Annotated in this window: 420 protein-coding genes, 2 tRNA genes, 7 pseudogenes and 1 riboswitch (2 of these 430 running past the window's edge); of the genes and pseudogenes, 187 read left to right on the top strand and 242 right to left on the bottom strand. The window is 64.8% G+C overall.

The window, feature by feature from the left end; genetic code table 11:
- The 6 genes from ACVINW_RS16220 to ACVINW_RS16195 form a co-directional block, all read right to left on the bottom strand.
- Positions 1 to 517, bottom strand: partial view of a DsbA family protein gene (locus ACVINW_RS16220; RefSeq protein ID WP_456752231.1) — the 5' portion only. 161 nt of this gene lie to the left of the window's left edge; the window shows 517 of its 678 coding nt (coding positions 1–517); it begins with the start codon at positions 515 to 517; its stop codon lies off the left edge, out of view.
- 36 nt (positions 518 to 553) lie between these two features.
- Entirely contained in the window at positions 554 to 1291 is a 738-nt protein-coding gene (locus tag ACVINW_RS16215) for a sulfite exporter TauE/SafE family protein (RefSeq protein ID WP_456756409.1), read from the bottom strand.
- Between the two features lie 134 nt (positions 1292 to 1425).
- On the bottom strand, positions 1426 to 2148 hold the full coding sequence (locus ACVINW_RS16210; RefSeq protein ID WP_456752230.1) for an LrgB family protein: 723 nt from the start codon (positions 2146 to 2148) through the stop codon (positions 1426 to 1428).
- Positions 2145 to 2531 (bottom strand): CidA/LrgA family protein, encoded by a 387-nt coding sequence (locus ACVINW_RS16205; RefSeq protein WP_456752229.1) that lies wholly within the window; start codon positions 2529 to 2531, stop codon positions 2145 to 2147. Before ACVINW_RS16205 ends, ACVINW_RS16210 begins: the two co-directional genes overlap by 4 nt.
- 270 nt (positions 2532 to 2801) lie before the next feature.
- The gene (locus ACVINW_RS16200) at positions 2802 to 3248 is read right to left on the bottom strand and encodes a PaaI family thioesterase (protein WP_456756408.1); all 447 of its coding nucleotides are present in this window, start codon (positions 3246 to 3248) and stop codon (positions 2802 to 2804) included.
- Positions 3249 to 3253: 5 nt separating this feature from the next.
- Positions 3254 to 3688, bottom strand: a complete 435-nt coding sequence (locus ACVINW_RS16195; RefSeq protein ID WP_456752228.1) for an acyl-CoA thioesterase — start codon at positions 3686 to 3688, stop codon at positions 3254 to 3256.
- Positions 3689 to 3782: 94 nt separating this feature from the next.
- Here ACVINW_RS16195 and ACVINW_RS16190 point away from each other — a divergent pair, with 94 nt between their 5' ends.
- Positions 3783 to 4340, top strand: coding sequence for a TetR/AcrR family transcriptional regulator (locus ACVINW_RS16190; RefSeq protein WP_456752227.1), 558 nt, complete (start codon positions 3783 to 3785; stop codon positions 4338 to 4340).
- A gap of 65 nt (positions 4341 to 4405) precedes the next feature.
- On the opposite strand, the gene ACVINW_RS16185 is transcribed toward ACVINW_RS16190, so the two are convergent.
- Complete coding sequence (locus tag ACVINW_RS16185) at positions 4406 to 4897, bottom strand: hypothetical protein (RefSeq protein WP_456752226.1); 492 nt, start codon at positions 4895 to 4897, stop codon at positions 4406 to 4408.
- A 218-nt stretch (positions 4898 to 5115) separates the two neighbouring features.
- Between ACVINW_RS16185 and ACVINW_RS16180 the strand changes: the two genes are divergently transcribed.
- Both ACVINW_RS16180 and ACVINW_RS16175 read left to right on the top strand, forming a co-directional pair.
- Entirely contained in the window at positions 5116 to 5400 is a 285-nt protein-coding gene (locus tag ACVINW_RS16180; RefSeq protein ID WP_456752225.1) for a PsiF family protein, read from the top strand.
- Between the two features lie 149 nt (positions 5401 to 5549).
- On the top strand, positions 5550 to 6635 hold the full coding sequence (locus ACVINW_RS16175) for an AbrB family transcriptional regulator (RefSeq protein ID WP_456752224.1): 1086 nt from the start codon (positions 5550 to 5552) through the stop codon (positions 6633 to 6635).
- Between the two features lie 136 nt (positions 6636 to 6771).
- Here the strand turns inward: ACVINW_RS16175 and ACVINW_RS16170 are convergent, their stop codons facing one another.
- Entirely contained in the window at positions 6772 to 7344 is a 573-nt protein-coding gene (locus ACVINW_RS16170) for a disulfide bond formation protein B (RefSeq protein ID WP_456752223.1), read from the bottom strand.
- 157 nt (positions 7345 to 7501) lie between these two features.
- On the opposite strand from ACVINW_RS16170, the gene ACVINW_RS16165 reads away from it, so the two are divergent.
- Positions 7502 to 7586, top strand: a tRNA-Leu gene (locus ACVINW_RS16165).
- 657 nt (positions 7587 to 8243) lie between these two features.
- Here ACVINW_RS16165 and ACVINW_RS16160 read toward each other — a convergent pair.
- The 7 genes from ACVINW_RS16160 to ACVINW_RS16130 are packed head-to-tail and all read right to left on the bottom strand — an operon-like array spanning position 8244 to position 15131.
- Positions 8244 to 8732 carry a Zn-ribbon domain-containing OB-fold protein gene (locus ACVINW_RS16160; protein WP_456752222.1) on the bottom strand — a complete coding sequence of 163 codons (489 nt, stop codon included), beginning with the start codon at positions 8730 to 8732 and terminating at the stop codon, positions 8244 to 8246.
- Positions 8729 to 9925, bottom strand: coding sequence for a thiolase C-terminal domain-containing protein (locus ACVINW_RS16155; RefSeq protein ID WP_456752221.1), 1197 nt, complete (start codon positions 9923 to 9925; stop codon positions 8729 to 8731). Before ACVINW_RS16155 ends, ACVINW_RS16160 begins: the two co-directional genes overlap by 4 nt.
- Entirely contained in the window at positions 9922 to 11205 is a 1284-nt protein-coding gene (locus ACVINW_RS16150; RefSeq protein ID WP_456752220.1) for a CaiB/BaiF CoA transferase family protein, read from the bottom strand. Before ACVINW_RS16150 ends, ACVINW_RS16155 begins: the two co-directional genes overlap by 4 nt.
- A 46-nt stretch (positions 11206 to 11251) precedes the next feature.
- Entirely contained in the window at positions 11252 to 12472 is a 1221-nt protein-coding gene (locus tag ACVINW_RS16145; protein ID WP_456752219.1) for an ABC transporter substrate-binding protein, read from the bottom strand.
- Positions 12473 to 12500: 28 nt separating this feature from the next.
- Positions 12501 to 13457, bottom strand: coding sequence for a PDR/VanB family oxidoreductase (locus tag ACVINW_RS16140; RefSeq protein ID WP_456752218.1), 957 nt, complete (start codon positions 13455 to 13457; stop codon positions 12501 to 12503).
- A gap of 14 nt (positions 13458 to 13471) precedes the next feature.
- The gene (locus ACVINW_RS16135; RefSeq protein ID WP_456752217.1) at positions 13472 to 14791 is read right to left on the bottom strand and encodes a Rieske 2Fe-2S domain-containing protein; all 1320 of its coding nucleotides are present in this window, start codon (positions 14789 to 14791) and stop codon (positions 13472 to 13474) included.
- A 13-nt stretch (positions 14792 to 14804) separates the two neighbouring features.
- Positions 14805 to 15131, bottom strand: a complete 327-nt coding sequence (locus ACVINW_RS16130) for a hypothetical protein (protein ID WP_456752216.1) — start codon at positions 15129 to 15131, stop codon at positions 14805 to 14807.
- Positions 15132 to 15327: 196 nt separating this feature from the next.
- Here ACVINW_RS16130 and ACVINW_RS16125 point away from each other — a divergent pair, with 196 nt between their 5' ends.
- Entirely contained in the window at positions 15328 to 15822 is a 495-nt protein-coding gene (locus ACVINW_RS16125; RefSeq protein ID WP_456752215.1) for a MarR family winged helix-turn-helix transcriptional regulator, read from the top strand.
- A gap of 19 nt (positions 15823 to 15841) precedes the next feature.
- On the opposite strand, the gene ACVINW_RS16120 is transcribed toward ACVINW_RS16125, so the two are convergent.
- Genes ACVINW_RS16120 through ACVINW_RS16105 form a run of 4 tightly spaced genes read right to left on the bottom strand, consistent with a single transcriptional unit; the run spans position 15842 to position 21109 of the window.
- On the bottom strand, positions 15842 to 17035 hold the full coding sequence (locus ACVINW_RS16120; protein ID WP_456752214.1) for a CaiB/BaiF CoA transferase family protein: 1194 nt from the start codon (positions 17033 to 17035) through the stop codon (positions 15842 to 15844).
- A 10-nt stretch (positions 17036 to 17045) separates the two neighbouring features.
- The gene (locus ACVINW_RS16115; protein WP_456752213.1) at positions 17046 to 19283 is read right to left on the bottom strand and encodes an acyl-CoA dehydrogenase; all 2238 of its coding nucleotides are present in this window, start codon (positions 19281 to 19283) and stop codon (positions 17046 to 17048) included.
- A 9-nt stretch (positions 19284 to 19292) separates the two neighbouring features.
- Positions 19293 to 20102, bottom strand: coding sequence for an enoyl-CoA hydratase/isomerase family protein (locus ACVINW_RS16110; protein ID WP_456752212.1), 810 nt, complete (start codon positions 20100 to 20102; stop codon positions 19293 to 19295).
- A gap of 56 nt (positions 20103 to 20158) precedes the next feature.
- Positions 20159 to 21109, bottom strand: coding sequence for a FadR/GntR family transcriptional regulator (locus ACVINW_RS16105; RefSeq protein WP_456752211.1), 951 nt, complete (start codon positions 21107 to 21109; stop codon positions 20159 to 20161).
- Between ACVINW_RS16105 and ACVINW_RS16100 the strand changes: the two genes are divergently transcribed.
- Entirely contained in the window at positions 21108 to 22247 is a 1140-nt protein-coding gene (locus ACVINW_RS16100) for an acyl-CoA dehydrogenase family protein (RefSeq protein WP_456752210.1), read from the top strand. The two genes, ACVINW_RS16105 and ACVINW_RS16100, sit on opposite strands and share 2 nt — an antisense overlap.
- A 56-nt stretch (positions 22248 to 22303) precedes the next feature.
- Positions 22304 to 23503, top strand: a complete 1200-nt coding sequence (locus ACVINW_RS16095; RefSeq protein ID WP_456756407.1) for an ABC transporter substrate-binding protein — start codon at positions 22304 to 22306, stop codon at positions 23501 to 23503.
- Between the two features lie 148 nt (positions 23504 to 23651).
- Here ACVINW_RS16095 and ACVINW_RS16090 read toward each other — a convergent pair whose 3' ends face one another.
- On the bottom strand, positions 23652 to 24755 hold the full coding sequence (locus ACVINW_RS16090) for a phosphotransferase family protein (RefSeq protein ID WP_456752209.1): 1104 nt from the start codon (positions 24753 to 24755) through the stop codon (positions 23652 to 23654).
- Between the two features lie 358 nt (positions 24756 to 25113).
- Between ACVINW_RS16090 and ACVINW_RS16085 the strand changes: the two genes are divergently transcribed.
- Positions 25114 to 26310, top strand: a complete 1197-nt coding sequence (locus ACVINW_RS16085; protein WP_456752208.1) for an ABC transporter substrate-binding protein — start codon at positions 25114 to 25116, stop codon at positions 26308 to 26310.
- A 78-nt stretch (positions 26311 to 26388) separates the two neighbouring features.
- Here ACVINW_RS16085 and ACVINW_RS16080 read toward each other — a convergent pair whose 3' ends face one another.
- Together ACVINW_RS16080 and ACVINW_RS16075 are read right to left on the bottom strand one after the other, a co-directional pair.
- Positions 26389 to 27579: a CaiB/BaiF CoA transferase family protein gene (locus ACVINW_RS16080; protein WP_456752207.1), complete on the bottom strand. Its 1191-nt coding sequence runs from the start codon at positions 27577 to 27579 to the stop codon at positions 26389 to 26391.
- Positions 27580 to 27605: 26 nt separating this feature from the next.
- Positions 27606 to 28904 carry an enoyl-CoA hydratase-related protein gene (locus ACVINW_RS16075; RefSeq protein ID WP_456752206.1) on the bottom strand — a complete coding sequence of 433 codons (1299 nt, stop codon included), beginning with the start codon at positions 28902 to 28904 and terminating at the stop codon, positions 27606 to 27608.
- Positions 28905 to 29031: 127 nt separating this feature from the next.
- Between ACVINW_RS16075 and ACVINW_RS16070 the strand changes: the two genes are divergently transcribed.
- The 4 genes from ACVINW_RS16070 (at position 29032) to ACVINW_RS16055 (ending at position 33007) form a co-directional block, all read left to right on the top strand.
- Positions 29032 to 30213, top strand: coding sequence for an acyl-CoA dehydrogenase family protein (locus ACVINW_RS16070; protein WP_456752205.1), 1182 nt, complete (start codon positions 29032 to 29034; stop codon positions 30211 to 30213).
- Positions 30214 to 30284: 71 nt separating this feature from the next.
- Entirely contained in the window at positions 30285 to 31043 is a 759-nt protein-coding gene (locus ACVINW_RS16065) for an SDR family oxidoreductase (RefSeq protein ID WP_456752204.1), read from the top strand.
- 18 nt (positions 31044 to 31061) lie between these two features.
- Positions 31062 to 31856 (top strand): enoyl-CoA hydratase-related protein, encoded by a 795-nt coding sequence (locus tag ACVINW_RS16060; RefSeq protein ID WP_456752203.1) that lies wholly within the window; start codon positions 31062 to 31064, stop codon positions 31854 to 31856.
- Positions 31857 to 31861: 5 nt separating this feature from the next.
- Positions 31862 to 33007 carry an acyl-CoA dehydrogenase family protein gene (locus tag ACVINW_RS16055; RefSeq protein WP_456752202.1) on the top strand — a complete coding sequence of 382 codons (1146 nt, stop codon included), beginning with the start codon at positions 31862 to 31864 and terminating at the stop codon, positions 33005 to 33007.
- A 37-nt stretch (positions 33008 to 33044) separates the two neighbouring features.
- Here the strand turns inward: ACVINW_RS16055 and ACVINW_RS16050 are convergent, their stop codons facing one another.
- Genes ACVINW_RS16050 through ACVINW_RS16040 form a run of 3 tightly spaced genes read right to left on the bottom strand, consistent with a single transcriptional unit; the run spans position 33045 to position 35552 of the window.
- Positions 33045 to 34229 carry an acyl-CoA dehydrogenase family protein gene (locus tag ACVINW_RS16050; protein ID WP_456752201.1) on the bottom strand — a complete coding sequence of 395 codons (1185 nt, stop codon included), beginning with the start codon at positions 34227 to 34229 and terminating at the stop codon, positions 33045 to 33047.
- Complete coding sequence (locus tag ACVINW_RS16045) at positions 34222 to 35139, bottom strand: HpcH/HpaI aldolase/citrate lyase family protein (protein ID WP_456752200.1); 918 nt, start codon at positions 35137 to 35139, stop codon at positions 34222 to 34224. Before ACVINW_RS16045 ends, ACVINW_RS16050 begins: the two co-directional genes overlap by 8 nt.
- The gene (locus tag ACVINW_RS16040; RefSeq protein WP_456752199.1) at positions 35100 to 35552 is read right to left on the bottom strand and encodes a MaoC family dehydratase; all 453 of its coding nucleotides are present in this window, start codon (positions 35550 to 35552) and stop codon (positions 35100 to 35102) included. The genes ACVINW_RS16045 and ACVINW_RS16040 overlap by 40 nt, the downstream gene beginning before the upstream one ends.
- Before the next feature lie 129 nt (positions 35553 to 35681).
- Between ACVINW_RS16040 and ACVINW_RS16035 the strand changes: the two genes are divergently transcribed.
- Complete coding sequence (locus ACVINW_RS16035) at positions 35682 to 36695, top strand: NADP-dependent oxidoreductase (protein ID WP_456752198.1); 1014 nt, start codon at positions 35682 to 35684, stop codon at positions 36693 to 36695.
- Here the strand turns inward: ACVINW_RS16035 and ACVINW_RS16030 are convergent.
- The gene (locus ACVINW_RS16030) at positions 36650 to 37579 is read right to left on the bottom strand and encodes an SDR family oxidoreductase (protein WP_456752197.1); all 930 of its coding nucleotides are present in this window, start codon (positions 37577 to 37579) and stop codon (positions 36650 to 36652) included. The genes ACVINW_RS16035 and ACVINW_RS16030 overlap by 46 nt on opposite strands.
- A 132-nt stretch (positions 37580 to 37711) precedes the next feature.
- Between ACVINW_RS16030 and ACVINW_RS16025 the strand changes: the two genes are divergently transcribed.
- Complete coding sequence (locus tag ACVINW_RS16025) at positions 37712 to 38515, top strand: enoyl-CoA hydratase/isomerase family protein (protein WP_456752196.1); 804 nt, start codon at positions 37712 to 37714, stop codon at positions 38513 to 38515.
- Here ACVINW_RS16025 and ACVINW_RS16020 read toward each other — a convergent pair whose 3' ends face one another.
- From ACVINW_RS16020 to ACVINW_RS16010, 3 genes are all read right to left on the bottom strand, one after another.
- The gene (locus tag ACVINW_RS16020) at positions 38516 to 40141 is read right to left on the bottom strand and encodes an AMP-binding protein (RefSeq protein ID WP_456752195.1); all 1626 of its coding nucleotides are present in this window, start codon (positions 40139 to 40141) and stop codon (positions 38516 to 38518) included.
- Positions 40142 to 40260: 119 nt separating this feature from the next.
- Complete coding sequence (locus ACVINW_RS16015) at positions 40261 to 41067, bottom strand: enoyl-CoA hydratase/isomerase family protein (RefSeq protein WP_456752194.1); 807 nt, start codon at positions 41065 to 41067, stop codon at positions 40261 to 40263.
- A 14-nt stretch (positions 41068 to 41081) separates the two neighbouring features.
- Complete coding sequence (locus ACVINW_RS16010) at positions 41082 to 41963, bottom strand: SDR family oxidoreductase (RefSeq protein WP_456752193.1); 882 nt, start codon at positions 41961 to 41963, stop codon at positions 41082 to 41084.
- 288 nt (positions 41964 to 42251) lie between these two features.
- On the opposite strand from ACVINW_RS16010, the gene ACVINW_RS16005 reads away from it, so the two are divergent.
- The gene (locus tag ACVINW_RS16005) at positions 42252 to 42704 is read left to right on the top strand and encodes a MarR family winged helix-turn-helix transcriptional regulator (protein ID WP_456752192.1); all 453 of its coding nucleotides are present in this window, start codon (positions 42252 to 42254) and stop codon (positions 42702 to 42704) included.
- Positions 42705 to 42827: 123 nt separating this feature from the next.
- Here the strand turns inward: ACVINW_RS16005 and ACVINW_RS16000 are convergent, their stop codons facing one another.
- The 6 genes from ACVINW_RS16000 to ACVINW_RS15975 all read right to left on the bottom strand — a co-directional run bounded on the left by ACVINW_RS16000 (position 42828) and on the right by ACVINW_RS15975 (position 48775).
- Positions 42828 to 43982, bottom strand: coding sequence for an ABC transporter substrate-binding protein (locus ACVINW_RS16000; RefSeq protein ID WP_456752191.1), 1155 nt, complete (start codon positions 43980 to 43982; stop codon positions 42828 to 42830).
- A gap of 151 nt (positions 43983 to 44133) precedes the next feature.
- Entirely contained in the window at positions 44134 to 44784 is a 651-nt protein-coding gene (locus ACVINW_RS15995; protein ID WP_456752190.1) for a 2-keto-4-pentenoate hydratase, read from the bottom strand.
- Between the two features lie 124 nt (positions 44785 to 44908).
- Entirely contained in the window at positions 44909 to 45718 is an 810-nt protein-coding gene (locus tag ACVINW_RS15990) for an alpha/beta fold hydrolase (protein WP_456752189.1), read from the bottom strand.
- Between the two features lie 30 nt (positions 45719 to 45748).
- A complete protein-coding gene (locus tag ACVINW_RS15985; RefSeq protein ID WP_456756406.1) occupies positions 45749 to 47263 on the bottom strand; it encodes an AMP-binding protein in 1515 nt (504 codons plus the stop codon).
- Positions 47264 to 47268: 5 nt separating this feature from the next.
- On the bottom strand, positions 47269 to 47751 hold the full coding sequence (locus tag ACVINW_RS15980) for a hypothetical protein (protein WP_456752188.1): 483 nt from the start codon (positions 47749 to 47751) through the stop codon (positions 47269 to 47271).
- Positions 47744 to 48775 carry an amidohydrolase family protein gene (locus ACVINW_RS15975; RefSeq protein WP_456756405.1) on the bottom strand — a complete coding sequence of 344 codons (1032 nt, stop codon included), beginning with the start codon at positions 48773 to 48775 and terminating at the stop codon, positions 47744 to 47746. The genes ACVINW_RS15980 and ACVINW_RS15975 overlap by 8 nt, the downstream gene beginning before the upstream one ends.
- Here ACVINW_RS15975 and ACVINW_RS15970 point away from each other — a divergent pair.
- From ACVINW_RS15970 to ACVINW_RS15935, 8 genes are all read left to right on the top strand, one after another.
- The gene (locus tag ACVINW_RS15970) at positions 48765 to 50195 is read left to right on the top strand and encodes an NAD(P)/FAD-dependent oxidoreductase (RefSeq protein WP_456752187.1); all 1431 of its coding nucleotides are present in this window, start codon (positions 48765 to 48767) and stop codon (positions 50193 to 50195) included. The genes ACVINW_RS15975 and ACVINW_RS15970 overlap by 11 nt on opposite strands.
- A 16-nt stretch (positions 50196 to 50211) precedes the next feature.
- Entirely contained in the window at positions 50212 to 51507 is a 1296-nt protein-coding gene (locus ACVINW_RS15965; RefSeq protein ID WP_456752186.1) for an aromatic ring-hydroxylating oxygenase subunit alpha, read from the top strand.
- 9 nt (positions 51508 to 51516) lie between these two features.
- On the top strand, positions 51517 to 52002 hold the full coding sequence (locus tag ACVINW_RS15960; RefSeq protein ID WP_456752185.1) for an aromatic-ring-hydroxylating dioxygenase subunit beta: 486 nt from the start codon (positions 51517 to 51519) through the stop codon (positions 52000 to 52002).
- Positions 52003 to 52014: 12 nt separating this feature from the next.
- Positions 52015 to 52776, top strand: coding sequence for an SDR family NAD(P)-dependent oxidoreductase (locus ACVINW_RS15955; RefSeq protein WP_456752184.1), 762 nt, complete (start codon positions 52015 to 52017; stop codon positions 52774 to 52776).
- Positions 52773 to 53096, top strand: coding sequence for a non-heme iron oxygenase ferredoxin subunit (locus tag ACVINW_RS15950; RefSeq protein ID WP_456752183.1), 324 nt, complete (start codon positions 52773 to 52775; stop codon positions 53094 to 53096). Before ACVINW_RS15955 ends, ACVINW_RS15950 begins: the two co-directional genes overlap by 4 nt.
- Before the next feature lie 154 nt (positions 53097 to 53250).
- Positions 53251 to 53829, top strand: coding sequence for a TetR/AcrR family transcriptional regulator (locus ACVINW_RS15945; RefSeq protein WP_066511484.1), 579 nt, complete (start codon positions 53251 to 53253; stop codon positions 53827 to 53829).
- Between the two features lie 62 nt (positions 53830 to 53891).
- Positions 53892 to 54716 (top strand): VOC family protein, encoded by an 825-nt coding sequence (locus tag ACVINW_RS15940; RefSeq protein ID WP_456752182.1) that lies wholly within the window; start codon positions 53892 to 53894, stop codon positions 54714 to 54716.
- Between the two features lie 26 nt (positions 54717 to 54742).
- Entirely contained in the window at positions 54743 to 55591 is an 849-nt protein-coding gene (locus ACVINW_RS15935; RefSeq protein WP_456752181.1) for a VOC family protein, read from the top strand.
- A 606-nt stretch (positions 55592 to 56197) separates the two neighbouring features.
- Here the strand turns inward: ACVINW_RS15935 and ACVINW_RS15930 are convergent.
- Complete coding sequence (locus ACVINW_RS15930) at positions 56198 to 56467, bottom strand: hypothetical protein (RefSeq protein WP_456752180.1); 270 nt, start codon at positions 56465 to 56467, stop codon at positions 56198 to 56200.
- 123 nt (positions 56468 to 56590) lie between these two features.
- Here ACVINW_RS15930 and ACVINW_RS15925 point away from each other — a divergent pair, with 123 nt between their 5' ends.
- The 5 genes from ACVINW_RS15925 to ACVINW_RS15905 all read left to right on the top strand — a co-directional run bounded on the left by ACVINW_RS15925 (position 56591) and on the right by ACVINW_RS15905 (position 59749).
- Complete coding sequence (locus ACVINW_RS15925; RefSeq protein ID WP_456752179.1) at positions 56591 to 57106, top strand: inorganic diphosphatase; 516 nt, start codon at positions 56591 to 56593, stop codon at positions 57104 to 57106.
- Between the two features lie 287 nt (positions 57107 to 57393).
- The gene (locus tag ACVINW_RS15920) at positions 57394 to 57723 is read left to right on the top strand and encodes a hypothetical protein (protein ID WP_456752178.1); all 330 of its coding nucleotides are present in this window, start codon (positions 57394 to 57396) and stop codon (positions 57721 to 57723) included.
- A gap of 92 nt (positions 57724 to 57815) precedes the next feature.
- Positions 57816 to 58721: a DUF6328 family protein gene (locus ACVINW_RS15915; RefSeq protein WP_456752177.1), complete on the top strand. Its 906-nt coding sequence runs from the start codon at positions 57816 to 57818 to the stop codon at positions 58719 to 58721.
- The gene (locus ACVINW_RS15910) at positions 58708 to 59310 is read left to right on the top strand and encodes a cysteine hydrolase family protein (RefSeq protein ID WP_456752176.1); all 603 of its coding nucleotides are present in this window, start codon (positions 58708 to 58710) and stop codon (positions 59308 to 59310) included. The genes ACVINW_RS15915 and ACVINW_RS15910 overlap by 14 nt, the downstream gene beginning before the upstream one ends.
- Positions 59311 to 59392: 82 nt before the next feature.
- On the top strand, positions 59393 to 59749 hold the full coding sequence (locus tag ACVINW_RS15905) for a PRC-barrel domain-containing protein (protein ID WP_456752175.1): 357 nt from the start codon (positions 59393 to 59395) through the stop codon (positions 59747 to 59749).
- A gap of 83 nt (positions 59750 to 59832) precedes the next feature.
- Here ACVINW_RS15905 and ACVINW_RS15900 read toward each other — a convergent pair whose 3' ends face one another.
- Positions 59833 to 62361: an excinuclease ABC subunit A gene (locus tag ACVINW_RS15900; protein ID WP_456752174.1), complete on the bottom strand. Its 2529-nt coding sequence runs from the start codon at positions 62359 to 62361 to the stop codon at positions 59833 to 59835.
- Between the two features lie 505 nt (positions 62362 to 62866).
- On the opposite strand from ACVINW_RS15900, the gene ACVINW_RS15895 reads away from it, so the two are divergent.
- Positions 62867 to 63118: a hypothetical protein gene (locus ACVINW_RS15895; RefSeq protein ID WP_456752173.1), complete on the top strand. Its 252-nt coding sequence runs from the start codon at positions 62867 to 62869 to the stop codon at positions 63116 to 63118.
- 257 nt (positions 63119 to 63375) lie between these two features.
- The gene (locus tag ACVINW_RS15890) at positions 63376 to 63552 is read left to right on the top strand and encodes a hypothetical protein (protein WP_456752172.1); all 177 of its coding nucleotides are present in this window, start codon (positions 63376 to 63378) and stop codon (positions 63550 to 63552) included.
- A 3-nt stretch (positions 63553 to 63555) separates the two neighbouring features.
- On the opposite strand, the gene ACVINW_RS15885 is transcribed toward ACVINW_RS15890, so the two are convergent.
- The gene (locus tag ACVINW_RS15885; protein WP_456752171.1) at positions 63556 to 64188 is read right to left on the bottom strand and encodes a TetR family transcriptional regulator; all 633 of its coding nucleotides are present in this window, start codon (positions 64186 to 64188) and stop codon (positions 63556 to 63558) included.
- 104 nt (positions 64189 to 64292) lie between these two features.
- Here ACVINW_RS15885 and ACVINW_RS15880 point away from each other — a divergent pair, with 104 nt between their 5' ends.
- Entirely contained in the window at positions 64293 to 64958 is a 666-nt protein-coding gene (locus ACVINW_RS15880) for an O-methyltransferase (protein WP_456752170.1), read from the top strand.
- A 24-nt stretch (positions 64959 to 64982) separates the two neighbouring features.
- Here ACVINW_RS15880 and ACVINW_RS15875 read toward each other — a convergent pair whose 3' ends face one another.
- From ACVINW_RS15875 to ACVINW_RS15865, 3 genes are all read right to left on the bottom strand, one after another.
- Entirely contained in the window at positions 64983 to 66323 is a 1341-nt protein-coding gene (locus tag ACVINW_RS15875) for a TRAFs-binding domain-containing protein (protein WP_456752169.1), read from the bottom strand.
- 12 nt (positions 66324 to 66335) lie between these two features.
- Positions 66336 to 66920 carry a hypothetical protein gene (locus ACVINW_RS15870; RefSeq protein WP_456752168.1) on the bottom strand — a complete coding sequence of 195 codons (585 nt, stop codon included), beginning with the start codon at positions 66918 to 66920 and terminating at the stop codon, positions 66336 to 66338.
- Positions 66921 to 67028: 108 nt separating this feature from the next.
- Positions 67029 to 68168 carry a patatin-like phospholipase family protein gene (locus ACVINW_RS15865; RefSeq protein WP_456752167.1) on the bottom strand — a complete coding sequence of 380 codons (1140 nt, stop codon included), beginning with the start codon at positions 68166 to 68168 and terminating at the stop codon, positions 67029 to 67031.
- 385 nt (positions 68169 to 68553) lie between these two features.
- Here ACVINW_RS15865 and ACVINW_RS15860 point away from each other — a divergent pair, with 385 nt between their 5' ends.
- Complete coding sequence (locus ACVINW_RS15860; protein WP_456752166.1) at positions 68554 to 69984, top strand: toll/interleukin-1 receptor domain-containing protein; 1431 nt, start codon at positions 68554 to 68556, stop codon at positions 69982 to 69984.
- 35 nt (positions 69985 to 70019) lie between these two features.
- Here the strand turns inward: ACVINW_RS15860 and ACVINW_RS15855 are convergent, their stop codons facing one another.
- The 3 genes from ACVINW_RS15855 to ACVINW_RS15845 form a co-directional block, all read right to left on the bottom strand.
- Positions 70020 to 70751: a hypothetical protein gene (locus ACVINW_RS15855; RefSeq protein WP_456752165.1), complete on the bottom strand. Its 732-nt coding sequence runs from the start codon at positions 70749 to 70751 to the stop codon at positions 70020 to 70022.
- Positions 70752 to 70860: 109 nt separating this feature from the next.
- Entirely contained in the window at positions 70861 to 71103 is a 243-nt protein-coding gene (locus ACVINW_RS15850) for a hypothetical protein (protein WP_456752164.1), read from the bottom strand.
- Positions 71104 to 71217: 114 nt separating this feature from the next.
- Positions 71218 to 72195 (bottom strand): NAD(P)H-dependent flavin oxidoreductase, encoded by a 978-nt coding sequence (locus tag ACVINW_RS15845; RefSeq protein ID WP_456752163.1) that lies wholly within the window; start codon positions 72193 to 72195, stop codon positions 71218 to 71220.
- An 85-nt stretch (positions 72196 to 72280) separates the two neighbouring features.
- On the opposite strand from ACVINW_RS15845, the gene ACVINW_RS15840 reads away from it, so the two are divergent.
- Entirely contained in the window at positions 72281 to 73843 is a 1563-nt protein-coding gene (locus ACVINW_RS15840) for an AMP-binding protein (RefSeq protein WP_456752162.1), read from the top strand.
- 141 nt (positions 73844 to 73984) lie between these two features.
- On the opposite strand, the pseudogene ACVINW_RS15835 reads toward ACVINW_RS15840, so the two are convergent.
- The 8 genes and pseudogenes from ACVINW_RS15835 to ACVINW_RS15800 form a co-directional block, all read right to left on the bottom strand.
- A pseudogene (locus ACVINW_RS15835) lies at positions 73985 to 75314 on the bottom strand (IS1182 family transposase).
- A gap of 385 nt (positions 75315 to 75699) precedes the next feature.
- The gene (locus ACVINW_RS15830; RefSeq protein ID WP_456752161.1) at positions 75700 to 77826 is read right to left on the bottom strand and encodes an ATP-binding protein; all 2127 of its coding nucleotides are present in this window, start codon (positions 77824 to 77826) and stop codon (positions 75700 to 75702) included.
- A gap of 403 nt (positions 77827 to 78229) precedes the next feature.
- A complete protein-coding gene (locus tag ACVINW_RS15825) occupies positions 78230 to 79003 on the bottom strand; it encodes a thioesterase family protein (protein WP_456752160.1) in 774 nt (257 codons plus the stop codon).
- Positions 79003 to 79974: an NAD(P)H-dependent flavin oxidoreductase gene (locus ACVINW_RS15820; protein ID WP_456752159.1), complete on the bottom strand. Its 972-nt coding sequence runs from the start codon at positions 79972 to 79974 to the stop codon at positions 79003 to 79005. The genes ACVINW_RS15825 and ACVINW_RS15820 overlap by 1 nt, the downstream gene beginning before the upstream one ends.
- Before the next feature lie 174 nt (positions 79975 to 80148).
- Positions 80149 to 80691 (bottom strand): hypothetical protein, encoded by a 543-nt coding sequence (locus tag ACVINW_RS15815; protein ID WP_456752158.1) that lies wholly within the window; start codon positions 80689 to 80691, stop codon positions 80149 to 80151.
- Between the two features lie 82 nt (positions 80692 to 80773).
- Positions 80774 to 81355, bottom strand: coding sequence for a YqaA family protein (locus tag ACVINW_RS15810; RefSeq protein ID WP_229185920.1), 582 nt, complete (start codon positions 81353 to 81355; stop codon positions 80774 to 80776).
- A gap of 200 nt (positions 81356 to 81555) precedes the next feature.
- Positions 81556 to 81963 carry a phosphoribosyl-ATP diphosphatase gene (gene hisE / locus ACVINW_RS15805; protein WP_456752157.1) on the bottom strand — a complete coding sequence of 136 codons (408 nt, stop codon included), beginning with the start codon at positions 81961 to 81963 and terminating at the stop codon, positions 81556 to 81558.
- A gap of 120 nt (positions 81964 to 82083) precedes the next feature.
- Positions 82084 to 82524 (bottom strand): hypothetical protein, encoded by a 441-nt coding sequence (locus tag ACVINW_RS15800; RefSeq protein ID WP_456752156.1) that lies wholly within the window; start codon positions 82522 to 82524, stop codon positions 82084 to 82086.
- A gap of 275 nt (positions 82525 to 82799) precedes the next feature.
- On the opposite strand from ACVINW_RS15800, the gene ACVINW_RS15795 reads away from it, so the two are divergent.
- The 6 genes from ACVINW_RS15795 (at position 82800) to ACVINW_RS15770 (ending at position 90703) form a co-directional block, all read left to right on the top strand.
- Positions 82800 to 83855, top strand: coding sequence for an ABC transporter substrate-binding protein (locus tag ACVINW_RS15795; protein ID WP_456752155.1), 1056 nt, complete (start codon positions 82800 to 82802; stop codon positions 83853 to 83855).
- Between the two features lie 221 nt (positions 83856 to 84076).
- The gene (locus ACVINW_RS15790; protein ID WP_456752154.1) at positions 84077 to 85855 is read left to right on the top strand and encodes a glucan ABC transporter ATP-binding protein/ permease; all 1779 of its coding nucleotides are present in this window, start codon (positions 84077 to 84079) and stop codon (positions 85853 to 85855) included.
- 203 nt (positions 85856 to 86058) lie between these two features.
- The gene (locus ACVINW_RS15785; protein ID WP_456752153.1) at positions 86059 to 87507 is read left to right on the top strand and encodes a D-alanyl-D-alanine carboxypeptidase family protein; all 1449 of its coding nucleotides are present in this window, start codon (positions 86059 to 86061) and stop codon (positions 87505 to 87507) included.
- A gap of 176 nt (positions 87508 to 87683) precedes the next feature.
- On the top strand, positions 87684 to 89366 hold the full coding sequence (locus ACVINW_RS15780; protein WP_456752152.1) for a long-chain-fatty-acid--CoA ligase: 1683 nt from the start codon (positions 87684 to 87686) through the stop codon (positions 89364 to 89366).
- An 84-nt stretch (positions 89367 to 89450) separates the two neighbouring features.
- Complete coding sequence (locus ACVINW_RS15775) at positions 89451 to 90008, top strand: DUF924 family protein (RefSeq protein ID WP_456752151.1); 558 nt, start codon at positions 89451 to 89453, stop codon at positions 90006 to 90008.
- 209 nt (positions 90009 to 90217) lie between these two features.
- A complete protein-coding gene (locus ACVINW_RS15770; protein ID WP_456752150.1) occupies positions 90218 to 90703 on the top strand; it encodes a redoxin family protein in 486 nt (161 codons plus the stop codon).
- 109 nt (positions 90704 to 90812) lie between these two features.
- Here ACVINW_RS15770 and rnhA read toward each other — a convergent pair whose 3' ends face one another.
- Genes rnhA through ispH form a run of 3 tightly spaced genes read right to left on the bottom strand, consistent with a single transcriptional unit; the run spans position 90813 to position 93222 of the window.
- Positions 90813 to 91274 (bottom strand): ribonuclease HI, encoded by a 462-nt coding sequence (rnhA, locus tag ACVINW_RS15765; RefSeq protein ID WP_456752149.1) that lies wholly within the window; start codon positions 91272 to 91274, stop codon positions 90813 to 90815.
- Entirely contained in the window at positions 91262 to 92242 is a 981-nt protein-coding gene (locus ACVINW_RS15760) for a homoserine kinase (RefSeq protein ID WP_456752148.1), read from the bottom strand. Before ACVINW_RS15760 ends, rnhA begins: the two co-directional genes overlap by 13 nt.
- 5 nt (positions 92243 to 92247) lie before the next feature.
- Positions 92248 to 93222: a 4-hydroxy-3-methylbut-2-enyl diphosphate reductase gene (gene ispH, locus ACVINW_RS15755; protein WP_456752147.1), complete on the bottom strand. Its 975-nt coding sequence runs from the start codon at positions 93220 to 93222 to the stop codon at positions 92248 to 92250.
- A 245-nt stretch (positions 93223 to 93467) separates the two neighbouring features.
- Here ispH and ACVINW_RS15750 point away from each other — a divergent pair, with 245 nt between their 5' ends.
- Positions 93468 to 94166, top strand: coding sequence for a DUF1013 domain-containing protein (locus ACVINW_RS15750; protein ID WP_456752146.1), 699 nt, complete (start codon positions 93468 to 93470; stop codon positions 94164 to 94166).
- 70 nt (positions 94167 to 94236) lie between these two features.
- Here ACVINW_RS15750 and ACVINW_RS15745 read toward each other — a convergent pair whose 3' ends face one another.
- The 4 genes from ACVINW_RS15745 to ACVINW_RS15730 form a co-directional block, all read right to left on the bottom strand.
- Positions 94237 to 95352, bottom strand: a complete 1116-nt coding sequence (locus ACVINW_RS15745; RefSeq protein WP_456752145.1) for an acyltransferase family protein — start codon at positions 95350 to 95352, stop codon at positions 94237 to 94239.
- 64 nt (positions 95353 to 95416) lie between these two features.
- Complete coding sequence (locus tag ACVINW_RS15740) at positions 95417 to 95689, bottom strand: hypothetical protein (protein ID WP_456752144.1); 273 nt, start codon at positions 95687 to 95689, stop codon at positions 95417 to 95419.
- A 283-nt stretch (positions 95690 to 95972) separates the two neighbouring features.
- Positions 95973 to 97880: a propionyl-CoA synthetase gene (locus tag ACVINW_RS15735; protein ID WP_456752143.1), complete on the bottom strand. Its 1908-nt coding sequence runs from the start codon at positions 97878 to 97880 to the stop codon at positions 95973 to 95975.
- Positions 97881 to 98043: 163 nt separating this feature from the next.
- Positions 98044 to 98805, bottom strand: coding sequence for a hypothetical protein (locus ACVINW_RS15730; protein ID WP_456752142.1), 762 nt, complete (start codon positions 98803 to 98805; stop codon positions 98044 to 98046).
- 140 nt (positions 98806 to 98945) lie between these two features.
- Here ACVINW_RS15730 and ACVINW_RS15725 point away from each other — a divergent pair, with 140 nt between their 5' ends.
- Positions 98946 to 100490, top strand: coding sequence for a cation:proton antiporter (locus ACVINW_RS15725; RefSeq protein WP_456752141.1), 1545 nt, complete (start codon positions 98946 to 98948; stop codon positions 100488 to 100490).
- Between the two features lie 197 nt (positions 100491 to 100687).
- On the opposite strand, the gene ACVINW_RS15720 is transcribed toward ACVINW_RS15725, so the two are convergent.
- From ACVINW_RS15720 to ACVINW_RS15695, 6 genes and pseudogenes are all read right to left on the bottom strand, one after another.
- Positions 100688 to 101494, bottom strand: coding sequence for an SDR family NAD(P)-dependent oxidoreductase (locus ACVINW_RS15720; protein ID WP_456752140.1), 807 nt, complete (start codon positions 101492 to 101494; stop codon positions 100688 to 100690).
- Between the two features lie 127 nt (positions 101495 to 101621).
- Positions 101622 to 102035 carry a DUF1850 domain-containing protein gene (locus tag ACVINW_RS15715; protein ID WP_456752139.1) on the bottom strand — a complete coding sequence of 138 codons (414 nt, stop codon included), beginning with the start codon at positions 102033 to 102035 and terminating at the stop codon, positions 101622 to 101624.
- Positions 101996 to 104105, bottom strand: a pseudogene (locus tag ACVINW_RS15710) (TRAP transporter permease). The gene ACVINW_RS15715 and the pseudogene ACVINW_RS15710 overlap by 40 nt, the downstream one beginning before the upstream one ends.
- 237 nt (positions 104106 to 104342) lie before the next feature.
- Positions 104343 to 105290, bottom strand: coding sequence for a TAXI family TRAP transporter solute-binding subunit (locus ACVINW_RS15705; RefSeq protein ID WP_456752138.1), 948 nt, complete (start codon positions 105288 to 105290; stop codon positions 104343 to 104345).
- Between the two features lie 171 nt (positions 105291 to 105461).
- Positions 105462 to 105725, bottom strand: coding sequence for a hypothetical protein (locus tag ACVINW_RS15700; protein WP_456752137.1), 264 nt, complete (start codon positions 105723 to 105725; stop codon positions 105462 to 105464).
- On the bottom strand, positions 105722 to 106132 hold the full coding sequence (locus ACVINW_RS15695) for a hypothetical protein (RefSeq protein WP_456752136.1): 411 nt from the start codon (positions 106130 to 106132) through the stop codon (positions 105722 to 105724). Before ACVINW_RS15695 ends, ACVINW_RS15700 begins: the two co-directional genes overlap by 4 nt.
- A gap of 58 nt (positions 106133 to 106190) precedes the next feature.
- Between ACVINW_RS15695 and ACVINW_RS15690 the strand changes: the two genes are divergently transcribed.
- Positions 106191 to 107405, top strand: coding sequence for an EAL domain-containing response regulator (locus tag ACVINW_RS15690; RefSeq protein WP_456752135.1), 1215 nt, complete (start codon positions 106191 to 106193; stop codon positions 107403 to 107405).
- Positions 107406 to 107469: 64 nt separating this feature from the next.
- Here the strand turns inward: ACVINW_RS15690 and ACVINW_RS15685 are convergent, their stop codons facing one another.
- Positions 107470 to 107949: a hypothetical protein gene (locus ACVINW_RS15685; protein WP_456752134.1), complete on the bottom strand. Its 480-nt coding sequence runs from the start codon at positions 107947 to 107949 to the stop codon at positions 107470 to 107472.
- A gap of 204 nt (positions 107950 to 108153) precedes the next feature.
- On the opposite strand from ACVINW_RS15685, the gene ACVINW_RS15680 reads away from it, so the two are divergent.
- Positions 108154 to 108453, top strand: coding sequence for a hypothetical protein (locus ACVINW_RS15680; RefSeq protein ID WP_456752133.1), 300 nt, complete (start codon positions 108154 to 108156; stop codon positions 108451 to 108453).
- 15 nt (positions 108454 to 108468) lie between these two features.
- Here ACVINW_RS15680 and ACVINW_RS15675 read toward each other — a convergent pair whose 3' ends face one another.
- Both ACVINW_RS15675 and ACVINW_RS15670 read right to left on the bottom strand, forming a co-directional pair.
- Positions 108469 to 109677: a hypothetical protein gene (locus ACVINW_RS15675; RefSeq protein ID WP_456752132.1), complete on the bottom strand. Its 1209-nt coding sequence runs from the start codon at positions 109675 to 109677 to the stop codon at positions 108469 to 108471.
- Between the two features lie 143 nt (positions 109678 to 109820).
- The gene (locus tag ACVINW_RS15670) at positions 109821 to 110450 is read right to left on the bottom strand and encodes an NUDIX hydrolase (RefSeq protein ID WP_456752131.1); all 630 of its coding nucleotides are present in this window, start codon (positions 110448 to 110450) and stop codon (positions 109821 to 109823) included.
- A gap of 94 nt (positions 110451 to 110544) precedes the next feature.
- Between ACVINW_RS15670 and ACVINW_RS15665 the strand changes: the two genes are divergently transcribed.
- The 3 genes from ACVINW_RS15665 to ACVINW_RS15655 all read left to right on the top strand — a co-directional run bounded on the left by ACVINW_RS15665 (position 110545) and on the right by ACVINW_RS15655 (position 112555).
- Positions 110545 to 110970, top strand: a complete 426-nt coding sequence (locus ACVINW_RS15665) for a PaaI family thioesterase (RefSeq protein WP_456752130.1) — start codon at positions 110545 to 110547, stop codon at positions 110968 to 110970.
- A gap of 102 nt (positions 110971 to 111072) precedes the next feature.
- Positions 111073 to 112083 (top strand): aldo/keto reductase, encoded by a 1011-nt coding sequence (locus ACVINW_RS15660; protein WP_456752129.1) that lies wholly within the window; start codon positions 111073 to 111075, stop codon positions 112081 to 112083.
- Between the two features lie 271 nt (positions 112084 to 112354).
- The gene (locus tag ACVINW_RS15655) at positions 112355 to 112555 is read left to right on the top strand and encodes a hypothetical protein (RefSeq protein ID WP_456752128.1); all 201 of its coding nucleotides are present in this window, start codon (positions 112355 to 112357) and stop codon (positions 112553 to 112555) included.
- A 98-nt stretch (positions 112556 to 112653) separates the two neighbouring features.
- On the opposite strand, the gene katG is transcribed toward ACVINW_RS15655, so the two are convergent.
- Positions 112654 to 114828: a catalase/peroxidase HPI gene (katG, locus tag ACVINW_RS15650; RefSeq protein ID WP_456752127.1), complete on the bottom strand. Its 2175-nt coding sequence runs from the start codon at positions 114826 to 114828 to the stop codon at positions 112654 to 112656.
- Positions 114829 to 114946: 118 nt separating this feature from the next.
- On the opposite strand from katG, the gene ACVINW_RS15645 reads away from it, so the two are divergent.
- On the top strand, positions 114947 to 115900 hold the full coding sequence (locus ACVINW_RS15645) for a LysR substrate-binding domain-containing protein (protein WP_456752126.1): 954 nt from the start codon (positions 114947 to 114949) through the stop codon (positions 115898 to 115900).
- A gap of 283 nt (positions 115901 to 116183) precedes the next feature.
- On the opposite strand, the gene galU is transcribed toward ACVINW_RS15645, so the two are convergent.
- Positions 116184 to 117059, bottom strand: coding sequence for a UTP--glucose-1-phosphate uridylyltransferase GalU (galU, locus tag ACVINW_RS15640; protein WP_456752125.1), 876 nt, complete (start codon positions 117057 to 117059; stop codon positions 116184 to 116186).
- Positions 117060 to 117281: 222 nt separating this feature from the next.
- Here galU and ACVINW_RS15635 point away from each other — a divergent pair, with 222 nt between their 5' ends.
- Positions 117282 to 118661: a lytic murein transglycosylase gene (locus tag ACVINW_RS15635; RefSeq protein WP_456752124.1), complete on the top strand. Its 1380-nt coding sequence runs from the start codon at positions 117282 to 117284 to the stop codon at positions 118659 to 118661.
- Between the two features lie 307 nt (positions 118662 to 118968).
- Positions 118969 to 120699 (top strand): SGNH/GDSL hydrolase family protein, encoded by a 1731-nt coding sequence (locus ACVINW_RS15630; protein WP_456752123.1) that lies wholly within the window; start codon positions 118969 to 118971, stop codon positions 120697 to 120699.
- A gap of 123 nt (positions 120700 to 120822) precedes the next feature.
- On the opposite strand, the gene ACVINW_RS15625 is transcribed toward ACVINW_RS15630, so the two are convergent.
- Complete coding sequence (locus ACVINW_RS15625; RefSeq protein WP_456752122.1) at positions 120823 to 121200, bottom strand: CsbD family protein; 378 nt, start codon at positions 121198 to 121200, stop codon at positions 120823 to 120825.
- Between the two features lie 59 nt (positions 121201 to 121259).
- Positions 121260 to 121994: an SDR family NAD(P)-dependent oxidoreductase gene (locus tag ACVINW_RS15620; protein WP_456752121.1), complete on the bottom strand. Its 735-nt coding sequence runs from the start codon at positions 121992 to 121994 to the stop codon at positions 121260 to 121262.
- A gap of 176 nt (positions 121995 to 122170) precedes the next feature.
- On the opposite strand from ACVINW_RS15620, the gene ACVINW_RS15615 reads away from it, so the two are divergent.
- Both ACVINW_RS15615 and ACVINW_RS15610 read left to right on the top strand, forming a co-directional pair.
- Positions 122171 to 122950 (top strand): SDR family NAD(P)-dependent oxidoreductase, encoded by a 780-nt coding sequence (locus ACVINW_RS15615; RefSeq protein ID WP_456752120.1) that lies wholly within the window; start codon positions 122171 to 122173, stop codon positions 122948 to 122950.
- Between the two features lie 103 nt (positions 122951 to 123053).
- On the top strand, positions 123054 to 123941 hold the full coding sequence (locus tag ACVINW_RS15610) for a TauD/TfdA dioxygenase family protein (protein WP_456752119.1): 888 nt from the start codon (positions 123054 to 123056) through the stop codon (positions 123939 to 123941).
- A 170-nt stretch (positions 123942 to 124111) separates the two neighbouring features.
- Here the strand turns inward: ACVINW_RS15610 and ACVINW_RS15605 are convergent, their stop codons facing one another.
- On the bottom strand, positions 124112 to 124783 hold the full coding sequence (locus ACVINW_RS15605) for a YqgE/AlgH family protein (protein ID WP_456752118.1): 672 nt from the start codon (positions 124781 to 124783) through the stop codon (positions 124112 to 124114).
- Between the two features lie 136 nt (positions 124784 to 124919).
- Here ACVINW_RS15605 and ACVINW_RS15600 point away from each other — a divergent pair, with 136 nt between their 5' ends.
- Both ACVINW_RS15600 and ACVINW_RS15595 read left to right on the top strand, forming a co-directional pair.
- Positions 124920 to 125765, top strand: a complete 846-nt coding sequence (locus tag ACVINW_RS15600) for a protein-disulfide reductase DsbD domain-containing protein (protein WP_456752117.1) — start codon at positions 124920 to 124922, stop codon at positions 125763 to 125765.
- A 236-nt stretch (positions 125766 to 126001) separates the two neighbouring features.
- Positions 126002 to 127405 (top strand): oligosaccharide flippase family protein, encoded by a 1404-nt coding sequence (locus tag ACVINW_RS15595; protein ID WP_456752116.1) that lies wholly within the window; start codon positions 126002 to 126004, stop codon positions 127403 to 127405.
- A gap of 109 nt (positions 127406 to 127514) precedes the next feature.
- Here the strand turns inward: ACVINW_RS15595 and ACVINW_RS15590 are convergent, their stop codons facing one another.
- The 12 genes from ACVINW_RS15590 to cysG all read right to left on the bottom strand — a co-directional run bounded on the left by ACVINW_RS15590 (position 127515) and on the right by cysG (position 139008).
- Positions 127515 to 128303: a 3-hydroxybutyrate dehydrogenase gene (locus tag ACVINW_RS15590; RefSeq protein WP_092118875.1), complete on the bottom strand. Its 789-nt coding sequence runs from the start codon at positions 128301 to 128303 to the stop codon at positions 127515 to 127517.
- The gene (locus ACVINW_RS15585) at positions 128303 to 129484 is read right to left on the bottom strand and encodes a DUF3734 domain-containing protein (protein ID WP_456752115.1); all 1182 of its coding nucleotides are present in this window, start codon (positions 129482 to 129484) and stop codon (positions 128303 to 128305) included. Before ACVINW_RS15585 ends, ACVINW_RS15590 begins: the two co-directional genes overlap by 1 nt.
- 95 nt (positions 129485 to 129579) lie before the next feature.
- Positions 129580 to 130077 (bottom strand): CAP domain-containing protein, encoded by a 498-nt coding sequence (locus tag ACVINW_RS15580; protein ID WP_456752114.1) that lies wholly within the window; start codon positions 130075 to 130077, stop codon positions 129580 to 129582.
- 187 nt (positions 130078 to 130264) lie between these two features.
- Complete coding sequence (locus ACVINW_RS15575; RefSeq protein WP_456752113.1) at positions 130265 to 131311, bottom strand: sulfate/molybdate ABC transporter ATP-binding protein; 1047 nt, start codon at positions 131309 to 131311, stop codon at positions 130265 to 130267.
- The gene (cysW, locus tag ACVINW_RS15570) at positions 131301 to 132263 is read right to left on the bottom strand and encodes a sulfate ABC transporter permease subunit CysW (protein ID WP_456752112.1); all 963 of its coding nucleotides are present in this window, start codon (positions 132261 to 132263) and stop codon (positions 131301 to 131303) included. Before cysW ends, ACVINW_RS15575 begins: the two co-directional genes overlap by 11 nt.
- Before the next feature lie 11 nt (positions 132264 to 132274).
- Complete coding sequence (cysT, locus tag ACVINW_RS15565; protein ID WP_456756404.1) at positions 132275 to 133081, bottom strand: sulfate ABC transporter permease subunit CysT; 807 nt, start codon at positions 133079 to 133081, stop codon at positions 132275 to 132277.
- A 62-nt stretch (positions 133082 to 133143) separates the two neighbouring features.
- Positions 133144 to 134133 (bottom strand): sulfate ABC transporter substrate-binding protein, encoded by a 990-nt coding sequence (locus ACVINW_RS15560; protein ID WP_456752111.1) that lies wholly within the window; start codon positions 134131 to 134133, stop codon positions 133144 to 133146.
- A gap of 199 nt (positions 134134 to 134332) precedes the next feature.
- The gene (locus ACVINW_RS15555; protein ID WP_456752110.1) at positions 134333 to 135061 is read right to left on the bottom strand and encodes a phosphoadenylyl-sulfate reductase; all 729 of its coding nucleotides are present in this window, start codon (positions 135059 to 135061) and stop codon (positions 134333 to 134335) included.
- A complete protein-coding gene (locus tag ACVINW_RS15550) occupies positions 135058 to 135573 on the bottom strand; it encodes a DUF934 domain-containing protein (RefSeq protein ID WP_456752109.1) in 516 nt (171 codons plus the stop codon). Before ACVINW_RS15550 ends, ACVINW_RS15555 begins: the two co-directional genes overlap by 4 nt.
- Positions 135560 to 137215, bottom strand: a complete 1656-nt coding sequence (locus ACVINW_RS15545) for a nitrite/sulfite reductase (RefSeq protein ID WP_456752108.1) — start codon at positions 137213 to 137215, stop codon at positions 135560 to 135562. The genes ACVINW_RS15550 and ACVINW_RS15545 overlap by 14 nt, the downstream gene beginning before the upstream one ends.
- Positions 137216 to 137242: 27 nt before the next feature.
- Complete coding sequence (locus ACVINW_RS15540) at positions 137243 to 137560, bottom strand: DUF2849 domain-containing protein (RefSeq protein ID WP_456752107.1); 318 nt, start codon at positions 137558 to 137560, stop codon at positions 137243 to 137245.
- Complete coding sequence (gene cysG, locus ACVINW_RS15535) at positions 137557 to 139008, bottom strand: siroheme synthase CysG (protein ID WP_456752106.1); 1452 nt, start codon at positions 139006 to 139008, stop codon at positions 137557 to 137559. Before cysG ends, ACVINW_RS15540 begins: the two co-directional genes overlap by 4 nt.
- A gap of 247 nt (positions 139009 to 139255) precedes the next feature.
- Between cysG and cysD the strand changes: the two genes are divergently transcribed.
- Positions 139256 to 140050: a sulfate adenylyltransferase subunit CysD gene (gene cysD, locus ACVINW_RS15530; RefSeq protein WP_456752105.1), complete on the top strand. Its 795-nt coding sequence runs from the start codon at positions 139256 to 139258 to the stop codon at positions 140048 to 140050.
- A 48-nt stretch (positions 140051 to 140098) separates the two neighbouring features.
- Positions 140099 to 142018: an adenylyl-sulfate kinase gene (cysC, locus tag ACVINW_RS15525; RefSeq protein ID WP_456752104.1), complete on the top strand. Its 1920-nt coding sequence runs from the start codon at positions 140099 to 140101 to the stop codon at positions 142016 to 142018.
- A 109-nt stretch (positions 142019 to 142127) separates the two neighbouring features.
- Here the strand turns inward: cysC and ACVINW_RS15520 are convergent, their stop codons facing one another.
- The gene (locus ACVINW_RS15520) at positions 142128 to 143129 is read right to left on the bottom strand and encodes an AraC family transcriptional regulator (RefSeq protein WP_456752103.1); all 1002 of its coding nucleotides are present in this window, start codon (positions 143127 to 143129) and stop codon (positions 142128 to 142130) included.
- 78 nt (positions 143130 to 143207) lie between these two features.
- Here ACVINW_RS15520 and ACVINW_RS15515 point away from each other — a divergent pair, with 78 nt between their 5' ends.
- On the top strand, positions 143208 to 144443 hold the full coding sequence (locus tag ACVINW_RS15515) for an MFS transporter (RefSeq protein ID WP_456752102.1): 1236 nt from the start codon (positions 143208 to 143210) through the stop codon (positions 144441 to 144443).
- Positions 144444 to 144591: 148 nt separating this feature from the next.
- Positions 144592 to 146754: a malate synthase G gene (locus tag ACVINW_RS15510; RefSeq protein ID WP_456752101.1), complete on the top strand. Its 2163-nt coding sequence runs from the start codon at positions 144592 to 144594 to the stop codon at positions 146752 to 146754.
- Positions 146755 to 146911: 157 nt separating this feature from the next.
- Here ACVINW_RS15510 and ACVINW_RS15505 read toward each other — a convergent pair whose 3' ends face one another.
- From ACVINW_RS15505 to ACVINW_RS15495, 3 genes are all read right to left on the bottom strand, one after another.
- The gene (locus tag ACVINW_RS15505; protein WP_021076357.1) at positions 146912 to 147067 is read right to left on the bottom strand and encodes a Thivi_2564 family membrane protein; all 156 of its coding nucleotides are present in this window, start codon (positions 147065 to 147067) and stop codon (positions 146912 to 146914) included.
- Positions 147068 to 147180: 113 nt separating this feature from the next.
- The gene (locus ACVINW_RS15500; RefSeq protein WP_456752100.1) at positions 147181 to 147813 is read right to left on the bottom strand and encodes a DUF2865 domain-containing protein; all 633 of its coding nucleotides are present in this window, start codon (positions 147811 to 147813) and stop codon (positions 147181 to 147183) included.
- Positions 147814 to 147840: 27 nt separating this feature from the next.
- The gene (locus ACVINW_RS15495; RefSeq protein WP_456752099.1) at positions 147841 to 148671 is read right to left on the bottom strand and encodes a L,D-transpeptidase; all 831 of its coding nucleotides are present in this window, start codon (positions 148669 to 148671) and stop codon (positions 147841 to 147843) included.
- A gap of 211 nt (positions 148672 to 148882) precedes the next feature.
- On the opposite strand from ACVINW_RS15495, the gene ACVINW_RS15490 reads away from it, so the two are divergent.
- The 3 genes from ACVINW_RS15490 (at position 148883) to ACVINW_RS15480 (ending at position 151050) form a co-directional block, all read left to right on the top strand.
- On the top strand, positions 148883 to 149995 hold the full coding sequence (locus ACVINW_RS15490) for an AI-2E family transporter (protein ID WP_456752098.1): 1113 nt from the start codon (positions 148883 to 148885) through the stop codon (positions 149993 to 149995).
- Positions 149996 to 150070: 75 nt separating this feature from the next.
- Complete coding sequence (locus ACVINW_RS15485; RefSeq protein WP_456752097.1) at positions 150071 to 150442, top strand: DUF883 family protein; 372 nt, start codon at positions 150071 to 150073, stop codon at positions 150440 to 150442.
- Positions 150443 to 150603: 161 nt separating this feature from the next.
- Positions 150604 to 151050, top strand: coding sequence for a hypothetical protein (locus ACVINW_RS15480; RefSeq protein ID WP_456752096.1), 447 nt, complete (start codon positions 150604 to 150606; stop codon positions 151048 to 151050).
- 135 nt (positions 151051 to 151185) lie between these two features.
- Here the strand turns inward: ACVINW_RS15480 and ACVINW_RS15475 are convergent, their stop codons facing one another.
- The 5 genes from ACVINW_RS15475 to ACVINW_RS15455 all read right to left on the bottom strand — a co-directional run bounded on the left by ACVINW_RS15475 (position 151186) and on the right by ACVINW_RS15455 (position 154511).
- The gene (locus tag ACVINW_RS15475) at positions 151186 to 151578 is read right to left on the bottom strand and encodes a hypothetical protein (RefSeq protein ID WP_456752095.1); all 393 of its coding nucleotides are present in this window, start codon (positions 151576 to 151578) and stop codon (positions 151186 to 151188) included.
- A gap of 654 nt (positions 151579 to 152232) precedes the next feature.
- The gene (locus ACVINW_RS15470; RefSeq protein WP_456752094.1) at positions 152233 to 152409 is read right to left on the bottom strand and encodes a hypothetical protein; all 177 of its coding nucleotides are present in this window, start codon (positions 152407 to 152409) and stop codon (positions 152233 to 152235) included.
- 104 nt (positions 152410 to 152513) lie between these two features.
- Complete coding sequence (locus ACVINW_RS15465) at positions 152514 to 153440, bottom strand: DMT family transporter (RefSeq protein ID WP_456752093.1); 927 nt, start codon at positions 153438 to 153440, stop codon at positions 152514 to 152516.
- Positions 153441 to 153477: 37 nt separating this feature from the next.
- Positions 153478 to 154158 carry a transglutaminase-like domain-containing protein gene (locus ACVINW_RS15460; protein WP_456752092.1) on the bottom strand — a complete coding sequence of 227 codons (681 nt, stop codon included), beginning with the start codon at positions 154156 to 154158 and terminating at the stop codon, positions 153478 to 153480.
- Positions 154159 to 154289: 131 nt separating this feature from the next.
- A complete protein-coding gene (locus tag ACVINW_RS15455) occupies positions 154290 to 154511 on the bottom strand; it encodes a hypothetical protein (RefSeq protein WP_456752091.1) in 222 nt (73 codons plus the stop codon).
- A 167-nt stretch (positions 154512 to 154678) separates the two neighbouring features.
- Here ACVINW_RS15455 and ACVINW_RS15450 point away from each other — a divergent pair, with 167 nt between their 5' ends.
- A complete protein-coding gene (locus tag ACVINW_RS15450) occupies positions 154679 to 154933 on the top strand; it encodes a hypothetical protein (RefSeq protein ID WP_456752090.1) in 255 nt (84 codons plus the stop codon).
- Positions 154934 to 155383: 450 nt separating this feature from the next.
- Here ACVINW_RS15450 and ACVINW_RS15445 read toward each other — a convergent pair whose 3' ends face one another.
- Both ACVINW_RS15445 and ACVINW_RS15440 read right to left on the bottom strand, forming a co-directional pair.
- Positions 155384 to 155506 carry a hypothetical protein gene (locus ACVINW_RS15445; protein ID WP_456752089.1) on the bottom strand — a complete coding sequence of 41 codons (123 nt, stop codon included), beginning with the start codon at positions 155504 to 155506 and terminating at the stop codon, positions 155384 to 155386.
- Positions 155507 to 155543: 37 nt separating this feature from the next.
- Complete coding sequence (locus ACVINW_RS15440) at positions 155544 to 155720, bottom strand: hypothetical protein (protein WP_456752088.1); 177 nt, start codon at positions 155718 to 155720, stop codon at positions 155544 to 155546.
- 177 nt (positions 155721 to 155897) lie between these two features.
- On the opposite strand from ACVINW_RS15440, the gene ACVINW_RS15435 reads away from it, so the two are divergent.
- Positions 155898 to 156170: a hypothetical protein gene (locus tag ACVINW_RS15435; protein WP_456752087.1), complete on the top strand. Its 273-nt coding sequence runs from the start codon at positions 155898 to 155900 to the stop codon at positions 156168 to 156170.
- 25 nt (positions 156171 to 156195) lie between these two features.
- Here ACVINW_RS15435 and ACVINW_RS15430 read toward each other — a convergent pair whose 3' ends face one another.
- The 3 genes from ACVINW_RS15430 to ACVINW_RS15420 form a co-directional block, all read right to left on the bottom strand.
- Complete coding sequence (locus tag ACVINW_RS15430) at positions 156196 to 156441, bottom strand: hypothetical protein (RefSeq protein ID WP_456752086.1); 246 nt, start codon at positions 156439 to 156441, stop codon at positions 156196 to 156198.
- 145 nt (positions 156442 to 156586) lie between these two features.
- Positions 156587 to 160690: an ATP-binding protein gene (locus ACVINW_RS15425; protein ID WP_456756403.1), complete on the bottom strand. Its 4104-nt coding sequence runs from the start codon at positions 160688 to 160690 to the stop codon at positions 156587 to 156589.
- Between the two features lie 151 nt (positions 160691 to 160841).
- Positions 160842 to 161654: a response regulator gene (locus ACVINW_RS15420; protein ID WP_212012335.1), complete on the bottom strand. Its 813-nt coding sequence runs from the start codon at positions 161652 to 161654 to the stop codon at positions 160842 to 160844.
- A 284-nt stretch (positions 161655 to 161938) separates the two neighbouring features.
- Here ACVINW_RS15420 and ACVINW_RS15415 point away from each other — a divergent pair, with 284 nt between their 5' ends.
- Together ACVINW_RS15415 and ACVINW_RS15410 are read left to right on the top strand one after the other, a co-directional pair.
- Positions 161939 to 162142, top strand: a complete 204-nt coding sequence (locus tag ACVINW_RS15415) for a NepR family anti-sigma factor (RefSeq protein ID WP_456752085.1) — start codon at positions 161939 to 161941, stop codon at positions 162140 to 162142.
- Complete coding sequence (locus tag ACVINW_RS15410; protein WP_016847265.1) at positions 162142 to 162690, top strand: sigma-70 family RNA polymerase sigma factor; 549 nt, start codon at positions 162142 to 162144, stop codon at positions 162688 to 162690. Before ACVINW_RS15415 ends, ACVINW_RS15410 begins: the two co-directional genes overlap by 1 nt.
- A 378-nt stretch (positions 162691 to 163068) precedes the next feature.
- Here ACVINW_RS15410 and ACVINW_RS15405 read toward each other — a convergent pair whose 3' ends face one another.
- Positions 163069 to 165972, bottom strand: coding sequence for an EAL domain-containing protein (locus ACVINW_RS15405; RefSeq protein WP_456752084.1), 2904 nt, complete (start codon positions 165970 to 165972; stop codon positions 163069 to 163071).
- Positions 165973 to 166184: 212 nt separating this feature from the next.
- On the opposite strand from ACVINW_RS15405, the gene ACVINW_RS15400 reads away from it, so the two are divergent.
- On the top strand, positions 166185 to 166550 hold the full coding sequence (locus ACVINW_RS15400) for a methylamine utilization protein (RefSeq protein WP_456752083.1): 366 nt from the start codon (positions 166185 to 166187) through the stop codon (positions 166548 to 166550).
- Between the two features lie 7 nt (positions 166551 to 166557).
- On the opposite strand, the gene ACVINW_RS15395 is transcribed toward ACVINW_RS15400, so the two are convergent.
- Complete coding sequence (locus ACVINW_RS15395; RefSeq protein WP_456752082.1) at positions 166558 to 167541, bottom strand: hypothetical protein; 984 nt, start codon at positions 167539 to 167541, stop codon at positions 166558 to 166560.
- Positions 167542 to 167851: 310 nt separating this feature from the next.
- Between ACVINW_RS15395 and ACVINW_RS15390 the strand changes: the two genes are divergently transcribed.
- Positions 167852 to 168013: a hypothetical protein gene (locus ACVINW_RS15390; protein ID WP_456752081.1), complete on the top strand. Its 162-nt coding sequence runs from the start codon at positions 167852 to 167854 to the stop codon at positions 168011 to 168013.
- Positions 168014 to 168069: 56 nt separating this feature from the next.
- On the opposite strand, the gene ACVINW_RS15385 is transcribed toward ACVINW_RS15390, so the two are convergent.
- The 17 genes from ACVINW_RS15385 to urtA form a co-directional block, all read right to left on the bottom strand.
- Entirely contained in the window at positions 168070 to 169098 is a 1029-nt protein-coding gene (locus tag ACVINW_RS15385) for a cytochrome-c peroxidase (RefSeq protein ID WP_456752080.1), read from the bottom strand.
- 187 nt (positions 169099 to 169285) lie between these two features.
- Positions 169286 to 170947 carry a CHASE domain-containing protein gene (locus ACVINW_RS15380; protein ID WP_456752079.1) on the bottom strand — a complete coding sequence of 554 codons (1662 nt, stop codon included), beginning with the start codon at positions 170945 to 170947 and terminating at the stop codon, positions 169286 to 169288.
- A 349-nt stretch (positions 170948 to 171296) separates the two neighbouring features.
- The gene (gene ureG, locus ACVINW_RS15375) at positions 171297 to 171941 is read right to left on the bottom strand and encodes an urease accessory protein UreG (RefSeq protein ID WP_456752078.1); all 645 of its coding nucleotides are present in this window, start codon (positions 171939 to 171941) and stop codon (positions 171297 to 171299) included.
- Positions 171942 to 172102: 161 nt separating this feature from the next.
- Positions 172103 to 172840 (bottom strand): urease accessory protein UreF, encoded by a 738-nt coding sequence (locus tag ACVINW_RS15370; RefSeq protein ID WP_456756402.1) that lies wholly within the window; start codon positions 172838 to 172840, stop codon positions 172103 to 172105.
- The gene (locus ACVINW_RS15365) at positions 172821 to 173474 is read right to left on the bottom strand and encodes an urease accessory protein UreE (protein ID WP_456752077.1); all 654 of its coding nucleotides are present in this window, start codon (positions 173472 to 173474) and stop codon (positions 172821 to 172823) included. The genes ACVINW_RS15370 and ACVINW_RS15365 overlap by 20 nt, the downstream gene beginning before the upstream one ends.
- Positions 173475 to 173481: 7 nt before the next feature.
- Positions 173482 to 173781 (bottom strand): putative quinol monooxygenase, encoded by a 300-nt coding sequence (locus ACVINW_RS15360; RefSeq protein ID WP_456752076.1) that lies wholly within the window; start codon positions 173779 to 173781, stop codon positions 173482 to 173484.
- A gap of 26 nt (positions 173782 to 173807) precedes the next feature.
- Positions 173808 to 174107 carry a putative quinol monooxygenase gene (locus ACVINW_RS15355; RefSeq protein ID WP_456752075.1) on the bottom strand — a complete coding sequence of 100 codons (300 nt, stop codon included), beginning with the start codon at positions 174105 to 174107 and terminating at the stop codon, positions 173808 to 173810.
- Between the two features lie 48 nt (positions 174108 to 174155).
- Positions 174156 to 175871: an urease subunit alpha gene (gene ureC, locus ACVINW_RS15350; protein WP_456752074.1), complete on the bottom strand. Its 1716-nt coding sequence runs from the start codon at positions 175869 to 175871 to the stop codon at positions 174156 to 174158.
- A gap of 1 nt (position 175872) precedes the next feature.
- Positions 175873 to 176427, bottom strand: a complete 555-nt coding sequence (locus ACVINW_RS15345) for an HD domain-containing protein (protein WP_456752073.1) — start codon at positions 176425 to 176427, stop codon at positions 175873 to 175875.
- A 174-nt stretch (positions 176428 to 176601) separates the two neighbouring features.
- Positions 176602 to 176907, bottom strand: a complete 306-nt coding sequence (locus tag ACVINW_RS15340; RefSeq protein WP_050405365.1) for an urease subunit beta — start codon at positions 176905 to 176907, stop codon at positions 176602 to 176604.
- Positions 176908 to 177036: 129 nt separating this feature from the next.
- A complete protein-coding gene (locus ACVINW_RS15335) occupies positions 177037 to 177339 on the bottom strand; it encodes an urease subunit gamma (RefSeq protein ID WP_176528888.1) in 303 nt (100 codons plus the stop codon).
- Between the two features lie 46 nt (positions 177340 to 177385).
- The gene (locus tag ACVINW_RS15330) at positions 177386 to 178222 is read right to left on the bottom strand and encodes an urease accessory protein UreD (RefSeq protein ID WP_456752072.1); all 837 of its coding nucleotides are present in this window, start codon (positions 178220 to 178222) and stop codon (positions 177386 to 177388) included.
- A gap of 49 nt (positions 178223 to 178271) precedes the next feature.
- Complete coding sequence (gene urtE / locus ACVINW_RS15325; protein ID WP_069279334.1) at positions 178272 to 178967, bottom strand: urea ABC transporter ATP-binding subunit UrtE; 696 nt, start codon at positions 178965 to 178967, stop codon at positions 178272 to 178274.
- Positions 178968 to 178969: 2 nt separating this feature from the next.
- Positions 178970 to 179731: an urea ABC transporter ATP-binding protein UrtD gene (gene urtD, locus ACVINW_RS15320; protein WP_456752071.1), complete on the bottom strand. Its 762-nt coding sequence runs from the start codon at positions 179729 to 179731 to the stop codon at positions 178970 to 178972.
- A gap of 4 nt (positions 179732 to 179735) precedes the next feature.
- A complete protein-coding gene (gene urtC / locus ACVINW_RS15315) occupies positions 179736 to 180905 on the bottom strand; it encodes an urea ABC transporter permease subunit UrtC (RefSeq protein ID WP_456752070.1) in 1170 nt (389 codons plus the stop codon).
- Positions 180902 to 182497, bottom strand: a complete 1596-nt coding sequence (urtB, locus tag ACVINW_RS15310) for an urea ABC transporter permease subunit UrtB (protein WP_456756401.1) — start codon at positions 182495 to 182497, stop codon at positions 180902 to 180904. The genes urtC and urtB overlap by 4 nt, the downstream gene beginning before the upstream one ends.
- 128 nt (positions 182498 to 182625) lie before the next feature.
- A complete protein-coding gene (gene urtA / locus ACVINW_RS15305) occupies positions 182626 to 183954 on the bottom strand; it encodes an urea ABC transporter substrate-binding protein (RefSeq protein ID WP_456752069.1) in 1329 nt (442 codons plus the stop codon).
- A 551-nt stretch (positions 183955 to 184505) separates the two neighbouring features.
- Between urtA and ACVINW_RS15300 the strand changes: the two genes are divergently transcribed.
- The 3 genes from ACVINW_RS15300 (at position 184506) to ACVINW_RS15290 (ending at position 186733) form a co-directional block, all read left to right on the top strand.
- The gene (locus ACVINW_RS15300; protein ID WP_456752068.1) at positions 184506 to 185936 is read left to right on the top strand and encodes a DEAD/DEAH box helicase; all 1431 of its coding nucleotides are present in this window, start codon (positions 184506 to 184508) and stop codon (positions 185934 to 185936) included.
- Positions 185937 to 185960: 24 nt separating this feature from the next.
- Positions 185961 to 186254, top strand: a complete 294-nt coding sequence (infA, locus tag ACVINW_RS15295; protein WP_016842649.1) for a translation initiation factor IF-1 — start codon at positions 185961 to 185963, stop codon at positions 186252 to 186254.
- A 266-nt stretch (positions 186255 to 186520) separates the two neighbouring features.
- A complete protein-coding gene (locus tag ACVINW_RS15290) occupies positions 186521 to 186733 on the top strand; it encodes a cold-shock protein (protein ID WP_016842648.1) in 213 nt (70 codons plus the stop codon).
- Positions 186734 to 186958: 225 nt separating this feature from the next.
- Here the strand turns inward: ACVINW_RS15290 and ACVINW_RS15285 are convergent, their stop codons facing one another.
- The 5 genes from ACVINW_RS15285 to ACVINW_RS15265 form a co-directional block, all read right to left on the bottom strand.
- Positions 186959 to 187606: a TadE/TadG family type IV pilus assembly protein gene (locus tag ACVINW_RS15285; protein ID WP_456752067.1), complete on the bottom strand. Its 648-nt coding sequence runs from the start codon at positions 187604 to 187606 to the stop codon at positions 186959 to 186961.
- Entirely contained in the window at positions 187597 to 188148 is a 552-nt protein-coding gene (locus ACVINW_RS15280) for a TadE family protein (protein WP_456752066.1), read from the bottom strand. The genes ACVINW_RS15285 and ACVINW_RS15280 overlap by 10 nt, the downstream gene beginning before the upstream one ends.
- Before the next feature lie 182 nt (positions 188149 to 188330).
- Complete coding sequence (locus ACVINW_RS15275) at positions 188331 to 188837, bottom strand: pilus assembly protein N-terminal domain-containing protein (protein WP_456752065.1); 507 nt, start codon at positions 188835 to 188837, stop codon at positions 188331 to 188333.
- A 201-nt stretch (positions 188838 to 189038) separates the two neighbouring features.
- A complete protein-coding gene (locus ACVINW_RS15270; RefSeq protein WP_456752064.1) occupies positions 189039 to 190484 on the bottom strand; it encodes a hypothetical protein in 1446 nt (481 codons plus the stop codon).
- A 24-nt stretch (positions 190485 to 190508) separates the two neighbouring features.
- Positions 190509 to 191339, bottom strand: coding sequence for a sterol desaturase family protein (locus tag ACVINW_RS15265; protein WP_456752063.1), 831 nt, complete (start codon positions 191337 to 191339; stop codon positions 190509 to 190511).
- A 282-nt stretch (positions 191340 to 191621) separates the two neighbouring features.
- Here ACVINW_RS15265 and ACVINW_RS15260 point away from each other — a divergent pair, with 282 nt between their 5' ends.
- From ACVINW_RS15260 to ACVINW_RS15220, 9 genes are all read left to right on the top strand, one after another.
- The gene (locus tag ACVINW_RS15260; RefSeq protein ID WP_139480303.1) at positions 191622 to 191786 is read left to right on the top strand and encodes a Flp family type IVb pilin; all 165 of its coding nucleotides are present in this window, start codon (positions 191622 to 191624) and stop codon (positions 191784 to 191786) included.
- Positions 191787 to 191957: 171 nt separating this feature from the next.
- Entirely contained in the window at positions 191958 to 192482 is a 525-nt protein-coding gene (locus ACVINW_RS15255) for an A24 family peptidase (RefSeq protein ID WP_016842641.1), read from the top strand.
- Positions 192483 to 192610: 128 nt separating this feature from the next.
- Positions 192611 to 193402 carry a Flp pilus assembly protein CpaB gene (gene cpaB / locus ACVINW_RS15250; protein ID WP_456752062.1) on the top strand — a complete coding sequence of 264 codons (792 nt, stop codon included), beginning with the start codon at positions 192611 to 192613 and terminating at the stop codon, positions 193400 to 193402.
- A 17-nt stretch (positions 193403 to 193419) separates the two neighbouring features.
- Entirely contained in the window at positions 193420 to 194892 is a 1473-nt protein-coding gene (locus tag ACVINW_RS15245) for a type II and III secretion system protein family protein (protein ID WP_456752061.1), read from the top strand.
- An 8-nt stretch (positions 194893 to 194900) separates the two neighbouring features.
- Positions 194901 to 195653, top strand: coding sequence for a CpaD family pilus assembly protein (locus ACVINW_RS15240; protein ID WP_456752060.1), 753 nt, complete (start codon positions 194901 to 194903; stop codon positions 195651 to 195653).
- Positions 195650 to 196918 carry an AAA family ATPase gene (locus tag ACVINW_RS15235; protein WP_456752059.1) on the top strand — a complete coding sequence of 423 codons (1269 nt, stop codon included), beginning with the start codon at positions 195650 to 195652 and terminating at the stop codon, positions 196916 to 196918. Before ACVINW_RS15240 ends, ACVINW_RS15235 begins: the two co-directional genes overlap by 4 nt.
- A gap of 24 nt (positions 196919 to 196942) precedes the next feature.
- Complete coding sequence (locus ACVINW_RS15230; RefSeq protein WP_456752058.1) at positions 196943 to 198406, top strand: CpaF family protein; 1464 nt, start codon at positions 196943 to 196945, stop codon at positions 198404 to 198406.
- A gap of 11 nt (positions 198407 to 198417) precedes the next feature.
- Positions 198418 to 199395 (top strand): type II secretion system F family protein, encoded by a 978-nt coding sequence (locus ACVINW_RS15225; RefSeq protein ID WP_456752057.1) that lies wholly within the window; start codon positions 198418 to 198420, stop codon positions 199393 to 199395.
- A gap of 9 nt (positions 199396 to 199404) precedes the next feature.
- On the top strand, positions 199405 to 200379 hold the full coding sequence (locus tag ACVINW_RS15220) for a type II secretion system F family protein (protein ID WP_456752056.1): 975 nt from the start codon (positions 199405 to 199407) through the stop codon (positions 200377 to 200379).
- 96 nt (positions 200380 to 200475) lie between these two features.
- On the opposite strand, the gene ACVINW_RS15215 is transcribed toward ACVINW_RS15220, so the two are convergent.
- Positions 200476 to 201282, bottom strand: a complete 807-nt coding sequence (locus tag ACVINW_RS15215) for a tetratricopeptide repeat protein (protein WP_456752055.1) — start codon at positions 201280 to 201282, stop codon at positions 200476 to 200478.
- A 206-nt stretch (positions 201283 to 201488) separates the two neighbouring features.
- Here ACVINW_RS15215 and ACVINW_RS15210 point away from each other — a divergent pair, with 206 nt between their 5' ends.
- The gene (locus ACVINW_RS15210) at positions 201489 to 202868 is read left to right on the top strand and encodes a leucyl aminopeptidase family protein (protein ID WP_456752054.1); all 1380 of its coding nucleotides are present in this window, start codon (positions 201489 to 201491) and stop codon (positions 202866 to 202868) included.
- Positions 202861 to 203703, top strand: coding sequence for a C40 family peptidase (locus ACVINW_RS15205; RefSeq protein ID WP_456752053.1), 843 nt, complete (start codon positions 202861 to 202863; stop codon positions 203701 to 203703). The genes ACVINW_RS15210 and ACVINW_RS15205 overlap by 8 nt, the downstream gene beginning before the upstream one ends.
- 116 nt (positions 203704 to 203819) lie before the next feature.
- On the opposite strand, the gene ACVINW_RS15200 is transcribed toward ACVINW_RS15205, so the two are convergent.
- The 6 genes from ACVINW_RS15200 to ACVINW_RS15175 all read right to left on the bottom strand — a co-directional run bounded on the left by ACVINW_RS15200 (position 203820) and on the right by ACVINW_RS15175 (position 212315).
- Positions 203820 to 205445 (bottom strand): ABC transporter ATP-binding protein, encoded by a 1626-nt coding sequence (locus ACVINW_RS15200; protein WP_456752052.1) that lies wholly within the window; start codon positions 205443 to 205445, stop codon positions 203820 to 203822.
- A 3-nt stretch (positions 205446 to 205448) separates the two neighbouring features.
- The gene (locus ACVINW_RS15195) at positions 205449 to 206633 is read right to left on the bottom strand and encodes an ABC transporter permease (protein ID WP_456752051.1); all 1185 of its coding nucleotides are present in this window, start codon (positions 206631 to 206633) and stop codon (positions 205449 to 205451) included.
- Positions 206633 to 207742 (bottom strand): microcin C ABC transporter permease YejB, encoded by a 1110-nt coding sequence (locus tag ACVINW_RS15190; RefSeq protein ID WP_456752050.1) that lies wholly within the window; start codon positions 207740 to 207742, stop codon positions 206633 to 206635. The genes ACVINW_RS15195 and ACVINW_RS15190 overlap by 1 nt, the downstream gene beginning before the upstream one ends.
- 3 nt (positions 207743 to 207745) lie before the next feature.
- The gene (locus ACVINW_RS15185; RefSeq protein WP_456752049.1) at positions 207746 to 209632 is read right to left on the bottom strand and encodes an extracellular solute-binding protein; all 1887 of its coding nucleotides are present in this window, start codon (positions 209630 to 209632) and stop codon (positions 207746 to 207748) included.
- 12 nt (positions 209633 to 209644) lie between these two features.
- The gene (locus ACVINW_RS15180; protein ID WP_456752048.1) at positions 209645 to 211543 is read right to left on the bottom strand and encodes an extracellular solute-binding protein; all 1899 of its coding nucleotides are present in this window, start codon (positions 211541 to 211543) and stop codon (positions 209645 to 209647) included.
- Positions 211544 to 211766: 223 nt separating this feature from the next.
- A complete protein-coding gene (locus ACVINW_RS15175) occupies positions 211767 to 212315 on the bottom strand; it encodes a c-type cytochrome (protein ID WP_456752047.1) in 549 nt (182 codons plus the stop codon).
- Positions 212316 to 212514: 199 nt separating this feature from the next.
- On the opposite strand from ACVINW_RS15175, the gene ACVINW_RS15170 reads away from it, so the two are divergent.
- Positions 212515 to 213255, top strand: coding sequence for a 3-deoxy-manno-octulosonate cytidylyltransferase (locus tag ACVINW_RS15170; RefSeq protein WP_456752046.1), 741 nt, complete (start codon positions 212515 to 212517; stop codon positions 213253 to 213255).
- 33 nt (positions 213256 to 213288) lie between these two features.
- Positions 213289 to 214149, top strand: coding sequence for a prephenate dehydratase (locus tag ACVINW_RS15165; protein ID WP_456752045.1), 861 nt, complete (start codon positions 213289 to 213291; stop codon positions 214147 to 214149).
- 88 nt (positions 214150 to 214237) lie between these two features.
- Here the strand turns inward: ACVINW_RS15165 and ACVINW_RS15160 are convergent, their stop codons facing one another.
- Positions 214238 to 215257, bottom strand: coding sequence for an LLM class flavin-dependent oxidoreductase (locus ACVINW_RS15160; protein ID WP_456752044.1), 1020 nt, complete (start codon positions 215255 to 215257; stop codon positions 214238 to 214240).
- Between the two features lie 391 nt (positions 215258 to 215648).
- Between ACVINW_RS15160 and metF the strand changes: the two genes are divergently transcribed.
- The 3 genes from metF to maiA all read left to right on the top strand — a co-directional run bounded on the left by metF (position 215649) and on the right by maiA (position 221226).
- Positions 215649 to 216563, top strand: coding sequence for a methylenetetrahydrofolate reductase [NAD(P)H] (metF, locus tag ACVINW_RS15155; protein WP_456752043.1), 915 nt, complete (start codon positions 215649 to 215651; stop codon positions 216561 to 216563).
- Between the two features lie 3 nt (positions 216564 to 216566).
- On the top strand, positions 216567 to 220421 hold the full coding sequence (gene metH, locus ACVINW_RS15150; protein WP_456752042.1) for a methionine synthase: 3855 nt from the start codon (positions 216567 to 216569) through the stop codon (positions 220419 to 220421).
- Positions 220422 to 220560: 139 nt separating this feature from the next.
- The gene (maiA, locus tag ACVINW_RS15145) at positions 220561 to 221226 is read left to right on the top strand and encodes a maleylacetoacetate isomerase (protein ID WP_456752041.1); all 666 of its coding nucleotides are present in this window, start codon (positions 220561 to 220563) and stop codon (positions 221224 to 221226) included.
- A gap of 300 nt (positions 221227 to 221526) precedes the next feature.
- On the opposite strand, the gene ACVINW_RS15140 is transcribed toward maiA, so the two are convergent.
- The 3 genes from ACVINW_RS15140 to ACVINW_RS15130 form a co-directional block, all read right to left on the bottom strand.
- The gene (locus ACVINW_RS15140; protein WP_456752040.1) at positions 221527 to 222606 is read right to left on the bottom strand and encodes a Cj0069 family protein; all 1080 of its coding nucleotides are present in this window, start codon (positions 222604 to 222606) and stop codon (positions 221527 to 221529) included.
- Positions 222607 to 222728: 122 nt separating this feature from the next.
- Positions 222729 to 223796: a nickel/cobalt efflux transporter gene (locus tag ACVINW_RS15135; RefSeq protein WP_456752039.1), complete on the bottom strand. Its 1068-nt coding sequence runs from the start codon at positions 223794 to 223796 to the stop codon at positions 222729 to 222731.
- Between the two features lie 22 nt (positions 223797 to 223818).
- Complete coding sequence (locus ACVINW_RS15130; protein ID WP_456752038.1) at positions 223819 to 224097, bottom strand: metal/formaldehyde-sensitive transcriptional repressor; 279 nt, start codon at positions 224095 to 224097, stop codon at positions 223819 to 223821.
- Between the two features lie 254 nt (positions 224098 to 224351).
- On the opposite strand from ACVINW_RS15130, the gene ACVINW_RS15125 reads away from it, so the two are divergent.
- The 7 genes from ACVINW_RS15125 (at position 224352) to ACVINW_RS15095 (ending at position 230128) form a co-directional block, all read left to right on the top strand.
- Entirely contained in the window at positions 224352 to 225170 is an 819-nt protein-coding gene (locus ACVINW_RS15125) for a chromate resistance protein ChrB domain-containing protein (protein ID WP_456752037.1), read from the top strand.
- A complete protein-coding gene (chrA, locus tag ACVINW_RS15120; RefSeq protein WP_456752036.1) occupies positions 225167 to 226558 on the top strand; it encodes a chromate efflux transporter in 1392 nt (463 codons plus the stop codon). Before ACVINW_RS15125 ends, chrA begins: the two co-directional genes overlap by 4 nt.
- A 58-nt stretch (positions 226559 to 226616) precedes the next feature.
- Positions 226617 to 226850, top strand: a complete 234-nt coding sequence (locus ACVINW_RS15115; RefSeq protein WP_456752035.1) for a hypothetical protein — start codon at positions 226617 to 226619, stop codon at positions 226848 to 226850.
- Between the two features lie 50 nt (positions 226851 to 226900).
- A complete protein-coding gene (locus ACVINW_RS15110) occupies positions 226901 to 227233 on the top strand; it encodes a hypothetical protein (protein ID WP_456752034.1) in 333 nt (110 codons plus the stop codon).
- 46 nt (positions 227234 to 227279) lie between these two features.
- The gene (locus ACVINW_RS15105) at positions 227280 to 228224 is read left to right on the top strand and encodes a DUF1259 domain-containing protein (RefSeq protein ID WP_456752033.1); all 945 of its coding nucleotides are present in this window, start codon (positions 227280 to 227282) and stop codon (positions 228222 to 228224) included.
- Positions 228225 to 228312: 88 nt separating this feature from the next.
- On the top strand, positions 228313 to 229287 hold the full coding sequence (locus ACVINW_RS15100) for a magnesium transporter CorA family protein (protein ID WP_456752032.1): 975 nt from the start codon (positions 228313 to 228315) through the stop codon (positions 229285 to 229287).
- A gap of 124 nt (positions 229288 to 229411) precedes the next feature.
- Entirely contained in the window at positions 229412 to 230128 is a 717-nt protein-coding gene (locus ACVINW_RS15095; protein WP_456752031.1) for a dihydrofolate reductase family protein, read from the top strand.
- A 6-nt stretch (positions 230129 to 230134) separates the two neighbouring features.
- On the opposite strand, the gene ACVINW_RS15090 is transcribed toward ACVINW_RS15095, so the two are convergent.
- On the bottom strand, positions 230135 to 230872 hold the full coding sequence (locus ACVINW_RS15090) for a TetR/AcrR family transcriptional regulator (RefSeq protein WP_456752030.1): 738 nt from the start codon (positions 230870 to 230872) through the stop codon (positions 230135 to 230137).
- 222 nt (positions 230873 to 231094) lie between these two features.
- On the opposite strand from ACVINW_RS15090, the gene ACVINW_RS15085 reads away from it, so the two are divergent.
- Positions 231095 to 232315: an efflux RND transporter periplasmic adaptor subunit gene (locus ACVINW_RS15085; RefSeq protein WP_456756400.1), complete on the top strand. Its 1221-nt coding sequence runs from the start codon at positions 231095 to 231097 to the stop codon at positions 232313 to 232315.
- Positions 232316 to 232330: 15 nt separating this feature from the next.
- Positions 232331 to 233944: a DHA2 family efflux MFS transporter permease subunit gene (locus tag ACVINW_RS15080; RefSeq protein ID WP_456752029.1), complete on the top strand. Its 1614-nt coding sequence runs from the start codon at positions 232331 to 232333 to the stop codon at positions 233942 to 233944.
- Positions 233945 to 234023: 79 nt separating this feature from the next.
- On the opposite strand, the gene ACVINW_RS15075 is transcribed toward ACVINW_RS15080, so the two are convergent.
- Positions 234024 to 234923: a LysR family transcriptional regulator gene (locus tag ACVINW_RS15075; RefSeq protein WP_456752028.1), complete on the bottom strand. Its 900-nt coding sequence runs from the start codon at positions 234921 to 234923 to the stop codon at positions 234024 to 234026.
- An 80-nt stretch (positions 234924 to 235003) separates the two neighbouring features.
- Here ACVINW_RS15075 and ACVINW_RS15070 point away from each other — a divergent pair, with 80 nt between their 5' ends.
- From ACVINW_RS15070 to ACVINW_RS15060, 3 genes are read left to right on the top strand one after another with little or no spacing between them, the layout of a single operon-like run.
- Complete coding sequence (locus ACVINW_RS15070; RefSeq protein WP_456752027.1) at positions 235004 to 235600, top strand: hypothetical protein; 597 nt, start codon at positions 235004 to 235006, stop codon at positions 235598 to 235600.
- Positions 235597 to 236796 carry an efflux RND transporter periplasmic adaptor subunit gene (locus ACVINW_RS15065; protein WP_456752026.1) on the top strand — a complete coding sequence of 400 codons (1200 nt, stop codon included), beginning with the start codon at positions 235597 to 235599 and terminating at the stop codon, positions 236794 to 236796. The genes ACVINW_RS15070 and ACVINW_RS15065 overlap by 4 nt, the downstream gene beginning before the upstream one ends.
- A complete protein-coding gene (locus ACVINW_RS15060; RefSeq protein WP_456752025.1) occupies positions 236793 to 239912 on the top strand; it encodes an efflux RND transporter permease subunit in 3120 nt (1039 codons plus the stop codon). Before ACVINW_RS15065 ends, ACVINW_RS15060 begins: the two co-directional genes overlap by 4 nt.
- A 10-nt stretch (positions 239913 to 239922) precedes the next feature.
- Here ACVINW_RS15060 and ACVINW_RS15055 read toward each other — a convergent pair whose 3' ends face one another.
- The 8 genes and pseudogenes from ACVINW_RS15055 to coxB all read right to left on the bottom strand — a co-directional run bounded on the left by ACVINW_RS15055 (position 239923) and on the right by coxB (position 246589).
- On the bottom strand, positions 239923 to 240744 hold the full coding sequence (locus ACVINW_RS15055) for an SURF1 family protein (protein ID WP_456752024.1): 822 nt from the start codon (positions 240742 to 240744) through the stop codon (positions 239923 to 239925).
- On the bottom strand, positions 240741 to 241127 hold the full coding sequence (locus ACVINW_RS15050; RefSeq protein ID WP_456752023.1) for a DUF983 domain-containing protein: 387 nt from the start codon (positions 241125 to 241127) through the stop codon (positions 240741 to 240743). Before ACVINW_RS15050 ends, ACVINW_RS15055 begins: the two co-directional genes overlap by 4 nt.
- A 64-nt stretch (positions 241128 to 241191) precedes the next feature.
- Positions 241192 to 242088 (bottom strand): cytochrome c oxidase subunit 3, encoded by an 897-nt coding sequence (locus tag ACVINW_RS15045; protein WP_456752022.1) that lies wholly within the window; start codon positions 242086 to 242088, stop codon positions 241192 to 241194.
- A gap of 107 nt (positions 242089 to 242195) precedes the next feature.
- Complete coding sequence (locus tag ACVINW_RS15040; protein ID WP_456752021.1) at positions 242196 to 242825, bottom strand: cytochrome c oxidase assembly protein; 630 nt, start codon at positions 242823 to 242825, stop codon at positions 242196 to 242198.
- Positions 242826 to 242830: 5 nt separating this feature from the next.
- Positions 242831 to 242995, bottom strand: a complete 165-nt coding sequence (locus tag ACVINW_RS15035) for a CoxF protein (protein WP_212012421.1) — start codon at positions 242993 to 242995, stop codon at positions 242831 to 242833.
- 38 nt (positions 242996 to 243033) lie between these two features.
- Positions 243034 to 243973: pseudogene (locus ACVINW_RS15030) on the bottom strand (heme o synthase).
- A 65-nt stretch (positions 243974 to 244038) separates the two neighbouring features.
- Complete coding sequence (ctaD, locus tag ACVINW_RS15025; protein WP_456752020.1) at positions 244039 to 245667, bottom strand: cytochrome c oxidase subunit I; 1629 nt, start codon at positions 245665 to 245667, stop codon at positions 244039 to 244041.
- 82 nt (positions 245668 to 245749) lie between these two features.
- Positions 245750 to 246589: a cytochrome c oxidase subunit II gene (gene coxB / locus ACVINW_RS15020; RefSeq protein ID WP_456752019.1), complete on the bottom strand. Its 840-nt coding sequence runs from the start codon at positions 246587 to 246589 to the stop codon at positions 245750 to 245752.
- 588 nt (positions 246590 to 247177) lie between these two features.
- Here coxB and ACVINW_RS15015 point away from each other — a divergent pair.
- The gene (locus tag ACVINW_RS15015) at positions 247178 to 247723 is read left to right on the top strand and encodes an invasion associated locus B family protein (protein WP_456752018.1); all 546 of its coding nucleotides are present in this window, start codon (positions 247178 to 247180) and stop codon (positions 247721 to 247723) included.
- A 79-nt stretch (positions 247724 to 247802) separates the two neighbouring features.
- Here ACVINW_RS15015 and ACVINW_RS15010 read toward each other — a convergent pair whose 3' ends face one another.
- From ACVINW_RS15010 to ACVINW_RS15000, 3 genes are read right to left on the bottom strand one after another with little or no spacing between them, the layout of a single operon-like run.
- The gene (locus ACVINW_RS15010; RefSeq protein ID WP_456752017.1) at positions 247803 to 248393 is read right to left on the bottom strand and encodes a redoxin domain-containing protein; all 591 of its coding nucleotides are present in this window, start codon (positions 248391 to 248393) and stop codon (positions 247803 to 247805) included.
- Between the two features lie 31 nt (positions 248394 to 248424).
- Positions 248425 to 248919, bottom strand: a complete 495-nt coding sequence (locus ACVINW_RS15005; protein ID WP_456752016.1) for a DsrE family protein — start codon at positions 248917 to 248919, stop codon at positions 248425 to 248427.
- A gap of 10 nt (positions 248920 to 248929) precedes the next feature.
- On the bottom strand, positions 248930 to 249322 hold the full coding sequence (locus tag ACVINW_RS15000; RefSeq protein WP_456752015.1) for a DoxX family protein: 393 nt from the start codon (positions 249320 to 249322) through the stop codon (positions 248930 to 248932).
- 126 nt (positions 249323 to 249448) lie between these two features.
- Between ACVINW_RS15000 and ACVINW_RS14995 the strand changes: the two genes are divergently transcribed.
- From ACVINW_RS14995 to ACVINW_RS14975, 5 genes are all read left to right on the top strand, one after another.
- Positions 249449 to 249904 (top strand): winged helix-turn-helix transcriptional regulator, encoded by a 456-nt coding sequence (locus ACVINW_RS14995; RefSeq protein WP_456752014.1) that lies wholly within the window; start codon positions 249449 to 249451, stop codon positions 249902 to 249904.
- A gap of 270 nt (positions 249905 to 250174) precedes the next feature.
- Positions 250175 to 251599 carry a metalloprotease TldD gene (gene tldD / locus ACVINW_RS14990; protein WP_028334625.1) on the top strand — a complete coding sequence of 475 codons (1425 nt, stop codon included), beginning with the start codon at positions 250175 to 250177 and terminating at the stop codon, positions 251597 to 251599.
- Positions 251599 to 252369: a signal peptidase I gene (gene lepB / locus ACVINW_RS14985; protein ID WP_456752013.1), complete on the top strand. Its 771-nt coding sequence runs from the start codon at positions 251599 to 251601 to the stop codon at positions 252367 to 252369. Before tldD ends, lepB begins: the two co-directional genes overlap by 1 nt.
- Positions 252370 to 252484: 115 nt before the next feature.
- A complete protein-coding gene (locus ACVINW_RS14980; protein ID WP_456752012.1) occupies positions 252485 to 252826 on the top strand; it encodes an MmcQ/YjbR family DNA-binding protein in 342 nt (113 codons plus the stop codon).
- 90 nt (positions 252827 to 252916) lie between these two features.
- Positions 252917 to 253483 (top strand): nucleotidyltransferase family protein, encoded by a 567-nt coding sequence (locus ACVINW_RS14975; protein ID WP_456752011.1) that lies wholly within the window; start codon positions 252917 to 252919, stop codon positions 253481 to 253483.
- 108 nt (positions 253484 to 253591) lie between these two features.
- Here ACVINW_RS14975 and ACVINW_RS14970 read toward each other — a convergent pair whose 3' ends face one another.
- From ACVINW_RS14970 to ACVINW_RS14960, 3 genes are all read right to left on the bottom strand, one after another.
- Positions 253592 to 254146, bottom strand: coding sequence for a PAN domain-containing protein (locus ACVINW_RS14970; protein WP_456752010.1), 555 nt, complete (start codon positions 254144 to 254146; stop codon positions 253592 to 253594).
- 142 nt (positions 254147 to 254288) lie between these two features.
- Positions 254289 to 255659, bottom strand: coding sequence for a glutamate--cysteine ligase (locus ACVINW_RS14965; RefSeq protein ID WP_456752009.1), 1371 nt, complete (start codon positions 255657 to 255659; stop codon positions 254289 to 254291).
- A gap of 93 nt (positions 255660 to 255752) precedes the next feature.
- Positions 255753 to 256265: a MarR family winged helix-turn-helix transcriptional regulator gene (locus tag ACVINW_RS14960; RefSeq protein WP_456752008.1), complete on the bottom strand. Its 513-nt coding sequence runs from the start codon at positions 256263 to 256265 to the stop codon at positions 255753 to 255755.
- Positions 256266 to 256395: 130 nt separating this feature from the next.
- Here ACVINW_RS14960 and gstA point away from each other — a divergent pair, with 130 nt between their 5' ends.
- The 5 genes from gstA (at position 256396) to ACVINW_RS14935 (ending at position 262420) form a co-directional block, all read left to right on the top strand.
- Positions 256396 to 257013, top strand: coding sequence for a glutathione transferase GstA (gene gstA / locus ACVINW_RS14955; RefSeq protein WP_456752007.1), 618 nt, complete (start codon positions 256396 to 256398; stop codon positions 257011 to 257013).
- Positions 257014 to 257196: 183 nt separating this feature from the next.
- Positions 257197 to 258771 (top strand): hypothetical protein, encoded by a 1575-nt coding sequence (locus ACVINW_RS14950; protein ID WP_456752006.1) that lies wholly within the window; start codon positions 257197 to 257199, stop codon positions 258769 to 258771.
- Positions 258772 to 258870: 99 nt separating this feature from the next.
- Positions 258871 to 260655 carry a type I secretion system permease/ATPase gene (locus tag ACVINW_RS14945; protein WP_456752005.1) on the top strand — a complete coding sequence of 595 codons (1785 nt, stop codon included), beginning with the start codon at positions 258871 to 258873 and terminating at the stop codon, positions 260653 to 260655.
- Positions 260648 to 261940 carry an HlyD family type I secretion periplasmic adaptor subunit gene (locus tag ACVINW_RS14940; protein WP_456752004.1) on the top strand — a complete coding sequence of 431 codons (1293 nt, stop codon included), beginning with the start codon at positions 260648 to 260650 and terminating at the stop codon, positions 261938 to 261940. The genes ACVINW_RS14945 and ACVINW_RS14940 overlap by 8 nt, the downstream gene beginning before the upstream one ends.
- A gap of 171 nt (positions 261941 to 262111) precedes the next feature.
- A complete protein-coding gene (locus ACVINW_RS14935) occupies positions 262112 to 262420 on the top strand; it encodes a hypothetical protein (protein WP_456752003.1) in 309 nt (102 codons plus the stop codon).
- Between the two features lie 514 nt (positions 262421 to 262934).
- On the opposite strand, the gene ACVINW_RS14930 is transcribed toward ACVINW_RS14935, so the two are convergent.
- The 4 genes from ACVINW_RS14930 to ACVINW_RS14915 all read right to left on the bottom strand — a co-directional run bounded on the left by ACVINW_RS14930 (position 262935) and on the right by ACVINW_RS14915 (position 268927).
- Positions 262935 to 265148: a 3-hydroxyacyl-CoA dehydrogenase NAD-binding domain-containing protein gene (locus ACVINW_RS14930; protein ID WP_456752002.1), complete on the bottom strand. Its 2214-nt coding sequence runs from the start codon at positions 265146 to 265148 to the stop codon at positions 262935 to 262937.
- Between the two features lie 19 nt (positions 265149 to 265167).
- The gene (locus ACVINW_RS14925) at positions 265168 to 266376 is read right to left on the bottom strand and encodes an acetyl-CoA C-acetyltransferase (protein ID WP_456752001.1); all 1209 of its coding nucleotides are present in this window, start codon (positions 266374 to 266376) and stop codon (positions 265168 to 265170) included.
- A 137-nt stretch (positions 266377 to 266513) separates the two neighbouring features.
- On the bottom strand, positions 266514 to 268301 hold the full coding sequence (locus tag ACVINW_RS14920) for an acyl-CoA dehydrogenase C-terminal domain-containing protein (protein ID WP_456752000.1): 1788 nt from the start codon (positions 268299 to 268301) through the stop codon (positions 266514 to 266516).
- Between the two features lie 218 nt (positions 268302 to 268519).
- Entirely contained in the window at positions 268520 to 268927 is a 408-nt protein-coding gene (locus ACVINW_RS14915; protein ID WP_456751999.1) for a nuclear transport factor 2 family protein, read from the bottom strand.
- Positions 268928 to 269087: 160 nt separating this feature from the next.
- On the opposite strand from ACVINW_RS14915, the gene ACVINW_RS14910 reads away from it, so the two are divergent.
- From ACVINW_RS14910 to ACVINW_RS14890, 5 genes are all read left to right on the top strand, one after another.
- Positions 269088 to 269678, top strand: a complete 591-nt coding sequence (locus ACVINW_RS14910) for a PadR family transcriptional regulator (protein WP_456751998.1) — start codon at positions 269088 to 269090, stop codon at positions 269676 to 269678.
- 277 nt (positions 269679 to 269955) lie between these two features.
- Positions 269956 to 273486, top strand: coding sequence for a hypothetical protein (locus ACVINW_RS14905; protein WP_456751997.1), 3531 nt, complete (start codon positions 269956 to 269958; stop codon positions 273484 to 273486).
- A 313-nt stretch (positions 273487 to 273799) separates the two neighbouring features.
- Positions 273800 to 274651: a hypothetical protein gene (locus ACVINW_RS14900; protein ID WP_456751996.1), complete on the top strand. Its 852-nt coding sequence runs from the start codon at positions 273800 to 273802 to the stop codon at positions 274649 to 274651.
- 267 nt (positions 274652 to 274918) lie between these two features.
- Complete coding sequence (locus tag ACVINW_RS14895) at positions 274919 to 275848, top strand: sulfite exporter TauE/SafE family protein (protein WP_456751995.1); 930 nt, start codon at positions 274919 to 274921, stop codon at positions 275846 to 275848.
- The gene (locus ACVINW_RS14890) at positions 275845 to 276627 is read left to right on the top strand and encodes a TIGR02186 family protein (RefSeq protein WP_456751994.1); all 783 of its coding nucleotides are present in this window, start codon (positions 275845 to 275847) and stop codon (positions 276625 to 276627) included. Before ACVINW_RS14895 ends, ACVINW_RS14890 begins: the two co-directional genes overlap by 4 nt.
- A gap of 89 nt (positions 276628 to 276716) precedes the next feature.
- On the opposite strand, the gene ACVINW_RS14885 is transcribed toward ACVINW_RS14890, so the two are convergent.
- Together ACVINW_RS14885 and ACVINW_RS14880 are read right to left on the bottom strand one after the other, a co-directional pair.
- A complete protein-coding gene (locus ACVINW_RS14885; protein WP_456751993.1) occupies positions 276717 to 278045 on the bottom strand; it encodes an NRAMP family divalent metal transporter in 1329 nt (442 codons plus the stop codon).
- A gap of 89 nt (positions 278046 to 278134) precedes the next feature.
- Positions 278135 to 279058: a DMT family transporter gene (locus ACVINW_RS14880; protein WP_456751992.1), complete on the bottom strand. Its 924-nt coding sequence runs from the start codon at positions 279056 to 279058 to the stop codon at positions 278135 to 278137.
- Between the two features lie 98 nt (positions 279059 to 279156).
- Here ACVINW_RS14880 and ACVINW_RS14875 point away from each other — a divergent pair, with 98 nt between their 5' ends.
- On the top strand, positions 279157 to 280020 hold the full coding sequence (locus ACVINW_RS14875; protein WP_456751991.1) for a LysR family transcriptional regulator: 864 nt from the start codon (positions 279157 to 279159) through the stop codon (positions 280018 to 280020).
- Positions 280021 to 280140: 120 nt separating this feature from the next.
- On the opposite strand, the gene pdeM is transcribed toward ACVINW_RS14875, so the two are convergent.
- The 3 genes from pdeM to ACVINW_RS14860 all read right to left on the bottom strand — a co-directional run bounded on the left by pdeM (position 280141) and on the right by ACVINW_RS14860 (position 285065).
- Positions 280141 to 280812 carry a ligase-associated DNA damage response endonuclease PdeM gene (gene pdeM / locus ACVINW_RS14870; protein WP_456751990.1) on the bottom strand — a complete coding sequence of 224 codons (672 nt, stop codon included), beginning with the start codon at positions 280810 to 280812 and terminating at the stop codon, positions 280141 to 280143.
- 63 nt (positions 280813 to 280875) lie between these two features.
- On the bottom strand, positions 280876 to 283644 hold the full coding sequence (locus ACVINW_RS14865; RefSeq protein ID WP_456751989.1) for a ligase-associated DNA damage response DEXH box helicase: 2769 nt from the start codon (positions 283642 to 283644) through the stop codon (positions 280876 to 280878).
- Positions 283645 to 283838: 194 nt separating this feature from the next.
- Positions 283839 to 285065, bottom strand: coding sequence for an ABC transporter substrate-binding protein (locus ACVINW_RS14860; RefSeq protein ID WP_456751988.1), 1227 nt, complete (start codon positions 285063 to 285065; stop codon positions 283839 to 283841).
- A gap of 419 nt (positions 285066 to 285484) precedes the next feature.
- Between ACVINW_RS14860 and ACVINW_RS14855 the strand changes: the two genes are divergently transcribed.
- A complete protein-coding gene (locus ACVINW_RS14855; RefSeq protein WP_456751987.1) occupies positions 285485 to 287110 on the top strand; it encodes a calcium-binding protein in 1626 nt (541 codons plus the stop codon).
- 24 nt (positions 287111 to 287134) lie between these two features.
- Here the strand turns inward: ACVINW_RS14855 and ACVINW_RS14850 are convergent, their stop codons facing one another.
- Positions 287135 to 288061, bottom strand: coding sequence for a methyltransferase domain-containing protein (locus ACVINW_RS14850; protein WP_456751986.1), 927 nt, complete (start codon positions 288059 to 288061; stop codon positions 287135 to 287137).
- A 116-nt stretch (positions 288062 to 288177) separates the two neighbouring features.
- Here ACVINW_RS14850 and ACVINW_RS14845 point away from each other — a divergent pair, with 116 nt between their 5' ends.
- The 5 genes from ACVINW_RS14845 to ACVINW_RS14825 all read left to right on the top strand — a co-directional run bounded on the left by ACVINW_RS14845 (position 288178) and on the right by ACVINW_RS14825 (position 293597).
- Complete coding sequence (locus ACVINW_RS14845; RefSeq protein ID WP_456756399.1) at positions 288178 to 289236, top strand: ligase-associated DNA damage response exonuclease; 1059 nt, start codon at positions 288178 to 288180, stop codon at positions 289234 to 289236.
- Positions 289233 to 290990: a cisplatin damage response ATP-dependent DNA ligase gene (locus tag ACVINW_RS14840; RefSeq protein ID WP_456751985.1), complete on the top strand. Its 1758-nt coding sequence runs from the start codon at positions 289233 to 289235 to the stop codon at positions 290988 to 290990. The genes ACVINW_RS14845 and ACVINW_RS14840 overlap by 4 nt, the downstream gene beginning before the upstream one ends.
- 97 nt (positions 290991 to 291087) lie before the next feature.
- Positions 291088 to 291396 carry a DUF6460 domain-containing protein gene (locus ACVINW_RS14835; RefSeq protein ID WP_456751984.1) on the top strand — a complete coding sequence of 103 codons (309 nt, stop codon included), beginning with the start codon at positions 291088 to 291090 and terminating at the stop codon, positions 291394 to 291396.
- A 20-nt stretch (positions 291397 to 291416) separates the two neighbouring features.
- Positions 291417 to 292151: an MBL fold metallo-hydrolase gene (locus tag ACVINW_RS14830; RefSeq protein ID WP_456751983.1), complete on the top strand. Its 735-nt coding sequence runs from the start codon at positions 291417 to 291419 to the stop codon at positions 292149 to 292151.
- A 120-nt stretch (positions 292152 to 292271) separates the two neighbouring features.
- Entirely contained in the window at positions 292272 to 293597 is a 1326-nt protein-coding gene (locus ACVINW_RS14825) for an MATE family efflux transporter (RefSeq protein WP_456751982.1), read from the top strand.
- Positions 293598 to 293727: 130 nt separating this feature from the next.
- On the opposite strand, the gene ACVINW_RS14820 is transcribed toward ACVINW_RS14825, so the two are convergent.
- Positions 293728 to 294825 carry a quinone-dependent dihydroorotate dehydrogenase gene (locus ACVINW_RS14820; protein WP_456751981.1) on the bottom strand — a complete coding sequence of 366 codons (1098 nt, stop codon included), beginning with the start codon at positions 294823 to 294825 and terminating at the stop codon, positions 293728 to 293730.
- Entirely contained in the window at positions 294822 to 295166 is a 345-nt protein-coding gene (locus tag ACVINW_RS14815) for a DUF952 domain-containing protein (protein ID WP_456751980.1), read from the bottom strand. Before ACVINW_RS14815 ends, ACVINW_RS14820 begins: the two co-directional genes overlap by 4 nt.
- A gap of 199 nt (positions 295167 to 295365) precedes the next feature.
- Between ACVINW_RS14815 and ACVINW_RS14810 the strand changes: the two genes are divergently transcribed.
- A complete protein-coding gene (locus ACVINW_RS14810) occupies positions 295366 to 296019 on the top strand; it encodes a S24 family peptidase (RefSeq protein ID WP_456751979.1) in 654 nt (217 codons plus the stop codon).
- A 79-nt stretch (positions 296020 to 296098) separates the two neighbouring features.
- Here ACVINW_RS14810 and ACVINW_RS14805 read toward each other — a convergent pair whose 3' ends face one another.
- The 7 genes from ACVINW_RS14805 to ACVINW_RS14775 form a co-directional block, all read right to left on the bottom strand.
- Positions 296099 to 297277, bottom strand: coding sequence for an IS481 family transposase (locus ACVINW_RS14805; RefSeq protein WP_456751978.1), 1179 nt, complete (start codon positions 297275 to 297277; stop codon positions 296099 to 296101).
- A gap of 243 nt (positions 297278 to 297520) precedes the next feature.
- On the bottom strand, positions 297521 to 298306 hold the full coding sequence (locus ACVINW_RS14800; RefSeq protein ID WP_456751977.1) for a class II aldolase/adducin family protein: 786 nt from the start codon (positions 298304 to 298306) through the stop codon (positions 297521 to 297523).
- Between the two features lie 280 nt (positions 298307 to 298586).
- Positions 298587 to 300227 (bottom strand): lysine--tRNA ligase, encoded by a 1641-nt coding sequence (locus ACVINW_RS14795; RefSeq protein ID WP_456751976.1) that lies wholly within the window; start codon positions 300225 to 300227, stop codon positions 298587 to 298589.
- 160 nt (positions 300228 to 300387) lie between these two features.
- Positions 300388 to 301320 (bottom strand): transporter substrate-binding domain-containing protein, encoded by a 933-nt coding sequence (locus ACVINW_RS14790; protein ID WP_456756398.1) that lies wholly within the window; start codon positions 301318 to 301320, stop codon positions 300388 to 300390.
- A gap of 178 nt (positions 301321 to 301498) precedes the next feature.
- A complete protein-coding gene (locus ACVINW_RS14785) occupies positions 301499 to 302089 on the bottom strand; it encodes an SCO family protein (RefSeq protein ID WP_456751975.1) in 591 nt (196 codons plus the stop codon).
- 18 nt (positions 302090 to 302107) lie between these two features.
- Positions 302108 to 302296: a hypothetical protein gene (locus tag ACVINW_RS14780; protein ID WP_456751974.1), complete on the bottom strand. Its 189-nt coding sequence runs from the start codon at positions 302294 to 302296 to the stop codon at positions 302108 to 302110.
- A gap of 116 nt (positions 302297 to 302412) precedes the next feature.
- Complete coding sequence (locus tag ACVINW_RS14775; protein WP_456751973.1) at positions 302413 to 302877, bottom strand: hypothetical protein; 465 nt, start codon at positions 302875 to 302877, stop codon at positions 302413 to 302415.
- Positions 302878 to 303154: 277 nt separating this feature from the next.
- Between ACVINW_RS14775 and ACVINW_RS14770 the strand changes: the two genes are divergently transcribed.
- Entirely contained in the window at positions 303155 to 304813 is a 1659-nt protein-coding gene (locus tag ACVINW_RS14770; protein ID WP_456751972.1) for an FAD-binding dehydrogenase, read from the top strand.
- A 75-nt stretch (positions 304814 to 304888) separates the two neighbouring features.
- Here the strand turns inward: ACVINW_RS14770 and ACVINW_RS14765 are convergent, their stop codons facing one another.
- Positions 304889 to 305248 (bottom strand): hypothetical protein, encoded by a 360-nt coding sequence (locus tag ACVINW_RS14765; protein ID WP_456751971.1) that lies wholly within the window; start codon positions 305246 to 305248, stop codon positions 304889 to 304891.
- Positions 305249 to 305496: 248 nt separating this feature from the next.
- Complete coding sequence (locus ACVINW_RS14760) at positions 305497 to 305844, bottom strand: winged helix-turn-helix transcriptional regulator (protein ID WP_456751970.1); 348 nt, start codon at positions 305842 to 305844, stop codon at positions 305497 to 305499.
- A 105-nt stretch (positions 305845 to 305949) separates the two neighbouring features.
- Between ACVINW_RS14760 and ACVINW_RS14755 the strand changes: the two genes are divergently transcribed.
- Positions 305950 to 307398 carry a CDGSH iron-sulfur domain-containing protein gene (locus ACVINW_RS14755; protein ID WP_456751969.1) on the top strand — a complete coding sequence of 483 codons (1449 nt, stop codon included), beginning with the start codon at positions 305950 to 305952 and terminating at the stop codon, positions 307396 to 307398.
- Between the two features lie 306 nt (positions 307399 to 307704).
- The gene (locus ACVINW_RS14750) at positions 307705 to 308055 is read left to right on the top strand and encodes a RidA family protein (protein WP_375786669.1); all 351 of its coding nucleotides are present in this window, start codon (positions 307705 to 307707) and stop codon (positions 308053 to 308055) included.
- A 59-nt stretch (positions 308056 to 308114) separates the two neighbouring features.
- Here ACVINW_RS14750 and ACVINW_RS14745 read toward each other — a convergent pair whose 3' ends face one another.
- Positions 308115 to 309179 carry an aromatic ring-hydroxylating dioxygenase subunit alpha gene (locus ACVINW_RS14745; RefSeq protein ID WP_456751968.1) on the bottom strand — a complete coding sequence of 355 codons (1065 nt, stop codon included), beginning with the start codon at positions 309177 to 309179 and terminating at the stop codon, positions 308115 to 308117.
- Between the two features lie 107 nt (positions 309180 to 309286).
- Here ACVINW_RS14745 and ACVINW_RS14740 point away from each other — a divergent pair, with 107 nt between their 5' ends.
- From ACVINW_RS14740 to ACVINW_RS14700, 9 genes are all read left to right on the top strand, one after another.
- Complete coding sequence (locus tag ACVINW_RS14740; protein ID WP_456751967.1) at positions 309287 to 310195, top strand: LysR family transcriptional regulator; 909 nt, start codon at positions 309287 to 309289, stop codon at positions 310193 to 310195.
- Positions 310196 to 310303: 108 nt separating this feature from the next.
- Complete coding sequence (locus ACVINW_RS14735; protein WP_456751966.1) at positions 310304 to 310666, top strand: nuclear transport factor 2 family protein; 363 nt, start codon at positions 310304 to 310306, stop codon at positions 310664 to 310666.
- A 155-nt stretch (positions 310667 to 310821) separates the two neighbouring features.
- Positions 310822 to 311619: a helix-turn-helix transcriptional regulator gene (locus ACVINW_RS14730; protein ID WP_456751965.1), complete on the top strand. Its 798-nt coding sequence runs from the start codon at positions 310822 to 310824 to the stop codon at positions 311617 to 311619.
- Positions 311620 to 311724: 105 nt separating this feature from the next.
- On the top strand, positions 311725 to 312894 hold the full coding sequence (locus ACVINW_RS14725) for a cytochrome P450 (RefSeq protein ID WP_456751964.1): 1170 nt from the start codon (positions 311725 to 311727) through the stop codon (positions 312892 to 312894).
- A gap of 248 nt (positions 312895 to 313142) precedes the next feature.
- Positions 313143 to 313535: a DUF5132 domain-containing protein gene (locus ACVINW_RS14720; protein WP_456751963.1), complete on the top strand. Its 393-nt coding sequence runs from the start codon at positions 313143 to 313145 to the stop codon at positions 313533 to 313535.
- Between the two features lie 148 nt (positions 313536 to 313683).
- Positions 313684 to 314241: an HMA2 domain-containing protein gene (locus ACVINW_RS14715; protein WP_456751962.1), complete on the top strand. Its 558-nt coding sequence runs from the start codon at positions 313684 to 313686 to the stop codon at positions 314239 to 314241.
- Between the two features lie 28 nt (positions 314242 to 314269).
- Entirely contained in the window at positions 314270 to 316387 is a 2118-nt protein-coding gene (locus ACVINW_RS14710) for a heavy metal translocating P-type ATPase (protein ID WP_456751961.1), read from the top strand.
- A complete protein-coding gene (locus ACVINW_RS14705; RefSeq protein ID WP_456751960.1) occupies positions 316384 to 317223 on the top strand; it encodes an EcsC family protein in 840 nt (279 codons plus the stop codon). Before ACVINW_RS14710 ends, ACVINW_RS14705 begins: the two co-directional genes overlap by 4 nt.
- 30 nt (positions 317224 to 317253) lie before the next feature.
- A complete protein-coding gene (locus ACVINW_RS14700) occupies positions 317254 to 318486 on the top strand; it encodes a DUF445 domain-containing protein (RefSeq protein WP_456751959.1) in 1233 nt (410 codons plus the stop codon).
- A gap of 15 nt (positions 318487 to 318501) precedes the next feature.
- Here the strand turns inward: ACVINW_RS14700 and ACVINW_RS14695 are convergent, their stop codons facing one another.
- The 4 genes from ACVINW_RS14695 to ACVINW_RS14680 all read right to left on the bottom strand — a co-directional run bounded on the left by ACVINW_RS14695 (position 318502) and on the right by ACVINW_RS14680 (position 322065).
- Positions 318502 to 318696, bottom strand: a complete 195-nt coding sequence (locus ACVINW_RS14695) for a hypothetical protein (RefSeq protein WP_456751958.1) — start codon at positions 318694 to 318696, stop codon at positions 318502 to 318504.
- A 5-nt stretch (positions 318697 to 318701) separates the two neighbouring features.
- Positions 318702 to 319805 carry a hypothetical protein gene (locus ACVINW_RS14690; RefSeq protein WP_456751957.1) on the bottom strand — a complete coding sequence of 368 codons (1104 nt, stop codon included), beginning with the start codon at positions 319803 to 319805 and terminating at the stop codon, positions 318702 to 318704.
- A 127-nt stretch (positions 319806 to 319932) separates the two neighbouring features.
- Positions 319933 to 320862, bottom strand: coding sequence for a dihydrodipicolinate synthase family protein (locus ACVINW_RS14685; RefSeq protein ID WP_456751956.1), 930 nt, complete (start codon positions 320860 to 320862; stop codon positions 319933 to 319935).
- Positions 320863 to 320898: 36 nt separating this feature from the next.
- Positions 320899 to 322065 (bottom strand): NADH:flavin oxidoreductase/NADH oxidase, encoded by a 1167-nt coding sequence (locus ACVINW_RS14680; RefSeq protein ID WP_456751955.1) that lies wholly within the window; start codon positions 322063 to 322065, stop codon positions 320899 to 320901.
- Between the two features lie 268 nt (positions 322066 to 322333).
- On the opposite strand from ACVINW_RS14680, the gene ACVINW_RS14675 reads away from it, so the two are divergent.
- A complete protein-coding gene (locus ACVINW_RS14675; RefSeq protein ID WP_456751954.1) occupies positions 322334 to 323353 on the top strand; it encodes an LLM class flavin-dependent oxidoreductase in 1020 nt (339 codons plus the stop codon).
- Between the two features lie 196 nt (positions 323354 to 323549).
- On the opposite strand, the gene ACVINW_RS14670 is transcribed toward ACVINW_RS14675, so the two are convergent.
- On the bottom strand, positions 323550 to 323729 hold the full coding sequence (locus tag ACVINW_RS14670; RefSeq protein WP_456751953.1) for a hypothetical protein: 180 nt from the start codon (positions 323727 to 323729) through the stop codon (positions 323550 to 323552).
- Positions 323730 to 323772: 43 nt separating this feature from the next.
- On the bottom strand, positions 323773 to 324036 hold the full coding sequence (locus ACVINW_RS14665; protein ID WP_456751952.1) for a DUF3551 domain-containing protein: 264 nt from the start codon (positions 324034 to 324036) through the stop codon (positions 323773 to 323775).
- 298 nt (positions 324037 to 324334) lie between these two features.
- Here ACVINW_RS14665 and ACVINW_RS14660 point away from each other — a divergent pair, with 298 nt between their 5' ends.
- Entirely contained in the window at positions 324335 to 325090 is a 756-nt protein-coding gene (locus tag ACVINW_RS14660) for a toll/interleukin-1 receptor domain-containing protein (protein WP_456751951.1), read from the top strand.
- Between the two features lie 704 nt (positions 325091 to 325794).
- Here ACVINW_RS14660 and ACVINW_RS14655 read toward each other — a convergent pair.
- Positions 325795 to 325868: transfer RNA gene (locus ACVINW_RS14655), tRNA-Gly, on the bottom strand.
- Between the two features lie 160 nt (positions 325869 to 326028).
- Entirely contained in the window at positions 326029 to 327576 is a 1548-nt protein-coding gene (locus tag ACVINW_RS14650) for a 4-amino-4-deoxy-L-arabinose transferase (protein ID WP_456751950.1), read from the bottom strand.
- A 171-nt stretch (positions 327577 to 327747) separates the two neighbouring features.
- Between ACVINW_RS14650 and ACVINW_RS14645 the strand changes: the two genes are divergently transcribed.
- Genes ACVINW_RS14645 through ACVINW_RS14630 form a run of 4 tightly spaced genes read left to right on the top strand, consistent with a single transcriptional unit; the run spans position 327748 to position 330035 of the window.
- A complete protein-coding gene (locus ACVINW_RS14645; protein WP_456751949.1) occupies positions 327748 to 328326 on the top strand; it encodes a methylated-DNA--[protein]-cysteine S-methyltransferase in 579 nt (192 codons plus the stop codon).
- A 9-nt stretch (positions 328327 to 328335) separates the two neighbouring features.
- The gene (locus tag ACVINW_RS14640; protein ID WP_456751948.1) at positions 328336 to 329175 is read left to right on the top strand and encodes a helix-turn-helix domain-containing protein; all 840 of its coding nucleotides are present in this window, start codon (positions 328336 to 328338) and stop codon (positions 329173 to 329175) included.
- Between the two features lie 56 nt (positions 329176 to 329231).
- Positions 329232 to 329591 carry a VOC family protein gene (locus ACVINW_RS14635; RefSeq protein ID WP_456751947.1) on the top strand — a complete coding sequence of 120 codons (360 nt, stop codon included), beginning with the start codon at positions 329232 to 329234 and terminating at the stop codon, positions 329589 to 329591.
- A 27-nt stretch (positions 329592 to 329618) separates the two neighbouring features.
- Positions 329619 to 330035 (top strand): SRPBCC family protein, encoded by a 417-nt coding sequence (locus tag ACVINW_RS14630; RefSeq protein WP_456751946.1) that lies wholly within the window; start codon positions 329619 to 329621, stop codon positions 330033 to 330035.
- Between the two features lie 168 nt (positions 330036 to 330203).
- Here the strand turns inward: ACVINW_RS14630 and ACVINW_RS14625 are convergent, their stop codons facing one another.
- From ACVINW_RS14625 to ACVINW_RS14615, 3 genes are all read right to left on the bottom strand, one after another.
- Positions 330204 to 331646, bottom strand: coding sequence for an MATE family efflux transporter (locus ACVINW_RS14625; protein WP_456751945.1), 1443 nt, complete (start codon positions 331644 to 331646; stop codon positions 330204 to 330206).
- A 241-nt stretch (positions 331647 to 331887) separates the two neighbouring features.
- A complete protein-coding gene (locus ACVINW_RS14620; RefSeq protein ID WP_456751944.1) occupies positions 331888 to 332937 on the bottom strand; it encodes a hypothetical protein in 1050 nt (349 codons plus the stop codon).
- A gap of 225 nt (positions 332938 to 333162) precedes the next feature.
- Positions 333163 to 334269, bottom strand: coding sequence for a 2'-deoxycytidine 5'-triphosphate deaminase (locus ACVINW_RS14615; RefSeq protein WP_456751943.1), 1107 nt, complete (start codon positions 334267 to 334269; stop codon positions 333163 to 333165).
- Between the two features lie 121 nt (positions 334270 to 334390).
- Positions 334391 to 334470, top strand: a riboswitch (SAM riboswitch).
- Positions 334471 to 334545: 75 nt separating this feature from the next.
- Here ACVINW_RS14615 and ACVINW_RS14610 point away from each other — a divergent pair.
- Positions 334546 to 335739 carry an O-succinylhomoserine sulfhydrylase gene (locus tag ACVINW_RS14610; protein ID WP_456751942.1) on the top strand — a complete coding sequence of 398 codons (1194 nt, stop codon included), beginning with the start codon at positions 334546 to 334548 and terminating at the stop codon, positions 335737 to 335739.
- A 195-nt stretch (positions 335740 to 335934) separates the two neighbouring features.
- Here the strand turns inward: ACVINW_RS14610 and ACVINW_RS14605 are convergent, their stop codons facing one another.
- From ACVINW_RS14605 to ACVINW_RS14585, 5 genes are all read right to left on the bottom strand, one after another.
- On the bottom strand, positions 335935 to 336708 hold the full coding sequence (locus tag ACVINW_RS14605; RefSeq protein ID WP_456751941.1) for an SDR family NAD(P)-dependent oxidoreductase: 774 nt from the start codon (positions 336706 to 336708) through the stop codon (positions 335935 to 335937).
- Positions 336709 to 336843: 135 nt separating this feature from the next.
- Positions 336844 to 337989 (bottom strand): pimeloyl-CoA dehydrogenase small subunit, encoded by a 1146-nt coding sequence (gene pimD, locus ACVINW_RS14600; RefSeq protein ID WP_456751940.1) that lies wholly within the window; start codon positions 337987 to 337989, stop codon positions 336844 to 336846.
- 168 nt (positions 337990 to 338157) lie between these two features.
- Positions 338158 to 339348: a pimeloyl-CoA dehydrogenase large subunit gene (gene pimC / locus ACVINW_RS14595; RefSeq protein ID WP_018269091.1), complete on the bottom strand. Its 1191-nt coding sequence runs from the start codon at positions 339346 to 339348 to the stop codon at positions 338158 to 338160.
- Between the two features lie 9 nt (positions 339349 to 339357).
- Entirely contained in the window at positions 339358 to 341028 is a 1671-nt protein-coding gene (pimA, locus tag ACVINW_RS14590) for a dicarboxylate--CoA ligase PimA (protein WP_456751939.1), read from the bottom strand.
- A 157-nt stretch (positions 341029 to 341185) separates the two neighbouring features.
- Positions 341186 to 343282: a 3-hydroxyacyl-CoA dehydrogenase NAD-binding domain-containing protein gene (locus ACVINW_RS14585; RefSeq protein ID WP_456751938.1), complete on the bottom strand. Its 2097-nt coding sequence runs from the start codon at positions 343280 to 343282 to the stop codon at positions 341186 to 341188.
- 179 nt (positions 343283 to 343461) lie between these two features.
- Between ACVINW_RS14585 and ACVINW_RS14580 the strand changes: the two genes are divergently transcribed.
- The 11 genes from ACVINW_RS14580 to ACVINW_RS14530 all read left to right on the top strand — a co-directional run bounded on the left by ACVINW_RS14580 (position 343462) and on the right by ACVINW_RS14530 (position 356053).
- Positions 343462 to 344328, top strand: coding sequence for an IclR family transcriptional regulator (locus ACVINW_RS14580; protein WP_456751937.1), 867 nt, complete (start codon positions 343462 to 343464; stop codon positions 344326 to 344328).
- A 69-nt stretch (positions 344329 to 344397) separates the two neighbouring features.
- Complete coding sequence (locus ACVINW_RS14575; protein ID WP_095731499.1) at positions 344398 to 345195, top strand: ABC transporter ATP-binding protein; 798 nt, start codon at positions 344398 to 344400, stop codon at positions 345193 to 345195.
- Positions 345192 to 345905 carry an ABC transporter ATP-binding protein gene (locus tag ACVINW_RS14570; protein WP_456750665.1) on the top strand — a complete coding sequence of 238 codons (714 nt, stop codon included), beginning with the start codon at positions 345192 to 345194 and terminating at the stop codon, positions 345903 to 345905. The genes ACVINW_RS14575 and ACVINW_RS14570 overlap by 4 nt, the downstream gene beginning before the upstream one ends.
- A gap of 13 nt (positions 345906 to 345918) precedes the next feature.
- On the top strand, positions 345919 to 346797 hold the full coding sequence (locus ACVINW_RS14565; protein WP_456750664.1) for a branched-chain amino acid ABC transporter permease: 879 nt from the start codon (positions 345919 to 345921) through the stop codon (positions 346795 to 346797).
- Between the two features lie 2 nt (positions 346798 to 346799).
- Positions 346800 to 347816, top strand: coding sequence for a branched-chain amino acid ABC transporter permease (locus ACVINW_RS14560; protein ID WP_456751936.1), 1017 nt, complete (start codon positions 346800 to 346802; stop codon positions 347814 to 347816).
- Positions 347817 to 347905: 89 nt separating this feature from the next.
- Entirely contained in the window at positions 347906 to 349135 is a 1230-nt protein-coding gene (locus ACVINW_RS14555) for an ABC transporter substrate-binding protein (RefSeq protein WP_456751935.1), read from the top strand.
- Positions 349136 to 349254: 119 nt separating this feature from the next.
- The gene (locus tag ACVINW_RS14550) at positions 349255 to 350481 is read left to right on the top strand and encodes an ABC transporter substrate-binding protein (RefSeq protein WP_456751934.1); all 1227 of its coding nucleotides are present in this window, start codon (positions 349255 to 349257) and stop codon (positions 350479 to 350481) included.
- A gap of 229 nt (positions 350482 to 350710) precedes the next feature.
- Positions 350711 to 351937 (top strand): ABC transporter substrate-binding protein, encoded by a 1227-nt coding sequence (locus tag ACVINW_RS14545; protein WP_456751933.1) that lies wholly within the window; start codon positions 350711 to 350713, stop codon positions 351935 to 351937.
- A 159-nt stretch (positions 351938 to 352096) separates the two neighbouring features.
- Complete coding sequence (locus ACVINW_RS14540) at positions 352097 to 353323, top strand: ABC transporter substrate-binding protein (protein ID WP_456751932.1); 1227 nt, start codon at positions 352097 to 352099, stop codon at positions 353321 to 353323.
- A gap of 192 nt (positions 353324 to 353515) precedes the next feature.
- Positions 353516 to 354748, top strand: a complete 1233-nt coding sequence (locus ACVINW_RS14535; RefSeq protein WP_456751931.1) for an ABC transporter substrate-binding protein — start codon at positions 353516 to 353518, stop codon at positions 354746 to 354748.
- Positions 354749 to 354769: 21 nt separating this feature from the next.
- Positions 354770 to 356053 carry a glycerate kinase type-2 family protein gene (locus ACVINW_RS14530; protein ID WP_456751930.1) on the top strand — a complete coding sequence of 428 codons (1284 nt, stop codon included), beginning with the start codon at positions 354770 to 354772 and terminating at the stop codon, positions 356051 to 356053.
- 192 nt (positions 356054 to 356245) lie between these two features.
- Here ACVINW_RS14530 and ACVINW_RS14525 read toward each other — a convergent pair whose 3' ends face one another.
- Entirely contained in the window at positions 356246 to 356764 is a 519-nt protein-coding gene (locus tag ACVINW_RS14525; protein WP_456751929.1) for a MarR family winged helix-turn-helix transcriptional regulator, read from the bottom strand.
- A gap of 179 nt (positions 356765 to 356943) precedes the next feature.
- Here ACVINW_RS14525 and ACVINW_RS14520 point away from each other — a divergent pair, with 179 nt between their 5' ends.
- From ACVINW_RS14520 to ACVINW_RS14510, 3 genes are read left to right on the top strand one after another with little or no spacing between them, the layout of a single operon-like run.
- Positions 356944 to 357984: a branched-chain amino acid ABC transporter permease gene (locus tag ACVINW_RS14520; protein ID WP_456751928.1), complete on the top strand. Its 1041-nt coding sequence runs from the start codon at positions 356944 to 356946 to the stop codon at positions 357982 to 357984.
- A gap of 5 nt (positions 357985 to 357989) precedes the next feature.
- A complete protein-coding gene (locus ACVINW_RS14515; RefSeq protein ID WP_456751927.1) occupies positions 357990 to 359759 on the top strand; it encodes a branched-chain amino acid ABC transporter ATP-binding protein/permease in 1770 nt (589 codons plus the stop codon).
- Positions 359756 to 360487 (top strand): ABC transporter ATP-binding protein, encoded by a 732-nt coding sequence (locus ACVINW_RS14510; protein ID WP_456751926.1) that lies wholly within the window; start codon positions 359756 to 359758, stop codon positions 360485 to 360487. The genes ACVINW_RS14515 and ACVINW_RS14510 overlap by 4 nt, the downstream gene beginning before the upstream one ends.
- Before the next feature lie 82 nt (positions 360488 to 360569).
- Here the strand turns inward: ACVINW_RS14510 and ACVINW_RS14505 are convergent, their stop codons facing one another.
- The 9 genes from ACVINW_RS14505 to ACVINW_RS14465 all read right to left on the bottom strand — a co-directional run bounded on the left by ACVINW_RS14505 (position 360570) and on the right by ACVINW_RS14465 (position 370023).
- Complete coding sequence (locus ACVINW_RS14505; protein ID WP_456751925.1) at positions 360570 to 361721, bottom strand: ABC transporter substrate-binding protein; 1152 nt, start codon at positions 361719 to 361721, stop codon at positions 360570 to 360572.
- A gap of 88 nt (positions 361722 to 361809) precedes the next feature.
- Positions 361810 to 362229 (bottom strand): acyl-CoA thioesterase, encoded by a 420-nt coding sequence (locus tag ACVINW_RS14500; RefSeq protein WP_456751924.1) that lies wholly within the window; start codon positions 362227 to 362229, stop codon positions 361810 to 361812.
- Between the two features lie 62 nt (positions 362230 to 362291).
- Entirely contained in the window at positions 362292 to 363053 is a 762-nt protein-coding gene (locus ACVINW_RS14495; protein ID WP_456751923.1) for an SDR family NAD(P)-dependent oxidoreductase, read from the bottom strand.
- Positions 363054 to 363073: 20 nt separating this feature from the next.
- Positions 363074 to 364945, bottom strand: coding sequence for a feruloyl-CoA synthase (locus tag ACVINW_RS14490; protein ID WP_456751922.1), 1872 nt, complete (start codon positions 364943 to 364945; stop codon positions 363074 to 363076).
- Positions 364942 to 365736: a crotonase/enoyl-CoA hydratase family protein gene (locus tag ACVINW_RS14485; RefSeq protein WP_456751921.1), complete on the bottom strand. Its 795-nt coding sequence runs from the start codon at positions 365734 to 365736 to the stop codon at positions 364942 to 364944. Before ACVINW_RS14485 ends, ACVINW_RS14490 begins: the two co-directional genes overlap by 4 nt.
- 725 nt (positions 365737 to 366461) lie before the next feature.
- Positions 366462 to 366923, bottom strand: coding sequence for a DUF3237 domain-containing protein (locus tag ACVINW_RS14480; protein ID WP_456751920.1), 462 nt, complete (start codon positions 366921 to 366923; stop codon positions 366462 to 366464).
- 4 nt (positions 366924 to 366927) lie between these two features.
- Positions 366928 to 368244 carry a TRAP transporter large permease gene (locus ACVINW_RS14475; protein ID WP_456751919.1) on the bottom strand — a complete coding sequence of 439 codons (1317 nt, stop codon included), beginning with the start codon at positions 368242 to 368244 and terminating at the stop codon, positions 366928 to 366930.
- Between the two features lie 6 nt (positions 368245 to 368250).
- Positions 368251 to 368760 (bottom strand): TRAP transporter small permease, encoded by a 510-nt coding sequence (locus ACVINW_RS14470; protein WP_456756397.1) that lies wholly within the window; start codon positions 368758 to 368760, stop codon positions 368251 to 368253.
- A gap of 228 nt (positions 368761 to 368988) precedes the next feature.
- On the bottom strand, positions 368989 to 370023 hold the full coding sequence (locus ACVINW_RS14465; RefSeq protein ID WP_456751918.1) for a TRAP transporter substrate-binding protein: 1035 nt from the start codon (positions 370021 to 370023) through the stop codon (positions 368989 to 368991).
- Positions 370024 to 370294: 271 nt separating this feature from the next.
- On the opposite strand from ACVINW_RS14465, the gene pobA reads away from it, so the two are divergent.
- Together pobA and ACVINW_RS14455 are read left to right on the top strand one after the other, a co-directional pair.
- Positions 370295 to 371464, top strand: a complete 1170-nt coding sequence (pobA, locus tag ACVINW_RS14460; protein WP_456751917.1) for a 4-hydroxybenzoate 3-monooxygenase — start codon at positions 370295 to 370297, stop codon at positions 371462 to 371464.
- Positions 371465 to 371748: 284 nt separating this feature from the next.
- Positions 371749 to 372204 (top strand): annotated as a pseudogene (locus ACVINW_RS14455) (PaaI family thioesterase).
- Between the two features lie 16 nt (positions 372205 to 372220).
- Here the strand turns inward: ACVINW_RS14455 and ACVINW_RS14450 are convergent.
- Positions 372221 to 373118 (bottom strand): annotated as a pseudogene (locus ACVINW_RS14450) (LysR family transcriptional regulator).
- A gap of 118 nt (positions 373119 to 373236) precedes the next feature.
- Between ACVINW_RS14450 and ACVINW_RS14445 the strand changes: the two are divergent.
- The gene (locus tag ACVINW_RS14445) at positions 373237 to 373866 is read left to right on the top strand and encodes a pyridoxamine 5'-phosphate oxidase family protein (RefSeq protein WP_456751916.1); all 630 of its coding nucleotides are present in this window, start codon (positions 373237 to 373239) and stop codon (positions 373864 to 373866) included.
- On the opposite strand, the gene ACVINW_RS14440 is transcribed toward ACVINW_RS14445, so the two are convergent.
- A complete protein-coding gene (locus ACVINW_RS14440; RefSeq protein ID WP_456751915.1) occupies positions 373863 to 374594 on the bottom strand; it encodes a glutathione S-transferase family protein in 732 nt (243 codons plus the stop codon). The two genes, ACVINW_RS14445 and ACVINW_RS14440, sit on opposite strands and share 4 nt — an antisense overlap.
- Positions 374595 to 374658: 64 nt before the next feature.
- On the bottom strand, positions 374659 to 374892 hold the full coding sequence (locus tag ACVINW_RS14435) for a hypothetical protein (RefSeq protein WP_456751914.1): 234 nt from the start codon (positions 374890 to 374892) through the stop codon (positions 374659 to 374661).
- Between the two features lie 183 nt (positions 374893 to 375075).
- On the opposite strand from ACVINW_RS14435, the gene ACVINW_RS14430 reads away from it, so the two are divergent.
- On the top strand, positions 375076 to 375774 hold the full coding sequence (locus ACVINW_RS14430) for a helix-turn-helix transcriptional regulator (RefSeq protein WP_456751913.1): 699 nt from the start codon (positions 375076 to 375078) through the stop codon (positions 375772 to 375774).
- Positions 375775 to 375786: 12 nt separating this feature from the next.
- Entirely contained in the window at positions 375787 to 376122 is a 336-nt protein-coding gene (locus ACVINW_RS14425; RefSeq protein ID WP_456751912.1) for a YkgJ family cysteine cluster protein, read from the top strand.
- Between the two features lie 9 nt (positions 376123 to 376131).
- Here ACVINW_RS14425 and ACVINW_RS14420 read toward each other — a convergent pair whose 3' ends face one another.
- Both ACVINW_RS14420 and ACVINW_RS14415 read right to left on the bottom strand, forming a co-directional pair.
- On the bottom strand, positions 376132 to 376533 hold the full coding sequence (locus ACVINW_RS14420; protein ID WP_456751911.1) for a hypothetical protein: 402 nt from the start codon (positions 376531 to 376533) through the stop codon (positions 376132 to 376134).
- Between the two features lie 169 nt (positions 376534 to 376702).
- On the bottom strand, positions 376703 to 377056 hold the full coding sequence (locus ACVINW_RS14415) for a DUF3307 domain-containing protein (RefSeq protein ID WP_208764108.1): 354 nt from the start codon (positions 377054 to 377056) through the stop codon (positions 376703 to 376705).
- A 414-nt stretch (positions 377057 to 377470) separates the two neighbouring features.
- On the opposite strand from ACVINW_RS14415, the gene ACVINW_RS14410 reads away from it, so the two are divergent.
- Complete coding sequence (locus tag ACVINW_RS14410; protein ID WP_456751910.1) at positions 377471 to 378865, top strand: TAXI family TRAP transporter solute-binding subunit; 1395 nt, start codon at positions 377471 to 377473, stop codon at positions 378863 to 378865.
- Between the two features lie 208 nt (positions 378866 to 379073).
- Here ACVINW_RS14410 and ACVINW_RS14405 read toward each other — a convergent pair whose 3' ends face one another.
- The 3 genes from ACVINW_RS14405 to ACVINW_RS14395 form a co-directional block, all read right to left on the bottom strand.
- Positions 379074 to 379835: a Crp/Fnr family transcriptional regulator gene (locus ACVINW_RS14405; RefSeq protein ID WP_456751909.1), complete on the bottom strand. Its 762-nt coding sequence runs from the start codon at positions 379833 to 379835 to the stop codon at positions 379074 to 379076.
- Between the two features lie 189 nt (positions 379836 to 380024).
- On the bottom strand, positions 380025 to 380387 hold the full coding sequence (locus ACVINW_RS14400) for a PRC-barrel domain-containing protein (RefSeq protein ID WP_456751908.1): 363 nt from the start codon (positions 380385 to 380387) through the stop codon (positions 380025 to 380027).
- A gap of 103 nt (positions 380388 to 380490) precedes the next feature.
- Positions 380491 to 380697 (bottom strand): hypothetical protein, encoded by a 207-nt coding sequence (locus ACVINW_RS14395; protein ID WP_456751907.1) that lies wholly within the window; start codon positions 380695 to 380697, stop codon positions 380491 to 380493.
- Between the two features lie 230 nt (positions 380698 to 380927).
- Between ACVINW_RS14395 and ACVINW_RS14390 the strand changes: the two genes are divergently transcribed.
- The 3 genes from ACVINW_RS14390 to ACVINW_RS14380 are packed head-to-tail and all read left to right on the top strand — an operon-like array spanning position 380928 to position 381648.
- The gene (locus tag ACVINW_RS14390) at positions 380928 to 381119 is read left to right on the top strand and encodes a hypothetical protein (protein ID WP_456751906.1); all 192 of its coding nucleotides are present in this window, start codon (positions 380928 to 380930) and stop codon (positions 381117 to 381119) included.
- 35 nt (positions 381120 to 381154) lie between these two features.
- Complete coding sequence (locus tag ACVINW_RS14385; RefSeq protein ID WP_456751905.1) at positions 381155 to 381370, top strand: hypothetical protein; 216 nt, start codon at positions 381155 to 381157, stop codon at positions 381368 to 381370.
- Between the two features lie 59 nt (positions 381371 to 381429).
- A complete protein-coding gene (locus ACVINW_RS14380; RefSeq protein ID WP_456751904.1) occupies positions 381430 to 381648 on the top strand; it encodes a hypothetical protein in 219 nt (72 codons plus the stop codon).
- A 254-nt stretch (positions 381649 to 381902) separates the two neighbouring features.
- Here ACVINW_RS14380 and ACVINW_RS14375 read toward each other — a convergent pair whose 3' ends face one another.
- Entirely contained in the window at positions 381903 to 382817 is a 915-nt protein-coding gene (locus tag ACVINW_RS14375; protein ID WP_456751903.1) for a DUF6537 domain-containing protein, read from the bottom strand.
- Entirely contained in the window at positions 382814 to 383482 is a 669-nt protein-coding gene (locus ACVINW_RS14370) for a Crp/Fnr family transcriptional regulator (protein ID WP_456751902.1), read from the bottom strand. Before ACVINW_RS14370 ends, ACVINW_RS14375 begins: the two co-directional genes overlap by 4 nt.
- 374 nt (positions 383483 to 383856) lie before the next feature.
- Between ACVINW_RS14370 and ACVINW_RS14365 the strand changes: the two genes are divergently transcribed.
- Both ACVINW_RS14365 and ACVINW_RS14360 read left to right on the top strand, forming a co-directional pair.
- Positions 383857 to 384969: a cyclic nucleotide-gated ion channel gene (locus ACVINW_RS14365; RefSeq protein ID WP_456751901.1), complete on the top strand. Its 1113-nt coding sequence runs from the start codon at positions 383857 to 383859 to the stop codon at positions 384967 to 384969.
- An 11-nt stretch (positions 384970 to 384980) separates the two neighbouring features.
- Positions 384981 to 385766, top strand: coding sequence for an enoyl-CoA hydratase/isomerase family protein (locus tag ACVINW_RS14360; protein ID WP_456751900.1), 786 nt, complete (start codon positions 384981 to 384983; stop codon positions 385764 to 385766).
- A 163-nt stretch (positions 385767 to 385929) separates the two neighbouring features.
- Here ACVINW_RS14360 and ACVINW_RS14355 read toward each other — a convergent pair whose 3' ends face one another.
- Both ACVINW_RS14355 and ACVINW_RS14350 read right to left on the bottom strand, forming a co-directional pair.
- A complete protein-coding gene (locus ACVINW_RS14355; RefSeq protein ID WP_456751899.1) occupies positions 385930 to 386364 on the bottom strand; it encodes a DUF6157 family protein in 435 nt (144 codons plus the stop codon).
- Between the two features lie 11 nt (positions 386365 to 386375).
- Complete coding sequence (locus tag ACVINW_RS14350; protein ID WP_456751898.1) at positions 386376 to 387029, bottom strand: glutathione S-transferase family protein; 654 nt, start codon at positions 387027 to 387029, stop codon at positions 386376 to 386378.
- 81 nt (positions 387030 to 387110) lie between these two features.
- Between ACVINW_RS14350 and ACVINW_RS14345 the strand changes: the two are divergent.
- Positions 387111 to 388070 (top strand): annotated as a pseudogene (locus tag ACVINW_RS14345) (helix-turn-helix transcriptional regulator); the annotation flags it as partial.
- Between the two features lie 588 nt (positions 388071 to 388658).
- Here the strand turns inward: ACVINW_RS14345 and ACVINW_RS14340 are convergent.
- From ACVINW_RS14340 to ACVINW_RS14305, 8 genes are all read right to left on the bottom strand, one after another.
- Positions 388659 to 389372: a nitroreductase gene (locus ACVINW_RS14340; protein WP_456751897.1), complete on the bottom strand. Its 714-nt coding sequence runs from the start codon at positions 389370 to 389372 to the stop codon at positions 388659 to 388661.
- A gap of 97 nt (positions 389373 to 389469) precedes the next feature.
- On the bottom strand, positions 389470 to 390717 hold the full coding sequence (locus ACVINW_RS14335; protein ID WP_456751896.1) for an acyl-CoA dehydrogenase: 1248 nt from the start codon (positions 390715 to 390717) through the stop codon (positions 389470 to 389472).
- 110 nt (positions 390718 to 390827) lie between these two features.
- Positions 390828 to 392075 (bottom strand): acyl-CoA dehydrogenase, encoded by a 1248-nt coding sequence (locus ACVINW_RS14330; protein ID WP_456751895.1) that lies wholly within the window; start codon positions 392073 to 392075, stop codon positions 390828 to 390830.
- Between the two features lie 119 nt (positions 392076 to 392194).
- On the bottom strand, positions 392195 to 393322 hold the full coding sequence (locus ACVINW_RS14325; RefSeq protein ID WP_456751894.1) for an acyl-CoA dehydrogenase family protein: 1128 nt from the start codon (positions 393320 to 393322) through the stop codon (positions 392195 to 392197).
- 157 nt (positions 393323 to 393479) lie between these two features.
- The gene (locus tag ACVINW_RS14320) at positions 393480 to 395345 is read right to left on the bottom strand and encodes an AMP-binding protein (RefSeq protein ID WP_456751893.1); all 1866 of its coding nucleotides are present in this window, start codon (positions 395343 to 395345) and stop codon (positions 393480 to 393482) included.
- Positions 395346 to 395386: 41 nt separating this feature from the next.
- Positions 395387 to 396193 carry an enoyl-CoA hydratase/isomerase family protein gene (locus ACVINW_RS14315; protein WP_456751892.1) on the bottom strand — a complete coding sequence of 269 codons (807 nt, stop codon included), beginning with the start codon at positions 396191 to 396193 and terminating at the stop codon, positions 395387 to 395389.
- A gap of 201 nt (positions 396194 to 396394) precedes the next feature.
- On the bottom strand, positions 396395 to 397153 hold the full coding sequence (locus ACVINW_RS14310) for an SDR family NAD(P)-dependent oxidoreductase (protein ID WP_456751891.1): 759 nt from the start codon (positions 397151 to 397153) through the stop codon (positions 396395 to 396397).
- Between the two features lie 97 nt (positions 397154 to 397250).
- A complete protein-coding gene (locus ACVINW_RS14305; protein ID WP_456751890.1) occupies positions 397251 to 397913 on the bottom strand; it encodes a TetR family transcriptional regulator in 663 nt (220 codons plus the stop codon).
- Between the two features lie 203 nt (positions 397914 to 398116).
- Between ACVINW_RS14305 and ACVINW_RS14300 the strand changes: the two genes are divergently transcribed.
- Both ACVINW_RS14300 and ACVINW_RS14295 read left to right on the top strand, forming a co-directional pair.
- Positions 398117 to 399289 carry an acetyl-CoA C-acetyltransferase gene (locus ACVINW_RS14300; protein WP_456751889.1) on the top strand — a complete coding sequence of 391 codons (1173 nt, stop codon included), beginning with the start codon at positions 398117 to 398119 and terminating at the stop codon, positions 399287 to 399289.
- Positions 399290 to 399404: 115 nt separating this feature from the next.
- Positions 399405 to 400949 carry an acyl-CoA synthetase gene (locus ACVINW_RS14295; RefSeq protein WP_456751888.1) on the top strand — a complete coding sequence of 515 codons (1545 nt, stop codon included), beginning with the start codon at positions 399405 to 399407 and terminating at the stop codon, positions 400947 to 400949.
- Positions 400950 to 401073: 124 nt separating this feature from the next.
- Here the strand turns inward: ACVINW_RS14295 and ACVINW_RS14290 are convergent, their stop codons facing one another.
- Positions 401074 to 401580: a hypothetical protein gene (locus ACVINW_RS14290; RefSeq protein ID WP_456751887.1), complete on the bottom strand. Its 507-nt coding sequence runs from the start codon at positions 401578 to 401580 to the stop codon at positions 401074 to 401076.
- Positions 401581 to 401682: 102 nt separating this feature from the next.
- Between ACVINW_RS14290 and ACVINW_RS14285 the strand changes: the two genes are divergently transcribed.
- On the top strand, positions 401683 to 402831 hold the full coding sequence (locus tag ACVINW_RS14285) for an alpha/beta fold hydrolase (protein ID WP_456751886.1): 1149 nt from the start codon (positions 401683 to 401685) through the stop codon (positions 402829 to 402831).
- 119 nt (positions 402832 to 402950) lie between these two features.
- On the top strand, positions 402951 to 403325 hold the full coding sequence (locus ACVINW_RS14280) for a hypothetical protein (protein WP_456751885.1): 375 nt from the start codon (positions 402951 to 402953) through the stop codon (positions 403323 to 403325).
- A gap of 72 nt (positions 403326 to 403397) precedes the next feature.
- On the opposite strand, the gene ACVINW_RS14275 is transcribed toward ACVINW_RS14280, so the two are convergent.
- Positions 403398 to 404120 carry a hypothetical protein gene (locus ACVINW_RS14275; protein ID WP_456751884.1) on the bottom strand — a complete coding sequence of 241 codons (723 nt, stop codon included), beginning with the start codon at positions 404118 to 404120 and terminating at the stop codon, positions 403398 to 403400.
- A 167-nt stretch (positions 404121 to 404287) separates the two neighbouring features.
- Here ACVINW_RS14275 and mbfA point away from each other — a divergent pair, with 167 nt between their 5' ends.
- From mbfA to ACVINW_RS14250, 5 genes are all read left to right on the top strand, one after another.
- The gene (mbfA, locus tag ACVINW_RS14270) at positions 404288 to 405259 is read left to right on the top strand and encodes an iron exporter MbfA (RefSeq protein ID WP_456751883.1); all 972 of its coding nucleotides are present in this window, start codon (positions 404288 to 404290) and stop codon (positions 405257 to 405259) included.
- A gap of 15 nt (positions 405260 to 405274) precedes the next feature.
- Positions 405275 to 406132, top strand: coding sequence for a hypothetical protein (locus ACVINW_RS14265; protein WP_456751882.1), 858 nt, complete (start codon positions 405275 to 405277; stop codon positions 406130 to 406132).
- Positions 406133 to 406167: 35 nt separating this feature from the next.
- On the top strand, positions 406168 to 406698 hold the full coding sequence (locus ACVINW_RS14260; RefSeq protein ID WP_456751881.1) for a cytochrome b: 531 nt from the start codon (positions 406168 to 406170) through the stop codon (positions 406696 to 406698).
- Positions 406699 to 406775: 77 nt separating this feature from the next.
- On the top strand, positions 406776 to 408248 hold the full coding sequence (locus ACVINW_RS14255) for an amidase (protein ID WP_456751880.1): 1473 nt from the start codon (positions 406776 to 406778) through the stop codon (positions 408246 to 408248).
- 121 nt (positions 408249 to 408369) lie between these two features.
- Positions 408370 to 408723, top strand: coding sequence for a nuclear transport factor 2 family protein (locus tag ACVINW_RS14250; RefSeq protein ID WP_456751879.1), 354 nt, complete (start codon positions 408370 to 408372; stop codon positions 408721 to 408723).
- Positions 408724 to 408773: 50 nt separating this feature from the next.
- Here the strand turns inward: ACVINW_RS14250 and ACVINW_RS14245 are convergent.
- Both ACVINW_RS14245 and ACVINW_RS14240 read right to left on the bottom strand, forming a co-directional pair.
- Positions 408774 to 409863: pseudogene (locus tag ACVINW_RS14245) on the bottom strand (Zn-dependent alcohol dehydrogenase).
- Positions 409864 to 410059: 196 nt separating this feature from the next.
- Positions 410060 to 411838, bottom strand: a complete 1779-nt coding sequence (locus tag ACVINW_RS14240; RefSeq protein WP_456756396.1) for an acyl-CoA dehydrogenase family protein — start codon at positions 411836 to 411838, stop codon at positions 410060 to 410062.
- Positions 411839 to 411909: 71 nt separating this feature from the next.
- Here ACVINW_RS14240 and ACVINW_RS14235 point away from each other — a divergent pair, with 71 nt between their 5' ends.
- Together ACVINW_RS14235 and ACVINW_RS14230 are read left to right on the top strand one after the other, a co-directional pair.
- Positions 411910 to 412611 (top strand): SDR family NAD(P)-dependent oxidoreductase, encoded by a 702-nt coding sequence (locus ACVINW_RS14235; RefSeq protein WP_456751878.1) that lies wholly within the window; start codon positions 411910 to 411912, stop codon positions 412609 to 412611.
- Positions 412612 to 412771: 160 nt separating this feature from the next.
- Positions 412772 to 413602 (top strand): enoyl-CoA hydratase, encoded by an 831-nt coding sequence (locus ACVINW_RS14230; protein ID WP_456751877.1) that lies wholly within the window; start codon positions 412772 to 412774, stop codon positions 413600 to 413602.
- Between the two features lie 137 nt (positions 413603 to 413739).
- Here ACVINW_RS14230 and ACVINW_RS14225 read toward each other — a convergent pair whose 3' ends face one another.
- A complete protein-coding gene (locus ACVINW_RS14225; RefSeq protein ID WP_456751876.1) occupies positions 413740 to 414630 on the bottom strand; it encodes a LysR family transcriptional regulator in 891 nt (296 codons plus the stop codon).
- Positions 414631 to 414749: 119 nt separating this feature from the next.
- Here ACVINW_RS14225 and ACVINW_RS14220 point away from each other — a divergent pair, with 119 nt between their 5' ends.
- Positions 414750 to 415580: an oxidoreductase gene (locus ACVINW_RS14220; protein WP_456751875.1), complete on the top strand. Its 831-nt coding sequence runs from the start codon at positions 414750 to 414752 to the stop codon at positions 415578 to 415580.
- A gap of 160 nt (positions 415581 to 415740) precedes the next feature.
- Here ACVINW_RS14220 and ACVINW_RS14215 read toward each other — a convergent pair whose 3' ends face one another.
- Positions 415741 to 416364 carry an N-acetyltransferase family protein gene (locus ACVINW_RS14215; protein WP_456751874.1) on the bottom strand — a complete coding sequence of 208 codons (624 nt, stop codon included), beginning with the start codon at positions 416362 to 416364 and terminating at the stop codon, positions 415741 to 415743.
- A 180-nt stretch (positions 416365 to 416544) separates the two neighbouring features.
- Positions 416545 to 416748, bottom strand: a complete 204-nt coding sequence (locus tag ACVINW_RS14210) for a DUF1127 domain-containing protein (protein ID WP_456751873.1) — start codon at positions 416746 to 416748, stop codon at positions 416545 to 416547.
- Positions 416749 to 416866: 118 nt separating this feature from the next.
- Between ACVINW_RS14210 and ACVINW_RS14205 the strand changes: the two genes are divergently transcribed.
- The 5 genes from ACVINW_RS14205 (at position 416867) to tcuB (ending at position 423082) form a co-directional block, all read left to right on the top strand.
- The gene (locus ACVINW_RS14205) at positions 416867 to 417766 is read left to right on the top strand and encodes a transcriptional regulator GcvA (protein ID WP_456751872.1); all 900 of its coding nucleotides are present in this window, start codon (positions 416867 to 416869) and stop codon (positions 417764 to 417766) included.
- Positions 417767 to 417992: 226 nt separating this feature from the next.
- The gene (gene tcuC / locus ACVINW_RS14200; protein WP_456751871.1) at positions 417993 to 419303 is read left to right on the top strand and encodes a tricarballylate/proton symporter TcuC; all 1311 of its coding nucleotides are present in this window, start codon (positions 417993 to 417995) and stop codon (positions 419301 to 419303) included.
- A gap of 132 nt (positions 419304 to 419435) precedes the next feature.
- Positions 419436 to 420836, top strand: a complete 1401-nt coding sequence (gene tcuA, locus ACVINW_RS14195) for an FAD-dependent tricarballylate dehydrogenase TcuA (RefSeq protein WP_456751870.1) — start codon at positions 419436 to 419438, stop codon at positions 420834 to 420836.
- A gap of 24 nt (positions 420837 to 420860) precedes the next feature.
- Positions 420861 to 421895 (top strand): esterase, encoded by a 1035-nt coding sequence (locus ACVINW_RS14190; RefSeq protein WP_456751869.1) that lies wholly within the window; start codon positions 420861 to 420863, stop codon positions 421893 to 421895.
- Between the two features lie 83 nt (positions 421896 to 421978).
- Positions 421979 to 423082 (top strand): tricarballylate utilization 4Fe-4S protein TcuB, encoded by a 1104-nt coding sequence (gene tcuB, locus ACVINW_RS14185; RefSeq protein ID WP_456751868.1) that lies wholly within the window; start codon positions 421979 to 421981, stop codon positions 423080 to 423082.
- Positions 423083 to 423270: 188 nt separating this feature from the next.
- Here the strand turns inward: tcuB and ACVINW_RS14180 are convergent, their stop codons facing one another.
- The 3 genes from ACVINW_RS14180 to ACVINW_RS14170 are packed head-to-tail and all read right to left on the bottom strand — an operon-like array spanning position 423271 to position 425975.
- Positions 423271 to 423684 carry a Rieske (2Fe-2S) protein gene (locus ACVINW_RS14180; protein WP_194458021.1) on the bottom strand — a complete coding sequence of 138 codons (414 nt, stop codon included), beginning with the start codon at positions 423682 to 423684 and terminating at the stop codon, positions 423271 to 423273.
- A gap of 53 nt (positions 423685 to 423737) precedes the next feature.
- Positions 423738 to 424847, bottom strand: a complete 1110-nt coding sequence (locus ACVINW_RS14175; RefSeq protein WP_456751867.1) for an amidohydrolase family protein — start codon at positions 424845 to 424847, stop codon at positions 423738 to 423740.
- Positions 424848 to 424865: 18 nt separating this feature from the next.
- The gene (locus ACVINW_RS14170) at positions 424866 to 425975 is read right to left on the bottom strand and encodes an amidohydrolase family protein (RefSeq protein ID WP_456751866.1); all 1110 of its coding nucleotides are present in this window, start codon (positions 425973 to 425975) and stop codon (positions 424866 to 424868) included.
- A 194-nt stretch (positions 425976 to 426169) separates the two neighbouring features.
- On the opposite strand from ACVINW_RS14170, the gene ACVINW_RS14165 reads away from it, so the two are divergent.
- Positions 426170 to 426652 (top strand): CinA family protein, encoded by a 483-nt coding sequence (locus ACVINW_RS14165; protein WP_456751865.1) that lies wholly within the window; start codon positions 426170 to 426172, stop codon positions 426650 to 426652.
- Between the two features lie 199 nt (positions 426653 to 426851).
- Here the strand turns inward: ACVINW_RS14165 and ACVINW_RS14160 are convergent, their stop codons facing one another.
- From ACVINW_RS14160 to ACVINW_RS14150, 3 genes are all read right to left on the bottom strand, one after another.
- Positions 426852 to 428162 (bottom strand): HlyD family type I secretion periplasmic adaptor subunit, encoded by a 1311-nt coding sequence (locus ACVINW_RS14160; RefSeq protein ID WP_456751864.1) that lies wholly within the window; start codon positions 428160 to 428162, stop codon positions 426852 to 426854.
- Positions 428159 to 429910, bottom strand: coding sequence for a type I secretion system permease/ATPase (locus tag ACVINW_RS14155; RefSeq protein ID WP_456751863.1), 1752 nt, complete (start codon positions 429908 to 429910; stop codon positions 428159 to 428161). The genes ACVINW_RS14160 and ACVINW_RS14155 overlap by 4 nt, the downstream gene beginning before the upstream one ends.
- Before the next feature lie 148 nt (positions 429911 to 430058).
- Positions 430059 to 430853: an acyl-CoA thioesterase domain-containing protein gene (locus ACVINW_RS14150; RefSeq protein WP_456751862.1), complete on the bottom strand. Its 795-nt coding sequence runs from the start codon at positions 430851 to 430853 to the stop codon at positions 430059 to 430061.
- Positions 430854 to 430962: 109 nt separating this feature from the next.
- On the opposite strand from ACVINW_RS14150, the gene ACVINW_RS14145 reads away from it, so the two are divergent.
- Positions 430963 to 431871 (top strand): LysR substrate-binding domain-containing protein, encoded by a 909-nt coding sequence (locus tag ACVINW_RS14145; protein ID WP_456751861.1) that lies wholly within the window; start codon positions 430963 to 430965, stop codon positions 431869 to 431871.
- Here the strand turns inward: ACVINW_RS14145 and ACVINW_RS14140 are convergent.
- The 7 genes from ACVINW_RS14140 to ACVINW_RS14110 all read right to left on the bottom strand — a co-directional run bounded on the left by ACVINW_RS14140 (position 431868) and on the right by ACVINW_RS14110 (position 439257).
- Positions 431868 to 432845 carry an ABC transporter ATP-binding protein gene (locus ACVINW_RS14140; RefSeq protein ID WP_456751860.1) on the bottom strand — a complete coding sequence of 326 codons (978 nt, stop codon included), beginning with the start codon at positions 432843 to 432845 and terminating at the stop codon, positions 431868 to 431870. The two genes, ACVINW_RS14145 and ACVINW_RS14140, sit on opposite strands and share 4 nt — an antisense overlap.
- Before the next feature lie 13 nt (positions 432846 to 432858).
- Positions 432859 to 434271 (bottom strand): amidase, encoded by a 1413-nt coding sequence (locus tag ACVINW_RS14135; RefSeq protein ID WP_456751859.1) that lies wholly within the window; start codon positions 434269 to 434271, stop codon positions 432859 to 432861.
- Positions 434268 to 434465, bottom strand: coding sequence for a hypothetical protein (locus ACVINW_RS14130; protein WP_456751858.1), 198 nt, complete (start codon positions 434463 to 434465; stop codon positions 434268 to 434270). The genes ACVINW_RS14135 and ACVINW_RS14130 overlap by 4 nt, the downstream gene beginning before the upstream one ends.
- Positions 434462 to 435535 (bottom strand): ABC transporter ATP-binding protein, encoded by a 1074-nt coding sequence (locus tag ACVINW_RS14125; RefSeq protein ID WP_456751857.1) that lies wholly within the window; start codon positions 435533 to 435535, stop codon positions 434462 to 434464. The genes ACVINW_RS14130 and ACVINW_RS14125 overlap by 4 nt, the downstream gene beginning before the upstream one ends.
- Before the next feature lie 4 nt (positions 435536 to 435539).
- On the bottom strand, positions 435540 to 436427 hold the full coding sequence (locus tag ACVINW_RS14120) for an ABC transporter permease (RefSeq protein WP_456751856.1): 888 nt from the start codon (positions 436425 to 436427) through the stop codon (positions 435540 to 435542).
- A gap of 53 nt (positions 436428 to 436480) precedes the next feature.
- Positions 436481 to 437434 (bottom strand): ABC transporter permease, encoded by a 954-nt coding sequence (locus ACVINW_RS14115; protein ID WP_456751855.1) that lies wholly within the window; start codon positions 437432 to 437434, stop codon positions 436481 to 436483.
- A 203-nt stretch (positions 437435 to 437637) separates the two neighbouring features.
- The gene (locus ACVINW_RS14110; RefSeq protein WP_456756395.1) at positions 437638 to 439257 is read right to left on the bottom strand and encodes an ABC transporter substrate-binding protein; all 1620 of its coding nucleotides are present in this window, start codon (positions 439255 to 439257) and stop codon (positions 437638 to 437640) included.
- Between the two features lie 245 nt (positions 439258 to 439502).
- On the opposite strand from ACVINW_RS14110, the gene ACVINW_RS14105 reads away from it, so the two are divergent.
- Complete coding sequence (locus ACVINW_RS14105; RefSeq protein ID WP_456751854.1) at positions 439503 to 441110, top strand: ABC transporter substrate-binding protein; 1608 nt, start codon at positions 439503 to 439505, stop codon at positions 441108 to 441110.
- Between the two features lie 112 nt (positions 441111 to 441222).
- Here the strand turns inward: ACVINW_RS14105 and ACVINW_RS14100 are convergent, their stop codons facing one another.
- Complete coding sequence (locus ACVINW_RS14100) at positions 441223 to 443457, bottom strand: CHASE2 domain-containing protein (RefSeq protein ID WP_456751853.1); 2235 nt, start codon at positions 443455 to 443457, stop codon at positions 441223 to 441225.
- 92 nt (positions 443458 to 443549) lie between these two features.
- Complete coding sequence (locus ACVINW_RS14095; RefSeq protein ID WP_456751852.1) at positions 443550 to 447713, bottom strand: VCBS domain-containing protein; 4164 nt, start codon at positions 447711 to 447713, stop codon at positions 443550 to 443552.
- A gap of 593 nt (positions 447714 to 448306) precedes the next feature.
- On the opposite strand from ACVINW_RS14095, the gene ACVINW_RS14090 reads away from it, so the two are divergent.
- Positions 448307 to 449053, top strand: coding sequence for a transglutaminase-like cysteine peptidase (locus ACVINW_RS14090; protein WP_456751851.1), 747 nt, complete (start codon positions 448307 to 448309; stop codon positions 449051 to 449053).
- Between the two features lie 151 nt (positions 449054 to 449204).
- On the opposite strand, the gene ACVINW_RS14085 is transcribed toward ACVINW_RS14090, so the two are convergent.
- Both ACVINW_RS14085 and ACVINW_RS14080 read right to left on the bottom strand, forming a co-directional pair.
- Complete coding sequence (locus ACVINW_RS14085) at positions 449205 to 450404, bottom strand: ABC transporter substrate-binding protein (protein ID WP_456751850.1); 1200 nt, start codon at positions 450402 to 450404, stop codon at positions 449205 to 449207.
- Positions 450405 to 450482: 78 nt separating this feature from the next.
- Positions 450483 to 452121 carry the 3' portion of an AMP-dependent synthetase/ligase gene (locus ACVINW_RS14080; RefSeq protein WP_456751849.1) on the bottom strand. It continues 200 nt past the right edge of the window, so only the last 1639 of its 1839 coding nucleotides appear in the window; its start codon lies off the right edge, out of view — the gene reads right to left on this strand; its stop codon occupies positions 450483 to 450485.

Below are 452121 nucleotides of genomic sequence, written 5' to 3'. Positions count from 1 at the left end.
ACAGGATCGCGTCGATCGCCTTGGCGTTGGTGTCGAGATCCTTCTTCAGCCGGTCCATGTCGAGCCCGGCGCCCGAGAGCAGCTCGGCGATGCGCGGCTCGGTGATGCGCGAATTGACCGAGATCATCGCCTCATGCGCGGCCTCGAACTTGTCCTGGTACTTCGCCGCCAGCGCCATCCGCGCCGCCACCTTGGAGACCGGCCCGAGGATCGGCCAGTCCTTCAGCACCAGACGAACCTTGCCGTCGTCCTGCACCACCTGACGCAGCTCCGGCGCGAGCTTGCGGCAATACGGGCAGTTGTAATCGAACCACTCGACAATGGTGATGTCGCCCTTGGCATTGCCGATCACAGGAATATCCGGATCGCGCAGCACCTGCTCCTCGGTCAGGACCTTGTCGTCCTCGGCGCGCGCGCCGCCCGCGGCCAAGAGCGCGATGCCGGCACCGATCAAGCCGAGCGCACCGCGCCGGGTGGCAGCGGCGTCGATCAGGGGTGATGTCGTCAGATGGTTCATGGCTGGCTTCCGGAAGGGCCCTTCGCCCTTCTACGTTCAGGACACGTTGATGTTACGCAGCAGCATATAGATGGCCACCACGATAATCACAGTCGCAAAGACAATATTCAGGGCGCCGCGGCGTTCCGACAGGTGCCGGGCACTGCGGGTGCCCAACAGGCCGCCCGCGATGCCACCGGCGACGAATAGCCCCGCCAGGCCCCACGACACCAGCCCGGACCACGCATAGCTCAGGGCCGTGGTCATGCCGAAGGCGGTGACGGCCACCAGCGAGGAGCTGACCGCGTTCATGATCGGCATCCCGGTCGCCAGCATGAGCGCCGGCACGATCAAGAAGCCGCCGCCGATGCCGAAGAAGCCCGACATGGTTCCGGTCGCAAGGCCAAGGCCGATGATCGCCGGCATGTTGGACATCGAGATCTTGACGTCGGTCAACCCGACCCGTGCGCGGGTCTTCAGCATCAGGCCCGCGATCACCAGCATCACGATCGAGAACAACGCGAGCAGCTTCTGGCCCTCCAGCATCTTGCCGAGGATCGAGCCACCGAACGCCCCGAGCATGCCTGACAGCGCGAACACCAGCGCGCAGGACCAGATCACGGTGCCGCCGCGGGCGTGGTTGGAGAGATTGATCGCGGCGTTGGCGGCGACCGCGATCGCCGATGTACCGATCGCGACATGCGGCTCGGGCACGCCGACCACATAGACCATCAGCGGCACGGCCAGGATCGACCCGCCACCGCCGACCAGGCCCAGCGAAAAGCCGACCAGCATGCCCGATGCCAGCCCAAGCAGGCTTTGAGTTGCAGAGAAGACCAAGGGAGACAGACTCGCGTTTGCGGCGGCACCCTAGAAGGATTTGCTACCTGATGCCATACCGATAGCACAAAACCGCCATGCAGCCGGCATCAGCGCAGCAAATATGTCACGGCCAGCGGTACCAGCAGCGAGGTGACCAGCGCGTTCAGGCTCATCGCGATGCCGGCAAAGACGCCGGCGACCTCGTCGACCTGGAAGGCGCGGGCGGTGCCGATGCCGTGCGCCGCGATCCCGGCGGCAAAGCCGCGGCCGCGGAAGTCGGTAATCCCTGTGAAGTTCATCAACGGCGTGACGATGACCGCCCCCATGATGCCGGTGAGGATCACCGACACCGCGGTCAGCGAAGGATCGGCGTGCAGGGATTCGCTGATGCCCATCGCGACGCCGGCCGTCACCGATTTCGGCGCCAGCGACAGGATGATGTCGCGTGGCAGGCCGAACGCCCGCGCCAGCAGCACCACCGAGACGATCGCCGTCAGCGAGCCGACCGCGAGCGCGACCAGCATCGGCAGCACCGCGGCCGCCACCCGCTTGCGGTTCTCGTAGAGCGGCACCGCCAGCGCCACCGTCGCCGGCCCGAGCAGGAAGTGCACGAACTGCGCGCCGGCGAAATAGGTGGTGTAGGAGGTTTTGGTCAGCAGCAGGAAGGCGCCGATGATCCACAGCGAGTGCAGCACGGGATTGGCGAGCGGATGCCGCCGCGTCTTCAGCGACACCGCATCGGTCGCGGCATAGGTCAACAGCGTCACCGTCAGCCAGAGCAACGGCGACTGCGAGAGGTAGACCCAGAGCGAGAACGGGTTGTCGCTCACGGCGCCTCCTTGTCGCGCGAGAACAGGCTGCTCGCCGCGACGAAGGTCGCAACCGTCGCCAGCAGCGTGACGATCACCGATACCGCGAGGATCACCAGGATCGTCGTGCCGTGTTCGGCGAGCAGATCGAGCTTCTGCACCACGCCGACGCCGGCCGGGATGAACAGTAGCGACAGATTGGCGAGCATGCCGCGGCTGGCGCTCTCGACGCCGTCATTGCGGAGCGGCCCGCGCGCCAGCGCCGCATACCGGTCGCGCGCCAACAGCAGCAACAGCAGCAGCACCAGCCCGACCACCGGACCCGGCACCGGCACGGCGAGCGCTCGCACCATAACCTCGCCGACGAGTTGGCAGAGCAGGATCAGACTGAGGCTGGCGATCATGGCAGGGCGCTCGCGCGAAGCATCCAGCTATCAGGTCGGCACGACGGTAGCTTGTCAATGCACCAGGCCTTGAGCGCGTGCGCAGATGCTAGGCACTCTGGTCGCTGATCCGTTGCGCCTTTCTCAAACCCGTCATCCTGAGGAGCGCGGAACGCGCGTCTCGAAGGATCGACGGCCACCAGCCGGGCCGTTCATCCTTCGAGACGCGCGCAAGGCGCGCTCCTCAGGATGACGGAACAGAGGCTGCGTACGCTTTTATTGCACGCGCCTCTATTGCTCCCGTCTTTGCAACGCCATCAGCGTGCCGCTCATGGTCGCGACCAGCGTCTCGAGGCCGTCCTGCACGGCGTAGGCGCGGCCGTCGCAGACGGTCAGCGTCCGGCCGGGCTTGATCACAGTGCCGCGGAACACGAACCGCTCGCCGCGGGCCGGCGCCAGCAGGTTGGTCTTGAACTCCACGGTGAGGATGTCGGAGCCTTCGGGCATCAGCGTGAAGGCCGCGATCCCGCAGGCATTGTCGAGACCCGCGGTGATGATGCCGGCATGCACGAAGCCGTTCTGCTGGCAAAACTCCGGCGCATAGGGCATCGCGAGATCGACTTCCCCCGGCTCCATCCGCGCGATCGAGATCCCGAGCGTCTGCATCGCGCGCTGGCGTGCGAACGTATCGGCCGCGACCGCGCGAAAATCGGGATTCTTCGGCTCGAAGCGGGGCATCGCGGTCACGCGCTCACCGGTTCTGACGGCACGAGATGCGGCATCGCGGCGTAGCGGATCGCCGGCGCGAACGGTGCCGCCTTGCGCGCGGCGCGGTCGATATGCACGGCGGTGATCTCGCAGGTCGCGGCGACCTCGCCGGCTTCGGCGTTGCGCATCTCGTGCAGGATGCGGATCGACTTGTCGCGGAACTCGACCAGCCGGCTCTTAATCTCGACGAGATCGCCGGCGAGCAGTTCGCGCTTGTAGGAGATATTCTGCTGCACGGCGGCCATGCCGCGGCCGGACTCGCGCAGATAGCTCGGCGTCAGGCCGAGCCGCGCGAACATGTTCCAGCTCGCCTCGTCGAACTTGCCGACATACCACATGACGTTCATGTGGCCGATGTGATCGCAGTGCCAGGGATAGACCGTGCCGCGATAGGTCGCCTCGCCCTCCATGGTACCCCTCCCTCGATTTTTGATACGGTAGCGTATCAAGGACCAAGCAGGCTAGCAATACGGTACCGTATCAGACCCGCTCCGCGGAGATCACATGACTGAAAGCAAGGGCGACGCCTGGGTCGCGGCCGGCTTTGCCGAACTTGCGCATAGCGGCATCGACGGCGTCCGGGTCGAGGTGCTGGCGAAGAATCTCGGTGTCACCAAGGGCGGCTTCTACCGCCGCTTCAGGGATCGCGCCGCGCTGCTCGAGGCCATGCTGGTGCGCTGGCGCGACGGCCGCATCGCCGCGATAGAGAAGCAGACCGCGCTCGACGGCGCCAGCGCGCGGGAGCGGCTGAAGGCGATCATCACGCTCTATTCGGAGCGCATGAACGCCGAGGCGATGGCAGTCGAACTCGCGATCCGGCAATGGGCACGCACCGACGAGGCCGCCGCCACGGCCGCCGCGAGCGTCGATGCCGCGCGGCTGAAGCAGGTCGGCCAGCTCTACCGCGCCACCGGGATGTCGTCTGAAGAGGCCGATGCGCAGGCCTTCCTGTTCTACTGCTTCATCTTCGGCCAGAGCCTCTTGTTTCTCGAGCGCGGCGCGCGCAAGCGCGCGCAACTGCTGGCGCAATCGGCGGACAAGCTGCTGGCGGAAGGCCAGTAGCAATGGCGTCAAAGAAAGCGGCCGGCTTGCGCCGGCCGCTCGTCAAACGTCAGCTCCGGCCGGGCTCAGGCGCCCTTGAGCTTCTTGTTGCATTCGCTGTAATAGCCGCCGCCCTTCTGGATCCACTTCATGCCGCCATTGCCGCCCGTGGTCTTGTTGGCGTTGTACTGGTCGAGGCAGCTGTGCATGCGCTGCTTGCCTTCGGTCTCCTTGGCGTATTTGGGATCGACCGCGTTCGGAAACACAGCGGGTCCTGACGGGGCTGCCGGTGCCGCGGCGGGAGCGGCTTCCCGCTTGGCTTCCTTCGGTGCAGCCGGAGCAGGTGCGGCAGCAGTGGGCGGCGGAGCGGCGGGCGCCGCAGCCGGGGTCGCATCGGCGCTGCACTGGGCCTTGCGGAAATCATTCCACTTCTGGCCGTTGAGGGTGCCGGCCGACTTGGCCGCTTGGTACTTGGCGCTGCATTCCTGCGCGGTCAGGGCCTGTGCCGGCGCGCTCGCCGCAAAGGCTGCAAAGCCCGACACCGCAATCACGCACAACAATCTGGTCTGAATGGTCATCCCTAGTCTCCCGTCATCCCTGGTTTCCCGTTGGTTTCCCTTTGGGGCTTGCCTTGGGGGCATTGGCGTAAGACCATTATCCTAGCGCAACCCCGACTTGCGACAACGTGCGGGCGCGCCTGGGCGCTAAAATATTGTGGCGGCAGGACGTCGGCATGTTCATCCACGGTTCAGCATCGCCGCGCAACGTTTCGGCTCCTTTCCTCACGAGGTGCCCCATGAAGACGATTACCACGTTCGCGACCGCGACTGCCGTTGCCTCCCTGCTGCTGATGGGCGGGGCTTTCGCGCAGACTGCCGCGCCCGCCGCCAAGGACGCCGCTCCGGCGGCCACTGCGGCCAAGGCGCCCAAGGAAGCCAAGCCGCGCACCGCCGAGTCGCTGGAATGCTCGAAGGAAGCCGACGCCAAGGGCCTGCACGGCAAGGAGCGCAAGAAATTCCGTTCCGAGTGCAAGAAGAACGCGGCGGGCGGCGGTGCCGCCGCGCCCGCGGCGACGAAGTAACGCGCGGATAGACCTCGACGTGTCCCTCACCCTCCCCAACCGGGGAGGGTGAAAATCTGTGCGCCGCGCGAGTCGCTCGCGTTTTCCGGCGCAATGCTGCAATCGCGAGATGCATTTGTCCCGTGGTTGCGGATTTGCCATAAGGCGGCGTGACCCTGATCCGCGCTTCGATGGCATCAGCCATTCCCGACCGCAGCAAAGTTCTGAACGGGCTCGAGACCCTCGTCATCGGCGCCGGCGGCGGCTTGCTGTTTTTATGGGCGGAATTGCCGGGCGGCCTGATCTCGGGCGCGATGGTGGCGGTCGCGCTCGCCGCATTGGCCGGCCGGCCGCTCGCGGTGCCGCCGGTGCTGACGCAATCGGTGCTGCTGCTGCTCGGCATCTCGCTGGGCTCGCTGATGTCACAGCAATTGCTGCAGCACATGAGCTCCTATCCGCTGACCATCGGCCTGTTGGCCCTGGCGACCTTCTGCTCGACCTTCGGATCGAGCCTCTATCTGCAACGCGTCCATGGCTGGGACCAGACCTCGGCCTTCCTCGCCGGCAGTCCCGGCGCGCTGTCGCAGATCACGATCCTGGCCGCGGAAAAGGGCGCCGACGTCGCGGCGATCGCCGTGGTGCAGACCATGCGCGTCATCATCCTGACCGCGGCGCTGCCGCTGGTGCTGGCACTGACCGGGGTGACGCATGCCGCGCCGCCGCCCTTGCCGACCACGGTCGCCTCGCCGTTCGGCCTCACAGCCCTGGTCGCCTTGTCGATCGGCGTATCGCTGCTGCTGCGCTGGATCAAATTCCCCGCCAGCTGGATGTTCGGCGCGATGCTCGCCTCCAGCCTGCTGCACGGCTCGGGCCTGATCGATGGCGGCCTGCCGCCGTGGCTCCGCAACATCGCGCTGGTCGGCATCGGCGCCATTATCGGCACCCGCTTCGCGCGGATGAAGACCTCGACCCTGCTGAGCCACGTCAATGCCGGGCTCGGCTCGTTCGCGATCGCGATCCTGATCTCAGCCGTGTTCGTCGCGGTGATCGGCTTCACCACCCATGTGCGGCTCGCCGACGTCGTGGTCGCCTTCGCGCCCGGCGCGATGGACGCCATGCTGGCGCTGGCGCTGACGCTGCATATCGACCCGATCTTCGTCGGCGCGCATCATCTGTCGCGCTTCCTGTTCGTCACCATCTCGACGCCGGGCATCATCCATCTGTTCGGCCGACCGCAGGACGACGTCGACGATTAGAAGCTCTCCGTCCCGTCATCCTGAGGTGCGAGCGGAGCGAGCCTCGAAGGATGAACGGCCCGGCCGGTGGCCGTGCATGCTTCGAGGCGCGCTACGCGCTCCTCAGCATGACGGATCAAGGGAAGCGGCCGCGACCTCAGGCCTTCGCGGCCCGCATCACGCCCCAGCCGGCGATCGCGGCCATCAACAGCGAGATCAGCACGTTGTAGCCGGCGAGCGAGATGCCGAGGAAGCGAAACTGCACCTCATCGCAGCGGACCACCTTGACCTTGTCGAGCTGGTCCAGCAGCGAGCCGGCCTTGCCGAAATCCACCATCGGGCCGGTGCAATCGGTCGGTCCCGGCCAGAATCCCCATTCGACGCCGGCGTGATAGCTGCCGAGCCCGGCATTGGCGAGCGCGGCAAGACCGAGGATCGCAAGGCCCGCCAGCAGCACCGGACGCGGCGCGCCGCGGGCGGCGGCGAGCGCCACCACGGCGCCGAGCGGGACCGCGAGGTAATAGGCGTAGCGCTGCTCGAGACAGAGCGGACAGGGCATGATCTCCAGCACGAGCTGGAAGAACCAGGCGCCGGCCAAGGTCGCCGCCGCGATCACGGCAATCGCCAGGGCCGAGGCCAGCGCGGGATTGCCGCTCGCCGAAGCATGCGACGGATGGGCGGTGGCAATCGTCACGGCGGTCCTCCTGGGAGCGTCATTCGGGAGGGTCATGGCCCTGCTCCATGCTCGATTGCGGTCGTATCGCGCGAAATTACCGCTGTCGAGGCGCCGGACATTCACATCCGCGCGGGTTGACCGTGACGGGCCGCCCGCTATAGTCCGCCGCGCTTCGCGACCCCGGCCCTTCCCGGTCTGGACCATCGCGAATGCCCCTGTGGCGGAACTGGTAGACGCGCTCGACTCAAAATCGAGTTCCGCAAGGAGTGCTGGTTCGATTCCGGCCAGGGGCACCACGGAAAAAATCTCAGTTATAACAATAACTTAAGACGCCAGTTCGATTCCGGATTTCGCCAAAAACTGTCGCAGCGAATTGAAAATCCAAGCATAAGCCCACTGCAGCGGTTCACCTTGCAGGTATTTTTGCTGGTATCGCCAAGCCAGACGCGCTGCGGCGAATTTCGCTATTCCGAACGATGGAATCGAGCAGATGGCGCGCAAGAATGATGGCCCTGTGGGTCCCACAGCAGATCTCACTAAGCTCGACTGCCGCCGTGCGATCGAAATTCGACATGAGCTACGGACCGCCGGCGCTTTTCGACTCGCGCACGAAGCGGATGAAGCATTGGGCTGATCGGAACTCCTTCGATGCCAAGAAGTCGATGCCGACAAGGTAGGCGCGCAGGCTTGAGTCTCCTAACGTCAAGCTGGTTGAGCTTGCCGAATGCAACCCGCGGCAAGCCGAGGTGATCGTCGTCGAAAGCTTGCGCCTGAAGTGCCGGAGAGCGGATCGATTTCGCAGCGCTCTTGCAACGCGTTGCGCTTGGCCACCTGAGTAAACCGCCGCGCTTACATACGCCCTGACCAAGAGACCGTCTGCGCTCGTGACCGCTGCCCTCAAGGCGAAGGCCACACGTTCGAATCGCAGGATTCCTTTCAATTTACGACACTAACTAGCCGGTCGAGTGACCGCTGACCTCGTCAGGGCCTTGCCGCAGCCGCCATTGCAGCAACGAAAAGGATGGATCGGACTCCGGGTGATGCTCGAAGACCCCCTTAACCTCAGTACCGATGACCACGGTCTGGCGGGGATCGCCCAGCAGATTACCCACCATACGCACGCCACCGGCGTCTGGTAGCTCGACGAGCACCGCGACGTATGGACCATGCTGCTTCAGCGCCGGGTGCGAGGGATGCCAGACGCGCTCCCAACTGAAGATGCGGCCGCTCGCCTCGACCTCGGTCCATGTGAGCTCAAAGGCATGACAATGATGGCAGATCCATTCCGGCCCGAATTGCCAGGAACTGCAGCGGGCACAGCGTTGCACCAGTAGGCGGCTTTCCCGCAGGCCAGCCCAATAGGGCGCCGAGAGCCCATCTGGCTCGCTGACTGGGATGGGTAATCCGGCAGGAAGATAGCGCGCATTGAGGGGCCCACTCATAAGGTCGCCTCCGAGGCCAAAATGAGGTTGCTGGCCGGCGTCACCATCGGGCCGCCGATCACCAGCGCCACATCGTTTCGTCGAACTTGGTTCGTCGAAGTTCCGCGTACCTGCCGAACGGCCTCCAGAACGAGCTCAAATCCGTGCATATAGCACTCCGCTAGATTGCCCCCGCTGGTGTTGAGCGGCAGCCGCCCGGACGGCGCGATCAGATTCTCGAAGGTCAGAAACTCGTTGGCCTCCTCGGGCTCGAAGAAGCCGTGCTCCGCCAGCGCCAGTACGACGCCGCCGGTGAAATTCTCATAGGCCTGGACTACGCCGATATCCGATGGCCCCACCCCGGCCATGCGATAGAGATCTGGGGCAACGGTGTCGAAGCTCGCGGTAGCATAGAGTGTCGCGTTGTGCGCAGTCGCCCCTGCGCGATGCCCGGAGCCGAAGGCCGCACCGAGCAGATAGGTCGGCTTGCGCTTGAAGTCGTTGGCGCGCTCCGCCGATACCAGTACCAGGGCCGCTGCGCCGTCATTCTCCATGCAGCAATCGTAGAGATGGAAGGGCTCCACGATCCAGCGCGAGGCATCGTATTTCCCGACGTCCAGCGGCTTGCCATGCATCACGGCGCGTGGATTGGCTTGGGCATGGTGATAGGAGGCAAGCGCAATCGCGCGCAATGCCTCTTGGCGCACACCGTGCTCATGCATGTAGCGCTGCACCCGCATGGCAAAGCGCTGCGGCGGCGCCAGCACGCCATACGGCATCAGATAGGAGCGTTCGCCCGAAACCGTGTGGATCTCGCCCGCCTTCCCGAACCGGCCATATTGGCCCTGCGACAACGCGCGGAACACCACGACACAATCGGCGAGGCCCGCGACGATCGAGGCGGCCGCATTGGCAACCGCCGCGCAGCAGCCACCGCCCCCTCCGCCCCATTGCATGGTCGCGGAGCGCAATCGATGCGTGCCCAGCGCCGCGGCCAGCCGCGACGCCTCGCTGCGATCGTCGCTGTAGGACGAGAACCCGTCGATCTCGCGCGGATCGAGTCCGGCATCCTCGCAAGCCGCCAGAATGGCTTTCAGTGCCAGCTTGAATTCCGGGTCGGGGGATGCACCGTGGCGATAATATTCCGTTTCACCGATCCCGATCACCGCGACACGACCCCGCAGCGTCCGTTCGTCCCTCGCGCGCGCGGTCACGACTTGGCATCCCGTCGCGAGGGCTGGCTGCCGAAGGCCCCGTCTGCGGCAAGGCGCGCGATCTTCGCCTCGTCATAGCTGAGCAGCTCACGTAGGACGCTTTCGGTGTGCTGACCGACGGCAGGTGCCGCAACGGGATCAACGATCGGCGTCCGTGAGTAGCGGATCGGCAGGTTCACATTCGGCACCCATCCCACGGTCTCGTGCGGGATCCGGGTGACGATCCCACGCTCCCTCGCCTCGGGTGAACGGATCGCCTCGCCGACAGTGCGCAGCTGCCCGCAGGGCACACCGGCCGCCCGCATCCGCGACTGCCAGTGTGACCAGGGCTGCCGGACAAAGGCATTGCCGAGGATCGCGAACAGTTCCTCCCGTCGGCGGATCCGATCCGGACCCGTCGCATAAACCTCGGCCACCGCAAGATCTTCGCGCTCGAGCACCTGCGCCATCAGGCGTTGAAAGATCTTGTCGTTGCCGCAGTTGATGTAGAAGCAGCAGTCGCTGGCCTGAAACACACCCGACGGGCACGTGTCCGGACTCGTGTTGCCGCTTCGCTTCGGATTGGCACCGCTGAACAGCGACTGCATGGTCGCGTAGCCGGTCATCAGGACCGCATTCTCGAACAAGGAGACCTCGATCGCCTGGCCCTGCCCGCTGCGCTCGCGCGCCAGCAAGGCGCCGAGGATCGCGTTGCTCGCCATCATCGCGGTGCTGATATCCATCACCGGCGATAATGCGCGCACGCCCTCGCGGTCGGCATAGCCGTTCATGGAGACAAAGCCGCTCTCGACCTGCGCGATTGGATCGAAGCCGAGCCGGTCCGAAAACGCCCCGTCGCGGCCATAGGCCGACACAGAGCAATAGACGATCTCGGGTTTGATCTTGCGGCAGCTCTCGTAATCGAGCCCCAGCCGCGCCATCACATCAGCCGAAAAATTCTCGACCACGACGTCAGCGGTCGCGATCAGCTCACGGGCGACCTTCAGGCCCTCAGGCGATTTGAGATCGAGCGCGACGCTGCGCTTGTTGCGGTTGGTCCAGAGAAACGGCGCACCGTGTCCGAGATCGGGGTGCATCGGGGGATAGCGACGCAGATCGTCGCCACGGCCCGGCGCTTCAATCTTGATCACCTCGACACCCATGTCGGCGAGGATCATGGTCGCGAACGGCCCCGCGATGAAGTGCGAGAAATCGATCACCCGGATCCCCTCGAGCGCCTTTGGCGCATCGGATGGACGCGGCGTGTGCTCGGGGAAGTCGGTTTCAAGCTGGTCCAGCATCACAGGTTCCGTGCGTTTGAGTCCAGGTTCATGAAGCGTTCGACCGTCAATTGCTCTTCGGCTCGACCAGCGAGCAGCCGCCTTGGTCGAGCGGCCGGAAGGCTTCGGGGCCTGTGAGCACGCCGACCTGCTCCATCAGGTCCCACTTGCTCTTCGAGACACTCGGGCTCTTCACCTTGAAGATGTACATGTTGTGGATAGCGCGGCCGTCCGCGCGGACCACGACCGGACCGAACAAAGCATCGTCGACCGGCTTCTCCTTCAGCTTCTGAATGACCGCCGGCGCGTCGTTGGTTCCAGCCGCCAACGCCGCGTTCAGATAGGCAAGGACCGAGGAATAGACGCCAGCATGGAACGCGGTCGGCGACTGCCCATGCTGACGCTCGCTGAACCTGGCCGACCAGGTGCGGCTGGCGTCATTGAGGTTCCAGTAGAACGGCTGGGTGACAATCAGTCCCTCGCCGACCGCAAGGCCGCTCGACTCCACATCGTTGGTGGTGGTCAAGAGCGCCGCAAAGGTACGTCCACTCTGTTTCAAACCGAATTCGGCGGATTGCTTGATCAGGCTGACCGTGTCACCGCCGGCGGTCGCAAACGCAACCACATCGGCACCCGACCCCTCAGCCTGCAGGATGAATGACGCATAGTCCGCATTGTTGATGGGTACATTGACCGACCCGAGCACGGTGCCGCCGCCGGCGCCGATCACCGCCGTTCCGTCGCGCACCATCGACTTGCCGAGCGCATTGTCGGTCGCGATGAAGTACCATTTCTTGCCGCCGTGACGCACGAGATAGGCACCGATGGTGTGCGAGGCCGCCCAGGTGTCGAAGGTCCACTGGATCGTGTTGGGCGAACAGTATTTCCCGGTCAGGTCCGAGGACGCGGCACTCGACGCAATCAGTGCCGCCTTGGTGCCGCGCACGACTTCGTTGACGGCGAGCCCGACGGCCGAGTTCGGCACGTCGGCGACCGCATCGACCTTGTCCTGGTCGATCCAGCGGCGGGCAATTGCGGCGCCGACATCCGCCTTGTTCTGGTGGTCGGCGGAGACGATCTCGACCTTGAAGTCGGGATGAAGCCGCATGAAATCTTCTGCGGCCATTTTGGCCGCCGTCACCGAACCTTCTCCGGCATTGTCGGAGTAAGGACCAGACGTGTCGTTGAGCACGCCGATCTTCAGGGAACGCTCAGCGTCCGCCGACGCAGGCGAACTGGCCCAAACAGCCAGAAGGGCTATTCCTGCAATGCGCAAAAGATACTTCATCGTTTCCACTCTTAGTGACGTTGTTGTTCTAGAGATCGAGCACCAGCGTGCGGGATTTGGCACCCGAGCAGCAGATCATGACGCTCTTGTTCGCCGCCTGCTCTTCCTTGCTCAGGAACTGGTCGCGATGATCGGGTATGCCCTCGAGCACGCGCGTTTCGCAGGTACCGCAGACCCCTTCGGTGCAGGCGTAGTTCGCGGCAACTCCGGCATCCAGCAACGCATCGAGGATCGTCTTGCCGGGCTCGACTGCAATCGTGCGGCTGCTTCGCGCCAGCTTGATGTCGAATCCGCCTTCGATGGCGGGCGCTTCCCGCGCTTTGAAATACTCCAGATGCACGTGATCGGCCGGGCGACCGGCAGCCGCCGCCTCGAATGCCTCGAGCATGGGTACCGGACCGCAGCAATAGAGATGTACGTGCACTGGCGCGCCTCTGACAATTGCCGGCAGATCGAAGGGCCGTCCCGCTCGCTCGTCGTCGAAATCGACCTGCGTCTTCGAGCGATTGGACCGAAACGTCGCGAGCTCGTCGAGGAACGCGGCGGCGGTACGCGTCCTTGCGGCGTAAAACAGCTCCCAGCTGCGTCCAAGCGCCTCCAGCCGTCGGATCATCGACAGCAGCGGCGTGATGCCTATTCCGCCTGCGATCAGGATCGAATGCTCGGCGTCCTCGTGCAGCACAAAATTGTTGCGCGGTTTCGAGATCGTCATGATGTCCCCGACCCTTACGGTGTCATGGACAAAACTCGACCCTCCCCGGCTTTCCGCATCCTTGTTGACCGCAATGACATACCGGTGCCGTTCGCGCTGATCGTTCACCAGCGAGTAGCTGCGGAGCATGCCGTTCGGCAGATGCAGGTCGATATGACTGCCGGCGGTGAAGGGCACCAATTCGGTGCCCGTTCGGGCAATCAGCTCGTAGGAATTGATCCGCTCGGCCTCGAGGCAGATCCGCTTGACAAGCACCTCCTGCGTGTCAGCCATATGGTTGGATGGGCTCACAGCTCGTACCCGAAATCGGCGCCGAGCTTCGCCCGCATGAATGGTGCGCCGACATCGACCCAGGAATCCTCCGGCGGCAACCGCAACGATACGGCCCGCACCATGAAGACGTCGGGGTCCGACACCCCCTTCGGCCTGATCGCGTGATCACGATGGGCGCCGAGCGCTTCCAGAATGAAGCGCCGCGTCATCGCGATGCCGGTATCGCTCGAGCAGAGCGTCTCCTTGGTGCGATCGAAGATCGGCGAGACACCACTCTGGCAGGCGCCGTCCTGCACCCAAAGGCCGGGCAAGCCGGAGAACCAGGTGGTCCGCTGCGCCTCATCGTCGAATTGGAAACCGTTCTGCGGATTGTATTTGGTCCAGTAGCCCGCGTACGGGACCGTCACCGGGTGCTCGACGAGGGCGTGGCGGCTGGCGTGACCGCTCTCGCGGCCCTTATGTCCTTCGACGAACACCTGCCGCGTCTTCTCCGGCAGCGGCGCCGACGGATGATAGGAGAACATGATGCAGAGCGTGTTCTCGTCATCGATCGGCACCCAGGCGTGCCCGCTCAGATCCGGGAACGGAGACAGCGGGGGCACCAGCGTGTAGAACGGCAGAAGGAACTGGTTGACGCGCCAGTACAGCGTGTTGGCATCGTAGTTGCGCCGCGCGGCGATGCTCATGCCGAAGTCCTGCTTGATGCATTCGAAGGTCGGCCGCAGGTCGCGCTTCTGGATCCAGGCGCTCGTCGTGCCCTGGGCGTCCAGCCGCCCGTGCAGCAGCGGCGCGTGCGCCGAGTCGATCTCACCCTCGACCGCCTGCAGCCAGTTGCACTCCTGGACCCGAACCGAGATGTGCACCTGCTCGGCCGGCACCAGATTCCATTCGAGGTTCGGCAGCGGCGGAAGCTCGGCCTGGTCGGGACCCATGTAGGTCCAGATCATCCCGTTGCGTTCCCTGCAGGGATAGGCCTTGATCCGCACCCGCTCCTTGAGGCGGCTGCGCACCGGCTCCGCCGGCATGTCCGTCACCGCGCCGGTGACGTCGAATTTCCAGCCGTGATAGACGCAGCGCAGCCCGCAATCCTCGTTTCGCGCAAAGACCAGCGGCGCGCCGCGATGCGGGCACGCCTGGTCGACCAATCCGATGCGCCCCTCGGAATCCCGAAAGGCGACCAAATCCTCACCCAGCAGCCGGATGCGCTTCGGCTGCCCGTCTTTGGCGAGATCCGCCGACGGCAGGAAGGGAATCCAGTACAGACGAAACAGGTCACCGAGCGGCGTGCCCTTGCCGACCCTGACCAGGCGTTCATTGTCTTCGCGCGAGAGCATGGGTTTGCCTCCTTCAATTGCGTGTGGCCGGGCCCGCCGCCCCGCCGAGAAGCGCGGCGACGCGGTCGGACAGTCCGAGATCCTGTGCGGTCCAAAGCGGATCGGATGCGGTGAGTGGCTTGCGCGGAATTGGAGGCTGCTTGCCCTCCTCCACGAGGCCGACGATCAATTCGATACGCCGCCGCTCCAGCTCCCGCAGGGCGTCCTCAACGACGGCGGCCTCGGCCGTACATCCCGGCAGCTCCGGATAGGTCAGGCGAACCCGCCACTGCCCGGGTTCGGTTTCAACCGCCTCGGCCTCAAGCAGATAGGGAATCGACAGCAGCTCACGCAGGTCCAAGTTCAACCTCCCTGCACGACGTCTCCGCGTTGATACGTATACGTACTACATGGTGAAGAGGCTGACAAGAGCCGGGAGCGATTGCATCGTTCGGGAGCAAGCTTGGGCGGCGGTTGACCGCAGAGTTGAGGGCAATCAGCCAAGCTGCTAACGGCTAAGGCGAATTTGTAAATCGCAGCTAGGGTTTAGCGACGGCATGGCAGCCGATAGGGCAACGAAGATTGGTTCGGCCGCAGACATTGCGCGCAACTGGCAGCTGGAAGGCGGAGTCGGATTTCTGCTGCGGCTGCTGGAGGCCCGTTACGACGGGCTCTATCAAAGCATGACGCGGCAGAGCGACATCACGCCGCGACAGTTCGGCGTGCTGATGGCGCTTTACCAGTTGGGCCCCCTCACCCCCTCCGTGCTGGCGGACCGGATCAGTTGCGACCGCAACACGCTCAGCGAAATGCTGAAGCGGATGGTCGCGCGCCGGCTGGTCTCCAAGAAGGACAACCCGGAAGACCGCCGCTCGCTGCAGGTGCAGATCACGGCCAAGGGCGAGGAAGCCCTTCTGGCGGTTATTCCGGCCGCGGCCGAGTTGCAGAACATCATGCTGGCTCCGCTGCGCAAGGAAGATCGCGCGCATTTCCTGAAATGCCTGCTGGCGATCGCGAAGGCTCCGCCGCCGGACGCGCCATCGGACAGTTGAGATCGCGATGCCCGCCCTCCTAGGCCGGCGCCTTGCCGAACGTACCGGCAGCAGCGAGTGCCGCGATCGCCTCCGGCGACAGTCCGAGGATTCGCGACAGCACATCGTCGCGCTGCGCGCCGATCCCAGGAACGTGACGTCCAATCGGCGTATCGGCCCCGGACATCTGCCATGGCGCATTGACGCCGACGAATTCACCGGCACCATCCGAGACCGTCCCGAACACACCACGCTGGCGCAGATGCGCATCGGTCAGCGCCGCGCCCGGCGTCCGGTACTCGGCGCAGGGAACGCCGGCCCGATCGAGCGCCGCGATGCATTCAGCAACCGTGTGGCGCTCGGTCCATTGCTCGATCACCTGCATCATCGCGGTCCAGTTGGCGCCGCGTGCAGGAATGGCCGTGAAGCGCGGATCGTTCGCCAGCTCGTCCTGCCCCGTGACCTCACACAACGCCGCAAAATTGCGCGGGGTGACCGGGGCGATCAGGATATCGCCATCGCGCGTGCGGACCGGCCCATAGGTCGGACGCCGCGAGCGGATCGGGAATTGCGCTTCCTGCAGCTCGTAGACCAGCAGGTTCAGCATGCAGTCCATCAAGGCGACGTCGACGCGCTGCCCCTTCCCGGTGCGTTCACGCTGGACCAGCGCGGTCTGAATCGCGGAGTAGCCGAAAATGCCACCAAGGATGTCGGCGACAAAGATCGCGCCGGCCGCCGGACGATCGCGATCACCGGCGTATCGCATCAGGGAGTGATCGAACCCGCTCTCGGCATGCACGATCATGGCGTAAGCCGCGCGCCCGGCCGCAGGGCCTGACTGGCCATAACCCGAGATCGAGCAATAGATCAGGCGCGGGTTGATCTCGCGAAGCGCCTCGTAGCCAAGGCCGAGGCGGTCCATGACACCGGGGCGGAAATTCTCGACGACGATGTCCGTCTCTACGACCATGCGATGCACGAGCTTGATGGCATCAGGATTCTTCAGGTCCAGCGCCAGGCTGCGCTTGCCGGCATTGAGCTGACCGAAATACGTGCTGTGGCCTTCACGCAGCGGCGTCCGCAGCCGCATGTCGTCACCTTCCGGCGGCTCGATCTTGATGACCTCGGCGCCGACGTCGGCGAGCAGCCGCGCGCAATAGGGCCCCGCCACCATGATGGAAAAATCCAGCACCCGCACATCGGCGAGTGGCGCCCTGTCGCTATCCTTCTGCATCCGATCTCTCCTACCTCGGCAGCCCGAGCGCCCGCTGCGCGATCAGGCTGCGCTGAATCTCATTGGTCCCGATGCTGATCACCCACATTAGCGAATGCCGCAGATTCTGCTCGAAGCGACCGTTGTCGATCGCGCCGGGCATTTGCTCGGACAGCGCGGCACGCATCCCGAGAATGTCGAGCGCGGCCTCGCCGAAACGCTCCATGAGTTCTCCGGAGAACACCTTGCTGATCGCGCCGTATTCCGGCGGCGTCACGCCATCGGCGGCAAGCTCGGCGCAGTGCATCATCAAGAGACGGCCGATCTCGATCTCGGACGCCAAGATCGCCATCTTGTCGCGGACGATCGGATCATCAGCCAGCAAGCGATCGCCTTCCCTGGCCATCACATGCGCGCGCAGCTGTTCGAAGGCGTACGCCACCTTCAGGACGATCCCGCCACCGACCAGCCCTCGCTCGAAGGCCAGCGCGCCAGTCAGCACCTTCCAGCCGCCATTGACCTCGCCAACCAGGTTTTCGGCGGGAATGCGAACATTGTCGTAGAAGATGTTGGCAAACGTGCCGTCATACATGGTGACAGACGGACGGGGCGTGATGCCCGGCGCGTCCATCGGCACGATGAACATGCTGATGCCGGCGTGCGGCGGCTTGGCGTCCTTGTCGGTTCGCGCCGCGAGGAACATGTATTTGCCCCACCAGGTGGTGGTCCAGATCTTCTGGCCGTTGATCACCCAGTGGTCACCGTCCCTGATCGCGCTGGTGCGCAGCGCCGCGAGGTCCGAGCCCGCCTGCGGCTCGCTGTAACCCATGCCGTGCATGGCTTCGCCGCGCAGGATTTCCGGAAGGTATCTTTGCTGCTGTTCGGGAGTACCGAACATCATCAGCGCATTGGCCTGGATCGCCGCGCCGATCCTCGGTGCCTCGGCCCGCTCCATCGTCTCCATGAAGGCGATCTGCTCCAGTGGAGAACGTGCCTGGCCGCCGAACTGCTCTGGCCATCCGAGGCCGATCCACCCGGTCTCACCCATGTTGCGGGCGAATCCGGCATCGAACTCGCGTTTGGCGAACGGCCTCTGGTCAAACGCTTCCTTCGTGCTTCCGGACCAGTTTTGCTCGACCCAGAGCCGGACCTGCTCACGCAACGCATTTCCAGCCGACCCAAGATCGTACTGCGGCAGCCCTGCACCGCCGGCGTCGAGCAGCCGCGCGGCCAGTCTGCGTTTTACATCCGAAGCCCCGCCGAGCGCGATTGTATCCAGATGCACGCGCTTGAAATGGATTGGCGCCTCGTGCTCCTCGGCATAGCCGATCGCACCAAATGTATGCTGGGTCTCCAGCGAAATCCGACGCAGCGCATCGCTTGAAAACACCGATGCACAGTCCGCGAAATATCGCCAGTCGTCATCGCCGCGATCATGGAGTCTGGCGACATGCTCCAGGACGAGCCTCACGCCCTCGAGCGCGATCAGGCTATTTGCGAGCTTGTGCTGAATGGCCTGGAATTTTCCGATCGGCTGGCCGAACTGATGCCGTTGCTTGGCGTAGTCCACGGCGAGCTCAAATGCTCGCCGGGCGGCGCCATAGGCACGCGCAGTCAGTGCGACCTTGGCCTTGAGACGGAGATCGCCGAGATCGACCGTTCCTACGGGAATGAGCGTGACCGGCGCTGCGTTCAGCCTGATCTCGCAAGACCCCCACGCCCCCATCGCGCGGGTTGCGACGCTTTCGACACCGGGATTTCCAAGATCGACCAGCGCGAGGTGGGCCTGACCGAGCGCGACCAGAAGATGCGTGGCGCTTCCCCCCGCCTCGACAAAGCGAAGCACGCCCGTTGCCTTGAGGTCGGTGACCTCGATCGAGCCCGTACCGGGATCCGGATCCAGCGCACCGAACGAGAAGGCGACGATAGCTCCCCCGGAGTGCAGCCGCTCCAGGAGATCCACCACGACGTCGATCTGCGATCCCGAGATCGCAAGATTGGCGAGCGCCGCGGACCACATCGGCGCGAGACATCCGGCGCGGCCAAGCTCTGTCATGATGACGAGAATTTCGGCGAGCCCGCCCTCGTCGCCCTCTGCCCCGAGCACGGCTACGCCCTGCCCGACCAGCTTGCGCCAGATCGCGGATAACTCGTCCGGCGAGGACGATGCCGCTGCGCCACGCGGACGCCAATGCTCATCGAGGAATCCGCGCAGGGAGTCGCGCAGCATCCCCGTGACATCGTCGCTCGACAGTTCAGTTGCAACCATGGGTCCGGCCTACGCCTGGCCGAACCGCGGCTTGCGCTTCTCCTTGAACGACATGGTCGCTTCCTTGTGGTCGGCGGTCTCGAACGTCACCTGCTCCAGCGCCATCGAGGCCTCCAGCAGCATGTTCACGCGCTCCTTGACGATCTGGTTGATCGAGAGCTTGGTCCAACGAATGGCCCAGGTCGGACCGCTCGCGAGCTCGACCGCAATCGCGCGGGCCTTGGCCAATACCTCGCCGCGCGGCGCGACATGGTTGACCAGCCCGATCCGCTCCGCCTCATTGCCCTTCAGCAGCGTGCCGCGGATCAAGAATTCCTTGGCCTTGTTGATGCCCACCAGCAACGGCCAGATCACCGTGCCGCCGTCGCCCGCGACCAGGCCGACACGCGACACATGAGTGTCGCCAATCCGCGCATCCTCGGCCATCACCGTGATGTCGCAGAGCAGCGCATGGGTCGCCGCAAGGCCGATGGCGTCGCCGTTGATCGCGGCGATGATCGGCTTGTCGAGCTCGAGCTGCCGGGTGACGCCGCGCCGGCTGATCATGGGGTCGTGCACCTCGCCCTCTTCGAGCACGTCGCCGCCCGGCCGCTCCGACATCGCCTTGACGTCGCCGCCGACGCTGAAGAAGTCGCCGGCACCGGTCAGCACCACCGCATTGACGGCGTGATCGTCGGCGAGGTCGTCCCAGATCGTGCGCAGCTCGCGGATCAGTTTCTGATTGATCGCATTGCGTGCCTGCGGGCGGTTCAAGGTCACGGTCGCGACCTTGTCCGCAACCTCGACCGTCAGGCATTCATATTTGGCGTAGCTGGACACGTTTGCCTCCATTGTTATTGCTGTTTAGGTGTTGATTTATTGGCGAGAACGGCGCGCTAGCGGCGCATCCCGGGCTGCACGTCGGCCAATGCGACATGTAGCGACATGGCTCCCGGATCCTGCTCCAGCATTCGCTGCACGGCTTCTAGGTGCGATCGCAGCAGCCGGCTCGCCAGCGTCACGTTTCGTTCGCTCAGCGCCGCCAGGAATTGCCGCCGTTTCTCCGCCAGCCGAGCCATCGCGACCCCGCTCGAGGCGACCTTGGCATAGACGAAGCGCATGTGGATCTCGGTGACGGAGTCCACGATCATGGCAATTACCTTGTTGCCGGTCGAGGCTGCGAGCAGCTTGTAGAATTCGCGGGAGCATTCGACCCGATCGAGCAAGCGGCCCTCCTTTGTGGCAAGCTCGGTCCGCTCGATATTGGCTTCCAGCGCGTCGAGGTCGGCGCGGCGCGCATTCGCGCATGCCAGCTGCACCACGAGATCGAGCACGTGGACCCGCGCCTCGGATAGTTCCCGCACCGAAATCGTTCCGAGGCTCAGCATGTCGCGCATGACCTCGTTCATGCGGCGCGTGTCGCCCTGCTGGATGAAGGCGCCGCCCTTGACACCCTTCTGCAACCGCAGCACGCCGGCCATCTCCAGGCTGCGCAGCGCTTCCCGCAGCACGTTGCGGCTGACGCCGAGCTGCTGCGCCAGCTCGCGCTCGGCCGGCAGCTTGTCGCCGGGCTTCAACACGCCGAGCGCCAGTTGCTCGCGGATCCGCTCGCAGATCTCCTCGAATGTCCGCCTGGTGTGGATCGGCTTGAATGTCGGCGCGGCGGCGGAGCCGGCCGCGCGATGATCGACGGCCCGCTCCCGCCGGTTCGGCGAGGCGGTGCGGGAGCGCTGCGGCGCGCGAGGGCTTGACTTGGTGCTCATGCGATGAATTATTAAATGGATCACCCATTCAATGGAAGCCCTTTTTTTGGCTTCCGGCAAAGAAAACGAAACGGGAGTTCGCATGAGTTTTTCCGAGGAGCAGGTCGCCTTCCGCGACAACGTGCGCAGGATGGTCGCCAAACATGTCGCGCCGATCGCCGCCGAAATTGACGAAACCGACCGCTTCCCGCTCGAGCTGGTCAAGCTGTTCGGCGAGATGGGACTGATGCAGCTCTGGGTACCGGAGCGCTATGGCGGCCCGAACGGGAATCTGACCATGGCCTGCATCGCGCGCGAGGAGATCTCGAAGGTCTCGCCCGCCTGCGCATCGATCGCGGCGCTCAACACCATGTTCATCATGCCGCTGCTGCATTTCGGCTCGGAAGAGCAGCGCAAGAAGTACCTGCCGATCATCGCCGAGGGCGGCGTCGTCACCGCCATCGCGATCTCGGAGCCGCAGGCCGGCTCCGATGTCGCCGCGCTGAACACCCGCGCCCGCAAGGACGGCGACAGTTACGTCCTCAACGGCCGCAAGCAATGGTGCAGCTATGGTGTCGCCGCCGATTACATCGTGGTGATGGCGCGAACCAGTGACGGCGCCGGTGCCGACGGAATCAGCGCGTTCATTGTCGAGCCGAAGACAATGCCGGGCATCACCTTCGGCCGCCACGAGCGCAAGATGGGCTTTCGTGGCGCCCCCAACACCCCGATCTTCTTCGACAATGTCCGGGTTCCGGCCGAAAACCTCGTCGGAGAGGAAGGCAAGGGTTTTCGTGCGTCGATGCGCGCGCTCGACCTCAACCGCCCGACCATCGGCGCCCAGTCGGTCGGCCTCGCGCAGGGCGCGCTCGATGCGAGCGTCGCATACGCCAAGGAACGCAAGCAGTTCAAGCAGCCGATCGCCGAGTTCCAGGGCGTGCAGTTCATGCTCGCCGACATGGCCATGCAGATCGAGGCGGCACGCGCCCTTGTCTATGAATGCGCCCGCGCCGGCGATGCCGGCGACTGGAAGCGGCTCAACCTGCTCGCGAGCATGGCGAAATGCGTCGGCAGCGACATGGCCATGAAGGTCACGACCGACGCGGTCCAGATCTTCGGCGGCTACGGCTACACCATGGACTACCCGGTCGAGCGCATGATGCGCGACGCCAAGCTGACGCAGATTTTCGAAGGCACCAACCAGATCCAGCGCGTGGTGATCGCCCGAGAACTCTTGCGCTAACGCAGATCAATTTCAACAAGAAACGAATTACAGGGAGAACGACCTTGAATTACCTCATCGACCGGGCTTTGGCGGCCGTCGCGCTGTCGGCCCTGCTGGCGGCGCCTGCGTACGCGCAGAAGACCTATGGTCCCGGCGTCAGCGACACCGAGATCAAGCTCGGACAATCGACGCCGCTCAGCGGTCCGGCCTCCGCCTTCGGCGCGGGCGCCGGGCGCGCCGTCGTGGGCTACTTCGAGATGCTCAACACGAAAGGCGGCATCAACGGCCGCAAGATCAACTTCACCCAGCTCGACAACGCCTACAGCGCGCCGAAGGCCGTCGAGCAGTCGCGCAAGCTGATCGAGGACGTCGGCGTCCTGGCCGAAGTCGGCACGATCGGCACCGCGCCCAACGTCGCGATCCAGAAATACCTCAACGCCAAGCAGGTGCCGCAGCTGTTCATCACCGCCGGCGGACGCCGCTTCAACGATCCCAAAACCTTTCCGTGGACGATCCCGCTCTATCCGGACTTCGAGACCGAAGGCCGCGTCGTCGCCAAGTACATCCTCACCGCAAAGCCCGACGCCAAGATCGGCGTGCTCTACCAGAATGACGATTACGGCAAAGACTACCTCAAGGGCCTCCGCGCCGGCCTCGGGCCCAAGGCCGAGCTGATCGTTGCCCAGGCCTCCTACGAGCTTGCCGACCCGACGATCGACTCGCAGATCGTCCAGCTGAAGGCCGCCGGCGTCGACACTTTGATCGAGCAGTCGTCGTCGAAGGCCGCGGCACAATCCATCCGCAAGGTCTACGAGCTCGGCTGGAAGCCGCTGCACGTGATCGGCGGCTCGACGGCATCGGTGGAAACCATCCTGAAGCCCGCCGGCCTCGAAGCATCGAAGGGGCTCGTCACCACGCAGTTCCTCAAGCAACCCGGTGATCCGGCCTGGGCCAATGACGACGAGGTCAAGGCCTACAAGGATTTTCTCAAGACATACGCACCTTCGGCCAATCCGGACGATTATTCAGTGCTGGTTGCCTACATGAACGTACATGCCGTTGCGCTGGCACTCCGCAGGTGCGGCGACGACCTGACACGCGAGAACCTGATCAAGCAGGCGACTTCATTGAGCGGCGAACGACTGCCGATGATGCTCCCAGGCGTTTCGATCGGAACCAGGGCCGGTGACTACACGCCGTTCAGGACCTTGCGGATCGCGACATTTGATGGAGAGAGTTGGTCCCTGACCGGCGAGCCGCTGTCGGCCGACTAGAGCAAAAAGCGCGGGCAAGAGCCGCCCGAGTTGACTCTTGCCGCGACAAAGCCATGGTCAGCGAAGCGGCACGCCACAACCGATCGATATCGTCGCGCCGACGCCTAGATGAGTAGCGGCCGAGCGGCACGATCGTGACCCGACACCTTCACTCCTTTGACCAATCCAGATCGGCCATTGCCGTTGACATCCTTCCGATCATTGTCAAGGTCGTATCCTCGGGCTGCATGTTCGGCAGCAATGGCGAGTGACAGAGTGTGATCGTCCACATCAGGAGCGCGTGCACGATCTGTTGCCGGTAGTTGCGGAAGCTCTCGTCGAAGTCCGGCTTGAAACCGGTCAGCTCGGCGAAGCGCTCGAGGTACCTGGCCAGCAGATCCCTCTCCCATTTGCGGCGATCCTCCGGCGTCAGTGCCGCCGTGACGGCATAGGCAACGTCGCGCGACCAGTGGCCGCGCGCTAAACATTGCCAGTCGCACAGGCCCATCTTCCCCGCGCCGGTCTGGTACCAGTTTCCAATGTGCACGTCCGAATGAAGCAAGCCTTGCGGCTGGCTTTCATGCACGGCGAGCGCACGCATGGCCGCCGGCCATACCGCATCACGCTGCGCCAAAACGCTCTGCGGAATGACGCGCGCGGCGGCATCGAACGCTTTCCGTGTGTAGTGCTCCAGATCCATCTTCTGCGCCCCGATAGTGAACCAGCGCGGGTAAGCAGCGACCCACCGGTACTGGGTCGCGAACGCGGAATCGCCATAGAACCGGGCATGCAGCGCAGCGAGCAGATCGATCATGTCCTCCGCCATGGCGCGGGAGACGTATGTCCTGTGACTGCAGAAGCTGGCCGACTTCGCCGCCACCAGGTCTTCCAGCAGAAGGATCGAGGCAAACGTCCGCGGGTCAAATGCAGCATGATACCCGGCCGGCGCCTCGATTCCGAGTTGCGGCCGCAATTGCATGTAGAAGCGCCCCTCGGCGCGAGCGGTCCCGTTGAACCCGCCGATCATCCTCGTGACGACACTCGGCAACGACTTGGTGAACATCGAACCTGGGAGGCCGGCACGCCTCCCCGCTTCGTTATAGCTCACGACCAGACGATGCCGTTCATGGGTCCCGGCGCTGGCGGGCTTGACCTCGACCTGCGTCACCATCGCGCCCGGCACCTTGCCGCATAGAACCGCGGTCAGCCATTCCGTGGTGATCGCGCCCGGCGAGCACGGCACATCGTCATGTTGCCGCGCCTTCGGCCGCACCAGCCGCTCATAGGCAACTCGCCCTCCGATCTTCAACGCGGCCAGAGCCGTCGCGCTCGAGGTCCCCATGTTCGCTCCCACGGCCTTCGATTGCAGGAAGGCTCAACGCGGCGCTTCCTGATCGGGAAATTAGTACACTTTAGTACGACTAATAGCATAGATCGATCCGCGTTCAAGAGCCGGGATCGCCGCGGCTTCCCAACTCGAGCTCCGCGCCGCAACAAGCCGCCGCGGCAAATACCGCATGACGCGATCTCCGTTGTGTCGTATATCGTACACTTGCATACTTATATCAGATCGCCGCGCCTGACGCTCTCGATGTCATGCGCAGGACGACAAGCAACAACGGAGGGGAAACATGAAAGTCTCAACCCTGGTTGGGGTCTCGGCGCTGTTGTTGGGGTGCCACGCAGTCGATGCCATTGCCGCCGAGAAGCACTATGGGCCAGGCGTTACCGACACCGAGATCAAGATCGGCCAGACCGTCCCCTACAGCGGACCGGCATCTGCGTTTTCGAGCTATGGCCGGGTCATGACCGGGTATTTCCAGATGCTGAACGAAGCCGGCGGGATCAACGGGCGGAAAGTGAACCTGATCTCGCTCGACAACGCCTACAGCCCGCCGAAAGCCATCGAGCAGACCCGCAAGCTGGTCGACGACGATGGCGTGCTCGCCGAGGTCGGGACGGTCGGCACCGTGCCCAACGTTGCCGTTCAAAAGTATCTCAACCAGAACAAGGTTCCGCAGGTCTTCATCTCGGCCGGCGGCCGCCGCTTCAACGATCCGCAGAATTTCCCGTGGACCGTCCCGTTCTATCCGCCGTTTGAGATGGAAGGCGCAACCTTCGGCAAATTCATTCTCAACAAGATGCCCAACGCAAAGATCGCGGTGCTCTATCAGAACGACGATTACGGCAAGGACTACCTCACCGGCCTCAAGACGGGACTGGGCGGAGAGAGCGCAGCGAAGATCGTGGCGGAAGCGAGCTACGAGCTCAGCTCTCCCACGGTCGATTCCGAAGTGCTCAGGCTCAAGGCGTCGGGCGCCGATACGCTGGTCTATTTCGCGACGCCGAAGTTTGCCGCACAGGCAATCAAGAAGATCAACGAGATCAACTGGAAGCCGGTCCAGTTTCTCGCCAGTCCGGTCAACTCGATCCAGGGCGTGCTGATGCCAGTCGGCTTCGAGATCGTTCAGGGCGCCTACACGACCCAGTTCGCCAAGCAGGCCAGCGATCCGGCCTGGGCCGACGACCAGGAGGTGAAGGACTACATCGCCTTCATGAAGAAATGGGCGCCGAACGACAGCCCGAACGATTTCGTCGCGCTGTCCGGCTATATCAATGCGCAGGCCATCGCGAAGGGCTTGCAGCGATGCGGCGACAATCTGACGCGCGAGAACCTGCTCGCCCAGGCAACCAGCTTCAACAAGGACCGGGTCGGCATGCTGCTGCCGGGAATCGAGCTGACGAATTCCATGGACAACTATGCCCCCTACCGCGCCCTGCGGATGGCGATCTTCGAGAAGACCTCCTGGAAGCTGCTCGACGAATAGCGCCGCCACGACGTCGACGGTGCACTGCTGTCGTTCTTCACAATGAACTGGCGCAGGAGCACCGCCGCCTCACGCCAGTCAACCCACGATCTGCTCGCGACGCAGTTCCGCGATGCTCGCCGCGGACAGGCCGATTTCCGTCAAGACGTCGTCGGTATGCTGTCCGAGCGTCGGCGGCGGCAGGCCGGGCTCGCGCGCTTCCCCGACGAAGGTGACGGGGTGTCCGACACAATTCAGACGCCCCGCCGCGGGATGATCGTACTGCATGATCCGCTGGTTGGCGCGGGTGTGCGGATGATCCAGCAGCTGTGCCAGGGTATTGATCGGCGAACAGGGAATGCCGACCTCGTTGAGCACGGCATTCCAGTGCGCGACGCTGTTGCCGGCGATCACCGCTTGCACATGCTGCAGCGTCTCGGCGCGATGCCTGACCCGATCCGCATTGGTGCGGAATCTCGGGTCGTCCACGATCGCGCTCAGGCCGGCGACAGCGCAGAACTTGCGCCAGAGATTGTCGTTGGCGACGCCGATCATGATCGGACCGTCTGCGGCCTCGAAGGCCTGATAGGGGCACAGCGATTCATGGCTGGAGCCGCATTTCGCGGGCTGCGTTCCCTTTTCCCAGAATGTCTGGAGATTATAGCCGAGAAGCCCAAGCGCGGTGTCGAACAACGACACCTGGATCGCCGCGCCCTTGCCCGACTTCTCGCGCGCCAGCAGGCTGGCCAAAATCCCGCTGAAGGCGTGCACCCCCGTCATCTGATCGATCGGGGAAATCGGACTGCGGATATAGCCGCCGCCCTCGTCGCCCGTCATCGACATGATGCCGCTGAAGGCCTGCAAAATCACGTCGTAGCCCGGCGAATTCTTGAGCGGGCCCGTCCGGCCGAAGCCGGAGATGCTGCAATGGACCAGCCGGCCATTGAGCGCACAAAGACTGACGGCATCAATACCGAGCCGCTCTGCCACACCGGTGCCGAAGCTTTCGATCGCGACGTCGGCCGACTTCGCGAGTTCATGCACGAGGTTGCGTCCCTTGTCGGATTTCATGTCGATCGCAATGCTGCGCTTGTTGCGATTGGCGCTCAGGAACACGGTGCCGAGGCCAGCGGCGGGAAACGGCGGCCATCCCCGCGTCTCGTCGCCATGCCCTACCGCTTCGACCTTGATGACCTCGGCGCCGAGATCGCCGAGATATTGCGCGCAGAGCGGCCCGGCGAGCACCTTCGAAAGATCGAGAACCTTGATACCGTCGAGAGGTCTTGGCACGACGCATCTCCTTCCTGAAGCGCGAGCTAGTTCAACCCCGCCGCAAACAAGCCACCCAGATAGGCCGGAAAGCCACACTGCGTGACCAGCACGTAATCGGCAGCCCGCCGTTCCGCCTCGTTGAGCCGCCCGCGCCAGGCCGCGGCCGCCGCATCCGCGTCCGCGAGCCGGGAGCGCAGCAGCTGCTTGCCCCAGCCGTTCGATTCATCCTCATGCCAGTAGGCGTCGCCTGCGATGCGACCATCGAAGTCGGGCTTGCGTTGCCCGTCGATATGAAAACCGGCCCGTGCAAAGGCAACGGACAGCTCGCTGCCAGGCTCCGAACCCGCGCCAAGGACCTCCGATACTGCCGTGACAGCCTCCATGATCTTCGGATTGATCTCCTTCTTCCTGAACCGCTCATAGTCGAGCCGGCCAAGAAACAGTGTCCTGATCATGTTGCGCGGCTCCCGCCGCTGAATGAGCCTGGCAAAGATCTGCATCTCGGTGCGGATCGCCGTGTCGAAATCCTGTGGAAGTCCCTGCTCGATGCAGTCGAGAATGGCTGACGGCGCCGGATAGTGTCCGAGCGTCTCGGCAAGCATGTTGCCGCGCGCTTCTGCGATCATGGCCGCGACGCCCACTGCGTCTGCTGCGCGCCAGTCCGGCTGATCCCAGGGTTGCTCGGCTAGCAGCTGTGACAACACCCAGCGTTCGGCGGCGGCGACCTCCTCGCCCGGCGCCACCAGTTCATCTGCGAGGCCGGTCGCGACGGCCGCCTGCCCGCCGATCCGCGCACCGTCCAGCAGGACCGGCAGCGCCGCCTCGATTCCGATCAGGCGCGGCAGTCGCTGGGTTCCGCCTCCTCCCGGCAGTAAACCAACCAGTGACTCAGGCAAGCCGAACGTCGCTTGCGGATGGTCGGCGATCACGCGGTGATGCGCGGCAAGGGCGAACTCGCAACCGCCTCCCAAGGCAAGGCCGGCGATCGCCACCGCCACCGGCTTGCCAGCCGTCTCGAGCTTACGCAGGCCACAACTCAGCCGGAAGAAATGATCGAAGGCCAGACGATCGCGTTCGCCGGCGGGGGCCGCCATGATCATGTCGTAGGCGGTCTCCAGTTCGGCGAGATCCGCGCCTGCGCAGAACGCCGAGGATTTGCCGGAGCGGATCACGACACCAGCCACATCGCTTTCCCTGAGCCAGTCGGCAAACAGACCGATTTCCTCGATCGCGGCATTCGAGAGCACGTTCATCGACCGTCCGGGCATGTCGAAGATGAGGTGCAGCACGCCATTACCCATCACCTCGATCCGAAATTGCTTCAGTTCCGGCCGGCTTGCCATCGATGTCCCTCCACTCGCAACCGTTCATTGATGTACGATCATTCTTGCATTGGATCGGTTTCGGGTTGCGCGCCCAATCCGAATACCGTACACTAGCAAACTAAATCAGACGGGACACCATTTGACAATGATCGAGCGCACGATCTTTCGCGAGGAGCATGAACTTTTCCGGCAGACGGTCCGCCGCTTCGTCGACCGCGAGATCGTGCCCTTCCACGCCCAGTGGGAAGAAGACGGAATCGTTCCGCGGGAGCTGTGGCTGAAGGCCGGCGCCGCCGGCCTGCTCTGCTGCACCGTGCCTGAGGAATATGGCGGCATGGGACTGGATTACCTCTTTGACGTGGTCGTCTTCGAGGAACTCTGGCGGTCGGGCGCCAGCGGCCCCGGCTTTCTGATCCATACCGATCTAGTTGCGACTTATATCCTGTCGTTCGGGACCGAAGCGCAGAAGCGCAAATGGCTGCCAAGGATGGTCTCGGGAGAGGCGATCGGGTCGCTGGGGATGACCGAGCCTCATGCAGGCAGCGACCTCAAGGCCATCAGGACGCGCGCAGTGCGCGACGGCGACGAGTTCGTCATCAACGGCCAGAAGGTCTTCATCTCCAACGGCCAGCTGTGCGACTTCGTCGTGCTGGCGACCAAAACCGACAGCCAGGCCGGCGCCAAAGGCGTGACTCTGTTCATCGTCGAGAGCGATCGCGACGGCTTCAAGCGCGGTCGCAACCTGGAAAAGCTCGGCATGAAGGCGCAGGATACGTCGGAGCTGTTCTTCGACAATGTCCGGATTCCTGCCGGCAATCTGCTCGGCAAGGAGGGCAAGGGATTTGCCCAGATGATGACCAAACTGTCCCAGGAACGGCTGGCGCAGGCGATCCGGTCGGCGACCGTCACCGAGACGGTGATCGACTGGACGCTCCAATATACCTCCGAGCGCAGCGCGTTCGGCCAGAAGCTGGCCGATTTCCAGAACACCCAGTTCAAGCTCGCCGAGCTCAGGACGAAGGCGGCCGTTGCGCGGGTCTTTACCGACAAGTGCATTGCACTCTTCATGGAGGGCAAGCTCGATCCGGTCGACGCGGCGATGGCCAAGATGTTCACCTCCGAGCTGCACTGCGAAACAGTCGACGAATGCCTGCAACTGTTCGGCGGTTGGGGCTATATGTGGGAATACCCGATTGCGCGGGCCTATGCGGACGCACGGATCGTCAAGATCGCCGGTGGCTCGATCGAGATCATGAAAACGATCATCGCGCGACAGATGTATTCCCAGCGCGGATTCGACATCCAGAAGAACGGGTCGGCCGGATAGGCCTCCCTCCTTCGGGAGGCCAGGTCATCTGCAAGAGCCAAAAGAGCGACAAGCAACAAGGGAGATCAGCGTTGAAAGGCTTATCAGGGAAAGTTGCCGTCGTGACCGGCGGCGGACAGGGCATCGGACGAGGATTGACGCTGCGGCTGGCGGAAGAAGGCTGCAAGATCGCGATCTTCGACATCAATCCGCAGGGCGGCGAAGAGACGGCAAAGCTCGCGCCGCAGGCCATGATCAAGACCTACTCCGTCGACGTCGGTGATGCCGCCTCCGTCGAGGCCGCGGTCGCAAAGGTCGAAGCCGAGCTCGGTCCGATCTGGCTCCTGGTCAACAATGCCGGCTGGGATCGCCCGATGCCGTTCCTGAAAACCGATACGGACCTATGGGACAAGATCATCCGCATCAACCTGTATGGGCCGCTCAATACCCACAAGGCCATCGCACCGCTGATGGCCGAACGCGGCGGTGGCCGCATCGTCAACATCGCTTCCGACGCCGCGCGCGTCGGGACCAGCGACGAGGCGGTCTATTCCGCCTGCAAGGGCGGATTGATCTCTTTCACCAAGTCGCTGGCGCGTGAACTGGCGCGCAAGAACGTCCTGCTCAACGCCGTCTGCCCGGGCCCGACCAACACCCCAATGATGGCAGCGGTGCTTGGCGAGGGCGAGCACGCGGTGAAGTGGAAGGACGCGATGGTCAGGGGCATCCCGCTCAAGCGGATGGGCGAGCCCGAAGATTACGGCGGGATCGTCGCGATGCTGGCATCCGACGACGGCAAATTCATCACCGGACAAACCATTTCCGTCTCCGGCGGAATGAACATGATCTAACGCGCGGAAGGAAACGCCATGACCGATCCCAAGCAATTCACCGATGTCGTCTATGAGGTCCGCGATCGCGCAGCCTGGATCATCATCAACCGGCCGAAGGTCTACAACGCGTTCCGCGGCCAGACGCTCGAGGAGCTCATCCAGGCATTCCAGCTCGCCGCCAACGATCGCCAGGTGGCGAGTATCGTGCTGACCGGCGCCGGCGAGAAGGCGTTCTGCACCGGCGGCGACCAGTCCGCGCATCAGGGCCAGTATGACGGTCGCGGCGTCGTCGGTCTTCCCATCGACGAGTTGCAAGGCCTGATCCGCGACGTACCGAAGCCGGTGATTGCACGGGTCAACGGCTTCGCCATCGGCGGCGGCAATGTGCTCGCCACGCTGTGCGACCTGACGATTGCGGCCGACACGGCGCAGTTCGGCCAGGTCGGCCCCAAGGTCGGCTCGGTCGACGCCGGCTGGGGCACCGCCTTCCTCGCGCGTCACGTCGGCGACAAGAAGGCCCGTGAAATCTGGTTCCTCAACGAGCGCTATACCGCCGAACAGGCCCGCGAGATGGGGCTCGTCAACAAGGTCGTTCCCGCCGCTCAACTCGACGACGCGGTGAAAGATTGGACCGACAAGCTCGCGCAGCGCTCACCGACCGCGATCGCGCTCGCGAAACGGTCGTTCAACGCCGATTCCGATAACATCCGCGGCATCAGCAATTTCGCGCTGCATGCCGTCAAGTTATTCTACGACACGGACGAATCCAAGGAAGGCGTCGCGGCCTTCAATGAGAAGCGCGATCCGGACTTCCACAAGTTCGCCCGTTGACAGACATGCTGCCAAATCGGCCGATCTACGACGAAGAGCATACCCTGCTGCGCGACAGCGTTCGCCGCTTTGCCGCCGCGAACATCGCGCCGCGCTTCCAGGAATGGGAAAAGGCCGGGATCATCGATCGCGCATTGTGGCCGGCGGCTGGCGCGGCCGGCCTGCTCTGTCCGCAAGTGTCCGAGGCATATGGCGGTATCGGCGGCGACTTCCGCCACAACGCCGTCGTGATCGAGGAGTTCGCCTATTCCGGTTTCGCGGGTCCCGCGACCGACTTCTCGGTCCATAGCGACGTCTGCTGCGGCTACCTCCTGAGCTATGGCACGGAGGAGCAGAAGAGGACGTGGTTGCCGCGGATGGTGGCCGGCAAGACCGTTTGCGCGATTGCCATGACCGAGCCCGGGACCGGCAGCGATCTCCAGGGCATCCGTACGCGCGCGGTCCGCGAGGGCGACGAGTACGTCATCTCCGGCCAAAAGACCTTCATCTCGAACGGGCAGATGTGCGACCTCGTGATCGCTGTCACGCGCACCAATCCGGACGGCGGATCGCGCGGGATGAGCCTGATCCTGGTCGAGACCGACCGTCCCGGCTTCCGGCACGGCCGCAAGCTCGACAAGCTCGGCCATCTGTCATCAGACACGTCGGAACTGTTCTTCGACCAGGTCCGCGTTCCCGTCAGCAATCTGCTCGGCTCCGAGGGCGGCGCGATGGGCGCACTGATGAGCGAGCTGCCGCAGGAGCGGCTGACGATTGCGCTCCACTCGATCGCATCAGCCCAGAAGGCATTCGATATCACCAAGGCCTATGTGTTGGAGCGCAAGGCGTTTGGCCAGGCGGTCGGAACGTTCCAGAACACCCGCTTCAAGCTGGCGGATCTGAAATCAGACCTCCAGGTCGGCTGGGCCTATGTCGATCAGTGCCTCGCGCAGCACATCCGCGGCGAGCTCACGACCTATGCGGCGTCGACCGCAAAACTCTGGACCACCGAGATGCACGGGCGCCTGGTCGACCAATGCCTGCAGTTCTTCGGCGGCTACGGCTTCATGCGGGAGTACGAGATCTGCCGGCTGTTCGCGGACGCGCGGGTGCTGCGCATCTATGGCGGCACCTCGGAGATCATGCGCGAGCTGATCTCGCGCAGCCTCTGACGCGGGCCACGATCGCGACCCGCGCCTTTGCCGCTGGTCAGTAGCTCTTCGGCAGGTCCAGCACCTTCTCGGCGATGAAGCTGAGGATCAACTGTTCGGTGATCGGCGCCAACCGGGTGATCGAGACTTCGCGGAACAGCCGCTCGACGTGGTATTCCTTGGCGTAGCCGAAGCCGCCATGGGTCATGATCGCCTGCCACGCCGCGTCGTGGCCGGCGCGTGCGCCGAGCAGTTTCGCGCTGTTGGCTTCGGCCCCACACGGCTTGCCGGAATCGTAAAGCCAAGCCGCCCGCATCGCCATCAGCCATGCCGACTCCAGATACATCCATTTCTCGGCAAGCGGATGCTGGATCGCCTGATTCTGGCCGATCGGACGGTCGAACACCGCGCGCTCCCTGGCGTAGCGCGTCGCGCGGCGCAGCGCGTCCTGCCCGATCCCGATGGCCTCGACCGCGATCAGGATGCGCTCGGGATTGAGGCTGTGCAGGATGTAGGAAAAACCCTTGCCTTCCTCGCCGATCCGGTCGGCTTCCGGAATGAACAGGCCGTCGATGAAGATGGCGTTGGAGTCCACCGCCTTGCGTCCCATCTTCGGGATGCGGCGCACCTCGACCTTCGAGCGGTCGAGGTCGGTATAAAAGATCGTGATGCCGTCGGTCGGGCGCTTGCAATCCTCGAACTTGGTGGTCCGCGTCAGCAGCATGATCTTGTTGGCAATCTGCGCGGTGGAGGTCCAGACCTTCTGGCCATGGACCATGTATCCGCCCGGCACCTTCTCGGCAAAGGTCTTGATCCGCGTGGTGTTGAGCCCGGCATCCGGCTCGGTGAAGCCGAAACAGCATTGATCCTCGCCAGACACCAGGCGCGGCACCCAGCGCCGCTTCTGCTCATCGGTGCCTTTCACCACGATCGGATGCGGCCCGAACAGGTTGATGTGCACCGCGGAGGCCGACGTCATGCCGCCGCCATGGCTTGCGACTTCGTGCATCATGATCGCGGCTTCGGTCACGCCCAGACCTGCGCCGCCATATTCCTCCGGCATCGTGATGCCGAGCCAACCGGCATCCGCCATGGCGCGGTGGAATTCGCGCGGGAATTCGCCGTCATCGTCGCGGGCCAGCCAATACTCGTCGTCGAAGCGCGATACGACGGCGCGAACGCCCTCGCGAATGGCGGCGTGATCCTCGGGCACGTCGAGTTGATTGGCAAAGGACCTATCCATTCGAACTGCCCTCCCCGACCGATGCCAAGGTTCGTCTTGCCGCGACCAGATGCGGAATGTCGTACATTTTGCCGTCGATCCCGACGGTACCGACATCCGGCGCGGCGGCGAAGGCAGCAACGACGCGCCGCGCGTGGGCCAGATCGTCATCCGACGGCGTGAAACAGCGGTTGATGGTCGCGACCTGATCCGGGTGGATCGCAATGCGGCCGACAAAGCCATCGCGGCGCGCGATCCTGCAGCTTTCGGCGAGCCCCTGCTGATCCCTGAAGTCGACATACAGGGTTTCGAGCGCCGCGGCGTCGGCGGCACCGGCCGCGAACAAACACTGCGCGCGCGCCACCTGGTAGGGAAAGGTCCAGCTCCCATCGGCTTCGCGTGGCGTCAGCGCGCCGAGCGCCGCGCTCAAGTCCTCACCGCCCCAGGTCACGCCCACCAGCCGCTTGTTCTTGTGCGCATAGCCGCTGAAACCGATCATCGCCGCGGGCGTTTCGGTCGCGACGACGAGGAGCTTGACGTGACCGGGCGCAACGCCGTTCGCTACCTCGAGCACATCGACATAGTGCGAAACCAGGTCGACGTCCTCGATGCCGTTGACCTTGGGGATCAGGATGCCGTCTAGGCCGGGACGAACCACGGCCGCCAGATCCTCCAGCGTGAGCCCGGTGCCGAGCGGATTGATCCGGACCAGGAAGGACCAGTTTCTCGAACCGCCGCCCAGCAAGGTCTTCACGGCATCACGCGCAAGGGCCTTGCGACCGGGCGCCACCGAATCTTCGAGATCGAGGATCAAGGCATCGGCGCCGATCCGGTCTGCCTTGACGAACTTGCGTTCGCTGTCGGCAGGCACGAAGAGAAGTGAGCGCAGTTTCATGACGGCCTCCGCATCATCAACCCGTTCCGGCGGCAATACATCACCTCTTCGTTGTGCTGGTTGAAGCCGCGATGCTCGAAGGTCACGATGCCCTGTGTCGGCCGCGACTTGCTCTCGCGGACCGCGACGACCTTGGTCTCGGCACGCAGCGTGTCGCCGGCAAACACCGGCTTGGGGAATCGCGTGTCCTCCATGCCGAGATTGCCGACGGTGGTGCCCAAGGTCGTGTCCTGCACCGACAAGCCGATAATGAGGCCGAGCGTGAAGATCGAATTCATCAGTGGCTTTCCGAACTCGGTGCCCTTGGCATACTCGTGATCGATATGCACCGCTGCCGGATTGTAGGTCAGCGACGAGAACAGGATATTGTCCATGTCGGTTACGGTCCGCCTGATCTCATGGACAAATGTCTGCCCTACCGAAAACTGCTCGAAGTAAAGCCCCGCCATTCGCTTGCCTCTTCCTGTATCGTTGCAGGGTCATCCGGCGGCCGGAGCCGCCGGGACCTCCTTGTCTCCCATCCGATTTCTACCGTATAGTCATATCGTACACAAGCGTACGACTTATGAGGAGCGCTCATGACCTATCGTGAAAACCGGCAGGTCCGGCTCGCGGCGCGGCCGCGCGGGATCCCGCAAGCACAGCATTTTTCGCTGGTGACGGAACCGGTCGCCGCGCCCGACGCGGGCGAGATCCTGATCGCCAATCGCTATCTCTCGGTCGATCCGGCGCAACGCGGATGGGCCAACGATGAAGGGAACTACAGCGCGCCGGTGCCGCTCGACACCCCGATGCGCGCGCTCGCAGTGGGCGAGATCCTGGAGAGCAACGTTCCGCAGTTTCGGCCGGGCGAGCATGTCTACGGCTGGTTTGGCTGGCAGCGTTATTGCGTCACCACACCCGACGCGGTGCTGCGCCGCGTCGCTCCATCGCGCCTGCCGCTCAGCGCCAATCTGAGCGTGCTCGGCATGAACGGCATCACCGCCTACCTTGCGTTTCACGGCCTCGGCGATCCCAAGCCCGGAGAGCATGTGCTGGTGTCGACGGCAGCCGGCAGCGTCGGAGGGTTCGTCGGCCAGCTCGCGTGCATCGCCGGTTGCCGCGCGGTCGGGCTCACCGGCTCGGCCGACAAGGCCGCGCGAGCCAAAGCGCGCTTCGGCTATCAAGAGATGATCAACTACCGGGAGGCGGCCGATATCGGCGCGGCCATCCGCGCCGCGTGTCCCGACGGCAACGACATCTTCTTCGACAATACCGGCGGTCCGATCGCCGATGCCGCCATTCGCACCATGCGGCTGCGTGGACGCGTGATCCAGTGCGGCACGGCGGCGAATGCATCCTGGACTCCCGTCCCAACCGGCCCGCGCCCCGAGCGCGAGATCCTCACCCGGCGCCTGCGCTGGTGCGGCTTCATCATATTCGATCACGTCGCCGAGTTCGAAACGGCAGCAGCGCACCTCGCCGAGCTCGCGTTTGCCGGCAAGATCGTTCATGACGAGGAAATCCTGCCGGGCCTCGCCCACGCGCCCGGCGCGATCGCCCGGCTTTACCGCGGCGAGAACCATGGCAAGCTGATCATCGCGGTGGATTGAGCGAGCGGGTACGCGTTCGCCTTGCGCTTCATCACCTCGGGTAGCTTGACGCGATGGAAGCCTTCGAACGGCACGCTGCGGCTGTGCGGCTCGAGCTTCCAGGTGGTGCGTGCATTGGGCGTTCCGCCGTCGACGCGGAGGCAGGAGCCGGTGATATAGGCCGCCGCCGGCGACAGCAGATAGACGATGGCGGCCGATATCTCCGCCTCGGTGCCAAAGCGCTGCAACGGCACGCGCTCGGTGAAGTCATGCAGCTTCTTCTGCATCTCGGGCGTGTAGGTGTCGAAGCCGCTCGACACGATGCCGCCCGGCGCGACCGCGTTGACACGGACGCCCGAAGCCGACCATTCGCAGGCCGCCGTCTCGGTCAGGGTCAACATGCCGCCGCGCGCCGCCGCCGAGTGGCCGAATTCCGGCCAGCCGTGCCAGATGTCGGCAATGATGTTCACGATCGCGCCGCCATTGGCCTCCATCCAGCGGTTAAAGACCTCGCGCATGAAAATGAAGCCGCCGGTCAGGTTGTTGCGCACGACGGCCTCGAACCCCTTGGTCGAGATCGCCTTCAGCGGCGCACGGAATTGGCCGCCGGCATTGTTGACCAGGCCATCGATGCGGCCGTAGCGCGCCAGCACCGCATCGATGGCGGCGGCCACCATGGTCTCGTCACGGATGTCGCAGGCATGGCTCATCGCCTGCCCGCCATCCTCCTCGATCTCCCGCTGCACTTCGATGAGCTTCTCGATCGTCCTGCCGAGGATGGCCACATTCGCGCTCAGCGCCGCGAGCTCGTGAGCGGTGCAGCGCCCGATCCCGCTGCCGCCGCCGGTCACGATGACCGTCTGGCCGCGGAACAGATCCGGCCTGAACACGGACTGGTATGGCATCGCCTCGCCTCCCTGAAGGTCCTCTGGCCGCCGGCCTCCCGATCGGCGGCCGGAATGCTCATGGTATTGCGCATTATTACCGTACACTATATTACTATCTGATCAAGAACAATGAACGATGGGAACGCACCCGTGACGCCACCGAATACCATCACTGTCGAGACCCGCGGCGCGATCGAGATCCTGACCTTGAACCGGCCGGGCCAGCTCAATGCGGTCTCGCCCGAGATGATCGCGGAACTGACCGCGTACTTCTCCGCGCTCCACGAACGGCCGACCACGCGGGTCGTGATGCTGCGCGGCAACGGGCCGCAATTCTCCGCCGGGGCCGATTTGGGATCGGAGGCGTTCGCCGCCCCTGGGAGGGGGCGGCCGCAGCGCCAGCTCAAGATGCAGCAGAACTATTCCGGCGTGATCCGCCTGATGCGATCATGCCCGCAGCCGATCATCGGGCTCGTCCACGGCGCGGCATGCGGCGCGGGCTTCTCCTTCCTGCTCGCCTGCGACGTCCGCTTCGCCGCACCGGATGCCCGCATGAACGCAGCCTATATCCGCATCGGCGTCGGCGGCTGCGACATGGGCTCGGGCTATCTCCTGCCGCGGCTGGTCGGGCTCTCCGTGACCTCGGAGCTCCTGCTCACCGGACGCTTCCTCAAGGCCGAGCGCGCGAAGGCGATCGGACTTGTCAGTGAGATCGCTCGGGCTGACGAGCTGCTGGCAAGGGGACTGGCGTTCGCCGAGGAGATGCTGCGGGTCTCGCCGATGGGGCTGCGCATGACAAAGCAGGCGCTCAACACGCTGATCGACGCACCGAGCCTCGATGCCGCGCTGATGCTGGAAGATCGCCAGCAGGTGATCCTGCTGGAGACGCATGATCATGCGGAAGCGGTCGACGCGTTTCGCGAGCGGCGGGATCCGACCTACTCCGACCAGTGACTATTTCGCGTCGGCAAAGGCCGCGGCGATCTCGCGCAGCTTGAACTTCTGGATCTTGCCGCTTGCCGTACGCGGCAGCTCGGCCAGGAGCTCGACACGCTCGGGCCAGAACTGCTTCGCCATCCTCGCCTCCCCCAGATAGGCCTGCACTGCCGTCAAATCGATCGTGCTGCCGGTGCGGGGAACGATGAACGCACAGCCGCGCTCGCCGAGCCGGGCATCCGGGAAGCCGACCACCGCGACGGCGGAGACCGCGGGATGCTTGTAGAGCAGGTTCTCGATCTCGACGACGGGCACGTTCTCGCCGCCGCGGATCAGGATATCCTTCACGCGGCCGGAAATGCGGATATAGCCGTCCTTATCCATGTAGGCGAGGTCGCCGGAGTCGAACCAGCCATCATTGTCGAAAGTAAGCAGCTCGGGCCGCTTGTAGTAGCCCTTGAACATCTGGGCGCCACGAACCAGCAGCCGCCCGGGCTCGCCTATAGGCGCCGGCCGTCCTTCGGTATCGACGACGCTGATTTCCATTCCTTCGAGTGGCCGGCCGTCCGTGCTCGCGGATTTCTCGGCTGCGCGCGCCGGCTCGGTCAGCGTGCCCGACAGGACTTCCGTCATGCCCCAGAGCGAGCAGACCGTAAGACCGAGTTCGGCGGCCGCACGCTCAATCAGGACGGACGGGATCGGGGCACCGCCGCACAGGAACGAACGCAGGCTATTCGGCCGCGCCGCACCCGCCTTCACGGCGTCGCAGATGTCGCTGAGGAACGGCGTCGACGCTGCCGTGTAAGTGACACCCTCGCGCGCCATCAGGCCGGCGCCGCGCCTGGCCTCCCAGACATCCTGTAGGATCATCGTGCCGCCGAGATAGACCGAGAGCAGCACGATCGCGGCGTAACCCGTCATATGCCCGACCGGCGAGGCCACCAGCAGCACATCGCTGGAATCGAGTCCGAACCGCCCCGACAGCGCCTTGCAGCAGGCGATCAGCGAATTCGACGTGTGCATAACGCCTTTGGGCTCGCCCGTGGTGCCAGACGTGAACATCAGCACGGCCGTGTCGTCCGGACGCAAGCCGGAAGGCGGCTCGTCGGGCTCGGACGACAACAGCATCCGTTCGAAGCCGGTCTCGCCCTCGCCGTCGGCAACGATCACATGCTTGAGGTGCGGCAGGTCCGCGCGCATGCCCTGCGCCATCGTAGCATAGTCGAACCCGCGATATCTGTTCGGCACGATGAAGACTTTTGCCTGGCAGAAATTCAGGATGTAGAGCAGCTCGCGCTCGCGCAGGATCGGCATCACCGGATTCATCACCGCGCCGATCTTGCTGCACGCGAACGCGGTGACGACGAACTCCCACCAATTGGGCAGTTGCACGGTGACGACGTCGCTGCGCCCGACACCGAGCCGCAGCAGCGAGCTCGCGGCGCGATCCGCCAGCCTCTCCAGCTCCCGATAAGTGAAACGTGTCGCCTGGTCCCGATCCGCCCGATCGGCGACGATCGCAACCTTGTCGGGCGCCTTCTCGACGGCCTCGGTGAGAAGCTGATCGACGGTCTTGTCGAGCCAGTAGCCGGCTTCGCGGAAGCCGGCATGAGACGTATCCAGTTTGGCGGCTGCCACGGCCATGTGTCCCTCCTGCGCTGCTGTGTCGGTTCCGGCTTCACGGCCGGATTATTTAGTATATGTGTGTACCTTACTTTATCGTACTACATACTGCCAATGGTCCAGATTGTCGCCTTCGAAGATCACTCCCCGGCAAACACCGGCTTGCGCTTCTCGACGAAGGCCCTGACGCCTTCACGCGCGTCCGCCGTCCGCGAAATCGCGGCAAGCGTCTCGGCCTCGTCCTCGAGCTGGCTTTCGAACGATCGATCGTTGGTCCGGGAAAACAGCCGCTTGATCGCGCCGAACGCCTCCGTCGGGCCAACGGCAAGTTCTCCGGCGATGCGGGCAGCCTCGGACTGCACCGCGTCAGCGGGAACGACGAAGTCGACCAGTCCCAGCGCAAGCGCCGATTTGGCGTCAAGCGTTTCGCCGAGCAGGAAGAACCGCCGGGCGCGTGCCACGCCGATCCGCCGCGTGACCGTCGTGGTCGATCCGCTGTCCGGGCTGAAGCCGATCCTGGAGAACGCCGCCGAGATTTTCGCCGTCTCCGCCATCACCACGAGGTCTGCGGCCACCATCAGCGACACGCTACCGCCGGCGACATTGCCGTGAATGGCGGCGACGACGGGTGCTCGCATGCGCACCATTCTGGCGATCGCGACATGAAGGTCCGCCGTCCACACCTTGATCATTGTCGGCAGCGCATCGCCCTGGCTGATCAGCGACGTCAAGTCGCCGCCGACGCTGAACAGCCGCCCGCGCGCCGACAGCAGCAGCGCGCGCACATCGGCACGCTCGCTCAACTCGGCTATGGCAAGGCTGAATTCGCGGCAGAACTCGCCATCGATCGGATTGCCGCGCTCGGCCCGATCGAGCACGATATGGGCCAGACCATCGCCCACGGTGCATTCAAAGCTCTTGGTCGCCATGGCCAGTCCCCTCGACATCTCTTTCTCCGTGACTAGATCGAGCGTGCCTGCTTTTCCTTCTGCACCGAGGCCTGGATGGCCTCCCGCGCGCGCTGCCAGTCGGCGGATGACAACTTCGAGAGCCCCGCGAAGGTGCTGGGCGCGGCCAGATGATGACCGCCATCGATGCTGATCGTGTCGCCGGTGATGTAGCTGCAACCGTCCGACATCAGGAAGATCAGGAGATTGCGCAGCTCGTCCATCTTGCCGAAGCGGCGCAGCGGTACCTCCTCCGCCTGCGTCGCGCCGATGCCGGTTTCGGCCAGCGGATTGAGCTTGTCCCAGGCCCCTTCGGTCGGGAACGGCCCGGGCGCGATCGCATTGACGCGGATATTCTTCGGCCCCCACTCGACCGCAAGCGACATGGTCATGGCGTGCACGGCCGCTTTCGCCATCGCCGCCGGTACCACATAGGCCGATCCGGTCCACACCCACGTCACGAGGTTGCTGATGATGACGCCGGGCAGGCCCGCCGCGATCCACCGCTTGCCGCAGGCGAGCGAGGTGTAGAACGAGCCGTCCATCACCGTCGAGCGCACCGCCTCGTAGCCGCGTGGCGACAGGCTTTCGGTCGGCGCCAGGAAGTTGGCGGCCGCATTGTTGACGAGCCCGGTGAGCGGCCCCTCGGTCCAGATGCTGGCCAGCATGGCATCGATGCTGTCGGGATCGCGCACATTGGCGAGCAGCGCCGTCGCCTGCCCGCCCGACCGCGCACGGATGTCCTGCGCGGCCTGGTCGAGCACCTCCTTGCGCCGCCCGCAGATGTAGACATGGGCACCATGGGCAGCGAACCCGACCGACATCTCCTTGCCGAGTCCGGTCCCTCCGCCCGTCACCAGGATGCGCTTTCCCTTCAGCACGGCCGCATCGAACATGGGAGACTTCCTTCCCTATGGCAGAATTTGCCGTGATCGGCTGCTTCCGCGGTCTTCGACCTCTCACAAGTAATACACTAGCGTACTTCTTATGTAAATCGATCCGTGATGGGGCGGCGGCGATTTCGTCCCGATGGCGTGACCTTCCATTTAAAATACGCTGGTGTATGGTATTGGTTGACCTCAACCCTCCGACTCGCCGCAAGGGAAGTATCAATGGTTGATCAGCCCGATTGGGATCTTCGGCTTGGATATCTCATCCACGACGTATCGCGGCTCAGGAGGATGATGTTCGATCGTGCACTGGCGCCGCTCGGGATCACCCGCTCGCAATGGTGGGTGCTGGCGTTCATCTCCCGCAAGGACGGCCTTCCCCAGGTTCAGCTCGCCAACGAGCTCGATGTCGGCAAGGTCGCCGTCGGAGCCCTGATCGACCGCCTCGAATCCTCCGGCTTCGTGATCCGCCAGGCCGATCCGGTCGACCGCCGCGTCAAGCGCGTTTACGTCACCAAGCAGGCGCGCGGCTTCCTCGAGAAGCTCCGGAAGGAAACCGACAAGTTCAACGCCAAGATCGTCAACGGCATCGACCGAAAGCAGCTGGAAGACGCTTCCGACGCACTCCTCGCCATGAAGCGGAACCTCCTCGCGATGTCGGACGGCACGGTCGCCAACATGAGCGACGACGAGGAGGGAGAAACGCAGCGCTCCAAAACGCGGAAAAAGCGGCGGGCGGTGGCGTAAGGCCGCCACCAGCCTCGGTTGCCTCCGAGGATGAGTAATCCGTCAGCTCGCGAGACGATGTCGCACCCTCAGATTGGCGTTGGGCTGGATTGCCGTATCGGCCGCATCACTCGAGGGCCGAGTTCACGACGCAATGCCGTCGAGATCGATCATGTCCCCGACCGGAACCCAGTTGGCGCCGTCAAAGCGGGTGATTTGAAGGTTGTGAACGGCGCGATAGTCGGTTGGAGAATTACCGACCTTGATGCCGTCCAGAAACAGCGGCGGCTGCTCGTCTTTGAGCGAGGTTGCGTGCTTGAGCAGGTTTTCGCGCGTGAGTTCGTTGCCGCACCGCCTCAAGACCTGCTCGATCATGTAGGCGTTGTTGTAGCCGGGCGTTGCGGTGTTGTCATCGATGCTGACCGACGGCATGTATTTCTTCATGAATTCGACATAGGCCTTGACGCGGGGCTTATCCTGCTGGCGCGGATCGGTCGCTATGACTTCCCACCATGCCGAGACAAGACCTTTCGCATTGTCGAGCCCCGCCGGCGCCAGCGTCCCGCCGATCGAGCTGCAGTTCGAATTGACGATGTGGAGCGGTTTCCATCCCAGCTCGGCCACCTTGCGGATGCCCTGCGCCGCGAACTTGGAATAGGTGAGCTGCACGAAGACGTCAGCGCCCGCCCCCCTGCAGTCGGCGACCTGGTTGTCGATCGTCGGCTCCGTGATTTCGTGGCTGACTTCCTTGACGATGGCGCTGGCCTTGCCGCCGAGCCCTTTCTTCAGGCCGCGGAGAAAGTCCTTGCCGAGATCGTCGTTCACGTACTGGATCGCGATCTTCGCATCCGGCTTCTCGCTCAGGATATGCGCCCCCAGCACGGCTCCCTGCGCGACATAGATCGGATAGAACGGCACGATCCACGGAAATTCCCTGGGATCGTTGAAGCGCTCGGCGCCCGAGGTCAGGAAAAGGTTGGGCACCTTCTTGGCGTTGAGATACTTCATCACCGCGGCATTCGCCGCCGTGCCGAGGAAGCCGGCGATCGCAAACACCTCCTCCGATTCCACCAGCTTTCGGGTCTGCTCGACGGCCTTCGGCGGCGAGAACGCATTGTCGAGCGAGATCAGGTTGACCTTTCTGCCGTTGATGCCGCCATTGTCGTTGATCATCTGGAAATAGGCTGTCTGCGCCTGCCCGTAGACGCCGTATCCGGACGCCGGGCCGCTGTAAGGTGCAGTGGTCCCGAGCTTGATCTCGGTATCAGTGACGCCGGGTCCGTAGTTTGCAGCGCGCACTCCTGACACGCTTCCAAATGCGAGCGCGCTCGCTCCCAGCCCCACAACGGCCGATCTTCGCGAAATCAAAGTCATGCTCAATCCTCCCTATGATCGATTGTTGGTGATTTGAAGCTCTGAAGCGGCTCTTGATGCCTTCTGATCCGGCCGACTACGTGAAGGTCACGCTGACAGGCCCGAAACCGGAGACTCTCGCCTCGTAGACTTCGCCGACCGACACCGGTGAGACCGGGCCAAGCGCGCCCGTCAGCACGACATCGCCACCTCGCAGGGGTTGGCCGGCACGTGCCATCGCCCTTGCGAGCCAGAGCCCGGCACGCAAGGGATGACCAAGGCAGGCCGAGCCGCAGCCGACCGACACGATCGTTCCGTTGCGCGTCATCGTCATGCCGCAGGCCTCGAGGTCGACATCGGTCAATCGCCGCGGCGCTGCGCCGAGCACGTAGTCGGCGCTCGAGCTGTTATCCGCGACGGTATCGAGAATGCTGATTTTCCAGTCCCGTATCCGGCTGTCGACGATCTCGAGCGCAGCAACGGCATAGGCGATCGATCGCATCAGTTCGCCAAGCGTGACGTCTTCGCCGGAGAGACCGCGGTCGAGAACAAGCGCGATTTCGGCCTCGACGCGCGGCTGGATCAGTTTCGCGACATCGATGGTCTCGCCGGTCGAAACCTCCATGTCCGCGAACAGCGCACCATAATCAGGCTGATCGACCCCGAACTGCTGCTGCACGGCTTTCGAAGTAAGGCCAATCTTCCGGCCGACCAGCCGCCTGCCACCAGCGATACCGCGCCGGCTCACCTCGGACTGCACCGCATAGGCGGTCTCGAGGTGCCGCTGCCGATCTCACCGGCGATCGGGTCGATCGGCCGCCGGGTCGACTCCGCCTCCTGGAGGCGCGTTGCGAGCCTGTCGACGAGCGTGCTCATGGCCGATCCAGGAAGGCGGCGACCAGCGCGTTGAACTCGTCGGCCTTTTCCCATTGCGCCCAGTGGCCGCACTTGGGATAGACGTGAAGTTCGGCGTTCGGCATGGTCTTCAGCAGGATGAAGGCGGAATCGAGCGGGACCACACGATCGTCGCGTCCCCAAACGATCAGCGTCTTGTGCTTCAGCGCGGCGAGATTCTCGCGCCAGATGTCGAGCGGCGGCCGCTTGAAGATGTCGATGACGTCCTTGCGCATCGCAGCCTTCAACCGCTCCTCGAGCAACGCGTCGGTGATCGCCCTGGAATCGAATACCAGAAGCTCGATGACGCCTTTCAGCTTCTGCATCGAAGGGCCGTCGCCGCCGTGGAACATCGCCATGCGGCGCAGGCCTTCCGTCGGCATTGGCGTGAAGATGGCCTGACTGCCACCCGTGCCCATCAGCACCCGACGGTTGACCCGCTCCGGCGCGCGCAAGGCGACCATCAGCGCGGTAGCGCCACCCAGCGAGTTTCCGACGAAGCTCGCCTTCTGGACCCCGATCGCATCCATGAAGCTGCGGACGAATTCGCCCATGGCCTCGAAGATCGGCCCGTCCGGCAGCTTGCCCTCGGTCTCGCCGAAACCTGGCAGATCGACGACGATGACGCGGCGGCCGGTCGCCAGCGCCTCGACATTCTTGCGGTAATTGCTCAGGCCCGACGCGCCCGGTCCACCACCGTGGATCAGGATTGTTGGTTCTCCCTGCCCGACATCATGATAGCGCGTGCGGGTTCCCGCCACGTCGATGAACTTGTCACTCAGATCCACGCTCGATCTCCTGTTGATGGCGATGATTGTTCAGACCGCCGGAACGCCGGACAGAAGGTAGTGGTCGCGCAGCTTCCGTTTGAAAATCTTGCCGCTCGCCTCCCGCGGCAGGGCGTCGTGAAAGACGAAGCGCTTCGGCACCTTGAAGCGCGCGAGGCGCTGTTCGAGGAACGCCGCGACATCGGCCGGCGCGGGCGCTGCGTCCGGCTCCGCCTCGATCGCAGCGATCAGGCTTTCGCCGAACTCGGCATCGGGTACGCCGAACACAGCGCAGTCGCGCACGCCGGGACAATTGACCAGGACATTCTCGATCTCGGCGGGGTAGATGTTGACCCCACCCGAAATTACCATGTCGCGTTTGCGATCGCAGATGTAGAGAAAGCCGTCGGCGTCTTGATAGCCGACATCGCCGCAGGTCACGAGGCCGGCACGATCGACCTGTTCACGTTGCTCCGGACGGCCGTGGTAGGTGAAGTCCGAATACGCCTCCGTGCGCAGGTAGATCTCGCCGATGCCGCCGGGTGCGACTTCCTGCCCGGCCTCGTCGTAGATTCTGAGCTCGGTGCCTGTCATCGGGCGGCCGACTGTGCCGGGATGTGCGAGCCATTCCTCGGTGTTGCAGCCGACCGCAGCGCCGGTCTCCGTCGCGCCATAGGTCTCGTGAATCACCGGTCCCCACCATTCGATCATCCCGCGCTTCACGTCGGGCGGACAGGCCGCGCCGGTGTGCGTCACCCAGCGGATCGAGGACAGGTCGTAGCGATCGCGGATGGCGTCGCTGAGCCGCAGCAGGCGCACGAACATGGTCGGCACCATCGTCAGATGCGTGATCCGGTGCTCGGCAATGACCCGCAGCAGATCCTCCGGATCGAAACTCTGCTGCAATACCGTGAGGTCGGCATGCTGGAAGGCCTGCCGCGCAAAGGCGCCGGGCGATGCGTGGTAGAGCGGACCGCAAACAAAGGCCCGCATGCCGGGTTCGATGCCATAGATCTCGCGAAGCAGTGTCGCGTTTTTCTTGATCTGCTTGGGTGTCATTGGCGCGCGTCGAACACCCTTCGGATGTCCCGTGGTGCCCGAGGTGTAGATCATTGTGCCCCGCGGCGCGCGAGGCGGCAGCTCCCATCGCGCAGCCCTGTCGCGAAACGCCTGCCAATCCTGCGCGTGGGGCGGCGATGGCAACGACGTCGAGGCGCGCGCGAGGGCCTCGTCAACGATAAAGGTCGGCATATCGGCGGGAACGACCCGCTCGACCGCCGTGATCAGGTCACGGTGCCCGATTATTGTCCGCGGCGTGCAATCGGCAAGAATATAGGCGATTTCGTCGGGCTTGCTGTGCCAGTTCAACGGCACAACATAGGCGCCGAGTAGCGCGGCTGCATGCAGCACCTCGAAATAGCAGGGATCGTTCCGGATCAGCAGCGCGATGGCATCGCCTTCGCGGAGGCCAATCGAAGCGAGTGCCGTGGCGGCACGGCTGCCCTGCTCAAGCAGGTCCTGGCGCGCAACGCGACGCTCCCCGATCGCGATCAACTTGTCAGCCATCACGCTCACTCCAGGCAAACCGTGACCTCGCCGCGCGCCGGCGGCAGCAGGACACTGTCGAGCAAGCCGAACTCGTCGTCGCTGAGCGCAAGGGGCATCGAGAACGTCAAAGCATCCATGTGACCGCTCAGAACGGTCGGGTAGCGCCATTCAGCCTTCGCGATGGTCCGGCCGCGGCCGCGAAATTCGAACAGCAGCGGCTCGGGCGTGCTCGTGCCATGTCCGCTCTGATAGCCGTCCCCGATGGCGTAGACCTCGCATACGAAGTCTTGCGGACCGCGGCGCTGGATTGCGATCTCGATGTCGAGCAGGCCGAAAGCGGGATCGGCCGCCGCGCCATGCTGGTAGAAATAGACGAAGGGAATGCGGCCGTATTTGCTGAGTCCCCTCTCCGTGTCGGAGGGCACCTGCGCATCGCTGCGGCTGGGCGTTCGCGGCGGGATCGGTCCAAGCAGGCACATCTGCGGCAGGGAGCGACAATCAGCCATGGGATGCCTCCGACTGTTCACCCATCCCTCGCGGTTGCGCGACGTGCAGCGGCGCGACGTCATAACGCCGACCAAGGAAGCCGAAGGAATTCTCGACGAGAACGCTATCGCTGCTCAGCGCGCGCCTGACGAACGCACCCGGCTGCTTCTGCCGGATCGTGAAGGGATAATCGGATCCGACGACGATGCGGCTGTCGCCCACCGCGTTGCCGAGGAACGACAGCGACACCGGATCGTAGAGGATCGAGTCGTACCAGAACCGCCGCGCAAGGTCTGACGGCGGCCGCGTCATCTTGCCCCTGGCGCCGAGCGACCAGCCGAAATCCATTCGCGGTAGAATCCATGGCAGCGCCCCGCCGCCATGGCTGAGCAGGACACGCAGCCGCGGAAATCTTTCGGGCACGCCGGCGGCGAGCAGCGACACCGACGCGAGCGCGGTTTCGAGCGGAAACACCGCAGTCGCTGCGAATTCCGGGCTGCCGCCGACGCGCTCCATGCCTGCCGGGTGCAGCGGATGCACGAAGATGCCGAGATCGAGCGACTGGGCGGCCTCGTAGACCGGAAACAGGCTCTCGCTGCCGAGCGCAACGCCGTTGATGTGCGTCCCGATCTCGATGCCGGCAAGGCCGAGCGCCTTGAGTTTATCCAGCTGCCGGACAGCACGTGGCACGTCCTGCATGCACACCATGCCGATACCGGCGAAATTGCCGGGAGCCTGCGCGATCATGCCCGCGATCTGGTCGTTCATGACGTCCGCCAGATATTCGGCGTCATCAGGCGGCAACCAATGCGACAGCAACTCCGGCATCGGCGAGAGCACCTGCATGTCGGTGCCGTCCTCGATCATGTCCGCGAGCCGCTGTTCGACATTCCATGATCGCGTATCGATCTTCCGGAATATCTTGCCCGCAATCATCACCATCGCCTGATCGCTCGTCGAAAGCTCGACGCTCGGCCAGCGCGCGTCCCGTTTCGGGTCGGCGCCCAGCCGCGCAGGCACAACATGCGTGTGAATGTCGATCACAGTGCCCAACGCGCTCTCCCTGTCGCTCTGTTGCGAGCTTCTTGTCGTGATCCCCGCCCGCGCCGCTGCGCGTCACAGAATTCACTTTACAAACAGGAATGATTGTTTTTATCTTTGCTGTCAAGACGCCTCTGAGCGTCATGGCGCGACGAGTGGAAATGCCGCGCTGAGCGAGCCGCCAAGAGGGCGGCCAAGGGAGCGAATGACGTTGGACCGGCAGCAAGCGCGCATCGTGATCGTTGGAGCCGGACAGGCGGGCGCCCGCGCCGCCGAGGCCCTGCGCGCCGCCGGACATCGCGGCCCGGTCAGCCTGATCGGCGAGGAAGAGCACCTTCCCTACGAACGCCCGCAACTGTCGAAAGCCATCTTGATCGACCGCGCTTCCAATCCGGTGCTGGTCTTGCAGCGACAGCAGTGGAACGACCTCGATGTCGCATTGCACACCTCGTCCCGTGTCGTTGCGGCCGATCTGCAGCGGCGCGTTGTCGGTCTCGCCAACGGACAAGAGCTCGCATTCGACCGCCTGCTGCTCACGACCGGGACGCGTGTGCGTCGCCTGCCCGAGCTCGACAATGGCCCACTCCCCGTCCGCTACCTCCGTTGCATGAACGACGCGCTGGCGCTGCGCCAGGAGTTGCAGCCCGGGCGACAGATTGCGCTGATCGGCGGCGGGGTCGTCGGCCTCGAAGTCGCATCGGCGGCGATCGGGCGCGGATGCCACGTCACCATCATCGAGAAGGCCAAAGGCTTGCTGTCCCAGATCGGCTCCGCATCGCTCGGCCAATGTCTCCATCAGCTCCATGCGTCGAAGGGCGTGAAGATTGTGTGCAACGCCGTGGCGAAACGATCGACATCGCGCGGACTGGAACTCGACGATGGCAGCTTCGTCCCGGCCGATCTCGCACTGGCCGGCGTCGGCGTCGAGCCGGTCACTGAGCTCGCCCAACAATTGGGCCTCGATTCCCAGCACGGCATCCGCGTCACCTCGAGCGGAGCCACCCAAGCCGATGGCATCTTCGCCGCCGGCGACGTCGCAGAGCAATGGAGCCGCAGTCACGACCGCTGGATGCGCATCGAGAACTGGGCCAACGCGCAGAACCAGGCCATCGCCACCGCAAAATCGATGACGAACTCCGCGACTGCCTATGATGCCCCGTCCTGGTTCTGGTCCGACCAGTACGACGCCAACATCCAGGTCGTCGGCAACCCGGCCGGCGGAGAGGAGATCGTCAGAGGCGACGTCGGCGCCGGTCGCTTCGTCACCATCAGCATCCGCGACGGCGAAGTCGTCGGCGGCATCACCGTCAATTCGGCCCGAGACATGGCGGTACTGCGCCGGCTCGTCGCCTCACGCAAGCCTGTTCGAAAAAGCGAACTTGAGAATCCCGCACTCGAACTGAAGCGCTTACTCGCCGCCTAGGGAAGAGGAAACCACAATGAACGCAGAACAGCCGCAGCCCGCGCTGCTCGTCGATCCGGCCCAGCACATTTTCAAAGTTGCGCGACGCAACTTCGTCGACCGCGAGATCTTCAAGGCCGAGAAGGAGAGAATCTTCGACCGCTCGTGGCTGTACCTTGGACATTCGTCGGAACTCCCCAAGCCCGGCGATTTTATCACCCGCAAGGTCGCCGGCCGCGGTATATTGTTCACTCGCGACAGCAAGGGGCAACTGCGCGCCCTGCTCAACACCTGCCCGCATCGCGGCGCCCAGGTGTGCCGCGAGCGCAAGGGCAACGCCAAATCGTTCCAGTGCTTCTACCATGGCTGGGTGTTCGGCGCTGACGGCAAGTTGCGTAGTCAGCCAGGCGAAGCCTCCTACCCCGAGGGGTTCAAGGGTCGCGACACCTCGAACATGCAGCCAGTGCCGCGGTTCGAGACTTATCGCGATTTCAACTTCATCTCGTTCGACAGCAACATAATGCCGCTTGTCGACTACCTCGCGGGCGCCAAGGAATACCTCGACGTGATCTGCGATCAGGCCGACGCCGGAATGTCGATCGTCGCAGGCAGCCAGGAATATTCGATCCGGGCGAACTGGAAGCTGCTCACCGAGAACAGCATCGACGGCTATCATGCCGCGACCACCCACGCGACCTACTTCGATATCCTGATGAGCTCGACGGACAATCTCGCTACCGGGATGGGTGCCGGCGGCTACGGCTACGACCTCGGCAACGGTCACGCCGTCCTCGAATACGGCGCTCCCTGGGGACGACCGGTCGCGCAGTGGATCCCCGGCTGGGGAGAGGCTGGCAAATCGGAGATCGGCCGGATCTACGACAACCTCGTCGCACGCCACGGCCAGGAGCGCGCCGATCGGATCGCGCGCAAGAACCGCAACCTGTTCATTTTCCCAAATCTCGTCGTCAACGACATCATGGCCTTGACTGTGCGCACCTACTTTCCCATGGCTCCCGACTACATGGTCATCAATGCCTGGGCGTTGGCGCCGAACGACGAATCGGCGTGGGCGCGAAAGTATCGCCTCAACAATTTCCTCGAGTTTCTCGGCCCCGGCGGCTTTGCCACGCCCGACGACGCCGAAGCGCTGGAGCACTGCCAACGCGGCTTCGAGAACTCCAAGGAAACCCTGTGGAACGACATCTCGAAGGGAATGGGCAAAGAAAAGGCCCATCACGACGACGAGCTTCAGATGCGTGCGTTCTGGACCCAGTGGAACAAGCAGATGTTTCCCGAACCAGCGTCCGGCATCAAAAGCGTCGCGGCCTAGGAGAACGAGATGCAATCCGTAACCCGAACCGACGTCGAAGATTTCCTGTTCAACGAGGCCGAGTTGCTCGATCAGTGGCGATTGCCAGAGTGGCTGACGCTCTTTACCGAGGATGCCCGGTACGAAGTTCCCTGCACAGACCTGCCCGCGGATGCCTCGTCGGATACCAATCTGTTCTACATCGCCGACGATCGCATGCGGCTCGGCGAGCGGGTCAAGCGGCTCATGAAGCGCACCGCGCATGCCGAGTTTCCACATTCGAAGACCAGTCGAATCGTCGGCAATGTCCGAATTTGCGCACGGCATGAGGACGAGATCGACGTCACCTCAGTGTTCCAGACGCTGCGGACCAAGGACGGCGTCACCGATCTCTACTTCGGGACCAACAAGTATCGCCTCGCGCTGCGAGACGATGGCTTCCGCATCCGCGAGAAGCGCTGCCTGCTCGGCGGCGAAGGCCTGCGGCCGAGCGGCCGCATCAGCATCGTGCTCTGACGGATCAATCAGATGGGTTCTCGTTTCGACGGACAGACAGTCGTGGTGACCGGTGCCGCCAGCGGCATCGGCGCCGTCATCGCCCGCCATTTTGCCGATGCCGGCGCCAGCCTGGTGGTATCCGACATTGATGAGGGCGGCCTCGGTGCGGTTGCCGACGAGATCGCTGCAACCGGCGCCAGGCGTCCGGTCGTGAAGGCCGGCGACCTCTCGCAGGAGGACGTCGCAGGCAGCGTCATCAGGTCGGCGGTCGACAATTTCGGTGCGCTCGATATCCTGGTCAACAACGCAGGCGGCGGGATCATCAAGCCGTTTCTGGACCACACGCCTGATACGTTGCGGACCACGATCGATCGCAATCTCTGGACCGCGCTGTGGTGCGCCTGGCACGCCGTCAAGGTCATGAAGGTCCGCGGCTACGGTCGCATTGTCAATATCGGGGCGGACTCGGTCCGCAACGGTCTCTGGGATCACGCCGCCTACAACGCCGCCAAGGGCGGCGTGCATGCAATGGCGACCGGACTGGCGCGTGAATTCGCCAAGGACGGCATCACCGTGAACGTCGTCGCTCCCTGCATCGTCGAAACGCCCCAGGTCAAGCAGATCACCCTTAAGGCGCCGAAGGCGTTACAGCGCTTTGTCGACGTGGTGCCGATGGGGCGCCCGGCCGAGATGGACGAGGTGGCATCGATGGTGTGCTATCTGGCTTCGAAGGAAGCCTCGTTCGTCACGGGACAGGTCATCAGCGTCAATGGCGGAAGCACAATGCTATGACGACCACGATCAACAGCATTCTCATCGGCACGGTTCAGGACTTTCCGGAGGGCGAGATCCGTCCCGCGACGATGCCCGATGGCACCAACCTTGCGGTCTACAATGTCGGCGGCACGATCTACGCCACGGCCGACCTCTGCACGCACGGCGAGGCTTCATTGTCCGAAGAAGGCATCCTGACCGGAAATATCGTCGAATGCCCTTGGCATTTTGGTACATTCGACGTCACCAGCGGCGCGCCGACCGGCATGCCGTGTACGGTTCCGTTGAAGACCTTCCCGGTCAAGGTGATAGAAGACAGCGTCTATGTCGAATTCTGACGAACCAAAGCCCTCCTCCCGCCGTGGCGCCCCGGCATCCCGCGGGCCTGCAACCCGACAGAAGCTGAGATCGCGCCGGGACAGCACGGCTGAGCCGAAATACGCGCCGCGACGAACCCAGGCGGAGCGCAGCGAAACCACGCGCAAGCAACTGATGGACGCCGCGGTCAAGCTCATTCGCCGCAATGGCTATGTCGGGCTGCGGACGATCGAGGTCGCTGACCTCGCTGGCGTTTCGCGCGGCGCCTTGATGCATCATTTCCCCAGCAAGCACGAGCTCGTCGTGGCCGTGCTGGCCTATGTCAACGAGATCACCTTCACCCAAAGTATGCGCCGCGCGCAGTCGGCGCGGCACGACGGCGGCGATCCGATCGACAGCATCATCAAAGACGCAGAGGACTTTTTCTTCGGCGACTATTTCTTCATCGAGCTCGCCATCGCGATGAGCGATGACAGCACCCGGCAGATCAAGCGCGAGACCCGGCAATTCGCCCGGCAGACGCGCTTTTCGATCGAGGCGACCTGGCTCGACACGCTGATTTCGTCCGGAATTCCGGAACAGCTCGCCAAGGACGTGCTCGCTTTGACGCTGAGCGTGGTCCGCGGCTTCTCGGTCAGAATGCTGATCGAGAACGATCCCGAGCACTTCTCACGCCTGCTCGGTGTCTGGCGCCAGATCGTGCGGCAGCACATCGAGAATTCGATGCCCAAGCAGTCGAGAAAGCGGACATGACGGGTCAAAGTTCATCCGAGAGGGCGCCACAACGCTCCCTGATCGGGCTCTGCTACGCCAGATTGGCCGTCCGCGAGCCGCAACCCGCAGCGGCGTTCGCGACCGATATTCTGGGCTTGCAACCAGTACCCGACAAACAGGCTCTACTCTTCCGATCGGACGATCGCTATCACACGCTGTCACTAATATCGGCAACGAACTCGTCCTCAATCGGCATCGAGGTTTCCGACGAAGCGGTGCTCGAACGCGTCGAGCACGCGCTACGGAGCGACGGCTTCACCGCACGTCGCGGAAGCGCCGACGAGTGCAAGCAGCGGTTCGTCCGAGATGCATTGATTGTGCAAGATGCCAGCGGCAACGAGATCGACCTGGTGCTGCGGCCCGCGCAAAGCGGACGCCGCTATTTCCCTAGCCGCGACGCCGGCATCACCGGGCTGGAAGGCGTCGGGCTACGCAGCGTCAGGCCGACGGACGACCAGAAATTCTGGACTTCGATCCTTGGTGCCCGGATCAGCGACTGGGCCGGCGACGTCGCCTATCTCGGGATCGACCGGAAGCATCACCGCATTGCGCTCTATCCATCAGACCGGCCCGGCATCCTCTATATCAGCTATGGCGTCGAGAGCCTGGATTCGATCATGCAGGGCCATTATTTCGTGCAGGAGCGCCAGATCAAGATCCTGCATGGCCCCGGACGCGAGCCCGCGTCCGGACAAATCTTCCTCAGGTTCGAGGGGCCTGAAGGATACGTCTTTTCCTACACGCATGGGATCAAAGACATCGAACCCGATCATCATCCCCGGCAATTCTCGGCTCATCCCTCCTCGCTGTGCGACTGGGGCAGCCAGTGCCAGGGCATTCCGGAACTGCGGCCGGCCGGCGACTGACAAGCCAAAGAGAATGGAGACGCCACATGATTGAACTGCGCGATCTCGCCTATGTACGGCTCGGCGCCTCAAACCTCGAGGACGCGCGGAGCTTTGCCACCAGAAGCCTCGGCCTGCAGGTCGGCGAGCAGGCAAAGCAGGCGCTCTATCTGCGCTCCGACGATCGGGCGCACACGCTCTGCTATTTCGAGGGTGATCCGCAGGACCAGACCGTCGCCTTTGAAGTTGACGATGCGGACAAGCTCAGCGTCGCCGGCGCAACGCTCGACACGCTCGGCCATGCCGTCCATGCCGGCACACCGGGCGAATGCGCGCTCCGCAAGGTCAAGGCCTTCATCGCGTTCAAAGATCCGACCGGCAACCAGATCGAGTTCGTCGTGCGGCCCGAGCGCAGTGGCAGACGATATTTTGCGACCCGCGACGCCGGGATCACCGGCTTCAGCCATGTGGGCCTGTTCACGACCGACCCCGTGCGCGACGAACAGTTCTGGACTCAGGTCTGCAACGCCCGCGTCAGCGATCGCATCGGGGACATTGCCCTCATGCGAGTCAACGCGATCCATCACACCGTGGCGCTGGCCCCCGGCCGCGGGCCCGGCGTGCATCACATCAACCACCAGGTCGAGAGCAACGACGACGTGCTACGCTCGTACTATCATTTGTCGGGCCAGCGCGTCCCAATCGTCTTCGGTCCGGGCCGTCACCCAACATCCGGCGCGCGGTTTCTCTATTTTCAGGGTCCCGACGGCATGGTGTTCGAATATTCGGTCGGCGTTGACGAAATCGAGGATGAGGAAACCCATCGGCCCCGACAGTTCGGCTTCGAGCCATCAAGCCTTTGCATGTGGGGCGCGAAATCAGGACGTCCCCGTTAGCTCGTTCAAGATCCCGGCGATCGACTTTCTTCTTCCTCGGTTCGAAACATACAGCACTGGTGAGAACGCCGACCACGGGACGTTTCTGAAACCGCGGTACTAAAATCAGCGTCGCGCGATGAGCGCTTTCGGCGTCGGTCCCGCACCGAGCGGCAATCGAGTCGTCCCAAGGTCGTCATTGGGAATTAGCTCTCTCCATCGGCATCGTGAAGGACCACGGATCGGGCACGCATGACTCGAGCCTGAACTCAACCTCGCGGTAGGCCTCTCCGATTTCGGGTCAGTGCCGGGTTGATTCCGATCAGGCGATTGTGGGGTCTGGAAGGGCCACAACCGTGCCCGCGGCGAGAACCTCCTGCTTATTTTTGTCGGCGAGTACCGCGCGTCATCCTGCTGGTATTTGTGCTGGTACCGGCAGCAATCGAAGAGAAAAGTGCGTTCAAATTCAAATGGTTATGGCTCTAGGCAATTATCGGCCAAGGGCACCACGCTTCGCCCTTGCGGGCTTCGCCTGGCGCAGCCATGCCCAGACCGCAAGGGCGAAGCGTGTCCGGCGAAGCTTGAGCGAAGCGAGAGCGAAGACGGGCTGGCGCTCCTAACCACCCCTCACTGGTTCAGGATCGGCGGAATGTCTTTTGCGTCGCGCCGCCCCGGCAGCGAGCTGAGATAGGCGTGGATGTCGGCGATGCCCCTGTTCAACAGCACGTCGACGGAGAACGACGGCATGGCGTTCGGCGCCTCGCGCAGGACGGCGATGAGGGACGCCACAGGCAGCGGGATCGCGCCGGCGTCAAAGTTATGTTCGCCACTTCCAAGGAAGCCTTCCTTGCCGCCATCGTCCTCGTCGCAAGGTTGGTGACGGCGGCGAAATCGCATGCAGGAACGATAGATTGGCCCCGCCGTTTGGTTTGACCAACCGCAGCAGGACGATCAAGCGGCTATGGAGAAAGAGGCGCCCGCGGGCGGCCCGCAGGCGCATATGCTCGTAGGCGACCAATTATGACGAATCTCGCCAAGCTCCCGACCTGGGCGGACGATAAGCACGTCTTCGCCGTCATCGAGACTCCCCGCGGGAGCACATGCAAGCTCGAGTTCGACCCCAAGCTGGGGACCTTCACTTTGGCAAAGCCCCTGATGACAGGACTCAGCTATCCGTACGACTGGGGCTTCATCCCGTCCACCAAGGCGGAGGACGGCGACCCTCTCGACGTGCTGGTCATTCACGACGCCAAGACATATCCCGGCGTTGTTCTCAAATGCAGGCCGGTCGGGGTGCTGGAGATCGAGCAGAAGAGCAAGGGTAAAAAGGAGCGCAACGATCGCGTCTTTGCCGTGCCGGACCGCTCCCCACTCGAAACAGATCTAAGGGATATCCGCCATCTTCCCTCGCGCGCCTGCGAGGAGCTCGAAGCGTTCTTCCGCGCCACCAACGCTCTTGAGAGCAAGGATCTGACTTTTTTGGGCTGGCGTGGGCCAAGCCATGCGGCCAAGGCGATCAAGCGCGTTTCAAAGTAGGTCGTCCGAGCTGTATAGCAAATCGCACACATCGGACGTGGAGCAGTCCGTTGGTCATCCAAAAGAAACGGCCCCAGCAACGAGCAATCGCTGGGGCCGTTCTTATTCCCATGCTCACGCCGAACCGCCGGTTGCCGATAATAGGCGGCCCTTCTGGGCCGTAAATTTGATCTTGATGAAATAGCCCTGCCCAGTGTCCGGATGATTCGCGGAATACGCGGTTCGAGAAATAACACGTGTGAATCTCATCTAAATAAATTGCCGATTCTTCCCGGCGCCCAGCTTTCATGGACGCTTCGTCCATTTTAGTTCCACGCCTGCAAAAATTTTTTACTCGTCAGAAATTATCCTATGTTGCTGAAAAACAGCAAGATCATTGGTCTGTTCCTCACCGCAGTGGAACGAGGAAGGCCGTGGGAAAGAAGCGCAACCGGGTTAAGCAAACGACCTCGCTCACGTTCAGGCTAGGTCAGCTGGCAGAAGCGGCGCGAGCTCGAGCCTCGATCTTACCGCCGGGGGCGGAGCGCGAGCGCATGCTGCGGAAGGCGCGCGAAGCGGAGAGCGCTATCGCGATCGAGAAACTGGTCACAAGTCCGGGGACCGAATTACCCACCTAAAGACCGCCCCGATTGCCCTTTGCGCGCGTCCAGGACAGCACCCCAATTGATATTGGAACCGGCAGGGGCCGAAAAAGGTTCATCGCGTTGCGATGACGAAAGAACTCGACGCCAAGCTCAAGACTGCCCTCGACGAGTCCCGCCTCCTTATCCTTGGCGCACAGGTTCTGTTCGGCTTCGCCTTTCAAGGTGCATTTCAGGAGCTTTTCCAGGACGCGTCGCCAGCCGGCCATACGCTTCAATGCGCGGCGCTGGTGCTGCTGTGCGGCAGCATTTGTCTCCTGATTGCGCCCTCCATGTATCACCGCATCGCCTGTAGTGGCCAAAGCCGGCACCGAGCATTGCACGTCACGACAAGCCTTACCGGCTGGAGCCTCCTGCCACTGACGCTTGGCCTTGGCGCATCCGTCTTCGTTGTTTTCGATTTTCTCGTGGGGCCGGGACTTGGCGCAGCCATGGGAGCGGGGCTGGCCGTAATCGGGCTCGGCTTGCTCTTTGGCCTCGGGATGGTTTTGCGGCACAAGGCCAAGCCGCTGCCCCCGGAGAGCGGCACGCCGCTCAAAACCAAGATCGAACAGCTCCTGACCGAAGCCCGCGTCATCATTCCAGGCGGACAGGCGCTGCTCGGCTTTCAGTTCGTGGCGGCGCTGACAAGGTCCTTCCAGGCCTTGCCCGGCTGGATGCAGACCGTCCATGCGGCGGGGCTTCTGGCCGTGGCGTTTTCGGTTCTTCTCCTGATGACCCCTGCATCGCTGCATCGCCTCGCCTATCATGGCGAGGATGATCCGCAATTCTTCCGGATCGGCTCCGCGCTCGTGATTGCGGCCGTGCTTCCCCTTGCGCTCGGGATCGCCGCCGACATCACGGTCGTGCTTTACATCGTCAGCGAGAACGCAGGTCGTGCCATCGCGATCGGCACGTCCGCGTTCGTTGCCCTCCTGACGGCATGGTACGGTTTTCCGCTCTGGCATCGGGGAGCCGGTCATGGGGCGGCTTAAAGCCCCACCCGGCGATCGCGCCGTGCATCTCTGCATCGACATGCAGCGTCTGTTTGCCGCGGACGGCCCATGGCCCACGCCATGGATGCCGCGCGTTGTACCAGTCATCCGGGAGCTCGTGGCCCGCGCACCCGAACGCACCATCTTCACGCGCTTTATTCCGCCGATTGAGCCCAGGGATGCAGCTGGCATGTGGCGCGCCTATTATGAGAAATGGCCGAAGGTGACGCGCAGCACAATGGATCTCAATCTGTTGCGCGTGGTGCCCGAGCTTGAGGGCTTCGCGCCGCCCGCACATTGCATCGACAAGCCGGTCTATTCGGCGTTCGCAACCGGGGCGCTGCAGACCTACTTGCAGGAGAAGCACGTCGATACGCTGCTCGTGACCGGCTCCGAGACGGACGTCTGCGTGCTCGCATCGGTGCTCGATGCCGTCGACGTCGGCTACCGCGTCATCGTGGTGAAAGACGGCCTGTGCTCCTCGTCCGATGCGGCGCATGAGGCCTCTCTTCACCTCTACGCCCAGCGCTTCGATGTCCAGATCGAGCTGGCGGAAGCCGGCGAGGTGCTGGATGCGTGGCGGCCATAATCTGCCGCAGCGCTTTCAATATTAGGAACGGGCTTATCGAGCCCGCGTTTGACGTTCTGACCATGCACCCCAGGAGAGAGCTATGGCAGAACGAGAGACAGGGAATCTGATCGCCAGCGACAAGGTCGAAGGCACCGCCGTCTATGGAGCCGACCAGCAGAAGATCGGCAGCGTCGAGCGCGTCATGATCGACAAGGTGTCGGGCAAGGTCGCCTATGCGGTTCTGAGCTATGGCGGCTTCCTCGGCATCGGCGATGATCACTATCCGACGCCGTGGTCAAGCCTGACCTATGACACCAATCTCGGCGGATACCGGACCAACATCACCAAGGACCAGTTGGACAAAGCACCGCGTTACACCAACGACAATGACTGGAGCTGGACTCGCGACAACGACCGGCGCGTCTACGACTACTATCGAGCCTCGCCCTACTGGTGAGCCGAGACCACTGCGCTTACGAGAGCCCGGTGCTGAACGCGCCGGGCCGGAAGCGCGGCGTGTCAAATCCGGTCCTGGCCTGCTCAATTCATAGCTTTTAGAAGATATCCGGCGGTTCGGCTGCCGACCGCGCGCGCAACCTGTCCCGGCGTACCCGACGCAACGATGCGGCCCCCCTCCTCGCCCGCTCCCGGTCCGACGTCGACGATGAAGTCGCTGCTTGCTGCGACCGACATGTCATGCTCAATGACAATCACGGTATTTCCGGCCTCGACCAATCCGTCGAGCTGCTTCAGCAGCTTTGCCACGTCGGCCGGATGAAGACCGGTCGTCGGCTCATCGAGCACATAGAGTGTCCCGCCTCGCTGCGCGCGCTGCAGTTCCGTGGCGAGCTTGACGCGTTGCGCTTCGCCGCCCGACAACTCCGTGGCGGGCTGTCCGAGCCGGATATAACCGAGACCGACCTCGCGCAGTACGCCGAGCGATCGGCGCAGGGACTCATCATCTGCAAAGAACTCGAACGCTGCGTCGACGTTCATGGCAAGCACGTCGGCGATTGAATTGTCCCGGATCTTGATCTCGAGCGTCTTGGCATTATAGCGAGCACCCTTGCATGTTGGACACGGCGCATAGACGCTCGGCAGAAACAGGAGCTCGACGCAGACATAGCCTTCGCCCTGGCAGGTCTCGCACCGGCCCTTCGCGACATTGAACGAAAATCGACCGGCGTCGTATTTCCGGGCTCGCGCCTGCTTGGTCGCCGCAAACAATCGCCGCACATGATCGAGCAGGCCGGTGTACGTCGCGAGGTTCGACCGTGGAGTTCGCCCGATCGGTTTCTGATCGACCACTACCAGTCGCTTCACCTGGTCCAGTCCCTCGGTGATCTTGCCACCGAGCGTTTCGATCGCGGCTTCCAGAACGTCATCGTCCGCATCAGGCTCCCGGCGGTGTCCCAACTCGTCGCCAACGGCTTCGACCAGGAACTGGCTGACCAGACTCGACTTGCCCGAACCCGAGATCCCCGTGACACAGGTAAAAACGCCCAATGGTAAATCGACGTCCAGTCGGTGCAGATTGTTGCGGGTCACACCGCGCAGCCTCAGCCATCCTTGCGCCGCACGGCTGCTCCGGGAAGCTTCCGCTCCCTCACCGAACAGATAGCGTCGTGTCTGGGATTCCCGGACATCAACCAATCCCGGCAGCGGCCCACTGTAAAGAATCCTGCCGCCATTCTCTCCCGCCGCGGGCCCTACATCGACGATCCAGTCTGCCTGACGCACCACATCGAATTCGTGCTCGACGACGAACAGCGAGTTGCCCGCAGACTTCAGGCGCGCCAACGCGCGTAGAAGCGCCTCCGTGTCCGCTGGATGCAGCCCTGCGGACGGCTCATCCAACACATAGACCACTCCGAACAGGTTGGATCGGACCTGCGTCGCCAGGCGAAGTCGCTGCAACTCGCCCGGCGACAAGGTCGGCGTGCTCCGCTCGAGCGTCAGGTAACCGAGACCAAGGTCGAGCAGAACTTCCAAACGGCCGCGCAGGTCGTCGGCGATGCGTTTCAAGACCAACGCCTTTTCCGGATGATCCCCGGCATCGGGCTTCGCTTTTGCCGGCGACGCTTTCAACAGCTCGTCCAGGCGTTTCAAGGGCAGCCGCGACAATGTGGAGATATCCAAGCCGGCGAACTTGACCGATAAAGCCTCCGGCTTGAGCCGCTTGCCTTTGCAGACCGGACAGTCCGAACCCGACAGGAATTGCGCCACCCGGCGCTTCATCATCGCGCTCTGGGTCGTCGCATAGGTCTGCAGTACATACTTGCGAGCGCCCGTGAAGGTCCCCTGGTAGCTGGGCTCTTCCTTGCGCTTGAGCGCCCGCCGCGTTTCCGCTGGAGTATATCCTGCATAGACCGGCACCGTCGGCTGCTCATCGGTAAAAAGGATCCAGTCGCGATCCTTCTTCGGCAGTTCGCGCCACGGCTTGTCGACGTCGTAGCCAAGGGTCACCAGGATGTCCCTGAGGTTCTGCCCTTGCCAGGCTGTCGGCCAGGCGGCGATCGCGCGCTCGCGGATGGTCAGCTTATCGTCGGGCACCATGGACCGCTCGCTGACATCATGGATGCGCCCGATGCCATGACAGCGAGGGCAAGCACCTTCCGGCGTGTTCGGCGAAAACGACTCCGCGTATAGCAACGGCTGCCCGGGCGGATAGTCACCCGCTCGGGAATAAAGCATCCGCAGCAGGCTCGAGAGTGTCGTGACACTCCCCACCGAGGACCGCGTCGTTGGCGATCCCCGCTGCTGTTGCAGCGCGACAGCCGGTGGAAGGCCTTCGACCTCATCGACCTCCGGCACGGCCATTTGATGAAACAGCCGCCTTGCGTAAGGCGAGACCGACTCCAGATACCGGCGCTGCGCCTCGGCGTACAGCGTCCCAAAGGCAAGCGACGACTTTCCGGAGCCGGAGACCCCGGTAAACACGACCAGGGAATCTCTCGGAATGTCGACGTCGACATTCTTCAGATTATGTTCGCGGGCGCCGCGGACCCTCACAAATTCGAATCCAGAGCGGGCAGCCGTCCGGAAAGCGCTGTCGGCCTTTTTGTCCATAGACTCCAACCCACGGGAAGCTCGAACGATCCAGCTCCGATTTGGACGCTGGGTCCTCGCGAATCTTTTTTGGTCGGTTCGGCGTCGCGTGATCAAGGCTTTTGGCGTCGGTTTCGCTCGGCCGCAACAGGGCTGCCGCCCATCGCAGGCCGCGCCTGACGTTTTCGGCAATATCTCGGCCGCCAGACAAGTATGACCGTCATATTTTGGCCATAGGCGGTTTCTTAAAGGCCTGGGCGGGCCACGTTCCCGCCTCTGTTTTGCGTCGCTCGACCCGGTGCGGTCGCTTCGCAACCCAATCGCAGGTCATCGCTGCGCTCCTCCTCCCACTGTCAGGATGGTCTGCCAACAACAAGAGGACTTTGTAATGCGTAAAACTCTTGCGGCTGTCGCCGTGCTCCTGGCCTTTGCTTCATCTGCTGCCGAAGCTCGCGGTCGTCACCATCATCATCGTCATTATGCGCACGCACACGCGGGTCGCCCGGCGGCCTGGTGCGGCTGGTTCATGCGCACGCAGGTCGGCAGCGATCCGGGTCCGCAATACAATCTGGCGCGCTCCTGGGCGCGCTACGGCACCAATGCCGGCGGCCCCTCGGTCGGCGCGATCGTCGTCTGGCGTCACCACGTCGGCAAGATCGTGGGTCATGAGAACGGCCAGTGGATCGTCACCAGCGGCAACGACGGACACGCCGTGCGCACGCGGCCGCGCTCGCTCGCCGGCGCCATCGCGTTCCGCAACGCCTACGCTTCGTTCTAAGGGCATGATCCGGAAAAGTGCGAAGCGGTCTTCCGAAAGATCATGCTCAAGTAACATCCCGAAGCGCGATGACGACCTCATCGCGCTCTGGCGGAACTTTGCTTCTGCGCTGACATTCGAGCGTGCGATGCCGAGCGGTATACGAACCGTTCATCATCGCCGCCTACGCTGCGGCGGGGTTTCGCCCTGAAGCCCTCAGACGGGCGCCGTCACCTGTGTTGACCAGGTGGCGGCGCTTTTTCAAGGAATGCATCGGCTTGCCCCAGAAACCGAAGAAAGTCGCGGCTGCTTCCAGGAAAGCTCCTTACGAGACTGCGCCTCACAAGAGTGCCTATTGGTCGGCCGCCTATGTCAGTTTCTGCAACGGCATGACCGTGTTCGCAGTGACCAGCGGCGTTCTCGGATTTCTTCTGGTGGCCAAGCTCTATCTGTGAGCGTCAGCGCTTTCCGATGCTCTTCAGATAGGCGCAGAACATGTCGGCCATGGCATCGGCATAGCTCTCGATCTCGGCCCGGCTTCGCGGGCTCTCCGAAAAATCCTTGCCGACCGTGCTCAACGTCGTCGTGATCAGATCGCCCGCCATTGCGCGGGCTGCGGCGGATGCCTTCGGCAAGGCCTCGCGCATGAAGACCTCGACGGTGCGCGCGCTCGACGCCCGCGCCTCGCGGGCCTCCGGCGCGTCGCGATAAAGCGGCGCGGCATCGCTCAGCGCGCCGCGCACTGCGGCTTCCTCGCATTCGGAATGGAAGAACGCGTGCACCAGCGCGCGCAGCCGCTGCAATGGCGGCCGCCCGCCATCTTCGAGAATCTCCCGCAGCAGGCCGGTGGTCTGCCGCCACTCGTCGCTCTGCAATCGGAACAGGATCGACGCCTTGTTCGGAAAATACTGGTACAGCGAGCCGACGCTGACGCCGGCCTTCTCGGCCACCCGCGCCGTGGTGAAACGCTGCGCGCCCTCCTTCGTCAAAACCTGAACAGCCGCCTCGAGAATCGCCGCGACGAGCTCGGTCGATCGCGCCTGTTGCGGCTGTTTTCGCGAGGAAACTGAAGAGCTTCGCCGTTCGGTCATGGACGTCTTATGGGCAATTCGGGGAATGCGATTAGCGAATGCGAATAATTATTCGTATTTCTAACGAGGCGCAAGGACGCGCCGCTTTTGCACCGGAGACCCACATGACGACCCTCACCTCACCCCAGCTCGCAGGCCTGCTCGACCGCCTGTTCGCGCAAGCCTCCGCAGCGGTGGAAGAAACCCGGCGCGCGGTGGCCGACCTTTCCGACGCGGACCAGGCGCGCCTGATGCGCAGCAAGACCGACTACCGCGCGCTCTACGGCCGCCTCAACAATGTGCCGCTCGCGGCCTCGCGCGAGACCGGTGCGCTGCTCTACATGCTGGCGCGTGGCGCGCGGGCGCGCAACATCGTCGAGTTCGGCACCTCGTTCGGCATCTCGACACTGCACCTCGCCGCTGCGCTGCGCGACAATGGCGGCGGCCGCCTGATCACCAGCGAGTTCGAACCGGCCAAGGTCAAGCGCGCCCGCGACAACCTCATCGCGGGCGGGCTCGACGATCTGGTCGAGATCCGCGAGGGCGACGCGCTCACGACGCTGCGCAGCGATCTGCCCGATGCGATCGACCTCGTGCTGCTCGACGGCGCCAAGGGGCTCTATCCCGATATCCTCGATCTGGTGCAGGGGCGGCTGAAGGCCGGCGCCTTCGTGGTCGCCGACAATGCCGACGACAGTCCCGACTATCTGGCGCGGGTGCGCGCGCTGAAGGGCGGCTACATCTCGGTGCCGTTCGCCGAGGACGTCGAGCTGTCGATGCGGCTTGGTTGAGGTCGAAATCGAAGAAGCGCGCGATCAGGCCGCCTTGACCTTGTCGATGGTCGCGGACAGTCGCGCGCGCTTTGCTGGGTCGGTGACGTATTGGAGACTGGCTTCGAGGTCGCGAAGGACACTGCTCACCTTCCATTTCACTTGCCCCTCGGCAACCACCTGCATTGCCAGCCTCTCGGCCTTGTCGGGATCACCGAGGTCAAAGGCCGCGGCAAGCTGCGTCGGGCGCAGCCATTCGTCGGCAAGCTGCAATCGTCTGGCCCGCTCGCAGGCGGCAATCGCGACCCGCACGGTGGCCTGCGCAAGATCTTCGTCGCCCGGGTTCCCCCGGGCGCGATAGAGACGGGGCAAGTTGCTGGAGCAGTAATAGGCGTTGAGATCGAGCTCCATACCCTGCTGATAACAATCGATCGCCTTCTCGAGCTCCTCCTTGCGGCGAGGAGAGTCGGCTGGTGCGGCTCTGGCGAGGCGCTTGTGGCGGCCGCCCATCAAGCCGAGCCGTTCCGGCGTCGGCCCCGCGAAATCTATCAATGTCTGGATCTCGGCAATCGCCTGGATGTCGTCGCCGGCCTGGGCCGCGGCAAATGCTCGATTCTCCTGCACTTCGGGTTCGTTGGCGAAGCGCTCGGGAAGATCCTTGGTGTAGTTGAGCACGACATTCCAGTCGGCGGTGGTATCGACGCAATCGCGCAGCAGCAGCAACAGGGCGAGCGCCTTCGCATAGGTCGCGGGTGGATTGCCCTCGGCGGCAATCAAGGCCTGGGCCCGCTTCATGCGCTCCTCCGCGGGCGCAGCGCGGACCGCGCGTATCTTGGTCTGGAATGCAGCTTGCTCGGCGAGCTGGCTTCGCATCGTCGTCGCCTTGCGCGGGTCGACCTTGTCCGGATAGCCCGGGATCGACTGGTGCATCGGCGAAATCCCGGCCGCAAGGGCCCTGATGGGCTCCTTGATCGCGGCCTGCATCGCGGCAGCGGTTGCCTCGGTGATCTCTCCCTCGGGCAGCGGGTAGCGCACCGTTCGCATCTGGACGACATCGAACAATTGCTTGGACCAGTCGGCGGCGAGCAGGACACACCCCGTCTTTTGCGATGCGTGGCGAATGCCGACCTCGTAATACACGTTGCCGTTCGGGATCGTCATGTCGGCCAGCACGAGATCGGCGAAGTAGATTCTTTCCAGCATCTCGCTGACGATCAACGCGCTGGTGTCCTGATCGGCCCGCACCGGCTCATAGCCGAGCGCCTTGATGGCCGGAACGTAAGCACGATCCCACAGCGCGTTGAAATCAATCTCGGCCGGACCGAACTTGGGGTCGGCTTGGGTCGGCTTGCGGCCATAAGGCATGATCATGAAACACGACGGCATGTTGCAATTCCCTCAGTCCCATAATTTTCTCGTGTCGAGCCAGTAGATCCACGTCGTCTTGCGGCCGGCCTCTTCCATCAGGTGCTTCGCGCCGCCCGGACCATCGCCGCCCTCGCCGTTCCACAGGCAGATGAAGGCCATTTTCTCGCCGCCAAAGCGCGCGGCGCGCTGCAGCATCCATTGATTGTCGCGCTCGTAGGCGTTCTCGCCGGCCGGCAACGGCCCGAGCTCGTCGGGCATGACGTGGAGCGTCGCCTGCGATTTGGCGGCGAAATACCGCGCGCGCCAATCGCCTCCGGCGAAATCCACCGAGCCGGCGAGGAAGGTCGGCTCGTCAAACGGAATGTAGATTTCAAGCCGCATGCGCTGCGCGAGCGCGGCTTCCGCAAACAACAGGTCGCCGCCGCAAGCGCCGCCGCAGATTGCAAGATCGCCTTCGCGGACCCCGATCCGCTCCAGCGCGGCGGCAATCGCAGCGGCGGCCTTGGGCGCCTCGTCGGGTGGAAAGCGTGGCGTTTTTCGATCCGGCGCATCGATCATGTGACCGCTGAAGAGAACCACCGTGTTCGGTGACTTGGCGTCTTGCTCGGTAGCCATCGCGACACCTCGACTCATGACTGGATCATTGCGTCCAGGTGCCGAACTTAACTGAAGGCGAAATCCTTGTCGAAGCCGGGATCGGCGTGTCCGCCGCGCCGCGCGGCATCACGCGAGATCAAAGGCCGGCGGGAAATGGTCCGCGCTGACCTGCTTCTCCGCGGCCTTCCCGCCGATCCCGGCGAGTTCGTCCATGTTCTTCGGATCGTCCATCGCCGCGATCTTCGCCAGCGCGTCCGGCGTCCGCTCGATGCCGAGCGTCTGCTTCAGCCAGGCAGTCTCCAGCAGCACGTTGTAGCGCGCATAGGTCGCGAGCTGCGGCCCGCTCTGGCTGTCCGCAATCATGTCGGTCACCGCGCGATCGATCGACCACGGCGTACGGCAATCGGTCAGCCATTGCAGCATGCCGTGATTGTGCCGGCTGCAATCGTCCATCAGCGACTGCAGCGAGCGCACGCCCTGCTCTGCCGCCGGCATGCGGACGATCTGCTCGGTCGAATAGGTGGAGCGGAATTGGCCCGTACCGGCCGAGATCAACAGCAGCCTGTCCTTGCCGGTATGCCAGCGAAAGCCGTGGCCATGGAGCGCCGCAAGCATCAGAAGTTGCAGTGCCGGATCGTTGAACGGGCTGACGCCGCCGTCGACGAAGGCGCCATTGACCGTGTGACCGTCGCGCGCCGAGATCGTGATCTCCTCGGGTTTGAAATAGGTCGGCGCCGCGGTCGAGGCACGAACGACTTGCGTCAGCCGCAATGCGCCGTCCTGCTTCGCAAAAGCCGCGTCCGGATTGTTATGCAGCGGCCAGGGACTGCCGGTGTCGAGCCGCTTGGTCATGATCATCAGGCCGGTGCGGACCCGATCGCCGCCGAGCACGGTATCGGCGCCGAGCTGCGTATCGAGCGCGCGCTGCAAGGCGTCGGAGTCGAATTTCGGCGCCAGCAACCCCCGCCGCCAGAATGATTCCTGGAAGATATCGGTGCCGATCCCGCGATAGAGCGTCTTCAAGGCGTCCACGGTCATGCCGCAGGCAAGTCCGGCCGCGATAATCGATCCCGTCGAGGTGCCGCCGATCAGATCGAAATAGTCGCACAGCAACAGGTCGTTGTTGTTGTGCCGCTTGCGCAACAGTGCCTCCATCGCGGCCAGATATTCGAGCGTCAGAATGCCGCGAATGCCGCCGCCGTCGAGCGCCAGGATTCGCTTCGGTCCGGCATCGCGATCGAGATGCTGCTGCTTGGTCTTCGGCATGGTTGCCCCCGCAGAACAATGAGATTTGCTGATTTCGAAACGACCGACCGGTCGCGGCCGAAGGCCCAATTGGATGCGCTTCCGAGCGCAAACGGCACCAGGTCATGACATGAGCGATGCACCAGATCGATACACCGACTTGTTGACGATTTTATCCATTCGACGCCGGAGCACGGCGATTTTCCCGCGCGCGGCTCCCCGCGACAAACATCATGCACCCCATACACGCTAAGGTATAGTGAGCTAGTTCACTGGCAGGAGGCATTTCTTTTTCTCAGCCAGCGACCGCCAATTCCAGCAGCGGGCTATCATTCGATCCGTAGCGAGACGCGCAACGAGACCCGGCCCGGCCGTCGCAGCAATTTGATGCAGATCGGATTTTGCCATGCCAGACGATTTCTCGGTGTTCATCAGCCATCGCGCCGAAGACAGATTCCTCGCCCGTCTGTTGAAGGCGCGGCTCGAATATCTCAGCAGCCTGGACGGCCAGCGTCCGATGGAATGCTTCGTCTGCGAGGAAATCCCGGGCGGCTCGGAATGGCGGCAATGGATGATCGACAACACGGCGAAGGCCGATTGCCTGATCTTCATCCACACCAACGCCGAGCACAATTGGACCTGGTGTGCGTCCGAGATTTCGCAGTTCGATGGCTACAAGCGCGCGCTGAAGCTCACCTCGAAGGTCCTGTGGTTCTCGGTCGACGCATCGCCGTCGTTCCCGATGCTGGCGGAAAACGAGTTCTACGGCATCGGCGAGGAAGACGTCCGGCGGTTTCTCGAAGATTTGTTCGTGAAGCCGACCTTCGGCGTCGCACCGCTCAGGCCGCGGCTGAATGCCAACCACGCCCGCGACTTCAACGAGGCGGCGAAGGATCTGCACGCGCAGTTCATGCAGATCACCCGGCCCGAAGAGCTGTTCCGCCTGCGGCTGCGCATCGTGTTCAGCGACGAGCTGTCGTTCCGGCAGAAGGCCGAGACGCTGAGGACATTGCCGCCGGCGGACCGCGCGCGCGGCTTCCTGAAGGATGCGAAACTCGAGGCCGACGCTGCCACCACCACGCTGCTGTCCGGTCCCGATACGGCCGATCTCGACTGGGAGGATCTGCTCAGCGCGCAAAACCGCTACGACAGCGGCGCCTGGCTCGACGAGCTGACGAGCTATGTCGCGAACTCGTTCGCCGACGTGGATATTGCCAGCCGGCGAGGCCGCGAGCAGGTCCTGAGCCCGATCTTCCGCGACCTGAAGCTGTATCAACCGGTGATCGCACGGCTCGAATATCTCGACAGCACGCCGTTCTCGGTCGTCATCATCTTCGTGCCGATGCCGCCATTCAGCGAGGATCCGAGGCTGATGGTTGCGCAGAACATGCCGAAGGACATCGTCTTCCTCTCGATCCTGCTGCGGCTGGCGCGGCGCTTCCGATGGTCGTTCCTCGAGCCGCTGTACAACGCCGTCGAGGACCTCGACGAGGACGTCACCGCCAAGCGATGGGACGACCTGCTCGCGCGCTACCACGAATGCCTGGAGAACCTGGATTCGATCCTGCGGCAGGGCAACATGCGCGAACTGGAAACCGTCGGCGACATCAAATCGGCGATCAACATCTCCGACGATGCTCTCTTGAAGGAGATGTTCAAGGATTGGGGGACGTTTCAGACCCGGCTGGCGCAGGCCATCGAGAAGAGGTCGCCCGGCGATGTCAGGCAGACGCTGGAGCCTTGGCTGAAGCGCAACAAGGATTTCATGAAGCAGCTGCTGGTCGAAACCCAGAGCAAGGTCGAGAAGCTGCGGCCGCCGGAGGCGCGCGCGGGATAGAGGAACGCAGGTTCGGTCCGATCCGAACCCTGCGCTCAGATCATCGAGGCGACGCGCTCGAGGCCGATCAGGCGCGCCAGCGAGCGGACCTCGTTCTTCTGGTCCTCGCGCAGCTGGAACAATAGCGGCATCGCCGCCGATTTCAGCTGCTGGACCTCCTCGGAGTCCGGATCGATCGGCATGGTGCCCGAAGCGGGATCGCCCTGGCGCTTGGCGTGGATCTTGCGGGCGACGGCGCGCAGCGCGGTCTCGACCGCCGGCCAGTAATATTCCTGCGACGACGACAGCTTGAGCCGGTCCTTGATGCCGGCGATCTGGGCATCGCTGAGCAGCGCATAGTTTTTCTGCGGCGCCGGCTTGGCGGCCGCCTTGGGCTTCGGCGGCGCTGCGGGCGCGACCGGCGCGGGCTCAGCGACCTTCGGCTGCGCGGCATCGACGGGATCGTTGAGCTTCGGCAGGCCTATATCGGCGGGCTCGGCCGACGCGTAAGCCTGGCGCACCGTATCGGTTGCACCCGGTATCGCGGCTTGCGCGCGCAGCAATAGCGGCGACGGGCCGGCGGGAGGATCGGCCGGTTTGGTGGGCACGTCAAAGGAGGCCGCGGCAAGCGTCGTGACCGCGAGCTTGTCCTGCTTGCTGGCACGGTTGGCGACCGGACCGACGTCGGCCTGCGCCGCCGGAAGGCTGTCACGGCCCAAAATGGCTGTGATCGCGGCGCCGGCGAGCAGGAAGCAGGTCAGGGCGACGATGGTGATGGCTCTGGTCAAAAATTACTCCATTGCCGGCCGGTGTCACCGCAAACTGCGCGCGAAATGCGGCGTTAGCGTGCCGCGACGGCGCCAAATAGGTGAAATCGTCCCGAAACGGCCCGAAAAATCAGGCTGCCGCATCAAGCTCATAGGCTTCCTGGATGTCGGCGACGATCTCGTGCGCCGTCCAGAGCGCGCCGGGCTGGACCGAATGCATGCTGACGGTCCAGTTGGTGCGGCGGGTCCGCGGCGTGCTGACGATGTCGAATTCAACCTGACGGCACAGCGGATGCCGCTGCAGGGCGTAGAACACCCGGGTCCGGAGTTCGTCGAGCGAGGCCGGGGTCTTGGAGAGCGCCTGAAGAGCCATGTCGCATTCCCACAACTGCCGGGCGGCCGGCCGTGGCGGCGGACCATCCCGTGACGCATAGTTGGGACTGGCATGGTTAATGCCGCGTTAAGCGGACAGGCGGCACTTGAATGATCAGGCGAGCCGCACCCGCGCGCTCGCCGCCTCGTATTCCGCGACCGTCTGCGCCACGAGTTCGTCGACGCCGAGCACCCCGGCCACCCCCGAGGTGGAGTGGCCACCGCTCCAGATGTCGCGCCAGCGTTTCGGCCGGCTTTCACGGGCGCCGATGTCGATGTCCTTGCCGATGTCGATCGCGCCGCGCGCCGGCAGGTCGTCGGGATCGAGGCCGGCAGCCTCGATCGAGGGCCGCAGCATGTTGGTCTGCAGACCCGTGAACGCCGTCGTCAGCAGGATGTCGTCGGCGGTCGCCGCGACCAGCATCTGCTTGTATCTCGCATCCGCCATGCTCTCGTGCGTCGCGATGAACTTGGTGCCCATATAGGCCAGCTCGCAGCCGAGCGCCTCCGCGGCGCGCAGCGCGTGGCCGTCGCTGATGCCGCCGGCGAGCACGATCGGGCCGTCGAAGAAGCCGCGCACCGCGCGGACGAATACGAACGGATTGAGCCATCCGGTCTGTCCGCCGGCGCCCGCGGTGAGCAGCACCAGCCCGTCGGCGCCGACTGCTGCCGCGCGTTCGGCATGGCGGATCGACGCAACGTCGGCAAACACCAGCGCGCCGGCATCGTGCAGGGGGCCAAGCACCGGCGCCGGCGAGCCGACCGAGGTGATCACAAGCTCGGGCTTGTGCCGCAGCAGCACGGCGAGGTCCTGCTGCAGCCGCGCGTTGGAGCGATGCACGATCAGGTTCGGGCAGATCGGCGCCGCCGCTTGGCCGCTCGCATCTTCATGCGACCGCAAGCGCCCCTCGATGTCGCCGAGCCACGCATCGAGCTGTTCCGTCTCACGGCAATTCACGGTCGGAAACGAACCGATCACGCCGTTGCGGCAGGCGGCTACCACCAGTTCGACACCGGAGACCAGAAACATCGGCGCCGCAATCAGCGGCAACCGAAGGCGATCGCGAAAACGCGCGAGAGGATCAGCGGACAATTGCTTCTTCCCATCATCATTGTGTTAGCTTGTCGCCAACATTGGCACGCAAGAGGCCAAAGACAAAGCGGGAGGAGGCCACGACATGAGCAATCCGCTCTATGCATTTCCGGCGGTATGCGAACAAACCTTGCGGGCACTGGCGCGCTATCCGTCACGCACCGCCTTCGCATGGCCGGGCGGCTCGCTCAGCTATCAAGGCGCGACCGACCTGATCGGACGGATGCAAAGCGTGTTCATGCGGCTCGGCTTTGCGCCGGGGACCCGCGTCGCGATGCTCACCGCCAACCGCGCCGACAGCTGGTGCGCCGGCGTCGCTGCGCAATTGTCGCGGCTCGCGATCACCTGGCTGCATCCGCTCGGCTCGCTCGACGACCAGTTGTTCCAGATCGAGGATTCCGAAGCCGAGATGCTGATCGTCGACGGCATCACGTTTCGCGACCGCGGCGGCGAGCTCGCGACGAAAGCGCAGGGCCTGAGGACGGTGTTCACGCTCGGCCCGGCGGATTACGGGGCCGACCTGTTGCGCGTGGTCGAGGATGCCGGCAGCGCGACCGCGAAGAACTTCGCCCGCGATGACGACATCTCGACCTTGAACTACACCGGCGGCACGACCGGCAAATCCAAGGGTGCGCTGCGCTATCACCGCGAATATGGCGGCTTCGCCGCAGCCATCCTCGCCGACTTCGAGATCCCCGAGACGCCGCGCTACCTCACGGTGGCCCCAATCAGCCATGTCGCGGGGACAAAAGTGCTGCCGACGCTGATGCGCGGCGGCACCGTGCACATGCTGAAGGGGTTCGATCCGGAGGCGGTGTTTGCGACCATCGAACGCGAGAAGATCAACTTTACGCTGTTCGTGCCGACCATGATCTATGTGATGCTGGATCATCCCGCGCTGCCGAAAACCAACCTCTCCTCGCTCGAGCTCCTGCTCTACGGCGCGTCCGCGATGTCGCCGAGCCGGCTGGTCGAGGGTATCGAGCGGATCGGCCCGGTGTTCTCGCAGCTTTACGGCCAGACCGAATGCTATCCGGTCTCGGTGCTGCGCAAGGCCGACCATGATCCGAAGACGCCGGATCTGTTCCTGTCCTGCGGCTTCCCGATCGCCGCCTGCCAGGTCAAGATCCTCGACCAGGACGACCAGGAGGTTGCAACAGGCGACGCCGGCGAGATCTGCGTCCGCGCCACCCACGTGATGGCAGAATACTGGAAGCGGCCCGACATCACGGCGGAGACGCTGAAGAGCGGCTGGCTGCACACCGGCGACATCGCGCGCAAGGACGAACGCGGCTACATGTTCATCCTCGACCGCAAGAAGGACATGATCGTCTCCGGCGGCTTCAACATCTTCCCGCGCGAGGTCGAGGATGTGCTGTCGCAGCACGCCGATGTGGCGATGGTTGCCGTGGTCGGCGTGCCCGACGACAAATGGGGCGAGGCCGTCACCGCCGTCGTGGTGGCGCGCGAGGGCGCGGTGCCCAACGCCGACGAGCTGATCGCCCTCGTCAAGGCAAAGAAGGGATCGGCGCACGCGCCGAAACAGATCCAGTTCGTCAACGAGCTGCCGATGACCGGCGTCGGCAAGGTCGACAAGAAGGTGCTGAAGGCCCGCTTCTGGTCCGGCCGCGACCGCATGGTGGGGTAAGGGCGCGGCTGCGCGCACAGCTCCAAGCCTATCACCGTCATCCTGAGAGCTTGTGACGGATTCGGCTCCTGCGGAGTTTTTGGCGGCTGTTCGTCGCAGCAATTGGCAGGTTTGAGTTCGAGTTCGGCGATGACCCGTTGTTTAGGCTCTGGAGAGGCGGTTGCCTTGCAGGATGTTGTTGACGAGGGCGTACCAGAGCACGACGGCACGGACCTTTTCGATGCCGCGCACGGTCAATTGCCGCAGGTCCCAATTGCGCCAGCGGGCATGGATGCACTCGCAGATCGACCGGGACCTGTATCGGGCCTTGCCCTCTTCGCTCGCCATTCGCGCACGCCAGGCCAACACCCCCGGACCGTCGCCGCGCCGCGGTAGATAGGGATCGGTACCGTGCTTGGATTGAGTGGGCGGACAAAAGATATCGATGCCCTCGGCATAGGCCCATTCGATGTCCTCGGCACTGCCAAAGCCGCCATCGACGAGATGGTCCTTGGGCAACCCTCCGGGCCGCGCACGCTGCCGCTCCAGCATGGGACGCATCAGGCCGCGATCGGATCCGATGTTGCAAATTCTGGTGTCGACGACGATCTGCTCCCCGGCCACGCTCGTCACCTGCACGTTGTAGGCGGGGCGGAAGCCGCCGTTCGCCATCTTCATGACCCGTGCATAGGCGTCCGTCGTGGAGGCCCGCGGCTCCTTCGGCGTCTTGCCGTTGCCGCGACTTTCTTCGCGCTCCTTGCGCTGCTGCTTGATCTCGGCGAGCGCCGTCTGCGCCGCCTTCACCCGCGCGCTGCGTTCCCGCGCGGCCCGCTCCTTGGCTGCCCGGGCACTTATTGCTGGCGTCCGAGCGTGTGTCGACCTCGCGCTTGAGGTCTTCCACCACGGCCTCAGCCTGCGCCAAATGCTTATCCAGCGTCGCCTCGCGCCGGAACGAGGCCGCCCCGGCGCTGGCCCGGACCCGCATGCCATCCTGCGCCAAGGTCTCCAGATCGACGAGACCGGCCTTTGCCAACGCTGCCAGATGCTCACTGAGCAGTCGGTCAAGCAGATCGGCGTTGCCGACCCGGAAGTCCGCCAGCAGGTGATAGTTCACCGACACCCCGCCGCACAGCCAGCGATAGGCATCGTGGCTCTCGCACAGCCGCTCCAACGCCCGCGCGCTGCCAACGCCTTCGCTGGCGGCATAGAGCCACAGCGCCAGCAAAAGCCGGGGCGAGGTCGCGGGGTGACCGGGACGATCGCCGCGAGCCTTGATCCGGTCCTCCAACTCACTCAGATCAAGCTCTTCGACATAAGACCAGATCAGCCGCACCGGATGGTCTTCCCCGATCAGGCTCTCAATATCAACCGCTCGCAGCGCAATCTGGTCGCGCTGGGGCTCACGCAGCCGCGGAGCGCCGGGCAAGCCCGCTTCGACTGGTGGCTTCGCCTGCTCCGGCAGGTCCCCAAACAACTCATCGGCAGCCAACATCACCTCCCGCGAATCCATCATCGCCAGAGAATCACACCGCGCCGGCTTTCGGCTATAATGCTCGCTGAAACCCCAAAAAAATCACACCCTCTGAGGCGCGCGCTCTTGCGCGCCTCGAAGGATGCACGGCCCCGATATTCAGCGTGCGTCTCCATTGCGGCGACAGCCGGGCCGTCGCCCTTCGAGACGCCGCTTCGCGGCTCCTCAGGGTGACGGTCTGAGAAATTGTAGCGAGCGGCCGCCCCACGTCGTCGTCCTGGCGAAAGCCATAACCACCCAGTTCGATTGAGAGTGCAACAGTGGCCCCAGCGTCGCGCAACGACCGGCACTCGGGGTAATGGGTCGTGGCTTTCGCCAGGACGACACTGAATACATTCACACTCTCTCAGGGTGACGGTGAGAGCGTAGAACGCGCAGCGAGGCTGTTTTCGCTGGCCGAAGCCGCTTGCTGCTTCGCGTCCTGCCGCAACAGCTGATCGAGCCGCTCGCGCAGCTGATCCTGATGATAGGGTTTGGCCAGCCGCGGCAGGTCGAGCTGGATGCCGTCGGGCAATTCGGCATAGCCGGTGGCGAGCAGCACGAGAAGGTGCGGCCGCAGCTTGCGCGCGGCCGCGGCGAGCTCGACGCCGGTCATGCCGGGCATCACGTGATCGGTCATCATCAGGTCGATCTCCTGATCGGTCCTGAGGATATCGAGCGCCTGCGCTCCGGAATGGGCGCCGATCACGCGATGACCGAGGTCCTCCAGCATCTCCATGGTCGACATCGCGATCAGCGCATCGTCGTCGACCAGCAGGATCACCGCCGAGCGCTTGACCGTCTGCGGCGCGGGCGCCGCGCTCTCGACCGCCGGCGCCGTTGTCGCGACCGGCAGCACCAGCGTGGCTGTGGTGCCCTTGCCGACCGCGCTCGACAGCTGCAGCGCGCCGCCGAGCTGCACCGCGAGCCCATGCACCATCGAGAGGCCGAGCCCGGTGCCCTTGCCCACCGGCTTCGACGAGAAGAACGGCTCGATCGCTCGCTTCAACACCTCCGGCGACATGCCGGTGCCGCTGTCGACGACCGACAATTTCAGGTACTTGCCCGGCTGCAGCACCGGATCGTTCTTGGCCTGCGAGGCCGCGAGACGGATCTCGATCACACCGCCATCCGGCATCGCGTCGCGCGCATTGATCGCCAGGTTGAGGACCGCAAGCTCGAGCTGGTTGGTATCGACGCAGGCCGGCGGCAGCCCCTCGGGAATGTCGAGCCGCAGCACGATGCGCGGTCCGAGCGAACGCTCCAAGAGGTTGCTCATGTCGCGCACCAGCGTGCCGAGGTCGACCGGCACCGCGCGCAGATCCTGCTGCCGCGCGAACGCCAGCAATCGCTGCGTCAGCGAAGCGCCGCGCTCGGCGCCCTGCAACGCGCCATCGACCAGCCGGCGCAGCCGCGGGTCCTCCGGCATCCGCTTGCGCAGCAGGTCGAGATTGCCCATCACCGCCATCAGGAGATTGTTGAAATCGTGCGCGACGCCGCCCGTGAGCTGGCCGATCGCCTCCATCTTCTGGGCATGGCGGAGCTGCTCCTGCGCCCGCTCGCGCGCGGCGACCTCCTTCATCAGGTCGGCGGTGCGCTGCTCGACCCGCTGCTCCAGCGTCGCGGTGAGTTCGGCCAGCGCGGTGCGCTCGGCGGCGAGCTGCGCCAGCAGCGCCTCGCGCTCGATCTCCGCGGTCTTGCGCGCCGTGATGTCGGAGCAGACGCCGACCAGCGAGCGGATGCTGCCGTCGGGGCGGCGCACCGCACGGGCGCGGACATCGACCCAGTGCTGGGTGCCGTCAGGCCAGATGTTGCGATATTCGATCCGGTAGTCCGCGCCGGTGCGCAGCGTCTGCTCGACGGTTTCGGCGCGGCGGACGCGGTCGTCGGGATGCACCGAACCCAGCAGATCCTGATAGGTGAAGGGATCGCCGGGCCGGCGCCCGAAGAAGGCCTTGCAGGTCGGCGACGCCTCGAGCTCGAAATCAGGGAGATGGACCTCGAGCGCGCCGAGATGGCCGGCGTTGAGCGCGGTCTGCAACAGATCTTCGCTCTCGGTCAGGTCCTCGAGGATCTGGCGGGTCTGGTACTGGCGGCGACGGCCGCGCACTGCGGATGCGACCAGGCTCACCAGCGTGGTCGGGTGAAACGGCCGCTCGATGAAGGTGACGTTGCCGAGCGCGCGGCCGAGCCGCGCCGCTTCCGGATTCCGCTCGGGAGGCCCGGCCTCGCTCATCAGCACGATGGGGAAATCCGACCATGACGGCTGCGCGTTGAGCCAACGCGTCAAGCCGGCGAGGTCGGCGGTCCGGATCGCCTCATCGGCAATGATGGCAAGGCCCGCGCCGCTTGCGACCTGGCGCTCGAGCTCGGCGAGGTCGCCGCAGATATTGGCGTAGTAACCGGCTTCCTTGATCAGATGGGCGGTCTTGACGGCGTCCCGCTCGCTTGCGGCGAGGATGACCGCGCGTTCCGAGGACGGGCCAGGCTTCATCGCGTTCGTCCCTGCGGCACCCAGGCGCAGCGACCGGCCGGCCCAGCACGATGCCGCCAGGCGGCCAATGCGACGATGCCGGCGGCGGGATCGATACGCGTCATGGGGCCCCCTAACGGGAGCGAAACTCGCTGGTGCGGCCAACCGTTCCCATGAAGGGAGGTTATTTTTGTCGCAGGGCCAGTCGCTTGGCGCGGCCCCCGCAGCGTGAACGCGAATCGGTGAAACAACCCCATGCACAGGAGGCGTGGCCGGTCTTCGCCTTCCCCCTGAAAGGGAGGAAAGGTCGGGATGAGGGTCAGCCGCAGGCTCGGCAGCGCGTGGAGACAGCAGATCCCCACCCGCTTTGCTCTGGCGGGCAAAGCGACCTCCCCTTTTCAAGGGGAGGTTGGAGAAGCGCAGGTCAGCGGCGCTCGATCACCAGGCTCTGGACCGCCCGGCCGAAATAACCGCTGACATCGGCGAGCCGCGACATCGCAAGCCCGGCACCGTCAGGCCCGATCCAGGATTCGCCGTCGAGCAGGATCCAGTCGCCGACCGGCTCGCGCGCCAGGCTCACGGTGAGATCGGCGTTGATGAAGGTCCATTGGTTGAAATCGAGCGCCGGCGAGGTGCCGTTGGAAAAATCCGAGGCGACCACCGCCCGCATCGCCTGCGACACGGCGGCGCCCGCGATCAGCGGCTGATTGACGCGGAACCAGATCGCGCCCGGACCCATCACGCCGAAGCGGCCGCGCGCGGCCCGCATCGAAATGCACTTCACGAACGGACTGTTCGCGAGATTGCCCGGCTCGACCATGCTTTGGTCGGGCCCCGGCAGATCGACCGGAAGGGCTGCGATGTCAGGCGGCAACCCGGCCGACTGATGCTTGATCTTGAGCACCGTGGCCGAGACCACGAGGACGCCATCGGCGAACAGCCTGACGCCGCAGAGCTGGATCTTGCGGCCGTCGCGCAGGATCTCGCTCGCAACCGTCAGCGGCGCCACCGGCACCGGACGCATCAGGTCGATGGTGACGCGCGCGATCCGCATCGGCACCGGCGTCGCGATCGCTTCGGCGGCCCACACCACCAGCGCCGCCGGCGCGGAGCCGTGCTGCATCCGCGGGTCCCACGGACCCGCGGCGTCGGGGCTGGTGACGACGCGGTCGCCGTCAACGCGAAAGATCGGCTCCATCAAGCAAGCGCCGGATCGACCGCTTCGTCGTATTCCTTCTTGAAGCGGCCGATCAGCTCGGCCGCGGGCACCACCTTGGAGATGCTGCCGACGCCCTGGCCGGAGCCCCAGATCTCCTTCCAGGCCTTCGGCTTGGCGCGCTCGCCCGAGGCATCGGTGCCGAAGCTCATCTTCGAGGGATCCGACGTCGGCAGGTTTTCCGGATCCATTCCGGCTGCGACGATCGACGGCTTCAAGTAATTGCCGTGCACGCCGGTAAACAAATTGGAGTAGACGATGTCCTCGGCGGACGAATTGGTGATCATGCTCTTGTAGCCCTCGACCGCGTTCGCTTCCTTGGTCGCGATGAAGGCGGAGCCGATATAGGCGAAGTCGGCGCCGATGATGCGCGCGGCGCGGATGGCGCGGCCGTTGGCGATGGTGCCCGACAGCGCAATCGGCCCGTCGAACCACTGCCGCGTCTCCGACACGAACGGGAACGGCGACAGCGTGCCGGCATGGCCACCGGCGCCGGCCGCGACCAGGATCAGGCCGTCGGCGCCCTTCTCGATCGCCTTGTGGGCGAACTTCTGGTTGATCACGTCGTGGAACACGATGCCGCCCCAGCCGTGGACCGCCTGGTTGAGCTCCTCGCGCGCGCCGAGCGAGGAGATGATCATCGGCACCTTGTGCTTCTCGCACAGCGCCATGTCGTGATCGAGCCGGTTGTTCGACTTGTGCACGATCTGGTTGACCGCGAACGGCGCCGACGGCCGCTCCGGATGCGCCTTGTCATGGGCGGCGAGCTCTTCCTTGATCCGGTACAGCCATTCGTCGAGCAGTTCCGGCGGCCGCGCATTCAGCGCCGGGAACGAGCCGACCACGCCGGCCTTGCACTGGGCGATGACGAGGTCGGGCACCGAGATGATGAACAGCGGTGCCCCGATCACGGGAAGAGACAGGCGGCCCTTGAACAGAGCAGGCATGGACATTGGCGGCGGATCCTAAGGGTTGGTCGATTGATCTCGAATGCTGACCGTCATACCAACAAGAATCTTTCCAGTGTCAAGTATTGCGTTATGGCGCTGCGAAATGGATGACAAAACTTCATCCAGGCGCGGCATTTTTCGCAGGCGTCTGGCATCCCAGAGGTGGTTTTGTCTGCCTCATTGGCAGACTGCCCGTGTCACGAAATTTTCCGTCTTGCAGTCGTTCGGGCCGCGTTTGTGGCCCGGCAGATAGACCAGCGGCGAGCATTTCTCTGACGCGTCGGTGTCGATGCCCTTGCCTTCCTTGAAGCCTTTACTTTGGCACAGCCGGTCGGCGCCGATCTTGCAATCCGGCGCGCCGTTCGAGGCAACCACGCAGGCCGCGCGCCCGGTTACCACCGTCGAGGGCCGCGCGATGTTCGTGAGGTCGTTGAGGGTCTCGCCGGGGCTCTTGAGCGGCGGCAGCGCCGATTTCGACTTCTCGAACAGCTTGCCGATTTCGTTGATCAGCCCGGGGTTCTCGCGCTCGACCGGCGCGGCCGGCAGCTCGATCTGTTGCGGCTGCTGAGGCTCGACAGACTGCTGCGCCGGCGACTGGACACCAGGCGCGGGTGACGCACTCTGCGCCCATCCCCTATCGATCGCTGGCAGCGCCATCGACAGCGCAAGGCCCGCCATCGCAGCGCGTGCCTTGGCGGGATTGAGTCTTGCGGGATTCACCGGTCGTCGATTCCATCGGCCATCGCAGCGAGCGTAGTCGGAAGCCGTCCGTGGGCAAAGACGCTGACGACTAGGACTTTGGTCAGATCAGCTTGAATGCGACAACGAAGCCCAGCACCAGCACGATGGCGCCGATCGCAACCCACAGGCCGAGCCGCTTCTCGAGCTCGGCGCGGATGACATCGCCATAGCGGTTGAGCAGCACCGCGACGAAGAAGAAGCGGCCGCCGCGTGCGACGATCGAGCACAGGATGAACAGCCAGATGTTGTAGCCGGCAAAGCCTGACGTGATGGTGACGAGCTTGTAGGGGATCGGCGTCAGCCCCTTCACCAGGATGATCACGGCGCCCCACTCGGCATAGGAGGCGCGGAACGCGTCGACCTTGTCGGAGAGGCCGTAGAGATGGATCAGCCACTGCCCGAGCGAGTCGTAGAGCAGCGCGCCGATCGCGTAGCCGAGCACGCCGCCGGCAACCGACGCCACGGTGCAGACCGCCGCGAACCACCAGGCCCGCTTCGGCCGCGCCAGCGACATCGGCAGCAGCATGATGTCGGGAGGAATCGGGAAGAAGGAGCTCTCGGCGAACGCGACCGCCGCGAGAATCCAGAGTGCGTAGGGCTTGTCGGCCGCGTCGACGCACCAGTCATAAATCCGTTTCAACATGGGCGCGATGAACCATCATGGAGCCGATTTGTCCATGCCGGGATTGGGCCGAATAGGGTCGATTTCAACGATATCGGATCGCCATCTCGAAGGATGAATCGGTCACCAGCCGGGCCGTGCATCCTTCGAGACGCGCGCAAGAGCGCGCTCCTCAGGATGACGGGGCATGGGTTGTCCAGCCTTTCCGGTTGGGTTTACGGCTACCGTTTGCGCAGCCGGTTCTCCAGCGCGACAATTCGACGCCGGACCACCGGGACCGGCGCGGTCTTGGACAGGCTCTTGGAGACCTTGACCGGCGACTTCGGCAGCTTCTCGGCGAGCCCGAGCAGCCGTTCGCGTCGCTCCATCTCGCGCCAGACATCCTCGGGCCTCACGCCGGCGGACGCCCAGAGCACCGTGAGATTGTAGAGCAGGTCCGCGCTCTCGCGGACCACGGCGTCCGGCTTGCCGCTGATGGCGTCGATCACGACCTCGACCGCTTCCTCGGCAAGCTTCTTGGCCATCTTGGCCGGCCCGCGCTGGAACAGCCGTGCCGTGCGCGACGTGGCCGGATCAAGATCCTTGGCCGCGATCACCGCCTGGTAAAGCCGCTCGATCGAATCACCCATCGTTCGAGCCTAATCGAAACGCGTCGCCGGCGTGTTAACGGCGCAATGGACGACAAAAAATCCACCGGCCTCGCAGCCGGTGGATTGGATCGATTGTGACAGTTTCGAGAACCGCCCGTGTCAGTACGGCGTATAGGGCAGCGTGGAGCGGCGCCCGTAATAGGGGCGATAACCATAATACGGTCCGCCGCCGTAATAGGCCGGGCCGCCATAATAGGCAGGACCACCACCGTAGTAACCGGGGCCACCGTAGTAGCCGTAGGAGTCGTAATAGTCGCGGCGGCTCTGGGCTGCGGCGATCGCCAGACCCGTGCCGACGATGCCGGCGAACATGGCCGCAGCAGCCGCGCCACCACCGCCACCGCGATAGTAACGACGGCGCGCACTGATGTCGGTCGCACCGCTCGTGCCTTGTGACGTTGTCACTGTGGCCGCCTTGCCCGCCGGAGCCGAGCCTGCGAACGCCATCGTCGGCTCAACGGCCGTCAACGCCACCGCGGCAACCGTTGCCAACGTGGCTGCGCGGCCAATGGACGAAAAAACACCCTTTCGCGCAAACATTGCAGTCATCCTTAATGGAAGCCGGCCCGACGGGCCTTGGTTAGCTAACCACCACCTCTAGATTAGGTTCCCCAAACCGAATGCAAGCTGAACAACCCTAACGTGAAAACAGCTTAGATCCTGCCAGTCATCGGCCGTTCACTTTGCCCAGGGCAAAATGGCTGCAAATAACGCCTGAAATTGACGCTTGAACTGCAGCTTTCGTTGGCGCATTCGATGTCGTGAAACAGGCGCGCAGCCGGCGCGGCACTTTGTCTCGCCTCCCGGATGGCATGATGCAGGTAAGTCGGACCACCGTTCTCCGCTGGATGCTGGCCGGCATGATCGGCCTTTCGGGCGGCGTGTGGCCGGCCTTGACGACGCTGTATGCCGGCGATCCGCCGCAGCCGCTCTCGATCCAGTTCACGCTCGACCGTCCGCTCGATGCTGTCGCCGCACCTTTCGTGATGGCGTCGACCGGCGGCTTGTTCGGCGCCGAGGGCCTCAACGTCGGCACCAATGTCGCGACCAGCTCGGCGGATGCCATCGCGCGCGTCGCCGACGGTGCGAGCGATTTCGCCCTCGTCGACCTCAACGCGCTGATCCGCTTTCGCGACAAGCCGGGTGCCGCGCCCGTCAAGGCGGTGTTCGTGCTGTTCAACCAGGCGCCCTACGCGATCATTGCCCGCAAGAGCCGCGGCATCAACACGCTGACCGACATGGAGGGCAAGAACCTCGGCGTCGCCGAGGGCGACCTCTCGATCCGGCTGTGGCCCGCGGTCGCCAAGCAGAACGGCATCAAGCTTGCGAGCGTCAAGCAGAACACGATCAGCGCCGCGGTGCGCGAGCCGATGCTGTCGGCCGGCCAGGTCGATGCCGTGACCGGCTTCTCCTATCTCTCCGCGATCAATCTGCGGGATCGCGGCGTGCCGGCCGACGATCTCGCGGTGCTGCGCTTCGCCGACTATGGCTGCGTGGCCTATGGCTTCGCCGTGATCGTCAGCCCGCGGCTAGCAGCGGCGAAACCGGATGTGGTGAAAGGGTTCGTGCGCGCGGTGATCGGCGGTACCAACCTCACCGTCAAGGACCCTGCCCGTGCCGCGGGCGAGGTGGTGAGCCGGATGGACGGCGGCTCGCGCGATCTCGAGCTCGAGCGGCTCGGCGCCATCCTTCGCGACAACATCCTGACCACTGAAGTCAAGCGCAACGGCCTCGGCGGCATCGAGCCGGAGCGCTTCGAGCGCTCGGTCGACCAGCTCGCGGAAGACTTCAAATTCCAGCAGCGGCCGCACGCCGCCGACATCTTCGACGACCAATTCCTGCCGCCGATCGATAGCCGGCTGGTGAATTGAGCCCTCATCCTATCCACGTCATTGCGAGCGAAGCGAAGCAATCCATTGTCGCCGGGCGCGTGGAAGCATGGATTGCTTCGTCGCTGTCGCTCCTCGCAATGACGGGCGACGGAATTGGATAACGCAGCAGGGGGGCCATCACCCGCTGGCCCCGCATCACGAACCCTGATTAGATCACATCCCGCCTCACCGGGCGTCCACCGCTTACGAGTCCCGCCGGCATGTCCATGCTCCGCCTCTATACCCGCGTCCTCGAACTGCTCGGCAAGGAGGCACGGCTCGGCTGGATCCTCGCCGCCGCCAACATGCTGCTCGCCGCCGCGCAATTCGCCGAGCCGGTGCTGTTCGGCAAGATCGTCGACGTGCTGTCGGGCCGGCCGGTCACCGGGCTGTTCGCGACCTCCTCGGCCTGGCCGCTGCTGGTGGCCTGGGCGGCGTTCGGCCTGTTCACGATCGGCTGCAGCGCGATCGTGGCGCTCCAGGCCGACCGGCTGGCGCACCGTCAGCGCCAGGCGGTGCTGACGGATTATTTCGAGCACATCCTGCAGCTGCCGCTGACCTTCCACTCCGGCACCCATTCCGGACGGCTGATGAAGGTGATGCTGAACGGCACCGATGCACTGTGGCGGCTCTGGCTCGCCTTCTTCCGCGAGCATTTCGCCGCGATCATGTCGCTGATCGTGCTGCTGCCGCTCGCGCTCTACATCAACTGGCGGCTGGCGATCCTCTTGTTCGTGCTGTGCGTCGTGTTCACCGTGCTGACCACGCTCGTGGTGCGCAAGACCTACGGCATGCAGAGCGAGGTCGAGGCGTATTACAGCGACCTGTCGGCGCGCGCCTCCGACGCGCTCGGCAATGTCGCGCTGGTGCAGAGCTTCGTGCGGATCGATTCCGAGGTGCAGGGCCTGCGCTTCGTCGCCGACAAGCTGCTCGCGGTGCAGATGCCGGTGCTGTCCTGGTGGGCGCTGGTCACCGTGATCACGCGCGCCTCGACCACCATCACGGTGCTGGCGATCTTCACGGTCGGCATCGCGCTCCATAATGAAGGCCTCACCACGGTCGGCGAGATCGTGATGTTCGTCTCGTTCGCCACCATGCTGATCCAGAAGCTCGAACAGGTGGTGAGCTTCATCAACAACGTCTTCATGGAGGCGCCGCGCCTGCAGGAGTTCTTCGACGTGCTGGACGCGGTGCCGGCGGTGCGCGATAGGCCCGGCGCCATCGATCCCGGACGGCTGTCGGGCCTCGTCGAATTCAACGACGTCTCGTTCTCCTATGACGGCAAGCGGCCGGCGATCGAGGACCTCTCCTTCACCGCATTGCCGGGCCAGACCATCGCGCTGGTCGGCTCGACCGGCGCCGGCAAGTCCACCGCGATCGCACTGCTGCATCGCGCGTTCGATCCGCAATCCGGCCTCATCAAGATCGATGGGATGGACATCCGCGCGATGAAGCTGATGGCGCTGCGGCGGAACATCGGCGTGGTATTCCAGGAGGCGCTGCTGTTCAACCGGTCGCTCGCCGAGAACCTGCGCGTCGGCAAGCCCGATGCAACCGATGAGGAGCTGCGTACCGCCGCGGCGCGCGCGCAGGCGCTGGACTTCATCGAGCGCAGCGACAAGAAGTTCGAGACCCATGCCGGCGAGCGCGGCCGCATGCTCTCGGGCGGCGAACGTCAGCGGCTGTCGATCGCGCGTGCGCTCTTGAAGGACCCGCCGATCCTGATCCTCGACGAGGCGACCAGCGCGCTCGACGCCGTCACCGAGGCCAAGGTGAACGCCGCTCTCGACGAAGTGATGAAGGGGCGCACCACTTTCGTGATCGCGCACCGCCTCTCGACCATCCGCCACGCCACCCGCATCCTGCTGTTCGAGCAGGGACGGGTGATCGAAAGCGGAACTTTCGATGAACTGGTGGCAAAAGGCGGCCGTTTTGCCGATCTCGCGCGGGCCCAGTTCATGATCCAGGAGCAGGCGCGCGCCGGCATCGAGACACCATAATTATCACCTTTCTAATTGAGGCGGCTGCCGAAATTCAGCCGATTTCGTCCACGATATAATTCACCGGCCTCTGTTCTCTGCTGGCAAGCCGGTATAGGGTTTGCGTCGCCGCAACGCGGCGCCGGACACGCTTGAAACCCGTACGTCGCAATCGCAAGACCTCCTTTTTTGAAGGCGGGTCTCAAAGGACCGGAACCGGATTCGTGCATTTTCCTCGCCCGCTGCGCCCATCGTTGAAATGGATTCTGGCCGTCGCGATGTTCGCCATCGCAACGCCGCAGATCGCACAAGCCGAAGCGCTGCTGGTCGTCGAGGCCGATACTGGAAAGGTGCTGCAGGCCGACAACGCGACGATGCCGTGGTATCCGGCTTCGCTCAGCAAGTTGATGACCGCCTATGTGACGCTGAAGGCGGTCAAGGACGGCCGCGTCTCGCTCGACACGCTGCTCACGGTGTCGCCGAACGCCGCCTCGCAGTCGCCCTCGAAGATGGGCCTGCGGCCCGGAACCCAGGTCACCGTCGACAACGCGCTGAAGATGATGCTGGTGAAGTCGGCGAACGACATGGCCGTGGTGCTGGCCGAAGGCATCGGCGGTTCGATCGACGGCTTTGCCGGGATGATGAACGATGCCGCGCACAAGCTCGGCATGACGCAGACCAGCTACGTCAACCCGAACGGCCTGCCGGCCGACGGCCAGATCACCTCGGCGCGCGACATGGCGATCCTCGCCCGCGCCATCATCCGTGACCTGCCGGAATACGAGTATTTCGTCCACATCCCCTCGATCCGGTTCGGCCGCCGCATCACCCAGAACTTCAACAAGCTGATCGGCCGCTATCCCGGCGCCGACGGCTTCAAGACCGGCTTCATCTGCGCCTCCGGCTACAATCTGGTGGCCTCGGCGACGCGCGACGGCAAGCGGCTGATCGCCGTGGTGCTCGGCGCCTCCTCCGGCCGCATGCGCGCGATCCGCGCCGCGCAGCTTTTGGATCGCGGCTTTGCCAATAACGGGCTGGCGTGGCTGCGGCCCTCGCTCGGCACCGTCGACAATCTGGTGCCGATCGATTCCACGCCGCCGAACCTGCGCGAGGAGATGTGCGGCCCCAAACACAAGCGGCCAGCCAGCGACGAGGATGGCGAAGACACCATCGCCAGCGCCGGAGGCGCGAGCACCAATGGCGACGGCGGCGTGAGCTTCTTCGCGTCGGGCCTGCAAGCCGCGATGCCGACCAAACCGGCCGACCTGCTGGCACAGCCGGCGGCGGCCTCCGAGCCGGTCGTGGTCTATACCGGGCCGACCAAGACCGGCGCTGCGCTGATCGCCGCGGTCGAGGCCGACACCGAGAAGCTGCAGCCGGCGGTCAAGCGCGGCAAGGGCAAGCACAGTCGCGTCGCGGGCAAGAAGCCCGATGCGGCCGATGACGCGAAGGGCGACGCCAAGAGCGCGGCCAAATCGGACAGCAAGCCGGCAGCCAAGCCCGTGCGCCACGCCAACGCCAAGCCCGACACCAAGCCCGATACCGCAGCTGCGAAGCCGGCCGTGGACAAGCCTGCCGCCGCAAAGCCTACCGGCAAGCCGGCGGCGGCAAAGCCTGCTGCGAAGCCGAAAGCTGCCGACAAGCCGAAAGCCGACGCCAAGCCGGCGGGCTAGCAGGGCGACCGCCCTCCATCTCCCAATGCGTCGATAGCGCGCAGCGGCTTGCCATCGGCCGCGGCATCGCTCAATACTGCCTGAAATACCGCGACCAAGAATAATACGGCCGAGGGTCGAGAAACCCGGAAACAATCCGGGACATCAGCCAAATTTGAGAGAGGGGATAGACCAACATGGAGCGCATCTGGCTCAAGCATTATCCGGCCGGCGTGCCTGCCGATATCGACGTCACGCAATATTCGTCGCTGGTCGAATTGCTGGAAGAGAGCTTCAAGAAGTTCGCCGATCGCAAGGCGTTCATCTGCATGGACAAGGCGATCACCTATCGCGAGCTCGACGAGATGTCGACGGCGCTCGGCGCCTATCTGCAAAGCAAGGGCCTGCAAAAGGGCGCGCGGGTCGCGCTGATGATGCCGAACGTGCTGCAATATCCGGTCGCGACCGCTGCCGTGCTGCGCGCCGGCTATGCCGTGGTCAACGTCAATCCGCTCTACACGCCGCGCGAGCTCGAGCACCAGCTGAAGGATTCCGGCGCCGAGGCGATCATCGTGCTGGAGAACTTCGCCACCACGGTGCAGAAGGTGCTTCCCAACACCTCGGTCAAGCACGTCATCGTCGGCAGCATGGGCGACCTGCTCGGCTTCAAGGGCGTGATCGTCAACCTGGTGGTGCGCCGGGTAAAGAAGATGGTGCCGGCCTGGTCGATCCCGGGCGCCGTCGGCTTCAACGAGGCGCTATCGGCCGGCCGCGCGGCCAGGCTCAACAAGCCTGTGCTGACGCTCGATGATGTCGCCTTCCTGCAATATACCGGCGGCACCACCGGCGTTTCCAAGGGCGCGACCCTGCTCCACCGCAACATCCTGGCCAACGTGCTGCAGAACGACGCCTGGCTGCAACCGGCGCTGGCGAAGCCGCCGATCGTCGAGCAGATGGTCATCGTCTGCGCGCTGCCGCTCTATCACGTCTTCGCGCTCACCGCCTGCTATCTGCTCGGCATGCGGGCCGGCGGCACCAATCTGCTGATTCCGAATCCGCGCGACATGGCGGGCTTCGTCAAGGAACTGTCGAAGTACCAGGTCAGCTTCTTCCCGGCGGTCAACACGCTCTACAATGGCCTGTTGAACACGCCCGGATTCGACAAGCTCGACTTCTCCAAGCTGAAGATCGCCAATGGCGGCGGCATGGCGACGCAGAGGCCGGTCGCCGAGAAATGGCTGAAGGTCACGGGCATCGCGTTGTCGGAAGGCTATGGCCTGTCGGAGACGTCGCCGACCCTGACGTGCAATCCCGCCACGATCGAGGAATTCTCCGGAACGATCGGCCTTCCGGTCCCGTCGACCTGGCTCTCGATCCGCGACGACGACGGCAACGAGCTGCCGATCGGCGAGGCCGGCGAGATCTGCGCCAAGGGCCCGCAGGTGATGTCAGGCTACTGGAACAGGCCGGACGAGACCGCGCGCGTGATGACCGCGGACGGCTATTTCCGCACCGGCGACATCGGCGTGATGGACGAGAAGGGCTATACCAAGATCGTCGACCGCAAGAAGGACATGATCCTGGTCTCCGGCTTCAACGTCTATCCGAACGAGATCGAGGAAGTGATCGCGAGCCATCCGGGCGTGCTGGAATGCGCCGTGATCGGCGTGCCCGATGCCAAGTCCGGCGAGGCGGTGAAGGCGTTCGTGGTCAAGAAGGATCCGAACGTCACGGCGGAGGACATCATCAAGTTCAGCGCCACCCAGCTCACCGCCTACAAGGTGCCGAAGCAGATCGAGTTCAGGACCGATTTGCCGAAGACCAATGTCGGCAAGATCCTGCGCCGCGAATTGCGCGACGAGAAGAAGGCTGCGGCCTAGAGCATGATCCGGAAGAGTGCGAAGCGGTTTTCCGGATAGGATCATGCTCAAACAAGAGTCAGGTATGGCGAGCGTTGGACGGACATGACTGACGCCGGCATCGCGACGCCTGCCGAAATCATCGCGTTCTGGCGAGACGCCGGCCGCGACCGCTGGTACACGCGCGATGACGCCTTCGACGCCGACATCCGCAGCCGCTTTCTCGCCACCTGGCAGAAGGCGGCTGGCGGCGGATTGTCGTCATGGGAGACGAGCGACCAGGGCACGCTCGCGTTGACCATCGTGCTCGACCAGTTTCCGCGCAACCTGTTTCGCGGCGACGCCAGGACCTTCTCAAGCGATGCGCTGGCGCGCGAGGTGGCAAGCCGCGCCATCGACCGCGGCGTCGATGCGCGGACCGACCCGGTGCTGCGGGAATTCCTCTATCTGCCGTTCGAGCATTCGGAGGAGCTCGCTGACCAGGAGCGCTGCGTGGCCCTGTTCCGGCAATACGACTGCCATCCCGATAATCTGAAATACGCCGAGGACCACGCCGACATCATCCGCCGGTTCGGACGCTTCCCGCACCGGAATGCCGTCCTGGGCCGGGAAACGACCGCCGAGGAGCGGGCTTTCCTCGATGCCGGCGGGTTTTCCGGCTAAAGCGCGATGAGATCGGGCTGGAACGTCATCGCGCTTTAGATTCTTGTTCGGGCATGATCGTTTCGGAAAACCGCTTCGCGCTTTTCCGGATCATGCGCTGATGACGGAACGGTGACCGCGGTTCGGCATTGCCGTTCCCGCAGCAGCTCGTATTGTGCCGTCCGAGCGCCGGGTCTAAGACAGTTCCGCTTCACCGAGGGAGAATGACGATGACGATCAATGTTGGCGACAAGCTGCCGGAAACCAAGTTTCGCGTGATGACCGCCGAGGGTCCGCAGGTCAAAACCACCGACGACATTTTCAAGGGCAAGAAGGTCGCCCTGTTCGCGGTGCCCGGCGCCTACACCGGCACCTGCCACAAGATGCACCTGCCGAGCATCTTTCTCAACGCCTATGCCATCAAGAACAAGGGCGTCGACACCATCGCGATCGTCTCGGTCAACGACGCCTTCGTGATGAACGCCTGGAAGCGCGACACCGACCAGCGCGACGAGGCGGTTTTCCTGGCCGACGGCAATGCCGACTTCACCAAGGCGATCGGCATGGAGCTCGACGCCTCCGGCAACGGCCTCGGCATCCGTTCCCACCGCTACTCGATGCTGGTCGAGGACGGCGTGGTGAAGAAGCTCAACAAGGAGCCGGCTCCGGGCAAGGTCGAAGTCTCCGGCGGCGACACGCTGCTCGGGCAGCTGTAGTTCTCATCGTCATTCCGGGGCGGTGCGACAGCACCGAACCCGGAATTTCGAGATTCCGGGTCTGGCGCTAGCGCGCCATCCCGGAATGACTGCGCAGAGGTCCTGCGCCTTACGTCTTCAACCTCGCCATCGCCACGCCTTCCCGCGCCAGCTCGTCGGCGCGTTCGTTCTCCGTGTGGCCGGCATGGCCCTTGATCCAGTGCCAGCGCACCTCATGCGGCTTCAGCGCGGCATCGAGGCGCTGCCACAGCTCGACATTCTTGACCGGCTTCTTGTCGGCGGTGCGCCAGCCGTTGCGCTTCCAGCCGTGGATCCAGCCGGTGATGCCCTGACGGACATATTGGCTGTCGGTGGTGAGGTCGACCACGCAGGGCTTCTTCAGGGCTTCCAGCGCCGAGATCGCCGCCATCAGCTCCATGCGGTTGTTGGTGGTGTGCGGCTCGCCGCCCTTCAACTCCTTCTCGACATCGCCGAACCGCAGGATCGCGCCCCAACCGCCCGGGCCGGGATTTCCGGAGCAGGCACCATCGGTGAAAACAGTCACATGCGGCTTGTCGCTCACGCCGCGCATCCCGCGGGCGTGATGCCGTAATCGTTCAGGCTCGCGACATTCTGCTGGAAGCGCAGCTTGCGGACGTATTCCAGCGGATCCTTCGGCTGCACCAGCGCGCCTTCGGGCACGTTGAGGAAGTCGACCAGCCGGGTCAGCAGGAAGCGCATCGCAGCGCCGCGCGCGAGCAGCGGCAGCGCGGCCTCTTCCGCCGCCGACAACGGCCGCTCGCGGCCATAGGCCTTGAGCAGCGTACGCGCCTTGGTGACGTTGAAGGAATGATCCGGCTCGAAGCACCAGGCGTTGAGGCAGATCGCGACGTCGTAGGCCAGGATGTCGTTGCAGGCGAACGGGAAGTCGATCAGGCCCGACAGCCTGTCGCCGAGGAAGAACACGTTGTCCGGAAACAGATCGGCATGGATCACGCCGACCGGCAGATCCGCCGGCCACGAAGCCTCGAGATGATCGAGCTCGCGCGCGATGAAGTCGTGCAGCCCGGCCTGCACGCCGTCGGCCCGCGCAGCTGAGAGCGCGAACAGCGGCCGCCAGCCGGACACCGACAGCGGGTTGGTGCGCACCAGCGGAAAGTCGGCACCGGCGAGATGCATCTTCGCCAGCGCCTCGCCGACGCCGGAGCAATGCACCACGTTCGGCTTGCGCGGCCACACGCCCTCGAGGAAGTTGATGATCGCCGCCGGCCGGCCGGCGAGCCGGCTCGTCACCTCGCCCTTGCGGTTGCGCGCCGGCTGCGGGCACGACACGCCGCGCGCGGCGAGATGCGCCATCAGCGACAGGAAATACGGCAGGTCGTCCTCCGCCACGCGCTTCTCATAGAGCGTGAGGATATAGGCGCCCTGGCTGGTGTGCAGCAGGAAGTTCGAATTCTCGACGCCCTCGGCGATGCCCTTGTAGGAGAGCAGTTCGCCGATGTCGTAGCTCTTGAGGAATTCCGCGAGGTCTTCGGCGGCAACGTCGGTGTAGACCGCCATATGGTCTATTCCGCCGCGGCAGCGTCGGGCCGCAGCGAACGCGGCAGCGGGAAGAACTCGTTCTCTTCCGCGGCCGAGACCGTCTCCACGTGCAGTTCATAACGCTCGGCGAAGGCGCCCATGATCTCCTCGACGATCACCTCCGGGGCAGAAGCGCCCGCGGTGATGCCGAGGCTCGTGATGCCTTCGAAGCGATCCCAGTCGATGTCGCTGGCGCGTTGGGCAAGAATCGCAATCGGGCAGCCCTCGCGCTCGGCGACCTCGCGCAGGCGCTGCGAATTCGACGAGTTCGGCGCGCCGACCACGATCAGGGCATCGACCACCGGCGCCACCTTCTTCACCGCAAGCTGGCGGTTGGTGGTGGCGTAGCAGATGTCTTCCTTGTGCGGGCCGTTGACGTTCGGGAAGCGCTCCTTGAGCAGCGCCACGATCTCCGCGGTGTCGTCGATCGACAGCGTGGTCTGGGTCACGAAGGCGAGGTTGTCGGGGTCCTTCGGCACGAAGGTCTTGGCATCCTCGGCGGTCTCGATCAGGGTCACGGCGCCTTCGGGCAGCTGGCCCAGCGTACCGACCACTTCGGGGTGATGGGAATGCCCGATCAAGAGGATCTCGCGGCCGCGCTTGAAATGGATCGCCGCCTCGCGGTGGACCTTGGTCACCAGCGGGCAGGTCGCATCCAGCGAGAAGAAATTGCGGGATTTGGCCTCGGCCGGAACCGATTTCGGAACGCCATGGGCCGAAAACACCACCGGGGCGTTGGTTTCGTCGGGGATTTCGGACAGTTCCTCGACGAAAATGGCGCCTTTGGTCTTTAGACTGTCCACCACATACTTGTTATGGACGATCTCGTGCCGGACATAGACCGGGGCGCCATAAATGGTGAGCGCCCGTTCGACGGTGTCGATGGCGCGGACCACCCCGGCGCAAAAGCCGCGGGGGGAACAAAGCACGATTTTGAGATCGGGTTTTTTCGCTGACATCGAGCTGGTCTCGGGGCTGTCTTTTGGGGGCAATTTCGGGACCGAATCACCCCTCGTCGGGCGGACGGGGAACGGCCAGTTAGAGTAAGGACTTGGGACTGCTTTCGGGCGCTGTCAAGGCGATTTTGCTGGCCCATTGCGCCATTCCCCCCTGAGGGCTTATATAGGCCCCATAATTCCCGTCATCGCCGATGACTACCAGCTTCGCCTCGACAGAGGTGGGCGAAGCACAAAGGAGATTTGCCATGAGCAACGCACCGCTGATGCCGAAGGCGACTGCCGTGTGGTTGGTCGACAATACCGCCCTGACCTTCGATCAGGTGGCCGATTTTACCAAAATGCACCCCCTTGAGGTCCGCGCCATTGCCGACGGCGACGCCGCCCAGGGCATCAAGGGCATGGACCCGATTTCCAACGGCCAGCTGACCCGCGAGGAGATCGAGCGCGGCGAACGCGACCAGAACTACCGGCTCAAGCTCCAGGAGAGCAAGGTAGTGCTGCCCACCGCCGCCAAGAAGAAGGGCCCGCGCTACACCCCGGTGTCGCGCCGCCATGAGCGGCCGAGCGCGATCCTCTGGCTGGTGCGCAACCACCCCGAGTTGAAGGACGCCCAGATCATGCGGCTGGTCGGCACCACCAAGACCACGATCGCAAGCGTGCGCGACCGCACCCACTGGAACGCCTCGACGCTGACCCCGATGGATCCGGTGACGCTCGGCCTGTGCTCGCAGATCGAGCTCGATTTCGAGGTGCAGCGCGCTGCCAAGGAGAAGCCGACCACGACCGTCTACGGCGGCGCCACGCTGCTGCCGGCCTCCGAGACCACGCGCAAGGACGAGCTGGACGATCAGCCAATCGAGCGGCACGACGATCTCAACGTCGACGCCGTGTTCGCCAAGCTGAAGACGATCGGCGGCAAGAAGCCCGACGACGACGAAGAATAAGCGCGGACTGCGCTGTTCGAAGAGCGGACTACGAAACGCGGCGGGGCGAACCCGCCGCGTTTTGTTTTCGCTAGTTGAACGAGAAGCGCCGGTGCGCGAAGTCGAGCAGCGGCCGCTCGAAATAGCGGTAGCTCAGCGCACACAGCCCAAACGTCAGGACAAGCGCGGCGAAGGTCAGCGAGATGCCGGCGACGCTTTCGATCGTTCGCGGCCGATGCAGCACGGCGAACAGCAGGTACACGACGACGGGATGGATGAGGTACGCGGCATAGGACGTTCTGGCGAAGAAGTTCGCGACCGAGCTGCGCAGGATCGCGAGTTGCGGCGAGCCGCGATGCTCCAGCACGACGAACAGCAGAGCCCCGAAGAAGATCTCGACCTGGGTGTGCGAGAACGCCACCGACCAGCGCTTCCATCCGAACAGCCACAGCAGCGGCAGCGCCATGCTCGACCATTTGAGGATGCGGACAACAAGGCCGGAGATTTCGGCGTCCGGCTTGCGGTAGAGGCGCCACCAGGCGATCAGCGCGCCGATCGCCAGCGAATCGATCCTGAACTGCGGCAGCACGTACCAGCCATAGGCGTCTGGCATTGCGCTATCGATCAGCCGCCCGATCGGGCAGATCAGGATCGGCACCAGCAGGATCGCGAACAGCCGCTCGGGCGGGATGTTGCGGATCAGCAGCGGAAACAGCAGATAGAACTGCTCCTCGATCGCAAGCGACCAGGTCACGGCCAGGAAGTAGGCGCCGTCAGTCTGGGCCCTGGCCATACCGAAATTCTGCAAGCCGAACAGATAGAGCCAGCCGGGCACCCCCCTGGTGTCGAACAGGTCAGGGCTGAACGACAAAGACCAGCCGATCAGCGCGCCGGCGCACATCAGATAATAGAGCGGCCAGATGCGGAACGCCCGCCTGCCGTAGAACGCCGAATAGTATCGCTCGGCCGTGCGGTGCCGCAGCAGGATGTCCGTGATGAGATAGCCGGACAGGATGAAGAACAGGTCGACGCCGAAGCGGCCGACATGAAGCAGTCTCCACGGCCAGCCTTGCGGCCCGTCCGGGGTGCCGAAATAATGCCAGATGACGACGATCAGCAGCGCGATCGCGCGCAGCCCGTCGAGCTCCCCGATCCTGTCACGTTGCAACGCGAGCTCGCCGTCCACAAGCACAGGACCTGATCTCATCCAAAAGCGCCGCGCATGATCGCACGGCGGCGCACCGATAGCTTAAGCGAATTCGGCCCGGCGCCTAATGCACGTCGGGATGGTTCATCATATATTCGCCGAGATCGCGCTGCCTTCGGTCGGAGCGGACTTCAGCGTTCTGGCGCTGGACGTCGCGATCCCTGCGGCAGGCGACATATTCGGCCGAGCCGACCGCGACCTTGCCGCCGGCCTGGCAGTATTGGTCGTCGTCGCCCATGCTCTCCGCGATCGGCGATCGGCCGCGCTCGAGGCAGCCGGCCAGCAGCGGCAAGGCGAGCAGCAATGCAAGGGGCGCGCGTGCGGAAATGGATCGCATCCGTGGGTCCGTATCTCGTGGCAAATGAGGTGTCGACGGCCGGGATGACCCGGCAATCCATCAAAATCAAGGCCGTTTTGCTTCGAAATGCGTTTCGGAGGGGCGCCGGCTGATTGGCGGTTCGCGCCCTGATCGATCATCTCGCCCGGGGCCACCCCTCTCCCCACCCTCCCCCTCTTGTCCGCCGAAGCCGCTTGACGAAGGCGGATGCGGGGAGGGCCAGGGAAAGGGGTTCACACGGGTGGTCTATCCGGAAGCCGGCAAAGCACACCACCAACGCGCATTACGTCTTCTCCTTCAGCGCCTCGCCGATCTCGTCGAGCACCTTCGGGTCCTCGATCGTCGCCGGCATGGTCCAGGGCTCTCCGTCGGCGATCTTCTTGATGGTGCCGCGCAGGATCTTGCCGGAGCGGGTCTTCGGCAGCCGCGCCACAGTGATCGCGAGCTTGAAGGCGGCGACCGGGCCGAGCTTCTCGCGCACCAGCGCCACGACCTCCTTCTCGACCTGGTCCGGCGCCTTGGTCACGCCGGCCTTCAGCACCAGGAAGCCGCAGGGCACCTCGCCCTTGATCGCATCCTTGACGCCGAGCACGGCGCATTCGGCGACATCGGGATGCGAGGCGAGGATCTCCTCCATGCCGCCGGTGGAGAGCCGGTGACCGGCGACGTTGATGATGTCGTCGGTGCGGCCCATCACCCAGACATAGCCGTCCGCATCCTTGTAGCCGGCGTCCGAGGTCTTGTAGTAGCCGGGGAATTCCGAGAGATAGGCGTCGCGGAAGCGATCGTCCTGCTGCCACAGCGTCGGCAGGCAGGCCGGCGGCATCGGCAGCTTGATCACGATCGAGCCCATGGTGCCGGCAGGCACCGGCTTTGCCGCCTCGTCGACGATGTCGACCTGATAGCCCGGCATCGGCACCGTCGGCGAGCCGTGCCTGACCGGCAGCATGCCCAAGCCCACCGGATTGCCGGCGATGCACCAGCCGGTCTCGGTCTGCCACCAGTGATCGATCACAGGCACCTTGAGCTGCTGCTCGGCCCATTCCACCGTCGGCGGATCGGCGCGCTCGCCGGCGAGGAACAGGGTGCGGAAGCGCGAGAGGTCGTAACTCTTCAGCAGCTTGCCTTCCGGGTCTTCCTTCTTGATCGCGCGGAACGCGGTCGGCGCAGTGAAGAACGCGACCGCCTTGTGCTCCGAGATCACGCGCCAGAACGCGCTGGCATCCGGCGTGCCGACCGGCTTGCCCTCATACATGATGGTGGTGGCGCCATGGATCAGCGGGCCATAGACGATGTAGGAGTGGCCGACCACCCAGCCGATGTCGGAGCCGCACCACCAGATCTCGCCGGGCTTGACGCCGTAGAGATTTTCCATCGACCATTTCAGCGCGACGAGATGGCCGCCATTGTCGCGCACCACGCCCTTCGGGATGCCTGTCGTGCCCGAGGTGTAGAGGATGTAGAGCGGATCGGTGGCGGCGACCGGCACGCAGGGCGCGGCCTTGCCGGCGTCGAGCGCGACGCGGCGCAAGCTCGCCCAATCATGATCGCGGCCCGCGGTGAGTTCGCACGCCTGCTGCGGCCGCTGCAGGATGATGCAGGTCTCGGGCTTGGCGCCGGCAAGCCGGATCGCCTCGTCGAGCAGCGGCTTGTACTGCACGATGCGGCCGGGCTCGATGCCGCAGCTCGCCGAGAAGATTAGCTTCGGCCTGGCGTCGTCGATCCGGGTGGCGAGCTCCTTCGCCGCGAAGCCGCCGAACACCACGCTGTGCACAGCACCGATCCGCGCGCAGGCGAGCATCGCGACCACGGCCTCCGGCACCATCGGCATATAGAGGATGACGCGATCGCCCCTGGTGACGCCGAAATCCTGCATCACAGCGGCGAGCGTCTGCACCTCCTTCAAGAGCTCGGAATAGGTGAATTTGGTGATCGAATTGGTGAGCGGGGAATCGTGGATCAGCGCAACCTGGTCGGCGCGGCCGCCCGCAACATGGCGATCCAGCGCGTTGTAGCAGGTGTTGACCACGGCGCCGGTGAACCAGCGTCCATAGGCGCCTATGGAGGGATCGAATATCTTCTTGGCCGGCTCGATCCAGTCGATCTCGCGCGCTGCCTCGGCCCAAAAATCGTCGGGGTCCCGAAGCGAGCGGGCATACACCTCATGATACCGGCTCTGCTGGACGTTCATCGCGTTTCTCCCTCGCGCGGTCGCGCGTCGTTTGCCGACCATTGTCACGGGAAGTGGCGCCGATTCAAGCCGAAATGACCGCGACCTTCGGCCGGGTCGACCCGTAGTTTTCGAGCGAAATGGGTTACCAGTTCGCGCGAAGAAAACGCGTCAAAGCAAGAATCTAGTATCCGTCAACCCCATTGATCCGTTGCAGCCGCTCGCGCATCGCCTTCCCCAGGTCGTAGCCCGGCTTGCCGAATTCGGCATTGCGGCGGGCGACGAACTGATCCTGATCGCGCTGCAGCTCGCGCGCCTGGCGCGGGTCCTTTGCCTCGCGCACCGCGCGGAAGGTCGACGCGCCGATCTCGCGATCGAGATCGGCAAGCGCGGGATCGGCACAAATCGCCTTCTCCACCGGCCGACGCGCCTTGCGGCAATCGAAGCTCGGCTTGCCGGCGACCGCCATCATGGCGCCGATCCGCTCCAGCTCCAGCGACAGCGATTTGTAGTTGGCCTTGGCGGCAGCATGATCGGGGTTGAGCTTGACGGCGGCGCCGAAATCCATGATCGCCTTCGGCCGGTCGCCCTTGCGACGCCACAGCTCGCCGCGCGCATTGTGGGCATCGGCAAGCGACGGATCCAACTTGAGCACAGTGTCGTAATCGGCGATGGCGCGATCGATCATCTGCTTGCGGTCATAGGCGCCCGCGCGCGCCACAAGCGCCTTAATGCGATCCGGCTTCGTCGCCTTCTCATTGTCGATCAGCGCGCCGCAGGCCTCGATGATCTTGTCGTCATCGGTCGCGGCAGCCGCATTGCACGGGCCAGGATCGACCTGCACATCCTTGCCGGGCTCGCTGCCGGTCGCGTGCGCAACGCCTGATGCGACCGACAGGCATGCGCAGATCAGCGCGATAGCCAGATTTGGAGAGTTGCGTCGCATTCCCATCACCGACAAGACATCCCGCGCCTGAACCGCCAGCCTCCGATGTCCGGCAGCAATTGCCGCCAAACCACACGCTGGATTATACGTCAATTGCGATGATCGGCTGCAGGTCGCGCGCCGCACTTTGGGGGTTCGTCTTGCTCACGTTCGAATGGATCATCGGCCTGTTGCTCGCAGCGGTGGCGCTGTCGGCGCTGGCGCGGCGGATCAAGGTGCCCTACCCGACCTTCCTGGCGATCGGCGGCGTGCTGTTGACATTGCTGCCATGGGCGCCGACCTGGGCGCTGGAACCGGAATTGGCGCTGGCGCTGTTCGTGGCGCCCGTGCTGCTCGATGCCGCGTTCGACACCTCGCTGCGCGATCTCCGCAACAACTGGCTGCCGGTCTCGACGCTGGTGGTGGTCGCGGTCGGCGTCACGACGGCGGCGGTCGCCGTGGCCGCGCATTGGCTGCGCCCGGATATGCCCTGGCCGGTCGCAATCGCGCTCGGCGCCATCGTGGCGCCGCCGGACGCGGCCGCGGCCACCGCGATCCTGCGCCAGGTCACCCTGCCGTACCGGATCCAGAAGATCCTCGAGGGCGAGAGCCTGCTCAACGATGCCACCTCGCTGTTGATCTATCGGGTTGCGGTCGGCCTGGTCGCCGCCGAGCACATGAAGATCCGCGAGTTCGTGCCGTCGATCGCGGTCGCGCTGGTCGGCAGCCTCGCCGCCGGCTATTTGTTCGCGCGGGTCTGGATGATGATCACCCGCCGCATCACCGAGGCGCCGAGCGCGATCATCACACAGTTCGGCGGCACCTTCATGGTGTGGATCACAGCCGAGCATCTCGGGCTGTCCGGCATTCTCACCATCATCGCCTATGCGATCACCATCGCCCGCACCGCGCCGGCCCGCACCTCGGCGCGGCTGCGCGTGTCCTCCTATGCGGTGTGGGAAACCGTGGTATTCGTGCTCAACGTGCTGGCCTTCATGCTGATCGGCCTGCAACTGCGCCCGATCTGGTCCGAGCTCGACGCCGAGGTGCGCTGGAAATACTGCAGCTTTGCCGCCGCGATCCTAGCCGTCGTGATCGTCGCCCGCATCCTCTGGGTGATGCCGTACGGCGCGCTGTTGCGCATGCTGAAGGCGCGCAACTGGCTGCCCTCCCATGTGGTGGGCGACGTGCCGACGCTGAAGCGCGGCTTCATCGTGTCGTGGTGCGGCATGCGCGGCATCGTCACGCTGGCGGCCGCGTTTGCGCTGCCCGAATGGTTTCCCTATCGCGACCTGATCCTGCTCACGGCATTTGCCGTGGTGCTGGGTTCGCTGGTGATCCAGGGCCTGACCCTGCGGCCGCTGATCCTGGCGCTGAATTTCGCAGACGACGATCCGGTCGGACGCGAGGCGGCCCTTGCCCGCGGCGTGGTGTTTCGCGCCGCGCTGGAGGAGATCGATGCGGACCCGTCCGAAGAGGCCGAGATCCTGCGGCTCGAATACCGCGCCGTGCTGCTGCGCGCGGAGAACGACCCCGACGGCGGCCTGACCTCGCGCGAGCTGCCGTCGGATCCGCTGCGCCGCCGCGCCATCGCCGCAGCCCGCCAGGCGCTGCTCAAGCTGCGCGGCACCGAGACCATCGGTGACGACGCATTCCACATGGTCGAGGAAGAGCTCGACCGCGCCGAACTCAGCGTCGAGGCGTGATCAACTCGGATCAAGGATAAGCGATAAGGGCGCAGTACGCGCGAACTCTATCCCCGTCATCGCGAGCCACCCGGTCGACGCGAAGCGCCGCCGGATGACAGGCTCCGCGAAGCAATCCAGAGCTCCGCTTGCCGTGACATGGATTGCTTCGTCGCTAACGCGCCTCGCAATGACGGATGGATAGGTTCACGTCCCTCTCAGGCACCAGATTTGGAGGTGATGCCGCCGTCGACCACGAGCTCGATGCCGGTGACATATTTCGACTCGTCCGAGGCGAGGAACAGCGCGGCATTGGCGACATCCCAGGCGTCGCCCATGTGCCCCATCGGCACCTGCGCGTCGCGCGCGCGCCACATCGCCTCGACATCGCCCTTGGCATAGCTCTGCGCGAGCCCCGCCGAATGCGCGACCATCGGCGTCTTCATCAGCCCGGGCAGGATCGCGTTGACGCGGACATGCCTGGAGGCGAACTCGACCGCGGTCGAGCGCGTCATCTGGTTCATCGCCGCCTTGCTGGCATTGTAGCTGACATAGGAAATGCCGACATGGCGGATCGAGGCGATCGAGGAGATGTTGATGATCGAGCCGCCGCCCTGCTTAATCATGACCGGGATGACGTGCTTCATCGACAGATAGGCGCTCTTGAGATTGACCGCGAACACGCGGTCCCACTCGGCTTCCGCCACCTCCACCACGCTGCCGACCTCGGCGATACCGACATTGTTGTCAAGCACGTCGATGCGGCCATAGGCCTTCAGGCAGGCCGCGACCATCGCCTCGACCTCGGCAGCGCGCGAGACATCGGCGGTGAAGGCCGTCGCCTTGCCGCCCTCCTCGGTGATGATCTTGACCGTCTCCTCGGCCGCCGCGCCGTTGCGATCAACGCAGAACACGCTGGCGCCCTCGCGCGCAAAAGTCACGGCGGTCGCCTTGCCATTGCCCCAGCCGGGCCCGATCGAGCCCGCGCCGACCACCATCGCAACCTTGCCCTTGAGCCGATCCATCGGTCTTCTCCCGTTTGTTGTTCTTGTAGCCCGGATGGAGCGAAGCGCAATCCGGGAACAGCGCCCCCGGATTACGCGGAGCTTGTCATCGGGCGCGCATTCGCGCGACCCGTTGGCTTCATCCGGGCTACGGATCGCGACACACAGTCATCGTCGTGACATTAGCACCGATCGGATGCCCGAAAATCTCCGATAGCGTCTGGCAGCGTCCCGCATGGCACAGGTGCCATTCGCCGGCGGCGCCGGAATTGCCGAGCACGACCTCCGGCCTCGGCACCGGCTGCGGCGACCATTGAAACCAGCCGTCGACGAGGCGCGCCTCGGGCGGCGGCTCCATGCCGGCCCCGGTGCCTTTGATGCGCGCCTGTTGCAGCGTAAGCCCGGCCGGCGTGACCCGCCAGTCTTCCTGCCAGGCGGTCTTCTCGATCGAATGCGTCCAGGCGAGCGTGAAGGCCGCGATCGACAGCGTCTTCACGACACCGGCGGATGCAAGGCAGAGGCTCAAGCCGCCGCCACCGCATCGCGCGGACGCTGCCGCCATTGCCATAGCACGACGGCTGCCGCGAGCGTAAAGCCCGCCGTGTCCGAGAAGCGGAAATCGCCGAGCAGGCAGAGCGCGGCGGCGAACGCCACCGCGATCTCGATCAAGGTCAGCCGCGTGAACAGGAAGCCGATCGCGACGATGCCGAACAGCGCGATCGCGACCAGCGCCTTGAAGGTCGCCAGCGCCACCGCGCCATAGAAGCCGAGCTGGGCCGCCATCGGATCGTTGGCCTGCAGCATCAGCGCCGGCGAATAGACGAAGATGAAGGGGATGACGTAGCCGGCCAGCGCGATCCGCATCGCCTCCCAGCCGATCTTGTCCGGATTCTCCCTGGCGATCGGCGCAGCCGCGAGGGCTGCGAGGGCCACCGGCGGCGAAAGGTCGGCCATGATGCCGTAGTAGAACGCGAACATGTGGCTTGCGATCAAGGGGACGCCGAGCTTGGCGAGCGCAGGCGCGGCCAGCGCCGCGGTGATGATGTAGGTCGGGATCGTCGGGATGCCGGTGCCGAGCAGGATCGACAGCAGCATGGTCATGATCAGCGCCAGGAACAGGCTCTTGGCGCCGAGCCCGATGATCCAGCTGCCGAAGATGGTGCCGACGCCGGTCTGCGTCATCATGCCGATGATGGTGCCGACAATGGCGCAGGCCATGCCGACGGTCAGTGCCGACTTGGCGCTGTCGGCAAGCGAGTCACGGCAGGCTCGGAGCGTGGCCCGGCCGCCGCGCGTGATCGCCGCGATCGCGATCAGGCCGGCGACGACGCTCATGACCGGCACGATCTCGAGCCCGTGGCGCGACACCGCGGCCACCACCAGCGCGAGGCCGATCCAGAAGATATAGCGCACGACGGTGTTGGAGAAGCCGAGCGTGATGCTGGCGCCGAGGATCAGCGCGACCGTCAGCGCAAGCCCCATACTGCCGGCATAGAGCGGCGTGAAGCCTTCGAACAGCATGTAGACCAAAGCTGCGAGCGGCAACACCAGGTACCAGCGCGCCCACCAGCGCCTTCCAGGCGCTCGGGATCTCGGAGCGCTTCATGCCGACGAGACCGTGCTTGCCGGCTTCCAGATGCACCATCCAGAATGCCGAGGCGAAATACAGGATCGCCGGAATCACCGCCGCCTTGACGATCTCGGAATAGGGCACGCCGAGCGTCTCCGCCATGATGAAGGCGACCGCGCCCATCACCGGCGGCATGATCTGGCCGCCCATCGAGGCGGTGGCCTCGACGCCGGCGGCGAACGCACGGCGGTAGCCGAACTTGACCATCAGGGGAATCGTGAACTGGCCGACGGTGACGACGTTGGCGACGCCGGAGCCCGAGATCGTGCCCATCATGCCCGAGGCGAACACCGCGACCTTGGCCGGGCCGCCGCGGGTGCGGCCGAACAGGCCGAGCGAGACGTCGGTGAACAGCTGGATCATGCCGGCCCGCTCGAGGAACGAACCGAACAGGATGAACAGGAAGATGTAGGTCGCCGAGACGTAGATCGGCACGCCGTAGAAGCCCTCGGTGCCGAACGACAGATGCGTGACGATCTGGTCGAAGTCATAGCCGCGATGGTTGAACGGCGACGGCAGGTACTGCCCGAAGAACCAGTAGAGCAGACAGGCGCCGCACATCAGCGGCAGCGCCGCGCCCATCAGCCGCCGCGTGCCCTCGAAGATCAGGATCGCGAGCAGCGTGCCGACCGCGAGGTCCATCTGGGTCGGATCGCCGTCGCGCGCGATCAAATCGGCATAGAAGATCCACTGGTAGAGCCCGCAGAGGAAGCCCGCCGCGCCGACGATCCAGCTCACCGCCCGGCCGAAATCGGTCTTGGCGGTGAAATTGCCGATCAGGCCGAAGGTCAGGAGGATCAGGAAGCCGACATGGACGCCGCGCACCACCTGGCTCGGCAGGTAGTTGAAGGCCGCGACGTAGAGCTGGAACACCGCAAAGGCGAGCCCGATGGCATAGGCCAAACGCCCCCAGCCGCCCGGGCCGAAACCTTCCGGAAAGCCGTGCTCGAAATTGTCGAATTCAACCTTGATGGGCTGCTCGCCCGCAATCTGCTGCTGCATTGAATGAAATCCCCCGCCGTGCCCACGGCGCTTATAGCTACCTGGCCGTTGTCCCGAAACCGAGAAAAAACTCGACCACCGGCGCGAAGCACCGCCGGATGACAGGCTCCGCGAAGCAATCATCGTTCGGCACATGCGGAACGAATGGATTGCTTCGTCGCGGAGCCTGTCATCGGGCGCGCATTCGCGCGACCCGTTGGCTCCTCGCAATGACGGTGGAGGTCGGCTTGTCCGGCCTTACTTGATCAATCCCTTTTCCTTGTAGAAGCGGATCGCGCCGGGATGCAGCGGCACCGGGCTGCCGGTCGCGGCGGCCTCGAGCTTGATCTCCTTGCCCGCGGCGTGGGCGTTGGCGAGTTCCGGCAGCGATTCATAGACCAGCTTGGTCATCTGATAGGCGAGATCGTCCGACACCGCGCTCGAGGTGACGAGGTAGTTCACGACCGCAGCCGTCGGCACATCCTTGTCCTGACCGGTATAGGTGTTGGCCGGGATGATCACCGAGACGAAGGGAGGACCGATCTTGTCGACGGTCTCCTTCGGCACGGCGACGACCGTGATCTCGCTCGAGGTCGAGAGATCCTTCAGCGAGGCAACGCCGAGGCCGGCGGATTGTAGCGTGGCGCTGAGCTGGCGGTTCTTCATCAGGTCGACCGATTCGGCGAACGGCAGATACTCGACCTTGCCGAGATCCTTGTAGCTCATGCCGGCGGCCGCGAGGATCGCGCGCGAGTTGAGCTCGGTGCCGGATTTCGGCGCGCCGACCGACAGGCTCTTGCCCTTCAGGTCAGCCAGCGTCTTGATGCCGCTTTCGGCGGTTGCGACGATCTGGATGTAGTTCGGATAGATCGCGCCGATGGTGCGCAGCTTGTCGAGCTTGGTCTTGAAACCGGCTTCAGCGTCGCCTTCCCAGGCCGCTTTCAGCGAATCGCCGAGCGTGAAGGCGATCTCGCCGCGGCCCTGCTGCAGCAGCACCAGATTCTCGACCGAAGCCTTGGTCGCCTGCACCTGGGTCTTGGCGCCGGCGATCTTGTCGCCGTAGATCTTTCCGATCGCGACGCCGAGCGGATAGTAGACGCCCGAGGTGCCGCCGGTGAGCACGTTAATGAACTGCTCGGCCTGTGCGACGGGCGCGGACAAAACACTGGCTGCCACGACCGCGGCAGCCATCAACCTTGAATTCATGAGCATTATTCTCCCCTAAGCCGGGCCGGAAATTGGCCGCCCGCCCCCGCCGGGTCAACCCATCCAAATGACGCATGCGCGGCGGAAAACCCTGACGGCAGGATCACCTTACCTGCGCGGGCACTCGCGCCCGGCGAGCGGCTTGAGATGCGCGTTCCCGCCCGCGAGGTATCACTTGCAGCCGTACGGCAACGCGGTGGCCGCGATCGCCGGCGGCACTGCCTTCTGGTTTGGTCCCGTCATGGAGTTCTGGCTGCTCGCGACGATGGCGCTTGTCGGCATCGCCGCGACGCTGTCATCAATCACCAGGTCGCGCGCGGGCTGGACGATGTCGCGGAGGCGCAGGGCAGGCGGCATCACCGGCCATCCGGCCTTTGCGTGCTGCTGACCTGCAAGCCGCTGCTGATCTTCGCGGTCTCGACCGTGACCTTTCATTTTGCCGCTCGGCCACTGCGCGTTGATGCCGGAGACGTTGCGAACGGCAACGGCGACGTCACGCTCACCTGCATGCACATCGCAAAGCAGGTGATCTGTGATTCGCCGTCGTTGCTCGGCAGGGACTCACATCGCGCCGCGCGAAGCAATCTGATGTCCAACAATGGTGCAGCTTCGCGCTCATCTCGAAGCGGCAACACAGTGATTAACGTCGTCTCCCATTGGAACACGCGCACGACGCTTCTGTTGTCGCCCCAAGTTCGGCCACGATCACGCTGATGAACGTCAGATGACGCATTTATTGCACGCATGACAGCGGCAAGATGCAGCAATTCCAACGTGATTTGACTCGAATTGAATCCTTTAAGGTTAGCGAGGCAATCAATGTATGAACCAGAAATTTCCATGATTGCCGCCGCTCCAGGATGTACGAGTCAATCCGGGGTAATTACGGACAAGGCGGGCATGAATCACATCAGTCACATCGGACACGCACGAGCCGGCTGGTTCGGACATCGCAAGCTGACCCCTCGCGCATGCATAGCAGACAGCAAAAAACACCTCCGGACCTTCCTCGCGGAGGCGCTGGACGACCTCGGCTTCATCACCAGTGAATGCAGCCAGGCACTGGAACTTGACACCGTGCTGGACGCGGAACGGCCCGATCTTCTGGTGCTCGGGGTGTCCGTGGACGGCATCGAAGTCAGTAAAATTCTCGAGACTTTGGTGAGAAAGGACTACGGCGGCAAGGTCCTCGTGATCGGCCAACCGGACTCCATCATCGTCAAGGCGGTCCGGCAGATCGGCGATGAGTACGGCATCGCCATGCTGCCGGCACTGTCCACCCCGTTCAGCGCCGGAACCCTGCGTGACAGTCTTGCGTCGCTGCTGCCGCTCGAGCCCGCGCCGAGCCCGGCCGTCGACGTCCACGAAGCGCTCAAGGCCGGCTGGCTCGAGCTGTGGTATCAGCAGAAAATCCATCTCCGGACACTGGTCCCGAGCGGTGCCGAGGCGCTGATCCGGATGCGCCATCCGGCATGGGGCGTGGTGCCGCCGGCCTACTTCATTCCGGATGAAAGCGATCCGCATTTTCATGCGCTGTCCGAATTCGTGATCGCGCGCGCGATCGAGGACTGGCGTTATCTGCTCGAGCAGATCGGGCCGGTCAATCTCTCGATCAACCTGCCGATCTCGTTTCTCGCCGATGACGATGCGGTACGCGAGCTCTGCTACCGGATTCCGGACCATGCGGCCTTCGCCGGCCTCTTGATCGAGATCGACAGCACCGAGGTCATCGACAATCTGGATCTCGCGATCGACGTCGCGCGGCGCGTGCGGCTGCACAATATCGGCATCTCGATCGACAATGTCGGCGCCAACTGGCCGTCCTTGCTGGGACTGCCGAATTTTCCGTTCGTTCAGCTTAAGGTCGATCATCAATACGTCACCGGCTGCGCCGATCAGCGCCTGAAGCAGACGGTGTGCCGGCGTGTCGTCGAGCTCGCCCACGACAGCGGCGCGCAGGTCGTCGCCCAGGGGGTCGAGACCCGCGCGGACTTCCTCGCCGCGCATGAGATGGATTTCGATCAGGTCCAGGGCTACCTGTTCGGCAAGCCGATGGGCGTCAAGAAGTTCGCCCGCTCACGCATGCACTTCTCGGAGAAAGAGCCGGCCTCCTGACCCATGGCGGTTCGACGGCACTACCACGCCGGAAGCGCCCGCATTCACGCGGGCCGCGCCGCCGTTACTGAAACGTCATGTCGAGGCATTTCGAGATATCGGAGCCGAGGCCGGACGAGATCGTGATGCAGCCGCGAATCTTCTGGGTGTTGGCGTCGCTCGCCCAGATCGCATAGCCGCCGGGACCGAAGAACGAGTTGGTGTTCGGCGGCTCGGTCTCGGTGGCATCGAACGTGTAATTGCCGTCGGTGTCGAAGATGCGCGGCTTCTTGGTGCAGCCGCCGTCGGCCTGGACGTTGATGACCTCCTTGTTGTCCCGCGTCAGCGCCAGCGAGACCTGGCAACGGAAGTATTCGGAGGTCTTGGCGTTGAACAGATAGGCGTAGGACTTGCAGGTCGAGGTGTTGAGCTTGCCCGCGGAGAGGCCGCGGCTGCAGGAGATTCGCTGGTTGTTGGAGAGCTTGAACTCGTCCGCCTGCACGACTGACGCCAGCGTCATGAACGACAGAGCGACACCGATACCGATTTTCATGACGTGGCTCATCCTGATCATCCCCCAGTAACGTTTCTGGCAATCGAAGCGTTTGTAAACGGTAACGCGAAAATAGTCGCCAAGCTTGATACGGGAAATCACAAACTCGATGATCTGCGTAAGCAGCCACGCCGATTGTCGTATTGACGCGCGAATGGCGTTCGTGATTTGTTCAAAGGCGTGGGGACGACGCCGTTTTTCGGCCGGAGGTGGATCATGACGCATTTTTTGACCAAGACCTTTTTTGCGACAGCGACCCTTGCTGCGATGACGACATGCGCATCGGCGCAGGAGGCCGCGCCCTGGGAGCTGAAGACCGACATGGGCTATGCCTATGACAAGGACGGCAAGACCTGGGCCTACAAGATGGGGACCAACAATGCCGGCACCTTGCTGAAGGGCGCCAAGAAGGTGCCGAAGGGGACGCTGTTCTTCATCGGCCACAACGGCCAGCTCTACATGCGCTCCGGGCCCTATCTCGAAGGCGACGGCAAGTTCATGTTTGGCTCGAACTGAGGCTTCCAGCAGACCTCAGAACGCAGCGGCCAATTCCTTGGCGCCGGGCTTGTTGCTGTTGAAGTCCATCCGCTCATTGGTGACGGCAAGCAGCCTGGCCACGGTGTTGTGACGGATCGCGACCGGGTTGCGCTCATAGCCCGAGCGCTGGAAGAAGTTCGCGGTCGGCACCTGTTCGCGCATCGCCTGCGGCATGGTCACCATGTCGAGCCCGGTGCCGTCGCCGGTCAGGTTCATCATCTCGAGCTCGGCCGCGGTCAGCGGCCGACCGTAGCCCTTGTTGCGCGCGAAGATCACCGAGGTGAGCAGCTTGTGGGTCTGCAGCATCGGGCCGACATCGATGTCGAGCACCATGGCGTGACAGGCCCAGCCTTGCGGCGTGTCGGCAAGGCGTTGATGCGCCGACCAGTCGTCGGGCACGGTGCGCGTGAACGCCACCATCTTCTTCAGCACCGCGAGCTTGTGCTCCATCGCCTTGCGCGCCGGCCCCTGCGTCCGCGCCACCCGCTCGGTCAGGTCGCGCACGAATTCATGGCCCTGCTCGGCCAATAGCTCGACGGTGTTGGTGGTGAGCAGCTGGTTGTAGCCCATCGCCGTGGAGATCGCGCGCTTGCCGCCGTGCTCGATGCCCGCCTGCACGTCGTAATTGCCGGTGCCGCCGGTCTCGAACGAATAGACCCGCACCGCCTGCTCCGGCGTCAGCCCGGCCGCGCGGGCGTAGCGGGCATAGGCGCGCTTGAACTCGACCTCGCTGGTCGGCCGCTGCGGCATGAACTGGAATTGTTCGGCGGCCGCCCTGACCAGATCGGAGACCACCGGAATCGTTTTCGGCGGCCGCGGCGGCTTGCCGCCCTCTTCTTCCGGTGCCGGATTGACCGGCCGCTTCGGGCCCTCATAGACCGGCGGCTGCTGCAGCACGTAGTCGTCGAGCCCAATCTGCACGCGGTCGCGGCGTTTGGCATTGCGAGTGCGCCGCTTGTCGGCGATCGCGTTCCAATAGGCGCCGGCGTCCTGCTCGAAGGCAGCGCGCGCCTCCTCGTACTCCTGCAGCTTGCGGCGATAGTCCATGATCGCCTGCGGCGAGGCCTGCGCCATCGCATTGGCGACCGACGGCGGCAACGCATCGGCCTCGCCGGCCAAGACACCAGCCAAGACAGACGGCGCGCCGACAGTGAGCGCGAGCGCGACGAGTCCAAGGCAGGGGCGAATCAATTGCGGGCGCATGGCCTCGTTGTAGCAAGCGCGGCCGCGAAGTCAGCCCGGAATTGTCCGGATCGAAGCGGCCGGATGCCGCGATCGGCTCCAGAATTTTCGCCACAATGCGGTATTGCCCGCGCAACGCCGTGCCGACGACGGGGTGATGGCGGTCACTTCCATGCGAACACCGGTTGCTCGAGATCGGCGACACGGGTGCTGCGCCCGGCCAGCACCTCGCGGAACTGATAGATCAACGCGGCGGTCGGCGCATGGATCTGCTGGCCGCCGAGGCGGAAGCGGATCACGCGCCGGGTGCTCTCGGGAATCGTGACGAAGCTGAACGCGTCCTGGAGTTCGATCGCATCGAGGCCGATGCGGTGCACGGAGGCGACCTCGTCCGGATTCGGCGTGATCGCGGCATGCGCACCGGCCCACACCACGACCGGCGTGATCAGATAGCCGGAGCGGGTCGGATAGTCGTCGAGCAGGCCGAGCACATCGCGTTCGGACAGCTTGAGGCCGAGCTCTTCCTGCAATTCGCGCAGCGCGGCTTCAGCCTGGGTCTCACCGGCATCGCAGCGTCCGCCCGGCAGCGCCCATTGCGCGCTGTGCGCACGCAAGCGCGCGCTGCGGCGGGTCAGCAGGAACGCCGTACCACGGCCATCATCGCCTTCGGTCAGCGCGATCGCGACCGCCGCGCGTTTCAGCGCCGGCGCCGCGTCGGCCGCGGCCTGACGCGCGAATGCGGCACAGAGCTCTGCGATATTCCGCCGGGTGGCATCATCAAATGTGCGGGCCATTGAGCTTGACTACAACACATCAGCGTTTGATGAAATGAGTCGAACGACATGCCTCCTGCGATCAATCATCTGCAAGCAAGGGATTCCTCTCCTCATGACGGCCAAGGCCGCGGACCACCTCAAATCCGACGGCTGGAAGATCGCCGAAACCACGGGCTTCCTGACCCTGATCGGCCCGTTGTGGGAACGATTGAAGGACGGCGCGCTCGAGCTCGCGCTGATCACCGAGGATAAGCACCATAATCGTCGCGGGCTGGTGCAGGGCGGCGTGATCATGACCTTTGCCGACCGCGCCTGCGGCATGGCCGCGCGCTTCGTCTCGGGCAAGCCGACGCTTGCGACGGTGCAGCTCGACACCCATTTCGTCGAGGCCGGCAAGATCGGCGAGATCCTGACGACGCGGCCCCGCGTGGTGCGCTCGACCCGCAGCCTGATCTTCATCAGCGCCGAGGTGACCGTCGAGAAGCGCTGCATCGCGATGGCCAACGGCGTGTTCAAGATCCTGAAGAACGAGAGTTGATCATCGTCGTTCCGGGGCGATGCGCCAGCATCGAACCCGGAATCTCGAGATTCCGGGTCGGACCTTCGGACCATCCCGGAATGACATCCGGAGGAACGATCGATGCAATATCGCCAACTCGGCCGCAGCGGCCTGAAGGTATCGCCGATCTGTCTCGGCACGATGATGTTCGGCGGGCCGACCGATGAGGCGACCTCGTCGCGGATCGTGGCCAAGGCGCGCGAGGCCGGCATCAACTTCATCGACAGCGCCGACGCCTATAATGGCGGCAAGTCCGAGGAGGTCGTCGGCCGCGCGATCGCCAACAGCCGCTCCAACTGGGTGCTCGCGACCAAGCTCGCCAATCCGATCGGCGATGATCCCAATCATGGCGGGCTGTCGCGGCGCTGGGTGCTGCAGGCCGCCGACGAGAGCCTGAAGCGGCTCGGCACCGACTACATCGACGTCTACTATCTGCACAAGGAAGACCACGCGACGCCGCTCGACGAGACCGTGCGCGCGATCGGCGACCTGATCCGCGCCGGCAAGGTGCGCTATTTCGGCGTCTCCAACTACCGCGCCTGGCGCGTCGCCGAGATCTGCAACATCTGCGATCGGCTCGGCATCGATCGCCCGGTCGCGAGCCAGCCCTATTACAATGCGATGAACCGGATGCCCGAGGTCGAGCATTTCCCGGCCTGCGCCTATTACGGCCTCGGCATCGTGCCCTATAGCCCGCTGGCGCGCGGCGTCCTGACCGGCAAATACGCCCCCGACGCGGCGCCGCCGGCGGACAGCCGCGCGGGGCGCAACGACAAGCGCATGATGCAAACCGAGTGGCGGCCGGAATCGCTCGAGCTCGCCCAGGAGATCAAGCGCCATGCCGAGAGCCGCGGCATCACCGCCGGGCAGTTCGCGGTGTCGTGGGTGCTGAACTCGTCGTTCGTCAGCGCGGTGATCGCAGGCCCGCGCACCGAAGCGCAATGGGACGACTACATCCGCGCGCTCGACTACCGCTTCACCGCCGAGGACGAAGCCCTGATCGACCGCCTCGTCGTGACAGGCCATCCCTCGACGCCGGGCTTCAACGATCCCGCCTATCCGATCGAAGGGCGCCGGGCGCGGAGCGGATAGCCGCTGTAACGGCGACGCACGAATCAGGGTTGGACATTCGATTCCATCCGCCCTCATTGAGCGGGAGCGACGAAGCAATCCATCTCTCCATGCGGCACGATGGATTGCTTCGCGGAGCCTGTCATCCGGCGGCGCTTCGCGCCGAACCGGGTGGCTCGCAATGACGGTGTCCACTCGGCTGCGCCGAAGTTACGTTTCGCAGCTTCCGAATTGCGCGAAGCCCGGGTCGGCTGCAGCATCAGGGCATGACAATGCTGATGCTGGTGCTGCCATGACGGCATCCAATGTACTCGACTGCATCGTGGCGCTCCTCGTGTGCTGGGCGAGCCTGACCGCAATCTTCGAGCCGCGGCGCGACGCCATGCGATGTGACGTGCCTGCCGCGACCGGCAGCGCGCCGCAAGCTTCGCTGGCGCCGCCATCGCAGGCGGAGTTCGAGGAGATGATCCGGGACATGAAGCTGCACGACTGAGCAACGCTGCGGAAAGCCTTTCGTCCCGAACGACGTCCCTGAAATGAAACAGGGCGGCGCCGAAGCGCCGCCCTGCCCTGATGGCCATTGCCGGCCGCTTACTTCACGAGGTCGAAGCGATCGGCGTTCATCACCTTGGCCCAGGCCGCGACGAAGTCCTTCACGAACTGTTCCTTCGAGTCGGACTGGCCGTAGACCTCGGCGAATGCCCGCAGCTGCGAGTGCGAACCGAAGATCAGGTCGACGCGGGTGCCGGTCCACTTCACCGCCTTGGTCTTACGGTCGCGGCCTTCATAGACGCCCTGGCCGACATGGCTCCACTCGGTGGACATATCGAGCAGGTTGAGGAAGAAGTCGTTGGTCAGCGTCCCGGGCTTGCCGGTGAAGACGCCGTGCTTGGACTTCCCGGCATTGGCGCCGAGAACGCGCAGTCCGCCGACGAGGACGGTCATTTCCGGCCCCGTCAGCTTCAGCAGCTGCGCACGATCCACCAACGCTTCTTCCGGCATCATGAACTGATGCTTGCCGCTGACGTAATTGCGGAAACCGTCAGCCCGCGGCTCCAGCGGAGCGAAGGATTGGACGTCGGTCTGATCCTGCGACGCGTCCATGCGGCCGGGCGTGAACGGAACCTTCACGCTGATGCCGCCGTCCTTGGCCGCCTTCTCGATCGCGGCCGCACCGCCGAGCACGATCAGGTCGGCCAGTGAGACCTTCTTGCCGCCGGTGCTGAACTCCTTCTGGATGGCCTCGAGCTTGGAGAGCACCGTCTTGAGCTGCGCCGGCTCGTTGACCTCCCAGTCCTTCTGCGGAGCAAGACGGATGCGCGCACCGTTGGCGCCGCCACGTTTGTCGGAGCCGCGGAAGGTCGAGGCCGAAGCCCAGGCGGTCGACACCAGCTCGGACACCGACAGACCCGAGGCAAGGATCTTCGCCTTGAGCGCCTCGATATCCTTGTCGCCGATCACTTCATGATCGAGCGCCGGGATCGGGTCCTGCCAGATCAGCGTCTCCTTCGGCACCAGCGGGCCGAGGTAGCGCACGATCGGACCCATGTCGCGGTGGGTGAGCTTGAACCAGGCGCGGGCGAACGCGTCCGCGAACTGATCGGGGTGCTCCAGAAAGCGGCGCGAGATCTTCTCATAGGCGGGATCGAAGCGCAGCGAGAGGTCCGTGGTCAGCATCGTCGGCTTGCGCTTCTTCGACGGATCGAACGGATCCGGGATGATCGCGTCGGCTCCCTTGGCTTCCCACTGCTGGGCGCCGCCGGGGCTCTTCGTCAGCTCCCATTCATACTTGAACAGGTTCTCGAAGAAGTAGTTGCTCCACTTGGTCGGCGTCTGGGTCCAGACCACCTCGAGGCCGGAGGTGATCGCATCAGTGCCCACGCCGCTGGCATGGCTGCTCTTCCAGCCGAGACCCTGGTCCTCGAGCGCGCCAGCTTCCGGCTCCGGACCGACCAGCGACGGATCGCCCGCGCCATGGGTCTTGCCGAAGGTGTGACCGCCGGCGATCAGCGCGACGGTCTCCTCATCGTTCATCGCCATGCGGAAGAACGTCTCGCGGATGTCCTTCGCGGCAGCGACCGGATCCGGCTTGCCGTTCGGACCTTCCGGATTGACGTAGATCAGGCCCATCTGCACGGCGCCGAGCGGCTCGGAGAGCTGACGCTCGCCGCTGTAACGCTCGTCGCCGAGCCAGGTGCCCTCCGGGCCCCAGTACAGCTCTTCCGGTTCCCATACGTCGGCGCGGCCACCCGCAAAGCCGAACGTCTTGAAGCCCATCGATTCCAGCGCGACATTGCCGGCAAGGATCATCAGGTCGGCCCAGGAGATCTTCTTGCCGTACTTCTGCTTGATCGGCCAAAGCAGCCGGCGCGCCTTGTCGAGGCTGGCATTGTCGGGCCAGCTGTTGAGCGGAGCAAAACGCTGCTGACCGGCGCCGGCGCCGCCGCGGCCGTCGGTGATGCGGTAGGTGCCCGCCGAGTGCCAGGCCATGCGGATCATCAGGCCGCCGTAGTGACCGTAGTCGGCCGGCCACCATTCCTGCGACTCGGTCATCAAGGCCGTCAGGTCCTTGATGACCGCGTTGAGATCGAGGGTCTTGAATTCCTTGGCGTAGTCGAAGGTCTTTCCCATCGGATCGGACAGATCCGAATTCCGATGCAGCACCTGAATGTCGAGTCCTTGCGGCCACCAGTCACGATTCGTGCGTGCGCGGGGGCTTGCGCCGAATGGGCATTTGCCCGCGCCTTCGTCGGTTTTTGCGTCCATGTTTCTTCTCCGAGGTGATGGATTCTGGAATGTGCTGGAGCTCTTCCAAGAAAGATTCTACGCGCCCCAATCTATCAGGTGAAATTGACTTTAGTGATCACACCGATAAGATTATCTGATGATAAATGTCACACTCCGGCAATTGAGGTATTTCGATGCGCTGGCCCGCCACGGGCATTTCGGACGCGCCGCGGACGCCTGCGCGGTGTCGCAGCCGGCGCTGTCGATGCAGATCCGCGAGATGGAACAGGCGGTCGGCGGCGTGCTGATCGAGCGCAGCGCGCGGCAGGTGACGTTGACGGCGTTCGGCGAGGAGCTGCTGCGCCGCGTCCGCGACATCCTGCGCTCAGTCGACGAGCTCGGCGACTTCGCGCGCGCCTCGCGCGACAAGCTCGCAGGCCGCCTGCGTGTCGGCATGATCCCGACGATCGCGCCATATCTGCTGCCGAAGGTGATCGAGACCCTGGCGCGGCTGCATCCCGAGCTCGACATCCACGTCCGCGAGACGCTGACGCCGAAGCTGATCAAGGAAGTCGCCGAGGGCCGGCTCGACACCGCGATCGTGGCGCTGCCGGTGTCGGAACCGTCGCTGACCGAGGTCGCGCTGTTCTCGGAGAATTTCCTGCTGGTGCGGCCGGGCGAGGACGCCAAGACCCCCGTGCCGAGCGCCGAGATGCTGCGCGAGATGCGGCTGTTGCTGCTCGAGGAGGGCCACTGCTTCCGCGACCAGGCGCTGTCGTTCTGCAATATGCAATCCTCGCCGCCGCGCGAGGTGCTGGATGCGAGCTCGCTGTCGACGCTGGTGCAGATGGTCGGCGCCGGCATCGGCGTCACCCTGATCCCGGAGATGGCGGTGACGGTGGAGACGCGCTCGGCGCCGGTCACGGTCTCGCGCTTCAAGCACCCGCAGCCCTCGCGCACCATCGGCATGGTCTGGCGCAAGACCTCCCCGCTCGCCGCGCAGCTCCAGCAGATCGCCGAAGTGGTGAGCCTCGCCGCCCGCGAACTGCGCGCGCCGAAGGGAGATGGCGGCAAGGACGCGAAGCGCGCGGGGCGACGGAAGGTCGCGTGATTGGTGCAGTGGCGCGTAGAGGCAGCGTTCTGAGTTTGACGCGGGCCTCGCGCCACATCCACCACCGTCGTCCCTGCGAAAGCAGGGACCCATACGCCGCGGCCCGAGTTGTGTGACCTCGACTCGTCGTTCTAGCATTGTGCAACGACGAACATCGGTGGTTATGGGTCCCTGCTTTCGCAGGGACGACACTAAATTTGTTGCACGGGCGGAGAGTCATACAGCCGCATTCTCGCGACAGGATCGCCTGAGCTTTGCTCTCGGTTTCGCCGCGGCAGTGGCCCTACTTCTCCAGATACTTCTTCATCTCGGCGATCAGGCCGTCGCGCAGTTCGGGGCGCTTGAGGCCGAACGCGATGTTGGCGCGGAGGAAGCCGGGCTTGGAGCCGCAATCATGTCGCTCGCCCTCGAACTCGACGCCGTAGAATTTCTGCGTCTTGGCGAGCCCGATCATCGCGTCGGTGAGCTGGATCTCGCCGCCGGCGCCGCGCTGCTGAGTGGCGAGGATGTCGAAGATCTCCGGCTGCAGGATGTAGCGGCCGGTGATCGACAGATTCGACGGCGCGGTGCCCTGAGGCGGCTTCTCGACCATGCGGTCGACCTCGAAGATGTTGCCGGTGCGCTTCCCCACGCTGCAGATGCCGTATTGATGGGTGAGCTCGTCGGGGACGGCCTCGACCGCGATCACGTTCGACTTGTCGCCGAGCTTGTTGGCCGCGTCGATCATCTGCTTCAGGCACCCCGGCGTGTTCAGCACCAGCTCGTCGGGCAGCACCACCGCGAACGGCTCGTTGCCGACAATGTCGCGCGCGCACCACACCGCATGGCCGAGCCCGAGCGGCGATTGCTGCCGGGTGAAGCTCATCGCGCCGGCTTCGGGCTGATTCTGCGCCAGAATTTCCTGCTCGGTCTTCTTGCCGCGCTGCGCCAGCGTGGTGTCGAGCTCGAACATGCGGTCGAAATGATCCTCGATGACGCCCTTGTTGCGGCCGGTGACGAACACGAAGTGCTCGATGCCGGCTTCCCGCGCCTCGTCGACCACGTACTGGATCAGGGGCTTGTCGACGATCGTCAACATTTCCTTCGGCATCGCCTTGGTGGCGGGCAGCACGCGGGTACCGAGGCCGGCGACGGGAAATACGGCTTTGCGGATCTTCATGGGATTATCGGAAGCCTTGAAATGGGGTGGGACGGCGGCACGAAATCAATCATGCCCTTGGTAACCGTTTTGCAGCCGCCAACAAAGGCGGATGTGTGGTGCGGCTTAATTCCGCCGTTCCCGTCAGCCATGCGTGCGGCAACAAAACCTCGCCTCTGTTAAGTTATTGGAAACCGTCCCGGGTCCTTCTGGAACAGCACGTTTTTGACAGGCATACGACACATGCGCTCGATCGGAACATCAAGGACCAGACTTTGCAGCGCGAGCCTGGTCGCGCTGGCCCTGCTGCTGGCCGGCGGGGCCAAGGCGCAATCGGCGGGCAACGGCCTGACCAACCTGATCGACAGCATCTTTTCCGGGCCGAACGCGAGCCCGCCGCAGGCTGCGACCGGACAGGATGGCGCAACACCGCCCTGGAGCGGCGAAGACGGCGCCTCCGGCCATCCGCTGATGACCGCCGCCGCGATCCGCCAGGCCGCATCCGACTTCCCGAACTGCGTCGCCGGGATGTGGCCAGATGCCGCGCGGCGCAACATCACCCAGCAGAATTTCGAGCGCTTCACCGCGGGCCTGCAACCCGACCTGCGCATCATGGATCTGCTCGACTCGCAGCCGGAATTCACCAAGGCGATCTGGGACTATCTCGATATCCTGGTCAGCGACGCGCGGCTGGCGAAAGGCCGCGAGATCCTCGCGAAATACAAGCCGCAGTTCGACGCAACCGAGAAGGCCTATGGTGTCGATCGCTACATCATCGCTGCGATCTGGGGCATCGAATCGAACTACTCGACCCAGATGGGCGACCGCAGCGTGGTGCAGTCGACCGCGACGCTCGCCTGCATCGGCCGCCGCCAGGCCTATTTCAAGGACGAGTTCCTGTCGGCGCTGGAAATCCTCAACCGCGGCGATCTCAGGCCCGAACAGCTGCGCGGCTCCTGGGCCGGCGCGTTCGGCCCGACCCAGTTCATGCCGACCGCGTTCAAGCGCTACGCGGTCGACGGCGACGGCGACGGCCGCCGGGACGTCGTCGACAATCCGAGCGACCTGATCGCGTCCACCGCCAACAATCTGAAGAAGGACGGCTGGCAGACCGGCGCGAGCTGGGGCTACGAGGTGGTGCTGCCGCAAGGCCTCAACTACATGCTGGCCGACCGCGCCAAGGTGATGCCGCTGTCGCAATGGGAGCAGCTCGGCGTCAAGCGGCCAAACAACCAGCCGTTCCCGCGGCCATCCGACAAGGCCTATCTGCTGGCGCCGGCTGGCGCCGAAGGTCCGGGCTTCCTGATGCTGCAGAACTTCCGCGTGATCATGAAGTACAACCCGGCCGAGGCCTACGCGCTCGCGATCGGCCATTTCGCCGATCGGCTGCGCGGCGGCCAACCCTTCGTGCAGCCTTGGCCGCGCCAGGAACGGGTGCTGTCGCGCGCCGAGCGGCTGGAGTTGCAGCAACTGCTGGCTCAGCGCGGCTTCTACAAGGGCACGCCTGACGGCCAGTTCGGCGGCCAGACCCGCGAGGCGCTGCGCGGCTTCCAGGTTTCGATCGGCGCGCCGGCCGACGGTTTTGCCACGTCTGAGGTGCTGGACCGGCTGCGGGGGCGGTAGGGCCGCGCCGGCGGCCCTTTAGCCCGGATGAAGCGCAAGCGTAATCCGGGGTCCTCGCGACGCGGTTGGTTCGGGCCCGGATTGCGCTTCGCTTCATCCGGGCTACGGCTCTTCACGCCATGCGAGCCGAGTTCCGCCGGCGGTGACGTCAGGCCCCCTCCTCCCCGCAAAAGTAACCGTGAAATCCGATATTTGCCGCCCGTCTTGACGGCGGCTGGGGGCACCCGATTTATGGTGGAAAAGCTGCCCGCTTGCGGCCCGATTCCGCTAATATGCTGACGTACTTCCAGATCATTGCGACGCCCCGATGCGAGAGCCGAAGTCCTTCCTGCGCCTATTCACCGAAGCCGGCCCGCTGGTGGCGCTGGCGGTGGCGCTTACGCTGTTGATCGGCATTGCCGAGCCCGCCTCGGCGCAGTTCTTCGGTTTCCCCGGCTTCGGCGATGCTCCACGCCGCGCGCCGCCGCCACGCAGCGGCGGTGGTGGCGGCGGCTGGTTCGGCGGCGATTTCTTCGCGCCATTCCAGCAGCAGCACCCGCAGTCGCAGCCCCAGCAGCAGCGGCCGCGCGAGGATTTCTCACGCGCACCGGCGCCGGCCAAGCGCGAAGCCGCCGCCGAGCGCAACGTGCTCGTGATCGGCGATGCAATGGCCGACTGGCTCGCCTATGGCCTCGAGGATGCGTATTCCGACCAACCCGACATGGGCGTGATCCGCAAGGCAAAGACGGTGTCCGGCCTGATCCGCTATCAGCCCAAGGGCGACCCGGCGGATTGGGCGGCCGCCGCCAAGGGCATTCTCGCCACCGAGAACCCGGACGCCATCGTCGTGATGCTCGGCCTCAACGATCGTACGTCGCTCCGCGAACCGGTGGTGGAGAAAAAGGCCGACAAGAAAGACGAGAAGAAGGACACACGCGGCAAGCCGGACGCAAAGCCGGGCGACAAGCCCGATGCCGCCGCCAAGAATGATGCCAAGAGCGATGCCAAGACCGATACCAAACCGGTCGATCCCGAGCTGTCGCCCGACGACGCCGATAATGATGCGCAGGCCGCGCCGGAAAAGACCGCGCGCTCGCCCAATGGCGTCTATGATTTCCGCGAGGACCGCTGGGTCGAGCTCTACGGCAAGAAGATCGAGGAGCTGATCAATGTGCTGAAGAGCAAGGGCGTGCCGGTGCTGTGGGTCGGCCTGCCTGCGATCCGCGGCCAGAAGGGCACGTCGGACATGCTGTTCCTCGACGCGCTGTATCGCGACGGCGCCGGCAAGGCCGGCATCACCTATGTCGACGTCTGGGACGGCTTTGTCGACGAGGCCGGCCGCTTCATGCCGAAGGGCCCTGACTTCGAAGGCCAGCCGCGCAAGCTGCGCACCGATGACGGCGTGTTCTTCACCAAGGCCGGTGCGCGCAAGCTCGCGCATTATGTCGAGCGCGAGGTAACCCGCCTGCTTGCGGTGCGCTCCGGCCCGATCGCGCTGCCGAGCGAGCCGGCAACGCCCGATGCCAGCGCCGAGCCCGGCAAGCCGGCGCCGCGGCCGCTGGCAGGCCCGGTGCTGCCGCTGGTCGCCTCGACGGTCGGCACCGATCAGTTGCTCGGCGGCCCGGGCTCGCGGCCCGCCGCGGTCGATGCGCTCGCCGCCCGCACGCTGGTGAAGGGCGAGGCCCTGGCCCCGCCGGCCGGCCGCGCCGACGATTTCGCCTGGCCGCGCCGCGAGATCGGCCGCGAGCAAGCCAAGGGCGACGTGCCGGTTGCCGCGGTGACGCCAGCCGCGCCCGCGGGTGGGCCGGCAAATCCGCCGCCCTCCACCACGGCGATCGCGCCCGACGGCTCGATCATCACCGCACCGAAGCCACAACGCCGCGCGTTCCGTCCAACCCAGGCCCAACCGCAGCAACAGCAGCAGCCACAGACCCAGCCCTGGCTGCGCGACCTGTTCGGATTCGGCGCGCCGCAGCAGCGCCCGCTAGTCGCCCCGCCACCGCGGCCACCGCGCGGCGTCGGACAGCGCGCCGCAGCGCCGGGGAATCCCTGGCAGTAGACGGCGCGTGACGCGCCTTCAGATCGTGAAAGAATGGTCGGCGGGTTAGGCGAGCCGTAACCCGCCGATATTGCTTGCGCGGAGAGATGGCGGGTTACGCTATCGCTCACCCGCCCTGCGGTCTCAGCCGTAATAGCGCCAGCGTGACGGCGGCGGGCGGCGCGGCTGGCGCGTCATCAACAGCGCGAGCGCAAAGCCGATACCGCCGGCGATCAAGAGCGATCCCAGCGGATTGTCCTGCACCGCATGCGCCATCGCCTTCTGTCCGCTGCGAACGGTTTCGCCGCGATGTTCGTACGCGTCCTTGGCGTAGTTGACGGCCGTGTCAGCGGCGTCGCGCGCGGCGTCCTTGGCCTGGCCGTAGAGATCCTGCACCGTGCCGGCGGCTTGGCGCGCGCCGCCCGAGGCCTGGGTCTGCGCATCGCCGGTGGCCTCGCCGACTGCGCCTTCGGCCTTGCCCGCGAACTCCTTTGCCGTTCCGAAAATCCGATCCTTGTCCATCGTGACGCTCCCTGAATTGTCAGGGAGCTAACCGGGCAAGCGCGCGCAAGTTCCTGGAACTACAGGATCAGCCCACCGTCGACGACGAGGGTCTGGCCGACGACGTAGGAGGCGAGCGGCGAGGCCAGGAACAAGGCGGCGCCGGCCATGTCGGCGGGCGTGCCGAGCCGCTTCAGCGGAATGCGCTCGAGCGCGCCTTCGAGGCGCCTCGGATTCGCCGTCGTCGCCTTGGTCATCTTGGTGTCGACAAGGCCCGGCGCGATGCCGTTGACGCGGATGCCGTTCTCGGCCCAGGCCTCGCCGAGCGTGCGCGTCAGCCCGACCGCGCCGGTTTTCGACGCGTTGTAGGCCGGATTGCCCATCGTGGAATGATAGGCCGCGGTCGAGCTCACGATGATCAGCGAGCCTTTGCTCGCGGTGAGCATCGCGTGGAATTTGGTAGCGCAGGCCATCAGGCTCATCAGATTGACCTCGAGCACCTTGCGAAAACCCTCCATCTCGAATTCCCCGCGGCGGTAAATCACCGCGCCCTGCGCCAGCACCAGCACATCGAGCCGATCGAACGACGGCGTGAGGCTTGCGATCGCCTGCGGATCGGAGACGTCGAGCTGCGCATAGGCGAGGCCATCGAGATGCGAGCCTTCCTCCGCGGAATAATCGCTCGCCTTGGCGCGGGTGCCGTACACGGCAACGCGCGCGCCCTTGGCGCGGAAAGCCTGCGCGATGCCGTTGCCGATGCCGCTGGAGCCGCCGACCACCAATATCTGCTTGCCGCTGAAATCGAGCTCGTTCATCGCGCGTTCCTCTCTGTTGTTGTCTTGATTGAGCATGATCCTTTGCGAAAAGCCAACGCAGAACTTGCGTTAACGCGCTGCACGCAGGCCGATAAGAGCTCGCCGGTTTGACGTCTCTGCCGAGAGGTGCGAGCGTTGCCGTCTCACACGACAAGAAAATCAACGGGAGGTCCGTCATGTCCGAATACAAGCAGCTCAGCCGTTCGGTGAAGGGCCTCACCGTTCTCGTTACCGGCGCGGCCAGCGGCATGGGCCGCGCCACGGCGCGGGTGTTCGCCGATGAAGGCGCCAATGTCGCAGTCACCGACCTCACCGAGGAAGGCACGCAGGCGGTGGCGAAGGAGATTTCGGCAAGCGGCGGCTCGGCCAAAGCCTGGACGCTCGACGTCAGCGATCGCGACGCCATCACCAAAGTCGTCAACAATGTCGCCGCGCATTTCGGCGGGCTCGACATCATCGTCAACAATGCCGGCATCTCGGTGCGGGTGCCGATCGACGATCCCGGTTACGAGGACGCCTGGGCCAAGGGCATCGCGGTCATGCTGACGGCGCATCCGCGCATCATCCGCGCCGCACTGCCCTACCTGCGCAAATCGCGCTCGCCGCGCATTGTCAACATCGCCTCGACCGAGGCTCTCGGTGCGACGGGTCTGCACAGCCCCTACTCCGCGGCCAAGGGCGGGGTCACCAGCCTGACCCGCTCGCTCGCGGTGGAACTTGGACGCGAAGGCATCACGGTGAACTGCATCTGTCCGGGCCCGATCCGCACCGCCATCACCGATCGCATCTCCGAGGAGCACAAGACGATCTACGCCAAGCGCCGCACTGCGCTGGCGCGCTACGGCGATCCGGAAGAGGTCGCGCATATGACGCTGAGCCTGTGCCTGCCCGCCGCATCGTTCCTGACCGGCGCGGTGATTCCGGTCGACGGCGGGTTGATGGCGCGGAATGCCTGACCCGCGTCTTTCCCCGAAGCGTTGACAGCGCGCGGCTCGGGAGTAGCCTTCTCGGCAAACGAAGCGGGACAACCGCCCGCAACAGCACGGGGAGATATCCGCCATGACGGTCCTGATCCGGCAGCTTCACAAGCATTTCGTCGGCGAGGTCTCCGGCGTCGACCTGCGCAAGCCGCTGACGAAGCAGGAAGCCAGCGACATCGAGGCCGGCATGGACAAATACGCCGTGCTCGTCTTCCACGGCCAGGCCATCACGGACGAGCAGCAGATGGCGTTCGCGCTGAATTTCGGCGAGCGCGAAACCTCGCGCGGCGGCACCGTGACGAAGAAGGAGGACTACCGCCTCTCCTCCGGGCTCAATGATGTCGGAAATCTCGGCAAGGACGGCAAGCCGCTACCGAAGGATCACCGCACCCATCTGTTCAATCTCGGCAACTGCCTGTGGCATTCCGACAGCTCGTTCCGGCCGATCCCCGCGAAATTCTCGCTGCTGTCGGCACGCGTCGTGAACCCGAAGGGCGGCAACACCGAGTTCGCCGACATGCGCGCGGCCTATGATGCGCTCGACGACGAGACCAAGGCCGAGATCGAGGACATGATCTGCGAACACTCGCTGATGTATTCGCGCGGCTCGCTCGGCTTCCTCGACTACACCGACGAAGAGAAAGAGATGTTCAAGCCGGTGCTGCAACGGCTGGTGCGTACCCATCCGGTGCATGGCCGCAAGTCGCTGTACCTGTCGTCGCATGCCGGCGCCATCCGGGGCATGAGCATGCCGGAGGCGCGGCTGTTGCTGCGCGATCTCACCGAGCACGCCACCCAGCCGGAGTTCGTCTACGTCCACAAATGGACGGTGCATGACCTCGTGATGTGGGACAACCGCCAGACCGTGCACCGCGTCCGCCGCTACGACCAGTCGCAACCCCGCGACATGCGCCGCGCCACGGTGGCCGGTACCCAGCCGACGGTGGCGCAGGAAGCGGCAGAGTAGCGGGACGCGACAACAGCTGTCGTCCCGCGGAAGCGAAGCGCGACCCATAACCACAGGGCGCCGTTGTTGCGTGACGCTGTGGCCCAGCGCCGCGTTACAACTGAATGCGGTGGTTATGGGTCCCTGCTTTCGAAGGGACGACACCGTGAATGTGGAAGGGGCGCCGCTACCTACGCGTGGCCGGCGTCGTTGGACAGCATGCCGGCCTCGATGCCGATCTTGCGCAAGGCGCGGGCATATTTCTCGTCGACATCGGTGCCGAAGATCAGCTCGGGATCGGCGTCGCAATGCAGCCAGCCATTGTGCTGGATCTCGTTCTCGAGCTGGCCCGGCGCCCAGCCGGCATAGCCGAGCGCGAGGATGGCGTGCTTGGGGCCGGCGCCCTTGGCGATCGCCTTCAGGATATCGACGGTCGCGGTGAGCGAAATGCCGTCGTCGATGTTGAGCGTCGCATCCTGGATGTAGAAGTCGCTGGAGTGCAGCACGAAGCCGCGGCCGGTGTCGACCGGGCCGCCCTTCATCACCTTCATCATCTCGGCATTCTCGGGCAGCGTGATCTGGTCCGACTTCTGGATGATGTCGAGCTGCACCAGGAGGCCCGGGAAATCGATGCTGCCGGCCGGACGGTTGACGATGATGCCCATCGCGCCCTCGGATGAATGGGCGCACATGTAGATCACCGAGCGCTCGAACCGCGGGTCGTTCATCACAGGCATCGCGATCAGCATCTGGCCATCGAGATAGCCATCGTCGCCGGCATCGGGACCGACGGCCGGGTTTCGGCCGGCGGCGGTCTTGCGAGGCCTGCCTGTTGTCTTGCCTGTTTTGCCTTCAGGGCGCATCCGCAAAGGCCTTTCCTGCTGATTTGGCATCCTGATATTGGGTGGCGGTTCTGTCAATCAACCATCGACCGCAGTGCGGCGATGCATCACAAGCAATTCAATGGTTTGCACCGAAAGTTGCAGGTAAAGACGTCTCATGATCGTCACAGTTCCCTTGCGGGGCGCATTTGGCGTTGCCGCCTTGTTCTCCGTCGCCTTGGTCGCCACGGAGGTTCGTGCCGACGACGCCTCGCCGTGGCAGCAGGACACCCATTCCGCGGTGCGATTGCTCGCGGGATCGCGCAGCGGCGCGGTGCTGCTGGGCGGCATTGCCTTCCAGCTGCAGGACGGCTGGAAAACCTATTGGCGGACCCCAGGCGATTCCGGCGTGCCGCCGCGGTTCGATTTCTCCAAGTCCGACAATGTCGATGCGGTGACGGTGATGTGGCCGGCGCCGCGCCAGTTCGACGACGGCGCCGGCGGCACCTCGCTCGGCTACAAGCATCAGGTGGTGCTGCCGCTGCGCATCGTCGCGAAGAATCCCGACAAGCCGCTGGTGCTGCGCGCCGACATCAGCTACGCGGTGTGCGAGAAGCTGTGCGTGCCGGTGGAAGCGAAGGCCGAGCTCGCCTTCGCAAGCGTCGCATCGACCGAGGACGCCGCGCTGTCGGAAGCGCTCAACGCGGTGCCGAAGCCCGCCAATATCGGCGACCCCGTCCCGTTCACGATCCGCGACGTCAAGCGCGACGGCAACAACGTGCTGGTCGATGTCACCGCGCCCGAAACAAAGGACCCAAAGGACCTGAGCCTGTTCGTCGAGGGCCCGACGCCCGACTGGGCACTGCCGGTGCCCAAGCTCGTCGAACACGCGCCCCCGGGCGTGAAGCGCTTCTCCTTCGAGCTCGACGGTCTGCCGCCCGGCGCCACGGCAAATGGCGCCGCGCTGAAGCTGACGGTGGTCGGCGGCGACAAAAGCTACGAATTCAATATCAATTTGAACTAGCCAGACGGCCGATCTCGTCGTCGTCCCGGCGAATGCCGGGGATCCATACTCCGCGGCCGCAGTTAGAGGCACGCGGGGGATCGAGCTGCGCGCGCGAACTGTTCCCTGTGGTTATTGATCCCGGCTTTCGCCGGGATGACGCATGACGGGAACGCCCCTCACCCAACCCAATCTTAACGTTTCGTTGATAGATCGGAGCCCATTGCCGCCTTGCGGCGCTTTGGGAATTTTCCGCCTTGGCTGTGATGGAGACACAATCCGAATCCTCTGCAGCAACCTCTGCGCCATCGGGCTCGGCCGCACGCCTGCGCGGACTCGTTGCGCTCCTGCTTGGCGGCACCAAGGAGGCGTCGGTCACCAAGCGCCTGGCCGGCATGATCTTCGTCATCCGCGTCGTGAGCGCCGCCATCGCCTATCTGGCGCAGATCCTGCTGGCGCGCTGGATGAGCGGCTCGGATTACGGCATCTATGTCTATGTCTGGACCTGGGTGCTGCTGCTCGGCAGCACGATGGATTTCGGCATCGCGCCGTCCTCGCAGAAGATCATCCCGGAATATCGCGCGCGCGGCGACTTCGCCGCATTGCGCGGCTTCCTTTCCGGCGGCCGCTGGGTGGTGCTTGCCGCCTCCAGCACGGTGGCGCTGCTGCTCGCCGGCGTGATCCACCTCGCCTCGCCCTGGATCGATCCCAATGCGGTGGTGCCGCTCTATATCGGCTGCCTGACCTTGCCGCCCTTCGTGGTCGCCAACACCCAGGACGGCATCTCGCGCGCGCATGACTGGATGCAGCTCGGCCTGATGCCGCAGTTCATCGTGCGGCAGGGACTGATCATCGCGCTGACCGCCGGCGCGCTGGCGCTCGGCCTCAATCTCGGCGCGACGGTGGCGATGCTCGCGAGCGCCGCGGCGGTCTACATCGCGGCGATCGGCCAGATGATCGTGCTGAACCGCCGCCTCGCCGCCCACCACGGGGTGGGCGAGAAGACCTACGACGTCAGGGGCTGGTTTGCGATCTCGCTGCCGATCATGCTGGTCGAGAGCTTCTATCTGCTGCTCGGCTACACCGACGTGCTGATGCTGCAGCAGTTCCGCTCGTCAGAGGAAGTCGGCATCTATTTCGCCGTGGTGAAGACGCTGGCGCTGGTATCGTTCGTGCACTACGCGATGTCGGCGACGACGGCACACCGCTTCGCCGAGTACAACGCGCTCGGCGACAAGGATCGGCTGTCGGCCTATGTCGCGCACGCGATCAGCTGGACGTTCTGGCCGTCGCTGCTCGCCACCGTCGCGCTGCTCGTATTCGGCAAGCCGCTGCTGTGGCTGTTCGGCCCGAAATTCGTCGACGGCTACAGCATCATGTTCGTGGCCGCGATCGGTCTCGTGGTGCGCTCGGCGATCGGCCCGGTGGAGCGGCTGTTGAACATGCTCGGCCATCAGAGCATCTGCGCCACCGCCTACGCCGTCTCGTTCGTCATGAATGTCGGGCTCTGCATCGCGCTGGTGCCGCGCTATGGCGGAATGGGCGCGGCGGCATCGACCTCGCTGTCGCTGACCTTCGAGACCATCCTGCTGTTCTACGTGGTGCGCTCGCGCCTCGGGCTCCATGTGCTGGCGTTCGGGAAACGGCGGCCGGCACCGTAGCATTTTCGACTGACCTGGCCGCCGCCGAACTGGCCGGCTTTCCTCAAAAAAGCCGGCCCTGATCCGATCAGGGCCGGCTTCTTCTTGAACTGACAAATCGCGCGGACGATTACTCCGCGGTCCAGCCGCCGTCGATCGAGAGATTGGCGCCGGTGATCTGCGCGGCATCGTCGCCGCACAGGAACAGCGCGAGCGCGGCGACCTGCTCCGAAGTCACGAACTCCTTGGTCGGCTGTGCCGCGAGCAGCACGTCCTTGATGACCTGCTCCTTGGTCATGTTGCGCGCCTTCATGGTCTCCGGGATCTGGTGCTCGACCAGCGGCGTCCAGACATAGCCCGGCGAGATACAGTTGCAGGTGATCTTGAACTGCGCGAGCTCGAGGGCCGCGGTCTTGGTGAGGCCGGCGATGCCGTGCTTGGCCGAGACATAGGCCGACTTGAATGGCGAGGCGACCAGCGAGTGCGCGGAAGCCGTGTTGATGATGCGGCCCCAGCCGCGCTTCTTCATGCCGGGCACCGCGGCGCGGATGCCGTAGAACGCCGACGACAGATTGATCGCGATGATCGCTTCCCACTTCTCCGGCGGGAATTCCTCGATCGGCGACACGAACTGGATGCCGGCATTGTTGACCAGGATGTCGACCGAGCCGAAGGTCTTCTCGCCGAGCGCGATCATGTCGGCGATCTCGGCCGGCTTGGTCATGTCGGCCGGCGAATAGGCCGCCTTGACCTTGAAGTCGGTCTCGATGCCGGAGCGTTCCTTCTCGATGTCGGCCGGAACGCCCATGCCGTTGAGAACGATGTTGGCGCCGGCGCCGGCGAAGGCGCGCGCGTAAGCCAATCCGATGCCGCTGGTCGAGCCGGTCACAACGGCGGTCTTGCCTGTCAACGTACCCATTATCGGTCGCTCCTATTTGCTTGCGGGGGAGTGGGTTCGTCCCCCGTGAGGTCGTAAGTCACCATGGTTTCCCCGGACTGTGGCCGTTCTAGCCATTCTTTGTGACGCATCGACAAATGCACGTCGCGGACGCCCGCGCCCCAGTGCTCGACCATCGCAACATGGGAGAAGTCGTAGTCCTTCGACGAAGACTCGTAGTTCTTGCTCTTGTAGATCAGGTGAACCACCGTGACGGTGTTCTCCTTGGAGGCCTTGCGCAGCAGCTCGACCGACGGATCGTTCTTCAGGTAATCCGGCAGCTTGCCGATCAGGTCGCGCACCGCCATGCGGGCGTTGTGGATCTGCCGGTTCTTGTCGGTGTTCATCCGCGTCCGGCTGGAATAGCGGATGTCCTTTTCGCGCTCGGCGGCCTCCAGCAGCGTCTCCGGCAGCGGGCCGCGGGCGCTGAACAGGTCGACCTGGAAGATCAGCAGATCGCGGCTGGTCTCCTCGTCGAGCACGAAGTCGAGCGGCGTGTTGGAGGCGATGCCGCCATCCCAGTAATGCTCGCCCTCGATCACGACGGCGGGAAAGCCCGGCGGCAGCGCACCCGAGGCCATGATGTGCTCGGGGCCGATGGTCTTGCCGAGCTTCTTGAACTCGTAATTATCGAAATAGCGGAAATTGCCCGAGGTGACGCCGACCGCCCCGACCGACAGCCGCGTCTTCAGATCGTTGATGCGATCGAAGTCGACGAGCCGCTCCAGCGTCTTCTTCAAGGGCGCGGTGTCGTAATAGCTCAGCGATTGCGAGCTGCCGGGCGGCCATAGCGGCGCCGGCGGAATCCGCGGCGTGAAGAACCCGGGCACGCCGAAGGTCGCGATGATGGCGGCACTGGTCTCGTTGAACAGCGATCGGGCGCGCTCATGGTTCGAGACCGGATTCCACGGCACCGGCGCCGACACCATCTCCCAGAATTCCTTGAGCTTCGGCACGCGCTTGTCCGGCTCGTTGCCGGCGATGATCGCGGCATTGATGGCGCCGATCGAGATGCCGGCGATCCATTCCGGCTCGAAGCCCGCATGGCAGAGCGCCTGAAAGGCGCCGGCCTGGTAGGAGCCGAGCGCGCCGCCGCCCTGTAGAACCAGCACACGCTGCGCTTGCGCGGGCGTCGAGGCCGGCGCGGTATCCGAAGTATCCATTCGCAACCGTTGGGTCAAAAATGACGTGAGCCGCACCGTGGCGGCTGTTCGCAGCCGCGTCAATCAGAGGTTAGATCACGCGGAATTTATCGAAATCAGGTTGCCGCCAAAATGAGCGTCCAGAACACCTTGTATTTGGTGTTGGGAGCATAGACGGCAGCGATGCCCATTTTTGTGACACCGCTCTTGAGCATATTGGCCTTGTGCGGCGGTGAATCGCGCCAGCCCGAAAACGCTTCCGCCAGCGTGTGATAGCCGGCCGAGATGTTCTCGACCGCGACGGTTGCGGGATAGCCGCCGGCCTCCAGCCGCTTGCCGAGCGGGGCCTTGACGTCATGGTCCATCTTGTTGCGGGCCGCCATCGCCTGGGACTGCTGCTCGGCGAGCCTGGTCAGCTCCGGATCCACCACGACGGTGCCAAGGCCGTTGTTCTGGCGGTATTGCGAAAACATGATCGCAGCCGCCTGGCTGTCCAGCACGGCGCCGGGCTGCGCCATGTTGAGATACATGGCTGGTTCTTCCGGGATTTTGGTGTCCGTGCCGCAGCCGGCAAGCACCAGAAGCCCGAACAGGGCGACCGTCGTCCGTTTCACTCTTGAAGACCCCCAAAGTTGGCCCGCCGTTGTTGCATACCAACCGTGGCTGAATGGTGAACAGGGGCTAACTTTTGGCTGCGAAATGCCGTCATTCCGGGGCGCGAAGCGAACCCGGAATCTCGAGATTCCGGGTCTCGTGCTGGCGCACGATCCCGGAATGACAGGGGTTGAAACCGTAACCCGACTATTGCGCGGCAAAGATCCGGTAGCGGCGGGGTTGCAGCGAGACGATTTCGCCGGCCTGCAGTTCGCGGTCACGGGGGGCGTCGATCTCGATCACGGTCTTGCCCTCGCTGCCCGAGAGCGCCACCTCGGCGCGCTGGATCGGGCCGAACGAACGGACATGCCGGATGGCGCCTTCCAGCACGCCGGTTCCGGCCGGGCCGACCGCCATGTCGTGGCGGCGGACGAACAACTTGGCCGCGCCGGACGCGGCGCCCAGCGCCGGAATATTCAGCGGGCGGCCGTCGAGCCGCACCGCATCACCGGCCACATCGACCGGCAGCACGATGGATTCGCCGATGAAGCCGTGCACGAAGGCGGTCGCCGGATTGTCGTAGACGTCGCCGGGCGAGCCGATCTGCTCGATCTTGCCCTTGTCCATGACCACGACGCGGTTGGCGACTTCGAGTGCCTCCTCCTGGTCGTGCGTGACGAAGATCGAGGTGACGTGGATCTCGTTGTGCAGCGAGCGCAGCCATTGCCTGAGCTCCTTGCGCACCTTGGCATCGAGCGCGCCGAACGGCTCGTCGAGCAGCAGGATGCGTGGTTCGATGGCAAGCGCGCGCGCCAGCGCAATGCGCTGACGCTGGCCGCCGGACAATTGGCTGGGATAACGGTTGGCGAGCCAGTCGAGCTGCACCAGGTCGAGCAAATTCTTGACGCGGGCGCGGATCGTCGCCTCGTCCTTGCGGATCGCGCGCGGCTGCACGCGCAGGCCGAACGCGACGTTCTCGAACACCGTCATGTGGCGGAACAGCGCGTAGTGCTGGAACACGAAGCCGACCTGGCGCTCGCTGGCGCCGCGCGACAGCGCGTTCTCGCCGTCGATCGCGACCTCGCCGGAGTCGGGCCAGTCGAGCCCTGCGATGATCCGCAGCAACGTGGTCTTGCCGGAACCGGACGGACCGAGCAGCGCCAGCAGCTCGCCGTCGGCGACCTTGAGATCGACATTGTCGAGCGCGGCAAAGCTGCCGAACCGCTTTACGATATTCTTGACTTCAATCGCCATCGGGCACCTCTGCCTCGTCGAGTCGCCGCTCGAGAATGGTTTTCGCCACCAGCGTGATCAGCGCCAGCATCGCGAGCAGCGATGCGATCGCGAACGACGCGACGAACTGATATTCGTTGTAGAGAATCTCGACCAAGAGCGGCATCGTGTTGGTCTCGCCGCGGATATGGCCCGACACCACCGACACCGCACCGAACTCGCCCATCGCGCGCGCATTGCAGAGCAGGACGCCGTAGAGCAGGCCCCATTTGATGTTGGGCAGCGTGACGCGGAAGAAGGTCTGCAGGCCGGACGCGCCGAGCGAGATCGCGGCTTCCTCCTCCTGGGTGCCCTGCTCCTGCATCAGCGGAATCAGCGCCCGCGCCACGAACGGGAAGGTGACGAAGATCGTCGCCAGCGCGATGCCGGGCACCGCGAACAGGATGTGGACGTTGTGGGCCTGCAGCCACGGTCCGAAATAGCCCTGCGCGCCGAACAGCAACACATAGACCAGGCCCGAGATGACAGGCGAGACCGAGAACGGCAGGTCGATCAGCGTGATCAGGAAGGTCTTGCCGGTGAATTCGAATTTCGAGATCGCCCAGGCCGCGACCACGCCGAACAGGAGATTGAGCGTGACCGAGATCGCGGCGATCAGGAGCGTCAGCTTGATCGCGGCAAGCGCCTCAGGCTCCGCCAGCGCCGCGACATAGGCGACGACGCCTTTCGAGAAGGCCGAGGCGAACACCACGACCAGCGGCAGCACGACGAAGATGCTGAGGAAGGTGATCGCGAGCGCGATGATGATCAAGCGGATCGGGCCCGGCTCGGTGCGCGGATTGCGGTGGGCCGTGACTGGGGTCGCGCGCGTGATCTCGAGCCGCGGCGCCGGCGCTGCGACGCTGACGTCGGTCGCGGGGGCGTAGGTCCGCAGTTGCGGCGTCGAGGTCACCAATCCCGTCTGCATCGACATCGCTCAAGACCTCAATGCACGGGGATGCGGGCCTGCGCCCAGCGCTGCAGCCGGTTGATCAGGAAGATGATCAGGAACGAGGCCACCAGCATCACGACCGCAATCGCGGTGGCATCGGCGTAGCGGAATTCGGACAACCGGATCACGATCAACAGCGGCGCGATCTCGGAGACGTTCGGGAGATTGCCGGCGATGAAGATCACCGAGCCGTATTCACCGATGGCGCGGGCAAAGGCCAGCGCGAATCCGGTAAGCAGCGCCGGGATCAGGCTCGGCAGGATGACGCGAAACACCGTGTGCCAGCGGCTGGCGCCGAGACTCGCCGCCGCTTCCTCGATCTCGGGATCGAGATCGATCAGCACCGGCTGCACCGTACGTACCACGAAGGGAATGCCGATGAAGATCATGGCGATGAAGATGCCGATCGGCGTGAACGCGACCTTGATGCCGAGCTCGGCGAGCGGCGCGCCGAGCCAGCCCTTTTGTGCAAACAGCTGCGTCAGCGCGACGCCGGCGACCGCCGTCGGCAACGCAAAGGGAATATCGACGATGGCATCGAAGAGCCGCCGGCCGGGAAAGCGGTAGCGCACCAGCGCCCAGACGATGATGGTGCCCATCACCAGATTGACGCAGGCGGCGGCAAACGACAGCCCGAACGAAATCTTCAGGGCGTTCAGGGTGCGGCGGCTGGTGATGATGGCCCAGAACTGATCGAGGCTGAGCTCGAACGTCTTGAGGAACAGCGCGCCCAGCGGAATCAGGATGATGACGGAGAGCCAGGTCAGGGTCAGTCCCATGGTGAGACCGAACCCCGGCAGGGTACTGCGCCGTGCAACCGCTGTGCTCACTTGTCCCCCTGTTGAACCGGGCAATGGCTCGATCAGTTCTTGTAGATCTGATCGAAGATGCCGCCCTCGGCGAAGTGCTCCTTCTGCGCCTTGGTCCAACCACCGAAAACGTCGTCGATGGTGAAAAGTTCAACCTTGGCGAAGGATTTTTCGTACTCCTTGGCGATCTCGGGATCGCGCGGCCGGTAGGAGTTGCGCGCGGCGATCTCCTGGCCTTCCTTGGTGTACCAGTACTTCAGATAGGCCTCGGCAACCGCGCGGGTGCCCTTCTTGTCGGCAACGCTGTCGACCACCGCAACCGGCGGCTCGGCGAGGATCGACTGCGGCGGCGCCACGATCTCGAACTTGTCCGCGCCGAATTCGCGCAGCGCCAGGAAGGCCTCGTTCTCCCATGCCAGCAGCACGTCGCCGACGCCGCGCTCGACAAAGGTCACGGTCGAGCCGCGCGCGCCGGTGTCGAGCACCGGGACGTTCTGGTAGAGATCGGCGACGAATTTCTTCGCCTTGTCGGCCGAGCCGAACTTCTTCTGCGCATAGCCCCAGGCGGCGAGATAGTTCCAGCGGGCGCCGCCCGAGGTCTTCGGGTTCGGCGTGATCACGGCGACGCCGGGCTTGATCAGATCGTCCCAATCCTTGATGCCCTTGGGATTGCCCTTGCGCACCAGGAACACGATGGTCGAGGTGTAAGGCGAGGCGTTGAGCGGCAGCCGCTTCTGCCAGTCGGCCGGAAGCAGCCCCTTGCCCGCGATCGCGTCGATGTCATAGGCCAGCGCCAGCGTCACGACATCGGCCTGCAATCCGTCGATCACCGAGCGTGCCTGCGAGCCCGAGCCGCCATGCGACTGCTTGATCTCGACGCTCTTGCCGGTGTCCTTCTGATAGGCCGCGGCGAACGCCTTGTTGAAATCGACATAGAGCTCGCGCGTCGGATCGTAGGACACGTTGAGCAGCGAATAGTCGGCCGCGAAGGCCGAGCTCGCCCACAACAATCCCGCAACCAGCGGCAGCATACGACGGATCATTTCGGTCTCCATTCAACCTGAGAATGTCAGGGAACACGTCAGACATAACTCACGGTGAAGTGGCTTTAAGTCAACGAAACCGGTTTTCTTTGTTTTCGGCGGCGCAGCGCGCTTGTGCTACGAAGACGCCGCACCGCGAAGGCTTTGTCGCGTCGCCAAATCGCGATGAGACGTCATCGCGCCTTGGCCGGATCATGCCCTACGACATCTTCGTCGTGTGGATGCCGCACTCGGTCTTGGCCCGGCCACGCCAGCGGCCGTCACGTGCGTCCTCGCCGGCAGCAGCCCGGCTCGAGCAAGGCATACACCCGACCGACTGATATCCCGATGCGACAAGAGGATGCGGCGGCAACTTGCCGAGCGTGTAGATCGCCTCGATCTCCTCGCGCGAGACGTTGGCGAACGGATTGAATTTCAGCCTGACGCCGTCGTCCTCGACCACGGGAATGTCGGCGCGGGCACCGCCCTGGAAGCGCTTGCGGCCGTTGATCCAGCCCGCGAACGGCTTCAGCGCGCGCGCCAGCGGCTCGACCTTGCGGATGCGGCAGCAGGCGTCGGGATCGCTGAACCACAGCTCGCGGTCCGGATCCTGGCGCACCAGCGCCTGCTCGTCGGGCTTGATCGAGCGCACATCGGTGAGGCCGAGCGTCTTGATCAGCGTGTCGCGGTAGGCCAGCGTCTCCTCGAACAGCCAGCCGGTGTCTAGGAAGACCACCGGGATCGCCGGATCGACATCCGCCATCACCTTGAGCAGCGCGGCGGATTCAGTGCCGAATGACGACACCAGCGCCAGCCGCTCGCGGCCGACCGTCTTGAGCGCGGCCGCGATCACCTCGGCAGGCGACGCGGTACGCAACGCGCGATCGAGCGCATCGGCCGCCGGCAGTGCGGCCGATGTCACGGCGAGCTCTGGTGCAAGCGTGCTCACTGGCCGGCGCTCTCCGAGTGACGCAGCTGCATGCGGCGGTTGAGCGCGGTGACGCGGCCGTCGCCGGTCGGCTGATAGAACACCGAATAGCGCTTCATGGTCGCGGCGAACGCGTCCGCGTCGGCATCCTTCTTCACCTCGAAGGCGTCGAAGCCGGCGCGCGTCATGAACACGAACTGGTCGCGCAGGATCTGCCCCGTCGCGCGCAGCTCGCCGTCATAGCCATAGCGCTCGCGCAGCAGCCGGGCCTGGCTGTAGGCGCGGCCGTCGCGGAAGGTCGGAAACACCAGCGCGACCGAGGCGAGGCGATCGAGATGCGGCACGAGATCGTCGAGGTTGCGGTTGTTCGGCCAGATCACGCCGACCTTGCCGGCGCGGCGCAGCAGCGCCTCCGGATCGGCGAGGAAGCGCTCCGCCGTGACCAGCACCGCGCCGTCGCCCGGCAGCTCGGCGCCGTCGGCGACGTGGACGAACAGGTCGGTGATAATTCTTCCCTGCTTAACGAGTGGCATAGACCCGCTCCCTGATAGGCTCGACGCCCAGACGCTTCACCGTATCGACGAACAATTCCTCGGGACGGTCGCGCAGCGCGAGATAGGCTTCGACAATGTCTTCGATCACGTCGGCGACTTCCGCATAGGGAACGGCCGGGCCGATCAAGGTGCCCAGCTGCGCGTTCTCGTCGGCGCGGCCGCCGATCGTAATCTGGTAGAATTCCTCGCCGTTCTTCTCGACGCCGAGAATGCCGATGTGGCCGACATGGTGATGGCCGCAGGCGTTGATGCAGCCGGAAATGTTGATGTGCAGCCGACCGATCAGGTCGGCGGTGTCGTGGTTGGCAAACCGGCGCGTCAGCTCCTGCGCGATCGGGATCGAGCGCGCATTGGCCAGCGAGCAGTAGTCCAACCCCGGGCAGGCGATGATGTCGGTGACCAGATTGACGTTCGGCGTCGCAAGCCCCAGCCGGTCGAGCGCCTTGAACAGGGCCGGCAGGTCGCGCTTGGCGACATGCGGCAGAGCCAGGTTCTGCTCGTGGCCGACACGGATCTCGCCGAACGAATATTTGTCGGCGAGGTCGGCGACCGCGTCCATCTGCTCGGCGGTGGCATCGCCGGGCGGGCCGCCGACCGGCTTCAGCGACAGCGTCACGATCGAATAGCCCTGCACCTTGTGCGCAGCGACCGAGTTCTTGCGCCAGCGCTCGAACAGCGGATCATGCGCGGCCTGCTTCAGTTCATCCGGCATGTGCGGCAGCTTTTCGTAAGGAGGGTAGGAGAAGCGCGAGCGGACCTCCTCGATGGCGGCATGATCGAGCGTCAGCCCGACATCGCCCATCGCCTTCCACTCCTCGTCGACCTCCTTGGCGAACTTCTCGATGCCGAGCTCGTGCACCAGGATCTTGATGCGCGCCTTGTAGATGTTGTCGCGGCGGCCGTACTGGTTGTAGACCCGCAGGATCGCCTCGATGTAGCTCAGGATGTCGCGGCCGGGAACGAACGGCTTGATGGTCTTGGCGATGAACGGAGTGCGGCCGAGGCCGCCGCCGACCAGCACCTCGAAGCCGGTCTCGCCGTCGGCGTTCTTGTGCAGCCTAAGCCCAATGTCGTGGATCTTGATCGCGGCGCGGTCATGTTCGGACGCCGTGATCGCGATCTTGAACTTGCGCGGCAGGAACGAGAATTCCGGATGCAGCGTGGTGTGCTGGCGGATCAATTCCGACCAGATCCGCGGGTCCTCGATCTCGCCCGGCGCGACGCCGGCCCACTGGTCCGAGGTGACGTTGCGCATGTTGTTGCCGGAGGTCTGCATCGCATGGATGCCGACCTCGGCGAGGTCGGCCAACGCGTCCGGCAGCTCGGCGAGCTTGATCCAGTTGAACTGGATGTTCTGCCGGGTGGTGAAATGGCCATAGCCGCGGTCGTAGCGGCGCGCGACATGGGCGAAGCGGCGCAGCTGCTTCGACGACAGCGTGCCGTAGGGGATCGCGACGCGGAACATGTAGGCGTGCAGCTGCAAATACACGCCGTTCTGCAAGCGCAGGATCTTGAATTCGTCCTCGGTGAGCTCGCCGGAGAGGCGGCGCTTCACCTGGTCGCGGAATTCCGAAACACGCTCGTTGATCAGCGTGCGGTCGAGTTCGTCATAAGCATACATGTTCGATGAGCCTTACGCGGGCGCGTCTTACGCGGGGACCTGGAGATCGATGGTGACGCCCTTGGCGCGGATCTGTTCGCGGAGGTTGCCGGGCTTGACCTTGCCGCCGTCCTTGAGCTCGACCGGCGCGATATAGGGGCCGACCGCGCCGACGTCGTCGGCGGTGGCCTCGGCGAGCAGCGCGCGGGCATCGTCGGAGGTGCTGACGATCGCGGAGTCCGAAAGTTCGGTGGACCAACCTTGCTTGGCGGTGCGGTACACGACCGCGCCGTCCCAGGTGCGGTTGGCGGTCACCACCGAGGGGCCCGTGATCCTGATTTTCTTCTGTTCGAGCGGAGAGGTCATTCGGCAGCTTTCAGCAGTTCGGAGAACATCTGGTTGGAGAACAGTTGGGTGACGTTGGATCGACTCCACGGCGCGGAGTGCGCGACCACGTCGCCGATGATGAGCACGGCGGGACCGCCATCAACCTGTTTGACGAGCTCGGGCAATCGCGCCAGCGTGCCGACCGCGGCCTTGGCGTCCGCCCGGGTCACGCGCGCGAACACGCCGACCGGCGTCTCCGGCGAGCGGCCCGCGGCCAGCATGCCTTCGCGGATCGCGGGCGCCGCGGTCATGCCCATGTAAACGACGACAGTCATCTTCTTGTCGGTCAGCACCGACCAGTCGACGACTTCGGCATCGCGCGCCTTGTGCGCGGTCAGGAAGGTGATGCGCAGCGCCTCGTGCCGGAAGGTCAGCGGCACCTCGAACTGCGCGGCCGCGCCGAGACCGGCGGAGACACCGGGAATAATGGCGTAAGCGACGCCGGCCTCACGCAGCGACTCGATCTCCTCGCCGCCGCGGCCGAAGATAAAGGGATCGCCGCCCTTCAGCCGCACCGCGCGCTGGCCGGACTGCGCGGCCTCGATCATCAGGCGGTTGATGGCATCCTGGCCGATGCCGGGCTTGCCGACACGGCGGCCGACCGGGACCCGCGCTGCATCGCGGCGGATGCGGTCGAGAATTTCAGGCGACACCAGTTCGTCATAGAACACCACGTCGGCGTCCTGCAGCGCGCGCAGCGCCTTCACCGTGAGCAGGTCCGGATCGCCGGGGCCGGCACCAACCAGCGTCACATGACCGACGGCTTTGCCTTGTGTATCGGCGCCGGCGAACGCGGCGGGATCGGTGATGGCGTTCAGCGCCTGCTCGGCCTCGTCGTTGCGGCCGGCCAGCACCAGCGCGCCGATCGGGCCGTCGATAATGCGCTCCCAGAAACGGCGACGCAGCGGAAACTCCTCGATGCGCGCGTGCATCGCCTTACGGAAGCGGCCGATGAAGCCGGCGAGATCGCCGATCCGCGCCGGCAGCACCGCCTCGATCTTCTCGCGGATGCGGCGCGCCACCACCGGCGACGTGCCGCCGGTGCCGACCGCGACCACGACATCGCCGCGATCGACGATCGCCGGCATGATGAAGGTGGAATGCACGAGGTCGTCCATCACATTCACCGGCAGACCAATCGCCTTGGCGCGCACCGACATCGCAATACCGATGTCACCGGCGCCGGCGCAGAGCACGGCGATGATATCGGACAGATCGGCTGCGAGCGGATCGCCCTCGGCGCACTCGATGCGCGCGGCGTCCTCGGCCGAGATGCCGGCAAGCTCGTGATCGCCGTCGGTCGCGTACCAACGCACAGCGGCGCCGGCTGCCGCGAGCAGCCGCAACTTGGCGCGCACCAGTTCACCCGCTCCAACGAGCAGCACCTTGCCGCTTTGCAGATCCAGAAACACCGGCAGATATCGCATCAGACACTCGCTTCCCCAATTTGGGGGTTGACTGAAATTATTTTCTATTTATCTCTCGATCAAGCCCAGCAAAGAGAAAATTATTTCTTCTCTATTGCAGCGCAACTTTAGAATTTTCAACTCCACAGGCCAAGGCCAAGAGATGCATCTTCTCGACAACGAATCCGCCGCTGCCGGAACGCGTTCCGCAGCTCTTGGTCAAGCATCTTCCGTGCCGGGAATTTCGGCCGACCAGGCGCCCCCGACCATGGATCATCTCGATGAGCTCGAGGCCCAGAGCATCTACATCCTGCGCGAGGCGTTCGCCCGGCTGAAAAAGCTCGCGCTGCTGTGGTCGCTCGGCAAGGATTCCAACGTGATGATCTGGCTGGCGCGCAAGGCGTTCTTCGGCCGCGTCCCGTTCCCCGCGCTGCATGTTGATACCGGCAAGAAGTTTCCGGAGATGTATGCGTTCCGCGACCGCTTCGGAAAGGAATGGGACCTCGATTTGCGCGTCGAGCCCTGCCCGCCGATCGACAGTGTCGACCCGACCCTGCCGCCGGCCGCGCGTTCCGCCGCACGCAAGACCGAGGGCCTGAAGCTCGCACTCAATAAGTACGGCTTCGACGGACTGATCGCCGGCATCCGCCGCGACGAAGAGGCAACGCGCGCCAAGGAGCGCGTGTTCTCGCCGCGCGGCACCGAAGGCGGATGGGACGTCCGCGACCAGCCGCCGGAATTCTGGGACCAGTTCAACGCCTCGCCGCCGCAGGGCGCGCACCTACGTATCCATCCGATCCTGCATTGGACCGAGGCCGACATCTGGGCCTACACCAAGCGCGAAGGCATTCCGATCATCCCGCTCTATCTCGCCAAGGACGGCAAGCGGTACCGCTCGCTGGGGGATCAGGACATCACCAACCCGGTCGCCTCCACCGCGTCCAACATCGACGAGATCCTCGCCGAACTCGACGCCACCAGGATCCCGGAGCGCGCCGGCCGTGCGCTCGACCACGAGACCGAGGATGCGTTCGAGCGGCTGCGTGTCGCCGGCTATCTCTGATCAACACTCACCGCAACTGTTGGCTTCCCACTTCGTGCGAGCGTTCCGATGAACATGATCCTTCCCACCGCCTCGATCTCGGCAACGCCCAACGGCACGACGCGGCCGCAAGTGCGCATCGTCATCGTCGGCCATGTCGATCACGGCAAGTCGACGCTGGTCGGGCGCCTGCTGCATGAGACCGGCAGCCTGCCGGACGGCAAGCTGGAAATGCTGAAGGCGGTCAGCGCGCGGCGCGGCATGCCGTTCGAATGGTCGTTCCTGCTCGACGCGTTGCAGACCGAGCGCGACCAGGGCATCACCATCGACACCACCCAGATCCGCTTCCGCACCCGCTCGCGCGACGTCGTGCTGATCGACGCGCCCGGCCACGCCGAGTTCCTGCGCAACATGATCACCGGCGCCTCGCAGGCCGACGGCGCGGTGCTGATCATCGACGCGCTGGAAGGCGTGCGCGACCAGACCCGCCGCCACGGCTATCTCTTGCATCTGCTCGGCGTGAAGCAGGTCGCGATCGTCGTCAACAAGATGGACCGCGTCGATTTCTCTGCCGACCGCTTCAAGGAGATCAGCGACGAGATTTCGGCGCATCTGATCGGCCTCGGCGTGACGCCGACCGCGGTGATCCCGATCTCGGCGCGCGACGGCGACGGCGTCGCCGAGCGCACGCCGCGGATCGACTGGTACAAGGGCGCGACCGTGGTCGAGGCGCTCGACGCGCTGGAGCCGGCGCGCCCGCTGGTGGAGCTGCCGCTGCGGCTGCCGGTGCAGGCGATCTACAAGTTCGATGACCGCCGCATCGTGGCCGGCCGCATCGAGTCCGGCAGCCTGAAGGCCGGCGACGAGATCGTCATCATGCCTGCGGGCAAGATCGCCAGGATCAAGACCGTCGAGAGCTGGCCGGTGACGCCGCTGCACGGCCCGCACGGCGCCGGGCGCTCGGTCGGCATCACGCTCGACCGCGAATTGTTCCTCGAACGCGGCGACATCATCGGACATGCCGGGCAGAGTCCGCGCGACACCCGCCGCATCCGCGCCCGGATCTTCTGGCTGCACGACAAGCCACTGACCAAGGGCGAGCAGATCCTGATCCGGCTCGGCACCAAGGAAAGCCGCGCCACCGTGGTCGCGATCGAGAAGGCGGTCGACCCCGGCGCGCTGTCCAACGAAGAGAACACCGCGATCGCGCGCAACCATGTCGGCGAGATCGACATCTCACTGGCACAGCCGGTCGCGACCGATCCCTACACCGACAATCCCCGCACCGGCCGCCTGGTGATCGAGGTCAATGGCCGGATCGCCGGTGGCGGCCTGGTGCTGTCGGTCGACGCCGGCCGGCCCGCGGTGCCGGTCGATATCGTGCCGGTGGAATCTGCGCTGCGGCCGGACGAGCGCTCGGCGCGCTACCACCACAACGGCGCGGTGGTCTGGCTGACCGGCCTGCCCGGCTCGGGCAAGTCGACCCTGGCGCGCGCGCTCGAACGCCGCCTGTTCGGCAATGGCGGCTCGCCGATCCTGCTCGATGGCGACACCGTCCGCGCCGGGCTGAACAGCGATCTCGGCTTCTCGCCGCAGGATCGCGCCGAAAATATCCGCCGCCTCGCCGAGGTCGCGACCCATCTGGCACGCAACGGCCATATCGCGATCGTCGCCGCGGTGTCGCCGTCGGCTGCCGACCGCGCGGTTGCGCGCCGCATCGCCGACAGCGCGTTCCGCGAAGTCTATGTCGCGACACCTGCCGAGGTCTGCGAGACCCGCGATCCCAAGGGTCATTACGCCAAGGCCCGCTCCGGCGGATTGGCGTCGTTTACCGGCATCACCAATGATTATCAGCCGCCGACCGGCAACGAACTGACCATCGACACCTCGAACCGCTCGGTCAGTGACGCCACCGACGAGATCGAGCGGATGCTGGCCACCACCGGCATCCTGTTCGATGAGCTGACCGACCTGGCGGCGAATATCTGACTCGCTATTGCAGCGACGGCAATTCCTGAGCCGATGAGCCGCGGCGTACTGGATGCCCCGCTTGAAGCGGGGCATGACGGCGGTGTCAAAAAACCGATCCGGTTGATGCCTATTCCGCCGCGCGTTGGCTTCCAACCGCGTGCCGCAGCATCCCCGGCGATCGCCCGGTGACACGCTTGAACGCGCGGCTGAAGGCTGCCTGCGACGCATAGCCGAGCCGTTGTGCGATCAGATCGATCGGCTGCCGCTCATGCTCGATCCACTGCGTCGCAAGGCGCATGCGCAGTTCGGCAAGGTAGCGCAGCGGCGATTGCCCGGTCATCGATTGGAAGCGCTCGGCGAACAGCGAGCGTGAGCAGCCTGCCTCCGCCGCCAGTTCGGCCACCGTCCAGTTGCGGCCGGGCGCCCGGTGCAGCGCGCCGAGGGCGCGTCCGAGACGCGGATCACGCAGCGCCTCGAACCAGCCGACGGCGTTGTCGCCGCCGCATTCGACCCAGCCTCGCACGATCGACGCGGCGAGCACATCGGCCAGCCGCGCGGTGACACCGACGGAGCCGGCCCGCGGCGTGCAGGTTTCCCGCTCCATCGCCTTCAGCATCGGCTCGATTTCCGGCTGGCGGACAAGCAACGTGTCGGCCCGCATCACCTCCGGCATCAGCGCGATGAGCGGGCGCATGCCGCCAAGGTCGAAATTCATGCAGGCGCTGAAGATCAGGACCGACTCGTCTTGAGGACATCCTTCAGGGCAGGCTGATGTCACATCGACGTTGCCGCAGAGCGTCTCGGTCCTGAAACGCTCGACGTCGCAACTCGGCTCGTCCGCGGCCGAGACGAGATCATGCGCGCCGCCGCGCGGCAGGAAAATCGCGTCACCACACCCAAGGGGCAGCAGCGTCGCATCGGCGTAACGCAGCATTGCCGTGCCATGCGCGACGAAATGGAATTGTGCGCGTCCGTATGGCGTTTCAAAGCGCAGACCGAAAGGCGCCCTGGTCTGGATCCGGCGGTAGTAGACGCCCTCAAGCCGCATGCCGAGCAGCAATTCGCTGACCAGATCGACGGCGGCGTCAGTCGTATCGGCGATACGCGATTTGGACGATCGATCAAACATTGAAGCGTTTGGCATAGATTGTCCAAAACCTCCAGACTATGTCTGCGGCAACGCAGCATAAAATGGAAGTTTTGGTCGATGGATCAAGAACTGGACCCGGCTCTGGCGCACACCGATGTGGTTGCGCCAGTGCCGCGCGACGTCGCGCTTGAGACGCTCCCCTCGGAAGCGCCCGCCTGGGGCGCGGTCGCCGCCATGATGCTGGGCGTCACCGCGCTTCTGACGGCGGAGTTCCTGCCGTCCGGATTGCTGACGCCGATGGCCAGGGATCTCGGCGTGAGCCCGGGGCTGGCGGGTCAGGCGGTGACGACGACCTCGCTCGCCGGCCTGGTCGGCGCGTTGTTCACGCCGACACTGACCCGCAACTTCAATCGAAAGCCGGTGCTGCTCAGTTTCGCTGTTCTTCTGGCCGTCTCCAATTTGCTGGTGGCACTGGCGCCGAACATCACCTTCCTGCTCACGGCGCGGATCGTGCTCGGTCTTGCCCTCGGCGGCTTTTGGGCGATGGCGGCCGCGACGACGATCCGACTGGTGCCAACCCCGCTGGTGCCACGCGCCTTGTCGATCGTGATGAGCGGCGTTCCCGCCGCGATGATCATCGCCGTGCCGCTTGGCAGCTATCTCGGCGAGGTGATGAGCTGGCGTGCCGTGTTCCTGCTGGCGACGGCATTTGCCGGACTGGTGTTCGTCGTGCAGGCAATGGTCCTGCCGCGTCTGGCGCCAAGGGGAGAAGCCGGGCTCGGCACCTTGATCGAGATTCTGTCGCGGCCGGGGATCGGCGCCGGCATCCTGGCGGCCACCTTGGTCTTCACCGGACATTTCGCTTATTTCGGCTACATCCGTCCCTTCCTCGAAAACGTGACCGGGCTCAGCGCCGCCGGCGTCGCCGCGACGTTGCTCGCCTTCGGCGTCGCCAACTACCTCGGCTCCTTCGTGAGCGGCCTGCTGGCTGAGCGCAAACTCAAGCTCACGCTGATCGCGATGCCGCTCGCCATCAGCCTGGTCGGTCTGTTGCTCGCAGCCTACGGCAAGGACGTGGTGCCGGCTCTGGTGCTGGTCGCGTTCTGGGGCTTCGCCTTCAGCGGCGTGCCGGTCGCGACGACGACCTGGATCACCCGGATGGTGCCCGACGAGACCGAAAGCGGGACCGGAATGACCGTGGCCTCGATATTCCTCGGCATCACCACCGGTGCGGCGGGCGGCGGGCTGGTCCTTGACCTGATGGGCGCGCCGGCGGTGTTCATGGCGGGCGCAATTCCCCTCTTGCTCGCCGTGTTGCTGATCGCCGCCAGGGTGCGGACCAGGCTGCCCTGACCTCCGCGCCTGAAGGTACTGGCAGGGGCCTTCTCAGAGCCGTGGCTTTAAGGCTAAAAGGGCCGTGAACGCGGCCCTTTGGCGCGTTTTTTGCTGATTTCTTTCGAAAACAGCGCCTAAACGCCCCATTTCTTTGAGAAAGCCCATCATGACTCGTGTCGATGCCCATGGATTGAAGATCGCCCCTGTCCTGTTCGATTTCATCGCCAAGGAGGCGACGCCGAAAACCGGGATCGCGCCCGACGCGTTCTGGGCAGGACTGGCCGCCATCCTCCAGAAGCTCGGCCCGAAGAACCGCGAGCTGCTCGCGGTCCGCGACACGCTGCAGGCCAAGATCGACGAGTGGCATCGCGCCAACAAGGGCAAGGCGTTCGACATCAACGCCTACACCGCGTTCCTCAAGGAGATCGGCTATCTGCTGCCGGAGCCCGCGACCCACAAGGTCGAGACTGCCAATGTCGACGAGGAAATCGGCAAGATCTGCGGCCCGCAGCTGGTGGTGCCGCTGACCAACGCCCGCTACGCGCTGAACGCCGCCAACGCGCGCTGGGGTTCGCTGTACGACGCCTTCTACGGCACCGACGCGATCCCGCATGATCCGAGCGACAGCGGCAAGGGTTACAACAAGGCGCGCGGCGACAAGGTGATCGCGAAGGCCAAGGCGTTCCTCGACGCGGCCGTGCCGCTTGCGACCGGAAGCCACACCGACGTGACCTCCTACGCCGTGATCGCAGGCCAGCTCTCGGTCAAGCTGAAGAGCGGCAACTCGACCGCGCTGAAGGACGGCGCCCAGTTCGCCGGCTATCTGGGCGATGCCGCCCAGCCCACCGCGATCCTGCTCGTCAACAACGGCATGCATGTCGAGGTCAAGATCGACCGCAACAACGTCATCGGCAAGGACGACCCGGCCGGCGTTGCCGACATGATCCTGGAATCGGCGGTCTCCACCATTCTCGACATGGAAGACTCGGTCGCCGCGGTCGACGCCGAAGACAAGGTGCTGGTCTATCGCAACACGCTCGGCCTGATGAACGGCACGCTGTCGGCCGATTTCGACAAGGGCGGCAAGACGCTGACGCGTTCGCTCAATGCCGACCGCGTTTACAAGAAGCCCGACGGCAGCGAGCTGAAGCTGCACGGCCGCAGCCTGCTGTTGATGCGCAATGTCGGCCACCACATGTTCACCGACGCCGTACTCGACGCCAAGGGCGAGGAGATTCCGGAAGGCATCCTGGACGCCGCCGTGGCCGGCCTGCTCGCGATCCACGACCTCAAGGGCAATTCCAAGGTCAAGAACAGCCGCACCGGCTCGGCCTATATCGTCAAGCCGAAGATGCACGGCCCCGACGAGGTGACGCTGACCTGCGACCTGTTCGCAGAGGTCGAGAAGATGCTCTCGCTGCCGGAGAACACGCTGAAGGTCGGCATCATGGACGAGGAGCGCCGCACCACGGTCAACCTCAAGGCCTGCATCCAGCGCGCTTCCAAGCGCATCATGTTCATCAACACCGGCTTCCTCGACCGCACCGGCGACGAGATTCACACCTCGATGGAAGCGGGTCCGATGATCCGCAAGAACGACATGAAGGCGCAGCCGTGGATCAAGGCGTATGAGGACTGGAACGTCGACAACGGCCTGATCGATGGCCTGCCCGGCCACGCCCAGATCGGCAAGGGCATGTGGGCTGCGCCCGACAAGATGGCCGACATGCTGGCACAGAAGATCGGCCATCCGCAGGCCGGCGCCACCACCGCCTGGGTGCCGTCGCCGACCGCGGCCACGCTGCACGCGCTGCACTATCACCAGGTCAACGTAACAGCCCGCCAGCAGGAGCTCGCCAAGGGCGGGCCGCGCGCCAAGCTCTCCGACATCCTCACCATTCCGGTGTCGCAGTCGAACTGGGCGCCCGACGACGTCAAGCAGGAGATCGACAACAATTGCCAGGGCATCCTCGGCTACGTCGTGCGCTGGATCGACCAGGGCGTCGGCTGCTCCAAGGTGCCGGACATCCACGATGTCGGCCTGATGGAAGACCGCGCCACGCTGCGCATCTCGAGCCAGCATCTGGCCAACTGGCTGCATCAGGGCGTCATCACCAAAGATCAGGTGATGGAATCGCTGAAGCGCATGGCCGTCGTGGTCGACAAGCAGAACGCCGGCGATGCCCTCTACAAGCCGATGGCGCCGTCATTCGATGGCGTCGCCTTCAAGGCGGCCTGCGACCTGATCTTCGAAGGCCGCACCCAGCCGAACGGCTACACCGAATACATCCTCACCGCGCGCCGCCGCGAGGCCAAGGCCGCGGGTTGATCGCGACGACAAGCAAAAGCCCCGGCGACGAGCCGGGGCTTTTTTGTTGGCGATGCACCGCCATCTCCACGTCATTGCGAGCGAAGCGAAGCAATCCATGCTTCAGCATAACGGATAGATGGATCGCTTCGTCGCTTCGCTCCTCGCGATGACGAAGCTAGAACACCGCGAGGTATTTCAACAGCGAGACGATGCCGATGATGATGACGACGACGCGCGCGATCTGCTTGGCGCGACCGTCGAGCGGCAGCATGTTGATGAGATAAAGAACGAGAATAATAACAAGGAAAGTGACGAGTACGCCGACGAGCATGCGGGGCCCCCTGATGGCATCGGTGAATGTGCTGTTCGCGTGTTGCTAACGTTCAGGAGGAAGGTCGGTTCCGCGCCAGGAACCGAAAGTGACCCCGCTTCGTGCAAGCGGCGCTACTCGCGCGCCACGACTGCTGGCTGGCCATATTTGGCGCGGATACGCTCCGGCGCCGGCGTGAAGTTGAGAGAGGCGCCACGCCGGTCCGGACGGTTGACCGACATCAAGCCATCCTTGCCGGCGACGATATCGCCCTTGCGCAAGGTTGGGTCGTCCTCGATCTTCACGGCGGCGAGTCCGACCGGATCCTTGCCGTTGCAGGTGCAGCCCGCGACGATCGCGTCGCGATAGCGGTATGCGTTCGGCAGCTCGGAATACGGCTTGCCGTCTTCGGTCGTGGCATTGTCGATATTGCCGCCGTAAACCACTTCGGTGGCGCTGGCCGGGCAGAAGCTGTTGCAGCTTTCCGCCTTGCTCTGGCTGCCGGTCGCGGCCAGCGGGAAATAGCGGCCGTCGCAGGTCCGCACGCAATAGGCCTGGCCGCCGTCATAGCGCGCGCGACGCTCGGCCCGCGGCACCATCGGTGCGGGGCCGTCGTCGAACGGCATGCGGATCATCGGCGGGCGGCCTTGCATCAGGCCGCCGAACAGGTGCGAGAAGAAATCCTGGGCCTGCGCCGCGGGCGCAAGGGACAGGCCGAGCAATGCCGCCGTCCCAAACGCCCACCGCCTCGCATCTCGCTTTGCCATCACCGACCCTCTGTACGACGCCGATCGTCAATACAACGAGGAAGTCGCCGGGATGTTCATCGCCTGACGGCCGGACGGCAGCGTCATGACAGCGGGCCGCGGCTGCCCCGGCGCCGCGCGGACCGAGATCTGCGTCGTGGCCGGGCCGAGCTCGCGCGCGGCGAGGTGCGGCGCGTTCTTCGGCAGCACCACGACCTTGGCGCCGACATCGACCCGGCTGAACAGGTCGGAGACGTCCTCATTGGTCAGGCGGATACAGCCCGACGAGACGAACTTGCCGATCGTCGTGGGATCGTTGGTGCCGTGGATGCGGTACTCGCTCGAACCGAGATACATCGCGCGCGCGCCGAGCGGGTTGCCCGGGCCGCCGGCCATGAAGCGCGGCAGATAGGGCTGGCGCTTGATCATCTCGGCCGGCGGATGCCAGTCCGGCCACTCGGCCTTGCGGCTGATGGTCTGGGTGCCGGCCCAGGTGAAGCCTTCGCGGCCGACGCCGACGCCGTAGCGGATCGCCCGGCCGCCGCCGAGCACGTAATAGAGCGCAGTGTTGCCGGTATCGATGATGACGGTGCCGGGCGCCTCCGACGTGTTGAGCGCCACGATGGTGCGGCGCAGCCGCTCCGGCAGCGCGCCGTCCTCGGTGGCTTCAGTCGAGGGATTGGTCATCGCCTCGTCGGACGGGAAAGCGCCCGGCTGCGTCGAGGCATAGCCGAGCGCAGACGAGCTGACTTGGGCATTCGCCGTGGTGGTGACAACGAACGGCGTCACGAACAGTGCGCCGGCGAAAGCAAGAGTGCGAGCATGGGTGCGCGGAACGCGCGACGCAAGCCGGCGGCTGGAGAGAGACGGATGTGTCATGTGCTGCCCCTGGACGGGATCCGCATCGTGGTGATGCGATGCCAGGCCAACGCGCACGGCCGCCAGAGAGTTCCGCCGCGAATCGTCGCGAAGTCGCAATTGTCAACCCACCACGTCTCACGACCCCGCGATGGAACCTTCGCCGGGACAACGTCGTTGTCACGCGCAATTTGATAGGAAATTCATTCGTCCTCGTGCGGGAGGGAATCGGGTGCGCGCCTTTCCGGGTGAAAGTCTGCTTGGCCATGCGCCCGAAGGCACGCCCCTCCCCGACAGCAAAGCCGAGTTGCCACCGGTCGTCAGCCGCGCCGAGGTCGTCGCCTTTGCGCTGGTCGCACTGCTGGTCATTGTCATCGTCGGCGTGCTCTATCTGGCGCGCGCCTTCTTCCTCCCGATCACCATGGCTTTCATCGTCGGCACCATGCTGTCGCCGGCGGCGAGCCTGCTCGAGCGTTACCGCATTCCGCGCGCGCTCGGTGCGGTGCTGCTTGTGATTGCGGTCGGCACCGCGGTCGCCTTCATGGTCGGACTGATCGCCTCTCCCGTGATGGAATGGAGTTCGCGGCTGCCCGAGCTCGGCGCAATCCTGAGGCAGAAGCTGCACGTGTTCGACCGGCCGCTTGCGCTGTGGCAGGAATTGCAGAGCATGGTCGGCGGCTCCGATACGCTCGCCAGCTTCCAGTTGCCGAAATTCGAATGGGTGCAACCGACGCTGGAATTCCTGTCGCCGACGTTCGCCGAATTCCTGCTGTTCATCGCCACCCTGATCCTGTTCATCGCGGGCTGGAAGGATCTGCGCCGCGCACTGGTGATGACTTTCAGCGAACGCGAGGCACGGCTGCGCGCGCTGCGGATCCTCAACGAGGTCGAGGTCCATCTCGGCAATTACCTGCTGACGGTGACCATGATCAATATCGGCGTCGGCATCGTCACCGGCGCGATCTGCGCGGTGACCGGCATGCCCAATCCGGCGGGGCTCGGCGCACTCGCGGCGACGCTGAACTTCATTCCGATCATCGGCCCGGTCGCGATGTTCCTCGTGCTGGTGGTGGTCGGCATTATCTCCTCGCCGACGATCGGCGCGGGACTGATCGCCCCAGCCTGTTTTACCGTCGTGACCTTCATGGAAGGACATTTCGTGACGCCGACGATCGTCGGTCGCAGGCTGTCGCTGAACGCGCTCGCGGTCTTCCTCGCGCTTGCATTCTGGACCTGGCTGTGGGGGCCGATGGGCGCCTTCCTGTCGTCGCCGCTCTTGATCGTCGCGTTGATCGTCAAAGAGCATTTGATGCCGGTCAATTCGCCGCAGCTGCCTGAAGGGTAACCACGGTTTCGCGTCTGGAACTTTGTGAGATGCGAGGCGTTTTTCCCGCAACACGCGAATGATACGGGAGCTCCGATGTCGAGCACGGACAGCGTATTTGGGATCAAGAACATGACCGAAAAAGCGACCTATGAACGCCTGGAAAAGGATGTCACCGCCGTGAAGAACGACATAGCAGCCCTGACCGAGCAGATCACCGACGCGCTCAACTCGTTTGCCAACAACGCCGGCAAGCAGGCCCGCCGCCGCTACAAGGAAGCGCGCGCCAATGCGGAAGATGCGCTCGACGACGTGTCGGAGCGCGGCAGCGCGATGATGGGCGCGGCGCAGGACGCGGCGTCCTCGATCGAGGAGACGCTGGAAGATGTGATCACGCAGCGGCCGCTGGCGACCGTCGGCCTCGCGGTCGGCCTCGGCTTCTTGATCGGCCTCACCTGGCGGCGCTAGAGCATGATCCGGAAAAGTGGAAACCGGTTTTCCCTCGCGACAGACGCCAAAGGCGTTTGCGCGGAGATCATGCTCAAAACAAAGCGATGAGATCATGATGCGATTCCGTGGAAACGCATCATGATCTAGCTAGAGCGCAAGGTTGAAGGCGAGGCTGGTCGATGTTTCAGCGGCTGATCGATGACGTCAAGGAGTCCACCGGCAGCGCGCTGCGGCTGACGTCGCTTGCCGCGGCGGCTGCGATCGCGCTGTTCATCACCCTCGCCTTCCTGTGCGCGGCCGGCTTCGTCTACGTGTTGCAGCACTACGGACCGATGGAAGCGTGCCTGTCCGGCGCAGCGCTATTCCTGGTCGTCACGTTGATCGCCGTCGCCGTGTACATGTCGCGCAAGCGCGAGATGCAGCGCCGCGCGGAGAAAGCCGCCAAGGCGACGAAATCGGCCGCGGCGACCATGTTCGCCGATCCAGCCTTGATCGCCACCGGCTTGCAGATCGCACGCGCCGTCGGCGTGAAGCGGCTGGTTCCGATCCTCGCGGTCGCCGGCCTCGCGCTCGGCCTGATGGCCAGCCGCGGCGCTGCCAGCAGCAGCGAGCCGGAGGAGGAGTAAAGCCCTCCACCGTCATTCCCGGGGCTCGCGAACCGCGAGCCCCGGAACCCACTAGGCCACACGTCTCATGGTGAAATGGATCACGGGCTCGCGCCAAGTGGCGCGCCCCGGAATGACGTCAGGAGAATGCCCTGCTCAGGTCACGCAGCGGCCGGGCTGCAGCAGCTTGGCCACTTCGGTCAGGACGCTGACCACGGGCTCACAGGCCACCTTGCGAGTATCGCCGGGTCGAGCCCGGGCGGGCGCTGCGGGATGATTGCGGGCCTCTTCCCGCGCCACGGGGACGCGGACTAGGACCGACGTGTCGGGCAGCCGATCGAGTTTCAGAGCGACGGTCCGGCTCGGCAAGGCGACCGCCGGAACCACGGCACGATCGGCCTTGGCGGCACGGTTGACGGCAAGCTCGGGCGCCAATGCGGTCGTAACCTGCTGGCCGCCAATGAGATCGTGGCCGGATGCCAGCTGGACCGCGCCAAGCGTCAAGCCAACCGCCAACGCAGCGAAAATTCCCTTTTGCTTCTTTGACATGGTGGTGTCCCTCGCCCCATGGAAATTCCCGTTGGCGATCCTGGACACAACGCGAACGAAACCTGTGGGGTTCTCGCGTGCGGCCATCACTTAACCGTGTACGAAATATTTTTACCGGCACGGAACGAGTCCGGGGGCCTGCGAGTCATTGCAACAGCCGGTTATTCCCCCTGCCCCATTGACCGGCGACGTAGGGCGCGACCGTGGTGATGCCGGTCGCGCCCTGCTCTTTTTCAGCAGTGCTTTGCGCGGGCTGCCGCGGGCGATGCGTCAGCCGGGCTGTCGCGTAGCTGGCGCACGGGAAATCACGCGAAGCAGCAGCCCGCTCGAGAGGAGCGCCTGCGTCAGGCATCGTCGCTTGTCGGGGCGTCCTGGGATCGCACAACTGTCACCTCGCGACATGACGGACAGCGACCGACGTGAAACTTGATTCCGGTCGTCTGGTCGTCAACGAGCATCAGTTCGCTCAAGGGCTCGCCGCATTTGCAAGTGACGGTTTTCTTATCGGCAAAATACATCAGACGTCCTCCATAAGCCTGGAGATCTCATCTCGTCATCGGGGTGAGCCTGCCCGCCGTGCTCGCCCGCTCGCATCCGCTCCTTCTCGGTTTGTCAGGTCCAGGCAATCCGGACGATGGCCATGGCTCCCGGCGCTTATTTCGCGGCGGGCTTGCGGGACTCGGCTGCTTCGCGCGCCTGCCGCTCGGCCTTGAGGCGTTGGAAATTGTCGTAGAACGCCTTCTCGTTGGCGCGATGCTCCTTCATCGCCTGCGACGCGTCTTGCTGACGCTGCGCATCACGGTCCTTGCGCTGCTGGGGAGTCAAATTCATACGACACTCCGATAAAGTATTGAATCGCCGATGAATTCAACGCACGAGCTGACAAGAGGTTGCATCGGGAGCGAGGCTTCCGGCAGCGGGCAAGCTTGCCCGGCCTATTTGCGCAGGCTGGCCCAGACGCCGCCGAGGATCAAAAGACCGCCGATCAGATGGATCAGCTTCGGCGGCTCGCCGAGGATCAGCCAGGACAGCAAGGCGCTCGCGATCGGCGCGACATAGAGCACCAGCGACGTCCGCACCGAACCGAACCGTGCCCCGAGCCAGGCGAAGCCGGCATAGGCGGCGAGACCCGGCACCAGGCCGGCGAAGACATAGGCCTCGAATGCCCGGGCGTTGAACACCGCCGCCGGTGTCGCCCACATCTCCTGCAGCGCCGGCGGCAGCGAGCACAGCGCGCCGGCCGCCGAGAACAGGCTGACCCGCGCCAGCAGCGAGGCGCGCGGCGCGACGCGCGATTGCACCAGCGTGTAGCCGGACCAGCCGAGCATCGCGCCCACCACCAGGAGATCGCCCCAGGCCGCGCTCGACTGCGTCAGCGTTTCCAGATGGCCGCCGGAGACGATCAGCAGCGCGCCGGCGAGCGCCAGCGCCGTGCCGAGCCATTGCAGCGGACCGATATGCTCGATGCCGAGCGCCGCCGAGATCAGCAGCACCATGATCGGCGACAGCGCGAAGATCAGCGCGATGTGGATCGCAGTCGTCGTGATGCCGGCGATGTAGACCGGGCCGCCGCACAGGAACATGCCGAGGAAGCCGGCGGCGAGGATCGGCCAGAAATTCGGCGCCAGCGGGATCTTGCCGTCGCGGATCGCCGCGATCGCAAACGGCGCCAGGCCGATGGCGATGATGCTCCAGCGGAAGAAGGCCAGCGAGAACGGCGGCACCGAGCCGGCAAGGCCGCGCGCCAGCACTTGGTTCGACGCCTGGCCGACGGCGACCAGGATGAAGCCGGTCAGCGCGACCGTGTCCTCCCAGCCCGTCGCCGGGCGGCTGACCTGCGCCTTCGGCCGCTCCGCATCCATGACACCGCCCCCTCAAGCCGGTGCGCCGCGGCGTGCGCTACTGCTCCGCCGCTTCCCGCTCCATGTCGCGGCCGGCCATGTCCTCGCCCTGCATGTTGGCATATTCGCGCGCCATCTCGCGCATCAGGAATTTGGCGGGGACGTCGTGATAGGTGCCGTGGTCGTTGACATACTGCATGTAGGCGCGGCCTTCGCCGTCGAAGGGATGCAGCAGCGCATCCGCATGGCCGTCGAAATCGAGCGGCGCAACACCGAGCTTGGCACACAGCGTGTCGTTGAAGGTCGGGGTCGCCTTGCGCCAGGCGCCGTCGACGAACACTTCGGTGAAGCCGTGCCAGGTGAACAGGTCCGAGCCCATGCTCTGGCGCAGCTTCTCGGTGGTGAGGTGATTGCGGACGTCGGCGAAGCCGACCCGGGCCGGGATGCCGTGCACGCGGCAGGCCGCCGCATAGAGCGCCGCCTTGCCGACGCAATAGCCGTTGCCGGCGGCGAGCACGCTGGAGGCGCGATAACTCTCCGGCGAGCGCATGCTGACATAGGGGTTATAGCGGATGCCGTCGCGGACCGCGGTGTAGAGCCGGCTCGCAATCTCGCGCGCGCTGGCGCCGGGTGGAACGGCGGCGCGGGCGAACGCCTCGACGGCGGGATGGTCGCTGTCGATATACTCGCCGGGGTCGGTGTAGAGGCGGCTGATCGTGTCAGGGAGATGCTCGGTCATGCCGCAAGCTTAGCAAGCAACGGGACCAGATCAATGCAGCTCGTACAACCCTTGTCGCAGCCCTGCCCCGCCGGCTTGAGGTTTACGCGTTTTCTTGACGCGAACCGGTGCCACTTCGCGTGAAAGCGCGTCTAGTTCTTGAAGCGTTCGTCCAACTGCGGCGGCCGGTAGCTGCGCCGCTTCGCCTTGAAATATTCGCGTGCGAAATGGATGCCGATCCCGATCAGGAACGGCGGGGCAAGCGCGGCAGCGATCATCAGCGCGGTGATCGACTTCGGCGTCAGGATGTCCAGCACCATCGACGCCAGCAGCCACAGCGTGGCAGCAATCACTGCGACGTCGACATGCTTCATTCCCCGGTCTTTCCCTGGTCTCTAGCCACCATCCGGGTTCCATCCTACCGACTGGTCCCGCGCGCGCCAAGGATTCCGGCGGCAAACGATACCTGTGGCCCTTCACTTTTTGGAACGGCGCTCGCGCAGCCCACGTTGATCCGCAGCAACCAGATGCGGAGACTACGATGGGGAACTCCAGTGACATCCACAGCGGCGTCGACCATCCCGCCAGTCGGAACGGCGTCAACGACCCGGTCGGCGGGGTGGACGTGAAGCGGACATTCGATGACAACCAGACGCCGCACGAACGCGCGCAATGGGCCGCCGATGTGCGTGCCGACGCCTCGCCCCGGAGCGAGGAAGCATTCCTTCCCGAAGCGCTGCGGCGGCCGCCGACCGCACCGCTCAACCCGCGCACCGGCCGCCGCCCCACAGACTAGAGCCTTTCCCGCTCCGATGGAATAGGAGCGGGCTCCGTGACCCGTTTGCTTCACGCGAACCGGTATCGGCTTCGCTCGAAATGCTCCAGCCGGAGCGTCGCAGGGGGCGAATCCAAAATACCGCAAAACAACCCCATGCAAAGGAGCCGGCGGCGGCAAGGGTTGACGGCCAGCGGCCGGCCGTGGGTCCTTTGAGACGCGGCCAAAAGGCCGCTCCTGAGGACGACGGTTGAACATTAGGTCGCGAACGCCGGGCCAGCCGCAGGCCGCCGAACAGCGCGAGGATCGAGAGCGTGACGAAGGCGCGATGTAGGCGCCGGCCGGCCATAGCTCACCCCGCTGCATCAGCACGACCGCAGTCGGGCGAGAAGGTGGAGAAGGCGCGTCAGGGCGACGGAAGGTGGGCGGAGCGGCGGGAGCAAGGTGGCGCGCCACCGCTCCGGTGTTGGCTCATGCGGTCGTCGACAGCATCGCGTTGAGCTCGACCGCTGTCTTCAGCTGTTCGATGCGTGCCATGATCTGCTCGCGCTCGACGCCACGCGGCAGCTGCGCGAGTTGGGTCTCAAGCCGCACCCGATGCTCCTCAAGCCGCTGCTCGAAGGTGTGGGGCTCAGACCGTTTCCGCCTTCGAATCGTTCTCTCCATCGTCCACCTCAGGTGGTTGCAGACCGGGACTATTGGCCCAGCGGTCCAGTTCATCGATGACGCGCGCGTGGCTCGGGCGCCGCGGTTCCGGAGCGCTCGGCTCCTCGGATAGCTTGCGGGGCAGCTTGACGTGGTTAGTCATGGCATCTCTCCCGCGATGTAACGAAAGAGGTGGCCTGACGTTCCTTTATTTTTTGATAACTAATTGATTTTGCTTTATTATTTTACTCATTCGGCGTTTTTGTCTCAAGTATTGGAACTCGCGGAGAGTTTGCTGGTTTAGCGAGTTACTCAACTCGCTAAGTCTGGGTAATTAACGATGAACGAACTGCGGGCCGAGCGATTGCAAGTCATGCTATCGCCAGAGGAACTGGCTGCCCTCGACGATTTCCGATTCAAGCACCGCATGCCGACGCGGGCCGCGGCGGTTCGCGAGCTGCTGAAGCTCGGCATGGCTGGCGGCGGGACCGATGGGGCCGCTGGAGTAAAATCCAGCGAATACGGGGTGTTCGATCGGGGGCCCGACGGGCACACCCCAGTCGACGCGCAAGGCACGACGCCGCAACAAGACGCTGCGCCGCAAGAGGATTGATGGCGCATTGACCTGGCAAGCCTATTCAGCCGGAGACAAAGAGGTCCACGACGGCCTTCAGGAGACAGACCACGAGCGCCGACGTGAACATCGCTGTGCCAAGATCCGCGAGATAGAGCAGCTGCGCCTTCTGCTCCGCATCGAGCCGCGCGATCGCTTTGCGCATGGCCAAGCTCCCTTTTCGGGAGAACGCGTCTCGCGAACCTCCGTTCCTGCGGCCATCGCACAGGCGCCGCACCGCCAGGGCCATGCCGCCGAGCTTCAGCGCCATCGCGCCGATCTCAGAGCTTGTCGGCGGCATCCGCCGGGTGAAGCAAATCGAGATTGCAGGCTGCACGGCCGCGAAAGCTCGAGGCCGAGCGCGATGCCGGTCCGCGCGACAAGGACGTAGATTCGAGCGAGCACCGGATCACCCGCTAGAATCCGTCCAAGACCTCGCGGACCTTGGTCGCCAATTCGTCGATCGAAAACGGCTTCGGCAGCAGATTGGTGCCGGGATCGAGGATGCCATTGTGAACGATGGCGTTGCGGGTGTAGCCGGTGGTGTAGAGTACCCTGAGGCCCGGAATGCGCTCGCGCGCTCGTACGGCAAGATCGTGGCCCGACATGCTGGGCATGACCACATCCGTGAACAGCAACGCCACCGATAGGCCGCCATCGAGGAGTTGCAGGGCGTCGTGGGGATTGGCAGCACTGACCACGGTGTAGCCGAGCTCCCGGAGCGCCTCGACCGAAACGCCACGCACGCGATCCTCATCCTCGACCACCAGGATGACCTCGCTCGTCTGCCCGCGGTATGAGGCGATCGCCGCACGCCTGATAGGGTCCGGATCTGCTTCGCCACGGTACCGCGGCAGATAGATCTTGACGGTCGTACCGACCCCAATCTCCGAATAGATCTTCACATGGCCGCCGGACTGGCGCACGAAGCCATAGACTTGGCTGAGGCCGAGGCCAGTACCTTTGCCGACCCCTTTGGTGGTGAAGAAGGGATCGAACGCCTTGGCAATGACCCCTTCGGCCATGCCGCTGCCGTTGTCCGCCACAGCGATCATGACGTATTGACCGGATGGAATCGAATATGCCCTCGCCGCGACCTCGTCGACATAGCAGTTGGCGGTTTCGAGCGTGAGCTTGCCGCCACCCGGCATAGCATCGCGGGCGTTGACGCATAGGTTGAGGACGGCGTTTTCGAGCTGGCCGGAATCGGCGCGCACGCGCCACAGGCCCGCGGCCAGCACGGTTTCAAGCCCGATGGTCTCGCCAAGCGTCCGCGCCAGCAACTCGGCCATGCCCGATATCATCTTGTTGACGTCAAGCGTAACCGGCGCAAGCGGTTGCTGACGCGAGAAGGCAAGCAGGCGTTGGGTGAGGCCCGCGGCGCGCTGTGCGCCATCAACGGCGGCCGCGACGAAACGCTCGACGTCGTTTTCGCCCTTCGCAAGCTTGCGCTGGATCAGATTGAGGCCGGCGATGATCACCGCCAGCATGTTATTGAAGTCGTGAGCGATGCCGCCCGTCAACTGGCCGACGGCCTCCATCTTCTGGATCTGTCGCAGCTGCTCCTCGGCCTTGATCCGTTCCTGGACTTCCTCCACAACCCTTTGCTCCAGAGTCATGTTGAGGGCCTGCAACGCGGCCTCGGCGCGGCGCCGCTCGGCGACCTCACGCTCGGCGGCTTGAAACAGCCGCGCGGTGTCGATCGCGGTCGCCGCCTGCGCGGCGATACCGGCGATCAGTCGCTCTGCTCGCTCGCCGAAGACGCCCGGCTCGGGGTGGCCGAAGAACAGGCCACCCAGCACCTGGCCGGAGCGCGACACAACCGGTGCCGCCAGATAGCTGCGCACCGGCAGATGCCCTTTCGGCATCCCGTAGTGCGGATCGTTCTTGCCGTAGCGGGGATCTTTCAGGATGTCGTCAGACCGCACGATCGCATCGCCATTGAAGGTCGGTGCGAACACCGCGGTGTTGCGCGGCATCGGGAATCGCGAGAACGCCTCGCGCGGCGCGCCCGATAGGGTGTAGAGCATGTAGCTCTCGCCCTTGTCGTTGATTACGTTGTAGAAGAACGAACCGAAGGATGCGCCGGTCAACTCGGTCGCCGCATCGGTGACGATCTGGACAGCGCGATCGAGATTGAGTTCGCCTGCAACCGCACTGCCGACCTTGTTCAAGAGCTCGAGGACATGCGCCTCCTCTTCAAGCCGTGTCGCACGCTCCGACCGCGAGGCAGATAGTTCGAGATTCGCGGCGACGCGCGCAAGCAGCTCCCTCGCGCTAAACGGCTTGACGAGATAATCGTCGGCGCCGATCTGCAGGCCCTCGACCTTCGCCTCCTCACCGGCGCGTGCCGAAAGGAAGATGACCGGCAGGCCTTTCAGGTCCCGATCGGAGCGCAGCGCGTTAAGGAGGCTGATGCCATCCAGGCGCGGCATCATAATGTCGCTCAGGACGAGATCGGGCCGCTGCCGCCAAGCCGCCTCCAGCGCAGCCTGCCCATCTTCGACCGCCTCGACGTCGTAGAGCGGAGCGAGCAGGCGGCGCACGTATTCGCGCATGTCCGAATTGTCGTCAGCGAGCAGGATGCGTTGCCGCCGTCCGGCAATCGCTGACGCTGCAAAACCGAGATCCTCCGATGACGAGGGATCGGGTCGATCGTCGGGATCACCGCCGTCCAGCCATCCCATTGCCTCATCGAGATAGGCCTGTGCACGAACACTGCTCGAAGCGACCGCGTTGCCCGCACTGATCTGCTCGGCCGGAAGATGTCCGCTTCCGAACGGAAGCGCGATGGTGAAGGTGGTCCCGCGATCGATCTCGCTGTCGACGCGGATCTGCCCACCATGCTGCTTCACCAGTTCGCGTACCAGCGCAAGGCCGATACCGCTTCCTTCGAAGGAGCGGCCGCGCGCCCCCTCGACGCGCTGAAACCGATCGAATATGTGCGGCAGCGCCGACGCAGGAATGCCGGTCCCCGTGTCACCCACGACGATCTCGGCCGCAGTACCGTCGGGCGAGGCCTTGATGGAGACCGCGATCTCTCCATCGAATGTGAACTTGAATGCGTTCGAGAGCAGGTTGAGGACGATCTTTTCCCACATGTCGCGGTCGACATAGACGGGCTCAGGCAGCGGCTCGGTCTCGATCACGAGACCCAAACCGGCCTTCTCGGCAGTCGAACGAAAACTCGAGGCGAGGTCGGACGTCAGCGCAACAAGGTCGACCGGCTCGTATGTGGCGGTAATCCGGCCCGCCTCGATACGCGCGAAATCCAGCAGCGTGTTGACCAGCTTCAGCAGGCGCTGACCGTTGCGGTGTGCGATGTCAAGCAGCGAACGCTGCTCTTGCGGTAGATGCTTGTCCGCCTTGCTCATCAGTTCTTCGAGCGGACTCAGCATCAAGGTCAGCGGCGTGCGGAATTCGTGGCTGACATTGGAGAAGAAGGTCGTCTTGGCGCGATCGATCTCGGCCAGTGCCTCGGCGCGGCGGCGTTCCTCCTCGTAGGCCTGGGCATTGTTGATTGCGGCGGCGATCTGCGCCGATACCAGCCCGAGGAAGCTCGTGTAGCGTTCGTCATAGAGGCGGAATGGATTGAGGCCGGCAATCAGGAGGCCGGCGACCGCATCACCGGCGGCAAGCACCGGCAGGACGACAGCCTGCTCCGGCGCCTGCCGCCAGCCGCCGGATGGAAAATCGAGACCGAACAGACCTTTCAGGTTCCGCACCAGCACGCCGTCACGGCCCGTCTGCGCCTCGGCGACCGGCCACGGCTCGCTGCCGTCAAGCGAGAGCTGCGGCTTCACCCCGCTATGATGCCGATCGATGCCGCTGGTCGCCGCCAGGCGCGCCACCTGCTCCTGCGGGTCGATCAAATAGATCATCGCAAAGGGCAGATCCCGGGGATCGGTCGCAAGCGCGGCGGCGCTGCGTTCGCAGGTCTCCTCGACGCTCCGCGCCTCGGCCGCGCGGCTGGCAAGCTCGCGCAGGAGCGAGAGCTGGCGCTCGCTGATGACGCGCTGCGTATCGTCGGTATTGGCGCAGAAGATTCCGGCGGGCACGCCGTCGGCATCGGGAATCGGGCTGTAGGAGAACGTGTAGTAGGTCTCTTCCGGAAACCCATTGCGCTCCATGATCAGCAGCTGGGCCTCGACATAAGTGCCTTCACTCCCTCCCATGGGCTTGTTTAGAAGCGGAGCAATGTCATCCCAGATCTCGCGCCAGACCACGCGCGTCGGCTGTCCCAGTGCCCAGGGATGCTTACCGCCGATGATCGACTTGTAGGGATCGTTGTAGAGGAACGTCAGATCGTCACCCCACCCGATCCAGATCGGCTGCTGCGAGGTGAGCATGATGCGCACGGCAGTCTTCAGGCTCTCCGGCCAGCTCTCGGGCGGACCTAACGAAGTACTCGCCCAATCCAAATTCTTGATGAGTGCCGCAAGCTCGCTGCGGCCGATGAAGAGACGCTCGGTGAGTTCATCACCAGCAGCTATCGGGGTTTGCAATATCGACACAATCAGCCCGCCAGGCCCAAACAATAAGGAGCAAACTCGTGTCGATGATCTCTGTTCCGCAACAGGTAGACGCACCCGTCGGGTTGAACGACCCAAACAAAAAACCGGCGTACCTTTCGGTACGCCGGTCGCATTTGCCCTCTTGCGTAAACTCAGTTCATGCCGACGCCGCGCGCGGCGTGCGGTTGCGCGAGTTGCGCTGGAAGAACAGCGCCTGGCTCGCCACCGCCGACACCATCGCCGGCTGGAACGGCTTCGAGATCAGGAACGCCGGCTCCGGCCGCTCGCCGGTCAGGAAGCGCTCCGGATAGGCGGTGATGAACACCACCGGCACCTCGAAGGTCCGCAGCAGCTCGTTCACGGCATCGAGGCCCGACGAGCCGTCGGCGAGCTGGATGTCGGCGAGGATCAGGCCGGGCTTCTTGTTCTTGGCGAGCGCCACCGCATCGGAATGCGTGCGCGCGACGCCGATCACGTTGTGGCCGAGATTCTTCACCAGGCTCTCGAGGTCCATGGCGATGAAGGTCTCGTCCTCGATGATCAGGACGTCGGTGGCGATCTCGGCGGCCATCTCACGGCCGGCGGCATCGGTCAGCTTGCGCGTCTCGGCGATATCGGTGCCGAGGATGTAGCCGACCTCCTCCTCCGAAAAGCCTTCCAGCGACAGCAGCAGGAAGGCCTGCCGCGGCAGCGGCGTGATGTTGGAGAGCCGGCGCTCGGGCGGCAGCGACAGCGTCGCCACGTCTTCGTTGTCGTTGTTGTTCACCGACACCGAATTCCAGATCTGGGTGAACAGCCGAAACAGGCCGGCGCGGGGGCCATGCGTCTGGTCCAGCAATGAGCCATCCTGCAACAAGGCCTCGAGCATGGCCCCGACATAGGCGTCCCCCGACGCCTGGTTTCCGGTCAGCGCGCGAGCGTAACGGCGCAACAACGGAAGGTGCTCGGCAACGATCTGCGATCGGGACATTCCCACTCCATCCTTGTTCGTGAGGCCTACCGGCCTGAAACCCGTTGTCTGGGGACGACAGTATCCAGTTTTACAGAATCCAGCTCCGGGGGACCCCGTCTCCCCTGCCTGGCCGATTACGCGCGAAAGCCGGAAAAGTTCCACGAAATAGTTCCAGCCTTCCGGAACTTTATGCGCAACTTCGCATTAGCTCCTGACCGACGAGGTAACGCGGCCAGCCTCTTTTTTCGAGGAAACGACTTGAAAATCAGAGACTTAACTCCCGGGGAAGCGTGGATCAGATCATGAAGGAAGTAAAGAAGCAGGGCGGTCTCAACGCCGAGATTCAATCGAGAATCGGCCACCAGCTTCGCGCCATGTACGACGACGTGGTGCGGCAAGGGGTGCCCGACCGCTTTGCGGATCTGATCCGCAAACTCGACGGACCCGAGGCCGCCGCGGCGGCCGTGGCCGGGGGCGATACCGACAAGAACAATGGAGGGGACTAATGCCTCTCACAAATGAACTCCGCGACGACATCCTAGCGTCGGTGCCGAGCTTGCGCGCCTTCGCGATCTCGCTGTCCGGCAATGGCGACCGCGCCGACGATCTCGTACAGGAGACCCTGCTGCGTGCGATCGCCAATATCGACTCGTTCCAGCCTGGCTCGAACCTGCCCGCGTGGCTGTTCACTATCCTGCGCAACCTGTTTCGCTCCGATTACCGGAAGCGGCGGCGCGAGGTGGAGGACGCCGAGGGTAACTATGCCAAGACGCTGAAGAGCCAGCCGTCGCAGGCCGCGCATCTGGAGTTCGAGGAATTCCGGGCGGCGCTCGAAAAGCTGCCGCAGGACCAGCGCGAAGCGTTGATCCTGGTCGGCGCTTCCGGCTTCTCCTACGAGGATGCCGCGGCGATCTGCGGTTGCGCGGTCGGCACCATCAAGAGCCGCGTCAACCGTGCGCGATCGAAGCTCTCCGCGCTGCTCTATGTCGACAGTGCCGAGGATTTCGGCCCCGACAACACCGTGCGCGCCGTGATCGGCGGCAATGGCGGCTAAGCGAGACGCGCGATCAGTCAACGAAAAGGCGGCCCCGATCGGGCCGCCTTTTTGATTGAGAGCAGATCACGTCGACGCGATCGCCGGGCGCGCCGTCTTCGCGCAGTTAGTCTGTGCGTCACAGACGCTTTTTCCGCGGATCTGTGACGACTACAGCCGTCATTGCGAGCGAAGCGAAGCAATCCATCTACCCGCAAATGCGGCTGGATGGATTTCTTGGTCGCGATCGTCCCTCGCAATGACGACGGGGAGAACCGTGACGCAGTCAGATTAGAGCATGACGAGAGATTGATCTGCAGCGGCGTCGAAACTTCACCTCCCCTCGGGAGAGGTGAACCGACAGCGCGCCAAGCCGGGTCAACCCAATCTCGTCGCGCTTCAGCTCGCCATCGCCTTCTCGACCGCAGCCGGCTTGAAGCCGTTTCTCAATTCGAGGATCTTGGCCGCGATTTCGGTCACCGGGACCGGATGACTGAACAGGAAGCCCTGCGCCTCGTTGCAGCCCTCGGCCCGCATGTGATCGAGCTGCTCGACGGTCTCGATGCCCTCGGCGATCGTGGTCATGCCAAGGCTTCTGCCGAGGCTGATGACGGCGCGGACGATCGATTTCGATCCATGTGTCGCGGTCGCGTCGCGCACGAACGACTTGTCGATCTTGAGCTTGTCGAACGGGAAACTTCGCAGATAGCTCAGCGAGGAATAGCCGGTACCGAAGTCGTCGAGCGCGATGCGCAGCCCCTGCGCCTTCAGCTTGTGCAGCGTCGCCAGCGTCTCGTTGCTGTTCGCGAGGAAGACGGATTCGGTGATTTCGAGCTCCAGCCGGCGCGCCGACAGTTTCGACGCCGCGAGCGCGTTGACGACGACGTCGATGAAGTCGGGATCGCGGAACTGGACCGCGGAGACATTGACCGCGAGCTTCATCTCGCCGGGCCAGGTGACGGCCTGCTCGCAGGCCCGGTTGAGCACCCATTCGCCCAGCGGGCCGATCAGGCCGATCTCTTCCGCAATCGGGATGAACTGGTCCGGCGGCACCAGCCCGCGCTTGGGATGATGCCAGCGCAGCAGCGCCTCGAAGCCGCAGATGCGGTCGAGATGGAGATCGTACAGCGGCTGGTAGAACAACGAGAACTCGTCCTTGGACATCGCCTCGCGAAGGTCGAGCTCGATCGCCCGGCGCCGTTGCAGGCTGGCGTCCATCGCAGGCTCGAAGAAACGCCAGGTGCCCCGCCCTTCCATCTTGGCGCGGTACAGAGCGACGTCGGCGTTCTTCAACAGCTTCTCGCCGGTAGCGCCGTCGCCCGGCGACATCGAGATGCCGACGCTACATCCGACCACGACGCGATGCCCGTTCAGCTCGTACGGCGCGCCGACGCATTCCACGACGCGGCGGGCGAGGCGTTCGGCCTCGTCTCCGCTCTGGACGCCGCACTGGATCACCGCGAACTCGTCGCCGCCCAGACGTGCGACGGTGTCGACCTCACGGACGCAGGCATTGAGCCGATCCGCGACCGCGCACAGCAATTCGTCGCCGACCGGATGCCCGAGCGTATCGTTGACCTGCTTGAAATTGTCGAGGTCGAGGCAGAACACCGCAAAACCAAGTCCGCGGCCGACCTGGGCGACCGCGAGCTCGATCCGTTCGGCCAGCAGGGTCCGGTTCGGCAGCTTGGTCAAGGCATCGTGCCGGGCCATGAACGCGATCTGCGACTCGGCGCGCTGCTGCTCGGTGACGTCCTCGCAGGTGACGAGCCAGCCGCCATCGGTTGTCGGCCGTTGCGCGATGGCAATGATCCGCCCGTCGCTGAGATGCTGCAGATAGTTGCCGTCGTGCTGGGCCATCGACCGCTCGCGCTCGGCGAGCAGGTCGGCGACGGTCCGGTCGCCATGATTGCCGGCGGCGATGCTCAGCTCGAGCACGTCATCCATGGTCATTCCGGGAACGACGAGCTCCGGCGAAATATCGAAGATTTCGCAGAACCGGCGGTTGGCGACCTGCAGCCGCGCCTCGCTGTTGTAGAGGCACAGGCCCTGCGACATGTGGGTGAGCGCCGCATCGAGCCGCAGATTGGTCTCATGCAGCTCCGCCTTCTGCTGCTTCAGCGCGGAGATGTCGCTGTAGACCAGGACGACGCCGCCCTCCTGGGTCTCGCTGCGGCTGACGCGCAGCCAGCGTCCGTCCGACAGCCGGGCTTCGCTGGCAAAGCCGTCGACATCGCCATCGGCCGGCGCCAGCCGTGGCGCTTCGACCGACTGCAAGAGCTGCGGCGAGAGGCGGATGAACTCGCTGGCGCGCGAATTGGCCAGCGCAATCTGGCCGTCGGCATCGAGCAGCACGACGCCTTCGCGCGACGTCTCGAGCGCATCCGACAACCGCGCCTGCGCCGAGCGGCGTTGCGAGACTTCCTGATCGACCATCCGGCGGATGTTGTCGCGCATCGTTTCCATGGCGGTCAGCAGCGTGCCCAATTCGTCGGTGCCGCCCTTGGGGACGGTCGCATCGAGGTCGCCGGCGGCGATGCTGCGCGCGGCCCGGGAGGCGATGGCGACGGGGCCGATGATCCGGCGCGCCAGCAGCCATGAGAACAGCGCCGACAGGAACAGCGCGACGGTCAGCCCGGCGACATTGAGCTGCAGGTCGCGCTTGATCGTCGAGAGCGCCTTTTGCCGGAAGAGAAAGCCGTCGCCGGCGGTATAATTGACCAAGAGCTCGACCTGCTGGCTGACGATCTTGGAGTAGCGATCGAGGTCGCCGACCGTGGTACCCGGTCCATGCGGATCGGCCGCCGGCTGTCCGTCGGCCGACGACCCGACTGCCCGGCGATGCAGCGCCATCCAGGCGTCGGCGGCCTCCTGGACCTTGGCGGCGGCTTGCGCGGCCCGCGCGGACTGCGAGCGATCGGCTGCGATCGTCAAATCCTCCGAGAGGGTCTTGGCGAGCGTTTCAATCTGGCCGTCCAGGCTGGCGCGGACCTCCGGATCCGTGGTCAGCAGGCGCTGCGACGAGGCGACCCGCATCGAGGCGAAGTCTGCACCGGCGGCGCGGGCGTAATTGATCGACATCAGGGATTCGTCGAACGTCTTCGCCACCAGATCGCCGGCGTGACGGATGCCGAGGATGGAGTATCCGCCGAGCGCGACCGCAACCGCACTCATCGCAAGGCAAAAAATCAGGATCTGGGTCCGGATCGAACCCTTGGTCAGGGCAAGACGCGAGAGCCGCCCGGTTGCGAACCGGAAGGCCGCAGCGCTCTTCACTTTGAGATTGCCCAATAGGCTATCCATGCCCGCGTTTCGCCGTGTGCTCGATACTCAAGCTACGCAGAAACGCGCAGCGCTGCGGAAAAATGACTGTCTGCTCAAAATTGCTTTAGTAGTGACTGCAACTCATGCTGAAATCGTTAAGATCGGCTGGCGATAATCGGCCTTGCAGGTAATCCGGGACGCACCAATTGCAGCCCAGAGTAGCCGGTATTGGAGTTCCAAACGGGGGTCTCATGCAGTCAGGCTTGTCGCGCGCCCTGCGCCTCGGCCAGATCGGCGGCGTGCCGATGGTGGTCGCGATCGTCACGGGGGCGCTTGCCGGAGCCGCTTTGGGGGCGGCTCCCCAGGTCATTTCGCAGAAGGATCGTGAATTCAAGCCCGCGGAGATCTCGATCAAGCGCGGCGAGGCTTTACGGTTCATTAACGATGACGGCGAGCTGCTCCATCACGCTTATTTGAGCACCGATGCCTTCAGTTTCGACTCCGGCGACCAGCAGCCCGGCAGCAAGTTCGACGTCGCCTTCACGGTGCCCGGCGACTACACCGTGCTGTGCGGCATCCATCCGAAGATGAAGCTCGCCGTCCACGTCGCCAAATAGCTGTGGTCTACAAGACCGACGTCTTGAACAGCGCGGCGTGGCCGAAATAGTAGACGAATAATGTCAGCGACAGCGCGGCACAGAGCGCGACCGGGGCAAGCCACGGCGCGCGGCGATCGCGCGGCAACACCTTGTTGTCGGCGGCAATCGCAATCAGCACGGCGATGATCGCCGAGTGTCCGATCGTGTCGATCTTGCCGAACTCGAAGCACGCGCTGATGAACATTCCCGTCAGCACGGCGGCAGCGCAGCGGCGGATCAACGGCGTCCAGATCAGGGCAAAGGCGAGCGTGAACTCCACCATGCCCGCGGCGCGCATATAGAACTCATTGTCGAAGCCCAACGTCATCGAGGCGTGCTCGATCAGGAGCGGGAAGCTCCATTCCGGATAAGCCCATTTCTCGATCGAGGCCCACATCAAGGTCACCGCCGCGGCGTACCGCATCACGTCGATCGGCCGGATCCCGAACAGATCCTTGTTCAGTCCGATCAGCGCAAAATAGGCGGCAACGCCGAGAAAAATCGGGTAGTCGGCGAGATGAAAAATGCCGTAGCCGCGGACGCCGATCCCGAACAGGATCACCATGCCGACGGCCGACAGCGGCAGCGTGCGCCGCGACAGCATCCCGGCGGCGATCGCAAGTTGCAATGCGCCCACATACGGCGACGTCGTCTTCAACTCGGGCGTCAGCAGGATCCCGCCCACAGCCCAGATCGAGATGAAGAAGAACGCGGCCACCGCGCGCATCATCAGCTCGGTGCGCAGCCGCAGCGGCTCGGTGATGCGGTCGAGCACCCGGATCGTCGCATCACCCAGCGACGTCGGCTCGATCAGGCAGCCTGCGAACAGCCAGAACACGGCGACGCCGAGCAGCAGTTCAAAATCGAGGCAAAGGACGTTCTCGAGTCCGCGGGGCTGGCCGGCGACATCGTAAGCGCAGAACCATTTGACATGTGCCTCGGCACTGCGCGCGGCTACGACGCAAAACAAAACCGCTGCAAGGCACGTGGCGAAAAATGAGCGTACAGCCGAGCCGGCATCGCGCTCCCGCCCACTAAACATTGAACCAACCGCCCGCACACACTTTAAGGACTTGTTCAACTTATATCAAATTTTACGGTTACGCCCGTCTGCAACAGCTCTCGGTTGCATTGTGGTTAATCGTGGCGCGCGCGCCCCAGCCTGTCCTCGAGTGCCGCTTTTCCGGCCGGTTCCATCGAATTTTAGGCAATTCCGGCACGGGCGCTCAATTCAACTGTCGTAGTGAAATCCGGACAAATCGGATCGGGAGGCCGGTTAGATGTTCGGAGTGCTGAGTGCCGTCAGTATCGGGGTGGGGTCCGCCCTCGCCTATGTGACGAAATCGTCCCTGTCGCGGACGGAAACCCTCGAGACCTGCGCGGGCGCCTGCCTGATCGTCGGGCTTGGCCTCCTGGGCGCCGCGCTGCCGCACCTCGCCTGACGAGTCTCGTTCGCCGGCCTTGTGACCCTCGAGCCGCTTACCTTTTGGGCTCGCGCTCAGCGCGGCAGTTTGGGAATCCCGGCCACCGGCGGGTCGGTGGCGGTCAGGGTTTGCAGGAAGGCGATCAAATCCTTCTTCTCGTCCGCGGTCAGCGACAGCGGCTTGATGTCGGGCGATCGGCTCGGCCGTTCGATCCCGCCTCTGTTGTAGAGCTCGATGACATCTTCCAGCGTCGCGACTGATCCGTCGTGCATGTAGGGCGCCCGGCGCGCGACGTCGCGCAAGGTCGGGGTCTTGAACGCATATTTCAGCTTCGCCGAGGTCGGAAAGTAGCGGCCGCGGCCGATGTCGTGGCCCTTGGCGGTGCCGATATCCTGGAAGGACCCGTCGGAGAAGGACGGGCCGCTGTGGCAGGACGAACAACGTCCCTTGCCGTTGAACAGATCGAATCCCTGCTTGGCTGATGCGCTGATCGCGCTCTCATCACCCTTGATCCAGCGGTCGAACGGCGCCTCGCCCGCAACGATGGAGCGCTCGAAGGTCGCAAGCGACTGTTCGATCCTCGGCCGCGTGATTGCGCCGTCGCCGAACGCGCGAGCAAACGCATCGACATAGCCTGATATCGCCGACAGACGCGCGATCAATTCCGGCTCGGTCATGTTCAGGTTCGCGGGGCTCAGGATCGGCCCGAACGCGACGGATTCGAGATCCCTGAACTTGCCGTCCCACCCCAGCGGCTCGAAGAAGGCCACGTCGATCAGCGTCGGCGAACGGATCGGCAGCCCCTTCGGATCCTCGCCGATGGCGCGTGGAAGGCCGTCGGCCCAGGACAGGCTCGGCTTGTGGCAGCTCGCGCAGGCATGCGTCTTCGACCGCGACAGCAGCGGATCGAAGAACAACATCTGCCCAAGCGCGGATTTCGCCTCCGAATAGGGATTGCTGCTCGGGAAGGGCACGACGTCCGGCCGGCGATAGCTTGCACGAATGGCCGCAGGGTCGCGCGGCTCCGTCGCCGGGGTCAGGGCAAGCGACAGCCCGACCGGCAAGACTGCTGCGAGCAAGGTCAGGCTGACCCAAAGCCTCATCGGGGTCCTCAGACGGTATCCTGCTCGGTATATGCCGAAGCATGTTCAACGAAGTTTTAACGCTCGGTTGCGGGCAACTACGGATGCCGGGCGATGGTCCTGGACCATGCCGGCATATTCCCATCAACGTGATTACGATCAATCCGCGCAACGATCGAGCTGCACAACCTGTAGCGGCTGCGTGCGGCTATTTCTTCACCGGACGCAGCGGCGCGGAGAACTGCTCGGTGCGATCGCGCTCGGTCATGTCGACGACGGTGTCCATCGGCGCGGTCAGCTCGTAGACGTAGGAAACGTCGGTGAAGTAGCGCTTCGCGGTGCCGCCGAGCGCTTCCGGCGCAACGCGGTCGAGCAGGATCAGGCCGAAGTCGCTGTCCGCCCGCCGCGTCGCCTGGCTGGTGTTGAACTCTTCCCAGCGGAAATGGAAGATCGCCTCCGCATCCTCGCCGACCACCTCCCAATTGGCGACGATATGCGGATGCTTGCCGACCAGCGACAGGCCCTCGTCGGAATGCGAGGCGAGCTCGAAGAACAACAGCGACAGCGATTGCGCGGCGCGGGCGCTGACCGTGATGTCAGGACCGTTCACCGCGATCCGCTCGGCATGCGGAATCGCGCGCGCTTCGAACAGGCCCTTCAGCTTGACGCCCTGCCACTGGCTCTCGCTGAGCAGCGTGACGACATTCGACATCGCGTGGATGCGCCCGATCAGGAGCTCGCGCGCGACGTCGATGTCGGCGCCGTGCCGCAGCGTGCGGGTCACGATCGACTGGATCACGGCGAGGATGTTCTTGACCCGGTGATTGAGCTCGTCAATCACGGCGGTCAGCCGGCGCTCGAAGCCGATCCGGACCTCGATCTCGCGGCTGAGGCGCAGATTGTTGTAGGCGACATAGCCGAACAAACCGCAGACGATGCCGGTCAGCGCGAGGCCGATCGCCGCGACGATGGTCGCGGTCTGCTGCGCGCGCACGGTCGCGTTGCTCTTGGCGTAGTAGTCGAGCGACCAGTCGCGGCCGCCGAAGGTGACCGTGCGGACCATCGATGGCGTCGGCCCGTCCTGGCGCACCGCGCGCGAGGTGACGATGCCCTGCTCATTGGCGGTGAACTCGTCGTTGGAATCGCGCGGATCCTTCAGCGCCACCGCGAACAGCGAGGAATCGTCGTTGGTCAGCATCAGCGACGACAGCTCGTAAGAAAACGTGATGAAGCCGGCCGGCTCGGAGGCGCCTTCCTGGAACACCGGCGCGGCGAGCACGACCCCGACCGGACCGTTCTGCCGCAGCAGCGGCACCGGGTCCGAGGCCACCGGCTTGGCGTTGGCCATCGCTTTCGCCAGCATCGGGCCGACCACTGAGTGGCGGTCGAAGGCGCGGCCCGGGATGCTCAGGGTCTCCGGGTTGCGCGGCTCGACATCCATCAGCACGTTGATCGGCTTGTCGAGCGCCTTGATGTCGAGCGCCTGATCGTCGAAATCGCGGATCGAGGGATTGGTGAAGCCGGCGGCCTTCAGCTCCGCTTCCGCCGCGGTCAGCTCGTTCGGCTTGAGCCGCGCGATCCAGGCGGCGACGACGAAGTCGGTCTTGAAGGCGTAGATCGCCGAGCGCAACGGCTGCAGCATGTTGGCCTTGACCATCGACGGCGTCCGGAACAGGCCCGAAGCGACCCGCGCCAGCAGCTCGCGCTCGGTCAGGCGGTCCTGCACAAGGCTGGCATGGACGTCGATCGCCCGCGCCAGCGCGATGCCGTCGATCGCGAGCTCCTGGTCGTGCACCCGATAGGCCGCGAGACCGGAGAGCAGGACTCCGATCAGCGCAATCAAGGCAACGATGAAGCCCAGTCGAACCACACGCTTACTCGGCAATCAGGGGGTGGCGAAAGGGGACTGAAGGCATCTGGCTTCTGCGGGAGCGGCGACTAGTCAGGATGCGAAGAACGCCAGCCGCAAAGGAATATGGAATAGCGATCATCGGTACGCAACAGGAGCCGGTCGGCAACATTAACGACGACGCCACCCGGCGGTCTTTGGCGGCGCCAAAGGTTGCTAATCGTCAAAGTTGGAATTTGTTCCGGCGATAGCGCAGCTTTTTTGCGGCGAAGTGTTAGGGAGCGGAGCAAGCGGTACCCCTCTCCCCAACCCTTCCCCGCGGGGTACCGCTTGCTCGTTGAAAGAACAAACCGATCACCCGCCACAATGATTAACGGCCGGTCGCCTTGCCCTTCGCCTGTGACCGCAGACCACCCTTGGTCTCGATGAAACTGATGATGCGGTCGAGGCCGTTGCTTGTCTTCAGATTGGTCATCACGAAGGGCCGCTCGCCGCGCATCCGCCTGGCGTCGGTATCCATCTTCTCAAGCGACGCACCGACATGGGGCGCGAGGTCGATCTTGTTGATCACCAGCAGGTCGGAGCGCGTGATGCCGGGGCCGCCCTTGGACGGGATCTTGTCGCCGGCGGCGACGTCGATGACGTAGATCGTGAGATCCGCCAATTCCGGCGAGAAGGTCGCCGCCAGATTGTCGCCGCCGGATTCGATCAGGACAAGGTCGAGGTCGGGGAATTTGGCCCGCATGTCGGCGACCGCGGCGAGGTTCATCGAGGCGTCCTCGCGGATCGCGGTGTGCGGGCAGCCGCCGGTCTCGACGCCGGCGATGCGGTCCGGCGTCAGCGAGCCGGAGCGCACCAGGAACTCGGCATCCCATTTGGTGTAGATGTCATTGGTGATCGCCGCGATGTCGTAGCGCTCGCGCATCGACTTGCAGAGCAAATCCATCAGCGCGGTCTTGCCGGAGCCGACCGGACCGCCGACGCCGACCCGCAGCGGGCCGTGAGAAGTGGGCATGTGAACAGCTCTCTCTTATTGTCGTCCCGGCGAAGGCCGGGACCCATTACCACCGAACTCGATTGTTGCGACATGCTGGGGCCCCAGCCCCGCATAACCACACAAGCCGGTGGTTATGGGTCCCTGCTTTCGCAGGGACGACGGGTGGAAAGTGTCGCGCCTCATGACCTGAACAGCCGCGTATATTGCGTCTCGTGACGCAGGCTGGCGAGGTCGGCGCGGAAGGTCGCGCTGCCGAGATCGTCAAGCGTCGCCATGTCGGCCCGTGCTGCGGTCGCGGCAACGACCGGCTCGAGATCGGCCAGCACGCGCTGGCTGTCGGTCTGCCCGAGCGGGATCAGTCGGCTGCCTGCGGAAATCCAGTTCGAGACCACGGCGTGCAGGAAGGCATGCAGCGACGGCGCCAGGCGGATGCCGTGCGCGGCGCTGACGATACCGACCGCGACCGGATAGACGATCACGCCGTCGCAGGCCGCGATCATGGTGTCGAGACCGGGTGAATTCCAGGCGGCGCGGGCGATCTCGATGAAGGCGCGTCCCTGCGTCGTGGTTTCGAGCTGGCGCTCGCGCGACGGCACGAAGGCAGCGGCAAGCTCGGCGATCGCCTTCAGGGCGGCAGGATCAGGGCCAGACGCCGCGCGAAAACTCTGCGCGAGGAACACGGCGTCGCAAAAGCCGCTGCCGTCGCTCAGCATTGCGGAGAGCCAGCCGCGCAGCGAAGCGGCATCGGTGATATTGCCGGCCTCGACCGCCCATTCGAGGCCGCTGGAATAGGCGAACGCACCGACCGGAAAAGACGGCGACAGCCACGTCATCAGCCGGTACAGCGCGGCCGCCTCATCTTCCGCCATCCCGCCGCGCATCGCGGCGGGATCAGGCTCATTTGTGGTCATGAGCATGGGAGTGGTCGTGGTGATGATGGGCATGCCCGCAATGCTCATCATGGTGATGGTGATGGTGGTGGTCGTGATCATGCCCGTGATCATGGTGATATCCATCACCGTGGTGATGTGCATGATCGTTGTGGTGACCATGATCGTGCGCCTGACTATGAGCATGATCGTGGCCGGCATGAACATGCGCGTGCGCCTCGGCCTGCGCATGCTCGGCATAGGCGCCGCCCTCGGGATCGAACGGCGCTTCGATCTCGATGATTCGGGCCCCCAACCCCTTCACCATTGCCTCGATCACGTGATCCCTGCGGATGCGCAGGCCCTTCGGCATGATCTGCGTCGGCAGATGGCGGTTGCCGAGATGCCAGGCGACCCGGATCAGATGATGCGGATCGCTGCCGCGGATTTCCACGAGCGGCTCGGGGGCTGCGACCACCTCGACGAGGCGCCCGTCCTCGAGTACCAGCGCATCGCCGCCGCGCAGCGCGACCGCGTTCTCGAGGTCGAGCAGGAATTCGAGCCCGCGCGTCCCGGTCATAGCCATGCGCCGCCGGTGCCGGTCGTCGAAATCGAGCACGACGGTGTCGGCGGCGGCTTCCTTGAAGCGATGCTGTCCCAGAACCTTGGTTGCGCGGATCATCGATGCCTCAGAGCTTCTGGACCTTGCCGTCGCTGATGATCTCGATCACCGTCGGCCCGGTCTTCATGTCCGCGGAATATTCGCGCCACACCTTCATGTGCGGCGCCTTGCTGTGCGCGGTCAGGTCGTCGCGGGTTTCCCAGCGCTCGACCACAACATACAGATTGGGATCGTTGACGCTGACATGGCCCTCATAGGAGAGGCAGCCCTTCTCCTTGTGGGTCTCGACGATGCAGGCCTTGTGCCCCTTGATGAAGTCGTCCCTGTTCTCCGGCTTCATCGGCGTGGTGGCGATCACATAGATCATAGAATTGCTCCCGTTGTTGTTCTTGCTTAGCGGACGTCGACCTTCTCGGGCGTGATCACCTCGATCTTCGGCGGCGCGGACATGCACTTCACGGCGACCCGGCCGAAGGTCTTCATGTGCTCGGCGGCACGATGCGGCACCAGCGCCTCGGCGTTTTCCCACTGCTCGACGAACACCATCTTGCTGTGGTCGGTGACGCTCTCATGCAGATCGTAGGCGATGTTGCCGGGCTCCTTGCGGGTTTCCTTGATGCAGGCCGTCGCCGCGGCGATGAATTCGGCGCGGGTTTCGGGCTTGATGGTCAGCGTGGCAACGACGTAAATCACGGAAATTCCTCCCGGTTTTCTTTTCTAGGTGAGATACCGGGGTGGGTTTTAGAACATAAAATAGCGCTGTGCCATGGGTAGCACCTCGGCCGGCGCGCAGGTCAGGAGTTCGCCGTCTGCGCGTACCTCATAGGTCTCCGGATCGACTTCGATCTTGGGCGTCGCGTCGTTGTGGATCATGCTCTTCTTGGAGATCTTTCCGCGGGTATTCTGCACCGCGTAGAGCTTCTTGCTGATGCCGAGCTTGCGGGCGAGGCCGCCGGTGACCGCAGCCTTCGAGGTGAACACCACCGAGGACGCGGTCAGCGACTTGCCGAAGGCGGCGAACATCGGCTGGTAATGCACCGGCTGCGGCGTCGGGATCGAGGCATTCGGATCGCCCATCGGCGCTGCCACGATCGAGCCGCCCTTGATGATGCAGTCCGGCTTGACGCCGAAGAACGCCGGCGACCACAGCACGAGGTCGGCCATCTTGCCCTTCTCGACCGAGCCGATCAGCTTCGACACGCCATGCGCGATCGCGGGGTTGATGGTGTATTTGGCGATGTAGCGCTTGACGCGGAAATTGTCGTTGTCGTTGCCCTTGTCCTGCGGCAGCGCACCGCGCTGTTTCTTCATCTTGTCCGCGGTCTGCCAGGTGCGGATGATCACTTCGCCGAGCCGGCCCATCGCCTGGGAATCCGACGAGATCATCGAGAGCGCGCCGAGATCGTGCAGGATGTCCTCGGCGGCGATGGTCTCCTTGCGGATCCGGCTTTCGGCGAAGGCCAGGTCTTCCGCGATCGATGGATCGAGGTGATGGCACACCATCAGCATGTCCAGATGCTCGTCGATGGTGTTGCGGGTGAACGGCCGGGTCGGGTTGGTCGAGGACGGCAGCACGTTCTTCAGGCCGGCAACCTTGATGATATCGGGCGCATGTCCGCCGCCGGCGCCCTCGGTGTGGAAGGCATGGATGGTGCGGCCCTTGAACGCCTCGATCGTATCCTCGACGAAACCGGATTCGTTCAGCGTGTCCGAATGCAGCATCACCTGGACGTCGTAATCGTCCGCAACCGAGAGGCAGGTGTCGATCGCTGATGGCGTGGTGCCCCAGTCCTCATGCAGCTTCAGCGCGCAGGCGCCGGCCTTGACCATCTCGACCAGCGCCGCCGGACGCGAGGCATTGCCCTTGCCCGAGATGCCGAGATTGACCGGGAAGGCGTCGAACGACTGGATCATCCGCCCCATGTGCCATGGACCGGGCGTGCAGGTGGTCGCGAAGGTGCCGTGCGACGGGCCGGTGCCGCCGCCGAGCAGCGAGGTGACGCCCGCCATCAGCGCGTGCTCGATCTGTTGCGGGCAGATGAAATGGATGTGGCAGTCGAATCCGCCCGCGGTGAGGATCTTGCCCTCGCCCGCGATCACGTCGGTGCCGGGACCGACGATGATGGTGACGTTGGGCTGGATGTCGGGATTGCCGGCCTTGCCGATCGCGGCGATCATGCCCTCCTTGATCGCGACGTCGGCCTTGACGATGCCCCAGTGATCGACGATCAGCGCATTGGTTATAACGGTGTCGGCCGCGCCCTGCGCGTTGGTCACCTGCGATTGCCCCATGCCGTCGCGGATCACCTTGCCGCCGCCGAACTTCACCTCCTCGCCATAGGTGGTGAGATCCTTCTCGACCTCGATGATCAGATCGGTGTCGGCCAGCCGCACCTTGTCGCCGGTGGTCGGGCCGAACATGTCGGCATAGACGGAACGCTTGATCTTCACGGACATATCAGCCCCCAGTTTCAGCCAGCGCGGCCCTGGCGCGCGCCATGGTGTCATCGAAAATGCGATCGAGCCGCGGATTGATCCCCCGGCAGCCGGCAACGACCTTGTCGGCCCAGGCCGCATAGTCGGCGAGATCGGCGCGCTCATCCTTGCTCGGATGCGGCACGATCCGGGCGCCGATATTGCTGACCTTGTCGGCGGTCTTGATCAGCTTTGCGTCGGACGATTTGTGCGGAGCGTCATCGATCTGCTTTTCCCGCCGCTCGGCCTTCGGCAGGCTCATGTCGTCGGTGCACTCGACCACGAGATTGGCAACGCGCTCACTGAACTTTTGCGCGAGCTCCTCGCGGGTGGTCTCGGTGTCCTCGATGGTGTCGTGCAGCCACCCTGCCGCCACCAGCTCGGCATCGGCGCCATCGGTTACGTGCGCGAGCAGATTTGCGACCTCGGCGAGATGATTGATATAGGGCTCATTTCCCCGCCCCTTGCGGGCCGTGCCGTTGTGACGGCGGGCGGCAAGTTCGGCAGCTTCGGAGACCATGCGAATTGCAGGAAGCATCGGTTATACGACTCCCGCTTGGTCGCAGTTGCTATTGGCGGGAGATCGCGAAACGACGCTTTTCAGCGCCCGGGGCTTACCCCTCTCCCCAACCCTCCCCCGCAAGGGGGGAGGGAGCCTGACCAGAGTGCTCACCTCACGCATCTCCATGGCTCACGGCGCGTTGAATCCGAATCACAGCTTCCCCTTCACCTCGGCGCGAAAGCCGTGGATCACGCGCTTGCCGGCGAGGGCGACGAGCTGGACGTCGCGGGTCTGGCCGGGCTCGAAGCGGACGGCGGTGCCGGCGGCGATGTCGAGGCGCATGCCGCGGGCGCGTCTGCGGTCGAACTTCAGCGCCGGGTTGGTTTCGAAGAAATGGTAGTGCGAGCCGACCTGGATCGGGCGGTCGCCGGTGTTGGCGACCGACAGCGTCACGGTCTTGCGGCCGGCATTGAGCTCGATCTCGCCGTCCTTGATGAAGAGTTCACCGGGGATCATTTCTCTCTCCTGTCATTCCGGGGCATGCGAAGCGTGCACTATGATGTGCTCTGCACATCTGAGAATCTCGATCAACAATCTCTGGAGTCCGGGTTCGGCCTTCGGCCGCCCCGGAATGGCGGTTCGTGGCTAGCGGATCGGCTCGTGCACGGTGACGAGCTTGGTGCCGTCGGGGAATGTCGCCTCGACCTGGATGTCGTGGATCATCTCAGGGATGCCGTCCATCACCTGCGCGCGGGTCAGGACCTTGGCGCCGGCCTGCATCAGATCGGCGACCGTGCGCCCATCACGCGCGCCCTCGACGATGAAATCGGTGATCAGCGCAATGGCCTCGGGATGGTTCAGCTTGACGCCACGCTCGAGCCGGCGGCGCGCCACCATGGCGGCCATCGAAACCAGGAGCTTGTCCTTTTCGCGGGGAGACAAATTCATGCGAGCACTCTGATCGTTCTGAAAGGATTAGTTGAGCCACAGGCCTTTAGTTAAGCCAGAGTCTTGGCAGCGGGACGATGGAGGCGCGGCCGAGCACCGCCATCATGTCGGCGCGCAGCCGGGCCGCATCTTGGGCACAGAAGCGCGCCATTGCAAAGCCATTCCAGGCGGAGATGCCGACCTCGCCGCCAAAGCTTTCCGACGCCTCGCGGATGCGCGCGACCAGCGCCTCGTCGCCGGGCACGATCAGCGCGGTGCCGATCGCGCATCCCCCATTGGCAATCGCGGGCCGTGTCAGCTTCGCGCCGATCTCGCCGTCGAGCCTGATGGTCTCGGCAAACACCAGCCGGCCGCCGCGCCGCACCCGCCAGCGGTCGACGAATTCGCCGTGGCGCATGGTCTCGCCCATCGCGGCGCGGCCGAACACCACGATCTCGCAGAGCAAAAACGAGGCGTGCTCGGCAAGATCGATGTCGAAGCTGCGATGGATGCGCGCGCGATCGAACAGGATGGTCTCCTGCGGCAGCCAGGAGAGATGCGCACCGTCCGCAACGCTGAGCGAGATATCAAGCCGCGCCGCGGCGCCGGGCGCGCGATAGACCTTCTCAGCGGCTGCCGTGGTCAGCGTCAGGCGGGCGCCCTCGCCGGCGGAGATGCCGATGTCGAAGCGGTCCCCGCCAGCAATGCCGCCGGCGGTGTTGACGAACATGGCGGAGAGGCCGTCATCTTCCGGTGACGGAAAGCGGACGCGCAGCGAGCCTGACTCGTGCAGGTCGCCGCGGCGGGTCGCGCCGTCCTTGCGATGCACCGCGAACCGCACCACTCCCTGGGCGCGGTTTGCCGCAAACGTCGCCGCTGCCGCGCCTGCGATCCCGCTCCGCATTCCCCCGACGCTCCCTTCGCACGCCACGAAGGGCGGCGTTACATCCTGTTCACAGCGCCATCTGGCGGCTGATCTCGGCGGGATCGAGGCTTGCGCGGTCGCAGGCATATTTCACCGCACCCCGGTCCATCACGGCAAAACTGTCGCCGAGTTCGCAGGCAAAGTCGAGATATTGTTCGACCAGCACGATGGCGATGTTGCCGAGGTTGCGCAGATAGGAGATGGCGCGGCCGATATCCTTGATGATCGAGGGCTGGATGCCCTCGGTCGGCTCGTCGAGCAGCAGCAGTTTTGGCCGCATCACCAGCGCGCGGCCGATCGCAAGCTGCTGCTGCTGGCCGCCGGAGAGATCGCCGCCGCGGCGGCCCAGCATGGTCTCGAGCACCGGAAACAGCGAGAACACGTCGTCGGGGATGTTGCGATCCTCTCGCTTCAGCGGGCCGAAGCCGGTCTTCAGATTCTCTTCCACCGTCAGCAGCGGGAAGATCTCGCGACCCTGCGGCACGAAGCCGATGCCGCGCCGCGCCCGCTCATAGGGCTTCAGCGCGGTGATGTCCTTGCCGTCGAAATTGATCGCGCCGGAGGCGATCGGATACTGGCCGACCATGGCGCGCAGCAGCGAGGTCTTGCCGACGCCGTTGCGGCCGAGCACGCAGGTGACTTTGCCGGGCTCGGCGGTCAGCGACACGCCGCGCAGCGCCTGCGCCGCGCCGTAATAGAGATTGATGTTGTCGACCTTCAGCATCGCTAGCGCCCCAGATACACTTCGACCACCCGCTCGTTCGACGACACCTGGTCGATCGAACCTTCGGCGAGCACCGAGCCTTCGTGCAGGCAGGTCACCTTGACGCCGAGCTCGCGCACGAAGGTCATGTCGTGCTCGACCACCATGATGGTGTGGTTCTTGTTGATCTCTTTCAGCAGCTCCGCGGTCAGATGGGTCTCGACGTCGGTCATCCCGGCGACCGGCTCGTCGACCAGCAGCACCTTGGGGTCCTGCGCCAGCAGCATGCCGATCTCGAGCCACTGCTTCTGGCCGTGCGACAGGCTGCCGGCGAGGCGGTTGCGCGCCTCGGTCAGGCGGATGGTCTCGAGCACCTTGTCGATCCGCTCGGACTCGGCCTTGCTGCCGCGCCAGAACAGCGTGCCGCGCACGGAATGATCGACATTGAGCGCGAGCAGCAGATTGTCCTGTATGGTCTGGCTCTCGAACACCGTCGGCTTCTGGAATTTCCGGCCGATGCCGAGCTCGGCGATGCGGGTTTCATCGAGCCTCGTCAGGTCGACGGTGCCATCGAACAGCACGGTGCCCTCGTCCGGCTTGGTCTTGCCGGTGATGATGTCCATCATCGTGGTCTTGCCGGCGCCGTTCGGGCCGATGATGGCGCGCATCTCGCCGGGCGCGAGCGTCAGCGACAGATTGTTGATGGCGTGGAAGCCGTCGAACGAGACGTGCACGCCGTCGAGATACAGCATGGCGGAGGTGGCGCGGGTATCCATGACGTTCATCGGTCTACTCCGCCGGGTTCGGTGCGCCGACGCCGTCTTCGCGCGCGGCACTCGCCTCGTCGGCTGCGATCCCCGCGCCGCGCCGCGTCTCACGCCAGCTGTTGAAGGTGCCGACGATGCCCTTTGGCAAGAGCAGTGTGACCAGGATGAACAGCGCGCCCAGCATGAACAGCCAGTACGGCGCCAGCGGCCCCGAGGTGAAGAACGTCTTGGCGTAGTTGACGACGACGGCGCCGAGCGCCGCCCCGATCAGCGTGCCGCGTCCGCCGACCGCGACCCAGATCACCGCCTCGATCGAGTTGGCCGGCGCGAACTCGCTCGGATTGATGATGCCGACCTGCGGCACATAGAGCGCGCCGGCGACGCCGGCCATGCAGGCCGACAGCGTGAACACGAACAGCTTGTAGGATTCGACGCGGTAGCCGAGGAAACGGGTGCGGCTTTCGGCATCGCGCACCGCGATCAGCACCTTGCCGAGCTTCGAGGTCACGATCGCGCGGCAGATCAGGAACGCGATGATCAGGGCCACGCAGCTCAGCAGGAATAGCGCGGCGCGAGTGCCTTCGGCCTGCACGTTGAAGCCGAGGATGTCCTTGAAATCGGTCAGGCCGTTGTTGCCGCCGAAGCCGAAATCGTTGCGGAAGAACGCCAGCAGCAGCGCGTAGGTCATCGCCTGCGTGATGATCGACAGATAGACGCCGGTGACGCGCGAGCGGAAGGCGAGCCAGCCGAAGCAGAAGGCGAGCAGGCCCGGCACCAAGAGCACCATCAGCGCCGCAAAGGCGAACTTGTCGAAGCCGTACCAGTACCAGGGCAGCTTGTCCCAGTTCAGGAACACCATGAAGTCGGGCAGGATCGGGTTGCCGTAGACACCGCGGCTGCCGATCTGGCGCATCAGGTACATACCCATCGCGTAGCCGCCGAGCGCGAAGAATGCTCCATGACCAAGCGAAAGAATCCCGCAATAGCCCCAGATCAGATCGATCGAGAGCGCAAGGATGGCGTAGCAGACATACTTGCCCCACAGCGCCACCAGATAGGTCGGCACCTGGAACATCGAGCCCTGCGGCAGCAGCAGGTTCGACAGCGGGATCAGCACGCCGACCGCGGCGACGAGCAGGACGAACGCGGTCGCTGCGCGGTCGAGCGAGCGGGTCAGGATGTGCGGTGTCATGCTTCCACCGCCCGGCCCTTGAGCGCGAACAGGCCGCGCGGCCGCTTCTGGATGAACAGGATGATCAAGACCAGGATCGCGATCTTGCCGAGCACCGCGCCGGCCACCGGCTCCAGGAACTTGTTGGCGATACCGAGCGTGAAGGCGCCGACCAGCGTGCCCCAGAGATTGCCGACGCCGCCGAACACCACGACCATGAATGAGTCGATGATGTAGCTCTGGCCGAGATTCGGGCTGACATTGTCGATCTGCGACAGCGCCACGCCGGCGATGCCGGCGATGCCCGAGCCGAGCCCGAAGGTCAGCGCGTCGACGCGCGAGGTCGCGATCCCCATCGAGGCCGCCATGCGGCGGTTCTGCGTCACCGCACGCATCTCAAGCCCGAGCGCGGTGTAGCGCAGCATCGCGAGCAGGATCGCGAACACCGCGAGCGTGAAGCAGAGGATCCAGAGCCGGTTATAGGTGATGGTGATCTGGCCGAGCTCGAAGGCGCCGCTCATCCAGGAGGGATTGCCGACCTCGCGGTTGGTCGGGCCGAACGCGGTGCGCACCGCCTGCTGCAGCACCAGCGACAGCCCCCAGGTCGCAAGCAATGTCTCCAGCGGGCGGCCGTAGAGGAAGCGGATGATGGTGCGCTCGATCAGGACGCCGATGAAGCCGGCGACCAGGAACGCGAGCGGCACGGCGATCAGCAGCGAATAGTCGAACAACGCCGGATAACGGGTCCGGATCACCTCCTGCACCACGAAGGTGGTGTAGGCCCCGAGCATCACCATCTCGCCATGCGCCATGTTGATGACGCCCATCACGCCGAAGGTGATGGCCAGGCCGATCGCGGCGAGCAGCAGCACCGAGCCGAGCGACAGGCCGTACCAGGCGTTCTGCACCATCGACCACATCGCCAGATTGCTCTGGATCGAGGACACCGCGCTGGCGGCGGCCTTGGCGACCAGCGGCGGCTGATCGCCGAGCCCGGTGAGCAGCGCCAGCGCCTCCTGGTCGCCGCGCGCCTTGACCACGGCGATCGCATCGAGCTTGTCGCTGTCTGTCGCATCCGACTTGAACAGGATGATGGCGGCGCGGGCCTCGGCGAAGGCCTGCTTGATCGGCTTGACGCTCTCCTTGGCGAGCGCGCTCTCCACCGTCGGCAGCAAATTCTCTTCGTGACTCCTGAACACCGATTGCGCCGCGCCGAGCCGCTTGGCCGGATCCGGCGACAGCAGCGTCAGGCCGCCGAGCGCGGCCTCGACGGTGCGGCGCAGGCGGTTGTTGAGCCGGACGGCGGCGGCGTTGTCGGGCAGCTTGTCGACGGCGGCACCCGTGGCGGCGTCGACGATCTTGCCGTCGGTCTGGGTGATGAAGACCTTCTTGCTGTCGGGATCGGCCGACAGCCGGCCGTCCTGCAGCGCGCTGATGATGGGCGAGGCCAGCGCATTGCCCGATGCGGCGATCTCGCCGATCGCGACCTCGGTGTCGGAGAACTCGTCATTGGCGAATTTGGCGACCGAATCCTCGAACGGGCCGGCCAGCGCCGGCACAGCAAGGCAGCTCAGCAGCAGGATCGAGAGACAAAGCGCACGAAAGCGATCAATACAAATGGCAAACACGTCAGAACCCCGGCAGGAGTGGGAGGAGAAGGCGGCGAGCGGTGCCGCCTTCTCCAGTGTTGGAAGGTTGTGTTGTGTCGTTGATCAGCTCAGGAGCTTACGAGCCTTTCAGCTCAAGAGCCCTGGCCGCCGCACTTGTTGGTCTTGGTGTTGTAATTGCCGCACTTCTTGCCGACCCAATCGCCGATCAGGTCCTTGGAGCCTTCAAGCTCCTTCGACCAGGCGTCGCCGGCCACCAGGCCCGGGGTCTTCCAGACCACGTCGAACTGGCCGTTGCCCTTGATCTCGCCGATGAACACCGGCTTGGTGATGTGGTGGTTGGGCAGCATCTTCGACATGCCGCCGGTCAGGTTCGGCGCCTCGGTGCCCGGGAGCGCGTCGATCACCTTGTCCGGATCGGTCGACTTCACCTTCTCGACCGCCTTCACCCACATGTTGAAGCCGATGTAGTGCGCTTCCATCGGATCGTTGGTCACGCGCTTCGGATTCTTGGTGTAGGCCTGCCACTCCTTGATGAACTTCTCGTTCGCCGGGGTCTTGATCGACTCGAAGTAGTTCCAGGCGGCGAGATGGCCGAGCAGCGGCTTGGTGTCGATGCCGGCGAGTTCTTCTTCGCCGACCGAGAACGCGACCACCGGAATGTCGGTCGCCTTGATGCCCTGGTTGCCGAGCTCCTTGTAGAACGGAACGTTGGCGTCGCCGTTGATGGTGGAGACCACGGCGGTCTTCTTGCCGGCCGAGCCGAACTTCTTGATGTCGGCGACGATGGTCTGCCAGTCGGAGTGACCGAACGGCGTGTAGTTGATCATGATGTCGTCCTGGGCGACGCCCTTGGACTTCAGATAGGCTTCCAGGATCTTGTTGGTGGTGCGCGGATAGACGTAGTCGGTGCCGGCCAGCACCCAGCGCTTCACCTTCTCTTCCTTCATCAGATAGTCGACCGCGGGGATCGCCTGCTGGTTCGGCGCCGCGCCGGTGTAGAACACGTTGCGCTCGGACTCCTCGCCCTCATACTGCACCGGATAGAACAGGATGTTGTTCAGCTCCTTGAACACCGGCAGCACGGACTTGCGCGACACCGAGGTCCAGCAGCCGAACACGACCGCAACCTTGTCCTTGGTGATCAGCTCGCGGGCTTTTTCGGCGAACAGCGGCCAGTTCGAGGCGGGATCGACCACGACGGGCTCGAGCTTCTTGCCAAGCACGCCGCCCTTCTTGTTCTGCTCGTCGATCAGGAAAAGGATCGTGTCCTTCAGCGTGGTTTCGCTGATGGCCATGGTGCCCGACAGCGAGTGAAGGATACCGACCTTGATGGTGTCGTCGGCCGCTTGCGCGGGCGCGAAGGGCGAGGACGCAGCCAGGCCCAAAACCAGGCCGGCCGTCGCCGCGAGCGCGCGGCGGCGGGTCATCGTCGCTATTCCGTGAGTAAGCTGAGTAAGCATGAAATGTCGTCTCCCTGACGCAGGCGTGAACGCTTGCGAAACGGCCGCATGGCCGCCTGCGGTTAAGGGAATCGCAAGAACTGTGCCACGGTGCGGAGGCACCGCAAGCTGATGAACCAGCTGGATAATTTCACGAGTTCCGGGCAAATACGGAAATCGATTGCATAAACATTGTGCCGCCAAATTGACTGCTGAAAGAGCAGTCAGATTATTTTATAAGCAAACTAGCCATTTTGGCTAAATTTCCGGCACAGTTTTGTGACAGTTTGCGCGCCGGCTCGACGCACTCCGGGCGCCAATCGGGGCGATATCATTCCGAACCCGGCGATATCATCTTGAAACCGCCCAGTTCCTGGTCCATATCCTCGCCATGCCCGCGACATCGCGGTGCCTTCGCGAGCTGCGTGTTCAAGCTGCCCCAAGCGGCTTCTGGCTCGCCTTTCAGCTAACCCAGCTTGACGCCCCAGACACGCGGGTGTCCCCGAATGCCTTCATACGATTCCGGCCGGTCACGGCTGGACGATGACGGCTTTTATGGAAAGAACCACCTTTTGACCTCCTTTCAGGATTTCGGCCTCGCCGATCCCATCGCCCGCGCGCTTCGAGAAGAAAACTATCTCACGCCGACCCCTATCCAGGCCCAGACCATCCCGCTCGCCCTTGCCGGCCGCGACGTCGTCGGCATCGCCCAGACCGGTACCGGCAAGACCGCGTCCTTCGCGCTGCCGATCCTGCACCGGCTGCTGGAGAACCGCGTCCGCCCGCAGCCCAAGAGTTGCCGCGTGCTGGTGCTCTCGCCGACCCGCGAACTGTCCGGGCAGATCCTCGACAGCTTCAACACCTATGGCCGCCACATCCGACTGTCCTCGGCGCTCGCCATCGGCGGGGTGCCGATGGGCCGCCAGATCCGTGCCGTGATGCAGGGCGTCGAGGTGATGGTCGCCACCCCCGGCCGCCTGCTCGACCTCGTGCAGAGCAACGGGTTGAGGCTCAACCAGGTCGAGTTCCTGGTGCTTGATGAAGCCGACCGCATGCTCGACATGGGCTTCATCAACGACATCCGGAAAATCGTCGCCAAGCTGCCCGTCCGGCGCCAGACGCTGTTCTTCTCGGCCACCATGCCGAAGGACATCGCCGAACTCGCCGAAGCGATGCTGCGCGACCCCGCCCGGGTGGCCGTGACGCCGGTCGCCTCGACCGTGGATCGCATCGCCCAGCGCGCGATCCAGGTCGATTTCGCCGCCAAACCGGCGGTTTTGGCCCAGCTCCTGAAGCAGGAACCGGTCAACCGCGCCCTGGTGTTCACCCGCACCAAGCACGGCGCCGACAAGGTGGTGAAAAGCCTTGCCAAGGCCGGCATCGAGGCCAATGCAATCCACGGCAACAAGTCGCAGAATCACCGCGAGCGCACGCTGGCGGCGTTCCGCTCCGGCGAGATCCGCACCCTGGTGGCGACCGATATCGCCGCCCGCGGCATCGACGTCGACGGCGTCAGCCACGTCGTGAACTTCGACCTGCCCAACATCCCCGAGACCTATGTCCACCGCATCGGCCGTACCGCGCGTGCCGGCGCCGACGGGGTCGCGATCTCGCTGGTCGCCGGCGCCGAGGAGATGGGCTATTTGCGCGATATCGAGCGGCTGATCCGGATTACGGTGCCGCGGGAAGACCGCCGCACCCAAGGCGGCTCCTCCGGGGGCCGCGAGGCCGCCGCGCCCGCCCAGGCCACCCATCCGCACCGCGGCGGCCGTTCCGCGCCGCGCGCCCATAATGTTCGTGGGAATGAGGCTGCTCCGGGCACAAAAGGCCCTCGCCGCCGCCGCCGTCGGGGTGGTAATAATGGCGCGCCGCAGACGAACCGGGGCGAGTCGCCGCGTCCGTCGCAGGCCGGCAACAGCGAAGGCATCCAGGGCGTCGCCTTCTTGCATCGCGAGAGCCGGCCTAGTCCGCAACCCAACCGCAACAACCGACCGAAGCACTAGCCGTCGCTCGATCTGGAGAACCATATGGCTAAGGAAGAGCTGATCCAGTTCGAAGGACTGGTGACCGAAATCCTCCCCGACGCCCGTTACCGGGTGCAACTCGACGCCGGACACGAGATCGTCGCCTACACCGCCGGCAAGATGAAGAAAAATCGCATCAAGACGCTGGCCGGCGACCGCGTGACGATCGAAATGTCGCCCTACGATCTCGAAAAGGGCCGCCTGATCTTCCGTCACAAGGACGAACGTCCGAGCGGCGCGCCCGGCGGCCCGCCGCGGGGCGGAGCCCAGCGCGGCGGCCAGTTCCGCCGCCGATAGCGGACTTTGCAACCGCTGCGGGCATGACGTGCCGATGTCCTGCGCAGCAATTGGCCGGCGACCGCGCCGGCCAAAAAATCGCGCACGTCAGGATTGTTTTGAGCCCTTCTATCGAATAATATCCTACCCATCGATTTTCGGCCGGACGACATTAGCCAATACCGGTACAGCCGGTTCAGACGCTGACGACCCTTCCAAAAATTCGATCTCACCACCCCGCCGATCAGCGGGTCTTGAACTTGTATATCTGAGAAGGGACTACCCACGTGAGCATGGGAACCGTGAAGTGGTTTAACGCGACCAAGGGCTACGGCTTCATCCAGCCGGATGAAGGCGGGAACGACGTGTTCGTGCACATCAGTGCAGTCGAGCGCGCCGGCCTTGGCACTCTGCGTGAAGGCCAGAAGATCTCCTACGAGATCGTTGCTGACCGCCGTTCCGGCAAATCCTCGGCCGACAATCTGCGCGCCGCCGGATAAGCCGATTTTCCGGGAGCGCCAAGCTCCGGGAAATTGTCGTTAAAGCATCAAGGGCCGCACCTTCGGGGGCGGCCCTTTTTGTTTGGATATCGAGGTCGTTTGAATCGCCGCGCTGCGGCCGCAGCCTGGAAGCCTTTTCGTTCCGATAGAATCGGAACGGGCTCTCGATTCTTGTTTTGAAGCGCTTCTTCACCCGAAGCGGTGACCACTTCGCTTGAGAGCGCTCTAGTAAGTCGAGCAGGTCGTCGGCATCGTGGCGGCGGTCGGGGCGTAGAACACGCAGACAGACTGCCGCGGCCGTGTAAAGGCAACGTCGGTGAGATTGATGCCGCTCTTGGCCATCACGTAGCCGATGGTTGGGACGTATTTGTAGCTGACTTCGCTGAAGATCAGATAGGTGCCCGCGACCAGCAGCGCCGACGGCACGAGGCTCGTCACAATGTCACCCTGGCTGCGGGTCGAGGCCGACAGCGTGGCCTGCGTGGCACCGGAGGCGATCGTGCCCGCCTTGCTCCACTGGATATGCGCGATCTTGGAATTGTCGACGTAGATTTCCGACAACGTGACTTTGGTCGGCGACGCATCGTAGGGCGTCATGATGCCGACGCTGGCGCTGAAGAAATTCTGCAGATCGGAGTCCACCACCTGCGTCGACTGCGAGGTCAGATCTGACGCGGCACGCGCCATCAGCGTGACCTTGCGGTCGACCGCGACACCGGACGAAAACTCGACGGTACCGAAGAACATCACCAGCATCAGCGGCAGGATGAAGGCGAATTCGACGGCGGCGAGGCCCCGGCGGTCATAGCGGAAAGCAACGACAAAGCGCAGCAAGGCTGCAGGCAGCGTTTTCATGACCTTGCTCATGAGCATGTCGTGCCGGCTGTTCCGGAGGGCTCGTTCTTGAATGTCGCGGTCGCGATCAGGAGCCGCTTGCCGTTGGTGAGGTAGGCGGAGCTGAACAGCTTGGTGACAAATATCGGCCACTGGTAGAACAGTCGGACCACCACGACGTCGCCGTCCTTGCCTGGACACCATTTCACCTGACTGGGATCGGTGATCGGCGTGAGGTTGACGGTCGAAAAACTCGTCGCAGGATAGCTGCGCACGTCAACGTAGATGCCGTTCGTGCAATCGAACAACGCGCTGCTGACCTCGCCGCAGACGAATTTCTTGAAATCGTCCTGGCTATAGTTTGCGCCCTGGGCTTGGCCGGTCATGACGAAGCGGGACGAATCCTGCGTCGCCGTCTCGAGCACCTGGCTGGCGAAGAAGATCATCGCCACTTCGATGATCGCAAACAGCAGCGCGAAGAACGGCGGCGCGACCAGCGCGAATTCGACCGCCGTCGCACCACGGCGATTGCGGCGGAAGCGACGGAGGAGGCTCATGAATGAATGAGCGGGCGGCGGCATCAACGACCCCGGATCAACATGGCGGCAGCAACAACAAGACAACGACAAGACTCACTACCCAAGACTCATTGTCGAAGTATTTCGCCGGATCGAGACAGAGCGACCCGATCCGTTAGGCTTTTCTTAACCATGACGGGGACAACGGCGATCGAGGGCCCGGCTTGTGGAAGCGCCGGCACGCGTCAGTTCTGCGGCTTGCCACCCGCGCCGGACCCGGATGCCTGGCTGCTGAGTGAACCGGCCTGGTCCATGGTCGACTTGAAGTAGGTCTCGCCGTCGCCAAGGGTGATGCGGCGCTGACAGACCGGCATGCAGCTGTAGGTCTCCCGATCGACCCCGCGATAGACGGTCACAAGCTGGTCGGTCGGACCTTCGACCTGGATCTGGCGATCCACCAGCACCTGGCCGGTGCGGTCGAGCGCGATGAAGTTGGTTGCGCCGTAGCCCTTGCCGGTCACCACGACGACGCCGCCATTCTGCAAGGTGACGTCGGCAATCAGAGGGTTGCCGACCACGATGGTGGCGATGCCGCCGGGCAGCTTGACGAGCTTGGCCTGGTCGACATTGACCGCAATGCGGTCCGGATCGGGCGCCGCGGTTACGAATGCGGGCCACAGCAACACGGCTGCGGCCAGCGAGATGAATCCAATGCGCGCGACGGCGCGAATACGTTGGGACTGAAACGACATACTCTACCCCGGGACGTGTACGAGCCGGCAAAAGCGATACGCAGCGGACCGGCGCCCGACGCTGCCAAATCTGACGGCAATTCATTTAAGAAGAGCAAAAATCGACCGCTGAATTGCGCGGATGTCGCGACTTCCGGAGCGGATCAGTCGGCGGCCTAGTAACCCCCGGGAAAATACCGATCCCGCCGGGACAGCCGCAACCTAGCCGGTCGCACGCACATGGATCACGACGCGGTCGTCGGCGTAGAGGCGCCGCCAGCCGTCGATGTGATCGAGCAATTTGGAGGCCGGCGTCGCCGGGTCGAGCATCACCGCGTCGATGTCGTAGGCCTTGAGCAGATCGAGGAAGCCGCCGACATCCTTGAGCTGGAGCGCACGGTAATAATCCATCTCGAACTTTTCGCCGTAGAGCTCGGCACGGCCGTCGACGAACACCGGCACCTGACGCCAGATCAGGTAGCCGCCGAACTGCAGATCGTGGAGCACGCGCCGCGCGCTGTACGCCTTCAGCGCGTCGACCGCAGCAGCCGGCGAGTGGATCGGCGGCGGCGATATGGTCTGGCGCGCCGCAACGATCGCCGTCGAGACGCACAGCGCGGCGATCAGCATGGCCGCTGGCGCGGCCTTCAGCCGGACGGCGCTCACGGCACGCAGGCCGAACTGGGTTGCCACCGGGGTGAGCGCAGCCAGCGGCAGCAGCAGGGCGAACAGCTCGAGATTGCGGACATGGGACAGCGCCATGTGCAGCAAGCCCAGCACCAGGGCGATCCGCGGCAGCGGCAGCTTCACCCCGCAATAGAGCGCTGCGCCGATCAGGCCGAGAATCGACAGCTCGAACGCATCGAGCTGGCTGAAATTCGCCGGCATCCATTCCGCAATGAGATGCAGCAGCTCGCCGAGGTTCAGGATCTTCAGCGAGGCCAGGATCGAACCCCAGCCATAGGGCGTGACGCAGCATGCGGCCAGCGCACCGATGCCGAATGCCGCCCAGCGCAGCGCCAGCTGCACCCGTTGCACAGGCAGGGCATTCCACATCGCGTCGAGCGCGAAGGCGCCGGCCAGCACCAGTCCGAACAGGAAGCCGCCATGCAGGTTGGCCCAGAGCGCGATCAGCGGCAGCAGCCAGACCGAGGGCGCCGCGCGGCGTTCGCTGGCAACCATCAGGCCGTTGGCCCAGACCAGCATGATCGGCAGCACCAGCACATGCGGACGGGCGAGCAGATGCCCGCATGTCAGCACCAGCGCCGCGAGCGCGATCAGGCTCGCATGGATCGTCGGCACGGCGCGGCTGAGGATCGCGGTGAGCAGCGCAAAGGTGGCGGCGCCGCAGGCGGCGGCCAGCACCGCCGGTCCGGTCCAGCCGGCAAGGTCATAGGCCTTCGCGAACAGCACCTGCGCCAGCCAGGACGACGACACCCATGGCTCGCCCGCCTTGGTGAAGGAATAGATGTCGACCGACGGCAGTGCGCGGTGGTCGAGAATCCAGCGGCCGACGGCAATCTGCCAGTAGGTATCGGAGTCGGCGAGCAGCCGGTCGCCGACGATCAGCAGCAGCGCGTAGACACCGCACGCCATCCAGAACCAGGCCGGGACCTCGGCGAGTACGGCGGTCCTGGCCTGCGGGACGGCTGCGGTCTCAGCACTCATGCGGACACAGACCGGTTGATGACGTCAATGCCGGAACGGATAGGCCAGCTGCCCGCCGATTTCCGCCGGCACGCCCTGCTCGGCGTCGACGCCGTAATCGTCCGGCAGCTTGCCTTCGGGCATCCGGAACGTTCCGAACAGAATGTCCCAGAGCGGAAACGTGCCGGCGAAATTGGTGTCGCCGCCTTCTTCCAACGCGGTGTGATGCCAGCGGTGAAACACCGGCGTGGCGATCACATATCTGAACGGGCCGAGCGTCCAGTTCAGATTGGCGTGCACGAATGCCGAGTGGAATGTGGTGAACGGGCCGACCCACAGCATGATGTTCGGCGAGATGCCGGCCATCAGCAGGATGACGTCGACCGTGATCGTGCCGATCAGGAGATTGACGGGATGGAAGCGCGCCGCCGAGATCCATTCCAGATCCTCGGAGGAGTGATGAATGGCGTGGTACTTCCAGAAGGCGCCGCCGTGAAACATCCGGTGCAGCCAGTACAGCATGAAGTCGGACGCGACCAGGAAGATGATCGACTGCATCCAGAGCGGCAGCTGCGCCAGCGGGCCATGCCCGTTCTCATAGAATGCAATCAGCTCGTCGGCGCCGTGCACGTTGAAGACCGCGGCCGCGCCGACCACCAGCAGTCCGATGCGCAGCACGCGGGCGAACACCGGCACGAAGAACCAGTAACAGATGTCGGTGACCAGCTCGCGCTTCTGCCACCACGGCTTGCCGGGATTGCAGGCCCAGTAATGAGTGAGCACCGTGAAGAACAGTGCCAGCGCGATCGTGATCGGCACCACCCGCATCATCGTCTGGCCGAGCATCTCGATGACTTCGATCGGAAGGGTGGACATTGGCAGCCTCATTTCACGGAAGCCCCATGAGTATAGCTGTGCGCTTAAGGAGCCGTGAATGGATGCCGGCAGCGGCCGCTCCGGAAACAATCCGCAATTTTAGCAGGCCGTTTAATCCCAAATTTACTGTGCGCAACAACAGCGGGTTCCCCCGAAGTTTATGCAATCAAATTAACTGCACCGAAATCGTCCAACCGTAGGGTGCCGCAATGGTCACGGTGCTGAGAACGCCGGCGAGACCAAATCTAGTTCGACCAGCCACGTGTACACAGGAGTGATTTTATGAAGAACCTCGTTTCGCGCTTCGTGAAGGACGAGTCCGGCGCGACCGCCATCGAGTACGGCCTGATTGCCACCGGCATCGCCATCGCGATCATCGCTGCGGTCAACGGCGTCGGCTCGAAGCTCTCGGGTACCTTCAACTCGATCTCGGGTTCGCTGAAGTAAGCCGGATCCTGCGAATTCGCATCAAAGGTCCCGGCAGCCCCGGGACCTTTGCTATTTGTCGGGGACCGATCGGGGCTCGTTTTGAAGGCGCCGGCGATCCTTTCCCGATTATTCACCATTGGCCGCTAGCGTCGGGTCTCGACCGCAGCTCCAGCTTGACGGCATGAATCCATGATCCTCGACATCGCCCGCTTGATGCTGTTTCCGGCCCTGATGGCCTTCGCGGCGGCGAGCGATCTGTTGACCATGACGATCCCGAACCGGATCTCGCTGGCGCTGGTGGCCGGCTTCTTCGTGCTGGCGCCGTTGACCGGGATGGGCGTCCACGAGATCCTCACCCACGCCGGCGCCGGTGCGCTGGTGCTGGTGGTGGCGTTCGGCATGTTTGCGATGGGCTGGGTCGGAGGCGGCGACGCCAAGGTCGCGGCCGCGGCCGGCCTCTGGTTCGGGTTCGAGCATCTGCTCCCCTATCTGGTGTTCGCGTCGCTGTTCGGCGGGGCGCTGACGGTGCTGCTGCTGCAACTGCGACAATGGCCGCTGCCCTACCCGCTTGCGTCCCAGGCCTGGCTGAGCCGCCTGCACGACAAGCAGACCGGAATCCCCTACGGCATTGCGCTCGCCCTCGGCGCCCTGCTGATCTATCCCGAGACGGACTGGATCAAGACGATCGATCTCGCGCACTTCGCCATGCGCTGAAAAGGCGGGCGGTAACCGCCCGTTAAGGCGATTTAGATACGCCTCATTAACCATGCTTTGACGAATAGCTGGTCAACTCCCATCACGGCGGCGGCAGCGTCGCGGCGTCATGTGGAAAGTGAAGCGTAATGGATAGGGCCCGCATTCTGGTCTTGGCAATTGCAGGCTGCGCCGGCATTGCGGCGCTCTATTTGGCAAGCGGAGGCGAGGACAAGCCGGCGCCTCCTCCGCCGGTCGCGCAATTGCCTACCGTCGACATCCTGGTCGCGCGCACCGACATCGGTCTCGGCCAGGCGGTGAAGCCCGAGGATGTGCAGTGGCAGACCTGGCCGGCCGCGACCGCCAGCGCCAGCTTCATGCGCAAGGACAGCAACGCCGACGCCATCAAGGACGTCACCGGCTCGATCGCACGCGCCCCGTTCATCCAGGGTGAACCGATTCGCGAACAGAAGCTGGTCAAGGCCGACGGCAGCGGCTTCATGGCCGCAATCCTGCCCACCGGCATGCGGGCGGTATCGACCGAAATCTCGCCCGAGACCGGCGCCGGCGGCTTCATCCTGCCGAACGACCGGGTCGACGTCCTGCTCTCGAAGCGGGACAAGAATCCGGACCGCAACGGCGCCGACATCGTCAACTCCGAGGTCATCCTGACCAACGTTCGCGTGCTCGCGATCGACCAGGCGCCGAAGGAGAAGGACGGCACCAACGCACTGATCGGCAAGACGGTGACGCTGGAGCTGAAGCCCGAACAGACCGAGACGCTGGCGCGCGCGCGCCAGAGCGGCGTCCTGTCGCTGGCGCTGCGCAGCATCGCCGACAACAACGCGCCCGAGACCAAGACCGACGAGATCCGTAAGCGCGGTGAGACGATCAACGTCATCCGCTTTGGCGTTGCCAACCAGGCAACGATGCAGAAGTGACCATGAGGATACACGTGATGATGGGCGGGGCAACTCAACGGACAATGCGGGCCTTCATGGTCCGCGCTTTGTCGTTCTCGGCCGTCACGGCGTTTACGCTCAACCCGGCGCTGACGCCGGTGATCGCAAGCGACTACCGCGCCGCGCCCGCCCCAGCCGCGTCGGCCGATGGCGGCCAGATGAATGCCCGTTTCCTCGCACTCGGCGTCGGCAAATCGATCGTGATCGATCTGCCGAGGGACATCAAGGACGTGCTGGTCGCCGATCCCAAGATCGCCAACGCCGTGGTCCGCTCGGCGCAACGCGCCTACATCATCGGCGCGGCGGTCGGCCAGACCAACATCGTGTTCTTCGACGCAGCCGGACAGCAGATCGCGGCCTATGACATCGCGGTCAAGCGCGACCTCAACGGCGTGCGCGCTGCACTGCGGGCGGCGCTGCCGAATGCCGATATCCAGATCGAGGGCGTCGGCGAGGGCGTCATGCTGACCGGAAGCGCGGCGAGCCCGATCGAGGCACAGCAGGCCGCCGACATCGCCACGCGCCTGGTCGGCAGCGCCGACAAGGTCGTGAACTCCATTGCGGTTCGCGGCCGCGACCAGGTGATGCTGAAAGTCACCGTTGCCGAAGTCTCGCGCAGCCTGATCAAGCAGCTCGGCATCGACCTCACGGCAAACCTCAATTACGGCACGGCGGTGGTAAAGTTCGCCAACGCCAACCCGTTCACGGCGAACAATGCTCCGCTGGTGCCCAACAACGCGATCACCACGTCGTTCGGATCGTCGGTGTCGGCAACGATCCGAGCCATGGAAAGCGCCGGTGTCGTGCGGACGCTCGCCGAACCGAACCTGACCGCGATCTCGGGCGAATCGGCGACCTTCATCTCGGGCGGCGAATTCCCGATTCCGACCGGCGTGACCTGTCAGACCACGACGTCAGGCGCGATCGGACAGTGCGTTCAGACCGTCAGCTTCAAGAAATTCGGCATCTCGCTCAACTTCACGCCGGTGGTGCTGACCGAGGGACGGATCAGCCTGCGCGTGATGACCGAGGTGTCGGAAGTCTCGACCGAGAACTCGCTGACCGGCGGCGCCAATGGAACGACGATCCCCTCGATCAAGACCCGCCGCGCCGAAACCACGCTGGAAATTCCCTCGGGCGGCTCGATGGCGATGGCCGGCCTGATCCAGGACCAGACCAAGCAGGCGATCAACGGCCTGCCCGGGCTGGCGTCGCTGCCGGTGCTCGGCACGCTGTTCCGCAGCCGCGACTTCGTGAACAACCAGACCGAACTGATGGTGCTGGTGACGCCCTATATCGTCCGCGCGGTGGCGCAGAAGGACCTGTCGCGTCCGGATGACGGCTTCGCCAACGCCTCCGATCCGCAGGCCGACCTGCTGGGCAGCCTCAATCGCATCTATGGAGCGCCCGGCCGCACCACCGAGCCGGCGCGGAATTACCGCGGCACCTACGGCTTCATTACCGACTGAGGCGGACGATGACACAGACCACATCCAGGACACCCGCCGAACACAAGCGCAGCATCGGCCTGGCCGGCGCGCTGGTCGGCCTTGCCATGACGCTCGGCGCCTGCCAGCACGCCGCCGACAACAGCTTTGCGATGGTGAACTCGCCGGCCGACTATCGCGAGCGTCATCCGATCGCGGTCACCGAAGCCGATCGCTCGATCGTAGTCTTTGTCGGGCGCAGCCGCGGCGGCCTGACCGCGGAGCAGCGCGCCGAGGTGATGGGGATGGCGCAGGACTGGATGCGCGAAGGCACCGGCGCCGTCACCATCGACGTGCCCGCCGATACGCCGAACGCGCGCTCCGCCCAGGAATCCCTGCGCGAAATCCAGGCGACCTTCACCGCCGCCGGCGTGCCGCCGCGCGGGATCGTGGTTCGCAAATATCGTCCCGACGATCCGCGCCAGATGCCCGCGATCCGCGTCAACTATCCGAAGATGAAGGCGGTCGCCGGACCGTGCGGCCTGTGGCCGGAAGATCTCGGTCCGTCGATCCACAACGGGTCCTACAACGAGAACAAGCAGTACTACAATTTCGGTTGCGCCAATCAGCGCAACCTCGCAGCCATGGTCGAGGACCCGACTGACCTCGTGCAGCCGCGCGCGGAGACCCCTGCCTACACGGCGCGTCGCAGTATCGCCTTCGACAAATATCGCAAGGGCACCGCCACCGCCACGAATTATCCCGAGTCCGACAGGGCCAAGCTAAGCGACACAGGAAAATGATAACCTACGCGCAGCAAAACTCCGAAGAGCAGACGGACGCCCCGCCGCAGGCCGTGGACGACCATATTGCTCCGGCGCCGCGGGTTTCCGTCCAGGCGTTCTGCGAAACCGTCGAGACCGCCGCCGCGGTCCAGTCGGCGGGCGAGGATCGCCGGCTGGCCAAGGCCCACCTCAAGATCCAGATGGGCGGCATGGCGGCCGCCATCGAGGCCTATCGCTCCGCGCCGACGCCCAACGTCATCATCCTCGAGACCGAGGGCCGCAGCGACGTGCTGGCCGGCCTCGATCAGCTTGCCACGGTGTGCGACGCCGGCACCCGCGTGGTGGTGATCGGCCGGGTCAACGACGTCACGCTGTATCGCGAGCTGGTGCGCCGCGGCGTCAGCGACTACGTGATCGCGCCGGCGCATGCGATCGACGTGGTGCGCGCGGTCTGCAACCTGTTCTCGGCGCCGGAAGCCAAGGCGGTCGGCCGCATCGTCGCCGTGGTCGGCGCGAAGGGCGGCGTCGGCGCCTCGACGATCGCGCATAATGTCGCCTGGGCGATCGCCCGCGATCTGGCGCTGGATTCCGTGGTCGCCGACCTCGACCTCGCGTTCGGCACTGCCGGACTCAACTACAACCAGGACCCGGCGCAGGGCATCGCGGATGCCGTGTTCTCGCCGGATCGCGTCGATACCGCCTTCGTCGACCGCCTGCTGTCGAAATGCACCGACCATCTGAGCCTGCTGGCGGCGCCGGCGACGCTCGACAAGGTCTACGATTTCGGCGCCGAGGCGTTCGATGCGATCTTTGATACGCTGCGCACCACGATGCCCTGCATCGTGCTCGACGTGCCGCATCAATGGTCCGGCTGGACCAAGCGCGCGCTGATCGCGGCCGACGACATCCTGATCGTGGCGGCGCCCGACCTCGCCAATCTGCGCAACGCCAAGAACATGTTCGACCTGTTGAAGGCGTCGCGGCCGAACGACCGCGCGCCGCTGTACTGCCTGAACCAGGTCGGCGTGCCGAAGCGTCCGGAGATCGCAGCCGGCGAGTTCGCCAAGGCGATCGAAAGCCAGCCGATCGCGGCCATCCCGTTCGATCCGCAGATCTTCGGTTCGGCCGCCAATAACGGCCAGATGATCGCGGAGATTTCCGCCAATCACCGCGCGGTGGAGCTGTTCCTGCAGATGGCGCAGCGGCTGACAGGCCGCGGCGAGACCAAGAAGCCGAGGGGGTCCTTCCTGTCGCCCCTGCTCGAAAAGCTGCGGTCCAAATAGTGGTCCGCGTGGAGTCAAGACGTCGTGTTTGGTAAGCGTAGCGGAAACGATGGGGACGTGCGGGCACCCAAGCCCGCTTTTCAGACGCCGGAGCCTGCCGGCCCGTCGACCATGCCGCGCGAGTCCGCGGCACCGACGATCTCGTCGCCGCCGCTGGCACCGAGCAAGCCGCCGCCCGCTCCCGCCGTCGAGGCCCGCCGCTCCGACAACTACTACCAGGTCAAGGCGACGATCTTCGGTGCCCTGATCGAGGCGATCGACCTGGCCCAGCTTGCCAAGCTGGACAGCGAATCGGCGCGCGAGGAAATCCGCGACATCGTCAACGAGATCATCGCGATCAAGAACATCGTGATGTCGATCGCCGAGCAGGAAGAGCTGCTCGACGACATCTGCAACGACGTGCTCGGCTACGGCCCGCTCGAACCGCTGCTGTCGCGCGACGACATCGCCGACATCATGGTCAACGGCGCGGGCACGGTGTTCATCGAAGTCGCCGGCAAGATCCAGCGCACCGGAATCCGCTTTCGCGACAACCAGCAGCTGCTCAATATCTGCCAGCGCATCGTCAGCCAGGTCGGCCGGCGCGTCGACGAATCCTCGCCGATCTGCGACGCCCGCCTCGCCGACGGCTCGCGCGTCAACGCCATCGTGCCGCCGCTGGCGATCGACGGGCCCGCGCTCACCATCCGAAAATTCAAGAAGGACAAGCTGACGCTGGAGCAGCTCGTCAAGTTCGGCGCCATCACGCCGGAAGGGGCGACCATCCTGCAGATCATCGGCCGGGTCCGCTGCAACGTGATCATCTCCGGCGGCACCGGCTCGGGCAAGACCACGCTGCTGAACTGCCTGACCAACTATATCGAGCACGACGAACGCATCATCACCTGCGAAGACGCTGCCGAACTTCAGCTGCAGCAGCCGCATGTGGTGCGGCTGGAAACCCGGCCGCCGAACATCGAAGGCGAAGGTCAGGTGACGATGCGCGAGCTGGTGCGCAACTGCCTGCGTATGCGCCCCGAGCGGATCATCGTCGGCGAAGTCCGCGGACCCGAGGCGTTCGACCTGTTGCAAGCGATGAACACCGGCCATGACGGCTCGATGGGCACGCTGCACGCCAATAATCCGCGCGAAGCGCTGTCGCGCTGCGAATCCATGATCACTATGGGCGGATTCTCGCTGCCGTCGCGGACCATTCGCGAGATGATCTGCGCCTCGGTCGACATCATCGTGCAGGCCGCGCGCCTGCGCGACGGTTCGCGCCGCATCACCCACATCACCGAGGTGATGGGCATGGAAGGCGACACCATCATCACCCAGGACATCTTCCTGTACGACGTGGTCGGGGAAGACGCCAACGGCAAGATCATCGGCAAGCATCGCTCGACCGGCATCGGCCGGCCGCGTTTCTGGGAGCGTGCCCGCTACTACAATGAAGAGAAGCGGCTGGCGGCGGCGCTCGACGCCTCCGACGCACCCGCGCCGGTCTAGGGAGACGCCGGATGCAGATGCAGATGCTTGCTCTCGCCTTCCTCGCCGCCACCACCGTGGGCGGCCTCGCCTGGGTGTTCCTGTATCCTTACCTCTCCGGAGAGAAGAAGGCCGAGTCGCGCCGCGCATCGGTTGCGCGCAGCGAGCCCTCGACGACCCGGACGGCCGACCGCACGCAGCGTTCGCGCCGCGAGCAGGTCGAAGGATCGTTGAAGGAACTCGAGGCCCGCCGGCAAAAGGACAAGAAGGTCCCGCTCGGCATGCGCATCTCGCAGGCCGGGCTGGAATGGTCCGAGCAGAAATTCTGGATGATCTCCGGCGCCCTCGGCCTGTTCGGGTTCGGCGTGGCATTCTTGGTCGGCGGCGGCCTGCTCGGCGCGGCCGGCATCGGCTTTGCGATGGGTCTCGGCCTGCCGCGCTGGCTGCTCGGCTTCCTGAAGAAGCGGCGGGAGAAGGCCTTCCTGAAAGCGCTGCCCGATGCCGTCGACGTCATCGTGCGCGGCATCAAGGCCGGCCTGCCGCTGTTCGAATCGCTCAAGGCTGTGGTCAACGATGCGCCGGAACCGCTGCGCAGCGAGTTTCTCGCGATCATCGAGACCCAGGCGATCGGCATGCCGCTCGGCGAGGCCTGCGCCCGGCTCTATGAACGCATGCCGCTGCCGGAGGCGAACTTCTTCGGCATCGTGATCGCGATCCAGCAGAAGTCCGGCGGCAACCTGTCGGAAGCGCTCGGCAACCTGTCACGGGTGCTGCGTGACCGCAAGAAGATGGCCGAGAAGATCCAGGCGATGTCGATGGAAGCGAAGGCCTCCGCCGGCATCATCGGCTCGTTGCCGCCGATCGTGATGATCCTCGTGTTCCTGACGACGCCGGACTACATCGCCCTGCTCTGGACCAACTCGATGGGACAGCTGATGCTGGTCGCCTGCGCGCTTTGGATGACATGCGGCGTCCTGGTGATGAAGAAGATGATCAACTTCGATTTCTGACGGTGCAGCATGATTGATATTCTGGTTGCCAAGCTCCACGACGTCAGGTTCATGACCATGCTGCTTGCCTTCTTCGCGGCAAGCGCGACGGTCTATACGCTGGTGATGCCGCTGCTCGCCGGCGGCGATCTCAACAAGCGCATGAAGGCGGTGGCCAGCGAGCGCGAACGGCTCCGGCAGCGCGAACGCGAACGGCTCTCCAAGACGGAGAAGGTGGCACTGCGGCAAACGCCGAAGCAGGTCGTCTCCAGGGTGGTGGACGACCTCAACCTCACCAAATGGCTGGCCCAGGAAGCAGCGCTCGAGAAGCTCGTGATGGCGGGCTATCGCGGCCACGCGCCCTACGTCACCTTCCTGTTCGCCCGCGCGGTGACGCCGATCGTGCTGCTGCTCGGCGCCATCATCTATACGTTCTTCATCGCCGGCGCCGGCTGGTCGCTCACGATCAAGATCGGCATTTGCGTCGCCGCGGCCTATGCCGGCCTGCAGGCGCCGATGCTGTTCCTGAAGAACGCGATCTCCAAGCGTCAGCTCCAGATCAAGCGTGCCTTCCCTGATTCGCTGGATCTGCTGCTGATCTGCATCGAATCAGGCATGTCGGTCGAGGTCGCGTTCCGCAAGGTGGCCAACGAGATCGCCGGACAGTCGATCGCGCTGTCGGAGGAGTTCGCGCTGACCACCGCGGAACTGTCCTATCTACAGGACCGCAAGTCCGCCTACGAGAACCTGGCGCGCCGCACCGGGCTCGAGGGCGTCAAGTCGGTGTGCATGGCCTTGCAGCAGTCGGAACGCTACGGCACGCCGCTCGGCCAGAGCCTGCGCGTGATGGCGCAGGAAAACCGCGACATGCGCATGAACGAGGCCGAGAAGAAGGCGGCGGCATTGCCGCCCAAGCTGACCGTGCCGATGATCCTGTTCTTCCTGCCCTGCCTGTTCATCGTGATCCTCGGGCCGTCCTACATCAAGATCGCCACGATGCATTGAATTTGCGCGACGACGCATACGAGAACGCCCGGCATTGCCGGGCGTTTCTCTTTGTGCGTATGGGGCACGGGTATCGCGAAGCTGCAAGAGGTGACGTTAGTCGTCCTTGGCGACGACGGGTGCGGCGCGCGACGCGGTCTTCGGCCCGTCCTTGCGGTTCAGCATGTCGCGGAGATAGGCGACATTGGCCGCCGCCTCGTCTGCCGGCAGATCCGCCTTGACGATCGTCTCGGCCTCCGCGAAGCGGCCCTGCAGGCCGACCACCAGCGCGAGGTTCTGCCGGATCCTGGTGTCGGCGCGGGCGCTGGCATAGGCCTGGCGCAGCGTCTCCTCCGCCTTCGGCAATTCCTTGGTCAGCATGTAGGACAGGCCGAGATTGGACAGCACCGAGGGCTCGTCCGGAGCCAGCCGCAGCGCGCTGGCGTAATAGCGCCGCGCCTCCTCGTGCCGGTTCAACTTGTCGAGCGTGGTTCCCTGCACCGAGAGGATCCGCCAATCCGGATTGTCCGGGCTGTGCGCGCGGCTCAGCACGTCGAACGCGGCCTGCGAATTGCCGTTGTCGGCGAGCGCCCGGCCATAGGCCGCGAGCAGCGCCTTGTTGCCGGGGCTGGCGATGGTCGCCTGCTCCAGCACGGCGCAAGCCTGCGAGCGCTGTCCGGTCATGCGCAGCGCGTGGCCATAAGCGATAGCAGCCTCGACATCCTTGGGATTCTTGCGATAGCGCTCGCCATAGACCTCGGCGGCGCGGCGCGGATCATCGGGCGTGGCGGGGGTGGGGTCCGAGCGGGACGCAATCGATCCCGTCACGTCGGACATGGTCTGACAGCCGCCAAGCCCTGCGGCGAGGACCGCCACGAAGGCTGCGGAAGCGAGATGCCGGGTCAAATGGGAATGTCGACGCATGGCACTGTCACTCACGAAATCGGGCGAATGGCTCCAACCGAGCGTGCCAGCAATAGACTGTTAACCCTAACGTCTGGTTAACTGGCGGCACGAGGGACCGGCGCGCCGGTTCCGATTCTGCAAGGCCTTGTGACCGCGGCCGCGCTACCATCCGCCGTGAAAGGCGTGTAGTCACCAGCCACGACGCCAGAACAGCCGAGAGCCGCATGCCATCCGTGTTCGAGACCGCCCCCACGACCGCCGCCACGCCGATCACCTTCGTCACCAAGGCGACCTGGGATGCGGTCCGCGACGAGCTGTCGGCGCCGGCGCGCCAGTTCGCCGAGGCCAACCGCTTCGAGGCCAAGCCGGGCAAACTCCTCGTTCTGCCGGCGGCCGATGGCGGCATCGCGCAGGTGCTGTTCGGCCTCGAGGACACGGACCACAAGGCGCGCGATCCGTTCCGGCCCGGCGCCCTGCCCGGTCTGCTGCCGCCCGGCATCTACCGCTTCGCCAATGCGCCGCATGACACGCGGCTCGCCGCGCTCGCCTTCGCGCTGGGCTGCTACCGCTTCGGCCGCTATCGCAAGAACAAGGCTCCCGAGGTCCGCCTGGTGCCGCCCGACGGCATCGATGCCGCCGAGATCGCGCGGATGGCGGACGCCGCGGCGCTGGCGCGGGACCTCATCAACACGCCGTCCAACGACATGGGCCCGGCCGAACTCGCCGAGGTGGCGCGCGATCTCGCCAGCCGGTTCGGCGCCGCCTTCAATTGCATCGGGGGCGAGGAGCTGGCGCAGAATTTTCCGCTGATCCACGCCGTCGGCATGGCCTCGACGCGCGGCCCCCGGCTGATCGAGCTCTGCTGGGGCGATCCTGCCCATCCAAAGGTGACGCTGGTCGGCAAGGGCGTCTGCTTCGACACCGGCGGGCTCGACCTCAAGCCGTCGAGCGGCATGCTGCTGATGAAGAAGGACATGGGCGGCGCCGCCAATGTGCTGGCGTTGGCGCAGATGGTGATGGACGCCAGGTTGAAGCTGCGGCTGCGCGTACTGATCCCGGCGGTCGAGAATGCGGTCGCCGGCAATGCGTTCCGCCCGCTAGACATCTTCAGGTCGCGCAAGGGCATCACGGTGGAGATCGGCAACACCGACGCCGAGGGACGGCTGGTGCTCGCCGACGCGCTGGCGCTGGCCGACGAGGAGACGCCGGATCTGCTGGTCGATTTGGGCACGCTGACCGGCGCCGCGCGGGTGGCGCTGGGCCCGGATCTGCCGCCGTTCTACACCAATGACGAAGCACTCGCCGCCGACGTCGCAGCTCATGCGACAAGCGAGAACGATCCGTTGTGGCGGATGCCGCTGTGGCCGGCTTACGATGCCTGGCTCGATTCCAAGACCGCCGACATCAACAACGCGCCGTCGGGCGGTTTCGCGGGCTCGATCACCTGCGCGCTGTTCCTGCAGCGCTTTGTCGAGCACGCGCGGAGCTGGCTGCATGTCGACATCTATGGCTGGACGCCGTCGGCAAAGCCGGGCCGCCCCGAAGGCGGCGAATGCCAGGCGTCGCGCGCGATCTACAAACTGTTGAGCCGGCGCTATGCATGATGCCAGACTGACGCCGGCCCGTGCCGACCTCGCCGCGAAATATCTCGAGGGCAAGGTCCAGGCGGCGCGCTTCGTCGACGGCACGCTGTTCGAGGTTGGTGAGGCGATCGCGCCGCTGCGCCGGGCACCGGCAAGCGATGCCGAGCAGATGACGCAGACGCTGCGCGGCGAGCGCGTCACGGTCTACGATCGCAACGGCGAAGGCTGGGCCTGGGGCCAATTGGCCGATGACGGCTATGTCGGCTGGTTACCCGAGGCCGCGCTGACGACGCCCGGTGCGACCCCGACGCACAAGGTGACGGCGCTGCGCACGCTGGCGTTTCCGGGACCGTCGATCAAGCTGCCTCCGGTCGAAGCGCTGGCAATGGGGAGCAAGCTCGCGATCCTCCGCGAGGACGGCGTTTTCGCACTGACCCGCGAGGGCTGGTACCTGCCGCGCCAGCATCTCGCACTGCTCGACGCGATGGCGCAGGATTTCGTCGGGATCGCTGAGCAATTCGTCGGCACGCCCTATCTCTGGGGCGGCAAGTCGAGCCTCGGCATCGACTGCTCGGGCCTGGTGCAGATCGCGCTGACCGCCGCCGGCATCGGCTGCCCGCGCGACAGCGACATGCAGCAGGACGGACTCGGCCGCGAACTGAGTTCAGCGGAATCGAAGCACCTGCAACGCGGCGACCTGATCTTCTGGAAGGGCCATGTCGCCATCGCGCGCGATGCGACCACGATCGTGCACGCCAACGCGCATCATATGGTGACCGTGGTGGAGAACACGCAGGCCGCGATCGCAAGGATCAAGGCTGCCGGTAGCGAGGTCACCGCGATCAAGCGGCTCTGAACCTGTCATTCCGGGGCGGCGCGGAGCGCCGAGCCCGGAATCCATCCATCCACCGAACATGCGGGCCGATGGATTCCGGGCTCTCGCTTCACGAGCCCCGGAATGACGAGTATGGGTTACGTCGCCACCGACCCGTCGCCGGCCGCTTCGATGCGGAACGCGGCCGCGAACAGCGCGCGGGTGTAGTCGCTCTTCGGGTTCTTGAACAGCTCGGAGGCCGGCCCCTCCTCCTCGATCTTGCCGGATTTCATCACGATCAGGTGGCTCGCGAGCGAGGCGACCACGCGCAGATCGTGCGAGATGAACATGTAGGTGAGGTCGCGCTTGCGCTGCAGGTCGCGCAGCAGATCGACCATCTGGGCCTGCAGCAGCATGTCGAGCGCCGAGGTCGGCTCGTCCAGCACGACGAAGTTCGGCTCCAGCACCACCGCGCGCGCGATCGAGATGCGCTGGCGCTGACCGCCGGAGAATTCGTGCGGGTAGCGGAAGCGCCAGTCCGGATCGAGGCCGACATCCTTCATGGCCTTGATCACCCGCGCCTCGCGCTCCTCGCGCGACAGCTGCTTCTGGTGCACTTCGAGCCCCTCGGCGATGATGTCGGCGACCGACATGCGCGGGCTGAGCGAACCGAAGGGATCCTGGAACACGATCTGCATGTCGCGACGGAACGGCCGCATCTGCTTGAAGCGCAAGCCCTGGATGTCGTTGCCGAGGAACACGATCGGGCCATCGGAGGAGATCAGCCGGAGCAGCGCGAGCCCAAGCGTGGTCTTGCCGGAGCCGGATTCGCCAACCACGCCGAGCGTCTCGCCCTTGCGCACCGCGAGGCTGACGCCATCGACCGCCTTGATGTGGCCGACGGTCGAGCGCAACAGCCCGCGCTTGATCGGAAACCAGACCTTGAGATTGTCCGCCGACATCACGACGGGCGCGCCCGGCTGTGGCGGCGCCGGATCGGGCTTCGGCTCGGCCGCGAGCAGCGCCTTGGTATAGGCGTGCTGCGGGGCGGTGAAGACCTGCTCGACCGACCCCTGCTCGACGATCTTGCCGTTGTTCATCACGCAGACCGTGTCGGCGATGCGGCGGACGATGCCGAGATCGTGGGTGATGAACAGCAGGCTCATGCCGAGCCGCGCGCGGATCTCGGCCAGCAGCGCCAGGATCTGGGCCTGCACGGTGACGTCGAGCGCAGTGGTCGGCTCGTCCGCGATCAAGAGATCAGGCTCGTTGGCGAGCGCCATGGCGATCATCACGCGCTGGCGCTGGCCGCCGGACAATTGGTGCGGATAGCTCTTCAGCCGGGTCTCCGGCTCGGGGATGCCGACCTGGCCGAGCAATTCCAGCGTCCGGGCCCGCGCCGCCGCGCCGCCGATGCCTCGGTGCAGCGACAGGATCTCGCCGATCTGGGTCTCGATGGTCTGGAGCGGATTGAGCGAGGTCATCGGCTCCTGGAAGATGATCGAGATGTCGTTGCCGCGAACCTCGCGCATCTCCCGGTCGGACGCAGTCAGGAGATCGCGGCCGCGGAAGCGGATCGCGCCGGTCGGATGCGAAGCCGTCGGATACGGCAACAGCTTCAGCACCGACAGCGCGCTGACGGATTTTCCCGAACCGGATTCGCCGACCAGCGCGACGCACTCGCCGCGCTTGATCGAGAACGAGATGCCGTCGACCGCAAGCGAGCGGCCGAAGGCCACCGAGAGGTCGCGGACATCGAGCAGAGGCTGGTTGACCGCGTCCATGCGTCAGCCCTTCGAGAACGTCTTGCGCGGATCGAAGGCGTCGCGCGCGGCTTCGCCGATGAAGATCAGAAGCGACAGCATGATCGCGACCGAGAAGAAGCCGGTGAGACCGAGCCACGGCGCCTGCACATTGGCCTTGCCCTGCGACAGCAATTCACCGAGCGAGGGCGAGCCGGGCGGTAGGCCGAAGCCGAGGAAGTCCAGCGCCGTCAGCGTCATCACCGAGGACGAGACGATGAAGGGCAGGAACGTCATGGTCGCGACCATCGCGTTGGGCAAGAGATGGCGGAACATGATGACGCCGTTGGAGACACCGAGCGCGCGTGCCGCCTGGATGTATTCGAAGTTGCGACCGCGCAGGAATTCGGCGCGCACCAGGCCGACCAGCGAGACCCAGGAGAACAGCAGGAGGATGCCGAGCAGGATGAAGAAGCCGGGCGGCAGCACCGCCGAGATGATCAGGAGCAGATAGAGCGAGGGGATCGCGGTCCAGATCTCGATCAGGCGCTGGAAGATCAGATCGGTCCAGCCGCCGAAATAGCCCTGCACGCCGCCGGCGGCGATGCCGATGATCGAGGACAGGATAGTCAGGATCAGGCCGAACAGCACCGAGATGCGGAAGCCGTAGATCAGCCGCGCGACCACGTCGCGGCCCTGATCGTCGGTGCCGAGCCAGTTGTATTCGAGGTCGCGGCAGCCGGTGAGGCCCTTCTTCTGCACCACCTCCTTGCATTGGTCCTCGGTCAACAGCCAGGTCGGCTTCGACGGCGCTGGAGTCGGCAGATCCAGATTGTGGGTGTCGTAGGAGTAGCGGATCGGCGGCCAGATCATGCTGCCGCCCTTGGCGGCGATCTGCTTCTGCAGATAGGGATCGCGATAGTCGGCAGCGGTCTCGAAATCGCCGCCGAAGGTGGTCTCGGCATAGCTCGTCACGACAGGCCAATAGTAATGGCCGTCATACTTCACGAGCAGCGGCTTGTCGTTGGCAATGAAATTGGCAAACAGCGACAGCACGAACAGCACCAGAAAGATCCAGAACGACCAGTAGCCGCGCCGGTTCGCCTTGAAGTTCTGCCAGCGCCGCTGGTTCAGCGGTGACGGCGTGAAGGCGTGGCGGGTGGCGGGCACCGCCTCGCCCATCGGCGATTGCGTCGTGGTCTCGACCGGCCGGGGCGCGAGCATCGACATCACACCTCCCGCGCCTCGAAGTCGATCCGGGGATCGATCCACATATAGGCCAGATCGGAGATCAGATTGACCACCAGTCCGACCAGCGAAAAGATGAACAGCGTCCCGAACACCACCGGATAGTCGCGGTTCAGGACGCTCTCGAAGCCGAGCAGCCCGAGCCCGTCGAGCGAGAAGATGGTTTCGATCAAGAGTGAGCCGGAGAAGAAGGCGTGGATGAACGCGCTGGGGAAACCCGCGATCACGATCAGCATCGCGTTGCGGAAGACGTGGCCGTACAGCACCTGGCGCTCGCTGCAACCCTTGGCCCGCGCCGTCATCACATATTGCTTGCGGATCTCGTCAAGGAATGAGTTCTTGGTCAGCAGCGTCATGGTGGCGAAGGCGCCGAGCGCCATCGATATCAGCGGCAGCGTCAAATGCCAGAAATAGTCAATGATCTTCCAGTACCAGGGGAACTGCGACCAGCCGTCCGAGGTCAGACCGCGCAGCGGGAAGATGTTGAGGAACGAGCCGCCGGCGAACAGGATGATCAGCAGGATCGCGAACAGGAAGCCGGGGATCGCAAAGCCCACGATGATCACGGCCGAGGTCCAGGTGTCGAACCGCGACCCGTCTTTCACCGCCTTGCGGATACCGAGCGGGATCGAGATCAGGTAGGTCAGCAGCGTCATCCAGATGCCGAGCGACATCGAGACCGGCAGCTTCTCCTTGATCAGCTGCAACACGCTGACGCTGCGGAAATAACTTTCGCCGAAGTCGAAGCGCGCGAAATTCCACACCATCAGCGCGAACCGCTCCGGCGCCGGCTTGTCGAAGCCGAATTGCACCTCGAGCTTCTTGATGAAGTCAGGGTCGAGCCCCTGCGCGCCGCGATATTTCGAATTGATCGCACCGCCTGCTCCGCCGCCCTGGCCGCGCTGCGCAGCGAAATCGCCGCCACCGCCGGAGACCCGCGAGGTGCCGCCGGTGTCGGCACCGTTAAGCTGCGCGATGACGCGCTCGATCGGGCCGCCGGGCGCGAACTGCACCACCACGAAGGAGACGAACAGGATGCCGAGCAGCGTCGGCAGCATCAGGAGGATACGTCGGGCGATGTAGGCGCTCATCGGCTACTTCGCCTGCTCGAGCTTCGCGGCCTTGGCCGCGTCATACCACCACAGGATACGCTCCCCCATGCTCGATGAGTAGTTGTCGATCTGATAGCGCGGCAGGGTCTTGGGATGATCGAAGACATCCCAATAGGCGACCCGATGCTTGTTGGAGTACCATTGCGGCACCCAGTAGCGGCCGGCGCGGAACACGCGATCGAACGCGCGGCAGGCGGTCGTCAGTTCGGCGCGGCTGTCCGCGGCGATGATCTTCTCGACCAGCGCATCGATCACCGGGCTCTCGATCCCGGCAAGATTGTAGGAGCCCTTGGTCTTGGCCGCCTGCGACGTGAAGAACGGCCGCATGCTGTCGCCGGGCGTCGCCGACGTGCTGAAGCGCTCCATCGTCATGTCGAAGTCGAAATCTTCGACCCGGGCCCGATACTGCACGGGGTCGACGAGGCGGAACGTCGCGTCGATGCCGAGCGTGGAGAGATTCTTGATGTAGGGCCCGTGATGCGGCTGCAGAGAGGACTCGTCGTTGAGGAATTCGATGGTGAAGGGCTCGCCGTTGGGCCGCACGCGCTTGCCGTCCTTGACCACATAGCCGGCCTCGGTGAGGAGCTGGCCGGCCTTGCGCAACAGCGCGCGATCCTGCCCCGAGCCGTCGGACGCCGGCGGCACGAAGGGCGCGCCGAACACCTCGTCGGGCACCTGGCCGCGAAACGGCTCGAGCAGCGCGAGCTCCTCCGGAGAGGGCGATCCGTTTGCCATCAGGTCCGAATTCTGGAACGGCGAGACGGTGCGCGCATAGGCGCCGTACATGATGGTCTTGTTGGTCCACTCGAAGTCGAAGGCGTAGATCAGCGCCTCGCGCACGCGCGGGTCCTTGAACTTGTCGCGGCGCATGTTGATGAACCAGCCCTGCGCGCCGGACGGCGTGTCGTCGGGGATCAGCTCCTGCTTGACGCGGCCTTCCTTGAGCGCGGGGAAATCGTAGCGCGTCGCCCAGACGCGCGCGGTGAGCTCCTCGCGGAACAGATAGTTCTTCGCGGTAAAGCCCTCAAAGGCGACATCGCGGTCGCGATAATATTCGTAGCGCACGGTGTCGTAATTATACAGGCCGCGGCTCACCGGCAGATCGGCGCCCCACCAATCCTTGACCCGATCATATTCGATGTAGCGGTTGACCTCGAATTTGCCGACCTTGTACGGCCCCGAGCCGAGCGGCGTATCGAGGGTCGATTCCTCGAACGCCCGCGTCGCATAATAGGCCTTCGAGAAGATCGGCAGGCTCGCGACGAACAGCGGCACGTCGCGCGCGCGCTTCTCCGTGAAGGTGACGAGCACCGTCGCATCATCGAGCGCGTCCGCCTTCACCATGTCGCGGAGCTGCACCACCACCAGCGGGTGCCCCTTGTCCTTGAGGATGTTCAGCGAAAAGGCGACGTCCTGCGTGGTCAGCTTGGAGCCGTCGTGGAAGCGCGCCTCAGGCCGCAACGTGAAGCGATATTCGCGTTTATCCGGCGAAATCCGCACCGACTTCGCCACCAGGCCGTAGACGGCATCCGGCTCGTCGGCCGCGCGCGCCATCAGCGTGGCAAAGGTCAGGTCCGCGCCCTGCGCGCCCTCGCCCTTCAGGATGAAGGCGTTGAGCGAGCTGAACGTGAAATACGACTGGTTGTTGGTGCGCACGGTCGGCACCATCGAGAACAACCCGCCTTTCGGCGCCTTCGCATTGACGAAGTCGAACTGCTGGAAATCCGCCGGGTATTTCAGGTCGCCGAACACCGACATGCCGTGCATCTCGGCGCCGTCTTCGGCTGCGGCAGGTACGGCACGCCATGCCGCTGCGCTCACCGCACCGATGCCGAGACCAAGTGCATGCCGGCGGGTCAATAGCGCCATGCGCGTTTCCTTCTAAGAGCGCTTGATCTTGGCAGCCTTGTCGGCGTCGTACCACCACAGGCTCGGAAAGCCCGCCACGCCGTATTTCGGCAGCGGATCGGGGCGACTGAAACGGTCCCAGCGGGCGGCGCGTTCGAAGCCGGCGGCGAATTGCGGGACCAGATAGCAATTCCAAAGCAGGACTCGGTCCAGCGCCTTGCAGCTCGCGACCAGGTCGGCGCGGTCCTTGGCGAAGATGATGCGCTCGATCAGGGCATCGACCGCCGGATTCTTGATCCCGGGGCGATTGCGCGAGCCCGGCCGGTCGGCCGAGTCCGATCCGAAGAAGTCGCGCTGCTCGTTGCCCGGCGACAGCGACTGTCCCCATACCGCGGTCGTGATATCGAAGTCGAAACTGCGGATGCGGTTCTGGTACTGCACGCTGTCGACCGTGCGGATCGACACCGTGATGCCGAGCCGCTCGAGATAGGGCTTGTAGAACAGCACGCCACGCTCGTCGCCCGGGTCGCCGCACAGGAATTCGACGCTGACCGGCTTGCCCGAGGGATCGATCAGCTTGCGATCGCGATTCTCGAAGCCCGCTTCCTTGAGCAGGCGCGCGGCTTCACGCAGATTGGCGCGCGCCGCCTCCTCGGTGCCGCCAACCGGATTCTTGTATGGCGTCGTGAACAGCTCGGCAGGCACCTTGTCGCGCAGCGGTTCGAGGATCTGCAGCTCGGCACCTTCCGGGATGCCGGTCGCCATGAACTCGGGAATCCCGTCGAAATAGCTGTTGTCGCGATGGTAGTCGCCGTTCGAGAGCAGCCGGTCCGAGGTCTCCCAGTCATAGGCGAGGTTGAAGGCGCGGCGGACCCTGATGTCGGTGAACAGCGGACGGCGCAGATTGAACGCGTAGCCCTGCATCCGTCCCGAGCTCGAATTGGTGAACTTCTCCTTCAGCACGCGCTTGTCGGCCACCGCCGGGAAATCATAGGCGGTCGACCATTGCTTGCCGCTGCGTTCGGCGAACCAGTCGAGCTGGTCCGCCTTGAAGGCTTCGCGCCCGACCGTATCGTCGCGGAAGAATTCGAACCGCATCTGCTCGAAATTGTTCTGCCCGACATTGACCGGGAGGTCCTTGCCCCAATAGTCGGCGACGCGCTCCAGCGTGACCGAACGACTGGCAATGAATTCCTTGATTCGATAGGGCCCGGACCCCAGCGGAATCTCCAGCGTCGTCGCAGTGATGTCGCGCTTGTTGCCCTGCGCATCGTTTGCTTCCCACCAATGCCTGGGCAGCACCGGCACTTCGCCCGCGATGCTTGGAAGCTCGCGATTTCCGGGCGCGTCGAACGTGAATTTGACATCGCGTTCGCCGGTCTTTTCGCATTTGACGATATGCCGATAATACGCGTTGTACATCGGGCTGTTGGTCTTGAAGGCATCGAACGAGAAGATCACGTCCTCGGGCGTCACCGGCTTGCCGTCGTGCCAGCGTGCCGCCGCGCGCAGCCGATAGATCACGTAGGAAAAATCATCGGGATAGGCGGCCGTCTCCGCCAGCAACCCATAGGCGGTCGAAGGCTCGTCCAGCGATCGTGTGGTCAGGGTTTCGATGATCTGCGTCGCAGCGCCGGCAAGCGAGCCCTTCACGCCCTGGATGACGAGATTGAAATTGTCGAACGTGCCGAGCTCGAACAGCCGAATCACGCCGGCTTTCGGCGCCTCCGGATTGACGTAGTCGTAACGCTTGAAGTCGGCGGGATATTTGACATCGCCGAACGTCGAGAGCGCGTGACGCCATTTCAGCCCGCCGGGGGCGTCCTCCGCGTGGGCCCCTGATATGACCGATGCGGCGGGGGCAAGACCAAGCGCCGGAGCCATCGCGGCGTAGGCGCTACCTTGGAGAAGATGTCGTCGGGTGATCGCCAATGCAGAATTCCTGTTGCTGTGCACGCCTCGCTAGATGGGACTCAATATAAGGCAACGGTTCGACAAATTACGTTGCTTTTTCCTCATGATAGCCGTTGGGGAACAATTCCGCTGCGGCCAAACGCCACGATAACAAGCCCGCGACCGCCAAACGGTTTCCCACATACGAAAACGGCCAGGCATTGCCTGGCCGTCAATCTGCATATGATCGCAGGACAAATCGTTACTTCGAAGCGGTCGGGAGCGGAGCCGGGTGCTCCGAGTTCGAATTCAGATAGGCGATGATGTCGGCGCGCTCGCTGTCCTTCGGAACGCCGGCGAAGCCCATCGCGGTGCCCGGGATGAAGCCCTTGGGATTGGCCAGGAACTTGTTGAGGTCGTCGAAGGTCCAGGTGCCGCCCTTGCTCTTCATCGCGGCCGAGAAGTTGAAGCCGCGGCCTTCGCCGCGGGGCTCGTTGACGATACCGTAGAGGTTCGGACCGACGCGGTTGGGGCCGCCCTTCTCGAAGGTGTGGCAGGCCTGGCACTTCTTGGCGGCCGCGGCGCCCTTCTCGGCGGAGGCGGTCTGCAGCAGCTTCTCGATCGGCTCCGACTGCGCGGCTGCGGCCTCGCCGCCACCGCCATGGGTCTCTTCCTTCACCGCGATCTCAAAACCCGGCTTCTCCGGCATCTTGGCCGAAAACACCGATCCGGCGGTAAAGCTCATCACCAGGACGACGATGCAGGTGCCGAGAACCGCACCGAGGATTTTGTTGAGTTCGAAGGAGTCCATTTCGGTCAGGCTCCGGGCCTTGAATGTCGACTTCAGGCCGGGAATACGGCCGCGGGGAAAGACCCGGGAATCGACCTTTCGTGCCTCCCCCAGGCAGGGTTGAGATATCGGTTTGCCCGCGCTCTGGCAACCCGTATAAACGCGCCGAATTCAACCTCCTCCCCGGCAATTTCCGCAAGCCGGACGGGCCCCGAACCGAATGACCGATCCCCGTACCTTGGTGCTGATTCCGGCCCGCATGGCCGCCACCCGACTGCCCGGAAAACCGCTGCTCGACATCGCAGGCCAGCCGATGATCGTCCATGTGCTGCGGCGGGCCGAGGCGGCCGGGATCGGCCGGGTCGCGGTCGCAACCGACACGGCCGAGATCGCAACCGCGGTGCGGGCGGCGGGCGGCGAGGTGGTGATGACCCGCTCCGACCATCCCTCCGGCTCAGACCGGATCCATGAAGCGATGATGACCCTCGACCCGGGCGGCCGTACCGAGATCGTGGTCAATCTGCAGGGCGATTTCCCGACCATCACGCCGGAGACCATCCGCAGCGTGATGCCGGCGCTCGACGACGCCGCCGTGGATATCTCGACCCTGGCCTCGCGGATTCACAGCGAGGAGGAGGACCGGGCGTCCAGCGTGGTCAAGGCGGTCGGGTCCCCGATCGGCGCCAACCGGTTGCGCGCGCTGTATTTCACCCGCGCCACCGCGCCCCACGGCGACGGGCCGCGCTACCACCATATCGGCCTCTATGCCTATCGCCGCGCCGCGCTGGAGCGGTTCGTCAAGTTGCCGCCCTCGCCGCTGGAGCTGCAGGAGAAACTCGAGCAGCTGCGCGCGCTGGAGGCCGGGATGCGGATCGACGTCACCATCGTCGACAGCGTCCCACGCGGAGTCGACACCGCGGCCGACCTCGAAACCGCCCGCAGAATACTTTCCAAGGCCTGAGCGGGTGCTAAAAGGCCCCGCAGGAAAGAACCGATGACAAAGAAGCTGAAAATCGCGTTCCAGGGCGAGCCTGGCGCCAATTCCCATATCGCGATCGTCGAGGCCTATCCCGACGCCGAGCCCATGCCGTGCCCGACCTTCGAGGACGCGCTGGCCGCGATCTCGTCGGGCGAGGCCGATCTCGGCATGATCCCGATCGAGAATTCGGTCGCCGGCCGCGTCGCCGACATCCATCATCTGCTGCCGGCGTCGGGCCTGTTCATCGTCGGTGAATGGTTCTTGCCGATCCGCCACCAGCTGATGGCGCTCAAGGGCGTCAAGCTCGCCGACATCAAGAGCGTGGAAAGCCATGTCCAGGCGCTCGGCCAGTGCCGGCGCACCATCCGCAAGCTCGGCATCAAGCCGATCGTCGCCGGCGACACCGCCGGCAGCGCCCGCGATGTCTCCGAACGCGGCGACCGCACCGTGGCGGCGATCGCCTCGCGCCTTGCCGCTAATATCTATGGCCTCGAGATTCTCGCCGAGGATATCGAGGACGAGGCCCACAACACCACCCGCTTCGTGGTGCTGGCGCGCGAGGCCAAATGGGCCGCGCAGGGTTCGGGGCCGCTGGTCACCAGTTTTGTGTTCCGGGTGCGCAATCTGCCCGCCGCGCTCTACAAGGCGCTGGGCGGCTTTGCCACCAACGGTGTCAACATGACCAAGCTCGAAAGCTACATGGTCGACGGCAATTTCTTCGCCACGCAATTCTATGCCGATGTCGACGGTCATCCGGATGACCGCGGACTCGCCTTCGCACTGGAGGAACTGAAATTCTTCTCGCGCGAATTCCGCATCCTCGGCGTCTATCCCGGCAACCCGTTCCGCGCGACCTTCAGCGAAACGCAGGACTGACGCCGTCATTCCGGGGCGATGCCTAGCATCGAACCCGGAATCTCGAGATTCCGGGTCTGGTCCTGCGGACCATCCCGGAATGACGGCCTCATGCGGCGCCCCTCTTCACAAGCCCGAATGCCTCCGCAAGCAGGCTGTAGGACCTCTTCCGCGCCGCGTGGTCATACACCGCGGTGATCACCATCAGCTCGTCCGCCTGGGTCGCCGCGATCAGCGGCTCGAGCTTCGCCATCACGGTTGCCGGGCTGCCGACGAACAGCCGGGCGCGATTGCGTGCGATCGAGGCGCGCTCAGCGTCGGTGTAGGGATAGGCCTCGGCTTCCTCGATGCTCGGCAGCGGCAGATATTGGCCGCGGTCGCGGCGCAGCCGGTTGAGATCCATCGATAGCGCCAGCCGCTCGGCATCCGCATCGGTCTCCGCCGTCACCACGGCGACCGCGAGGATCGATTGCGGCGTCGCCCGCCAGCCGGACGGCTTGAAATGCGCGCGATAATTGGTCATCGCCGCGATCGCATCGTACGTGGCGAAATGATGCGCGAACGCGAACCCCATCCCGACCTGGGCGGCGAGCTCGGCGGAATAGTCGCTCGAGCCGAGCAGCCAGATCGGCGGCAGCGGCGAATCATCCGGCATCGCCACCACATTGGTGTAGGGATGGCCGGCCGGAAAATCGCGCGTCTCCCACAAGGTCAATTCGTGCAATCGTTCGAGGAAATCGTCGCCCTCGCGGCGATCGAGCCGGCTGCGCAGCGCATAGGCGGTGGCACCATCGGTGCCGGGCGCGCGGCCGAGGCCGAGGTCGATGCGGCCGGGAAACAGCGCCTCCAGCATCTTGAAGCGCTCGGCGACGACAAGCGGCGCATGGTTGGGCAGCATCACGCCGCCGGAGCCGACGCGAATATGCTGCGTCACCGCCGCGATCTGCCCGATCATCACATCGGGCGCCGGGCTCGCGACCGAGGCGAGGTTGTGGTGCTCGGCGAGCCAATAGCGGACATAGCCGAGAGCATCGACATGGCGCGCCAGATCGATGCTGTTGCGGAGCGCCGCGGCGGGCTTGGTGCCGGTGGTAACGACGGAGAGGTCGAGGACGGACAGCGGGATCATGGCCGACAACCTAGTGTGAGGTCAGGAGGCGACAAAGTCCCCGGCCGCGCAGAGCAGTCCCGCACCCGAGGGCCGGAAGAGGCTGCAGCAGTGCATTGGGACAAGATAAGACGATTCGTTGACATACTCCGTTGCCCACATTCCATTCTAGCGGCGCGCATATCGCCGGCACAGGACTTAATCCATATAAATCAATATGCTATCTATCTGATTTGGCTGACGGCTCGTCGCCCACCACACGTGCCCCTTAGCCATTTTTTCTCATTTCCTTGCCAACAATGGGCAATTTCCCATATCGAATGGGCTGTTTCAGCCCACCGGTTTCGCTTATCTTGGGGCCTCCATATCCAGGCCGGATGTCTGCCCTCCAGTTGCGGAGCCCTTGCGTATCATGACCGAGACCATTTCCTCCGTGCCGAACGGCCAGCGCGCCCCGAGGGCGCCGAAAATCTCCTTCGAGTTCTTCCCGCCGAAGACCGAGGAGATGGAGCGCAATCTGTGGGAGACCATCAATCGCCTTGCGCCGCTGACGCCGAACTTCGTCTCGGTCACCTACGGCGCCGGCGGCTCGACCCGCGAGCGCACCCATTCGACCATCAGCCGCATCCTGCGCGAGACCGATCTGCTGCCGGCCGCGCATCTGACCTGCGTGAGCGCCTCGCGCAGCGAGATCGACGAGATCGTCGACCGCTACCATGAGGTCGGCGTCCGCCACATCGTGGCGCTCCGCGGCGATCCGCCCGGCGGCATCGGCACGCCCTACTTCACCCATCCCGACGGCTACCAGAGCTCGGCCGAGCTCGTCGCCGGGATCAAGCGCCGCCACGCCGACATCGAGATCTCGGTGTCCGCCTATCCGGAGAAGCATCCGGAAGCCGCCGATTTCGACGCCGACATCGACACGCTGAGGGCCAAGGTCGACGCCGGTGCGACGCGCGCGATCACCCAGGTGTTCTTCGACAACGACCTTTATCATCGCTACGTCGACCGGGTGCGGGCACGCGGCATCGAGATTCCGATCGTGCCGGGCATCATGCCGATGCACAATTTCAAGCAGGCGCGCAATTTCGTCACCCGCGCCGGCACCAGCGTGCCGGACTGGCTCGCCGAGAAGTTCGAAGGCCTCGACCACGACGCCGAGACCCGCAAGCTGGTCGCGGCCACCGTTGCCGCCGGCCAGGTGCAGAAGCTGTTCAAGCACGGCGTCGACACCTTCCACTTCTACACCATGAACCGCGCGGACCTCGTGTTCGCGATCAGCCACCTGCTCGGCATCCGGCCGAACGGTGCCCAGAAAGCTGCCTGATCCATGACCATTCCTGTTTCTGCGAAGCGAACCGCTTTGCTCGCGGCTGCCCGCGAGCGCATCCTGGTGCTCGACGGCGCCATGGGCACGATGATCCAGGGCCTGCAATTCGACGAGGCCGCCTTCCGCGGCGCGCGCTTTGCGGAATTCCATCGCGACATCAAGGGCAACAACGATCTCCTGATCCTGACCCAGCCCGAGGCGATCACCGACATCCACGCCGCTTATCTGCGCGCCGGCGCCGACATCGTTGCGACCAACACCTTCTCCTCGACCTCGATCGCGCAGGCCGACTACGACATGTCGGACCTCGCCTATGAGATGAACCTGCAAGGCGCTCGCCTCGCGCGCATCGCAGCGGAGCGGGTCAGCGCCGAGGACGGCAAGCCGCGCTTCGTCGCCGGCGCGCTCGGCCCGACCAACCGCACCGCCTCGATCTCGCCCGACGTCTCCAATCCCGGCTATCGCGCGGTGACCTTCGACGATCTGCGCAGGGCCTATGGCGAACAGGCCAAGGGCCTGCTCGACGGCGGCGCCGACCTGCTGCTGGTCGAGACCATCTTCGACACGCTGAACGCCAAGGCTGCGCTGTATGCGATCGCCGAGATCATCGAGGAGCGCGTCATCGACGTGCCGGTGATGGTTTCCGGCACCATCACCGACAAGTCCGGCCGCCTGCTCTCCGGCCAACTGCCGGAAGCGTTCTGGCATTCGGTTCGGCACGCCAGGCCGATCACCATCGGCTTCAACTGCGCGCTCGGCGCAGAAGATTTGCGCGCGCATATCGCCGATATCGGCCGCGTCGCCGACACGCTGGTGTGCGCCTATCCGAACGCCGGCCTGCCCAACGAATTCGGCCAGTATGACGAGACGCCGGACTACATGGCGCGGTTGATCGGCGAGTTCGCCGCCGCCGGCCTCGTCAACATTGTCGGCGGCTGCTGCGGCACCACGCCCGACCATATCGCGGCGATCGCCAGGGCCGTCGCCCCGCACAAACCGCGCGTGGTGCCCGAGATCGAGCGGCGGCTCAAGCTGTCCGGCCTCGAGCCGTTCACGCTGACCGATGCGATCCCGTTCGTGAATGTCGGCGAGCGCACCAACGTCACCGGCTCGGCCCGCTTCCGCAAGCTGATCACCGCGGGCGACTATACCGCGGCGCTTCAGGTCGCGCGCGACCAGGTCGAGAACGGCGCCCAGGTGATCGACGTCAACATGGACGAGGGCCTCCTGGACTCCGAGAGCGCGATGGTGACGTTCCTCAACCTCGTCGCCGCCGAGCCCGACATCGCGCGCGTGCCCGTGATGGTCGATTCCTCGAAATTCCACGTCATCGAGGCCGGCCTGAAGTGCATCCAGGGCAAGCCGATCGTGAACTCGATCTCGCTGAAGGAAGGCGAGGAGAAGTTCATCCACGAGGCGACGGTGGCCAAGCGCCACGGTGCGGCCGTGGTGGTGATGGCGTTCGACGAGACCGGCCAGGCCGACACGTTCAAGCGCAAGACCGAGATCAGCAAGCGCGCCTACGACATTCTGGTCGGCCGGCTCGACTTCCCGCCCGAGGACATCATCTTCGATCCGAACATCTTCGCGATCGCGACCGGCCTTGAGGAGCACAACAATTACGGCGTCGACTTCATCGAGGCGACACGCTGGATCCGGCAGAACCTGCCCGGCGCCCACATCTCCGGCGGCGTCTCCAACCTGTCGTTCTCGTTCCGCGGCAACGAGCCGGTGCGCGAGGCGATGCACTCGGTGTTCCTGTATCACGCGATCCATGCCGGCATGGACATGGGTATCGTCAATGCCGGGCAGATGATCGTCTATGACGACATCGACCCCGAACTGCGCCAGACCTGCGAGGACGTGATCCTCAACCGCGATCCCGGTGCGTCGGAACGGCTGCTGGCGCTTGCCGAGAAATTCCGCGGCAAGGAGAAGCAGACCAAGGAGCAGGATCTCGCCTGGCGCGAATGGCCGGTCGAGAAGCGGCTGTCCCACGCCCTGGTGCACGGCATCACCGAATTCATCGAGCAGGACACCGAAGCGGCCCGCCAGAACGCCTCCCGTCCGCTCGACGTCATCGAGGGGCCGCTGATGGCCGGCATGAACGTGGTCGGCGACCTCTTCGGCGACGGCAAGATGTTCCTGCCGCAGGTCGTGAAGTCGGCGCGCGTGATGAAGCAGGCGGTCGCCTATCTAATGCCGTTCATGGAGGAGGAGAAGGCGCGCAACCTCGCCAATGGCATCACCGGCGGCCGCAACGCCGCAGGCAAGATCGTGCTCGCGACCGTCAAGGGCGACGTCCACGACATCGGCAAGAACATCGTCGGCATCGTGCTCCAGTGCAACAATTTCGAGGTCATCGACCTCGGTGTCATGGTGCCCGCCAACAAGATCATCGAGACCGCCAAGGCCGAAGGCGCCGACATCATCGGCCTGTCCGGCCTGATCACGCCCTCGCTCGACGAGATGAGCTTCCTCGCCGGCGAACTGGAACGGCAGGGTATGAACGTGCCGCTCTTGATCGGCGGCGCGACGACGAGCCGCGTGCATACCGCCGTGAAGATCGACCCGAACTATCCGGGCGGCCCGGTCGTGCATGTCAATGATGCCAGCCGCGCGGTCGGCGTCGCCTCCTCGCTGCTGTCGGCCGAGAAGAAGCAGGCCTACGCCGCCGAGGTGCGCGCGGAATACGCGAAGATCTCGTCGGCGCATTTCCGCTCCCAGGCCGACAAGAAGCGGCTGAAGCTCGCTGAAGCGCGCGCCAACAAGGTTGCGATCGACTTCGCCGCCGCACCGCCGAAGCAGCCGGCCTTCTTCGGCCTGAAGAGCTTTGACACCTACGATCTCGCCGAGCTCGCGGACTACATCGACTGGACGCCGTTCTTCCAGACCTGGGAGCTGACCGGCCGCTTCCCGGCGATCCTCGACGATCCCAAGGTCGGCGAGGTCGCGCGCTCGCTCTATGCCGACGCGCGCAAGATGCTCGACAAGATCATCGCGGAGAAGTGGTTCACCGCGCGCGCCACCATTGGCTTCTGGCCGGCGAATGCGGTCGGCGACGATGTCGAGGTCTATGCCGACGAGACGCGGAAGCAAAAGATCGCGACCTTCCACACGCTGCGCCAACAGCTCGAGAAGCGCGAGGGCCGCTTCAACGCCGCGCTGTCCGACTTCGTCGCGCCAAAGGACACCGGCGTGCCCGACTATATCGGCGGCTTCGTCGTCACCGCGGGGATCGGCGAGGATGCGGTCGCCGACCGCTTCAAGAACGCCAATGACGACTACTCCTCGATCCTGTGCAAGGCGCTGGCCGATCGTCTGGCCGAGGCCTTTGCCGAGCGCATGCACCAGCGTGTGCGCAAGGAGTTCTGGGGCTATGCGCCGGACGAGACGTTCTCGGCCGACGAACTGATCCTCGAGAAGTATGACGGCATCCGCCCGGCGCCCGGCTATCCGGCGCAACCCGACCACACCGAGAAGCGGACGCTGTTCGCGCTGCTCGACGCGGAGAATACCGCCGGCGTGAAGCTGACCGAGAGCTTTGCGATGTGGCCGGGCTCGTCGGTCTCGGGCCTATATTTCTCGCATCCCGAGAGCTTCTATTTCGGCGTCGGCAAGATCGAGCGCGACCAGGTCGAGGACTATGCCGCGCGCAAGGCCATGACGGTCGCCGAGGTCGAGCGCTGGCTGGCGCCTGTCTTGAACTACATCCCCTCGCAGGACGGCGCCAAGGGCCAGCCGATCGCACCCGCCGCAACGCCAGCCAACGACGCCGAGCTGGCCTCGCATCCGCAGGGCTGCACCTGTGCCGTGCATCTGGCCTGGCGCAAGAAGAAGGTCGGCGCGGGCTAGGCATCGACGATGGCGTAGCCCGGATGCAGCGAAGCGCAATCCGGGATAGACTGCGACGGAACGACGACCGGTCCTGGATTTTCGCTTGCGCTTCATCCGGGCTACGAGCCGCCTCGTTGAGGGCAGAGAGAAATTCCCGATGCAGTTCTTCTCCTTCTGGCGATCGCTGGCGAGCTTTCGGGTGCGGATTGCGCTCAACCTCAAGGGCGTGCCGGCCGACATCGTGTTCGTCGACATCGATGCCGACGCGCACCGCGCCGACGCCTATCGCAAGATCAATCCGCAGATGGCGCTGCCGGCGCTGGTGACCGACGACGGCGCCGTGCTGTTCCAGTCGCTCGCGATCATCGACTATCTCGACGAGACTTTTCCGACCCCGCCGCTGCTGCCGTCCGATCCGCGCGGCCGCGCCCGGGTGCGCGGACTTGCGCTGATCGTCGCCTGCGAAGGCCATCCGCTGCTGACCCCGCGGGTGCGCCGCTATCTCGACCGCGAGCTCGACCTGCGCGACAGCCAGCAATCTGCCTGGCGGCGGCACTGGACGGTCGAGACGCTGGCGGCGCTCGAAGGCCACCTCGCCGGCCACAAGGCGACCGGCCGGTTCTGCCACGGCGACACGCCGACCGTCGCCGATATCTGCCTGGTCGGCCATGTCACCGCGGCGATCAACCAGCAGATCAGCCTGTCGCCCTGGCCGACCGTAAAACGCATCCACGACACCGCGATGGCGCTGCCGGCGTTCGCCACGGCACATCCGTCAGCGCAGCCCGATACGCCGGAGGCGATGCAGGTGAAGGCGACGTAAGGAATCTCCCCATCGCCGTCCTGGCGAAAGCCATAAAAGCCCCGTTCGGTGATGAACGGGATAGTGGCCCCAGCGTCGGGTCACAATTGAGATTTGGGGTAATGGGCTTTCGCCAGGACGACGATGAGGATCGATCTCGATTCGAGATGTCAAACACGCGGTGTCATCACCCGCGAAAGCGGATGATCCAGTATTCCAGAGACAGCAGTACCTGAACCGAGACGCCGCGGCGTACTGGATCGCCCGGTCGAGCCGGGCGATGACAGTTGAGGATTAAAGACATCGCTTCGCAGCGTGCTGCTATCGCCCGGCTTCGCTCTCCATCGTCCTGCGAAACCGCTCCCGCACTGTCCGTGCAATCGCGGCCGGTGCCTCGTCGGGAATCGCGAAGCACGAGCTGGCGTTGATTTCGCAGAGCACGTAAGTGTCGGCACCATCAGCATCGCGCGGGCCGTAGAGGAAATCCGCATCCCAGATCACCGGCAGCGATGCTTCATCGATCGTCAGCGTCGCCATCATTTGCGGAATCCATTCGTCCTCCATCAAGCGCCGCAATGCCTGGAATTGCGCGGCATCAGGACCGTCCATGATGCGCGGCCCGGGCTGGGCTTGCGGTGAATCAGGGCCTTCCGGAGGCGGCGGGATCAACGCCTTGATCAATTGATGCCCGAAGCCCGCGACCTTCGATCCGCTGACATAGCAGCGGATCATGCCTTCGGGCAGGCGCGGTTGGAACGGCTGGTCGATGATGCAGCCGCCCCAGCCGAAATACTGATCGCAGCGCGCCATGAACGCCTCCAGCGGCAGCTGCTCAGGCTGGCTGCCGCGCAGCGCATGCAGCACGCGAACGGTCGCATCCGCATCCGGCGAAGCCTCCACTTTCCAGACGCCCTGCCCGCCATTGCCACGGTTCTGCTTGAGCACACGCGGCCCGGACGTGCGAAGCCGCGACGGGAATTCGGCACGGAAGACGTCCGCGCTGGCGTATCGATGCGTGTCGGCGCCCCAGCCCAGATGACGCGTGCGATAAAGCACGTCCTTGACGCCCATCTTCAGGATGACATCGGGATGCGCGCTGACCCATGGGCGTTTCGCTGCGACCTCGCGCAGCAGCGGATCGAGGGCCGCGCGCGTCTTGCCCTGATGGATCGGATCGACCCAGACGAGGACGCCGTCCATGGTCAGCAATTGGTCGCGGACGAGATCGGCGAAGGTCTCGTCATAGACGACGGGAATCGCCTCGATACCGGAGGCGGCAAGCGCCTCGAAGACACGGACGAAGCGGCTGTTCTGCGGCGTCGCCTCGCGGCGCGTCACGGCATCGCCACGCCACAGGATCGCGATTCTGGAACGAGGAGATGTGTGCTGTTCGGTGTCCATATGGAAGCTCCACGACGGTTGAAGTCGCGCAGAGCTTGGACCGAAGTCTCACGGGGAGTCTGCCTGGTCCCCTCAAGGGCGACTCTAGACCACTTCGCGCCGGTTTCAAGATCGACGTGAGATCACGCCATGACCCCATGCACCCCCAGCCATCCCGTGTAGAGGCCGACCAGCACGATCAGCGCGGCCGACACGTAGGGTGCGCGCCGTGCGAAGCGGCCGAAGCCGCCCCAATGACGCTCGACATGACGGAGACTGAGCGCGGCCGCAATCCCGACCGAGACCATGGTCAGCGCAAGCCCGATGCCGAAGCAGAGCACCAGCACGAAGCCGAGGCTGAACTGCTTCAGTTGAAGACAGAGCAGCAACACGGTGATCGCCGCCGGACAGGGAATCAGCCCGCCGGTCAGGCCGAACAGGATGATCTGCCATGTCGTGACGGTGCGTCCGGCAAAGCGCTTGCGTATGTCAGCGGCATGCGCGAGGGCATGCGCATCGGCTCCGTCCTCTCCGAGGTCCATGTGCGCATGGTCATGCTCCTTGAACAGGACTTCCGCCGTCTCCGCCCGCACCGAGATGCGCGCCTTGAATTCATGCGGCTCCGGAATCTCATCGATGCTTTCGAGATAGTCGCCCTGGCCGGCGAAGCGAAAACACTGCTCGCTGCCGTCGGGGCGGATCGTCATGACACTGACCTCGCCGGCCGCCGGCAGCGTGCCGGCCTCGCTGCGCAGCCGCCAGCGCGGCGGCACGCCGTTCTCGAAGACCTCGAGCGACAGCGATTGTCCGGCCAGGATCAATGGGCGGGTTTCGTCGTGATGGTGGTGATGATCGTGATCGGCAGTCTGCTCTCGCCAGGTCCGCCACGCCATCCAGGCGGCGATCGCGATGATGATCGCAGCCGACACCAGTTGCAGCCAGGCTTCGCTGCGCTCGCCGGACCATTGCTGGCCGAAATGCAACCCGGCGAGCGCGACGATCCAGACGATCGCGGTATGCGAGATCGTCGCCGCCAGGCCGAGCAGCACCGCCTGCACCACCGTGCCGCGGATCGCGATGATGAAGGCCGCCATCATCGTCTTGGAGTGGCCGGGCTCAAGCCCGTGCAGCGCGCCGAGCAGGATCGCGCTGGGGATGAACAGCCATGCATGCGCGCTGCTTTGCTGCAGCAGCTGGGACAGATCGGCCATTTGCTTCACTTCAGGCTGGGCGTCACTTCAAATAGGTACGAACCACGTCGATCAGGTCGGCAGCGCCCTGCGCCTTCTCGGGATCCTTTTCCAGGGCAGGGTCCACCACGTGATGGCGGATGTGATCTTCGAGCAATTCCGCGGTGAGCCCGTTGATGGCGCCGCGTACCGAGGCCACCAGCATCAATACGTCGGCACAGCCGATCTCGGACTCCAGCGCCCGCTCGACGGCCTCGAGCTGCCCCTTGATGCGGCGAACCCGGCCGACGAGCTTGGACTTGTGCTTGATCGTGTGCGACATCAAAATAATATAGGGGGGTACCCTATATTAGTCAACATTGTTGTCGACCGACGCGGCGGCATGCGTGACGCAGCAGCGGATATTTGAGCGCCGACATGTTCCTGTCGCAAACGGTGAAATCTTGGTGATGCGTTGATCCAGCAGAGCTGGTTGACAGCAACCGGCATTGGTCTTCTATTGATGGCACGGGGATGTGCGATCTCCCCGCGAGGCGACATGCCCAAGAATCGCGTCCTGTTCACCAAGGGCGCAGCATGTCATCTTACACATCGATCTCATCCGAAAAATTGTCTCGTCTCATCGGCACCACCAGGGCACCGGTGCTCGTCGACGTTCGCCTCGATGAGGATTTCGCCGCCGACCCGCGCCTGATCCCGGGCGCCATTCGGCACTCCCATCTCGACGTCCAGGATTGGGCGTCCGGCCTCAGTGGCCAATCCGTTGTCGTCGTCTGCCAGAAGGGGCAGAAGCTTGCCGAAGGCACCGCTGCCTGGCTCCGCTGCGGCAACATTGCTGCCGAGATTCTCGAGGGCGGCCATCTCGGCTGGCGACAGGCGGAACTCCCAACCGTTCCCGCCAACAGGATTCCGAAACGCGACGGGCGCGGCCGCACCGTCTGGGTGACGCGGTCGCGGCCGAAGATCGATCGCATCGCCTGTCCATGGCTGATCCGCCGCTTTGTCGATCCGGCGGCCGTGTTCCTGTTCGTCACATCAGCGGAAGTCGAGGCCGTCGCCGAACGATTCGAGGCCACGCCGTTCGACATCGAGAACGTGTTCTGGAGCCATCGCGGCGAGCGTTGCACCTTCGACGTGATGGTCGAGGAGTTCGGCCTGTCGACGCCGGCGCTGGAGCGGCTCGCGACAATGGTGCGGGCCGCCGACACTGCGCGGCTTGATCTCTCGCCGGAGGCGCCCGGCCTGCTCGCGGCCTCGCTCGGCTTGTCGCGCATGTTCGACGACGACCTCGAACAGTTGAGCGCCGGCATGCTGCTCTACGACGCGTTCTATCGCTGGTGCCGCGACGCGACCAGGGAGACGCACAATTGGCCGACCAGCAAGGTGAAGCCATGACGGACGTCGCAACGACACCGAAGGCGCACGGACAAGAGCACGCGCACGGCATCTCGTTCAACGACGCGCTGCTGGTCTGGATGCGGGTCGCTATCCTGAGCTTTGGCGGACCGGCAGGCCAGATCGCGGTGATGCATCGCATCTTGGTCGAGGAGAAGAACTGGATATCGGAGGGGCGTTTCCTGCACGCCCTCAACTACTGCATGCTGCTGCCGGGGCCGGAGGCGCAGCAGCTGGCGACCTATATCGGCTGGCTGCTGCATCGGACGCTCGGCGGCATCGTTTCCGGCGGGCTGTTCATCCTGCCCGGCATCTTCGCCATCATGGGCCTCAGCTATATCTATGCGGCCTATGGCAATGTCGGGTTTGTCGAGGCGCTGTTCTTCGGCCTGAAGGCCGCCGTGCTTGCCATCGTCATCCAGGCGGTGGTGCGGGTCGGCAAACGCGCGCTGCGCAACCGGGTGATGATCGCGCTCGCGGCGATCGCCTTTGTCGCGATCTTTTTCTTCGCCGTGCCGTTTCCGCTGATCATCGGCGCCGCGGCCCTCACCGGGCTAATCGGCGCCCGGCTGGGCCGGCCGGAATTTGCGGCCATCGAACATGGCGGCAAGAGCTCGGCTGCCATCGACAGCATGCTCGGCGAGGCGGTGCCGGATCATGTCCGTCCCAACGCATCGCGCACGCTGCGGGTCGGCGCCGTCTGGCTCGCGCTCTGGCTGGTTCCGGTGTTCGCCCTGCTGATCGTCCTGGGACCGGGCGACGTGTTCACGCAGATCGCGATCTTCTTCAGCAAGATGGCGATGGTGACGTTCGGCGGCGCCTATGCCGTGCTCGCGTATGTCGCGCAACAGGGCGCGGAATACTATCACTGGGTCAGCCCGCGCGAGATGCTTGATGGCCTCGGCATGGCCGAGACCACGCCCGGCCCGCTGATCATGGTGGTGCAGTTCGTGGGCTTCATGGCCGCGTTCCGCGAGGCAAGCGGGCTGTCGCCGATGCTGGCTGCCACGCTTGGCGGACTGCTCGCGACGTGGGTGACGTTCACGCCGTGCTTCCTGTGGATATTCGTCGGCGCGCCCTACATCGAGGCGCTGCGCGGCAACAAGGCGCTGGCGGGCGCGTTGTCGGCGATCACCGCCGCCGTGGTCGGCGTGATCCTCAACCTGTCGATCTGGTTCGCGCTGCATACGCTGTTTCGGCAAACCGTCCCGGTGCACGAGTTCGGCCTATCGTTCGACGCGCCGGTGCCGGCGAGCATCGACTGGCCGGCGCTTGCGCTGGCGGCGGCGGCGGCGATCGCGATATTCCGCTTCAATGTGGGGATGCTCAGCGTCCTTGCCGCGTCCTGCGTCACGGGCGTGCTGCTGCGGCTGGCAGACATCATCTGAGCCGGGCAGCGCGCGTCACAAGCACCTGGGGCAGTACAACACAACCAGGAGACCAGACATGCAGAAGCAGAAGCTCTCTCACCTGATCTTTGCGCTCGCGATCGCGGGCACCGTCATGCCCGCACACGCCCTGACCCAGGACGAACTGGTCGCGAAACTCCAGGCCGCCGGCTACGCCAATGTCAGCGACGTCAGGTCGACGGCCGAAGGCCTGACGGCGAAAGCGATGAAGAACGGCAAGCCCGTGCGGCTGGTGATCGACAGCAGCGGCCAGGTCAAAGAGCAGAACTAGACCCCATCTCCGCGCGGCACACATCAAGACCCAAGCAATGGAGTGAAATCATGAGGACAACAACTGCGGTCCTGTGCCTCGCCGTCCTCTGGACAGGTGCAGCGCTTGCGGCACCAGCCGACGACAGTGAGCAACAGCAAGCGGCCGTCGCATTGCAGTCGGCGATGATGCTTCCGTCGGCAACCGAGACGCTGCGAGGCATCGTCGACAGCGTCGACGAACGCAACGACACGCTGCTGATTCGCGTGTCTACGGACAAGACCGAAACGTTCAAGGTTCAGGACGGCCTGATCTTCAATGCCGTCCGCTTCGGCGATCCCGTCGAGATCTCGGTGCAGACCATCGGGGGATTCCGAACCATCGTCGGGCTCTCGAAGGAATAGAGCGGGCAGCCTGAAGCAACAAATGCGGGTTCAAAGGAGTAATCCAATGCGAAACACAATCTCCGCGCTGATCGGCGTCAGCGCCTGCGTCTTTGCCTCCAGCGGAAGCGCGCAAAAGATCGACTGGCAGATATTCACCGAGCCATTCGTCGCCTCGGCGCACGCCCAAGGCATCGACTGGCATAAGGTCGACGACACCCTGGGCAGGAAGCCGGCCGTCTCCGGCGACGTTCATCGCTACGGCTTTCCGCGGACCGACCTCACGGTGACGCTCAACGGCGTCACCATCAAGCCGGCGCTGGCGCTCGGCGGATGGGTCGCCTTCAAGCCCATGCATGACGGCGTCATGGCGATGGGCGACCTTGTGCTGCTCGAATCCGAGATCAATCCCGTCATGCTGAAGATGATCGGCAACGGCCTGCAGATCACGGCCGTGCACAATCATTTGCTCGGCGCGAGCCCGGCCACCTTCTACATGCATGTCGCCGGCCACGGCGATCCGGTGAAGATCGCCGGCGCGATCCGGGATGCGCTCGCCGAAAGCAAGACGCCGCTCACGGCCGCGGCGCCGGCAACACCGCCACCGGCCGTCGATCTCGACACCGCGCAGCTCGACCAGATCATCGGCGCCAAGGGCCAGACCAATGGTGGCGTCTATCAGTTCAACGTGGCCCGGCGCGATCCGGTCACCGAAGGAGGCATGCCGTTGGCGCCGGTCGGCCCGATGGGCGTTGCGATCGCCATCAACTTCCAGCCGACCGGCGGCAGCAAGGCGGCGATCACCGGCGATTTCGTGCTGACCAACGACGAGGTGAACCCGGTGATCACAGCGCTGCGAACCCACGGCATCGAGGTCACCGCACTGCACAGCCACATGCTAGATGAACAGCCGCGCCTGTTCTTTATGCATTTCTGGGCCAATGACGACGCCATCAAGCTTGCCAAGGGCCTGCGCGCCGCGCTCGACAAGACGGCAAGCACCAGGAGCTGAAGGCGGGCAGGCCCCGGCTCATGCATGGAACCGGCTTGCGACCCTCGTTATTGTCGTGGCCGCAAGTCCCCATGCATGGAGCCGGTAAGTGCTGAAACTGTACAGGTCGGTGAGCTCTGATTGGCAGGGCATCGGCGCCGAATTGCCGCCCGACATCATCTGGATCGATCTGCTCGATCCCACCGCGGATGAAAAGCAGTTCGTCGAGCGCATGCTCGACATTCGCATCCCCACCGAGGAATCATTGGGCCAGATAGAGGCGTCCAGCCGTCTTGTGACCGATCATGACCGGCTCTATCTGAGCTCGCCGGCGGTGCGGCTCGACCAGAACAACGAGGCCGAGATCACCAATATCGGCTTCGTGATCGGCCCCAAGGTGCTGGTCACGGTTCGCTTTGCGCCGCTCGCCACCTTCGACGAGGTGATGAAGCGGATCGACACCGACAAAAGCCTGCAGAACGGCATGTGCGTGTTCACCGCGCTACTCGAGGCCATGATCGATCGCGGCGCCGACGTGCTGGAGCAGCTTGGCGCGAAGACCGACCGACTGTCGCGCGCCGTGTTCAAGGGCGGACTGGTGCGGAGCAAGCGGCCGGTGCGCTCCAGCCGCCGGCTGCGCGAGGCATTGGAGAATATCGGCGCGCTGGCCGATCGCCTGGCCAAGGCGCGCGACGTGCTGCTCGGGGTCGGCCGGATCGCGAGTTTCGCCGACGATGTCGGCAACGAATGGATCACCGCGGCATCGAAGCGGCGGCTCGAGGCGGTCTCCAAGGATGTGGCGTCGCTGGGTGACTACGAGACCAGGCTGTCGGACAAAATCCAGCTGTTGCTGGACGCCGTGCTCGGCTTCATCAACATCCAGCAGAACGACCTGTTCAAGATCCTGACCATCGTCTCCGTGGTCGGCGTTCCCCCGACCATCCTGGTCGGGGTCTGGGGCATGAATTTCAAGGTTATGCCGGAGCTCGGCTGGACCTTCGGTTATCCGCTGGCCTGCGCCGCGATCATCGCCAGCGGCATCCTGCCGGTGCTCTGGTTCAAGCGGCATGGCTGGTTCGACTAGTGGACAAGCGAAGTTGAAACACCGCTGCACTATCGGCGTTGAGAAGGCGCCTGCGGCGCTCTAGATCAGGACGTCCTCTGCCCGCGCCCGCGGCGCTGTCATCCCCCAACGAAGAGTTCTGCCTATGCGACCCCACATCATCTGCCACATGGGCACGTCGATCGACGGGCGGCTTCATCCCAGCCGCTTCACCAAGGCCGCCGCCGGTATCCCGGCCGACGTGCTGCGCTCCCATTACGAAAGAATCCATGATGGCTTCAATGCCGACGGCTGGATCATCGGCCGCGTCACCATGAACGAGATGGCCAAGGGATCGGAGCGGCACATCGCCAACCCGCCGAAGCTGCCGCGCGGGCCACATCTTGCCAACCGCGCCGGCCGCAAGCTTGCCATCGGCATCGATCCGTCGGGCCGGGTGCATTTCGGCAAGGACAATGTCGGCGGCGACCATGCGGTCGCGGTGCTCGGCGAGCAGGTTTCCGACGCGCATCTGGCCGAGCTGCGCGAGGACGGCGCGTCCTACATCTTTGCCGGCCCGAGGGGCGACGACCTGCCGGGCGCGATGGCGCAATGTGCCGCGCTGTTCGGCGCCAAGACGCTGCTGCTCGAAGGCGGCGGCGGCATCAATGGCGCCTTCCTGAAGCACGGGCTGATCGACGAATTCAGCACGCTGATTCATCCGGCGGTCGACGGCGTCGCCGGATCGCAATGCATCGTCGACTATCACGGTCCAGACGGCGACCGGCCGGGCGCCGGGCAGTCACTGCGGCTGACGCATTGCGAGACGCTGGAAGGCGGCATGGTCTGGCTGCGTCACGCCGTGGAGCGCGCGCCGGGCTGAACGCTGCTATTGCTTGGGATTCTCCACCCAGCCGCTTCTGCATCCGGCAACGAAGAACGCGACGCCGCGCGCGACATGCTCGTCGATCTCGGGGTCGAGTGCTTTCAGGTCGACTTCGTACAGAGCCCGCATCAGCATCGGCACCGCGATGATGTCGAGGAACAGGCGCGCCGTGGTCGGCAGCTGCTCCGGCGCGAAGGCCGGCAACTTGCCGAGCTCGTCGGATTGCGTCAGGTCGCGCAGCAGGTGAATTCCGAGCTCGGTGGCGAGCGCGCGCGCCCTGCGATTGACGGTGGCGGCGAGATCCGGGAAGCGATGCGCCTCCGCGATAGCAAGCCGCATCAGGCCGATCCGGTCGGCGTCGAGCCCCCAATGCAGCAGGGTCGAGGCGACGCTGGTGAGGCGCTCCTCCACCGTCACGCCAAGCGGCGCGTCCGCCTTGAACTCCGCGATACGTGACAGGATGTCCCGCGTCACCACCTCGGTGAACAGCGCCCGCTTGTCCTGGAAGCGCGCATAGATCGTGCGCTTGCCGGAGCGCGCGACGTCCGCGATCTCATCGATGCTGGCGCCTTCGAAGCCACGCTGCAGGAAGACCTTGCGCGCCGCATCGAGGATACGCGCATCGACCTCGCCGGCGAGCTCCTTCGGCGGCCGGCCAGCACGGACCTCGACCGGCCTCGCCTTCCTCGCCGCCACTTTCGTGTTGGGCGCCCGCGGCATCTTCAGTGTGCTGGTGGTCATCGCCTTGACCCGGGTTCCATGAGCCGGTTCGGCCGGCAACATCAGGCAATATAGGCCCATCACATCTAGTTGTAAATAGAACGGCACAGTTCCGTTTCCATTGACGTTGCACTGCAGCGGGACTAAATGCCGCACAGAACGGAACGGTATCGTTCCCTTCTGCGAAGGCCGTGCAGACCTCGCTCAACTGCAGGAGCAGCCATCATGTTCGAAGACACTGTGTTGGAGCGCGACCAACAGGGGCACCAAGGTATCGAGGGCGCGCCCTCCCGCGATCCCGACAGTTCAGAGTTGACCGCGCGGGCTCCCGCGCAGGAGCGGCCGGTGGCGAAGGAGCCCGCCCCGCCGGCAACGATCCCGCCGGAGGCCGCGCCGAAGAAGCGCGGCTTGCTGCGCCGCCGTCCGGTCGTCTCCGCAATCGGCGCCGTGCTGCTCGCCGCCACGTTCGGCGGCGCCTATCTCTACATGGACTACACCGAGCATTTCGAATCCACCGACGACGCCTTCATCGCGGCGCGGCAGTCCGCGCTGGCGCCGAAGATCTCCGGCTACATCACCGCGGTGCCGGTCACCGACAACCAGCATGTCGCGGCCGGCGACGTGATCGCCCGGCTCGACGACCGTGACTATCGCGTGGCGCTGGCGCAGGCCGAGGCGCAGGTCGCCGCCGCGCAGGCCAGCATCGAGAATGTCGATGCGCAGCTCGACGTGCAGCAGGCGCAGATCGCGGCCAACCAGGCCCAGGTGGATCAGGCGCAGGCGGCGCTGACCTTCGCGCAACAGCAGGCGACGCGCTACCAGCACCTGGAGCAGACCGGTTACGGTACGGTACAGAATTCCGAGCAGTACACCTCGCAACTGCATCAGCAGCAGGCGTCCCTCTTGAGCGCGCAGGCGACGCTGAACCTCGCACAGCGCCAGGTGGAATCGCTGAAGGCGCAGCGCAAGAGCGCGGTCGCCAACCTCGCCCAGGCCGAGGCGCAGCGCGACCAGGCGAAGCTCAATCTGTCCTACACCACGGTGACCGCGGCGCAGCCGGGCCGCGTCGTCAACCTGTCGGCGGCCGTCGGCCAGTTCGCGCAGGCCGGCACCAACCTGACGATGTTCGTGCCCGACCAGACCTGGGTCACCGCGAACTTCAAGGAGATCCAGCTCGACAAGATGCGCCCGGGCGAGAACGTGACGCTGAAGATCGACGCCTATCCCGGCCGCGCCATCCAGGGCCATGTCGAGAGCCTGCAGCCGGGCTCCGGCACCGCGTTCTCGCTGCTGCCGGCGCAGAACGCCACCGGCAACTACGTCAAGATCGTGCAGCGCGTGCCGGTTAAGATCGTGATGGACAACCCGCCGACCGATGTCGCGCTTGGCCCCGGCATGTCCGTGGTGCCGACCGTGCGGATCAATTCATCGCCGTCGCTGCTCGAGCGGCTTGGCAAGCTCTGATTTCCGGAGGCTGTCATGAGTGCAGCAGCAATCGATGCCAAGAGCCTCCCGGTTCCGAACGTCACGGTCAATCCCTGGCTGATCGCCATCGTGGTCGCGCTCGCGAGCTTCATGGAGGTGCTCGACACGACCATCGCCAACGTCGCGCTGCCCTATATCGCCGGCGGCATGGGCGTCAGCGAGGACGAAGCCTCCTGGGTGGTCACCTCCTATCTGGTGTCCAATGCCATCATCCTGACCGCCTCCAGCTTTCTCGCCAAGATGCTGGGGCGGAAGACGTTCTTCCTGATCTGCCTCGGCATCTTCACGGTCAGTTCGATCCTGTGCGGCTTCGCGCCCAATCTGAACGCGCTGCTGCTGTTCCGGATCCTGCAAGGTCTCGGCGGCGGCGGCATGGTGCCGGTGGCGCAGTCGATCCTGGCGGACGCGTTCCCGCCGGTCAGGCGCGGACAGGCGTTTGCGGTGTTTGGCATCGCCGTGGTGGTGGCGCCGGTGGTCGGCCCGACGCTCGGCGGCTGGCTCTCCGACAATCTGTCCTGGCACTGGTGCTTTCTGATCAACGCACCGGTCGGCCTATTCGCGACTGTCGCGATCGCCATGGTGCTGCAGGAGCCGGCGACCGCGAAAGCCAACACTGCGAAGGCCGACAGCGAGCCGCAGCGGGACAACGGCTTCGACGTCATCGGCTTCGCGCTGGTGGCGACCTTCCTCGGCGCACTCGAGGTGACGCTTGACCGCGGCCTGGAGGACGACTGGTTCGGATCGTCCTTCATCATCACGTCGGCGGCGATCTGCGCCACCGCTTTCGTGCTGATGATCCCGTGGGAGATGACCCGCCGCAATCCGATGATCGATTTGCGGATGGTCGCCAGCCGGCAGTTCGGTGCCTGCTTCCTGGTGATGCTGGCGACCGGCGCCATCCTGCTCGCGACCACCCAGTTCCTGCCGCAGCTGGTGCAGCAGGATTTCGGCTATACCGCGACCTGGGCCGGCCTCGTGCTCTCGCCCGGCGGCGTGGTCACCATGCTGATGATGTTCGCGGTCGGCCGGCTCGCCTCCAGGGTGCAGCCGAAATATCTGATCATCGCCGGTGCGCTGGTGATCGCGGCCTCGATGTACAGCATGACCAATGTGTACGGCGATCTCGGATTCTGGTTCATGGCGCGCTCGCGCATGCTGATCGGCGTCGGCCTGCCGCTGATCTTCATTCCGATCATGACGGCGTCCTATGACGGCATTCCCGCCGGAAAGACCGACCAGGCCTCCGCCCTGATCAACGCGGCGCGCAACACCGGCGGTTCGATCGGCGTCTCGCTCGTCTCCAACGTGCTGACGCACCGCGAGCAATTCCACCAGAGCCGGTTGGTCGAGCAGGTGATGCCGTCGAGCCCGCAATACCAGGACACGCTGCAGCAGGTCACCGACTACTTCGTCGCCCAGGGCAACGCGCTGGCGCAGGCACATCAACAGGCGATCCAGTGGATCGGCCAGCAGGTGCAGACCCAAGCCTCGTTCCTGTCCTACATGGACGCGTTCTGGGTGCTGATGCTGATCGCGCTGTCGGCGATCCCGCTGGCGCTGACCCTGCGCAAGGTCAAGCTTGGCGGCCCCGCTCCCGTCGGTCACTGACGAAGAGCAGAGGTCAGCTGCACGACGCCCGCGCCGGGGATCGGCGCGGGCGTATCGCTTCGGATCGTCTCGATAGAGGTCAAATGCCGCTCGTGGCGGCAACGATCGTGTCCCTCAGCCAGCGGTGTGCCGGCAGATCGTCGAAGCGGCGGTGCCAGCTCATCACGCTCTGCAGCTTCGATGCATCGAACGGCAGGTCCCGCATCTCGATCGGATAGGCACGGCGGAATTCGAGCGCGAGCTTGCGGCCGAGGATCGCCACCATGTTCGATTGCACCAGGACAGCGCCGGCGGACAGATACGGCACATCGGAGGCGATGGTACGCTCGGCCTTGCGCGCCCGCAGCCAGGCATCGATGAAATCCAGATCCTCGCCGCTGGAGGTAATTGCAAGATGCGGCAGCTCGACCAGCGTCTCGCCGGTCAGCTTCTTGCGCAACGCCGGATGACCGGCCCGGAGCACCGCAACGAAGCGATCCTCGATCAACCGGCGGGATGCAAAGCGCTCGCCGTCCATCGCGCGCGACGAGATCGCAAGATCGAGCTCGCCGCGATCGAGCCGGTCGGCGAGATTGAGCGTCCCGCTCGGCACCAGCGTCAGGCGTACTTTGGGAGCCTGCGCGCGCACCGCCGCGATAATCGCGCCGGCCACGACCACTGCGGCGTAATTGTTGACGGCAATGGCAAAGCGCCGCTCCGCCTGCGCCGGATCGAAGCGATCCCCTTCGACTGCGAGCTGCAGCTCGCTCAGCGCCTTGCGGACCGGCAGCGCGAGGGCTTCCGCCCGCGGCGTCGGCAGCATGCCGGATGGCGTGCGGACGAACAGCTGGTCTTTCAGCGCGTGACGCAGCCGGTTCAGCGCGTGGCTCACGGCGGGCTGGCTGATCGCAAGCGCGCCGGCCGCGCGCACCACGCTGCGCTCGCGCATGACAGCGTCGAACACCAGCAGCAGATTGAGGTCGAGATTGCGCATCCGCATGGCCGCATCATGAACAATATGAATTAGCAGATAAAGACAATTCATTTGAATAATAACAGGCCAAGCTCCAGCTTCTGCGCATGCCCGAGAGCCCGCACAGCGCAATCGCAACCCGGCCACTTCGCGCCACCGCGCGCGTTCTGGTCGGCGTCCTAGCCGGCCCCGATGCCGCTGCTATCGCCGTGCCGGAAACCTTCGCGCGCTGGCGGCGGCTTACGCCGCTGGCCACATGGGTGCCGATCGAGCTTCGCGAAACCAGCTATGCCGGCATCCTGAGCGGCGTTGCCGCCGCGCTCGACCGCACCGGCATGGCCCCGCGGCAGCTGATCCTGCTGGGCGAAGGACCGGTCGCACGGCGCATGCTCGAGCTGGCGCTGCGCGGCGAATTGCCCTGCGGCGGCATTGTCGCAATCGACGTCGCCTCCGACGCGCTGCCGTTTCCCGTGGTGCCGACGGTGACCGCCTTCCGGCTTGTCATTCGTCACGACGACGAAGCGCCGCAAGGCGGCTTGATCGACGCGTTGCGCGCCGCCGATCTCGACGCACGCATCATCAATCTCGACCTGACTGCCGGCCGCGGGGCCGAGGCGGCCGCGGCGAGCGCAACTGAGACCTTTGTTCTGGAGCTGGTTGCAACAATCGGCCGCCGGACAACCGATGGAGCTGGTGACCCATGACATCGAAAACTTTCAAGATCGTATGCGCGGGCCTGGTGGCCGCCGCCGCAATTGGCGCCGGCGCCTATGTCGTGTATCGGCTGGACGGCGCGACGCATGCGGCTCCTCAGGTGGCCGAGCCGCACACCGTCCAGTCCGCCGTCCCAGTGACGGCGGCGAAGGTGCTGCAACATGATGTGCCGATCGTGCTCGAGGGCCTCGGCACGGTGACCCCGATCAATACGGCCACCATCCGCACCCAGGTGCAGGGCACACTCGACAGCGTCGATTTCGTCGAGGGCAAGCAGGTGAAGCGCGGCGACGTGCTGGCCAGGATCGACCCACGGGTCTACGAGGCCCAGGTCGACCAGGCCGAGGCTGCGCTGGCGCGCGACGAGGCGAGCCTGAAGAACGCCAAGACGAACTTGGCGCGAACGCAGCCGCTCGCCAATCGCGGCTTTGCGACCCAGCAATTGCTCGACACCCAGGACTCGCAAGTCTCGCAAGACGAAGGCACGGTCGCGCTCGACAAGGCGGCGCTGGAAGCCGCGCAGACCCAATTGAGCTTTGCCACGATCACAGCGCCGTTCGACGGCGTCACCGGCATCCGCCGGATCGATCCCGGCAACATCGTGCACCCGACCGATACCAATGGGCTCGTGGTCCTCACCCAGCTGCAACCGATCGCGGTGATCTTCACGCTGCCGTCCGGCGAAATCCCCCGCGTGCAGCAGGCGCTGGCATCCGGCGACGCATCGGTCGACGTCTATGACGCCCAGAACAAGCATAAGCTCGACCACGGCAGCCTGATGCTGATCAACAACCAGGTCGACAGCTCGACCGGAACCGTACAACTGAAGGCATCGTTTCCCAATGCCGGCAACACGCTGTGGCCCGGCACTTTCGTCAACGTCCATCTGACGATCGCGGTTCGCCACAATGCGCTCACGACACCACTGACGGCGGTGCGACAGGGACCGGATGGCAGCTTCGCCTACACCGTCGACCCGCACAACGTCGTCAGCATCCGCAATGTCAGGACCGGGCAATCGCGCGACGGACAGGTCCTGATCGAGCAGGGCCTCGCGGCAAACGAGACCGTCGTGACCGCCGGTCAGTACCGGCTCAATCCGGGGACCACGGTCGAGATCGTACCCGAGGACAAGAAAGACCAGGTCCAGGACGCAACCACCGCAAGCGCAGGTATGTTGCCATGAACGTCTCCGCAGGTTTCATCCGCAAGCCCGTCGCCACTGCCTTTCTGGCCATCGCCATCGTGCTGGTCGGCATCATCGCCTTCGTGCGCCTGCCGGTCTCGGCGCTGCCGACGGTGGATACCCCGACCATCCAGGTCACCGCGCAATTGCCCGGCGCCGACCCGCAGACCATGGCCTCCTCGGTCGCGACACCGCTGGAGCGCCAGTTCGGGCAGATCGCGGGCCTGACCGGCATGAGCTCGAGCAGCGGACTCGGCAACACCCAGATCACGCTGCAATTCGCACTGAACCGCAGCGTCGATGCCGCCGCACAGGACGTGCAGACCGCGATCGATGCGGCATCGGGGCAATTGCCCAAGACCATGCCGTCGCCGCCGACCTTCCACAAGGTCAATCCGGCCGACGTGCCGGTGCTGCTGATCGCGCTGACGTCGGACACCGAGCCGCTGACCAAGGTCGACGACTATGCCGACAGCATCCTGGCGCAAAAATTGTCGCAAGTGCCGGGCGTCTCGCTCGTGACCATCGGCGGGATGCAGAAGCCGTCGATCCGGGTGCAGGTCAATCCGGCCAAGCTCGCCGCCGCCGGGCTCGATCTCGAGCAATTGCGCACCACGCTCGGCAACATCACTGTGAACCAGCCCAAGGGCGTGCTGTACGGCAGTCAGCAGGCCTATACGCTCGCGACCAACGACCAGGTGCTGACCGCAAACAAATATGACGACCTGATCATCGCCTATCGCAACGGCGCGCCGGTGCGGCTGCGCGACATCGGGCATGCCATCGTCGCCGCCGAGGATGTCACGCTGCATGGCTGGTACAACGACAAGCCTGCGGTCATCCTCGCGATCCAGCGTCAACCCGGCGCCAACGTGATCAGCACGGTCGACGGCATCAAGAAGCTGCTGCCGCAGCTGGTGTCGAGCCTGCCGTCCGACATCAAGGTTCAGATCGCCTCCGACCGCACGCAGACCATCCGCGCCAGCGTCGCCGACGTTCAGCTCACTTTGGTGCTGACCATCGCGCTGGTGGTCGGCGTGATTTTCCTGTTCCTGCGCAATCTGTGGGCGACCATCATCCCCGCGGTCTCGGTCCCGATCTCGCTGATCGGCACCTTCGGCGTGATGTATCTGCTCAACTACAGCCTCGACAATCTGTCGCTGATGGGTCTGTCGATCGCGGTCGGCTTCGTCGTCGACGACGCCATCGTCATGATCGAGAACATCTCGCGGCACATCGAGGAAGGTCTCTCGCCGATGCAGGCCGCGCTCAAGGGCGCCGGCGAAATTGGCTTCACGATCATTTCGATCTCGGTCTCGCTGATCGCGGTGTTCATTCCGCTGTTGCTGATGGGCGGCGTGATCGGCCGCATGTTTCAGGAATTCGCCGTCACGGTGTGCGTTTCGATCGTCGTGTCGGTGATCGTCTCGGTGACGCTGACGCCGATGATGTGCGCCTATCTGCTGTCGCCGCACCAGGGCACCGACGCCGGGACCATCTCGCGCGCGCTGGAACGCGGCTTCGTCGCGATCCAGGCGGCCTACGAGGCCATGCTTGCCAGAGCGTTGCGCTACAAGGCCACGACGCTGTCGATCATGCTGGCTAGTATTGCGGTGATCGGCCTGCTGTTCTTGGGCATCCCCAAGGGCTTCTTTCCGCAGCAGGACACCGGCATGATCACCGGCATCACGGAAGCTTCGGCCGACATCTCGCCGGCGCAGATGGCGACCCTGCAGCGCAGTGTCATAGACGTCATTTCCAAGCATCCCTCGGTTGCCAATGCGACCGGCTATATCGGACCCGGCGGCCCGACCGTGACCGAGAACAATGGCCGCCTATTCGTGCTGCTGAAGCCGCGAGCCGAGCGCAATGCGTCCGCCGATCAGGTGATCCGGCAGCTCGACACCGCGCTGCAGAAGATCAAGGGCATGTCGGTGTTCATGCAGGCGACGCAAGACATCAATCTCGCCAGCCGTCTGTCCAAGACGCAGTATCAGTTCACCCTCACCGACGTGAACCAGGACGAGCTCAATCTGTGGGCCGGCAAGCTGTATCAGAAGCTGAAGACGTTGCCGGAGCTGGCCGACGTCGCCACCGACCAGGCCAACGCCGCGCGTCAGCTCAAGCTGCAGATCGACCGCGACGCGGCCTCCCGGCTCGGCATCGATCCGGCCGCAGTCGACAACACGCTCTATGACTCATTCGGCCAGCGGCATGTCGCCCAGCTGTTCACGACGCTCAATACCTATTACGTGATCCTGGAGGTCGATCCGTCGTTCCAGCTCGGCCCCTACGCGTTGAACCATATCTATGTCCGCTCGTCCGCGGGGACGATGGTGCCCTTGAGCCAGATCGCGAGCATCGACTACGGCACGGCGCCGCTCTCCGTGAACCACCAGAGCCAGTTTCCGTCGGTGACGCTGAGCTTCAACGTTGCGCCCGGAACGGCGGTAGGGTCCGCGGTCGCGGCCGTGCAGAAGGCGACCGCCGAGTTGCATGTGCCGTCGACCGTGGTCACCAGCTTCCAGGGCAACGCGCAGGCGTTCCAGGCCGCGCTGGCGTCGACGCCGATCCTGATCCTCGCCGCGGTGGTCGCCGTCTATCTGATCCTTGGCATGCTCTACGAGAGCACGATCCATCCGGTCACGATCCTATCGACCCTGCCGTCCGCCGGGCTCGGCGCGCTGCTCGCGCTGTGGGCGTTCGGCTTCGGGCTCGACGTGATCGGGCTGATCGGCATCATCCTGCTGATCGGGATCGTGCAGAAGAACGGCATCATGCTGATCGATTTCGCGCTGCAGGCCGAGCGGCACCAGCATCTCTCCGCCGAACAGTCGATCTATCGGGCCTGCAAGGCGCGGTTCCGCCCGATCCTGATGACGACGATGTGTGCGATGCTCGGCGGCGTGCCGCTGATGATCGGCACCGGCACCGGCTCGGAATTGCGCCAACCGCTCGGCTTCGCCATCGTCGGCGGGCTGATCGTCTCGCAGCTGATGACGCTGTTCACGACGCCGGTCGTGTACATCTATCTCGACAGGATCAGCCGGTCGTTAGGCAAGCTGCGCGCAACTGCGCGGAAGGCTGTGCCGCACGAGCCCGAGGCGGCTTCGTGACCCGCTCGTCTCAGCCCGCGCGGCGGCGCTGGCCGCGCCACCACAGGCCGAAAGCGACCGTGACCGCGGCGGCCAGCGAGAACCAGGTGATGGCGTATTGCATATGGTCGTCCTTGAGCCGCACCTTGAGCGGCCCGGGCTTCGGCGTGCTGCTGTCCGGCACCGGCGCCTCGAGGTCGATATAGAACGGCGCAACCTCCCCCCAACCGAGCGCTTGCGCCATCGCGCGATGATCGCGCACGAACCACAGCCGCTTCGCCGGATCTTCCTTCGGCGTCAGCCGGCCCGGCGGCTCGGGAAAGCGGATGTAGCCGGTGAGCTCGACAGGCATGCCCGTGACGAGGCGCCCAGTGACGCGATCCTCGAAGGCGCGGTCCTGCATCGTGTTCTGGACGAAGCCGGCGTTGACCACGACGGTCTCGCCGCTGGCGAGCTTGGCCGGCAGGAATGCCCAGGTGCCGGGGCCACTGACATCGTCGCGCACTGCGGAGCCGGAGCTGAACACCATCGCGTCGGGCAGCTTCGCATAGGTCGCGGTCAGGGTGACGCGGCGGAATTCGTCCCTTGCCGAGGTCAGCGTGGGCCATGCCGAGGGCGGCGGCAACGCGTCGGTCGGCGCGGCCAGCCGTGCATCGAGTGTGGCGATCAGCGCATGCTTCTCGACCCGGCGCTGCAATTGCCAAACGCCGAGGGCAATAAATACTGCGATCAGGATCAGCGTGAAAATGCCGAAGCCTGCCGCGCTCGGCCGAGGTGAACCTTTTGACGCGTTGTCCTGGCGCGAACCGGTGCCTGCTTCGCCGGGAAACGCCTTGTTCGTGGTCTCGTTCATTTCGGGTCGCGCTCGATCAACTGGCCTTCCGCGGCCTTGTGGTGGAATTGCAGCGCGATCAGCAGCGCCTTCATCGAGCGCAGCGGCAGGATCGTGGTCACCACGATCAACGGCAGCCACAGCGCCGCATGCACCCAGAACGGCGGCTGGTACTTCACCTCGACGATCAGCGCCGCCGCGACCACGATGGCGCCCGCCAGCATGATGATGAAGACCGCCGGTCCGTCACCGGCATCGATGAAGGCGAAGTCGAGGCCGCAGGCCTGGCAGCGCGGCGCCAGCGTCAGGAAGCCGGAATAGAGCTTGCCCCTGCCGCAGCGCGGGCAGCGGCAGGCAATGCCGCGTATCGCGCTCTCGGTCACAGTGGGTGGGGTGTCGGTCATCGGCTCTCTTCAAAAGCAGAGGGGGGCGGCCCATCGGCCGCCCCCTCTTAGCACGTCAGAGAGATTAGTGAGCGCCGTGTGCCATCGTCTCGGCGCCGTGGCCCCAGACGTAGATGCAGATGAACAGGAACAGCCAGACCACGTCGACGAAGTGCCAGTACCAGGCGGCGAACTCGAAACCGAGGTGCTGCTTCGGCGTGAAATGGCCGGCATAGGCGCGGATCAGGCAGACCAGCAGGAAGATGGTGCCGACCAGCACGTGGAAGCCGTGGAACCCGGTCGCCATGAAGAAGGTCGCGCCATAGACGTTGCCGCCGAACGAGAAGGTCGCATGGGCGTACTCATAGGCCTGCACGCAGGTGAAGCAGGCGCCGAGGATCACGGTCAGGATCAGGCCCTGCTTGAGGCCCTGGCGATCGTTTTCGAGCAGTGCATGGTGCGCCCAGGTGACGGTGGTGCCCGAGGTCAGGAGCAGCAGCGTGTTGAGCAGCGGCAAATGCCAGGGATCGAAGGTCTCGATGCCCTTCGGCGGCCAGGTGCCGGGCACCGAGCAGGCACCCATCGCCGTGCCGGGGCCGCAGCCGAACACCGCGTCGCGCGTGGCGTGCACCGCGTCGGCCGGGAACAGCGCCGAGTTGAAGAAGGCCCAGAACCAGGCGACGAAGAACATCACCTCGGAGGCAATGAACAGGATCATGCCGTAGCGGTGGCTGATCTGCACCACGCGGGTATGGTCGCCCTTGTACTGGGCTTCCTTGATCACGTCGCTCCACCAGCTCGCCATGGTGTAGAGCACGCCGATGGTGCCGATGCCGAACACGATCGGCGCGGCGGAGTACATGTGATGCATCCAGCCGATCGCGCCGAACGCCATGATGAAGGCCGAGATCGAGCCGACCACGGGCCACGGGCTCGGGTCGACGAGATGATAGTCGTGATGCTTGACTTGCGCCTCAGCCATTGCCGTCTCTCCATTCGCGTGCCGCTAGGCACGTCTTAATCTTAAAATTCCAATCTCATCAGCACGATCTTTTCGGAAAACCGGTCCCCACTTTTCCGGATCATGCTCTAGCCGCCCTTGCGCTGCTCCGCCTCGCCGGCTGCCACGGGCTTCGGCGTGGCGTCGCGCACGGGGAAGAAGGTGTAGGACAAAGTGATCGTCTTCAGCGTGTCGTTCTCGCTGTCCTTGGCCAGCGCCGGATCGACATAGAACACCACGGCCATCTCGCGCTTCTCGCCCGGGGCCATGGTCTGTTCAGTGAAGCAGAAGCAGTTGATCTTCTGGAAATAGGCGCCGACCGTCAGCGGCGCGACGTTGTAGGCGGCCTGGCCGGTGGTGGTGCGCGCCGACTGGTTGGTCACCGTGTAATAGACCGTGACCACCTGGCCGATCTTGACGTCGATCGTGGTCTGCTCGGCCTCGAACTTCCAGGGCAGGCCCGGCGCGACGTTGGAATCGAAGCTGACCGCAATGGTGCGCTCGAGCGGCGCATCCGAGGGCGCCGAGGTCGCGACCTGGGTGGTGCCGTTGAAGCCGGTGGTGCGGCAGAACCAGTTGTAGAACGGCACGGCGGCGTAGGACGCGCCGACCATCAGCACCACGACGAAACCGCAGATCGAGGCGACCAGCGCGTCGCGCGTCAGCATGCGGCGCGTGACCTTGGCGCCCTCGCTTTGCTGCGGTCCCTGGTTCGCCATCTCGCTCACAGCGGCCGCACCAGCACGGCTGGCCCCTTGACGAGGGTGACGGCAAAGAACAGCACGACCATGACGCCGAGCGCGAGCGCAATGGCGATCGAACGCTGGCGGCGGCTCTTGAGCTGCGCCTCTGTGAGGACGATGCCTTCTGGTTCGTTCTTGTCGTCCATTGCTATCCCGTGCGCCCCCATCTCGCCCCCCGGCGTCCCTACCCGATGATCACGGGCAGGATCGCGCGGACCACGACCTCGACGAGGAGGACGGCGAACAGCGCGAACAGATAAAGGATCGAGAAGGCAAACAGCCGGCGCGTGGCGCGGTTGGCCGCAACGCCTTCACGGCGGCGATAGACCTCGATGGCGAGCCACAGCATGCCGGCACCGAGCACCAACGAGGTGACGCCGTAGATCGCGTCGAAATACCCCAGCGGCCACGGCACAAAAGCGATCGCGACCAGCACGATGGTGTAGAGCAGGATCTGCAGCCGGGTCGCGTCGGGACCGGCGACCACCGGCAGCATCGGAATGCCGGCGCGCGCATAATCGTCGCTGCGGAACAGCGCCAGCGCCCAGAAATGCGGCGGGGTCCAGAAGAAGATGATCAGGAACAGCAGGATCGGTTCGACCGAGAGCGAGCCGGTCGCGGCGGCCCACGCCACCACCGGCGGCAGCGCGCCGGCGGCGCCGCCAATCACGATGTTCTGCGCGGTCCCAGCGCTTCAGCAGCATCGTGTAGATCACGGCGTAGAAGAAGATGGTGAATGCGAGCAGCGCGCCGGCCACCCAGTTGACCAGGATGCCGAGCGTCATCACCGAGAAGAAGGCGAGCGTCAGGCCGAAGGCGGCCGCCTCTGCCTGGGTGATCCGGCCGCGCGGGATCGGCCGGTTGGCGGTGCGCGACATCAGCGCGTCGACGTCGCCCTCATAGGCCATGTTGAGCGCGCCGGAGGCGCCGGCGCCGACCGCGATGCACAGGATCGAGGTGAACGCCAGCACCGGATGCACATGCACCGGGGCGATCATCAGGCCGACCAATGCGGTGAAGATCACCAGCGACATCACGCGCGGCTTCAGCAGTGCGATGTAGTCGCCCACTTCGGCCTCGGAGATCCGGGGCAACTCGATGGCGTTGTGATCGACAACCGACAAGATCAGGTCTCACTTCTCTCAAAAGGCGCGGCGCACCCTTAAAGGTGCGCCGCGTTGTCTTGGACTTACTGCACGCGGGGCAGCACTTCGAACTGGTGGAACGGCGGCGGCGAGGTCAGCGTCCACTCCAGGGTGGTCGCACCCGCGCCCCACGGATTGTTCGCGGCCTGCTCCTTGCGGACGAAGGCATCGATCACGCCGTAGATGAAGATCAGGACGCCGACGCCGGAGATGTAGGAGCCCCAGGAGGAGATCAGGTTCCAGCCGGCGAATGCGTCCGGATAGTCGACATAGCGGCGCGGCATGCCCGACAGGCCGAGGAAGTGCTGCGGGAAGAACACCAGGTTGACGCCGATGAAGGTGAACCAGAAGTGCGCCTTGGCGATCTTCTCCGAGTACATGTAGCCGAACATCTTCGGGAACCAGTAGTACCAGCCGGCGAAGATGCCGAACACGGCGCCGAGCGACAGCACGTAGTGGAAGTGCGCCACCACGTAATAGGTGTCCTGCAGCACGCGGTCGACGCCGGCATTGGCCAGCACGACGCCGGTGACGCCGCCGACGGTGAACAGGAAGATGAAGCCGATCGCCCAGATCATCGGCGCCTTGAACTCGATCGAGCCGCCCCACATCGTGGCGATCCACGAGAAGATCTTCACGCCGGTCGGCACCGCGATCACCATCGTGGCGGCGACGAAATAGGCCTGTGTCGCCGACGACATGCCGACGGTGTACATGTGGTGCGCCCACACCACGAAGCCGATGCCGCCGATCGCGACCATGGCGTAGGCCATGCCGAGATAGCCGAATACCGGCTTGCGCGAGAAGGTGGAGACGATCTGGCTGATCATGCCGAAGGCGGGCAGGATCAGGATGTACACTTCGGGGTGGCCGAAGAACCAGAACAGATGCTGGAACAGCACCGGGTCGCCGCCGCCGTCAGCCGCAAAGAAGGTGGTACCGAAATTGCGGTCGGTCAGCAGCATGGTGATCGCACCGGCGAGCACCGGCAGCGACAACAGCAGCAGGAACACGGTGACCAGGATCGACCACACGAACAGCGGCATCTTGTGCAGGGTCATGCCCGGCGCGCGCATGTTGAAGATCGTGGTGATGAAGTTGATGGCGCCGAGGATCGACGACGCACCGGCGAGATGCAGCGACAGGATCGCGAAGTCGACCGCCGGGCCAGGATGGCCCGAAGTCGACAGCGGTGCGTACATGGTCCAGCCGGCGCCGACGCCGTTGGCACCCGGCTCACCCTCGACGAAGGTCGACATCAGGAGCAGCGCGAACGAGGCCGGCAGCAGCCAGAACGAGATGTTGTTCATGCGCGGGAACGCCATGTCAGGCGCGCCGATCATCAGCGGCACCATCCAGTTGCCGAAGCCGCCGATCATCGCCGGCATGACCATGAAGAAGATCATGATCAGACCGTGCGAGGTCACGAACACGTTATAGGTGTGCGTCTCGTGGAATATCTGGACGCCCGGATACATCAACTCGGCACGGATCGCGATCGACATCGCCGCGCCGATGATGCCCGCGATCACCGCAAAGACCAGGTACATCGTACCGATGTCCTTGTGGTTCGTGGAGTAGAGATAACGCCGCCATCCGGTCGGATGGTGGGCGTGATCGTCATGTCCGTGATTTTGGGCGTGATCGTCGTGTGTCGCTGCGCCTGTCGCCATGTTCAAAATCCTGCCTTGCAGTCCCTCTCGGACCTTGCGGTCCCGTCGCCCTTATTCCATCCGCGCCGTAAGCCGTTCGGGCTTACTGCGCCGCCTGACCAGCCGAGGCGTAGGAATTCGCCGGGTTGGTCGCAAACTTCTTCTTCGCCCCTTCAACCCAGGTCGCGAATTCCTGGTCGCTGACGACCCGGACCGCGATCGGCATGAAGGCGTGGTCCTTGCCGCACAGTTCCGAGCACTGGCCGTAGAACACGCCGGTCTTGGTGGCCTTGAACCAACTCTCGTTGAGGCGGCCTGGGATCGAGTCGATCTTGACGCCGAACGCCGGCACCGCGAACGAGTGGATCACGTCGGCGCCGGTGGTCTGGATCCGGACCACCTTGTTGACCGGGACCACCATCTCGTTGTCGACGCCGAGCAGCCGCGGCTGCTTGTCCTTGTCGAGCAGCGAATCGAACTCGAACTTGCCGTTATCCGGGTAGGCATAGGACCAATACCACTGCTTGCCGGTGACCTTCACGGTGAGGTCCGGCTTCGGCACGTCGAGCTCCAGGAACAGCAGGCGGAACGACGGCACCGCGATGCCGACCAGGATCAGGACCGGGATCAGCGTCCAGGCCACCTCGATCAGGGTGTTGTGGGTGGTCTTGGAGGGGACCGGGTTGGCCCGAGCGTTGAACTTCACCACCACGATGATGAGCAGCGCCAGCACGAACAGGGTGATCAGGGTGATCAGCACCAGTAGGAAATTGTGAAACCAGATGATGTTTTCCATCACCGGGGTCGCGCCTTCCTGCAGCGTGTGCTCCCAGGGGGCCGGCTGCCCCATCTCGGCGAAGGCCGATCCCGCGGCGACCGACGCCACACCCGCTACCGCCAACCCCAGCAATTGCCTGCCCAACCGGCCAATCGACATCTTCATGCCGCTCGCGCTCCCTTGCATTATTCCCCAAAGCACCTCCGGCATGTGGCCGGCAATGCAGCACGATCCGCCCTGACAAACGGCCTTCCGGACATACCCGTCTCTGAGTCAAGGTGGGTACGGGAGCCAGATCGCTAGAACGCGTCGAAATCCAGCCTCTCAAACCATAATTCTCAGGCGCTCGCAATGCAGTAGTGGGACCGAAAGCCATGCGCCTGCGATGAACCTGCCGGTTGCGATTTTTCCCGCAAAATCAAGCGAAAGCCCTTGGACCAATTGTCCACCCTTCTTGACAGCGAGATTGCCCGATGTACCCACAGGCGGGTGCTCCACAGGAACCTGATTCGCTGCGGGTTGCCTCAATCCGGCGCGGGAATGGCTTCAAGATCGCCTTCAAGGCGCCGTCATTGCGGTATCAGTCGGCTCACGAGCACGATCCGGAACTGGGACAGCCGGTTTTGCGAAAAGATCATGCTCAAACAAAGAGATGAGATCACGATGCGATTTTTGAGGGCGCATCATGGTCGCGCGTGTGACCGGCGGCCGAACGGACGGCCGGACCGATCGAACATCAAAGGATCGACCCGGATGGGCGCTTCGAACATTCAGGCAAAAGGTTTGGCGATGAGCGGCTGGCTCTGTCGCCTCGTGATTGCAGCCTTCTGTCTCGGGATTTCCCTTGGGCTGCCCCAGCACGCGAACGCGCAGGGCGCGGTGCGTTCCGTCCATGGCGACTGGCAGATCCGCTGCGACACCCCGCCGGGCGCCCAATCCGAGCAATGCGCGCTGATCCAGAGCGTGGTCGCCGAAGACCGCTCCAATGCCGGCCTGACCGTGATCGTGCTGAAGACCGCCGACCAGAAGAGCCGCCTGATGCGCGTCGTCGCCCCGCTCGGCGTGCTCCTGCCCTCCGGTCTCGGCCTCAAGCTCGACAATCAGGACGTCGGCCGCGCCGGTTTTGTCAGATGCCTGCCCAATGGCTGCGTCGCCGAGGTCGTGATGGACGACAAGCTGCTCGGGCAGTTGAAGAACGCCAAGACGGCGACGTTCATTATCTTTGAGACCCCGGAAGAAGGTATCGGCTTTCCGCTCAGCCTGAACGGGCTGGCGGAGGGCTATGACAAGTTGCCCTAGGCAACTCACTTTGCTGCGTGTCAAGACGCACAAGCTCGTAGCCCGGATGGAGCGCAGCGCAATCCGGGCTACGCTAATCTCAGCGGACACCCGCATAATAATCGAATAGCCCGCCAGCCTCGGCGGACAGCCAGTCCGCTTCGCCCGTCATATAGCCCTCGACCTGTCCGGTGATGCCGATCAGAAACGAGATCGGCATGCCGTAGAGCGCGAATGGTGTGTCGACCTCGGCGGCATCGACGCGCGAGACGAGACCGCCGGGATCGTAGCCGATCGCAAGGCGGCGGAGCTTGAGCTGCTTGACGTAGTGCGGCACCAGCGCGCGGTTGCGATCGGTGCTGATCGAGACGACGGCGAGGTCGCTGCGGCCGCTGGCGGCGAGCCGGTCCAGCATCGGCAGTTCGGTGCGGCACGCCGCGCACCAGGTGGCCCAGAAGTTCACCAGCACGAGCTTTCCCTTGAACGCGGTGAGATCGAGCGCGCCGCCGGCGAGCAAGGGGATGGCAGCCGGCGGCACCGGGCGGGCGCCTTGCACGAGCGTGAACTGATGCCGGACGGTGCCGAATTGCGGCGGACCCGATGCTGCGCGCGCCGGCATCGCGAGCGAGGCGCCGGCGCCGACCAGGCCGGCGACCACGGCGCGACGCGTGGGAACGCGAACAGAAGTCATGACGGTTTTCTCCGCTTAGCTCGATGGCCGTTCACGAGCGGATGTAGGACCAGCCGGCTTCCTGCAATTCGATGATGTGACCGGGCCCGTTCGGCACCAGATCGACATTGTCGAGCAGCACCAGTGGATGCCCCTCGGCGCGCTCCATGCCGAGCTTGGTGGCCTCGCAGACCACGAAGCGGATGTCGGGCGTCAGCCCGCGCACCACCCGCAACATGTCCTTCACCGGCGAGGTATCGACGCGCAGCATGTGGACGCCGGCATTGTAGGCGACGACCTCGATCTCGAACGGCTCGTTGTGCTCCCGATAATATTTCGGGAGGTTGAGCGCGGTCGAGATCAGCGCCCGCATCACGGTCGGATCGTCCGAGTTGATCGGCAGGACCACGTGATGCACCCGCGGCTCGGGCTTCTTTGGCTCAGGCTTGGAGACTGCAGCGACCGAGCCGGTGAGCAGCAAGGTCACCGCGAACGGGACCGCGAAGGCCAGCACCAGCCCTGCGGTCAGCGTCAGGATGCGGCGCATCGCGGCCACCTCACGGCGCGCTCGCGAGCAGAGCGAACTGGCTGCGCTTGGCGTAGGCGACGATCACGCTCAAGGTCAGCAGCACCAGCGCCGGCACCGGCGAGCCGCCGATCACGAACAGATGGCTGATGGTGGCGCCGACCATGATGCAGCTCAGCAGCACGCCGCCGAAGGCTGCGACCGGAGGCAGCAGGATCAGGATGGCGCCGATGATCTCCAGCGATCCGGTGAAATAGCGGAACCACTGGCCGAGTCCGATATGCTCGAATTCCTCGACCAGCATCGGCATGCCATAGAACTTGGCGGCGCCCGCGGCGGCAAAGGCCAGAGCGAGCAATCCCCTGACGACCCAGAGGCTGACGGATTTCCAGCGCGACGGCGCCGCGGCAACAGCAACTGACATTAATAACTCCCAATCGTTCGAATCGCTGCGGCGATCCGCCCCTTCGGCGGCTGGCCCGCGGCTTCCGGTGCACTAAATTCGGGAGTAAGATGAAAAGAGCAAGTAGGATGCTTTTTGTGAGGTAGTATGAAAAAACTGACTAATGGGCCGGCCGAGCCTCCGGCGGCGTCCGGGCCCTGCAACGGCGACCTGTCGGCGCAATTTCATCGCGCACTGTCGGTGCTGGCCGGGAAATGGAAGGGCGACATCCTCTGGCAATTGGTCGACCGCAAACGCCGGTTTGGCGAGCTGCGGCAGTCGATCCCGGGCGTGACCCAGCACATGCTGACCACCCAGCTCCGCGATCTCGAAGCCAATGGCCTGGTCAAGCGCACCGTCTATCCCGAGGTGCCGCCGCGGGTGGAATATGAGATGACGCCGTCGGCCAAGGCGCTGAGGCCCGTCTTCGACGAGCTCTACCGCTGGGCACAGGAGCATGGCTTCCCGACCTCGACGGGCAGCACGGCGCAGCCGGCGGCATCGAACGATCAAGGCGAGCCAGAGGACCCGCCGCAGAAGGCGGGGCGGCGCTCACGGCGATGACGACAAGGTGAGGATGGCGTGGGGCTGCCGTGATCGCCGTCACGATCGCAGGCCCTCCCGGTTTGCCACCCAAAACACTATCTTGAGCAGTCGCCGTCCGGGCCTGAACCGGGGCCGGCGCAGGTTTCCGGGTTGTAAGATGAGTTTTGCGCTCGTCTCTGCTTCAATCGGCCCGAAATCCCTGTGTCCGGGTTCCCCACTGGCAATCAGTTGCGCTTCAGGCAAGGATGACACGGAACGCCCAAGGAATCGCACTGCGTCGGAGTGACCATGACCAATCCCGCCACGACCTCCCTGCTCGACCGCGCCAATCTGGACCGCGATGCCGTCCGCCGCGAGGTGTCGCGCGGCCTTGAAGGCGCTGACGACGGCGAGCTGTTCCTGGAGTTCGGGCAGACCGAGGCGCTGGTGTTCGACAATGGAAGGCTGAAGCAGGCGACCTACGACACCTCGCAGGGCTTTGGCCTGCGCGCCGTCAAGGACGACGCTGTCGGCTACGCGCATTCCTCCGACGTCTCGATTCCGGCGCTGATCCGCGCGGCCGACGCTGTCGCCGCCGTGCGCGGCGGTTATGCCGGCACGTTCGCCGCGGCGCCGGCCCACACCAACATCAAGCTCTACGGCGACGAGAACCCGCTGGACGGCCCGGCGTTCGAGGCAAAGGTCAAGCTGCTCGGCGAGATCGATGCCTATGTTCGGGACAAGGACCCGCGGGTGCGGCAGGTCTCGGCCAGCCTCACCGCGACCTGGCAGGTGGTGGAGATCCTGCGGCCCGACGGCGAGAGCTATCGCGACATCCGCCCGCTGGTGCGCGTCAACATCTCCGTGGTCGCCGGCCAGGGTGACCGCCAGGAGAGCGGCAGCAAGGGTTATGGCGGCCGTGAGGGCTATGCCCGCTTCATCGAGACCAAGGCCTGGCGCGACGCCGCCGACGGCGCGTTGCGCGAGGCGCTGGTCAATCTCGAATCGGTGCCGGCGCCCGCCGGCGAGATGGACGTGGTGTTAGGGGCCGGCTGGCCCGGTGTGATGCTGCATGAAGCGGTCGGCCACGGGCTCGAGGGCGATTTCAACCGCAAGCAGACGTCAGCCTTCGCCGGCCTGATGGGCCAGCAGGTCGCGGCCAAGGGCGTCACCGTGGTCGACGACGGCACCATGGCCTCGCGCCGCGGCTCGCTGTCGATCGACGACGAGGGCACGCCGACCAACCGCACCGTGCTGATCGAGGACGGCATCCTGGTCGGCTACATGCAGGATCGCCAGAACGCCCGGCTGATGGGCATGAAACCGACCGGCAACGGCAGGCGACAAAGCTATGCCCATGTGCCGATGCCGCGCATGACCAACACCTACATGCTGTCGGGCGACCGCGACCCGGCCGAGATCATCGCCTCGGTGAAGAACGGCATGTATGCCGCCAATTTCGGTGGCGGCCAGGTCGACATCACCTCGGGCAAATACGTGTTCCAGTGCACCGAGGCCTACAAGATCGAGAACGGCAAGCTCGGCGCGCCGCTGAAGGGCGCCATGCTGATCGGCAATGGACCGACCGATCTCCACAGGATCACCATGATCGGCAACGATCTTGCGCTGGATACGGGAATCGGCACTTGCGGCAAGAACGGCCAGGGTGTGCCGGTCGGCGTCGGCCAGCCGACGCTCAGGATGGAACGGATTACGGTCGGAGGAACGGGCTAGTGAGCAGCGGAAACGAAGTCGTGGCAGCCAAGCAAACCAGCTGGCGCGGGCAGGCCGTGCAACTGGCTGCGATCGTGGCCGTCGTATTCCTCGCCAAGGGCGCGATCGCCGAGCCGTTCTACGTGCCGTCGGGCTCGATGGAGCCGACGCTGTTGATCGGCGACGCGCTGGTCGCCTCGAAATTCCCCTATGGCTACGGCGCGGCGTCGCTGCCGATCCAGATCACGCTGCCGGAAACCGGCCGGGTGTTCGGCGAGACGCCGAAGCGCGGCGACGTCGTCGTGTTCCGCTGGCCGGGCGACCGCTCGCAGGCCTGGGTCAAGCGCGTGGTCGGACTGCCTGGTGATCGCATCCAGATGCGGCAGGGCCAGCTCTTCATCAACGATCATCCGGCGGCGCTGAAGCCCGATGGCACCGGCTTTGCCGAAGATGATCGCGGCGGCGGCGAGGACGCCTACCGTTACATCGAGACGCTGCCGAACGGCGTCAGCCACGCGATCTTCAAGATCCGCGACAACGGCCGGCTCGACAACACCGCCGAGGTGACGGTGCCGGAAGGCAAGCTGTTCGTGCTCGGCGACAACCGGGATAATTCCGCTGACAGCCGCGTGCCGGTGCGCGACGGCGGCGTCGGCCTGTTGCCGATCGACAATCTGATCGGCCGTGCCGATGCGGTGGTCGGTTCCTGGGACATGGGCATCCGCAGCCAGCCGGTCTGGACCTGGCTGTCCGGCTTCCGCCTCGCGCGCTTCTTCACCTCGGTGCAGTAGACGGACCCGTAGCCCGGATGGAGCGAAGCGCAATCCGGGGCAAGTCCCTCATCCTGCGAGAAACCCCGGATTGCGCTGCGCTCCATCCGGGCTACGTACTTCACGGGCACCGGCCGTGACCTTCGAGGACATCAGGCACATCGCACTGGCGTGGCCGGAGGTCGAGGACGGCTCGTCCTACGGCACGCCGGCACTGAAGGTGCGCAAGAAGATGCTGGTGCGGCTCAAGGAGGACGGCGACAGCCTGGTGATCCCCGGCGTGCCGCCCGACGAGCGCGACATGCTGGTCGAGAGCCAGCCCAAGATCTTCTATTTCACCGATCACTACCGCGATTATCCGATCGTGCTGATCCGCTTGTCGAAGGCCAAGCGCGCCACCATCGAGCCGCTGCTGCGCCGGCACTGGCGCACGCTGGCATCGAAGAAGGCGGTCAGGGATTTCGACGCAAATGGCTAGCATCGTAAGGCGGGTTAGCCGTAGGCGTAACCCGCCGCGTTCGCGGCGCAAGAGATGGTGGGTTACGCTAACCCACCCTGCGGCATCTCGATGACCTCAGACCAATTCCTCGCTGCTGCGCTGCGCAACCCCGTCAATCCAGCGATCATCGACGAGCTGCATCGTCTCGCCTTGCCCGATGCCTGGCTGGTCGCCGGCTGCCTGGTGCAGAGCGTGTGGAATGTGCTGACGAAGCGGCCGCTCGGTCACGGCATCAACGACTACGACGTGTTCTATTTCGACCCGGATACGTCGTGGGAGGCCGAGGACGCTATCATCCGCGACCTCACGGCGCGGCTCGGCCACCTCGGCGCCGCGATCGAGGTCCGCAACCAGGCCCGTGTCCATCTCTGGTATCCCGGCAAGCACGGCGTGCCCTACCCCGCGCTGTCGCGTTCGACCGACGGCATCGATCGCTTCCTCAGCGCGAATGTACAGGTCGGCATCCGCCGCAGCGCGGAAGGCTACGACGTCTATGCGCCGAAAGGCTTTGGCGATGTCGCCGGCCTGATCGTACGACCGAACCGCACCGCGAATTTTTCGCCGGCGAACTACGCGGCGAAGGCCGCGCGGTGGAAGGCGCTGTGGCCGGAGATCACGGTGCTCGAGGCGGAGTGAACTTGCCGTAGCCCGGATCGAGCGAAGCGAAATCCGGGGCAGGTCCATCCGCGGCGAGAGCAATCCCGGATGCCCTTCACTCCATCCGGGCTACGGAATCTTTGCGCGTCACCGCACCACGCCTGACGTGAACCCGGCCTTCCGCCGCGGCGGCTTGATCTCCTTCTTCAGGAAGCAATGCGCGTCGCGGCCGGCATAGCCGGGCCGGGCGTAGGTCCATGCGCGGCACTTGTTGTCGGCGATGCAGGCGGCCTGGCAGGCCTCGTCGCCGTCGCTGCTCTTCAACTCGAAATTCTTGTAGTCGCCGCCGAGGCGGTCGATCGAGGTCTCGATGGCGCCGTTGCGCGGTTCGACCACGCCCGCGCCGCGCACCCCGGAGACGCAGCAGACGTCCTGCACCCGCGGCGGCACGGTGTTCTTCAGCCAGCACACCGCGCCATTGTTGGTGTCGGTCGGATAGTTGAAACTCCAGGCCCGGCAGCGGCGGTCGCGCTCGCAGGTCAGCGCGCAATCGGCCGGATCGCCGGTCGAGACCGGCGCGTTCAGATAGTCGCCGCCGGGACGGTCGAAATTGGTCTGCGCCGATGCCGGGCACGCGACGACTGCGGCCACGAAAACCGCGAACAACACCACACACGCCCTAAAGAGGCGGCCTATCCCCATGAGATTGCTTTCAAATTCGTGCAGCCCCGCGCATCCGCGGGGCGTCATTTGAACGCCATGAACCTGTACGGCTGATGAACGGCGGGTGCGACACCCAAGCCGTCGGCCCGCATGTCAGGCCTCGATCCAGCCCAGGTGGGGATTAGAAGGCGTACTCCTGATAGGCCGGTTCCACCGAGCCTTTCCAGGCGCCGTTGAACTTCTCCAGCATCTCCTCGGCCGGCGAACGGCCGCTCTCGATGATGCGCTCGAGCGGTTCGAGGAAGCGGCTCTCGTCGCGTCCGAGATGGTCGATCCGGCCGCGCCGCCGCAATCCGGCATGCGACAGGATCAGGCACTCCTTGGCGATCTCGAACAGATAGCGGTCCTTGATCCGCGCCTTGAAACCGAAACGCGGCACGTCGTCGCGCAGCGCCTGCCGCTCCGGCGCGGTCCAGTGCCGGACGATGTCCCAGGCGGCATCGAGGCTGTCATTGTCGTAGAGCAGCCCGACCCAGAACGCCGGCAGCGCCGGCAACCGGCCCCACGGCACGCCGTCGGCACCACGCATCTCGAGGTAACGTTTCAGCCGCACCTCGGGGAAGATCGTCGAGAGATGATTGGCCCAGTCCGACAAAGTCGGCCGCTCGCCGGGGAAAGCGGCATTCTTGCCGGCGAAGAAATCGCGGAACGAGGAGCCCGCGACGTCGATATATTCGTCGCCACGCTTGACGAAATACATCGGCACGTCGAGCGCATAATCGACATAGCGCTCGTAGCCCATGCCGTCCTCGAAGGCGAACGGGATCATGCCCGAGCGCGCATTGTCGGTGTCGCGCCAGATCTCGGAGCGGAACGACAGGAAGCCGTTCGGCTTGCCTTCGGTGAACGGCGAGTTGGCGAACAGCGCGGTCGCGATCGGCTGCAATGCCAGCGACACCCGCAGCTTCTTCACCATGTCGGCTTCGGACGAGAAGTCGAGATTGGTCTGCACCGTGCAGGTCCGGAACATCATGTCGAGGCCGTATTTGCCGACCTTCGGCATATAGTTTCGCATGATCTTGTAGCGCCCCTTGGGCATCACGGGGATCTGCGCCCGCGACCAGGACGGCGTCATGCCGAGACCGAGGAAGCCGATCCCGAGTGGGGTTGCGATCTCGCGCACCTGCGCCAGATGCGCCATCAATTCTGACTGGGTCTGATGCACGCTCTCGACCGGCGCGCCCGACAATTCGAACTGCCCGCCCGGCTCGAGCGAAATCGCCCCGCCGCCGGTGACGTCGTAGAGCCCGATGATGTTGCCGCGCTCCATGATCGGCTCCCAGCCGAGCAGCAGCTTCATGCCCTCGAGCAACGCGCCGATGCCCTTGGCGCCTTCATAGGGCACGGGCTGGTGGCCCTCGAGGGTGAACGGGGTCTTCTCGTGCTCGGTGCCGATCCGGAATTCGGACTCCGGCTTCACGCCGGCTTCAATCCACGCCACGAGTTCGTCGCGCGACTGCAGCGGCGTCATGTCGATCTGGTCACGCGCCATAGAAAATCCAACTCAAGGGCGCTTCGATCGAAGACGCGTGGTGGCAGGGGCATCCACGGGCCACAACGGCCGCGGATGATGGGATCAGGACTATCATCGGGCAGGCACGCCGTCTCGTGCGGACGCTGCCTTGGTATCGTTCTTGACGTCGTCTTTGCCGTCGCCGCAGGAGCAGCCGAGACGGTCGAGCAGACCGCACAGCCGCGCCGCATCGGCATCGGACAGTTTCGAGCCGACATGCTTGTCGATCGCGGCGGAATAGGCGTTCCACATCTTCTTCTGCAGCTCGCGGCCGGCCTCGGTGATCTCGACGAACTGACCGCGCTTGTCGATCTTGCATTCGCGCCGGGCGGCAAGCCCCTCGTCGACCAGCTTGTCGATCAGCCGCGAGGTCGAATATTGCGGGATCAGCATCTGCCGCTCGAGCTCGACCGGGCGCAGCTCGCCGGACGGCGCGCGCGACAGCTCGAGCAGGGCGTCATACCAGGCGAGCGGCGGAAAGCCGGCCTTCTTCAGATCCTGCTCGACGCAGTCGAGCACCCGGCTCGGCACCCGCATCAGCCGGATCCAGGCGGCCGTCGCCTCGCTCGATAGCTTGCGTTTCATCGTCTAGCCCATAAGGTCCCGGCACCGACTGTACCGCACTGAATGCATCTGCATCAATCTTGACTATTTCATGCAGGTGCATGTAGGCAATCCCTCTCCGGACGCCAAGAACAAGGGAAGGAATACCCCCATGAAGCTTTATTACTCCCCCGGCGCATGCTCCCTCTCCCCCCACATCGCCCTGCTCGAGGCCGGCCTGCCCTATGACCTGATCAAGGTCGATCTGCGCGCCAAGAAGCTCGAAAACGGCGACGATTTCCTGCAAGTGAACCCCAAGGGCCAGGTGCCGGCGCTGGCGCTGGATACCGGCGAGATGGTCACCGAAGGACCGATCATCATCCAGATGATCGCCGACCGGGTCGCCGAGCGGAAGCTGGCACCGGCGCGGGATTCCAACGAGCGCTACAAGCTGCTCGAATGGCTGAACTACATCACGACCGAGCTGCACAAGAACCTCGGCCCGATGTTCTCGCCCGTGCTGTCAGACGACGCCAAGGCGTTCTTCAAGGATCGCGCCATGGGCAAGTTCAAATATGTCGAGAGCCAGCTCGGCGGACGCGAATATTTGATGGGCAACCAGTTCACGGTCGCCGACGGCTACCTCTTCACCATGCTCATGTGGGCGCAGGACCGGCTCGGCTTCGACTTCTCCGGCCTGCCGAATGTGACGGCCTACAAGGCTCGCATCGCGGCGCGCCCGAAGGTGCAGGAAGCGCTGAAGAAGGAAGGCCTGCTGAAGGCAGCGTAAGCTTGCAACGGATCGACGTCCGGCCTCGCCTAATCGCGAGGCCGGCGCTTATTTCCTGACAATTTTCGACAGATTTCCGCGTTCCACGTTACGCGATGTTCTCCACGACCGCGCAGGCCACGAAACCCTAAGCGCGATCAGCCAGTTGAGTGCCCACTCGATCAACCTGGCGTGGAGAAGCGTATGACTACCTCTGATCGCGACGCCTATCGTGACCAATACATCGCCATGGGCGGCATGGTCGGCGACAGCGCCGCCACAACGTCCGACTCCGGTGCAACGGGTCAGCCCACGGGATCGGACACCACTTCGTCGCAAGGCGACACGACACCGCCTCAACAAGGTGGCTCGGGCACCGGTACACCCTCGACGGGATCGCAGGCTTCCGGTGGCGACGGCGGCTCGGATACCGGGAGTGGTGGGGGCAGCTCGGATACCGGCGGTGGCGGCACCACGACGCCGCCTGGCCAAACCGGAAACCCCGGACTACCGGGATTGGGCGGCATAGTCGGCGGTGACGGCAGCCTCAACCTTGCCGGCAATGACGGCATCTTGCAGCCGGTGCTCACGGCTGTGAACGGCGCGGTCAACGACACCAACACTGGTGTGCTCGATCCAGTCGGCCAGGCGACCGGAGTGGGCGATCTCGTGCACGACGTGACCGGCCTCGCCGCAACGATCGGCCTGGGCGAGATCGGCATTCCCACGCCCGCAGCCGACGGCCACACCAACCTATTGACCGATCTCCTCAACGTGCCTGTGCTTGATGGCGGCGGGCTCGGCACGGTGCTGACCGAGGTCGGCAGCGATCTCAATGACATCGTCCACTCGGTCGACGGTGTCGTCGGATCGCTGACCGGAGACAATGGCCTCGTCGGCTCGCTGCTCGGAAATACCGGGCTTGTCGGCTCCCTGCTCGGCGATACCGGCCTCGGGTCGCTGCTCGGCGGCACCGACGCGACCGCCCCGGTGACGGGCGTCGTTCAGACGGTGGACGGCGTGATCGGCTCCTTGCTTGGCGAGACGGGTGTCGGATCCGTGCTCGGCGGCACCACCGGCGTACTCGCGCCGGTGACAGAAGCCATCCATGCAGTGGATGGCATCGTCGGCTCTGTGCTCGGAGATGCAGGCGCAGGATCGCTGCTCGGCGGCACCGGCATAGTCGGGTCAGTGCTCGGCGACAACGGCGTCGGCTCCGTGCTCGGCGGCACTGGCCCGCTAAGCCCGGTGACGGGCCTGCTCGGCCATGTGCTGCACGACGTGGAGACGCTGCCGCTGCTCAGTATCAATGGCGGCAACAACGCTAGTGATGGCGGGCTGCTGGGCGGATTGCTCGGCAACCTTTCCGGCTCCAGCACCGGTCACCTCGCCGAGGTCGACGTGGGCCCGGAGCAGACGAACGGAAACGCGATCAACGTCCTGGCCGCGCCGACATCGGGCGACCATCACACGATCGAGGTCAACGCCGTCGACGTAGGCCAGCACGGTCCGCAGCTGCTCGACCTCGGCGCGTTGACCGGCGCGAGCGGTATCAACGTCCCGAGCCTGGGCGGCACCGGTGCCGATGGACTGACCGGCAATGTGCTTGGCGGCGTGAATCTCGGCCATCTGCTCGGCGGCAATATCGCATCCGGGAACACCGCAAACGCGCCCGTGTCCGTTCCGGTCGACATCGATTCGGACGTGCATGACCTGATCCCGGCGCCGCTGGCCGGCGATCACGGCATCCTCCATAGCCACGGCACGCATATACTCTGACGCCGCAAGGCCTCGCGGAAGCGCGGATCCCGCCGCGCTTCCGCGAGCTTCCTCACCAATCGATTTGGGCATCACGGCTCGAACATCCGCGAGGGCGAGATGATCGGTCAGGGCAAAAGGTTTTCATCGCTGCCGGCGGAGATCCGCAATGCCGTGCTGGCGCTGCGCGGCGCGCTGATTGCGACCGCGATGGCGAGCGGGCTGGTCAATCTCCTGATGCTGGTCGGGCCGATCTTCATGCTGCAGACCTACGACCGCGTGCTGCCGAGCCGCAGCATCGCAACCCTGGTTGGGCTGCTGCTGATCGCGCTGACCCTGCTGCTGGTCCAGGCCGGCGTCGACATGCTCCGCAGCAGGCTGCTGGCGCGCATTGCCGAGATCTTCGATGAGAGCATGCGCGCCGCCGTCTTCGACAGCGTCCAGTACACCGCCCTCAGCCGTCCAAACAGCGACGGCCTGCAAACCATGCGCGATCTCGACACGATCAGGGGTTTCATCGCCGGCAGCGGACTGATCGCGATCTGCGACCTGCCATGGGCTCCGCTCTACATCATCGTCTGCACGCTGTTTCATCCGCTGATGGGACTGGCGGTGGCCGGTGGCGCCATTGCACTGGCGCTGATCACGGTCGGCGCCGAGCTGTTCACGCGCACGCCGGCGCGGTCGCTGGTCGCGCTCGCATCTTCGCGGTGGCAAATGGCCGAGACCGCATACCACCATGCTGCGGTCGTGCATGCGCTCGGCATGCGGCGGCGGATGGCCGAATTGTGGTCGGACCGCACCAAGGCCTATCTCGAGGCGCAGCGCGTAACCTCCGACCTGACCGGCACGTTCGGCAGCACCTCGCGCCTGCTGCGCACGATCCTGCAATCCGGCGTGCTGGCGCTCGGCGCCTGGCTCGTGATCAACCAGCAGGCGACCGCCGGCGTCATGCTGGCCGCCACGATCCTGTCGATCCGTGCGCTGGCGCCGATCGAGCTCGCGATCGCCAATTGGCGCAGCTTCATTTCGGTGCGCGCCAGCCTTGCCCGGCTTGCCGACGCCCTGGCCGCGGTGCCCGCACCACTGCCGCCGACCCCATTGCCTGCGCCGAAGCATGACATCCGCGTCACCTCGCTCAGCCTGACGGCGCCGGGAACCAGCACGGTGGTGCTGCACGAGGTGAGCTTCGGGTTGCGCGCCGGCAGTGCGGTCGCGGTGGTCGGACCGAGCGGCTCCGGCAAATCCACCCTGGCGCGCGCCCTGGTCGGCGTCAGCGCTCCGGCGCGCGGCGTGATCCGGATCGACGGCGCCACGCTCGCGCAATGGGACCCGCTCGCGCTGGGCCCATCGATCGGCTATCTGCCGCAAGACGTCGCACTGCTTCGCGGCACGGTGGCGCAGAACATTTCGCGCTTCGCGGCGGTGCCCGACTCGGGCCGGTTGATCGCCGCCGCACGCGAGGCCGATGTGCATGAGCTGATCCTTCGGCTGCCTGACGGCTACGAGACCGAAGTAGGCGATGGCGGCCTGATGCTGTCGGGCGGCCAGCGGCAGCGCATCGCACTGGCGCGGGCGCTGTACGGCGATCCGTTCCTGATCGTGCTCGACGAACCGAACTCGAACCTCGACACCGAGGGCGAGCGCGCGCTGATCCGCGCCATCGCCCGGGTCCGCGCCCGCGGCGGGATCGTGGTCGTGATCGCGCATCGGCCGGCGGTGCTGCAAGCGGTCGACCACATGCTGGTGCTGAACGAAGGGCGCATGCACGCGTTCGGCACCACGGCAGCGGTGCTGCCGCTGCTGACGGCGAAGGCGCAACAGCCGTCACCGCCTTCTGCCCCGGCTGCAACGCCGGTGCGCCGCCGGCGCAAGAAGCAGGTGGAGCCCCGGCAAGATGCCTAGCGCCCGGCAATCGGTTCATCACCATATTCTGGCGGTTGCGATTGCCGCGATCTTCCTCGTTGCCAGCATCGGCATCATGGGCGCCGCCACCAAGATGTCGGGCGCGATCATCGCGCAGGGATCGCTTGTCGTCGAATCCAGTGTCAAGAAGGTGCAGCATCCCTCCGGGGGCGTCGCCAAGAAGCTCCTGGTCGAAGACGGCGCCCATGTCGCGCGGGACGATCTCTTGATCTTGATGGACGAAACCGTCGCGCAGGCCAATCTGACCGCGGTCACCAAGAGCCTGTGGGAGCTTGAGGCCCGGCGGGCCCGGCTACAGGCCGAGCGCGACGGCGATGCCGAGATCGCCTTCCCTGACAGCGTGGCGTCGAGCCGCGATCCGGCCGCACAATCGGTCATCTCGGGCGAGCGCCGCTTCTTCCAGCTGCGCCGGGACGCCAATGACGGACAGAAGCGGCAATTGCAGGAGCAGATCGCGCAGCTCAGGGAGCAGATCAGCGGCATGCAGGATCAACTGACCGCCAAGAAGCAGGAAGCCGACCTGATCGCCCACGAATTGACCGGCGTGCAGCAGCTCTGGGAGCAGCGCCTGGTCTCGCTGTCCCGCCTTTCTGCGCTTCAACGCGACTCGGCGCGGCTGCTTGGCGAACGCGGTCAGCTCACCGCATCGATCGCGCAGGCCAAGGGCAAGATCTCGGAAACCGAGTTGAAGATCCTGCAGGTCGATCAGGACTTCCGCTCTGGCGTCGCCAAGGAGCTCGCCGATATCCGCGCCAAATATGCCGACATGATCGAGAAGCAGGTCACGGCGAAAGACCAGACCGAAAAGCTCGAGATCCGCGCGCCGCAGGCCGGCGTGGTGCACGACCTGACCATCCACACCCAGGGCGGCGTCATTGCCGCGGGTGAGACCATCATGACCATCGTGCCCGACCAGGACAATCTGATCGTGGAAACTCATGTTGCGCCGCAGGATATCGATCAGGTCAAGCTGGGCGCACCGACCGTGCTGCGGTTCACCAATTTCAATCAGCGCACCACGCCGGAGATCGAGGGCGAGGTCAGCCGGATCGGCGCCGACGTCTCGCGAGACGACAAGACGGCTCCGACCTACTTCCTTGTGCGCATTGCGATTCCGCGACCCGAGCTGAACAAGCTCGCGACCACGCATTTGCTGCCGGGCATGCCGGTCGAGGTGTTCATCCCGACCACCGAGCGGACGGTGCTGTCCTATCTGATGAAGCCGCTGGCGGACCAGGTGCACCGCGCCTTCAGGGAGAAATGAGCAGTGCAAACATTTCAGCACGCGCTGGAACAAATCGAATTTAATCCGCATTCTACCGGTTAAGACTAAGTCGGTGCACTTCCGGCTGAGGGCGTAGCTGTCCTTGTTCGTGCGATCCAACTGACCGACTATGACCTGCGGCGCGCCCTCCGCTCCAACTGGTCTGAAACTGTGACGATCGCCTTGATGCTTTTATCGGCCAGCACGCTCGTTGGGTTGGCCACCAGTTTTTGCTTTCGGGTTTGGACATTGATGCTGGTATCGCCGCTGATCGCGGTGCTCGCGGCCATCGTGCTCCAATCCGACGGCTACGCCTTTGCCAGCGGAGGCCCGATCGTCGTCGCCTGCCTCGCCTTCAACCAGATCGCCTATCTCGCCGGCGCTTTGCTGTTGCCCGAGAATGACGGCTCAATTGCGCAAGAAATCGACGGCATTCCAGGCCGCCGCGGCGAGCACAAGGTCCACGGCCAGAACGAATAGGATCAGGCCGATCCACGACGGGCCCTTGCGCCGCAACCGCAGCGGAATAAGCCGTGACGGCGGCGAGAGCGAGAAGAAACGCTTGCCCGCGGCCTCAGCGGCACTGTCCTTGAGCACAGAACGCATTGCAGGACACCCCAGCCCGATCGTCGTCTTGCTGATCGTCTTCGATCGACCAGCAAGAGTGATGCCAGCAGCGTGGTGCCAGTGGAGAGCAAGCGTGGCGGGACTTTGACCGCCGTGACCGTAGCGCAACAGGATCAAGTCGGATCGATGACCCGCTTGATCGTGTCGCACGCTGGAGTTCGATGACTTTGCTTTAGGTCGAGCAGCGGAACGCGGCATCACCTCGCCCCGCGTGCGGGGAGAGGTCGGAACGCATCGTCAGATGCGTTCCGGGTGAGGGGGAGCCTCGGCGAACGCAGCTCTGACCCGATATGCGGAGACGGCCCGTCACCTCAACCCTCTCCCCGTGAGAACGACGTGAGAACGGGGAGAGGGAGTGAAGAGGCGCTTACGCCGCCTGCTTCTTCGGCGGGAAGCGGCCGTAGAAGGTCTCGCCCTTGGCCGCCATCTCCTCGAGCAGCTTCGGCGGCGTGAAGCGCGAACCGTACTTCTTCTCGAAGGCGTGGCACAGCGCGACGAAGTTCTTGGTGCCCATGAAGTCGATATAGGACAGCGCTCCGCCGGTGAACGGCGCAAAGCCGAAGCCGAGGATCGAGCCGACATCCGCCTCGCGCACGTCGGTGATGACGTGATCCTCGACGGTGCGCGCGGCTTCCACCGCCTGCACCACCAGGAATCGCTGCTTCAACTCCTCGACGCTGAGCGTGTCGGGATCGAGCTGCCTGGGCTGCAGATTGGCGAGCCCCGGCCACAGGCTCTTCTGACCCTTGCCCTTCTCGGGATAGTCGTAGAAGCCCTTGCCGTTCTTGCGGCCGAAGCGGCCCTGCTTCTCGACCATCTCGACCATTAGCTTCTTCTGCGCCTGGTCGATCGCGTTGGGGCCGAGATCGGCCTCGGTCGCCTTGGTGATCTTCAGCCCGAGATCGAGCGCGACCTCGTCCTGCAGCGACAGCGGCCCGACCGGCATGCCGGCCATCTTGGCGGTGTTCTCGATCATCGCCGGCGGCACGCCTTCGAGCAGCATCTCATTGCCCTCGGAGATGTAGCGCATCACGCAGCGGTTGGCGAAGAAGCCGCGGCTATCGTTCACCACGATCGGCGTCTTGCCGATCGCGCGGACATAGTCGAGCGCGGTCGCCAGCGCGACGTCGCCGGTGTTCTTGCCCAGGATGATCTCGACCAGCATCATCTTCTCGACCGGCGAGAAGAAGTGGATGCCGATGAACTTGCCCTGGTCCTTGAACTCCTCGGCCAGCGAATTGATCGGCAGGGTCGAGGTGTTGGAGGCGAAGATCGCGTCCGGCTTCAGCAGCGGCTGCGCCTTGGCATAGGTGTCGGCCTTGACCTTGCGATCCTCGAACACCGCCTCGATGACGAGGTCGCAGTCCGAGATCACGTTGTAATCTGCCGTCGCCGAGATCCGCGCCAGGATGGCGTCGGCGGCCTCCTGCTTCATGCGGCCCTTGGCGATCAGGCCGTCGACCACGGTCTTGGCGTGGCCCCTGCCCTTGTCGGCGCTTTCCTGGTCACGATCGACCAGCACGACGTCGATGCCGGCCTGCGCCGAGACATAGCCGACGCTGGCGCCCATGAAGCCGGCGCCGATCACGGCGAGCTTCTTCACCTTGGTCGGTGGCACATTGGCCGGACGGCGCGCGCCCTTGTTCAGCTCCTGCATCGACAGGAACAGCGAGCGGATCATCGCCGCCGCTTCCTTCGAGCGCAGCACCTTGGTGAAGTAGCGCGACTCGACCCGCAGCGCGGTGTCGATCGGCAACTGCAGGCCTTCATAGACGCAGCTCATGATGGCGCGCGCGGCCGGATAATTGTCGTAGGTCTCGCGGCGATAGATCGCGTTGCCAGCCGGGAACATCTGCATGCCGGCCTTCGAGAACACCAGGCCGCCGGGCAGCTTGAAGCCCTTCTCGTCCCACGGCGCGACCGCCTTGCCGCCGCCCTTGATCCAGTCCTTGGCGACCTTGATCAGATCGGCCGTGGGCACCACGGCGTGGATCAGATTGAGCGCCTTGGCACGCGTCAGATCGACGGCCTCACCCTTGAGCAGCAACTGCATCGCATCCGCCGGCTGCACGAGACGCGGCACGCGCTGGGTGCCGCCGGCGCCGGGGAACAGGCCGACCTTGATCTCGGGCAGGCCGAGCCGGGTCTTCGGGTTCTCGGCTGCGACGCGGTAGTGACAGGCCAGGGTGATCTCGAAGCCGCCGCCGAGCGCAAGCCCGTTGATCGCGGCGACCCAAGGCTTGCCCGAGGTCTCGATCGCGCGGAACGACAGCGACATCTGGCGGCTCTGCTCGAACAGCATCTGGTTCGCGGCTTCCTCACCCTTCTCCTTGAAGAGCTGCGCGTAGGCGCGGTTCATGCCCTCGAGCATCGAGAGGTCGGCACCGGCGCAGAACGCCTCCTTGGCCGAGGTGATGACGACGCCCTTGATCGCGGGATCGCTGGTCGTCCGCTTGATGATCTCGCCGATCTCCTGCGTGGAGACCTCGTCGAACACGTTCATCGAACGCCCGGGGATATCCCAGGTGACCAGCGCAATGCCGTCGCCATCGACGTCGAACTTGAAATTCTTGTAAGCCATGTTGCTCGCTCCCCTCGCCTCAGACGCGCTCGATGATGGTGGCGGTGCCCATGCCGCCGCCGATGCACAGCGTCACCAGCGCGGTTTCCTTGTTGGTGCGCTCGAGCTCGTCGAGCACGGTGCCGAGGATCATCGCGCCGGTCGCCCCGAGCGGATGGCCGAGCGCAATCGCGCCGCCATTGACGTTGATCTTCGAATTCTCGATGTCGAACGCCTGGATGTAGCGCAGCACCACCGAGGCGAAGGCTTCGTTGAGCTCGAACAGGTCGATGTCCGACTTCTTCATGCCGGAGCGCGCGAACAGCTTTTCGGTGACGTCGACCGGGCCAGTCAGCATCATCGCCGGCTCCGAGCCGATATTGGCGAAGGCGCGGATCTTCGCCCGCGGCTTCAGGCCGTGCTTGGCGCCCGCCTCTTTGCTGCCGAGCAGCACCGCGCCGGCGCCATCGACGATGCCGGAGGAGTTGCCGGCGTGATGCACGTAATTGACCTTCTCGACCTCGGGATGCGACTGGATCGCCACCGCATCGAAACCGGCCATCGCCGCCATCGCCGCGAATGACGGCTGCAGCTGCGCCAGCGACTGCATCGTCGTGGTCGGGCGCATGTGCTCGTCCTTGGCGAGGATGGTCAGGCCGTTGACGTCCTTGACCGGCACCACCGATTTGTTGAAGCGGCCTTCATCCCAGGACTTCGCCGCGCGCTGCTGGCTCTGCACCGCATAGGCGTCGACATCATCGCGCGAAAAACCATATTTGGTCGCGATCAGGTCGGCCGAGATGCCCTGCGGCATGAAATAGGCCGGCACCGCCATCGAGGGATCCATCGGCCAGGCGCCGCCGGAGGCGCCGATGCCGACGCGGCTCATCGATTCCGCGCCGCCGCCGATCACGAGCTCATGCTGGCCGCTCATGATCTGGGCCGCGGCGAAGTTCACCGCGTCGAGGCCGGAGGCGCAGAAGCGGCTGATCTGCACGCCCGGCACCTTCTGGCCGAGGCCGGCGTTCAGCGCCGCGAAGCGGGCGATGTCGGAGCCGGCCTCGCCGACCGGATCGACCACGCCGAGCACGACGTCGTCGACGGAATCCTCGGGCAGATTGTTGCGCTCCTTGAGCGACTGCAGCGGCACGGTGGCGAGCGCCAGTGCGGTGACCTCGTGCAGCGCGCCATCGGCCTTGCCGCGGCCGCGCGGGGTACGAACGTGATCGTAGATGTATGCCTCAGGCATGACGCCCTCCTTGATATGAGGATCATAATATATACGGAAGGAAGCGCCGCCGCAGCAATGCGGCGGCAATTTTCAAGGCTTTCTTGTTTGGCGCGTTTTCTTCATGCGAACCGGTGTCCACTTCGCCAGAAAACGCTTCAGAACGCTTCCGCGGCCAGTTCCATCGTGGTGGCGCTGCCGCTCTGGATCCGGGCCAGATGCACGGCGGTTTCCGGCAGCAGCCTCTCCATGAAGAAGCGGCCGGTCACGAGCTTGGTGGTGAGGTAGGGCGTGGCGCCGGCGGCGGCCTTGTCCAGCGCCACCTTGGCCATCTTCGCCCACATGTAGCCGAGCGCGACGAGACCGAACAATTTCATGTAATCGGTCGCGGCAGCGCCGGCATTGTCGGGCTTGGTCAGCGCGTTCTGCATCAGCCAGCCGGTGGCCTGTTGCAAATGGCCGAGCGCGGTGGAAAGCGGGGCGATGAACGGCTTCATCGCCTCGTCGGCGCCATGCTCCTTGGCGAAGGCCGTGACCTCGCCGAAGAACGCCATCGTCGCGCGGCCGCCGTCGCGCGGCAGCTTGCGGCCGACCAGGTCGAGCGCCTGGATGCCGTTGGCGCCTTCATAGATCATTGCGATGCGGGCATCGCGCACGAACTGCTCCATGCCGTGCTCGGCGATATAGCCGTGGCCGCCGAACATCTGCTGCGCCGACACCGTGTTGGCGAACCCGGTATCGGTCAGCACGCCCTTCAGCACCGGCGTCATCAGGCCCATGTGATCGTCCGCCGCCTGACGATCCCCGGGATCGTTGGAGCGGTGCGCGACGTCGCTTTTCAGCGCGGTCCACACCACCATGGCGCGCGCCGCCTCGTTGAAGGCGCGGATGGTGAGCAGCGTACGGCGCACGTCGGGATGCACGATGATCGGATCGGCTGGCTTCTCGGGCTCCTTCGCTCCGGTCAGCGAGCGGCCCTGCAGGCGCTCACGCGCATAGGCGACCGCGTTCTGGTAGGCGACCTCGGACTGCGCCAGGCCCTGCACGGCGACGCCGAGGCGGGCCTCGTTCATCATCACGAACATGCCCTGCATGCCCTTGTTCTCTTCGCCGATCAGCCAGCCGGTGGCGTTGTCGTAGTTCATCACACAGGTCGAGTTGCCGTGGATGCCCATCTTGTGCTCGATCGAGCCGCAGCTGACGCCGTTGCGCGCACCCAGCGAGCCGTCGGCGTTGACCAGCACCTTCGGCACGACAAACAGCGAGACGCCCTTGATGCCGGCCGGGGCGCCTTCGATCCGCGCCAGCACCAGATGGATGATGTTCTCAGTGAGGTCGTGCTCGCCGGCGGAGATGAAGATCTTGGTGCCCGTGATCTTGAAGCTGCCGTCGGCCTGGCGCACCGCCTTGGTGCGGAGCAGGCCGAGATCGGTGCCGCAATGCGGCTCGGTCAGGTTCATGGTGCCGGTCCACTCGCCGGCGACCATCTTCGGCACATAGGTCTTCTTCTGTTCGGGGGAGCCGTGCACCAAGAGCGCCGCGGTCGCGCCCATGGTGAGCCCGCCATACATCGCGAACGCCATGTTGGCGGAGATCTGGAATTCGTTGACCGCCTGCGACAGCGTCACCGGCAGGCCCTGGCCGCCGAACTCCGCCGGCGCCGACAGGCCGAGCCAGCCGCCTTCGGCAACCTGTTTGAAAGCGTCCTTGAAGCCCTTCGGCGTCGTGACGCTGCCGTCGTCATTGCGCTTGCAGCCCTCGAGATCGCCGGCGCGATTGAGCGGCTGCAGCACCTCTTCGCTGAGCTTGGCGGCTTCGCCGAGGATCGCCTCGCGCACATCGGCCGACGCATCGGTAAAGCCGGGAAGATTGCCGTAGCGATCGATCTGGAAAACGTCGTTCAACAGGAAGCTGACGTCTTCGACGGGGGCTTTGTAGGTTGGCATGCTGATCTCCCGGCTGGCTCGTGGCCGCATCTGCGGCCGACGCTCTGCAGCTTGTTCTTCGGTTTGTTGCAGCGGACCTTATCCGGTTCGGCAGGTCCGCGGCAGGTGCTAACGCGACTAAAGCGCGATGCGATTGGGTTGAACCGTCATCGCGCGTTAGCTCCTTGTTTGAGCATGATCTTTTCGGAAAACCGCTGCGCACTTTTCCGGATCATGCTTTACGATTGCGACGTTGCGCCGCTCTGCTTCATCAACTCTTCGCCCATCATCCGATGCAGCAGGTTGATCGCCTTGAGCGGACGCGTCATCACCTTGAAATGCGTGATCCGGCCGTCACCGTCGAATGTGATGATGTCGACGCCGTTGAGCTTGATGCCGTCGATCTCGTTCTCGAATTCGAGCACCGCGCCGGTATCGTTGCGCCACTCGCCGAGATATCTGAAGGTCGGGCCGCCGAGCACCTTGGCGGCGCTGGTGAGATATTTGAAGGTGATGTCGCGGCCGCGTTGCGGCGTGTGCACGACCGGACTTTCGAACACCGCGTCGGGATGCAGCAGATCCCACAGCACTGACGTGTCGTGGGATTTCACATAGGCGTACCACTTGTCGAGGCCCGGCTTGCTCATTCGGACGTCTCCTGCGGCGGGGTTGGAAGCCTGAACATCGGTCGCGGGCGACAAGGCGGTGCGCCGATCGCCATATGCATATTGACGCATATGCACAGTAACGCATAAAGTCAAGCGAACTCGGGAATGGCCGATTCGGGAACTGAGATGGAGGTGGGCGTTGGCACTCGGTGACGCAATCCTCGCCTGCCTGACGGAACGTCCGATGACGGGCTATGAGCTCGCCAAGACGTTCGACGCCTCGATTGGCTTCTTCTGGAAGGCCGACCATCAGCAGATCTACCGGGAGCTCTCGCGGCTGCGCGACAAGGGCCATGTCCAGGGCCGCGAGGTGGTGCAATCCGGCAAGCCCAACAAGCTGGTCTACACGCTGACGGCCGAGGGCCGCGCGGCGCTGAAGCACTGGGCGGCGCGGCCGAGCGTTCCGCCCTCGATCAAGGACGATTTGCTGGTTCGGCTCTATGCGCTCGACTGCGTCGACATCGAGCCGCTGCGCACCGACCTGATGGCGCGGCTGGAACATCACCGCGACCGCTATGAGCGCTATGAGCGCCTGCTCAACAAGCGCTTCCCCGATGGCACCGCGCCGCCGGCCGATGTCGGCAAGATGCTCAGCCTGCGCCTTGGGATGCGCCATGAGCGCATGGTGGTGGAATGGTGCGAAGAGGCGCTCGACGCGCTGTCGGCGATGTCCGGCCGCAGCAACAATGTGCTGCCGCTCGACGACGGCAAGCGCGAAAGCAACGGCTAGAAACAATCGCAAGTTTGGCTTTTGCGCGCGCCGGCGCACCCCGCGGAATCCGCTTGCCCGGAAACGAAAGGCCTGTCCTGATCCGGCGCAACAGGTTCCGCAATTCCCTAACTTTAAGGCCCGTCGGCTGCATTCCTTAACCCGTTATTTACCGTGACGGGAAAAAGTCAGCAGCTGAAGCAGACGACCAGCGCAGAATTCGATTGTCTCTTAACGGGAATGCGCGGGGAGGCTGCGGGCGCAGAGTATGGCGCCGGAGTCGGGACCGGACGGAATCATGAATTCGCGCGTATCGTGGAGTGTTGACGGCATCGATCCCTCCGTCCGCGAAAGGGCCGAGGCGGCTGCGCGCCGTGCCGGCATGCCGCTCAACGACTGGCTCAATTCCACCGTCGGCGAACCGAGCCCGCCGGATTGGCGCACCGCCTCCGAGCAACGGCAACCGATGCCGAGCCGGGAAAGCCGCGAAGTCGCCGATATCCACCAGCGGCTCGACGCAATCACCCGCCAGATCGAACAGATCGCAAAGCCGCTGACGCGCGCCGAAACCGTGCGCGCCGAAGTGCCGCGGGGCCAGCCCGCCGTCGCACGACAGTTGAACGATGCGATTTCGCGCCTCGATGCGCGGCTGTCGCAAATCTCGCGGCCGCAGCCGCCGCGCGAACAGCAGCCCCAGCCGGTGCGTGAAGCGCAGATGCAGCGGGAGCCGCAGATGCCGGATCGCCAGCAGCAGGAATGGCAGCGCCAGACCGAGGCGGTGGAGCGCGCTGCCGCGCAGGTCTATCGCCCTTCGCCGCCGCTGAGCCCGGCGTCGTTCGATTCCGCGATCGCGGAAATCGCCGCACGCCAGAACGAGCTCGATGGCCCGGCCCCGCGGCAGATGCCGCCGCCCAGCGCGCCGCCGATGGCCGCCTACGCGCCGCCGCCTGCGTCGGCCGGCCCCGACTTCTCTTCGCTCGAGCGTTATTTGCTCAAGATCACGAGCCAGATTGAGGCGTTGCAGCGACCCGACCATATCGAGCAATCGATCGCGGCCTTCCGTGGCGAGCTTGCGGAAATCCGCCAGGCCATCACCGAGGCGATGCCGCGCCGGGCGATCGAATCGATCGAGAACGAAGTCCGCTCGCTGCATCACCGGATCGACGAGATCCGCCGGGAGGGCAGCAACGGCCAGGGCCAGGCGATCGCCGGCGTCGAACGCGCATTGTCGGAAATCCGCGAGGCGCTGCGCACGCTGACGCCCGCCGAGCAGCTCACCGGCTACGACGAGGCGATCCGCAATCTCGGTGCCAAGCTCGACATGATCCTGCGCGCCAACGACGATCCGTCGATGGTGCGTCAGCTCGAGAGCGCGATCGCGGCACTCCGCGCCATCGTCTCCAACGTCGCCTCCAACGACGCGCTGTTGCAGCTTTCCGGGGACGTGCATGCGCTGTCGGCGAAGGTCGACCAGCTGTCGCAGATGTCGCGCGCCGAAACTCACGGCGATGCTTTCGCCGCGATCGAGCAGCGCATTGCCGCGCTGGCCTCCTCGCTCGAAGGCCGCGAGCGGCCGGCCGGCGCCGACAATACCGACGCGATCGAAAGCGCGATGCGCACCCTGTCGGAGCGGATCGACCGCTTGCAGGTCGGCAACGACAGCTCATCGGCGTTCACCCATCTCGAGCAGCGCGTCTCGTATCTGCTCGAGCGTCTGGAGTCCGCCGACCAGCGCTCCGGCAATCTCGGCCGGGTCGAGGAAGGGCTGCATGACATCATGCGGCACCTCGAGGCGCAGCACGCCCACATCGCCTCGCTCGCCGACGCCGCCCGCGGCAACATCAACGCCTCCTCGCCGCAGCCGATGATGGACAGCGGCATCGTCGATCTGGTGAAGCGCGAACTGTCCGACATCCGCTTCAGCCAGTCGGAGACCGATCGCCGCACCCAGGATTCGCTGGAGACTGTGCACAGCACGCTCGGCCATGTCGTCGATCGGCTGGCGATGATCGAGAATGACCTGCGCACGGTGCGCACCGCGCCGCCGCCGGCTCCCCCCGCGCCTGCCTATGCAGAACCGCGGATCGAAGCGCCGCGCGCGGCGATGCCGCAGCCGACCGCGCAGCCCAGACCCGAATCCCACCAGCCTGAATCGTACCGGCCCGAACTGCCCAATCCTGCGCTGGCGCAGGAGCATTTCATGTCCGCGCCGCGCGAATTCCATGCCGCGCAGCCGGTCGAGACCGCCCCCCCGCCGCTGCCGCCGCGCGCGATCAGCGAGATCCTCGAACCGCATGCGGCGTCCGCACGCACCGCGATCGCGCCGGAACTGCCGCCGGATCATCCGCTCGAGCCAGGCACGCGCCCCTCGGGCCGCATGTCATCGCCGTCGGAGCGGATCGCGGATTCCGAGCGCGCGATCTCTGATCTCCCCGCCGGCAAGAAAGAGCCGGTCTCGACTTCGAGCTTCATCGCCGCCGCGCGCCGCGCCGCGCAGGCCGCCGCCGCGCAACCCGTCAACGAGAAGGCGGCGCGCGCAGCGAACAAGGCCGCCGCCAAGGCCAAGGATAAGGCCGACAAGGCTGCGAAGGCTGCTGCCGCCAAGGCCAGCGCCCCCGCGACCGGCGCTTCGGCGACTGGCGCGCCGGAAGCACAGCCTTCGAGCATCACCTCCAAGATCCGCTCGCTGCTGGTCGGCGCGAGCGTGGTGGTGATCCTGCTCTCGACCGTCAAGATGGCGATGAACCTGCTCGACACCAGTTCGGCGCCGCAGGTGCCGGCGATCGAGCACAGCGAGCCGGCCGCGCCCTCCGCGCAGCCGCCTGCCGAGAACTCGATCGCACCCGCCCCCGCACCGGCTATGCCGTCCGGCACGCCCGGACCGTCGATGACCTCGCCGACCCCGCTTGGCCGCCAGTCCAACAACACGGCGGCGCCGAACACGCTCGACAGCGCGCAGGTGACGATCCCTCAGGCGCTCGCACCTTCCGCGGCACCGGAGCCGGCCGCGGCGCCACCGGTCGCCGCCAGTAGCGACATCACCGGCTCGATTCCGACCGCGCCGCCGCTCGGCGGCAAGCTTGCCTTGGTCCAGATTCCGGCCGGCGAGAAGCTGCCCGACGCGATCGGCGGTCCGGCGCTGCGCAGCGCCGCGATCAAGGGCGATGCCGCCGCGGCTTATGAGGTCGGCGTCCGCTTTGCCGAGGGCAAGGGCGTGGCCGCGAATGTCGACGAGGCCGCCAAATGGTATGGCCGCGCGGCGCAGGCCGGCGTGGTGCCGGCGATGTTCCGGCTCGGCACCTTCTACGAGAAGGGCCTCAGCGTGAAGCGCGACTTCGACGTGGCGCGGCGCTACTACGTGCAGGCGGCCGAGCGCGGCAACGCCAAGGCGATGCATAACCTCGCCGTGCTCGACGCCGATGGCGGCGGCAAGGGCGCCGACTACAAGAGCGCCGCGCAATGGTTCCGCAAGGCGGCCGATCGCGGCGTCGCCGACAGCCAAGTCAATCTCGGCATCCTCTATGCGCGCGGCATCGGCGTCGAACAGAACCTCGCCGAGTCCTTCAAATGGTTCAGCCTCGCCGCCGCGCAGGGCGATGCCGACGCCGGCCACAAGCGCGACGATATCGCCAAGCGGCTCGACCCGCAGTCGCTGGCCGCCGCGAAGCTTGCGATCCAGACCTTCACCCCCGAGCCGCAGCCGAGCGATGCGGTCAACGTGCCGGCCCCGGCCGGCGGCTGGGACGGCGCCCCCGCGCAGCCCGCGGCGGCAAAGCCCGTCAGGCAACCGTCGAAGCGAACCGCGGCACTCGCCGCTCCCGCGCACTAAAGCGCGATGAGATTTAGCTGAATCGTCATCGCGCTCTAGCCCTTTGTTTGAGCATGATCTTTTCGGATAACCGCTTCGCACTTTTCCGGATCATGCCGAGTGTTTTCGAGCGAAGTGGATACCGGTTCGCGTGAAGAAAACGCGTCAATACAAGAGTCTTGAGCCCCGTTCCGATCTATCGAACGGGAAAGGCTCTAGGACGACAAGAGTCGCAATGCCTTGACGGCGCCGCTGCCTTGTCCGTCCGCCCTTCCGCCGTGTAGACAGGCGCGCAGTCGCGCGCCGATTGCGCACGCGTTCCGGAGGGTCAGGCTTGTCTGTCGACGATCGTCAGGAGGATGGAACGGGGCACCGTTCGTCGCCGACCGGTCCCCGCGTCGCGCCGCCGCGCCAGACCCCGTCCCCGTTTGCCGCGCGCCCGAAGGATCCGCCGTCCTCGCCGTCTCGGTCTCCGCAAGGGAGCACGGCAGCGCCGCGCGGCAACTTCCGGTTCTCGTTTCCGTCCATCATCATCTTCATGCTGCTGCTGTCGAGCGTCGCGATCCAGGCCTATCGCGACCTGTCGCGTCCGGGCGCCTGGGACTTCTGGCGCGAGACCTATATCGCAGCGAGCATGACGTCAGCTGTCATCCCCGACGCCGACATTGACGGGGCGGGCCGTGGCCGGCGGGCGCTGGCGATCAGCGGCAAGATCGGCTCGGCCAGCGCGAGCTGGCTCCGCGACCGGCTCAACGAGGCGCGGCTCGCGCCGGGTGACGCGGTGCTGCTGTCGTCGCCGGGCGGTGCGCTGAACCAGGCCGCAATCATGGGCGAGGTGATCCGCTCGCACGGGCTTGTCACTGCGGTGGCGACTGCCGATGCCACGGGCAGACTCCGGCCCGCCGCCTGCGCCAGCGCCTGCGTCCTGGTTTATGCCGGCGGTGTGACCCGCTATGGCATTGCAGGCTCGCGGCTCGGCGTGCATCGCTTCACGACCAGCGCACCGGTCAGCGATCCGCTCGCCGAGGCGCAGCGCATCCAGGGCATGGTGCTGGGCTACATGACCAAGATGGGCGTCGCCTCCGGGATCGTCGAGGCGATGTCGCAGACCTCGGATATCCGCTGGCTGAGCCCGAAGGAAGCGCTCGCGCTCAACTTGATCACCAAGCCGGTCGACCGGCCCTGAGCCAACGCCACGTCATTAATCTGAATTATCAACCACGTGCGCAGCCCAACGAGCAGGTGCGGCGAAAAATGCCGTCCGAGACGGAATCTTTAGTCCCTCCCTCCGCCGATATCGGTTATGCAGGACTGCGGCAATCGACCCGCGTTCGCCTGCGTCTTGCGCGCCGACCGGATTCGTTCAGCCGGAGAATGCCCGACCCGAACGACATCACGCCGTGATGCGGCCTTGCGCCCCCAGCATGCGGCGAACCGACAAGAAGCGACGCGCGTGCAGCTCTACCTCCCGATCGCCGACATCCCGGTCAATGTCTTCCTCATCCTGGCGATGGGCGCGGCGGTCGGATTCGTCTCCGGCATGTTCGGGATCGGCGGCGGCTTCCTGATGACGCCGCTTTTGATCTTCGTCGGCATCGCGCCCGCGGTCGCGGTGGCTTCCGTCGCCAGCCATATCGCGGCCTCCTCGTTCTCCGGCGCGATCTCCTATTGGCGCCGGCGGGCGATCGACCCGCTGCTGGCCGCCGTGCTGCTGGTCGGCGGCACGATCGGCACCGCACTCGGGGTCTGGACCTTCACCTTCCTGCGCTCGCTCGGCCAGCTCGACCTGATGATCGCGCTGTCCTACGTCATCCTGCTGACGACGGTCGGCGGGCTGATGTTCTGGGAAGGCCTGCGCGCGATGCTGCGTGCCCGCGGCGGCCGCCCGGTCGCGCTGCGCAAGCCCGGCAGCCACGGCTGGATCCACGGCCTGCCGCTGAAGCTGCGCTTCAAGCGCTCCAAGATCTATCTCTCGGTCATCCCGGTGGTCGTGGTCGGGCTCGTGATCGGCTTCATCGGCGCGGTCATGGGCATCGGCGGCGGCTTCATCCTGGTGCCGCTGATGATCTATGTGCTGCGGGTGCCGACCTCGACGGTGATCGGCACCTCGATGGTGCTGACCCTCGTCACCATGGTGTTCGCCACCCTGCTGCACGCGGTGACCAACCATCTGGTCGACGCCGTGCTGGCGCTGATCCTGATGATCGGCGGCGTCACCGGCGCGCAGTTCGGCGCCCGCGCCGGCCAGAAGATCCGCGGCGAGCACCTGCGCCTGCTGCTCGGCCTCCTGGTGCTCGCGGTCGGCATCCGCTTTGCCGTCGAGCTGGTGATCCGGCCGCAGGACCCCTACAGCATCCGCGAAACCGGCGGAGCCCCGCCATGAGGCTCTACGCGCCGCTTGCGACCATCGGCCTCATCGTCGCCACCCTGGCGGCGGCGCCCGCTCATGCCGAGCGGCTGATCGTGTCGGTCTCCAACCACCGCGTCACGGTGACGCCGAATTATTCCGGCGGCGAGCTCGTGCTGTTCGGCTCGGTGGAGAAGGACGACAAGACGCCGTCCAATCGCACGAACTACGATCTCGTGGTCACGGTGTCCGGCCCGCGCGCCGACATGGTGACGCGGCGCAAGGAGCGTAGATTCGGGATCTGGATCAACACCGACTCGCGCCAGTTCCTGCAAGTCCCCGGCTATCTCGCGCTGTTCTCCAATCGCCCGTTCGACCAGATCGCCTCGCCGGATGTGCAGCGGCGGCAGCAGCTCGGGCTCAACAACGTGCTGCTGATGCAGCGGGTCGGGCCCGACTTTGCCGACGTGGTGCCGAACGATCCGTTCCGCAGCGCCTTCGTCCGGCTGCGCTCCGAGCACGGCCTGTATCGCGAGGCGACCTCGGCGGTGACGTTCCTGACGCCGACCTTGTTCCGCACCGGCATTCCGCTGCCGGCCGAGGTGCCGATCGGCACCTACAATGTCGAGATCAAGCTGTTCTCCGACGGCGCGCTGGTGACCAAGACCGAGAGCGCGTTCGAGATCGTCAAGATCGGCTTCGAACAGTTCGTCGCCACCACCGCGCGGCAGAACGGTCTGTTTTACGGCCTCGTCACCGCGTTCATGGCGCTGATGACCGGCTGGATGGCCTCGATCGTGTTCAGGAAAGATTAGACGCGCAGGTTGGGTGGACCGGCATAGCGTGCTGCCGCAGAATTGATGGGTAATCGCTTCGCTCCACAACCTACAGACCAGAGGCAAGATTAGAGAAGGAATCCGATCCCCATTGCGATCACGCTGAGCCCCATCGCGCCGGTCGAGAGCCAGCCGAGCCAGTAGAGCCACGCGCCGATCACGAAGCGGCCCATCACCTCCTTGTGGCGGGCCATGAACATCAGCAGCACCATCACCGGCACCGCAAGCACGCCGTTGACGACCGCGCTCCAGTACAGTGCCGAGATCGGATCGATTGGCGTGAAATTGAGCGCGATGCCGATGCCGCCCGACAGCGCCAGCACCGAATAGAACGCGATCGCCTCCTTCGGCTTGCGCGCCAGTCCGACCGGCCATCGACGTCCCTCGCTGACCGCATAGGCCGTCGCGCCGGCAAGCACCGGGATCGCCAGCAGGCCGGTGCCGACGATGCCGAGCGCGAAGATCACTTCGGCAAACGGTCCGGCGATCGGGCGCAACGCCTCGGCGGCTTGCGCCGAGGTCTGGATGTCGGTCTTGCCGGTCGCATGCAGCGTGGCCGCGGCAGTGACGATGATCGACAGCGCGATCAGGTTGGAGAAGGCCATGCCGGTGATGGTGTCGGCGCGGATGCGCGAGAATTCGCGCTGTGCGCCGTAGTGCCGCCTGATCAGCGGATGCTTGTTGGGATCGACCCGCTGCTCTTCGGCCTCCTGCGAGGCCTGCCAGAAAAACAGATAGGGCGAAATCGTGGTGCCGAGGATCGCGACGATGGTCGTGAAATAGTCCGCGCTCCAGGTGACGCGCGGCAGCAGTACACCGGCCAGCACCTCTGTCCACGACACCTTGGCAAAGGCGAGCGCCGCAACATAGGCGAACAGGCTGAGCGTCAGCCATTTCAGCACCGCGACGTAGCGTCGGTAATTCATGAAGATCTGTGCTGCCACCGAGGTCACGCCGAACAGCACGACATAGACGATAGCCGGACCGCCGATCAGCAGCCTGGTCGCGTCCGCCATCGCCGACAGATCGGCGGCGATGTTGATGGTGTTGGCGATGAACAGCAGCAACACCACCAGAGCAAGGAGCCAGCCGGGATAGTGCCTGCAGACGTTGCCGGCGATGCCATGGCCGGTGACGCGGCCGACCCGCGCGGAAATCTCCTGGATCGCGGTCATCAGCGGGAAGGTCAGCAGCATGGTCCAGCCGATGCCGTAGCCGAGTTGCGCGCCGGCCTGGCTGTAGGTGCCGATCCCCGAGGGATCGTCGTCGGAGGCCCCCGTGATCAGGCCGGGGCCGAGCGTCTTCAGGATGTTGCGGACGCTGAACGGCTGGCGCTGCGCCGCCTTGTCGGCGGATTTGCCATTCTGCCTTCGCGAGGTCTTTCTGTGCTGCGTCATGCCCGGTTCCGGCCGTCGCGACAACGAGCCGGATACCGCCAAGGTTCCTATGATGAAACCGGGGACCTGTTGGCCGTCGCACGCGCGGGTCAGGCGAACTTGGGCGCTGCGGCGGCCGCGGGGCGGGTCACCAGATAGATGCCGAGCGCGACCGGAACGATCCCGAGCAGGTCGCGCAATTCGACATGCTCGCCGAGCACGAGATAGGCGAACAGCATGCCGAGCGGCGGCATCAGGAAGTGATAGGCGCTGGCGGCGGTCGCGCCACACACTTTCAGAAGATGAAACCAGAGCAGATAAGCGAGGATCGAGCCGCCGAGCACGAGGAAGGCGAAGGCGCCGGCAAGGCGCATGCTCGGTACGATGTCGCTGACGCTGGACAACGTGAAGGCGAACGGCATCACCGCGAGGCCGCCGGCGATGTTCTGGATGCCATTGCCGATCCACAGGCTGCCCTTCGGCGCCAGCAGCTTGAACAGGATGGTACCGGCGACGATCGAGGCGAGCGAAGCCAGCGTGAACAGGATGCCGTGCGGGCTGTCGCTGCCGACCTTGATCCGATGCCAGACGATGAAGGCAACGCCAACGATGCCGAGCACGAGACCAACCACCTTGCGCAAGGTCATGCTCTCGCCGAGCAACAGCGCCGCCAGCATCGCGGTGAACACCGGGTTAGCCGAGACGATCAGCGCGCCGAGCCCGGCGGAGACGGTCTTGAGGCCGGTGTAGCCGAGGCCGAGATAGAGTGCGTTGTTGGCGACGCCGATCACGGCGAACACCGCCGCGTCGCGCCAGCTGAGATCCCATTTGTCGCTGCGCAGCCAGGAGATCGCGAGGATCAGGACGCCGGCGAGCGAGAACCGCGCCGCCAGCAGGATCAGCGGCGGACAATCGGTGACGCCGATCTTGCCGGCGACGAACGCGTAGCTCCAGAGCAGGCAGAACAGCGCGATCAAGAGCGGCAGGGTGTTAAAGCGGGCGCGTGGGGCGGCAATCGAGGATGCGGCGGACATGGAATTTCTCCTTCGCCCATGATCTAGGCCGCCGCCTTGATATTTGGAAATTAAATGATAGACTGGCATCCAGTGGATTTATGAATGGAGAGGCTGCGATGCTCGACCTGGAGCTGTTGCGCAGTTTCGTCTCGGTGGTCGATGCCGGCGGCTTCACCCGCGCCGGCGAGCGCGTCCACCGCACGCAATCGACGGTCAGCCAGCAGATCAAGCGCCTGGAGGAGGATGTCGGCCAGCCGCTGTTGATCCGCAGCGGCAAGGATGTCACCCCGACGGAGGCCGGCGATCAGCTGCTGACCTATGCGCGGCGGCTGCTGGCGCTCGCCGAGGAGGCGCGGGATGTGGTGTCGCGCCCCGGCAGCGAAGGCGCGATCCGGATCGGCATCACCGAGGATTTTGCCGCATACCGGTTGACCAGGTTGCTCGCGACCTTCTCGCGCAGCCATCCGAATTTGCGCCTCGACGTGCGCTCCGGCCAGAGCCTGTATTTGTACCGCGATCTCGAGCGCGGCGACCTCGACCTCGCGCTGATCAAGCGTGCGGCCAGCGAGAGAGGCGGCATCGCGGTGTGGCCGGAACGCGTGCATTGGGTGACGAGCAAGAGCCACCCGCGCGACACGACGATCGGCTCGGTGCCGCTGATCGGCTTCGGCTCGGGCTGCCTCTATCGCGCCCACGCCATCCATGCATTGGAGAGCGCAGGCCGCAACTGGCACATGGCCTACACCTCCTCCAGCCTCGCCGGCATCCAGGCCGCGGTCGCCGCGGGCCTCGGGCTCAGCATTCTGTCGGAGATGTCGATCCAGGCCGAGCACCGCGTCTTGACGGCGAAGGACGGCTTTGCCCCGATCGAGCGGACCGAAGTCGCCCTCGTCGCTGCCCCCGAAGCCCGCCCCGCGACCTTGCGGCTGGCGGATCGGCTCGCGGAATATTGCGAGACGGTGCAGGCGAAGGCGGCGTAGGATTTACTCACCGTCATTCCGGGGCTCGCGAAGCGAGAGCCCGGAATCCATCATGCCGCATCACCCGGATAAATGGATTCCGGGCTCGTGCTTCGCGCGCCCCCGAATGACGAAGTGAGCTCAATAACACCGCGACGCCACGAACGCATGCACGCGGTTGTCGCCGAGCACATGGGCCATGAAGCCCGACGATCCGAAGATCCGCGCGAATGCCGCGTCGCGGACACTGAGGCCGCCGGTGTAGGCGCCAAACGCCGGCATCACCGCGCGCTCGCCGTCACTGGCAAAACAGCGCCGCTCGATCGAGCGACCGCGGGTCGGCACCCGCGCCTTGGGGTGCAGGTGACCGGCAATCTCGCCGGACGCGCCGGTCGGCTCATGACGGAACACAATCGGGCCAATCGCAACTTCGGTCGCAACCATGCCGCCGAGACTGGACGGCAGCGCCGGATCGTGATTGCCCGCGATCCAGATCCAGTTTCGCCGCATCTGGAGTGCCGCGAGCGCTTCGCGATCCGGCTCCGACAGGCGCGCATGCGCATCGCGATCATGAAAGCTGTCGCCGAGCGCAATCACCTGGCGCGGGTCGTGCCGCGCGATCACGGCGGCGAGCCGGCTCAGTGTCGCCACCGTGTCGTAAGGCGGCAGCAGCACGCCGCGGGCCGCGAAGCTCGAGCCTTTTTCCAGATGCAGGTCGGACACCACGAGCAGGCGCTGCTCTTCCCAGAACAGCGCGCCGGAGCAATCCGCCACGAAGCCGACATCCGCCACCGTGACCCTCGCAACGCGCATGTCGTCACCGTCTCGCAAAGCCAGCGCGCTTGCCATCACGTCCCGCTCCCCAGAATGCCAGCGTCAGGATGTCGCCTCCCGCACGAGTTCCTCGGCCGCCTCGGCCAGAAGCTCGTCGGATGCTTCGCCATAAACTGACTCGCGGCCGATTTCCAGCAGCGCGGGGACGGCAAGCGGAGAAACGTGGTCGAGATCCTTGTGGGTGATTCGGCCATGGATGCGCGACAGCATGTCGCCGAGGCGGCGGAGATCGAGCAATCCCGTGGCGGCATCGCCGCGCGCGGCGCGCAGCAGCACGTGGTCCGCCTGGTGCTTGCGCAGCACGTCGTAGATCAAATCGGTCGAGAACAGCACCTGGCGGCGCGACTTCTCCTCGTCGGTGAAGCGGCGTGCGATCAGGCCCGAGATGATCGCGCAGTTGCGGAAGGTGCGCTTCATCAGCGCGGATTCCGCAAGCCATGCCTCGAGATCGTCGCCGAGCATGTCGGGATCGAACAGCGCGTTGAGATCGAGCTTGCCGTGCCGGATCATGAAGGAGAGATCGCCGACGCCCCAGACCGCGAGCGCGTATTCATTGGCGACGAAGCCGAGCGGACGGGCGCGGGCGCGCTCCAGCCGGCGCGTCAAGAGCATGCCGAGCGTCTGGTGCGCCAGCCGTCCCTCGAAGGGATAACAGACCAGATAGTGGCTGCCGCCACGCGGAAAGGTTTCGACCAGCAGCTCATGCACCGCAGGCACCCGCGAGAATTTTCGTTGCAATGACAGCCAGTCGTGCACCTGATCCGGCAGCGCCTTCCAGGCCCGGCTGTTGTCGAGCAGCTTGCGGACGCGTTCGGCGAGGTAGGTCGACAGCGGGAACTTGCCGCCCATGTAGGACGGCACCTTTGCATCCTTATCATTGGCGCGGGAGACATAGACCTGGTCCTCGACCAGGGCCTCGTAGCGCACCACCTCGCCGCCGAACACGAAGGTGTCGCCGGGCACCAGGCCCTCGATGAAGGCCTCCTCGATCTCGCCGAGCATCCGGCCGCCGCGGGCGATCGCCCCGGTCGATCCGGAACCGCCGGCGCGCGAGCGCACCAGCCGCACCTTCAGCATGGTGTCCTCGACGATGGTGCCGACGTTGAGGCGGTAGCTCTGCCGCACCTTCGGATTGGTGACGCGCCAGCGGCCCTGCTTGTCCTGCTTGATCCGCGCAAAACGCTCATAGGTCTTCAGCGCGTAGCCGCCGGTCGCGACGAAGTCGACCACATCGTCGAAATCAGTGCGCGACAGCGCTGCGTAAGGCGCCGCGGTCCTCACCTCATCATAGAGTTCGTCCGACAGGAACGGCTTGCCGCAGGCGCAACCGAGCACGTGCTGGGCCAGCACGTCGAGCGCGCCGGTGCGCAGCGGCGGCGTGTCCTGCGCATTCTCGGCGATGGCATCGATCGCGACGGCGCATTCCAGCACCTCGAAGCGGTTGGCCGGCACCAGCACGGCGCGCGAGGCCTCGTCGAAGCGGTGGTTGGCGCGGCCGATCCGCTGCATCAGCCGCGACGATCCCTTGGGCGCGCCGATATTGATGACGAGGTCGACATCGCCCCAATCGACGCCGAGGTCGAGCGAGGAGGTGCAGACCACGCCGCGCAGTTTTCCCGCGGCCATCGCATCCTCGACCCTGCGGCGCTGCGCGACGTCGAGCGAGCCGTGATGCAGCGCGATCGCGAGCCCGTCGTCGTTCATGCGCCAGAGATCCTGGAACAGCATCTCGGCCTGGCTACGGGTGTTGACGAACACCAGTGTGGTCTTGTTGCGCTTGATCAGCTCATAGACCTCGGGCAGCGCGTGGCGCGCGCCGTGGCCGGACCACGGCAGCCGCTCCCGCGTGTCGAGCATCTCGACCACCGGCGGCGCGGCGCCGCCGGCGGTGACGACGTCGGCGGATGCGTTCTCGCCGCCCGGCTGCGGCACCAGGAAGCGCGCGAGCTGCTCGGGTTCGGCCACCGTCGCCGAGAGGCCGATGGCACGGGCCTGCGGCGCGATGGTCCAGAGCCGCGCGAGACCGAGCGAGAGCAGATCACCGCGCTTGGAGGTGACGAGCGCATGCAGCTCGTCGAGCACGATGCGCTTCAGCGACGAGAACAGGAACGGCGCGTCGTCGGAGGCGAGCAGCAGCGCCAGTTGCTCCGGCGTGGTGAGCAGGATATCCGGCGGATAGCGCCGTTGCCGCTGCCGCCGCGACACCGGCGTGTCGCCGGTGCGAGTCTCGATTTTGATCGGCAAGCTCATCTCCGCAACCGGCATCTCGAGGTTGCGCGCGATGTCGACCGCGAGCGCCTTCAACGGCGAGATGTAAAGCGTGTGCAGCCCGCTGGAGCGGCGGAGACCGCGGCCGGTGGAGATGAGCGTCTTTCTTGGCTCCGCAGCGCTCGCTGGCGGGGCTCCCTCCCCCCTTGCGAGGGAGGGTTGGGGAGAGGGGTAGGCCGTATCGTTCGGAGCAAGCGGCGTACCCCTCTCCCGCCGCCCTATGACGCGCGATTGCGCGTCGACGGGCGTCGACCTCCCCGGCAAGGGGGGAGGTGGCGATCGAGTATCCGGCAAAAACTTTCCGTCTCTCTCTCCGCCTTCCCCGCTCAACTCCACCAGCGTCGGCAGGAACCCCGCCAGCGTCTTGCCTGCGCCCGTGGGCGCGATCAGCAGCGCGGAACGCTGCTCACGCGCTTTCGCCAGCAGCGCGAGCTGGTGCTCGCGCGGCGACCAGCCGCGTGAGGCGAACCAGTCGCGAAACCGGCGCGGCAAGAGGTCGGCCGTTTCCGACGGCAGGACGGAAAAGAGATCAAGCGTCGACACGCCCAACAGGTAGGCGGTTCAAGCGGTTTCGTCGAGGGTCGGCCGAGATGGCGGCAGGTGGCAGGAGCATCTCCCTACTCCTCGCCGCCGTCATTGCGAGGAGCGAAGCGACGAAGCAATCCATCTCTCCCCGGGGGGACCGATGGATTGCTTCGCTCCGCTCGCAATGACGGGGATAGAGCGTGTACCTACCCCTACTCCGTCATCGGCTCGCCGGAGAGGTCCCAATCCTTGCCGTTGAAGATCGAGACGTACAACGTCTTCATCGGCGTGTAGTCGTCGGGCGTATAGCTGTAATTGATGCCGTCGAGGAAATAGGGCGAGTGGAAACCGGCCAGCGTGGTGGCGTGCTTCAGCACGTTGGCGCGCGTCAGATCGTCGCCGCAGCGGCGCAGGATTTCGCCCATCGTCGCCGCCTGGCCGTAGCCGGCGAAGGCGATGGTGTTGTCGGGGTCGATGTTCGGCAAGTACTTCTTGCGCAGCTCCTCGAACGCGACCACGTCCGGGTCCTTCTCGTAGCGCGGCACGCCGACTTCCTTGTTGTAGCGGATCGCGACGATGTCCTTGGCGTTCTCGAGCCCCGCAGCGCTCAGGATCGAGCGGCCGGTCGAGCCCGCCGACAACAGCTGCAGCGGCTTCCAGCCGAGCTCCGCCACCTTGCGGATCGACTGCGACGTCGCCTTGCCGGTCGTGATGTTGTAGAACACGTCGGCGCCCGACTTCGACAGATTGATGAGCTGGGAATCGACCGTCGGATCGGTGAGATCGTAGGTCTGCTCCATGATCACCTGTGCCTTGCCGCCGGCATCGGCCAGCACCTTCTTGAACGGCCCCAGGAAGTCGCGGCCGAAATCATCGTTCTGGTAGAGGATGCCGATCCTGGCGTCCGGCTTCACGCTGACGACGTGCTTGGCGAGGATGCGCGCTTCAGTCGGATAGAGCGGCAGCCCCGCCATGGTCCATTTGAAGTTCTTCGGATCGTTCCATTTCGAGGCGCCGGTGTTCAGCAGCAGTTGCGGCACGCCCTTCGAGTTGAGGTACTTGTGGACGGCGGTCTGCGGCGCGGTGCCGAGCGAGCCGTAGAGCGCCAGCACCTCCTCCTGCTCGACCAGCCGACGCGTCGCCTCGACGCATTTCGGCGCGCTGTAGGCGTCGTCCATGGTGAGGAATTTCACCTTGCGGCCGTTGATGCCGCCCTTGTCGTTCAGCATCTGAAAATAAGCTTCGCCGACGCGGCCGAGCACGCCATAAAGCGAGCCCGGGCCGGAATGCGGCACGGTCTGGCCGAGCTTGATCTCGGTGTCGCTCGCGCCGGGATCATACTTCTTGTCGGCGGCCCGGACGAACGGCGCCGGCAGCACGGACGCTGCGATGACAGACAATGCGGTGGCGCCGAATTCGCGCCGCGTATGCTTTTTCATTGTTTCTCTCCCTGAGGCGAAAAGCTCTCGCATTCCGCTTTGCGCCGGGCAAGCGCGAAGTCACCGCCGTGTGGCGCAATGCCGCGTCACGGCAAATGCGTAGCGTGTAGACTCAAGTTGGAGGGCGAACACAGTTCTCTTGCCTTCTCCCGTTGCGGACAGGGTGGCTCGCATCGAAAGATGCGAACCGGACCAGGGGTCACTGCCCGCAGGACAAACTCCTCATCCGCTTCTCCGGTGTGAGAGGTGTGTGATGTCCCTCGAAGGACAACCCAAGCTGAAATCGCCTACTTGTCCGTCGCGCTCGACACGCGATAGGATACTACGAGAGGTTGAGAGACTGCGGCCCGTCATTTGCCGCGGGACGGCAACGATCCTTCTGTATGACGAGAGCTTCGCTACCACATTGATTTTACTGATTGGCGACACTGGCAACGATACGATCGCAAGCAGAGACGAGGCTGCAACTTCAATATTTTGTAACGCAGTCATATTGGCATTCATGCCGAAGCTCGGAGCGAACAATGGCAACCATCCAGGGCACCAGCGGAAACGACACCCTCCTCGGCACCAGCGCACAGGATACGATCAATGGGCTCGATGGCAACGACTTCATCGACGGCGGCGGGGGTTCGGACTTTATCAACACTGGAGCAGGCAACGACACCGTCGCGTTCAACTTTGGCTATGGATCGAACTTTGTCGCGGGTGTTTCCGGCACCGATGAGATGCTCTTCTATGTCGCGCTCGCGGATGTCGCGTTCATCCAGGAGGAGTTCATCAATTATGGCATGGGCGACTTCGACTACTTCCGCGACACATATCTCGTCGACGGCACCCATGTGGGTGAAAGCTACAGGGCCGGCGGCCCGTTCCTTTCATTGTTCGCGGCGTCGGGCACCAGCGTCCATCAATTCGTCGCCAACGGAGGGACGTCCGCATCGGTTTCCGGCACAGCATCGAATGACATCATACCAGGCAATTCCGCGTCGCAGGTCATGGACGGCGGAGCCGGCGACGACATCATCTACGGCAATGGCGGAGCAGACACGCTGAACGGCGGCGACGGCAACGATTATCTGTCCGCCGGTCTCGACGATGGCAGCAACGATACGTTCGACGGCGGCACCGGCATCAACACCATCAGCTATTCAGGCGTCGGCGGCGGGGTCACCCTCGACCTCGGCGCGCATTACGCCATTGGGCCGCAGGTTGGCCACGATGGCGTCTACAACATCCAGGTCGCGATCGGCAGCCTGGGGAACGATACTCTGATCGGCGAGGCCGGCCCGAACACGCTCTACGGCTACTGGGGCAACGACTATCTCTACGGGCTTGGCGGCAACGACGCGATGTTCGGTGGCTACGGCAACGACATCCTGATCGGCGCTGATGGAAACGATGCTTTGCACGGCGACGCCGGGTCGAACTATCTGTTTGGCGGAACAGGCGACGACACGCTGGATGGCGCGGGCGGACTGGCCTCTTCCGACATCAACGTCATGTACGGTGAAGCCGGCGCCGACGTGCTCTACGGCGGAGCCGGAACGAACTATTTCTACGGCGGCACCGGCGTCGACACGATGTACGGCGGCTCCGGTCTCAATATATTTATCTCGTCGGGTGAGGCCGACGGCAACGTCATCTACGGCGGCTCGGGCCAGAACTACGTCTACGGCTCCGACGGCGGCGACACAGTCACGGGCGGCAGCGCCGTCGATGTCTTCCTGATGGGCTCCGGCGCCGACATCATCAGCGGTGGGGGCGGAGTCGACTACGCCTGGGGCGGCGGTGGTTCGGATGTCTTCACCATCAACGACACCAATTCCGAAGTGATGGTGATCCAGGACTTCAACACTGGCGGTGTCAACGACCTGATCAATTTCGCCGGCACATCGCTGCATTCATTCGCGGACGTTCAGGCCGCCGAAACCTACGTCGCCGGGATCAACACGACCATCATCACAGACTCGGCAGGAAGCGCCGTCTGGCTGATTGGCATCGCACCGGGACAGCTGGACGCGAGCATGTTCCAGTTCACATAGGCCCTCCCACAGAGGGTGAAAGCATCACGGCTTGACGGCGACGGCGACGAGGCCTGGTGCCGGGATGTTGTCCTCGTTGCGCGCCGAGAGATCGTCGAGCAGGGCCAGCGTCAGCCCGGCGGCCGCAACGATCGCGCGTACATAGGCCGCGCTGTGCGCGTAGCGCAGCCCTTGGCCTAAGATGACGCCCTCGCCGTCATGGGTTTCCGTGGTGAAGGCGAGCACGCCGCCTGGCACCAGTACGCGCGCGGCCTCCGCAAGCACAGGCGCAAGATCGGCGACGTAGACCATCGCATCCGCGGCGAGGACCAATTCGGCGCTGGCGTCGGGTTTGGTCGAGATGCCCTGCAGCATGTCGTCGACCTCGAGCTCGGCATAGAGGCCGGTGGCGCGTGCCTTGTCGATCATACGCGGCGACAGGTCGATGCCAATGAAGCGGTCGACATGCCGCGCGAACGCATCTGCCGCCAGTCCGGTGCCGCAACCGAGATCGATCGCGCGCTTGAAGAAGGCCGGCTTCTTGGCGCCCGCGCGCACCGACAGCACCGCCTTGAACAGCAGCGCCGGGCCGCGATAGCCGAGATCGCCGACCAGCGCGGCCTCGAAGCGCGGTGCATATTGATCGAACAGCGTCTGCACATAGCCCGGCGGCATCGCGCTGACCGCCTCGACGCCGAGCTGCATCAGATGCAGGCCGGAGCCATGACGGTCTTCGGGATCGGCGTCGCGTGCGGAACGGAAGGCTGCGATCGCGGCCTCGCGCTGACCGAGCTCGAGGCGGATCTTGCCGAGCCTGTACCAGGCGGACGGGAATTTCGGCACCAGCTCGATCGCCTGCTCGAGCAGCTCGGCGGCCGCCGGCAGATCGCCCTTCAATTGCAGGTCGCGCGCAAACTCGTAGCGGCGGTCGGCAACGAGGTCGCCGGAGGATAGAAACAGGCGGGGAGCCATTCGCTCTAGGAACCATCTTCTTTTACGAAAGCACGGACTTTTCCCGGAGATGGATGCACCGGTCAAGCCCGCGCATGACGATTAGATATCGCGGAATCAATGCCTATATGTCCGGCATGCGCCCGCAAGACATCCTGATGCCCGTCCCGGCCGGGCTTTGCTGCAAGCCCGGCGGCTTCCACATCGATCCTGTCAGGCCGGTCGAGCGGGCCCTGATCACGCATGGCCATTCCGACCATGCGCGCCCCGGCCACGGCGCCGTGCTCGCGACCCAGGAAACCCTCGACATGATGCGGCTGCGCTACGGCGAGAATTTCGCCGGCTCAGTGCAGGCGGTCGCCTATGGCGAAGAGATCAGGCTCGGCGACGTCACGGTGTCGTTTCATCCCGCCGGGCACGTCCTCGGCTCGGCCCAGATCTCGGTCACCTGCAAGGATACCCGGATCGTTGCCTCCGGCGACTACAAGGACGCGCGCGACCCGACCTGCGCGCCGTTCGAGCTGGTGCCTTGCGACATCTTCATCACGGAGGCGACGTTTGGATTGCCGGTGTTCCGCCATGGCGATGCCGCCGGCGAAGTGAACAAGCTGCTGGCGTCCGCAAAACTGTTTCCGGAGCGCGCGCATCTGGTCGGCGCCTATTCGCTCGGCAAGGCGCAGCGCGTGATCGCGCTGCTACGCGAGGCCGGCTACGACGCTCCGATCTATCTGCATGGCGCGATGGAGAAGATCACCTATTACTATCAGGGGCGCGGCATTCCACTCGGCGAGCTCCGGCCGGTGCGCGGCATGAAGAAGGCCGATCTCGCCGGCACCATCACGCTGGCGCCGCCGAGCGCGACATCGGATGTCTGGACGCGGCGCTTTCCCGATCCGGTCACCGCCTTTGCCTCAGGCTGGATGCGCGTGCGCGCCCGCGCCCGGCAGGGCGGCATCGAGCTGCCGCTGGTGATCTCGGATCATGCCGATTGGGATGGCCTGACGGCGACGATCGCCGCGACCGGCGCCCGCGAGATCTGGGTCACCCACGGCCAGGAAGACGCGCTCGTGCATTGGTGCAAGAGCAAGGGCCTTGCCGCGCAGCCGCTCGATCTGGTCGGCTATGGCGACGAGGACGAGGGCGAGACGGCAGCGATCACCGGCGAGGTTCAGTCCGACGGCGAGGCGAACACATGAACCGCTTTGCCGAGCTGCTCGACCGCCTCGCCTACGAGCCGGGCCGCAACAACAAGATCAAGCTGCTGGTCGGCTATTTCCGCGCAACCGAGGACCCCGACCGCGGCTATGCGCTGGCGGCCCTGACCGGCGCGCTGTCGTTCAAGCACGCCAAGCCGGGCCTGATCCGCGACCTGATCACCGAGCGCGCCGACCCGGTGCTGTTCGGCTATTCCTATGACTATGTCGGCGATCTCTCCGAGACCGTCGCGCTGATGTGGCCGAAGGCTGGAGCAAGTTACGCCGAGCCTTTCCTGGGCCACCCCTCTCCCCGACCCTCCCCCGCAAGGGGGGAGGGCTGGGGAGAGGGGTACCGCGGGCGAGATGGCAGTGAGACTCCTCGCACGCACAACAATCCGCCTCCGCCGACACTGACCGAGGTCGTCACCACGCTGCGCACGCTCGGCAAGGCGGAGCTGCCGGCGCAGCTGGCGCGCTGGCTGGATGAGCTCGACGAGACCGGACGTTGGGCGCTCTTGAAGCTCGTCACCGGCGCGATGCGGATCGGGATCTCGGCGCGGCTGGCGAAGACCGCGGCGGCCGCACTTGGCGACAAGGACCCGCACGAGATCGAGCTGATGTGGCCCGGTCTGTCGCCGCCCTATCTCGACCTGTTCGCCTGGCTCGAAGGCCGCGGCGACAAGCCGGTTAACAGCGACCCGACCCCGTTTCGACCGGTGATGCTGGCGCATGCGATCGAGGACAGTGATTTCGCCAATCTCGACCCCGCCGAGTTCAGCGCGGAGTGGAAGTGGGACGGCATCCGTGTGCAGGCTGTCGCCGGCCGCGATGCGCGCGGCCACATCCAGGCGCGGCTCTATTCGCGCACCGGCGAGGATATCACCGGCAGCTTCCCCGACCTGGTGCCGTCGCTGCATCTGCCCGGCGCGATCGACGGCGAATTGCTGGTGCTGCGCGACGGTCGCGTGCAGACCTTCAACGTCTTGCAGCAGCGATTGAATCGCAAGGTAGTCTCGCCGAAGCTGATCAAAGAATTCCCGATCCATTTGCGCGCCTACGATTTGCTCGGCGACGGCGAAAACGATCTGCGCGAGCTGCCGTTCACCGAACGCCGCGCGCATCTCGAAGCCTTCGTCGCCAAGCTCGGCGATCCGCGCATCGATCTGTCGCCGACCGTCACGTTCGCGAGCTGGGAAGAGCTGGCCGCGGCGCGTGCCGATCCGAAGAGTGCGGGCGCCGGCAACGACGCCGACGCGGTCGAGGGCGTGATGCTGAAGCGGCGCGATGCGCCCTATCTGCCCGGACGGCCGAAGGGCCCGTGGTGGAAGTGGAAGCGCGATCCGCACATCATCGACGCGGTGCTGATGTATGCCCAGCGCGGCCACGGCAAACGTTCATCCTACTATTCCGACTACACGTTCGGAGTCTGGACCCGCGGTGAGGCCGGCGACGAGCTGGTGCCGGTCGGCAAGGCCTATTTCGGCTTCACCGACGAGGAGCTGTTGCAGATCGATCGCTTCGTCCGTCGCAACACCACCGAGAAGTTCGGTCCGGTGCGACATGTCGTGCACGAGCCGGATCAGGGGCTGGTGCTGGAGGTCGCCTTCGAGGGCCTGCAGCGCTCGCCGCGGCACAAATCCGGCGTCGCGATGCGTTTTCCCCGCATCAGCCGGCTGCGCTGGGACAAGCCCCCACGCGACGCCGACCGACTGGAGACACTTGAACGGATGTTAATCTCCATGACAGGAAGTTAAACCCGCAAGCCGGATGGCAGCCATTGATCGCGCCCCGCGGGTTTCCCATGTGCACCGCCGTGACCTATAATGCGGGCGATTCCGCCAGGAGAGAGCGATGCCAGACAACATCAGGGACTTGCCGGCCGGCGGCCAGAGCGACGGCCTGTACCGCTTTCTCGGCGGCTCGCCGCTGTCGGTGGCATTCCGGCTGATCCTGCTCTCGATCCTGGTCGGCGTCGTGCTCGCCGCGATCGGGCTCGACCCCTGGAACATCCTCTACAGCATCCGCAGGCTGTTCCAGAGCCTCTGGGATCTCGGCTTCGACGCGATCAACTGGGCCTGGCGCTACTTCCTGCTCGGCGCCGTGATCGTGATCCCGATCTGGCTGCTGTCGCGGCTGTTCGGCGCGCCGCGCGGCCGCTGATAAGCGAGGGTTCGCAGCCGATGCAATTGCGATTTGTCGGCTGCGGCGATGCGTTCGGCTCCGGCGGCCGCTTCAACACCTGCTTCCATGTCAGCGGCGAGCGCGCCAATTTCCTGATCGATTGCGGCGCCTCGTCGCTTCCCGCGCTGAAGCGGCTCGAGATCGACCGCGACGCCATCGACCTGATCCTGATCACGCATTTCCACGGCGATCATTTTGCCGGCCTGCCGTTCTTCCTGCTCGACGCGCAATTCTCCCGCCGCACGAGGCCGCTGGTGATCGCAGGTCCCGAAGGCATCGAAACCAAGCTACCCCAGGTGATGGAGGTGATGTTCGAGCATTCCTCCAGGACCAGACAGCGCTTCGATCTGTCGGTCGTCACGCTCGCGCCGCAGGAGCCGCGCAGCTTCGGCGAGATGACCGTGACGCCGTTTCCCGTGCTGCACGGCGAATCCGGTGGGCCATTCCTGGCCTATCGCATCGAAGCGGAAGGCCGCGTGATCAGTTACAGCGCCGATACCGAATGGACCGACACGCTGATCCCGGCGGCGCAAAACGCCGACCTCTTCATCGCTGAAGCCTATACCCACGACAAAATGGTCAAGAACCATCTCAGCCTGACAACGCTGGATGCGCATCTGCCGGCCATCAACGCGAAACGCGTGGTGCTGACCCATATGAGCGACGACATGCTCGGCCGCATCGACGGCCTGCCCTACACAGCGGCGAGCGACGGCATGGTCGTGATATTGTGACCGCGCAATTGCAGGATAGGCCGTCCAGCCACTTCGCCACCGCATTGCTCTGAGAACATTTCCAGCATGGTCGCGCGGCGGATGACGCGATAGAAGCGTACATTCATCACACTTGTAGCCATGCACGCCCCGGTTCACCAAGAGATCACGACCCGCCAGGTGTTTGCCATCGCCGGTCCCGCGATGGTCGCGAACCTGACCACGCCGCTGATCGGCATCGTCTCGACCACCGCGATCGGTCGCCTCGACGACGCCGCGCTGCTCGGCGGCGTGGCAATGGCCTCGGTGATCTTCGATTGCCTGTTCTGGCTGTTCGCCTTCCTGCGCATGAGCACGCTGGCCTTCACCGCACAGGCGCAAGGCGCCGGCGAGCCGCAGGAATATGCCGCGATCCTGGTCCGGGGGTTCATCGTCGCCGGGCTGATCGGCGCGGCGCTGATCACGCTGCAGGTTCCGCTGGCCGCAATCATCTTCCAGCTGATGGGCGGCAGCGAGGGCGTCACCCGCGCGGCGAAATCCTATTTCATGATCCGGATCTGGTCGGCGCCGCTGGCGCTGGCCAATTACGTCATCCTGGGCTGGCTGGTCGGCCAGGCCCGCGCCAATCTGGCGCTGGCGCTGCAGATCGTGATCAACCTCATCAACATGATCGCTACCGTGCTGTTGGTGCAAACCTATGGCGCCGGCATTGCCGGCGCCGCGATCGCGGCCGTGCTCGCCGAGACGACCGGTTTCGTTGTCGGCATCGTCGTGGCGTGGCGGATCTCGCAAGGCGGCTTCGCGGTTCCCGCGGCCATGCTGTTCGATCGCGCCAAGCTGATGCGGATGCTGGCCGTCAATCGCGACATCATGGTCCGCACCGCGGCGCTGATCGTCGTGTTCCTGTTCTTCACTGCCAAGGGCGCGCGCGAGGGCGACGTCACGCTGGCGGCGAATTCGGTGCTGAACAATTTCCTGCTGGTGAGTGCCTTCTTCCTCGACGGCCTCGCCAATGCCGCGCAGCAGCTGTGCGGCCGCGCCTTCGGCGCCCGCGACGGACGAGGCTTCGCCGATTCGACCCGGCTGGTGCTGCTGTGGGGCATCGGCTTTGCGCTGGCTGTCTCGGTGCTGTTCGCGCTGTTCGGGCCGGCGCTGATCAATTTGATGACGACCAGCGACGACGTGCGCAGCTCAGCGCGCGACTTCCTGCCGTTCGTGATCCTGGCGCCCTTGCCCGGCGTGTTCGCCTTCGGCTTCGACGGCATCTATGTCGGCGCGACCTGGGCCCGCGAGATGCGCAATCTGATGCTGGCCTCGCTCGCGATCTTCCTCGCCACCTGGTGGATGCTTAGCAGCTACGGCAACACCGGGCTGTGGATCGCGCTGCTCGGCTTCTACGTCGCCCGCGGCGGCCTGCAAGGCCTGCGCTATCCGGCGATGCTGCGGAAGTCGTTCAAGATCGTGTAGCTCTGTAGCCCGGATGCAGCGAAGCGAAATCCGGGGTCTGTGTCCGCGGTGAGGCTATCCCGGATTGCGCGGAGCCTGTCATCGGGCGCGCGTTCGCGCGACCCGTTGGCTCCATCCGGGCTACGGGCAACTACCTCACCGGCCAATCTTCGGCCGTGATGGTCGCCGCATCGGCACCGACGATTTCCGACAGAGAGTCACGCCCGGTCCGCAGCAAGGTCGAGGACAGATCGCGCTTGATGTCGTCGACCAGGCCGATGCCCTTGTAGACCAGCGAAGAATACAGCTGGATCAGGCTGGCGCCGGCGCGAATTTTCGTCAGCGCCGCGCCGCCAGAATCGATGCCGCCGACGCCGACCAGCGGAAACGCGCCTTCGACGCGGACATAGGTCTCGGCCACCATCCGCGTCGACAGCCGGAACAGCGGACGGCCCGACAGGCCGCCCTGCTCCTTGGCGCGGTTCTCCTCGCGCAAGGTCGAGGGACGCGCCAGCGTGGTGTTGGCGACGATCATGCCGTCGACCCGCCGCGAGCGCGCGATGTGCACGACATCGTCGAGCTCGGCGAGGCTCAGGTCCGGCGCGATCTTCAGCAGCACCGGCGAATCGCCGGCGTTCTTGCGCACGCGCTCGCGGGTGTCGATCACCCGCGCCAGCAGATCGTCGAGCGCCGCCGATTGCTGCAGATTGCGCAGGCCCGGCGTGTTGGGCGAGGAGACGTTGACGGTGAAATAGCTCGCGACCGGGGCAAAGGTCTCGATCAGCTGCACATAGTCCGCGACGCGGTCCGTCGAATCCTTGTTGGCCCCGACATTGACCCCGACGATCCCTGCGGCGCCACCGCGCGCGGCGAGCCGGCGCAGCACGGCGTCCGCACCGTCATTATTGAAGCCCATGCGGTTGATGACGGCCTCGTCGCGCTCGAGGCGGAACAGCCGCGGCCGCGGATTGCCGGCTTGCGGCTTCGGCGTCACCGAGCCGATCTCGACAAAGCCGAAACCGAGCCGCAGCAGCGCGTCGGGCACTTCCGCGCTCTTGTCGAAGCCCGCCGCCATGCCGATCGGATTCGGAAAATTCAGCCCGAAGGCACGCACCGCGAGCTGGGGATCATCCGCCCGCTGCCGGAACGGCGGCAGCAGCTTCAGGCCCTGGATCGCCATGCGATGGGCATCTTCGGCATCGAACAGGCGCAGCAGCGGCAGCGAGAAGGCATCAAAGGCACGGATCACGGCTTGAGCTCCGGAACGTCGTGGCCGCCGTCGGAGCGCGCGCGCAGGTCGAGGATTTCGGTGACCGCGCCGAGATCGAGTTCGCCGTAGAGATGCGGGAACAATTCGTCATTGCGCGACCGCTCCCAGCGGAGGGCGTCGCCGAGCGCATCGGCATCGACCACGACCAGGAACAGGCCGGTTTGCCCGTGATAGTGCTTGCGTGCGGTTTCGGCCACCTGGGCGGCGGTCGAAAAATGGATGAAGCCGTCGCGTTTGTCGTCCGCACTGCCCCGGTACACGCCCTGCCGCTCGGCCTCGCGCCAAGCCGAAGCGGGGGTGATTTTGTAGATCATAGGCACGGCCCGGCCTTCCCTTTTGTCCTTGAGTCTTTTGGGGGTTTATCCGGATTTGCGGGGAAAGGCCCCAATCGCCATCTGGCGAGCGAGGGACCGTATCGGCGGTGGCCGCGCAACTCAAGCGGTGTCGGGACACATCCGCCGGCAGATTTGCGAAAATCGAAGTTTCAGGCAATAATTCCTACCTTCCGGGATGTTCTCGATGGCCAAACAGTCCAAAGCCGCCCGACCGCTGACCCACGCTCAGGTCTGGGCCGCGCTCGACCGGCTTGCCGAGCGTGCCGGCCTGTCACCATCCGGCCTCGCCAAGCAGTCCGGTCTTGATCCCACCACCTTCAACAAGTCCAAGCGCGTGACCGGCGACGGGCGCGAGCGCTGGCCGTCGACCGAATCGCTGTCCAAGGCGCTGGCCGCGAGCAATGCCAGCATGGAGACCTTCGTGCAGCTGCTCGGCGATGGCGCGCGCGGCGCTCAGTCGGTGCCGCTGATCGGCTTCGCCCAGGCCGGCGCCGGCGGCTATTTCGACGACTCAGGCTTTCCCGCCGGCAAAGGCTGGGATGAAGTGGCGCTGCCGGGGACCTCAGACGAGCACGCCTATGCGCTGGAAATCGAGGGCGATTCGATGAAGCCCGCCTATCGCGAAGGCGACATCATCGTGGTGTCACCCGCGACCGCGATCCGCCGCGGCGATCGCGTGGTGGTGCGCACCAGCGGCGGCGAGGTGATGGTGAAGGAATTGAAGCGCCGCACCGGCAAGGTGCTGGAACTCGCCTCGCTCAACCCGGAGCACCCCGACCGCATGCTCGATGCTGAAGAGGTCACGTGGATCGCGCGCGTGGTGTGGGCGAGCCAGTAGCGGTCAACACAACAACGGTGTCGTCCCGGGCAAGCGCAGCTGCGTCCCCAGACAAAACTGTCATCGCCCGGCTCGATGTTTAGACCGGAGACATGGCTGACGCCTGTTCCGACACATCACTGACAGGTCTGCCATTGGTCAAGTCGATTGATGCGACCTGCCAGCTGGCGAAGAAGATTCCGTAGTTGCCGTCGCGGTTGAGCGGTCTGATCGCAAGAGGCTCGCCGCAGAAGGCTTGCGGGACTTTCCACATCTGCCCCCGGAAGGCGACGTAGCTCCGTGTCGAGGAGACGATGCGAACGATCTCTCCGGTATCGTATTCGACCTTCGGAACACGGTTCGGCATGGCGCGAGAACTCGGCCGGTAGCGGTCGGCTGGGACAGCCATGCCGAGCGCCTCGTGAGGCCGCTCCAAATTGTAGAGTGTGCGCCAGCTATCCAGGGCACGCTGGACTTCCGGCAAAGTGCGGAACGAGCGCAGGGCAAACACTTCCGCTTTCAAACTGCGATGGAAGCGCTCGTTCTTGCCGCGGCCCTGCGGGTGACACGGCCTGGCATGCACCACATGGATGCCGAGCTTGAGCAGCCAGACCTTCAGCGCGGTCCAGCGAGCGCCGGACGTATCGCCCCAGGGCGAGCCGTTGTCGATGTAAAAGACGTCCGGTAGGCCATAGCGGCGAAAGGTATCGGTCAGATGCTTCTGCACGTTGGGGCGCTGCTCATTGGCACATGCCTTCAGGCACAGAGCATAGCGCGAGTGATCGTCCACCATGGTCAGCGGATGGCACCGCGTCCCGTTGCCGAGAGGCATGTGGCCCTTGAAGTCCATCTGCCACAGCTGATTGGGAGCCTCCTTCTCAAAGCGATGGCCTGGCGGACCGGGCGGTGCCTTCTCACTCGGCTTGATCCGCTCATGTCGGCACAGGATCCGATGCACCGTGGAGGCCACTGGCACAGCTTGCCCGTCCCGCTTCAGGCAATGGGCGATCTTGCGCGCTCCCCAGGCCGGATGCTTGTCGCGGACCGCCACCACCTGCGCCTCCAGCGCGATCGCACTGCGCTTGGGCATCGTCTTCGGTCGACGGGACTGATTGGCCAGTTCCCGATCGCCGGCATGCCACCGCCTCAGCCACTTGTAGCCGACATCAGGACTGATCCCAAAGCGCCGGCACAGCTCTCGCCGGTTCGCGCCTTCCTGCAGAGCAAGCCGCACAAACTCTCGTCGCTGATCCATCACTGACACCTCGCTCCACGGCATGGACGGCTCCCGAATCGACCAATCCAGCCAATTTTGACGTGTCAGCTATGTCTCCGAACACCTGTCAGTGATCTGTCCGGTCTAAACACTCGACCGGGCGATCCAGTACGCCGCGGCTTCTCGACTCAAGCACAGCCGCCTCTGGAATACTGGAGCACCCGCTTTCGCGGGTGATGACACCTCGCTGTTTGATTTCTCGTCTCGGCGTTCGCAGGGACGACGGCGGAGATTGCGCTGCGTAGTCTACGTCGCGTAGTCCGGCTCCTTGCGATCCAGCATGCGCTTCAGCGCATCGAAATGCCGCTGCGCCGGGGATGGGCCGCTGTAGAGATGGTCGTCGCGGAAATCGCGCTTGGTCTTCTCCACCACATGCTGCGGCAACTGCTTGAGCGGCTGCTGGGTCCACATCGCGTAGATTTGCACCTGCGCGGCGCGCTCGATGTAATAGAGCCGGTCATAGGCGTCGGCGACGGTCTCGCCGACGGTCGAGATGCCGTGATTGGCCATGAACAAAATGGTCTTGTTGCCGATCACCTTGGCGAGCCGTGCGCCTTCCTCGGGGTCGAGCGCAGGTCCGGTGTAGAGATCGTCATAGGCGATCGCCTCCGACAGCCCGACCTCGGTCTGGCCGATCTCCTTGATCCGCGGATCCTCGAGCCGGGTCAGCGCGCTGGCATACGGCATATGGGTGTGGAACACCGCCTTGGCCTGCGGCAGCGCCTTGTGGATCGGCGCATGGATACAGAAGCATGAGCGCTCGACCTCACCCTCGCCGCGCTTCACCTCGGCATCGTCGATGCCGACCTCCATGAACGACGACGCGGTGACCTCCGACCAGTGCATGCCGAACGGAATCTGGTAGTAGCGGTCGGTGCGGCCGGGAACCACGAAGGTGAGATGGTTGAAGATGCCTTCGGAAAAGCCGTGGATGTAGGCGAGCCGATGCGCCGCCGCGAGATCGACCCGCGCCTGCCATTCCTCGGCGCTCGAACTGTCCTGCAGCGATGTCGGTGAAACCCTGAACTGCATGCGCATGCTCCCATCTGTGCCGGCCCCTTGGCGGAGGCCGTGCTGATTTTATGGGGCCGACTGTAGCGCAATCCGGCAACAGCCTCGGCTGAAATTGCGGCAGGACTGCCATCTGGTTTTGCGGCGCTACGCCGCAGTGTGCGCTCGTAGCCCGGATGGAGCCAACGGGTCGCGCGAACGCGCGCCCGATGACAGGCTCCGCGCAATCCGGGGCACCGAGGCCGCTGATGATGATCCCCCGGATTTCGCTTCGCTTCATCCGGGCTACACATCCTTCAAATTACGACGACCGTGCCAATGCGCCGTCGATCATGTTGACCGCGTTCTGCACGCCGTAGACCGCGACGAAGGAGCCGAAGCGCGGGCCCTTCTCCTGGCCGAGCAGCACCTGGTAGAGCATGTTGAACCAATCGAGCGAGACGCCGGGGCGGCCGTCCTTGCCCTTCTTGACCAAGTCGAGGAACGGCTCGCGGCGGCCGATCTCGTAGACCACGTTCTGGATGTCTTCCGCGGTCGCCTCAGCCGGCATGTTGGCGAGCGCATCGCGCAGATCCTGCAGCGCGGCGCGTTCGCCGTCGGTCGGCTCGCGGAACTGCTTGGTCGGCGCCACGAAGTCGCGATAGTAGTTGATGGCGTAGCCGACCATCGCATCGAGCTTCGGATGGGTCTGCGGCGTCACACCCGGACGATAGCGGCCGATGAAGCCCCACAGCGTCTCGGCATTCTCCGCATTCGACGACGACACCAGCGTCAGCAGCAGCTGGAAGGTGACGGGCATGTCGGCCTGCGGCGGCTTGCCGGAATGGATGTGCCAGACCGGATTTTGCAGCTGCTGCCGCGCCTCCTGGCGCGTGAAGCCGTCGAGGAACTGCTGGTAGTCGTCGACGTTGCGCGGGATGACGTCGAAATAGAGTCGCTTCGCCGCCTTGGGCTCGCGATACATGAACAGCGACAGCGATTCCGGCGAGGCGTAGCGCAGCCATTCGTCGATGGTCAGGCCGTTGCCCTTCGACTTCGAGATCTTCTGGCCCTTCTCGTCGAGGAACAGTTCGTAGTTGAAGCCTTCCGGCGGTGTGCCGCCGAGCGCCGCGCAGATCTTGCCCGACAGCTTCACCGAATCGATCAGGTCCTTGCCGGCCATTTCATAGTCGACACCGAGCGCATACCAGCGCATCGCCCAGTCCGGCTTCCATTGCAGCTTGCAGCGGCCGCCGGTGACGGGAACGGTGACGCTCTCCTTGGTGTCGGGGTCTTCATAGGAGATCGTGCCGGCCTTGGCGTCATGCGCGGTCACCGGCACGTAGAGCACGAGGCCGGTGCGCGGACAGATCGGCAGGAACGGCGAGTAGCTCGCGGCGCGCTCCTCGCGCAGCGACGGCAGCATGATCGCCATCACCTTCTCGATCCGCTCCAGCATGCGCAGCAGCGCGGCGTCGAACCGGCCGGAGGTGTAATACTCGGTCGAACTCGCGAATTCGTAGTCGAAGCCGAACTGGTCGAGGAAGGCGCGCAGCCGCGCATTGTTGTGCTGGCCGAAGCTCGGATGGGTGCCGAACGGATCGGGCACCTTGGTCAAGGGCTTGCCGAGATGCTGCTCGAGCAACTCCCTGTTCGGCACATTGTCCGGCACCTTGCGCAGGCCGTCCATATCGTCGGAGAAGGCCAGCAGGCGGGTCTTGATCTTATCTTCGGTGAGCACGCGGAAGGCGTGGCGCACCATCGTGGTGCGCGCGACCTCGCCGAAGGTGCCGATATGCGGCAGGCCCGAGGGGCCGTAGCCGGTCTCGAACAGCACCTCGTCCTTGGGATTTTTCTTCAGCCGCGCCACAATCGCTTTCGCCTGCTCGAATGGCCAGGCGTTGGATTGTTCGGCGAGCGCCCGCAGGTCGCTCGGGCTGGCAGAAGGATCGATCACGGACATTCCTCGGGCTTTCTCCAAAAAGGCCGCGAAAACTAACGCTTTCGCGGCAAAATGCAAAACGACGGGAAGCTTGTCGTTATTCCGGGATGGTGCGTCAGCACCAGACCCGGAATCTCGAGATTCCGGGTTCGATGCTACGCATCGCCCCGGAATGACGGAGCTAAAACGGGCTGATCGAGAAATAGCGCAGCCACAGATCGGTGAAGCGGCCTTTTTCCCAGATCCGGAACAGCGCCCAGTTCAACGACTGCCGCAGCAGATCGTTGCCCTTGCGCACGGCGATGCCGACGCCCTCGCCGAAATAACGGCTCTCGACGAAAGGGCCGCCGGAGAACGCGCAGCATTCGGCGGAATCGGTGCCGTTGATCCAGAACGCCAGAGAGATCGCATCGCCGAAGATGAAATCGACCTCGCCGCGGCGCAGTGCCGCACGCAGCGCATCGTTATCCGGGTACGAATGGATCTCGGCGTCGGTGAACATCGCCTTGAGATAGGCCTCGTGCGAGGTGCCGGCGATCACGCCGACCTTCTTGCCCTCGAGATATTCGGGACGGATTTCCGGCATCACGTTGTCACGGCGCGACACGAAGCGCGCCGGCGCGCGGTAATAAGGATCGGTGAAATCGACCTTGGTGCGCAGCTGCGGCGTCACCGCCATCGAGGCGATGATGGCGTCGCCCCGGTTGGTGGCGAGCGCATCGATCAGGGTCTCGAAGCGGCGCATCTGGATGGTGCAGGTGACCTTGATCTCGTCGCACAGCGCACGCGCCAGGTCGACGTTGAAGCCGGCCGGATTGCCATCAGGGCCAGTGAAGTTGAACGGCGGATAATCGGTCTCGGTCAGGAAGCGGATCACGGTGAGGCGCGACAGGTCGGGCCGGTCGGGCCTGCGCCGCGGATCCCAGAAGCCGGGCACCGCCTGGGGCGCGGCCTCGGTGGCTTTGGGTGGCTGGGTTGGCGGCGACGGAGCCGCTGCTGCCGGCGGCGGCGCGGGTGCCGGCTGTGCAGGGGCCGCCTTGGCGGCCGGAGCCGGCGCGCTCTTCGCCGCCGGGGCCTGTGCCGGAGGCGTCTGCCCGGCCGCGGGCCCCCCCATGGCCAGCACGGCGGCGGCCAGCAATCCCGCGGCCAGGCGAGACTGGCGCGAGCGGACGGCACATGGCTGGGCAGACAGATTGGGCATAACCGGCAATATCAGGAAATTGAACGGCTTATAGACCATCCGGCGCGTGAAGCGAGCGCCGAATGGGTTAATTCTGAACCGGAAAAAGCGATCAGAGATACCGTTTGAGATCAGCCGCCGCCTCTTCCGGCGTCCGTTTCAGATTGAACGGCGCGACGAAATGACCGTCGCGGTCCATCAGATAGATCAGCGCGGTGTGGTCCATCGTGTAGTCGCCATCCTTGAGCGGCACCTTCTTGGCGTAGACACGGTAGCTCGACAGCACCTTGGCGATCGCTGCCGGGTCGCCGGTCAGGCCCTTGAGGTGTGGATCGAAGCTCGACAGGTAATCCTTCATCGCCGAGGCGGTGTCGCGCTCCGGGTCGACCGAGACGAAATAAGCATTCACGCGGTCGGCATCCTTGCCCATCGCCTTCAGCACCTCGGAAATCTCGAACAGCGAGGTCGGGCAGATGTCCGGGCAATGGGTGAAGCCGAAGAAGATCAGCGTCGGCTTGCCCTGGAGGTTCTTGTCGGTGACGGTCTGCCCAGACTGGTCGGTGAGTTGGAACGGGCCGCCGATCGCGGCCGGCGCGGCGACGGTGCGCAGGCCGCCGACCGCCCACAGCATAAGGAACAGGCCGACCGCCAGACTGCCGGCGAAGGCAGCAAAGATCACCAATGGGCGCGTGGTCCGGGGCATGATGCGAGAGCGTCCTTGTCAGAAGCAGGCGGCGATGCCGGCCGTGATCATTTCGAAAAATACCGCGGTCCCGTAGTGGAACCAGAGCGCGGCGGCGGCAAGCAAGGCCAATCCGCCGATGCCGGCAGCGCCCCACAGGATCGCAGACGCCACCCGGCCCTGCGGAGCCGCGACGAGCTCGGGTCGGGTGGAGATCGGCTGAACCATGCGGTTGAGATAAGCCCGGTTCCGGCAGGCAGCAAGCGCAATGGCGGTCGCAGGCCGTCAAATGAGTGCGAGGCGATTTCCGGCGCTTATCCCGTCATGCCGGGGTCGGCTGCGCCTCAATGCTCGCCCTTGGCCGAGGCCTGGGCGTTGAGGTAGCACGGCTTGTACAGCGCCTGCAGTTGCTTGCCTTGCAGGAAGATCATGCGCCGGGTCAGACCGCCGCGACCCGTGATCCATTTGCGCACCGCCGGCGGATACATCAGGTACAGCATATGGGTGGCTTCGGGATTGGGCACCGGACGGCCGTCATCACCGTAATCCCAGGCGGCATGGAAGCCGAGGCTGGCATGCGAGGTCACGCAAATCCGGTCGTGAGGAACCTTGCCGAGCACGATGGTGCAGGCCGAGGCGCACAGCCCGTCGATGATCACGGTCTCACCCGAGGTGCGCAGGTCCTGATATTTGTCGACATAGACGCCGATCTTGCCGCCGCGATCGTCGGCGATCCTGACCACTGCGTGAGACGCCCCCATTCCCGCCAGCAGGAGAACCGCAGCGAGCAACCCCGTCAGCAACTTCATTTTGGCCAGCCCCAGTCGAAACCGAATCTGTTTGGTCTGTGATGCACGACAATCGTGAGCGTGTTGCGGCGACGGATTTTTGTCCAGACGAGCGAAGCCGGTCAAAACAAATTCAAATTGGGTGTTGCGCGCACGCTGCACTGGCGCGTGGAAAGGTCCCAAACTGGAACAGCTTGCCGCAATTATTTGGTGCCTCGCCGCCACAGGCAAGGTCCATTTGGCGTTGACCGCGCACAACGACGTGGTCTTGATTCACGGCGGGATGGGGGAATCAAACATGGCTGACGATGCAGATGTGATCGTGGTCGGCGCCGGGCTTGCCGGTCTGGTTGCCGCAACCGAGATCGCCGATGCGGGCAAGCGCGTCATCGTGCTCGACCAGGAAGGGGAACAGAGCATCGGCGGCCAGGCGTTCTGGTCGTTTGGCGGATTGTTCCTGGTCGATTCGCCGGAACAGCGCCGGCTCGGCATCAAGGACTCTGCCGACCTCGCGTTGCAGGACTGGATCGGCACCGCCGGTTTCGATCGCGAGGAGGATCATTGGCCGCGCAGATGGGCCAAAGCCTATGTCGCGTTCGCGGCGGGCGAGAAGCGCGACTGGCTGCGCGCGATGGGCCACCGCATCTTCCCGGTGGTCGGCTGGGCCGAACGCGGCGGCTACGACGCGATGGGCCATGGCAATTCGGTGCCGCGCTTCCACGTCACCTGGGGCACCGGTCCCGGCATCGTCGAGCCGTTCGAGCGTCGCGCGCGCGACGCTGCGAACAGCGGACGGATCATCTTCAAGTTCCGCCATCGCGTCGATGCGCTCAGCGTGACCAACGGCGCGGTCGACGGCGTCAGCGGCGCGGTCCTGGAACCGACGTCGGTCGAGCGCGGCAAGAGTTCGTCGCGCAACGTGGTCGGCGATTTTTCCCTGCGCGCGCAGGCGATCATCGTCGCCTCCGGCGGCATCGGCGGCAATCATGATCTGGTGCGGCAGAACTGGCCGACGCGGCTCGGCGCGCCGCCGAACTTCATGATCTCCGGCGTACCCGAACATGTCGACGGCCGCATGATCGGGATCACCGAGCAAGCAGGCGGCCGGCTGATCAACCGCGATCGCATGTGGCACTATGTCGAGGGCATCCAGAACTGGAACCCGATCTGGCCGCGTCACGGCATCCGGATTCTGCCGGGGCCATCGTCGATGTGGTTCGACGCCACGGGCAAGCGATTGCCGGCGCCGCTGTTCCCGGGCTCCGACACGCTCGGGCAACTGCATTACATCATGGGCACCGGCTACGACTATTCGTGGTTCATCCTGACCCAGAGCATCATCAAGAAGGAATTCGCGCTGTCGGGCTCGGAGCAGAACCCCGACCTCACCGGAAAAAGCTGGCGCATGACGATCAAGCGCGCCACCAACAAGGGCGCGCCCGCGCCGGTCGAGGCCTTCAAGCAGCACGGCGCCGACTTCATCGTGCGCGACAATCTCGCCGATCTCATCAGTGCCATGAACAAGCTCGCCGGCAATGATCTGTTGCAGCTCGACGCCATCAAGGCGCAGATCGAAGCGCGCGATCGCGAGATCATCAATCCCTACGTCAAGGATGCGCAGGTGATGAACCTGCACAATGCGCGGCGCTATATCGGCGACCGGCTGATCCGGACCGCGAAGCCGCATCGCATCCTCGATCCCGAGCACGGCCCGCTGATCGCGGTGAAGCTCAACATCCTGACCCGCAAGACGCTCGGCGGCTTCGAGACCGACCTGGATTCACGCGTGTTCGGCAGGGATCACCAGATCATCCGCGGGCTCTACGCGGCCGGCGAAGCCGCCGGCTTCGGCGGCGGCGGCGTGCACGGCTATCGCTCGCTGGAGGGAACATTCCTCGGCGGCTGCCTGTTCTCGGGCCGCAATGCAGGGCGCGCGGCGGCGAAGGCGGTGGATTAAACCCGCCGGGTTTGAACCGGCGGGCTCTTGTCATTGAGTCGGAATTTCTTCGGCTACCTTGGAGCTATCTTGCGCTCACGCCAGCTTGGTGAAGAGCGTGAGAATGCCGTTGCTGAGATTGACCGCGACAACCTGTGCCGAGCTCAGTCCCTTCGCCTTCAGCGCGGAAGTCGCCTCCGTGGACGCGTCGATCGAACCCCGCAGGCTCTTCAGATCCTCTTCGCTTGCCTTTGCGATGACGGCCTCGACCCGTGACCGGACTTCGGGCTTCAGTTCCTTCACGTCCACGACCTGTATGGTCTTGATCGTGGCGGGCTGCTCAGACTGGGCCTGCGACGGCGTGTTCGGCTGCGTTCCCTGCACTTGCGCCCAGGCAGGCGCCCCAAGCGAGAGCGCGGCAACGATGATGGATGCCGTAGAGATACGGATGCGCATGAGCATTCCTTGTGTTGATTACCCCCAACATCCCGCGACAACGAGCTTTCCTCGCTGATGGTTCCGGCCGGAAATCCACTCTCCAGGCTGGTTCCGCGCGAAGGTTATGGAACCGTCGCAGGGCAGCGGTCAAATATCGAGGAACAACCCCATGCAAAGGAGCTGGCGGTGGCCGCGCTCGATCAAGCGACTTGACACGTCGGGCAACTCAGGGGCACACTTCCAATATTCCGAAATTACGCCCTCCCCTACTCCGCCTCCACGTTGAGGAAGCGGACACCGAACGTGTCGGCATTCGCCTGCCCCCAATCGTAGAGGGCCTGCAGCATCGGCTTCAGCATCTCGCCGCGTTTGGTCAGGCAATAGCGCGAGGCGCCGCCGCCGCGCTCCTGCTTGACGAAGCCTGAATTGCAGAGATCGCGCAGCCGCTCGGTCAACACCTTGTCGCTGAGCTGCGGGATGTCGTGGCGCAGTTCGCCATAGCGCATCGGGCGGACCTTCAGCCGGCTCAGGATCACGGTCTTCCATTTGCCGCTGAGCTGATCGATCGAGAACTCGACCGGGCAACCATATTTGCGCTTGGTCTTGCGGATCATCGCAACTCCCCTGCGGCACTTTCCATCTGGTTCGTTGAGCGCCGCCATCGATCCATCTAAGCACGCTTCGCGCGGGTTGGGCGAGTTCAGGGATCATTGCAAGGCATGACAGACGACAGTTCCGTCCAAGGGTCGAGCGACAGACAACCTCCACGCAAGCGCATCGCCGTCAGGCGCAACGGGCCGTATGAACCCGAGCCCGGCATTGCGATCGTCGATCATCTCGGCGTGCCGGTCGCGACCGAGGAGCCGGTGCGGCTCTGCCGCTGCGGACAATCGCAGACCAAACCGTTCTGCGACGACAGCCACGTTGCGCGCGGCTTCACCGACGGTAAGGATCCGCGGCGCGTGCCTGACAAGCTCGATGTCTATGCGGGGCAGCAGGCCCATGTGTTCGACAACCGCGGCACCTGCGCACATTCCGGCTTCTGCACCGACCGGCTCAACGCCGTGTTTCGCCTCGGCGAGGAGCCGTTCGTCGCGCCGAGCGGCGCGCGCCTCGACGACCTCATCAATGCGGTGCGCCGATGCCCGTCGGGCGCGCTCGGCATCGGCATGGGCCCGCAGTGTGATGCCAATTGGTCCGATGTCAGCCGGCCGCCGCAGATCGAAATATCGAAGGACGGGCCCTATCGCATCACCGGCCATGTCGAGCTGGTCGATGAGGACGGCACGCCGATCGCACCGAACGCGGGCGCGTCGCGGGAACATGTCAGCCTGTGCCGCTGCGGCTCGTCGCTGAACAAGCCGTTCTGCAGCGGCATGCACTGGAACGTCGCATTTCATGACCCCGTGCTCGATCCGATGCGCGAGCCGACACTGTTCGAATGGGCCGGCGGCTATCCGGCGCTGCTCGACATGACGCGCATCTTCTACAGCCGCTATGTGCCGGAGGATCCGCTGCTCGGCCCGCTGTTCGCCGAGATGTCGCCGGACCATCCCGAACGGGTCGCGGCCTGGCTCAGCGAGGTGTTCGGCGGCCCGCGCTTCTACACCGAACGCTATGGCGGTTATCGGCGGATGGTGTCGCAGCACATCGGCAAGCGGATCAGGCCCGAGCAGCGCGCGCTGTGGGCCACCTACATGGTGCAGAGCGCCGACGATGCCGGGCTGCCGTCCGATCCGGAATTCCGCGCCGCCTTCGTCGCCTATATCGAATGGGGCTCGCGGATTGCGGTGGAGAATTCCGGCCCCGGCGCGACACCGCCGCCGAACATGCCGGTGCCGCGCTGGTGGTGGGTCTGCAACACAACGCCGGCCGCGCGGCCGTCGGCAGCCGCGAGCGACGTGCCCGTCGCGAATGACCGCGGCGTCGCGCTGCCCGGTCCCGGCGAGACCGTGCAGTTCGAACAGCACATCCGGCCGCTGTTCCGGCCGATGGATCGCAACGCGATGCTGTTCGCGTTCGATCTCTGGAAGGAGGCGGACGTTGCCAGGCACGGCCGGCAGATTCTAGCGCGCCTCGAGGCCGGGACCATGCCGTGCGACGGCGCCTGGCCGGCCGAGCGGGTGGCACTGTTCGCACGCTGGGCAGGTGCTGGATCGAATCCTTGAAAATTGTGATTGCGCCGAGGCAGTCTCTGCTGTCGTCCCTGCCTAGTGCGCAATTGCGCACGGGAGCAGGAACCCAACTACCGCTCCAAATCGTTGAGTGCGCTGGGGCCGCAATGTGCTTCACGGCTGATTTCCGTGGTTATGAGTCCCGGATCGCGCTTCGCTTGTCCGGGACGACACTGTGTTCGTGGTCGCCGCGATTTCGGTGCAATTTAAGCCATTTCCATCAGCCGCGTTGCAAAATGCGCAGTGGCGCGGACCGGTCTGGCACGTTAGACAGTGCCCGCCATTCAAGTGGAGACCCAAATGAGCATTCAGCGTTTCGAAACCGGCCCGCGCATGAGCCAGGCCGTCGTGCACGGCAACACCGTCTATCTCGCCGGCGTCGTCGCCGGCAAGGCGGCGGGCGGCAGCGTCACCGACCAGACCAAGGATATCCTGTCGATCATCGACGGCCACCTCGCCAAGGCCGGCACCGACAAGTCGAAGCTGCTCAGCGCGACGATCTACATCACCGACATGAAGACATTCCCGGAGATGAACGCGGTGTGGGACTCGTGGGTCTCCCAGGGCAATACCCCGGCCCGCGCCACCGTCGAGGCCAAACTCGCGGCGCCGCAATACAATGTCGAGATCATGGTCGTCGCTGCCAAGTAGGCGCTGCGATTGACGATCAAAAATGGCGCGGCGGCCCCAGGCCACCGCGCCATTCGCTTTTAAGCGGCGCGCGCCGCGCTTTTCTCCGCATCGAGCCTGCGGGCGAACAGCCAGCGGAAATAGGTTAACGGCGCATCGGCGCCGATCGCGAGCAGCTGATAGTCCGGATCGGCGTCGAGCACCTTCTGCTGCGCCTCGATGAAGTCCTTGTCCTCGTTGAAGGCCTCCTCGAGCGAATGCCGCAGCGACAGCGATATGTTCGGATTGTCGATGTCGAAATCGTGCAAATAGTTCCAGAAGAAGTGCGTCGACGAGCGCGTCTCCGGCGTCATGAACTGCGCGTTGCGATAGGACCGCGTGCCCGGGACCTGAACGCCCTTCTCGACGCCCTGCCCGGCCGGCGCAAAGGTGGTGTCGAGCGTGAAGATGCCCGGCACGATCATGCGGCCGATATTGCGGCGGTCGACCTTGTCGTCGCGGTTCGAGATCACCTTCTTGTGGTAGGGCGGCGCATCGGCGCCCATGTGCCAGCGCTCGACGCGGAAGCCGTCGTCGAGCTTCTCGATCGCGACCGGCTTGGTCTTGTAGGCGTATTCCTCGGAGCCGCCGAGCGTGTTGGTGTGCACGAACGCGAGGTGCGCGAAGTCGCTGAGGTTATCGACGATCAAGAGCCAATTGGCCTTATAGTGCATGTAGCCCGGCAGGCCGCGCCATTTGGGATCTTCGAGCGGCGGATAGTCGAGGATCAGCTTCGGATCGGCCTTTTCGGGATCGCCGGTCCAGATGAAGATCATGTTGTAGCGTTCGACCACCGGATAACTGCGCACGCCGAGCTTGGCCGGAATCGCGTCCTGCCCGGGGATCTGGATGCACTTGCCGTCGGCCGCGAACTTCATGCCGTGATACATGCACCTGATGTCGTCGCCTTCGATGCGTCCCATCGAGAGCGGCGCGGCGCGATGGCAGCAGCGGTCGTCCAGCGCGACGACCTTCCCGCTCGACCCGCGATAGAGCACGATCGGCCGCTCCAGGATGGTGCGCGCCAGCTTCTTGCCGTCGATCAATTCGTGGTTCAGCGCCGCCACGTACCAGGCGTTGCGCAGAAAAATTCCGTCGTCAGCCATATCACCCTCCCGATGCACGAATGCTTGCGGTCAGGTTTAGGTGATCCCGGCGGCTGGGATAATCCGATTTGGCTGGACACACTGTACCGCCGGATGGACAATCGGCCATGGAGTGGCGCGACTGGGAGCTGTTTTGCGAGGTTGTCGAGCATGGCGGCTTCACCGCGGCTGCGCGCGTGCTCGGACATCCCAAATCGAGCCTCAGTGCTGCGGTGCAGCGTCTGGAAGCCAATCTCGGGCTGCGTCTGATCGAGCGCACCACCCGGCACCTGCGGTTGACCGATTCCGGCGCGACCATCTATCGCAAGGTGCGCCCGCTGTTCGCCGCGCTGCACGACACCCACAGCGAGGCGCTGGCGATGTCCGGCGCGGTGGCGGGCACGCTGCGCATCAAGGCGCCGTACGAATTCGGCGCGCACCACGCGGGACCGGTCGCCTGCGCGGTGATGGGCCGCTATCCCGAGCTTTCGATCCGGATCGATGTCGAGCACGACATCGTCAACCCGATCGCCGAGAACTACGACATCGTGTTCGCGATGCTGGAGGCGCCGCTGCCGTCGGCCGGCATCGTGATCCGCCGCGTCTTCACCCTCGAACGCGGCCTGTTCGCGGCGCCGGCGCTGCTGGAGACATTCGGTGAGCCGCGCACGCTGGACGAATTGCGGAAGCTGCCGCTGCTGACCGGCCCCAGCGATCCGCCATGGGCGATCACTGCACCCGGCGGCGCGGTCGAGCACCTCGCGGTCGATCGCGCGCGGCTGACCAGCTCGAATGCGCATGTCCGGCTGCAGGCGGCGCTCGCCGGCCACGGCGTGCTGCGGGTCACAGCGAGCTACACCCGTGCCGCGGTCGCCGCCGGCCAGTTGCGGCGGGTCTTGCCGGACCATGCCTGCGAGCCGCTCAACGTGCACGCGCTGTTGCCGGCCCGGCAATTCGTCCCGGCCAAGGTACGCTGCTTCCTCGATGCGATGGAGGCACACGCCCGGGGTGATCCCGAGGCCTACATCAAGCCGTGACCATCGCGCCATAACGCGCGCGATGACCTCCGAGGTAATCGATCGGTGCAGGCGAACCTTCGATAGTCCGGACAGCCGCACAGTCCGGCCTATCAGAAGGAGAGCACCATGACCGACCACGCCACCATTGCCCGCCGCTATATCGAGCTCTGGAACGAGCGCACGCCGAGCCGGCGCCGCGAGATGCTGAGCGAGAACTGGACCGCCGATGCGCGCTATGTCGATCCGCTGATGAGCGGCGACGGCCATGAAGGCGTCGACGCGCTGATCGCGGGCGTGCAGCAGAAGTTTCCGGACTTCTCCTTCAAGCTGATCGGCGAGCCGAACGGCTTCGGCGACCACGTCCGCTTCTCCTGGGGGCTTGGGCCCGAGGGCGTCGACAGCCCGATCAAGGGCACCGATTTCGCCATGCTGAAGGACGGCCGGATCAGGAGCATCACCGGCTTCCTCGACCAGGTGCCGGGCGCCTGAGGCGCTTTCCCCACGGCCGTCATTCCCCGGTGCGCAATTGCGCACCGGGGAATGACGAGGGATAGAGCTGCTCTTGCCCCAATAGCGGGGACCGGCCCCCCGCTTCCACCCCCGTGGCGTCGCTGCTAGTCTTCCCGAAACACAGGGAGGACACCATGAAGGCCGATTTCGCCTTCAAGACTTCTGTCGTCAGCGACATCACGCCGGCACTGCTGGCGATCGGCCGCGACAGCTTTGCGCAAGCGCTGATCGGCACGCTGCGCCGCGTTGCCGGTGTCGGTCACTGCATGGTGTTCTCGTTCACCGGGCCGCGGTCGGCCGCGTGCCTGCTCGATGTCGGCAACATCCCGACCGGGCGCGATCTCGGGATCGCCTATTCCGAACATTTCCATCAGGCCGACCCGAACCGGGATACGGTGTTCGAAGGGCAGGCGCAGGCCGCCCCGATCCTGCTGCCGACTTTCGCCCGCCGCATGTACAGCGACGGCTATCGCAAGATCTTCTTCGACGATTCCGACATCGTCGACAAATTCGCCGCCGCGATCTGGACCGGCGATACCTGCTTCTACGTCAATTTCTACCAGATCACCGAGCAGGGCCGCTTCAGCCGCGAGCAGATCGCGCGCCTCGCCGCGGTCGCGCCGGCGCTGACCGCAGCCGTGGCCCGGCACTTCCAGGGCGAGCCGACTGCGGACGTTGATCCGATCGCGCGGCTGAAGACCCTGTTTGCGAACGCCGAGCCGCTCGCGAGACTGACCGGGCGCGAGAAGGAGGTCTGCCTGCGCATCCTCACCGGCCTCAGCTCGGAAGCGATCGCAGCCGAGCTCGGCATCGGGCTGCACTCCGCCCTCACCTATCGCAAGCGCGCCTATGACAAGCTCGGCATCTCCTCGCAGAACGAGCTGTTCGCGATCGCGCTGCGGCTGATGGCGTCGGGACACCGGCTGAACTGAGGGCGCTTTGAGGGCGGCCTCACTGTCCCCAACGGTAGGGACAGACCGGCGACAGCTGTGCGGCTATGCTTGGTCCGAAACCCGAGGCCAACCCGAGACCGCGCCGTGAGCACCGCTCCCCATTTCGACATCGACGTCACAGCGTTCTGGCAGGATCCCTATCCGGCACTGGCGCGCATGCGCAAGGAGGCCCCGATCGCCTTCGTGCCGCAGCTCGGCAGCACGTTGCTGTGCAACCGCGACGATATCTTCGTGTCGGAGAAGCAGATCGACGTGTTCTCGTCGCACCAGCCCGAAGGGCTGATGAACAAATTGATGGGCCACAACATGATGCGCAAGGACGGCGATGCGCACATGATCGAGCGCAAAGCAATCTTTCCGACGATCTCGCCGAAGACCGTGCGATCGCACTGGACCGCGCAGTTCGCCGGACATGCGAAGCGCATCCTCGACGAACTCGAGCCTGACGGCGTGGTCGACTTCGTGCAGGCCTTCGCGCTGCCGTTCTCGGCCGAATGCCTGAAATCGATCACCGGCCTCACCAACATGCGCTTCCAGGACATGAACGCCTGGTCGCAAGGCATGATCGACGGGGTGGCCAATTATGTCGGCGATCCCGCGATCGAGGCGCGCTGCCACGCGGCGACCGCGGGCATCGACGCCGCGATCGACGACATGGTCCCGATGCTGCGCAAGACGCCCGACCTCAGCCTGCTCGGCGTGCTGCTTCAGACCGAGATGCCGATGGAGAGCGTGCGCGCCAATATCAAGCTCGCGATCTCGGGCGGCCAGAACGAGCCGCGCGACGCGATCGCCGGCACGGTGTGGGCGCTGTTGACCCATCCGGACCAGTTGGCGCTGGCGATGGGCGGCGCGATCCCGTGGCTGCAGGTGTTCGAGGAATATGCCCGCTGGATCTCGCCGATCGGCATGTCGCCGCGGCGGATCGCCAAGCCCTGGACGATCCGGGACGTCGCCTTCGAGACCGATGAACGCGTGTTCCTGATGTTCGGCTCGGCGAACCGCGACGAGAAGCATTTCGACCGGCCCGACGCCTTTGACGTGCGCCGCGACGCCAGCAAGAGCATCGCGTTCGGCGCCGGTCCGCATTTCTGTGCCGGCGCCTGGGCCTCGCGCGCCATGGTGGCCGACGTCGCACTGCCCGCGATCTTCGAAAGGCTCAGGAATCTGCGCCTGATCGCGGACAAGCCGCCGCGGATCGGCGGCTGGGCCTTCCGCGGCCTGCTGGATTTACCGGTGACGTGGGACCGCTAGGACATAGCGCTGCTGGCATCCGGCCTGGCTTGCGCCGGATCCATGCAAAAGCAGCAAGACAGATACACTCGGACATCAATCCGCAGCCGCGACCGACGCTGCGTCGATCCGCAAATTCGTCCCTGCTGCGCTGCGACACCATGCCGCCAGAATCGGTCGGACGGCTGTAATGAAAGTGTCACGAATCCATTTCAATCCGCCGTTATTGATGAAACTGCAGTCAGTTGAGCGGTCACAAGGGATTTCCGATGAACCCGAATACCAATGGTAGCAGTCACGATACCGCCTTCCACCATGACGCCCCCGAGCAGGATTCCGAGGAAAGCGGCGGCATCAACAAGACGGTCGCGGTTGTCGCGGTGGTGGCTGTGGGTGCAGCCGTGTTCGAAGCTGCCCTGCTGCCTGGACTTGCACTCGGCGTTGCCGCGGTTGCGGCGCCGAAGTATCTGCCGAAACTGGCCGGCGCACTCAATCCGCTGTTCAAATCCACCGTTCGCGGCACCTACAAGTTCGCGCAGAAATCGCGCGAAATGTTCGCCGAAGCCCATGAGCAGGTGAACGACATCGTCGCGGAAGTGAAGGCCGAAGGCCAGGCGCAGGAAAAGGCGGCGGCAGAGGGCCGGACGCACTCCGCGGCCTGAGCCGGACGCCCAACGCTCAGGATACGACGAGACGACATGCGCCGGTGACCGTCGTTGCGATGGAGAGACCGGCGCCACAGGCAATTGTGTTCGACGACGGCATCGTTCACGTCCCGCGCCGGCGCTCGAATGCTGTTGGAGGACGACGATGACCAAGATGAAGCTGCAGATTGCGCATCAGGTTCCCGGCCGGATCCGCATGAAGGTGCCGTCGGCCAAGGAGAATCCCGAGCTTCTTGAGCAGATCAAGCAGACCTTCAGCGTCATTCCCGGCATCGAGGAGGTCATCGTCAACCCGGCGACCGGAAGCATCGTGCTGCACTACGACACCGAGCGGCACGACGAATTTCACGGCCGGCTCGAGCACCATACCGGTGGCCATTACAAGCCGCCGACCAACGAGATCGACGCGCTCGCCACCAAGATCGAGCAGGAAGCCGAGTACCTCGCCGAGCATTCGCATACGGCCAAGGTAATCGTCGATTTCTTCAAGGACTTCGACAACGGGATCAAGGTCGCCACCGGAAACGTCGTCGACCTGAAGATCCTGCTTGCCACCGGCATTGCCGGCTTCACCATCTTCGAAGTCGGCGCCAGCGCCGCGACGCCGGTTTGGGTCACGCTGGCGATCTTTGCACTCAACCACATGATTCAGGCCAACATGGGCGCCGCGGAAGAGGCGGAGCCGGCAGGCGCGAAGGCCTGACGCGCGCGAGGGGCGAGAGCGCAAATTCATGGACTTCCGTTTCTGCCACTCGATGCCAGGCCGCATTCGTCTGAGCATCCCGGCGCTCGGACACAATCGCAAGCTGGGTGAAAGCTGCCTTGGCTGGCTGCGGGCGCAGGACGGGATCAGGACCGCACGGATCAACTACGACTGCGCGAGCCTCGTGCTGGAATACGATCCGGCGCACGAGCAAAGGCTGCTCGCGCTGCTGAACGGCTTCAAGAGCATGAGCCTCGCCGACGTCAAGGCGCTCTGTGCAAGCGCCACGCCGGAGGTGGCTTCGCCGCGCGCCAGCGTCCCGGAGGTCTCCAAGCGCTCGCCGCTGGCGCTGCCGACGCTGTCGCTGTTCATGGCTTTCAGCGCCAATCCGGTGATCGCGGCGGTCAACATGCCGCTGATGCTCTGGAATGCGATTCCGATCGCCAGGCGCGCGTGGAAGGTCTGGGCGAACGAGAGCCGGCTGAACATCGATGTGCTCGATACGCTCGCGATCAGCGCCTCGGTGATCCAGGGCAACCCGCTGGCCGGCTGCATCGTCACCTGGCTGATCAAGCTCGGCGACTGGATCCGCGACCTGACCGCCGCCGGCTCGCGGCGCGCGATCAACGAGCTGCTCGAATTCCAGTCGAAGACGGCCTGGCTGCTGCGCGACGGCGAGGTGGTATCGATCGCCGCCGCCGAGCTGAAGAACGGCGACATCGTCGTGGTGTATCCCGGCGAGATGATCCCGGTCGACGGCGAGATCATCGACGGCTCCGCCACCATCGACCAGAAGACGATCACCGGCGAGGGCCTGCCGGTGCATCGCGGCAAGGGCGAGGCCGCCTTCGCCGCGACTGTGATCCGCGAGGGCCAGATCACGTTGCGGGCGCTGCGCGTCGGAACCGCGACCACCGCCGGCCAGATCGTGCGGCTGATCGAATCCGCGCCGATCGGCGACACCCGCATGCAGAACCATGCCGAGCGCTTCGCCGACCGGCTGGTGACCCCGACGCTGGCGCTCGCCACCGGCACCGCCATGGTCTCGGGCGATTTCAATCGCTTCCTGTCGCTTGTGATCGTCGACTACGGCACCGGCATCCGGGTCGCCGCGCCGACGTCGGTGCTGTCCTCGATGACCTTGGCCGCCCGCACCGGCATGATCATCAAGAGCGGCGGCCATATGGAGAAGCTCGCCGGGATCGACACCATGGTGTTCGACAAGACCGGCACCCTGACTCACGGCACGCCCGCCGTGATCGACGTGATCTCCTATCAGAAGCAGATCACGCCGAACCATTTGCTCGGGCTCGCCGCGGCCGCCGAGACCAAGCTGCAACATCCGGTCGCCGAAGCGCTGCGCACCCGCGCCCGGCAGCTCGCGGTGAACATTCCGCCCTGCAACGAAACCACCTACCGCCTCGGCCTCGGCGTCGAGGGCCAGGTCAACGGCTACTACGTCCATGTCGGCAACCAGCGCTTCATGCGCCAGAGCGAGATCGCGGTCGATGCCTCGGTCCTCGATCGCGCGGCGCTCGACGAGCGCGGCTATTCGAGCCTGTACATCGCCGTCGACGGCAAGCTCGCCGGCCTCGTGCCGTATTCCGACGAGATCCGCGAGGAGAGCCGTTCGGTGATCCAGCGGCTGCATGCGCTGGGCGTCAAGAACAGCATCATGCTGACCGGCGACAATGCGGTGGTGGCGCGCGCCGTCTGCGAGAATCTCGGGCTGACCGAGCACTTCGCGGACATGCTGCCGGCCGACAAGGCCGGCGTGATCCAGGAGTTGCAGCGCCAGGGGCGACGAGTCGCCATGGTCGGCGACGGCATCAACGATTCCCCGGCACTCAGCTTCGCCGATGTCGGAATCGCCATGAAGCATGGCGCCGAAGTCACCCACGAATCCGCCGACGTCATCCTGATGGAGGATTCGCTCTGGAAGCTGGTCAAGGCGGTCGAGATCTCGCAAGGCGCGGTCAGCCTGATCAAGCAGAACTATGCCATCGTCGCCGCGCTCAACACGCTGGCGCTCGGCCTTGCCTTGCCCGGCGGCCTGATCACGCCGGAGGTGACCGCCCTGATCAGCAACGGCTCGGCGATCCTGGCGAGCGTCAACGGCATCCGGCCAATCCTCAGGTATCAATGAGCCAGGATGTCGCCCCGCTCCTTGTGCTTCCTCCCGGCGATCACGCCGCACTACAAGCCGCGGTCAAGACACTGGAAAGCCCCAACCTCGCAGCACGGATCGCCGACTATGCCGGCGTCCCCGTCAATCGCGTCCTGAACCTGCTGCCGAAAGCCGCCAACCGCCAGCTCAGCGGGCTGGTGCGCACGGCGGTCATGAAGGGACTGGAAGTCGCCGTCGACACGCTCGACGAGAAGCCGCCGCCCGCACCCGCGGTGACCTTCTCGTCGTTTCTCGCCGGCGTGACCGGAGGCGTCAGCGGCCTGTTCGGCTTCGGCGCGCTCGCGGTCGAACTGCCCCTGACGACGACCCTGATGCTGCGCGCGATCGCCGAAATCGCGCGGCACCAGGGCGAGGATCTCTCCAACATCGAGGCACGGCTCGCCTGTCTCGAAGTGTTCGCCTACGGCACCAAGCGCACCGACGAGACTGTCGACATCGGCTATTACGCCGCCCGCGCGCTGATCAGCAAGTACACCAGCGACGCCGCCGCCTATATCCTGGAGCGCGGCGCGGTGGATGCCTCCGCCCCGGTGATCTCCAACCTGGTCAGCGAACTGGTGTCCCGGTTCGGGCTGGTGGTCTCGGACAAGGCCGCGGCCGGCGCGGTTCCGATCATCGGCGCGGCGTTCGGCGCGACCGTCAACGTCATCTTCATGGATCATTTCCAGAAGATCGCGAAGGGGCACTTCACCGTGCGCCGGCTGGAACGGATCCACGGCAGCACCGGCGTTCGGCAACATTACGCGGCGATCGCGGCCGGGCTCGCGCCGCGGCGCGGCATCGCCACCGCATGAGGCGTTTGGCAGCAATTGGATATCGGCGCCGTGCTTCCGCCTGAGGACACCAGGCTGCGCGACCTCCGTCGCATGCGCTCGCTCGCCACAGCGCTGCTCGTGCTCATGCTGCTGGTATTCCTGGCGACCTCGATGGCGCAGCCGCACTGGCCTTGGCTGGCCTATCCGCGCGCCTTCGCCGAGGCCGGCATGATCGGCGCCTGCGCCGACTGGTTCGCGGTCGTCGCGCTGTTTCGTCATCCGCTCGGCATTCCGATTCCGCACACCGCGATCGTCCCGCAGAGCAAGCAGCGCATCGCGGTCGCGCTCGGCCGCTTCATCGCCAACAACTTCCTGTCGCCGCGCGTGATCGGCGATCGCATCCGCGACGTCGATATCGCCGGCTGGACGGCGCAATGGATCGAGCGGCCGTCGCATGCCCGCAGCGCCGCACAGCGCACGGTCTCGGCGGTCCATCAGGCCTTGCAGGCGACGCCGAGCGCCGACATCAACGCCTTCCTGACCCGCCGGACGCGGCAGGGGATCGCGGCGGTTCCGGTGGCGCCGCTGGCTTCGCGCGTGCTGGCGCTGTTGTGGGCGCATGGCGATGCGCAGGCGCTGGTCGAGCGGCTGATCACGTCGGCCAGCGTGGCGCTCGCCAACAACAAGGAGACGATCCGCAAGAAGGTCTCGCAGCGCTCCTATCGCTTCGTGCCGAAATGGGTCGACGGCATCGTCGCCGACCGCGTCATCTCCGGCATCGGCCAGACGCTCGACGAGCTGCGCGAGCCGAACCATCCCTGGCGCATCGAGCTCAAGGCCGAGATCGAGCGCCTGATCGACCGGCTCGCCACCGATCCCGACTATCTCGCCAAGGGCGAGGAGCTGAAGCAGAACCTGCTCGATAACCCCGCCGTGATCCGGCAGATCGACGCGATGTGGCACGCCATCGAGGCGCGGCTGAATTCCGCAGCAGCCTCGGCTGCGATCGCGGACGCGATCGAAACCGCCCTGATGTCGGTTGCGGTGCGGATCCGCGACGATGCCGAGATGCGCGACCGCATCAACCGCTGGCTTCGCGTTGCCGCGCTGCGCGCGGTTGCGTCGCGGCGGCAGGAGATCGCGGCCTTCATCCGCAAGGTGGTCGAGAACTGGGATACCGAGACGCTGATCATGCGGATCGAGCTACAAGTCGGACGCGACCTGCAATTCATCCGGATCAACGGCACCGTCGTCGGCGGGCTCGTCGGTCTGGCGATCTTCTCTGTGTCACGCTGGCTGTAACGCGTTCGCTCACGGTCAGGGAAAACGAATGCGCAGCAGCGGCAATTGCTGGAGCCTGTCGAGCAGGCGTAGCATCTGGCTCGCGGCCATGCCAAGGCAGCCGAGAATGAAGCTACGCCGGGTCAAGCCTGGCTCGCGGTCCATCAATTCCAGCCGCTGGAGGCGCGGCTTGGGAGGGGTACGCGTGCACAAAGCGGGGAGCGTCGTCATCTGGATCAGCCGATCGGAATGCGGATTTCCGGCGCCGCGGTCATCTGCTCGATCGTGGTGTCGAACGACAGGCAGTCCGGATTCTCGCCCGGCATCCGGCGCAGCGTCTCGGCCAATTGCTCCTGCTCCAGCAGGAACGAGCGGCCGTCGCGCAGCCGGGCATAGGCGGCCCACGGCACGAATTTGGTGAACGGAAACGAGAATCCCTCGCGCGGCGACACGTCGATGTTGAGGCCGGAAACCAACAGCACATTCTTGGTCGCAAACGCCGGCTCGCGCAAAATGCTGCGGTAGGTGCGGTCGAACTCGGCCTGGGTGACGAAGCGCGCCGCATCCAGTGCGGGATGCGGCGACGTCACCAGCGCCGGCATCACTGGAGCGAGCGCCGCCTCGAGAATGTCATGGCCATCGGGACCTTCGGCCGGCGCGCGGCGGAAGTGAAACAGATCGGGCGACAGCGCCGTGCCGATCGGTGCCGGCGTCTCACCAAAGCTGGCCTCGCCAAGCCGCTGGCGGATCGCCGGGCTCGCGCGAAACACCTTCGAGGTGCTCAGCACGGTCAGCGGCTGAACCGGCATCTCGACCATCCGCTCGAGCGACAGGAAGAGGCCGTCGCTGCGGGCATCGTCGAGATATTGATTGTCGATCTGGAACACCGGCTCGCCATTGAGCCGGCTGCATTGCACCTGCCGGCAGGCATGCGCGTACTCGTCCTCGTACCAGCGCAGCACGCTGCAGAGCTTGCCGCAGCAATCTCCGAACCTGCAATCTTCGGTGCGGTGGCGCTGATAGACGCCGAAGCGGCCATCATCGGGATCGTAGCCGACATGGCTGGCCTGGATCAGCACCAGATCCTCGCCGTGATGGGCATAAGGTCCGTGGCGGTTGATCGCAACCTTGCCGCCGACCCGCCCATGGTCGAACGGAAACGTCCCGAAATGCTGGGCCAGCAGCATCACCGGATAGCCCTGGCTCTCGTCGGAGCAAAACGCCCGGGACGGCAGCATGTGCTGCCGTTCGAAGCCGAGCGAACGGCAATAATTGTAGAGCCGCGGCACGAAATGCCCGTAGCGCATCGCAAAGCGGCCAACCCGGAAGGTTTCGATCATCCGCGTCCGCCTGACCGGTCCGACATATCCAGCGCGCACGGGGGAAACGCCCCGCTCGCGCTACCGGACCAGAACGCTAGATGCGGTTGTTGACGGTTATGTGAATGCGGACGGCAGTGGGGCCGGCTCAACGCCCCCAGCGCAGCACGACCGGATCGAGCGTGCGCGCGATCTCGATCAGGCCGGCGCGCGTCGCCGGATGCAGCGGCTGCAACGGGTGGCGCACCGCGTCCGACTTGATGACGCCGCCCTCGCGCATCAGCACCTTGCAGGCTTGCAGCCCGCATTGCCGGTTCTCGTAATTGATCAGCGGCAGCCAGCGCGCATAGGCCTGCACGGCCTCGTCGCGGCGGCCGGCGAGGAACGGATCCATGATCTGGCGGATGCCGTCGGGATAGCCGCCGCCGGTCATCGCGCCGGTGGCACCGGCGTCGAGATCGGCCATCAGCGTGATCGCCTCCTCGCCGTCCCACGGCCCCTCGATCACGTTGCCGCCCTTCTCGATCAGACCGCGCAGCTTGTTGGCGGCCATCGGCACCTCGATCTTGAAATACCTGACATTGGCGAGCTCCTTTGCCATCCGCGCCAGGAAATCGATCGACAGCGGCGTGCCGGCGACCGGCGCGTCCTGGATCATGATCGGGATGCCGATCGCATCGGAGACCACGCGATAGAATTCGTAGATCGCCGGCTCGCCAACCCGGAAGGTCGCACCGTGATAGGGCGGCATGATCATCACCATCGCAGCACCGGCGGCCTCCGCCTCGCGGCTGCGCTCAGAGCACACCGCCGAGGAGAAATGCGTCGTGGTGACGATGACGGGAATGCGGCCGGCGACATGCTCGAGCACCGCATGCATCACGGACTCGCGCTCGGCATCCGTCAGCACGAACTGCTCGGAGAAGTTGGCGAGGATGCAGATGCCGTGCGAGCCGGCATCGATCATGAAATCGATGCAGCGGCGCTGTCCGTCGAGATCGAGGTTGCCGCTGGCGTCGAAGATGGTCGGCGCGACCGGGAAGACGCCGCGATAGGGACGTTTTGCGATTGTTGTCATGTGACGACCTCCCAGGTTTCTTGTCAGCTGTTCTGATTAAACGCTACGGAACGGCAGCGGCGGGCCTTCGAGCCTGCGCAGGCCCGGCTCGCGCCGCTCCAGCCACCAACCATACTGCTTCGGCCAGGATGCGAACACCTCGCCGCTTCCGCCGCCGAGCGCAAGCTCGGCGTGCAGCGGCCAGTTCGGATCGAACAGCGCCTCGCGGCCGATCGCGACCAGATCGGCCTGGCCGCCCGCCAGAACATCCTCGGCCTGCTGCGGATGCAGGATCAGGCCGACCGCGATGGTGGCGATCTCGGCGGCGCGGCGGATCTCGTCCGCATAAGGCACCTGAAACCCGTAACCGCGCGGAATCCGCGCCGCGGTCGCCGAGCCGAGCAGGCCGCCCGACGAGCAATCGATCAGATCGGCGCCGCGCGCCTTGGCCGCCTTGGCGAACGCGATCTGGTCCTCGAGCGTCAGGCCGCCATCGACACCGTCGACCGAGGAGATCCGTACCGACAGCGGCCGCTCCGCGGGCCATGCGGCGCGTACGGTCTCGATCACCTCGAGCGGATAGCGCATCCGCCCGGTGCGGTCGCCGCCATAGGCGTCGTTCCTGTGGTTCGACAGTGGCGAGAGGAATTCGTGCAGCAGATAGCCGTGCGCACAATGCACCTCGACGAATTCGAAGCCCGCCTCCACCGCACGCAGCGTGGCGCGCCGCCATTGCTCGCGCAGTGCTGCGAGCTCCTCGACATCGAGCGCGTGCGGCATCAGCCAGCCCTCCTCCATCGGGATCGCGCTCGGCGCCACCGTCCGCCACGGCAGATCGCCGCGGGCGTGGTCGGCTTCGTCGAGTGCGGCATTGCCGTACCAGGGTCGCTGCATGCTGGCCTTGCGTCCGGCATGCGCGAGCTGGATCGCGGGCACCGCGCCGTTGTCCTTCAGAAAGGCCGCGATGCGCTCCAGCGGCGCGATCTGCTCGTCGTTCCAGATGCCGACATCGCCATGGGTGATGCGGCCCTCGGCGGCCACCGCCGCAGCCTCGACCATCACGATCCCGGCGCCGCCCTGGGCGAATTTGCCGAGATGAACAAGATGCCAATCATTGGCGAGGCCGTCGGTCGCCGAATACTGGCACATCGGCGAAATCAGGATGCGGTTTCGGGAGGTCACGCCGCGAAGCGTGATCGGCTGAAACAGAAGCGGCTGCGGCATCGGGACCTGCGGGAACGTGATGGCGGGAGCAATGGTGGCGGAAAGCTAGGCGGCGCGCCGGAGGATCGCAAGTCACGCTGTGGCGCAGGCGGCAAGACCTGCACGCATGCGCAGTTGCGCAGCAGCGCGAGACGCGCAACCCGCAATATCAGCCGCAGAAAATCGTCCCGGCTGGTAAACACTTTCCATCGTTCCGGGGATGATTTCGGTCTCCCGAGGGGTCACGCCACCAATCGCAATTCGCACCGGACATGCCTACATTGCCGACATGAAGAAAATCGGATTCCTCTCGTTCGGGCACTGGACGCCCTCGCCGCAATCCCAGGCCCGCTCGGCCGCGGACGTGCTCCTGCAATCCATCGAGCTGGCGGTCGCCGCCGAAGAGCTCGGCGCGGACGGCGCGTATTTTCGCGTCCATCACTTCGCCCGCCAGCTGGCCTCGCCGTTCCCGCTGCTGGCGGCGGTCGGCGCCAAGACCAGCCGGATCGAGATCGGCACCGCCGTGATCGACATGCGCTACGAAAATCCGATGTACATGATCGAGGACGCCGGCGCGGCCGACCTGATCGCGCAGGGACGCCTGCAACTCGGCATCAGCCGCGGCTCGCCCGAGCAGGTGATCGATGGCTGGCGCTATTTCGGCTATCAGCCGGGCGAGGGCCAGACCGACGCCGACATGGGCCGCCGTCATGCCGAGATCTTCCTCGAGCTGCTGCGCGGCGAGGGCTTTGCGCAGCCGAATCCGCGGCCGATGTTCCCAAATCCGCCCGGCCTGCTGCGGCTCGAACCGCTCTCGGAAGGCCTGCGCGAACGCATCTGGTGGGGCGCCGGCTCGAACGCCACCGCGGTCTGGGCAGCGAAGCTCGGCATGAACCTGCAAAGCTCGACGCTGAAGAGCGACGAGACCGGAGAGCCTTTCCACATCCAGCAGGCCGCGCAGATCCGCGCCTACCGCGCCGCCTGGAAGGAGGCCGGTCACAGCCACGAGCCGCGGGTCTCGGTGAGCCGCAGCATCTTCGCACTGGTCGACGACCGCGACCGCGCCTATTTCGGCAACGGCCAGGAAGAAGACCAGATCGGCTTCATCGACGAGCGCACGCGCGCGATCTTCGGCCGCGGCTACGCCGCCGAGCCGGACAGGCTGATCGAACAGCTCAAGACCGACGAGGCGATCGCCGAGGCCGACACGCTGCTGCTGACCGTCCCCAATCAGCTCGGCGTCGCCTACAACGCGCATGTGATCGAGAGCATTTTGACTCACGTCGCGCCCGCGATGGGATGGCGCTGACCAGCACCGCGGCGGGCCGCCGGCCGTCCTGCGGTCCGGCGGAACTTCGTTCTCAAACGCGGAGAACTACGGAAACATAACCGCGCATTGTGAGAAGAACAGGTTGAGTACGGTTCGTTAGTTGTGCACGTTGCGTGAACAAACTGCCGTAATATCCCGGAACAATCCCGGGGCGCCTCTCCGGGGAGTGCTCGAGTCAGGAATCACGATCGCGATCACGGCGAGCGAGATCGTCGCGAAGCCGGTCGACGCGTTCATCAATTCGCTGGTTCAGTTCCTCGTCCTCTCTCGAAGTGCTGCTGCGGCGACGGGCGCGCACGAGACATACGCATCCGATCAGAACCATCGCAACGAGCGCGTAGAACCACCATTCCATCGATCGATCTCAAATGGACGCCCGCGAAAACGAGCGGAAATCGTCATCGTTCACGCCTGTCACGGCGCGCCGATCTCGGCGCATAGGCTGGCGCGTAAAAGGGATTGACCAGACAGGTCGCCGGAAGTCCCGCAGCGCCGGCCTGGCACTGATTCAGCGACGTGAAGTCGCAGTCCATTCGGTCGCCGAGCAACGCACCATAGACATGCATGCAGATCGGGTAGCGAGGATCATACATTTGTGCAGATGCTGGCTTTGTCATCCAAAGCGCGCCTAGCGCAAGCAGCAGCGCTCCGAGCAACTTCACGTCAGATCTCCTGCAAATGCCACGAAACAAGGCTGTCTCGCGAAATCTTGCCCAAGGGCTGGAGCGGGCGAAGGGAATCGAACCCCTCGTATGCAGCTTGGAAACATTTACGACTCCCTGTTAAATCAACAACTTAGCATCCATCTGAGTCTCTTTGGGCTACTACCATTCTCAAGTGATTACCCGATCTGCACCTGCGTAACCACGTCAAACTAGGGCGTGAGAGAAGTTTGGTCTCCGCTCGCCCATTGCTTGCAAATGAGTTCGGATGCTAGTTTTGCGCCGGGGAGTAGGGGCAATGAGAATCTTTGTGAGCTGGAGCGGCTCTCGCAGCCAAGCGCTCGCGCAAGCTTTGCATGAATGGCTTCCTCTTGTTCTACACTACGTACAGCCGTGGCAATCGCAGTCGGATATCGCTGCTGGCGAGAGATGGGGAACGGAGGTCGCTAAGGAGCTAGAGGGCAGTAATTTCGGAATTATTTGCGTGACACGTGAGAACGTGAATGCGCCTTGGATTCTTTTTGAAGCAGGTGCGTTAGCAAAACTTATGCAGGAAGGGCGCGTCATCCCTCTCCTTCTCGACATTGAGTTTAAAGACATCACTGGACCGCTCGCCCAGTTTCAAGCGAAGAAGGTAGAAAAGCCTGGCCTGAACGACGTCGTTACGTCAATAAATCGCATAGCTACGCAACCAGTGCCGGAAGAACGCGCGCTTCGCCTTTTTGAAAGCTTGTGGCCCGAACTTGAGAAAAGGGTGGCGGCAATACCAAAGCCTACTGCGCCGTCCAAACCAACTCGCTCTCAACACGAAGTCCTCGAAGAGCTTGTGGCCAGTGTGCGAGGCTTGGACGTTAAGCTACGCGATGAAGACGAAGTTCGTGTCAGGAGGAGGCGCCGCTTTCCGCCACATATCTTGTTCCGCGAAATGTTTTCAACATTGGAGCGAGAGCGTCCATCGCGGATGGCGATACTCATTTTTGCTACGGCGTTCCGTGAAGAAGTTCCTTGGTTGTACGAACTAGGAATGGAGGTTTACAGGACGCCTATTCGATAGCTTTCATCTAACAAAATGGGATGTTCGCCGCCACCTGACAGGCTGTGCCGAAAATTACGAGGGCAAGGCCGATCCAGCCGAGCGCCCCTTAGAGCTTCTCGGCGTCTATGTCGCTTTGTTCCTTCTGTTCAAGAATGGTGAATTGATCGCCGCCGGTCCTTACGCGGTAAGGCATGACATACCTGAAAGGTAGCAATACCCGACGAGCACGAGAACCAAGCCTGCAATATTCCATGCTGCTGCGCTCACTACACGCGGGCTAATTTTGCGCTATGCCGTCGCCGCTTTCACCGCCAAACAGCTACCTCTCATAGGCGGTCTAGGGCCAGCGCAACCAGACGAGGGCCTTTATCCTTCAGGTGATCGCAGAATTTATGAGCTCTGCCGCTAGCTGCTTAATAACATCAACATCGCTGCGCGCACTCGGGCTAAAGTGCGTATGCGCGTTTCGCCGATAGTGTTCGCGTCAGACATACAAAAAATCAAATAGTTAAAATAGCTAGTATGTCTCTATTGAATCATGAATAGCCGAAGCCGCAACCACAGGATGGGAGGTGGGCTTTTTGGCTCAAGCTTGGCTCCAGAATCGCTTTCACTGACCCCAAAAATCGCAATGACTTCAACGAACAGGGGATCCAAAAGAGCCTAGAAACGCAGCCAATTCCAAGTACGTGCCTCGTACACACCCCCTATGAAACAAGGGCTGGAGCGGGCGAAGGGAATCGAACCCTCGTATGCAGCTTGGGAAGCTGCCGTTCTACCATTGAACTACGCCCGCGAACTCAATTGCTTGAGGTCGACCCAATCGGGTGCGACCTGCCGGACCATAGCCCGGGCGGCGGCAGCGGATCAAGCGCATTGAGGCCGATCGCCGCACCAGCTGTTTGTTTGAGCATGATCTTTTCGGAAAACCGCGTTGCACTTTTCCGGACCGTGCTTTAGTGCCCCATCCTCACGAGCGCGTCATTGATGACAAAGGGCGTGGCGGCCGTCGCGTCGCAGGTCCCGCTGCGCGCGTAGATGCAGGCATCGGCGATGCCGACATGGGCACAGCTTTGCTGTGAGAAATCCGCCGGCAGATCGCCGGCCGCCCCGGGGCGTGCAAGGATGCGGTTGAAGGCTGGCTTGGTGGTCTGCAACAACAGCGGCAGGACCAGCTCGGCAAGCGGATCGGTGGGCGCAAGCACATAGAGCGGCACCGGGCCGACCAAGCGCTCGCGGCCCGGCAACAGCTGGAAGCGGACGTTGTAAAGCGCGAGGCCGCACATCTGGGGATCGTTGCGCAGTTCCGCCGCGAGCTGCGCGGCACCGACGCCGCGCGTCCAGTATTCGCGCATCCCTTCGCTGGCGCCGGCCAGCGCCACCGAGAGCAGCGTCCAGCCCCCCATGACGACCGGCAACGCAAAGCGGCGCCATTTGTCCTTCGTACGCAGCCATTGCACCCAGTCGGCCGAGCCGAGCGCGGCGACGATGATGAACAACACCACCGAGAGGAAGACGAAGCGGTATTCCTTGTGCGCGATCAGGCTGTGGAAGGCGAGATTGGCGAGCGCGACAGCCAGCAGCAGCGGTGCATGCCGCCAGCCGCGCCAGATCGCAGCAAGCGGCAGCACGATCGTCGCGGACCACACGATCAGGAAATTGACGAGATAGGCCGCAGGCGGGGTCACGCCGAACTCGGTGGCGCGATCCTGCACGAGGTTTTCCCTGACATTGCCGATCAGCCAGGCGAACGGCACCGCGCCATGCGCAAGATCGATCGCGGCGGTGAGCACCAGCGCTGCGAGGCCTCCGACGATCAGCGGAACGAGGTTGCGCCAGCGCTTCCAGCAGGCGCCGAGCGCGAGCACTGCGATGGCCGGCGCATATTGGAAGCGGCAGACAAAGGCGAAAGCGAGCAAGGCACCGCCGATCGCAAGACGCCGCTGCGACGGATGATCGGTCACCAGCAGCGCCGCCGGCACGATCAGCGCCGTCGCCAGCGGCTCGCCCAGCGTGTGCGGCGCGAGCAGGATCAACTCGAACCAGACCGCGGCGGCAAACGCCGCGACGACGGCATGGGTTCGCGAGACCCGCGCGCCGAAGTACCAGGCGCTGACCACCATCGATACCGATGCACATGCCGCGACCAGGCGCGGCACCAGGAAGGCACCCGCGCCGCCGGGCGCAATCGCCTCACCGAGCGCAACCGGTCCGGCCAGCAGTGTCGGCAGGAACCAGCCGCGAATGCCTTCGCGCCATTCCCAGGTCAGGATGCCGTCATGGCCGAGCATGCGCCACGCCGGCTCGAGATACTGGAAGATCTCGTCGGGATACATCACGTTGGGCCAGACCGCGGCCGCAAGGCGGATCACCAGCGCCAGCAACAGCAACCCGAATAGCGGGCGAAGGCGCCCACGCGCGCGCCGGGCCATGCCCGCGCTGCCGGGCGCGGCTTCGGCGCTCGTGCTCGTCATCGTTCCGCCGATCGTATCGAGGAGCAGCATGCTGCGTCCAGATAGCGGGCAAAGCCTTTAAGATGCGTGACCGGCAGATGCGTGACCGGACGTTGTCGAGGTCACACTGCGCCCGCCGCGACATGCTTAACTAAACGTGAAGATTCCGGATGCGCCGGACCGCGGCGATGCTATGATCGCGCCCTGGGGGCTGGTGGCGTCATGGCGGGGCGTGGGTACACCATTTTCGACACGGCAATCGGCCGATGCGGCATCGCATGGGGCGAAGCCGGCATTGCCGGCGTGCAGCTTCCCGAGCAGCGCGAGATCGAAACCCGCAGGCGGCTGTTCAAGCTTTATCCCGATGCACGCGAGATGCGGCCTCCCGAGGACGTCGAGATCGCAATCGAGGGCATCGCCGCGATCATGCGCAGCGGCGAAAGCGACCTCTCGGGCGTTGCGCTCGACATGGGCGGCATCCCGGCCTTCGATCAGCGCGTCTACCAGATTGTCCGCGGCATTCCCCGCGGCGAGACCCGGACCTATGACGAGGTGGCAAGCGCCTTGCGCGCCTCCGGCGCGGTCTATTCGGTGGCACAGGCGCTCGGCCGCAATCCGTTCATGATCATCGTGCCCTGCCATCGCGTGCTCGAGGCGCGCCACTATGCCGACCGCATCTCGCCGAACGGCGGCAGCGTCTCCAAGCGGCGCCTGCTGTCGATCGAGGGCGCCCAACTGACCGCCGGCAAGACCCTGTTTGACGTGCTGCTGCCGGTTGCGCGGCCCCGGCCGCAAGCCTAAATCCTGGGTATGAACCGGTCCACGCTGTTGCAGCGCGAGCGCATCACGGTGAACGAGTTTCGCTGCACGGCGGAGCCCGGCGACAAGCCGTTCGTCGAGCAGTTCGCCTGCCACTCCGTGTCCTATGTGCGCAGCGGCAGCTTCGGCTGCCATTGCCGCGGCCGCTTCCATGAACTGGTGGCAGGCTCCATCCTGGTCGGCCATCCCGGCGACGAATACATCTGCACCCACGATCATGTGGTCGGCGACGAGTGCCTGTCGTTTTTCCTCGATCCGGAGCTGGTCGAGACGATCGGCGACCACGCGGCGGTCTGGCAGGTCGGCGCGGTGCCGCCGCTGCCGCAATTGATGGTGATCGGCGAGCTCGCCCAGACGGCGGCAGCTGGCAACAGCGACGTCGGGCTCGACGAGGTCGGTCACCTCCTCGCCAGCCGACTGGTCGAGCTGGTGGCGGAGCGCAAGGCAAAGCCCCTCACCGCCGGCTTGCGCGATCGCCGCCGCGCGGTTGAAACCGCGCTGTGGATCGACGCCAATTCGCAGCATCAGATCGATCTCGACGCTGCCGCGGAGCAGGCGGGCCTCAGCACGTTCCACTTCCTGCGGCTGTTCTCCGCGGTGCTCGGCGTCACCCCGCATCAATATCTTGTGCGCTCGCGTCTGCGCCATGCGGCGCGGCGGCTGGCCGACGACGACTCTCCGATCACCGAGATCGCCTATGACGTCGGCTTCGGCGATCTCTCCAATTTCGTGCGCAGCTTCCGCCGCGCCGCCGGCGCCTCACCGCTGAAGTTCCGCCAGGCCTCTCGCGGCGACCGCAAGATTCTCCAAGAACGGCTTGCGCTGCAATAGCTAGGTTGCTCCGGTCCGCGCGTCCCTCGACGCGCCCGATGACTGGAGACCTCATCATGTACGACCATATCGGATTGCGCGTCAGTGACCTCGACGCCAGCGTGCGCTTCTACACCGCGGCGCTGGCGCCGCTCGGCTTCGTGCTGTGCTCGCGCGACGGCAGCGGTGCCGGTTTCGGCCCAAAGGGCGAGCCCGCGCTCTGGCTGCATCTGCACAAGGGCAAGGCCCAGGGCGGCGCCCACATCGCGTTCCGCGCCCCGAGCCACGACGCGATCAAGACATTCCATAGCGCAGGCCTGAAGGCCGGCGGCAAGGACAACGGCGCGGCGGGCCATCGCAAGGATTACAGCCCGACCTACTACGCGGCGTTCCTGCTCGACCCCGACGGCAACAATGTCGAAGCGGTGTCGACCTGAGATCTGTTGATAAAAGGACCCTATCCGATGGCCTCAATTCACAAGGACATCCCGATCGACGCGCCAGCCGACCACGTCTGGGACGCGCTGCGCGATTTCGGCGCGCTGCATACGCGGCTGGTGCCGGGCTTCGTCACCGACACCCAGCTTGACGGCGACGTCCGCACCGTCACTTTCAGCAACGGCACCGTGGCACGCGAGACACTGGTCGATTGCGACGACAAGCGACAGCGGCTGGTCTATGCGATCAGCAGCGAACGGCTGACGCAGCACTCCGCCTCTGTGCAGGTGTTTGCCGATGGCGAATCGCGCTGCCGCGTGGTGTGGATCGCCGACGTGCTGCCGCACGAGATCGCACCCTACATGGACGCGCAGATGGACCTCGGCGGCAAGGCGATGCAGAAGGCGCAGGCGCTATCGGCGAAGGAAAAGAACGCCGCGTAAAGTATCTTCGACCGTCACCCTGAGGAGGCCGCGAAGCGGCCGTCTCGAAGGGCGACAGCCCAGCTGTTTCCAGGAGCGAACGCTGAAGCACCGGGGCCGTCGATCCTTCGAGACGCGCTGCGCGCTCCTCAGGATGACGGGGAAGGACCGGATGACGGGTCCAATAGCTCACGACAGCGCCGGCTGCGGTGCTGCGACCGGCGCCGATTTGCCCCAGCGCGTCAGGATCACGCTGAGGCATGAGAGCACGCCGAGCACCCCCATCGAGGCGGCGGCGAGGGCGAAGAAGTTTTGCGCGCTCGCCTCATGGGTCGACAGCCACCAGCCGCCGGTACCGATGAAGATCAGGCGCGCGGTCTGCGCCAGCACCGGACCCAGCACCTTCGCCGCGCCTTGCGAGGAGAAATACATCGACATCGCAAGGCCGATGAAGGCGTACATCGGCGCGGCGGTCGAGAGATATTGATGGCTGGTCGCCCGCACATGCGGATCGTCGGTGAACAGATTGACCCAGAGGTCGGGGAAGACAGCGATGAAGCTGCCGACCGCACCGACCGAGAGAAACGACACCGTGCCCGCGGTCCAGGCGATGCGCCGGGCCCGCGCGACGCGCTCGGCGCCGACCGCCATGCCGATCATCGGCACCGAGGCGATGCCGACCGCAAAGGCAACCGAGGTCAGCATGAATTCAAGCCGGGCGCCGATGCCGTAGCCGGCGAGCACCGCGGTGCCGAACTGCGCCAGCATGTGGGTGAAGATCGAGATCGTCAGGACCGATTGCAGCGGCGAGAAGCAGGAGACGGCGCCGACCCGGAGGATGTCGATGAACATCGCCCACTGCACGCGCAGCCCCCTGAACTTCGGCTTCACGCGGGCCCGGCCCGAGAACAGATACCAGCCCATCACGCTGATGCTGATCGAATAGGCGATCAGCGAACCCGCGGCGACGCCGCGCATGCCGAATTGCGGCACCGGGCCGAGGCCGAGCCCGAGCGTGCCGCCCAAAATGATCTGCCACACCGCCGAGGACAGGATCATGGTCGACGGCAGCTTCATGTTGCCGGTGCCGCGCAGGATGCCGGCCATCGTGTTCATCAGCCAGGGCAGGATCGCGCCGCCGAAGAAGATCTGCGAATAGGCGATCGCCTGCGCCAGCACATTGCCGCGGCCGCCGAGCAGTTCGAGCAGACGCGGGCCGAAGATCAGCATGCCGAGCATGAACGTCAGACCAAAAGTCAGCCCGATCATCAGCGCATGCATGGCCAGCGTCGAGGCGCGCTCGATCTCGCCGGCGCCGAGCGCGCGCGCAATCGCGGACGCGACGCCGCCGCCCATCGCGCCGCCCGACATCGTCATCGTCAGGATCACGCAGGGAAACAGCAGCGCCATCGCCGCCAGCGACTCGACGCCGAGCCGGCCGATATAGGAGGTCTCGGCAATGACAACGCAGGTGCCGGCCGAGAGCGCGATCACGTTCGGCCAGGCGAGCCACAACAGCGTGCGCAGGATCGGCCCATCGAGCAGCGCATTGCGCGCCGGCTTGCTCACCGGCGGCGGCAGCGGCCGCTCTTGTTCGTCGACAGGTATTTCGGCGAGGCCGAGATCGGACATTTCCACTCCACGGCGCATGACCCGCCAAAGTGTGGGCGGTTTGGCGAAGAGGTCATGCGCCTAAATTTATGATTCAGAGCGCGATCAGGCGCAAAACCGGTACCCACTTTTGCTGATCGCGCTCTGCGCAGTCTGGGAGCCGCGCCATGGTGTTTCCCTACCATGGCAGCAGCGGATTCCACGTGCGCGGGACGCAAGGGGGGCCTGCGCGATTGCAGGTGAACCCGGATGAACCTCTGATCTAGCCGATCGACCAGACGAACGGCGCGGCGGCAGCGCTGTTCGGCTTCAGATGCACCGGAATGTGCCGGCCGCAGCCGGCGGCAAGCCCCTCAAACAGCCCGGTCAGCACGCTGGCGCAGGCCGGATGATAGTCGACCACATCGGCCATCAGCTTCCAGCCCTGCTGGCGGATTTCGAACTGGCCCTCGGACTCGCTGATCTCTGCGACATCATCCTGCGACTCGAACAGCGTGCGCAGGAATGCCGCATATTCCGTGGCACGGCCACGGCTGCCACCGAGCGCCTGCGCGACTTCATCGAAATACTGCATGCCAATCAGTCTGCCGGTGAGATGCAGCAGATAGCTCGCATCCTCAGGCCCGAACACCTGCACGATCACAGGCGCGGCCGTCTTCACATATTCCATCGCGTAGTTGCGATAAGCCTTCTCCAACCGCTGACGCGGCCAGCTGTCGACCGGCAGCGCCGGCGCGGTCTTCGCATCGAACAGCGGTGCCTCGAGATGGCGCGCGAACACCAGGCGCTGGTCGAGCTCGAGCGGGTGATCATATTCGCAGTAATAGCCCTCGAGCCCGTCCTGGCCGTCGACGCTCTGCTTGGTGCAGACGAAGCCGAGCCTGAGATCGCCGAGCGCCACGCCATTGTTGGCGTGCCAGCCGCGCAGCATCGCGCGCGAGACCTCGCCGGGCACGCCGCAGATCGCGGTGCCCTTCCAGATCCAGCGCGGCGGCGGATAGCGGATCCAGGCCTTGCGATCGGTCTCGTACATGTATTCGACGTGCACGCCGCCGATCCAGTTGGAGAGGTAGTGATATTGCGCGGCCGCGACCGCCGGCGGCAGGCCGTCGAGCCCGAGCTTCTTCAAGCCGGGCAGGAAACGCTCCTGCTGCTGGCGGCGGAACACGCGGAAGACGAATTCGGCGGCGTCGGCGGTGCCGCGTCGCGTCACCACGGTGAGGATCAGCCCGGTGAAGAAGGCGTGGTAGAGATCGGCGACACTGCGCCACTTCCGCCATTGCGCCTGTTGTGCGCTCTCGCCTGCGGTCATGTTCGCTCCCGGCTTGTTGTTTTCTCGAATGTGTCATCGCTTAGGAGACGGCGCAACCACACACGCGGTGTCATCGCCCGACTCGTTCGGGCGATCCAGTATCCCAGAGACGGTCATTGTCGATGGAGAGCCGCGGCGTACTGGATTCCCCGCTTTCGCGGGGAATCACAGCGGAGAATGGAGGCGCGACGGTCTTATTGGCTACGCGAACTCCGGCGCGCGGAATTAAACGCGAAAATGCTTGGAGAGCTTCAGGCCCTGCGCCTGGTAGTTCGAGCCGATGCGCTGGCCGTAGAGCGCATCGGGACGCTCGAGCATCCGCTCATAGACCAGGCGGCCGACGATCTGGCCATGCTCGAGGATGAACGGCACCTCGCGCGAGCGCACTTCGAGCACGGCGCGCGCGCCCTTGCCGCCGGCGCCGGCATAGCCGAATCCGGGATCGAAGAAGCCGGCATAGTGGACGCGGAATTCGCCGACCAAAGGATCGAACGGCACCATCTCCGCGGCGTAGTCCGGCGGCACCTGCACAGCCTCTTTCGAAGCCAGGATGTAGAACTCACCGGGATCGAGGATCAGGCTGCCGTCGGGCCGCGCCTTGATTGGCTCCCAGAAGTCGTCGACCGCATAGCCGCCGCGGCGATCGACATCGACCACGCCGGTGTGGCGCTTGGCGCGATAGCCGACGAAGCCGCCCGAGCTCTCGCCGGAGAGATCGACCGACAGCGCGACGCCATGGGTGAGATCGGCATTGTCGGCATCGACCAGCCGCTCACTGGCATGCAGCGCGTCCAGTTCGTCGGCGGTCAAGGTCGCCTCGCCGATCCGGAAGCGGACCTGGCTGAGCCGCGAGCCCTCGCGCAGCAGCACCGGAAACGTCTTCGGCGAGATCTCGGCATAGAGCGGGCCGTGATAGCCGGCGCCGATCATGTCGAAGCGGCGGGTGCCGTCGGCGATCACGCGGGTGAAGACGTCGAGCCGTCCGGTCGAGCTCTTCGGGTTGGCCGCGGCGACGATCTCCGGCGGCAGCGCCAGGCTCTCCAGCAGCGGGACGATGTAGACGCAATTGGTCTCCAGCACCGCGCCGTCGGACAGATCGATCTCGTGCAGCTTGAGCTGGTCGATCCGCTCGGCGACGGTGGCATCGGGCCCCGGCAGGAAGCTGGCGCGGACCCGGTAGGCGATGTCGCCGAGGCGCAGATCGAGGCTCGCCGGCTGGATCTGGCTCTCGACGAAGTCGTAGGCGGGCAGAATGAGACCGGCCTCCGCCATCTCCGCGATCATGCGGTCGGGCAGGATTCCGTTGGATTCATCTTCCAGCGTGAACGACACGATACGGTCCCTCGAGATGGCCCAAAACCAACCTCTGGCGGCCATCAAGCCCTAAAATATGGGCTTTTACGGGTTATCCGATGACCGTCTTGACGGAAAGGGCGCGAGGGAATATCAGCTGCACTTATCCCGTGGTGATTTGAGCCGGCCGGCTTGCAGCCACGTTAAATAAGTCGCTAAACAGGCCGGGGACAGTGTGATCCCGGCTTGTGGAGGTTGCTCCAGGCCGGTTTTTTTGTGGCCATTTTCCAGAGGAATGGCCACTTCGGAGGTCACATGTCTGAATCTGAAGGTACCGCCCGCTTCCGTCCCGAAACCCGCCTGGTCCATGGCGGCACGCTGCGCTCGCAATTCGGCGAGACGTCGGAAGGGCTGTTTCTCACCCAGGGTTACGTTTACGACACCGCCGAGCAATGCGAGGCGCGCTTCAAGGGCCAGGACCCCGGCTTCATCTATTCGCGCTATTCCAACCCGACCATTGCGATGTTCGAGCGCCGCATGATCGAGCTCGAGGGCGCGGAGGCCGCGCGCTCGACCGCGACCGGCATGGCGGCGGTGACCACCGCGATCCTCGCGCCGCTGAAGGCCGGCGATCACGTGGTGGCCTCGAAAGCCCTGTTCGGCTCCTGCCTCTATGTGGTGCAGGACCTGCTGCCGCGCTACGGCATCGAGACGACGCTGGTCGACGGCCTCGATCTCGACCAGTGGCAGCGCGCCTTGCGGCCGAACACCAAGACCTTCTTCCTGGAAAGCCCGACCAACCCGACGCTCGACGTGCTCGACATCGGCGCGATCGCCAAGATTGCCCACAGCGGCGGCGCCCGGCTGATCGTCGACAATGTGTTCGCGACGCCGATCTGGCAGAGCCCGCTGTCGCTCGGCGCCGACGTCGTGGTCTATTCCGCGACCAAGCATATCGACGGCCAGGGCCGCTGCCTCGGCGGCATCATCCTGTCGTCGGAGGCCTTCATCGCCGAGCACATCCATAATTTCATGCGCCAGACCGGCCCGTCGCTGTCGCCGTTCAACGCCTGGGTGCTGCTGAAGGGGCTGGAGACGCTCGGCGTCCGCGTCCGCGCGCAGACCGAAAACGCAGCGAAGATCGCCGAGGCGCTGGCGAAACATCCGAAGATCACGCGGCTGGTCTATCCCGGCCGCCCCGATCATCCGCAGGCCGAAACCGTGAAGAAGCAGATGGGCGCCGGCTCGACGCTGGTCGGCTTCGAGGTCAAGGACGGCAAGGCAGGCGCGTTCCGCTGCCTCAACGCGCTGAAGATCTCGCGCATCTCCAACAATCTCGGCGATGCCAAGAGCCTGGTCACGCATCCCGCCACCACGACGCATCAGCGCCTGGCGCCGGAGGCCCGCGCCGAGCTCGGCATCAGCGAAGGCTTTATCCGCTTCTCCGCCGGGCTCGAGCACCCCGACGATCTGATCGAGGATTTCGAGCGGGCGCTGGAGCAGGTGTGAGGCGGGCTGAGCTCCCCCTCTCGCTTGCGCAGGAAGGCATCGCATATGCCCCTTGTCATCGCCCGGCTCCGACCGGGCGATCCAGTACGCCGCGGCCCTTCGGCTCAAGCACCGCGGTCTCTGGAATACTGGATCACCCGCATGCGCGGGTGATGACACTGAGCAAGCTGAGCGCCATCCCGAAGGAACAGCCGCTTACGTCGCCGCCGTCGTCACACCGCCGTCGACCACGATGGTCTGGCCGGTCATGAAGGTCGAGGCGTCGGAGGCGAGATAGGCCACGGCGCCGGCGATCTCGTCGGGCTCGCCGATGCGGCGGAGCGGCGTCGACGCGGTGCGGCGCTTCAGATTGTCCGGATCCTCCCACAGCGCGCGGGCGAAGTCGGTTTTCACCAGGCCCGGCGCCACGCAATTGACGCGCACGCCCTTCGGGCCCCATTCACCGGCGAGGCTGCGGCACAGCGCAAAATCCGCCGCCTTGGAGATGCCGTAGGCGCCGATCACGGTCGAGCCGCGCAAGCCGCCGATCGAGGAGATGATCACGACCGAGCCCTTGCCGCGTTCGGCCATCTGCGGGATCGCCAGCGCGGAGAGCCAGATGTTGCTCTTGACGTTGGAGCCCATGATCTTGTCGAAGGCCTCGTCCGTGATGTCGAGCAGCGGGCCGTAATACGGATTCACCGCGGCGTTGCAGACCAGGATGTCGATCTTGCCGTAATGCTTGATGGTGCCCGAGACCAGCGCCTCGACCTCATCGCGCCGCGCGATGTTGCAGGGAATGACGAGCGCGTCGCCGCCGGCCTTCTTGATGCCGTCGGCGACGACCTCGCAGGCATCCGCCTTGCGCGAGGAGATCACAACCTTGGCGCCGAGTTTTGCGAGCAGCTCCGCCGAGGCGCGGCCGATGCCGCGGCTCGAGCCGGTGACGACCGCGACCTGGCCGGTGAGATCGAACGGGGTGTTTTTCATTGTTGTTGCCTCCCGGATGGGCCGTCATTCCGGGGCTCGCGAAGCGAGAACCCGGAATCCATTGGGCCGCATCATTGGTGATGAAATGGATTCCGGGCTCAGCCCTTCGGGCTGACCCGGAGTGACAGTTGAGGACTAAGCCAGCAGCCCGCCGCCCTCGCTGACGCGACGTAGATGGTAGTCGGTGTCGCCGAGCGTGTTCTCGATCATGGTCAGCCGCTTGAAGTAGTGGCCGATCTTGGCTTCCATGGTCATGCCGATGCCGCCGTGAAGCTGGATCGACTGCTGGCCAACGAACTTCAGCGACTTGCCGACCTGCACCTTGGCAGCCGCCACCGCGGACGAACGCTCCTTGGCATCGTCGAAGTCCGACGCCATGGTCGCGAACATCGACATGCTGCGGGCCTGCTCCAGCGCCACGAACATGTCGGCGGCGCGGTGCTGCAGGCTCTGGAACGAGCCGATCGCCACGCCGAACTGCTTGCGGGTCTTGATGTACTCGACGGTCTCCTTCAGCGACTCGTCCATCGCGCCGACGGCCTCTGCGCACAGCGCGGTGCGGGCTTCGTCCGCGACGCGCTCGATCAGCGGCAGGCCGTTCTCGGGATCGCCGATCGCAGCATCCGCACCGACCTCGACATTGGTGAAGGTGATGTCGGCCGCGTGCAGGCCGTCCTGGGTCGGATAGCCCTTTTTGGTGACGCCCTTGGCATCCGCCGGGACCAGGAACACGCCGATCCCGGTCTTGTCGCGCTGGCCGCCCTTGGTGCGCGCGGTCACGATCAAGGTGTCCGCGTTCTCGCCATTGAGCACGACGAACTTCTCGCCATCGATCACCCAACCATCGCCCTTCTTCTTGGCCGTGGTCACGACGTCGAACAGGTCGTAGCGCGAGTTCTTCTCGAGCTGGGCGAAGCCGAAGGTCTTGCTGCCGTCGATGATGCCGGGAATGTACTTGGCCTTCTGCTCGGCCGAGCCGCCATGGCGCAGGAAGCCGCCGGCGACCACGACGGTGGCGAGATAAGGCTCGACCACCAGCGCCTTGCCGAGCGCTTCCATCACGATCATGGTCTCGACCGCGCCGGCGCCGAAGCCGCCGTCGGTCTCGGCAAAGGGCAGACCGAGCAGGCCCTGCTCGGCGAGCTTGCCCCAGAGCGCTTTGCTCCAGCCGCCCTTCTCCTTCATGTACTTCTTGCGCGCATCGAAGTCGTAGGCATCGGTGAGAAGCCCGTCGATGCTTTCCTTGAGAAGCCGCTGCTCCTCGGACAGATCAAAATCCATGTTCGTTCCCTATCGTCAAAAGATGCTGATGCTCTACCGCGGCGTCATTCCGGGATGGCCCGAAGGGCCAGGCCCGGAATCCATTTGACCGCACATCTTGCGGGAAGATGGATTCCGGGCTCTTCGCTACGCGAAGCCCCGGAATGACGGCAGTGGTGGGAGCTTGGCCTAAAGTCCCAGCACGGCCTTGCTGATGATGTTGCGCTGGATCTCGTTGGAGCCGCCGTAGATCGAAACCTTGCGGTTGTTGAAGTAGCTCGGCGCGATCTGCGCGGTCCAATCCATGCTCTCGTTCGAGCCGGCGTCGCCGTGCTCGTCATAGGGCGCGGCGAACGGACCGATGATCTCCATCAGAAGCTCGGTGGTGGTCTGCTGGATCTCCGAGCCCTTGATCTTGAGCACCGAGGACGCCGGATTGGGCTTGCCCTTGCCGTGCTTGCCCTCGTCGGCGACGACGCGGAGCTGGGTCAGCTCGAGCGCCTTCAGCTCGATCTCGCAGGCCGTGAGCTTTTCGCGGAACGCCGGATCCTCGATCACAGGACGGCCGCCGGACTCGACCTTGGAGGCCAGCGCGCGGATGCGGCGCAGCCGCTCCTTCGACACGCCGACCCGGGCGATGCCGGTGCGCTCATTACCGAGCAGGAATTTTGCGTAATCCCAGCCCTTGTTCTCTTCGCCGATCAGGTTCTCGTAGGGCACCTCGACGTCGTCGAAGAACACTTCGTTGACCTCGTGGCCGCCGTCGATGGTCTGGATCGGGCGCACGGTGACGCCCTTCGACTTCATGCTGAACACGATGAAGGAGATGCCCATCTGCTTCTTCGCGGCCGGGTCGGTGCGGCAGAGGCAGAAGATCATGTCGGCGTGCTGGGCGAGCGTGGTCCAGGTCTTCTGGCCGTTGATGATCCACTTGTCGCCACGGCGCTCGGCCTTGGTCTTCAGCGAGGCGAGGTCCGAGCCCGAACCCGGCTCCGAGAAGCCCTGGCACCACCAGTCGTCGACATTGGCGATGCGCGGCAGGTATTCCTTCTTCTGCTTCTCATTGCCGAAGGTATAGATGACCGGGCCGACCATGCTGACGCCGAAGGCGAGCGGCTGCGGCGCCGGATAGGACTGCAGCTCTTCGTTGAAGATGTAGTGCTGCACGGTGCTCCAGCCGGTGCCGCCATATTCCTTCGGCCAGTGGGTGACGCCCCAGCCCTTCTTGTTGAGGATGCGCCACCAGGTGACCATCTCGTCCTTCGACAGATGGCGGCCCTCCTGCAGCTTGCGCCGTGTCTCCGGCGGCACGTTGTTCTTGAAGAACTCCCGCACCTCCTCGCGAAACGCTATCTCTTCCTTGGTGAAAGCGAGATCCATCGGATCCTCCTATTGAACGACTGATTTGGCTTGAGCTGTCTTCGGCTGCTGCTGGCGCAATTCGTGGCGCGACAGCTTGCCGACCGGGGTGCGCGGCAGTTCGGCGACGAACTCGACCGCCGCCGGCAGTTCGTGCTTGCCGACCTTGCCGGCGAGGAACGCGCGCAGCTCGTCGACCGAGAACGGCTTCTCGCCGTCGCGCAGCTTGATGAAGGCCTTGGCCGCCTCGCCGCGGTAATCGTCGGGAATCCCGATCACGATCACCTCCTGCACGGCGGGATGGGTGTAGATCGCCTGTTCGATCATCTGCGGATAGACGTTGAAGCCGCCGGAGATGATCATGTCCTTCTTGCGGTCGACCAGATAGAAATAGCCATCGGTGTCCATGTAGCCGATGTCGCCGGTGAGGAATCGGTCGCCGACGAAGGCTTCCGCGGTCTCCGCCGGCCTGTTCCAGTAGCCCTTGGTGACGTTCGGGCCGCGGATGCGGATCTCGCCGACCTCGCCGACCGGCATCACCCTGGTGGAATCCTCCAGCGACACCACGTCCATCTCGATACCGGGCAGCATCAGCCCGATCGAGCCCGGCTTCTCCGGGCCCTCCTTGGGATGACCGGTGCCGGGCGAGCAGGTCTCGGTCATGCCCCAGCCGCTCTTCAGCTTCATGCCGACGCGGCGCTCGAAAACCTTTGCAACCTCGACCGGCAGCGGCGCGCCGCCGGAGCCGGCGACCACCAGCGAGGAGAGATCGCGCTTGTCGAGATCGGGCAGCGAGGCGATCGCGATCCACATCGTCGGCACGCCGGGAAACACCGTCGCGCGCTTGACCTCGATGTCTCGCATCACGGCCTCGACGTCGAAGCGCTGGTGCAGCGAGATCAGATGGCCGCGCCGGATCGCCGACAGCAGCACCACGGTCAGCGCATAGATATGAAACAGCGGCAGCACGCAGATCACGCGCTCGATCGCATTGCGCTCGAGCCGCGCGGGCTTGCCCCAGACGTCGTAGATCGAGACCGCCGCGGTGAGATTGCCGTGGCTGAGCATGGCCCCCTTGGGCAGGCCCGTGGTGCCGCCGGTATATTGCAGCAGCGCGACGTCCTCAACGTCGACCGCGGGCCATTGCGCCGGCTTAACAGCGCCATCGATGAACTGGCGATGCGTGATAACGGCGGGATTGTCGGGTAGCGCGGTCTGCGGCGTGCCGGCCTTGCCCCAATTGTCGTCCTCGCAGACGATCAGACGGTCGAGCAGGCCCTTGGCGAGGAATTTCAGCGCGGTCGGCAGCAGCGCCGAGAGATTACTGGTGACCAGCACGCGCGCGCCGGAGTCCGAGAGCTTGTGCGACAGCGCGATCTCGCCGTCGAGCGGCGACAGATGCACGACGCGGGCGCCTGCCTTCAGCGCGCCGAAGAAATTGATCGGATGGTCCGGCGAGTTGCCGAGGAACAGCGCGACCGAGGTGCCCTTGCCGTAGCCGGCGCGCATGAAGGCAGCGGCCGCGGTCTCTACCAGGGCTTCGAGCTCGGCGTAGCCGATCTGCCGGTCGCGGAATTCGAGCACCGGGCGCGCGCCGAACTCCGCGGCGGCAGTCGAGAGCAGATCCGGCAGCGTGCCGCGCGTGATCTCGTCGCTCCACCGCACGCCCTTGGGATAATATTGTTCGCCGGGATAGGTCATGGATGCCTTCGCAGGGACTCTCTGAAGTCGTCATTCCGGGATGGCCCGAAGGGCCAGGCCCGGAATCCATCAGGCCGCACGTGCCGGGGCACAATGGGTTCCGGGTTCATCGCTTACGCGATGCCCCGGAACGACACGTGGTTAAGCCTTCAGCCAATCACGCCGCCTTCGACGGCGCGGCGAGCGAGGCGAAGGTCTTGCCTTCGTCGGCGAGCTTCCTGAGCAGCGGCGCCGGCTCGAGCGAGGGATCGTTGGTCTCCTTAGCGTAGAAGGCCAGGCGATCGGCGATGTGCTTGAGGCCGACGGTGTCGGCCCAGAACATCGGACCGCCGCGATAGATCGGCCAGCCGTAGCCATAGAGCCAGACCACGTCGATGTCGGACGGCCGCGCCGCGATGCCCTCGGCGAGGATCTTCGCGCCTTCGTTGATCATCGGATACATCATGCGCTCGAGGATCTCGTCGTCGCTGACGACGCGCTTCTTGCGGCCGAGGCGCGCCAGCGTCTCGTCGATCAGCTTCTCGACCTCCGGATCGGGCAGCGCCGCGCGCGAGCCCGGCTCGTACTTGTAGTAGCCCTTGCCGGTCTTCTGGCCGAAGCGGCCAGCTTCGCACAGCGCGTCGGCGATCTCCGACTTGATGCCGCGGTCCTTGCGCGAGCGCCAGCCGATGTCGAGACCGGCGAGATCGCCCATCGCGAACGGGCCCATCGGCATGCCGAACTTGGTGACGACGGCATCGACCTGCTGCGGCAGCGCGCCTTCGAACAGCAGCTTCTCGGACTGCTTGCCGCGCTGCGCCAGCATGCGGTTGCCGACGAAGCCGTCGCAGACGCCGACCACGGCCGGCACCTTGGCGATCTTGCGGGCGATCGACACCGCGGTCACCAGCGCGTCGGGCGCGGTCTTGTCGGCGCGCACGATCTCGCACAGCTTCATGACGTTGGCCGGCGAGAAGAAGTGCATGCCGAGCACGTCCTGCGGACGCTTGGTCGATTTCGCGATCTCGTCGATGTTGAGATAGGAGGTGTTGGAGGCCAGCACCGCGCCGGGCTTGGCATACTGATCGAGCTTGCCGAACACCTCCTTCTTGACCGCCATGGTCTCGAACACCGCCTCGATCACGAGATCGGCGTCGCCGACGTTCTCGATGCCGACGACGCCGTTGATCAGCGCCATCCGCTTGGCGGGCGCGTCCGCCGGGATGCCGCCGCGCGCCGCGGTCGCCTCGTAGTTCTTCTGCATGATGCCCATGCCGCGCTTGAGCTGCTCCTCGCCGGTCTCGATCAGGGTGACCGGGATGCCGGCATTGGCGAACGACATCGCGATGCCGCCGCCCATGGTGCCGGCGCCGAGAATGGCGACGCGGGCCACGTTGCGGCCCTTGGTGCCCTCGGGAATGCCGGAGATCTTGGCGGCCTCGCGCTCGGCGAAGAACGCGTAGCGCTGCGCCTTGGACTGGTCGCCGTTCATCAGCTTGAGGAAACCCTCGCGCTCCTTCTTCAGGCCTTCCTCGAACGGCAGGTCGATCGCGGCGCCGACGGCATCGGCCGCGGCGAACGGCGCCTCGAGGCCGCGCGACTTCTTGGTCAGCGCGGCGACCGCATTGGTGAAGATCGAACGGTCGGCCTTGGCCGCGGCGAGCTTCGAGTCGTCATCGCGCAGCTTGCGCAGCGGACGCTTCTCGGCGACCACCTTGCGCGCAAATGCCTCACCGCCCGAGGCCGGACCTTCGACGATCTCCTCGATCAGGCCGGCCTTCAGCGCGGCATCGGCGCCGATCGGATCGCCGCCGACGATCATCTTGACCGCGAGCTCGGGACCGACCGCGCGCGGCAGGCGCTGGGTACCGCCGGCGCCCGGCAGCAGGCCGAGCTTCACCTCGGGCAGGCCGAGCTTGGCGTCCTTGGTGGCGACGCGATAGTGGCAGGCCAGCGCGACCTCGAGGCCGCCGCCGAGTGCGGTGCCGTGGATCGCAGCGACGATCGGCTTCGGCGAGTTCTCCATCAGGCTCAGCACCTCGGCGAGCCCGGGCGGCTTCGGCGGCTTGCCGAATTCGGTGATGTCGGCGCCGGCGATGAAGGTGCGGCCGGCGCAGGTCAGCACGATGCCCTGGACCTGCGCGTCATCGATCGCGCTCTTGATGCAATCGAAGATGCCGCCGCGCACGGCCGCGCTCAGCGCGTTCACTGGCGGACTGTTAACCGTGACGACGGCAATGTTGTCATGACGTTCGAGCTTGACGACTTCACTCACCGGGACTCTCCCTGGATGCTTGTTCTTGAACTTGCGTTGAGTAGCTGCACGACTTGCGTTGAGCCGCTACGATTAGACCAATTTCGCACTGCGAAATTTAATTCCACATCTTGACACGGAGGGTTATTTTGAAGCACGAGCCTTGTCAACGAGCATGACAAGGGTGGGCAAGGACAGGGATGAAGCGCGCCAGCAAGAAGGTAGCGACCGATCGCAATTTCGTCGTCGCGCTTTCCCGCGGACTGGACGTCCTGCGCGCATTTCAACCCAATGACGGGCTGCTCGGCAATCAGGAGATTGCAGCCCGCACCAAGTTACCGAAGCCAACCATTTCCCGGCTGACCTACACGCTCACCAAGCTGGGATACCTTACACCTGTACCGAAATTCGAAAAGTATCAGCTCGCGCCGTCGGCGATGGCGCTCGGCTATGCCGCGCTCGCCAATCTCGGCGTTCGGCATTTGTCCGAGCCGTATCGAGAAGAAGTGATGCGCGCGACCGGCGGCGCCGTCGCGGTCGGCGGCCGCGATCGTCACAGCATGATCTATTTCGGCCAGAGCCGGAACGGCCTGGCGCTCGGCGTGCAACTCGACGTCGGCTCGCGGGTGCCGATCGCAACCACCGCGATGGGACGTGCCTATATTTGGGCATTGCCACCCGAAGAGCGTGCGGCTTTATTACGCGAGCTGCGGGATCACTATGGCAGCCGCTGGGCCAAGATGCGTGACGGCATCGAACGTTCCGGCGAGACGGTGGCGAAGCACGGCTTCGCCATGTCGGCCGGCGACTGGCAGAACGACGTCGCCGCGGTTGGCGTCGCATTGAGATTGAATGACGGAACCGGTCCGTACGCGTTCAATTGCGGCGCGCCGGCATTCCGTTTCACGGAAGAGAGATTGCTCAACGACATTGGACCTCGTCTTGTGGCGATGGTAAGGAACATCGAGCAGGCGCTCGGTGGAATGGCGCCGCAATCCAAAAAAGAAACAAGCAAAAAGATCAAAGTAGGAGGGAAAGTTGCACGTTTGGCCGAGGGGATCAGATAGCCTCCATCACGTCCGGCGAAGCACATCGCAGGATCGCTCGCACCGCTCGACGACGGCGGGCGAGACGAGATGACGCAGGCACAGCTCGCGCAGGGGAATGATCCCTTGCTCGCGGTTCGCGACGTCAGCGTCGTGTTCGGCGGCATCATCGCGCTCAACGGCGTGTCGTTCGACATGCGCCACGGACAGATCCTCGGCCTGATCGGGCCGAACGGCGCCGGCAAGACCACGCTGTTCAATTGCCTGTCGCGGCTCTACCAGCCGTCGTCCGGCGACATCCTGATGGAAGGCAAGAGCATCCTGTCGCGGCCGCCGCACCGGATCGCCGAGATCGGCATCGGCCGCACCTTCCAGAACGTCGCATTGTTTCCCAACCTGTCCGTGATCGACAACGTCCGCGTCGGCGCGCATGCCCGCACCTCGAGCGACATCGTCAGCGACTCGCTGCGTCTCGCCTGGGTCCGCCGCGGCGAGAACGACATGAACAAGAAGGTGCACGACATCCTCGGCTATCTCGATCTCGAGGACGTCGCCCACACCGTCGTCTCGGGACTTCCGTTCGGCACCCAGAAGCGCGTCGAGCTGGCGCGGGCCCTGGCGGCGGATCCGAAGATCCTGCTGCTCGACGAGCCGGCCGGCGGCCTCAATCACGAGGAAGTCTATGTGCTCGGCGATTTGATCCGCAAAATCCGCGACGACCGTAAAATTACGGTGCTGCTGGTCGAGCATCACATGGGTCTCGTGATGTCGATCGCCGACCACGTCGTCGCGCTCAATTTCGGCCGCAAGCTGGCCGAAGGCACGCCGGCCCAGGTCCAGGCCGACCCCGACGTCATCAAGGCCTATCTGGGGAGCAAGGACCAATGACCGCGATGCTCAACGTCAAGGACCTGCGCGCCTATTACGGCCAGGTCCAGGCCCTGCACGGCCTCAGCTTCTCGCTCAACGAGGGCTCGCTGACCACCCTGCTCGGCGCCAACGGCGCCGGCAAGACCACCACGCTGCGGGCGATCTGCAACATGGTGCGCTCGACCGGCGCGATCGAGTTCGAGGGCAAGCCGATCGGCACGCGCTCGACCGAGAACGTGGTCCGGCTCGGCATCGCCCATGTGCCGCAGGGCCGCGGCACCTTCACCAACATGACGGTGGAGGAGAATTTGCAGCTCGGCGCCATCAGCCGCTCCGACACCAAGGCGATCGGCTCCGACATCGAGCGGATGTACGACCATTTCCCGGTGCTGAAGCAGCGCTACACCCAGCAGGCCGGCACGCTGTCCGGCGGCGAGCAGCAGATGCTGGCGGTGGCGCGCGCGCTGATGCTGCGGCCGCGCCTGATGCTGCTCGACGAGCCGTCGTTCGGCCTCGCGCCGCTGATCGTGCGCGACCTGTTCCGCATCCTCGGCAAGATCAATCGCGAGGAAAAGGTGACCATCCTGGTGGTCGAGCAGAACGCGCAGCTCGCGCTCGAGCTCGCCGACCAGGCCTATGTGATCGAAACCGGACGGATCGTGATGTCGGGCAATGCCAAGGACATCGCGAACAACGAAGACGTCCGCAAATCCTATCTCGGCTACTGAGGGAGCTGGCACAATGGAGCTTTTTGCCAACCAGGTCCTGGCCGGCATCGCCACCGGCGCGATCTATGCCTGCATGGCGCTCGCCGTGGTGATGATCTACCAGGCCATCGACCATCTGAATTTCGCCCAGGGCGAAATGGCGATGTTCTCGACCTTCGTGTCCTGGCAGCTGATGCAGTGGGGCGTGCCGTATTGGGGCGCCTTCGTACTCACCGTCGCCTTCTCGTTCGTCGCCGGCATCGTCATCGAGCGGCTGCTGTTCAAGCCGCTCGCCAAGGCTCCGATCCTGACCAACGTCGCCGGTTTCATCGCGCTCTATGCGATCATCAACTCGGTCGCCGGCCTGATCTGGGACTTCACCATCAAGCAGTATCCGACGCCGTTCGGCTCCTCGCCGTTCCTCGGCAGCCAGCTGATCTCGACCCACCAGGCCGGGATGATCGGCATCACGCTGCTGATGCTGCTCCTGCTGTTCTTCTTCTTCCGCTTCACCCGGGTCGGTCTTGCGATGCGCGCCGCCGCCTCGCTGCCGGAATCGGCCCGCCTGGTCGGCATCAACACCTCGTGGATGATCGCGCTGGGCTGGGGCATGGCATCGGCGATCGGCTCGATCGCCGGCATGATGATCGCCCCGGTCGTGTTCCTCGAGCCCAACATGATGCTCGGCGTGCTGATCTACGGATTTGCCGCGGCCGTGCTCGGCGGCCTGTCGAGCCCGTTCGGCGCCGTGATGGGCGGCTTCCTGGTCGGCATCTTCGAGAACCTGGTCGGCACCTACATCCCCGGCGTCGGCAATGAGCTGAAACTTCCGATCGCGCTTGCGCTGATCATCGTCGTCCTGGTCGTCAAACCGGCAGGCCTGTTCGGCCGCGCCATCGTGAAGCGAGTTTGATCATGAGCGCCGCTGAAGAAATCGTCACAGAAGCCCCTGCCGTCGAGGCCGTGCCCAAGCGCGCCATGACGCTCGGCTATGGCACCTCGCTCGTCGTGCTTGCCGCGCTGGTCCTGATCCCGCTGTTCGTGAAGAACTTCATCATCTTCCAGATGACGATGCTTCTGATCTACGCGCTGGCGGTGATGGCGCTCAACATCCTGACCGGCGGAAGCGGCCAGTTCTCGCTCGGCCAGAGCGCGTTCTACGCCGTCGGCGCCTATACCTCGGCGATCCTGATGGAGCATGCGGGCATGAACTATGCCCTCACGCTGCCGATCGCCGGCATCGTCTGCTTCGGCTTCGGCTTCCTGTTCGGCCAGCCGGCGCTGCGGCTCAGCGGCGTCTATCTGGCGCTCGCGACCTTCGCGCTCGCCACCGCAATGCCGCAGCTGCTCAAGCTTGGCTATTTCGAGCATTGGACCGGCGGCGTGCAGGGCCTCGTCGTCACCAAGCCGGATGCGCCGTTCGGCCTGCCGCTGTCGCAGGATATGTGGCTCTACTACTTCACCCTGGCGGTCTCGATCGCGATCTACATCGCCTCGGTCAACCTGCTGCGCTCGCGTTCGGGGCGCGCCTTCATGGCGATCCGCGACAACGAGATCGCGGCCTCCGCGATGGGCGTCGACGTCGCGCTGTACAAGACGCTGGCGTTCGGCGTCTCGGCCGGCATCACCGGCGTCGCCGGCGGTCTCGGCGCCATCGCGGTGCAGTTCGTGGCACCCGACGGCTACACGATCCAGCTCGCGATCTCGCTGTTCCTCGGCATGGTGGTCGGCGGCGTCGGCTGGCTGCCCGGCTCGATCGTCGGAAGCGCCTTCATCATCTTCGTGCCCAACATCGCGGAAGGCATTTCCAAGGGCCTTTCCGGCGCGGTGTTCGGCGTGCTGCTGTTCCTCGTCATCTTCCTCGTGCCGCACGGCGCCAGGCAGGTTGCGATCGTTGCCCAGCAACTGGCCGCCAAGCTCAAGAAGAACTAAGTGCATGATCCGGAAAAGTGCGAAGCGGTTTTCCGAAAGAGATCATGCTCAAACAGCTAAGAATCTTTAGAACCAAACCAGGAGACATTATGCTTTCTACCGTTCGGATCGCCGCGATGTCCGCGGCGATCGTCGCTGTTGCCGCGACCTCCACTGCCGCATTCGCCCAGAAGAAATACGACACCGGCGCGAGCGATACCGAGATCAAGGTCGGCAACATCATTCCCTATTCGGGACCGGCCTCCGCCTACGGCGTGATCGGCAAGACCGAAGAAGCCTATTTCAAGATGATCAACGACCGCGGCGGCATCAACGGCCGCAAGGTCAATTTCGTCAGCTATGACGACGCCTATTCGCCGCCGAAGGCGGTCGAGCAGGTACGCAAGCTGGTCGAGAGCGACGAGGTGCTGCTGGTGTTCAACCCGCTCGGCACGCCGTCCAACACCGCGATCCAGAAGTACCTGAACTCCAAGAAGATCCCGCAGCTGTTCGTCGCCACCGGCGCCACCAAGTGGAACGACCCGAAGAACTTCCCGTGGACCATGGGCTGGCAGCCGAGCTACCAGAGCGAAGCGCAGATCTATGCCAAATGGCTGATGAAGGAGAAGCCCGACGCCAAGGTCGCGATCCTCTATCAGAACGACGATTTCGGCAAAGACTACCTCAAGGGCACCAAGGACGGCTTCGGCGCCAAGGCGGCCTCCAGCATCATCATGGAGGAGAGCTACGAGATCTCCGAGCCATCGATCGACGGCCATATCGTCAAGATCAAGGCCGCCAATCCGGACGTCCTGCTGATCTACACCACGCCGAAATTCGGCGCCCAGACCATCAAGAAGACCGCCGAACTCGGCTGGAAGCCGCTGCAGATCATCACCAACGTGTCGGCCTCGGTCGGCAGCGTGATGCAGCCGGCCGGCTTCGACAACGCCCAGGGCGTGCTGTCGGCCGCCTATGCCAAGGACGGCGCCGATCCGCAGTGGGCCAACGATCCGAACATGAAGAAGTGGGCCGAGTTTCTCGACAAGTACATGCCGGGCGCCGACAAGACCGACGGCGGCTACGTCTACGGCTATGGCGCCGCGCAGACGCTCGCCAAAGTGCTCGAGATGTGCGGCGACGATCTGACCCGCGCCAACGTCATGAAGCAGGCGGCGAGCTTGAAGGACTTTACGCCCGACACCCTGCTGCCCGGCGTCAAGATCAACACCTCCGCCACCGACTTCGCCCCGATCGCCCAGCTGCAGATGCAGCGCTTCAAGGGGCAGAAGTGGGAACTGTTCGGCGACATCATTTCCGGCGACGTTCCTTCCGAATGAACGTTGCACTGCGGAAATAAACAACGGGCCTCCGCGATAACCCTCGCGGGGGCTTTTTGTTGACGCCCCGTGCCGTTCGTATTGAATACGACCCAACAGAGAACCCGAGGTGGGGAAACATGACTGCCGCACGTCCGTCCCTGACGGCGCTGTTGTCCGCATTCGCTCTGATCCTGACGAGCTGCAATGTCGCGCTGGCGCAGAAGACATACGATACCGGGGCCAGCGACACCGAGATCAAGATCGGCAACACCGTGCCCTACAGCGGCCCCGCCTCGGCTTACGGGGTGATCGGCCGGACCGAGGCAGCCTACTTCAAGATGATCAACGAGGCCGGCGGCATCCACGGCCGCAAGATCACGTTCATCTCCTATGACGACAGCTACTCGCCGGCCAAGACCGTGGAGCAGACCCGCAAGCTGGTCGAGGACGACGAGGTGCTGCTGGTGTTCGGCTCGGTCGGCACCGCAACCAACGCGTCGATCCGGAAGTACATGAACGAGAAGCAGGTGCCGCAGCTGTTCATCGCCTCCGGCGGCTCCAAGTGGAACGATCCCAAGAACTATCCGTGGACCATGGGCTGGCAGCCGTCCTACCAGGACGAGGCGCGGGTCTACGCAAAATACATCATGAAGCACAAGCCGGACGCCAAGGTCGCCGTGCTCTACCAGAATGACGATTTCGGCAAGGACTACCTCAAGGGCCTGAAGGACGCCTTCGGCGACAAGTCTTCGATGATCGTCGCCGAGGAAGCCTATGAGACCTCCGAGCCCACGATCGACAATCACATCGTCAAGCTGAAGGCCGCCGGCGCCGACACCTTCATCAGCATCACGTCACCGAAATTTGCGGCACAGGCGATCAAGAAGGCGGCAGAGATCGCCTGGACGCCGTTGCAGATCGTCGCCAATGTCTCGGCCTCGGTCGGCGGTGTCATGCAGCCGGCCGGCTTCGAGAATTCGCAGGGCATCCTGTCGGCGTCCTATCTCAAGGACGGCGCCGATCCGCAATGGGACAAGGATCCCGGCATGGAGAAATTCCTCGCCTTCCTCAAGAAGGATTATCCCGAGGCCAACAAGCTCGACGGCGCCACCTCTTACGGTTACGCCGCCGCACAGACCATGGTGAAGGTGCTGGAGATGTGCGGGGACGATCTGACCCGCGCCAATGTCATGAAGCAGGCCGCGAGCCTGAAGGATTTTGTCCCCGACACGTTGCTGCCCGGCATCAGCATCAACACCTCGACCACCGACTTCGCGCCGATCAAGCAACTGCGCTTGATGCGGTTCAAGGGCGAGAAGTGGGAGCTGTTCGGCGACATCATTTCAAGCAATCTGAGCAACTGATCGCCGCGCTCAACTCAACAGCGTTTCCTGAACGCACCGCAATCTCTGCGGATCGCGCGGCAAGACAATCAGCTCCTGATATTGTCGACTAAAGATGCAGCCCCTGCGGTCGCGCCGCGGGGGCTTTTCATTGAGACGCCCCCGGTAAGATGATAGTTTTCACTGATAACAACGAGCCCTCGAAACAGGGGGCCGCGACACATCATCTGCTATCAGGGAGAGAAACCGCATGTCTGCAACACGACATCTGGCGGCATTTGCCGTTGCGCTCGCGCTCGTCTCCGCATCCGGCAGCGCAGCACTTGCCCAGAAGAAATACGACACCGGCGCCAGCGACACCGAGATCAAGATCGGCAACATCATGCCCTATAGCGGAGCGGCGTCCGCCTATGGCGTGATCGGCAAGACCGAGGAGGCCTATTTCCGCAAGATCAACGCCGAGGGCGGCATCAACGGCCGCAAGATCACCTTCATCAGTTACGACGACGCCTACACGCCTCCGAAGACCGTCGAGCAGGCGCGCAAGCTGGTCGAGAGCGACGAGGTGCTGATGATCTTCAATTCGCTCGGCACGCCGCCGAACTCGGCGATCCAGAAATACATGAACCAGAAGAAGGTGCCGCAACTGTTCGTCGCTACCGGCGCCACCAAGTGGAACGACCCGAAGGAGTTTCCCTGGACGATGGGCTGGCAGCCCAACTACCAGAGCGAGTCCATCATCTATGCGAAGTACATCCTGAAGAACAAGCCGGACGCCAAGATCGCGGTGCTCTACCAGAACGACGATTACGGCAAGGACTATTTGAAGGGATTCAAGGACGGGCTCGGAGCCAAGGCCGCGTCCATGATCGTCGCCGAGGACAGCTACGAGGTGACGGAGCCGACCATCGATTCCCACATCGTCAGGCTCAAGGCTACGGGCGCCGACGTGTTCTTCAACATCACGACGCCGAAATTCGCGGCGCAGGCGATCAAGAAGAACGCCGAGCTCGAGTGGCATCCGCTGCACTTCCTCAACAACGTCTCGTCCTCGATCGGCAGCGTGATCAAGCCGGCGGGCTTCGAGGCCGCCCAGGGCATCATCTCATCGCAGTACCTCAAGGATCCGACCGATCCGCAGTGGAAGACCGACAAGGGAATGATCGCCTGGAACGCATTCCTGGATAAGTACTATCCCGACGCCAACCGCGCCGACGCCTCCGTGATGTACGCCTACACCGTCGCGCAGGGCCTCGAGCACGTGCTGCGGGCATGCGGCGACAATCTGACGCGCGAGAACGTCATGAAGCAGGCCGCCAGCCTGCGCGACCTCGAACTCGGCGGGCTGCTGCCGGGCATCAAGGTCAACACCTCGGCGACCGATTTTGCGCCGCTTTCGCAGCTGCAACTGATGCGATTCAAGGGCGAGACCTGGGACCGCTTTGGTGAAATCTTGAGCGGCGACGTCGGCGGTTGAGCCGGAATTGTCGACTAAAGACGCTGGCCCCTGCGGCGTTGTCGCAGGGGCTTTTCATTGAGGCGTCCCGCCTAAGCTGGTAATTTCACCCGATAACAACAGAGCCACCGAAACAGGCGGCCGCGACACATTCGTCTGACAACAGGGAGAGAGACATCAATGTCCGTTACCACCAGACTTACGGTCCTCGGGGCCGCGCTCGCGCTCGTCGCGACATCCGGCAGCGCCGCGTTTGCCCAGAAGAAATACGACACCGGCGCCACCGACACCGAGATCAAGATCGGCAACATCATGCCCTACAGCGGCCCCGCCTCCGCCTATGGCATCATCGGCCGCACCGAGGCCGCCTATTTCAAGAAGATCAACGACGCCGGCGGCATCAACGGCCGCAAGATCAACTTCATCTCCTACGATGACGCCTATTCGCCGCCGAAGGCGGTGGAGCAGGCCCGCAAGCTCGTCGAAAGCGACGAGGTGCTGCTGATCTTCAACTCGCTCGGCACGCCGTCGAACTCGGCGATCCAGAAATACATGAACTCCAAGAAGGTGCCGCAGCTGTTCGTCGCCACCGGCGCCACCAAGTGGAACGACCCGAAGGACTTTCCCTGGACCATGGGCTGGCAGCCCAACTACCAGAGCGAGACCCAGATCTACGCCAAGTACATCCTGAAGAACATGCCGAACGCCAAGATCGCCGTGCTCTACCAGAACGACGATTACGGCAAGGACTATCTGAAGGGCCTGAAGGACGGCCTCGGCCAGAAGGCCGCCAGCATGATCGTCGCCGAAGAGAGCTTCGAGACCTCCGAGCCGACCATCGACAGCCACATCGTCAAGTTGAAGGCCAGCAACGCCGACGTCTTCATCGACATCGCGACGCCGAAATTCGCGGCCCAGGCGATCAAGAAGGTCGCCGAGGTCGGCTGGAAGCCGACCCACTTCCTCAACAACGTATCGGCCTCGGTCGGCAGCGTGATCAAGCCGGCCGGCTTCGAGAACGCGCAGGACATCATCTCCGCCGCCTATCTGAAGGATGCGTCCGACAAGCAGTGGGACAATGATCCCGGCATGAAGGAATTCTACGCTTTCATGGCCAAGGACTTCCCCGAGGGCGACAAGCTCGACGGCGGCACCGTGGTCGGCTTCGGCGTGGCGCAGACGCTGGTCCAGGTGCTGAAGCAGTGCGGCGACAACCTCACCCGCGAGAACATCATGAAGCAGGCGGCGAACCTCAAGGACTTCCGCACCGAGGTGCTGCTGCCCGGCATCAAGATCAACACCGCTCCGAATGATTTCGCCCCGATCAGCCAGCTGCAGCTGATGAAGTTCAAGGGCGAAAAATGGGAACTGTTCGGCGACGTCATCAGCGCCGACGTCGGCGGTTGACTTTTCGCGAATTGCCGACCGAAAACGGCCCCCTGCGATACCATCGCAGGGGGCTTTTGATTCACCACGGGCCGGCCCGCCCGGGCGAAGCCCGCTTACACTTTGTCCGGCAATGCGCTAGGTAAACCGGCAAGACCCCGACAAAGAACCCGGCGCCTTCGTGCGCCGGCAACAACAAGGAGATTTCGGGACATGCCGAAGCCGATCCGTCACCGTGTCGCAACCGCCCTGCTCGGCCTCGCCGTCGCCGCCGCGACGGGCCATGCCGCATGGGCGCAGAAGAAATACGACACCGGCGCGAGCGACACCGAGATCAAGATCGGCAATATCGTGCCCTATAGCGGCCCGGCCTCGGCCTATGGCGTGGTCGGCAAGGCGATGGCCGCGGTGTTCAAGAAGGTCAACGACGAGGGCGGCATCAACGGCCGCAAGATCAACTTCATCTCCTATGACGATGCCTATTCGCCGCCGAAGGCCGTGGAGCAGGCGCGCAAGCTGGTCGAGAGCGACGAGGTGCTGTTCCTGTTCGGCACGCTCGGCACCGCCTCCAACACCGCGATCCAGAAATATCTCAACGCCAAGAAGGTGCCGCAGCTGTTCGTCGCCACCGGCGCGACCAAGTGGAACGACCCCAAGACCTTCCCGTGGACCATGGGCTGGCTGCCGAGCTACCAGAGCGAGTCGCGGATCTACGCGAAATATCTGCTCAAGGAGAAGCCGGCCGCCAAGGTCGCGGTGCTCTATCAGAACGACGACATGGGCAAGGACTATCTGAAGGGCCTCGAAGACGGCTTCGCCAGCGATCCGGCGCGGATCGCCGCCAAGGAAAGCTACGAGGTCGCCGAGCCGACCATCGATTCCCATGTGGTGCGGCTGAAATCCTCCAACCCCGACGTCATCATCTTCTTCACCACGCCGAAATTCGGCGCCCAGGCGATCAAGAAGCTCGGCGAGATGAACTGGAAGCCGATGACCATCGTCTCCAACGTCTCGGCCTCCACCGCGACCGTGATGCGGCCGGCCGGGCTCGATAATGCGCAGGGCGTGATCTCGGCGGCCTATGCCAAGGACGCCAGCGATCCGCAGTGGAAGGACGATGCCGGCATGAAGGCGTTCGACGAACTGCTCGCCAAATACATGCCCGACACCAACCGCGTCGATGCCTCGGCGATGACCGGCTACAACATGGCGACCACCATGGTCGAGGTGCTGCGCCGCTGCGGCGACGACCTCACCCGCGCCAATGTGATGAAGCAGGCGGCGAGCCTGAAGCAGTTTACGCAGGGCGGCCTGCTGCCCGGCGTGACGCTGTCGACCGGACCTGCCGACTTCCAGCCGATCGAGCAATTGCAGCTGATGCAGTTCAAGGGCGAGCGCTGGCAATTGTTCGGCGACGTCATCAGCGGCGAAATCGCCGGCAATTGACCGCGTAACGAAAGCACAGCCATGACCGACCGACGTCCTTTCCTGCGTTCGATCTTCGATGCCGCGGTGGCGGCTGCGCACCCCGATGTCGTGCTGGCGTCGCGGCTGCGGCCGGTGCCGAAGGGCCGCGTGATCTGCCTCGCTGCCGGCAAGGGCGCAGGTGCCATGGCGGCTGCGGCCGAGCGGCACTATCTCGACACGCTCGGCCTCGCACCGTCGCGGCTGGTCGGCATCGCGACCACCCGGCACGGCCATGGCGTGCCGACCCGCCGCATCAAGGTGGTCGAGGCCGGCCACCCGGTGCCCGATGAAGCCGGCTTGCGCGCGGCCGACGATACGCTGCGGCTGGCCGCCGAGGCCACGCCGGAAGATTTGCTGCTGGTGCTGTTGACCGGCGGCGGCTCGGCGAACTGGATCGCCCCCGTCAAGGGCGTCAGCTTTACCCAGAAGCAGCAGGTCAACCGCGCGCTGCTGCGCTCCGGCGCGCCGATCGGCGAAATGAACACCGTCCGCAAGCATCTGTCGCGGATCAAGGGCGGACGACTGGCGCGCGCCGGCCAGCACGCCGCCGAGATCGTGACGCTGGCGATCTCGGACGTGCCGCATGACGATCCCTCGGCGATCGCCTCGGGGCCGACGGTGCCGGATCCGACCACGCTGGCGGATGCCCGCGCGCTGGTCGCCAAATACAATCTCTCGGTCGACGACGCGGTCCGCCGCGCGCTCGACGATCCCGGCAACGAAAGCTGCAAGCCCGGCGATCCCGCCTTTGCGCGGGCGACGTTCGAGCTGCTGGCGAAGCCGAAGGCCTCGATCGACGCCGCGGTGAAGGTCGCGCAGGACGCCGGCTATGAGACCATCGCGCTCGGCGCCGATCTCGAAGGCGAGGCGCGCGAGGTCGCGGCCGCGCACGCGCGGCTGGCGCTGAAGGCGCGCAGCGAAGGCAAGCGCGTTGCGATCATCTCCGGCGGCGAGTTGACGGTGACCGTGCGCGGCAACGGCCGCGGCGGCCCCAACCAGGAATATGCGCTGGCGCTGGCCGACCTGCTCAAGGATACGCCAGATATCGCAGCGCTCGCGGCCGACACCGACGGCGCCGATGGCGGCGCCGGCAGCGCGACCGACCCCGCCGGCGCCATGATCGACCAGACGACGTTCGCGAAGATGAAATCGCTCGGCCTCGATCCCAGCACGTATCTCGAGAACAATGATGGCACCGGCTTCTTCGCGCAGACCGGGGATTTGCTGCTGACCGGGCCGACGCTGACCAACGTCAACGATGTCAGGGTGATTTTGGTGGATTAGCCGCGCACCGCTCTCTCCCCGTCATTGCGAGCGCAGCGAAGCAATCCATCGTGCGGAAAGATGGATTGCTTCGTCGCTATCGCTCCTCGCAATCACGCAGAGGGGGTGAGCCCGGAATCCATTCAGCCACCAAGCTCGCGACGCAATGGATTCCGGGCTCAGCCCTTCGGGCTGCCCCGGAATGACGGAGCCTCAAAACTCCTGCGCGAGCTTTGCCAGCATCTCCAGCAGCGCGGCGTGATTGGCCGGGCCGAGCACCTCGATCAGCCGCGCCTCGTGCTTGTTGGCGACGAGCTTCTTGGCGCGCGCCAGCACGGCGCGGCCCCGGTCGGTCAGCACCAGGATGTGCGAGCGGCGGTCGTTGGTCGAGCGCATCCGCGCGCAAAGGTCGCGGCTCTCCAGCGCATCGAGCATCGCGACGAAATTCGGCCTGAGGATGCCGAGCGTGTTGGCGATCTCGGTCTGGTTGCGGCCGGGATTCTTGTCGAGCAGCAGCAGCACCGAGAACTGCGCCGGCGTCAGCTGCAACGGCGCGACGCAGCGCAGGAAGTCCTCGAAGACCCTGAGCTGCGCACGCTTCAGCGAATAGCCGAGCAATCCGGACAGTTCGCCCAGTTGCAGCATGCTGTCGTCCCCGGCAGGATCGACCGGTTCCCTGCGCTGGTCGCGCGACGAACGGACGGCATCGGAGGCGGTCTTGGAAACAGTCATCGCGCCAGGCTCGCAATCCCGGTACAAAAACCCCGCGGGACGCTCGGGGACCTTGAGATTATATCTAATAATTGTTATTCGCTATATCTAATATCGGCTTCTATCAACAGCCGATATCGGCCGACCCCACCGGCACAGCCGGCTGCGGCGGCCCGACGCTTGAGGGGGAGCGCTCGGCCTTGAACACAACGATCATGCTGTTCCTGCTGCAGGACGGCATCACCAACGGCGCAATCTACGCACTGCTGGGGCTGGCCCTGGTGCTGGTGTTCGCGGTGACGCGGGTGATCCTGATCCCGCAGGGCGAATTCGTCACCTATGGCGCGCTGAGCTACGCCATGCTGGCGACCGGGCAGGTGCCCGGCACCGTGCGGCTTGCGGTCGCGATGGGCCTCGTCGCTTTCGCGCTCGACCTGTTCTTCGCCCGCAAGGCGCTGCATGCCCGGCTGGTCATGCGCTCGGTCGCGCTCAACATCGTCTTCCCCTTCGCGCTGCTCGGCCTGGTCTATGCGCTGGTCGGCCCCCATACGCCGATCGCCGTCAACATCGCGCTGGCGCTCCTGATCGTGGCGGCGATCGGGCTGTTCCTGTACCGCATCGCCTTCCAGCCGATCGCGCACACCTCGGTGCTGGTGCTGCTGATCGCCTCGGTCGGCTGCCATCTGGCGTTGCAGGGCCTCGGCCTGGTGTTCTTCGGCGCCGAGGGCCTGCGCGGCCCGGCGCTGTCGAGTGCCGCGGTGACCGCCGGTCCGCTGCGCTTCACCGGCCAGAGCCTTGCGGTCTACGGCCTGACGGTCGGCTTCATCGTCGCGCTGTGGCTGTTCTTCGGCTACACCCGGACCGGCAAGGCGCTGCGCGCCACCGCGGTCAATCGGCTCGGCGCCCGCCTGGTCGGCATCCGCACCACGCTGTCGGGCCAGATCGCCTTCCTGCTCGCCTCCGTGATCGGCGCGATCTCGGGCATCCTGATCGTGCCGATCACCACGCTCTATTACGACACCGGCTTCCTGATCGGCCTGAAGGGCTTCATCGCCGCCATCATCGGCGGCCTGGTCAGCTATCCGCTGACCGCGGTCGCCGCCATCCTGGTCGGCATCGTCGAGGCCTTCTCGTCGTTCTACGCCAGCAATTTCAAGGAAGTCATCGTGTTCACGCTGATCCTTCCCGTCCTGGTGCTGCGCTCGCTCGCAGCGCCCCAGGTCGAAGAAGAGAAGGATTGAGCGCGATGACGCAGCGGCTCCCTCTCATCATTTTCGCGCTCGTGATGGCGGTGATCCCGCTCATCCCGGGCATCCCGCCGTTCTGGATCGTGCTGCTCGACAATATCGGCCTCGCCGCGCTGGTCGCGATGGGGCTGGTGCTGCTCACCGGCGTCGGCGGCCTCACCTCGTTCGGACAGGCCGCGTTCTGCGGCTTCGGCGCCTACACCACCGCGGTGCTGACCACCGCCTACGGCGTCTCAGCCTGGCTGACGCTGCCGGCGTCGCTTTTGGTCAGCGGCATCGCCGCCGTGCTGCTCGGCCTCGTCACGGTGCGGCTGTCGGGTCACTATTTGCCGCTCGGCACCATCGCCTGGGGCATCGGCCTGTTCTATCTGTTCAGCAAGCTCGAATTCCTCGGCCGCAACGACGGCATCTCGGGCATTCCGCCGCTCTCGATCGGCTCGTTCAAGATGCTGAACCCGGATGCGATCTATTACGCGATCTGGGTCGCGGTGCTGCTCGCGGCGCTCTTGACCATGAACCTGCTGGATTCCCGCACCGGACGCGCGATCCGCGCGCTGCGGCGTGGCCATATCGCGGCCGAAGCATTCGGCGTGCAGACGCCGCGCGCCAAGCTCCTGGTGTTCATCTATGCCGCGGTGCTGGCCGGCCTGTCCGGCTGGCTCTACGCGCATTTCCAGCGCGCCGCCAACCCGACCCCGTTCGGCGCCCAGGCCGGCATCGAGTATCTGTTCATCGCCGTCGTCGGCGGCGCCGGTTACGTCTGGGGCGGCGTGCTCGGCGCCGGGATCGTCGTGATCCTGAAAGAAGTGTTGCAGAGCTATCTGCCCTACATCTTCGGCGGGCAGAGCCAGCTCGAGACCATCGTGTTCGGCATCATGCTGGTGCTGCTGTTGCAGCTCGCGCCGCAGGGCGTCTGGCCCTGGCTGATGTCGAAGCTGCCGTTCAAGCCTGCCCGCAAGACCCCGGACACCTCGGTGAAGCTCGAGCACCGCGAGCGGGCGCCGGGAACGTCATCCGTGCTGCTGCACGTCGAGAAGGCGCGCAAACAGTTCGGCGGCGTGCTTGCGGTGAACGACGTCTCGTTCGACGTCAACGCCCGCGAGATCGTCGCGCTGATCGGCCCGAACGGGGCCGGCAAGAGCACGACCTTCAACCTGATCACCGGCGTGCTGTCCGCAACCAGCGGCAAGATCGCGGTGCTCGGCAACGAGGTCGCGAACGCGCCGCCCCAGGAGGTGGTCAAGCTCGGCGTCTCCAGAACTTTCCAGCACGTCAAGCTGGTGCCCGACATGACCGTGCTGGAGAACGTCGCGATCGGCGCGCATCTGCGCGGCAATTCCGGCGCGATCTCCAGCATGCTGCGGCTCGACCGCGCTGACGAGGCGAAGCTGCTGGCCGAAGCTGTACGGCAGATCGCGCGCGTCGGCCTGTCCGACCAGATCGACCAGCTCGCCGGCTCGCTGTCGCTCGGCCAGCAGCGCATCGTCGAGATCGCGCGCGCGCTGTGCGTCGACCCGATGCTGCTGCTGCTCGACGAACCGGCTGCCGGCTTGCGCCACATGGAGAAGCAGCGGCTGGCCGCGCTGCTCCGGCAATTGCGCGACGGCGGCATGTCGGTGCTGTTGGTCGAACACGACATGGGATTCGTGATGGATCTCGCCGATCGCATCGTGGTGCTCGATTTCGGCACCAAGATCGCGGAGGGCACGCCGGCCGCGATCAAGCGCAACCCCGACGTCATCAAGGCCTATCTCGGAGCCGCCGCATGAGCGCGCTATTGACGGTCACCGACGTCCACATCTCCTACGGCAAGGTCGAGGCCGTGCGCGGCGTCTCGCTCGACGTCGGCGAGAACGAGATCGTCACCATCATCGGCGCCAACGGCGCCGGCAAGACCACGCTTCTGAATGCCATCATGGGCGTGCTGCCGCTGAAGGGCCGCACCGGCTTCGCCGGGATCGACTTGGCGCCGCTCGATATCGAGGACCGCGTCGCAACGGGTCTCAGCCTGGTGCCCGAGCATCGCGAATTGTTCGGCACCATGAATGTCGAGGACAATCTCGAGCTCGGCGCGTTCCGGATCGCCAAGGCGGTCGCGGCAACCTCGCTGGAGCGGGTCTACACGCTGTTTCCGCGGCTCAAGGAGCGGCGCAAGCAGCTCGCCGGCACGCTGTCCGGCGGCGAACAGCAGATGCTGGCGATGGGCCGCGCGCTGATGGGCGCGCCGAAGCTGCTGATGCTCGACGAGCCGAGCCTCGGCCTCGCCCCGATCATCGTCGCCGACATCTTCCGCATCGTCGGCGAGCTCCGCGCCGCCGGCGTCTCGGTGCTGCTGGTCGAACAGAACGCGCAAGCCGCGCTGCAGATCGCCGACCGCGCCTATGTCATGGAGCTCGGCGAATTCGTGCTGTCGGGCCCCGCGAACGAGATCGCCGCCAACAAGGGCGTCGCCGCCAGCTATCTCGGCTTCCAGCACGAAGGCGAGAGCGCGATTTGAGGCGCTGGGAAATGCCCCATCCCAGAGACAACAAAAGAGCCGGTCCGTAGACCGGCTTTTCGTTTCGCAGATCGCGCCCAGCTCACATCGCCGGGACGTATTTGCCGTCCTTGACCGTCAGCAGGATGCGCGAGCGGTCGTCGAGGCCGTAGCGGTCCTTTTCGGTCCAGTTGTAGACGCCCTGAGACGCGACGATCTCCTTTTCGGAGATCAGCGCCTGGCGGATCGCCTCGCGGAATTCCACCGTGCCGGGCTTGGCGGTCTTCAGCGCCACCGGGATGATGCGGTTCAGCACCTGGAACGCGTCGTAGGAGTGGCCGGCGAACTGGCTGCGGCTGTTGGCGCCGTATTTGGCTTCGTAGGCCGCATTCAGCGCGAGGCCCGGCTTCTTGGTCAGCGCGCTGTCGGCCTGGGTTTCCGGCGACATGATCGGGCCGGCCGACATGATGACGCCTTCCGCCGAGGCGCCGGCGATGCGGATGAAGTCCATGGTGGCGGCACCGTGGGTCTGGTAGATCAGGCCCTTGTAGCCACGCTCGCGCAGCGCGCTCTGCGGCAGCGCCGCGGCGGTGCCGGAGGCGCCGACCAGGATGGCGTCGGGATTGGCGGCAACGAGCTTCAGCACCTGGCCGGCGACCGACGTATCCGGACGCGCGAAGCGCTCCTCATCGGTCATGGTCAGGCCCATCGGCACGGCCTGCGCCTTGAAGTCGTTGACCCAGAGATCGCCGTAGGAATCCGAATAGCCGATATAGCCGACGGTCTTGATGTTGTGCGCCTTCATGTGCTCGTAGAGCACCTTGCCCATGATCGGAATCGACTGCGGCAGGTCGACCGACCATTTCGCGCGGGCGTCGTTGATCGGGAACGGCGCAAGGCCGAGATGCGGGATGCCGGCCTCGTTGGCAACCGTCGACACCGCGATCGTCGTCGGCGTGATGCAGGAGCCCATGATGATGTCGGCCTTGGACTCGGTGACGAAGCGCCGCGCATTGGTGGTCGCAGCGGTCGGATCGCCGGCGTCGTCGAGCACGATCAGCTTCAGCGGCACGCCGGCGATCTCCTTCGGCACGAAATCGAGCGCGTTGCGCTCGGGGATGCCGAGCGCCGCGGCGGGGCCCGTGGTCGAGAGCGAGATGCCGATGGTGATCTCATTGGTCTGCGCCAGCGCGGGCGCGCCCGGCAGCGCGATGACAGCCGCGAGCACTGCTGCGGCGAGAGTGGCCTTCCTCATTCATTCCTCCCTGCGGATATGTTTTTTGGGTTTAAACCGGTTTTGCGGGCGAATTCAGCCCCTTCTTTAGGTCATGGAGGACGGCAAGTCAGCCCTTCATGAAGCGGTCGATGACCTCCTGCGGAAACGGCGCCGATTTCAGCTTGGTGGGATCGTCCGGGTGACGGCCGACCAGCACCCTGGTCTCAAAGGCCTCGATCGCCAATGCCTCGCCCTTGAACACGCGGTGCACCACCTCGAAGCTCGAGCGCTTGATGCTCTCGATCCGGCTCTCGATGGTGATCCAGTCGCCATGAGTCGACGGGATGTGGAATTTCGCCCGCGTGTCGACCATGGGAATGCCGACCAGGTCGTATTTGTGAACGAGGTCCTGCTTCGAGCAACCGGCGGCTTCGAACATGATCGAGGTCGAGTCGTCGAACATCGCGAAGTAGCGCGGGTAATACACGATGTTGGCGGGGTCGCAATCGCCCCACTGGATCTGCACGTCACGCCGATTGACGAACATGGTTTGTCCTCGATTGAGCATGGGCGATCCGGAAGAGCGTTGGTGCTCTTCCGGATCATGCGTCAGCGTGGCGCCATCCGGAGCGCGGCATCGAGCCGCACCACTTCGCCGTTCAGATAGGGATTGTCGATCATGTGCAGCGCCAGCGAGGCGAACTCGTCGGCCTGGCCGAGCCGGCGCGGGAACGGGATCGCGGCGGCGAGCGAATCCTGCGCTTCCTGCGGCAGGCCCGCCAGCAGCGGCGTCATGAACAGGCCGGGCGCGATGGTCAGCACGCGGATGCCGAACTGCGCGAGCTCGCGCGCGATCGGCAAGGTCATCGCAACGATGCCGCCCTTGGAGGCCGAATAGGCCGCCTGCCCGATCTGGCCGTCATAGGCCGCGACCGAGGCCGTCGAGATCACGACGCCGCGCTCGCCGGTCGCAAGCGGCTCGAGCTTCGCCATCTCGGCAGTCGCAAGCCGCAGCATGTTGAAGGAGCCGAGCAGATTGACCTTGATCACCTTGTCGAAATCGGCGAGCGCCATCGGCCCCTCGCGGCCGATCACGCGTTTTGCCACACCGATGCCGGCGCAATTCACCAGCACGCGCGCCGGGCCATGCGCCTTGGCGGCGGCAGCGACCGCGGCTTCGGCGGCCGCCGCATCCGCGACGTCGCAGACCACGGCAATGCCGCCGATCTCGGCCGCGACGCTCTCGGCGAGCTTGGCGTTGAGGTCGCAGACCGCGACCTTGGCGCCCTGCGCGGCCAGCCGGCGCGCGGTCGCAGCTCCCAATCCCGATGCGCCGCCGGTGACGATGGCGGCTTGATCCTTCAACTGCATGGCTTTCTCCTCTTCGAGAGTCAGATGAGCGTGATCACCGATGCCGGCGGCACCGGCGCGTAGAGCGCTTCGATGATGTCGGTACGATGCTCCAGCACGGCGCGCTGGTTGATCGAGCCCTTGTCGGTGACCTCGCCGCGATCGATCGACAGCGGCGTGTCGAGCAGGATCGCCCGCGCGATCCGGGTCGACGAGCCGGTGGCGCCGGCGAGGACCCGCGCGAAACGTTCGCGGAAGGCGGCACGCACCAGCGGATCATTGGCCGCGGCCGCGATGTCGCCCGAGGCAAGCGCCGGATTGATCAGGCGGCAGCCATCGAGATCGAGGATCACGATCGCAGCCAGTTCGTCGCGGTTGAGGCCTGCGATCACGACGTCGCGCACCAGCGGCGCGCAGGTCCCGACGAAGCGGGCCCGCAACGGCCCGACGCTGACCCAGGTGCCGCTCGCCAGCTTGAAGTCCTCGGCGATGCGGCCGTCGAAATCGAAGCCGGCATCGAGGTCGCCGGGATTGGCCGGCTTCAGCGCGTCGCCGAACTTGTAGAAGCCCTCCTCGTCGAACGCCTTGGCCGTCAGCTCGGGCTGCCGCCAATAACCCGGCGTCACGTTCGGGCCTTTGGCGCGTACCTCGAGCTTGCCGTTGTTCGGCACGAGCTTCGCCTCGTTGCCCGACACCGGCAGCCCGACATGGCCGGACCGGCTGGTGTCGGGCCGCACCGACATGAAGAACGGCGAGGTCTCGGTGGCGCCGAGGCCGGTCAGCATCGGCACCCGATAGCCCTTCTCCTGCACGGCGAGCGCATCGAGGCTGTTCCAGACGAACGGCGACAGCGCGGCGCCGGAGAAGAACATCGCATGCAGCCGGTGGAAAAACCTTGCCCGCAGGGCCGCGTCGTCGCGGAGATAGGGCAGCAGTGATTCATAGCCCTTGGGCACGTTGAAATAGACCGTCGGCGAGATCTCGCGCAGGTTTCGCACGGTCTCCTCGATGCCGCCGGGCATCGGCTTGCCCTCGTCGAGATACATCGAGCCGCCGTTATAGAGCGTCAGCCCGACATTGTGGTTGCCGCCGAAGGTGTGATTCCACGGCAGCCAGTCGACGATCACAGGCGGCTCGTCCTTCAGGAACGCCAGCGTCTCGCGCAGCATCACCTGGTTGGCGCAGATCATGCGCTGGGTATTGATCACGGCCTTGGGATTGCCGGTCGACCCCGAGGTCAGCAGGAACTTCGCAATTGTGTCCGGGCCGATCGCCGCGTTGGTCGCATCGAGGCGCGGATCTTCCGGCGTTGCCATCAGGCCCGCGAGCCGCGTGACGTCGCGGCCGGCGACAGCGCCGCGGCTTGCCGCGATCTCGACGTCGGGTCCGACATTGGCGAGTAAGGCGTCGGAAAACTTGTCGGCATCGTCGACGAAGACGAGGCCGGGCGTCAAAAGCTTGATGACAAAGCCGAGCTTGCCGTAGTCGCGCGACACCAGCGAATAGGCCGGCGACACCGGGCAGAACGGAACGCCGGCATAGAGCGCACCGAGCGCGACCAGCGCGTGATCGATCGAATTGCCCGACAGGATCACGATCGGTCGCTCGGCCGACAATCCGCGCGCGATCAGCGCGGAGGCGATGCTCCTGGCGGCCTCAAGCAATTGCGCGTAGGTGATCTGCCGCCAGCCGCCGCCGGCAGCACGCTCGGCCATGAACACGCGGTTCGGCTCAGCCTTCGCCCAGTGGTGCAGGCGATCGGTCAGGCGAACGGGAAAATCGGCGAGCTTGAGTTTTGGGCGAAGATAGATCGTGCCGTCGTCGCGGCGCTCGACGGTGACGTCGGGATTGCCGAACGAGATCGGGCGCAGCGGATGCGCGCTCGCAGTGGACGCAGGCGACGTGGCATTCATGTCGGCTTCACCTTGGCGGTCTTGCGATCCAGGAACGCGCGGATCCGCTGCTTGGCTTCCTTGTCGCTCTGCGCCACCGTCGCCATCAGCGATTCCATCAGGAGGCCGGTCTGCGGATTGGCCTCGGCGATCATCGGCAGCGCCTGCAACACGGCAAAATTGGTCAGCGGCGCGTTGGCGGCGACGCGCTCGGCAAGCTCCAGCGCCTTCGGCAGCGCGCCGCCCGCCTCGGTGAGATATTGCGAGAAGCCGTAGGCGGCGCCCTCGGTCGCCGAATAGACCCGGCCGGTCAGCATCATGTCCGCCATCCGGGGCACGCCGATCAGGCGCGGCAGCCGTACCGATCCGCCGCCGCCGACGAAGATGCCGCGCTGGCCCTCGGGCAGCGCGAAATAGGCCGACGGCTCGGCGACCCGGATATGCGCGGCGCAGGCCAGCTCCAGCCCGCCGCCGATCACCGCGCCCTTCAGCGCCGCGATGACAGGCACGCGGCAATACTGGATGCGGTCGAACACGCGGTGCCACATCTGGGAGTGCACCAGCCCCTCGGTGGCGTCGCGCTCGGTCAATTCGGAGAGATCGAGGCCGGACGAGAAATGATCGCCGATGCCATGGATGACGACGGCGCCGATGTCGTCCGATATCGCGGAAAAGCAGTCCCGCAGCGCCAGGATGATGCCGTCGTTCAGCGCATTGCGCTTGGCGGGCCGGTTGAGCCCGACCGTCAGCACCGCCCCTCGCGTCTCGATCCTGAGCAGCGTGGCGTCACCCGCGTCGGCAGCGTTTCCCATGGTTATTGTTTCCTGGTTAGAATAGTTATGTTTTATAACGATTGGCGGGAGAGTCAATACGGGCACGCACGAGTGTCGAGCCCGTCCCGAGGTGCACACGCAAGTGGGCCTCCAGCGACAAAGGCGACGCCTTTGTCGCTGGAGGTGCGAGCGGAGCGAGCCTCGAAGGATGCACGGCCCGGCTGGTAGCCGTCGACCCTTCGAGACGCCGCTTCGCGGCTCCTCAGGGTGACGGGGATGGACTTGCGCACACGTCGGCATTCTCGCGACATGAATCGTCCGAGCTTTGCTTGTCGTTTCGCCGCTCTGAAATCAGAGGGCGCAGGGAAAGCCGGGTGCCGATCGCACCCATGGGTCCCGCGTAATAAAAACGCGGGAGGTAGGACCACAGGTGTAACCGGAAACAACCCGGCTTTCCCTGCGCGATGGTTTTACGGCTTATACGTGCTCGCCCCGGTGAGACTGGGCTTGTTTGTCACCGTCACTGCGAAACGCTTTCGCATCTCGCGGGAGACACCTGCCGCTAGGGCGTCAGGTCTGCACGACTTCGCCGTCCGCTACATTGTGCACGTCGTCAGTGCGCAAGCAGCGTCCACCGCATCCCACCGCGCGTTCGTGACGTGCGCAACGCCCCTCGATCGGGTGAGACGGACATATTGAACATCTGAGTTGGGTGAAACGCGAAGCGGAATTTTGCCCGTCGGGTTAATTTGTCGCACCACCGCTCAAAGCACCTGATGCACGTCGATCACGACGCGGTCGGCGTGGCGGGCGGCGGAGGCGACGAAGATGTGCTGCATCAGCCAGCGGTATCTTTCCGCTCCGGTCTCGAATTTCGGCACGGTGCGGAAGTAGATCAGCTTCGGGTCGACCGGCTCGCCGCGCTTGAGCTTCTGCAACAGTTCGACCGGCCCGAACCGGATGCCCTTGTTCTCGACATAGACGACGGCGCCGTCGTCGGTCTCGAAGGCATATTTTGCCTCCAGCTCGATCAGCTCGTTGGGCCGGATGATCTGGAAGTCGGCACCGAAGGGCAGCACCTTGCCGTTGATCCCCTCGCCCGTCACCTCGCCGCCGATGATCGGAATGATGCGGCGGATGCCGGTGCCGATGTCGCCGGCGGACGTCACGTCCGCGATGCGGGCTGTGATGGTGAAGACGTATTTGGTCTGAAGCGTGGGTATCATGGATTTAACCTATCATGCGCTGCGGCAGCCAGGTCGCGAGCAGCGGGAACAGGATCAGGATCACCAGCCGGATCAGGTCGGTGATCACGAACGGCAGCACGCCGACGAAGATGGTCGACATGTTGACGTCCTTGATCACGCTCTTGATCACGAACACGTTCATGCCGACGGGCGGATGGATCAGGCCGAGTTCGACCGTCATGACGATGATGATGCCGAACCAGATCGGGTCGAAGCCGAGCGCGGTCACCACCGGAAACACGATCGGCACGGTGAGGATCACCATCGCCATCGCGTCCATCAGGCAGCCGAGCACCAGATACATCAGGAGGATCAGCGCCAGCACGCCATAGGGCCCGATCCCGAGCCCGGTGAGGAATTCGGTGACGTGCTGCGGCGTCTGGGTGATGGTGAGGAAATAGCCGAAGCAGAGCGCGCCGATCAGCACGGTGAATACGGCAGCCGCGGTGCGCGTCGCCTGCAGCAGCGATTGCAGGATGCCGTCCTTGCTCAGCTTGCCCCTGATGATGCCGATGATGAAGGCGCCGACCGCGCCGACCGCGCCGGCTTCGGTCGGGACGAAGAAGCCGCCATAGAGCCCGCCGATCACGAACAGGAACAGGAGCAACGGCGACCAGACGTCGCGCATCGCCATTGCGCGCTCGCCCCACGATGCCTTCTTGCCCGCCGGCAGGAAGCCCGGCCGGGTCACGCCGATGATGCCGATCGTGATCATGTGCATCAGGATCGCGAGCAGGCCCGGCACCACGCCGGCGATGAACAGCTTGCCGATGTCCTGCTGGGTGATGATGCCGTAGACCGCGAGTACCGTGGACGGCGGCAGCATCGCGCCCAGCGTGCCGCCGACCGCGATCACGCCGGTCGAGAAGGATTGCGGATAGCCGAAGCGGCGCATCTCGGGATAGGCCACCGCCGAGAAGGTCGCGGCGGTGGCGACCGAGGAACCCGAGATCGCGGCGAAGCCGCCGCAGGCCGCGATCGTCGCGATGCCGAGCCCGCCCTTCCAGTGGCCGACAAAGGTATTGGCGGCGCGGAACAGCTCGCGGCTGATGCCCGAGACGGACACGAAGGCGCCCATCAGCAGGAACATCGGGATCACGCCGAAGGAATAGTCCGTCACCGTGCGCATCGTGGTCTGGCCGACCAGCTTCAGCGCCGGCGCAAAGCCGGTGAGGTAGCCAAAGCCGGTGATGCCGACGAGGCCCATCGCCATGCCGACGGGGACACGCAGCAGCATCAGCACGAACAGGCTGACGAAGCCGATGACGGCGACGGCCTCGGGACTGAGGTCGAGACTCATGGCCGTCTACTCCGCGGTCTTGATCTTGGCATCGTGGATATCTTCCGGATGGAAGATCAGGCGGTAGGTGCGGATCGCGATCAGCAGCACGGCCGAAACGTCGCCGATCCAAGACACCAGGAAGAAAGGCCACACCGGCACGCCGAGATCCATGGTGACGATGTGGCTGTTCTTGGTGTCGATCACCTTGTCGACCAGCGTGTAGGTCTGCACCGACACGACAAACAGCAGCACCAGCGTCGCGAAGATGTCGATCCAGCGCTGATAACGCGGCGAGGCGTTGGCCCAGACCAGGTCCACCGTGATGTGGGTGCCGCGATAGCTGGTCGCCGCGATGCCCCAGAAGATCAGGATGCCGAGCAGGAACTGGCCGACATTATAGTAGTCGGGGATCGTCACCGCGAAGAACTTGCGCATGAACACCGCGGTGAAGGTGTTGAGCGCGACGACGCCGACGAAGAAGGCCGCCACCCATTCGATCGAATCGATGAAGCGGTCCATGACATTCTTGCGCACCGGTTCGGGAGGCCCGGTGATCGCGCCGTCTTGGGTGACTTCGGAAGATTGCGTCATGCGCGGCTTCGATTGGCTCCCTCGCCCCCGCTCTTGCGGGGAGAGGGTTGGGGTGAGGGGCTGCTTCCACGAATAGTGAATGCGGTGAGATCTGTACCCCTCACCCGGATCGCATCTGGCGATGCGATCCGACCTCTCCCCGCAAGCGGGGAGAGGTGAAGGGGAGCGAGATCAAATTCCCGCCTCGTATTTCTTCAGCGTGGCCTGCAGATCGGCATCGATCTTCTCGGCGTCGCCGCCGGCTTTCTTCACCGCCTCGGCCCAGCTGTCGTGCAGCGGCTTGACCGCCTTCTTCCACTCGGCGAGCTGATCCGCCGTCAGCGGATAGACTTCATGGCCTTGCAGCGCCTTCATCTTGGTGCGGCCGTTGGCTTCGAAATCGGTCCAGGGATCGGTGACCTTGGAGGCCCATTCCGGCGAGCAGTGATCGTCGATCACCTTCTTCTGGGCGTCCGACATCGCATTGTATTTGGCGAGGTTCATGTTGTAGGTGAATACGGTCGTATAGAGCGGCACGTCCATGTGGTACTTCACCACCTTGTCGATGCCGAACAGGAAGATCGAACCCCAGGGGAAGGTGATCTCATCGGCGACGCCGCGCTCGATTGCGTCGCGCGATTCCGGCGCGGAGGCCTGCACGTTGGTGCCGCCGAACATCTTGACCATCTCGCCGATCGTGCTCTGCGCGGGCCGCACCTTGACGCCGGAGAGGTCGCTCGGCAGCACGATCTTCTTCTTCCCGTGCAGCGCGCCCGGATCGTGGATGAAGGCGAAGCACAGCTTGGTGTCCTTCATCTCGGTCGGCGCATATTTGTGATACCACTCGTTCAGCGCCAGCGTGCCCTTCTTGCCGTCGGAGAAGGTGAACGGAAGCTGGCCGGCGGCGGCGATCGGGAAGCGGCCGGGCTGATAGCCGGGATTGACGTAGGTGACGTCGGCGATGCCGTCGCGCGCCATGTCGTAATGGTCGAACGCCTTGCCGAGCTGCTCGGAGGGAAACACGGTGACCTTGATGGTGCCGCCCGACGCCTTCTCGATGTCGGCGGCCCAGGCCTGCGTTGCCGGCACCAGCGGATGCGCCGGCGGCACCCACAGCGACACTTTGAGATTGACGGTCTTGTCCTGCGCCAAGGCAGGTCCAATGGCAGGGCCCGCGGCCGGCACGATGGCGGCTGCCATCAGCAGCGCCAGCAAACTCTTCCTCATCACGTCTCCTCCTCTCCAGGACCGCGGGCTTCGTGCCCGGTCTCATTACTTAACATGTTATCTAATTCGCGGACGTTTTCAAGACGAAATCCGCGTGGTGGACGCTGCGTCGCACCCGCCCCTGCTCCATCTTGCGCTGCGGCGAAGGACCTTTGCCGCGCAAATCCGCCTTGCCAAAACTGTTATATGATATAGTTGCCTTGGCAAGTTGACGGCGCTCGCCCCTGAGCGGGCGCCCGGATAAAGCCTATCCGATCGGGAGGACGAGGTATTGCGGACAAAAGTAGCAATCATAGGCGCAGGTCCGGCCGGACTGTTGCTTGGGCAACTACTTCATACTTTCGGCGTAGACAACGTCATTCTGGAACGGCAGACCCCGGACTACGTGCTGGGGCGGATTCGTGCCGGGCTGCTCGAGGAAGGCACGGTGTCGCTGCTCGAGAGCGTCGGCGCGGCGGCGCGGCTGCACCAGGAGGGCCTGGTCCATCATGGCCTGGAGCTGGCATTCGGCGGTGCGCGGCACCGCATTGACCTGCATGGCTCGACCGGCAAGACCGTGACCATCTACGGTCAAACCGAGGTCACGCTCGACCTGATGAACGCCCGCAAGGCCGCCGGCCTGACCACGATCTACTCGGCCGCCGACGTCAAGCCGCATGATTTCGACACCGATCATCCGCGTGTCACTTATGTCAAGGACGGCGTCAGCCACGACATCGCCTGCGATTTCATCGCCGGCTGTGACGGTTTCCACGGCATAAGCCGCGCCAGCGTGCCGGCCTCGGCGATCACCAGCTACGAGCGGGTGTATCCGTTCGGCTGGCTCGGCATCCTCTCGGAGACGCCGCCGGTCTCGCCGGAACTGATCTACAACAACCACGCGCGCGGCTTTGCGCTGTGCACGATGCGTTCGAGCCACCGCAGCCGCTACTATGTGCAGTGCCCGCTCGACGATCAGGTCGACCAATGGTCGGACGAGCGGTTCTGGGACGAGTTGAAGCGGCGCCTCGACCAGAAGGCGGCCGACGAGATCGTCACCGGCCCCTCGATCGAAAAGAGCATCGCGCCGCTGCGCAGCTTCGTCGCCGAACCGATGCGGTTCGGCCGCATGTTCCTGGCCGGCGACGCCTCGCACATCGTGCCGCCGACCGGCGCCAAGGGCCTCAACCTCGCCGCCAGCGACGTGCATTATCTGTCGCAGGCGCTGCGCGAATATTACGACGAGAAATCCTCGGCCGGGATCGACGGCTACTCGGCCAAGGCGCTGGCGCGGGTCTGGAAGGCGGTGCGCTTCTCCTGGTGGATGACCTCGATGCTGCACAAATTCCCCAACGAGGGCGACTTCGCCGCGCGCATCCAGATCGCCGAGCTCGACTACCTCGTCAGCTCCAAGGCGGCGTCGACCTCGCTGTCGGAGAACTATGTGGGGCTGCCGTTTTAGGCGGGCTCGCGGATGCTTTTGTCGGGCAGCATTCTCTCCGCAATCTCGGTCGTCATACCCCGCGTAGGCGGGGTATCCAGTACGCCGAGGCTTCTCGGATCCAGCCGAAGTCTCTGGAATACTGGATCGCCCGCTTTCGCGTGCGATGACAGCTGAAGACGTGGCGACAGGCCCGGGCCGCATTCAAACGCCCACGCAAATCCCGTTTAAAACTTTGTAGGCGGTGAAACCGTCATCGACATCGCGTTCAATGGCGTCAACCCAACGTCATAAGCGAGACTCACATGACCACCGAGACGCAAGTCGCCCCCGACATTCCCCAGGACGTCCCGCAAGGCTTCGAGCCGCTGTTCCGCAAGAGCCCGCTGACCGAACCCTGGGAGCCGCTGTAACAGAAGACGACCGAGCGGTCCGTCGTCATCGGTTTGCGCCTGGCAAGGCCGCACACCAACGGCCGCGGCCTGATCCATGGCGGGCTGATCGCAGCGCTCGCCGACAAAGCGATGGGCTATAGCTGCGGCCAGGCCACCGGCTGGACCACCTCGTATGTGACGATCTCGCTGACGGTCGATTTCGTCGGCTCCGCCAATGTCGGGCAGTGGCTTTCAATCGAGAGCGACGTGATCAAGACCGGCAGCACGATCTGCTTCGCCCAAACCCTGATCAAGGCCGACGGCGTGACGATCGCGCGCGCCAGCGGCACCTTCCGCGTAGTGCCGAAGAAGCCGCCGGTAAGCTAGGCGCTTTCGCGGGAAGCTATCTGAAATGCCAGTCGGTGATCTCGGTGACGAGATCGATGAAGGTCCGCACCTTGGCCGACAGCAGCCGTGACGTCGGGTAGACGACATGGATCGGCACCGGCGGCTGCTCGAACGCGGCCAGCACGATTCGGACCCGCTTGGCTTTCAGCGATTCGGCGGCCTGATAGGCCATCACCCGGGTCAGCCCGCCGTCCTGCTCGACGAACTGGATGGCGGCATCCGAGCTGTTGCTGGTGAAGCGCGGCGTCGGCGTAATCCGGATCTCCTGGCCATCTTCCACGAAGCGCCAATCCGGCACGGCCGTCACGGCGCCGAACTGGATGGTGTCATGGTTGGCGAGGTCCGACGGCCGTTTCGGCTCGCCACGGAGCTTGAGATAGCCGGCCGAGGCCACCACGATCCGGCGCATCTGGCCGACATGCCGCGCCACCAGCGTCGAGTCAGGCAGGTGCCCGAGCCTGACCGCGAGGTCGACGCCGTCCTCGACGAGGTTGATCCGGCGATCCGATAGCCGCAGATCAACGCCGACATCGGGGTAGCGTTTCAGATAGGCGGACACGACCGGGCTGACATGCAGCCGCCCGAAGCCGAACGGCGCCGAGATCACCAGGCGGCCTTCGGGGCGGGTGCGCTCGCTCTCGACCGCGTCCTCGGCCTCCTCGACGTCGGCGAGAATCCGCCGCGCCCGCTCCAGATAGCGCGAGCCGGCATCGGTCAGGGTGACCTGCCGCGTGGTCCGTTGCAGCAGCCGCGCGCCAAGCCGCTCCTCCAGCGCCGCGATCAGCCGGGTGATTGCAGAGGGCGACAGGCCGGCCGAGCTTGCGCGCGGCGGGGGCAAACCCCTCGAGGTCCGCCACCGCGACGAAGGCCTGCATGGCGTCGATCCGGTCCATGGCACTATTGCATAATCGGCAACAGTGAAGTGTCAATTCACAAGATTGCTTGCGATCCGGAAATATCCATCTTGAGATCCGAGGACGGCCGCTTTGCCGCCCATCGCGGGAGGCTCAGATGTCAGAGGTTCGCAGCTCTTCGAGCGACGTCGGGTTCACCCCGGCGGTGAAGGATGTCCAGGCCCGCAAGGGCTCGCGCGCAAGCTATGCCGAGGTCGAGGCGCGTGGCGGCTGGCAGACCGAGATCGACGAGAACCTCGCAGCCTTCCTCGCCAACACCAACAGCTTCTATCTCGCCACCGCCTCGGCGGAAGGACAGCCCTACATCCAGCATCGCGGCGGGCCGAAGGGCTTCATCAAGGTGCTCGACAAGCACACCATCGCGTTCGCCGATTACAGCGGCAACCGGCAGTTCATCACCCAGGGCAATCTCTCGGAGAACCCGAAGGCCTATATCTTCGTGATGAACTACGCGTACCGGCAACGCGTGAAGATCTGGGGCGAGGCGCGCGTCGTCGAGGACGATCCGGCGCTGACGCGTTCGCTGATGCCGCAAGGCTATCGCGCGCGGCCCGAGCAGGTGATCCTGTTCACGGTCGCGGCGTGGGACACGAATTGTCCGCAGCATATTCCGCAGAAGTTCGACGCCGCCGACGTCGCGCAAGCCCTCGCCTCGCGCGACCAGCACATCGCCGAGCTCGAGGCGGAGCTCGCCGCAATGAAGGGCGCGCCCGCTACGCCGGTCTAAGCGGCCTGTTGCTGCAACGGCGCCCAGGCGAACTCCGGATAATATTGCTGCATCATCCGCCCGACATAGGCGGTGAGATTGTCGAACTTCTCGGTGCGCTCGCGCAGCGGCGAATCGAAGAACGGCGTCAGGATTCCCGCCAGCGCGCCGAACGCGGTGGCGTCCGTGCCGCAGGGGGCATTGCCCATCAGATAGGGCTTGTCGCCGAGCTGCACCGACAGCGCAAACAGCGAACGAAGCGCGAGATCGACATCCTCGTCGGGGCCGTGGCGGCCAAGCCCGCTCAAGAGATAATTCTCGGCAACGCGAAACTGGGCGTCCTCGCGCATCTTGTCGCGCAGATGATCGGGCGCGCCGTCGAAGAAATGCGCCGGCCCCTTGGCGAAATTGGTGTCGTCGACCCAGCGCGCGCCGACCAGCGCCCAGTAGACGTGATGCTCGATCATGCGCTCAAACGCCCAGGCCTGGGCGCGCGCCTGCAGGCTCAGCGGCGCATCGAAATCGAAGCCGTATTTGCCCTCGATATGGGCGCGGATGAAGGTCGAATCGGCGATCGTCTCGCCGTCATCGGTGATGAACGGCAGCTGGCCCTTGGGAGAGGCCGGCGGCATCGCCTTTTCCTTGGTGTAGGCAAGGCCGGCCATCTTGAGCTGGACCTCGGTCTTGGTCACGAAGGGGCTGATTTCCGGCAGACCGAAGCCCGTGCCAAAGCCAAAAAGCGCAATCATATGAAGCTCCCGATCGCCTGTGGACGTGAATTGAAGCTAGCCGCCCCCTGCTGCCAGCATGGTGTCAGCAGCAGTGGCATTCACTGTCGAGCGGGCCGACCGGTGCGAGGCGGCGAACCGCCTCGCGAACCCGCTTGACCAGCCGTGCCCGCCCGTAGGACCAGGCGGTGCCGATCGACTGTGCGATCAGCGCGACCAGGGCCCAGCGCAGGTCGCCGGAGGTGGAGTAGACCGTGACCATTTGTTCCAGCGCGAAGCTCTGCGCCTGCCGGAAACCGAGTTCATCAAGATTCGTCATGGACAAATTCCCTTCACTTGAGGTGTTGTCCTGATATAGCCCCCACCTGCTGCCAACATGCTGTCAGCAGCAGTGACAGGGGACGCGAAAAAGGCGACAGGTCGAGACACCCCAAGATCCGTCAAGACACTCGTCAAGAGAGCGATCCAGAGAGTTGCCGAGAGAACTGCCGAGAGAATTGCCATGCGACGCGCCGACCGGCTGTTTCAGATCATCCAGGTGCTCCGCCGCACCCGCAAACCATTGACCGCGGATGCGATCGCAGCCGAGCTCGAGACCTCGAAGCGGACCATCTACCGCGACATCGCCAGCCTGATCGAGCAGCGGGTGCCGATCCGCGGCGAAGCCGGCATGGGCTATATTTTGGAGAAGGGCTTCGACCTGCCGCCCTTGATGCTGACACCGGACGAGATCGAGGCCTGCGTGCTCGGCGCGCAATGGGTGGTCGGCCACGCCGATCCCGCGCTGGCGCGGGCGGCCGAGGATCTGATGGCCAAGATCGCCGAGACGGTGCCGGATCGCCTGCGGCCGTTCGTGCTGGAGCCCGCAAGCCGCGCCCGCTCCGCCTGGAACCGGGAGCCCGACCGCATCGACATGGTCCGGACCCGCAGCCAGATCCACGAGGGCAAGAAAATCACGCTGAACTATCGCGACGAGCATGGCCGCGATAGCGAGCGCACCATCTGGCCGATCGCGGTCGGCTATCACGAGGCGGTGCGGCTGCTCGCCGCCTGGTGCGAGCTGCGCAAGGATTTCCGCAGCTTCCGCACCGACCGCGTGGTCACCGCGGTGTATCACGACGAGAAATATCCGGAGCGGCGCGACCTGCTCAGGGCACGCTGGCGGCGCAGCCTGGTGTGGGAAGCACCCAAAGATACCTGATAAGGACACCTGATGGCCGGCGACGCAATCGATGCGGCGGGCGATAGCCCGTGCCAGTCCTGCGGCGCCTGCTGCAGCTATTCGGAGAACTGGCCGCGCTTCACGATCGAGGACGATGCGCAGCTCGATCTGATCCCGGCGCAATACGTCAATGCACGACAATCGGGGATGCGCTGCGACGGCGACCGCTGCTCGGCGCTGTCGGGGAAGATCGGAGAGGCAACGCGCTGCGTGGTCTATGCGGTGCGGCCGGAGGTGTGCCGGACCTGCCAGCCGGGCGACGCGGAATGCGCGATGGCGCGGCGCCGGCATGGGCTGCCGCTCATCCCGAGCGCGCAGCCGATTTGATCGCGCGCTTTAGGCTGTCACCCTGTCGGTGACGTCTTCGTCGTCGAGCTCGTCATCGACAACGGGCGCGAAGCTCGACAGCGGCTTAGTCGACAGCGTGATCGGCTTGCGGCCGCCATGCGACACGGTCGCTGCGCGAGCCGGCTCGCGCGACAGCGCGTACAGCGTCGACCCGACACGGCCGCCGGAATTGACCAGCTCCCATTCGCTGCAGCTCGACGCGATCGCGAGTGCGAGTGCGTGCAGGTGGCTGCGGCGATAGCAGAACAGCGCCAGCCTCGCCCTGACGTCGGGCGCGACATTGGCAACCAGCAGCGAAAGCCCGTTCGGATTGGCGCGGTACATCTGGCCGAGCAGGTCGTCCGCAACCGGGCAGGCATCGTTCTCAAAGGCGTCGCGGCTTGAAAACATTTGCAAATCCCCCTCGATCGGGAAGATGCCGCGCAATCCTCTAACGAAAGGTTAACCACGGCTCCCGGTCGTCTCCGGAGCGGCTTGCCCGTTGCACGCGAATCACATCCGCCCGCCGCAGGCGGATGGTCGATTGCTCGAAATGAAGGAAAGGCCGTCCGTCAGCCGCTCAGTTCGCCGCCATGTAGATCGACAGTGCGAAGCCGGTGAGATGGTGCAGCGCCTGGTCGACCCCGATCAGGGTCCAGAACCAGGGATGGCCGGACTCCAGCGTCACGCCGAAATGCGAGGCGCAGTATCCCTTGCAGCGATCGACGATGATGTGGATCACGAAGTCGACGAACGCGACGTACCAGAACCGCGGCGCCACCACCAGGATCAGCGCCAGCGCGACCGCGAGATGGACCAGGCAATGCGCCAGCAGCGGCATGGCCCAGCCGGTCTTCTGGTCCTTGCCGATCGCCATCCAGGCGTTCTGCAGCATGAAGTCGGCGATGATGTGCTTCGCGGTGAGAAGCAACATCCATCCCATCAGCGCACCAACCGACACCGACGATGACATGGCAGGAAACAACAAGCTGACGCCCTTTACCTTCGATGAATGTGATTGCAAGAAATCCGGGTCAGGCCGTCAGCACAATTGCGCAAACCGATGCGTGTCTCATTTATGACATCTCCGGCGACGGAATGCACCTGCGGCTGGCTCGAAAATCACATCCGCCTTCAGCCATCGATAGTGGCGATGGTCATGTCGCATCGCGGCGCAGATCGGCCGCAGTCAAGGTTACGGCAGCCGGCCGGTTTGCATTCCTGCCGGGGAGGTATATCGTCGACCATGCAGGAAATTTTCGTTCTTTTATAGTCATTTACCGATTCACCGGGCAGCGCCGATCCGGTTGCGGGTGGCCCGGACGGGTGATGAGCCAGGTAATCTGCCATGAGTGCCGAAGCCCCCTCGCCTGCGCCAACGCCGACACGCCCGCCGGCCGCCAAGAGCAACCGCGCGCAGATCATCGTCTTCACCCTGCTGACGCTGCTGTTGAGCGCGGTCACCGTGGTCGGCGGCCGGCTCTGGCTGCGCAATTCGGAAACGCTGGTGGTCGCGGTCGGCGACGCCGGCGGTCCGGAGGCCAGGTTCGCCGCCAAGCTCGCGGCCGTGCTGAAGACCAACTCGTCGCGGCTGCGGCTGAAGATCGCGCCAAATCCCGACAACGCCAAGGCGCTGGCGCAATTCGATCGCCGCGACGCCGCACTTGCCGTGCTGCGCACCGATGCAAGGGTGCCGCCGCGCGCCCGTGCCATCGCGATCCTCGAACATGACGTGGTGCTGGTGCTGAGCCCCGGCGGCAAGAAGATCAAGTCACTGTCCGAGCTCAAGAAGAAGCGGGTCGCGGTGGTCGGCGACGGCGAGAACAGCGTGAATTTCGTCCGCAGCGCGCTCGAGATTTCCGACAGCGCGGAAGCGGCGCAGCGGGTCCAGCAGGCACCGCCGAACACGCCGTTCGACAAGCTGTTCGCTTCGGGCTTTGGCGCCGTCGTCGCGATCGAGCATGCCTCGAAGATCGTGAAGGACAAGACCTACGAGCAATATGCCAAGCGCTCCGGCAGCTTTACGCTGAACGCGATCGATTCCGCCAAGGCGCTGGCGCGCAAATATCCGGCAATATCGGAGGAAACCGTCTCGACCGGCATGCTGTCGTCCTCGCCGGCGATACCCGATGACGACGTCGACACCATCGGGCTGGAATGGCTGCTGGTGGCGCAATCCTCGATGTCCACGACGACGGCCGCCGAGCTCGCCCGCATTGTCTACGAGAACAAGTCCGAACTCGCGCTCGACGACGGCTTCGCCTCCAAGATCGAGCCGGCGGCGACCGACAAGGACGCCTTCATCGTCGCCCATCAGGGCGCCGCCGAATACATCAACGACGACACCAAATCATTCATGGATCGCTACAGCGACGTGATGTATCTCGGCGCCGCCGCGCTCAGCATCATCGGTTCGATCTTCGCCGCGGTCTACACCAAGATCACCCGCGTCGCGCCGGAGAAGGCCAGCGAGCTGGCGACCCGGATCCTCGACATCGGCGAGCGCGTCGAGCACACCACCTGTGCCGAGGATCTCGACCAATTGCAGGACGAACTCGAGGCGATCCTGCGCGGCGCGGTGATCGGCCTGCGCGACGGCACCGTTTCCGGCGACGGGATGGACACGTTCAAGCTCGGCTACGAACTCGTCCGCGACGAGATCGCGCTGCGCCGCGATCACCTCAAGCGCCACCCGGCGACGGCGGACGACAATCTCGTGGTGGTGAAGACCGCGAACGGGTGAGGCGCGGCCCCTGGTTGCGCTGCGTATAGAGCTGTCGTCCCTGCGAAAGCAGGGACCCATACGCCGCGGCGGAAGTTGTGAACGTGACTCGTCGTTCCAGCGTCGCGCAGTAATCAGCGTTGGTGGTTATGGGTCCCCTTCTTTCGCAGGGACGACATCGCATGTGTGGCGCGGCCAGTGTACATCCGCGCTCTCGCGACGCGGCCCGTCAGCCCGCCGCCGCATCCGGCGGCGTCACGCCGGCGTCGAGCTGCCGTCCCTCGTGATCCATATGCAGGTAGTTCGGATTGAACAGGCCGGCGCGCATCAGCCGGTCGAGATTGGGGACGGCGAGCGTCTTTCCCTTGAGCACGATCAAGCCGCCGGCGCGCAGCTCCTGCAGCGTACGGTTGACGTGGACCTTGGAGAGGCCGGTCGCGTCGGCGAGATCGCTCTGGGTCAGCGGGAAGTCGCAGCTGTCGCCCTGGGTCAGGCCGGCGAGGCGCAGACGAAGCCAGATCTCGCAGAGCAGATGGGCCATCCGCTCCAGCGCCGTGCGCTGGCCGAGGCTCATGGTCCATTCGCGCTGGATCGCCGCGTTGACCAGGGTCTCCCACCAGAATGCGGTGACGATACGCGGATGGCCGGCCGCGACCTTATCGAAGAATTCGCGCGAGAGATCCGCGATCGACACCGCGGTGATGGTCCCGATCGAATGATCCATCTCGCGCAGGATGAAGATGTTCACATCGCAGATATCGCCGGGCAGGAAGAACGACACCACTTGGCGCCTGCCGTCCTCGAGCTGCTTGTAGCGGTAGGCCCAGCCCGACAGGATCAAATGAACATCCTTCGGCTTCTCGCCTTCGCGGACGATATCGACGCGCGGACCAAAATGCCGCACACGCTCGGTCGACGCGCGATTGAGAATGACATGGTCTACCGGCGAAAGCCGTACAAAGTGCTCCAATTTCCGGACTAGCGACGCCAACGACATTGATCTCCCCGCATGCTTAATCGGGTAACTGCCGGGCCGCTTTCAATAACGTATGTTACATTGCACAGCTATTGACGTGTGTTCACTAGTGTACAGACGCTTAACGACGTAACGGTTACGTCTTCAAGCGTCGTACAACTCGGCTAATTCGGCCGAAGCGCAGTGCCTTCGGGGTATCGCCGTTCAGACAAACGGCACGCCGTAATAGTCATTTACGGCGCGTGTGGTGCCGATATCGGCCCAATTCCAGTCCCGCTCGCTGCCGTATTTCGGCGCGCCGCGCAGCTGACTCTCGGTCACGCCGGTGACATAGCCGCCCAGCCTGGTGTCATATTTGAGCGCTTGCCAGGGCAGCGGATAATGGTCGTTGCCGAGCCCGAGGATGCCACCGAAACCGAGCACCGCATAGGATACCCGACCGCTCTTCTTGTCGATCATCACGCGCTCGATCGAACCGATCTTGCGCTCGTCCGATCCATAGACTGCGGTACCCTCGACCTTGTCGCTGCCAATCAGGTTTCCGAGCTCCCTCTCGTCCGTCACCATATCAGTTCTCCATCGACCACCGAAATATCCGTCGGGGCCAACGATGGCGCAGGGATCATCGTTCCTGTCGCATTTGCCGCGGCTGCTGCACAGCGAAGGCCATTCAGCCCGTCGGCGGCTCGCCGCCATCGTCTGATGACATGCCCGAGCCCGGCGTCTTGTCGGCGTCGTTCAATTTCGGATCCCGCGTCGCTTCGCGCGTCTGCGGCTTTCGCTTGTCGGTCTTCTGCGCGGTTTGTGCGCGCGGCTTGTCAGCAGGCTGTTCCTGGCCTTTGTCGTCCTTGATGATGCCGTGATTGGAATGCGCCACGTCTGACCTCCCTGAAGGTATGCGGGCCCCGGCGACGAAATTCGCCGAGGCCCGTCACCAGAGTGGTCCACCGCCTTTCGGGGAGCAAAGCAGCGAACACGTGGGTCTTACGCATGGCGCACGAGATCGTTCCTGCGGTCCTGACGTCGATTTCGCATGGGCCGATGTCATGGGTTAACGACGGCCTCCGGGAACATGCCTAGTATCACTGGTTCCGGCTCGGAGGCGGCATGATCAAGAACAAGCGCAACAGGTCACGGCCTCCCGGATCGTTCGAAGACCGCCTGCAGAAATTTGCCGAGGATTCGCGCATTGCAGCACGCAAGCTGCCGCCGGGGCGGGAACGCGAAGCGCTGATGAAGAAGGTCCGACAGACCGAGGCGACAATGGAGGTCAGCGATTCGCTGACGCTCCGCAAATAGCCGCGAGTCGAAAGAGCCGCGAAGGGAGAGCTGCGATGATCGAGGAACGATTTGATTCACGTACGCTCGCTGCGATGAACTTCGCGCTCGACCAGGTCTGCGCCGGCGCGCTGCACGGCGAGGAACATGGCACCCGCCGGCGCGTTGCCCGATACATCATCAAGTGTGCCAAGAGCGGCAGGACGACGCTCTCCGAGCTCATCGAAGCCGGACAGCAGGCGTTGACCAAGGTCACCGCTGCGGCGGGATAAGCGCAACCTGCCCTGCTGCAACCTGCCCTTCTCCTGGCCCGTAGCAAAGGCAGCTTTGCATGCGCATCGCAATCAGCATCGGCCTGCTGGTGCTTCTCGCCGCCGTCGGCGCCTACGCCTATGAAGGACTCACGGTAGACGCTCCGATCCCCACCTATGGCGTCGTCCTGTTCACGATCGGAGTTGCGGTTCTGGCCGCGGTCTGCATCGGCCTGATGGGCCTGCTGTTCTATTCCAGCCGCCACGGCTACGACGAGCCGCCGCACATGAAGCGGTAGGCCGAGTTCGAAAAGCAGCGCGTAACGTCGCCAGACCCGTCATCCTGAGGAGCGCGTAGCGCGTCTCGAAGGATGAATCGGCCACCAGTCGGGCCGTCGACCCTTCGAGACGGCCGCTGCGCGGCCTCCTCAGGGTGACGGTGATGAATTTTTCACCGTCATTGCGAGCGAAGCGAAGCAACCCATGGCGCCGCAAGTCGCGGCATGGATTGCTTCGTCGCTTCGCTTCTCGCAATGACGTGGATGGGCTGACGCTAGGGTGACGGTGATGGATTTGCCGGCACGCGGGCGCGGATCTCGGCGATCTTGCGCTTCAGCGCGGCCTGCCGCGGATCCGGCATGATGGCGGCCCGGGCTTCGGTGATGGCGGCGGCCAGATCGGGCAGCGCCAGCACGCCGTCGAAGGTCGGCTTGACCAGCCCGTCGATGATCACGTGCCAGTCCGCGATGCCCTGACGATAGGGATCGCCGTAGCCCCGGATCATGGTTGCGGTCTCTGCGACGGCCGAAGCTGCGCTCGGCTGCTTGGTCAGGCTGCGGTCGATCATGTGCAGCCAGCGCTCCACCCAGACCCGCTCCTTGGCGTAGCGGCCCGAGAACAGCCGCCAGCGCTTCAGCCCCGCCTCGATCCTGAGCCGGCGAATGCTGAAGCGGTTGTTGGCGCTGAAGCGGATCGAGACCCGGCGGCGGCGCCAGCCGAACTGATCGAGCACGGCAAGAATCGGATCGGCGACCATTGCCGGCAAGGCGTCGATCAACTCGTCGAGGCGCAGCTTCTTGACGTCGTCGGCCGAGCGCGCCACAGGACCGCCCGCCGCGTGGACTTCGCCGAGCTTGAGCTGCGCGATGCGGATCGCGTCCTCATAGGCCATCCGCTCGGCCATCAGCCGCGCGATGTCGGCCAGCAGCGCATCGTCGACGCCGCGGCGGCCGACGAAGCGCTTGAGCCGGTCGATATAGAGCTGGGCGTAGCTCGTGCTCTGATAGGCGATCAACTGGTGGATGGCCTCGGTGACCGCGGGCCCGAGGTGGTCCGGGCAGGCTTCGGGCAGCACCGGCGGCCCCTCGTCCTCGTCGCCGATAATATCGGCGAACAGGTAACGAAGCGAAGCCAGCAGGCTGTCGTCATCCGGCACTGCGGCGCCTCCAGAACTCGTCACCGGGCTCATGCAGGTTTGGGCTCCGCGACCTGTGGGCTGGCGTGCTGCGCGAGCCGCTGCTCGAGCGTCGCGATATTCTCGAACAGGCGGGCGCTGGCCAGACGCAGGAAGTAGAAGCCGAACGCCGGGTTCTGGACGTAGAGCTGCTCGACCTGGTCATAGGTCACCGACAGTATCATGCCGGTCTCGACGCACTCCAGCGTCTGGGTTCGGGTGTTCGACGGCGACAGCATGCCGAACTCGCCGACCAGGGCGCCGACCGGCAGCTCGATGCCGGACTCGACCAGGCGGAAGCGGCCGCTGACGATGTAGAACATGCTGTCGGCCTTCTCGTCCTTGTAGAACAGGACTTCGCCCGCCGCGACTTTGCGTTCCGTCGTGAACGGCCTCAGCCAATCCATCGACAGATCGCTGTTGACCGATTTCTTCACGTTGCGGACCAGCTGCAGCATCTGGTGCAGACGATAGGTGTTCACCGGCAGCAGCACGGCATGCAGGATCAGCGTCGCGTAATTATGGGTCGGGACCGCGGTCGCGATCAGGATGATGTTGGTCAGGATGGCGAACACGCGCAACGGGATCATGGTGCGCATCGACAGCGTGGCGACCACGAAGATCGATGCGAAAAAACTGCCGGCGGCGCCGGCGTGCTGCGCGAGATGTGAGGTATCCATCGGAAACCAGCCAATTCTCAAGAAGTGAATAAGATCGTCTTATTAGTCGCTTCATTCCTGCTCAGGTTGCCTGCTCAGGCTGCCTTGCTCGGGGTTGCCCGCCCGGGTCGCATAGCTATCGCGTTCGTCAGCATCCCTGATATACGGGGAAAAAGCGACGATTTGTCTGATTTCTCACATTCGCGGACGCAAAATCGAGCCAACATGGTTAGGCCATTTAGGCCATTCGTCCAATGAACGGACCGGCCGCTGAATGGGTGCCGCCACAGCCTGCGCGTTGACGGCCTCGGCCGGGAGAGGCAGTTTGTGACTGCGGCTCCGCCACGCGCAGAGCCTCCATTCCAGCAGTTCATCGACAGGCAAGCCCCGTATTGATGTCCAAGCCGCTCGTCCTTCCGGCCTTGACGCGCTTCGTTTCCGCCACCGCCGGCCGCAACATGACCAGGGCGGCCTATGTCGCGGTCACGGTCGGCGTCGCCATGATGACGCTGCTGACGGTCGCGCCGGCCTATGACGCGGTCCCGCACTGGGTCGATGCGCTGCTGTGGACTTGCCTTGCCTATTTCGTGTTCGAGTGGCTGGTGCGGCTGCGCCACATGCGGCGGCAGGACAAGCTCTGGTTCTATCAGCTGTCCAGCGCCGGCATCGTCGATGCGATCGGCGCGCTGGCGGTGCCGCTGGCGCTGCTCGCCGGCCTCGAACCGAAAACCGCATGGCTGCTCGGCGTGCTCTGGGTGCTGAAGGTGGTGCCGGGCATTCCCGGCCTGCGCCAGCTCCGCCGGGTGCTGGTGGTGGAGTCAGGGCCGCTGCTCAGCGTGCTGGTGATCTTCCTGATGGTGGTGTTCCTGGCCTCCGTCGCCGAGTACTATCTGGAGCGGGACGTGCAGCCGCAGACTTTCGGCAGCGTGCCGGCGGCGTTGTGGTGGGCGGTGGTGACGTTGACCACGACCGGCTATGGCGACGTGGTGCCGATCACCCCGCTTGGCCGCGTGGTCGCCGCCATGGTGATGATCTCGGGCCTCGGCGTGTTCGGGCTGTGGACCGGTATCCTGGCGACCGGCTTTGCCAACGAGACCCGCCGCGACAATTTCCTGAAAACCTGGGAGACGGTCAGCAAGGTGCCGTTCTTCGCGCATCTCGGCCCGGCCGCGATCGCCGACGTCACCCAGATGCTGCGGACCATGGACCTGCCGCCGCGCACCATGATCATCCGCAAGGACACCAATGGCGACTGCATGTACTTCGTCGCCGCCGGCGAGGTCGAGGTCGACCTGCCCGGGCGCAAGGTGAAGCTCGGCGAAGGCGCGTTCTTCGGCGAGATGGCACTGCTCGGCAACGCCAAGCGCGGCGCCAGCGTCTCGACCAGCAAGGTGACCCGGCTGCTGGTGCTTGACCTGGTCGATTTCCGCCTGTTGATGGCAAGACACCCCGATCTCGCCGAGACCATCGACGCCGAGGCGAAGCGGCGGGAACGCGAGAATCAATGATGGAGACCAAGATGGCTGACGCGGCCGACACCGCCAGCGGACCCGTGCTCGAAAAATCAGGCGCGCGCGCCACGATCCGCCTCAACCGGCCGAAGCACCTCAACCGCCTGCAGGCCGAGGATCTCGGCGAGCTGTTGAAACTGTTCGACGCGATCGAGGCCGATCCCGCGATCCGCGTGCTGGTATTGACCGGAACCGGCCGCGCGTTCTCAGCCGGCTACGACCTCAACTCGGTGGCCGAGCGCGCGGTGAGCGCGAACGAGCAGCAGAGCGCGGGCTCGGCGTTCGAGGTCGTGGTCAACCGCCTCGAGGATTTGAGCGTGCCGACGATCTGCCGGCTCAATGGCGGCGTCTATGGCGGCTCGACCGATTTGGCGCTGGCCTGCGACTTCCGCGTCGGCGTCGACACCGCCGAGATGTTCATGCCGGCGGCGCGGCTCGGGCTGCACTATTACAAGAGCGGCATCCAGCGCTATGTCACGCGACTCGGCGTCGACAACGCCAAGATGCTGTTCCTGACCGCGCAGAAGATCTCGGCGCCGGAGATGCTGCGGATCGGCTATCTCACCGCGATGGTGCCCCCCGACGTGCTCGACGAAGAGGTCGACAGGCTGGCAACGATCCTGGCCGGCAATGCACCGAAGGCGATGGCCGGCATGAAGCGCGCGATCAACGAATTCGCCCGCGGCGAACTCGACGCCGCCGCCGCCGACCAGCGCCACCGCCACAGCATGCGCGGCGACGAGATCAAGGAAGGCATCAAGGCGTTCGCCGAAAAGCGGCCGCCGCGGTTTTAGGTCGGCCGCGCTCCAACTACCGTCACCCTGAGGAGCCGCGGAGCGGCGTCTCGAAGGGTCGACGGCCCCACTGTGGCCGTGCATCCTTCGAGACGCGCTACGCGCTCCTCAGGATGACGGGGCTGGCGGTGTGCTATTCGGCACGATCGCTCGCTGAATCCCCTCACACCCGCTTGCTCCGCATTGCGCGGGTCTGCGCGATGTCGGGGTCCGCGGCGAGCGCCTGGTAGCGCTTGCTGTCGACGGCGACGATGGCGATGCGGCCTTCGGCGTCGGCGTGAACGCCCCAGCCGAAGCGTTTGCCGAGCGGCGAGGCGCGCATGCAGGCCTGGCCTTTCGAGAAGAACGCCTCGCGGGCCGCGCTGCGTTCTTTCTTCGTCGCCTTCGCACCGAGCGCGCGGCCCGCCGCCGAGGTCGCGAACACCACATCGTCGGAGGTGTATTTGTAGGGCGCGCCGGCAAGCATGGCGTATTGCAGCGTGCCCACTGTCGGCTTGCCGCCATGGGGCCGCGGCTCCTCGCCGACGCGCGCGGGGCAATCCTCCGCGACACGGACGAAGGTGTTGACGACGTTGGTGGTGTGGAGTTCCTTGACCATAGCCGATCGTATCATAGGCCGGCCGCCGCGGCATGCGCCGCCGCCATGTCCTGGTCGGCGGCCGTGATGCGCTGGAACGCCGGGCGCGCGGTGATGCGCTCGACGTAGCGGACGAAGACATCCCGTTTGGGCACGATGCCGAACATCATGGTCCAGGACAGCGCGATGCCCCAGAGGATGTCGGCCGCCGTGACCTGATCGCCAAGCAGATAGGGCCCCTTGGCCAGCTGTGCTTCCAGCGCGCCCAGCATGGTGTCGTAATCGGCATAGGGCGACTGGGTGATCGGCGCCGGTTCGCGCTTCATGAAATGGTCGATCACCGCGGGCTCGAACGAGGAGCCGTAATAGGCGATCCAGCGCAGATAGGGGCCGCGGCGCGGATCGTTCAACGCCGGCGTCAGGCCGGCCTGCGGAAACAGATCGGCGAGATAGATGAAGATCGCGACCTGCTCGGTGACCAGCTCGTCGCCATGGCGGATCGCCGGCACCTTGCCGAGCGGATTGATGGCGAGATAGGCGGCCTTGCGCTGCTCGGCCGCCTTCATGTTGAGGATATGCAGATCGTAGGGCGCGCCGAGCTCCTCGAGCAGCACGCGGGTGCCGGTGGCGCGGCTCTGCGGCGAGTAATACAGCGTGACGCGGTCGATGTGGGCAGCGGTGGTCATGGGCGATCTCCTTGCGCCGTCAGGGCATGGTCCTCTTATGTCCGCCTATACCTGACATCTTGTGTCAGGTATGATCCGGCCATGCGTGCAAGCCGGCTGTTTTCCATCCTCACCACCCTGCAGGCGCGGGGACAGGCCACCGCGCCCGAGTTGGCGGAGGCTAACGAGGTCTCGGTGCGCACCATCTATCGCGACATCGACGCGCTCGCCGCCGCGGGCGTCCCCGTCTACGCCGACCGCGGCGCCGAGGGCGGCTATCGGCTGCTCGACGGCTATCGGGTGCGGCTGAACGGGCTGTCGCAGGGCGAAGCCGAGGCGCTGTTCATGGCCGGCCTGCCCGGCCCCGCCGCCGCGCTCGGCCTCGATGCGGCGATGTCGGCGGCGCAGAGCAAATTGATGGCGGCGCTGCCGGAGAATTTGCGACCCAACGCACGGGGCATGCAGCAGCGCTTCCATCTCGACGCGCCCGGCTGGTTCGGCGAGACCGAGGAGCCGAAGCACCTGCGCGCCATCGCCGGCGCCGTGCTGCGCGAAAATCTGATCGAGATCCGCTACCAGAGCTGGAAGGCCGAGAAGCGGCGACGCGTGGCGCCGCTCGGCCTCGTGCTGAAGGGGGGCAGCTGGTACCTCGCCGGCCTCGTCGACAACAGCGTGCGCAGCTATCGTGTCGCACGGGTGCTGGACTGCACGGTGCTGGAGACGCCGTTCGCGCGGCCGACGGATTTCGACCTCGCCGGCTATTGGCGCGCCTCGATCGAGCGGCTCGAGGCCGAGCTGCATCCGAACCAGGCCACGGTGCGGCTGTCGCCGCTCGGGCTCAAGCTGTTCGATGCGCTGGCGCATCCTTACGTCAAGGCGCGGATGCGGCTCACCGATGGCACCGATGCCGACGGCTGGCGCGTCGCCACCATGCCGGTCGGCAAGACGGTGTGGCATGCCGCGACCGAATTGCTGCGGCTCGGCGCCGAGGCCGAGGTGATCGCGCCTGACGGGCTGCGCGAGAAGATGGCCGAGCTGACCGGCGCGATGGCCGCGCGCTATGTGGATGCACCGCCGCGCCGGCCATGGCGGGACGCAAGCGCTGAGTCGTTATTTGAGCATGATCTTTCTCGGAAAACCGCTTCGCACTTTTCCGGATCATGCTTAGTAGTACCGGCTGTCCGAACTGATCACGAAGCGGTCGAGAAAATTGACCGGCAGAATCTCGAACTTGTCCAGCGTCAGCGTAATCCCGGTCACGAAATCGACGCCCTTGATCGTGCCCTCGAGGTCGATCCGCCGGCCGCGGCGCAGGCCGCGCGTTTCCGGATGTTGCTCGATGTCGATATAGGCATAGATCGGATTGTCGAGCCGGGAATGACGGTGCCAGCCGCGCTGCAGGAAACTGAATTGCAGCACCGAGCCCGCGTTCCAATCGATCGCGTCGAAGAAACGGGTCTTCCAGGCAACGGGCTGTCCGAGATAATGCGCGGCGACGTAGGCGTCGCGCTCGAGCGCGGGCAGACGGTGCAGGTTGCCAGCTGATCTCCGCCGGCGCCAGGGAGGCGTTATTCGCCATTGTTGTTCTTGTCGTTCTTCTTGTCGCGTCTTCTTGTCCTCGGCGGGAGGAAGCGCCCGCCTTGGGGAAAATTATACATCCACAAATGTGACAGTATCCGCCACGGTCGCGCGCGAGGTGCGGTAGCTGTTCACCTTGTGCGCATGATCCGCATAGCCGAACGAGATGCCGCAGACAACCCGGCGGTCATCGGCCAGGTTGAAATGGCGGCGGATCAGGCCGGAATGGCGCGCGATCGCGGCCTGCGGAATGGTGCCGAGCCCGAGCGCCTGCGCGGCCAGCATGAAGTTCGAGACATAGCCGCCGCAGTCGACCGCGCCATAGATGCCGAGCGGCTCATTGGTATGGATCACGGCAATGTGCGGCGCGCCGAAGAAATTGTAGTTCTCCAGCGCCTGTTTGGCATACGCCGCTCTGTCGCCGCGCGCGATGCCCAGCGTGTTGTAGAGCTGGAAGCCGCTCTCGCGGCGGCGTTCCAGATACACCCCGACATATTCGCGCGGCGGGGTGAAGTCGTAATCATCGCCGAGACCGCGCGAGGCCTCGGCGTAGATCGCCTTGCGGAAGCGTTCCTTGGCTTCGCCGGACACGATCAGTACCTGCCAGGGCTGGCTGTTGCACCAGGACGCGGTGCGCTGCGCAGTGGTGAGCACATGTTCGATCGTCTCGCGCGGCACCTCGCGCGGCTGGAACGCGCGCACCGAATAGCGCTCGTTGAGCAACTCCTCGAGCGCGCCGATGCGGTCTTCGGTCGCGTAACGCGCGCCGGGTGTTTTCGCGTCCATGCTGTTCTCCTTTTTTCGTCATTCCGGGGCGATGCGAAGCATCGAACCCGGAATCTCGAGATTCCGGGTTCACGCTTCGCGTGCCCCGGAATGACGACTAGCCCCGCCCCTTGGTCGGGATCTTGTTGTAGGGCACGTCCTTGTCGACCCGGATGTCGCCGGGCAGACCCAGCACGCGCTCGGCGATGATGTTGCGCAGGATTTCGTCGGTGCCGCCGGCGATGCGCATGGAGGGCGACGACAAGAGCATCTGCTGGAACTGGCCGTTGGCCTGCTCCTCATCGGTGCCGGTGAGGCTGCCTGCGGCGCCTTCAAGGTCCATCGCATAAGTCGCGATGTCCTGCAGCATCAGGCCGGAGACCAGCTTGCCGATGGAGTTTTCCGGACCCGGACGCTCGCCCTTCGAGAGCGCCGAGATCGCGCGGTAGCTGGTATATTTCAGCCCGCTCGCCTTCACCGCCCAGCTCGCGAGCTTGGATCGCACCGCCGGATCGTCGATCGCAAGACCATCCTCCAGCATCAGATTGGAGCAGAACTCGAACATCTCGGGCACGCCGGTGGCGAGCCGCGCGCCGATCGACATGCGCTCGTTCATCAGCGTGGTCAGCGACACGCTCCAGCCCTCGCCGACCGCGCCAAGCCGCTGGCTGTCCGGGATCACGACGTCGGTGAAATAGACCTCGTTGAACTCCTGCATGCCGTTGGCCTGCTTGATCGGGCGCACTTCGACGCCGGGGCTCTTCATGTCGAGGAAGAACATCGTGAGGCCCTTGTGCTTGGGCGCATTGGGATCGGTGCGCGCGATCAACAGGCCGTAGTCGGAGTAATGCGCGCCCGAGGTCCAGATCTTCTGGCCGTTGACGACCCAATTGTCGCCCGTCTTCTCGGCGCGGGTGCGCAGCCCTGCGACGTCGGATCCTGCCGACGGCTCGGAGAACAGCTGGCACCAGATCTCCTCGCCGGAGGCAAGCTTCGGCAGATAGCGGCGCTTGGCGTCCTCAGAGCCCCAGGCCATCACGGTCGGGCCGCACATGCCCTCGCCGATCTGGAACGGCTGGGTCAATTTGCCGTAGACGCCTTCTTCCTGCTGCCAGATCACGCGCTCGATCGGGGTGGCGCCGCGGCCGCCATATTCCTTCGGCCAGTGCAGGCAGGCCCAGCCGCCCTCGGCTTTCTTCTTCTGCCAGGCCTTGCCGACCTCGACCATGTCGTGCTTGGCGAGCCGGATGCGGCCGAGCGAGGATTTTGACAGCTCCTCCTCGAACTCCTTCGGCGCATTGGCCGCGATCCAGTCGCGCGCAACCTTGCGGAACTCGGCTTCCTGCGGCGTGTCATCGAAATTCATGGCGGCTCCTTTGTTCTGTCATTCCGGGGCGCGCAAAGCGCGAACCCGGAATCTCGATCCACAATCTCCAGGTTCCGGGTTCGGCGCTGCGCGCCGCCCCGGAATGACGGCTAGTTTCTTCCCTTGGTCGGGATCTTGTTGAAGGGAACGTCCTTGTCGACCCGGATGTCGCCGGGCAGACCGAGCACGCGCTCGGCGATGATGTTGCGCATGATCTCGTCGGTGCCGCCTTCGACGCGGGTGCCGGGCGCACGCAGCAGCATCGCCTGGAATTTGCCGGTGACCTCGGCATCCTCGGATCCGCTCAAGGCGCCGGCGGCGCCCTGCAGGTCGAGCGCGTAGGTCGCGACGTCCTGGATCATCGAGCCGGCGACCAGCTTGCCGATCGAGTTCTCCGGTCCCGGGCGTTCGCCACGAGAGAGTGCGGAGATCGCGCGCATGCTGGTGTATTTCAGCCCGCTCGCCTTCACCGCCCAATTGGCGAGCTTGGAGCGCACCGCGCGGTTCTCGATCGCGGGGCCATCCTCCAGCATCAGGCTGTTGCAGAAGTCGAACAGCTCGGGGAAGCCGGTCGAGACGCCGGCGCCGATCGACATGCGCTCATTCATCAGCGTGGTCAGCGACACGTTCCAGCCGTCATTGACATTGCCGAGCCGCTGCGCGTCCGGAATCCGCACGTCGGTGAAATAGACCTCGTTGAAGTCCGACGCCCCGCTCGCCTGCTTGATTGGCCTGACCTCGACGCCCGGGCTCTTCATGTCCAGGAAGAACATGGTGAGGCCCTTGTGCTTCGGCACGGTCGGATCGGTGCGGGTCAGCAAAATGCCGTAGTCGGAGTAGTGCGCGCCCGAGGTCCAGATCTTCTGGCCGTTGATCACCCATTCGTCGCCCTGCTTCTCGGCGCGGGTGCGCAGGCCGGCGACGTCGGAGCCGCCGGCGGGCTCCGAGAACAGCTGGCACCAGATCTTCTCGCCGGAGGCGAGCGGCGGTAGATATCTGCGCTTCTGCTCCTCGCCGGCAAACGCCATCATGGTCGGGCCGCACATGCCGTGGCCGATGATGAACATCGAGCTCAGGCGGCCGAACGGACCCTCCTCCTGCTGCCAGATCACGCGCTCGATCGGCGAGGCGCCGCGGCCGCCATACTCCTTCGGCCAGTGCAGGCAGGCCCAGCCGGCGTCGGCCTTCTTCTTCTGCCAGGCTTTTGCCACTTCGAGAATGTTGGCGCCCGTGAGCGCAACGCGGCCGAGCGAGGCCTTGCGCAGTTCGTCCTCATATTGCTTCGGCGCATTGGCCGCGATCCAGGCTTTCGCCTCGGCGCGGAATGCGGCCTCCTGCGGGGTGTCGTCGAAATTCATGGTCTGTCATCCTTCGCCGGTGTCGTAGGATGGGTCGAGCGAAGCGAAACCCATCTCTTGGACCACCCGCGTCATGATGGGTTTCGCTGCGCTCTACCCATCCTACAAATCACCAACTGTTACGCCGCGTTCTTCTTGCGCATGCGATCGATCAGCGCGTCTTCCCAATAGGACAGGCTGCCGAGCCCGAGCGCCACCGCATTGGCGCGGCGGTAGTACATGTGGCAGTCGAACTCCCAGGTGAAGCCCATGCCGCCATGCACCTGGATGTTGTTCTTGGCGCAGTGCTGGAACGCCTGCGTCGCGCTGATGCGCGCGGCGGCTGCCGCTTCCGGCAATTCGGCGGCATTGGTCGAGAGTGCCCAGGCGCCGTAGTAGCAATTCGAGCGCGCCAGCGTCGCCGACACATACATGTCGGCCAGCATGTGCTTGACCGCCTGGAACGAGCCGATCGGACGGCCGAACGCGATACGATCGAGCGCGTAGTCGCGGCCCATCTCCAGCGCGCGGTCGGCACCGCCGACCTGCTCGAACGCCATCAACACGGCCGCACGATCCAGCACCTGGGTGATGACGCTCCAGCCCTCGCCGGCCGCGCCGAGCGGCTCGGCCTTGGCGTCCTTGAAGGTGATCTCGGCCTGGCCACGGGTGAGATCGATGTTGGTCAACGACCTGACCTCGATGCCGCCGGCCTTGAGATCGACGATGAACAGCGCGATATCGGACTCGCGTCCGGCTGAGCCGGTGCGCGCAGCGACAACAGCGAAATCGGCGATCGCGCCATCCGGCACGGGCTTCTTGACGCCGTTGAGCACGCCGCCATTGGCCGTGAGCTTGATCGCCTTCGGCGACGGATTGCCCTTACCCTCGAACAGCGCCAGCGTGCCGATCGCGTCGCCCGAGGCGATCTTCGGCAGCCACTTCTGCTTCTGCGCGTCACTGCCCGCGATCAGGATCGCTTCGGCGGCGAGATAGACCGTGGACGAGAACGGCACCGGCGCCAGCGCGCGGCCCATTTCCTCGGCGATCACGCAGAGCTCGAGATGGCCGGCGCCCGCGCCGCCGAACTGTTCGGGGATCGCAACCCCGAGGAAGCCCATCTCGGCGAGGCCCTTCCACAGCGACTTGTTGTAGGGCGCCTTGCCGTCGAGCACCTCGCGCACGGCCTTCGGCGGGCACTGCTCGCTGAGGAACTTCCGCGCCTCGTCGCGCATCTGCTTCTGTTCGTCGGAGAAATCGAAATTCATGGCGTTACCTTCTCGGTCCTTGTCGTTTCAATTGGCCGTCATTCCGGGGCGCGCGAAGCGCGAGCCCGGAATCCATCGAGCCGCAGATCATGCGGCTTAATGGATTCCGGGCCTGCGCCTTCGGCGCATCCCGGAATGACGTGTTGAGAGAGCTTCATCACAACACGATCACGTCGTCGCCGGGCTTGCCGGCATACAGCCTCTCCACCAGTGCGGCGCGACGCTCGAGGCCGGCGCGCTGGTTGATGTAGCCCTTGTCGGTGAGCTCGTTGCCGTCGATCGACGGCGGTTCTGCCATCAGCATCGCCCGCGCGATCCGCATGCTGCTGCCGGTGGTCGACGCATTGTGCGCCTGCAAACCGTTCTTGAGGCGCGCGACCACCTCGGGATGCCGGACCACGTCCTCGTAGCTCGCGTCCGCATTGCCGACGAGCTGGCGGCAGGCGTGCAGGTTCGGCCAGCACAACAGGCCGATGAACTCACGATCCTGCCCCGCAACCAGCGCGTCATGCACGACCGGCGTCGCGGCCGCGATCGCATCGGTACGTAGCGAGCCGACATGGACGAAAGTGCCGGTGGTCAGCTTGAAGTCCTCGACCACGCGGCCGGCAAAGATGATGCCCTGCAACGGATCGTCGGGATCGACGAACACGCCGGCATCGCCGATGCAGTAGAAGCCTTCCTCGTCGAACATCTTCGCGGTGAGATCGGGCTGGCCGAAATAGCCGGGCGCGACGTTGACGCCGCGCAGCCGCAATTCGTATTTGGCGCCGCACGGCACCATCTTCAGCTCGACGCCGGGGAACGGCAGGCCGATCAGGCCGACGCGCTCGGTGTCCCAATAGGTGCCGGTCGAGGTCGGTGCGGTCTCGGTCGAACCCCAGCCGGTGTAGAACACGATGCGCTCGCCTGTCGTCTTCACCGCCAGCGCCTGCATGCGGTCGTAGAGATCGTCGGGCAGCCGCGCGCCGCCATAGGCCATGATCGAGAGGTTCTTGAAGAAGCTCGCGCACAGCGCCTCGTCCTTCTCCATGGCGGAAGCGAGCGCGGCATAGCCGGCCGGCACGTTGGCGTAATAGGTCGGCGAAACCTCGCGCAGATTTCTGATGGTCTCCTCGAGCTGGCCCGGCATCGGCCGGCCGTCGTCGATATAGAGCGTGCCACCATCGACCAGCACCGGATTGAATGCGGCGTTGCCGCCCATGGTGTGATTCCACGGCATCCAGTCGAGCACAGTCGGGATCGGGCCATTGGTTTCGCGCGGCCGCACCTGCATCATCATCGCCGCGTTGGCGCACATCATCTGCTGGGTGTTGATGACGGCCTTGGGCATGCCGGTCGAGCCCGACGTGAACAGCAGCTTGCCTGTGGTCGCAGGCGTGATCTTCGCGATCGACGCCTCGACATCGGCCGTCACCGTCGCAGCCGCGAGATCGGCAAATGCCACGCTCTTGATGTCTTCGCAGGGGCGCAGCACGTGAACCACCGTGATGCCGGTGAGATCGAGCGCCCTGAGCGCCTTCTCGAAAGCCGGGCCATCCTGCACCATCACGACGGCAGGCTTGATCAGGTTGAACAGGTATTTGAGCTTGAGATGATCCTGGCTCATCAGCGAATAGGCCGGCGACACCGGCGCGGCCGGCAGCCGCGCTTGCATCGCAGCCTGCGTCATCAGCGCGTGCTCGATCGAATTGCCGGACAGGATCGCGACGGGCCGGCCGTCACCAACGCCGAGATCGAGCAGGCCTTGCGTCAGCGCATCGACGGTGCGCTTGGCTTCGCCATAGGAGACCTTGCGCCACTGCCGATCAGGACCGCCGCGTTGCGCGAGCCAGATCCGCTCCGGCGCCTGCGTCGCCCATTTGGCGAGATAGGCCGGGATGTGCGTCTCGTAGGCTTGCAGCGGAATCCGCGACTTCAGGATGACGGTGCCGTCGGCACGCCGCTCGACCGCGATGTCACGTGCGAGCCAATCCACCTTGCGAAAGCCAGGTTTCGTCAGCATCGCCGCGTCTCCATCCATTTTGCGTCTCCCGGAATTTCTTGTCCTTTGCGGACTTTTTATCAGCGCCTGATATAGACAGGCTTTCGTTTCTCAAGGAAGGCCCTGATGCCTTCCTGAAAATCTTCCGAGCGGCTGCACAGCACCTGGTTGCGATCCTCCATCGCAATCACGGCCTCGATCGAGCCGGCATTGACGCTCATGTTGATGCATTCCTTCGACAGACGCAGACCGACCGGCGAGGCCGTCATCATCGCCTCGACATAAGGATTGGCCGCGGCATCGAGATCGGCGACCTCGACCACCTCGGACACCAGGCCGACGGCAAGCGCGCGATCGGCATGGATGAAGCGCCCGGTGAGGATCAGCTCCGATGCCACCGACACACCGACGAGGCGCGGCAGGAAATAGCTGGTGCCGATGTCGCAGCCGCCGAGGCCGAGCTTGATGAAGGCGCAATTCATCCGCGCGTTTGTCGCCGCGATGCGGATGTCGGCGGCGAGCGCCAGCGCAAAACCGCCGCCGGCCGCCGCGCCCTGCACCAGCGCGATGATCGGCTGCGGACAGCGCCGCATCAGCATCACGATGTCGGCAATGCGGCGCTGCGAGTCCAGCGACTCGGTGACGCCGGGCGGCTCGGTCTGCCCACCGCGACGGGCCATCGCGTGCTTGAGGTCGAGCCCGGCGCAGAAATTCGGACCGGCGCCCTTCAGCACCACGACGCGGGTGTCACGATTGCGCTGCAGGCCCTGGAAGTAGCTATTGAGCGCATCGATCAGCGCGGGATCGAGCGCGTTGAGGCTCTCGGGGCGATTGAGCGTGACCCAATCGACCCCGTCGTGATGTTCGATCAGCAGCGGATTCGTCACTTCCTGCTCCCGCCCGTTCAGCGAACGCGATGCTCGTTGCTGCGCCCTCTCCCCTTGTGGGAGAGGGCATGTTCGCTGTCAGCTTTGCATTCGATTGGGTGAGGGGTCTGTCTCCGGGGAGAGAACCCCTCATCCGTCGCGGACTGCGTCCGCGCCACCTTCTCCCACAGGGGGAGAAGGGAAAGAAGAGCGGCGCCTGCGCTAGCGCGGGGCCATGCGGATGGCGCCGTCGAGGCGGATGGTCTCGCCGTTGAGCATCGGGTTCTCGACGATGTGGACGGCGAGGTTGCCGTACTCCGAGGCGTCGCCGAGGCGGGCCGGATGCGGCACCTGTGCGCCCAGGCTCTTGCGCGCTTCCTCGTTGAGACCCATCAGCAGCGGCGTCAGGAACAGGCCCGGCGCGATGGTGTTGACGCGGATCTTCAGGCTGGCGAGGTCGCGCGCGGCCGGCAGCGTGAGGCCGACGACGCCGCCCTTGGAGGCGGAATAGGCGATCTGACCGATCTGGCCCTCATAGGCCGCAACCGATGCGGTGTTGATGGCGACGCCGCGCTCCTCGCCGATCGGGGCTTCGGTGGCCAGCCGCTCGGCAAACAGGCGCAGCACGTTGAAGGTGCCGATCAGGTTGACGTTGATGATGCGGACGAACTTCGCCAGCGGATAGACGCCGTCCTTGCCGACGATGCGCTGCGAGCCGCCGATGCCGGCGCAGTTCATCAAGACGCGCGCGATGCCGTGCGCCGCCTCGGCCTTGGCGATCGCAGCCTTGATCGCGTCCTCGTCGGTGACGTCGGCATGCAGGGCGACGCCCTTCACCTCGGCGGCGACCTTCTCGGCGTTTTCCTTGTTCTGGTCGATCACGCCGATCCTGGCGCCCTTGGCGGCCATGGCGCGCGCGGTTGCGGCACCAAGGCCGGAGCCACCGCCGGTGATGAGAACGGCAACGTCTTTCAACTGCATCGGAATAACCTTTCCTTGGGCGTTTCTTCTCTAGACTTGGTTATGGCGAATGGTGAGTAGCGAATGGCGAGTGGAAGAGATGACCTCTCCCCATTCGCTACTCGCTATTCGCCATCCGCAATTCTTTCGCTTCCAGCACGCCGCCGAAGATCAAGGCTTCCATGTGCTTGATGTATTCGCGGCAGACCTCGTCGGTGACCGGACCGACGCCGACCGCGCGCGACATCGCGTGGCGGCCGAAGAACAGATGATCGCAGGCGCCGATCAGGCTGGTGTAGAACAGCACCGGATCGATCTTGCGGAATTCGCCGGCCTTGACGCCTTCGGCGAGTAGCCGGCGATGGAAATCCAGCAGCGGCGCGACGAAGAATTTCGACACCTCGTCCGCGGCCTCCTGCGAGCTCTCGTGCAGCAGATAATGGATCAGCCGGTTCATATAGGGGAACTGGTGATAGGCGCGGATGATGCCGCCGATATGCAGCCGCAGCTTCGCGGACGGCGTGATCGGCTGGCTGATGAGATATTCGAGCTGCGACATCTCGGTGGCGGCGTCGCGCGCCAAGAGCGCCAGCAACAGCCCGTCCTTGTTGCCGAAATGATATTTCACCAGCGCTGCGTTGACGCCCGACTTTTGCGCGATGTCGGATAGCGAGACCTCGATCGAGGCGCGCTCAATCATCAGCTCGCTGGCTGCGACCAATAGCTTGTCCGCGGTGGCATTTTTGCCGGCCGGAAGTTTCGTCGGTACGCTGGTATTCAACTGCGCTCTGATCCCGCTCTGTGTCCCGAGCCCGTCTCGGCTCGATCTTGGCTCGATCTGCTCGACGTTCAATCGAGGCCGCACATAAGCCCATGGCGGGGCTGCACTCAAGAGTTAATTGATTGATTGACTAAATGCTGAGCCGTCCCTTAAATCCGGCCCAACTTACAAACCCCAATCCGGAAACATCAGGGAGATCAGACATGGCCGAGGCCTATATCGTCGCCGCCGCTCGCACCGCGGGCGGCCGCAAGGGAGGGCGTCTCGCCGGCTGGCATCCGGCCGATCTGGCCGCGACCGTGCTCAACGCGCTGGTCGACCGCACCGGCGTCGACCCCGCGCAGGTCGAGGACGTGATCATGGGCTGCGTGATGCAGACCGGCGAGCAATCCACCAACATCGCGCGCAACGCTGTGATGGCCTCGAAGCTGCCGGAGAGCGTGCCGGCGACCTCGATCGACCGCCAATGCGGTTCCTCGCAGCAGGCGCTGCACTTCGCGGCGCAGGCGGTGATGTCTGGCACCATGGACTGCGTGATCGCCGCCGGTGTGGAATCGATGACCCGCGTGCCGATGGGCCTCGCCTCCTCGCTGCCCGCCAAGAACGGCTTCGGCCATTACAAGAGCCCGGGCATCGAGGCGAAATATCCCAACATCGTGTTCAGCCAGTTCACCGGCGCGGAGATGATGGCCGAGAAGTACGGCCTGTCGAAGGATGAGCTCGACGAATTCTCCTTTGGCAGCCATCAGCGCGCGATCGCGGCGACACAAGCGGGCGCCTTCAAGGACGAGATCGTGCCGGTGCAAATCACCCGCGCCGACGGCTCGACCGATACCCACCACATCGACGAAGGCATCCGCTTCGACGTCAGCCTCGACGGCATCAAGGGCGTCAAGCTGATCGCCGAGAACGGCAAGCTGACCGCGGCCAGCGCCAGCCAGATCTGCGACGGCGCCTCCGGCGTCATGGTGGTCAACGAGAAGGGCCTCAAGGCGCTCGGCCTCACGCCGATGGCGCGCATCCATCACATGACCATGATCGGCGGCGATCCCGTGATCATGCTGGAAGCGCCGCTGCCGGCAACCCAGCGCGCGCTGAAGAAGGCCGGCATGACCATCGACGACATCGACCTGTTCGAGGTCAACGAGGCGTTCGCCTCGGTGCCGACCGCGTGGCTGAAGACCACCGGCGCCGATCCGGCGAGGCTCAACGTCAATGGCGGCGCGATCGCGCTCGGCCATCCGCTCGGCGGCAGCGGCACCAAGCTGATGACGACGCTGCTACATGCGCTGAAGCAGCGCAACAAGCGCTACGGTTTGCAGACCATGTGCGAAGGCGGCGGCATGGCCAACGTGACGATCGTCGAGCGGCTGTAACAAAAAGAAAAAGCCAATAGCGAATGGCGAGTAGCGAATAGCGAGTAGGCGGAAGGTGCTGCACCCTTCCCTATTCGCCATTCGCTACTCGCCATTCGCGCCTTGAGGAAACGCAATGACCCATCCGTCCATCCACGCGCGTAACCATCCGAACAAGATCGCCTACCAGATGGCGTCATCCGGCAAGGCGATCACCTATCGCGAGCTCGACGAGCTCTCGAACCAGGGCGCGCATCTGTTCCGCTCGCTCGGCCTGAAGCCCGGCGACCACATCGCGCTGCTGATGGAAAACCGGCTCGCCTTCATGGAGATCTGCTGGGCCGCGCAGCGCTCGGGGCTGTATTACACCGCGATCAGCCGCTATCTGACCGAAGAGGAGATCGCCTACATCATCAAAGACTGCGGCGCCAAGGTTTTCATCACCACGCCGCAATGCGCCGACAAGGTGAAGGGCCTGATCAAGGGCGGACCCGGCGAACCGCTGTTCTACATGATGGACGAGCCGGCGCCGGGCTTCCGCTCCTACGACAAGGAGGCCGCCGCGCAGCCGACCACGCCCATTGCCGACGAGGTCGCCGGCTACGACATGCTGTATTCCTCCGGCACCACCGGCCGGCCCAAGGGCATCAAGAAGCAGTTCGAGGGCAACCGGATCGACGAGCCGAACCCGTTCCTGCGGATTCTCACCGCCGACATGTGCGGCATGAACGCCGACTCTATCTATCTGTCGCCGGCGCCGCTCTATCACGCGGCTCCCTTGCGCTTCAACATGATGGCGACGGTGCTCGGCGGCACGTCCGTCATCATGGAGCATTTCGACGCCGAGGAATTCCTGAAGCAGGTCGAGACCCACAAGGTGACGCAGTCGCAACTGGTGCCGACCATGTTCGTTCGCATGCTGAAGCTGCCCGACGAGGTGCGCACCCGCTACAACGTCTCCTCGCTGAAGGGCGCGATCCACGCCGCGGCGCCCTGCCCGGTCGACGTGAAAGCGAAGATGATCGATTGGTGGGGACCGATCCTGATCGAGTATTATGCCGGCTCCGAAGGCAACGGCGTCACGGTCTCGACCTCGCAGCAATGGCTGACCCATCGCGGCACGGTCGGCCGCGCCGTGGTCGGCAAGGTCAAGATCCTCGACGAGAACGAGCAGGAGCTGCCGACCGGCCAGATCGGCCAGGTCTATTTTGCCGATGCGCCCGCGTTCTCCTATCACAACGATCCCGAGAAGACGAAGAAGGCCTACAACGCCAGGGGCTGGTCGACGCTCGGCGACGTCGGCTATCTCGACGAAGAGGGCTTCCTCTATCTGACCGACCGCAAGAGCTACATGATCATCTCCGGCGGCGTGAACATCTATCCGCAGGAGACCGAGGACGTGCTGATCACGCATCCGGCGGTCTCCGATGTCGCGGTGTTCGGCGTGCCGAACGAGGAGATGGGCGAGGAGGTCAAGGCCGTGGTGCAGCCGCACGACATGGGCAGGGCCGGCAAGGCGCTCGAGGCCGAGCTGATCGCGTTCTGCCGCCAGCACCTGTCGCCGATCAAATGCCCCAGGAGTATCGATTTCGAGCAGGAGCTGCCGCGCACGCCGACCGGAAAGTTGGTGAAGCGGCACCTGCGCGACAAATATTGGCCGAAGGCGCCGGCCAAGGCGTAAATTTCGGAGGGCGTAAAGGCGCGATAGCGCCGTGCCCACCCTCCATGCTCTGCTCGCGATGGTGGGCACGCTAACGCTTTGCCCACCCGACGAAGCTGATCGCGCTCGACAACTCCAATCTGACCTACAACTCCGCCGCCGGCTCGCAGGCGGCGGAAGCCGCAGCGCGCAGATGCAGTTGGCCGTGCTTGCCATTGGCGGTGGTGGTCCACTGCGCATCGATCCGCTGAAGATCGTCCGACAGTTTGCCGCGATGGCTGCCTTCGGTCTCGAACGATCCGTTGCCGTCGGGCGACCGCTCAAAAATCTCGACCTCGAGATCGGACAGCCGGATGAACATCTCCACACCGATCTTCGTCACCTGACGCCCAGCTTCATATGAACCGCAGCCGCGCGCTTCCGCATTCTGCTCGTTCAGAGCCTTGACCTTGTCGAAGGTGATGACGACGTTCTGCACCGTATTGTCGCCGTCCCACAGGAACTCGCCGATATAGGCGTGCGGCAGTTTTTCGGTGAGCTCCTTGATGTCGGCTGCGCGCACGGCAGACACCAGCACAAGACCAGCGGCCACGATCATCAGGCCGAGACGCGACATCGAGCCGGCCAGCTCTGCAATCCTCGCGTGGCGCATGCGGTATGCATCCCCTGGGCAAAGTTGCTATCGTGAATCAATGGCCGTCAGCATACAGCAAAATGCGCTGGTTGTGCGACGATGCCCAACAGGTGATCTCAGATGGAAACGCTCCCCGACGTCCCGCTGCCCGCAACCATCCGCTCGCGCTATGTCGATGGCATCAACGGCCTCACCATGCATGTGCTCGAAGCCGGCTTCGAAACATCCGGCCGGCCTTGCCTATTGCTGCTGCACGGCTTTCCGGAATTAGCGTTTTCCTGGCGCAAGGTGATGCCGAAGCTCGCTGCGGCCGGCTATCACGTGATCGCGCCGGACCAGCGCGGCTATGGCCGCACCACCGGCTGGAGCGCGGATTATGACGGCGACCTTGCGTCATTCCGCCTGCCCAACCTGGTGCGCGATGCGCTCGGGCTGGTCGCAGCGTTCGGCTACAAGCACGTAGACGCGGTGATCGGGCATGATTTCGGTTCGTCGGTCGCGGCATGGTGCGCACTGATCCGGCCCGACGTGTTCCGCGCGGTGGTGATGATGAGCGCGCCGTTCGCAGGACCGCCGGCACTGCCGTTCAACACGGCGAACGTACCGGCGAAGCAAGCGGCCGAAGACCCCGTGCATCGCGAACTCGCCGCGCTGCCGCGGCCGCGCAAGCACTACCAATGGTACTATTCGACGCGCCCCGCCAACGACGACATGCATCGCGCACCGCAAGGCGTGCACGATTTCCTGCGCGCCTACTATCATCACAAGAGCGCGGACTGGAAAGACAACAAGCCGTACCCGCTGCAATCCTGGTCGGCGGGCGAGCTGGCAAAGCTGCCGACCTATTATGTGATGGATCTCGCTAGGGGCATGGCGGCGACGGTGGCCGAAGAGATGCCGTCACGCGAGGCGATCGCCGCCAACCTTTGGCTGCCGGATCGCGAGCTCGCCTATTACAGCGCGGAGTATCAGCGCACGGGATTCCAGGGCGGACTGCAATGGTATCGCTGTGGCACGTCGGGCGCGTTCACGGCGGAATTGCAGACCTGGAGCGGCCGCCGCATCGATCAGCCGTCGGCGTTCATCTCGGGCAAGCAGGATTGGGGCACCTATCAGCGGCCCGGCGTGTTCGAGACGATGCAGACCAATGTCTGCACCAACATGATCGGCTGCCACCTCGTCGACGGCGCCGGCCACTGGGTGCAGCAGGAGCAGCCGGACGAGGTGAGCCGGCTGCTGCTCCAGTTCGTCGCGCGTGCGGTGCAATAGCGGCGGACGCAACAGGCAATGTTCCAGACATTTCGAGGAACATTCCGAGGAACATTCGATGGAACCCGGCGTTGCGCTCAGCCGGTCCTTTGTCCGGCGACCTGACATGGAGGAGGACTATGGAAAAGAAGATCGCCGGACTGTTGGGCGCGGTCGCATCGCTCGGTGCGCTCGGAACGGTGCAAGCCGCACCGGCGCCCGCGCCGACCGACGTATTGCGGGCGAATTCCTACGCAGAGCTGCTGGAGCCGATCTCGAACGCTTCGGCGAAGCTACAGGCGCTCGACGAGACGGCGCCGCCGCAGGCACGCGAGAACGTGCAAGTCGCGCAGTTCTATCATCATCACCACCACCACCATCACCACCACCATCACGGCTACTATCGCGACTATGATCGCGGCTACGGGCCTCGCGTCATCGTGGTGCCGCGCTATCGGCGATATCATCACCATCACCACCATCATCACCACAGCTTCTATCGACGCGACTACTGAGCGTCGGCTGACGTGCGATAAGGCAGCGGGGCCCGCAGGCCCCGCTGTTTTGGTCTAAGAGCCTATGACGTCTCAGTCGCCGCGCGCTTTCTCCTTTGCCGCACGATGCAGATGGCGATAGGTGCCGTCGAACACCGTATCGGTCGACGAGGTCCATTCCGTGCCGGCGGCGAGCTTCGGCCGGCTGTTGTAGATGCGGCGCGCCTGCAATTCGCGTTCGGCGGCTTCCTCCTCGCCCATTGGCTCGAGCTGAAAACCCGCCTCCTCCGGGATCACGATGATCTGCGCGAAGGGCTCGTTCGGCCGGAAGATGTGCGTGCGGCCTTCGGCGGGCGCCTTGAACACGCAGAAGAACATCATCGGCCACCAGTTGCGGATCAGCGCCGGAACGGCGATCGGCACCGTGTCGGTACGGTCGGTATAGAAGCGCGGATGCGGCTCGGTGCGGACCGCCATGCCCGGTTCGACCTTGAGGTCGAGCAGGATCTGGTAGGTATAGAACGTGGTGCCGAAATTGCGGAACGGTGGCCATTGCACGCCGCTGTCCGGCGGTTCGCCCCAATCGGCATCGAGATGCAGCTGCCCATCGCGCGTGGTGACATGCAGCTCGAAGTCGTAGGGATAGAACAGCTCGATGCCGTATTGCGCACCCTCCGAGAACGGCACGCAATGCCAGACCTGTTCGCGTGAGCCGTCGGCGCGCGGCTCGCGCTGACCCGCCCAGCCGGGAATCTCGAGCCTGGTCCGCCGCGGCGCCAGGCGTGGATCGTTCAGGCGATATTTGACCGTGCTCATGGAGTCCCCCGCTGATCAGCACCGGAACTCGAACGGGCGCGGAAACGCCTGGTTCCCTTCATCGTGATCAAAAACGGTGCCGACCAATGGCCCTTTCGGTTGACCGGCGCGCCGATGATCAATATTAGAATTATTCTAATTCTAAGTTGGATGAATAAGGCGTTGCCGTGAAGAATTTCGCCGATCTGACCGAGCGCGAGGTGCTGGCGGTCGCGATTGCCTCCGAAGAGGAGGACAGCCGGATCTACATGTCCTTCGCCGAGGACCTCGCCGGCCGCTATCCCGATACCGCAAAGATTTTCGAGGAGATGGCAGAGGAGGAGCGCGGCCATCGCCACCGACTGCTCGAGACCTACGAGCAACGCTTCGGTCCGCATCTGCCGCCGATCCGGCGCGAGGACGTCAAAGGCTTTCTGCGCCGGCGCCCGATCTGGCTGACCAAGAACCTGCCGCTCGACACCATCCGCAAGGAAGTCGAGACCATGGAGCTGGAGGCCGAACGCTTCTACGCCAAGGCGGCCGAGAAGGCCGAGGATACCGGCGTGCGCCGGCTGCTCGGCGATCTCGCCGAGGAGGAGAAAGGCCACGAGAAGCTCGCGATCAAGCTGACCGGCGAGATCCTCAAGCCCGATGTGCGCGCGGAGGAAGACCGCACGCGGCGGCGGATGTTCGTGCTGCAATATGTGCAGCCGGGACTTGCCGGACTGATGGACGGCTCGGTCTCGACCTTGGCGCCGCTGTTCGCCGCCGCCTTCGCGACCCATCACAACTGGCAGACCTTCCTGGTCGGGCTGGCCGCGTCGATCGGCGCCGGCATCAGCATGGGCTTTGCCGAGGCGCTGTCCGACGACGGCTCGCTGACCGGCCGCGGCTCGCCCTGGCTGCGCGGCCTCACCTGCGGATTGATGACGACGCTCGGCGGCCTCGGCCACACCATTCCCTATCTGGTGCCGGATGCCTGGCCGAATGCGTTCTGGATCGCGACCGCGATCGCCGGCATCGTCGTGTTCTTCGAATTGTGGGCGATCGCCTTCATCCGCTCGCGCTACATGGATACGCCGTTCCTGCAGGCGGTGTTCCAGATCGTGCTGGGCGGCGCGATCGTGCTCGCAGTCGGCATCTTGATCGGCGCGGCTTAACGGCTTGAGGGAAAGATGCGACAGCGCCAGCATCTCGCCATCATAGCGCTTCTTGCGGCGCTGCCGGCGCTCGGCTGGAGCGGTCGCGCGCAAGCGACCGACGAGATCCAGGTCTACAATGCCGGCATCGCGGAAGTCGGGCAGTTCACCATCCAGCAGCATCTCAACTATGTCGGCATCGGCCAGAAGGACCCGCCCTTCCCCGGTGGCTTTCCATCGAACCACAGCCTCAACGGGACGCCGGAGTTTGCCTATGGCATGACCGACTGGTGGGAGCTCGGGCTTTATCTGCCGTTCGCGGTCCAGGACCGGCAATTCCTCTCCGACGGCGTCAAGCTGCGTACCCTGTTCGTCTCGCCCAACGCCGACAAACGCAATTTGTTCTACGGCATCAATTTCGAGTTCAGCTACGAGACGCCGAAATTCGCGCAGACCCGGTTCGGCATGGAGATCCGCCCGATCATCGGCGTGCGCAACGCGGATTACGAATTCATCGTCAACCCGATCGTCGATGTCGGCTTCGGCAGATACGGCGAGACGGATTTTGCACCGGCGGCGCGCGTCGCGCGCAAGCTGAAGGACGATCTGTTCGTTGGGCTCGAGTATTACGCCGATCTCGGCAAGATCGGCGCCTTCAGCCCGCTCGCCGAGCAGCAGCATACGCTGTTCGCGGTGACCGACTTCAAGCTCGGCGATTTCGACGTCAATTTCGGTGTCGGCTACGGCCTCACGCCGGCGTCCGACCGACTCGTCGTCAAGACCATCATCGGATATGCCTTCCCGGTACCGGGCGCCAAGGGAACCGAGCGGGCAAGCGCCAACGGCGCCATCAATCCGCTGGCGCATCTGTCCGCACGCGGCGCGCCGTTCTAGATTGAACCGACGACCTCGATCCGGGTTGAAAGTCCATGACCGACCGTCTGCATTACGGCACCACCGCCAAGCTCCTGCATTGGGCGGTCGTCGCACTGCTTGCCGTGCAATACCCGATCGGCTGGCTGATGCCGGACATTCATCGCGGCCAGACGCCCGGCGCAGCGATGACATTCCACATCTCGTTCGGTATCGTCATCCTGGCGCTGATCGTGCTGCGGTTCGTATGGCGATTGACGCACCCGGTGGCTCCGGAAAGCTCGCTTCCGGCATGGCAACGGTTGAGTTCGGAAGCCGTGCACTGGATGCTCTATGTCCTCGTGCTGGCAACGACGGTCAGCGGCTGGCTGTTCGCGTCGTTTCGCGGCTGGGGCATCTCGCTCTTCTACATGATGCCGCTGCCCATGCTGGCCTCCGACAATGCCGCGGCAGGCAAGGCGATCGATGGCCTGCATCAGGCCGCGGAATGGTCGCTGCTGGTGCTGATCGGAATCCATGTCGCGACCGCGCTGGTGCACCTGCTGATCCACCGCGATCGCATCATGCAGCGCATGCTTCCGGGCTAGCGCAATTGCGATCAAGCCGGTCTTGCCCGTCGGCTCCATTCTGCGCATGATCGCCGCCAAAATCAGGGAGCATGCCAGTGGCCAAATCGCAATACAGTTTCAAGACCGCCGTCGAATTGTCGGCGGCGCTGCGCAAGAAAGAGGTCTCGGCCATCGAGCTCGCGGAGGATGCGATCGGCCGCATCGAGCGCCATGACGGCAAGGTCAACGCGGTGTGCGTGCGCGATTTCGAGCGCGGCCTTGACGCGGCCCGCGCTGCCGACGCCGCGATCGCGCGCGGCGAGCACAGGCCGCTGCTCGGCATTCCCATGACGGTGAAGGAATCCTTCAACGTCGCGGGATTGCCGACCACCTGGGGCTTCCCGCCGCAAAAGGACTTCGTTCCGGCGGAGGATGCGCTGTCGATTCAGCGGGTCAAGGACGCCGGCGGCGTGATCCTCGGCAAGACCAACGTGCCGGTCGGCCTCGCCGACTGGCAGAGCTATAACGAGATCTACGGCACCACCAACAACCCTTACGACCTCGGCCGCACGCCGGGCGGCTCCTCCGGCGGATCGTCGGCCGCGCTCGCTGCGGGTTACGGCGCGCTGTCGCTGGGCTCCGACATCGGCGGCTCGCTGCGGGTGCCGGCATTCCACTGCGGCATCTATGCGCACAAGCCGACCTTCGCGCTGCTGCCGTCGCGCGGCCACACGCCGCCGCCGCTGCCGCCACTGCCGTTCGATCGCGATCTGTCGGTGATCGGCCCGATGTCGCGCGGCGCGGCCGACCTCGCGCTGGTGCTCGACGTGATGGCCGGTCCCGATCCGCTCGAAGCGGGCAAGGCCTATCGCCTCGACCTGCCGGCGGCGCGCCACGCGAGCCTGAAGGACTTCCGCATCCTCGTTATCGACAGCGATCCGGTGCTGCCGACCGACAGGGTGATCCGGGGAAGCATCGACAAGCTCGCCAGCAACCTCGACAAGGCCGGCGCGAAGGTCTCTCGCGCGAGCCCGCTGCTGCCGGACTTCGCCGCCTCCTCGCGTCTCTATATGCGGATGCTGCTGTCGTTCCTCGCGGCCACGTTCCCGCCGGAAGTCTATGCCGGCGCCTGCGCCGCCGCTGCGGCGCTGCCTGCCGACAACACCAGCCTGCAAGCCGAACGGCTACGCGGCATCGCGCTCAGCCATCGCGACTGGGTGATCGCCGACGGCGGCCGTGCGCGGTTGCGCGCGCAGTGGCGCGAGCTGTTCAAATCGTTCGACGCGGTGATCTGCCCGATCATGCCGACGCCGGCCTATCCGCACGATCATTCGCCCGACCAGGAGCAGCGCAAGATCCTGATCGACGGCGTGCCGCACGTCTACACCGACCAGCTCGCCTGGCCCGGCATCGCGACCCTGCCCGGCCTGCCCTCGACCGCGATCCCGACCGGCTTTGCGCCCGACGGACTGCCGATCGGCGTGCAGATCGTCGGCCCGTGGCTCGAGGACCGCACGCCGCTGAAGCTCGCCGAGCTGATCGAGCGCGAATTCGGCGGCTTCGTGCCGCCGAAGATGTTTGATGATTGACACACGAAGACTCTAGACGCCGTCATTGCGAGGAGCAAAGCGACGAAGCAATCCACATCTCGGCAGGCAGAGAAATGGATTGCTTCGCTGCGCTCGCAATGACGAACAACAGGGGAAACCGGTGAGCACAGACCTCGAAGAACTCACAAAACTCAACAAGGATTACGTCGATTCCGTTCAGAACTGCGACGTCAAGCGCTTTGACGAGATCCTGGCGCCGGACTTCTACTGCACCAATCCCGACAAGAGCCTGGTCGACCGCACCGCATTCCTGAAGCAGACGGCGATCCCGGTGAAGATCAAGGGACTGAAAGCCGAGGACGTCAAAATCCGCGTCCTCGGCGATTTCGCCATCATCCACGCCCGCACCAGCTATCTCAACGCCGACGGCGAGCAGGCCTATGGCCGCTACACCGACTGCTGGGCGCGGCAGAACGGGAAATGGCTCGCGGTGTCCGCGCACGTGGCGCGGTAGGCTGGACACACCCTCAACCGTCGTCGCGGCGAAAGCCGGGACGACGACAACTAGCTGTCGAACATGATCACGCTGCGCAGCGTCTTGCCGGCCTTCATGTTGGCAAAGCCCTCGTTGATCTCGGAGAGCTTCAGCTTGGCCGAGATCCAGTCCTCCAGATGCAGCCTGCCGCGCATGTAGAAGTCGACCAGGCGCGGCATGTCGACGCGGAAGTGGTTCGAGCCCATCGACGAGCCCTGGATGCGGCGCTCGCGCAGGAAGTCGAAGCCGTGCAGCTCGATCTTCTGGCCGAACGGGATCATGCCGACGATGGTCGCGGGTGCCGCCGGCCGCCAGCATGGCGAAGGCCTGCTCGGCGGTGTCCTTGCGGCCGAGCACCTCGAAGGAGTGCTGCACGCCGCCGCCGGTGAGCTCGCGCACCTGCTGCACCACATCGCCGCGGGCGGGATCCACGATGTCGGTGGCGCCCAGTTTGGTCGCGAGTTGCAGCTTGGCCGGATTGGTGTCGATCGCGATGATGCGGCCGGCGCCGGCGATCTGCGCGCCGTTGATCGCGGCCATGCCGACGCCGCCGCAGCCGATCACAGCCACGGTCTCGCCCGCGGTCACCTTCGCGGTGTTCACCACCGCGCCGTAACCGGTGATGACGCCGCAGCCGATCAACGCGGCGAGATCGAGCGGCATCTCCTTCTTGATCTTCACGATGGCGTTCTCATGCACCAGCATCTGCTCGGCGAACGACGACAGGTTGAGAAATTGATTGAGCTTCTCCTTCCTGCCCCAGGACAGCCGATTGGAGGCGCCCGGCAGCATCTTCACCGTGGTGTCGGTGCACAGCACGGTGCGGCCGGTGGTGCAATTGTCGCAGGTGCCGCAGAACACCGAGAGGCACGTCACGACGTGGTCGCCGGGCTTCACATAGTTGACGTCGGAGCCGACCTTCTCGACCACGCCGGCCGATTCATGACCGAGCACCGCCGGCAGCGGATGCGGATAAAGGCCTTCCATGAAGTGCAGGTCGGAATGGCAGAGGCCAGCGACCGCAGTGCGGATCAGGACCTCGCGCGGTCCCGGATTGGGCACGCTGACATCCTCGATCACCAGCGGCTGATTGACTTCATGCAGGACGGCGGCCTTCATCGGAATTTCCTCTCATGTTTTTTGTTGTGCCCGCTCTCCACCTCTCCCAAGGGGAGAGGTCGGAGCGCATCGAAGATGCGGTCCGGGTGAGGGGTTCATATCTATCGTTGGAGCGCAACCCCTCACCCGGATCGCTGGCGCGATCCGACCTCTCCCGATGGGAGAGGTGAGACTGCGTGAGCGGCCGAAGATCAGCCTACGCTGCGACGAGCAATTCGCCAACCTCGGCGATGCCGACGGCGCGCTCGCCGAGCAGGTGCTCTGTGATCCTGCGCTGAACGGTATTTTCCGTTAGTCGGAACGGATCGCCCGACATCACGCGGTGATCGATCACCATCCGCGACAGCAACAGCCGGCGCGCGTCGCCGCGCATCTCGTGGATGCGTCCGCCTTCCCACGCCAGCGCCACGGCGCTTGCGACATGATAGAGCAGGCTGGTGGCGCGCCGCGCATCGCCCTCATTGTCGATACGGCTTGCGACCTCGCGCGCAAACGCGATCGCACGGTCGCTGAGATCGCGCAGCCGGCTGCGCCACGCCAGCGGCACATTCGGGCTGTCGTCGAGCCGCGCATGCAGATCGGCGGCGAGCGCATGGTCGGCGCCGTGACGTCCCACCGCACGCTTCAGCGCATCGATTGCGACGATGTTGCCGGTGCCCTCCCAGATCGAACCGAGATGCGCATCGCGCAGCAGCCGCGGCGTGACGAATTCCTCGATGTAGCCGATGCCGCCGCGCATCTCCATCGCGTCGCCGCAGACTTTTCGGGCATCACGGGTGGCGCGGAATTTCAGGGTCGGGGTCAGGATACGCAGCAGCGCTGCGGCATCCTGGCTGCCGGCCTCGGCGCGGTCGAGCGCGTCCGCGGTCAGGAAGCTCATCGACAGCGCCTGCTCGGTCGGCAGCATGATCTTCATCAGCTGGCGCCGCGCCAGCGGCAGGTCGATGATGCGCTGGCCGAACACCACGCGCCCGCGCGCCACCGTGATCGCATCATGCCAGGCACGGCGCATCAACGCGGTCGACTTCACGCCATTGGAGAGCCGCGACGAATTCACCATCTCGGCCATCTGCACGAAACCGCGATCGAGCTTGCCGACGGCGTAGGCGATCGCACCGTCGAACTTGATCTCGCCCGAGGCCATCGAGCGGGTGCCGAGCTTGTCCTTCAAGCGCACGATCCGATAGTGGTTCTGCGAGCCGTCGTCGAGGAAGCGCGGCATCAGGAACAGGCCGACGCCTTTGGTGCCCGGCCCCGCGCCCTCGGGGCGCGCCAGCAGCATCACCACCTTGGCATCGGCGTTCGAGCAGAACCACTTCTCGCCATAGAGCCGCCAGTGGTCGCCCTCCTGCACGGCGCGGGTGGTCAGTGTGCCGACATCGGAGCCGCCTTCCTTCTCGGTCATGAACTGGCCACCCTGCGTGAGCTTGCTCATGTCGGTCTGGGTCAGTCCGTCCAAATATTTCGCCTTCAACGCCTCGCTGCCGAAATTAGCCAGCAGCTTCGCGCATCCGTCGGTGACGTTAATCGGACAGCCCATACCGAATTCGGTCTGGTTGAACAGGAAAGTGAAGGCGTGCTTGGCCACCACGGGATATTTGTCGGGCCAGCCCATGATCCCCTTGCGGAGCGACAGCGCATGGATGCCGAACTCTCCGAACGCGGCCTTCTCGAGCTCGCGATAGGCCGGATGATATTCGATTGTTTGCACGTCGCGGCCGAACTTGTCGCGCTGGTGCAGCACCGGCGTATGCCGGTCGGCGAGCCGCGCGTATTCGTCGAGCGTGCCGCCGGCCAATCCGCCGAGCCGGTCGAGATGCGGCTCGATGTGGCGGAACAACGCCTCAGGCAGATGCAGTTTCAGAAGGTCCGATAGCGCCGGATCGGCCCGGTAGAAATTCATTCCCGTGGTGTCGGGCGCCAACAGGCCCGGCTGGCTGGCGGACGTTTTCGGATCCTGCTTGTGCGGCTGCATTGAATTCCCGGCTGCGGTGCTCATTTGTTTGGGCACGACTATCCTCCTCCGGCCGAGCAAAGGAAAGCCCAATGGATATTCCAAAATACAAGATCGCCCTGATCGTCGGCGCCGGCGCGGGCCTCAGCGCCTCGCTGACGCGGCTATTTTCGCGGGAGGGAATTCGCGTGGCGCTGGGCGCCCGCAGTATCGAGAAGCTCGGCGCGCTCTGCACCGAAACCGGCGCGAAGGCCTATGCCTGCGACACCACCAAGGCCGAGGATGTCGAGCGGCTTTTCGGCCTGGTCGAGCGCGAGGTCGGAACGCCTGATCTCGTGGTCTACAACGCCAGTGGTCGCAGCCGCGGGCCGTTCGTCGAACTCGTGCCGTCAGAGGTCGAGCAGGCGATCGCGGTCTCGGCGTTCGGCGGCTTCCTGGTGGCGCAAGAGGCGGCGAAGCGCATGCTGCCCAACAGGAAGGGTGCGATCCTGTTCACCGGCGCCTCCGCCAGCGTCAAGGGCTATGCGCAATCGGCGCCGTTCGCGATGGGCAAGTTCGCGCTGCGCGGCCTGGCGCAGAGCATGGCGCGCGAACTATCGCCGCAAGGTATCCATGTCGCGCATTTCGTGATCGACGGCGGCATCCGCAGCGCCGCCCGCACCGAGCCCGCCGATAAGCCGGACTCGATGCTCGATCCCGATGCGATTGCGCTGAGCTACTGGAACGTGCTGCAACAGCCGCGCAGCGCCTGGAGCTGGGAGCTGGAATTGCGGCCCTGGGTCGAGAAGTTTTGAGATGACGAAGATCATGTAATCGACGTAGGATGGGCCTAAATCGCCGCCGCATTCGTCATTGCGAGGAGCGAAGCGACGAAGCAATCCATTTCCTCGACTTGCGGCGGCATGGATTGCTTCGCTGCGCTCGCAATGACGGATTGAACTGGGGAAGGAAAACATGTCGAACGAAATCAAGATCGAGACCGGCACCGACGAACTGCTCTGCGTGATCCGCGACCGCGTCGCCATCATCACGCTGAACCGCCCGGATGCGCGCAACGCGCTGTCGGACACGCTGACGCCGGCGCTGCGCACGATGATCCGGACCTGCGGCGAGAATCCCGAGGTCGGCGTGCTGCTCATCACCGGCGCCGGCAAGGCGTTCTGCGCCGGCGGCAACGTCAAGGGCATGGGCGCCAATCGCGACCCGAAGAAACTCGAAATGTCCTATGAGGACAAGGTCGCGGATCTGCAGGAGCGCCAGCGCCTGCTGACCGGCGCGCTCGCCTCGGTGCGCAAGCCGACCATTGCAGCACTTCCCGGCCCCGCAGTCGGCGCCGGGCTTGCGATCGCGATGGCCTGCGATATCCGGATCGCGGCGCAATCCGCCTTCATCTCGACCGGCTATCTGCGCGTGGCGCTGAGCGGCGATTACGGCATGGCCTGGCTGTTGACGCGACTGGTCGGCACCTCGCGCGCCCGCGAATTGATGTTCACCTCGGAAAAGGTCGACGCCGCGAGATGTGAGCAGATCGGCGTCGTCAACCGCGTGGTGCCTGACGAAGCACTCCAGGACGAAGCGTTCGCGCTGGCAAAGTCGATCGCCGAAGGCCCGACACTGGCGCTGCGCTACACGAAGGACAATCTCGACGAAGCGCTACAATTCGATTTCGCCACCGCGCGCGACCACGAGGCCGAGCGGCTGATCCGCCTCACCACGACGGCCGATCACAAGGAGGCGGTGCAGGCCTTCATCGAAAAGCGCAAGCCGGTGTTTCGGGGGAACTGAGCGCGTAGCGCCTTTGAAGTCACCTCTCGCTTGTGGGAGAGGCTCACAAGTGCGTAGCCCGGATGGAGCGCAGCGAAATCCGGGATCAGTCTGGCCGTGGATAGAGCCTCCCCGGATTGCGCTACGCTCCATCCGGGCTACGGATGTTGGCTGCGCGAAAAATCCACGAACGCGCGCAGCGCAGCCGGCAATTGGCGGCGGCTGGGGTAATAGAGGAAGAAGCCGGGATAGGCCGGACACCAGTCGGCCAGCACGCGCACCAGCTTCTTTTTCGCGATCAGCGTCTCGACCTGCGCCTCGAACACGTAAGCGAGCCCCGCTCCGTCGAGCGCCGCATCGACCATCAGGTCCTGGTCGTTCAACGTCAGCGGTCCCGCGACGTCGATATCGACCTCGATGCCGCCGCGTTCGAACTCCCAACGATAGACCGCACCTGAGGTGAATCGATAGCGGATGCAGGGCAATCCCCTCAGATCATGCGGCGTGACCGGCGGCTTGTGGACCTTGAAATAGCCCGGCGCGCCGACCACGGCGAAGCGATGCCGCGGACCGATCGGGACCGCGATCATATCGGCGGCAATGGTCTCGCCGAAGCGGACGCCGGCGTCGAAGCCCGCGGCGACCATGTCGATCAGCGCGTCGTTGATCATGATTTCGACGCTGATGTCGGGAAACGCCTTCAGGAAGTGCGTGACGATCGGCAGCAGCACCAGCTGCGCCGACTGGCGCGCCGCGGTGAAGCGCAGCGTGCCCGCCGGACGTCCGCGAAAATTGTTGAGATCCTCCAGCGCGTCGTCGATGTCGCGGAACGCCGGGCTGATCCGCGCGAACAAGAGCTCGCCGGCCTCGGTCAGCGCGACGCTGCGGGTGGTGCGGTTGACGAGGCGCAGATCGAGCCGCTCCTCGATATTGCGCAGCGCATGCGACAGCGCCGAGGCCGACACGCCAAGCTCGGTCGCCGCCGCGCGAAAGCTCTTGTGGCGGGCGATCGCGAGGAACGTTGCGAGGTCGGAGGGATCGATCCGCATTGATGAATTTTTCTCAACAGCTTACGAAATTCATAGCGGATTATCTCAATTATGGCGAGACGCTATCCCTTGCCCATCAGCCTGGCACTGCGCCGGGCCCAACAGAAAAGGGCAAGATCATGCGTGTCTGGTTCATCACAGGAGCTTCCCGGGGATTTGGCGCCCTGATTGCGGAGGCCGCGCTCAAGGCAGGTGATGCAGTGGTTGCGACCGCCCGCGACCCCGCAACCGTCGCGGCACGGCTCGGCCGGCATGAGCGGCTGCTGGCCACCAGGCTGGACGTCACCAGCGAGACCGAAGCTCACGCTGCGGCGAGCGAAGCGGTCAAGACGTTCGGCCGCATCGATATCCTGATCAACAATGCCGGCTACGGTCTGCTCGGCGCGATCGAGGAAGCCAGTGCTGAAGAAACCCAGCGTCTGTTCGGCACCAACGTATTCGGCCTGCTCGGCGTTGCCCGCGCGGTGCTGCCGCATATGCGCCGGCAGCGCTCCGGCCACATCATCAACATCTCCTCGGTCGGCGGCTACACCGGCTATCCCGGCTGGGGCGTCTACGGCGCGACCAAATTCGCGGTGGAAGGCATCAGCGAGGCACTGGCGGCCGAAGTCGCACCGCTCGGCATCAAGGTGACCGTGGTCGAGCCCGGCTTCTTCCGCACCGACTTCCTCGACGACGCTTCGCTGTCGCGCACCGCGCATCAGATCGAGGATTATCACGCGAGCGTCGGCAAGACCCGCGCCGCTGCCGTCGAGTTCAACCACGGCCAGCGCGGCGACCCGCGCAAGCTTGCGGGCGCGATGCTGCAACTCGTCAACGCGCAGAACCCGCCGCTGCGGCTGCCGCTCGGCAGCGACACGGTCGAGCGAATCGAGACGAAGAATGCGTTTGTTGCGAAAGAGCTCGCGGAATGGCGGGCGGTCGCGACGTCGACGGATTTTACGGAATAGCGTCGCGTGACGGGAGAGCTTCTAGCCGGATGGAGCGAAGCGAAATCCGGGGCGCGGTGAAACCGATCCCGGATTGCGCTTCGCTCCATCCGGGCTACAGGTCACAGCGTCGGAAAGAAAAGGGCCCGGTTCTGGAGGGGCCAGAACCGGGCCTAGTCGGTCAAACCGCAAGCGAGGACATCGCGGCCGAGCGGGAAATGGCGGCAAGCCGCCAGCTGGCACAGGGAATGTCTTGCGGTTCGACGTGGATCTCCTTGGCAAAGCGCACCAGCTTCCAGTCGCCGGGACTAGCACTGAAAGCGTAATCCGACTTCCGGGCGAGGCCGATCATCGCCGCATTGGATCGCAGCGTATCGCCAAAGATGCGCTCGGCTCCAAAGGACGCCGCACGGCATTCGAGATTCTTCAACAGCGCCCTGCCAATGCCGTGGCCCTGCCACCGGTCATCGATCGACAGGCCGAACTCAACGCTCGACGTATCGGCATGGAAGGCGTAGCGGGCTTCGCCGACGATGGTCTCGAAGCCATCGACCGGCATCGTCGCGACCACCGTGAACCGGTCAGTCTCGCCGACATGGATGAAGCGCTCGAGCTCCGGCTTCGGCAGCTCGCTCAGCGCACCCAGGAAACGGTTGTAACGCGACGCCGCGGAGAGCGAGCGGATGTAGCCCTGCAGCTCCTCGCGGTCGCGCGGCTCGACGAAGCGCACCTTGATCTCGCTGCCGTCCTTGGCGCGCAGCACATCAGAGTATTGCTTGAGATCGTCGAGATGCAGCGCAGTCATGACACGCTCCTCGGGTGAAGAAATTGGCCGGCGCCCTCGGTGGAAGCAGCGCCGGGCGGCGCATGACCCGCCAAAGTGTGAAGCGGTTTGGCGGCCGGGTCATGCGCCTTGCTTTAAGTTTGGAGCGCGACCGGACGCAAAACCGGCGTCCACTTTTGTTGGTCGCGCTCCGGCGGCCCATCAGGCCCGCCAGAACGGCTTCTCGGTCTCGAACACGATGTCGCTGCGGGACATGCCGATGTCGTGCAGGTCGCGCTCGGTCCACTGCGACAGCTCGCGGCGGCGCTCATAGCGGTCCCACCACACATGCAGGGTCTCGCCGACCTGGTGCAAAAGCCCTGGCGTATGATGATTTGTCATCGATTCATGGGTGAAAATGGACATTTGCGGCTCCTCTCGGTAACCTGTTGGCAGTAATATCTACGCCATCCGACTTGTTCACAAACGACACTTTGTACCGTTTCGCATGAATTAAAGTCATGTATTTGGAGGCAAATCAGGGATGACCAGCCGGCTGCCTTCGCTGAACGGCCTGAGGGCTTTCGAGGCCGCCGCGCGGCACATGAGCTTCACGGTCGCGGCGTCCGAACTGAACGTGACGCAGACCGCGATCAGCCATCAGATCCGGCGACTGGAAGAGGAGCTCGGCGTCCGCCTGTTCATCCGCCAGAACCGCTCCCTGAGCCTGACGCCGGAGGCTGCCGAATACCTTCCCGGCGTCCGCGCCGCCTTCAACGACCTGAGACTGGCGACCGATCGCCTGCTGCGCCGCGACGACGATCATGTACTGACGGTCTCGACCTTGGCATCGCTCGCCGCCAAATGGCTGCTGCCGCGGCTGTCGGCGTTCCAGGAGGCGCATTCCGGGATCGACGTCCGCATCACCACCTCGACCAGCCTGGTCGACTTCCAGCGCGACAAGGTCGACGCGGCGATTCGCTATGGCCGCGGCCAATGGCCGGGCCTGCGCGCCGACTGGCTGATGGCGGACGAGCTGTTTCCGGTGTGCAGCCCGTCGCTGCTGCAGGGAAACAAGCCGCTGAAATGCCCTGAAGATCTCCGGGATCACGTGCTGCTGCACACCAGCAACGCCAACAGCGACGACTGGCGGCTGTGGCTGACCGCAGCAGGCCTGCCGACCGATATTTCCAAGCAGCCGGGCGTGACCTTCGACCTGCTGTTCGTGACGCTGCAGGCCGCGATCGACGGCATCGGCATCGCGATGGGCCGCACCTCCTATGTGCAGGACGACATCGCCAAAGGCCGCCTTGTGGTTCCCTTCAAGATCGCGCTGCCCGCCGATGCGGGCTTCTACCTGGTCTCGCCACAGGGACGCGCCGATTCACCCAAACTCTCGGCCTTCCGCTCCTGGCTCGGCGCCACCGCGCATTCGACGCCGTGATGCGGCGCACGCGGCTCTGTTTTGTTTTGACACGTTTTCTTCACGCGAACCGGCGTCCGCTTCGCCCGAAACCGCTCTCGCCTACGGCTTTTTTCCGATAGCAGCGGCACGATTTCGGGTTGGTCGCGCCGGACGGCCGTGCCAAATTGCCGCATATGGCAGTTAACTGCCTTGGCCGGCGTGGCAATTTACGCCGGCCGTTTTGCCACGGGGAGGAAAGGCCGTTATGTCGCAGTCGAGCTCATCGCAAGTCCCGCAAATCAAATCGCGCCTCGGCGCCATCCTGCGTGCGACCAGCGGCAATTTCCTCGAGCAGTTCGATTTCTTCCTGTTTGGCTTCTATGCGCCCCTGATCGCCAAGGCGTTCTTCCCCTCCGAGAACGAGACCGCCGCGCTGCTCAACGCCTTCGGCGTGTTCTGGCTCGGCGCGCTGATGCGCCCGGTCGGGGCGATCGTGCTTGGCGCCTATATCGACCGCATCGGCCGCCGCCAGGGCCTGATCGTGACGCTCGCAATCATGGCGGTCGGCACCGTGGTGATCGCGATCTGCCCGACCTATGCGTCGATCGGCATCGCCGCACCGATCATCGTGCTGATCGCCCGCCTGCTGCAGGGCTTTTCCGCCGGCGTCGAGCTCGGCGGCGTCTCGGTCTACCTCGCTGAGATCGCCACGCCCGGCAATCGCGGCTTCTATACCTCATTCCAGTCGGCGAGCCAGCAGGTCGCGATCTTCGTCGCTTCGATCCTCGGCTACATCCTGAGTGAGAGCATGCCGGCCGCAACCGTTGCGGCCTGGGGCTGGCGGATTCCGTTCTTCGTCGGCTGCCTGATCATCCCGGTGATCTTCTTCCTGCGCCGTACGCTGGAAGAAACTCCGGCATTCCTGGCGATGAAGAAGCATCCGACCGCAAGCGAGGTTTTTGCCTCGGCGGTCGCCAACTGGCGCATCGTCATCCTCGGCATGATGATCGCGGTGCTGACCACCACCACCTTCTACTTCGTCACGGTGTACACGCCGACCTTCGGCAAGGCCGTGCTGAAGCTCTCGACCCAGGACGCGCTGCTGGTGACGCTGCTGGTGGCGGTGACCAATTTCATCTGGAATCCGGTCGGCGGCGCGCTGTCCGACCGGCTCGGCCGCAAGCCGGTGCTGCTGGCGATCGCTTGCCTGTCGCTGGTGACGGCCTATCCGGCGCTGCACTGGCTGGTGACGGAACCGACCTTCGGCAAGATGCTGGCGGTCGAGATGATGTTCTCGTTCTATTTCGGCGTCTACAGCGGCACCATGCTCGGCGCGCTGGTCGAGATCGTGCCGGCCCATGTCCGCACCACCTGCTTCTCGCTGGCTTTTGCACTGGCGGCCGGCCTGTTCGGCACCTTCACGCCGTTCGCCTCGACCTGGCTGATCCAGCAGACCGGTGACAAGGCCTCGCCCGGCTACTGGCTGATGTGCGCCGCGCTGCTCGGCATCGTCGCCGCGCTGATCGTCTATCGCGGCGGCCAGACCATCGAGCAGCGCGAGACCGTCGCGGCCTGATATCACGCATGCAATCGGGGCAGGACTCCCGATTTGAGCATGATCTATCGGAAAACCGCTACACACTTTTCCGGTTCATGCTCATTCGCCTGCCCCTGTTGCTTTCCATGCCAACGACGATAACAAGAGCGCATGGTTGATCTGACGCGCAGGTTCGACGTGCTGGTGATCGGCGGCGGCAACGCCGCGCTTTGCGCTGCGATCAGCGCGCGGCGCGCCGGCGCCTCGGTGCTGGTGCTGGAAGGCGCCCCGAAATTCTACCGCGGCGGCAATACCCGTCACACCCGCAACATGCGCTGCGCCCATGACGCGGCGACCGCGATCCTCACCGGTCCCTACACCGAGGAGGAGTTCTGGAAGGATTTGCTGCTGGTGACCGGCGGCCAGACCGACGAGGAACTGGCCCGCTTCATGATCCACGAGTCCAAGGACATCCTGAACTGGATCGTCGAGCAGGGCGTTCGCTGGCAGCCCTCGCTCGGCGGCACGCTGAGCCTCGGCCGCACCAATTCGTTCTTTCTCGGCGGCGGCCGCGCGATGCTCAACGCGCTCTATCGCACCGCCGAGCAGCTCGGCGTCGACATCCTCTACGACGCCGAGGTGATCGACTTGAACATCGAGCACGGCATGTTCCTCTCGGCGCAGCTGAAGCAGCCGGTCGGCGGCAGGACCGAGGTGCGTGCCTCGACCCTGGTCGCGGCCGCCGGCGGCTTCGAGGCCAATATCGAATGGCTGAAAGAATATTGGGGCGAGGCTGCCGACAATTTCCTGATCCGCGGCACGCCGTATAATCGCGGCGCGATCCTCAAGATGCTGCTTGCGAAGGGCGTGCAGGAGATCGGCGATCCCACGCAATGCCATGCGGTGGCGATCGACGCCCGTGCGCCGAAATTCGACGGCGGCATCATCACCCGCCACGACTCGGTGGTGTTCGGCATCGTCGTCAACAAGCATGCCGCGCGCTTCTACGACGAGGGCGAGGACATCTGGCCGAAGCGCTACGCGATCTGGGGCCGCCTGGTCGCCGCCCAGCCGGACCAGATCGCCTACATCATCTTCGACTCCAGCGTGGTGACCAGCTTCATGCCGACGCTGTTTCCGCCGATCGCCGGCGCGACGGTCGCCGAGCTCGCCGGCAAGCTCGAGCTCGATCCAGCCGCGCTGGAAAAGACCATCACCGAGTTCAACGCCGCGGTGCAGCCCGGCACCTTCGACCACACCGTCCTCGACGACTGCCGCACCGAAGGCATCACGCCGGCCAAGACGCATTGGGCGCGCAGGATCGAGTCGCCGCCCTATCTCGCCTATCCGGTGCGGCCCGGCATCACCTTCACCTATCTCGGCACCCGCGTGAACAAGCAGTCGCGGATACTGATGAAGGACGGCAAGCCATCCGCCAACATGTTCGCGGCCGGCGAGATCATGGCCGGCAACGTGCTCGGCAAGGGCTACGCCGCCGGCATCGGCATGACCATCGGCAGCGTGTTCGGCCGCGTCGCCGGACGGGAAGCGGCGAAGAATGCGCGGAATTGAGCCTTGCGCGATCGGAGAGGACCGATGTCACGTCTTGCCATGTTCGCCGCAGCCGCCGCGCTGATGGCAGCGACCACGAGCAAAGCCGCCGAGCCGATCGCGCTGCGCGACATGGGCTCGTTCCATGTCGGCGGCCGCCTCGTCGAGATCACGGGAAAGCCGGTCAAGGACGTCACCTTCACGCCGGGCGGCGTACCTGCAAAAGTCGATCCGAACGGCACCTACCAGGTCGAGCAGATGTACGTGCAGTACTTCCTGCCGCAGAACGAAAAAGGCGCCTATCCGCTGCTGCTGTGGCATGGCGGTGGCCTGACCGGCGTCACCTATGAGACGACGCCGGACGGCCGCGAAGGCTGGCTGAACTATTTCCTGCGCAAGGGCTGGAGCGTCTACAATTCGGACGCGGTCGAGCGCGGCCGCGCCGGCTGGGCGCAATACCCCGACATCTTCAAGGGCGAGCCGGTGTTCCTCACCACAGCGAACCCGTTCCAGCGGTTTCGCATCGGCGACGGCCCCGACTCCTACGATCCGGATCCCGCCAAGCGCAAGCTGATGCCGGGCAGCCAGTTCCCGAACGAAGGCTATGAGAACTTCGTCAAGCAGAACGTGCCGCGCTGGACCACCACCGATGATGCGACGATCGCAGCCTACATCGCCGAGATCGATCGCGTCGGCCCCTGCATCATCATGTTCCACAGCCAGGCCGGCACGTTCGGCTTCAAGGTCGCGCAGGCGCGCCCCGACAAGGTCAAGGCGCTGATCGCGATCGAGCCGGCCGGCGTCGGCGATCCCGCCAAGGTCGACGCGTTGAAGAATATCCCGACCCTGATGGTCTATGGCGATTACATCGAGCGGGATTCGCGCTGGCCGAAGATCCGCGCGACCGGCGGCGCCTTCGCCGACGCCATCCGCGCCGCCGGCGGCAGCGTCGACGTGGTCGACCTGCCCAAGGTCGGCATCAAGGGCAATTCGCACATGATGATGATGGACAAGAACAACGCCGAGGTCGCCGGCCTGATCCAGACATGGCTGGAAGGCAAAGGACTGACGAAGCAGTAGCGAGATACGGGATAAGGCTAGCGTTTTCCGGCGAAGTGATTACCGGTTCGCGTCAGGAAAACGCGTCAAACAAAGAGTCTGAGATGCACGGGACGAGGACATTGCAGGAAGCCGACCGTCTGATGACGGTTTGCAATTCCTGCCGCTATTGCGAGGGCCTGTGCGCGGTGTTTCCCGCGATGGAGATGCGCCGCGCGTTCTCCGACGGCGACCTCAACTATCTTGCCAACCTCTGCCATTCCTGCGGCGCCTGCTACACCGACTGCCAGTTCTCGCCGCCGCACGAATTCAATGTCAACGTCCCGAAGACGCTGGCGGTGGCGCGCGCCGAATCCTATGCCGCCTATGCCTGGCCGCGCGCCTTGGCCGGCGTGTTTGCACGCAACGGCCTCGTCATCAGCCTGATCGCGGCACTCAGCGTCGCCGGCTTCATATTCGGCTTCGCCGCGATCAACGACCGCGGCGTGCTGACCGGCATCCACACCGGTCCCGGCGCGTTCTACGAACTGATGCCGCACAACGCGATGGCGCTGCTGTTCGGCTTGGCCCTGCTCTACGCCATCCTGGCGCTCATGATGGGCGTGCGCGCGTTCTGGCGCGATATCGGCGAGCCGGTCGGCATGACAACGGATACGACATCGCTGTTGCAGGCGGTGCGCGATGCCGGCGAGTTGCGCTATCTCGACGGCGGCGGCGTCGGCTGCTTCAACGAGGACGATCATCCGACCGACCGCCGCAAGCTGTATCACCATCTCACCTTCTACGGCTTCCTGCTGTGCTTCGCCGCGACCTGCGTCGCGACGCTGTACCACTATCTGCTGGCGCGCGAGGCGCCCTATGCGTGGTGGGACCTGCCGGTCGTGCTCGGCACGCTCGGCGGCATCGGGCTCGTGGTCGGCCCGATCGGACTGCTGAGCGAGAAATGGAAGCGCGATCGCGTGCTGGTCGACGGGCAGGCCATGGGCATGGACACCGCGTTCATCCTGATGCTGTTCCTGACCAGCATCACGGGCCTTGCCCTGCTGCTGTGGCGCGAGACCGCCGCGATGGGGCCGCTGCTGGCGCTGCATCTCGGCGTGGTGTTCGCGCTGTTCATCACCATGCCCTACGGCAAGTTCGTGCACGGCATCTACCGCTTCGTCGCGCTGGTGCGCTACGCGCGGGAGCGGCAGATGATGGTGGAGTAAGCTCCAACCGCCGTCATTCCGGGGCGCGCCGCCCGAACTCGGGTTTACCCGAGTTCGGCAAATATTGAGTGTCCAAGTCGCCAACAGCCGACTTGGATGACACGAACCCGGAATCCATCGGGCCAGAGAGCAAGTAGTCAAATGGATTCCGGGCTCGCCGCTGCGCGACGCCCCGGAATGACGCGTGGTCAGAGCTCCACCACCACGTAGTCGCTCTCCACCGCGACCTTGATGGTCTCGGCGACATACGGACCCTTCACCACATTGGTGCCCGGCTCGACGCTGACGGGATAGGCACGCACCCGGAAGCGGCGCGGGTCGCAATAGGACTGGCCGGTGCGGATGTCGAACTCCCAGCCGTGCCAGGGACAGCGCAGGATCTCGCCGAGCTTGGTGTATTCGATCTCGCCCGGGTCCGACGACGAGGCGAGCCCGATCAGCGGCCCCTCGCACAGCGCCGCGCCCTGATGCGGGCAGCGGTTCAACAGGCCGAAGAACTCGCCCTTGACGTTGAAGACCGCGATCGGCCGTCCGTCGATCTCGAGGAATTTTCGCGAGCCCGGCGGCAGTTCATCCACCGGGGCGATCACATGGCGCGCCATCAGTTGTTCTCACGCATGATCTGATTCGAAAAACCGGTTCCCACGTTTTCGGATCATGCGATACCGTACAGCTGCTTGGCATTGCCGAGATAGAACGCCTGCCGGTTGGCGTCGCTGACGCCGGCCGGCAGCACGCGCGACGGCTCGTCGTAGTCCCAGTGCGGATAGTCGGTCGCGAACAGCAGCTTGTCCCAGCCGATCCACTCGATGGTCTGGAACAGATGGTCGCGGCTTTCCGGGTCCTCCATCGGCTGCGTGGTCCACCAGATGCGGTCGCGGATGTACTCCGACGGCTTGCGCGTCAGATGCGGCACCTCGGCGTGCAGCCGCGCAAACACCTTGTCGAGCCGCCAGGCCAGCGACGGCGCCCAGCCGAACCCGGCCTCGACCATCACCATCTTCAGTTTCGGGAAACGTTCGAACACGCCTTCGAGCACCAGGCTCGCCAGCGCGGTCTGCTGGCACTGCGAATGGCCGACCATCTCCTCGACGTAATAGCTCGGCCAGCCCGACGCGGTGATCGGGTTGCCGCCGAAGCCGAAGGCGTGCACGCCGATCGGCAGCCCGGCCTCCTGCGCCGCCTCGTAGATCGGCCAATAACGGCGCTGGCCGAGCGGCTCGACATTGCGGCTCAAGAGCAGCACCTGGACGAAATTTGTGTCGCCCGCGCGCTTGCGGATTTCCGCCGCAGCCGACACGCCGTCCTCATTGGGGACGACGACCGAGCCTTTCAGCCGTGAATCCTTGCTGGTCCATTTCTCGATCTGCCAGTCGTTGATCGCCGAGCAGATCGCCCCGGCGAGATCCTGGTTGCGCAGGCCCTGCCCGGTGTTGAGCGGGTTGAGCACGCCGAGCGCGACATTGTTGGGATCGAGATGCTGCTTCTGCATGAAGGACAGCGACGAGCCCTGCGGGCCGCCTTCCGGCGGATAGGCATCGCGGCGCGACGCATTGGGCTGCGCCTTCGGATAGGGCGGGCCTTCCATCATGCCCTGATAGGCATGGACGCCGAAGGTCTCGAGATGCGCGTGCCAGCGCTTGGCTAGATAAGGATACAGCTCGTCCTTGGTCGCACGTGCCGGATGGATGTCGCAATCGGCGATCGCGGTCTTGATGCTGGTTGACGATGCCGCTTCCGGGCGTTCACGAATCTGGACGTTCATCGCGTCGTCTCCTTTTCATTAGGCATGATCTGATCCGAAAACCGGACGCCGCTTTTCGGGATCATGCCTCACCTTGAGGCGCGGATAGGTCGCATGCGGATTGTCGATCATGATCTTGCGGACCAGATCCTGCGACAATCCCTGCGGCAGCACCTCGTCACCATCGAACTGCCAATGCGGATAGTCTGACGAGAATAGGATCAATTCGTCCGACTGCATATGGTCGAACAGCCGGTTCAGCGTGTCACCGTCCGGCGGCGCATCGACCGGCTGCAGCGAGAAGCGGATGTTGCTCCGCACAATCTCCAGCGGCGCACGGTCGACCCAGGGCGTTTCCATCCGCACGCCGCGCCAGAATTTGTGCAGCCGCCACAGGAACGGCGGCAGCCAGGTGAAGCCGGACTCCAGCATCACCATCTTCAGATTCGGATGACGCGCGAATACGCCCTCGACGATCAGGCTGGTGAGCTGGGTCTGGAACGCCTGCGCCTGCGCGACATAGTCCTCGATGTGATAGGAACCCCAGCCGACCGAGGTCGGCGGATTGTGATAGGCGCTGCCGGCATGGATGCCGATCGGCAGGCCGCGCCGTTCGGCCGCGGCGTAGATCGGCCAGTAGTGCCGCTTGCCGAGCGGCATGTCGCCCATGGCCAGCATCAGCACCTGCACGAAGCGCTTGTCCGGCGCGCAGCGCTCGATCTCGGCGACCGCCTTCTCGATGCTCTGCACCGGAATCACGATCGAGCCGCGCAGGCGCTCGTCCTTGTCGAGCCATTCCTTGGCGAGCCAGTCGTTCAGCGCGCGGCAGAAGGCGTCGGCCATGTCCTCGGAGAACACCATCTGCACGCCGTAGAGCGGATTGCAGATGCCGTGGGCGGTGCCGAACCGGTCCAGCACCTGGCGTTGCATGTCGGCAAGGCTCGAGCCCGGCTTGCCCTGCGCGGGCCGCCAGTCCGGCCGCGACGAGATCGGCGAATTGGTCGGATAGGATTGCGAGATCAGATCGGTCATGCCGCGCGTCGTCACCTGGTCGCGCCAATAGTCGTTCAAGTATGGCAGCAGGCTGGTGAGGTGGGGCACGGCGGGATGCAGATCGCAATCCACGCCGCCCGCGATCAGCGACGTCATCAGGTTTCCTCGCGAGTTTCCTCCGTGCGCGCTCGCGACAATCTGCCGGGCGACGCTTGGTTGTTGTCCGGCATTCAAGCAGCCGGGGCGTCGCTCCGCAACTCGGCAGCGGCCTGTGTGGTGTGCTAGGAAGGCAGAACGCCCCACTGGATTTTCATGGCAGTTTTCATGGCAAGCAACGAGAAAGAGCGCCGATGAACGCACTCACATCCATCGCCGGACAGGTCGCCGCAAAACTGATCGCCAACAAGCAGACCATTGCGGTCGCGGAATCGTCCACCGGCGGACTGATCTCGGCATCGCTGCTGGCGGTGCCCGGCGCATCGGCCTATTTCCTCGGCGGCGGCGTGATCTACACCCGCGACGCACGGCGCGCGCTGATGGATGTTTCCGACGATGCGATGCGCGGCCTCCGCTCCTCGTCGGAACCCTACGCACAATTGCTGGCGCGGCAGATCCGCGCGCGCCTCTCGACCGACTGGGGTCTATCCGAGACCGGCGCCGCCGGCCCGACCGGCAACCGCTACGGCGACGCCGCCGGTCACAGCTGCATGGCGGTCGCTGGGCCCCAACAAGAGGTGATCACGCTGGAGACCGGCGACAACGACCGGGCCGCGAACATGCAGGCGTTCGCGAAAGCGGCGCTGGAGCTGTTGTTGAAGAATCTGGAGCGCTGATCGCACGTTACGCTCGACGGCAACGGATCTTCGCCACGGGCTCGACCTCTCCCCGTCATCCTGAGGAGCGCGCAGCGCGTCTCGAAGGATCGACGGCCACCAGCGGAGCCGTGCATCCTTCGAGGCTCGCCGAGCGGCGCAATTGCGCCGCAAGGCTCGCACCTCAGGATGACGGGTCAATCATCTCGCGTGAGGAATCCTACTTCTCGCGGAACGAGCGCATGAACTGATCGTGCAGGGGCTTCATCAAATACGACATCATGGTTCGGTCGCCGGTCTGGACGAAAGCTTCCACCGGCATGCCCGGGATGATCTTCACCTCGCTGCCGAGGCGCGCGACCTCTTCCGGCGGCATCGAGACGCGGATGGTGTAGTAGCTCTGCCCGGTGCGCTGGTCGGTGTTGACGTCGGCGGAGACGCGGGTGACGACGCCGTTCAGCTCGGGCGTAGTGCGCTGGTTGAAGGCGGAGAGCCGCAGCACCGTCTTCTGCCCGACCTGCAGCTTGTCGATATCCTGCGGATTGACCTTGGCCTCGACCGACAAATCGTCGGCCTTGGGCACGATCATCATGATCGCATCGCCCGCGGTGATGACGCCGCCGACGGTGTGCACCGTCGATTGCAGCACCACGCCGTCCTGCGGCGCGCGGATATCGATGCGGCGAAGCTGGTCCTCGGCCGTGACCTTGCGCTCGACGAACTCGCCGATCTTGTCGTTGGTCTCGCGCAGGTCCTTTGAGACCTCGGAGAGCATGTCCTTGTCGACCTGGATGATCTGCAGCTCGGTCTCGGTGATCTTGCCCCTGGCTTGGGCGCGCGAGGCGATGTACTGCGCGCGCTCGCCGGAGAGCCGCGCCGCGTCACGCTCGAGCGTGGTCAGGCGGGTGAGCTGCACCAGATGCTGCTCGTAGAGCTGGCGGACGCCGACCAGCTCCTGCTGCACCAGCGCGATCTCCTTGTCCTTGGCGGTCTCCTGCGCCTGCAGGCCAGAGATTTCCTCGTTGAGCTGGGTGACGCGCTCGCGCAGCTGCGCCTTCTGGCCGGTGCGGCCGTTGACGCGCACTTCGAACAGCTTGGTTTCGCTCGCCATGATGTCGCGGACGTCGGGATCGTTGGCCTGCTCCACGAGCTGCGGCGGGAAGGCGATCTTGTCACGGCCCTGCTGCTCGGCTTCGAGTCTTGCGGCGCGCGCGTAAAGCCCGTTGAGCGTCTTGACCACGATCGCAAGGCTCGCCTTCACGACGGTCTCGTCGAGGCGCACGACGATATCGCCCGCCTTGACCACGTCGCCATCACGCACCCGCACTTCGCCGACCACGCCGCCGGTCGGATGCTGCACCTTCTTGACATTGGATTCGACCACCACCGAGCCCGGCGCGATCAGCGCCCCGGAGATCGGCACCGTCGCGGCCCAGCCGCCGACGCCACCGCCGAGAACGAGGATCACGACGAGGCCGACGATGAGGTGCTTCCTGATCGAGGCATGTGCATTGCGCGGTTGATCGGTCATGGTTTGGCCACTCCCGCATCGGCGACGATCTTGATCGGCGGCGGCACCGGCGGCGCGACCCGTTGCAGCACCTGCGCCAGCACCGTCTCCTTCGGACCGAAAGTCTGCATGCGGCCGTCCTTCAGCACCAGCAGCTGGTCGACGCCCTCGATCCCGATCGGCCGGTGCGCGACCACGATGACAACAGCGCCGCGCTCGCGGGCGGCGCGCACTGCACGGGTCAGCGCCTCGTCGCCTTCGCTGTCGAGGTTGGAATTCGGCTCATCCAGCACGATCAGGAACGGATCGCCGTAGAGCGCGCGCGCCAGCGCGACGCGCTGCGCCTGGCCGGCCGAGAGCGCGCTGCCCTGCTCGCCGACCTGGGTGTCGTAGCCCTCGCGCATCTTGATGATCATCTCGTGCACGCCAGCTTCCTTGGCCGCCGCGATGATGCCGTCGGATTTGGCGTCGGGATCGAACCGGCAGATGTTCTGCGCGACCGTGCCGGCGAACAATTCGACGTCCTGCGGCAGATAGCCGATATGGCGCCCGAGCTCGTCCGACGACCATTGATCGAGTGCGGCGCCGTCGAGCCGCACCTTGCCGCGCGCCGGCACCCAGACGCCGACCAGCGCCCGGATCAGCGACGACTTGCCCGAGCCGCTCGGACCGATCACGCCGACGCCGCTGCCGGCTTCGACCGTGAAGCTGACGTCCTGCACGATGACGCGCTGGTCGCCCGGCGCGACCATGGTCACGGCCTCGACCGCGAGCTTCTTCTCCGGCGCCTGCAGCAAGGTCTGCTGCGGCCGCGCCGGAATCTGCTCCAGCAGGCGGTTGAGGCGCTGCCAGCTCTGCCGCGCGGCGACGAAGCTCTTCCAATGCGCAATCGCGAGATCGACCGGCGCCAGCGCCCGCGCACTCAGGATCGAGCCGGCGATGATGATGCCGCCGGTGGCCTCCTGGTGGATCACGAGCCAGGCACCGACCGCCAGCACCGCGGATTGCAGCATCATGCGCAGCACCTTGGCGACCGCACCGAGCCCGCCGGTGACGTCGCTCGCATGCTGGTTGCCGGACAGATATTCCTCGTTGGCCTCGTTCCAGCGCTTGTTCATGCGCCCGGCCATGCCCATCGCCACCAGCACTTCGGCGTTGCGGCGGCTGGACGCGGCAAGATCGTTGCGGCGCGCCGCAAGCGACATCGCCTCCTTGGCCGGCCGGCGCGACAGGTATTCGGTGATCAGCGTCAGGGTCACCAGGATGACGGCACCGATCAGCGCGGTGACGCCGAGCAGCCAATGGAACGCGAAGCAGATCGCCATGTAGAACGGCAGCCAGGGCAGATCGAAGAACGCGCCGGGGCCCATGCTGCCGAGGAAGGAGCGCACATTGTCGAGGTCGCGCAGCGGCTGCAGGCCCTCGCTGCGATTGCCGGCCGTCAGCGGCAGCCGCACGATGGTGTCGAACACCCGCGCATTGAGCGCCTCGTCGAGCGAGGTGCCGACCCGGCCGAGGATTCGTCCACGCAGCAAATCGAGCACGCCCTGCGCCATGTAGAGCACCGCGGCGATCACCACGAGGCCGACCAGGGTCGGTACGCTGCGGCTCGGCAGCACCCGGTCGTAGACCTGCAGCATGAACATCGAACCGGTCAGGTACAGCAGGTTGATCATGCAACTGATGAGGCCGACGCCGATGAAGGCACTGCGGCAAGCGCGCAGCGCCTCAGCCAGTTCGGAACGCCGGACAGCGGGCGCGGCTGCCATAGAAACTGATCTCTGCAAAACAAAAGAGTTACGTGATCACCACGTTGTACAGACGTTTGCGATCATCGTCCATTTCAGTCGCGCCGACCAGAGCACGGCTCGCGCCCTATTTTTGTGATCCCACAGACAATTGACGGAATAATTAGGGTTAACCGGCCGCGGAACCCGGCGCGGGTGCCGGCGCGCTTCTCGGAAAGGGCACGAGAATGACCGACATCGAGACCCGGCCGATCTCGCCGTCGACATCGAGCAGCACCCCGCTGCCGACGCCAAGCCCGGCCTCCGCCCGCCAGCGCGCCTCGGCGCGAACCCCGATCCAGGCGCCCCGCGGCGGCCTGAACAACTGCACCGCGAGGTTCGGGTTGGGGTCGGCCACCACGTTCTGCACCGGGCGCGCGATGCCGTGGGTCCAGTCGGCCGGACCGAGCACCCGCGCCAGCGGACCGGCGTCCGGGATCACGCTGTGATGCATCCGAAACCAGGCGACATCGTCGCCGGCGCGGGCCTCCATCGCGTCCATGAACCAGCTGCGGCCATTCACTGCGTGCGGACTGCGCAGCGGAAACAGCGTGGGATCCACGGGTTCGGCTACTGCTTCGTGAAAGCCGGGGATCTCGACCGCGCGCTCGCGCGACAGCGTCACCCGCACCGTCGCACAGGGCTGCTGCTCGCCCGCCGGCCAGAGCGTGTTGTCGACGACGCTGACCCGGCCGCCTTCGGTCACGACGGAGATTTGCGTGCGCAATTCCGCCATCGGCGTCGGCCGCAGGAACCAGGCGGAAGCCGAAATCGCGGTGCCCCAGTCGCGCGCGCCGGCCATGGCCTCGATTTCGCCGGTCAGCAGGCTTGCGACCGCACCGCCCTGCAAGCCGGCGAACGGCCCCGCCGCCAGCGCCGCGGGTTTCCAGTGATGGGGCGTGGCTGTCGGTTCGAAGATGGCCAAGGCGGACGGTCTCACGGATGAGCAGGATTGAGCGTTCGGGCAATCTGATCCAAGAATAGCCGCCATGACAAAAGGCCATTCGTCACCTGAGGTGAGCAGGATTCACCCGTTGGATGCGCCCGACCCGCGAGCGATCCCGCCGCTGACGGCGCTGCTCGCCTTCGAGCGCGCGGCGACGCAGCTCAGCTTCCGCCGCGCCGCGCGCGACCTGTCGCTGAGCCCGTCCGCGATCAGCCACCAGATCCGCGGGCTGGAGCAACAGTTCGGCACCAGGCTGTTCGTCCGCGGTGCGCGCTCGGTGCGCCTGACCGAGGACGGCGAACGCTATCTCGCAAAGGTGTCGGCAGCGCTGGCGACGCTGCAGGAGGCGAGCCGCGAGATGATGCGGCAGCGCGGCGAGGCCGGCGGCGAGCTCTGGATCAGCTCGCTGCCGTTCTTCACCAGCGCCGTGCTGCTGCCGGCGCTGCCCGAGTTCAAACGGCGTCATCCGCAACTGACGCTGCGGATCGAGGCCACGCATCAATATGCCGACTTCAACGGCTCGCGCGTCGATGTCGCGATCCGCTACGGGCGGGAACATGCCGCCGGGCTGAAGGTCGAGCCGCTGGTTGAGGTCAAGGGATTGCCGGTCTGCGCGCCGGCGCTGGTCAAGGCAGGGCTTCGGACCCCGGCGGACCTGTCGCGCGAGGTGCTGATCCATGTCACCACGCAGCCGCGGGCGTGGCCGGCCTGGCTGAAGGAGGCCGGGCAGCCGCACCTCGCGCCGCGTGGGCATCTCTGGCTCGACAGCGTGCCGGCGATGCTGGAGGCCGCCGAACACGGGCTCGGCGTGGCGCTCGCCATGGCGCCCTTGATCAAGGCGCGGCCGGGCTTCGGCAAGCGGCTGGTGGCGCCGTTTGCGTTCGAGCCCGCGCACAGCGAGACGATCTATCTGGTCTCCCGCACCGAGCAGGCCCGCGACCGCCGGATATCAGCGGTGCGGCGCTGGATCGCCGACGCGGTCGCGCGCGCGAGCTAGACCGTGGCGGGCACCGGCTCTGCCAGGACGCAGCGCGCCTGATGGCCGGGTGCGACCTGCACGTTCGGCGGCAGGCTTTCGCTGCAATGCGGCTCGGCGAACTTGCAGCGCGGGGCAAAGGAGCAGCTGGCCGGTGCGTGGTCGAGCGAGGGCGGCGTGCCCGGAATGGTCTCCAGCCGCTGGCCGCGCATCGCGCCGTGAATGGTCGAGGCCAGCAGCCCCTTCGCATAAGGGTGCACCGGCGTGCGGACGATGTCGCGCAGCGCGCCCTGCTCCACGATCTGGCCGGCATACATCACCGCGACCCGGTCGCAGATCTCGATGGCGACGCCGATGTCGTGGGTGACGAAAATGACCGACATGCCGAACTCGCGCTGCAACTCGCGCAGCAGCAGCAGGATCTGGATCTGCACGGTGGCATCGAGCGCGGTGGTCGGCTCGTCCGCGAGCAGGATCTTCGGCTTGCAGGCCAGCGCCAGCGCGATCATCGCACGCTGGCGCATGCCGCCCGACATCTCGTGCGGATAGGACTCCAGCCGACGCTTGGCGGAGGGGATCCGCACCACTTCAAGCATCTCGAGCGCACGCGCGGTCGCCTCGCGCTCGCTCTTGCCCTCGTGGCGCATCACCGTCTCCGCGATCTGGCGGCCGATGCTGTAGACCGGATCGAGCGCCAGCGCCGGCTCCTGGAAGATCATCGAGACGGTCTGGCCGCGGAACGCGGACAGCGCCTCATCGTCCATCGCCAGCACCTCCCGGCCCAGCACCTTGACGCTGCCGGAGATCTGCGTGCGCTTCCGCGGCAACAGCCGCATCAGCGCGCGCAAGGTCACGCTCTTGCCCGAGCCGGACTCGCCGAGCAGCCCCAACACCTCGCCCTCGCCGAGCGACAGGCTGAGATCGTTCACGGCATGGACCGTGCGATCGCCGGTGAAGCGGATGTTGAGGTTGTTGATCTCGACGAGATTGGTCATGCGAGCCGCTTTGTCATGTGAGTCTTGGCACCCTGGCGTGGAAATCGGTCACGCGCTGGAACGCCGCGCCGATCCGAAGCAATGTGGCTTCCTCGAAGGAGCGGCCGATCAGCTGCATGCCGACCGGCAACCCCGCCTTGGTGAAGCCCGAGGGAATCGAGAGCGACGGCAGGCCGAGATAGTTGACCGGACGGGTGAACCGCGTCAGCCGCTGCAGCACCGCGTCGGCGCCCGGACCATTGCCGACATCGCTCTCGGCAATGGTCGGCGCCGGCACCGGCGACGACGGCGCGATCACGGCATCGACGCCATTGACCGCCGCATTGTGCGCGGCGAGCGCAGGGCCGCGCCAGCGCATCGCCTCGAGATAGGTGACCGCCGGGATGGTCAGGCCGTTCTGCAACCGCATCAGGACCTGCGCGCCGTAATCCTGCGGCCGCTCGATCATCCAGCGCTTGTGGAAGGCGGCGGCCTCGACCGCGAGCACCAGTTGCGAGGCCGAAGAAAGCTGGCGCTGGTCGGGCAGCTCGACCTTGACGATCTCGGCGCCCTCCTTCCTCAGCGTGGCCACCGTCTCGTCGAGGATGCGCGCCACTTCGGGATCGAGATCGTCGACATAGAACGCGGTCGGGACGCCGATCTTGATGCCCTTCAGCGACTGCCTGGTCGCGGCCATGTAGTCCGGCACCGGCTGCGTCGACGCGGTGAGATCCTCCGGGTCGGCACCGGCCATCAGGCCGAGCAGCAGCGCGCAATCCTCCGCCGTCTGCGCCAGCGGGCCGACGGTGTCGAGCGACTGCGACAACGGCATCGCGCCGGCGCGGCTGACGCGGCCGACCGTGGTCTTCAATCCCGTGACACCGCAGAAATGCGCCGGCATGCGAATCGAGCCGCCGGTGTCGGAGCCCAGCGCGGCAAAGGTGAGCCGCGCGGCGACCGCCGAGCCCGAGCCCGACGACGAACCGCCGGTGATGTGCTCGGTGTTCCAGGGATTGCGTACCGGGCCGTAATGCACGTTGTGGCCGGTCGGCCCATAGGCGAACTCGACCATCTGCAACGAGCCGAGCCGGACCGGCCCGGCATCCTTCAGCCGCTGCAACGCCGTCGACGTCGTCTTCGGCATGAAGTCGCGGCGGATCAGCGAGCCGCAGGTCACGACCTTGCCGGCCTCGTAATACATGTCCTTGTGCGCCAGCGGCACGCCGTGCAGTGGACCGCGGCTACCGCCCTTGGCGAGCGCGGCATCGGCTTCGGTCGCGGCGGCCAGCGCCTGCTCGGATTCGACGGCCATATAGGCGTTGAGGCGCGGTTGCCATTCTGCGATGCGATGCAGCACGGCGCGGGTCACCTCATGCGAGGAGACTTTCTTGTCGGCGATCGCCTTGGCGACCGCAGTGAGCGTCATCAGGGCCGGATCGGAGCTCATTTCGACACCTTTGCGATCTGCGCCAGCAGGAAGCTCGCGGGTTCGAGATCGAACGGCAGCGTGCCGGCGATCGGTGCAAAGCCGTCGAAGGCCGGTCCGATCGAATTGGCGATACGGGTTGCGACCTCGTCGTCAGCAGGCACATCGGCGACCTGCGCGATCACCTTGACGTCCTTTGGAGTGGGTCTTGTCATGCCGCATTTTCTCCTTTTGCTTTTGCCGGCGCGCGGCTGTGCCCCGAGCCGGGAATGGCCATGTAGCACGCCGCTTGATGGCCGATTGTATCGAGATCGCTGAGTTTTGGCGTGACGTTTGCGCAGAGCGGCTCCGCAAACGGGCAACGGGTGTGAAACCGGCAGCCCGACGGCGGATCGATCGGATTGGGTGGATCGCCCGAGATCGGCGGCACCTCGGTGCGCTTGTCGGGATCGGATGACGGCATCGCCGCCAGCAGCGCGCGGGTATAGGGATGCGCCGGCGCGTCCCACACCGCATCGACCGGGCCGAGTTCGACGACCTCGCCGAGATACATCACCAGTACGCGGTCGGAGATGTAGCGCACGACGTTGAGATCATGGCTGATGAAGAGGTAGGTCAGGCCGAATTCGCGCTTGAGGTCGGCGAGCAGATTGAGCACTTGCGCCTCGACCGATTTGTCGAGCGCAGACACCGCCTCGTCGAGGATCACCAGCCGCGGCGACAACGCGAGCGCGCGAGCGATGTTGACGCGCTGGCGCTGGCCGCCGGAGACCTCGTGCGGATAGCGGTTGGCGAAGATCTCCGGTCTTAAACCGACCTTGCCGAGCAGCTCGCGCGCCAAGGTCCGCGCGGTGTCGTCGGCCATGCCGTGGACCTTCGGTCCGAAGGCGATCGATTCCTCGATGGTGAGGCGCGGATTGAGCGAGGCGTAGCTGTCCTGGAACACCATCTGCACGCCGCGCCTGAGATCGCGCAGCGAGAGCGCCGGGCCGACCTGCCTTCCGTCATAGATGATGTCGCCGGCATCGCGCGTCATCAGATGCATCAACAGCCGCGCCGTGGTCGACTTTCCGCAGCCGGATTCGCCGACGATGCCGACGGTCTCGCCCTTCATGACCGCGAAGGTCACGTCGTCGACCGCCCGTACCGTCTTGCGCGGGCTGAACAGGGTGCCGCGCACCGGGAAATGCTTGGTCAGGCCGGTGACCTGCAACAACGGCTGCGCGGCACCGCCGACATCGGCGACCGGCTCCAGCATGTCCGCCGGGAGTTTGGCTTCGGTCATCGCACTAGTTCCTGATGTCCATGGCGCTGCGCATGCCGTCGCTGAGCAGGTTGAAGCAGATCGAGACCGCGAAGATCATCGCGCCCGGCAGCGCCGCGACCCACGGATTGACATAGATCGCGGTGCGCAGCGTGTTCAGCATCAGGCCCCATTCCGGCTCCGGCGGTTTTGTGCCCAGTCCGAGGAACGAGAGACCGGCGGCCAGGATCATCGACACCGAGATCAGGCCCGTGGCATAGACGAAGATCGGGCCGAGCACATTGCCGAGCATGTGCACGCGCATGATGGTGAAGGGACCGGCGCCGGACGCGCGCGCGGCCTCGACGAAATCCATGTTGCGCACGCCGGTGGTGACGCTTTCGGCGACGCGGGTGATCTGCGGCACGAACACGATGGTGAGCGACACGATCGAATTGGTGATGCCGGCGCCGAGCGCACCCGAGATCGCGATCGCCAGCAGCACCGATGGGAAGGCGTAGAACACGTCGACGGTGCGCATGATCGCGGTGTTGAGCTTGCCGCCGACATAGCCGGCGACGAGGCCGAGCGAAGTGCCGATCACGAAGGCGAAAATCACCGGCAGGATGCCGATGACGAGAGACAGCCGTCCGCCATAGATCAGCCGCGCCAGCATGTCGCGGCCGAGCTCGTCGGTGCCGAGCGGGAAGCCCGGCGTGCCGATATGGCGGAGGCGGCGGATCATCGAGCCCTGGTAGGGATCGGCAAGATGCAGCCACGGTGCCAGCAGCGCCGAGGCGAAGATCAGCACCAGGATGAAGGCGCAGGCCATGCTGACCTTGTCGCGCCGGATGCGGCGGCCGACCGTCGCCCAATAGCCGCGCGCCTTGCTCGCCGGCGCAGCCTGCAATACGGTATCTGACAACGCACTCATGCGAAGACTCTTTGTTGGAGCATAAACCGGTCTCCACTTTTCCGGATCATGCTCTAACTCCGCTTGATGCGCGGATCGATCGCGGCCTGCGCGATGTCGACCAGGAGATTGAGCAGCACGAAGAACAGCGCCAGCACCAGGATGGTGCCCTGCAACAGCGGCAGATCGCGCTGGAAGATCGCGGAGTTCAACAGCAGCCCCGAACCCGGCCAGGAGAACACCGTCTCGATCAGGATCGAGCCGCCGAGCATGTAACCGAGTTGCAGGCCCATCACCGCGAGTGCCGTCGGCGCCGCGTTCTTGATCACATGACGGAACACTTCGGTCTCGCGCAGACCCTTGGCGCGCAGCGCCTCGACGAAATCCTGACTCAGGATGTCGCCGGTCAGCGCGCGCACCGTGCGGGTGATGATGCCCATCGGAATCACCGAGGTGGTGATCGCCGGCAGCACCAGATAGCGCAGATGCTCCCAGTCCCACGCCCAGGCGCTGGAGCCGCCGGGACCTGCACCGACCGCGGGCAGCCAGTTGAGCTGCACCGAGAAGATGATGACCAGTACCATGCCGAGCCAGTAATGCGGCAGCGACACGCCGGCGATCGCAAAGGAGGTCGCGACCTTGTCGACCCAGGTGTCGCGGAAGTAGCCGGCGATCAGGCCGAACAGCAGGCCGAGCGTGAAGCCGATCATCGCAGCCGCGATCGCCAGCATCACGGTGTTGCCGACCGCGCGCATCACCTCGCTCAGGACCGGACGCCCGGTTGCGATCGAATTGCCGAGATCGCCATGGATGGCGCGCCACAGCCACAGGCCGAACTGCACCGGCAGCGGACGATCGAAGCCGTAAGCCGAGCGCAATTGCGCGGCGAGCTCCTGCGAGGCATCGGCCGGCAGCACCGCGACCAGGGGATCGCCGGGCGTGATGTGCACCAGCAGGAAGCACACCAGCGCAACGCTGAGCACGATCGGAATGACGTAGACGATTCGTCTGGACGTATAGGCGAACACGAGTTCACTCGCTTCTTCCCTTCTCCCCTTGTGGGAGAAGGTGGCGCGCGGAGCGCGCCGGATGAGGGGTTCGATCCGCGGCGACAGTCATTTCACAGCAAGGACGATCGCCCGCGGAGGCAACCCCTCACCCGGCTTCGCTTTCAGCGAAGCCACCCTCTCCCACAAGGGGAGAGGGTGCACCGAGCAAGCCACCAACTATCTCACGGCGCGACCGACACCGGCGAGAAGTCGACGAACCAGCTCTTCGGCTGCACGAAGCCCTTGACCTTCGGGCTCATCGCGCGCGGCGCGACGTCGTGCGCGACGTAGAGGAACGCGGCGTCATCGACCGAGGCGGCGTGCAGTTCGGCGAGCGCGGCATCGCGGGCCGCGGGATCGAAGGTCTGGCGGGCCTTCTTCACCAGCTCGTCGAACTTCGGATTGTTGATGAAGCCCCAATTGTTCGAGACCGGCGGCGCCATGCCCGATTGCAGGAAGCGCACCAGCGCGAAGAACGGATCCATCGCCGCATAGGTGACGTTGGTCGCATTCGATCCGTTGGCCGACGGATCCTTGGCGCCGCGCCGCCAGTTGGTGAACAGCGTATTCCACTCGATGACATCGAGCTGCACATCGAAATAGCACTCGGCCAAAGCCTGCTGCAGATACTCGTTCATCGGCAGCGGCAGCATCTGGCCGGAGCCCGACGCCGAGGTCTGGATCTTGACGGTGAGCTTCTTGTTCGGACCGAAGCCCGCCTCCTGCATCAGCTTCTGCGCGGCCGGCTTGTCGTACTTGATCTGGAACGTCGGGTTGCCGCGCCAGGGATGGCCGGGCTCGAAGGTGCCGGTCGCCGGCACCATCAGGCCGGCGAGCAGGCCATCGCGCAGCCCTTCGCGATCGACGCAGAGATTGGCGGCCTTGCGGACGCGGATGTCGTTCCACGGCGAGCCCTCGACGCGCGAGAACTGCCAGGGCCAGACATGCGGCTCCTCGTTGGAATAGAGATTGAAGCCGCGCTGCTTGATCTCGGGCAACGCATCCGGTGCCGGCGCTTCGATCCAGTTGACCTGCCCGGACAGCAGCGCCGCGGTGCGGGCGTTGGCCTCCGGCATCGGCAACAGCACCATCTTGTCGGTCTTCGGCACGCGCGCCTTGTCCCAGTAGTTCTCGTTCTTCACCAGCTCGAGCCGCTCGCGCGGGGTGAAGCTCGACATATTCCAGGGCCCGGTGCCCGACGCGTCCTTGGCGAACGCAGCCCATGCGGCCTGCGATTTCGCCTTGGCGTCGGCGCCTTCGGCCTTGTCGTAGAATTGCTGCCACTTGGCCGGGCTCGCCATGAACAAATTGGTGAGGTTGATCGGCAGGAAGCTGTCGGGCTCCTTGGTGGTCAGCTCCACCGTCATGTCGTCGATCTTGCGCGCCGAGACCAAAGTCGGCATCCGCGAGGCGGTGACACCGACCTGGCTCGGATCGAATTGCGGCGCGTCCTGCTTCAGAACCTTGTCGACATTCCAGACCACGGCATCGGCGTTGAACGGCGAGCCGTCGTGAAAGACGACGCCGGGACGCAGCTTGAAGATCCACTTGGTCTTGTCGGCATCGTCGACCTTCCACTCGGTGGCGAGGCCCGGGATCAGCGCGCTCGCCTTGTCCGACGAGGACAGGTCCCACATCGTCAGCGCGTCGTACATCGTCAGTCCAGTGAAGCGATTGCCCTCAAAACCCTGGTCGGGCTGACCGAGCGTGCGCGGAATGTCGGCAGCCGTCATGCCAATGCGCAGCACGGTCTCGGCGCCGGCGATCGCCGGCACGCCGGTCGCAATCGCGAGCGCCAGCATGAATGCCGTCGCATTGGTCTTCTTGTTACGCATCTCAGCAACCCCTTCGAAGTCTGGTGACGTTTTGGTGATTATTTCTTGGGCAAGCGTATGCAATGCCTGTGCCAAGGGGAATAGTTCTTCAGCAAATTACCGTTGGGCGCGTCAATTCTTCCCACCTTCGGCTAAGACGGGGCAAGAGTGCCTATTCTGGCATCATGCTTGCAAGTTTTTGGCTCCGACTTCCCACCAACGGAGCCTTCAATATGCGTGCGCGCAATTCGATCCTGATGGCGGCAATGGCGCTTGCCCTGACCGCGGGCTGGCCGGCCTTGTCGGCGCGGGCGGAGTCCATTGTGCGCTACGGCATTTCGATGGCCGATATTCCGCTGACGACCGGCCAGCCGGATCGCGGCGCCGGCGCCTATCAGTTCACGGCCTACACGATCTACGATCCGCTGGTCGCCTGGGAGATGGACGTGGCCGACCGGCCCGGCAAGCTGGTGCCCGGGCTTGCGACCGAATGGAAGGTCGACGACACCGACAAGACCAAATGGCGCTTCACGCTGCGCAGAGGCGTGAAATTCCACGACGGCAGCGACTTCAACGCCGACGCCGTGATCTGGAATCTCGACAAGGTGCTGAACGACAAGGCGCCGCAGTTTGACAAGCGGCAGAGCGCCCAGGTCAAGACCCGCCTGCCCTCGGTTGCGAGCTACGCCAAGATCGACGACTTCACCGTCGAGATCACCACCAAGACGGTCGATTCCTTCTTCCCCTACCAGATGCTCTGGTTCCTGGTCTCGAGCCCCGCGCAATATGAGAAGCTCGGCAAGGACTGGGACAAGTTCGCCAGCCAGCCCTCCGGCACCGGCCCGTTCAAGCTGACCAAGCTGGTGCCGCGCGAGCTCGCCGAGCTGACCAAGAACCCGGACTATTGGGACAAGAAGCGACTGGCGAAGGTCGACAAGCTGATCCTGATCCCGATGCCGGAAGCGCTGACCCGCACCAATGCGCTGCTGGCCGGACAGGTCGATTTGATCGAGACGCCGGCGCCCGATGCCGTGCCGCAGCTCAAGGCCGCCGGCATGCGGATCGTCGACAACGTGACCCCGCATGTCTGGAATTATCATCTGAGCGTGCTGCCGGGCTCGCCCTGGACCGACATCCGCCTGCGCAAGGCGCTCAACCTCGCGATCGACCGCGACGCCGTGGTCGGCCTGATGAACGGCCTCGCCAAGCCCGCCAAGGGCCAGGTCGATCCGTCGAGCCCATGGTTCGGCAAACCGACCTTCGAATTGAAGTACGACCTCGCGGCCGCGAAGAAGCTGGTCGAGGAAGCCGGCTATTCCAAGGACAAGCCGCTGAAGACCACCTTCATCATCGCCCAGGGCGGCACCGGGCAGATGCTGTCGCTGCCGATGAACGAGTTCCTGCAACAGAGCTTCAAGGAGATCGGCATCGATATCGACTTCAAGGTGGTCGAGCTCGAGACGTTGTATTCGCACTGGCGCAAGGGTGCTGCCGACGAGATGAACGCCGGCATCACCGCCAACAACATCGCCTATGTCACCTCGGATCCGCTCTACGCCATCGTGCGGTTCTTCCATTCCGGCCAGGTGGCGCCGACCGGCGTCAACTGGGGCGGCTACAAGAACCCGAAGGTCGATGCGCTGATCGACGAAGCCAAGCAGACCTTTGATACCGCCAAGCAGGATGCGCTGCTGGCGCAGGCGCATGCGCTGATCGTCGACGATGCCGCGCTGGTGTGGGTGGTGCACGACACCAATCCGCACGCGCTGTCGCCGAAGGTCAAGACCTTCGTGCAGGCGCAGCACTGGTTCCAGGATCTGACGCAGATCGGGGTGGAGTAAGAGATCGTAGGGTGGGCAAAGGCGCGCAAGCGCCGTGCCCACCATCGCGAGCAGCGCAAGGTGTGGTGGGCACGCTGCGCTTTGCCCACCCTGCAATCTGAATGTGCGGCGACTACTTCGTCGTCAACGCGAACGCGCCGTTCCAGTCGGGCGGCGGCGGGTACTTCTCGAAATTGCGGATGCGCGCCTCGTAGAGATTGTAGAGCGACTGCAGCGCCCGGGCATCGTCGGTCTTGCGGCCGCGCTCGATCGCGGCGAGCGCGCCGTCCCAGTCGCGGCCGCGGTAGCAGGCGAGCATCTCGATGGTCAGGTTGCGCAGCCGCTGGAAGCGGCCGGAATTCGCCACGTCCTCGCGGCCGGCGATCGCGTAGATCACCTCGGGCTCCTTCTTGCCCTTGACCATGATGAAGTCGAGCTCGAGGATCGCGAACTTCTCCTTCACCGCCAGCGCGGTCTTCGATCCCACGATGATCGGGAAACCGTATTCCTTGGACTGGCCCTCCAGCCGCGAGGCCAGATTGACGCTGTCGCCGAACACAGAATAGTCGAAGCGCACGTCGGAGCCCATGTTGCCGACCACGCAGGTGCCGGTGTTGAGGCCGACGCCGATGTTGAGCGGCACATAGACGTGGCCGCCGTCCTTGGCCTCGCGCTCGCGCGCCCGGTTGAGGTCGTCGACGCGCTCCAGCATGTCGAGCGCCGCCTCGCAGGCGTTGAGCTGATGCTGCTTGTCGTCAAGCGGCGCATTCCAGAACGCCATGATGGCGTCGCCCATGTATTTGTCGATGGTGCCCTTGCGGGCGAGGATCGCATTCGACAGCGGCGTCAGGAAACGGTTCATCAGCGCCGTGAGGCCTTGCGGATCGCTCTTGTAGGTCTCCGAGATCGAGGTGAAGCCGCGCATGTCCGAGAACATGATGGTCATCTCGCGCTCCTCGCCGCCGAGCACCAGCCGCTCCGGCGACTGCGCCAGCTGCTCGACCAGCGCGGGCGACATGTACTGCACGAACTGCGACCGGATCTGCCGGCGCTGCTGCTGTTCGCGCACGAAGGCGGAGAAGATCAGCGTCAGGTAGATCGCCGTGGTCGACATCAGCGGATAGGTGAAATCGATCAGCAGCCGGTGCTGGGCGTAGAAATGCCAGGACGTGCCGGTCAGCACCGAGGCGAACATTCCGCCGACGACGACCAGCGTGATCGGCCCGAACTTCGGCGCGAAGGCGATGACCAGGAGCCCCATGATCATCGCGGCGAGGAATTCGATCGCAATACCGTAGCTCGGCTGCGAAACCACGTCGCCGGTCAGCGCGCTCTCCAGCACCTGGGCATGAACCTCGACGCCGGGCATGGCCGGCGTCACCGGCGTGGTCTTGATGTCGTTCAACCCGACCGAGGAGGTGCCGATCAGGATCAGCTTGCCGGCGATCCGGTCCGGCGCGACCCGGCCATCCAGCACATCGACGGCCGAGACATAGATCGAAGGGTCACGGCGGGCGTAGTGGATCCAGAGCTGGCCGTAGAGATCGGTCGGGATCGCAAAGCCCTTGATGCCGAGGCTCTGGATGCCGCCCTTGTCGGCCTTGATCAGGATGGTGCCGGAGCCGCCCGCCACCCGCAGCATTTCGAATGTCAGCGACGGCATGGTGATGCCCTGCGCGACCATCATCATCGGCACCCGCCTGACGATGCCGTCGCGTTCCGGCCTGATCGTGAACAGGCCTCGTCCGGCCGCGGCCTCCTCGAGCATCGGCACGTTGCGCAACAATCCCGGAAACTGGAACATGAAGCGCTGCGGCTCCTCGCCCAGCATCGCAAGCCCGGTCACCGGCAGCTTTTCGTTGAGGTCGGCGCGCACATTGGGCCCGCCGGATTCGCCGAGCACCACGCGCGAGTTCTTGATCGCCTCGGCGAAGATGCTGTCGTTGCTGGGCAGCTGCCGCAGCCTGGCACGCATCTCCTCGTCAAGATTGCTGAACGTATCGGCCGCGATATCCGGGTTGAGACGGTCCGGCTCGGAGAACACCGCGTCGAACGCGATCACCACGGCACCGAGCCGGGTGAGATTGATGACGATGTCGGCGAGTCGCGTCCGCGGCCAGGGCCATTGCCCGAGCCGGGGATCGGCGAGGCTCCTCTCGTCGATATCGACGATGGTGACGGGCCGTGCGGTTTTCTGGCGGGGCTCGATCACCTGGAATGTGTCGAACGTCCTGACGCGAAGCTCCTGAACCGGAGCGGGATCAACGATCCGCAGCGCGGCAATGCCGATCAGCAGCGCCACGCAGGCCAGCCGCGCATAACCGAAGCGCCGTGCGAACCACCGTCGTATCGCCTTCAGCCGTTTCATGCCGTCTGGATATCACGCGCGGACGATTGTTCCAATCGAGCAGACGTTGCGCAATGCGGGAATTGGCTGGCTTTTCGGGAGGCTGGCGCTTGTCACGTATAACTAATGATGAAGTCGTTCTGGGACAGGCTCGCCTTCGCGATGTTGTGCAACGTGATGGTGTCCGCACCGTCAATCGTGATCAGCGTATCCGCCGAATTCGTCGGGGATGTCGTCACATGCTGATCGAACCAGCTGCCGAAGGTGCTCGTCGAGACGATTGTGGACAGGTCGATCTGGTCCTGGCCCGGCGTGAAGTTCAGGATCGTGTCGTGATTGAAGTTCGACGCAAACACGAACTTGTCCTGATAGCCCGATCCGAAGAACACGTCCTTGTCGCTGGTGCCGGTCAGCGTCACCGGCTGGGACGAATCTTGCTGGACGTTGAAAATCAGATTGACCGTATCGCTCGCGCCGCTGCCGTCGGTCACGGAGAGCGCGATCTTGTCGGTCGCTGGCGGCGTCTGGCCGGGGTTGTAGACAAGACCCGGCGACCCGAGCGCGGTGTTGATATCCGAGAGATGGCCGGTTTGCGACGGCGGCGTCACGCTGCTGCCCGAACCGGGGTTGGTCGCGGCCGCCAGGGTGAAGTTCTCGTTGGCGCCGGCATCGACGTCCGTGACGGTCAGGCCGGAGATCGTTTCGGTGCCGTTGGAATTGTCCGTGATGCTGATGTTGTCGGCATGGATCACCGGCGCATCGTTGGCGCCGACGACATCGACCGTCAGCGTCGCCGTCCCGGTCGCGCCATGCGCATCGATGGTCTCGACAGTGAACGTGTCGGCATAGGTGCCCTTGGCCAACGCGTTGATCGCGGCGTCATTGGGGACATAGCTGTAGCTGCCATCCGCATTGACCGTGAGCGAACCGTAGAGGCCGCTGATCGCCGAATTGACCGCGACATGGTCCGAATTGAGGGCGGCATAGGTCAGCGTCGCGGTCTCACCATCGTCGACGTCGTGGCCATGGAGCGTGCCGGTCAGCGGGCTGAACGTGTCGTAGGCCGCGGTATCGGTCAGCGTGCCGGCATTGACGTCGGCGAGCGTCGGCGCGTCGTTGGCGCCAGTGATCGTGATCGTCACCGGCGTGGTGACGACGCCGCCATGATGATCGTCGATCTGGATCGTGTAGGTCAGCGTCAGCGTCTCGCCGACGGCAAGGTAATCGAAGTTCTGGTCGGCGGCCGAGAACGTCCAGCTGGACGATCCGGTCACCCCGCCGGTCGCGTCCGTCAACGTGCCCAGCGACAGCCAGTTCAGGATGGTGGACGGGTCCTCGGGCAGGCCCCCGGTCGCGCCGGTTTCGGCCACAGCGGTGATGCTCATCGTGTGGGTGTCGCTGAGATCCGCATCAGTGAACGTCACCGCGCCCGACGCGGTATCCAGCTTGGATGACCCTGTCGTGTCGGGCTGCTCGGGAATGGTGGCTACCTGTGCCTCGGAGGTGACGACCGGCGTGTCGTTGCTGCCGACAACCGTGATCGTCACCGGTTCGCTGATCACGCCGCCATGGTGGTCGTCGACCTGGATCATGTAGGTCAGCGTCAGCGTCTCGCCCGCGGCGAGATAATCGAAACTCTTGTCCGCGGCCGAGAAGGTCCAGGCCTGCGATCCCGTCACATGGCCGGTCGAATCGGTCAGCGTCCCCAGCGAGAGCCAGTTCAGGACCGTCGACTCGTCCTCGGGCAGGCCCGTGGTGGTTCCGGATTCGCTCACGCCGGTGATGGATACGGTGTGGGTGTCGCTGAGATCGACATCAGCAAACCCCACCACGCCGGCCGCCATGTCCGGCGTCGATGAACCGGTCGTGTCGGGTTGCTCGTCGACCGTCGCGGTCGGCGGCTCCGACGTGAAGGTCGGGACGTCGTTGGTGCCGGTGATGGTGATCGTGACGGGCTGGGTGACGATGCCGCCATGATGATCGTCGACCTGGATCAGGTAGGTCAGTGTCAGCTTCTCGCCAGCCGCGAGATAATCGAAATTCGCGTCGGCGGCCGAGAAGGTCCAGTGGCTGGATCCGGTGACGCCGCCGGTCGAATCCGTCAGCGCGCCGAGTGACAGCCAGCTCAGGATCGTGGCCTGATCGGGCAGCCCCGTGGTGACGCCGGTTTCGGTGACACCGGCCACGGTGACGCTGTGGGTGTCGCTGAGGTCGACATCGGTGAAGGTCACGGTGCCGGACGCGGTATCCGGCATCAGCGAACCGGTCACCCCTTCGGCCTCGGTGATGGCCGCCACCTGGGTCGGCGACGTGATCACCGGCCTGTCATCGGTGCCGACGATGGTGATGGTGACCGGAAGCGTGACGACCCCGCCATGATGATCGTCGATCTCGACCGTATAGGTCAGCGTCAGCGTCTCGCCCGCGGCGAGATAGTCGAAACTCCTGTCGCCCGCAGAGAACGTCCAGGCGCGCGATCCCGTGACGCCATCGGTCGAATCGGTGAGCGCGCCCAGCGACAGCCAGCTCAGCACGGTGGCGTGGCTGGCAAGGCCCGTGGTGACGCCGGCCTCGGTGACGCCGGTGATGGTGACCGTGTGCGCGTCGGTCAGATCAGCATCGGTGAAGGTCAGCGTGCCGTGCGCGGTATCAGGCGTGGCGGAGTTCGTCGTCCATGGCAGCTCGGTGATCACGCCTGCCTGCGCCGCGGACGTCACCACCGGCGTGTCGTTGGTGCCGGTGATCGTGATGGTGATGGTCGTGAACGCGGTCTCGTTGCTCGGCGCGTAGTTGTTGTCGACGCGCACCAGATAGGTCAGCGTCAGGGTCTCGCCGGCGGCCAGGAAGTCGAAGGCACCGTCGGCAACGCTGTAGGTCCAGGTCGCCGAGCCGAAATTGGTGTTCAGCGGATTGGGATCGAGCTGCAACGGGATCTCGACCGCCTGGATCGCCGCCAGTTGCGCCGCCGTCAGCGACGAGGTGACATCGTTGCCACCGGCGTCGCGATAGCTGAACGCGCTGAAATTGACCGCGGCCGTCGGCCTGTCGCCGAGATTGACGTCGACCCATGTGATCTGGCCGGTCGCCGTATCGAACTGCTCGCTATGGGTCTGCCCGGCCAGTTCAGTGAACGTCCCGTTCTGCGTCACGACGTGCGGCGCACCGGGGGCGTGGTCAGTCTTGGCTGACGGGGCCTGTGGCCCGGCATTGCCGGTCAAGGCCAGCAGGAAGCTTGTCGGCAGGATCACGTCGCCGGTCGCGAATTTGAGGCTGGTCGTGACCGGGACGACGCTGTCGGTGAAGTTCGTCGTGAGCTTGGTGTTGGGATTGTTGTTGTCGGTAAACTTCAGCGCGAAGACGTCCGAGATCAGCTTCTGCGCATCGGCCGACAGTTGCGCCGACGAGACGAAGCTGACGCTGCCCTGGCCGTTGACGATGGTCTGGGTGCCGGCCTGATCGACGGTCGCGATCGGATTGAGCGTCGTCTTATCGAACAGGATGTAGGAGCCGGTGGTGCCGTCAGGCTCGACCAGCACCTGGAACTTGGCGGGCGGCACGCCACCCGAGCCCTGCACGTCGAAATCGATCTCGACCAGCACGGCGGTGCCGCGAATGCCCATGGTCGCGACCGGCGTATCGACCTTCATGTCGCCATGCTTGGCGGTCGCGCCGGCCACGAACGAGATGGTGCCCGAGACGAGGCTCATCAGCGACGAATTGCTCGACCCGTTCGGGTCGTAGATCATTTCGTTCAGCACCATCTTGGCGTTCGGCCCGAGACCGAACACGGTGCCGTCGATGAAGGTGATGCCGAGCGTCGAGTCGCTGCCCGACTGCACCACGTCGCCCTTGTTGACGTTGTCGCCCTGGTTCAGGACGATGGCGACGCCGTTGCGAACGGCGGTGGCGCTGCCCGTCAGCTTGGTGACATGGCCGATGACCTTGGCGGGCTCCGCTGCGCCGCCGGCCTGGGCATATTGGGTGTAGCCGGTGAGCGCGTTGACGAGGTCGCCGGTGAGATGCGCGCCTTCAGGCGACGCCAGGGCCGCGCGTTTCTCGCCCTTGAAGTAGTCGTGCAGGACGAGTTCCCGATCGTCCTTCGAGATGACGAGATCGAGCCCGGTCCGCTTGAAGTCGCCGGTGAACAGCAATTGCCCGTCGTCGACCGTGATCGCGCCAGGCGGAGCATGCGAGGTAACGCTTTCGACGTATGCCGATCCGCGGACATAAGGGTCCGCGCTCGGCGAATGGCCGTCGAATTTCCCAACAAAGTTCACTGCGGATCACCGCATGAGGGTTAATATTGGTAAAGTATCCGAATGATTACGCCTGCATATCATCGGATAAAGCTTGGCGAAACCATCCTTTGCTTTCGCAAGGTGTGCTGGTCGCGCCGTTTCAGCGGGTGTGACTTGGCTCACTCTCAGAAGAGTCGTGTAGTCAGAACTTGACTGACGGTACCATGAGATAGGATTCGAGCCAAGATGCGTACTGAGCCACGTATTCGTGGTATTGATTGGCATTTCTCTACTTGCCTTTATTTCCCCACAGCCCCGAGCGGGCATTTGACCCGATTTTTCCGGCTAAAGCTGTGACTTGGCTTACAAATCGCAGCTATCCTGCGCGCGGACTGGCCGGGTTAACCAGAAGGCAAGGATGAGGCGTTTCGCAGTGGAAAAAGGTTCGCCGGTTCGTTTCACAAACCGGTAAAGTTTTCGGGACCCCGGGCAGGCGCCCTTCAGCCTGCTGGCGGGATTCCCCACATCTTAAGTCGATTCGAAGGGATCGTTGGCCATGCTCGCGCATGAAACGATCCGGTCGCGTGTGCGGTGTAGTGTCCACCCGCCGATGAGCGGACAGGGGGTGTCACATGGGACTGTCGCTTCGCTCGTTCGCACCGCGCGCCGTGATGTTGGGCATTGGCCTGGCCCTGGCTGCGCCAATGGCCGAGCTCAATGCCGCCTCGCTGCTGTCGCCCGGCCCGGCATCGCTGCTCAGGAAGTCGGCCGAGCCGTTCGGCCTGTCGACCAGCCTGCTTGCCGACGGCGGCCTGCACGACAAATGGCTCGGCGTACAGCGCCAGCTCGCCGACGAATTGGTGCAGCTGGCCGCCTGCGAGAGCGACCGCGCCGGTTGCGCATCGCCGGAGGCGCGGCGGTTCCTGGCGATCGTCGACGCCGGACGGGCGCATCATGGCCGTGCCCGGCTCGGTGAGATCAACCGCGCCATCAACCTGGCGATCCGCCCAGGCAATGATCTGGCGACCTATGGCGAGCCCGACGTCTGGGTGACCCCGCTTGCCACCTTCGCCCGCGGCAGCGGCGATTGCGAGGACTATGCGATCGCGAAATTCGTGGCGCTCGCCAAGGCCGGCGTCGCGCCCGAGGATCTGCGCATCGTCGTCATGCACGACCTGCTCGGCGGCGAGGACCATGCCGTGGTCGCGGCACGGCTCGACGGCCACTGGCTGACGCTCGACAACCGCCGCATGGCGATGATCGAGGACAGCGACCTCAGGAGCTTCCGGCCGACCTTCGTAATCGACCAGAACGGCGTCAGCCGCTACGTCGATGCGCCGCTCGTCAGCGAGGCCGCATGGCGGCCGGCGGGGCGGTGAATTGACCGGCATTCGGTTCGCTCTCCGAGCACGAGTCACCGCCACCATGGACCGTCATTGCGAGGAGCGAAGCGACGAAGCAATCCATGTTTCCGCTCGCGGGGATATGGATTGCTTCGCTTGCGCTCGCAATGACGGAGTTCTGTTCTGCTCAGAACATCAAATTGTCCTTCACCAGCACCCAGCGGCCGCCCTTGACCTGCTGCACCTGGGTGATGGTGTTGGCCAGATGATCGGTCTTGGAGAATTTGGTCGGCGGCGAGCTGAAAATGTCGAGGAACTTGTCGCCTGACTCCAGCGCGTCCAGCATCTTCTGGCCGGTGAGATCCTTGCCCGCCTTCTGCGCATAGAAGGCGAAGGTCATCACCGCATTGTAGCCGATGATCGCCTGCGTATTGGCGTCGGAGTTGAACATCTTCTTGTAGTTGACCAGCCAGTCCTTCACCTTGCCCTTGGAGGTGTCCTCATAGGGAATCTCGAAGCCTGACGCCGCATAGAGCCCTTCGACGGCGTCCTTGCCGAGCGCCGGCACTTCGAGCACGTTGGTCGGCGTGGCGCCGAGGAAAGTGACGTCCCAGCCGAGCTTCTTCGCCTCATTCATCGCACCGATGGTCTCGCGGATCACGGTGCCGAGCACGACGAGGTCGCAGCCGTCGGACTTCATCTTGGCGACCTGCGCCGAGAAGTCGGAAGCGCCGCGCTTGTAGCTCGTGACCGAAGCCGGCTGCACCTTCATCGCAGCGAGCTGCTGGGTGAAGCCGTCGAGCACGTTTTTGCCGTACTCGTCGTCCTGATGCATGATGCAGGGCTTCTTGAAGTTCTTCCACTCCATCATGTATTTGAGCGCGGCGCGCGTGCTCTCGACATAGGGCAGCAGGTTGTTGAACTTCAACCGCTCCTGCGGCTTGGCGGGATCGAATTTGAAGGTGAATTCGGCGGCGGTCAGCGGAAACAGCTGCAGCACGCCGGCGTCGAACAGGATGTCTTGTGCGGCGAGCACGGTCGGCGAGCCCATCGGGCCGATCATCGCGAACACCTTGTCGCGCTCGACCATCTTCTGCGAGGCCAGCACGGCCTTCTTCGGGTCGTAGCCGTTGTCCTCCAGGATCATCTTGATCTTGCGGCCGTTGATGCCGCCGCCGGCGTTGATCTCCTCAACCGCCATCTTCATGCCGTTCGAGACCGGCACGCCCCAGACCTTGATCGGGCCGGACAGATCCTGATGCGTTCCGATCACGATCTCGGTCGGCGAGATGCCTTCATTGGTGACCTTGGTCTGGGCTGCGGCCGGCAGACAGGTCAGCGCCAGCGCGCTCACCGCAAGGCCCAGCGCCTTCAGCGATTTCGACATTGCAGTCTCCTCCTCAACAAGGGCCCATGGTGAGCGAAGGGTAGGGCCGGCTCGCTCCTTCGCCTTTTCCTGCTTCGGCTATGCCACCGCCCGCGCGCCATACATGGCGTCGATCTCGGCCGCGTAGCGCTTGTTCACGAAGCTGCGCTTCAGCTTCATGGTCGGCGTCAGCTCCTCGTCCTCGGGCGTCAGCTGGCGCTCGATCAGATAGAATTTCTTGATGGTCTCGACCCGCGCGAATTTCGCATTGACCGCCTCGACCTCGCGGTGGATCAGATCCTGAATCTCGCGAGCGCGGCATAGGCTCGCGTAATTGGTGAACGGGATGTCCTGGTCCTGGGCGTATTTCTCGACATTCTCCTGGTCGATCATGATCAGGCAGGTGAGATACGGCCGCTTGTCGCCGATCACGACTGCATCCGAGACATAGGGCGAGAACTTCAGCTGGTTTTCGATCTCGGACGGCGTGACGTTCTTGCCGCCGGAGGTGATGATGATGTCCTTCATCCGGTCGGTGATCCTGACATAGCCTTCATTGTCGATCGCGCCGACATCGCCGGTGTGCAGCCAGCCCTTGGCGTCGATGGTCTCGGCGGTCTTCTCCGGCTGGTTGAGATAGCCCATGAACAGGAAGTCGCCCTTGATCAGGATCTCGCCCTTCGGGCAGATCATCACCTCGCCCCAGGGCGCGGCCTTGCCGACCGAGCCGAGCTTGATGCGGTCCGCCGGCATCATGGTCGCGACTCCGCAATTCTCGGTCTGGCCGTAGACCTCGCGCATGTCGATGCCGAGCGCGAGGTACCAGCGGATCAGATCCGGCGAGATCGGCGCCGCGCCGGTCAGCGCGATCCGGCAGCGGTCGAGCCCGAGCATGCGGCGGATGTTGCGGAACACCAGCCAGTAGGCGGCGCGGTTGGCAAGCCGCAGCGACAGCGGCGGCGGCTCGCCTTCCAATCGATACTCGGTCATCCGGTTGCCGATCGAAAGCGCCCGGGCATACATCCAGTTCTGGAACGGGGTCGCGTCCTTCAGCGCGATGGTGATGCCGGAATAGAACTTCTCCCAGATCCGCGGCACCGCGAGGAACGCGGTCGGCTGCACCTCGCGCAGATTGTCCGGCACCGTTTCCGGGCTCTCGGCGAAATTCATCACCGAGCCGAGCGCGAGCGAGATGTAATAGCCGCCGACCCGCTCGGCGACGTGGCAAAGCGGCAGGAATACCAGCCGCTCCTCGCTGTCGGTCGAGGGATAGAGATCGTTGGCGTGGCGCATCTGGTGCGTCACGCTGCGGTTGGAATGCATCGCGCCCTTGGGCGGGCCCGTCGTCCCCGAGGTGTAGACCAGGATCGCGAGATCGGACGCGGTGCGGCTGCCGGTCATCTCGTCCCACAGCGCGTCATTGCCCTGCGCATGGTTGCGGCCGAGTGCGGTGAATTCGGCGAGCGACAGCACCATCGGATCGGAGAAGCCGGAAAGCCCCTCCATGTCGAACACGATGACCTTCTCCAGGGTCGGACAGCGCGACCGGCAGGCCAGCACCTTGTCGAGCTGCTCCTCGTCCTCGACGAAGATGACGCGCGTGCGTGAGTCATTGACGAGGTATTCGACCTGCGCCGCCGAATCGGTCGGATAGATGCCGGATGAGACGCCGCCGGCGCACAGGATGCCCATGTCGGCATACACCCATTCCGGCACCGCGTTGGCGATGATCGAGGCG

Source organism: Bradyrhizobium sp. USDA 4461, assembly GCF_054055655.1.
The sequence above is the reverse complement of the archived record's forward strand: the minus strand, read 5'-3'. Positions and strand labels throughout refer to the sequence as shown.

Coding starts and splice junctions, on each gene's coding strand:
- ACVINW_RS16215 (WP_456756409.1), bottom strand. CDS start 1,291: ATGCTGGTCGGCTTTTCGCTGGGCCTGGTCGGCGGTGGCGGGTCGATC.
- ACVINW_RS16205 (WP_456752229.1), bottom strand. CDS start 2,531: ATGATCGCCAGCCTCAGTCTGATCCTGCTCTGCCAACTCGTCGGCGAG.
- ACVINW_RS16200 (WP_456756408.1), bottom strand. CDS start 3,248: ATGCCCCGCTTCGAGCCGAAGAATCCCGATTTTCGCGCGGTCGCGGCC.
- ACVINW_RS16195 (WP_456752228.1), bottom strand. CDS start 3,688: ATGGAGGGCGAGGCGACCTATCGCGGCACGGTCTATCCCTGGCACTGC.
- ACVINW_RS16190 (WP_456752227.1), top strand. CDS start 3,783: ATGACTGAAAGCAAGGGCGACGCCTGGGTCGCGGCCGGCTTTGCCGAA.
- ACVINW_RS16185 (WP_456752226.1), bottom strand. CDS start 4,897: ATGACCATTCAGACCAGATTGTTGTGCGTGATTGCGGTGTCGGGCTTT.
- ACVINW_RS16180 (WP_456752225.1), top strand. CDS start 5,116: ATGAAGACGATTACCACGTTCGCGACCGCGACTGCCGTTGCCTCCCTG.
- ACVINW_RS16170 (WP_456752223.1), bottom strand. CDS start 7,344: ATGACCCTCCCGAATGACGCTCCCAGGAGGACCGCCGTGACGATTGCC.
- ACVINW_RS16160 (WP_456752222.1), bottom strand. CDS start 8,732: ATGAGTGGGCCCCTCAATGCGCGCTATCTTCCTGCCGGATTACCCATC.
- ACVINW_RS16150 (WP_456752220.1), bottom strand. CDS start 11,205: ATGCTGGACCAGCTTGAAACCGACTTCCCCGAGCACACGCCGCGTCCA.
- ACVINW_RS16145 (WP_456752219.1), bottom strand. CDS start 12,472: ATGAAGTATCTTTTGCGCATTGCAGGAATAGCCCTTCTGGCTGTTTGG.
- ACVINW_RS16140 (WP_456752218.1), bottom strand. CDS start 13,457: ATGGCTGACACGCAGGAGGTGCTTGTCAAGCGGATCTGCCTCGAGGCC.
- ACVINW_RS16135 (WP_456752217.1), bottom strand. CDS start 14,791: ATGCTCTCGCGCGAAGACAATGAACGCCTGGTCAGGGTCGGCAAGGGC.
- ACVINW_RS16125 (WP_456752215.1), top strand. CDS start 15,328: ATGGCAGCCGATAGGGCAACGAAGATTGGTTCGGCCGCAGACATTGCG.
- ACVINW_RS16120 (WP_456752214.1), bottom strand. CDS start 17,035: ATGCAGAAGGATAGCGACAGGGCGCCACTCGCCGATGTGCGGGTGCTG.
- ACVINW_RS16115 (WP_456752213.1), bottom strand. CDS start 19,283: ATGGTTGCAACTGAACTGTCGAGCGACGATGTCACGGGGATGCTGCGC.
- ACVINW_RS16100 (WP_456752210.1), top strand. CDS start 21,108: ATGAGTTTTTCCGAGGAGCAGGTCGCCTTCCGCGACAACGTGCGCAGG.
- ACVINW_RS16105 (WP_456752211.1), bottom strand. CDS start 21,109: ATGCGAACTCCCGTTTCGTTTTCTTTGCCGGAAGCCAAAAAAAGGGCT.
- ACVINW_RS16085 (WP_456752208.1), top strand. CDS start 25,114: ATGAAAGTCTCAACCCTGGTTGGGGTCTCGGCGCTGTTGTTGGGGTGC.
- ACVINW_RS16075 (WP_456752206.1), bottom strand. CDS start 28,904: ATGGCAAGCCGGCCGGAACTGAAGCAATTTCGGATCGAGGTGATGGGT.
- ACVINW_RS16070 (WP_456752205.1), top strand. CDS start 29,032: ATGATCGAGCGCACGATCTTTCGCGAGGAGCATGAACTTTTCCGGCAG.
- ACVINW_RS16060 (WP_456752203.1), top strand. CDS start 31,062: ATGACCGATCCCAAGCAATTCACCGATGTCGTCTATGAGGTCCGCGAT.
- ACVINW_RS16055 (WP_456752202.1), top strand. CDS start 31,862: ATGCTGCCAAATCGGCCGATCTACGACGAAGAGCATACCCTGCTGCGC.
- ACVINW_RS16050 (WP_456752201.1), bottom strand. CDS start 34,229: ATGGATAGGTCCTTTGCCAATCAACTCGACGTGCCCGAGGATCACGCC.
- ACVINW_RS16040 (WP_456752199.1), bottom strand. CDS start 35,552: ATGGCGGGGCTTTACTTCGAGCAGTTTTCGGTAGGGCAGACATTTGTC.
- ACVINW_RS16035 (WP_456752198.1), top strand. CDS start 35,682: ATGACCTATCGTGAAAACCGGCAGGTCCGGCTCGCGGCGCGGCCGCGC.
- ACVINW_RS16030 (WP_456752197.1), bottom strand. CDS start 37,579: ATGCCATACCAGTCCGTGTTCAGGCCGGATCTGTTCCGCGGCCAGACG.
- ACVINW_RS16020 (WP_456752195.1), bottom strand. CDS start 40,141: ATGGCCGTGGCAGCCGCCAAACTGGATACGTCTCATGCCGGCTTCCGC.
- ACVINW_RS16015 (WP_456752194.1), bottom strand. CDS start 41,067: ATGTCGAGGGGACTGGCCATGGCGACCAAGAGCTTTGAATGCACCGTG.
- ACVINW_RS16010 (WP_456752193.1), bottom strand. CDS start 41,963: ATGTTCGATGCGGCCGTGCTGAAGGGAAAGCGCATCCTGGTGACGGGC.
- ACVINW_RS16005 (WP_456752192.1), top strand. CDS start 42,252: ATGTTCGATCGTGCACTGGCGCCGCTCGGGATCACCCGCTCGCAATGG.
- ACVINW_RS15985 (WP_456756406.1), bottom strand. CDS start 47,263: ATGGCTGACAAGTTGATCGCGATCGGGGAGCGTCGCGTTGCGCGCCAG.
- ACVINW_RS15980 (WP_456752188.1), bottom strand. CDS start 47,751: ATGGCTGATTGTCGCTCCCTGCCGCAGATGTGCCTGCTTGGACCGATC.
- ACVINW_RS15970 (WP_456752187.1), top strand. CDS start 48,765: ATGTCGATCACAGTGCCCAACGCGCTCTCCCTGTCGCTCTGTTGCGAG.
- ACVINW_RS15965 (WP_456752186.1), top strand. CDS start 50,212: ATGAACGCAGAACAGCCGCAGCCCGCGCTGCTCGTCGATCCGGCCCAG.
- ACVINW_RS15960 (WP_456752185.1), top strand. CDS start 51,517: ATGCAATCCGTAACCCGAACCGACGTCGAAGATTTCCTGTTCAACGAG.
- ACVINW_RS15955 (WP_456752184.1), top strand. CDS start 52,015: ATGGGTTCTCGTTTCGACGGACAGACAGTCGTGGTGACCGGTGCCGCC.
- ACVINW_RS15950 (WP_456752183.1), top strand. CDS start 52,773: ATGACGACCACGATCAACAGCATTCTCATCGGCACGGTTCAGGACTTT.
- ACVINW_RS15945 (WP_066511484.1), top strand. CDS start 53,251: ATGGACGCCGCGGTCAAGCTCATTCGCCGCAATGGCTATGTCGGGCTG.
- ACVINW_RS15935 (WP_456752181.1), top strand. CDS start 54,743: ATGATTGAACTGCGCGATCTCGCCTATGTACGGCTCGGCGCCTCAAAC.
- ACVINW_RS15930 (WP_456752180.1), bottom strand. CDS start 56,467: ATGCGATTTCGCCGCCGTCACCAACCTTGCGACGAGGACGATGGCGGC.
- ACVINW_RS15925 (WP_456752179.1), top strand. CDS start 56,591: ATGACGAATCTCGCCAAGCTCCCGACCTGGGCGGACGATAAGCACGTC.
- ACVINW_RS15920 (WP_456752178.1), top strand. CDS start 57,394: ATGGACGCTTCGTCCATTTTAGTTCCACGCCTGCAAAAATTTTTTACT.
- ACVINW_RS15915 (WP_456752177.1), top strand. CDS start 57,816: ATGACGAAAGAACTCGACGCCAAGCTCAAGACTGCCCTCGACGAGTCC.
- ACVINW_RS15910 (WP_456752176.1), top strand. CDS start 58,708: ATGGGGCGGCTTAAAGCCCCACCCGGCGATCGCGCCGTGCATCTCTGC.
- ACVINW_RS15905 (WP_456752175.1), top strand. CDS start 59,393: ATGGCAGAACGAGAGACAGGGAATCTGATCGCCAGCGACAAGGTCGAA.
- ACVINW_RS15900 (WP_456752174.1), bottom strand. CDS start 62,361: ATGGACAAAAAGGCCGACAGCGCTTTCCGGACGGCTGCCCGCTCTGGA.
- ACVINW_RS15895 (WP_456752173.1), top strand. CDS start 62,867: ATGCGCACGCAGGTCGGCAGCGATCCGGGTCCGCAATACAATCTGGCG.
- ACVINW_RS15885 (WP_456752171.1), bottom strand. CDS start 64,188: ATGACCGAACGGCGAAGCTCTTCAGTTTCCTCGCGAAAACAGCCGCAA.
- ACVINW_RS15880 (WP_456752170.1), top strand. CDS start 64,293: ATGACGACCCTCACCTCACCCCAGCTCGCAGGCCTGCTCGACCGCCTG.
- ACVINW_RS15875 (WP_456752169.1), bottom strand. CDS start 66,323: ATGCCGTCGTGTTTCATGATCATGCCTTATGGCCGCAAGCCGACCCAA.
- ACVINW_RS15870 (WP_456752168.1), bottom strand. CDS start 66,920: ATGGCTACCGAGCAAGACGCCAAGTCACCGAACACGGTGGTTCTCTTC.
- ACVINW_RS15865 (WP_456752167.1), bottom strand. CDS start 68,168: ATGCCGAAGACCAAGCAGCAGCATCTCGATCGCGATGCCGGACCGAAG.
- ACVINW_RS15860 (WP_456752166.1), top strand. CDS start 68,554: ATGCCAGACGATTTCTCGGTGTTCATCAGCCATCGCGCCGAAGACAGA.
- ACVINW_RS15850 (WP_456752164.1), bottom strand. CDS start 71,103: ATGGCTCTTCAGGCGCTCTCCAAGACCCCGGCCTCGCTCGACGAACTC.
- ACVINW_RS15840 (WP_456752162.1), top strand. CDS start 72,281: ATGAGCAATCCGCTCTATGCATTTCCGGCGGTATGCGAACAAACCTTG.
- ACVINW_RS15830 (WP_456752161.1), bottom strand. CDS start 77,826: ATGAAGCCTGGCCCGTCCTCGGAACGCGCGGTCATCCTCGCCGCAAGC.
- ACVINW_RS15825 (WP_456752160.1), bottom strand. CDS start 79,003: ATGGAGCCGATCTTTCGCGTTGACGGCGACCGCGTCGTCACCAGCCCC.
- ACVINW_RS15820 (WP_456752159.1), bottom strand. CDS start 79,974: ATGTCCATGCCTGCTCTGTTCAAGGGCCGCCTGTCTCTTCCCGTGATC.
- ACVINW_RS15810 (WP_229185920.1), bottom strand. CDS start 81,355: ATGTTGAAACGGATTTATGACTGGTGCGTCGACGCGGCCGACAAGCCC.
- hisE (WP_456752157.1), bottom strand. CDS start 81,963: ATGGGTGATTCGATCGAGCGGCTTTACCAGGCGGTGATCGCGGCCAAG.
- ACVINW_RS15800 (WP_456752156.1), bottom strand. CDS start 82,524: ATGTTTGCGCGAAAGGGTGTTTTTTCGTCCATTGGCCGCGCAGCCACG.
- ACVINW_RS15795 (WP_456752155.1), top strand. CDS start 82,800: ATGCAGGTAAGTCGGACCACCGTTCTCCGCTGGATGCTGGCCGGCATG.
- ACVINW_RS15790 (WP_456752154.1), top strand. CDS start 84,077: ATGTCCATGCTCCGCCTCTATACCCGCGTCCTCGAACTGCTCGGCAAG.
- ACVINW_RS15780 (WP_456752152.1), top strand. CDS start 87,684: ATGGAGCGCATCTGGCTCAAGCATTATCCGGCCGGCGTGCCTGCCGAT.
- ACVINW_RS15775 (WP_456752151.1), top strand. CDS start 89,451: ATGACTGACGCCGGCATCGCGACGCCTGCCGAAATCATCGCGTTCTGG.
- ACVINW_RS15770 (WP_456752150.1), top strand. CDS start 90,218: ATGACGATCAATGTTGGCGACAAGCTGCCGGAAACCAAGTTTCGCGTG.
- rnhA (WP_456752149.1), bottom strand. CDS start 91,274: ATGCGCGGCGTGAGCGACAAGCCGCATGTGACTGTTTTCACCGATGGT.
- ACVINW_RS15760 (WP_456752148.1), bottom strand. CDS start 92,242: ATGGCGGTCTACACCGACGTTGCCGCCGAAGACCTCGCGGAATTCCTC.
- ispH (WP_456752147.1), bottom strand. CDS start 93,222: ATGTCAGCGAAAAAACCCGATCTCAAAATCGTGCTTTGTTCCCCCCGC.
- ACVINW_RS15750 (WP_456752146.1), top strand. CDS start 93,468: ATGAGCAACGCACCGCTGATGCCGAAGGCGACTGCCGTGTGGTTGGTC.
- ACVINW_RS15745 (WP_456752145.1), bottom strand. CDS start 95,352: ATGAGATCAGGTCCTGTGCTTGTGGACGGCGAGCTCGCGTTGCAACGT.
- ACVINW_RS15740 (WP_456752144.1), bottom strand. CDS start 95,689: ATGCGATCCATTTCCGCACGCGCGCCCCTTGCATTGCTGCTCGCCTTG.
- ACVINW_RS15735 (WP_456752143.1), bottom strand. CDS start 97,880: ATGAACGTCCAGCAGAGCCGGTATCATGAGGTGTATGCCCGCTCGCTT.
- ACVINW_RS15730 (WP_456752142.1), bottom strand. CDS start 98,805: ATGCGACGCAACTCTCCAAATCTGGCTATCGCGCTGATCTGCGCATGC.
- ACVINW_RS15720 (WP_456752140.1), bottom strand. CDS start 101,494: ATGGATCGGCTCAAGGGCAAGGTTGCGATGGTGGTCGGCGCGGGCTCG.
- ACVINW_RS15715 (WP_456752139.1), bottom strand. CDS start 102,035: ATGGCGGCAGCGTCCGCGCGATGCGGTGGCGGCGGCTTGAGCCTCTGC.
- ACVINW_RS15705 (WP_456752138.1), bottom strand. CDS start 105,290: ATGAATTCAAGGTTGATGGCTGCCGCGGTCGTGGCAGCCAGTGTTTTG.
- ACVINW_RS15700 (WP_456752137.1), bottom strand. CDS start 105,725: ATGAAAGGTCACGGTCGAGACCGCGAAGATCAGCAGCGGCTTGCAGGT.
- ACVINW_RS15695 (WP_456752136.1), bottom strand. CDS start 106,132: ATGGAAATTTCTGGTTCATACATTGATTGCCTCGCTAACCTTAAAGGA.
- ACVINW_RS15690 (WP_456752135.1), top strand. CDS start 106,191: ATGAATCACATCAGTCACATCGGACACGCACGAGCCGGCTGGTTCGGA.
- ACVINW_RS15685 (WP_456752134.1), bottom strand. CDS start 107,949: ATGAGCCACGTCATGAAAATCGGTATCGGTGTCGCTCTGTCGTTCATG.
- ACVINW_RS15680 (WP_456752133.1), top strand. CDS start 108,154: ATGACGCATTTTTTGACCAAGACCTTTTTTGCGACAGCGACCCTTGCT.
- ACVINW_RS15675 (WP_456752132.1), bottom strand. CDS start 109,677: ATGCGCCCGCAATTGATTCGCCCCTGCCTTGGACTCGTCGCGCTCGCG.
- ACVINW_RS15670 (WP_456752131.1), bottom strand. CDS start 110,450: ATGGCCCGCACATTTGATGATGCCACCCGGCGGAATATCGCAGAGCTC.
- ACVINW_RS15665 (WP_456752130.1), top strand. CDS start 110,545: ATGACGGCCAAGGCCGCGGACCACCTCAAATCCGACGGCTGGAAGATC.
- ACVINW_RS15660 (WP_456752129.1), top strand. CDS start 111,073: ATGCAATATCGCCAACTCGGCCGCAGCGGCCTGAAGGTATCGCCGATC.
- ACVINW_RS15655 (WP_456752128.1), top strand. CDS start 112,355: ATGACGGCATCCAATGTACTCGACTGCATCGTGGCGCTCCTCGTGTGC.
- katG (WP_456752127.1), bottom strand. CDS start 114,828: ATGGACGCAAAAACCGACGAAGGCGCGGGCAAATGCCCATTCGGCGCA.
- ACVINW_RS15645 (WP_456752126.1), top strand. CDS start 114,947: ATGATAAATGTCACACTCCGGCAATTGAGGTATTTCGATGCGCTGGCC.
- galU (WP_456752125.1), bottom strand. CDS start 117,059: ATGAAGATCCGCAAAGCCGTATTTCCCGTCGCCGGCCTCGGTACCCGC.
- ACVINW_RS15635 (WP_456752124.1), top strand. CDS start 117,282: ATGCGCTCGATCGGAACATCAAGGACCAGACTTTGCAGCGCGAGCCTG.
- ACVINW_RS15630 (WP_456752123.1), top strand. CDS start 118,969: ATGCGAGAGCCGAAGTCCTTCCTGCGCCTATTCACCGAAGCCGGCCCG.
- ACVINW_RS15625 (WP_456752122.1), bottom strand. CDS start 121,200: ATGGACAAGGATCGGATTTTCGGAACGGCAAAGGAGTTCGCGGGCAAG.
- ACVINW_RS15620 (WP_456752121.1), bottom strand. CDS start 121,994: ATGAACGAGCTCGATTTCAGCGGCAAGCAGATATTGGTGGTCGGCGGC.
- ACVINW_RS15615 (WP_456752120.1), top strand. CDS start 122,171: ATGTCCGAATACAAGCAGCTCAGCCGTTCGGTGAAGGGCCTCACCGTT.
- ACVINW_RS15610 (WP_456752119.1), top strand. CDS start 123,054: ATGACGGTCCTGATCCGGCAGCTTCACAAGCATTTCGTCGGCGAGGTC.
- ACVINW_RS15605 (WP_456752118.1), bottom strand. CDS start 124,783: ATGCGCCCTGAAGGCAAAACAGGCAAGACAACAGGCAGGCCTCGCAAG.
- ACVINW_RS15600 (WP_456752117.1), top strand. CDS start 124,920: ATGATCGTCACAGTTCCCTTGCGGGGCGCATTTGGCGTTGCCGCCTTG.
- ACVINW_RS15590 (WP_092118875.1), bottom strand. CDS start 128,303: ATGGGTACGTTGACAGGCAAGACCGCCGTTGTGACCGGCTCGACCAGC.
- ACVINW_RS15585 (WP_456752115.1), bottom strand. CDS start 129,484: ATGGATACTTCGGATACCGCGCCGGCCTCGACGCCCGCGCAAGCGCAG.
- ACVINW_RS15575 (WP_456752113.1), bottom strand. CDS start 131,311: ATGGCGATTGAAGTCAAGAATATCGTAAAGCGGTTCGGCAGCTTTGCC.
- cysW (WP_456752112.1), bottom strand. CDS start 132,263: ATGTCGATGCAGACGGGATTGGTGACCTCGACGCCGCAACTGCGGACC.
- ACVINW_RS15560 (WP_456752111.1), bottom strand. CDS start 134,133: ATGATCCGTCGTATGCTGCCGCTGGTTGCGGGATTGTTGTGGGCGAGC.
- ACVINW_RS15550 (WP_456752109.1), bottom strand. CDS start 135,573: ATGCCACTCGTTAAGCAGGGAAGAATTATCACCGACCTGTTCGTCCAC.
- ACVINW_RS15545 (WP_456752108.1), bottom strand. CDS start 137,215: ATGTATGCTTATGACGAACTCGACCGCACGCTGATCAACGAGCGTGTT.
- ACVINW_RS15540 (WP_456752107.1), bottom strand. CDS start 137,560: ATGACCTCTCCGCTCGAACAGAAGAAAATCAGGATCACGGGCCCCTCG.
- cysG (WP_456752106.1), bottom strand. CDS start 139,008: ATGCGATATCTGCCGGTGTTTCTGGATCTGCAAAGCGGCAAGGTGCTG.
- cysD (WP_456752105.1), top strand. CDS start 139,256: ATGGATCATCTCGATGAGCTCGAGGCCCAGAGCATCTACATCCTGCGC.
- cysC (WP_456752104.1), top strand. CDS start 140,099: ATGAACATGATCCTTCCCACCGCCTCGATCTCGGCAACGCCCAACGGC.
- ACVINW_RS15520 (WP_456752103.1), bottom strand. CDS start 143,129: ATGTTTGATCGATCGTCCAAATCGCGTATCGCCGATACGACTGACGCC.
- ACVINW_RS15515 (WP_456752102.1), top strand. CDS start 143,208: ATGGATCAAGAACTGGACCCGGCTCTGGCGCACACCGATGTGGTTGCG.
- ACVINW_RS15510 (WP_456752101.1), top strand. CDS start 144,592: ATGACTCGTGTCGATGCCCATGGATTGAAGATCGCCCCTGTCCTGTTC.
- ACVINW_RS15505 (WP_021076357.1), bottom strand. CDS start 147,067: ATGCTCGTCGGCGTACTCGTCACTTTCCTTGTTATTATTCTCGTTCTT.
- ACVINW_RS15500 (WP_456752100.1), bottom strand. CDS start 147,813: ATGGCAAAGCGAGATGCGAGGCGGTGGGCGTTTGGGACGGCGGCATTG.
- ACVINW_RS15495 (WP_456752099.1), bottom strand. CDS start 148,671: ATGACACATCCGTCTCTCTCCAGCCGCCGGCTTGCGTCGCGCGTTCCG.
- ACVINW_RS15485 (WP_456752097.1), top strand. CDS start 150,071: ATGTCGAGCACGGACAGCGTATTTGGGATCAAGAACATGACCGAAAAA.
- ACVINW_RS15480 (WP_456752096.1), top strand. CDS start 150,604: ATGTTTCAGCGGCTGATCGATGACGTCAAGGAGTCCACCGGCAGCGCG.
- ACVINW_RS15475 (WP_456752095.1), bottom strand. CDS start 151,578: ATGTCAAAGAAGCAAAAGGGAATTTTCGCTGCGTTGGCGGTTGGCTTG.
- ACVINW_RS15470 (WP_456752094.1), bottom strand. CDS start 152,409: ATGAATTTGACTCCCCAGCAGCGCAAGGACCGTGATGCGCAGCGTCAG.
- ACVINW_RS15465 (WP_456752093.1), bottom strand. CDS start 153,440: ATGGATGCGGAGCGGCCGAAGGCGCAGGTCAGCCGCCCGGCGACGGGC.
- ACVINW_RS15460 (WP_456752092.1), bottom strand. CDS start 154,158: ATGACCGAGCATCTCCCTGACACGATCAGCCGCCTCTACACCGACCCC.
- ACVINW_RS15455 (WP_456752091.1), bottom strand. CDS start 154,511: ATGAAGCATGTCGACGTCGCAGTGATTGCTGCCACGCTGTGGCTGCTG.
- ACVINW_RS15450 (WP_456752090.1), top strand. CDS start 154,679: ATGGGGAACTCCAGTGACATCCACAGCGGCGTCGACCATCCCGCCAGT.
- ACVINW_RS15440 (WP_456752088.1), bottom strand. CDS start 155,720: ATGACTAACCACGTCAAGCTGCCCCGCAAGCTATCCGAGGAGCCGAGC.
- ACVINW_RS15435 (WP_456752087.1), top strand. CDS start 155,898: ATGAACGAACTGCGGGCCGAGCGATTGCAAGTCATGCTATCGCCAGAG.
- ACVINW_RS15430 (WP_456752086.1), bottom strand. CDS start 156,441: ATGGCGCTGAAGCTCGGCGGCATGGCCCTGGCGGTGCGGCGCCTGTGC.
- ACVINW_RS15420 (WP_212012335.1), bottom strand. CDS start 161,654: ATGTCCCGATCGCAGATCGTTGCCGAGCACCTTCCGTTGTTGCGCCGT.
- ACVINW_RS15415 (WP_456752085.1), top strand. CDS start 161,939: ATGAAGGAAGTAAAGAAGCAGGGCGGTCTCAACGCCGAGATTCAATCG.
- ACVINW_RS15410 (WP_016847265.1), top strand. CDS start 162,142: ATGCCTCTCACAAATGAACTCCGCGACGACATCCTAGCGTCGGTGCCG.
- ACVINW_RS15405 (WP_456752084.1), bottom strand. CDS start 165,972: ATGGATAGCCTATTGGGCAATCTCAAAGTGAAGAGCGCTGCGGCCTTC.
- ACVINW_RS15400 (WP_456752083.1), top strand. CDS start 166,185: ATGCAGTCAGGCTTGTCGCGCGCCCTGCGCCTCGGCCAGATCGGCGGC.
- ACVINW_RS15390 (WP_456752081.1), top strand. CDS start 167,852: ATGTTCGGAGTGCTGAGTGCCGTCAGTATCGGGGTGGGGTCCGCCCTC.
- ACVINW_RS15385 (WP_456752080.1), bottom strand. CDS start 169,098: ATGAGGCTTTGGGTCAGCCTGACCTTGCTCGCAGCAGTCTTGCCGGTC.
- ureG (WP_456752078.1), bottom strand. CDS start 171,941: ATGCCCACTTCTCACGGCCCGCTGCGGGTCGGCGTCGGCGGTCCGGTC.
- ACVINW_RS15370 (WP_456756402.1), bottom strand. CDS start 172,840: ATGCTCATGACCACAAATGAGCCTGATCCCGCCGCGATGCGCGGCGGG.
- ACVINW_RS15365 (WP_456752077.1), bottom strand. CDS start 173,474: ATGATCCGCGCAACCAAGGTTCTGGGACAGCATCGCTTCAAGGAAGCC.
- ACVINW_RS15360 (WP_456752076.1), bottom strand. CDS start 173,781: ATGATCTATGTGATCGCCACCACGCCGATGAAGCCGGAGAACAGGGAC.
- ureC (WP_456752074.1), bottom strand. CDS start 175,871: ATGTCCGTGAAGATCAAGCGTTCCGTCTATGCCGACATGTTCGGCCCG.
- ACVINW_RS15345 (WP_456752073.1), bottom strand. CDS start 176,427: ATGCTTCCTGCAATTCGCATGGTCTCCGAAGCTGCCGAACTTGCCGCC.
- ACVINW_RS15340 (WP_050405365.1), bottom strand. CDS start 176,907: ATGATCCCCGGTGAACTCTTCATCAAGGACGGCGAGATCGAGCTCAAT.
- ACVINW_RS15335 (WP_176528888.1), bottom strand. CDS start 177,339: ATGAATTTGTCTCCCCGCGAAAAGGACAAGCTCCTGGTTTCGATGGCC.
- ACVINW_RS15330 (WP_456752072.1), bottom strand. CDS start 178,222: ATGCGGAGCGGGATCGCAGGCGCGGCAGCGGCGACGTTTGCGGCAAAC.
- urtE (WP_069279334.1), bottom strand. CDS start 178,967: ATGCTGAAGGTCGACAACATCAATCTCTATTACGGCGCGGCGCAGGCG.
- urtD (WP_456752071.1), bottom strand. CDS start 179,731: ATGAACGTCATGGATACCCGCGCCACCTCCGCCATGCTGTATCTCGAC.
- urtC (WP_456752070.1), bottom strand. CDS start 180,905: ATGACACCGCACATCCTGACCCGCTCGCTCGACCGCGCAGCGACCGCG.
- urtA (WP_456752069.1), bottom strand. CDS start 183,954: ATGCTTACTCAGCTTACTCACGGAATAGCGACGATGACCCGCCGCCGC.
- infA (WP_016842649.1), top strand. CDS start 185,961: ATGGCTAAGGAAGAGCTGATCCAGTTCGAAGGACTGGTGACCGAAATC.
- ACVINW_RS15285 (WP_456752067.1), bottom strand. CDS start 187,606: ATGCTCATGAGCAAGGTCATGAAAACGCTGCCTGCAGCCTTGCTGCGC.
- ACVINW_RS15280 (WP_456752066.1), bottom strand. CDS start 188,148: ATGCCGCCGCCCGCTCATTCATTCATGAGCCTCCTCCGTCGCTTCCGC.
- ACVINW_RS15275 (WP_456752065.1), bottom strand. CDS start 188,837: ATGTCGTTTCAGTCCCAACGTATTCGCGCCGTCGCGCGCATTGGATTC.
- ACVINW_RS15270 (WP_456752064.1), bottom strand. CDS start 190,484: ATGAGTGCTGAGACCGCAGCCGTCCCGCAGGCCAGGACCGCCGTACTC.
- ACVINW_RS15265 (WP_456752063.1), bottom strand. CDS start 191,339: ATGTCCACCCTTCCGATCGAAGTCATCGAGATGCTCGGCCAGACGATG.
- ACVINW_RS15260 (WP_139480303.1), top strand. CDS start 191,622: ATGAAGAACCTCGTTTCGCGCTTCGTGAAGGACGAGTCCGGCGCGACC.
- ACVINW_RS15255 (WP_016842641.1), top strand. CDS start 191,958: ATGATCCTCGACATCGCCCGCTTGATGCTGTTTCCGGCCCTGATGGCC.
- cpaB (WP_456752062.1), top strand. CDS start 192,611: ATGGATAGGGCCCGCATTCTGGTCTTGGCAATTGCAGGCTGCGCCGGC.
- ACVINW_RS15245 (WP_456752061.1), top strand. CDS start 193,420: ATGATGGGCGGGGCAACTCAACGGACAATGCGGGCCTTCATGGTCCGC.
- ACVINW_RS15240 (WP_456752060.1), top strand. CDS start 194,901: ATGACACAGACCACATCCAGGACACCCGCCGAACACAAGCGCAGCATC.
- ACVINW_RS15235 (WP_456752059.1), top strand. CDS start 195,650: ATGATAACCTACGCGCAGCAAAACTCCGAAGAGCAGACGGACGCCCCG.
- ACVINW_RS15225 (WP_456752057.1), top strand. CDS start 198,418: ATGCAGATGCAGATGCTTGCTCTCGCCTTCCTCGCCGCCACCACCGTG.
- ACVINW_RS15220 (WP_456752056.1), top strand. CDS start 199,405: ATGATTGATATTCTGGTTGCCAAGCTCCACGACGTCAGGTTCATGACC.
- ACVINW_RS15215 (WP_456752055.1), bottom strand. CDS start 201,282: ATGCGTCGACATTCCCATTTGACCCGGCATCTCGCTTCCGCAGCCTTC.
- ACVINW_RS15210 (WP_456752054.1), top strand. CDS start 201,489: ATGCCATCCGTGTTCGAGACCGCCCCCACGACCGCCGCCACGCCGATC.
- ACVINW_RS15205 (WP_456752053.1), top strand. CDS start 202,861: ATGCATGATGCCAGACTGACGCCGGCCCGTGCCGACCTCGCCGCGAAA.
- ACVINW_RS15200 (WP_456752052.1), bottom strand. CDS start 205,445: ATGGACGCGGTCAACCAGCCTCTGCTCGATGTCCGCGACCTCTCGGTG.
- ACVINW_RS15195 (WP_456752051.1), bottom strand. CDS start 206,633: ATGTCGATGCTCGCGCCCCGGCCGGTCGAGACCACGACGCAATCGCCG.
- ACVINW_RS15190 (WP_456752050.1), bottom strand. CDS start 207,742: ATGAGCGCCTACATCGCCCGACGTATCCTCCTGATGCTGCCGACGCTG.
- ACVINW_RS15185 (WP_456752049.1), bottom strand. CDS start 209,632: ATGGCGCTATTGACCCGCCGGCATGCACTTGGTCTCGGCATCGGTGCG.
- ACVINW_RS15175 (WP_456752047.1), bottom strand. CDS start 212,315: ATGGACTCCTTCGAACTCAACAAAATCCTCGGTGCGGTTCTCGGCACC.
- ACVINW_RS15170 (WP_456752046.1), top strand. CDS start 212,515: ATGACCGATCCCCGTACCTTGGTGCTGATTCCGGCCCGCATGGCCGCC.
- ACVINW_RS15165 (WP_456752045.1), top strand. CDS start 213,289: ATGACAAAGAAGCTGAAAATCGCGTTCCAGGGCGAGCCTGGCGCCAAT.
- ACVINW_RS15160 (WP_456752044.1), bottom strand. CDS start 215,257: ATGATCCCGCTGTCCGTCCTCGACCTCTCCGTCGTTACCACCGGCACC.
- metF (WP_456752043.1), top strand. CDS start 215,649: ATGACCGAGACCATTTCCTCCGTGCCGAACGGCCAGCGCGCCCCGAGG.
- metH (WP_456752042.1), top strand. CDS start 216,567: ATGACCATTCCTGTTTCTGCGAAGCGAACCGCTTTGCTCGCGGCTGCC.
- maiA (WP_456752041.1), top strand. CDS start 220,561: ATGCAGTTCTTCTCCTTCTGGCGATCGCTGGCGAGCTTTCGGGTGCGG.
- ACVINW_RS15140 (WP_456752040.1), bottom strand. CDS start 222,606: ATGGACACCGAACAGCACACATCTCCTCGTTCCAGAATCGCGATCCTG.
- ACVINW_RS15135 (WP_456752039.1), bottom strand. CDS start 223,796: ATGGCCGATCTGTCCCAGCTGCTGCAGCAAAGCAGCGCGCATGCATGG.
- ACVINW_RS15130 (WP_456752038.1), bottom strand. CDS start 224,097: ATGTCGCACACGATCAAGCACAAGTCCAAGCTCGTCGGCCGGGTTCGC.
- ACVINW_RS15125 (WP_456752037.1), top strand. CDS start 224,352: ATGTCATCTTACACATCGATCTCATCCGAAAAATTGTCTCGTCTCATC.
- chrA (WP_456752036.1), top strand. CDS start 225,167: ATGACGGACGTCGCAACGACACCGAAGGCGCACGGACAAGAGCACGCG.
- ACVINW_RS15115 (WP_456752035.1), top strand. CDS start 226,617: ATGCAGAAGCAGAAGCTCTCTCACCTGATCTTTGCGCTCGCGATCGCG.
- ACVINW_RS15110 (WP_456752034.1), top strand. CDS start 226,901: ATGAGGACAACAACTGCGGTCCTGTGCCTCGCCGTCCTCTGGACAGGT.
- ACVINW_RS15105 (WP_456752033.1), top strand. CDS start 227,280: ATGCGAAACACAATCTCCGCGCTGATCGGCGTCAGCGCCTGCGTCTTT.
- ACVINW_RS15095 (WP_456752031.1), top strand. CDS start 229,412: ATGCGACCCCACATCATCTGCCACATGGGCACGTCGATCGACGGGCGG.
- ACVINW_RS15090 (WP_456752030.1), bottom strand. CDS start 230,872: ATGACCACCAGCACACTGAAGATGCCGCGGGCGCCCAACACGAAAGTG.
- ACVINW_RS15080 (WP_456752029.1), top strand. CDS start 232,331: ATGAGTGCAGCAGCAATCGATGCCAAGAGCCTCCCGGTTCCGAACGTC.
- ACVINW_RS15075 (WP_456752028.1), bottom strand. CDS start 234,923: ATGCGGATGCGCAATCTCGACCTCAATCTGCTGCTGGTGTTCGACGCT.
- ACVINW_RS15070 (WP_456752027.1), top strand. CDS start 235,004: ATGCCCGAGAGCCCGCACAGCGCAATCGCAACCCGGCCACTTCGCGCC.
- ACVINW_RS15065 (WP_456752026.1), top strand. CDS start 235,597: ATGACATCGAAAACTTTCAAGATCGTATGCGCGGGCCTGGTGGCCGCC.
- ACVINW_RS15060 (WP_456752025.1), top strand. CDS start 236,793: ATGAACGTCTCCGCAGGTTTCATCCGCAAGCCCGTCGCCACTGCCTTT.
- ACVINW_RS15055 (WP_456752024.1), bottom strand. CDS start 240,744: ATGAACGAGACCACGAACAAGGCGTTTCCCGGCGAAGCAGGCACCGGT.
- ACVINW_RS15050 (WP_456752023.1), bottom strand. CDS start 241,127: ATGACCGACACCCCACCCACTGTGACCGAGAGCGCGATACGCGGCATT.
- ACVINW_RS15045 (WP_456752022.1), bottom strand. CDS start 242,088: ATGGCTGAGGCGCAAGTCAAGCATCACGACTATCATCTCGTCGACCCG.
- ACVINW_RS15040 (WP_456752021.1), bottom strand. CDS start 242,825: ATGGCGAACCAGGGACCGCAGCAAAGCGAGGGCGCCAAGGTCACGCGC.
- ACVINW_RS15035 (WP_212012421.1), bottom strand. CDS start 242,995: ATGGACGACAAGAACGAACCAGAAGGCATCGTCCTCACAGAGGCGCAG.
- ctaD (WP_456752020.1), bottom strand. CDS start 245,667: ATGGCGACAGGCGCAGCGACACACGACGATCACGCCCAAAATCACGGA.
- coxB (WP_456752019.1), bottom strand. CDS start 246,589: ATGAAGATGTCGATTGGCCGGTTGGGCAGGCAATTGCTGGGGTTGGCG.
- ACVINW_RS15015 (WP_456752018.1), top strand. CDS start 247,178: ATGGGCGCTTCGAACATTCAGGCAAAAGGTTTGGCGATGAGCGGCTGG.
- ACVINW_RS15010 (WP_456752017.1), bottom strand. CDS start 248,393: ATGACTTCTGTTCGCGTTCCCACGCGTCGCGCCGTGGTCGCCGGCCTG.
- ACVINW_RS15005 (WP_456752016.1), bottom strand. CDS start 248,919: ATGCGCCGCATCCTGACGCTGACCGCAGGGCTGGTGCTGGCCTTCGCG.
- ACVINW_RS15000 (WP_456752015.1), bottom strand. CDS start 249,322: ATGTCAGTTGCTGTTGCCGCGGCGCCGTCGCGCTGGAAATCCGTCAGC.
- ACVINW_RS14995 (WP_456752014.1), top strand. CDS start 249,449: ATGAAAAAACTGACTAATGGGCCGGCCGAGCCTCCGGCGGCGTCCGGG.
- tldD (WP_028334625.1), top strand. CDS start 250,175: ATGACCAATCCCGCCACGACCTCCCTGCTCGACCGCGCCAATCTGGAC.
- ACVINW_RS14975 (WP_456752011.1), top strand. CDS start 252,917: ATGACCTCAGACCAATTCCTCGCTGCTGCGCTGCGCAACCCCGTCAAT.
- ACVINW_RS14970 (WP_456752010.1), bottom strand. CDS start 254,146: ATGGGGATAGGCCGCCTCTTTAGGGCGTGTGTGGTGTTGTTCGCGGTT.
- ACVINW_RS14965 (WP_456752009.1), bottom strand. CDS start 255,659: ATGGCGCGTGACCAGATCGACATGACGCCGCTGCAGTCGCGCGACGAA.
- ACVINW_RS14960 (WP_456752008.1), bottom strand. CDS start 256,265: ATGAAACGCAAGCTATCGAGCGAGGCGACGGCCGCCTGGATCCGGCTG.
- gstA (WP_456752007.1), top strand. CDS start 256,396: ATGAAGCTTTATTACTCCCCCGGCGCATGCTCCCTCTCCCCCCACATC.
- ACVINW_RS14950 (WP_456752006.1), top strand. CDS start 257,197: ATGACTACCTCTGATCGCGACGCCTATCGTGACCAATACATCGCCATG.
- ACVINW_RS14945 (WP_456752005.1), top strand. CDS start 258,871: ATGATCGGTCAGGGCAAAAGGTTTTCATCGCTGCCGGCGGAGATCCGC.
- ACVINW_RS14940 (WP_456752004.1), top strand. CDS start 260,648: ATGCCTAGCGCCCGGCAATCGGTTCATCACCATATTCTGGCGGTTGCG.
- ACVINW_RS14930 (WP_456752002.1), bottom strand. CDS start 265,148: ATGGCTTACAAGAATTTCAAGTTCGACGTCGATGGCGACGGCATTGCG.
- ACVINW_RS14925 (WP_456752001.1), bottom strand. CDS start 266,376: ATGCCTGAGGCATACATCTACGATCACGTTCGTACCCCGCGCGGCCGC.
- ACVINW_RS14920 (WP_456752000.1), bottom strand. CDS start 268,301: ATGCCAACCTACAAAGCCCCCGTCGAAGACGTCAGCTTCCTGTTGAAC.
- ACVINW_RS14915 (WP_456751999.1), bottom strand. CDS start 268,927: ATGAGCAAGCCGGGCCTCGACAAGTGGTACGCCTATGTGAAATCCCAC.
- ACVINW_RS14905 (WP_456751997.1), top strand. CDS start 269,956: ATGAATTCGCGCGTATCGTGGAGTGTTGACGGCATCGATCCCTCCGTC.
- ACVINW_RS14890 (WP_456751994.1), top strand. CDS start 275,845: ATGAGGCTCTACGCGCCGCTTGCGACCATCGGCCTCATCGTCGCCACC.
- ACVINW_RS14885 (WP_456751993.1), bottom strand. CDS start 278,045: ATGACGCAGCACAGAAAGACCTCGCGAAGGCAGAATGGCAAATCCGCC.
- ACVINW_RS14880 (WP_456751992.1), bottom strand. CDS start 279,058: ATGTCCGCCGCATCCTCGATTGCCGCCCCACGCGCCCGCTTTAACACC.
- ACVINW_RS14875 (WP_456751991.1), top strand. CDS start 279,157: ATGCTCGACCTGGAGCTGTTGCGCAGTTTCGTCTCGGTGGTCGATGCC.
- pdeM (WP_456751990.1), bottom strand. CDS start 280,812: ATGCGCGTTGCGAGGGTCACGGTGGCGGATGTCGGCTTCGTGGCGGAT.
- ACVINW_RS14860 (WP_456751988.1), bottom strand. CDS start 285,065: ATGAAAAAGCATACGCGGCGCGAATTCGGCGCCACCGCATTGTCTGTC.
- ACVINW_RS14850 (WP_456751986.1), bottom strand. CDS start 288,061: ATGGCTCCCCGCCTGTTTCTATCCTCCGGCGACCTCGTTGCCGACCGC.
- ACVINW_RS14845 (WP_456756399.1), top strand. CDS start 288,178: ATGCGCCCGCAAGACATCCTGATGCCCGTCCCGGCCGGGCTTTGCTGC.
- ACVINW_RS14840 (WP_456751985.1), top strand. CDS start 289,233: ATGAACCGCTTTGCCGAGCTGCTCGACCGCCTCGCCTACGAGCCGGGC.
- ACVINW_RS14835 (WP_456751984.1), top strand. CDS start 291,088: ATGCCAGACAACATCAGGGACTTGCCGGCCGGCGGCCAGAGCGACGGC.
- ACVINW_RS14830 (WP_456751983.1), top strand. CDS start 291,417: ATGCAATTGCGATTTGTCGGCTGCGGCGATGCGTTCGGCTCCGGCGGC.
- ACVINW_RS14825 (WP_456751982.1), top strand. CDS start 292,272: ATGCACGCCCCGGTTCACCAAGAGATCACGACCCGCCAGGTGTTTGCC.
- ACVINW_RS14810 (WP_456751979.1), top strand. CDS start 295,366: ATGGCCAAACAGTCCAAAGCCGCCCGACCGCTGACCCACGCTCAGGTC.
- ACVINW_RS14805 (WP_456751978.1), bottom strand. CDS start 297,277: ATGCCGTGGAGCGAGGTGTCAGTGATGGATCAGCGACGAGAGTTTGTG.
- ACVINW_RS14800 (WP_456751977.1), bottom strand. CDS start 298,306: ATGCAGTTCAGGGTTTCACCGACATCGCTGCAGGACAGTTCGAGCGCC.
- ACVINW_RS14795 (WP_456751976.1), bottom strand. CDS start 300,227: ATGTCCGTGATCGATCCTTCTGCCAGCCCGAGCGACCTGCGGGCGCTC.
- ACVINW_RS14790 (WP_456756398.1), bottom strand. CDS start 301,320: ATGGGGGGGCCCGCGGCCGGGCAGACGCCTCCGGCACAGGCCCCGGCG.
- ACVINW_RS14785 (WP_456751975.1), bottom strand. CDS start 302,089: ATGCCCCGGACCACGCGCCCATTGGTGATCTTTGCTGCCTTCGCCGGC.
- ACVINW_RS14780 (WP_456751974.1), bottom strand. CDS start 302,296: ATGGTTCAGCCGATCTCCACCCGACCCGAGCTCGTCGCGGCTCCGCAG.
- ACVINW_RS14775 (WP_456751973.1), bottom strand. CDS start 302,877: ATGAAGTTGCTGACGGGGTTGCTCGCTGCGGTTCTCCTGCTGGCGGGA.
- ACVINW_RS14770 (WP_456751972.1), top strand. CDS start 303,155: ATGGCTGACGATGCAGATGTGATCGTGGTCGGCGCCGGGCTTGCCGGT.
- ACVINW_RS14765 (WP_456751971.1), bottom strand. CDS start 305,248: ATGCGCATCCGTATCTCTACGGCATCCATCATCGTTGCCGCGCTCTCG.
- ACVINW_RS14760 (WP_456751970.1), bottom strand. CDS start 305,844: ATGATCCGCAAGACCAAGCGCAAATATGGTTGCCCGGTCGAGTTCTCG.
- ACVINW_RS14755 (WP_456751969.1), top strand. CDS start 305,950: ATGACAGACGACAGTTCCGTCCAAGGGTCGAGCGACAGACAACCTCCA.
- ACVINW_RS14750 (WP_375786669.1), top strand. CDS start 307,705: ATGAGCATTCAGCGTTTCGAAACCGGCCCGCGCATGAGCCAGGCCGTC.
- ACVINW_RS14745 (WP_456751968.1), bottom strand. CDS start 309,179: ATGGCTGACGACGGAATTTTTCTGCGCAACGCCTGGTACGTGGCGGCG.
- ACVINW_RS14740 (WP_456751967.1), top strand. CDS start 309,287: ATGGAGTGGCGCGACTGGGAGCTGTTTTGCGAGGTTGTCGAGCATGGC.
- ACVINW_RS14735 (WP_456751966.1), top strand. CDS start 310,304: ATGACCGACCACGCCACCATTGCCCGCCGCTATATCGAGCTCTGGAAC.
- ACVINW_RS14730 (WP_456751965.1), top strand. CDS start 310,822: ATGAAGGCCGATTTCGCCTTCAAGACTTCTGTCGTCAGCGACATCACG.
- ACVINW_RS14720 (WP_456751963.1), top strand. CDS start 313,143: ATGAACCCGAATACCAATGGTAGCAGTCACGATACCGCCTTCCACCAT.
- ACVINW_RS14715 (WP_456751962.1), top strand. CDS start 313,684: ATGACCAAGATGAAGCTGCAGATTGCGCATCAGGTTCCCGGCCGGATC.
- ACVINW_RS14710 (WP_456751961.1), top strand. CDS start 314,270: ATGGACTTCCGTTTCTGCCACTCGATGCCAGGCCGCATTCGTCTGAGC.
- ACVINW_RS14705 (WP_456751960.1), top strand. CDS start 316,384: ATGAGCCAGGATGTCGCCCCGCTCCTTGTGCTTCCTCCCGGCGATCAC.
- ACVINW_RS14695 (WP_456751958.1), bottom strand. CDS start 318,696: ATGACGACGCTCCCCGCTTTGTGCACGCGTACCCCTCCCAAGCCGCGC.
- ACVINW_RS14690 (WP_456751957.1), bottom strand. CDS start 319,805: ATGATCGAAACCTTCCGGGTTGGCCGCTTTGCGATGCGCTACGGGCAT.
- ACVINW_RS14685 (WP_456751956.1), bottom strand. CDS start 320,862: ATGACAACAATCGCAAAACGTCCCTATCGCGGCGTCTTCCCGGTCGCG.
- ACVINW_RS14680 (WP_456751955.1), bottom strand. CDS start 322,065: ATGCCGCAGCCGCTTCTGTTTCAGCCGATCACGCTTCGCGGCGTGACC.
- ACVINW_RS14675 (WP_456751954.1), top strand. CDS start 322,334: ATGAAGAAAATCGGATTCCTCTCGTTCGGGCACTGGACGCCCTCGCCG.
- ACVINW_RS14670 (WP_456751953.1), bottom strand. CDS start 323,729: ATGGAATGGTGGTTCTACGCGCTCGTTGCGATGGTTCTGATCGGATGC.
- ACVINW_RS14660 (WP_456751951.1), top strand. CDS start 324,335: ATGAGAATCTTTGTGAGCTGGAGCGGCTCTCGCAGCCAAGCGCTCGCG.
- ACVINW_RS14650 (WP_456751950.1), bottom strand. CDS start 327,576: ATGCTGCTCCTCGATACGATCGGCGGAACGATGACGAGCACGAGCGCC.
- ACVINW_RS14645 (WP_456751949.1), top strand. CDS start 327,748: ATGGCGGGGCGTGGGTACACCATTTTCGACACGGCAATCGGCCGATGC.
- ACVINW_RS14640 (WP_456751948.1), top strand. CDS start 328,336: ATGAACCGGTCCACGCTGTTGCAGCGCGAGCGCATCACGGTGAACGAG.
- ACVINW_RS14635 (WP_456751947.1), top strand. CDS start 329,232: ATGTACGACCATATCGGATTGCGCGTCAGTGACCTCGACGCCAGCGTG.
- ACVINW_RS14630 (WP_456751946.1), top strand. CDS start 329,619: ATGGCCTCAATTCACAAGGACATCCCGATCGACGCGCCAGCCGACCAC.
- ACVINW_RS14625 (WP_456751945.1), bottom strand. CDS start 331,646: ATGTCCGATCTCGGCCTCGCCGAAATACCTGTCGACGAACAAGAGCGG.
- ACVINW_RS14620 (WP_456751944.1), bottom strand. CDS start 332,937: ATGACCGCAGGCGAGAGCGCACAACAGGCGCAATGGCGGAAGTGGCGC.
- ACVINW_RS14610 (WP_456751942.1), top strand. CDS start 334,546: ATGTCTGAATCTGAAGGTACCGCCCGCTTCCGTCCCGAAACCCGCCTG.
- ACVINW_RS14605 (WP_456751941.1), bottom strand. CDS start 336,708: ATGAAAAACACCCCGTTCGATCTCACCGGCCAGGTCGCGGTCGTCACC.
- pimD (WP_456751940.1), bottom strand. CDS start 337,989: ATGGATTTTGATCTGTCCGAGGAGCAGCGGCTTCTCAAGGAAAGCATC.
- pimC (WP_018269091.1), bottom strand. CDS start 339,348: ATGGATCTCGCTTTCACCAAGGAAGAGATAGCGTTTCGCGAGGAGGTG.
- pimA (WP_456751939.1), bottom strand. CDS start 341,028: ATGACCTATCCCGGCGAACAATATTATCCCAAGGGCGTGCGGTGGAGC.
- ACVINW_RS14580 (WP_456751937.1), top strand. CDS start 343,462: ATGAAGCGCGCCAGCAAGAAGGTAGCGACCGATCGCAATTTCGTCGTC.
- ACVINW_RS14575 (WP_095731499.1), top strand. CDS start 344,398: ATGACGCAGGCACAGCTCGCGCAGGGGAATGATCCCTTGCTCGCGGTT.
- ACVINW_RS14570 (WP_456750665.1), top strand. CDS start 345,192: ATGACCGCGATGCTCAACGTCAAGGACCTGCGCGCCTATTACGGCCAG.
- ACVINW_RS14565 (WP_456750664.1), top strand. CDS start 345,919: ATGGAGCTTTTTGCCAACCAGGTCCTGGCCGGCATCGCCACCGGCGCG.
- ACVINW_RS14560 (WP_456751936.1), top strand. CDS start 346,800: ATGAGCGCCGCTGAAGAAATCGTCACAGAAGCCCCTGCCGTCGAGGCC.
- ACVINW_RS14555 (WP_456751935.1), top strand. CDS start 347,906: ATGCTTTCTACCGTTCGGATCGCCGCGATGTCCGCGGCGATCGTCGCT.
- ACVINW_RS14550 (WP_456751934.1), top strand. CDS start 349,255: ATGACTGCCGCACGTCCGTCCCTGACGGCGCTGTTGTCCGCATTCGCT.
- ACVINW_RS14545 (WP_456751933.1), top strand. CDS start 350,711: ATGTCTGCAACACGACATCTGGCGGCATTTGCCGTTGCGCTCGCGCTC.
- ACVINW_RS14540 (WP_456751932.1), top strand. CDS start 352,097: ATGTCCGTTACCACCAGACTTACGGTCCTCGGGGCCGCGCTCGCGCTC.
- ACVINW_RS14535 (WP_456751931.1), top strand. CDS start 353,516: ATGCCGAAGCCGATCCGTCACCGTGTCGCAACCGCCCTGCTCGGCCTC.
- ACVINW_RS14530 (WP_456751930.1), top strand. CDS start 354,770: ATGACCGACCGACGTCCTTTCCTGCGTTCGATCTTCGATGCCGCGGTG.
- ACVINW_RS14525 (WP_456751929.1), bottom strand. CDS start 356,764: ATGACTGTTTCCAAGACCGCCTCCGATGCCGTCCGTTCGTCGCGCGAC.
- ACVINW_RS14515 (WP_456751927.1), top strand. CDS start 357,990: ATGACGCAGCGGCTCCCTCTCATCATTTTCGCGCTCGTGATGGCGGTG.
- ACVINW_RS14510 (WP_456751926.1), top strand. CDS start 359,756: ATGAGCGCGCTATTGACGGTCACCGACGTCCACATCTCCTACGGCAAG.
- ACVINW_RS14505 (WP_456751925.1), bottom strand. CDS start 361,721: ATGAGGAAGGCCACTCTCGCCGCAGCAGTGCTCGCGGCTGTCATCGCG.
- ACVINW_RS14500 (WP_456751924.1), bottom strand. CDS start 362,229: ATGTTCGTCAATCGGCGTGACGTGCAGATCCAGTGGGGCGATTGCGAC.
- ACVINW_RS14495 (WP_456751923.1), bottom strand. CDS start 363,053: ATGCAGTTGAAGGATCAAGCCGCCATCGTCACCGGCGGCGCATCGGGA.
- ACVINW_RS14490 (WP_456751922.1), bottom strand. CDS start 364,945: ATGAATGCCACGTCGCCTGCGTCCACTGCGAGCGCGCATCCGCTGCGC.
- ACVINW_RS14485 (WP_456751921.1), bottom strand. CDS start 365,736: ATGGGAAACGCTGCCGACGCGGGTGACGCCACGCTGCTCAGGATCGAG.
- ACVINW_RS14480 (WP_456751920.1), bottom strand. CDS start 366,923: ATGATACCCACGCTTCAGACCAAATACGTCTTCACCATCACAGCCCGC.
- ACVINW_RS14475 (WP_456751919.1), bottom strand. CDS start 368,244: ATGAGTCTCGACCTCAGTCCCGAGGCCGTCGCCGTCATCGGCTTCGTC.
- ACVINW_RS14465 (WP_456751918.1), bottom strand. CDS start 370,023: ATGAGGAAGAGTTTGCTGGCGCTGCTGATGGCAGCCGCCATCGTGCCG.
- ACVINW_RS14445 (WP_456751916.1), top strand. CDS start 373,237: ATGTCAGAGGTTCGCAGCTCTTCGAGCGACGTCGGGTTCACCCCGGCG.
- ACVINW_RS14440 (WP_456751915.1), bottom strand. CDS start 374,594: ATGATTGCGCTTTTTGGCTTTGGCACGGGCTTCGGTCTGCCGGAAATC.
- ACVINW_RS14435 (WP_456751914.1), bottom strand. CDS start 374,892: ATGACGAATCTTGATGAACTCGGTTTCCGGCAGGCGCAGAGCTTCGCG.
- ACVINW_RS14430 (WP_456751913.1), top strand. CDS start 375,076: ATGCGACGCGCCGACCGGCTGTTTCAGATCATCCAGGTGCTCCGCCGC.
- ACVINW_RS14425 (WP_456751912.1), top strand. CDS start 375,787: ATGGCCGGCGACGCAATCGATGCGGCGGGCGATAGCCCGTGCCAGTCC.
- ACVINW_RS14420 (WP_456751911.1), bottom strand. CDS start 376,533: ATGTTTTCAAGCCGCGACGCCTTTGAGAACGATGCCTGCCCGGTTGCG.
- ACVINW_RS14415 (WP_208764108.1), bottom strand. CDS start 377,056: ATGTTGCTTCTCACCGCGAAGCACATCATCGCCGACTTCATGCTGCAG.
- ACVINW_RS14410 (WP_456751910.1), top strand. CDS start 377,471: ATGAGTGCCGAAGCCCCCTCGCCTGCGCCAACGCCGACACGCCCGCCG.
- ACVINW_RS14400 (WP_456751908.1), bottom strand. CDS start 380,387: ATGGTGACGGACGAGAGGGAGCTCGGAAACCTGATTGGCAGCGACAAG.
- ACVINW_RS14390 (WP_456751906.1), top strand. CDS start 380,928: ATGATCAAGAACAAGCGCAACAGGTCACGGCCTCCCGGATCGTTCGAA.
- ACVINW_RS14385 (WP_456751905.1), top strand. CDS start 381,155: ATGATCGAGGAACGATTTGATTCACGTACGCTCGCTGCGATGAACTTC.
- ACVINW_RS14380 (WP_456751904.1), top strand. CDS start 381,430: ATGCGCATCGCAATCAGCATCGGCCTGCTGGTGCTTCTCGCCGCCGTC.
- ACVINW_RS14375 (WP_456751903.1), bottom strand. CDS start 382,817: ATGAGCCCGGTGACGAGTTCTGGAGGCGCCGCAGTGCCGGATGACGAC.
- ACVINW_RS14370 (WP_456751902.1), bottom strand. CDS start 383,482: ATGGATACCTCACATCTCGCGCAGCACGCCGGCGCCGCCGGCAGTTTT.
- ACVINW_RS14365 (WP_456751901.1), top strand. CDS start 383,857: ATGTCCAAGCCGCTCGTCCTTCCGGCCTTGACGCGCTTCGTTTCCGCC.
- ACVINW_RS14360 (WP_456751900.1), top strand. CDS start 384,981: ATGGCTGACGCGGCCGACACCGCCAGCGGACCCGTGCTCGAAAAATCA.
- ACVINW_RS14355 (WP_456751899.1), bottom strand. CDS start 386,364: ATGGTCAAGGAACTCCACACCACCAACGTCGTCAACACCTTCGTCCGT.
- ACVINW_RS14350 (WP_456751898.1), bottom strand. CDS start 387,029: ATGACCACCGCTGCCCACATCGACCGCGTCACGCTGTATTACTCGCCG.
- ACVINW_RS14340 (WP_456751897.1), bottom strand. CDS start 389,372: ATGGACGCGAAAACACCCGGCGCGCGTTACGCGACCGAAGACCGCATC.
- ACVINW_RS14335 (WP_456751896.1), bottom strand. CDS start 390,717: ATGAATTTCGATGACACGCCGCAGGAAGCCGAGTTCCGCAAGGTTGCG.
- ACVINW_RS14330 (WP_456751895.1), bottom strand. CDS start 392,075: ATGAATTTCGACGACACCCCGCAGGAGGCCGCATTCCGCGCCGAGGCG.
- ACVINW_RS14325 (WP_456751894.1), bottom strand. CDS start 393,322: ATGAATTTCGATTTCTCCGACGAACAGAAGCAGATGCGCGACGAGGCG.
- ACVINW_RS14320 (WP_456751893.1), bottom strand. CDS start 395,345: ATGGATGGAGACGCGGCGATGCTGACGAAACCTGGCTTTCGCAAGGTG.
- ACVINW_RS14310 (WP_456751891.1), bottom strand. CDS start 397,153: ATGCAGTTGAAAGACGTTGCCGTTCTCATCACCGGCGGTGGCTCCGGC.
- ACVINW_RS14300 (WP_456751889.1), top strand. CDS start 398,117: ATGGCCGAGGCCTATATCGTCGCCGCCGCTCGCACCGCGGGCGGCCGC.
- ACVINW_RS14295 (WP_456751888.1), top strand. CDS start 399,405: ATGACCCATCCGTCCATCCACGCGCGTAACCATCCGAACAAGATCGCC.
- ACVINW_RS14290 (WP_456751887.1), bottom strand. CDS start 401,580: ATGCGCCACGCGAGGATTGCAGAGCTGGCCGGCTCGATGTCGCGTCTC.
- ACVINW_RS14285 (WP_456751886.1), top strand. CDS start 401,683: ATGGAAACGCTCCCCGACGTCCCGCTGCCCGCAACCATCCGCTCGCGC.
- ACVINW_RS14280 (WP_456751885.1), top strand. CDS start 402,951: ATGGAAAAGAAGATCGCCGGACTGTTGGGCGCGGTCGCATCGCTCGGT.
- ACVINW_RS14275 (WP_456751884.1), bottom strand. CDS start 404,120: ATGAGCACGGTCAAATATCGCCTGAACGATCCACGCCTGGCGCCGCGG.
- ACVINW_RS14265 (WP_456751882.1), top strand. CDS start 405,275: ATGCGACAGCGCCAGCATCTCGCCATCATAGCGCTTCTTGCGGCGCTG.
- ACVINW_RS14260 (WP_456751881.1), top strand. CDS start 406,168: ATGACCGACCGTCTGCATTACGGCACCACCGCCAAGCTCCTGCATTGG.
- ACVINW_RS14240 (WP_456756396.1), bottom strand. CDS start 411,838: ATGCAGCCGCACAAGCAGGATCCGAAAACGTCCGCCAGCCAGCCGGGC.
- ACVINW_RS14235 (WP_456751878.1), top strand. CDS start 411,910: ATGGATATTCCAAAATACAAGATCGCCCTGATCGTCGGCGCCGGCGCG.
- ACVINW_RS14230 (WP_456751877.1), top strand. CDS start 412,772: ATGTCGAACGAAATCAAGATCGAGACCGGCACCGACGAACTGCTCTGC.
- ACVINW_RS14225 (WP_456751876.1), bottom strand. CDS start 414,630: ATGCGGATCGATCCCTCCGACCTCGCAACGTTCCTCGCGATCGCCCGC.
- ACVINW_RS14220 (WP_456751875.1), top strand. CDS start 414,750: ATGCGTGTCTGGTTCATCACAGGAGCTTCCCGGGGATTTGGCGCCCTG.
- ACVINW_RS14215 (WP_456751874.1), bottom strand. CDS start 416,364: ATGACTGCGCTGCATCTCGACGATCTCAAGCAATACTCTGATGTGCTG.
- ACVINW_RS14210 (WP_456751873.1), bottom strand. CDS start 416,748: ATGTCCATTTTCACCCATGAATCGATGACAAATCATCATACGCCAGGG.
- ACVINW_RS14205 (WP_456751872.1), top strand. CDS start 416,867: ATGACCAGCCGGCTGCCTTCGCTGAACGGCCTGAGGGCTTTCGAGGCC.
- tcuC (WP_456751871.1), top strand. CDS start 417,993: ATGTCGCAGTCGAGCTCATCGCAAGTCCCGCAAATCAAATCGCGCCTC.
- tcuA (WP_456751870.1), top strand. CDS start 419,436: ATGGTTGATCTGACGCGCAGGTTCGACGTGCTGGTGATCGGCGGCGGC.
- ACVINW_RS14190 (WP_456751869.1), top strand. CDS start 420,861: ATGTCACGTCTTGCCATGTTCGCCGCAGCCGCCGCGCTGATGGCAGCG.
- tcuB (WP_456751868.1), top strand. CDS start 421,979: ATGCACGGGACGAGGACATTGCAGGAAGCCGACCGTCTGATGACGGTT.
- ACVINW_RS14180 (WP_194458021.1), bottom strand. CDS start 423,684: ATGGCGCGCCATGTGATCGCCCCGGTGGATGAACTGCCGCCGGGCTCG.
- ACVINW_RS14175 (WP_456751867.1), bottom strand. CDS start 424,847: ATGAACGTCCAGATTCGTGAACGCCCGGAAGCGGCATCGTCAACCAGC.
- ACVINW_RS14170 (WP_456751866.1), bottom strand. CDS start 425,975: ATGACGTCGCTGATCGCGGGCGGCGTGGATTGCGATCTGCATCCCGCC.
- ACVINW_RS14165 (WP_456751865.1), top strand. CDS start 426,170: ATGAACGCACTCACATCCATCGCCGGACAGGTCGCCGCAAAACTGATC.
- ACVINW_RS14160 (WP_456751864.1), bottom strand. CDS start 428,162: ATGACCGATCAACCGCGCAATGCACATGCCTCGATCAGGAAGCACCTC.
- ACVINW_RS14155 (WP_456751863.1), bottom strand. CDS start 429,910: ATGGCAGCCGCGCCCGCTGTCCGGCGTTCCGAACTGGCTGAGGCGCTG.
- ACVINW_RS14140 (WP_456751860.1), bottom strand. CDS start 432,845: ATGACCAATCTCGTCGAGATCAACAACCTCAACATCCGCTTCACCGGC.
- ACVINW_RS14135 (WP_456751859.1), bottom strand. CDS start 434,271: ATGAGCTCCGATCCGGCCCTGATGACGCTCACTGCGGTCGCCAAGGCG.
- ACVINW_RS14130 (WP_456751858.1), bottom strand. CDS start 434,465: ATGACAAGACCCACTCCAAAGGACGTCAAGGTGATCGCGCAGGTCGCC.
- ACVINW_RS14125 (WP_456751857.1), bottom strand. CDS start 435,535: ATGACCGAAGCCAAACTCCCGGCGGACATGCTGGAGCCGGTCGCCGAT.
- ACVINW_RS14120 (WP_456751856.1), bottom strand. CDS start 436,427: ATGAGTGCGTTGTCAGATACCGTATTGCAGGCTGCGCCGGCGAGCAAG.
- ACVINW_RS14110 (WP_456756395.1), bottom strand. CDS start 439,257: ATGCTGGCGCTCGCGATTGCGACCGGCGTGCCGGCGATCGCCGGCGCC.
- ACVINW_RS14105 (WP_456751854.1), top strand. CDS start 439,503: ATGCGTGCGCGCAATTCGATCCTGATGGCGGCAATGGCGCTTGCCCTG.
- ACVINW_RS14100 (WP_456751853.1), bottom strand. CDS start 443,457: ATGAAACGGCTGAAGGCGATACGACGGTGGTTCGCACGGCGCTTCGGT.
- ACVINW_RS14090 (WP_456751851.1), top strand. CDS start 448,307: ATGGGACTGTCGCTTCGCTCGTTCGCACCGCGCGCCGTGATGTTGGGC.
- ACVINW_RS14085 (WP_456751850.1), bottom strand. CDS start 450,404: ATGTCGAAATCGCTGAAGGCGCTGGGCCTTGCGGTGAGCGCGCTGGCG.